Origin of the sequence: Nonomuraea sp. NPDC050383 (genome assembly GCF_044459125.1) — a bacterium.
Taxonomy (GTDB): domain Bacteria; phylum Actinomycetota; class Actinomycetes; order Streptosporangiales; family Streptosporangiaceae; genus Nonomuraea.
The window spans coordinates 636,796-1,044,962 of sequence record NZ_JBITIP010000001.1 but is presented as its reverse complement, the minus strand read 5'-3'; the positions used below and the strand labels follow the sequence as shown (position 1 = coordinate 1,044,962).

The 408,167-nt window shown below is 72.8% G+C and carries 384 protein-coding genes, 1 tRNA gene, 1 pseudogene and 3 riboswitches (1 of these 389 running past the window's edge); of the genes and pseudogenes, 249 read left to right on the top strand and 137 right to left on the bottom strand.

Translation table 11 applies throughout. The features are described 5' to 3' along the window. From ACIBG4_RS04775 to ACIBG4_RS04735, 9 genes are all read left to right on the top strand, one after another. Positions 1-508 (top strand): serine hydrolase (locus ACIBG4_RS04775; RefSeq protein WP_397200676.1); only part of this gene is annotated, 508 nt, incomplete at its 5' end. Positions 509-542: 34 nt separating this feature from the next. Beyond that, positions 543-1,748 carry a serine hydrolase domain-containing protein gene (locus ACIBG4_RS04770; RefSeq protein ID WP_397200675.1) on the top strand — a complete coding sequence of 402 codons (1,206 nt, stop codon included), beginning with the start codon at positions 543-545 and terminating at the stop codon, positions 1,746-1,748. Positions 1,749-2,286: 538 nt separating this feature from the next. After that, positions 2,287-3,879, top strand: coding sequence for an ABC transporter substrate-binding protein (locus ACIBG4_RS04765; RefSeq protein WP_397200674.1), 1,593 nt, complete (start codon positions 2,287-2,289; stop codon positions 3,877-3,879). After that, complete coding sequence (locus ACIBG4_RS04760) at positions 3,876-4,829, top strand: ABC transporter permease (RefSeq protein WP_397200673.1); 954 nt, start codon at positions 3,876-3,878, stop codon at positions 4,827-4,829. Before ACIBG4_RS04765 ends, ACIBG4_RS04760 begins: the two co-directional genes overlap by 4 nt. 1 nt (position 4,830) lies before the next feature. Next, on the top strand, positions 4,831-5,703 hold the full coding sequence (locus ACIBG4_RS04755) for an ABC transporter permease (RefSeq protein WP_397200672.1): 873 nt from the start codon (positions 4,831-4,833) through the stop codon (positions 5,701-5,703). Continuing rightward, the gene (locus tag ACIBG4_RS04750) at positions 5,703-7,517 is read left to right on the top strand and encodes a dipeptide ABC transporter ATP-binding protein (RefSeq protein WP_397200671.1); all 1,815 of its coding nucleotides are present in this window, start codon (positions 5,703-5,705) and stop codon (positions 7,515-7,517) included. Before ACIBG4_RS04755 ends, ACIBG4_RS04750 begins: the two co-directional genes overlap by 1 nt. Before the next feature lie 11 nt (positions 7,518-7,528). Further along, positions 7,529-7,957, top strand: a complete 429-nt coding sequence (locus ACIBG4_RS04745) for a hypothetical protein (RefSeq protein WP_397200670.1) — start codon at positions 7,529-7,531, stop codon at positions 7,955-7,957. A gap of 11 nt (positions 7,958-7,968) precedes the next feature. Further along, positions 7,969-8,799 (top strand): SDR family oxidoreductase, encoded by an 831-nt coding sequence (locus tag ACIBG4_RS04740; protein WP_397200669.1) that lies wholly within the window; start codon positions 7,969-7,971, stop codon positions 8,797-8,799. Between the two features lie 10 nt (positions 8,800-8,809). Continuing rightward, entirely contained in the window at positions 8,810-10,042 is a 1,233-nt protein-coding gene (locus ACIBG4_RS04735; RefSeq protein ID WP_397200668.1) for a PucR family transcriptional regulator, read from the top strand. Here the strand turns inward: ACIBG4_RS04735 and ACIBG4_RS04730 are convergent. Continuing rightward, complete coding sequence (locus tag ACIBG4_RS04730) at positions 10,039-10,872, bottom strand: proline racemase family protein (protein ID WP_397200667.1); 834 nt, start codon at positions 10,870-10,872, stop codon at positions 10,039-10,041. The two genes, ACIBG4_RS04735 and ACIBG4_RS04730, sit on opposite strands and share 4 nt — an antisense overlap. Before the next feature lie 150 nt (positions 10,873-11,022). Between ACIBG4_RS04730 and ACIBG4_RS04725 the strand changes: the two genes are divergently transcribed. The 4 genes from ACIBG4_RS04725 to ACIBG4_RS04710 are packed head-to-tail and all read left to right on the top strand — an operon-like array spanning position 11,023 to position 16,079. After that, positions 11,023-12,375: a serine hydrolase domain-containing protein gene (locus tag ACIBG4_RS04725; RefSeq protein ID WP_397200666.1), complete on the top strand. Its 1,353-nt coding sequence runs from the start codon at positions 11,023-11,025 to the stop codon at positions 12,373-12,375. After that, complete coding sequence (locus tag ACIBG4_RS04720) at positions 12,375-13,535, top strand: dipeptidase (protein WP_397200665.1); 1,161 nt, start codon at positions 12,375-12,377, stop codon at positions 13,533-13,535. Before ACIBG4_RS04725 ends, ACIBG4_RS04720 begins: the two co-directional genes overlap by 1 nt. A gap of 4 nt (positions 13,536-13,539) precedes the next feature. Beyond that, entirely contained in the window at positions 13,540-14,901 is a 1,362-nt protein-coding gene (locus tag ACIBG4_RS04715) for a hydroxymethylglutaryl-CoA synthase (RefSeq protein ID WP_397200664.1), read from the top strand. Positions 14,902-14,909: 8 nt separating this feature from the next. Then, complete coding sequence (locus ACIBG4_RS04710) at positions 14,910-16,079, top strand: acetyl-CoA acetyltransferase (RefSeq protein WP_397200663.1); 1,170 nt, start codon at positions 14,910-14,912, stop codon at positions 16,077-16,079. On the opposite strand, the gene ACIBG4_RS04705 is transcribed toward ACIBG4_RS04710, so the two are convergent. Continuing rightward, complete coding sequence (locus tag ACIBG4_RS04705) at positions 16,076-17,305, bottom strand: amidohydrolase family protein (RefSeq protein ID WP_397200662.1); 1,230 nt, start codon at positions 17,303-17,305, stop codon at positions 16,076-16,078. The genes ACIBG4_RS04710 and ACIBG4_RS04705 overlap by 4 nt on opposite strands. 51 nt (positions 17,306-17,356) lie before the next feature. On the opposite strand from ACIBG4_RS04705, the gene ACIBG4_RS04700 reads away from it, so the two are divergent. Genes ACIBG4_RS04700 through ACIBG4_RS04655 form a run of 10 tightly spaced genes read left to right on the top strand, consistent with a single transcriptional unit; the run spans position 17,357 to position 28,539 of the window. After that, positions 17,357-18,028 (top strand): TetR/AcrR family transcriptional regulator, encoded by a 672-nt coding sequence (locus ACIBG4_RS04700; protein ID WP_397200661.1) that lies wholly within the window; start codon positions 17,357-17,359, stop codon positions 18,026-18,028. Continuing rightward, positions 18,025-19,551 carry an AMP-binding protein gene (locus tag ACIBG4_RS04695; RefSeq protein WP_397200660.1) on the top strand — a complete coding sequence of 509 codons (1,527 nt, stop codon included), beginning with the start codon at positions 18,025-18,027 and terminating at the stop codon, positions 19,549-19,551. The genes ACIBG4_RS04700 and ACIBG4_RS04695 overlap by 4 nt, the downstream gene beginning before the upstream one ends. A gap of 8 nt (positions 19,552-19,559) precedes the next feature. Beyond that, positions 19,560-20,714, top strand: a complete 1,155-nt coding sequence (locus tag ACIBG4_RS04690; RefSeq protein WP_397200659.1) for an acyl-CoA dehydrogenase family protein — start codon at positions 19,560-19,562, stop codon at positions 20,712-20,714. Further along, complete coding sequence (locus tag ACIBG4_RS04685) at positions 20,714-21,643, top strand: threonine/serine dehydratase (protein WP_397200701.1); 930 nt, start codon at positions 20,714-20,716, stop codon at positions 21,641-21,643. The genes ACIBG4_RS04690 and ACIBG4_RS04685 overlap by 1 nt, the downstream gene beginning before the upstream one ends. A 9-nt stretch (positions 21,644-21,652) precedes the next feature. Beyond that, positions 21,653-22,684 carry a dipeptidase gene (locus ACIBG4_RS04680; RefSeq protein WP_397200658.1) on the top strand — a complete coding sequence of 344 codons (1,032 nt, stop codon included), beginning with the start codon at positions 21,653-21,655 and terminating at the stop codon, positions 22,682-22,684. Next, entirely contained in the window at positions 22,681-24,516 is a 1,836-nt protein-coding gene (locus ACIBG4_RS04675) for a CocE/NonD family hydrolase (RefSeq protein WP_397200657.1), read from the top strand. The genes ACIBG4_RS04680 and ACIBG4_RS04675 overlap by 4 nt, the downstream gene beginning before the upstream one ends. An 8-nt stretch (positions 24,517-24,524) precedes the next feature. Beyond that, positions 24,525-25,289: an enoyl-CoA hydratase-related protein gene (locus tag ACIBG4_RS04670; RefSeq protein WP_397200656.1), complete on the top strand. Its 765-nt coding sequence runs from the start codon at positions 24,525-24,527 to the stop codon at positions 25,287-25,289. Beyond that, the gene (locus tag ACIBG4_RS04665) at positions 25,286-27,025 is read left to right on the top strand and encodes a 2Fe-2S iron-sulfur cluster-binding protein (protein ID WP_397200655.1); all 1,740 of its coding nucleotides are present in this window, start codon (positions 25,286-25,288) and stop codon (positions 27,023-27,025) included. The genes ACIBG4_RS04670 and ACIBG4_RS04665 overlap by 4 nt, the downstream gene beginning before the upstream one ends. Positions 27,026-27,080: 55 nt before the next feature. Next, entirely contained in the window at positions 27,081-27,761 is a 681-nt protein-coding gene (locus ACIBG4_RS04660; protein ID WP_397200654.1) for a pyridoxamine 5'-phosphate oxidase family protein, read from the top strand. 13 nt (positions 27,762-27,774) lie between these two features. Next, positions 27,775-28,539, top strand: coding sequence for a pyrroline-5-carboxylate reductase family protein (locus tag ACIBG4_RS04655; protein ID WP_397200653.1), 765 nt, complete (start codon positions 27,775-27,777; stop codon positions 28,537-28,539). Between the two features lie 76 nt (positions 28,540-28,615). On the opposite strand, the gene ACIBG4_RS04650 is transcribed toward ACIBG4_RS04655, so the two are convergent. After that, entirely contained in the window at positions 28,616-28,873 is a 258-nt protein-coding gene (locus ACIBG4_RS04650) for a hypothetical protein (protein WP_397200652.1), read from the bottom strand. On the opposite strand from ACIBG4_RS04650, the gene ACIBG4_RS04645 reads away from it, so the two are divergent. Further along, positions 28,865-29,275 (top strand): hypothetical protein, encoded by a 411-nt coding sequence (locus ACIBG4_RS04645; RefSeq protein ID WP_397200651.1) that lies wholly within the window; start codon positions 28,865-28,867, stop codon positions 29,273-29,275. The two genes, ACIBG4_RS04650 and ACIBG4_RS04645, sit on opposite strands and share 9 nt — an antisense overlap. 126 nt (positions 29,276-29,401) lie before the next feature. Here ACIBG4_RS04645 and ACIBG4_RS04640 read toward each other — a convergent pair whose 3' ends face one another. Beyond that, complete coding sequence (locus ACIBG4_RS04640) at positions 29,402-29,854, bottom strand: MarR family winged helix-turn-helix transcriptional regulator (protein WP_397200650.1); 453 nt, start codon at positions 29,852-29,854, stop codon at positions 29,402-29,404. Further along, a complete protein-coding gene (locus ACIBG4_RS04635; protein WP_397200649.1) occupies positions 29,841-30,593 on the bottom strand; it encodes an alpha/beta fold hydrolase in 753 nt (250 codons plus the stop codon). Before ACIBG4_RS04635 ends, ACIBG4_RS04640 begins: the two co-directional genes overlap by 14 nt. Before the next feature lie 561 nt (positions 30,594-31,154). On the opposite strand from ACIBG4_RS04635, the gene ACIBG4_RS04630 reads away from it, so the two are divergent. Both ACIBG4_RS04630 and ACIBG4_RS04625 read left to right on the top strand, forming a co-directional pair. Continuing rightward, positions 31,155-31,595, top strand: coding sequence for a GNAT family N-acetyltransferase (locus ACIBG4_RS04630; protein ID WP_397200700.1), 441 nt, complete (start codon positions 31,155-31,157; stop codon positions 31,593-31,595). A 353-nt stretch (positions 31,596-31,948) separates the two neighbouring features. Then, positions 31,949-32,092 carry a hypothetical protein gene (locus ACIBG4_RS04625; protein ID WP_397200648.1) on the top strand — a complete coding sequence of 48 codons (144 nt, stop codon included), beginning with the start codon at positions 31,949-31,951 and terminating at the stop codon, positions 32,090-32,092. A 201-nt stretch (positions 32,093-32,293) separates the two neighbouring features. Here ACIBG4_RS04625 and ACIBG4_RS04620 read toward each other — a convergent pair. Next, positions 32,294-32,367: transfer RNA gene (locus ACIBG4_RS04620), tRNA-Ile, on the bottom strand. A 161-nt stretch (positions 32,368-32,528) separates the two neighbouring features. On the opposite strand from ACIBG4_RS04620, the pseudogene ACIBG4_RS04615 reads away from it, so the two are divergent. Next, positions 32,529-33,070, top strand: a pseudogene (locus ACIBG4_RS04615) (histidine phosphatase family protein). A 5-nt stretch (positions 33,071-33,075) separates the two neighbouring features. Here ACIBG4_RS04615 and ACIBG4_RS04610 read toward each other — a convergent pair. Next, the gene (locus ACIBG4_RS04610) at positions 33,076-34,008 is read right to left on the bottom strand and encodes a LysR family transcriptional regulator (protein WP_397200647.1); all 933 of its coding nucleotides are present in this window, start codon (positions 34,006-34,008) and stop codon (positions 33,076-33,078) included. A 96-nt stretch (positions 34,009-34,104) separates the two neighbouring features. On the opposite strand from ACIBG4_RS04610, the gene ACIBG4_RS04605 reads away from it, so the two are divergent. From ACIBG4_RS04605 to ACIBG4_RS04595, 3 genes are all read left to right on the top strand, one after another. Further along, positions 34,105-34,329: a DUF6158 family protein gene (locus ACIBG4_RS04605; protein WP_310715843.1), complete on the top strand. Its 225-nt coding sequence runs from the start codon at positions 34,105-34,107 to the stop codon at positions 34,327-34,329. Beyond that, positions 34,329-34,565 (top strand): hypothetical protein, encoded by a 237-nt coding sequence (locus tag ACIBG4_RS04600; RefSeq protein ID WP_397200646.1) that lies wholly within the window; start codon positions 34,329-34,331, stop codon positions 34,563-34,565. Before ACIBG4_RS04605 ends, ACIBG4_RS04600 begins: the two co-directional genes overlap by 1 nt. A gap of 78 nt (positions 34,566-34,643) precedes the next feature. Next, positions 34,644-35,423 (top strand): putative hydro-lyase, encoded by a 780-nt coding sequence (locus ACIBG4_RS04595; RefSeq protein WP_397200645.1) that lies wholly within the window; start codon positions 34,644-34,646, stop codon positions 35,421-35,423. Here ACIBG4_RS04595 and ACIBG4_RS04590 read toward each other — a convergent pair. Next, positions 35,386-37,605 (bottom strand): ATP-binding cassette domain-containing protein, encoded by a 2,220-nt coding sequence (locus tag ACIBG4_RS04590; protein WP_397200644.1) that lies wholly within the window; start codon positions 37,603-37,605, stop codon positions 35,386-35,388. The genes ACIBG4_RS04595 and ACIBG4_RS04590 overlap by 38 nt on opposite strands. Positions 37,606-37,653: 48 nt before the next feature. Here ACIBG4_RS04590 and ACIBG4_RS04585 point away from each other — a divergent pair, with 48 nt between their 5' ends. Both ACIBG4_RS04585 and secY read left to right on the top strand, forming a co-directional pair. Next, complete coding sequence (locus ACIBG4_RS04585) at positions 37,654-38,274, top strand: TetR/AcrR family transcriptional regulator (protein ID WP_397200643.1); 621 nt, start codon at positions 37,654-37,656, stop codon at positions 38,272-38,274. A gap of 95 nt (positions 38,275-38,369) precedes the next feature. After that, positions 38,370-39,659 carry a preprotein translocase subunit SecY gene (gene secY, locus ACIBG4_RS04580; protein ID WP_397200642.1) on the top strand — a complete coding sequence of 430 codons (1,290 nt, stop codon included), beginning with the start codon at positions 38,370-38,372 and terminating at the stop codon, positions 39,657-39,659. Positions 39,660-39,671: 12 nt separating this feature from the next. Here secY and ACIBG4_RS04575 read toward each other — a convergent pair whose 3' ends face one another. The 3 genes from ACIBG4_RS04575 to ACIBG4_RS04565 form a co-directional block, all read right to left on the bottom strand. Next, complete coding sequence (locus ACIBG4_RS04575) at positions 39,672-40,328, bottom strand: response regulator (RefSeq protein WP_397200641.1); 657 nt, start codon at positions 40,326-40,328, stop codon at positions 39,672-39,674. Further along, positions 40,325-41,245, bottom strand: coding sequence for a sensor histidine kinase (locus ACIBG4_RS04570; protein ID WP_397200640.1), 921 nt, complete (start codon positions 41,243-41,245; stop codon positions 40,325-40,327). Before ACIBG4_RS04570 ends, ACIBG4_RS04575 begins: the two co-directional genes overlap by 4 nt. A gap of 98 nt (positions 41,246-41,343) precedes the next feature. Then, a complete protein-coding gene (locus ACIBG4_RS04565) occupies positions 41,344-42,240 on the bottom strand; it encodes a phosphotriesterase (protein WP_397200639.1) in 897 nt (298 codons plus the stop codon). A gap of 160 nt (positions 42,241-42,400) precedes the next feature. Here ACIBG4_RS04565 and ACIBG4_RS04560 point away from each other — a divergent pair, with 160 nt between their 5' ends. Both ACIBG4_RS04560 and ACIBG4_RS04555 read left to right on the top strand, forming a co-directional pair. After that, positions 42,401-42,856: a TIGR02611 family protein gene (locus ACIBG4_RS04560; protein WP_397200638.1), complete on the top strand. Its 456-nt coding sequence runs from the start codon at positions 42,401-42,403 to the stop codon at positions 42,854-42,856. Between the two features lie 87 nt (positions 42,857-42,943). Next, positions 42,944-44,017: a TolB family protein gene (locus tag ACIBG4_RS04555; RefSeq protein WP_397200637.1), complete on the top strand. Its 1,074-nt coding sequence runs from the start codon at positions 42,944-42,946 to the stop codon at positions 44,015-44,017. Between the two features lie 48 nt (positions 44,018-44,065). Here ACIBG4_RS04555 and ACIBG4_RS04550 read toward each other — a convergent pair whose 3' ends face one another. Continuing rightward, the gene (locus ACIBG4_RS04550) at positions 44,066-44,386 is read right to left on the bottom strand and encodes a co-chaperone GroES (protein WP_310715865.1); all 321 of its coding nucleotides are present in this window, start codon (positions 44,384-44,386) and stop codon (positions 44,066-44,068) included. A gap of 167 nt (positions 44,387-44,553) precedes the next feature. Between ACIBG4_RS04550 and ACIBG4_RS04545 the strand changes: the two genes are divergently transcribed. Then, positions 44,554-45,807 carry an ArgE/DapE family deacylase gene (locus ACIBG4_RS04545; RefSeq protein ID WP_397200636.1) on the top strand — a complete coding sequence of 418 codons (1,254 nt, stop codon included), beginning with the start codon at positions 44,554-44,556 and terminating at the stop codon, positions 45,805-45,807. On the opposite strand, the gene ACIBG4_RS04540 is transcribed toward ACIBG4_RS04545, so the two are convergent. The 3 genes from ACIBG4_RS04540 to ACIBG4_RS04530 form a co-directional block, all read right to left on the bottom strand. Then, on the bottom strand, positions 45,804-46,700 hold the full coding sequence (locus ACIBG4_RS04540; RefSeq protein WP_397200635.1) for an ABC transporter ATP-binding protein: 897 nt from the start codon (positions 46,698-46,700) through the stop codon (positions 45,804-45,806). The two genes, ACIBG4_RS04545 and ACIBG4_RS04540, sit on opposite strands and share 4 nt — an antisense overlap. Before the next feature lie 130 nt (positions 46,701-46,830). Then, positions 46,831-47,871 (bottom strand): FecCD family ABC transporter permease, encoded by a 1,041-nt coding sequence (locus ACIBG4_RS04535; protein ID WP_397200634.1) that lies wholly within the window; start codon positions 47,869-47,871, stop codon positions 46,831-46,833. Positions 47,872-47,913: 42 nt separating this feature from the next. Next, positions 47,914-48,996: a FecCD family ABC transporter permease gene (locus ACIBG4_RS04530; protein ID WP_397200633.1), complete on the bottom strand. Its 1,083-nt coding sequence runs from the start codon at positions 48,994-48,996 to the stop codon at positions 47,914-47,916. Positions 48,997-49,081: 85 nt separating this feature from the next. Here ACIBG4_RS04530 and ACIBG4_RS04525 point away from each other — a divergent pair, with 85 nt between their 5' ends. Then, positions 49,082-50,101 (top strand): ABC transporter substrate-binding protein, encoded by a 1,020-nt coding sequence (locus ACIBG4_RS04525; protein ID WP_397200632.1) that lies wholly within the window; start codon positions 49,082-49,084, stop codon positions 50,099-50,101. On the opposite strand, the gene ACIBG4_RS04520 is transcribed toward ACIBG4_RS04525, so the two are convergent. Both ACIBG4_RS04520 and ACIBG4_RS04515 read right to left on the bottom strand, forming a co-directional pair. Beyond that, positions 50,085-52,523 (bottom strand): helicase-associated domain-containing protein, encoded by a 2,439-nt coding sequence (locus ACIBG4_RS04520; RefSeq protein ID WP_397200631.1) that lies wholly within the window; start codon positions 52,521-52,523, stop codon positions 50,085-50,087. The two genes, ACIBG4_RS04525 and ACIBG4_RS04520, sit on opposite strands and share 17 nt — an antisense overlap. Positions 52,524-52,600: 77 nt before the next feature. Next, positions 52,601-53,104 (bottom strand): ATP-binding protein, encoded by a 504-nt coding sequence (locus tag ACIBG4_RS04515; RefSeq protein ID WP_310715879.1) that lies wholly within the window; start codon positions 53,102-53,104, stop codon positions 52,601-52,603. A gap of 223 nt (positions 53,105-53,327) precedes the next feature. On the opposite strand from ACIBG4_RS04515, the gene ACIBG4_RS04510 reads away from it, so the two are divergent. From ACIBG4_RS04510 to ACIBG4_RS04495, 4 genes are all read left to right on the top strand, one after another. Further along, complete coding sequence (locus tag ACIBG4_RS04510) at positions 53,328-54,149, top strand: helix-turn-helix transcriptional regulator (protein WP_310715943.1); 822 nt, start codon at positions 53,328-53,330, stop codon at positions 54,147-54,149. After that, on the top strand, positions 54,150-54,386 hold the full coding sequence (locus ACIBG4_RS04505; RefSeq protein ID WP_113703532.1) for a DUF397 domain-containing protein: 237 nt from the start codon (positions 54,150-54,152) through the stop codon (positions 54,384-54,386). A 170-nt stretch (positions 54,387-54,556) separates the two neighbouring features. Then, complete coding sequence (locus ACIBG4_RS04500; RefSeq protein WP_310715881.1) at positions 54,557-54,811, top strand: hypothetical protein; 255 nt, start codon at positions 54,557-54,559, stop codon at positions 54,809-54,811. Positions 54,812-54,893: 82 nt separating this feature from the next. Next, positions 54,894-55,637 (top strand): hypothetical protein, encoded by a 744-nt coding sequence (locus ACIBG4_RS04495; RefSeq protein ID WP_310715883.1) that lies wholly within the window; start codon positions 54,894-54,896, stop codon positions 55,635-55,637. 7 nt (positions 55,638-55,644) lie between these two features. Here ACIBG4_RS04495 and ACIBG4_RS04490 read toward each other — a convergent pair whose 3' ends face one another. After that, positions 55,645-56,235 carry a histidine phosphatase family protein gene (locus ACIBG4_RS04490; protein ID WP_397200630.1) on the bottom strand — a complete coding sequence of 197 codons (591 nt, stop codon included), beginning with the start codon at positions 56,233-56,235 and terminating at the stop codon, positions 55,645-55,647. A 58-nt stretch (positions 56,236-56,293) separates the two neighbouring features. On the opposite strand from ACIBG4_RS04490, the gene ACIBG4_RS04485 reads away from it, so the two are divergent. Then, entirely contained in the window at positions 56,294-57,262 is a 969-nt protein-coding gene (locus tag ACIBG4_RS04485; protein WP_397200629.1) for a zinc-binding dehydrogenase, read from the top strand. A 59-nt stretch (positions 57,263-57,321) separates the two neighbouring features. Here ACIBG4_RS04485 and ACIBG4_RS04480 read toward each other — a convergent pair whose 3' ends face one another. After that, positions 57,322-58,233 (bottom strand): TIGR03621 family F420-dependent LLM class oxidoreductase, encoded by a 912-nt coding sequence (locus tag ACIBG4_RS04480; RefSeq protein ID WP_397200628.1) that lies wholly within the window; start codon positions 58,231-58,233, stop codon positions 57,322-57,324. Between the two features lie 111 nt (positions 58,234-58,344). On the opposite strand from ACIBG4_RS04480, the gene ACIBG4_RS04475 reads away from it, so the two are divergent. From ACIBG4_RS04475 to ACIBG4_RS04430, 10 genes are all read left to right on the top strand, one after another. Continuing rightward, on the top strand, positions 58,345-59,112 hold the full coding sequence (locus ACIBG4_RS04475) for a phytanoyl-CoA dioxygenase family protein (RefSeq protein ID WP_397200627.1): 768 nt from the start codon (positions 58,345-58,347) through the stop codon (positions 59,110-59,112). Further along, positions 59,097-60,053, top strand: a complete 957-nt coding sequence (locus ACIBG4_RS04470) for a phosphotriesterase (RefSeq protein ID WP_397200626.1) — start codon at positions 59,097-59,099, stop codon at positions 60,051-60,053. The genes ACIBG4_RS04475 and ACIBG4_RS04470 overlap by 16 nt, the downstream gene beginning before the upstream one ends. Beyond that, on the top strand, positions 60,050-61,243 hold the full coding sequence (locus ACIBG4_RS04465) for a cytochrome P450 (RefSeq protein ID WP_397200625.1): 1,194 nt from the start codon (positions 60,050-60,052) through the stop codon (positions 61,241-61,243). The genes ACIBG4_RS04470 and ACIBG4_RS04465 overlap by 4 nt, the downstream gene beginning before the upstream one ends. Beyond that, positions 61,240-62,085: an SDR family NAD(P)-dependent oxidoreductase gene (locus ACIBG4_RS04460; RefSeq protein WP_397200624.1), complete on the top strand. Its 846-nt coding sequence runs from the start codon at positions 61,240-61,242 to the stop codon at positions 62,083-62,085. Before ACIBG4_RS04465 ends, ACIBG4_RS04460 begins: the two co-directional genes overlap by 4 nt. A 66-nt stretch (positions 62,086-62,151) precedes the next feature. Continuing rightward, positions 62,152-62,997: a Gfo/Idh/MocA family protein gene (locus ACIBG4_RS04455; RefSeq protein WP_397200623.1), complete on the top strand. Its 846-nt coding sequence runs from the start codon at positions 62,152-62,154 to the stop codon at positions 62,995-62,997. A gap of 199 nt (positions 62,998-63,196) precedes the next feature. Then, complete coding sequence (locus ACIBG4_RS04450; RefSeq protein WP_397200622.1) at positions 63,197-64,159, top strand: ABC transporter substrate-binding protein; 963 nt, start codon at positions 63,197-63,199, stop codon at positions 64,157-64,159. A gap of 80 nt (positions 64,160-64,239) precedes the next feature. Next, a complete protein-coding gene (locus ACIBG4_RS04445) occupies positions 64,240-65,238 on the top strand; it encodes a FecCD family ABC transporter permease (protein WP_397200699.1) in 999 nt (332 codons plus the stop codon). A 5-nt stretch (positions 65,239-65,243) separates the two neighbouring features. Beyond that, positions 65,244-66,125 (top strand): ABC transporter ATP-binding protein, encoded by an 882-nt coding sequence (locus ACIBG4_RS04440; protein WP_397200621.1) that lies wholly within the window; start codon positions 65,244-65,246, stop codon positions 66,123-66,125. Next, positions 66,122-66,772, top strand: a complete 651-nt coding sequence (locus ACIBG4_RS04435; RefSeq protein WP_397200620.1) for an adenosylcobinamide amidohydrolase — start codon at positions 66,122-66,124, stop codon at positions 66,770-66,772. The genes ACIBG4_RS04440 and ACIBG4_RS04435 overlap by 4 nt, the downstream gene beginning before the upstream one ends. A 21-nt stretch (positions 66,773-66,793) precedes the next feature. After that, a complete protein-coding gene (locus ACIBG4_RS04430; RefSeq protein ID WP_397200619.1) occupies positions 66,794-66,922 on the top strand; it encodes a hypothetical protein in 129 nt (42 codons plus the stop codon). Positions 66,923-66,993: 71 nt separating this feature from the next. Here the strand turns inward: ACIBG4_RS04430 and ACIBG4_RS04425 are convergent, their stop codons facing one another. From ACIBG4_RS04425 to ACIBG4_RS04415, 3 genes are all read right to left on the bottom strand, one after another. After that, complete coding sequence (locus tag ACIBG4_RS04425; protein WP_397200618.1) at positions 66,994-67,857, bottom strand: alpha/beta fold hydrolase; 864 nt, start codon at positions 67,855-67,857, stop codon at positions 66,994-66,996. 73 nt (positions 67,858-67,930) lie between these two features. Continuing rightward, positions 67,931-69,640 carry a hydantoinase B/oxoprolinase family protein gene (locus ACIBG4_RS04420; protein WP_397200617.1) on the bottom strand — a complete coding sequence of 570 codons (1,710 nt, stop codon included), beginning with the start codon at positions 69,638-69,640 and terminating at the stop codon, positions 67,931-67,933. Then, the gene (locus tag ACIBG4_RS04415) at positions 69,633-71,669 is read right to left on the bottom strand and encodes a hydantoinase/oxoprolinase family protein (RefSeq protein WP_397200616.1); all 2,037 of its coding nucleotides are present in this window, start codon (positions 71,667-71,669) and stop codon (positions 69,633-69,635) included. Before ACIBG4_RS04415 ends, ACIBG4_RS04420 begins: the two co-directional genes overlap by 8 nt. A 103-nt stretch (positions 71,670-71,772) precedes the next feature. Between ACIBG4_RS04415 and ACIBG4_RS04410 the strand changes: the two genes are divergently transcribed. The 6 genes from ACIBG4_RS04410 (at position 71,773) to ACIBG4_RS04385 (ending at position 79,420) form a co-directional block, all read left to right on the top strand. Next, positions 71,773-73,263: a hypothetical protein gene (locus tag ACIBG4_RS04410; protein WP_397200615.1), complete on the top strand. Its 1,491-nt coding sequence runs from the start codon at positions 71,773-71,775 to the stop codon at positions 73,261-73,263. Then, positions 73,263-74,813 carry a serine/threonine protein kinase gene (locus tag ACIBG4_RS04405; RefSeq protein WP_397200614.1) on the top strand — a complete coding sequence of 517 codons (1,551 nt, stop codon included), beginning with the start codon at positions 73,263-73,265 and terminating at the stop codon, positions 74,811-74,813. The genes ACIBG4_RS04410 and ACIBG4_RS04405 overlap by 1 nt, the downstream gene beginning before the upstream one ends. 88 nt (positions 74,814-74,901) lie before the next feature. Further along, positions 74,902-75,558 carry a response regulator gene (locus tag ACIBG4_RS04400; protein ID WP_397200613.1) on the top strand — a complete coding sequence of 219 codons (657 nt, stop codon included), beginning with the start codon at positions 74,902-74,904 and terminating at the stop codon, positions 75,556-75,558. 87 nt (positions 75,559-75,645) lie between these two features. After that, complete coding sequence (locus ACIBG4_RS04395; RefSeq protein ID WP_397200612.1) at positions 75,646-77,709, top strand: DUF6421 family protein; 2,064 nt, start codon at positions 75,646-75,648, stop codon at positions 77,707-77,709. After that, on the top strand, positions 77,706-78,335 hold the full coding sequence (locus tag ACIBG4_RS04390; protein WP_310715917.1) for an SDR family NAD(P)-dependent oxidoreductase: 630 nt from the start codon (positions 77,706-77,708) through the stop codon (positions 78,333-78,335). Before ACIBG4_RS04395 ends, ACIBG4_RS04390 begins: the two co-directional genes overlap by 4 nt. Further along, positions 78,332-79,420, top strand: a complete 1,089-nt coding sequence (locus tag ACIBG4_RS04385; RefSeq protein ID WP_397200611.1) for a threonine aldolase family protein — start codon at positions 78,332-78,334, stop codon at positions 79,418-79,420. The genes ACIBG4_RS04390 and ACIBG4_RS04385 overlap by 4 nt, the downstream gene beginning before the upstream one ends. Here ACIBG4_RS04385 and ACIBG4_RS04380 read toward each other — a convergent pair. After that, a complete protein-coding gene (locus ACIBG4_RS04380) occupies positions 79,417-80,829 on the bottom strand; it encodes a phytoene desaturase family protein (protein ID WP_397200610.1) in 1,413 nt (470 codons plus the stop codon). The genes ACIBG4_RS04385 and ACIBG4_RS04380 overlap by 4 nt on opposite strands. 52 nt (positions 80,830-80,881) lie before the next feature. Then, on the bottom strand, positions 80,882-81,541 hold the full coding sequence (locus ACIBG4_RS04375) for a DUF305 domain-containing protein (protein ID WP_397200609.1): 660 nt from the start codon (positions 81,539-81,541) through the stop codon (positions 80,882-80,884). Between the two features lie 149 nt (positions 81,542-81,690). Here ACIBG4_RS04375 and ACIBG4_RS04370 point away from each other — a divergent pair, with 149 nt between their 5' ends. Further along, on the top strand, positions 81,691-82,404 hold the full coding sequence (locus ACIBG4_RS04370; protein ID WP_397200608.1) for a DUF3105 domain-containing protein: 714 nt from the start codon (positions 81,691-81,693) through the stop codon (positions 82,402-82,404). A 15-nt stretch (positions 82,405-82,419) separates the two neighbouring features. Here the strand turns inward: ACIBG4_RS04370 and ACIBG4_RS04365 are convergent, their stop codons facing one another. Further along, entirely contained in the window at positions 82,420-83,148 is a 729-nt protein-coding gene (locus ACIBG4_RS04365; protein ID WP_397200606.1) for an aspartate/glutamate racemase family protein, read from the bottom strand. A 123-nt stretch (positions 83,149-83,271) separates the two neighbouring features. Here ACIBG4_RS04365 and ACIBG4_RS04360 point away from each other — a divergent pair, with 123 nt between their 5' ends. Then, complete coding sequence (locus ACIBG4_RS04360; RefSeq protein ID WP_310715928.1) at positions 83,272-83,841, top strand: helix-turn-helix domain-containing protein; 570 nt, start codon at positions 83,272-83,274, stop codon at positions 83,839-83,841. Between the two features lie 13 nt (positions 83,842-83,854). Here ACIBG4_RS04360 and ald read toward each other — a convergent pair whose 3' ends face one another. Both ald and ACIBG4_RS04350 read right to left on the bottom strand, forming a co-directional pair. Further along, entirely contained in the window at positions 83,855-84,979 is a 1,125-nt protein-coding gene (gene ald / locus ACIBG4_RS04355; protein WP_397200605.1) for an alanine dehydrogenase, read from the bottom strand. Between the two features lie 42 nt (positions 84,980-85,021). After that, complete coding sequence (locus ACIBG4_RS04350; RefSeq protein ID WP_310715932.1) at positions 85,022-85,219, bottom strand: hypothetical protein; 198 nt, start codon at positions 85,217-85,219, stop codon at positions 85,022-85,024. 1 nt (position 85,220) lies between these two features. On the opposite strand from ACIBG4_RS04350, the gene ACIBG4_RS04345 reads away from it, so the two are divergent. After that, positions 85,221-86,147 carry an excalibur calcium-binding domain-containing protein gene (locus tag ACIBG4_RS04345; protein ID WP_397200604.1) on the top strand — a complete coding sequence of 309 codons (927 nt, stop codon included), beginning with the start codon at positions 85,221-85,223 and terminating at the stop codon, positions 86,145-86,147. Here ACIBG4_RS04345 and ACIBG4_RS04340 read toward each other — a convergent pair. From ACIBG4_RS04340 to ACIBG4_RS04330, 3 genes are all read right to left on the bottom strand, one after another. Continuing rightward, on the bottom strand, positions 86,144-87,529 hold the full coding sequence (locus tag ACIBG4_RS04340; RefSeq protein WP_397200603.1) for an NCS2 family permease: 1,386 nt from the start codon (positions 87,527-87,529) through the stop codon (positions 86,144-86,146). The two genes, ACIBG4_RS04345 and ACIBG4_RS04340, sit on opposite strands and share 4 nt — an antisense overlap. Before the next feature lie 53 nt (positions 87,530-87,582). Continuing rightward, positions 87,583-87,816 (bottom strand): EF-hand domain-containing protein, encoded by a 234-nt coding sequence (locus tag ACIBG4_RS04335; protein ID WP_310715935.1) that lies wholly within the window; start codon positions 87,814-87,816, stop codon positions 87,583-87,585. A 70-nt stretch (positions 87,817-87,886) separates the two neighbouring features. Further along, positions 87,887-90,115 (bottom strand): molybdopterin cofactor-binding domain-containing protein, encoded by a 2,229-nt coding sequence (locus tag ACIBG4_RS04330; RefSeq protein WP_397200602.1) that lies wholly within the window; start codon positions 90,113-90,115, stop codon positions 87,887-87,889. Positions 90,116-90,210: 95 nt separating this feature from the next. On the opposite strand from ACIBG4_RS04330, the gene ACIBG4_RS04325 reads away from it, so the two are divergent. From ACIBG4_RS04325 to ACIBG4_RS04305, 5 genes are all read left to right on the top strand, one after another. Beyond that, complete coding sequence (locus tag ACIBG4_RS04325; protein ID WP_397200601.1) at positions 90,211-91,743, top strand: helix-turn-helix domain-containing protein; 1,533 nt, start codon at positions 90,211-90,213, stop codon at positions 91,741-91,743. 335 nt (positions 91,744-92,078) lie between these two features. Continuing rightward, positions 92,079-93,362, top strand: coding sequence for a helix-turn-helix transcriptional regulator (locus ACIBG4_RS04320; protein ID WP_310715245.1), 1,284 nt, complete (start codon positions 92,079-92,081; stop codon positions 93,360-93,362). A 44-nt stretch (positions 93,363-93,406) separates the two neighbouring features. After that, complete coding sequence (locus tag ACIBG4_RS04315) at positions 93,407-94,000, top strand: copper resistance protein CopC (protein WP_397200600.1); 594 nt, start codon at positions 93,407-93,409, stop codon at positions 93,998-94,000. Continuing rightward, the gene (locus ACIBG4_RS04310; protein ID WP_397200599.1) at positions 93,997-95,991 is read left to right on the top strand and encodes a cytochrome c oxidase assembly protein; all 1,995 of its coding nucleotides are present in this window, start codon (positions 93,997-93,999) and stop codon (positions 95,989-95,991) included. Before ACIBG4_RS04315 ends, ACIBG4_RS04310 begins: the two co-directional genes overlap by 4 nt. A 220-nt stretch (positions 95,992-96,211) precedes the next feature. Continuing rightward, a complete protein-coding gene (locus tag ACIBG4_RS04305; protein WP_397200598.1) occupies positions 96,212-96,598 on the top strand; it encodes a sensor histidine kinase in 387 nt (128 codons plus the stop codon). A gap of 19 nt (positions 96,599-96,617) precedes the next feature. On the opposite strand, the gene ACIBG4_RS04300 is transcribed toward ACIBG4_RS04305, so the two are convergent. Beyond that, entirely contained in the window at positions 96,618-96,995 is a 378-nt protein-coding gene (locus tag ACIBG4_RS04300) for an ester cyclase (protein ID WP_397200596.1), read from the bottom strand. Between the two features lie 90 nt (positions 96,996-97,085). Here ACIBG4_RS04300 and ACIBG4_RS04295 point away from each other — a divergent pair, with 90 nt between their 5' ends. Next, positions 97,086-97,724: a TetR/AcrR family transcriptional regulator gene (locus ACIBG4_RS04295; RefSeq protein ID WP_397200595.1), complete on the top strand. Its 639-nt coding sequence runs from the start codon at positions 97,086-97,088 to the stop codon at positions 97,722-97,724. Here the strand turns inward: ACIBG4_RS04295 and map are convergent. Then, on the bottom strand, positions 97,721-98,569 hold the full coding sequence (gene map / locus ACIBG4_RS04290; RefSeq protein ID WP_355442776.1) for a type I methionyl aminopeptidase: 849 nt from the start codon (positions 98,567-98,569) through the stop codon (positions 97,721-97,723). The genes ACIBG4_RS04295 and map overlap by 4 nt on opposite strands. A gap of 32 nt (positions 98,570-98,601) precedes the next feature. Between map and ACIBG4_RS04285 the strand changes: the two genes are divergently transcribed. After that, positions 98,602-98,778 carry a hypothetical protein gene (locus ACIBG4_RS04285; RefSeq protein ID WP_310715235.1) on the top strand — a complete coding sequence of 59 codons (177 nt, stop codon included), beginning with the start codon at positions 98,602-98,604 and terminating at the stop codon, positions 98,776-98,778. A gap of 19 nt (positions 98,779-98,797) precedes the next feature. On the opposite strand, the gene ACIBG4_RS04280 is transcribed toward ACIBG4_RS04285, so the two are convergent. Further along, on the bottom strand, positions 98,798-99,448 hold the full coding sequence (locus tag ACIBG4_RS04280) for a cyclase family protein (RefSeq protein ID WP_397200594.1): 651 nt from the start codon (positions 99,446-99,448) through the stop codon (positions 98,798-98,800). Next, a complete protein-coding gene (locus ACIBG4_RS04275; RefSeq protein WP_310715231.1) occupies positions 99,445-99,696 on the bottom strand; it encodes a hypothetical protein in 252 nt (83 codons plus the stop codon). The genes ACIBG4_RS04280 and ACIBG4_RS04275 overlap by 4 nt, the downstream gene beginning before the upstream one ends. Before the next feature lie 72 nt (positions 99,697-99,768). Here ACIBG4_RS04275 and ACIBG4_RS04270 point away from each other — a divergent pair, with 72 nt between their 5' ends. After that, the gene (locus tag ACIBG4_RS04270; RefSeq protein ID WP_397200592.1) at positions 99,769-100,710 is read left to right on the top strand and encodes a LysR family transcriptional regulator; all 942 of its coding nucleotides are present in this window, start codon (positions 99,769-99,771) and stop codon (positions 100,708-100,710) included. 24 nt (positions 100,711-100,734) lie between these two features. Here the strand turns inward: ACIBG4_RS04270 and ACIBG4_RS04265 are convergent, their stop codons facing one another. Both ACIBG4_RS04265 and ACIBG4_RS04260 read right to left on the bottom strand, forming a co-directional pair. Further along, on the bottom strand, positions 100,735-102,006 hold the full coding sequence (locus ACIBG4_RS04265; protein WP_397200591.1) for a pectate lyase: 1,272 nt from the start codon (positions 102,004-102,006) through the stop codon (positions 100,735-100,737). A 247-nt stretch (positions 102,007-102,253) separates the two neighbouring features. Next, on the bottom strand, positions 102,254-102,832 hold the full coding sequence (locus tag ACIBG4_RS04260) for a hypothetical protein (protein ID WP_310715225.1): 579 nt from the start codon (positions 102,830-102,832) through the stop codon (positions 102,254-102,256). Positions 102,833-103,016: 184 nt separating this feature from the next. On the opposite strand from ACIBG4_RS04260, the gene ACIBG4_RS04255 reads away from it, so the two are divergent. The 6 genes from ACIBG4_RS04255 to npdG all read left to right on the top strand — a co-directional run bounded on the left by ACIBG4_RS04255 (position 103,017) and on the right by npdG (position 106,423). Beyond that, positions 103,017-104,159 (top strand): lipase family protein, encoded by a 1,143-nt coding sequence (locus tag ACIBG4_RS04255; protein ID WP_397200589.1) that lies wholly within the window; start codon positions 103,017-103,019, stop codon positions 104,157-104,159. A gap of 221 nt (positions 104,160-104,380) precedes the next feature. Beyond that, the gene (locus ACIBG4_RS04250; RefSeq protein WP_397200588.1) at positions 104,381-104,563 is read left to right on the top strand and encodes a hypothetical protein; all 183 of its coding nucleotides are present in this window, start codon (positions 104,381-104,383) and stop codon (positions 104,561-104,563) included. Between the two features lie 4 nt (positions 104,564-104,567). Next, the gene (locus tag ACIBG4_RS04245; RefSeq protein WP_397200587.1) at positions 104,568-104,759 is read left to right on the top strand and encodes a hypothetical protein; all 192 of its coding nucleotides are present in this window, start codon (positions 104,568-104,570) and stop codon (positions 104,757-104,759) included. A 182-nt stretch (positions 104,760-104,941) separates the two neighbouring features. Then, positions 104,942-105,175 carry an NUDIX domain-containing protein gene (locus ACIBG4_RS04240; protein WP_397200586.1) on the top strand — a complete coding sequence of 78 codons (234 nt, stop codon included), beginning with the start codon at positions 104,942-104,944 and terminating at the stop codon, positions 105,173-105,175. Then, complete coding sequence (locus tag ACIBG4_RS04235) at positions 105,168-105,356, top strand: hypothetical protein (protein ID WP_397200585.1); 189 nt, start codon at positions 105,168-105,170, stop codon at positions 105,354-105,356. Before ACIBG4_RS04240 ends, ACIBG4_RS04235 begins: the two co-directional genes overlap by 8 nt. A gap of 413 nt (positions 105,357-105,769) precedes the next feature. After that, positions 105,770-106,423, top strand: coding sequence for an NADPH-dependent F420 reductase (npdG, locus tag ACIBG4_RS04230; RefSeq protein WP_397200584.1), 654 nt, complete (start codon positions 105,770-105,772; stop codon positions 106,421-106,423). A gap of 30 nt (positions 106,424-106,453) precedes the next feature. On the opposite strand, the gene ACIBG4_RS04225 is transcribed toward npdG, so the two are convergent. The 6 genes from ACIBG4_RS04225 to ACIBG4_RS04200 all read right to left on the bottom strand — a co-directional run bounded on the left by ACIBG4_RS04225 (position 106,454) and on the right by ACIBG4_RS04200 (position 112,284). Further along, on the bottom strand, positions 106,454-107,059 hold the full coding sequence (locus ACIBG4_RS04225; RefSeq protein ID WP_397200698.1) for a DNA-binding response regulator: 606 nt from the start codon (positions 107,057-107,059) through the stop codon (positions 106,454-106,456). Positions 107,060-107,130: 71 nt separating this feature from the next. After that, a complete protein-coding gene (locus ACIBG4_RS04220) occupies positions 107,131-108,288 on the bottom strand; it encodes a sensor histidine kinase (RefSeq protein WP_397200583.1) in 1,158 nt (385 codons plus the stop codon). A gap of 39 nt (positions 108,289-108,327) precedes the next feature. Next, a complete protein-coding gene (locus ACIBG4_RS04215) occupies positions 108,328-109,053 on the bottom strand; it encodes an ABC transporter permease (protein WP_397200582.1) in 726 nt (241 codons plus the stop codon). Continuing rightward, on the bottom strand, positions 109,050-109,937 hold the full coding sequence (locus ACIBG4_RS04210; protein ID WP_397200581.1) for an ABC transporter ATP-binding protein: 888 nt from the start codon (positions 109,935-109,937) through the stop codon (positions 109,050-109,052). The genes ACIBG4_RS04215 and ACIBG4_RS04210 overlap by 4 nt, the downstream gene beginning before the upstream one ends. 45 nt (positions 109,938-109,982) lie before the next feature. Further along, complete coding sequence (locus ACIBG4_RS04205; RefSeq protein WP_397200580.1) at positions 109,983-110,669, bottom strand: alpha/beta hydrolase; 687 nt, start codon at positions 110,667-110,669, stop codon at positions 109,983-109,985. A gap of 94 nt (positions 110,670-110,763) precedes the next feature. Continuing rightward, complete coding sequence (locus ACIBG4_RS04200) at positions 110,764-112,284, bottom strand: PLP-dependent aminotransferase family protein (protein WP_397200579.1); 1,521 nt, start codon at positions 112,282-112,284, stop codon at positions 110,764-110,766. Positions 112,285-112,344: 60 nt separating this feature from the next. Between ACIBG4_RS04200 and ACIBG4_RS04195 the strand changes: the two genes are divergently transcribed. Together ACIBG4_RS04195 and ACIBG4_RS04190 are read left to right on the top strand one after the other, a co-directional pair. Then, positions 112,345-113,520, top strand: coding sequence for a trans-sulfuration enzyme family protein (locus tag ACIBG4_RS04195; protein WP_397200578.1), 1,176 nt, complete (start codon positions 112,345-112,347; stop codon positions 113,518-113,520). A gap of 38 nt (positions 113,521-113,558) precedes the next feature. Continuing rightward, positions 113,559-114,614 (top strand): threonine/serine dehydratase, encoded by a 1,056-nt coding sequence (locus tag ACIBG4_RS04190; protein ID WP_397200577.1) that lies wholly within the window; start codon positions 113,559-113,561, stop codon positions 114,612-114,614. A 171-nt stretch (positions 114,615-114,785) separates the two neighbouring features. On the opposite strand, the gene panB is transcribed toward ACIBG4_RS04190, so the two are convergent. Beyond that, positions 114,786-115,637 (bottom strand): 3-methyl-2-oxobutanoate hydroxymethyltransferase, encoded by an 852-nt coding sequence (gene panB / locus ACIBG4_RS04185; protein ID WP_310715206.1) that lies wholly within the window; start codon positions 115,635-115,637, stop codon positions 114,786-114,788. Between the two features lie 132 nt (positions 115,638-115,769). Here panB and ACIBG4_RS04180 point away from each other — a divergent pair, with 132 nt between their 5' ends. From ACIBG4_RS04180 to ACIBG4_RS04170, 3 genes are all read left to right on the top strand, one after another. Continuing rightward, complete coding sequence (locus ACIBG4_RS04180; RefSeq protein WP_397200576.1) at positions 115,770-116,984, top strand: MFS transporter; 1,215 nt, start codon at positions 115,770-115,772, stop codon at positions 116,982-116,984. 132 nt (positions 116,985-117,116) lie between these two features. Further along, positions 117,117-118,667, top strand: coding sequence for an MFS transporter (locus ACIBG4_RS04175; RefSeq protein WP_397200575.1), 1,551 nt, complete (start codon positions 117,117-117,119; stop codon positions 118,665-118,667). 7 nt (positions 118,668-118,674) lie between these two features. Next, positions 118,675-119,292, top strand: a complete 618-nt coding sequence (locus tag ACIBG4_RS04170; protein ID WP_397200574.1) for a TetR/AcrR family transcriptional regulator — start codon at positions 118,675-118,677, stop codon at positions 119,290-119,292. Between the two features lie 196 nt (positions 119,293-119,488). Here the strand turns inward: ACIBG4_RS04170 and ACIBG4_RS04165 are convergent, their stop codons facing one another. Beyond that, entirely contained in the window at positions 119,489-119,611 is a 123-nt protein-coding gene (locus ACIBG4_RS04165; protein WP_397200573.1) for a hypothetical protein, read from the bottom strand. 272 nt (positions 119,612-119,883) lie between these two features. Continuing rightward, the gene (locus tag ACIBG4_RS04160; RefSeq protein WP_397200571.1) at positions 119,884-122,007 is read right to left on the bottom strand and encodes a hypothetical protein; all 2,124 of its coding nucleotides are present in this window, start codon (positions 122,005-122,007) and stop codon (positions 119,884-119,886) included. A 211-nt stretch (positions 122,008-122,218) separates the two neighbouring features. Between ACIBG4_RS04160 and ACIBG4_RS04155 the strand changes: the two genes are divergently transcribed. Then, positions 122,219-122,683: an SAM-dependent methyltransferase gene (locus ACIBG4_RS04155; RefSeq protein WP_397200570.1), complete on the top strand. Its 465-nt coding sequence runs from the start codon at positions 122,219-122,221 to the stop codon at positions 122,681-122,683. Positions 122,684-122,725: 42 nt separating this feature from the next. On the opposite strand, the gene ACIBG4_RS04150 is transcribed toward ACIBG4_RS04155, so the two are convergent. The 4 genes from ACIBG4_RS04150 to ACIBG4_RS04135 all read right to left on the bottom strand — a co-directional run bounded on the left by ACIBG4_RS04150 (position 122,726) and on the right by ACIBG4_RS04135 (position 129,274). Then, entirely contained in the window at positions 122,726-124,495 is a 1,770-nt protein-coding gene (locus ACIBG4_RS04150) for an NAD+ synthase (RefSeq protein WP_397200569.1), read from the bottom strand. A gap of 52 nt (positions 124,496-124,547) precedes the next feature. Beyond that, positions 124,548-125,993, bottom strand: a complete 1,446-nt coding sequence (locus ACIBG4_RS04145; protein WP_397200568.1) for a BTAD domain-containing putative transcriptional regulator — start codon at positions 125,991-125,993, stop codon at positions 124,548-124,550. Positions 125,994-126,075: 82 nt separating this feature from the next. Beyond that, on the bottom strand, positions 126,076-127,983 hold the full coding sequence (locus ACIBG4_RS04140; RefSeq protein ID WP_397200567.1) for a histidine kinase: 1,908 nt from the start codon (positions 127,981-127,983) through the stop codon (positions 126,076-126,078). Between the two features lie 97 nt (positions 127,984-128,080). Next, positions 128,081-129,274, bottom strand: coding sequence for an MDR family MFS transporter (locus ACIBG4_RS04135; RefSeq protein ID WP_397200566.1), 1,194 nt, complete (start codon positions 129,272-129,274; stop codon positions 128,081-128,083). A gap of 60 nt (positions 129,275-129,334) precedes the next feature. Here ACIBG4_RS04135 and ACIBG4_RS04130 point away from each other — a divergent pair, with 60 nt between their 5' ends. Next, positions 129,335-130,303, top strand: a complete 969-nt coding sequence (locus tag ACIBG4_RS04130; protein WP_355442854.1) for a DUF5937 family protein — start codon at positions 129,335-129,337, stop codon at positions 130,301-130,303. 9 nt (positions 130,304-130,312) lie between these two features. Here the strand turns inward: ACIBG4_RS04130 and ACIBG4_RS04125 are convergent, their stop codons facing one another. Both ACIBG4_RS04125 and ACIBG4_RS04120 read right to left on the bottom strand, forming a co-directional pair. After that, entirely contained in the window at positions 130,313-131,326 is a 1,014-nt protein-coding gene (locus tag ACIBG4_RS04125) for a terpene synthase family protein (protein ID WP_397200565.1), read from the bottom strand. A gap of 8 nt (positions 131,327-131,334) precedes the next feature. Then, positions 131,335-131,880: an EF-hand domain-containing protein gene (locus ACIBG4_RS04120; RefSeq protein WP_310715180.1), complete on the bottom strand. Its 546-nt coding sequence runs from the start codon at positions 131,878-131,880 to the stop codon at positions 131,335-131,337. A 156-nt stretch (positions 131,881-132,036) separates the two neighbouring features. On the opposite strand from ACIBG4_RS04120, the gene glnA (ACIBG4_RS04115) reads away from it, so the two are divergent. Continuing rightward, positions 132,037-133,398, top strand: coding sequence for a type I glutamate--ammonia ligase (gene glnA, locus ACIBG4_RS04115; RefSeq protein ID WP_310715178.1), 1,362 nt, complete (start codon positions 132,037-132,039; stop codon positions 133,396-133,398). 126 nt (positions 133,399-133,524) lie between these two features. On the opposite strand, the gene ACIBG4_RS04110 is transcribed toward glnA (ACIBG4_RS04115), so the two are convergent. Continuing rightward, entirely contained in the window at positions 133,525-133,836 is a 312-nt protein-coding gene (locus ACIBG4_RS04110) for a tyrosine-type recombinase/integrase (RefSeq protein ID WP_397200697.1), read from the bottom strand. Between the two features lie 216 nt (positions 133,837-134,052). Between ACIBG4_RS04110 and ACIBG4_RS04105 the strand changes: the two genes are divergently transcribed. Genes ACIBG4_RS04105 through ACIBG4_RS04095 form a run of 3 tightly spaced genes read left to right on the top strand, consistent with a single transcriptional unit; the run spans position 134,053 to position 135,649 of the window. Further along, on the top strand, positions 134,053-134,508 hold the full coding sequence (locus ACIBG4_RS04105) for a hypothetical protein (protein WP_397200564.1): 456 nt from the start codon (positions 134,053-134,055) through the stop codon (positions 134,506-134,508). Positions 134,509-134,550: 42 nt separating this feature from the next. Then, positions 134,551-135,276 (top strand): hypothetical protein, encoded by a 726-nt coding sequence (locus tag ACIBG4_RS04100; RefSeq protein WP_397200563.1) that lies wholly within the window; start codon positions 134,551-134,553, stop codon positions 135,274-135,276. Beyond that, entirely contained in the window at positions 135,248-135,649 is a 402-nt protein-coding gene (locus ACIBG4_RS04095) for a DUF296 domain-containing protein (protein WP_397200562.1), read from the top strand. Before ACIBG4_RS04100 ends, ACIBG4_RS04095 begins: the two co-directional genes overlap by 29 nt. A gap of 789 nt (positions 135,650-136,438) precedes the next feature. Here the strand turns inward: ACIBG4_RS04095 and ACIBG4_RS04090 are convergent. Continuing rightward, positions 136,439-137,215 (bottom strand): hypothetical protein, encoded by a 777-nt coding sequence (locus ACIBG4_RS04090; protein WP_397200561.1) that lies wholly within the window; start codon positions 137,213-137,215, stop codon positions 136,439-136,441. A 770-nt stretch (positions 137,216-137,985) separates the two neighbouring features. On the opposite strand from ACIBG4_RS04090, the gene ACIBG4_RS04085 reads away from it, so the two are divergent. Further along, on the top strand, positions 137,986-138,111 hold the full coding sequence (locus ACIBG4_RS04085) for a hypothetical protein (RefSeq protein WP_397200560.1): 126 nt from the start codon (positions 137,986-137,988) through the stop codon (positions 138,109-138,111). A gap of 275 nt (positions 138,112-138,386) precedes the next feature. Here the strand turns inward: ACIBG4_RS04085 and ACIBG4_RS04080 are convergent, their stop codons facing one another. After that, entirely contained in the window at positions 138,387-138,818 is a 432-nt protein-coding gene (locus ACIBG4_RS04080) for a hypothetical protein (RefSeq protein ID WP_397200559.1), read from the bottom strand. Between the two features lie 97 nt (positions 138,819-138,915). Next, positions 138,916-139,080 (bottom strand): hypothetical protein, encoded by a 165-nt coding sequence (locus ACIBG4_RS04075; RefSeq protein ID WP_397200558.1) that lies wholly within the window; start codon positions 139,078-139,080, stop codon positions 138,916-138,918. Positions 139,081-139,176: 96 nt separating this feature from the next. On the opposite strand from ACIBG4_RS04075, the gene ACIBG4_RS04070 reads away from it, so the two are divergent. From ACIBG4_RS04070 to ACIBG4_RS04060, 3 genes are all read left to right on the top strand, one after another. Continuing rightward, a complete protein-coding gene (locus ACIBG4_RS04070; protein ID WP_397200557.1) occupies positions 139,177-139,689 on the top strand; it encodes a GNAT family N-acetyltransferase in 513 nt (170 codons plus the stop codon). A 96-nt stretch (positions 139,690-139,785) separates the two neighbouring features. Continuing rightward, complete coding sequence (locus ACIBG4_RS04065) at positions 139,786-140,619, top strand: ArsR/SmtB family transcription factor (RefSeq protein ID WP_397200556.1); 834 nt, start codon at positions 139,786-139,788, stop codon at positions 140,617-140,619. Between the two features lie 292 nt (positions 140,620-140,911). Continuing rightward, on the top strand, positions 140,912-141,625 hold the full coding sequence (locus ACIBG4_RS04060; RefSeq protein ID WP_397200555.1) for a PaaI family thioesterase: 714 nt from the start codon (positions 140,912-140,914) through the stop codon (positions 141,623-141,625). 79 nt (positions 141,626-141,704) lie between these two features. On the opposite strand, the gene ACIBG4_RS04055 is transcribed toward ACIBG4_RS04060, so the two are convergent. Beyond that, positions 141,705-142,550: an alpha/beta fold hydrolase gene (locus tag ACIBG4_RS04055; protein ID WP_397200554.1), complete on the bottom strand. Its 846-nt coding sequence runs from the start codon at positions 142,548-142,550 to the stop codon at positions 141,705-141,707. Between the two features lie 115 nt (positions 142,551-142,665). On the opposite strand from ACIBG4_RS04055, the gene ACIBG4_RS04050 reads away from it, so the two are divergent. Then, entirely contained in the window at positions 142,666-143,340 is a 675-nt protein-coding gene (locus ACIBG4_RS04050) for a type 1 glutamine amidotransferase (RefSeq protein ID WP_397200553.1), read from the top strand. Positions 143,341-143,384: 44 nt separating this feature from the next. On the opposite strand, the gene ACIBG4_RS04045 is transcribed toward ACIBG4_RS04050, so the two are convergent. Then, entirely contained in the window at positions 143,385-144,080 is a 696-nt protein-coding gene (locus tag ACIBG4_RS04045; protein WP_397200552.1) for an HXXEE domain-containing protein, read from the bottom strand. A gap of 113 nt (positions 144,081-144,193) precedes the next feature. Here ACIBG4_RS04045 and ACIBG4_RS04040 point away from each other — a divergent pair, with 113 nt between their 5' ends. The 3 genes from ACIBG4_RS04040 to ACIBG4_RS04030 all read left to right on the top strand — a co-directional run bounded on the left by ACIBG4_RS04040 (position 144,194) and on the right by ACIBG4_RS04030 (position 148,956). Beyond that, complete coding sequence (locus ACIBG4_RS04040) at positions 144,194-147,181, top strand: bifunctional [glutamine synthetase] adenylyltransferase/[glutamine synthetase]-adenylyl-L-tyrosine phosphorylase (protein ID WP_397200551.1); 2,988 nt, start codon at positions 144,194-144,196, stop codon at positions 147,179-147,181. Positions 147,182-147,245: 64 nt separating this feature from the next. Further along, on the top strand, positions 147,246-148,289 hold the full coding sequence (locus ACIBG4_RS04035; protein WP_397200550.1) for a hypothetical protein: 1,044 nt from the start codon (positions 147,246-147,248) through the stop codon (positions 148,287-148,289). A 46-nt stretch (positions 148,290-148,335) separates the two neighbouring features. After that, positions 148,336-148,956: a hypothetical protein gene (locus tag ACIBG4_RS04030; RefSeq protein ID WP_397200549.1), complete on the top strand. Its 621-nt coding sequence runs from the start codon at positions 148,336-148,338 to the stop codon at positions 148,954-148,956. Between the two features lie 61 nt (positions 148,957-149,017). Here ACIBG4_RS04030 and glnA (ACIBG4_RS04025) read toward each other — a convergent pair whose 3' ends face one another. Then, positions 149,018-150,442 carry a type I glutamate--ammonia ligase gene (gene glnA / locus ACIBG4_RS04025; protein ID WP_310715152.1) on the bottom strand — a complete coding sequence of 475 codons (1,425 nt, stop codon included), beginning with the start codon at positions 150,440-150,442 and terminating at the stop codon, positions 149,018-149,020. Positions 150,443-150,605: 163 nt separating this feature from the next. Here glnA (ACIBG4_RS04025) and ACIBG4_RS04020 point away from each other — a divergent pair, with 163 nt between their 5' ends. The 8 genes from ACIBG4_RS04020 (at position 150,606) to ACIBG4_RS03985 (ending at position 157,118) form a co-directional block, all read left to right on the top strand. Further along, positions 150,606-151,067, top strand: a complete 462-nt coding sequence (locus ACIBG4_RS04020) for an RDD family protein (protein WP_397200548.1) — start codon at positions 150,606-150,608, stop codon at positions 151,065-151,067. 60 nt (positions 151,068-151,127) lie between these two features. Next, a complete protein-coding gene (locus ACIBG4_RS04015; RefSeq protein WP_355442932.1) occupies positions 151,128-151,763 on the top strand; it encodes a helix-turn-helix domain-containing protein in 636 nt (211 codons plus the stop codon). Then, on the top strand, positions 151,760-152,698 hold the full coding sequence (locus ACIBG4_RS04010; RefSeq protein ID WP_397200547.1) for a hypothetical protein: 939 nt from the start codon (positions 151,760-151,762) through the stop codon (positions 152,696-152,698). The genes ACIBG4_RS04015 and ACIBG4_RS04010 overlap by 4 nt, the downstream gene beginning before the upstream one ends. A 148-nt stretch (positions 152,699-152,846) precedes the next feature. Continuing rightward, entirely contained in the window at positions 152,847-152,993 is a 147-nt protein-coding gene (locus ACIBG4_RS04005) for a hypothetical protein (protein ID WP_397200546.1), read from the top strand. Next, complete coding sequence (locus ACIBG4_RS04000) at positions 152,990-154,252, top strand: CoA transferase (protein WP_397200545.1); 1,263 nt, start codon at positions 152,990-152,992, stop codon at positions 154,250-154,252. The genes ACIBG4_RS04005 and ACIBG4_RS04000 overlap by 4 nt, the downstream gene beginning before the upstream one ends. A gap of 40 nt (positions 154,253-154,292) precedes the next feature. Next, positions 154,293-155,033 carry a 3-oxoacyl-ACP reductase FabG gene (gene fabG, locus ACIBG4_RS03995; protein ID WP_397200544.1) on the top strand — a complete coding sequence of 247 codons (741 nt, stop codon included), beginning with the start codon at positions 154,293-154,295 and terminating at the stop codon, positions 155,031-155,033. After that, positions 155,030-155,914, top strand: coding sequence for a MaoC family dehydratase N-terminal domain-containing protein (locus ACIBG4_RS03990; protein WP_397200543.1), 885 nt, complete (start codon positions 155,030-155,032; stop codon positions 155,912-155,914). The genes fabG and ACIBG4_RS03990 overlap by 4 nt, the downstream gene beginning before the upstream one ends. Next, positions 155,907-157,118, top strand: a complete 1,212-nt coding sequence (locus tag ACIBG4_RS03985; protein WP_397200542.1) for an acetyl-CoA C-acetyltransferase — start codon at positions 155,907-155,909, stop codon at positions 157,116-157,118. The genes ACIBG4_RS03990 and ACIBG4_RS03985 overlap by 8 nt, the downstream gene beginning before the upstream one ends. 91 nt (positions 157,119-157,209) lie before the next feature. Here ACIBG4_RS03985 and ACIBG4_RS03980 read toward each other — a convergent pair whose 3' ends face one another. The 10 genes from ACIBG4_RS03980 to ACIBG4_RS03935 all read right to left on the bottom strand — a co-directional run bounded on the left by ACIBG4_RS03980 (position 157,210) and on the right by ACIBG4_RS03935 (position 167,851). Then, positions 157,210-157,974 (bottom strand): methyltransferase domain-containing protein, encoded by a 765-nt coding sequence (locus ACIBG4_RS03980; protein WP_355442915.1) that lies wholly within the window; start codon positions 157,972-157,974, stop codon positions 157,210-157,212. Continuing rightward, a complete protein-coding gene (locus ACIBG4_RS03975) occupies positions 157,975-158,655 on the bottom strand; it encodes a DUF4191 domain-containing protein (RefSeq protein ID WP_310715135.1) in 681 nt (226 codons plus the stop codon). Between the two features lie 105 nt (positions 158,656-158,760). Continuing rightward, a complete protein-coding gene (lipA, locus tag ACIBG4_RS03970; RefSeq protein WP_310715133.1) occupies positions 158,761-159,690 on the bottom strand; it encodes a lipoyl synthase in 930 nt (309 codons plus the stop codon). Between the two features lie 62 nt (positions 159,691-159,752). Beyond that, on the bottom strand, positions 159,753-160,802 hold the full coding sequence (locus ACIBG4_RS03965; protein WP_397200541.1) for a hypothetical protein: 1,050 nt from the start codon (positions 160,800-160,802) through the stop codon (positions 159,753-159,755). Between the two features lie 58 nt (positions 160,803-160,860). Beyond that, a complete protein-coding gene (gene lipB / locus ACIBG4_RS03960; RefSeq protein WP_355442922.1) occupies positions 160,861-161,553 on the bottom strand; it encodes a lipoyl(octanoyl) transferase LipB in 693 nt (230 codons plus the stop codon). Positions 161,554-161,591: 38 nt separating this feature from the next. Then, positions 161,592-162,329, bottom strand: a complete 738-nt coding sequence (locus tag ACIBG4_RS03955; protein ID WP_397200540.1) for a Type 1 glutamine amidotransferase-like domain-containing protein — start codon at positions 162,327-162,329, stop codon at positions 161,592-161,594. 42 nt (positions 162,330-162,371) lie between these two features. Further along, positions 162,372-163,265, bottom strand: a complete 894-nt coding sequence (locus ACIBG4_RS03950; RefSeq protein WP_397200539.1) for a TIGR01777 family oxidoreductase — start codon at positions 163,263-163,265, stop codon at positions 162,372-162,374. A gap of 160 nt (positions 163,266-163,425) precedes the next feature. Continuing rightward, a complete protein-coding gene (sucB, locus tag ACIBG4_RS03945) occupies positions 163,426-164,904 on the bottom strand; it encodes a 2-oxoglutarate dehydrogenase, E2 component, dihydrolipoamide succinyltransferase (RefSeq protein WP_310715122.1) in 1,479 nt (492 codons plus the stop codon). Positions 164,905-164,941: 37 nt separating this feature from the next. Further along, the gene (gene lpdA, locus ACIBG4_RS03940; protein ID WP_355453986.1) at positions 164,942-166,306 is read right to left on the bottom strand and encodes a dihydrolipoyl dehydrogenase; all 1,365 of its coding nucleotides are present in this window, start codon (positions 166,304-166,306) and stop codon (positions 164,942-164,944) included. 51 nt (positions 166,307-166,357) lie between these two features. Continuing rightward, complete coding sequence (locus ACIBG4_RS03935; RefSeq protein WP_397200538.1) at positions 166,358-167,851, bottom strand: leucyl aminopeptidase; 1,494 nt, start codon at positions 167,849-167,851, stop codon at positions 166,358-166,360. Between the two features lie 95 nt (positions 167,852-167,946). Here ACIBG4_RS03935 and ACIBG4_RS03930 point away from each other — a divergent pair, with 95 nt between their 5' ends. From ACIBG4_RS03930 to ACIBG4_RS03920, 3 genes are read left to right on the top strand one after another with little or no spacing between them, the layout of a single operon-like run. Beyond that, the gene (locus ACIBG4_RS03930) at positions 167,947-168,294 is read left to right on the top strand and encodes a GntR family transcriptional regulator (RefSeq protein ID WP_310715117.1); all 348 of its coding nucleotides are present in this window, start codon (positions 167,947-167,949) and stop codon (positions 168,292-168,294) included. Beyond that, complete coding sequence (locus tag ACIBG4_RS03925; RefSeq protein ID WP_397200537.1) at positions 168,291-169,256, top strand: hypothetical protein; 966 nt, start codon at positions 168,291-168,293, stop codon at positions 169,254-169,256. Before ACIBG4_RS03930 ends, ACIBG4_RS03925 begins: the two co-directional genes overlap by 4 nt. Beyond that, a complete protein-coding gene (locus ACIBG4_RS03920; RefSeq protein WP_397200536.1) occupies positions 169,253-170,209 on the top strand; it encodes a CPBP family intramembrane glutamic endopeptidase in 957 nt (318 codons plus the stop codon). Before ACIBG4_RS03925 ends, ACIBG4_RS03920 begins: the two co-directional genes overlap by 4 nt. A 104-nt stretch (positions 170,210-170,313) precedes the next feature. Here ACIBG4_RS03920 and ACIBG4_RS03915 read toward each other — a convergent pair whose 3' ends face one another. After that, a complete protein-coding gene (locus ACIBG4_RS03915) occupies positions 170,314-171,129 on the bottom strand; it encodes an adenosylcobinamide-GDP ribazoletransferase (RefSeq protein WP_397200535.1) in 816 nt (271 codons plus the stop codon). Positions 171,130-171,162: 33 nt separating this feature from the next. On the opposite strand from ACIBG4_RS03915, the gene ACIBG4_RS03910 reads away from it, so the two are divergent. Further along, positions 171,163-171,963: an ABC transporter ATP-binding protein gene (locus ACIBG4_RS03910; protein WP_397200534.1), complete on the top strand. Its 801-nt coding sequence runs from the start codon at positions 171,163-171,165 to the stop codon at positions 171,961-171,963. 73 nt (positions 171,964-172,036) lie between these two features. On the opposite strand, the gene ACIBG4_RS03905 is transcribed toward ACIBG4_RS03910, so the two are convergent. Then, a complete protein-coding gene (locus ACIBG4_RS03905) occupies positions 172,037-173,101 on the bottom strand; it encodes a bifunctional adenosylcobinamide kinase/adenosylcobinamide-phosphate guanylyltransferase (protein WP_397200533.1) in 1,065 nt (354 codons plus the stop codon). 173 nt (positions 173,102-173,274) lie between these two features. Between ACIBG4_RS03905 and ACIBG4_RS03900 the strand changes: the two genes are divergently transcribed. After that, positions 173,275-173,481: a hypothetical protein gene (locus ACIBG4_RS03900; protein ID WP_310715103.1), complete on the top strand. Its 207-nt coding sequence runs from the start codon at positions 173,275-173,277 to the stop codon at positions 173,479-173,481. Between the two features lie 144 nt (positions 173,482-173,625). Here the strand turns inward: ACIBG4_RS03900 and ACIBG4_RS03895 are convergent, their stop codons facing one another. Next, the gene (locus ACIBG4_RS03895; RefSeq protein WP_397200531.1) at positions 173,626-174,624 is read right to left on the bottom strand and encodes an aldo/keto reductase family protein; all 999 of its coding nucleotides are present in this window, start codon (positions 174,622-174,624) and stop codon (positions 173,626-173,628) included. 56 nt (positions 174,625-174,680) lie between these two features. Here ACIBG4_RS03895 and ACIBG4_RS03890 point away from each other — a divergent pair, with 56 nt between their 5' ends. Beyond that, entirely contained in the window at positions 174,681-175,679 is a 999-nt protein-coding gene (locus ACIBG4_RS03890) for an SMI1/KNR4 family protein (RefSeq protein ID WP_397200530.1), read from the top strand. 41 nt (positions 175,680-175,720) lie between these two features. Here ACIBG4_RS03890 and ACIBG4_RS03885 read toward each other — a convergent pair whose 3' ends face one another. After that, positions 175,721-176,305 (bottom strand): DUF3043 domain-containing protein, encoded by a 585-nt coding sequence (locus tag ACIBG4_RS03885; protein WP_310715098.1) that lies wholly within the window; start codon positions 176,303-176,305, stop codon positions 175,721-175,723. Positions 176,306-176,458: 153 nt separating this feature from the next. On the opposite strand from ACIBG4_RS03885, the gene ACIBG4_RS03880 reads away from it, so the two are divergent. From ACIBG4_RS03880 to ACIBG4_RS03855, 6 genes are all read left to right on the top strand, one after another. After that, on the top strand, positions 176,459-177,283 hold the full coding sequence (locus ACIBG4_RS03880) for a PspA/IM30 family protein (protein WP_310715095.1): 825 nt from the start codon (positions 176,459-176,461) through the stop codon (positions 177,281-177,283). Continuing rightward, positions 177,280-177,558 (top strand): hypothetical protein, encoded by a 279-nt coding sequence (locus ACIBG4_RS03875; RefSeq protein ID WP_310715094.1) that lies wholly within the window; start codon positions 177,280-177,282, stop codon positions 177,556-177,558. Before ACIBG4_RS03880 ends, ACIBG4_RS03875 begins: the two co-directional genes overlap by 4 nt. Before the next feature lie 4 nt (positions 177,559-177,562). Next, a complete protein-coding gene (htpX, locus tag ACIBG4_RS03870) occupies positions 177,563-178,462 on the top strand; it encodes a zinc metalloprotease HtpX (RefSeq protein WP_355447806.1) in 900 nt (299 codons plus the stop codon). A gap of 2 nt (positions 178,463-178,464) precedes the next feature. Continuing rightward, positions 178,465-179,022, top strand: coding sequence for a hypothetical protein (locus ACIBG4_RS03865; protein WP_310715092.1), 558 nt, complete (start codon positions 178,465-178,467; stop codon positions 179,020-179,022). A gap of 25 nt (positions 179,023-179,047) precedes the next feature. Next, the gene (locus ACIBG4_RS03860) at positions 179,048-180,520 is read left to right on the top strand and encodes an alpha/beta fold hydrolase (protein ID WP_397200529.1); all 1,473 of its coding nucleotides are present in this window, start codon (positions 179,048-179,050) and stop codon (positions 180,518-180,520) included. A 157-nt stretch (positions 180,521-180,677) separates the two neighbouring features. Then, positions 180,678-181,328: an SIMPL domain-containing protein gene (locus ACIBG4_RS03855; RefSeq protein ID WP_397200528.1), complete on the top strand. Its 651-nt coding sequence runs from the start codon at positions 180,678-180,680 to the stop codon at positions 181,326-181,328. Here ACIBG4_RS03855 and nadA read toward each other — a convergent pair. Further along, positions 181,325-182,482: a quinolinate synthase NadA gene (nadA, locus tag ACIBG4_RS03850; protein WP_397200527.1), complete on the bottom strand. Its 1,158-nt coding sequence runs from the start codon at positions 182,480-182,482 to the stop codon at positions 181,325-181,327. The two genes, ACIBG4_RS03855 and nadA, sit on opposite strands and share 4 nt — an antisense overlap. A gap of 193 nt (positions 182,483-182,675) precedes the next feature. Here nadA and erpA point away from each other — a divergent pair, with 193 nt between their 5' ends. Together erpA and ACIBG4_RS03840 are read left to right on the top strand one after the other, a co-directional pair. Then, a complete protein-coding gene (erpA, locus tag ACIBG4_RS03845; protein ID WP_049566397.1) occupies positions 182,676-183,029 on the top strand; it encodes an iron-sulfur cluster insertion protein ErpA in 354 nt (117 codons plus the stop codon). Between the two features lie 111 nt (positions 183,030-183,140). Continuing rightward, the gene (locus tag ACIBG4_RS03840) at positions 183,141-184,127 is read left to right on the top strand and encodes a carbohydrate kinase family protein (RefSeq protein ID WP_310715087.1); all 987 of its coding nucleotides are present in this window, start codon (positions 183,141-183,143) and stop codon (positions 184,125-184,127) included. 83 nt (positions 184,128-184,210) lie between these two features. On the opposite strand, the gene ACIBG4_RS03835 is transcribed toward ACIBG4_RS03840, so the two are convergent. From ACIBG4_RS03835 to ACIBG4_RS03825, 3 genes are all read right to left on the bottom strand, one after another. Then, positions 184,211-184,645, bottom strand: coding sequence for a CBS domain-containing protein (locus ACIBG4_RS03835; RefSeq protein ID WP_310715085.1), 435 nt, complete (start codon positions 184,643-184,645; stop codon positions 184,211-184,213). Between the two features lie 96 nt (positions 184,646-184,741). Then, positions 184,742-184,987, bottom strand: a complete 246-nt coding sequence (locus ACIBG4_RS03830) for a sulfurtransferase TusA family protein (protein ID WP_310715084.1) — start codon at positions 184,985-184,987, stop codon at positions 184,742-184,744. Beyond that, the gene (locus ACIBG4_RS03825) at positions 184,984-186,117 is read right to left on the bottom strand and encodes an aminotransferase class V-fold PLP-dependent enzyme (RefSeq protein WP_310715082.1); all 1,134 of its coding nucleotides are present in this window, start codon (positions 186,115-186,117) and stop codon (positions 184,984-184,986) included. The genes ACIBG4_RS03830 and ACIBG4_RS03825 overlap by 4 nt, the downstream gene beginning before the upstream one ends. Before the next feature lie 253 nt (positions 186,118-186,370). Between ACIBG4_RS03825 and ACIBG4_RS03820 the strand changes: the two genes are divergently transcribed. The 4 genes from ACIBG4_RS03820 to ACIBG4_RS03805 all read left to right on the top strand — a co-directional run bounded on the left by ACIBG4_RS03820 (position 186,371) and on the right by ACIBG4_RS03805 (position 190,568). Then, positions 186,371-187,165 (top strand): cytochrome c oxidase subunit II, encoded by a 795-nt coding sequence (locus tag ACIBG4_RS03820; RefSeq protein WP_310715081.1) that lies wholly within the window; start codon positions 186,371-186,373, stop codon positions 187,163-187,165. After that, positions 187,162-188,823, top strand: coding sequence for a cytochrome c oxidase subunit I (ctaD, locus tag ACIBG4_RS03815; RefSeq protein ID WP_310715080.1), 1,662 nt, complete (start codon positions 187,162-187,164; stop codon positions 188,821-188,823). The genes ACIBG4_RS03820 and ctaD overlap by 4 nt, the downstream gene beginning before the upstream one ends. Beyond that, a complete protein-coding gene (locus ACIBG4_RS03810; RefSeq protein WP_310715079.1) occupies positions 188,823-189,236 on the top strand; it encodes a cytochrome c oxidase subunit 4 in 414 nt (137 codons plus the stop codon). The genes ctaD and ACIBG4_RS03810 overlap by 1 nt, the downstream gene beginning before the upstream one ends. Before the next feature lie 138 nt (positions 189,237-189,374). Continuing rightward, positions 189,375-190,568: an Ig-like domain-containing protein gene (locus ACIBG4_RS03805; RefSeq protein WP_397200526.1), complete on the top strand. Its 1,194-nt coding sequence runs from the start codon at positions 189,375-189,377 to the stop codon at positions 190,566-190,568. 203 nt (positions 190,569-190,771) lie between these two features. On the opposite strand, the gene trpD is transcribed toward ACIBG4_RS03805, so the two are convergent. Both trpD and ACIBG4_RS03795 read right to left on the bottom strand, forming a co-directional pair. Next, positions 190,772-191,809 (bottom strand): anthranilate phosphoribosyltransferase, encoded by a 1,038-nt coding sequence (gene trpD, locus ACIBG4_RS03800; RefSeq protein WP_310715075.1) that lies wholly within the window; start codon positions 191,807-191,809, stop codon positions 190,772-190,774. 9 nt (positions 191,810-191,818) lie between these two features. Beyond that, positions 191,819-192,217 carry a hypothetical protein gene (locus ACIBG4_RS03795; RefSeq protein WP_310715248.1) on the bottom strand — a complete coding sequence of 133 codons (399 nt, stop codon included), beginning with the start codon at positions 192,215-192,217 and terminating at the stop codon, positions 191,819-191,821. Positions 192,218-192,415: 198 nt separating this feature from the next. Between ACIBG4_RS03795 and ACIBG4_RS03790 the strand changes: the two genes are divergently transcribed. The 4 genes from ACIBG4_RS03790 to ACIBG4_RS03775 are packed head-to-tail and all read left to right on the top strand — an operon-like array spanning position 192,416 to position 196,654. Next, entirely contained in the window at positions 192,416-193,066 is a 651-nt protein-coding gene (locus ACIBG4_RS03790; RefSeq protein ID WP_310715074.1) for a heme-copper oxidase subunit III, read from the top strand. Between the two features lie 14 nt (positions 193,067-193,080). Then, a complete protein-coding gene (locus ACIBG4_RS03785) occupies positions 193,081-193,890 on the top strand; it encodes a c-type cytochrome (RefSeq protein ID WP_310715072.1) in 810 nt (269 codons plus the stop codon). After that, positions 193,887-195,002, top strand: coding sequence for a Rieske 2Fe-2S domain-containing protein (locus ACIBG4_RS03780; protein WP_310715070.1), 1,116 nt, complete (start codon positions 193,887-193,889; stop codon positions 195,000-195,002). Before ACIBG4_RS03785 ends, ACIBG4_RS03780 begins: the two co-directional genes overlap by 4 nt. Beyond that, positions 194,999-196,654 (top strand): cytochrome bc complex cytochrome b subunit, encoded by a 1,656-nt coding sequence (locus tag ACIBG4_RS03775; protein ID WP_397200525.1) that lies wholly within the window; start codon positions 194,999-195,001, stop codon positions 196,652-196,654. The genes ACIBG4_RS03780 and ACIBG4_RS03775 overlap by 4 nt, the downstream gene beginning before the upstream one ends. A gap of 484 nt (positions 196,655-197,138) precedes the next feature. On the opposite strand, the gene ACIBG4_RS03770 is transcribed toward ACIBG4_RS03775, so the two are convergent. Continuing rightward, positions 197,139-197,426, bottom strand: a complete 288-nt coding sequence (locus ACIBG4_RS03770) for an Lrp/AsnC ligand binding domain-containing protein (RefSeq protein WP_310715066.1) — start codon at positions 197,424-197,426, stop codon at positions 197,139-197,141. A 17-nt stretch (positions 197,427-197,443) separates the two neighbouring features. Next, positions 197,444-199,168: a DEDD exonuclease domain-containing protein gene (locus ACIBG4_RS03765; protein WP_397200524.1), complete on the bottom strand. Its 1,725-nt coding sequence runs from the start codon at positions 199,166-199,168 to the stop codon at positions 197,444-197,446. Positions 199,169-199,296: 128 nt separating this feature from the next. On the opposite strand from ACIBG4_RS03765, the gene ACIBG4_RS03760 reads away from it, so the two are divergent. From ACIBG4_RS03760 to ACIBG4_RS03750, 3 genes are all read left to right on the top strand, one after another. After that, positions 199,297-200,805, top strand: coding sequence for a protein kinase (locus ACIBG4_RS03760; protein ID WP_397200523.1), 1,509 nt, complete (start codon positions 199,297-199,299; stop codon positions 200,803-200,805). After that, positions 200,795-202,240 carry a serine/threonine-protein kinase gene (locus ACIBG4_RS03755; protein WP_397200522.1) on the top strand — a complete coding sequence of 482 codons (1,446 nt, stop codon included), beginning with the start codon at positions 200,795-200,797 and terminating at the stop codon, positions 202,238-202,240. The genes ACIBG4_RS03760 and ACIBG4_RS03755 overlap by 11 nt, the downstream gene beginning before the upstream one ends. Before the next feature lie 888 nt (positions 202,241-203,128). Further along, positions 203,129-204,598 carry a hypothetical protein gene (locus ACIBG4_RS03750; protein WP_397200521.1) on the top strand — a complete coding sequence of 490 codons (1,470 nt, stop codon included), beginning with the start codon at positions 203,129-203,131 and terminating at the stop codon, positions 204,596-204,598. 394 nt (positions 204,599-204,992) lie between these two features. On the opposite strand, the gene ACIBG4_RS03745 is transcribed toward ACIBG4_RS03750, so the two are convergent. Both ACIBG4_RS03745 and ACIBG4_RS03740 read right to left on the bottom strand, forming a co-directional pair. Next, positions 204,993-206,846, bottom strand: a complete 1,854-nt coding sequence (locus ACIBG4_RS03745) for a PH domain-containing protein (protein WP_397200520.1) — start codon at positions 206,844-206,846, stop codon at positions 204,993-204,995. Further along, complete coding sequence (locus ACIBG4_RS03740; protein WP_397200519.1) at positions 206,843-207,457, bottom strand: PH domain-containing protein; 615 nt, start codon at positions 207,455-207,457, stop codon at positions 206,843-206,845. The genes ACIBG4_RS03745 and ACIBG4_RS03740 overlap by 4 nt, the downstream gene beginning before the upstream one ends. Positions 207,458-207,567: 110 nt before the next feature. Here ACIBG4_RS03740 and ACIBG4_RS03735 point away from each other — a divergent pair, with 110 nt between their 5' ends. Continuing rightward, on the top strand, positions 207,568-208,797 hold the full coding sequence (locus ACIBG4_RS03735) for a sensor histidine kinase (protein WP_397200518.1): 1,230 nt from the start codon (positions 207,568-207,570) through the stop codon (positions 208,795-208,797). A gap of 130 nt (positions 208,798-208,927) precedes the next feature. Further along, positions 208,928-209,596, top strand: coding sequence for a response regulator transcription factor (locus ACIBG4_RS03730; RefSeq protein WP_355447749.1), 669 nt, complete (start codon positions 208,928-208,930; stop codon positions 209,594-209,596). Between the two features lie 52 nt (positions 209,597-209,648). Here the strand turns inward: ACIBG4_RS03730 and ACIBG4_RS03725 are convergent, their stop codons facing one another. Then, the gene (locus ACIBG4_RS03725) at positions 209,649-210,776 is read right to left on the bottom strand and encodes a phosphotransferase family protein (RefSeq protein WP_397200517.1); all 1,128 of its coding nucleotides are present in this window, start codon (positions 210,774-210,776) and stop codon (positions 209,649-209,651) included. A gap of 141 nt (positions 210,777-210,917) precedes the next feature. Here ACIBG4_RS03725 and ACIBG4_RS03720 point away from each other — a divergent pair, with 141 nt between their 5' ends. The 9 genes from ACIBG4_RS03720 (at position 210,918) to ACIBG4_RS03680 (ending at position 221,306) form a co-directional block, all read left to right on the top strand. Beyond that, positions 210,918-212,240, top strand: coding sequence for an NYN domain-containing protein (locus ACIBG4_RS03720; protein WP_397200516.1), 1,323 nt, complete (start codon positions 210,918-210,920; stop codon positions 212,238-212,240). Between the two features lie 144 nt (positions 212,241-212,384). Then, the gene (locus tag ACIBG4_RS03715; protein ID WP_397200515.1) at positions 212,385-213,359 is read left to right on the top strand and encodes an NlpC/P60 family protein; all 975 of its coding nucleotides are present in this window, start codon (positions 212,385-212,387) and stop codon (positions 213,357-213,359) included. Between the two features lie 448 nt (positions 213,360-213,807). After that, positions 213,808-213,966, top strand: a riboswitch (cyclic di-AMP (ydaO/yuaA leader). 73 nt (positions 213,967-214,039) lie between these two features. Continuing rightward, positions 214,040-214,567 carry a C40 family peptidase gene (locus tag ACIBG4_RS03710; protein WP_310715045.1) on the top strand — a complete coding sequence of 176 codons (528 nt, stop codon included), beginning with the start codon at positions 214,040-214,042 and terminating at the stop codon, positions 214,565-214,567. A gap of 104 nt (positions 214,568-214,671) precedes the next feature. Beyond that, positions 214,672-215,499, top strand: a complete 828-nt coding sequence (locus tag ACIBG4_RS03705) for a hypothetical protein (protein ID WP_397200514.1) — start codon at positions 214,672-214,674, stop codon at positions 215,497-215,499. Between the two features lie 9 nt (positions 215,500-215,508). Next, positions 215,509-216,858, top strand: coding sequence for a M48 family metallopeptidase (locus ACIBG4_RS03700; protein WP_397200513.1), 1,350 nt, complete (start codon positions 215,509-215,511; stop codon positions 216,856-216,858). Then, a complete protein-coding gene (locus tag ACIBG4_RS03695; RefSeq protein ID WP_397200512.1) occupies positions 216,855-217,955 on the top strand; it encodes a glycosyltransferase family 4 protein in 1,101 nt (366 codons plus the stop codon). Before ACIBG4_RS03700 ends, ACIBG4_RS03695 begins: the two co-directional genes overlap by 4 nt. Before the next feature lie 264 nt (positions 217,956-218,219). Continuing rightward, a complete protein-coding gene (locus ACIBG4_RS03690) occupies positions 218,220-219,515 on the top strand; it encodes an ABC transporter substrate-binding protein (RefSeq protein WP_397200511.1) in 1,296 nt (431 codons plus the stop codon). Between the two features lie 7 nt (positions 219,516-219,522). Continuing rightward, positions 219,523-220,479 (top strand): carbohydrate ABC transporter permease, encoded by a 957-nt coding sequence (locus tag ACIBG4_RS03685; RefSeq protein WP_397200510.1) that lies wholly within the window; start codon positions 219,523-219,525, stop codon positions 220,477-220,479. After that, complete coding sequence (locus ACIBG4_RS03680) at positions 220,476-221,306, top strand: carbohydrate ABC transporter permease (RefSeq protein ID WP_310714175.1); 831 nt, start codon at positions 220,476-220,478, stop codon at positions 221,304-221,306. Before ACIBG4_RS03685 ends, ACIBG4_RS03680 begins: the two co-directional genes overlap by 4 nt. Positions 221,307-221,326: 20 nt before the next feature. Here the strand turns inward: ACIBG4_RS03680 and ACIBG4_RS03675 are convergent, their stop codons facing one another. Continuing rightward, positions 221,327-221,734: a hypothetical protein gene (locus ACIBG4_RS03675; protein ID WP_397200509.1), complete on the bottom strand. Its 408-nt coding sequence runs from the start codon at positions 221,732-221,734 to the stop codon at positions 221,327-221,329. 318 nt (positions 221,735-222,052) lie between these two features. Further along, the gene (locus ACIBG4_RS03670) at positions 222,053-223,831 is read right to left on the bottom strand and encodes an AMP-dependent synthetase/ligase (protein WP_397200508.1); all 1,779 of its coding nucleotides are present in this window, start codon (positions 223,829-223,831) and stop codon (positions 222,053-222,055) included. A 195-nt stretch (positions 223,832-224,026) separates the two neighbouring features. Between ACIBG4_RS03670 and ACIBG4_RS03665 the strand changes: the two genes are divergently transcribed. The 7 genes from ACIBG4_RS03665 to ACIBG4_RS03635 all read left to right on the top strand — a co-directional run bounded on the left by ACIBG4_RS03665 (position 224,027) and on the right by ACIBG4_RS03635 (position 229,951). After that, a complete protein-coding gene (locus ACIBG4_RS03665) occupies positions 224,027-224,794 on the top strand; it encodes a metallophosphoesterase (RefSeq protein ID WP_397200507.1) in 768 nt (255 codons plus the stop codon). A 69-nt stretch (positions 224,795-224,863) separates the two neighbouring features. Continuing rightward, on the top strand, positions 224,864-225,301 hold the full coding sequence (locus ACIBG4_RS03660; RefSeq protein WP_310714184.1) for an SRPBCC family protein: 438 nt from the start codon (positions 224,864-224,866) through the stop codon (positions 225,299-225,301). Continuing rightward, complete coding sequence (locus ACIBG4_RS03655) at positions 225,285-226,505, top strand: ArsA family ATPase (protein WP_310714186.1); 1,221 nt, start codon at positions 225,285-225,287, stop codon at positions 226,503-226,505. Before ACIBG4_RS03660 ends, ACIBG4_RS03655 begins: the two co-directional genes overlap by 17 nt. Before the next feature lie 38 nt (positions 226,506-226,543). Then, entirely contained in the window at positions 226,544-227,110 is a 567-nt protein-coding gene (locus ACIBG4_RS03650; RefSeq protein WP_397200506.1) for a hypothetical protein, read from the top strand. Between the two features lie 12 nt (positions 227,111-227,122). Continuing rightward, positions 227,123-228,055 carry an ROK family glucokinase gene (locus ACIBG4_RS03645; protein WP_310714189.1) on the top strand — a complete coding sequence of 311 codons (933 nt, stop codon included), beginning with the start codon at positions 227,123-227,125 and terminating at the stop codon, positions 228,053-228,055. Between the two features lie 18 nt (positions 228,056-228,073). Further along, a complete protein-coding gene (locus tag ACIBG4_RS03640; RefSeq protein ID WP_397200505.1) occupies positions 228,074-228,796 on the top strand; it encodes an endonuclease/exonuclease/phosphatase family protein in 723 nt (240 codons plus the stop codon). 48 nt (positions 228,797-228,844) lie between these two features. Next, on the top strand, positions 228,845-229,951 hold the full coding sequence (locus ACIBG4_RS03635) for a hypothetical protein (RefSeq protein ID WP_397200504.1): 1,107 nt from the start codon (positions 228,845-228,847) through the stop codon (positions 229,949-229,951). A gap of 27 nt (positions 229,952-229,978) precedes the next feature. Here ACIBG4_RS03635 and ACIBG4_RS03630 read toward each other — a convergent pair whose 3' ends face one another. Together ACIBG4_RS03630 and ACIBG4_RS03625 are read right to left on the bottom strand one after the other, a co-directional pair. After that, entirely contained in the window at positions 229,979-230,434 is a 456-nt protein-coding gene (locus ACIBG4_RS03630) for a hypothetical protein (RefSeq protein ID WP_397200503.1), read from the bottom strand. A 46-nt stretch (positions 230,435-230,480) separates the two neighbouring features. Further along, entirely contained in the window at positions 230,481-231,239 is a 759-nt protein-coding gene (locus tag ACIBG4_RS03625; RefSeq protein ID WP_310714195.1) for an alpha/beta fold hydrolase, read from the bottom strand. Positions 231,240-231,385: 146 nt separating this feature from the next. On the opposite strand from ACIBG4_RS03625, the gene ACIBG4_RS03620 reads away from it, so the two are divergent. Further along, positions 231,386-232,090, top strand: a complete 705-nt coding sequence (locus tag ACIBG4_RS03620; protein ID WP_397200696.1) for a lysophospholipid acyltransferase family protein — start codon at positions 231,386-231,388, stop codon at positions 232,088-232,090. A 10-nt stretch (positions 232,091-232,100) separates the two neighbouring features. Here ACIBG4_RS03620 and ACIBG4_RS03615 read toward each other — a convergent pair whose 3' ends face one another. Further along, a complete protein-coding gene (locus ACIBG4_RS03615) occupies positions 232,101-232,556 on the bottom strand; it encodes a MarR family winged helix-turn-helix transcriptional regulator (RefSeq protein WP_397200502.1) in 456 nt (151 codons plus the stop codon). 85 nt (positions 232,557-232,641) lie between these two features. On the opposite strand from ACIBG4_RS03615, the gene ACIBG4_RS03610 reads away from it, so the two are divergent. Beyond that, complete coding sequence (locus ACIBG4_RS03610; RefSeq protein ID WP_397200501.1) at positions 232,642-233,076, top strand: DoxX family protein; 435 nt, start codon at positions 232,642-232,644, stop codon at positions 233,074-233,076. Between the two features lie 91 nt (positions 233,077-233,167). Here the strand turns inward: ACIBG4_RS03610 and mmuM are convergent, their stop codons facing one another. The 3 genes from mmuM to ACIBG4_RS03595 all read right to left on the bottom strand — a co-directional run bounded on the left by mmuM (position 233,168) and on the right by ACIBG4_RS03595 (position 237,592). Continuing rightward, positions 233,168-234,043 carry a homocysteine S-methyltransferase gene (mmuM, locus tag ACIBG4_RS03605; protein WP_310714419.1) on the bottom strand — a complete coding sequence of 292 codons (876 nt, stop codon included), beginning with the start codon at positions 234,041-234,043 and terminating at the stop codon, positions 233,168-233,170. Between the two features lie 433 nt (positions 234,044-234,476). Continuing rightward, on the bottom strand, positions 234,477-236,900 hold the full coding sequence (locus ACIBG4_RS03600; RefSeq protein ID WP_397200500.1) for a VIT domain-containing protein: 2,424 nt from the start codon (positions 236,898-236,900) through the stop codon (positions 234,477-234,479). Next, positions 236,897-237,592 carry a helix-turn-helix domain-containing protein gene (locus ACIBG4_RS03595; RefSeq protein WP_397200499.1) on the bottom strand — a complete coding sequence of 232 codons (696 nt, stop codon included), beginning with the start codon at positions 237,590-237,592 and terminating at the stop codon, positions 236,897-236,899. Before ACIBG4_RS03595 ends, ACIBG4_RS03600 begins: the two co-directional genes overlap by 4 nt. A 107-nt stretch (positions 237,593-237,699) precedes the next feature. Between ACIBG4_RS03595 and ACIBG4_RS03590 the strand changes: the two genes are divergently transcribed. After that, complete coding sequence (locus tag ACIBG4_RS03590; protein WP_397200498.1) at positions 237,700-238,167, top strand: Dps family protein; 468 nt, start codon at positions 237,700-237,702, stop codon at positions 238,165-238,167. A gap of 192 nt (positions 238,168-238,359) precedes the next feature. Continuing rightward, positions 238,360-239,394, top strand: a complete 1,035-nt coding sequence (locus ACIBG4_RS03585; RefSeq protein ID WP_397200497.1) for an alkaline phosphatase PhoX — start codon at positions 238,360-238,362, stop codon at positions 239,392-239,394. Here the strand turns inward: ACIBG4_RS03585 and ACIBG4_RS03580 are convergent. Next, a complete protein-coding gene (locus ACIBG4_RS03580) occupies positions 239,388-239,990 on the bottom strand; it encodes a TetR/AcrR family transcriptional regulator (protein ID WP_397200496.1) in 603 nt (200 codons plus the stop codon). The two genes, ACIBG4_RS03585 and ACIBG4_RS03580, sit on opposite strands and share 7 nt — an antisense overlap. 98 nt (positions 239,991-240,088) lie before the next feature. On the opposite strand from ACIBG4_RS03580, the gene ACIBG4_RS03575 reads away from it, so the two are divergent. Next, positions 240,089-242,284, top strand: a complete 2,196-nt coding sequence (locus tag ACIBG4_RS03575) for an MMPL family transporter (protein ID WP_397200495.1) — start codon at positions 240,089-240,091, stop codon at positions 242,282-242,284. 51 nt (positions 242,285-242,335) lie between these two features. Here ACIBG4_RS03575 and ACIBG4_RS03570 read toward each other — a convergent pair whose 3' ends face one another. Then, positions 242,336-243,163 carry a GNAT family N-acetyltransferase gene (locus tag ACIBG4_RS03570; RefSeq protein WP_397200494.1) on the bottom strand — a complete coding sequence of 276 codons (828 nt, stop codon included), beginning with the start codon at positions 243,161-243,163 and terminating at the stop codon, positions 242,336-242,338. A 118-nt stretch (positions 243,164-243,281) separates the two neighbouring features. Here ACIBG4_RS03570 and ACIBG4_RS03565 point away from each other — a divergent pair, with 118 nt between their 5' ends. Both ACIBG4_RS03565 and ACIBG4_RS03560 read left to right on the top strand, forming a co-directional pair. Then, entirely contained in the window at positions 243,282-244,184 is a 903-nt protein-coding gene (locus ACIBG4_RS03565) for a lactonase family protein (protein ID WP_397200493.1), read from the top strand. An 81-nt stretch (positions 244,185-244,265) separates the two neighbouring features. After that, entirely contained in the window at positions 244,266-245,486 is a 1,221-nt protein-coding gene (locus ACIBG4_RS03560) for a N,N-dimethylformamidase beta subunit family domain-containing protein (protein WP_397200492.1), read from the top strand. Here ACIBG4_RS03560 and ACIBG4_RS03555 read toward each other — a convergent pair. Together ACIBG4_RS03555 and ACIBG4_RS03550 are read right to left on the bottom strand one after the other, a co-directional pair. Beyond that, positions 245,483-246,274: a Clp protease N-terminal domain-containing protein gene (locus ACIBG4_RS03555; protein WP_397200491.1), complete on the bottom strand. Its 792-nt coding sequence runs from the start codon at positions 246,272-246,274 to the stop codon at positions 245,483-245,485. The two genes, ACIBG4_RS03560 and ACIBG4_RS03555, sit on opposite strands and share 4 nt — an antisense overlap. Positions 246,275-246,405: 131 nt before the next feature. After that, on the bottom strand, positions 246,406-247,083 hold the full coding sequence (locus ACIBG4_RS03550) for an SDR family NAD(P)-dependent oxidoreductase (protein ID WP_397200490.1): 678 nt from the start codon (positions 247,081-247,083) through the stop codon (positions 246,406-246,408). 294 nt (positions 247,084-247,377) lie between these two features. On the opposite strand from ACIBG4_RS03550, the gene ACIBG4_RS03545 reads away from it, so the two are divergent. After that, positions 247,378-248,403, top strand: a complete 1,026-nt coding sequence (locus ACIBG4_RS03545; RefSeq protein WP_310714226.1) for a 6-phosphofructokinase — start codon at positions 247,378-247,380, stop codon at positions 248,401-248,403. Between the two features lie 202 nt (positions 248,404-248,605). On the opposite strand, the gene ACIBG4_RS03540 is transcribed toward ACIBG4_RS03545, so the two are convergent. Next, a complete protein-coding gene (locus ACIBG4_RS03540) occupies positions 248,606-249,478 on the bottom strand; it encodes an MHYT domain-containing protein (RefSeq protein WP_397200489.1) in 873 nt (290 codons plus the stop codon). 55 nt (positions 249,479-249,533) lie between these two features. Beyond that, positions 249,534-250,670, bottom strand: a complete 1,137-nt coding sequence (locus ACIBG4_RS03535) for an MHYT domain-containing protein (RefSeq protein ID WP_397200488.1) — start codon at positions 250,668-250,670, stop codon at positions 249,534-249,536. 215 nt (positions 250,671-250,885) lie between these two features. Between ACIBG4_RS03535 and thiI the strand changes: the two genes are divergently transcribed. Next, the gene (gene thiI, locus ACIBG4_RS03530; protein WP_310714232.1) at positions 250,886-252,082 is read left to right on the top strand and encodes a tRNA uracil 4-sulfurtransferase ThiI; all 1,197 of its coding nucleotides are present in this window, start codon (positions 250,886-250,888) and stop codon (positions 252,080-252,082) included. 105 nt (positions 252,083-252,187) lie between these two features. On the opposite strand, the gene aroF is transcribed toward thiI, so the two are convergent. Next, positions 252,188-253,219: a 3-deoxy-7-phosphoheptulonate synthase gene (gene aroF / locus ACIBG4_RS03525; protein WP_310714233.1), complete on the bottom strand. Its 1,032-nt coding sequence runs from the start codon at positions 253,217-253,219 to the stop codon at positions 252,188-252,190. A gap of 299 nt (positions 253,220-253,518) precedes the next feature. Here aroF and ACIBG4_RS03520 point away from each other — a divergent pair, with 299 nt between their 5' ends. Together ACIBG4_RS03520 and ACIBG4_RS03515 are read left to right on the top strand one after the other, a co-directional pair. Further along, positions 253,519-254,115 (top strand): molybdopterin-dependent oxidoreductase, encoded by a 597-nt coding sequence (locus tag ACIBG4_RS03520; RefSeq protein ID WP_310714235.1) that lies wholly within the window; start codon positions 253,519-253,521, stop codon positions 254,113-254,115. 109 nt (positions 254,116-254,224) lie between these two features. Continuing rightward, positions 254,225-254,965: a LytTR family DNA-binding domain-containing protein gene (locus tag ACIBG4_RS03515; RefSeq protein ID WP_310714238.1), complete on the top strand. Its 741-nt coding sequence runs from the start codon at positions 254,225-254,227 to the stop codon at positions 254,963-254,965. Between the two features lie 658 nt (positions 254,966-255,623). On the opposite strand, the gene ACIBG4_RS03510 is transcribed toward ACIBG4_RS03515, so the two are convergent. Further along, complete coding sequence (locus tag ACIBG4_RS03510; protein ID WP_397200487.1) at positions 255,624-256,466, bottom strand: deoxyribonuclease IV; 843 nt, start codon at positions 256,464-256,466, stop codon at positions 255,624-255,626. Between the two features lie 146 nt (positions 256,467-256,612). Here ACIBG4_RS03510 and uraD point away from each other — a divergent pair, with 146 nt between their 5' ends. The 10 genes from uraD to alc are packed head-to-tail and all read left to right on the top strand — an operon-like array spanning position 256,613 to position 265,753. After that, positions 256,613-257,122, top strand: a complete 510-nt coding sequence (gene uraD / locus ACIBG4_RS03505; RefSeq protein WP_397200486.1) for a 2-oxo-4-hydroxy-4-carboxy-5-ureidoimidazoline decarboxylase — start codon at positions 256,613-256,615, stop codon at positions 257,120-257,122. Between the two features lie 16 nt (positions 257,123-257,138). After that, positions 257,139-257,438 (top strand): hydroxyisourate hydrolase, encoded by a 300-nt coding sequence (gene uraH / locus ACIBG4_RS03500; RefSeq protein ID WP_397200485.1) that lies wholly within the window; start codon positions 257,139-257,141, stop codon positions 257,436-257,438. Next, entirely contained in the window at positions 257,439-258,305 is an 867-nt protein-coding gene (gene pucL, locus ACIBG4_RS03495) for a factor-independent urate hydroxylase (RefSeq protein ID WP_397200484.1), read from the top strand. It begins immediately after the preceding gene. Positions 258,306-258,320: 15 nt separating this feature from the next. Further along, positions 258,321-259,193, top strand: coding sequence for an FAD binding domain-containing protein (locus tag ACIBG4_RS03490; RefSeq protein WP_397200483.1), 873 nt, complete (start codon positions 258,321-258,323; stop codon positions 259,191-259,193). Further along, complete coding sequence (locus ACIBG4_RS03485) at positions 259,193-259,690, top strand: (2Fe-2S)-binding protein (protein ID WP_397200482.1); 498 nt, start codon at positions 259,193-259,195, stop codon at positions 259,688-259,690. The genes ACIBG4_RS03490 and ACIBG4_RS03485 overlap by 1 nt, the downstream gene beginning before the upstream one ends. Then, a complete protein-coding gene (locus ACIBG4_RS03480) occupies positions 259,687-261,084 on the top strand; it encodes an 8-oxoguanine deaminase (protein WP_397200481.1) in 1,398 nt (465 codons plus the stop codon). Before ACIBG4_RS03485 ends, ACIBG4_RS03480 begins: the two co-directional genes overlap by 4 nt. A 57-nt stretch (positions 261,085-261,141) precedes the next feature. Further along, entirely contained in the window at positions 261,142-262,107 is a 966-nt protein-coding gene (locus ACIBG4_RS03475; protein ID WP_397200479.1) for an alpha/beta hydrolase family protein, read from the top strand. A gap of 52 nt (positions 262,108-262,159) precedes the next feature. Then, positions 262,160-263,434 (top strand): glycerate kinase, encoded by a 1,275-nt coding sequence (locus ACIBG4_RS03470; protein WP_397200478.1) that lies wholly within the window; start codon positions 262,160-262,162, stop codon positions 263,432-263,434. A 49-nt stretch (positions 263,435-263,483) separates the two neighbouring features. Continuing rightward, the gene (gene allB, locus ACIBG4_RS03465) at positions 263,484-264,788 is read left to right on the top strand and encodes an allantoinase AllB (RefSeq protein WP_397200477.1); all 1,305 of its coding nucleotides are present in this window, start codon (positions 263,484-263,486) and stop codon (positions 264,786-264,788) included. After that, a complete protein-coding gene (gene alc / locus ACIBG4_RS03460; RefSeq protein ID WP_397200476.1) occupies positions 264,788-265,753 on the top strand; it encodes an allantoicase in 966 nt (321 codons plus the stop codon). The genes allB and alc overlap by 1 nt, the downstream gene beginning before the upstream one ends. A gap of 39 nt (positions 265,754-265,792) precedes the next feature. Here alc and ACIBG4_RS03455 read toward each other — a convergent pair whose 3' ends face one another. From ACIBG4_RS03455 to ACIBG4_RS03440, 4 genes are all read right to left on the bottom strand, one after another. Then, entirely contained in the window at positions 265,793-267,937 is a 2,145-nt protein-coding gene (locus ACIBG4_RS03455; protein ID WP_397200475.1) for a PASTA domain-containing protein, read from the bottom strand. 223 nt (positions 267,938-268,160) lie between these two features. Next, complete coding sequence (locus ACIBG4_RS03450; RefSeq protein ID WP_397200474.1) at positions 268,161-268,916, bottom strand: thiazole synthase; 756 nt, start codon at positions 268,914-268,916, stop codon at positions 268,161-268,163. After that, complete coding sequence (gene thiS / locus ACIBG4_RS03445) at positions 268,909-269,109, bottom strand: sulfur carrier protein ThiS (protein ID WP_310714264.1); 201 nt, start codon at positions 269,107-269,109, stop codon at positions 268,909-268,911. Before thiS ends, ACIBG4_RS03450 begins: the two co-directional genes overlap by 8 nt. Next, a complete protein-coding gene (locus tag ACIBG4_RS03440) occupies positions 269,106-270,431 on the bottom strand; it encodes an FAD-dependent oxidoreductase (protein WP_397200473.1) in 1,326 nt (441 codons plus the stop codon). The genes thiS and ACIBG4_RS03440 overlap by 4 nt, the downstream gene beginning before the upstream one ends. Then, positions 270,421-270,537, bottom strand: a riboswitch (TPP riboswitch). (Overlaps the previous gene by 11 nt.) Positions 270,538-270,595: 58 nt before the next feature. On the opposite strand from ACIBG4_RS03440, the gene ACIBG4_RS03435 reads away from it, so the two are divergent. The 3 genes from ACIBG4_RS03435 to thiE are packed head-to-tail and all read left to right on the top strand — an operon-like array spanning position 270,596 to position 272,777. Then, the gene (locus ACIBG4_RS03435; protein WP_397200471.1) at positions 270,596-271,759 is read left to right on the top strand and encodes an NAD(P)/FAD-dependent oxidoreductase; all 1,164 of its coding nucleotides are present in this window, start codon (positions 270,596-270,598) and stop codon (positions 271,757-271,759) included. A gap of 30 nt (positions 271,760-271,789) precedes the next feature. Continuing rightward, on the top strand, positions 271,790-272,164 hold the full coding sequence (locus tag ACIBG4_RS03430; RefSeq protein WP_310714270.1) for an Rv2175c family DNA-binding protein: 375 nt from the start codon (positions 271,790-271,792) through the stop codon (positions 272,162-272,164). Beyond that, on the top strand, positions 272,142-272,777 hold the full coding sequence (gene thiE / locus ACIBG4_RS03425; protein WP_397200470.1) for a thiamine phosphate synthase: 636 nt from the start codon (positions 272,142-272,144) through the stop codon (positions 272,775-272,777). Before ACIBG4_RS03430 ends, thiE begins: the two co-directional genes overlap by 23 nt. A gap of 45 nt (positions 272,778-272,822) precedes the next feature. On the opposite strand, the gene ACIBG4_RS03420 is transcribed toward thiE, so the two are convergent. Further along, positions 272,823-273,890 carry a polyprenyl synthetase family protein gene (locus ACIBG4_RS03420; protein WP_397200469.1) on the bottom strand — a complete coding sequence of 356 codons (1,068 nt, stop codon included), beginning with the start codon at positions 273,888-273,890 and terminating at the stop codon, positions 272,823-272,825. 90 nt (positions 273,891-273,980) lie between these two features. Between ACIBG4_RS03420 and metF the strand changes: the two genes are divergently transcribed. After that, entirely contained in the window at positions 273,981-274,904 is a 924-nt protein-coding gene (gene metF / locus ACIBG4_RS03415; RefSeq protein ID WP_397200468.1) for a methylenetetrahydrofolate reductase [NAD(P)H], read from the top strand. Positions 274,905-275,308: 404 nt separating this feature from the next. Here the strand turns inward: metF and ACIBG4_RS03410 are convergent, their stop codons facing one another. Then, positions 275,309-275,890 carry a GNAT family N-acetyltransferase gene (locus tag ACIBG4_RS03410; protein ID WP_397200467.1) on the bottom strand — a complete coding sequence of 194 codons (582 nt, stop codon included), beginning with the start codon at positions 275,888-275,890 and terminating at the stop codon, positions 275,309-275,311. Between the two features lie 10 nt (positions 275,891-275,900). Further along, positions 275,901-276,449, bottom strand: a complete 549-nt coding sequence (locus tag ACIBG4_RS03405; RefSeq protein ID WP_310714282.1) for a YbaK/EbsC family protein — start codon at positions 276,447-276,449, stop codon at positions 275,901-275,903. A gap of 95 nt (positions 276,450-276,544) precedes the next feature. On the opposite strand from ACIBG4_RS03405, the gene ACIBG4_RS03400 reads away from it, so the two are divergent. Next, positions 276,545-277,351, top strand: a complete 807-nt coding sequence (locus tag ACIBG4_RS03400; RefSeq protein WP_397200466.1) for a peptidoglycan-binding protein — start codon at positions 276,545-276,547, stop codon at positions 277,349-277,351. Positions 277,352-277,375: 24 nt separating this feature from the next. On the opposite strand, the gene ACIBG4_RS03395 is transcribed toward ACIBG4_RS03400, so the two are convergent. Genes ACIBG4_RS03395 through ACIBG4_RS03365 form a run of 7 tightly spaced genes read right to left on the bottom strand, consistent with a single transcriptional unit; the run spans position 277,376 to position 284,091 of the window. After that, positions 277,376-278,272, bottom strand: coding sequence for an aldo/keto reductase (locus ACIBG4_RS03395; protein WP_397200465.1), 897 nt, complete (start codon positions 278,270-278,272; stop codon positions 277,376-277,378). Continuing rightward, positions 278,269-278,589 carry a cupin domain-containing protein gene (locus tag ACIBG4_RS03390; RefSeq protein WP_397200464.1) on the bottom strand — a complete coding sequence of 107 codons (321 nt, stop codon included), beginning with the start codon at positions 278,587-278,589 and terminating at the stop codon, positions 278,269-278,271. Before ACIBG4_RS03390 ends, ACIBG4_RS03395 begins: the two co-directional genes overlap by 4 nt. Beyond that, entirely contained in the window at positions 278,582-279,562 is a 981-nt protein-coding gene (locus tag ACIBG4_RS03385) for an aldo/keto reductase (RefSeq protein WP_355442035.1), read from the bottom strand. Before ACIBG4_RS03385 ends, ACIBG4_RS03390 begins: the two co-directional genes overlap by 8 nt. Before the next feature lie 3 nt (positions 279,563-279,565). After that, entirely contained in the window at positions 279,566-280,471 is a 906-nt protein-coding gene (locus ACIBG4_RS03380; RefSeq protein ID WP_397200463.1) for a carbohydrate ABC transporter permease, read from the bottom strand. Positions 280,472-280,476: 5 nt separating this feature from the next. Next, entirely contained in the window at positions 280,477-281,397 is a 921-nt protein-coding gene (locus ACIBG4_RS03375) for a carbohydrate ABC transporter permease (protein ID WP_397200462.1), read from the bottom strand. Further along, positions 281,394-282,818, bottom strand: a complete 1,425-nt coding sequence (locus tag ACIBG4_RS03370) for an ABC transporter substrate-binding protein (protein WP_397200461.1) — start codon at positions 282,816-282,818, stop codon at positions 281,394-281,396. The genes ACIBG4_RS03375 and ACIBG4_RS03370 overlap by 4 nt, the downstream gene beginning before the upstream one ends. A 19-nt stretch (positions 282,819-282,837) precedes the next feature. Then, a complete protein-coding gene (locus ACIBG4_RS03365; RefSeq protein ID WP_397200460.1) occupies positions 282,838-284,091 on the bottom strand; it encodes an alpha-L-fucosidase in 1,254 nt (417 codons plus the stop codon). A 241-nt stretch (positions 284,092-284,332) separates the two neighbouring features. Between ACIBG4_RS03365 and ACIBG4_RS03360 the strand changes: the two genes are divergently transcribed. Together ACIBG4_RS03360 and ACIBG4_RS03355 are read left to right on the top strand one after the other, a co-directional pair. Continuing rightward, the gene (locus ACIBG4_RS03360; protein WP_397200459.1) at positions 284,333-286,207 is read left to right on the top strand and encodes a glycoside hydrolase family 97 catalytic domain-containing protein; all 1,875 of its coding nucleotides are present in this window, start codon (positions 284,333-284,335) and stop codon (positions 286,205-286,207) included. Then, complete coding sequence (locus tag ACIBG4_RS03355; protein WP_397200458.1) at positions 286,204-287,451, top strand: hypothetical protein; 1,248 nt, start codon at positions 286,204-286,206, stop codon at positions 287,449-287,451. The genes ACIBG4_RS03360 and ACIBG4_RS03355 overlap by 4 nt, the downstream gene beginning before the upstream one ends. A 48-nt stretch (positions 287,452-287,499) precedes the next feature. Here ACIBG4_RS03355 and ACIBG4_RS03350 read toward each other — a convergent pair whose 3' ends face one another. Continuing rightward, positions 287,500-287,904 carry a RidA family protein gene (locus tag ACIBG4_RS03350; RefSeq protein ID WP_397200457.1) on the bottom strand — a complete coding sequence of 135 codons (405 nt, stop codon included), beginning with the start codon at positions 287,902-287,904 and terminating at the stop codon, positions 287,500-287,502. 73 nt (positions 287,905-287,977) lie between these two features. Here ACIBG4_RS03350 and ACIBG4_RS03345 point away from each other — a divergent pair, with 73 nt between their 5' ends. Together ACIBG4_RS03345 and ACIBG4_RS03340 are read left to right on the top strand one after the other, a co-directional pair. Further along, a complete protein-coding gene (locus tag ACIBG4_RS03345) occupies positions 287,978-288,871 on the top strand; it encodes a LysR family transcriptional regulator (RefSeq protein WP_310714303.1) in 894 nt (297 codons plus the stop codon). A gap of 100 nt (positions 288,872-288,971) precedes the next feature. After that, positions 288,972-290,825, top strand: coding sequence for an ArnT family glycosyltransferase (locus tag ACIBG4_RS03340; protein WP_397200456.1), 1,854 nt, complete (start codon positions 288,972-288,974; stop codon positions 290,823-290,825). Here the strand turns inward: ACIBG4_RS03340 and ACIBG4_RS03335 are convergent. From ACIBG4_RS03335 to ACIBG4_RS03325, 3 genes are all read right to left on the bottom strand, one after another. After that, positions 290,779-292,551, bottom strand: a complete 1,773-nt coding sequence (locus tag ACIBG4_RS03335) for a glycoside hydrolase family 36 protein (protein WP_397200455.1) — start codon at positions 292,549-292,551, stop codon at positions 290,779-290,781. The genes ACIBG4_RS03340 and ACIBG4_RS03335 overlap by 47 nt on opposite strands. 146 nt (positions 292,552-292,697) lie before the next feature. Further along, entirely contained in the window at positions 292,698-293,864 is a 1,167-nt protein-coding gene (locus ACIBG4_RS03330) for an ROK family transcriptional regulator (RefSeq protein WP_355447120.1), read from the bottom strand. 123 nt (positions 293,865-293,987) lie between these two features. Then, positions 293,988-294,593, bottom strand: a complete 606-nt coding sequence (locus ACIBG4_RS03325; protein WP_397200454.1) for a TetR/AcrR family transcriptional regulator — start codon at positions 294,591-294,593, stop codon at positions 293,988-293,990. Between the two features lie 94 nt (positions 294,594-294,687). On the opposite strand from ACIBG4_RS03325, the gene ACIBG4_RS03320 reads away from it, so the two are divergent. The 3 genes from ACIBG4_RS03320 to ACIBG4_RS03310 all read left to right on the top strand — a co-directional run bounded on the left by ACIBG4_RS03320 (position 294,688) and on the right by ACIBG4_RS03310 (position 296,898). Beyond that, positions 294,688-295,884, top strand: coding sequence for a cytochrome P450 (locus ACIBG4_RS03320; RefSeq protein WP_397200453.1), 1,197 nt, complete (start codon positions 294,688-294,690; stop codon positions 295,882-295,884). 10 nt (positions 295,885-295,894) lie between these two features. Further along, positions 295,895-296,089: a (4Fe-4S)-binding protein gene (locus tag ACIBG4_RS03315; RefSeq protein WP_357627670.1), complete on the top strand. Its 195-nt coding sequence runs from the start codon at positions 295,895-295,897 to the stop codon at positions 296,087-296,089. Positions 296,090-296,451: 362 nt separating this feature from the next. Next, positions 296,452-296,898, top strand: coding sequence for an SAV_6107 family HEPN domain-containing protein (locus ACIBG4_RS03310; RefSeq protein ID WP_355447126.1), 447 nt, complete (start codon positions 296,452-296,454; stop codon positions 296,896-296,898). An 856-nt stretch (positions 296,899-297,754) separates the two neighbouring features. Here ACIBG4_RS03310 and ACIBG4_RS03305 read toward each other — a convergent pair. The 5 genes from ACIBG4_RS03305 to ACIBG4_RS03285 form a co-directional block, all read right to left on the bottom strand. Beyond that, positions 297,755-298,249, bottom strand: coding sequence for a transcriptional regulator (locus ACIBG4_RS03305; RefSeq protein ID WP_026214021.1), 495 nt, complete (start codon positions 298,247-298,249; stop codon positions 297,755-297,757). Positions 298,250-298,552: 303 nt separating this feature from the next. Continuing rightward, positions 298,553-299,419 (bottom strand): universal stress protein, encoded by an 867-nt coding sequence (locus tag ACIBG4_RS03300; RefSeq protein ID WP_397200452.1) that lies wholly within the window; start codon positions 299,417-299,419, stop codon positions 298,553-298,555. Continuing rightward, positions 299,419-300,840 carry an amino acid permease gene (locus tag ACIBG4_RS03295; RefSeq protein WP_397200451.1) on the bottom strand — a complete coding sequence of 474 codons (1,422 nt, stop codon included), beginning with the start codon at positions 300,838-300,840 and terminating at the stop codon, positions 299,419-299,421. Before ACIBG4_RS03295 ends, ACIBG4_RS03300 begins: the two co-directional genes overlap by 1 nt. 42 nt (positions 300,841-300,882) lie before the next feature. After that, positions 300,883-301,818, bottom strand: coding sequence for a carbamate kinase (arcC, locus tag ACIBG4_RS03290; RefSeq protein WP_397200450.1), 936 nt, complete (start codon positions 301,816-301,818; stop codon positions 300,883-300,885). Between the two features lie 55 nt (positions 301,819-301,873). Then, positions 301,874-303,118, bottom strand: coding sequence for an arginine deiminase (locus tag ACIBG4_RS03285; protein ID WP_355447138.1), 1,245 nt, complete (start codon positions 303,116-303,118; stop codon positions 301,874-301,876). Between the two features lie 136 nt (positions 303,119-303,254). Between ACIBG4_RS03285 and pyrR the strand changes: the two genes are divergently transcribed. The 14 genes from pyrR (at position 303,255) to metK (ending at position 318,373) form a co-directional block, all read left to right on the top strand. After that, on the top strand, positions 303,255-303,800 hold the full coding sequence (gene pyrR, locus ACIBG4_RS03280; protein WP_310714340.1) for a bifunctional pyr operon transcriptional regulator/uracil phosphoribosyltransferase PyrR: 546 nt from the start codon (positions 303,255-303,257) through the stop codon (positions 303,798-303,800). Next, positions 303,797-304,717 (top strand): aspartate carbamoyltransferase catalytic subunit, encoded by a 921-nt coding sequence (locus ACIBG4_RS03275; protein ID WP_397200449.1) that lies wholly within the window; start codon positions 303,797-303,799, stop codon positions 304,715-304,717. The genes pyrR and ACIBG4_RS03275 overlap by 4 nt, the downstream gene beginning before the upstream one ends. A gap of 67 nt (positions 304,718-304,784) precedes the next feature. Then, positions 304,785-306,080: a dihydroorotase gene (locus ACIBG4_RS03270; RefSeq protein WP_397200447.1), complete on the top strand. Its 1,296-nt coding sequence runs from the start codon at positions 304,785-304,787 to the stop codon at positions 306,078-306,080. Then, positions 306,077-307,183, top strand: coding sequence for a glutamine-hydrolyzing carbamoyl-phosphate synthase small subunit (gene carA, locus ACIBG4_RS03265; protein WP_397200446.1), 1,107 nt, complete (start codon positions 306,077-306,079; stop codon positions 307,181-307,183). The genes ACIBG4_RS03270 and carA overlap by 4 nt, the downstream gene beginning before the upstream one ends. Further along, positions 307,170-310,463, top strand: a complete 3,294-nt coding sequence (gene carB / locus ACIBG4_RS03260) for a carbamoyl-phosphate synthase large subunit (RefSeq protein WP_397200445.1) — start codon at positions 307,170-307,172, stop codon at positions 310,461-310,463. The genes carA and carB overlap by 14 nt, the downstream gene beginning before the upstream one ends. A gap of 36 nt (positions 310,464-310,499) precedes the next feature. Further along, the gene (locus tag ACIBG4_RS03255; protein ID WP_397200695.1) at positions 310,500-311,366 is read left to right on the top strand and encodes a dihydroorotate dehydrogenase electron transfer subunit; all 867 of its coding nucleotides are present in this window, start codon (positions 310,500-310,502) and stop codon (positions 311,364-311,366) included. Positions 311,367-311,400: 34 nt separating this feature from the next. Further along, entirely contained in the window at positions 311,401-312,378 is a 978-nt protein-coding gene (locus ACIBG4_RS03250) for a dihydroorotate dehydrogenase (RefSeq protein ID WP_310714351.1), read from the top strand. After that, the gene (gene pyrF, locus ACIBG4_RS03245; RefSeq protein ID WP_355447153.1) at positions 312,375-313,073 is read left to right on the top strand and encodes an orotidine-5'-phosphate decarboxylase; all 699 of its coding nucleotides are present in this window, start codon (positions 312,375-312,377) and stop codon (positions 313,071-313,073) included. Before ACIBG4_RS03250 ends, pyrF begins: the two co-directional genes overlap by 4 nt. A gap of 854 nt (positions 313,074-313,927) precedes the next feature. Further along, a complete protein-coding gene (gene mihF / locus ACIBG4_RS03240; RefSeq protein ID WP_020541698.1) occupies positions 313,928-314,251 on the top strand; it encodes an integration host factor, actinobacterial type in 324 nt (107 codons plus the stop codon). A 137-nt stretch (positions 314,252-314,388) separates the two neighbouring features. Further along, positions 314,389-314,961, top strand: a complete 573-nt coding sequence (gene gmk / locus ACIBG4_RS03235; protein ID WP_310714420.1) for a guanylate kinase — start codon at positions 314,389-314,391, stop codon at positions 314,959-314,961. 5 nt (positions 314,962-314,966) lie between these two features. Continuing rightward, complete coding sequence (gene rpoZ, locus ACIBG4_RS03230) at positions 314,967-315,236, top strand: DNA-directed RNA polymerase subunit omega (RefSeq protein ID WP_310714360.1); 270 nt, start codon at positions 314,967-314,969, stop codon at positions 315,234-315,236. Positions 315,237-315,244: 8 nt separating this feature from the next. Beyond that, positions 315,245-316,579, top strand: a complete 1,335-nt coding sequence (gene coaBC, locus ACIBG4_RS03225; protein ID WP_397200444.1) for a bifunctional phosphopantothenoylcysteine decarboxylase/phosphopantothenate--cysteine ligase CoaBC — start codon at positions 315,245-315,247, stop codon at positions 316,577-316,579. A 135-nt stretch (positions 316,580-316,714) separates the two neighbouring features. Next, positions 316,715-317,044: a hypothetical protein gene (locus tag ACIBG4_RS03220; protein ID WP_310714365.1), complete on the top strand. Its 330-nt coding sequence runs from the start codon at positions 316,715-316,717 to the stop codon at positions 317,042-317,044. A 141-nt stretch (positions 317,045-317,185) separates the two neighbouring features. Next, positions 317,186-318,373 (top strand): methionine adenosyltransferase, encoded by a 1,188-nt coding sequence (gene metK / locus ACIBG4_RS03215; RefSeq protein ID WP_310714367.1) that lies wholly within the window; start codon positions 317,186-317,188, stop codon positions 318,371-318,373. A gap of 162 nt (positions 318,374-318,535) precedes the next feature. On the opposite strand, the gene ACIBG4_RS03210 is transcribed toward metK, so the two are convergent. Beyond that, entirely contained in the window at positions 318,536-319,393 is an 858-nt protein-coding gene (locus ACIBG4_RS03210; protein WP_397200443.1) for a helix-turn-helix transcriptional regulator, read from the bottom strand. Between the two features lie 148 nt (positions 319,394-319,541). Between ACIBG4_RS03210 and ACIBG4_RS03205 the strand changes: the two genes are divergently transcribed. The 9 genes from ACIBG4_RS03205 to rpe all read left to right on the top strand — a co-directional run bounded on the left by ACIBG4_RS03205 (position 319,542) and on the right by rpe (position 330,828). After that, entirely contained in the window at positions 319,542-320,597 is a 1,056-nt protein-coding gene (locus ACIBG4_RS03205; protein WP_397200442.1) for an aldo/keto reductase, read from the top strand. A gap of 19 nt (positions 320,598-320,616) precedes the next feature. Further along, positions 320,617-320,916, top strand: a complete 300-nt coding sequence (locus ACIBG4_RS03200) for a putative quinol monooxygenase (protein WP_397200441.1) — start codon at positions 320,617-320,619, stop codon at positions 320,914-320,916. A gap of 80 nt (positions 320,917-320,996) precedes the next feature. Next, a complete protein-coding gene (locus ACIBG4_RS03195; RefSeq protein ID WP_397200440.1) occupies positions 320,997-323,207 on the top strand; it encodes a primosomal protein N' in 2,211 nt (736 codons plus the stop codon). Positions 323,208-323,256: 49 nt separating this feature from the next. Beyond that, entirely contained in the window at positions 323,257-325,212 is a 1,956-nt protein-coding gene (locus ACIBG4_RS03190; protein WP_397200439.1) for a hypothetical protein, read from the top strand. Between the two features lie 71 nt (positions 325,213-325,283). Next, a complete protein-coding gene (locus ACIBG4_RS03185; RefSeq protein WP_397200438.1) occupies positions 325,284-326,642 on the top strand; it encodes a hypothetical protein in 1,359 nt (452 codons plus the stop codon). Between the two features lie 4 nt (positions 326,643-326,646). Next, complete coding sequence (gene def, locus ACIBG4_RS03180) at positions 326,647-327,195, top strand: peptide deformylase (protein WP_397200437.1); 549 nt, start codon at positions 326,647-326,649, stop codon at positions 327,193-327,195. Between the two features lie 4 nt (positions 327,196-327,199). Then, positions 327,200-328,129 (top strand): methionyl-tRNA formyltransferase, encoded by a 930-nt coding sequence (gene fmt / locus ACIBG4_RS03175; RefSeq protein WP_355447181.1) that lies wholly within the window; start codon positions 327,200-327,202, stop codon positions 328,127-328,129. Between the two features lie 255 nt (positions 328,130-328,384). Then, on the top strand, positions 328,385-330,007 hold the full coding sequence (locus ACIBG4_RS03170; protein ID WP_397200436.1) for an RsmB/NOP family class I SAM-dependent RNA methyltransferase: 1,623 nt from the start codon (positions 328,385-328,387) through the stop codon (positions 330,005-330,007). A 158-nt stretch (positions 330,008-330,165) separates the two neighbouring features. Continuing rightward, a complete protein-coding gene (rpe, locus tag ACIBG4_RS03165; protein WP_310714387.1) occupies positions 330,166-330,828 on the top strand; it encodes a ribulose-phosphate 3-epimerase in 663 nt (220 codons plus the stop codon). A 55-nt stretch (positions 330,829-330,883) separates the two neighbouring features. Here rpe and ACIBG4_RS03160 read toward each other — a convergent pair whose 3' ends face one another. Beyond that, positions 330,884-331,405, bottom strand: coding sequence for a MauE/DoxX family redox-associated membrane protein (locus ACIBG4_RS03160; RefSeq protein ID WP_397200435.1), 522 nt, complete (start codon positions 331,403-331,405; stop codon positions 330,884-330,886). A gap of 208 nt (positions 331,406-331,613) precedes the next feature. Between ACIBG4_RS03160 and ACIBG4_RS03155 the strand changes: the two genes are divergently transcribed. The 11 genes from ACIBG4_RS03155 (at position 331,614) to ACIBG4_RS03105 (ending at position 341,050) form a co-directional block, all read left to right on the top strand. Further along, on the top strand, positions 331,614-332,423 hold the full coding sequence (locus ACIBG4_RS03155; protein ID WP_397200434.1) for an oxygenase MpaB family protein: 810 nt from the start codon (positions 331,614-331,616) through the stop codon (positions 332,421-332,423). A gap of 89 nt (positions 332,424-332,512) precedes the next feature. Further along, positions 332,513-332,643, top strand: a riboswitch (FMN riboswitch). 101 nt (positions 332,644-332,744) lie between these two features. Then, the gene (gene ribD, locus ACIBG4_RS03150) at positions 332,745-333,920 is read left to right on the top strand and encodes a bifunctional diaminohydroxyphosphoribosylaminopyrimidine deaminase/5-amino-6-(5-phosphoribosylamino)uracil reductase RibD (RefSeq protein WP_397200433.1); all 1,176 of its coding nucleotides are present in this window, start codon (positions 332,745-332,747) and stop codon (positions 333,918-333,920) included. Then, a complete protein-coding gene (locus tag ACIBG4_RS03145) occupies positions 333,920-334,510 on the top strand; it encodes a riboflavin synthase (protein ID WP_355447199.1) in 591 nt (196 codons plus the stop codon). The genes ribD and ACIBG4_RS03145 overlap by 1 nt, the downstream gene beginning before the upstream one ends. Continuing rightward, positions 334,507-335,172: a nicotinamide mononucleotide transporter family protein gene (locus tag ACIBG4_RS03140; protein WP_310714396.1), complete on the top strand. Its 666-nt coding sequence runs from the start codon at positions 334,507-334,509 to the stop codon at positions 335,170-335,172. Before ACIBG4_RS03145 ends, ACIBG4_RS03140 begins: the two co-directional genes overlap by 4 nt. Then, entirely contained in the window at positions 335,169-336,386 is a 1,218-nt protein-coding gene (locus tag ACIBG4_RS03135; protein WP_397200432.1) for a bifunctional 3,4-dihydroxy-2-butanone-4-phosphate synthase/GTP cyclohydrolase II, read from the top strand. The genes ACIBG4_RS03140 and ACIBG4_RS03135 overlap by 4 nt, the downstream gene beginning before the upstream one ends. Beyond that, on the top strand, positions 336,383-336,853 hold the full coding sequence (ribH, locus tag ACIBG4_RS03130) for a 6,7-dimethyl-8-ribityllumazine synthase (protein WP_310714401.1): 471 nt from the start codon (positions 336,383-336,385) through the stop codon (positions 336,851-336,853). The genes ACIBG4_RS03135 and ribH overlap by 4 nt, the downstream gene beginning before the upstream one ends. 19 nt (positions 336,854-336,872) lie before the next feature. Then, positions 336,873-337,325 carry a PH domain-containing protein gene (locus ACIBG4_RS03125; RefSeq protein ID WP_355447206.1) on the top strand — a complete coding sequence of 151 codons (453 nt, stop codon included), beginning with the start codon at positions 336,873-336,875 and terminating at the stop codon, positions 337,323-337,325. A 106-nt stretch (positions 337,326-337,431) separates the two neighbouring features. Continuing rightward, positions 337,432-338,292, top strand: a complete 861-nt coding sequence (locus tag ACIBG4_RS03120; protein WP_310714424.1) for a MoxR family ATPase — start codon at positions 337,432-337,434, stop codon at positions 338,290-338,292. Then, positions 338,285-339,394: a VWA domain-containing protein gene (locus ACIBG4_RS03115; protein WP_397200431.1), complete on the top strand. Its 1,110-nt coding sequence runs from the start codon at positions 338,285-338,287 to the stop codon at positions 339,392-339,394. Before ACIBG4_RS03120 ends, ACIBG4_RS03115 begins: the two co-directional genes overlap by 8 nt. Continuing rightward, positions 339,387-340,478 (top strand): XdhC family protein, encoded by a 1,092-nt coding sequence (locus ACIBG4_RS03110; RefSeq protein WP_397200430.1) that lies wholly within the window; start codon positions 339,387-339,389, stop codon positions 340,476-340,478. Before ACIBG4_RS03115 ends, ACIBG4_RS03110 begins: the two co-directional genes overlap by 8 nt. Continuing rightward, on the top strand, positions 340,475-341,050 hold the full coding sequence (locus ACIBG4_RS03105; RefSeq protein ID WP_397200429.1) for an NTP transferase domain-containing protein: 576 nt from the start codon (positions 340,475-340,477) through the stop codon (positions 341,048-341,050). Before ACIBG4_RS03110 ends, ACIBG4_RS03105 begins: the two co-directional genes overlap by 4 nt. Here the strand turns inward: ACIBG4_RS03105 and ACIBG4_RS03100 are convergent. Further along, positions 341,047-341,946, bottom strand: coding sequence for an endonuclease/exonuclease/phosphatase family protein (locus ACIBG4_RS03100; RefSeq protein WP_310714410.1), 900 nt, complete (start codon positions 341,944-341,946; stop codon positions 341,047-341,049). The genes ACIBG4_RS03105 and ACIBG4_RS03100 overlap by 4 nt on opposite strands. A 108-nt stretch (positions 341,947-342,054) precedes the next feature. Here ACIBG4_RS03100 and ACIBG4_RS03095 point away from each other — a divergent pair, with 108 nt between their 5' ends. The 12 genes from ACIBG4_RS03095 (at position 342,055) to ACIBG4_RS03040 (ending at position 353,370) form a co-directional block, all read left to right on the top strand. Further along, positions 342,055-343,095: an LLM class F420-dependent oxidoreductase gene (locus ACIBG4_RS03095; protein ID WP_397200428.1), complete on the top strand. Its 1,041-nt coding sequence runs from the start codon at positions 342,055-342,057 to the stop codon at positions 343,093-343,095. Positions 343,096-343,375: 280 nt separating this feature from the next. After that, positions 343,376-344,674 carry a dicarboxylate/amino acid:cation symporter gene (locus ACIBG4_RS03090; RefSeq protein WP_310714414.1) on the top strand — a complete coding sequence of 433 codons (1,299 nt, stop codon included), beginning with the start codon at positions 343,376-343,378 and terminating at the stop codon, positions 344,672-344,674. Between the two features lie 156 nt (positions 344,675-344,830). Continuing rightward, positions 344,831-345,121: an antitoxin gene (locus ACIBG4_RS03085; RefSeq protein WP_397200427.1), complete on the top strand. Its 291-nt coding sequence runs from the start codon at positions 344,831-344,833 to the stop codon at positions 345,119-345,121. Positions 345,122-345,241: 120 nt separating this feature from the next. Then, positions 345,242-346,744, top strand: coding sequence for a serine/threonine-protein kinase (locus tag ACIBG4_RS03080; protein ID WP_397200426.1), 1,503 nt, complete (start codon positions 345,242-345,244; stop codon positions 346,742-346,744). Positions 346,745-346,758: 14 nt separating this feature from the next. Further along, positions 346,759-347,814, top strand: coding sequence for a Xaa-Pro peptidase family protein (locus tag ACIBG4_RS03075; RefSeq protein WP_310717401.1), 1,056 nt, complete (start codon positions 346,759-346,761; stop codon positions 347,812-347,814). Between the two features lie 25 nt (positions 347,815-347,839). After that, positions 347,840-348,400 carry an elongation factor P gene (gene efp / locus ACIBG4_RS03070; RefSeq protein ID WP_310717400.1) on the top strand — a complete coding sequence of 187 codons (561 nt, stop codon included), beginning with the start codon at positions 347,840-347,842 and terminating at the stop codon, positions 348,398-348,400. Between the two features lies 1 nt (position 348,401). After that, complete coding sequence (gene nusB / locus ACIBG4_RS03065; protein WP_310717399.1) at positions 348,402-348,812, top strand: transcription antitermination factor NusB; 411 nt, start codon at positions 348,402-348,404, stop codon at positions 348,810-348,812. Positions 348,813-348,868: 56 nt separating this feature from the next. After that, positions 348,869-349,651, top strand: coding sequence for a MerR family transcriptional regulator (locus tag ACIBG4_RS03060; protein ID WP_397200424.1), 783 nt, complete (start codon positions 348,869-348,871; stop codon positions 349,649-349,651). An 89-nt stretch (positions 349,652-349,740) separates the two neighbouring features. Then, complete coding sequence (locus ACIBG4_RS03055; RefSeq protein ID WP_397200423.1) at positions 349,741-350,577, top strand: hypothetical protein; 837 nt, start codon at positions 349,741-349,743, stop codon at positions 350,575-350,577. Positions 350,578-350,724: 147 nt separating this feature from the next. Beyond that, on the top strand, positions 350,725-351,477 hold the full coding sequence (locus ACIBG4_RS03050; protein ID WP_310717396.1) for a methyltransferase domain-containing protein: 753 nt from the start codon (positions 350,725-350,727) through the stop codon (positions 351,475-351,477). A 43-nt stretch (positions 351,478-351,520) separates the two neighbouring features. Beyond that, positions 351,521-352,762, top strand: coding sequence for a DNA polymerase IV (locus tag ACIBG4_RS03045; RefSeq protein ID WP_397200422.1), 1,242 nt, complete (start codon positions 351,521-351,523; stop codon positions 352,760-352,762). 212 nt (positions 352,763-352,974) lie between these two features. After that, complete coding sequence (locus tag ACIBG4_RS03040) at positions 352,975-353,370, top strand: DUF3040 domain-containing protein (protein ID WP_310717394.1); 396 nt, start codon at positions 352,975-352,977, stop codon at positions 353,368-353,370. A gap of 403 nt (positions 353,371-353,773) precedes the next feature. On the opposite strand, the gene ACIBG4_RS03035 is transcribed toward ACIBG4_RS03040, so the two are convergent. The 3 genes from ACIBG4_RS03035 to ACIBG4_RS03025 are packed head-to-tail and all read right to left on the bottom strand — an operon-like array spanning position 353,774 to position 358,517. Next, on the bottom strand, positions 353,774-356,284 hold the full coding sequence (locus ACIBG4_RS03035) for a transglutaminaseTgpA domain-containing protein (protein ID WP_397200421.1): 2,511 nt from the start codon (positions 356,282-356,284) through the stop codon (positions 353,774-353,776). Continuing rightward, the gene (locus ACIBG4_RS03030; protein ID WP_355453700.1) at positions 356,281-357,543 is read right to left on the bottom strand and encodes a DUF58 domain-containing protein; all 1,263 of its coding nucleotides are present in this window, start codon (positions 357,541-357,543) and stop codon (positions 356,281-356,283) included. Before ACIBG4_RS03030 ends, ACIBG4_RS03035 begins: the two co-directional genes overlap by 4 nt. Next, a complete protein-coding gene (locus ACIBG4_RS03025; protein ID WP_397200419.1) occupies positions 357,540-358,517 on the bottom strand; it encodes an AAA family ATPase in 978 nt (325 codons plus the stop codon). Before ACIBG4_RS03025 ends, ACIBG4_RS03030 begins: the two co-directional genes overlap by 4 nt. 476 nt (positions 358,518-358,993) lie before the next feature. Between ACIBG4_RS03025 and mraZ the strand changes: the two genes are divergently transcribed. The 18 genes from mraZ to ACIBG4_RS02935 all read left to right on the top strand — a co-directional run bounded on the left by mraZ (position 358,994) and on the right by ACIBG4_RS02935 (position 382,797). Then, complete coding sequence (mraZ, locus tag ACIBG4_RS03020; RefSeq protein WP_253765269.1) at positions 358,994-359,425, top strand: division/cell wall cluster transcriptional repressor MraZ; 432 nt, start codon at positions 358,994-358,996, stop codon at positions 359,423-359,425. A gap of 259 nt (positions 359,426-359,684) precedes the next feature. Continuing rightward, a complete protein-coding gene (rsmH, locus tag ACIBG4_RS03015) occupies positions 359,685-360,629 on the top strand; it encodes a 16S rRNA (cytosine(1402)-N(4))-methyltransferase RsmH (RefSeq protein ID WP_397200418.1) in 945 nt (314 codons plus the stop codon). Then, positions 360,613-361,827, top strand: a complete 1,215-nt coding sequence (locus ACIBG4_RS03010; protein WP_397200417.1) for a hypothetical protein — start codon at positions 360,613-360,615, stop codon at positions 361,825-361,827. The genes rsmH and ACIBG4_RS03010 overlap by 17 nt, the downstream gene beginning before the upstream one ends. Next, positions 361,824-365,303 (top strand): penicillin-binding transpeptidase domain-containing protein, encoded by a 3,480-nt coding sequence (locus tag ACIBG4_RS03005; protein WP_397200416.1) that lies wholly within the window; start codon positions 361,824-361,826, stop codon positions 365,301-365,303. Before ACIBG4_RS03010 ends, ACIBG4_RS03005 begins: the two co-directional genes overlap by 4 nt. 40 nt (positions 365,304-365,343) lie before the next feature. Further along, the gene (locus ACIBG4_RS03000; protein ID WP_397200415.1) at positions 365,344-366,876 is read left to right on the top strand and encodes a UDP-N-acetylmuramoyl-L-alanyl-D-glutamate--2,6-diaminopimelate ligase; all 1,533 of its coding nucleotides are present in this window, start codon (positions 365,344-365,346) and stop codon (positions 366,874-366,876) included. Continuing rightward, on the top strand, positions 366,873-368,324 hold the full coding sequence (murF, locus tag ACIBG4_RS02995; protein ID WP_397200414.1) for a UDP-N-acetylmuramoyl-tripeptide--D-alanyl-D-alanine ligase: 1,452 nt from the start codon (positions 366,873-366,875) through the stop codon (positions 368,322-368,324). Before ACIBG4_RS03000 ends, murF begins: the two co-directional genes overlap by 4 nt. Further along, entirely contained in the window at positions 368,321-369,376 is a 1,056-nt protein-coding gene (mraY, locus tag ACIBG4_RS02990) for a phospho-N-acetylmuramoyl-pentapeptide-transferase (RefSeq protein WP_310709324.1), read from the top strand. Before murF ends, mraY begins: the two co-directional genes overlap by 4 nt. Then, positions 369,373-370,773, top strand: a complete 1,401-nt coding sequence (murD, locus tag ACIBG4_RS02985) for a UDP-N-acetylmuramoyl-L-alanine--D-glutamate ligase (RefSeq protein ID WP_397200413.1) — start codon at positions 369,373-369,375, stop codon at positions 370,771-370,773. The genes mraY and murD overlap by 4 nt, the downstream gene beginning before the upstream one ends. After that, positions 370,770-372,080, top strand: coding sequence for a putative lipid II flippase FtsW (gene ftsW, locus ACIBG4_RS02980; protein ID WP_397200412.1), 1,311 nt, complete (start codon positions 370,770-370,772; stop codon positions 372,078-372,080). The genes murD and ftsW overlap by 4 nt, the downstream gene beginning before the upstream one ends. 9 nt (positions 372,081-372,089) lie before the next feature. Then, positions 372,090-373,166, top strand: coding sequence for an undecaprenyldiphospho-muramoylpentapeptide beta-N-acetylglucosaminyltransferase (murG, locus tag ACIBG4_RS02975; protein WP_397200411.1), 1,077 nt, complete (start codon positions 372,090-372,092; stop codon positions 373,164-373,166). Then, on the top strand, positions 373,163-374,563 hold the full coding sequence (murC, locus tag ACIBG4_RS02970; protein WP_355450446.1) for a UDP-N-acetylmuramate--L-alanine ligase: 1,401 nt from the start codon (positions 373,163-373,165) through the stop codon (positions 374,561-374,563). The genes murG and murC overlap by 4 nt, the downstream gene beginning before the upstream one ends. 251 nt (positions 374,564-374,814) lie before the next feature. Next, complete coding sequence (locus ACIBG4_RS02965; protein WP_397200410.1) at positions 374,815-375,477, top strand: cell division protein FtsQ/DivIB; 663 nt, start codon at positions 374,815-374,817, stop codon at positions 375,475-375,477. A gap of 379 nt (positions 375,478-375,856) precedes the next feature. Then, entirely contained in the window at positions 375,857-377,269 is a 1,413-nt protein-coding gene (ftsZ, locus tag ACIBG4_RS02960; protein ID WP_355450452.1) for a cell division protein FtsZ, read from the top strand. A gap of 497 nt (positions 377,270-377,766) precedes the next feature. Further along, complete coding sequence (locus tag ACIBG4_RS02955) at positions 377,767-378,459, top strand: YggS family pyridoxal phosphate-dependent enzyme (protein ID WP_397200409.1); 693 nt, start codon at positions 377,767-377,769, stop codon at positions 378,457-378,459. A gap of 139 nt (positions 378,460-378,598) precedes the next feature. Continuing rightward, on the top strand, positions 378,599-379,099 hold the full coding sequence (locus ACIBG4_RS02950; RefSeq protein WP_175588709.1) for a cell division protein SepF: 501 nt from the start codon (positions 378,599-378,601) through the stop codon (positions 379,097-379,099). Positions 379,100-379,179: 80 nt separating this feature from the next. Further along, the gene (locus ACIBG4_RS02945; RefSeq protein ID WP_310709317.1) at positions 379,180-379,470 is read left to right on the top strand and encodes a YggT family protein; all 291 of its coding nucleotides are present in this window, start codon (positions 379,180-379,182) and stop codon (positions 379,468-379,470) included. A 108-nt stretch (positions 379,471-379,578) separates the two neighbouring features. After that, positions 379,579-380,451: a DivIVA domain-containing protein gene (locus tag ACIBG4_RS02940; RefSeq protein ID WP_310709316.1), complete on the top strand. Its 873-nt coding sequence runs from the start codon at positions 379,579-379,581 to the stop codon at positions 380,449-380,451. 42 nt (positions 380,452-380,493) lie between these two features. Beyond that, positions 380,494-382,797 (top strand): hypothetical protein, encoded by a 2,304-nt coding sequence (locus ACIBG4_RS02935; protein WP_397200408.1) that lies wholly within the window; start codon positions 380,494-380,496, stop codon positions 382,795-382,797. Positions 382,798-382,941: 144 nt separating this feature from the next. Here ACIBG4_RS02935 and ACIBG4_RS02930 read toward each other — a convergent pair whose 3' ends face one another. Both ACIBG4_RS02930 and ileS read right to left on the bottom strand, forming a co-directional pair. Further along, positions 382,942-384,492 carry a carboxylesterase/lipase family protein gene (locus tag ACIBG4_RS02930; RefSeq protein WP_397200407.1) on the bottom strand — a complete coding sequence of 517 codons (1,551 nt, stop codon included), beginning with the start codon at positions 384,490-384,492 and terminating at the stop codon, positions 382,942-382,944. A gap of 225 nt (positions 384,493-384,717) precedes the next feature. Further along, entirely contained in the window at positions 384,718-387,864 is a 3,147-nt protein-coding gene (gene ileS, locus ACIBG4_RS02925) for an isoleucine--tRNA ligase (RefSeq protein ID WP_397200406.1), read from the bottom strand. A 452-nt stretch (positions 387,865-388,316) separates the two neighbouring features. On the opposite strand from ileS, the gene ACIBG4_RS02920 reads away from it, so the two are divergent. From ACIBG4_RS02920 to ACIBG4_RS02910, 3 genes are read left to right on the top strand one after another with little or no spacing between them, the layout of a single operon-like run. Beyond that, complete coding sequence (locus ACIBG4_RS02920) at positions 388,317-388,706, top strand: TraR/DksA C4-type zinc finger protein (protein ID WP_175588704.1); 390 nt, start codon at positions 388,317-388,319, stop codon at positions 388,704-388,706. Then, positions 388,670-389,269 (top strand): signal peptidase II, encoded by a 600-nt coding sequence (gene lspA, locus ACIBG4_RS02915; protein WP_397200405.1) that lies wholly within the window; start codon positions 388,670-388,672, stop codon positions 389,267-389,269. Before ACIBG4_RS02920 ends, lspA begins: the two co-directional genes overlap by 37 nt. Then, positions 389,266-390,195 (top strand): RluA family pseudouridine synthase, encoded by a 930-nt coding sequence (locus tag ACIBG4_RS02910; protein ID WP_355450472.1) that lies wholly within the window; start codon positions 389,266-389,268, stop codon positions 390,193-390,195. The genes lspA and ACIBG4_RS02910 overlap by 4 nt, the downstream gene beginning before the upstream one ends. Positions 390,196-390,247: 52 nt before the next feature. On the opposite strand, the gene ACIBG4_RS02905 is transcribed toward ACIBG4_RS02910, so the two are convergent. From ACIBG4_RS02905 to ACIBG4_RS02895, 3 genes are all read right to left on the bottom strand, one after another. After that, positions 390,248-391,813 carry a protein kinase gene (locus ACIBG4_RS02905; protein WP_397200404.1) on the bottom strand — a complete coding sequence of 522 codons (1,566 nt, stop codon included), beginning with the start codon at positions 391,811-391,813 and terminating at the stop codon, positions 390,248-390,250. Positions 391,814-391,888: 75 nt separating this feature from the next. Then, entirely contained in the window at positions 391,889-393,520 is a 1,632-nt protein-coding gene (locus ACIBG4_RS02900) for a serine/threonine-protein kinase (protein WP_397200403.1), read from the bottom strand. Positions 393,521-393,530: 10 nt separating this feature from the next. Continuing rightward, positions 393,531-395,522 carry a serine/threonine-protein kinase gene (locus tag ACIBG4_RS02895; RefSeq protein ID WP_397200402.1) on the bottom strand — a complete coding sequence of 664 codons (1,992 nt, stop codon included), beginning with the start codon at positions 395,520-395,522 and terminating at the stop codon, positions 393,531-393,533. Positions 395,523-395,806: 284 nt separating this feature from the next. Between ACIBG4_RS02895 and ACIBG4_RS02890 the strand changes: the two genes are divergently transcribed. Beyond that, positions 395,807-396,796, top strand: a complete 990-nt coding sequence (locus ACIBG4_RS02890) for a chorismate mutase (RefSeq protein ID WP_397200401.1) — start codon at positions 395,807-395,809, stop codon at positions 396,794-396,796. A gap of 39 nt (positions 396,797-396,835) precedes the next feature. On the opposite strand, the gene ACIBG4_RS02885 is transcribed toward ACIBG4_RS02890, so the two are convergent. Then, the gene (locus tag ACIBG4_RS02885; RefSeq protein WP_397200400.1) at positions 396,836-397,957 is read right to left on the bottom strand and encodes an SGNH/GDSL hydrolase family protein; all 1,122 of its coding nucleotides are present in this window, start codon (positions 397,955-397,957) and stop codon (positions 396,836-396,838) included. 176 nt (positions 397,958-398,133) lie between these two features. Here ACIBG4_RS02885 and dnaE point away from each other — a divergent pair, with 176 nt between their 5' ends. Together dnaE and ACIBG4_RS02875 are read left to right on the top strand one after the other, a co-directional pair. Further along, a complete protein-coding gene (dnaE, locus tag ACIBG4_RS02880) occupies positions 398,134-401,655 on the top strand; it encodes a DNA polymerase III subunit alpha (protein ID WP_397200399.1) in 3,522 nt (1,173 codons plus the stop codon). A 113-nt stretch (positions 401,656-401,768) separates the two neighbouring features. Then, complete coding sequence (locus tag ACIBG4_RS02875) at positions 401,769-403,139, top strand: amidase (RefSeq protein WP_397200398.1); 1,371 nt, start codon at positions 401,769-401,771, stop codon at positions 403,137-403,139. Between the two features lie 18 nt (positions 403,140-403,157). On the opposite strand, the gene ACIBG4_RS02870 is transcribed toward ACIBG4_RS02875, so the two are convergent. Continuing rightward, on the bottom strand, positions 403,158-403,670 hold the full coding sequence (locus ACIBG4_RS02870; protein ID WP_355436837.1) for a hypothetical protein: 513 nt from the start codon (positions 403,668-403,670) through the stop codon (positions 403,158-403,160). Positions 403,671-403,805: 135 nt separating this feature from the next. Between ACIBG4_RS02870 and murA the strand changes: the two genes are divergently transcribed. Then, positions 403,806-405,116 carry a UDP-N-acetylglucosamine 1-carboxyvinyltransferase gene (gene murA / locus ACIBG4_RS02865; RefSeq protein WP_310709302.1) on the top strand — a complete coding sequence of 437 codons (1,311 nt, stop codon included), beginning with the start codon at positions 403,806-403,808 and terminating at the stop codon, positions 405,114-405,116. A 70-nt stretch (positions 405,117-405,186) separates the two neighbouring features. Beyond that, a complete protein-coding gene (locus ACIBG4_RS02860) occupies positions 405,187-407,556 on the top strand; it encodes a transglycosylase domain-containing protein (RefSeq protein WP_397200397.1) in 2,370 nt (789 codons plus the stop codon). A gap of 5 nt (positions 407,557-407,561) precedes the next feature. On the opposite strand, the gene ybaK is transcribed toward ACIBG4_RS02860, so the two are convergent. After that, complete coding sequence (ybaK, locus tag ACIBG4_RS02855) at positions 407,562-408,053, bottom strand: Cys-tRNA(Pro) deacylase (protein ID WP_310709300.1); 492 nt, start codon at positions 408,051-408,053, stop codon at positions 407,562-407,564. 36 nt (positions 408,054-408,089) lie between these two features. Next, positions 408,090-408,167: the final stretch of a nucleoside deaminase gene (locus tag ACIBG4_RS02850; protein ID WP_397200396.1), read on the bottom strand. 402 nt of this gene lie beyond the right edge of the window; the window shows 78 of its 480 coding nt (coding positions 403-480); its start codon lies beyond the right edge, outside the window; the stop codon is at positions 408,090-408,092.

Here is a 408,167-nt window from a genome sequence, read left to right as displayed (position 1 = left end):
CCTGGGCCCGCTGGGGATGACGGGCACCGAGGCGCCGGGCACCTCGACGGAGATCACCGGGCCGCACGCCCACGCCTACTACCGGTATGAGGACGGCGGCCGGGAGCACACGGTGGACGTCACCAGCCAGAATCCCTCGTGGATCTCCGCCGGCGGGGACATGATCTCGACCACCCAGGACCTGCACACGTTCTTCGCCGCGCTGAACGGCGGCCGGCTGCTGCCCGCCGAGCTGCTGGCCGAGATGCGCAAGCCGGACCCGAAGATCGGCTACGGCCTGGGGATCTTCGAGCAGGACCTGGGCGACAACAGCGGCTTCATCTACCACCACAACGGCGGCATGGCGGGCTCCGCGGCGCTGATGTACAGCACGCCCGACGGCGCCAGGACGATGACGGCCTCGGTGACCTACGTGGACGACGCCGACCTGTCCAACGCGGCGGCGTTCCAGCAGGCGACGCAGCGGCTCATCGACGCGGTGTTCCGCGACGCCCGGACCACGAACTGACAACAGCGACCAAGACCCCACAGACGAGGAAACCATGAAGACAACGATCAGCCGGCGCATGGCCGTCGCGGCGCTCGCAACGGCGGTGCTGGCGGGGACCGCCATCCCCGCCATGGCCACCCCCGCCATGGCCACCCCCACCGGGCAGGATCGCCCGGAGCTGCGCAAGGCGATGCAGGCCTTCGTCGACGCCGGTTTCACCGGGATCCAGCTGCGCGTACGCGATCAGCAGGGCGACTGGGCCGCCGGCGCCGGGATACGCAAGCTGGGATCGGCCGCCAAACCCCCGACCAACGGCAGCTTCTGGACGGGCAGCATCATCAAGACCTTCACCGCGACCATGGTGCTGCAACTGGTGGCAGAGGGCAGGATCGAGCTGGACCGCCCCGCCGCCGACTACCTGCCCGGCTACAAGCTTGACCAGCGGATCACCGTACGGATGCTGCTGCGGCACACCAGCGGGATCTTCAACTACACCGGCGAGTACAAGCCCGACGGGACGATGGACGAGCCGGGGATCCCCGCCAACGGCGACGGGTGGGTGCCCCACCGGTTCAAGAGCTACGAGCCCGAGGAGCTGGTACGGCTGGCGCTGTCCAAGAAGCCGCGCTTCGAGCCCGGAACGCAGTGGAGCTACTCCAACACCAACTACACGGTGGCGCTGCTGATCATCGAGAAGGTCACCGGCCACTCCTACGCCACCGAGCTGAAGCGGCGCATCACCGGGCCGCTCGCACTGCGGGGCACCCTCGCGGCGGGCAACCGCACGACGGCACTGCCCGGGCCACACGCCCACGGCTACTACCAGTACAACAACAGCGTGATCGACCTCTCCCACCAGAACATGTCCCTGCTGACCGGCGCCGGTGACCTGATCTCCACCACGCAGGACTTGACCACGTTCTTCTCCGCACTCAACGGCGGCAGGCTCCTGCCCGCCAGGCTGCTGGCCGAGATGCGCACGGCGATTCCCACGCCGCTCCCCAAGCAGGACTACGGCCTCGGCATCTGGGCGCAGGACCTGGGCCCCGGCTGCGGCACCGTCTACCAGCACAACGGCAGCCCGCCGCACGGCTACGGGGCGCTGATGTACAGCTCGCCCGACGGCAGCAAGACCCTGACCGCCTCGGTGACCTGGCTGGACTCGGCCACCAGAGGCCCGGCGAAGGACTTCCTGACGCTTGTGGACACCCTCGTCAAGCAGGAGTTCTGCGACACGCCGCCCGGCTCGGCCGGCTAGGCACGGCCGGACGGGCCTGGTTCTACCCTTCCGAGGAGCGAGCGGCCGCGCCGTTGCGGCTCCCCGAACGTGTCCCCGTCCTGAGGCTCAGCAGTGCGTCAGGAACGGCAGCAGCCGGGAGAGGGACGGGCCAGCCTTACGACGGGTCTTGGCCCGGTGCGTCGTCCTGCCAGGCGGGCGCGCACCGGCGCCCGCCGCGACCACTGAAGCTGCCTGCCCCCTGAGCCTGTGCGGCGACACCGAGCGAAGTACCAGGCCCCGACGTCCCGTCCCCAGTCGTCGAACTCTTCGCCGGTAAACAACTCCTACACATTTGGCGACGGGCATGCGCGAGCCGTCGAAAAACCGGCCGGCTCTTTCCTGCGGCTGTCGATCGATCCTCCGGTCGCCACCGGTAATCATCGATGACGTGCGATGTGGTAACGGCCGTTCCCAGGACTTTACACCCATAGCGTACATCTGTAGTGTTCGTCGATACGCGTTGGCGCATGGTCGAACCCGTCGGACACGGAGAAGTCCTCAAGGAAGGGAGACCGCCATGATCAAGCGAACCCAGGTCATGGTCGGCGCCATGGTCGCAGTCGCTCTCGTCACCGCGGGCTGCGGGACGGGCGCGAACAGCGGCGGTTCCGACGCGAAGGGTCAGGCCATCGCACAGTTGCGGGTCGGCTCGGCGTCAGTCCCCACCCTCGACTACACCAAGAGCGCCTTCGGCTATCACGGCCTCGGAAACCTCGTACTCGAGCCGCTGCTGATCCGCGATCCGCGCGGCGAGCTGAAGCCGTGGCTCGCGGAGTCGTGGGAGCAGCCCACACCGACCACCTACGTTTATCGGCTGCGAAAAGGCGTCAAATTCTCCGACGGAAATGAGCTGACAGCCGAGGACGTCGCATTCGCGTTGAACGTCTACCGGCAGCCGGGATCAACAAACGCCTACAATTTCCCACCGGCGTTGAAGAGCATCGAGGCGACCGACAGATACACGGTCCGCGTCACTCTTGGCGAACCCAATGCCGCATGGGCGTTGGTTCCCGCACGAAATCAGCTGGGAATCTTCGAGAAAAGCTTCTACGAAAAGAACAAGTCCACCTACGGACAGCCGGGAACCGGCGTCGTCGGCACCGGACCCTGGAAACTCGACACGTTCGACCCCACCAGCGCGGCGAAGCTCTCCGCCAACCCCGCCTACTGGGGTGGTCGCGTACCCATCCAGAACATCACATGGACGTTCTTCTCCAGCGAGACGAGCGCGGCCACCGCGTTCCGCGCCAAGCAGCTGGACGTCTACTTCCCCCAGGGAAACCGCGCCTTCGCCTCCACGGCGAACATCAAGCTCGTCACGGCCCCCGACACTCGCTCGTTCGGCCAGTTCTCAATGAACACGCTCGTCCCACCGTGGAACGACCTCCACGTACGGCGCGCCGTCGCCCACGCGCTCGACAAGCAGTCCCTCATCGAGGCGTGGGGCGGTTACGCCCGGCCGTCGGACTACTTCATCCCGCCCAAACTCCTGGAGCAGCTCGGCTCGGCGGAGGAGGTCGAGCAGGCGCTTGCGGACGTGCCCACCTACCCCCACGACCTGGCCAAGGCGAAGGCGGAGATGGCCAAGTCGGCGTACCCGAACGGCGTGGCCGTGACGCTCATGTCGGGAGATTCGAGCGCCTTCAGGAACGTCAGCCAGGCGATCGTCGCGCAACTCGGCAAGATCGGCATCCGCGCCAAGCTTGACGTGAAGCCGCCGAGCGCCGCCGTCGCCCAGGTCATCGGACGCGACCGCGAAGCCGTCCCGTCCTTCGTCACCACGGTCGGCGGCACCTCCGCCGATCCGGGCGCCGCCTACGACTTCGCCATCGGGAGCGCGAACGCCGCCGAAGGCAAGTTCAACACGACGAACTGGAGCACCCCCAAGGTCGACAAGCTCATCGCGGACGGCTTCTCGACGACGGATGCCGCCAAGCGCCTCGACATCTACGCGGAGCTGAACAGGGAGTTCGCCGACAACGTGCCCTTCGTGCCGCTGTTCCTGCCCGAGGCGACGCTGGCGCTGTCCAGCCAGTACTCCTGGCCGGCCTTCAACGGGTTCTTCGCGCTCGACCGGCCCTGGGCGCTGGGGATCGGAAACGCGCGATGACGCGGCGCCGCCTGATCTTCGTCGTCCGGCGGCTGGCGGGCATGGCCGGACTGCTCGCGGTGGTCTCGTTCGTGGTCTTCGCCCTCCTGCACCTGGCGCCGGGCAACCCGATCGACGCCCTGCTCGGCCCGAGGCCCCGCTCTCCGGAGACGGTGCAGGCGCTGACCCGGGAGTTCCACCTGGACAGGCCCTTCCTCGAGCAGTACTGGATCTGGCTCTCCGACGCGGTGCGCCTCGACTTCGGCACGTCGATCCAGACCACGCTGCCGGTGTCGGAGGAGATCGCGTCCCGCCTGCCGACCTCGCTACTGCTGGGTCTCTACGCGTTCGTCATCACCATGATCAGCGGAGTGGGGCTCGGCGTCCTCGCAGCGGTCAAGCGCGGCGGCCCGGTGGACCGCGCGGTCGTGGGCGGGGTGGTCGTCGGGATGTCGACGCCGGCGTTCGTCGCGGCCGTCGTCCTGCTCTACGCGTTCGCGATCCAGATCCCCTGGTTCCCGGTGTTCGGCCAGGGGGCCGGCGGGCTCGACACACTCTGGCACCTCACCCTGCCCGCGATCGCGCTCGCCATGGCGACCTGCGCCCTGGTGGTCAAGCACACCAGATCGTCGATAGCCGGTGTCCTGGATCAGGACTACATCGTCTTCGCCCGGGCGCGGGGTCTCTCCGTGCCGCGGATTCTCTTCCGGTACTCCCTGCGCAACGCCCTCATCCCGGTCATCACCGTCAGCGGGCTCGTCCTGACCTCCCTGATCATCGGGGCGGTGCTCGTCGAGGTGACGTTCTCGGTCGAGGGGATCGGGCAGCTGCTCGTCAAGTCGGCGGTGGCCAAGGACATCCCGATGATCCAGGGAGTGACGCTGCTGACGGCGGCGCTCGTCATGGGCGCCAACCTCCTCGCCGACATCATCTACATGGTGGTCGACCCGCGAATCCGGATGGGAACCTGACATGGCTGGATTGACCGTCGCCGCCGGCCGATCGCCGGTGGCGGTCCGGGCCAAGCGGAGGCGGAAGGCCCCCGGGCCGATCGTCGGGCTGTGCTTCGTCGTGGTGGGTGCCATCGTGGTGATGGCGCTGTTCGGCCCCCTCCTCGTCCCGCACGACCCCGATGCGCAGAACTTGGGCGACATCATGGCCATGCCGTCCGGACAACACTGGCTGGGGACGGACATTCTCGGACGAGACACGTTCTCCAGGGTCGTCGCGGGCGCCCGGTCGGCGTTTCTCGGCCCGCTGGCCATCGCTGTAGGGTCGTTCGTCCTGGGCAACGGCCTCGGCCTGCTCGCCGGGTATCGCGGCGGCCGCGTCGACGCGCTCATCATGCGCTGGGTCGACTTCATGTGGGCGATCCCCGCGCTCCTCGTGCTGATCGTCGCCGCCGGTGCGGTCGGCACGGGCTACTGGCCGACGGTCGCCGTCCTGATGGTGCTCACGGTGCCGCTCGACACCCGCGTGGTGCGCGGTGCGACTCTCGAGCAGGTGCCGAGACCGTATGTGGAGGCGGCCAAGACCCTGGGCGTCCCGGACCGGCGCATCATGCTGTTGCACATCTGGCCGAACGTCTCCCCGGTCTCGGTGGCGAACAGCTTCCTGGTGTTCGCGAGCTCGCTCGGAGCCCTGGCCGCGATGTCCTTCCTGGGCCTGGGCGTACCGCCCGGCACTCCCGACTGGGGCCTGATGCTCTCCGAGAGCCAGCCGCTGCTGTTCGACAACCCGATCGCGGCGCTCGCCCCCGGACTGATGATCGTGCTGACGGCCACGTCGATGAACCTCATCGGGGACTGGCTCTACGAGCGGCTGTCGAATCGGGGGACACGCTGATGCTTTCCGTCTCGAATCTTCGCATCACGCACGGGGACAGCACCCTCGTGTCCGGCATCGACCTGACCGTGAAGCCCGGAGAGACCGTCGGCATCGTCGGCGAGTCAGGCAGCGGCAAGTCGATCACCGTCCGGGCGATCACCGGACTGCTCCAACCCGGTCTCACGGCAACCGGCGAGGTCAGCTACGGCGGCCGCGACCTGCTCTCCCTCACCGAGCGGCAGTGGCGGCGTTCGATCAGGGGGCAGGAGATCGGCCTGATCATGCAGGACCCGTTCACCATGCTCAACCCGGTCATGCGCTGCGGCGACATCATCGCCGAATCGCTCGGCCACCCCGGACGCCGCAAGGAGCGGCGGCAGGAAGCCGTCCGCCGACTCGCCGAGGTCGGCATCCAGGACCCCGCGGTCGCCGATCGTTACCCGTTCCAGCTGTCGGGTGGGATGCGGCAGCGCGTCGCCATCGCCGCCGCACTCGCCCGCGACCCGCGCGTGCTGATCGCCGACGAGCCGTCCACCGCCCTCGACATGACGACCCAGCGAGCCATCCTCGCGCTGATGAAGCGGATCCAGGCCGCGCGCGGCATGAGCCTGGTTCTCATCACGCACGACCTGCGGGTCGCCTTCGCCATGTGCGACCGGGTCTACGTCCTCTACGCCGGATCGGTCGTCGAGGCAGGCGACGCCGCTGATCTCGACGCCGAGCCGCTGCACCCCTACAGCCAGGCGCTCCTGCTGTCCGAGCCCCGGATCGACCGGCGGGTCGGCGAGATCGTCGCCATTCCCGGCTCCGTGTCCGCGCCGGACGAGGTGGCCGGAGGCTGTGTGTTCGCACCGCGCTGCACCTGGACCGACGACGCCTGCAAGCAGGGCGATCCGTCGCTGACCGAGGTCGCGCAGGATCGATGGTCGGCCTGCGTCCGCCTCCCGGAGGTGCGGCCGCACATGGCCGCGCTGCGGCAGCGGGCCGCCGCGGAAGTGCCCCCTGTCGAGATCCCGCCGCCCAGCGCGCCGGTCATCTCCGTCCGGGACCTGTCCAAGACCTTCGGCGCCGTTCGGGCGCTCGCGGACGTCTCCATCCAGATCGGCGAGGGCGAGAGCGTCGGCGTGGTGGGGGAGTCCGGCTCGGGCAAGACGACGCTCGCGCGGGTGCTGGTGGGGCTCGAACAGGCGACGAGCGGGAGCCTGACGATCGCCGGCGTCGACGTCGGCGACTGGGCCGAGCTGAGCCGGGCGGACCTGCGCAGGGTTCGCAGCACGGTTCAGATCGTCTTCCAGGATCCGTACTCGAGCCTGAATCCGATGCGGAGCATCGGCTGGACCCTCGCGGAGGCGGTTTCGACCTACTCGGCGAGGGACGTGAACGTCGGCGGCGAGGTCGATCGCCTCCTGTCCTCCGTCGGCCTCCCGGCGGCCGTCGCCCAGCAGCGCCCGGTGGCGCTCTCGGGCGGGATGCGGCAGCGGGTCGCGATCGCCAGAGCTCTGGCGGCCAAACCCAAGATCCTGATCTGCGACGAATCGGTGTCGGCGCTCGACGTCTCCGTCCAGGCCCAGATTCTCAACCTGCTCAACGGCCTGCGCGCCGAACAGGGCATCGGCTACCTGTTCATCACCCACGACCTTTCCGTCGTCCGCCAGGTCACCGAGCGGATCTACGTGATGCGCAACGGCCGCGTCGTCGAGTCCGGCGCCACTGATCTCGTCATCCGGTCGCCGAGCGATCCCTACACGGCGGAGCTGCTCGCCTCGGCCCCGCGCCCGGAACCCGAATGGCTTGATCTACCCACAGCCGGCAAAGCCGCGCTCGGACGATGAGGAGACACCAGGTGGCCGAGAAGTTCGAGGCGGGGAGCGAGCAGTGGATCAGCGCTCTCCGCGACGTCGTCGAGGAGGCGCTCAAGGGCGTCGACGTGACGGGCGTGCGGGTCGCCTTCTACGAGGAGTACCTGAACCCGCGCGCGCACCTGCTCGCCGACGGTGAGACGACGCTCACGTGGCGGGTGGAGATCAGCGAGGAGGCCGTAGAGGTGGGCCCCGGCCGGATCGCCGACCCCACGTTCGGGCTTGAGGCCGACTACGAGGGGGTGCTCAGGCTCGCCCGGGTCCACTCCGCCGACCCCGCGCTGCCGGTGATCGTCCGGGACCTCGAGACCAGGGGCGAATTGCGGCGCTTCGGCGACCGGTCGAAGCTTCCGCCGCAGATCGCGGCGGCGCTGGTCATCGTGCACGACGAAATCGCGAAGCGAACCGAATAGGAGCCGGAACGATGAACGACAATTCCTTCGACGGGCAGGTCGCCGTCGTCACCGGCGGCGCGAGCGGGATCGGGCGCAGCATCGCGGAAGAGCTCGCCCGCCGCGGGGCGGCCGTCGCCGTCGCCGACATCAACGCGGCGCGGATCGAGGAGACGGTCGCGTCGATCGAAGCGCTGGGGGCCGACGCCTTGGGCATCTCCTGCGACGTCACCAGCGATGAGCAGGTGGGACGCCTGCACGACGCGGTCATCGACCGCTTCGGCCGGGCCGACGTGCTGTGCAACAACGCCGGCGTCGCCACACTCGGGCCCGCGTGGCGCCTGGAGATCGCCGATCTGCAGCGGATCCTCGACGTCAACCTGCTCGGCCTGGTGCGGGGCGTCCGCGCGTTCGTCCCCGCGATGGTCGCCCGGGGCTCCGGCTACGTGGTGAACACGGCTTCCGTGGCGGGCACCTGGGCGTTCGCCTGGGGCGCCGCGCCGTACATCACCTCGAAGTTCGCCGCCTACGGGTACTCCGAGGCGCTCGCGCGCGATCTGCGGCCGCACGGCGTCGGCGTCTCCGTGCTGTGCCCGGGGCGCGTGGGGACGAACCTGGGGGAGTCCGCGAGCCTGTCGGGCGCGCCGAAGGAGAGCATCGCCGACTGGGTGTACTTCCCGCCGGAGATGGGCGAGCCCATCGACGTCGAGCTCGTCGGGCCGATCGTCGCCGACGCCGTCACGGCCCGCACCTTCGCCATCTTCACCCACGCCTACGACGCCGAGATGTTCCGCACGTGGAGGGACGACATCGACAAGTCGCTCGCGGACGCGATCGCGGCCTCGCCCGCACCCCCGGCGTAACCACGTGGCTGTGACCACCGAGCTCCAGAGGCTGCTCGACGCTCTGGGCAAGCGCCTGCGACGCAACGTCACGGTCGACGACCAGAGTCTGCGCCAGCTCGCCTTCTCCTCGCACGAGTACCCGGGCATGGACCGGCTCCGCGAGGAGTCGATCCTCACGCGCGACGTACGGCCCGCCGTCAGCGAATGGATCTTCGGAGCGGGCGCCCGAACCACGCCAGGTCCGTTCCGCCCGCCGGTCAGGCCGGAGATCGGCGCCTCCACCCAGCGGTTGTGCGTACCCGTGCGCCAGCAGGGCACCCTGCTGGGCTTCATCTGGATCCTCGAGGGGGACGACCGGCTCAGCGAGAGCGAGCTGCAGACGGTGCTGAACTCGGTCGACACGATCGCGGTGATCCTGCAGCGCGACCAGCTCGCGGGTGAGCTGCACCGCAGCCTGGCCCGCGAACTGCTGCGAGACCTCGTGGTCCCGGGAGACGCCGCCGCCCGCGCGCACGCCGCCGCCGAACTCGTCGACGAGGAGCTGTTCGTCGCAGGCGAGCCGGCGTTCGTGGTGTTCGTGAGCCTGCACGCCGAGGACCGGCCACTGCTCGAAGCCGAGCGTGGCACCCTCGGCGCGTGGCTGGAGCGCATCACGGGCAGGCTCTCCGACCGGCGGCACATCAGCCTCGTGCGCCGCAACCACGGCATGCTGCTGCTGTCCGACAAAGATCCGCTGCTCGCCGGCGCAGCCAAGCACACGCTGATCGAGGAGCTCCTGGTCAAGCTCGAGGCCGACCTGCCCGGCATCGAGCCTGTCGCCGGCATCGGCAACGTCGTCGAGGACCTGGCCGGCGTGCATGCCTCCTACCGCCAGGCCGAGCGTGCGGCCCGGGTCGTCCGGCACGTCCGCGGCCTCGAACGCATGGCGTCCTTCGACAGGCTCGGCGTGTACGGCCTGCTCACCCTCATCCCGCCCGCCGACCTCACCGTCGACGCCCTCCCCGGCGGGCTGCTTCGCCTGCTCGAGGGGGGACCGAAGGGGGAGCAGCTCGCGGTGACGCTTGAGGCGTTCCTGGACAACGCGGGCGACGTCCAGCTGACCGCCGAGCAGATGTTCGTCCATCGCACGACGCTCTACTACCGGTTGCAGCGGATCGAGGAGCTGACCGGGGTCCAGCTGGCCAGTGGCGAGGACCGGCTGGCCTTCCATCTGGGGTTGAAGGTCGCCCGGCTGCTCGGCCGTTTCGACGATCAGGTCTAGTGTTCGGACCGCCACGTGACGGTCCCCTCGACGTCCACGGTGACTCTCTCGTGGCCCGCGCTCCGGGCCCGGGCGCGGAAGGCGTGGCCGTACGGGCTGCGGTGGACGAGCTCGTCCCCGGCGGCGAGCTCCCCGTCGTGGAGCGCGAGGATCATCCGCGCACCGGTGCCCGTGCCGCAGGGGCCCAGGTTGAGGATGTCGTCGCCCCAGACGACCGCGCTGCTCGTCGCACCGGCCATGACCGGCTCGGTGAGGAGGAGCAGTCCCGGCCCCTCAAGACGGCGCAGCAGGTCGACGCCCGCGCGCCGGAGCTCCGCCGCCGCCGGCTCGACGGGCCGCAACCCGAGCTCGGCGGCGGGCAGGGCCGCGAACGTGTTGCCGCCGACCGCGACGGTCCTCAGGCGCAGCTCGCGATCGCCGACGTCGACGAGGTACGTGCGCGGCACCGCGCCCGCTTCCGGCAGGCGCAGCCGTACGGCTCCCGCACCGAGATCGGTGGCCTCGACGGGGCCGGCCGCGGTGTCGAAGGTGCGCCTGCTTCCCGCGCCACTCGAGCGGACGGCGGCGGCGAACATCGTAGCCTCGCCGCAGCCGCCGATCATGCCGTCGGAGACGACGAAGACCAGCCTGTCGTCGCATCCGGGTGACGGCGACGGGCTCAGCACCGCGACGATCGAGGCCGGGTCCCCACCCCTGCGCACGAAGTAGTCGTGTCGTACGGCATCGGTCAGGTCGTGGTCGGCGGCCTGGTCGGCGGCTGTGGCTGCCACGCACGCGACGGGTTGCCCTGAGGAGGTGCCGGTGGCCAGGAGGGTGAAGTCGGAGGTCATGCCAGCGAGCATCCCGGGCGGCATCCGGAGCATCGACCGACAGCGGAAGGGAATCCCGGCCGCGCCTTTCGACAGGGTGCGGAAGTATTGCCACCTTAAGGCGTATCACCATAGTTTACGTACATACGTCATCGCAGAACGGAGACGCATGTGACGGAACTGCAGGAGCTCGTCCAGGACCTGGTGGCGCGGCACGGCATCCCGGGCGCCGTGGTCGGGGTCGTCGAGGACGGCCGGGTCGAGACCGCGGCCGCCGGCGTCGCGAACCTCAACAGCGGGATCGAGATGACGTCCGACACGTTGTTCCTGACCGGCTCGATCACCAAGGTGTGGACGACGACGCTGCTCATGTCCCTGGTCGAGCAGGGGCTGGTCGACCTCGACGCGCCGGTCAAGCGCTACCTGCCGGACTTCGCGCTCGGGGAGCCCGGCGTGGCGGACGCGCTGCTCGTACGCCACCTCGTCACGCACTCGAACGGCATCGACGCGGCGATCCTGATCGCGGACGTCGGCGAGGGCGACGAGGCGATCGCGAACTTCGTCGAGCTGCTGCGCGACAAGGGCCAGTTGTTCGAGCCGGGCGAGTACTTCTCCTACAACAACGCCGGCTTCGTGCTCGCCGGCCGGATCATCGAGGTCGTCACCGGCGAGGGCTACTCCGCCGCGATGCGGCAGCGGCTGTTCGCGCCGCTCGGCCTGGAGCGCAGCATGTTCACGGCCAAGGAGGCGATCCTCCACCGCATGGCGATCGGGCACTATCCCGGCGCGGATGGATATGTCCCTACCAAGCGCTTCCTCCTGCCCGAGTGCCTCGGCCCGGCGGGCACGACGTTCATCACCTCGGTGGAGGACACGCTGGCGTTCGTGCGGACCCACCTGCCCGGCGGCCCGTGCTACCTCGGTCCCGACGCGGTCGAGCAGATGGCCGCGCACAACCTCGACTTCCCCGTGCCGGAAACGGGCTCCGTGGGGCTGAGCTGGTTGCGCAAGCGGCACGGCGATCGCGTCGTCCTGACGCACGGCGGCGGCTCGTACGGCGGCGTGGCCATGGTCGCGGCCGTCCCCGACATGGGCGCCGCCTACATCGCCTTCGCCAACGGCGGACCCGGTTCGATGCCGTTCCACCAGGAGCTCGCGGAGGCGATCGTGGAGAAGCGGTTCGGCCTGCCGCCCCAGGACGCGCCCGACCTGTCGGGCCCGCCCGCCGACCCGTCCTGCTACCACGGCGTCTACGGGAGCTGGGGCGTCGAGATCCCGATCACCGGCGACGGCGACGCGTTGTCCTGCGCGCCGAGGTGGACCGAAGACGTCCTCACGCGGGACCGGCCCGGACCCGCCGCCGTCCGCGTCCGGCCCGCCGGCGCGCACGGCCTGGTCCTGGCGGACCACCCGGGCCAGGCTCCCTTCGCGTACGGCGTCGGTGACGACGGCGCGGGGCATCCGAAGTTCCTGTTCATGATGGACCAGCTCGTTCGCCGAATCGGCGACGACGGGAGGATTTGATGGTGGAACAGTTCGGCACGTTCGACTTCGGGCTCGACCAGGCGCAGGAGGAGCGTGCCGCGCGGCTGCATCGCGAGTGCGTCATCGTCGACGCCCTGTTCCAGGGGCCGGTCGGTTACCGGGTGTTCGACGAGGAGATGAACAAGGACCTGCGGGCCCGCTACGAGAAGACCCACGACATGCTGGGGGCCTTCGCGGACGGGCTGGAGGCGCCGATCCGCCGGGCGATCGCCGGGCGGATGGACGAGGTGAGACAGTGCTGGGACGACAGCGGCATCACCTGCGGGAACCGGCAGGTAGAGCTGTCGGAGGACCAGCACGTGCGCGAGCGCACGTTCTCGTTCGTGCAGAAGCAGTTCGACTCCTTCCCCTGGCTGACCAAGGCGCTGAAGGCCGCCGACATCCGCGCGGCGCACGAATCCGGCACCCACGCCGGGCTGGTGAGCTCGCAGGTGATGCTGGGGCCGTGGCGCGACCTCGACGTGCTGGCCTGGGCGCACGACGCCGGGCTGCGGATGACGCAGCTGACCTACAACACGATGACCTCGGTCGGCGTCGGCTGCACCGAGCGCACGGACGCCGGGTTGTCCAGGTTCGGCGTGGACAGCGTCAAGGCGATGAACGAGCTCGGCATCATCGTCGACACCGGCCACGTCGGGCGGCGGACGACGCTGGACGCGTGCGAGGTCTCCGAGAAGCCGGTCGTGGCCTCCCACACGGCGGCGCGCGGCGTGTTCGCGCACGCGCGCGGCAAGACCGACGAGGAACTGCGCGCCCTCGCGGGGACCGGCGGCGTGATCGGCATCGTGACAGTCCCGTTCTTCCTGGCCGACGGGCCTTCCGTGACGATCAACGCGATGCTCGACCACGTCGAGTACGTCGCGGAGGTGGCCGGCGTCGACCACGTCGCCATCGGCACCGACTGGCCGCTGCAACTGCCCGGGTGGATGCTCGAGGGCCTGGTGCAGCCGCTGTTCGCCGACACCGGGTTCCGGCCGGAGGACGGCCTGGTCGCCACCCAGCAGATGGCCGGGTTCGACGACTACCGCGACTTCCCCAACATCACCCGCGGCCTGGTCGGGCGCGGCTGGTCGGACGAGGACATCGCCAAGGTCCTCGGCGAGAACTTCGTCCGCGTGATGGAAGCGGTCTGCGGCTGAGCCGATGACAGGAAGACTGCTCGCCTACGCGACGTACCTGCCTCACTACCGGCTCACCCGCGCCACCATCAGCACCGCGCTCACCGGCGTCCCGAGCGGCTCCGGTGCCCGAACGGTGGCGGGGTACGACGAGGACGCGGTCTCCATGGCGGTGGCGGCCACCCGCGCGCTCGGCGCGGGGGTCCGCGAGGCAGGAAACCTGTACTTCGCCACGACCGACCCGCCGCTGCTCGACAAGTCCTGCTCGTTGATCGTGCACGCCGCCACCGGGATGCACGGCCGGGCCTTCGCGTTGGACCTGACCGGCCTGCGGTCGGGCTTCGGCGCGCTCAGCGTGGCCGCCCGGTCGGGTGGCGTGGCCGTACTGGCTGATCTCCGCACCGGGCGGCCGGGGTCGGCGGAGGAGGCTGACGGCGGTGACGGCGCGGCCGCGTTCCTGTTCGGTTCCGGTGACTCCGGTGACTCCGGTGAGGACGACGCCGTCGCCGAGGTGATCGGGTCGGTGTCGGCGCCGATGGAGGTCATGGACGCCTGGCGGGCTCCCCGAACCGGCTACGCGCTGCTCGGGGAGGACCGCCTCGTCCACCATGTGCTCGCGCGGGCCGTACAGGAGGTCGTGGCAGAGGCCGGGACACCGACCACGGCCCTGGTCTCCACACTGAACCGGCGTCTGGCGAGCGCACTGAGAGCCTCGGTCGGCGCGGCGGGCGGCGCGGACGTGCAGGAGTCGCACCGCGAGAGCACCGGCTATTGCGGCGCAGCGGACCTCGGCCTGCTCCTGGCCCGCGCCCTCGACACGGCCAGGGCGGGCGACACGATCCTCGCGGTCTCCGCGGGAGGCGGAGCCGACGCCCTGCTCCTCCGGGTGCTGAAGGACGGCCGCCGGAGCCCGGACAGGAGGGGGCAGGAGATCGGCTACCACCAGTACCTCACCTGGCGCGGCGCGCTCGACCGCGAACCCGCCCGCAGGCCGGCACGTCCCGCCGTCGCCCCGGCCCCGGCCTTCCGCAACAGCGCGTGGAAGTACGGCCTGGCGGGCTCGCAGTGCGCGGCGTGCGGCAAGGTCTACCTGCCACCCGCGCGGGTGTGCGCCTGCGGAGCCGTCGACCGGGCCAGGCCGTTCAGCGTCGCCGATCTCACCGGGACCGTCGTGACGCAGGCCGCCGACGGCGTGTCCGACAGCCCGGCGCCCCCGGCGACGGCGGCACTGATCGACTTCGGCACGACGGGACGGCTCCTGCTCGAGCTCACCGACACCCCGCCGACCGGAATCGCCGACGGCGCTGAGATCGAGATGACGTTCCGGCGCACGTACGCCCTCGACGGCGTCCCCAACTACTTCTGGAAGGCCAGGCCCAAACGGTGACCCGAAGCATGCGCGACCGCATCGCCATCGTCGGGATGGGGTGCACCAGATTCGGCGAGCTGTGGGACAAATCCGCCGACGATCTGCTCATCGAGGCGGCTCTCGACGCCATCGCGTCCGTCCCCGGCCTGCGCAAGGACGACGTCGAGGCCTACTGGTACGCCACGGTGGCCTCGGGACACGCCGGGCTGCCCCTGGCCAGGGCGCTCAAGGTGGAGCGCCCGGTGACGCGGGTGGAGAACTTCTGCGCGAGCGGCTCCGACGCCTTTCGCAACGCCGCCTTCGCCGTGGCGGCCGGGGTCTACGACGTGGCGATGGCGGTCGGCGTGGAGAAGACCAAGGACAGCGGCTACTCGGGGCTGACGCTGAACGCGCCGCCCGGCGACAACACCGCCGCCGAGGTCAGCAACCCGGCCGCCTACGCGATGCTGCCGGCGGCCTACAGCCGGGCGTACGGCGTGGACCCGGGCGACGTCCGCAGGGCACTCACCCACATCGCCTGGCGCAACCACGCCAACGGCGCCAGGAACCCGGCACGCGCGCAGTACACCTCCGACGTGCCGAAGGAGAAGATCGACGCGGCGCCCAGGATCGCGGGCGACCTCAGCGTGTACGACTGTTCGGGCGTCTCCGACGGCGCCGCCGCCGCGATCATCGTCCGCGCCGAGGACGCGCTCGACTACACCGACCAGCCGATCTACCTCAAGGGCATGTCGCTGCACGCGGGGATGAGCGACGGCGCCGCCACCGCGGGCGTCGCGCACGCGTCCTTCCCCGAGGTGGTGCGGTGCGCCGAGATCGCGTACGCGGACGCGGGGATCACGAACCCGCGCGAGCAGCTCTCGATGGCGGAGGTGCACGACTGCTTCACGCCGACCGAGCTGATCCTGATGGAGGATCTCGGCTTCTCCCAGCGTGGCCAGGCCTGGCGGGACGTTCTCAACGGCGACTTCGACCTCGGCGGCGCGCTGGCGGTGAACCCGGACGGCGGGCTCAAGTCCTTCGGCCATCCCGTCGGCGCGAGCGGCCTGCGTATGATCTTCGAGCTGTGGCTGCAGTTCCGCGGCGAGGCCGGACCGCGCCAGCTGGCTTCGCCACGGCTCGGCCTCGCGCACAACATGGGCGGGCTGCCCGGCGAGTTCGTCTCGTTCGTCGCCGTCTTCGGCGGCGGACGCTAGCTCACGATCACACCGTTCCGCAGCACGAGCACGACGCTCTCCGGATCGGCGAACAGCTTCGGGTCCTCCAGCGGGTTCCCCGCGAATCCGACGATGTCCGCCCGTTTCCCCACCTCCAGCGTGCCGATCTCGCTGTCGAGCCCGAGCAGCCCGGCGTTGACGCGGGTGGCGGCGATCAGCGCCTCCATCGGTGACTCCACCGCGGCCCGCAGGGTGAGTTCCTCGCCCCTGCGGCTCTGGTCGGGCCCGATGACGTCGGAGCCGAGGCCGATCCTGACCCCGGCGGCCTTGGCCGCGAGCAGCCCGTCGATCATCGCCTGGCGCACCTGCACCGCGCGCTCGGCGAACTCGCTGGGCAGGCCGAGCCCGTTCCTGATGACCGCCTCGACCGCGGCCAGCGTCGGCACGAGGGAAACCTGGCGCTCGGCCATGAGCGCGGCGGTCTCCTCGTCGATGCCGGTGCCGTGCTCGACGCACCGGACCCCGGCCAGTACGGCGTTGCGGATGCCCGCGACGTTGTGCGCGTGGACGGTGACGTAGGTGCCGCGGGCCGTGGCCTCCGCGACGGCGGCCGCGATCTCCTCGAAGGTGAACTGGGTGTCGGTGAGCTTGTCGTGCTTGGAGATGACACCGCCCGTGACGCAGAGCTTGAGGAAGTCGGCACCGCGCCTGAACGACTCGCGCGCGTTCCTCCGCATCTCGTCGGGGCTGTCGGCGAGCATCGCCAGCGTCCGCAGGCCGGGAATCTCCTGGCCGCTCCACAGGCCGGCGGGCTCCCACTCCGAGGCGTAGTGGCCATGCCCGCCCGTCTGGCAGTGGATCGGGCCGCACTGCACGATCCTCGGGCCGGGGATCTTGCCCGAGGCGACGACGCCGGCAAGCCCCGCGTCGATTCCGCCGCAGTCCCGCACCGTGGTGAAACCCGTGCGGAGCGTCCGCGCGCAGTTGGCGAACATGTCGGCCGCGATCTCCGCGACGGACATGCCGTAACCGACGCTGTCCAGGATCGGGCTGGCCATGCCCAGGTGGACGTGCGCGTCGATCAGGCCGGGAGTCAGCGTGAGGCCGGTGCAGTCCACGACGTCGGTCCCGCGCGGCGCGGCTCCGCCGATCCGCGCGATCCGGCCTGCTTCGAGAAGGATCCCGGCCTGTTCCGGGTCGCTTCCGGTGGCCGTGACGAGGGCGGCTCCGTGCAGCCAGAGACTCTTCACTTCGCTGTCGTACATACGTACACTATGCTCATACGCAAAGACCGGTGCAAGAGCTCAGGAGGACACGTGGTGACTCAGCCCAAGGTGCGTACGTCGGCGCGGTTGCCGCGCGGGGCGCTGGATCGGGAGACGGTGGTCGCCGCGGCGCTCGACATCGCCGACCGCGAGGGGCTGGGCGGCGTCACGATGGCTCGCGTCGCCGAGGCGCTCGGCGGCAGCCCGATGTCGCTCTACCGGCACCTGAGCGACAAGCAGGAGCTGCTCGACGCCGTCGCCGATCTCGCGGTGTCCGAGATCCCGGCCATCGTCCAGGACAGGCGGCCCTGGCGGGTGCGTCTGGAGGAGTTCGCGCTCGAGGTCCGCCGCTGTACGCTGCGCCACCCGGCCCTCGTCGAGATCGTCCTCGCGACATACGTCCGGGGCCCGGCCGCGGCCTCCGTGGGGCTCGACATGATCTCGCTGCTGCACGAGGCCGGGTTCGACGAGGACTCCTCGATCCGCGGGTTCATGGCCCTGCGCAACCACATCATCGGCGCCCTGGCCTGGGAGGTCTCGCGCTTCCGCGGCGGCGGCGAGGAGTTCGCCCGCGAGGTGGCCGACAATTTCGTGCGCGAGGACACGCCCGCGGACTCGCCGATCCGGCGGCTCGGCGACGTGGTCTCCGAGGACCCGGAAGGGCAGTACATGTTCGGGATCAGCCGTCTGCTCGACGGTTTCGAGGCGGAGCTGCGGCGGTGAACGACCTGCGTCGCGGGCCGACCATCGTCGACCTGGTTTCGCGCTCGCTCCAGCGTCATCCGGGCCGGGTCGCCTTCGCCACCCCGGGCGGAGACCTGTCGTACGGCGAGCTGCGGCGGCTGATCGCGCGGATCGCGGCGGCGCTGCGGGACGGCGGGGTCAAGCCCGGCGACGGCGTCGCGATGATCGCCCCGAACCGGCCCGAGACGTTCGCCGCGATGACAGCCACGCAGTCCCTCGGCGCGCGCTACACGCCACTGCACCCGATGGGATCGTCGGCCGATCACGTCATCGTGTGTGAGGACGCGGGCATCACGGCGCTCATCGCCGACGAACCGCAGTACGCCGAGACCCTCGCGGCCGAGCTGGAAACCCGCCCGCGGGTCTTCGCCCTCGATGCCCTGGCAGCCCACGAGTCCGGCGAGTCCGACGAGGGCATCCCCACGCTCGCCCGTGAGTCCGACATCGCCTTCCTCGGCTACACCGGAGGGACCACCGGCCGCCCCAAGGGGGTGATGCTCTCCCACCGCTCGCTGGTCACGCACGTCCACCTCTCGGTCGCGCACTGGCAGCTCCCGACCGAGCTGCGCTTCCTCGGCTCGACGCCGCTGACACACGCGCTCGCGGGCATGGCGCCGGCGATCTTCCACCAGGGTGGCAGCATCACGCTCACGAAGGGCTTCGACCCCGCCGAGTTCTGCGAGATCGTGCGGACACAGCGGATCACCGCGACCTTCCTCGTCCCGAGCATGATCTACGTCCTGCTCGACCACGTCGCCGCGCACCCGGCGGACCTGTCCAGCCTGCGGACGATCCTGTACGGCGCGGCCCCCATGTCGCCCGACCGCCTCGAGCAGGCCCTCGACGTGTTCGGCCCGGTGTTCGTGCAGTTCTACGGACAGACAGAGGCCCCCAACACCGTCACCACCCTCTCGAAGCAGGACCACGAGCTGGGCCGGCTCACCTCCTGCGGCAAGCCGCACCCCGCGCTGGACGTCGCCGTCCTCGACGACGACGACCGGCCCTGCGCGGTCGGCGAGCTCGGTGAGGTCTGCGTTCGCGGACCGCTGCTCATGGACGGCTACTGGCGGCAGCCCGAGCTGACCGCGGAGGTGCTGCGCGACGGCTGGCTGCACACCGGCGACATCGGCCGCTTCGACGAGGACAACTACCTGTACCTCGCCGACCGCAAGAAGGACATGCTGATCACCGGCGGGTTCAACATCTACCCGCGCGAGGTGGAGGACGCCCTGGCCACGCACCCGGACGTGGCCGTCGCGGCGGTGATCGGCGTTCCGGACCCGAAGTGGGGCGAGGCGGTGACGGCCTTCGTCGTCAGAACCGCGGACGCGACCGTCACGGCCGAGGAGCTCGTCGCCCACGTCCGCGAGCTCAAGGGGCCCGTGCACGCGCCGAAGCGGCTCGACTTCGTGGAGGTCCTGCCGCTCACCCCACTGGGCAAGATCGACAAGAAGCAGCTGCGGGCACGCTTCTGGGACGCCGCCGACCGAGCCGTGAATTGAGGAGGACGATGACCACCACGACCGCCGGCCGGCCGCGCTGGGTCGATGACGAGGGCGCCGCGCTGGGCGAGGTCGCTCGCGACTTCTTCCAGACCGAGGTCGTTCCCCACTTCGAACGCTTCGATCAGCAGAAGCACGTGGACCGCGAGGTGTGGCTCAAGGCCGGGGCGCTCGGCCTGCTCTGCTGCGAGGTCCCCGACGAGTACGGCGGAGGCGGCGGCACGTTCGCCCACGAGGCGGTCGTCCTCAGCGAGCAGGCACGTGCGGGCGACACCGGGCTCGGCCTCCAGGTGCACAGCGGCGTGGTCGCCCAGTACCTCGTCATCCACGGCACCGAGGAGCAGAAGGCCCGCTGGCTGCCCGGAATGGCGAGCGGTGACATCGTCGGCGCCGTCGCCATGAGCGAGCCCGGCGCGGGCACCGACCTCAAGAACGTCAGGACGCGCGCCACCCGCGGCGGCGACCACTACCTGCTCAACGGCTCCAAGACGTTCATCAGCAACGGCGCGCAGTGTGACCTTCTGATCGTCGTCGCCAAGACCGACCCGGCCGCCGGCAGGAACGGAATCTCCCTGCTCGTCCTGGAGACGGCGGCCGCGCCGGGATTCCGGCGCGGCCGGACCCTCGACAAGCTGGGCCTGCACGGCCAGGACACCGCGGAACTCTTCTTCGACGACGTACCCGTCCCGGTGGAGAACCTGCTGGGCGCGGAGGGCGCGGGCTTCGGGATGCTGATGCGCGAGCTGCCCCGCGAGCGCCTCGTCATCGCCGTGACCGCGGTGGCCGCCATGGAACGCGCGCTCGAGGAGACCATCGCCTACGTGAAGACCCGGGAGGTCTTCGGCGCGCCCCTGTTCGCCATGCAGCACGTCAAGTTCGAGCTCGCCGAGCTGGCGACGATCGTCCGGGCGTCGCGGGTCTTCCTGGACGACTGCGTCGAGAAGTTCTGCGCGGGCACCCTCGACCCGGCGACCGCGTCCATGGCCAAGTGGTGGCTGACCCAGAACCAGTGCGACGTGACCGACCGGTGCCTGCAGCTGTTCGGCGGCTACGGCTACATGCGGGAGTACCTCATCTCCCGCCTGTACGCCGACGCCCGCGCCCAGAAGATCTACGGCGGAACCAACGAGGTCATGAAGGACCTCATCTCCCGGACGCTGTGATGGTTCCCGCGCCGGGTGACATCGAGGCCGCCGCGGATAGGATCCGCGGGCACGTACGGAGAACGCCGCTGATCGAGGTGGCGCGGGGCACGTTCGGCGTCGACGCGCCCCTGGTGCTCAAACTCGAACTGCTGCAACACACCGGATCGTTCAAACCGCGCGGCCTGTTCAACCGGGCGCTGATCCGACCGGTGCCCGCTGCCGGGATGGTCATCGCCTCGGGCGGCAACGCCGGGCTCGCCCTGCTGCACGTGGGCCGGCAGCTCGGTCATCCGGTCGAGGTGTTCGTCCCGCGAACGGCTCCCGAAGCCAAGGTCGCCAGGCTGCGCCAGTACGGCGCGCGCGTCCACCAGGTGGGCGCCGCCTTCGCCGACGCGGCCGTCGCCGCCGAACGCGGAGCGGCGGAGAGCGGAGCCCTGCTCATGCACGCCTACGACCAGCCGGAGATCATCGCGGGACAGGGGACCGTCGCACTCGAGCTCGAGCAGCAGTGCCCGGACGTCGACACCGTGCTCGTCGCCTGCGGTGGCGGCGGTCTCGCCGGCGGGATCGCCACCTGGTACGGCCGCCGCGTCAGGGTCGTCGCGGTGGAAGCCGAGGGTTCCCCCACCCTCGCCGCTGCCCGAGCCGCGGGCGAGCGGGTCACGATCGGCGTCAGCGGTGTCGCCGCGGACGCGCTCGGAGCGAGCCGGATCGGCGCGATCGCCTGGGAGATCGCACGGCACGCCATCGACGACGTCGTGGTCGTGCCCGGACAGGCGATCCTCGACGCCCGGCAACGCCTCTGGAACGAGCTGAGGATCTGTGCCGAACCGGGTGCCGCCGCGCCGCTCGCGGCGCTCACCGGGGGCGGCTACGTCCCCGGACCCGGTGAACGCGTCGCCGTCATCGTGTGCGGCGGCAACAGCGATCCAGCAACCCTGGCCTAGGAGTTTGTCATGACCGAATCCCGCAGCCTCCACGACGACGCCGTCGTGGTCGACACCCACAACGACCTCATCCTGCTGGTCGACCACTTCGACCGCAGGGGACGACCGGACCACTTCGCCCGATACTGGCTGCCCGAGCTCCGCGCCGGCGGCGTCGATGTGCAGGTCCTGCCGATCTGCATCGAGGATCAGTTCCAGACGGAGGGCGCGCTGCGCAGGACCCTGCTGCTGATCGAACGGATCCACGAGCTCGCCGCGGAACACAGCGACGACGTGACGGTCTGCCTGACAGGCGCCGACGTCGACGCGGCCACCGCGGCAGGGCGCATCGCCCTGGTGATCGCCCTGGAGGGCGCGCACGCCGTCGGGCAGGACCCTGAGCTGGTGCGCACCATGGCACGCGTGGGAGTCCGGGTGATCTCCATGGCGCACTACGCCCGCACCTTCCTCGCCGACGGCAGCGGCCTGGACTCGACCTCGCGCGGCCGCCTGACCCCGCAAGGCATCACAGCGCTGCGCGAGATGGAAGAGCTCGGCATCGTCTTCGACATCAGCCACCTCGGGATGGCCGGCGTGGAGGATGTGCTCTCCCTGGCGACGCGGCCGTTCCTGGCGACGCACTCGGCGTGCCTCGGCATCACCGACAGCCACCGCAACCTCGGCGACGAGCAGCTCAAGGCCATCGCCGGACTCGGCGGGGTCATCGGCGTCGCCGCCGCCATCCCGTACTTCATCGACCCGGCCGCGCCGACGGCCGAACGCGTCGTCGACCACATCGAGCGCGTCGTCGAGGTGGCGGGCATCGACCACGTCGGCCTGGGGCCCGACTTCATCGACGACTACTACCAGAGCGTCTTCGGCGGCTGGGTCGGCGCCCCGGACGGCGCCCATGTGCCCGCTGAGATCTCCCGCCCCTCCGACCTGCCGAAGATCACCGAGGTGATGGTCCGGCGCGGCTTCGCCGAGCCGGACATTCGCAAGGTCCTCGGCGAGAACGTGCTGCGCGTTCTCCGGGACGTGATGGGAGAACCGGCCAGATGACCGTGTCCGACGAACTCCAGTACATTCTGAAGAGCCGGGAACCGCGCACGGCCGCCACCTTCGCGGCGGCTGACATCCGGCTCGAAACGGTGTCCGTGACGATGCGCGACGGCATCCGGCTCGCCACCGATCTCTACCTTCCGCCGCGGCTGCCCGCGCCCGTGGTCGCGGTGCGCACCCCGTACGGCCGGGATGCCGACAGGCTGGTGGCGCCGTTCATGTCGTTCGCCCGCCGCGGTTACGCGGTGGCGGTGCAGGACCTGCGCGGCACGGGCGGCAGCGAGCCGGACGACTACGACTTCTACGTGTTCGAGCCCGAGGACGGCCACGACTTCGTGGAGTGGGTCAGCGCGCAGGACTGGTGTGACGGGTTCATCGGTTCCGTCGGCGGCTCCTATGTCGGCCAGGTGCAGTGGCCGATGGCGACGCATCCGAAGATGACCACGATCGTGCCGGAGGTCAGCGGCCTCGGGGTCGGCGTGAAGACCGCGTCGTACCACATGGTGGTCAACGCGCTCGCGCGCACCATCGGCCACGGCGAGGAGAAGTCGGACGTGCCGTTCTGGCAGCTCGAGCCCATGATGCTGGACGAGACGTGGGCGACGGGATTCTTCAACGAGCCGTTCGTCAACCCTCGGCTGGCCGAGCTGTCGCAGACGTTCCCCGAGCTCAAGGAGCTGTCGACGGGCGAGGCGCAGGCCTGGTTGTGGGCGCGCTACTGCTCGCTGACGTGCGCGGAACGCGCCGACTTCGTCCGAGGTCTCGCCGGGTCACCGCACGTCACCATGGTCGACGTCGAGAACATCGGGCCGCTCTTCGGCCAGGGCATCTCGATAGACAGGCACACCCTGCCCGCCGTCGACCCCGCCGCGCAGGTGGCCGGCCTGCGGGCGATCCCGCTGCTGCGCACCGGCTGGTACGACTGGTTCGTCAACGACGCGCTGGAGACGTGGGAGCTGCTCCGCGAGCACGCGCCGGAGCCGCTGCGTTCCCAGGCCCGGATCATCGTCACCCCGTCCGCGCACAACCTCCCCGGCTACAAGGAAGGCATGGGGGAGCACGAGGAGCTGTGGCACAACCACTGGAGCAACGTCGACTTCACGCTGGCCTGGTATCAGACCGTCCGGGACGGCTCCGTCGACGACTGGCCCCGCGTCATCTACTACCTGATGGGCGCCAACGAGTGGCGCACCGCGGACGACTGGCCTCTTCCCGAAGCCGTCGACACCCCGTTCTACCTCGGCGCCGGCGGAACGCTGAACACCACGCCGCCCGAGCAGCAACAGGCCGCCGACCAGTACGTCTACGACCCGCTCGACCCGACCCCGACGGTCGGCGGCCACATCGTCTCCTGGGTCTACCCGCCGGGAAGCGTGGACGTCAGCGAGGTGCAGCGGCGCGGCGACATCCTCACCTACACCACGGAGCCGCTCGAGCATGACGTCGACGTCGTCGGCAAGCTTCGGGCGCTGCTCTACGTGAGTTCTTCGGCCGTGGACACCGACTTCGCCGTACGGCTGAGCGACGTGACCCCGGACGGACGGGCCGTACAGCTGGTGAACGGCCTGCTGCGGGCCAGGTACCGCGACCTGGAGCGGGGCGCCGAACCACTTGTGCCCGGCGAGATCTACCCGCTGGAGATCGACATGTGGGTCACCGCGAACCGGTTCAAGGCCGGGCACCGAATCCGCGTCGACGTCAGCTCCGCGGACTTCCCGCGGTTCGACAGGAACACCAACCTGGGCGGCGCGCCCGGCGATCCGGTCACGGCGGCCCAGACCGTCTACCGGGATGCTTCGCACCCCTCGCACGTCGTCCTGCCCATCTGCTGAGGAGCCGGATGTATCTCTCTCTTCAAGAATTCGGCGCCACGACCGTCGTCACGTTGGACCGGCCGCCGGTCAACGCGGTGAACATGAGCATGTACGAGGAGATCCGCGACCTGTTCGGCCGGTTCGACGAGGTGCTGCCGGGGACGAAGGCGGTCGTCCTCACCAGCGGCGCCAAGCACTTCTGCGGGGGGAACGACCTCGAGGAGTTCCTCACGCTGAACCCGGCCAACTCCGCCGGGCGGATGCGCCTGGTCCGCGACGCCTTCGCCGCCATCTACGACTGCCCGGTCCCGGTGGTCGGCGCGGTCCGCGGAGCGGCGCTGGGCACCGGGCTGGCTATCGCCGCCTCCTGCGACGTCATCGTCGCCGGCGAGAGCGCCAGGTTCGGGACGCCCGAGGTGAGCGTCGGGGTGATGGGCGGAGCGGCGCACCTCGCCCGGCTGGTGCCGCAGCCGATCATGCGGGCGATGTACTTCACCGCCGACCCGTGGCCCGCCTCCGACCTCGTCGGGTTCGGCTCCGTGCTGCGCGTCGTCGCCGACGGCGAGGTGCTCGACAGCGCGCTCGCGCTCACCGGGAAGATGACGCGGCACAGCCTGACCGCGCTCCGCCATGCCAAGGAGTCACTGAACACGATCGAGTTCATGGACCTGAAGGCGGGCTACGAGTTCGAGCAGCGGATGACCGGCCGCCTGTCCGGGGAGGCCGACTCCAGGGAAGCGGTCGCCGCCCTCCGCGAGCGCCGGCCGCCGAGCTATCGCGACCAGCGATGACCGGGCACATCGCGTCGTTGTGGGTGTACCCGGTGAAAGGCGCCCGTGGCGTCCCCGTCGAGGAGGCCGACGTTCTGCCCGGCACCGGCCTGCGCCACGACCGCTCGCTGGCGATCGCGCGCGGCGACCAGCAGGTGCCGCCCAGGACGGCCTGGCGGCCGCGATCGGCGTTCAAGCAGGTGGCACGCGATCCCGACATGACGCAGGTGACGGTCACGATGGCAGGGGCCGGAGTGGTGGAGCTCCGCCACCTCGCTCACCCTGACGGGCCGCCGGTGCGTTCCGACCGGCCTTCGGAAGGCATCCTCGGCGCGTGGTTCGGCGAACCCGGGCTGCGGCTGGTCCGGGGCGACGGGGCGGCTCTGTGGGATCTGCCCGACACCGAGCTTTCGCTGGTCAACCTCGCCACGGTGCGGGCGCTCGCCGTATCGGACCTGGATTTCCGGCGGTTCCGCGCCAACGTCTATCTCGACGGGCTGCCCGCGTTCGCCGAGCTGGCGTGGGTCGGCCGGCGCGTCCGGCTCGGCGACTGCGAGGCCGAGGTGACCAGGCACACCGGCCGCTGCCGCGCGACGTCGGCGAACCCGAGCACGGGCGAGCGGGACGTCGAACTCCCCGCCGTACTCACCCGGGCCTTCGGCCACCCGAACCTGGGCGTCTACGCGCGCCTGGCCGCGCCCCACCCTGCCCTGCTCCGCAAGGGCGCGCCAGTGACCGTGGGCGGCCCGCCCGGCACCGTACGGTATGCCGACGCGTCCTGGCCCCGGGAGGCCGAGGTGCTCGAAACGGTGCGCGAGGACGACAGGACGGTCAGCCTGTGGCTCCGCGACCCCTTCCGCCTGCCGGTGGCCGCCGGCCAGCACCTGCGGGTGCACCTGCCCACCGCGGACGGTGGCATGACCTGGCGCGCGTACAGTGTCTCAGGACGGCTCCGGATCACGGTGCGCCTCCGCGGAGAAGTCTCCAACCGCCTCGCGTCCCTGGTCAGCGGCGACCGGCTGCTCATCTCGGGCCCGTTCGGGGTTCCCGCGCTCTCCCCGGAACGGCGGCCGCTGTACCTGGTGAGCGCGGGGATCGGCATCACCCCCGTCGCCGCCACGGTGCGGCAACTGGTGGCCGACGCCGACCGCAGGCCGCTCGCCGTACTGCACGTCGACGCCGACGAGAAGAGCGCGGCGCTGTGGCCCGAGGTTGCCGACGCCGTCCAGCGGACCGGCGGTACGGCTACGCTGTTCGAAACCCGCCCGGCAGCACGACGCCCCGGCCCGAGCGACATCGTCGAGCTCCTGCCCGCCGGCGCGGACGCGCTCGTGTGCGGCTCGACCGGCTTCGTGGCCGCGGTGTCCGGGGCCCTGCGGGCGGCGGGCGTGGACGCGGACCGCATCCACGCCGACCCGTTCCTCTCGCCCGCGACAGAACCGCCCGTCCGGCGGCCCGCGCCGGACCCGGGACCACACCCGGTGACCTACCTTCCCGAGGACGTCGCGGCGACCTGGACGGACGCCGACGGCACGCTGCTCGAACTGGCCGAGAACCACGGGGTGCCCGTTCCGTCCGCCTGCCGATCGGGCGCTTGCGGCACGTGCGTGCTCGACCTGGTGCACGGCGAGGTGTCGTACCTGGTCGATCCGCCGATCACGCCAGGTTCGCGGGCCGTACTCGCGTGCTCGGCGGTGCCGACGGGACCGGTCGTGCTCCGGAGCCGTGCTGCTACACCTGCCGAAGGGCCGGAATGAAGATTCCGACGCTGGTCGTTGGAGCCGTGAGCTCAGGTCCAGGAGCATCGACGTCATGACGAAGTCCCAAGAGACGGCCCCGGCCAGTGACCGGGTGAGGCTCCGGCGACGTCCCGCGCGCGGGTCGTACGACCTGGACCTCGTACGCTCGATCCTCGACGAGGCGATGCTGTGCCACGTCGCCTTCGTGGACGGCGGCGACCCGGTCGTCCTGCCGACGCTGCACGTCAGGATCGGTGACGAGCTGCTGATCCACGGCGCGCGGAAGAACCGCATGATGAACAAAGTCGCCGAGGGCGTCCCCGTCTGCGTCGAGGCCACTGTGATCGACTCCGTGGTGATGGGGCGGAGCGTTCTGCAGAACTCGGTCAACTACCGATCCGCCGTCGTCATGGGGGAGGGGCGAGCCGTCGAAGACCTCGACGAGGTGCTGCCGAGGATGCATGCGCTCATCGACAAGATCACTCCGGGCCGGATCCCGTTCCTGCGCCCACTCACCCAGGCGGAGCTGCGATCCGTGCTCCTGGTCAGTGTCCCGATCGTCGAGGCGTCGGCGAAGGTACGCACCGGCGACGCCGGCGACGCGCCCGCCGACAGGTCACTGCCTGTCTGGGCGGGTCAGCTCCCGCTCCGCGTCGCCCCGGGGACCCCTGTGCCTGACGAGTACGTGCCCGCGGGGATGCCGGTTCCCGACCACCTCACGGGTTGGGGCGAGACCCGATCCGGCGCCTACTAGGAAGTTGCAGATCATGATCGGCTTTGTCGGCGCGGGGAACATGGCCCGCGCGATCGCCCGAGGACTCGGCGAACCCGTCCTCGCCACCGACTCCGGTTCCGGCCGCGCGGCGGCCCTCGTCGCCGAGCTCGGTGGCGAGGCGCTGACCAGCAACGCCGAGCTGTTCAGGCACTCCGACGTGGTGTTCCTCGGGCACCGCCCCGACCAGCTCACCGATGTCGCCAAGGGCGTCGACGCGGACAGCAAGCTGGTGATCTCCATGATGGGGCCCACCACCGTCGCGGAACTCCAGGCCGCCTACCCCGGCGCCTCGGTGGTGCGCATCATGCCGAACCTCCCCGTCGAGCTCGGGCGCGGCGTCGTCGCCGTGGCCGAGGGCGGCGAGACCGCGATCCCGATCCTTGAGCGCCTCGGGCTGGTCATCGTCCTGCCCGAAGCCCAGATGAACCTCGCGACGGCCACCGCGGGCGTGATGCCCGCGCTCATTGCCGTACTGGCCGAGGCGGCCATCGACGGCGCGGTCTGCCACGGCCTTGACGTTGGGCGCGCGCGGGACATGTTCCTGCACACGCTCGCGGGCACCGCCGAGCTGATCCTCAAGCGCGGCGGCGATACGCTCGCGGTCCGCCGGGAGGTCGGGACACCAGGGGAGTCGACCGTACGCGGCGTCGCCGCCCTCGAGCGGAACAACGTCCGCACGGCCTTCATGGACGCCTACCACGATGTCCTGACCAGGCTCTCCATGCCCTACACCGGCGGAGTCGTGATCACGCGATGACCACCGACGTGGTCGTCGTCGGCGCTGTCACCTGGCCGCCTACCGCACAGGCATGCTCTCCGGCAGAGCCAGTCGATCACGACAGTGTCGCCGGAGGTCGCGCCGGCGGCTGCCAAAGCGTCGTGTCGCTCGTCTTGAGCGCCAGGAGCGCCTCCCACTCCGGCCGCGCGACACTGCGCTTGCCCGGCTCCTCCTCATTGACCAGCTCGTCGTAGCCGCTGGGCACCAGGCCTGGCTTCCGAAAGGGGCCCGCCTCCGCCGCGCGCTGACGAACGGCGTCGATCTGCCTGCGACAGCCGTCGGTATGAACGGAGACACACTGGAGTTGATCCACGCCGAGAACCACTCGACGGTCGGCGAGGGGGTAAGGGTGACTTTCCAGCCGACCACCTACAACACCGGCTGCTCCATCCGATGCGCCGATCCCAACGTCTGGGTGCTGGTGAGGCAGGGCAACGGAACGAGCCTTGGCCGGAGCGGGGATCGCCGTGAAGAGGTCCCGATGCCCAGTACGACTGGCAGTCCGCTGGCCCGGGACGGCTGGATCTGGATCTTCCCTTCCGATGCCCCACTCGGCCAGGAAATCGAGGACGGCAGCGGCACCCATGACCTGGATACGATCGTCACGACGCCGGAACGCCTTGCCAAGGTAGTGAACCAGCGTCCCAGCGAGTGGACCATCGGCGTCTACGACAAGCCAGCTCAACAGTCACCGATGACCACTAATCAGTCATAACGCGGAAGGCCGCCACCCGACCTCTTGGTCCGGGGCCGAGGAAGTGATCGCGTAGCGGCTTCCACAGGACGAAAGCGATGGCCATCTGGGGTTGGCAAGCGTTCTCGCCGGTCAGACTTTTGAAGGTCAGTGGGTGCGGCGGGACAGGGCTTGTCCCGCGGGCAGATCGGCGACGAAGGCCCGGAGAAACCCGAAGAGGTGCTCAAGATCGTGCCCCTCGGCTGCGGTGTCGATCGCCCGGTAGAGGTCGTCCTCGATTTTGGTGATCTTCTTGCTGAGCTGGGCTCCTTCTGCGGTGAGCGACAGCTCAATGTGGCGGCGGTCATGGGTGGCCACCTCGCGCTTGAGCAGGCCGGCGGCGACCAGCCGGTCGACAAGTCGGCTGGGGCTGGAGCCGCTCTCGCAGACCAGGAGTTCGCCGAGGCCGTTGAGTGTCAGTGGCCCCCGTTCCTGCAGGATGCGGATGACCTCGGCCTGGGAGGGTGTGATGCCCAGTGGCCGCAGCGCCTGGCCGAGCAGTCGGTTGCCTTCCCGCTGCGCGGCCAGGATCAGGTAGCGGAGCTCTTCAGCGGGCCGCACCGGCCACCTCGAACTCGTCGATCCTTTCGGCCAGGAACGTCTGCACGGCGCGGGCGTAGGTGACGGGGTGAGTGAAGCGGAACATGTGCCCGGTGCGCTCCAGCACGATCTCCCTGGCGTCCGGGATCCCGGCACGCATGATCTGGGCCGCTTCCTCGCCGATCAGCTTGTCGTGTGACGGTGTGATGATCAGTGTGGGAACCGCGACGTTGTCCAGGCGATCGGTGTAGTCGGCGGTCAGCGCCGCGGTGAGGCGGGCTCCGAAGGACGTGGCCGGGGTGTTGGCCAGGAACAGGTGGCGGCTGTCGGCCTCGTTCCAGGGGATCTGGCCCTCGCCGTCGTGGGGTGAGGCCAGCCGGTGGGCGTGCGCGCGCAGCACCAGGTGCCGGTAGAGGCCGCCGCGCAGCCTGCCCATGAGCCGCATGGCGGCCTTCCAAGCTGGTGAGGAGATCGGGTTGGCGGCGAAACCGCCGGACATCACCAGGCCGCGGAGCCCGGCCGGTTGGCGGACGGCCAGCGCCAGCGCGATGTTCGCGCCGAAGGAGTCGCCGACCAGCACGTACTCGTCCAGGTCCGCGGTCTGGGCTGCTACAGCGTCGGCGTAGGCCTCCATGTCGTTGATGTCTTCCGGGAGGCGCAGGGTGCGTCGGGGGCGGTGGGCCAGTGGGGTGAGCTGTTCGAGGTTCCAGGGGGCGCCGGAGAAGCAGGGGATGAAGACCAGCGTCGGTTCGTTCGTCATGGAAATTAGATTACACGACATATATGTCGTGTCAAATAACTTGTACGGCAGCCCGCCCGGCAGCCCGAAGCGCTCTGATCAGAACACCCAGCATTTCGGCCGCCTCCCAGGTCGTCAGCCGCCGCTCAGGATCGGTTTCGTGCTGCGAGAAATCGTTGATCAGGTTGGCGAGGGCTTGCCGACCATGACCGGCTGGTCACCATTCGCATGCGAGCGCTTCCGGAGCGCTTGGCCGACGGTGACGACAAGGGCATGAGCAGGCGCAAGGCCGGCGGGCGGCTGCCGGCGCCCGTCGTGACCGTCCTGGCGACAGCCACGGGGGCCGTGGAGATCTCGCTGCCGAGCTGCTCCTGGCGCTCTGGGGAGACGGGCGGGGGAAGCAGCTCCGGTCGTAGCTCCATTCCAGGCATTCTGCCTTCCCACCATGTCCTGAGGGATCGACCAGGGCTCGCCCCCTCCCCACTGCTCAGCGTGTCAAGGCCGACGGCCTGGCGCGCTCTCCACTGAATAGGCTCGGATGCGTCGCTCTACACCGAGAACATGAGGGAGCCCACCTAATTGGTGATCATCAATCAGGAGACGTCTTTCGACGAGGCAGAGGTGTTCGAGCTCTACGACTCGGTCGGCTGGGCCCCGTGGACTCGCGACGTCGCCCGGGTGTGCCGGAGCCTGGCCAACTCGCACCTCGTCATCACCGCCAGGGACGAGTCGGGCCGCTTGCTGGGCCTGGCACGGACGGTGTCCGATGACGAGATCGTCTGCTACGTGCAGGAACTGCTGGTCAACGCCCGACACCACGGCGAGGGCGTCGGTCGTCGGCTGCTGGAGCATCTCAAGAACCGGTACGCGCATTGCCGGTACTTCGTCCTCACCACCGACCACGAATCCACCCTGGAAGGCGCCGCCAACCACGCCTTCTACCGCCGCCTGGGCCTGATCGAGCACCACGAGCAGGGCTTGTCGGCCTTCGGCCTGCGGGTGCGCGACCCGCGGAGCCTCTAGCGGCTCAGACACAGGCAGCAACCAACGTCGTCCAGTGAGCTGTGCTGAGGAACGAAGTACGGCTCGTCGATCGCCCCAGCCATCTACGGTGGCCCGCCAGGCAGTGGCGATCGTAGGGCTGCATCTGTGCGGCGGCGCGGCAACCCCGGTCGGAGCGTTCCGTCAGTACGGCGGGGCGGGCGTGCGGCGCCGGCCCGGTGTCCCGCCGCCGTCCGGGACCGGCCCTCAGGCCGCACGCCCGGACGGCGGGCGGGCGGAGGGCCGGGGGTACGGCGGCGCGCCGCGCCGCCGCTTGATCACCTATAAGAACAATTCGGCAAGTCACTCGGTCGCTATGAGCTGGGGCCGGTGAGGTGCGTGTTGGCGGCTCGTGCGGCCTCGGCGAGTTCCGGCGGGCCGGCCACGGGGTGGACGTGCTGCTCAAGGTCTACGCCAAGTGCATCGACGGACAGCGAGAGGCCGCCAACACCCGGATCTTGGAAGCCCTGTCGCAGTGATCACGCGGAACGCAATGGACCCCGGACGAATCCCGGGGTCTTTTGCTGTGCGCGACCTGGGAAAACGCCCCAAGATCCGTTCCGTGTATGTTCCGCGACGGGTGGCATACGGCTGCTCTCCGCTGCGTCTGACTGCGTGTCCGCGTAATCTACGATCCCGCGAATCCCCTGCTCAGACCAGGAATACGGTGGAAGGGTGAGTAGGGCGGGTGGGACTTGAACCCACGACCCACGGATTATGAGTCCGATGCTCTGACCGGCTGAGCTACCGCCCCTGGATTCAGTTGTCCGGCGCCCTCTACCCCGCGGGCGCAGGCTAAGGGTAGAGCATGGAGCGCCTCGCCGGGTGGATGGTTCGCCGCCAGCACATCATTCCACGCCCGCGTGTGTTGATCGAGCCGGCCGTGTTCCCAGGGTGGGCCGGTAGCGTGCGGGGATGGGCGTGAGACTGGTCTACGAGACGCACTCCGTCACCGTGGACAACGAGATCGGCATCGCCACCGGCCGACTGCCCGGCGAGTTGTCGCGGCTGGGGCGGGAGCTGGCCGTCGGGCTGGGGGTGCGGCGGCGGGCCGTGGACGTCGTCTACTGCTCCGACCTGCGGCGGGCCGTGGAGACCGCGGAGATCGCCTTTCCCGACGGCGGTAAGGAGATCAGGCTTGACGCGCGGCTGCGGAGTGCGACTACGGGATCTACAACGGGCGGCCCGTCAGCGAGGTGGCGGCGCTGCGCAGCCGGTACGTCGACGCGCCGTGGCCGGGCGGGCAGAGCTACCGGGACGTGGTGGCCGCCACAGCCTCCTTCCTGGAGGAGTGCATGAGGGAGTGGGAGGGGCGCACGGTGCTCGCCATCGCGCACTCCGCCAACCGGTGGGCCTTGCTGAACCTGCTGGAGGGCGTGCCGCTGGAGGAGCTGGTGGACGCGCCGTTCCGGTGGCGGCCAGGGTGGGAGTTCAGGGTCGCCACGTGGCTGGTCTGACACCGTCAAGGGGCGGTGCCGAAGGACGGGTTGCGGACGAGCCAGTCGCTGTAGATGGGGCTGCCGCGTACCGAGTCGAGGTGGGCCTGTTTGGCGTGGGCCAGGACCCAGGTGGCGTCCGGCGCGGCGGGGCGGCGGCCGAGGAGCTGGCGCCAGCGCAGCGGCGCCCCCGCGAGCGGGACCATCGCCAGCCCCGGCTGCGGCGGGTGGGTGGCCTGGCAGAGTGCCACCGCGCGTCCCACCCGCGCGAGGTGGGCGCAGGTGGTGACGTCGGTCTCGTAGATCGTGCCGGGGGTGAACCCGGCGCGGGCGCAGGCCGTCGCGAAGCAGTCGGCGAAGCAGGCGTCGCCCGGCATGACGGCCCACTGCTCGCCCGCCAGGTCGGCGAGCTCCACCTCCTTCTCGCCGGCGGCCGGATGCCGCTCGCCGACGAGGGCGAAGATCGGGTCCAGGCTGATCGAGTCCCACAGCAGCGCGCCGGCCGGGGCGCCGCTGTCGCCGCAGGTGCCGACGAGCGCGTAGTCCAGGCGGCCCACCTCCACCATGGAGGCGAGCTCGCGCCCCGACCAGCTCGTGTACGTGCTGACGGTGTGCTCCTCCGCCAGCCGGTCCACCAGGCCGCCGAGTACGGGCCCGTTGGTGGCGCCTATGCGGAACCCGGGGGAGGGCCTGGTGACGAACCGGGCCGCCTCGTCCTGCAGCTCCTGGGCCGCCGGGAGGAGGACGCGGGCGCGGGCGAGCACCAGCTCGCCGAGGCGGGTGGGCCTGGCTCCGAGCCTGTCGCGTTCGAACAGGGTGCCGCCCAGCGCTCGCTCGATGCGCTTGAGCTGGGCGGACAGGGCCGGCTGCGCCAGCCCCAGCAGTGACGCGGCCTTGCTCACGCTTCCCGCGTCGGCGACCGCTCGGACGATCCTGAGGTGCCGGAGCTCAAGGTCCATAACGGGAAGGTAAGGCTCACTTCCACGCTCGGCAATGCCCAGATGTCAGGAAATATGACAGATATTGTCGAGGTCATTCCGGGTAGGGGGCACCCCATGACGACCATGGGTATCGATCCGAGACAGCTCGGCGACGATGATCTGCTGCGTGAGCTGCGGCAACTGCACGCCACGCGGACGGACGCCTTCTTGCACGCCTCCGACGACGCGCTCGCCCGCCACACCTCGCGGACGAACGAGCTGGAGAGCGAGTATCTGCGCCGCTACCCCGAGCGGGACGTGGACCCGGAGCGGCTGCGGGAGGGAGCGAGGGAGCGGTGATGGCTCACGACCACGATGTGCAGGCGCTTTCGGACGTGGACGTCCATGTCTACGAGGCGGTCGCCGCGCAGGCCCAGGACGGTGGACGCGTGGACGTCGACGCGCTGTGCCGCACCACGGGTCTGGAGGAGGAGAGTGTACGGCGGAGCCTGGCGGCCCTGGTCGCCCAGGGATACGTGGTGCCCCAGGGAGACGGGGTGGGCCTCGGGCCGCACACGTTCGGAGTCGATCGGTAAGGCCGCCGGTAAGCAGTCGGGGTAAGGCGGCCGATCGGTAGGTCGGTCGACCAGTCCGCCGCGGCGTAGTGTCGAAGCGTGGATGTCGCAGACCTGACGCCCGCGCAGGCGCGCGAGCGGTTCCGCGCGGGTGAGCGGGCGCCGACCGCGGGCTGGTGCAGGGGCTGGACGCAGGCCAACCTGATCGCGGTGCCCAGGCCGCTGGCGTACGAGCTGCTGCTGTTCGCCCACCGCAACGCGCAGGCGTGCCCGGTCCTGGACGTGGGGGAGCCGGGGTCGTACTCCAGCGCCCTGTTCCGCGGCGACCTGCGCACCGACCTGCCGGGCTACCGCCTCTACCGGGACGGCCGGCCGGTCGCCGACGCCGGTGACGTGGTGGCGGAGTGGCGGGCGGACCTGGTGCCGTTCCTCATCGGGTGCAGCTTCACCTTCGAGGGGGCGCTGCTGGCGGCCGGTGTGCCGGTGCGGCATCTGGAGCTGGGGACGAACGTGCCGATGTACCGGACGAGCGTGGCGTGCGAGCCGACGGCGACGCTGTCCGGGCCGCTCGTGGTGTCGATGCGGCCGGTGCCCGAGGAGCTGGTGGAGACCGCGGCCGAGGTGAGCGGCAGGTACCCGATGGTGCACGGGGCGCCGGTCCACGTGGGCGACCCGGCCGCGATCGGCATCGCCGACCTCGCCCGCCCCGACTTCGGCGACCCGGTGGAGGTGCGGGCGGGCGAGGTGCCGGTGTTCTGGGCGTGCGGGGTGACGCCGCAGGCGGCGGTCATGGCGAGCGGGGTGGAGTTCGCGATCGGCCACCTGCCGGGTCACATGGCGATCATGGACGTGCGGGACGAGGATTATCGAGTGACCTAGCGAGGTGCTTCGCCGTATGGGTGGACGCCTGGCTGAGGTCGGCCGGGGTGCCCTCGAACACCACCTCACCACCGTGCCGACCGGCCTCCGGGCCCAGGTCGATCACCCAGTCGGCGTGCTTGACCACGTCCAGGTCGTGCTCGACGACGACGACCGTGCCGCCCGCGTCCACCAGCCGGTCGAGCAGCGCCAGCAGCGTTCCGACGTCGGCCATGTGCAGGCCGGTCGTGGGCTCGTCGAAGACATGGACGTGACCACTACCGCCCATCCGGTGCGCCAGCTTCAGCCGCTGCCGCTCGCCGCCCGACAGGGTGTTCAGCGCCCGTCCGAGTGTCAGGTGGCCCAGCCCCAGCTCGCCGAGCCTCGCGGGGCCCGGCAGATCGTACGCGCCGGCCGCCTCGTCGGCCGTCAGCGCCAGCACCTCGGCGATCGTCCGGCCGCCGACCCGGTGGGAGAGCGCCTCGGGGTTGAAGCGGGTGCCGCCGCAGGCGTCGCAGACGCGGGTCACCGGGTCCATGAACGCCAGGTCCGTGGTGATCTCGCCGCGTCCCCCGCACGCCGGGCAGGCGCCCGCCGAGTTGGCGCTGAACAGCGCCGGCCGCGCGCCGCTCGCCCGCGCGAACATCCTGCGCAGCGGGTCCATGGCGTTCAGGTACGTCGCGACGGTCGAGCGCGGCGAGGCGGCGATGGCCGACTGGTCGATGAGGATCGCGCCGGGATGCTGGGCGGGCAGGTCCACGGTGGCCAGCGTGCTCTTGCCCGACCCGGCCACGCCGGTGACCGCCGTCAGCACGCCCAGCGGCACGCGGACCGTCACGTTCCTGAGGTTGTGCGTGCTGGCGTCACGCACGGTCAGCCAGCCGGTCGGCGCGCGCAGGGACTCCTTGAGCCCTGTCGCCCGGCCGAGCGCGCGGCCGGTCGGCGTGCCGCTCGCGCGCAGCCCCGCGACCGTCCCCTCGTACACGACCCGCCCGCCGTCGGCGCCCGCGCCCGGCCCGAGGTCCACCACGTGGTCGGCGAGCTCGATCAGGTCGCGGTCGTGCTCGACCACCAGCACGGTGTTGCCCTTGTCGCGCAGCTCCAGCAGCAGGTCGCCGAGGCGGTGCACGTCACGCGGGTGCAGGCCGACGCTGGGCTCGTCGAAGACGTACGTCAGGCCGGTGAGGCTGCTGCCGAGGTGGCGCACGGTCTTCAGCCGCTGCGCCTCCCCGCCCGACAGGGTGGGCGTCTCGCGGTCGAGGCTCAGGTAGCCGAGGCCGATCGCGTCGATGCGGCGCAGCGACTCCACCGCCTCCTCCGCGATGGGGTCGTCCAGCTCGTCCAGCGCGTCGACGAGGTCGGCGATCTCCAGGGCGCACAGGTCGGCGAGGTTGCGTCCGCCGATGCGGGAGGCCAGCGCGGCCGCGTTGAGCCGGGCGCCGTCGCACGCCGGGCAGCGGCCCTCGCGGACGACGCGCCGCGCCGCCTCGTCGAGGGCGTCGACCGCGCGGTTGAGGTGCAGCCGGTTGAAGCGGGTGATCACGCCCTCGTAGGTGTTCTCGTAGCGGCCCCGGCCCACCTTGAAGCCGCCGCCGTGGAGCAGCAGGTCGAGCTCCTCGCCGGTGAAGTCGCGCAGCGGCTTGGCCGGGTCGAACAGGCCGCTGCGCGCGTAGAGCTGCCAGGCGTACGAGCCGACGGGGAAGAGGCGGACGGCGCCCTCCTCCAGCGACAGGTCCCGGTCCAGCAGGAGGTCGAGGTCCACCTCCGTCTTACGGCCCATGCCGTGGCACTCGGGGCACATGCCCTGGGGGTCGTTGAACGAGTAGGCCGTCGCCGGGCCCGCCGACGGCTCGCCCCGGCGCGAGAACAGCACGCGCAGCATCGGCTGGATGTCGGTCATCGTGCCGACCGTGGAGCGGGCGTTGCCGCCGACCGGCCGCTGGTCCACCACGACGGCGGTGGTGAGCCCGGACAGCCGCTCGGCGCGTGGGCGCTCGTGGGTGGGCAGCCGGTTGCGGATGAAGGCGCTGAAGGTGGCGTTGAGCTGGCGCTGCGACTCGGCCGCGATCGTCCCGAACGCGATCGAGGACTTGCCCGAGCCCGACACCCCCGTGAACACCGTCAGCCGCTCCTTCGGCAGCCGGAGCGAGACGTCCTTGAGGTTGTTCTGCCGCAGGCCGGTGAGCACGATGTCGTGCGACATGCGATCCTCCGTAGCTTTAGCTAACACTATTAGTTTAAGCTACATGCCGTGACTGACATTCCGGATCGCCGGGCGCGACGCAGGGCGGAGACGCAGGAGGAGATCCTCGGGCTGGCGCTCGACGTGATGGCCGAGGAGGGCGTCGCCGGGCTGAGCCTCGCGACCGTCGCCCGGCGGCTCGGCGTCCGGCCGCCGTCGCTGTACCGGTACTTCCCGTCGCGCGGCGCGGTGTACGACGCGCTGTTCGAGCGCGGCCAGCGGGCGTACCTCGACGCGGTCCGCGGGCCGGCCGGCTCACGATCGCCGGGGCTCGACGCCCTCGGCGCCTCCTACGAGGCGGGCGCCCGGTGGATCATGGCCAACCCGGTGCTCGCGCAGCTCCTGTTCTGGCGGCCGGTGCCCGGCTTCACACCGTCCCCGGAGGCGTACGCGCCCGCCCTGGCCATCCACGACCACTTCGCCGGCCTGATCCGGGCCGCGGTGGAGCGTGGCGAGCTGCACCCGGACGCGGCCGGCGACGACGGGCTCGCGCTGGCGTCCAGCCTGATCGCCGGCCTGGTGTCGCAGCAGCTCGCCAACCAGCCGGACGCGGGCTACGAGGACGGCCGCTTCACCCGCCTGGTGCCCCGGCTGCCGGCCGTCCTCGCGGCCGTCTACCCGCCGCGCTGATCGGCCCCGGCGCACTCGTCTACGCGGATTCGCGTACACGGGTGCATCGGTTGAGCGGACGACCGCGGCGGGGCGCGCGGCCAGACTCGGGTGCCATGCTCACTGTGCTGGTCAGGGCGTTCCGGGTGCCGGAGCTCCGCAGGAAACTGCTGTTCACGCTGGGTCTGCTGGCGCTGTTCCGGCTGGGGCAGCTCCTGCCCGCGCCCGGGGTGGACGTGGTCGCGGTCCGGCGGTGCCTCGGCACGGCCAAGGGCGGGCTCGTCGACATGGTGCAACTGCTCAGCGGTGGCGCGATGCTGAAGCTGTCGGTGTTCGCGCTGGGGGTCATGCCGTACATCACCGCGGGCATCGTCATGCAGCTGTTCGTGGTGCTGGTGCCGAGGCTGGCGGCGCTGCGCAAGCAGGGGCAGAACGGGCAGGCCCGGATCACCCAGTACACCCGCTACCTCACCGTCGGCCTGGCCGTGCTCAACGCCACCACCGTCACCGCGCTGGCCCGCTCGGGGAACCTGCTGCCGGGCTGCACGACGCCGCTGCTGTACGGCCAGAGCCTGCCGGCCGTCGCCGTCCTCGTGGTGACCATGGTCGCGGGGGCATGCCTCGTCATGTGGCTCGGCGAGCTGATCACCGACCGGGGGATCGGCAACGGGATGTCGCTGCTGATGTTCACGCAGGTCGTGGCCGTCTTCCCGTCGTACCTGTCGACGATCTTCCTGGTGAGCCCGTTCTCGTTCGCGGTGATGCTGGTGACGGGGGTGTTCCTCGTCGCCGGCGTCGTGTACGTCGAGCAGGCGCAGCGCCGCCTGCCCGTGCAGTACGCCAAGCGCATGGTCGGGCGCCGCATGTACGGCGGGACCAGCACCTACATCCCGCTCAAGGTCAACCAGGCGGGCATCGTGCCGGTCATCTTCACCTCGTCGCTGCTCTACCTGCCCACGCTGGCCGCGCCGCTGCTGGGCGACGGAGCCGGCGGATGGCCGGCGCGCGTGCTCGCCTCGGGGACGCACCCGCTCTACCTGGCCACGTACGTCCTGCTGATCGTCGGGTTCGCGTACTTCTACGTGTCGATCACGTTCAACCCCATGGAGGTGGCGGACAACATGCGACGGTACGGGGGCTTCGTGCCCGGGATCAGGCCGGGCGGTCCCACGGCCGGCTACCTGTCGTACGTGCTGTCGCGCCTGACCGCCGCCGGGGCGGCCTACCTCGGGGTGCTGGCGCTGCTGCCGATGCTCGCGTTCATGATCCTCAGGGATCCGGGGACGCAGCAGAACTTCCCGTTCGGCGGGACCAGCGTGCTGATCATGGTGGGAGTGGGGCTGGAGACCGTCAAGCAGATCGAGGCGCAGCTCCAGCAGCGCAACTACGAGGGCTTCCTGCGCTAGCCGCGAATCGCCCTAGGCCTGTCCGGGGACGGCCAGGCCCGCGCGCATGGCGAACACGACGAGCTGGGCCCGGTCACGCGCCCCCAGCTTGACCATGGCCCGGCTCACGTGCGTCCGCACGGTGTCGGGGCTGATCACCAGCTCTCCGGCGATCTCCTCGTTGGACCGGCCGGTCGCCACCCACGCCACCATCTCCCGCTCGCGCGGGGTCAGCGTGTCCAGCCCCCGCACGGGCGCGACGCCGGTCCCGCCGAACAGGGAGATGACCCTCCTCGTGATCGACGGGGACAGCAGGGCCTCGCCCGCCGCCACCACCCGGACCGCGTTCACCAGCTCGTCCGGGGCGCTGTCCTTGAGCAGGAAGCCGCTGGCGCCGGCCTGGAGGGCGGCGAACACGTACTCGTCCTCGGCGAACGTCGTCACCACCACGATCCGGGTGCCCGCCAGGCCGGGATCGCCGGCGACGGCGCGCAGCGTCGCCAGGCCGTCCATGCCGGGCATCCGGATGTCGAGCAGCAGCACGTCGGGGCGGGTACGGCGGAGCAGGTCGAGCGCGGCGGCGCCGTCGGCCGCCTCACCGGCGCACTCCATGTCGGGCTCGCGCTGCAGCAGCGCCCGCAGGCCCATGCGTACGACGGCCTGGTCGTCGGCGACGACCACCCGGATCACGCGTCCTCCCCGGGACGACCCGTGGCCGGGAAGCGGGCGAGGACGCGGAAGCCGCCGTCCGGTCGCGGGCCGGCGGTGAGGTGGCCGCCGAGGGCCGCCACCCGGGCGCGCATCCCGTCCAGCCCGCGCCCGCCGGGCTGGCCGGCCCGTCCCGGGGTGCCGGCCGGGTGGTTGACGATCTCCACGATGTACGCGTCCGGCTCGGCGGCCAGCCGGACCCGGGTAGTGGCGGAGGGGCCGGCGTGGCGCAGGACGTTGGTGAGGGACTCGCGGACGACGCGGTAGACGGCGTCGTGCAGGCGAGCGGGCACGGCCGGCTCGTCCGGCTGGACCTTCACGCGCAGGCCCGTGGCGCGCACTCCGTCGACGAGCGCCCGCAACCCACCGTCCGTGGGCCGCATGTCCGACGTGCTCTCCGAGGGGCGGGGATCCAGGCGGTCGAGGGCGGTACGGAGCTGCGCCAGGGCGGTCAGGCTCGTCTCGCGGATGGCCCGTAACGAGGCGCGCGCCTGCTCGGGATCGTCGTCCAGCGTGACCAGGGCGACCCCGGCCTGCATGGCGATGGCCGCCAGCCCGTGACCTGCCGCGTCGTGGACCTCGCCCGCGATCCACGCCCGCTGCGCCGCGAACGCGTCCCGTGAGGTCTGGTGGGTCTCCCCGGTGTGGAGGACGGTGACGGCGGGCCGGGCCGGCGCAGGCAGACCCCATGCCTTGGCCGGCGCGGCCGCAGGCGGTGGGAGAGCGGCTTCGGCGGCGGCCGCGCGGGCCTGGGCGAGGCCGCTGAACGACCACGGGACGGCGAGCCAGCCGGCCCACACCAGCATCATCACGACCGGCACGTCGCCCAGCCGCGTCAGGCGTGACAGCCGCCCGAACCGGCCGCGCGACCGATCGCCGCTGCGCGTGTCCTCGCTCACCGTCCCCCATCCGGCCAGGCCCGTATCGCACCGATCCTAGCCAGTTCGCGCACTCCCGGTGCTCCGGCGAGCGCGGCCCCCGGGGAAGGCGCGGACGGTCAGGCGGCGCCGGCCGTGAGCCAGCGGAGGGGGTTGTCGCGGGTGACCAGCCGGATCGTGTCCTCGTCCACGCCGGCCTCACGCAGGCGCGGCAGCACCGCCTGGAACACATGGGCGTACCCCGGCCCGCCGTACCTGCCGGTCTGCGCCACCCGGCTCGTCCCGGTGCTGACCAGCAGCCGCTCCGCGTGTCCCTCCTCGATGAGGCCGAGCGCGACCCGTACCGCGGCGTCCACGCCGTTGCCCAGCGCCGTCACGCTCACGTACGCGCCCGACTCGGCGATCTTGCGGGCGACGGGCAGGTCCGAGCCCGCGTACCCGACGCCGACGCGAGCCGCGGGCAGCCCCTGGGCGAGCAGGATCTCCAGCACGCCGAGAGAGTCGCGGCCGTGCGTGGCGACCGGCAGGCGGGTGGCGACGGAGGCGTGGGCGGCGGCGATGAGAGCGCGTTCCTCGGCGGGTGTGGGCTCGGCGCCCCAGCAGCCGACCTCGCCGATCACCCCCGGGAACACCCCCGTCCCGTCGAGCCCGTTCGAGATCTCGTCCATGAGCAGCCGGGTGAGCGTGGGCACGTCCGCGTCGCGCGCCGGCGAGAACGGCTCGCTGAACACGCCGGTCGAGGCGATGACCGGCACCCGGGAGGCGGCGGCGACGCGGGCCAGGGCGGCGGCGTCGCGGCCCATGCCGAGGCAGGTGAGGTCGATGAGGAGGTTCAGCCCGTCGGACAGGCGCAGGTCCCGGAGCTCGTCGATGACGGTGTGCTCCTCGTCGAGCCACCGGTACGGGTCGGACTCGATGCCGACCGCCCACCGCATGTCGGTGCGCAGGTGCTCGTGCGGGAGTACGGCGCCGTCCACCGAGGCAGCGCGGATGGGGCCGGTGACGGTGCGAAGCATGACCTCGGGCATAGCAGACATTAACCGATATTTGCTAAGTAGTGCCGCTTCGGCGAGAGATTTTACTTTAGGCCGGGTTTATAGATCATTATGCTTACGGTCGCATATGCCCTAGGTGTCGGCCGTATCCTTGGAGCACGACCGACTGTCCGGGGGGGCTGTGCCGATCCACGACTCAGAGACGGGGGGCGCCGACGCGGTGAAGGACGAGGCCGCCCGCGCGTCCGACATGCCCGCGCGCCGCGGCGGCCTGAACGGCTGGCTGGACGGCGTCCGCTCCACCCGCACCGGTGCCCTCACCCTCAAGATCGTCATCGGCGTGATCGGCGCCGTCATGGTCGTCGGTGGGCTGATCATGGTGCCGTTCCCCGGGCCGGGCTGGCTCGTGGTGTTCGCGGGGCTGGCCGTGCTCGCCACCGAGTTCCACTGGGCGCGGCGGGTGCTGGAGTTCGGCAAGCGCACCCTGCACGCCTGGACCGAGTGGTACAAGCGGCAGGGCTGGCCCCTCCGCATCGTCGTGCTGCTCGTCACGGTGGCCGTCGCGGCCACGATCGTGTACTTCGGCATGAAGGCCGTCGGCATCGACCTGCTCATGCTGAGCCGGCGCTTCTTCTGAGCCGGCGCTTCTACTGAGACCGGCCCGATCCATACCGGGCCGCTATCGCGCGGGATATCGCGGCGAACGGTGTCTAGTGTGCGGGGCGTGTCCGCCTCCGCCGCCGCCGTGCTCACCCTGACGCTCCTCGCCGCGCCCGCCGCCCCGACGGTGCCCGCCGCCCTGACGGTGCCCACAGCTCCGACGGTGCCCACGGCTCCCGCCGCGCCCGTCGCGCCCACCGCGTCGCCCGCGCCGAGCGCGCCCGCCCGGCGGGCCGCCGCGCTGCCGCTCCCCGGCGTGAACGTGACGTACCAGCAGCAGACCGGCGATCCCGTACGCCTCAGCGCGTACGGGCTCGGCACGAAGGCCACGTACGTGCGCGCGCGCACCGGCGACGCGTTCACCGTGCGGGCGGCCGTGTCCGAGGCCGTGGTCTCGCCCGACGGGCGCATCCTCGCGGCCGTGCCCACGGCCTACCGGGCGGGCAAGGACGCACTCCTCCTCACCGACCGGGCCACCGGCGCGCTGCGCCGCGTCCCCACCGTCGCCAAGCCGCTGACCGCCTCGTCGATCTCGTGGTCCCGGGACGGCAGGCGGGTGGCCCTGACCGTCGAGCGGAAGACCGGCGGCTCCTGGCGCACCGCCGGCTTCACCGTCGTGGACGTGGCGGCCGGCACCGCCCGCACGGTCGCGGTCGCCGGCGTGGACGCGCGGGCCGCCTTCGCGTGGACGCCCGCGGGCGACCTGATCTCCAGGCACGGCGACGGGCTGCGCGCCTACCGGGCCGCCGACGGCGCCGTTCTCAGCACGCACACCACGCTCGGCCGCCCGACCGGCCCCGAGGACCCGTACTCGCCCTCCGGCCGCCGCCTGGCGCTGTGGTGCCCGCCGCGCTCCGCCGAGCGCCTCTGCGTCGCCGACCCCGCCACCGGGCAGATCGTCAAGCGGGTCGCGGTACGGCCGACCGCCCTGTTCGGCTGGTGGGACGAGGACCACGTCATCGCGGTCATGCCGCAGGGCGGCGCCTACCGGCTGACCGTCGTGGGCCTGGACGGCAGGGCCTCCCGGGTGCTGGCCGCCGTCCCGGCCCGCACGTGGACCGCCAAGCTCTGGCTGACCTTCAACCGCGCGGCGAGCGGCGGCACCGCCGCCACCGGCGCGCTTCCCGGCGGCGTGTGAGCCGGACAGGCCCGGCCGGTCGCGTGCGCGGCCGGGCGGGCCGGGTGCTCAGAGGTAGAGCCCCGTGCCGTGGTCGGTCTCCTGCGTCGCCACCGCGTGCAGGTCGCGCTCCCGCATCACCAGGTAGACCTGCGCGTGCAACTCCACCTCGAACTGCTCCTCGGGGTTGAGCAGGACCTTGTCGCCCACCTTGACCGAGCGCACGTTGGACCCGACACCGCAGACCTCTCCCCAGGCGAGCCGGTTGGCCAGCTTGACGGTGGCCGGGATGACGATCCCCGAGCCGCTCCGCCGTTCCTCGGCGTTCTGCTCCAGCCGGATCATCACCCGGTCGTGCAGCATCTGAATCTCGAACTTGGGCTCTGCCACGGGCCAAGTTTACGGGCGATCGCGGCACGGGGATCAGGGCAGGGCCGGTTCGGCCAGGACGGCGCCGGGATCCGCCGCCATCGAGGCGATCCGCACCACCATCCTGTTGTCTCCGGCTGCCGTCTCCTGGGTTCATGACGGGCCGGCGGCGTGACTAGGGTTGCCTCATGCGCGAGGTGGAAGCCCGGGTCCTGGATGCCGTCGACGACCCCGGCACGGTGAGCCTGCTGGCCGAGACGGTCAGGGTGCCCAGTATCACGGGGACCGACGCCGAGTCGGAGCTCCAGCACCGCTTCGCCCGTCTCCTCACCGAGGCCGGTCTCGACGTGGACGTGTGGAAGGTCGACATCGAGGGGCTGCGGGCCCGCGACGGCTTCCCCGGCACCGAGGCGCCCCGCTCCGAGGCGTACGGCGTGGTCGGGGTGACCGGCGGCGAGGGCGTGCCCGCGCTGGCGCTCCAGGGCCACGTCGACGTCGTGCCGACCGGCGACCTGGCCAAGTGGGAGGGCAACGACCCGTTCGCCGCGCGGATCGTCGGCGACACCCTGCACGGCAGGGGCGCCTGCGACATGAAGGCCGGCCTGGTGGCCAACCTCGCCGTCGTCCGCGCCCTGCGCGCGGCCGGGGTGCGGCTGGTGCGGCCGCTCGCCGTGCACTGCGTGGTGAGTGAGGAGGACGGCGGGCTGGGGGCGTTCGCGACGCTGGCCCGGGGCCACACCGCCGAGGCGGCCGTCCTCACCGAGCCCACGAGCGGCACGGTCATCACGGCCAACGCCGGGGCGTTGACGTTCCGGCTGGAGGTCTCCGGCCGGGCCGCGCACGGCGGAGCCCGGACGGAGGGCGTCAGCGCGATCGAGGTGTTCTGGCCGGTGTTCGAGGCCATCCGGCGGGTGGAGGCCGAGCGCAACCGCGACGTGCCGCCCCTGTACGGGGACAACGCGCTGCCGTACCCGATCGAGATCGGCACCGTGCGGGCCGGCGACTGGGCGAGCACGGTGCCGGACCTGCTGGTCGCCGAGGGGCGGCTCGGCGTGCGGCTCGACGAGGACCCGGCCGACGCGCGCGCCGCCCTGGAGGAGGCGGTGCTGGGCGCGGCGAGCCCGTGGCTGCGCGAGAACCCGCCTGTGGTGACGTGGCCGGGCGGCCAGTTCGCCAGCGGGCGGCTGCCCGAGGGGCATCCGCTGCTGGGGGAGGTGAACCGGGCGGTCGCCGACGTCTCGGGCGCCTGGCCGCGCGAGGCCGCCGCGCCGTACGGGAGCGACCTGCGGCTGTACGCGGCGGGCGGCATCCCGTCGCTGCACTACGGCCCTGGTGACGTGCGGTTCGCGCACGCCCCGAGGGAGCAGGTGGAGCTGTCGGAGCTGCGCGAGGTGACCCGCGCCCTCGCCCTCCTCGCGCTCCGCGTCTGCGGCGTCCGCTAGGACCGGCGCCGCGACGCCCCGGACACGGACGCCCGCTCCGGCGACGTGGAGGCCCGCTCCAGCGGCACGGACGCCCGCGCCGGCGACTCCGGGGCGCGGCGGCGGGACTCCGGGATGACGAGCGGCGTCCCCGACTGCGGATCGGTGATGATCTCGCAGCGCAGGTCGAACACCCGCGCCACCAGCTCCGGCGTCACGATCGCCGACGGGTCCCCCTCGGCGACGATCCGGCCGTCGCGCATGACGACGAGGTGCGTGGCGTAGCGGCACGCCTGGTTCAGGTCGTGCAGCACCGCCACCATCGTGCGGCCCGCCTCGTGCAGGTCGGCGCACAGGTCCAGCACCTCGATCTGGTGCGAGATGTCGAGGAACGTCGTCGGCTCGTCCAGCAGCAGGATCGGCGTCTCCTGGGCCAGCGCCATCGCCAGCCACACCCGCTGCCGCTGCCCGCCCGACAGCTCGTCCACGATCCGCTCGGCCAGCCCCGTCACGTCGGTGGCGCGCATGGCCTCGGCCACGGCGGCCTCGTCCGCGCGCGACCACTGCCGCATGAGCCGCTGGTGCGGGTACCGCCCCCGCGCCACCAGGTCGGCCACCGTGATGCCGTCGGGCACGATCGAGCTCTGCGGCAGCAGGCCGAGCCGGCGGGCCACCTCCTTGGACGGCAGCGAGGTGATCACGCTGCCGTCGAGGTGGACGGCGCCCTTCTTCGGCTTCAGCATGCGGGCGAGGGCGCGCAGGAGCGTGGACTTGCCGCAGGCGTTGGGGCCGATGATCACGGTGAACGACTCGTCGGGGATCGTCACGTCCAGGCCCTCGGCGACCACCCGCTGGTCGTAGGCGAGCGTCAGGCCGGACCCCGAGAGCCGGGCGGCGGGCGGGGACGGGAGCATCAGCGGCGGTCCTTTCCCAGCGGGAGCATCAGCGGCGGTCCTTTCCCAGCGGGAGCATCAGTGACGGTCCTTTCGCAGCGCGGGCATCAGTGAACGGTCTTTCGCAGCGCGAGCATCGGTGGCGCCGGCATCAGTGGCGGTCCTTGCGGAGCAGGAGGGCGAGGTAGACGCCGCCGATCGCGGCGGTGAGGACGCCCACGGGCAGCTGGGCGGGCGCGATGACCCGCTGCGCAGCCAGGTCGGCCGCCGTCAGGAGCACGGCGCCGGTGAGCGCCGAGGCGGTCATGGTGACGCCGGAGGAGCGGGTCAGCCGCCGGGCGAGCTGCGGCGCCGCGAGGGCCACGAAGACGACCGGCCCGGCGGCGGCCGTGGCCACACCGCACAGCAGCACCCCGGCGACGACGGCCGCCGCCCGCACGGTCTCCACCCTGATCCCCATCGCGCGGGCCGCGTCGTCGCCCATCTCCATCATCCGCATCGGCCGGGACACGTACGCGCAGACCGGCAGCAGGATGGCCACCGCCGCGCCGACCGGGATCGCGTGCTCCCAGCCGCGCCCGCCGAGGCTGCCGGTGAGCCAGGCGCCGGCGGTGGCGGCGTCGTTGATGTTGGCGCGGGTCAGCAGGTACGAGTTGACGGAGACGAGCAGCGCGTTCGCGCCGATGCCGACGAGCACCAGCCGGTAGCCCTGCACCCCGCGCCGGAACGCCAGCCCGTACACCAGGGCGGCCGTCACCACGCAGCCCGCCAGCGAGCCGCCCGCGATGTGCAGGGCGGTGCCGCCGGAGACGACGGCGAGGATGCCGCCCGTGGAGGCGCCGGCGGTGAAGCCGATGAAGTCGGGGCTGCCGAGCGGGTTGCGGGTGAGGCTCTGGAAGATCGCGCCGCTCATCCCGAAGGCCGCGCCGACCAGCAGGCCGGTGACGACCCTGGGGGCGCGCAGCCTGGACACGATGAGCTCGGCGACGGGCGTGCCCTGCCCGAACACCGCCTTCAGCACGTCGGGCACGGGCACGGTGAACTCGCCGGTGGAGATGGCCAGCACGGACACGACGAACCCGGCGGCGACGAGCCCGAGGCATGCCGACAGCGCCCGGGGCGCCGGCCGTACCGACCAGGACCCGAGACGCGCCACCCGCCGGGGGCGGGCAGGGGAGGGGGAGAGGGTCACGAAAGAGCTCCAGCACGGGACGGGGGGAGGGTCATGGGGGCGTCACAGGGCGGCGAGCCGCCTGCGCCGGGCCATCAGGATGAAGACCGGGGCGCCCAGCAGCGCGCACATGATGCCGACCTGCACCTCTCCGGGCCGCGCGATGAGCCGTCCGACCACGTCGGCCGCCAGCAGCAGCGCCGGAGCGGTGAGCACCGTGTAGGGCAGCACCCATCGCTGGTCCCCGCCCACCACCGCGCGCACGGCGTGCGGCACCGCGAGGCCCACGAACCACAGGGGCCCGGCTGCCGCGGTCGCCGACCCGCACAGCAGGGTCACGGCCACGCCCGCGAGCAGGCGGGTCCGGCCCACGGCCACGCCGAGGGCCCGGCCGGTGTCGTCGCCGAGCGACAGCAGGTTGAGCGGCCGGGCCAGCAGCAGCCCGATGACGATGCCCGCGACCATGAACGGTGCCAGGCGCACCAGCGTGGCCGCGTCCTGACCGGCCAGCGACCCGGTCAGCCAGAACCGCATCCGGTCGAACGTCTTGGCGTCGATCCGCAGGAGCGCCGAGCACGCGGCGGTGAGTGCCATGCCCACGGCGACGCCCGCCAGCGCGAGCCGTACCGGGGCGGAGCCGGAGCGGCCCGCCGAGCCCAGCGCGTAGACGAGGACGGAGGCCACGGCCGCGCCCCCGAACGCGAACCACACGTACACGGCCGGGTCCGACAGCCCGAGCAGGGCGAGCGCCACGGTGACGCCCAGGGCGGCGCCCTGGTTGACGCCAAGCAGGCCGGGGTCGGCCAGCGGGTTGCGGGTGAGGCTCTGCATGATCGCGCCGGCCAGGCCGAGCGCCGCGCCCACGCCGATGCCGAGCAGCGTGCGCGGCACCCGCAGCTCGCGGATCACGGTGTGGTCGCTGGAGGCGCCGGGCGCGAGGAAGGCGTCGATCACCGTGGACAGCGGCACGGAGCGGGCGCCCAGCGCCACGCTGGCCAGCGCGACGAGCACCAGCACGCCGAGCGCGGCCACCAGGCCGGCGGTCAGGACCGCCGTCCGGCCGCGCCCCGTCGCCCCCGTCGGAGGGCTCTCCGCCGGCCGGCCGGGCATCGCGGGCGGCGATTCGATCTGATGGGCCGGGCGCACCCACCCCCCTCTCCTGGCGGTCAAACTTAGGTAAGGCTAATCTCATCACGCACGATGAAGGCAAGCCTAACCTTAGGAGTGGGAAATGTCCGAACCGGTACTGGCCCGCAGGGGCTTCCTCGTGGCGGCCGCGGGCCTGGCGGCGACGCTGACCCTGGCGGCGTGCGGGTCCGGCACCGGAACGGGGACCGCGGCGCCGAGCGGTTCCGCCGTACCGAGCGGGTCCGCCGGAGGGCCCTGGACGTTCACCGACGACCGCGGCCGCAAGCTGGAGCGACCGCAGCGCCCGGCGCGCATCGTGGCCCAGGTCGGCTCGGCCGCCGCGCTGTGGGACTTCGGGGTGCGGCCGGTGGCGGTGTTCGGCCCGCACAAGCTCAAGGACGGCAGCAGGGACCCGCAGGTCGGCAACGTCGACATCACCAAGGTCGAGGGCCTGGGCAACGTGTGGGACGAGTTCAACGTCGAGAAGTACATCTCGCTCCAGCCCGACCTGCTGGTCAGCAACATGTACGAGAAGGACACCCTCTGGTACGTCCCGGAGAAGTCCAAGGACACCATCGAGCAGGTCGCCCCCACGGCCGGCATCATGCTCACCGGCGCGAGCGCCACCGACGTGATCGGCCGCTACGAGGAGCTGGCCACCTCCCTCGGCGCCGGCATGCAGGGCGTCCCCGAGGCCAAGGCCCGGCTGGAGGCCGCCACGAAGGAGCTGGCCGCGTTCAAGGACCTGAAGATCCTCATGCTGTCGGGCGGCGCCGACGCGCTGTGGATCGTCAACCCGCCGGAGTACCCCGACATCGTCCACCTGACCCGCAACGGCCTGAACGTCGTGACCCCGTCCAAGGTGGACGAGGGCGGCTTCTTCCAGACGCTGAGCTGGGAGAACGCCGACACCTACGACGCCGACGTCATCCTGTACGACACCCGCAGCCAGGCGCTCCAGCCCGCCGAGATGATGAGGAAGCCGACCTTCGCCAAGCTCCCGGCGGTCAAGGCCGGGCAGCTCTACCCGTGGCGGGCCGAGACGCCCTTCAGCTACCAGGGCTACGCGGCCTTCGTCGAGGGGCTCGTGGCCGACCTGAAGAAGGCTAGTAAGCTGCCCTGACCTCGACGATCTCCGCCAGCGGGAACTCGAGGTAGTCGCCGGCCTCCTCGCACCAGGCGTCGAGCGCGGCGCCCTTGAGCTCGCCGTGGCTGATGGTGGCGGTCAGCCCGCCGGTCAGCGTGATGCCGGCCCGCACCCCGCGGTCCACCACGAACCCGAGCAGCGACTGCTGCGCGGTGGGCAGCCGGGTCGCCATCCGCCCGATGACGGCCCAGGTGCGGCCGGCCGGCTGCGCGCTCTGGCCGGCCGCGACCAGCCGGCGCGCGTGCTCGTACGGGTCGGGCGTGGGGTCGGCGACGATGTGCGCGAGGCCGTCGGGCCCGGCCAGCGCGGCGGCGCCGGACGGGACGGGCCGCTCCGGCAGCTCGGCCACCTGCCCGCCGGGCAGCAGGACCAGCTTGCCGCCCGCCGGCGGCTCCTCGGGCCGGACCCGCCGGATGGTGATCTCGCCGGTGTCGGCGACGGGCACCGGGGCGTAGCCGTTGTCGCGCAGCACGGCGAGCGTGCGTTCGGCGTCGGCCGAGCCGACCAGCACCGTGGGGGCCAGCAGGCGCAGCCCGAGGCGGGTCAGCCGCCGGTTGGCGGCGATCTCGGCGAGCAGCGCCGGGTCGGACGCCTGCACCACGCAGCCGACCGTGGTCACGGTCACCTCGCCGTGGCGGCGGGCCACGTCGCGCACGAGGTAGTCGAGCGGCTGCGGCACGGTGCCGACGGCGGCCAGCTCGTCCAGCAGCTCGTCGGCGTCGTGGCCGTGGTCGAGCGCGCCGCGCACGCTCTCGGGCGTGAACCGCCACACCGAGGCCGACCCCCGCGACTCCCGCTCGGCCACCCGGTCGAGCAGCGCGGCCAGCTCGGCCGCGGGCGGCCCGGTGACCACCGCGGTCAGGTCGGGCCCGAACAAGGCGCTCCTGCGCACGCTGGCCAGCGCCCGGGTGGACGCCTCCACCAGCATCGGGTCGTGCTCGACGAGGGGGACGACCTCGTCGTTCTCGTCGCCCGCGCGCGCGGCCAGCCCGGCCAGGGCCCGGCCGAGGTCGGTCAGCGAGTCGTTGGCGATCAGGCCGAGCAGCCGCGCCTCCTCCAGCGCCGCCGAGGCGCACTCGCCGAGCATCTCCCGGTCGAGCAGCGGAGCGTGCCAGTGCACGTTGGCGATCAGGCCGGCGCGGTCGGCGAACGCGGTGCCCGACGGCAGGTGGGCCAGCACGGGCAGCACCGCCCGGCGGATGCGGGCCACGGCCGGGCCGGACCGGTCGTCGCCGAGCAGGGTGCCGTACCTGCCGTCGAGGCGGCGCAGCGACGAGCGCTCCATCCGCCACCACGCCGACAGCAGCACCCGCAGCCGCGCCGCGCCCTCGTCGAGCCGCCACCGGTCGAAGCGCTCGGTCGGCACCATGCCGCCCGCCTGCTCGTCCCAGGCCAGCAGCCGGGCCACCGCGCAGATCTCCAGCAGCAGCCGGGTCTCGTCCTCGTCGCAGCCGGTCTCCTTGGCCACGCGCCGCACCTCCCGCACGCCCACGCCGCCGGTCTTGAGCAGCGGCAGCGGCGTCTTGGAGATGTTGTCGAGCAGGGCCGCGCACCGCTCCACCACGTGCGGCGCGGCCAGCGTCATCAGGTGGTCGACCTCTTCGGGGTCGATGGGGATCGTGGCCACCTCGGGCGGCTCGGGTGTGAACGGCGGACGATGGCCGGGGCCGCGCAGGCACAGCGCCACCTCGCGCGGCATCTCGGCGACGTGCCAGCTCGGCCGGTAGAGCAGGCCGTGGTCGGCGCTCCACTTCTCGGGGGTGCCGGGCGTGACGAACCTGCCGCCGTCCACGTCGCGGACGGGGCCGCTCCAGGCGAACTCGTCCAGCAGCTCGCGCGTGCCCTCGGGGGCGTGGCGCAGCAGCGCCGCCAGGTGCGCCGGGTCGGCGAGCACCTCGCTGACCCGGGCGATCGCGCGGCGCTTGTGGCCGCCCGAGGGCAGGCCGAGGCGGCGGGCCAGGGCGCGCAGGGTGTCGAGGCTGATCGTCCAGGAGTTGAGGTAGTGGTCGAGGGGCTCGCCGAGGCCCAGCGGGGTGGGCCACCAGCGCGCGACCGCCTCGGCCAGGTGGATCGCGCCTTCGGCGTCGGGCCAGGCCAGCGCGTGGTCCTGCAGCCGGTCGAGCCAGGGAGTCAGCTCCCCGAGCGGCACGCCGAGGAAATCCGCCACCCGCTCCGGCGTGGCATGGCGGACCACGAGGGACGCCTGGGCGAGCTCCAGGCAGGGCAGCGGCAGGCCGCGCAGCGCCTCCATGACGGCGAAGCCGTTGGACAGCCGCTGGGCGAGCGTGTCGAGCCGCCGCGGCCAGGGCGCGGCGATGGCGTCGGGCCGGTTGGAGAGAATGCGGCCGAGCCGGTCTTCGTCGAGTGTCCGCAGCCAGCCGAGCAGGTGATCATCCATCGGTCAGCACTCTCAGGGGTCGCGCGCGGGACTCACCGTGAGCCATGAGCATCCACGGTAGTGCAGATCACCCCCGGTCAGGTGAGGACTGCCCAGACGATCTTCCCTTGTGGTGCGAGCGCCGACCAGCCCCAGCGCAGGCTCAGGGATTCGACGATGTGCAGCCCCAGCCCGCCGGCGTCGAGGGGGCCGGGATAGCGCAGCACCGGCACCTCGGAGGCCGGGTCGGTGAACGCGCTGGTGACCAGTGACCCCCGGCGTACCAGGGACATGTGCACGGGCGGGCAGGAGCCGGGATCGGAGACGTGCAGGCCGTGGCGGAGCGCGTTGGTCGCCAGCTCGGAGACGACCAGCTCCATGTTCTCGGTGAGCTCCTCCAGCTTCCAGCCGCTCAGCGCCCCCATGGCGAAGGCGCGTGCCGCGTGCACGGAGGAGGGGGTGGGGGGAAGGACGAACGTGGCGCTCGCGGACGGCCCGGGGGCCAGCAGATCGCGCGCCGCCTCGGGCCACCAACCGACGGGGGGCCACCAGTCGAACGTGGTCCATTGGCCGGAAGCCAGGGTGGGTTGCACATAGATCATTCTGCGGCAAACTCTCGTGCAGGTGCAAGGGCGAATGCACGTGCAGAGGGTGCGTGCAGGCGCTACGGTTTCCCTCAAATGGTCAAACCGGCGGGAAAGGGGATCTTGGCCGCGGTTGATGATCTTTCGACCGTGAAGTGACAGACTAGGTGTCAAGGAAACGACCAAGGAGCAGCGCGTGTCCATTGATCCGCCGGGTTCTGGTTCGACCGTCAGGCGCATCATGCTCGGGGCGAGTCTCAGGCGCCTGCGCGAGGCCAGCGAGCTCACCCGCGACCAGGCCGGATTCCACATCCGGGCGTCCGAGTCCAAGATCAGCCGGATGGAGCTCGGTCGCGTCGGATTCAAGACACGTGATGTCGAGGACCTGCTCACCCTGTACGGCGTCGTCGACGACGCCGAACGCCGTGCTCTGCTGGAGATGGTCCGCGAGGCCAACACCCCCGGGTGGTGGCACAAGTACTCGGCCGTGCTGCCCTCGTGGTTCACCACCTACGTCGGGCTGGAGGAGGCCGCGAGCGTGATCCGCACCTATGAGGTGCAGTTCGTGCCCGGCCTGCTGCAGACGGCCGCCTACGCGCGCGCGGTCTTCCAGCTCGGCAACCCCGATGCCGGCCCCGCGGAGATAGAACGCCGCGTGCATCTGCGCATGCAGCGGCAGGAGCGCTTCACCCAGAAGGACGGGCCGCGCCTGTGGGCCGTCATCGACGAGGCGACGCTCAAGCGGACCATCGGCGGGCGGGACGTCATGGCCGAGCAGCTCCAGCACCTGCTGGAAGTCGCCGCACTGCCCAACATCACCCTCCAGGTGATGCCCTTCAGGTACGGCATGCACGCCGCTGAAGGGGGCGCGTTCAGCATCTTGCGGTTTCCCGAGTCCGATTTGTCGGACGTTGTCTATGTCGAGCAGCTCTGGGGTGCCCTATACCTGGACAAACGTGAGGACATCGACCCGTACCTCACGGCCATGGAGCAGTTATGCGTGGAGAGCACCACGCCCGGGGGCACCGTCGAGCTCGTCGGCGGTCTTCTCAGAAAGATGTAGATGAAGCAGACCTACAACGGCATGCCCGCGACCGACCTGAAGCAGGTCGCCTGGCGTAAGAGCCGCTACAGCAACTCGCAGGGCAACTGCGTGGAGCTCGCCCAGCTTCCTGACGGCGGCGTCGCGGTGCGCAACTCGCGTTTCCCCGACGGTCCGGCCCTGATCTACACCCGTGACGAGATCCGGGCCCTCGTGCTCGGGGTCAAGGACGGGGAGTTCGACGGGCTCCTGGTCTGAGGGGGGCGGTCCGAGGGCCGGTCTGAGGGGGCCGGTCCGATGCGTCCGGTCCGACGGGACCGTTCTGATGGGGGTGGCGTAACCGCGTGTTAACCTCCGGCGCGCCCGCTTAACGGCGGCGCGCCGGGGGCGTAACGGTCCCGCCCCGCGGACCGGACAGGATGCGGTCCATGCTCGACCAGATGACCCTCTATCCGATCGCCGACGACGTGCTCTTCGCGCCGGGCGGCAAGGTCGTGATCCGCACGTACGGCGTGGCGCCGGCGGAGTCCGGAACCGTCTCCTACCGCACGTGGGTGACCGGCATTCGCGACCAGCCCCGCTACTGGCACTGGGGCCACTTCGAGGACGCGGCGTCCGGCCACCGCCGGGTGCTGGAGTGGCTGACGGGCAGGGGGCCGCAGCCCGCCCAGTCGCTCTCCTGACCCTGCCCGCGTCTCCTCCGGCCGTGTTACGCTCACGCCTGAGCCGAGCAATCGCTTGGTCATGTGAGGTCGAGGAGGCGTGGTGCGCCGGGCCATCTACCTGATCGAAGAGGTCGACTTCCGCCCCATGAACTCCCGGCGGCCCCTGGAGTACCTCACCTGGCTCACCCGCTACAAACGCGAGGACGAGTCCCTCGAACGCCCCACCCTGACCACCGGGACGTCCATCAGGTCCCGCGACATCGACCTCGCGGGCGCCTTCTACGCGGTCGGCATCACCGGCCACCCCCAGTTCAAGGCCGTCACGCTGTGGGAGTGCCACGGCGGCTGGGACGGCGGCTGGCGGCAGATGATGAACATCTACCGCGGCGTGGACGACCGCCTCTTCCTGTCGGACATCGACGACCTGCGCTTCTCCGCCTTCTCCCGCCCGCTCGGCGCCGTGCCGGGCACGCCGTCGCTCGCCGGCGTGGGGCGCGCCGAGTTCTACCTGTTCGAGAGCGCCCGCGTACGGCCCGGCGCCGCGCTCGACTACCTGGAGGCGGTGCGCACCGAGCGGGCGCCCCTGATGGCCGAGCACGGGCACGAGCTGGTCGGCCTGTACGAGGTGCTGTTCTGCGACACCGAGGCGGTCACGATCTGGGGCGTCTCCCTGGACGACCACCTGCGCACGCAGCGCGCCCGCGACGCCGCGCTCGGCCTCGACGACGAGGCGGAGCCCGACGACCGGCTGCTGACCTGGGCCAAGAGGGCCCGCGACCACCTGGACGGGCCGTGGCGCGAGACCCTCCTCGCCCCGTTCCCCGGCAGCCGCCTGGCCCCCTGACGAAGGCTCAGGCCGGGGTGACGGGAGCGTTCCAGGTGACGACGACCGGCTCGCCGTGCTCGAAGCCGAGCCGGGAGTAGGTTCCGGTCTCCAGCTTGAACAGCCGCCCGTCCTCCGGCGGCAGCCGCAGCCACCGGGCCGCGATCACCCTCAGCATGTGACCGTGGGCCACCAGCGCCACCCGGCCCTCCGCGGCCAGGGCCCGGGCGATCACCCGGTCGGCCCGCGCGCCCACCTCGGCCACCGTCTCGCCGGGATGCTCCGCGTCGCCCGGTGTCACGCCGTCACGCCACAGATACCAGCCGGGCCGCGTCTCGCGGATGGTCGGCGTGGTCACGCCCTCATAGCCGCCGTAGTCCCACTCCCACAGATCCGGGTCCACCTCGTACGAACCGAGCCCGGCCAGCTCGGCGGTGCGCCGGGCGCGTCCCGCCGGCGAGCTGAGCACCAGGTCGAACACGCACTCCTTGACCAGGGGGGCGAGCGCCCGCGCCTGCTCCTCCCCGTTCGGCGTCAGCGGCACGTCGGTACGCCCGGTATGCCTGCCGGTCCGGCTCCACTCGGTCTCACCATGCCTGAGCAGCAACATCTCATCCATGCCTCCCATCATCCGGCACGCTTGACCTCAACTTCACTTGAGGGACCAGTCTGGGGCCATGGACGCGATCACTCTTGCCGCCTACGGTCCCCCCGAGAACCTCCGCCTCGTCACCCTGCCCGACCCCGAGCCCGGCCCCGGCCAGGCGCGCGTGGCGGTGCGCGCCGCGGGCGTGCACTTCATCGAGACCCTGCTGCGGCGCGGCGTGCCGGTCGGCCCGCACCCCGCGCCCGCGCTGCCGGCCGTCCTCGGGGGCGAGGTGGCGGGCGTGGTCGACGCGGTGGGGGAGGGCGTCGATCCGGCCCTGCTGGGCGCCCGCGTGGTGACCGGCGACCTGGAGTCCGGCGGCTACGCGTCGCTGGCGGTGGTGGAGGCGGCGTCGCTCCTGCCGCTCCCCGAGCACGTGTCGTACGGGGCGGCGGTGGCCATGGTCACGACCGGCACGACCACGATGGGCCTGCTGGAGCTGGCGCCGGTGACGGAGACGGACGTGGTGCTCGTCATGGCGGCGGCGGGCGGCGTGGGGACGCTGCTCGTGCGGCAGGCCCGTCAGGCCGGGGCGGCGGTCGTGGGGGCGGCGGGCGGACCGGCCAAGGCCGAGCGGGTCGCCGCGCTGGGCGCCGCGCTCGCGGTGGACTACCGCGAGCCCGGCTGGGCCGACGTCGTACGGGAGCGGGCCGGCGAGGCGACGGTCGTGTTCGACGGCGTGGGCGGCCGGCTGGGCGAGGAGGCGTTCGGCCTGCTCGCGAAGGGCGGCCGGCACGTGGTGTACGGGCAGGCGGCGGGGGAGTGGTTCCGGCCGGCGGAGGAGGAGCTGGCGGCCCGCGGCGTCACCTCCCACGACGGGATCGGCCACCTGCTGTCCCGGCCGGGCGGCCTCGGCGACCTCGTGGAGTCGGCGCTCGCGGAGGCGGCCGCGGGGCGGCTGGAGCCGGCCGTCCAGGAGTTCCCGCTGCGGGAGGCGGCCGCCGCCCACCGCGCCCTGGAGGAGCGGCGCACGATGGGCAAGGTCGTCCTCACGGTGTGACGCGGCGCTCACGTCCCTGCGAGCCGGTCGTCACGGGGCGGGGACGTGCCGGGACGCGCTCACGTCCCGGCGAGCTCCTCCACGACGGGGGTGAGGACGCCGAGGTCGCGCTCGTGGTGGACGACGAAGTACGACAGGTCGTGCTCGTCGCGCCAGTGGCGGAGCCGGTCGGCGATGTCGCGCCGCGTCCCCAGCAGCACCTGCGGCGTCCCCTCCAGCCGCGAGCTGTCGGCGGCGCTCCACGCCTCCTCCGCCCTGCGCTCGCCGGCCTGGAGCACGGTGGTCCCCAGCTCCAGCCGGTCGTAGCGCTCGCCCGCCGCCTCCCGCACGGTCCGCAGCTTGGCGAGGTACGCCTCCGGGCCCCCGTCGCGCTCGTCGGGCCCGCTGCCGTCGCCGCGCACCCGCGTCGTCAGGTGGACGACGTCCGCCTCGCGGGCCGCGAGGCGCAGCATCCGCCGCCCGCCCGCGCCGAGCAGCAGCGGCGGGTGGGGGCGGCTGACCGGCTTGGGCCACTGGTCGAGGTCCCGGACGCGGTAGTGGGCGCCGTCGAAGGAGAACGGACCCTCGCCCCACAGCCCCTTCAGTACGGCCAGCGCCTCGGCCAGCCGCTCCACCCGGACCCCGGGCGGCTCCAGCGCCATCCCGGCCGAGGCGTAGTCGCCGGCCATCCAGCCGGTGCCGAGCCCGACCTCCAGCCGGCCGTCCGACAGCAGGTCCAGCGTCGCCGTCTCCTTGGCCAGCACGGCAGGGTGCCGGAAGTCGTTGGCGAGGACCAGCGTCCCCACGCGCAGCCGGCTCGTCGCGCATGCCGCCGCGGTCAGGGCGGCCACGGGGGCGAAGCGGGGGCCGAGCAGGTGGTCGGGCACCAGGAGCACGTCGAACCCCGAGCCCTCCAGCCGCCTGGCCTTCTCGGCCCACTCCTTGCCGGACCCCGCCTGCCGTATCACGGCCCCGAACCTGAACCGCCGCACCGCGGGCCTCCTCTCGTACCAAGCGCTTGGTTCTAGGAGTGTACGCCGCGCGACCCGGGAATCCCCTCCGGCTACTTACCAAGCGCTTGCTTCAGATGCGAGACTGGCCGCATGGACATCCCGGTGCGCCAAGCGACGGACGACGAGGTGAGGTTCTTCCACCGGCACGGCTGGGTCCGGCTCCCCCGGCTGGTGCCCCCGGACACCGTGACGGCCCTGCGCGAGCGGGCGGCCGGCTACCTGGAGGCCCGCCGGAGGGAGCACGCCACGCTGGTCGACCAGGCGTTCGGCCAGTCACGCGACATCGCCGAGAGCGACGAGGCGTTCCGCGCGCTCGCCCTGGCCCCGGTGATGGGCCGCAACGCCACCCGCATGCTGCACGGGGTGCGCGACGTCCGCGTCCAGGTGACCAACCTGCTCGTCAAGGAGCCGGGGGAGCACGGCGCGACCGAGTTCCACCAGGACTTCCCGTGGATGCCGATGGACCGCTCGGCCATGCTCACCGTCTGGCTCGCCCTGGCCGACGTGCCCGCCGACATGGGGTCGTTGCGCTTCTACGCCGGCTCCCATCGGCACGGCGTGCTCGGCCGCAGCTTCACCCGGGCCGGCGACGACCAGCTCACCCAGCATCCGTGGCTGAAGGACCTGGAGCTGTCGCCCCCGCTCGACCTCCAGGCGGGAGACGCCACCGTCCACCACGCCCTGACCGTGCACGGGGCGCCCGCCAACCGGCGCGAGACGACCCGGCTGTCGTTCACGGTCACGTACTTCGACGCCGACGCCCTCTACACCGGCACGCCGTACCGGCAGACCGACGGGCTCGGCCTGGAGGTCAACCGGCCGTTCGACCATCCGAGGTTCCCGTGCCCGAGACCGTGAGAGGACCCGTCGCCGACCTCGGGGCGACGCTCATGCACGAGCACGTCTTCGGGCTCAGCCCCGAGATCCTCTGGAACTGGCCGGACATCCCCGAGGGCTGGGACCTGGAGACGCGCGCCCGGGAGGCCGCGGCCAAGCTGGACGCCGCCGGGGCCGAGGGCATCGACACGATCGTGGACCTCACCGTCGTCGGGCTCGGCCGGCACGTCCCGGCCGTCCAGCGGGTCGCCGAGCTGACCCGGGTGAACATCGTGGCCGCGACCGGCCTCTACACCTACGACGCGCTGCCGCCGTACTTCGGCAACCGCGGCCCCGGCACGCTGTTCGGCGGCCCCGACCGGCTGGCGGAGTTCTTCGTCCGCGACCTCACCGAAGGCATCGGGCGTACCGGGGTGAAGGCCGCGATCCTCAAGTGCGCCACCGATCAGCCGGGCATGACCAAGGGCTGCGAGCGGGTCTTCCGCGCGGTGGCCGAGGCGCACCTGGAGACGGGCGCGCCCATCACCACGCACTCCCACAGCCCGAGCCGGGGCGGCCTGGAGCAGCAGCGGCTGCTCGCCTCGCTCGGCGTGGACCTCGGCCGGGTCGTCATCGGCCACGCGGGCGACTCCACCGACGTGGCCTACCTGGAGGAGCTGGTCGCGAACGGCTCGTTCATCGGCATGGACCGCTTCGGCATCGGCACCATCAGCCCGTTCGAGGACCGCGTCGCGGTCGTGGCCGCCCTGTGCGAGCGGGGGCACGCGGGGCACATGGTGCTCGGCCACGACTCGTACTGCTTCAACGACCGCTTCGACGCCGAGGTCGTACGCCGGCGCCACCCCGACTACCACCTGCTGCACGTCTCCCGTGACGTCCTGCCCGAGCTGCGCAGGCGCGGCGTCACCGAGGAGCAGATCCACCAGATGCTCGTCGACAACCCGCGGAGGATCTTCGGATGATCGAGGACTTCGACGTCGCCTCGGACTGGCACGTCGCCTCGCCGTACGCGTTCCTGGCCAGGCTGCGCCGGGAGCGGCCGGTGTTCCACAGCGGGCATCTCGGCGCGTACGTGCTCACCCGCCACGCCGACGTGCGCGCCGCGTACGGCGACCCGCGGCGCTTCTCCTCCAAGGGCTCGCTCACGATCTCCCGCAGCCTCACCCGGGAGACCCGCGAGAAGCTGGGCGAGCACGGCTCGTTCCTGTCGAGCTTCGTGGCCAACGTCGACCCGCCCGACCACACCCGGCTGCGCCGATCGGTGTCGCGCGCGTTCACGCCGCGCGCCGTGTCGGCGATGGAGGAGACGTTCCGGCGGCTGAACGAGGAACTGGTCGACCGGATCGAGCCCCGGGGCCGCGCCGACTTCGTGACCGACCTCGGGCACGAGCCGTCGATCAAGCTGACCGCCCGCTTCATCGGCGTGTCCGAGGCGGACGAGGCGTTCGTGCAGGCGCACGTGAAGGACTGGTTCCAGCTCTTCCTGTCGCCGCAGCCGCCGGAGCGGCAGCTCGAGCTGGCCGACAGCTTCCTCGCCTACCTCGGCTACGTGGATCGGCTGGTCGCCGCCCGCGCCGAGCAGCCGCGCGACGACTTCACCTCGCTGATGACCTCGCTCATCGGCACCGAGCTGACCCACCGTGAGGTGGTGGAGCTGATCTCCACGATCCTGCTCGGCGGCAACGACACCGTCCCCAACCAGCTCGGCAACTCCGTCCTGCGGCTGCTGCGCGAGAAGGCGTGGCCGGTCCGGCCCGCCCTGATCCAGAACGCGGCCGAGGAGTGCATGCGGATCGACGGCGCCTCCCTCGGTTCGTTCCGGTACGCCACGACCGACGTCGTCCTGCACGGGGAGACGATCCCGGCCGGGTCGCTGGTGCTGCTGTCGACCGATTCGGCGGCCCACGACGAGACGGTGTTCGCCGACCCGGAGCGGTTCGTGATCGACCGGCCCAACGCGGACGCGCACATGGTGTTCGGGTACGGGATCCACTTCTGCGTCGGGGCCGCGCTCGGCCGGCTCCAGCTCCGCACGGCGCTGGAGGTGCTCGGGCGGCGCCTGCCGGGGCTCCGGCTCGCCGCCGGTCAGGAGATCGCCTACCGCCGCTCCATCGTCGGGCGCGGGCTGCCGTCGCTGCTGGTGGAGTGGTGACGGCGGACCGGCCCCTCGACGGGCCGCGCGGTCCCGGCGGGCGCTTCGACGGGCGGGTGGCTTTGGTGACCGGCGCGGGCTCCGGCATCGGCGCGGCGTGCGCCGCGCGCCTGGCCGCCGAGGGGGCGTGCGTCGGAGTCCTCGACGTACGGGCCGCCGGGGCCAGGGCCACGGCCGCCGCCATCCGGAGCGGTGGCGGCACGGCCACGGCCCTGACCTGCGACGTGTCGGACGAGAAGCAGGTCGCCGCCGCCCTGGCCGAGCTGCTCGCCTCGTACGGGCGGCTGGACGTCGTCCACTCCAACGCGGCGGCGCTCGGCCGCGACGTGTACGGCCGCGACCAGCACCTGGAGACCCTCGACGCGGACGTGTGGGACCGGACCATGGCGGTGAACCTGCGCGGCCCGATGCTGCTGGTCAAGCACGCCGGGCCGCGCATGGCCGACGGGGGCGCCTTCGTCCTCACCTCGTCGGTGTCGGGGCTGACGGGCGACCTGGACCACGCCGCGTACGGGACGTCGAAGGCGGCGCTGAACGGCTTCGTCCGCTACGTGGCCACGACGTACGGGCCGCGCGGCATCCGCTGCAACGCGGTCGCCCCGGCGCTGGTGCTCACGGACGCCGCCCGGCTCGCCCTCGGCCCGGACCGGATGGCCGACAAGGCGGCGGAGCGGCTGCTGCCGTGGGCCTGCACGCCGGGGGACGTGGCGGACCTGGTGGCGTTCCTCGCCTCGGACGAGGCGCGGTGCGTCACGGGCCAGACGGTCGTGATCGACTGCGGGACCCTGGCCCACCGGCCGGAGCACGCCGTCCACCAGTGGCGGCTGGGCGGCACCCCATGAAGACACGAAATATCCCATAGGGTCGTGAAATAGGCGACCTTGGGAGGATTGATGGAGCCGGTGGCGGTGGGACTCATCGGGGCCGGGCCCTGGGCGGAGCAGGCGCACGCCCCCATGCTGGCCCGCGGCCCGCACACCCGGCTGGCGGGCGTCTGGGCCCGCCGCCCGGAGGCCGCCGCGCGGCTCGGCGCGCCCGTGTTCGAGCGGGTCGAGGAGCTGTTCGACGCCTGCGAGGCCGTGGCGTTCTGCGTGCCGCCCGCCGTACAGGCCGAGCTGGGGATCAGGGCCGCGAAGGCGGGCAAGGCGCTGCTGCTGGAGAAGCCGCTCGCCGACTCCCTCGACGCCGCCGAGCGGCTGGCCGCCGCCGTCGCCGAGACCGGCGTGGCCTCCCAGATGGTGCTGACCCTGCGCTACGCCGCCCGTACCCGGGAGTTCCTGGCCCGCTGCGCCGAGATCGAGCCGTTCGGCGGGCACGCCGCGAACATCTCCGGTGCCCTGCTCGGCGACCACCCGTTCGCGACCCCCTGGCGGCTGGAGCGCGGGGCGCTGCTCGACGTGGGCCCGCACATGGTCGACCTGCTCGACGCCGCGCTCGGTCCCGTCACCGGCGTGCGCGCCCACGGGGACCCGCTCCGCTGGACCGGCCTGCTGCTGGAGCACGAGGGCGGCGCCGTCAGCGAGGCGTCGCTGTGCATGGCCGCCCCCGGCGACACCCCGCCCTCCTCCGTCGCCGTCTACGGCCGCCGGGGCAGCGCGGTCCTGGCGCCGGACGACGGCGACGCCCTGGCCGTCGTCGCCGAGGAGTTCGCCCGGACCGTGCGGCGGGGCGGCGGCCACCCGCTCGACGCCGCCCGCGGCCTGCGGCTCCAGCGGGTCATCGCGGAGGCGGAGGCGCAACTGTCCGCCCCTTGACTTCGGCTTCATCCGGAGGATTGATAGCGTTTGTCCGACGCGCAGTGTTGCAGCGAAGTCCGGTGCGAGTCCGGCGCTGTCCCGCAACTGTCATAGCCAGGTCGCCTGCCTCTGCGCTGACGTCATCAACCCTCGTGGAAAAGGGTGATCCGTCGCACATCGCGGGTCTCTCGGTTCCGACAGTGTGAAAGGACTACTCGTGAGGCCCGTACGCACGGCCTTCGCGGGCGCGCTGCTGGGAACGCTCGTTCTGGCCGCCTGCGGCCAGACCGCCCCCAACGCCCCCTCGTCCACGCCTCCCACCCAGGCGCCCCCCACCATGGGGACCACCACGGCCGCCTCCTTCCCGGTCACGGTGGAAGCGGCCAACGGCAAGGTCACCCTCGCCAAGCGGCCCGAGCGCATCGTCTCCCTCTCCGCCGCGCACACCGAGACCCTGTACGCCATCGGCGCGGGCCCGCAGGTGATCGCGGTCGACGACCAGTCCGACTTCCCGGCGCAGGCGCCCCGCACCGCTCTGTCCGGGTTCAAGCCGAACGTCGAGGCGATCGCCGCGCAGAAGCCCGACCTCGTCATCGTCTCCAACGACATCGACAAGGTCGTCTCCGAGCTGGGCAAGCTGAACGTCCCCGTCCTGCTGGAGCCCGCCGCCACCAAGCTGGACGAGGCGTACGACGAGATCGCCGACCTCGGCGCCGCCACCGGCAACCAGGAGAAGGCCGACGAGGTGGTCACCGGGATCAAGGCGTCGCTGGACAAGCTCGCCGCGAACGCCCCCAAGGACCACAAGCTCACCTACTACCACGAGCTCGACCAGACGCCCTACGCGGCGACGTCCAGCACGTTCATCGGCCAGATCTACGGCCTGTTCGGCCTGGTCAACATCGCCGACAAGGCACCCGGCGCGGCCGGCGGCTACCCCAAGCTGTCGAAGGAGTTCGTCGCCCAGGCCGACCCGGACCTGATCTTCCTGGCGGACGTGAAGTGCTGCGGGCAGAGCAAGGACGCCCTGGCCAGGAGGCCCGGCTGGAAGAACCTGTCGGCCATCAAGAACGACCAGGTCGTCCCGCTCGACGACGACGTGGCCTCCCGGTGGGGACCGCGCATCGTGGACCTCGCCGAGACGATCGGCGCCGCGGTGTCCAAGGCGGCCGGCTCGTAGTGTCCCGGCCAGCGCCGCCCCGCCCGCCCGCCGCCCGGCCGCGGCCACCCGGCCCCGCCGCCCCGTCCCGGGCCAGACCGCTGTGGCTGGTAGGGGCGGCGGCGGTGCTGGCCGCCTCCATGATCGTCGGGCTGCTCGGCGGGGCCGCCGACATCTCGCCCGGCCAGGTGGCGCTCCAGGCGCTCGACTGGCTGCCGCTGGTCCACGTCGACTCCGGCCTCGCCCCCGTCGAGCAGGGTCTGCTGTACGAGATCCGGCTGCCCCGCGTCCTGCTGGCGGGCATCGTGGGCGGGCTGCTGGCCGTGGCCGGCGCCGGTTACCAGGGCGTCTTCCGCAACCCGCTGGCCGACCCGTACCTGCTCGGCGCCGCGGCCGGCGCCGGGCTGACGGCGACGGTCGTGATCGTGCTGTTCCCCACCGGCGCCGGCGCCGTGCCGGTGGCGGCCTTCGCCGGGGCCGTCGGCGGCGTGGTCCTCGCGTACGCGCTGGGCAACACCGCCGGGCGCTCCGGCGGCACCGCGACGCTCGTGCTGGCCGGGGTGGCGGTCACGTCGTTCCTGACCGCGATCCAGACGTTCGTCCAGCAGTTCAAGGTCGAGGAGCTCCAGCGGATCTACTCCTGGATCATGGGCGACGTGGGCGGCGGATGGGAGCAGGTCCGCCTCGTCCTGCCGTACGCCGCCGTCTCCTCCGTCCTGCTGCTCCTGCACGGGCGGATGCTCGACGTGCTGTCCGTCGGTGACGAGGAGGCGACCAGCCTCGGGGTGCGGGCCGGGCGGGTACGGCTCGCGGTGCTGCTGGCCGCGTCGCTGGCCACGGCGGCGGCCGTCGCGGTGAGCGGGCTGATCGGGTTCGTCGGGATCGTCATCCCGCACGTGGCCCGGCGGCTCGCGGGCGGCTCCTACCGGATCGTGCTGCCCCTGTCGCTGCTCGGCGGCGCCGCGTTCCTCGTGCTCGCCGACGTGGTCGCGCGCACCGTCATCGCCCCGGCCGAGCTGCCCATCGGGGTGGTCACGATGTTCGTGGGCGCGCCGTTCTTCGTCGGCGTGCTGCGCCTGACCCGGCGGGCCGCCACATGACCCGCATGGAGCCCGCCCCTGCCACCGGCCCGGCGCCCGGCCCGGCGCCCGTCCCGGCGGCCGGCTCGACGACGGGCCCGGCCACAGGCCCGGAGACAGGGACGGTGATCGGCACGGCCGGGGTGTCGGTGCGGCTCGGCGGCCGGCCGGTCCTCGACCACGTGGACCTGTCCGTACGGCCGGGCGAGTGGCTGGCCGTCGTCGGCCCGAACGGGGCCGGCAAGTCCACCCTGCTCAAGGCGGTCATGGGCCTGCTGCCGCATGAGGGCGAGATCACGCTCGGCGGCAGGCCGTCGCGGGCCCTCCGCCCCCGGGACCGGGCCCGTCTCGTGGCCTACGCGCCCCAGACCCCCGCGCTCCCGCCCGACATGACCGTGTTCGACTACGCCCTGCTGGGCCGCACCCCGTACATCCCGTACCTGGGCCGCGAGAGCCGCCACGACAGGGAGGTCACCGCGTCGGTGCTCGACCGGCTGGACCTGGCGGACTTCGCCGGCCGTCGCGCCGGCGAGCTGTCGGGCGGCGAGCGGCAGCGCGTCGTGCTGGCCCGCGCGCTCGCCCAGGAGGCGCCCGTCCTCCTGCTCGACGAGCCCACCACCGCGCTCGACCTCGGCCACCAGCAGCAGGTGCTGGAGCTGGTGGACCGGCTCCGGCTCGCCGACGGCCTCACCGTCGTCACCACGCTGCACGACCTCACCCTCGCCGGGCAGTACGCCGACACCCTGCTCCTGCTCGCCGGCGGCCGGGTCGCGGCGGCCGGCGGGCCGGCCGAGGTGCTCACCGAGGACCTCGTCGGCCGGCACTTCGGCGCGACCGTGCAGATCCGGCCGGGCCCCGGCGGGCGGCCCGTCGTCCACCTCGTCCGAGGGGGCCGGGAGGCGACGTGAACCTCACCTACCGTGACGAGGACGGGGCGCGGCTGGGGACGCTGCTGTGGGAGTTCGGGCCGGGCTGGCGGATGATCTCCTCGGCGGTGCTCGGCGGGGGCATCGGCCCGCGCGCCTGGGTGCTGAACGCCCAGGTGGTGGCGGGCTACTCCGGCATGGACCCGGCCGGCCACCTGGCCTCGCTCGCGCCGCCCGGGCCCGGGGTGGGCATGATGACGGCCGCCTCGGTCGACCGCCGCGTCACGGCCTCGGACGGCGGGGTCCTGGCGGTGGCCACGGTCGGGCTGCGCGTCCCCACCTGGGCCGCCGCCCCGGAGGGCGCCGCGGACCCCGAACTGGCACCCATGCTCACGCGGCCGCCGGTCGGGACGATCAACATCGTGGCCGCGTTACCGGTGGCCATGACGGACGCGGCCCTGGTCAACGCCGTCATGACGGTGACGGAGGCGAAGACGCAGGCCCTCGTGGAGGCGGGCTTCGCGGGCACGGGCACGGCCTCGGACGCGGTGTGCGTCGCCGTACGGGAGGAGGGCCCGGCGGAGCCCTTCGGCGGCCCCCGCTCCACCTGGGGCGCCCGCCTCGCCCGCGCCGTCCACCAGGCGGTCCGGACGGGCGCCGAAGCGTGGCGCCCCAATGACAAGGAGTGACGAATATCGGGGAAGTAGCATGTGACCGAGGGCGAGATCCGCGACAATGAGTGGGTGACCGCGATGGCGACGACCGAACCGACCAGCGGAAGCACGGTCCTTCCAGGCGTGCCACCGTTCACCGTCGACCTGCTCAGTCGCCGCGGCTGAGCTCACCGCCCGTATCGGTCCGGACGCCGGTACGGGGCTGGGGATTCCGGTTCTGCGATACGCCGCGCACGTCAACCGCGGGGAGTGCGGAGGAAGGCCAGGATGGAGTCGGTCTGACCGGAGATCGAGTGTCCGACTCCGGGCAGGAGCCGCACGGCCGCGTGGGGGACGCATCGGCGGACGCGCCGGGCGGTGTCGGAGGAGTCGAACAGGGCGTCGCGCTCGCCGAGCGTCACCAGCATCGGCTGGGTCAGGCGGCGCAGCGCGTCGTCGGAGAACCTGGGCAGCTGCGCCCGGCGTGGCCTGAACTGCGTGAAGGTCAGCACCAGGTCGTCGAGGATGGATTCGTCCCGCTGCCTGTCCAGGCCGGCGACACTGCGCGCGGACCGGCGCATGCCCCGGCGCCCGAAGGGCCGGAGCAGGACGGCCTTGAGCAGCCAGGCCGACCTGGTCCTGCCCACTCCGCCGGGGCACAGCAGGGCCAGGCGCGTCACCCGGCCGGGCCTGCGGGTGGCATAGTCCAGGGCCATCCAGCCGCCGAGTGAGATGCCGACGATCGCGGTGCTGGTGATGCCCAGCGCGTCGAGCACCTCGTCCAGCCACAGGGCGTAGGCGTCGGAGGCGAGGGGTGGGCGGGAGGGGGCGCTCAGGCCCGGTTCGCCGATGAGGTCGATGGCGTACACGCGGAAGTGCCGCGACCAGGCGGTCACGTCGCTGCGCCATATCGCGGTGTTGGTGCCGGAGCCGTGCAGCAGGACCACAGGGGGCGCGTGCTCGGGTCCGGAGGCGACGACGAAGGTCTCACCCTGGCGGGTCGGCGTGTGGATGTGGTCGGCGGGCACCGGCCAGGTGCGCAGCGCCTCCCGGTAGCGGCGCAGGATCTCGTTCGCGCCGGCGTCCGACTTGTAGATCGACAGCGCGTCTTGGTTGTGCATGGAAAGTACCGTAACACTCCCATTCTTGAGAAGAGAAAGGGAGTGTTACGGAATTTTGGAGAGTGTTAGGCCCTCATGCGGCATCGCGGCCGAGCGTGCCGTCCGCGTCGGCTCGGACGCCGTAGTCCTCGACGGCGCCGCGCAACGAGACGCGGCCCGCCCGCAAGTCATCGGCCACCGCCGCGAGGTCCCGCTCCAGCGGCGGGCCGATCCCGCCGCCCCCCGTCGTCTCCACCACGAACGCCTCCCCGGCGCCGAACCGGACGTTGTTCACCTTCGACGCCAGCCGCTCCAGCGTCCCGTCCAGGTGGCGCTTGTAGAAGCCCCCGACGCGCCCCGGCAGCCCGCCGTCCCGGCCCGGCGGGGCGAGGCGGAGCCGGTCGCCGCGGGTCGTCACGTGGCAGTCCGCCAGGAACCGGTACACCGTGCGCGACCCCAGCCCGCCCCTGAACCGGCCGGGCCCGCCCGAGTCGGGGATGGTCTCGATCGACTCCACCACCAGCGGGCAGCGGCTCTCCACCGGCTCCACCTGGGGCACCGAGTTGCGGCCGATCCCGAAGTGCACACCCGTCGCGTCCGGCCCGTCGAGCCCCCGCCGCGCGCCGACCCCGCCGAAGTCGTAGGCCAGGTGGATCCAGTACGGCGCCCCCACGGCCGCGATCGAGAACGGCTGCAGGATCCCGCTCGCCGCGATCGCCCGCTCCGGCACCGCGTCGGACAGCGCCTGGAAGACGGCCTCCATGGCGGCGTAGATGGGCACGTACCGGCCGCCGCACGGGTACGGGGCGCGGGCGTCGAGCAGCGAGCCGGGCGGCAACCGCACCTCGACGGCGCGCAGGCAGCCGTCGTTCATGGGGATGGCCGGGTCGAGGAAGCAGCGCACCGCGAAGACGGCGGCGGCGAGCGACTGCGAGGCGGACGCGTTGATCGCGGCCGGCACCTGCGGGTCCGTCCCCGCGAAGTCCACCACCGCGCCCGCGCCGGCTCCCCCTGACGGGTGCAGGGTGAGGGCGACCCGGACGTGGTGCGGGGTGAGGGTGTCGATGCCGTCGTCGTCGATCGGGTACGACGCCGCGAACCGGCCCGCCGGCAGCTCCGCCAGCGCCGCGCGGGTGCGGGCCTCGGTGTGGTCGAGGTACGCCTCGACGCCCTCGGCCAGGCCCGTCTCGCCGTACTCCTCGACGAGCGCGCCGAGCCGGACGGCAGCCACCGTCGTGCCGGCGATCAGCGCCCGCACGTCCCCCATGACCTTGTCCGGGGTACGGCTGTTGGCGCGCAGGATCGCCTCGACCGTGGGCTCGATCCCGGCGGCGGTCGCCAGGCGGACGGGCGGGAGCTGGAGCCCTTCGAGGAAGATGTCGGTGGCCAGCGGCGCCATGCCGCCCGCCGACAGCCCGCCCAGGTCCGAGACGTGGATCATGGCTGCGGTGAAGTACGCGGGCCGGCCGCCGACGAAGACGGGCCGGTAGACCAGCAGGTCGTTGGTGTGGACGCCGCCCCGGTAGGCGTCGTTGAGCACGTACACGTCGCCGGGCCGCATCGCGGCGAGCGGGACGTCCGCGACCAGCTCGGGCAGGGCGACCTTGAGCGCCATGCTGTTCATGAGAGTCGTGGCCATGGACTGGGCGATCAGCCGCCCGCCGGCGTCCAGGAGGGCGGCGGAGGCGTCGGAGCCCTCGACGATGAACGTCGAGTAGGCCGAGCGGACCACGACGATGCTCGCCTCCTCGGCGGCCACCACGAGGGCGTTGCGCAGGACGTCCGCGGTGAGCGTGTCAGGCATCAGGAGCCTCCTCGGACGCGGCGACGAGGTGGACGGCCCGGCCGGGGCCGAGCAGGGCGGTCCAGCCGGGCGGCACGACGATGGTGGACTCGGCGTCCTCGACGATCGCCGGGCCGGGCAGGCGGGGGAGGAGGCTGAGGGTGGCGCGCGTGTGCACGGGCGTGCCGGCGTAGCCGCCCAGCTCGGCGAAGTACGCGAGCCTGCTCCCCGGCGATCCCCCGGGCGGGGGTTCGGCGGGCGGCTCCGCGGGCGGCTCCGGCGGGGCCGCGAGCGTGACGCGGACCCGGTAGCCGACCAGCTCGACCTCCCCGCGCTGCTCGATCCCGTACACCTGGGCGTACCGGGAGAAGAAGCGGGCCTCCACCGCCTCCCGCGACGGCTCCCACGCGACCGTCAGGTCGTGCGACTGCCCGAGGAAGCGCGCGTCCACCGACCGCTCGACCCGCACGCCCGGCTCGCCCGGTGACACGCCGAGGTCGGCCGCCGCCGCGGAGGCCAGCGCGGTGAGGACCGCCTCCGGGTCCCCGGCGTCGAGCCGCGTCAGCACCCGGTCGGTCGACAGCTCGCCCCGCAGCAGTCCCGCGGCCGAGGCGACCCCGCAGTGCTCGGGCACCACGACCCGCCCGATCCCGAACCGCCCTGCCACCCGCGCCGCGTGCATCGGCCCGGCGCCGCCGAAGGCCACCAGCGCGAACCCGCGCGGGTCGATCCCCCTCTGCACGGTCACCACGTGCACGGCCGCGGCCATGGCGGCGCTGACGATCGCGTGCACGGCGTGGGCGGCCTCGGCCCGCGACACGCCGAGGGGCTCGGCGAGCCGGTCGAGGGCCTTGCCGGCGAGCGGCGGCGACAGGGGGATGGAGGCGGAGCCCAGGTAGCCGAGCACGAGGTTCGCGTCGGTGACGGTCGGCTCGCCGCCGCCGAGGCCGTAGCAGGCGGGACCGGGGGAGGAGCCCGCCGAGTGGGGGCCGACGCGCAGCGCTCCGGCGGCGTCGATCCAGGCGACGCTGCCGCCGCCCGCCCCGACCTCGGCCAGGTCGATGGCGGGCGTCCTGATCGGCACGCCGGTTCCGGCGCGCCGCCCGCCGAAGCTGCCCTTGCCGCCGACGTGGAACTCGTGGGTGATCTCCGGCCGGCCGCCGCGCACGACGCAGGCCTTGGCGGTGGTGCCGCCCATGTCGAACGAGATCACGTCGGCGATGCCGGTGGACATGCCCGTGGAGGCGGCGGCGAGCACCCCGGCCGCGGGACCGGACTCGATGGTGGCCACGGCCCGCCGGGCGGCCAGGCGGGCCGACATGACGCCGCCGCCCGACTCCATGACGTGGACGGGCGCGCGCACGCCGAGCGCGGCCAGGGCGTCCTCCAGCCGGGACAGGTACGACGCCATCAGTGGCCCGACATAGGCCGACATGATGGTCGTCGTGGCCCGTTCGTACTCGCGGATCTCCGGCCACACCTCCGAGGAGGCCACCACGTTCGGCACCAGCTCGCGCAGGATCGCCGCCACGCGCCGCTCATGGGCGGGCTCGGCGTAGGAGTGCAGCAGGCACACGGCGGCCGAGGTGATGCCCCGGCGGGCGATCTCCGCGGCGGCCAGCCGCACGGAGCCCTCGTCGAGCGGGGTCAGCACCTGCCCCCGCGCGGAGATCCGCTCGGTCACCTCGAAGCAGTCGCCGGGCTCGACGGGCGGCGGAGGGGGCGTGAACCGCAGGTCGTACCGGTCCTCCTCGACCCGGGCGTAGCGGCCGAGCGGCACGACCGAGCGGAACCCCCGGGTGGTGACGAAGGCGACCCGCACGCCCTTGCGCTCCAGCACCGCGTTGGTGGCCAGGGTGGTCGCGTGGACCACGCGCGTCACGAGGGCCGGGTCGAGGCCGGAGAGCACGCGCGTAACGCCGGTGACGATCCCCGCGATGGGGTCGTCGTGGGTGCTCAAACACTTGGCCACCGTGACCGTGCCAGAGGGACGGCGCAGCACCACGTCGGTGAAGGTGCCACCGACGTCCACGCCGATCGCGAAGCCCATCCCGGTACGGTAGACAACAAGCAAGCGCTTGTCTATCCGCGGCTCTCTTGACTTACGGCAGGTGATTGGGACGCTGTTTACAATCCTGCGAAACGGAGCGGCGATGGCTCGTCTCACAGCTCTGGCCGGCGGCGCCGCTGTGGCGCTGACGGCGCTGTTCCTCCCGCTTTCCCCTCTCTCCCTCCCGGCCGCGGCGCACGAGCATCCCAGCGGCGTCACCGACCTCGTCACCCCGGCCGTGGTCCGCGTCGAGGCCACCGCGCACATCGACATAACGCTCCTCGACCACATACGGGACCTGGTCCACGTGGAACGGTCCTACAAGGTCCCCATCGGCGTGGGCACCGGAACCGTGGTCAACCCCGAGGGGGCCATCGTCACGCTCACCCGCGTGGTCAAGGGCGAGCAGGACCTCGCGGTCTACGCGGCCAACAAGATCTTCGCCGAGCACCACAAGGTGAAGATCCCGGCCGACTTCGAGCGTCACAAGCTCAAGGACGACGTGCTCGACCACCACCTCCAGCAGTGCTACCCGCCGCTGACCTCCAGGGCCACCTGCATCTTCGCCATCAGGACCGACATCACGGTCTTCCCGAACGTCTCCCCGGCCGACCCCAAGGGGCTCAAGGCGGACCTGGTCAGGGCGGGCTCCGGCCCCGACACCCCGGCCGTGCTCCAGACGTCCGGCAGGGTCGTGGGCAGCGTCGGCCTGCCCACCGCGCCGCTCGCCGACCGGGTGCCCGAGTCGGCGGGCTCGCCCACCAACGTGGCCGGCTTCCTCGGCCGCCCCGGCCCCACCGTGCAGAACACCGTCGAGATCGCCCACCTGGCCAAGGGCGGCGGCGCGGGCGAGAACGGCAGGCCGTTCGCCGACCCGGAGAAGAAGGTGGACGAGCCGGTGAAGCTGGCCGGCCTGGCCGACCGCGGGCTGCGCGGCGCGCCCGTCATCGGCGACAAGGACGGCCACGTCGTCGGCCTGCTCATCGGCGGCGGCAACGCGGCCAGGATGATCGGCATCAGGGAGGTCACGGCGGCCCTGGCCAAGGCGGGGGTCGCCCCGCGCCGGGGTGCGATCGACTCGACGTTCGAGGCGGCGCTGACCCGCTACCACACCAAGTACTACACGGAGGCCGCGCCCGGCTTCCAGCGCGTGCTGGAGCTCTACCCGGGCAACGTGGTGGCCGCCGCGCTGCTCAAGGACTCCCTGGCCAAACGGGGCGGCCCCGAGGACCGCGGCGTCAGGCCGGTCGCCGTGCCGCCGCGCGCCTCCACCCCGCTGTGGCCGTTCATCGTGGCCGCCGCGGTGCTGTTCCTGGCCGCGGCGACCGGGGCGTTCCTGCTGTGGCGGCGCCGCCGCGCGCCCGAGCCGAAACCCGAGCCGCCGCCGCTGGTCACCGCGCCCGCACAGCCGCTGGACGACAGCGCCGGCCAGACCGTGGTCGTCCGGCGCTCGCAGCCGTTCGCGGTGATCCCGCAGCAGAAGCAGGTGCTGACCGCGCAGGAGCCGACCGTCAAGTACTGCACGGCCTGCGGGATGCGGCTGGGCGCCGCCCACCGGTTCTGCGGCTACTGCGGTCACCCCAGCGAGACGTGATGCAGGTGAACGACAGATCACTCATCGGCCAGGAGGTGGCCGGGTACTACATCGAGGACATCGTCGGCAAGGGCGGCATGGCCGTCGTCTACCTGGCCCTGGACCCCCGGCTGAGCCGGCGCGTGGCGCTCAAGATCCTCAACCCGGTGCTGAGCGTCGACGACCGCTTCCGCCAGCGGTTCATCCTGGAGTCCAGGACGGTCGCCAGCATCGAGCACCCCAACATCATCCCCATCTACGAGGCCAACGCCGACGCCGACGGCGTGCTGTACATCTCCATGCGCTACGTCGACGGGCTCGACCTGCGCCGCCTCATCTACGACCGGGGACCGCTGCCGCTCGCCCAGGCCAGCCAGATCTTCGCGCAGGTGGCCGCCGCGCTCGACGCCGCGCACGCCCACGACCTCATCCACCGCGACGTCAAGCCGGCCAACATCCTGCTGGCCGGCGACCACGTCTACCTGACCGACTTCGGCATCACCAAGCACCGCACGTCGATCTCCGGGCTGACGCAGACCGACCAGTTCATCGGCACCCCCCGGTACATGTCGCCCGAGCAGATCAACAAGGAGCACATCGACGGCAGGTGCGACCAGTACGCGCTGGCCTGCGTCGTGTACGAGGCGCTGTCGGGGCGGCTGCCGTTCCAGCGCGACAACGACATCGCGCTGCTGTGGGCGCACCTGGCCGAGCAGCCCACGCCGCTGGCCCAGGTACGGTCGGAGCTGCCGCCCGAGGTCGACGCCGTGATGGCGCGGGCGCTGGCCAAGTCGCCCGAGCAGCGCTACCCGTCGTGCGGGGCGTTCGTGGCCGCGCTGCGCGACGCGATGAGCGGCCACCTGGACGCCCAGCCGTTCGCCCAGCCGCTCGTCCAGCCGCCGGCCGGCCCCGTCCCGGTACGGCGGAGGGAGCCGGCCGCCCCGGGCGGGACGGGCCGGATCGGGAAGCCGGGCCGGCTGCCGATCATCGCGGCCGCGCTCACGGCGGCCGTCGCGGCGCTCGTCCTCGTCGTGCTGCTCGTGGTGAGCCAGCGGGGCGAGTCGTGGGCCCGCTACCGGCCCACCACGGCAGCGCCGGTGAGCTTCGAGTACCCGGCCGACTGGACGGTCCGTACCCACGAGGACCTGTTCGCGGTGGTCTCGCCGCACGCGACGGAGTTCGAGTCGATGTTCGTCTCGGGAGCCGCGGCGGACTGGGCGCCGGTCACCCCGCTCATCACCGACGAGCCCGACAGCGCCGCCGGCGTGTACGTCCAGGTCTCCGACACCCTCAGCACCACGGCCACCGACACGCAGATGAAGGCCATGCTCGAAGGGCTGCTGCCCGGGAAGATCGACGTGAGCGGGCCGGTCACCGAGCAGGCCGGCACCAGCCCCGCCACCCGCTACACGGGGTCGCTGACCGACCGCGACAGCGGCGTCCGGCTCGGCTTCGTCGGCTACGTCGTCGACCGCAAGCCCAAGCCGATGCTCCTGCTGTACTTCTGCGCCCGCAACACCTGTGACGACGCCGTGCAGGCGCGCGTCCGCCAGAGCGTCCGCCTCTCCTGACCCGCTCCGAACCTGTGATCTTGGAAGCCACTTGCGCGCGGCTTGACCTGGGTGTCCCATCGGCCCGTGGCCGTCTAGTCTCCCGCGTGTGAGCATACGCATCGTCATCGCGGACGACCAGGCGATGATCAGGGCCGGCCTCCGCATGATCCTGGAGGCCGAGCCCGGCATGGACGTCGTGGGCGAGGCCGCCGACGGCCGGGAGGCCGTCGCCGTGGCCCGGCGCACCCGTCCCGACATCGTCCTGATGGACATCTCCATGCCCCGCCTCGACGGGCTGTCGGCGGCCAGGGAGCTGCTCGAAACGCCGTCGCCCCCCAAGATCATCACGTTGACCACCTTCGACAGCGACGAGAACCTGTACGCCGCGCTGCAGGCCGGCACCAGCGGCTTCCTGCTGAAGGTCTCGCCTCCCGAGCAGCTCCTGGAGGCCGTCCGCGTCGTCCACGCCGGCGACGCGCTGCTCGACCCCGCGGTGACGAGCCGGGTGATCGCCTCCTTCGCCGGCCGCCGCGAGCCGACGCCCTCGCCGCGGCTGGGCGAGCTGACGCCGCGCGAGCTGGAGGTGCTGCGGCTGCTGGCCCGCGGCATCACCAATGCCGAGATCGCCAGGGAGCTGTTCGTCGGCGAGGCCACGGTCAAGACGCACGTGGCGCGGGTGCTCATGAAGCTGCACCTGCGTGACCGGGCGCAGGCGGTCGTCTTCGCGTACGAGTCGGGGGTGGTGCGTCCGGGAGACTCCTGAGTCTCAGCATCCGGAAGCCTTTTGTGATACTTCGGGGGTCTGTGTGTATATTTTCCGTTTGAAAGCGGGAGTTACAGGAGATCTTTCATGCAGGCTTTCCCCAGGGTGCTGTTCGACGAGGCCCACAGCGAGTCGTGGACCATCCGCCGCGACGTGGCCGAGACCATCAACCCCGCCCATCCCGACGACAGCAGCTACGCCCGCGCGGCCGACCTGCTGCGGCACCTGGGGCACACGGTGACGGCCCACACCGGCGGCCCGCTGACGGCTGGAGCGCTCCAGGACCAGGACGTGCTGGTCATCGCCCATCCGGCGGACGAGCGGTGGGAGCGCACCACCGGCCTCGGCTCCCCGGTGTTCGCCGAGGCCGAGCTCGACGCCGTGCGTGACTTCGTCGCCGGCGGCGGCGGCCTCGTCGTGCTCGCCGAGGAGGAGCAGGACAAGTACGGCAGCAACCTCGCCGACCTGCTCGCCCGCTTCGGCGTCGGGGTCGGTCACACCACCGTGCGCGACCCGAGGAACGCCCACCGCGGCGTGGCCACCTGGGTCGTCGCCGCCCCGGCCACCGGCGACGGCCTGCTCGCCGGCGTCAAGAGCGCCTGCTTCTACCGCTCCGGCGTCCTCACCGCCGACCCGGACGCCACCGTCCTGTTCGCCACCTCGCCGGACGCCGCTCCCGCCGGAGCCCCGCTCGCCGTCGCCCTGACCCACGGCGAGGGCCGCGTGGTCGTCTTCGCCGACTCCGACCTGTTCGGCGACGACTCCCTCGACGACCACGACCACCGGCGGCTCTGGAGCAACGTCGTCACCTGGGCCGCCCGCGTCCCCGCCGGCGCCTCCTCGGCCGCCGGCCGCGACGAGGTCAAGGCCGGGCTGTTCGCCGGGCTGAAGGCCGCCGTCGAGGAGCTGCGGCCCCTCCAGGTGAAGGACGGCTCGGTCCCGGAGGACAAGGAGCGGGCCAAGGAGCTGGTCGGCGTCATCGCCGCCCGTGTGGCCGAGCTCGCCCCGCACTTCCCGCACGACGCCGCCTACCTCCAGGCCGTCCAGGACGACCTGGCCGCCTGGTCCCGCCAGGACCTCGGGGTCCCCGACTTCCTCGCCTCGCTGGAGCTCTTCCACCCCGACACCCAGCGGGTCGACGGGCTGGAGCACCTCGTGGTGTTCCCCATGTACACCCAGAACGGCAACCCGAACCGCAACCTCGAAGCGGTCTGGCTGCGCACCATCTGGCCCGGCTGGCTGGCCGAGCTGGAGGCCGGCGGCTACGACAACCCGATGTTCGTGCCCATCGCCTTCGAGGACTTCACCTCCGGCTACGACACCCACTCGGCCGTGCTCTTCCCCGAGACCGTCGCCGTGCGGCAGGCCCCGGCCCGCTTCACCTGGGGCGGCATCTTCGCCGACCGCGAGGCCGCCCGGTTCCGGCGCGTGTCGGGCGCGGCGACCACCACGCTCCGGCTCGACCTGCCGCCGGACGCCGCCCGGCTGCTCGCCTCGCAGCAGCTCGCCCAGGACACCTTCGTCATGTGGGACCTCATCCACGACCGCACCCACAGCTACGGCGACCTGCCGTTCGACCCCTTCATGATCAAGCAGCGCATGCCGTACTGGCTGTACTCGCTGGAGGAGCTGCGCTGCGACCTGACCGCGTTCGGCGAGGCGGTCAAGCTGGAGGCGCGGGGCGTGCCGCACGCCCGCTACGTCCAGCACGCCATCCTGTTCGACCGGCTCTTCCGCTTCCCGATCACCGGCGAGCGGGTGCGCAACTACGACGGGCTCGGCGGCCAGCTGCTGTTCGCCTACCTGCACCGCAACGACATCGTCCGCTGGACCGACAACCGGCTCACCATCGACTGGGACCGGGTCGCCGACGGCGTCGCCGACCTGCGCGGCGAGGTCGAGAAGCTCTACCGCGACAGCATCGACCGCTCCAAGCTGGCCCACTGGCTGGCCGCCTACGAGCTGGTCAGCGCCTACGTCGAGCCGCACCCCGCCTCGACCTGGGCCAAGGGCGTCCAGGCCCTGCCCGAGGAGCAGAAGGCCAAGGTGGACGCGGTGCTGCCCGACGAGTTCCCCCTGAGCATGTTCTACGAGGCGCTGCGCCGTAAGCTGGCCGACGTGGTCGAGTCGACGAAGGGGATCCGGGGATGATCGTCGTGGTGACCGGGGCCGGCGGCCCCACCGGTCAGGCCGTGGCCGGCCACTTCCGCGCAGGCGGGCACACCGTGATCGCCGTGGACCGCGACGAGGTGGACCTGCTCGACCGCGACGCCGTCCACGCCTTCGCGGCGCGCGTGGAGAAGGAGCACGGCCTGGTCGACGGCGTCGTCCACCTCGTCGGCGGCTGGCGCGGCTCCAAGAGCTTCGCCGAGACCGACCTCGGCGACTGGGACGCCCTGCACGATCTGCTGATCCGCACGCTCCAGCACGTCTCGCTGGCGTTCGAGCCGCTGCTGCGCAGGAGCGCCAACGGCCGGTTCGTGGTCGTCTCCGCCCAGGCGGCGCAGCGGCCCACCGCGGGCGGCGCCGCCTACGCCGCCGCCAAGGCCGCCGCCGAGGCGTGGACCCTCTCCCTGGCCGACGCGCTGCGCGACACCCGCTCCGCGGCCGTCATCCTCGTCGTCAAGGCGCTGGTCAACGACGCCATGCGCGCGGCCAAGCCGGAGGCGCGCTTCGCCGGGTTCACCGACGTGCGCGACCTCGCCCAGGCCGTCGACGGGCTCTACGACCGGCCCGCCACGGAGATCAACGGAACCCGACAGGACCTCACGACGTGACACCACGGCACGACCCCTCGCTCAAGGGCTTCGCCAGCGACAACTACGCCGGCGTCCACCCCGAGATCCTCCAGGCCATCGCCGAGGCCAACGGCGGTCACCAGATCTCCTACGGCGACGACGTCTACACCGAGGCGCTGGGCCAGGTCTTCCGCCGGCACTTCGGCGAGACGGCCCGCGCGTGGCCGGTGTTCAACGGCACCGCCGCCAACGTCGTCTCGCTGCGCTCCATGCTCGCCCCCTGGGAGGCGGTCGTCTGCGCCGAGACGGCCCACATCAACACCGACGAGGGCGGCGCCCCCGAGGTGGTCGCCGGCATCAAGCTGCTCACGGTCCCCACGCCCGACGGCAAGCTCACGCCCGAGCTGATCGACCGGCAGGCGTGGGGCTTCGGCGACGTCCACCGCGCCCAGCCACGCGTGGTGTCCATCTCCAACACCACGGAGCTGGGCACCGTCTACACGCCGCAGGAGATCGCCGCGATCTGCGCCCACGCCCACGAGCGCGGCCTGCTCGTGCACCTCGACGGCTCCCGCCTGACGAACGCCGCCGCCGCGCTCGACGTGCCCATGCGGGCGCTGACCACCGACGCGGGCGTCGACGTGCTGTCCTTCGGCGGCACCAAGATCGGCATGCTGTACGGCGAGGCTGTCGTGGTGCTCAATCCCGAGGCGGCCCGGGGCGTCGACTACCTGCGCAAGACGCTCATGCAGCTGTCGTCGAAGATGCGGTTCGTCTCCGCCCAGTTCGAGGCGCTGCTGTCGGGCGACCTGTGGCTGCGCAACGCCCGCCAGGCCAACGCCATGGGCCGGCGGCTGGACGAGGCGGTCCGCGGCCTGCCGGGCGTGCGGGTGCCGCGGCCCGTCGAGGCCAACGCCGTCTTCGCGATCCTGCCCCGCGACGTCACCGAGCGCCTGCAGAAGCGCTTCCGCTTCTACACCTGGAACGAGGCGACGGGCGAGGTGCGCTGGATGTGCGCCTTCGACACCACCGAGGCCGACGTGGACGCCTTCGCGGCGGCCCTCGCCGAGGAGCTCGGCGTCGGGTCAGGCGAGGAGCCCGGCGAGGAACCCGGCGAGGGCTAGCGCGCGCGGAGGGCGAGGCGGGCGGCCTGCCAGCCGCCCATCCCGTGGGTGCCCGCCCCCGGCGGTGTCGCCGCCGAGCACAGGAACACCCCCGGCAGCGGGGTGCGCCACGGCGCCGGCGACCAGACCGGCCGCCGGGCGAACTGCCCGAGGCTCGCCAGTCCGCCGCCGATGTCGCCGCCCACCAGGTTGGCGTCGAACGACTCCAGCGCCGCCGGCCCCATGGCGTGCCGGGCCAGCACCCGGTCCCGGAACCCCGGGGCGTACCTCTCGATCTGCGCCTCGATCGCGGCCGTCATGTCCACGGCCGAGCCGTTGGGCACGTGGCAGTAACCCCACAGCGTGTGGCCGCCGCGGGTGGGGTCGGCCGCGTACGGCTGGACGAGCAGCACGTACGGGCGCGGCGAGTGGCGTCCGCGCGCCGTCTCGGCCTCGCTCAGCGCGATCTCCTCCAGCGTGCCGCCCAGGTGGACGGTGCCGGCCGAGGCGACGGCCGGGTCGCGCCACGGCACCGGCCCGTCGAGCGCCCAGTCCAGCTTGAACACTCCCGGCCCGTAGCGGTAGCGCCGCAGCCGCCGCCGGTAGGCCGGGGGCAGCTCGGCCATCTCCAGGAACTGCCGGGGCGTCACGTCGAGCACGACCGTCCCGGCGTCGAGCTCCGCGAGCTCGCCCAGGTGGCGTACCCGATGTCCGGCGACCGCCTCCCCGCCCAGCTCGCGGAGTCTGGCCACCAGGGCGTCGGCCAGCGCCTGCGACCCGCCCCTGACCAGCGGCCAGCCCACCATGTGCGCCAGCGCGCCGAGCATCAGGCCGTACGCGCCGCTGAGCGGCGCGCGCAGGTCCAGCAGCGAGTGCGCGGCCATCCCGGCGAACAGGGCCCGGCCCTCGGTGGTGCGGAACACCCGCCGCGCGAACGCCGTGGCGGGCGTCAGGCCGGCGAGCCCGAACCCGGCCGCCGACGCGAACGCCCGGGGACCGCCGCGCCACGGCCCGAGCGGCCTCAGCAGCAGGTCGGTGAGCGGCAGGCCGGCGCGCGCCACCGCGCCCACGCTCGCCCGCCAGGCCGCGCCGTCCACGCCCAGCCCTTCGGCGGTGCGGCCGGCGTCGCGGTGCACCAGCACCGCGGGCCGGTCGTCGAGAGGGTGGGCGGCGGCCACGGGCGGGTGCGCGAACTCCACCATCCGCTCCACGCCCAGCTCCCGGAACGCGGGCGAGGCCAGGGCCAGCGCCATGACCGTCGCCCCCACGTCGTGGACGCGGCCCGGCAGCGTCAGCTCCTCCGAGCGCAGCCCGCCGCCGAACCGCTCGGCCGCCTCCAGCAGCACCACCTCGCGCCCGGCCGCTGCGAGCATGACGGCCGCGACGAGCCCGTTGGGACCCGACCCGACGACGACCGCCCGGCTGCTCACCCGAGCCCGCTCACGTCGCGGCATCCGGGGCCCGCGCCGGCCGGCCGGGGGATCACTTGAGGATGCTGGGGAGGGGCTGGGCGCCGCGGGCCCTGAGCAGGTCGGTCATGAGCTTGATCTCGCCCGTCTGACCCTTGACGATCTTGTCGGCCATGCCGGCGACCTCCTCCCGGTCGGACAGCCGCAGCAGCCCCTCGGCCATCTGCACGCCGCCCTCGTGGTGGCGGATCATGAGCTGGAGGAACTGCACCTCGGCCTCCTTGCCCCGGAGGGACTTGAGCCGGGTCAGCTCCTCGGGGGTGGCCATCCCGGGCATCACGCCGGGCTGGGCCGCCGTGCCGCCGCCGTGGCCGTGGCCGTTCATCCACGCCATCGGCCGCAGGTCGGTGGCCTGGTCGAGCCCCCACTGCTGGAGCCAGCCGAGGAACATCCCCCGCTGGTTGGACTGGGTGGTGATGATGTCGTAGGCCAGGTTGCGGATCTCCCGCGACTGGCTCTCGTCCCTGATCGTGAAGGCCATGTCGACGGCCTGCGCGTGGTGGGCGGCCATGTCGCGGGCGAACCCGGCCTCGGGGGAGGCGTCGGCCGGCGCGCCGCCCCGGCCGACCAGGAGGAAGAGCGCCGCGACGGCGACGAACAGGACGGCGCAGCCGGCGAGCAGGGTGCTCCGCGCGGACCGGGCGGGCCTTGCTGGGGTTTCGGGGTTGTCCATGGCGTGTCCAGCGTACCCATCCCGGCGGCCTGATCCCCGCCTTCCGGCCGCACGTGCACCGGGCGTCAGGTGGCTTAAGTCCGCCTTATTCTCCCCATACGATTCCAGGGCATAGGGTGGCCCGGAGTTGGCACGCCGATGGAGGACGGATGAAGGAGAAGGCGCAGGCCCGGCGCGAGCATCTGGAGAAGATGCGCGCCGAGCAGAAGCGCAAGGAGCGGCGCGCGGCGTTCCTCATGTGGGGCGCGGGCGGGCTCGTCGTCGTGCTGCTCGTGGGCGTCGTCGGCTTCTACCTGGTCAAGCAGGCCAAGGAGACCTCGCTCGACGCGGTGTCCAACTACTCCTACGAGGCGGGCCAGCACGTGTGGACCCCGGTGACGTACAAGGAGACCCCGCCCGTCGGTGGCCAGCACAACAACTACTGGCAGGCGTGCGACATCTACGACAAGCCCATCCACAGTGAGCACGCCGTCCACTCGATGGAGCACGGCGCCGTGTGGATCACCTACCGGCCGGACCTGCCCAAGCAGCAGGTGGACAAGCTCCGCAGCGTGGCCTCCAGCACGGGCCAGAAGGACTTCATGCTGGTGAGCCCGTACCCCAACCTGCCGTCGCCGATCGTGGCGTCTTCCTGGGGTCACCAGCTCAAGCTGGACAACCCCGACGACCCGAAGCTGCCCGCGTTCATCAAGAAGTTCCAGAACGGCAAGGACACCCCGGAGCCGGGCGCCATCTGCGGCGGCCCCGACGCGATCACCTCGACGGCCGACCAGGCCCCGCTGCCGCCGGAGCCGAAGGGCGACCAGCAGCAGCCGATGGAGACCCTCGCCCCGACCGCCAGCCCCACCCAGAGCGGCAAGTAGCGGCCCGCCGCCCGCTCACGACGTGAGCGGGCCGCCGCGCCACGACGGTAGCGGCCGCTCGCCCACGGCCACCTCGTAGGCGGCCCGCGCGAGCAGGCGGGTGGAGTCGAGCGTCGGCAGCGGGGAGACGTCCGGCGTCACGAGCAGCGGGATCTCCGTGCAGACCAGCGCGACCGCGTCGCAGCCTCTCGCGGCCAGCCGCTCGACGACCCGGACGTACTCCCGGCGGGAGGCGTCCGTGAAGATTCCGTTGACCAGCTCCTCGAAGATGATCCGGTTCACCGTCTCGCGGTCGGCGGGACCGGGGACCTCGGCGGTGAGGCCGCGGGCGGCCAGCGCCCGCGGGTAGACGGTCCCGTCCATGGTGTACCTGGTGCCGAGCACGCCCACGCGGCGCCGCCCCTCCGCCGCGGCCCGGTCCGCCACGATCTCGGCGATGTGCAGGCCGGGCAGCGCCAGGTCCGGGCCCGGGTGTTCGAGGGCCAGATGGGCGGTGTTGTCCGGGCAGGCGAAGAAGGCGGCGCCCGCCCTGGCGAGGCGGTCCACGCTCACGGCCAGGGTCCGGCGGACGGCCGCGTGGTCGCCGGCGTCCCAGGCGGGCATGCTGCGGCCCATGGCGATGTAGTCGAGGGTCACGTCTGGGTGCTCGTTGCGCCCGGTGCGGCGGAAGCCCTCCTGGCAGTACTCCAGGAAGCAGAGCGCCGCGCCCTCCGTGCTGTGCGCGAGGATGCCGGCATGGGGCATGCTGATCCCTCCAGGTGTTCGGTGTGCCGAACGGTTGTATCGTCAGAGTGGACCAGCCGTTCGGCGTTCGTCAAACCGAACGACCGTCCTGGAAGAGCGAACGCCCTGGAGGAGTGAACACCTGTGGGAAGCGGCACCGCCGGTGAGCCCGGCCTGATCGCGGTGATCGCCGCCTCGCTCCGCCGCGAGCGCGAGCGGGCCGGCCTGTCCCTGAGCGAGCTGGCCAAGCGGGCCGGCGTCGCCAAGTCCACCCTGTCGCAGATCGAGTCCGGCGCGGGCAACCCCGGCGTCGAGACGCTCTGGGCGCTGGCCACCGCGCTCGGCGTGCCGTTCAGCCGGCTCGTCGACCCGCCCCGGCCCGCCACCCGCGTGGTCAGGGCGGGGGAGGGGCCCGCCACCCACTCCGAGGTCGCCGGCTACGCGGCCACCCTGCTCGCCTCCTGCCCGCCGAACGCCCGCCGCGACCTGTATCGGGTCGTGGCCCGGCCGGGAGAGCCCCGCCTGTCCACGCCGCACCCGCCCGGCACGGTCGAGCACGTGGTCCTGGCCGCCGGCCGGGCCCTGGCCGGCCCGGCGGAGGAGCCGGTGGAGCTGCGGCCGGGCGACTACGTGACCTACCCGGGCGACGTGCCCCACATCTTCGACGCCCTCGCCCCGGACACCAGCGCGGTCTTCGTCATGGAGCACATCTGAATCCCCGGGCCGGCTAGTCGGGACGGCCGAGGACGTCCTCCGGCGGCGTCCACGCCAGGCCGTGGGCCTCGGCGACCGGGCGGCTCGTCAGGTGACCGTCGTGGGTGCTCAGCCCGCGCCCCAGCTCCGCGTCCAGGCGCATGGCCTGCCGCCAGCCCAGGTCGGCGATGGCCAGCGCGTACGGCAGCGTCACGTTCGTCAGCGCGTACGTCGAGGTGTGCGGGACGGCGCCCGGCATGTTGGCCACGCAGTAGAACACCGACTCGTGCACCCGGTACGTCGGATCGGCGTGCGTGGTGGGGCGCGAGTCCTCGAAGCAGCCGCCCTGGTCGATGGAGACGTCCACCAGCACCGAGCCCGGCTTCATGCGGCTGACCAGGTCGTTGGTCACCAGCTTGGGCGCCCGCGCCCCCGGCACCAGCACCGCGCCGATGACGAGATCCGCCTCCAGGACCGCGCGCTCGACCTCCAGCGTGTTGGAGGCGATCGTCTGGCAGTGACCCTGGTAGATGAGGTCCGCCTGGCGCAGCTTGTCGATGTTGCGGTCGAGCAGCACGACCTCGGCCTGCATGCCGAGCGCGATGGCCGCCGCGTTCATGCCGGACACCCCGGCGCCGATCACGACGACGTTCGCGGCGCGCACACCGGACACGCCGCCCATGAGCACGCCCCGCCCGCCGCCGCTGCGCATCAGGTGGTAGGCGCCCACCTGCGGCGCGAGCCGGCCCGCCACCTCCGACATGGGCGCGAGCAGCGGCAGCGCCCCGCCCGTCGTCTGCACGGTCTCGTACGCCACCCCGGTGACGCCGGAGTCGAGCATCGCCGTGGTGCAGTCGTGCGAGGCCGCCAGATGCAGGTACGTGAACAGCACCTGCCCCTTGCGCATCCGGTGGTACTCCTCGGCCACCGGCTCCTTCACCTTGAGCACGAGGTCACCCTCGTCCCAGACCTCGTCCGCCGTGTCGAGGATCACGGCCCCCGCGGCCTTGAAGTACATGTCCGGGATGGCGGAGCCGACGCCCGCCTCCCGCTCGACGAAGACCTGATGGCCGTTGCGCACCAGCTCGTGGACGCCCGCCGGGGTGAGCGCCACGCGGTACTCGTTGTCCTTGACCTCGCGGGGAACGCCGACCTTCATGACCCCACCCTCGTTTCGTCAGCCGGGCTGAATCGCTACCATTCACTCCTTATTCCTCCATTTCTCCGCTTCTCTCAGGACGGCGTGGAGGAATATCCGGTTGATTACCTTGGTGCCGCTCCTCCTCGATAGGCTCACCGGCAGCCCGTACGTCAGGATGGGGTCGTCGAGGATGGACAAGCCGGAGGAGCCGCCACCAGCGGCCCCGGAGGAGCCACAGGCCAGCAGGCTCACCACCATCGTGTTGATCGTCTCGCTCGTCCTCGTGGTGGTGATCGCGGGCGTGCTCGGCACCGTGGCCGTCCTCATGACGAGGAGCCCCGACGCGCCGCTGCTCGGCGGCGTGCCGCCCCAGCGCCTGCCGACGCCCATCCACTTCGCCCCGATCCGCGAGCAGAAGCCCGCGCCGTGCCCCGGCGCGGAGGCCGCGCTCGACGAGCGGCAGACCACGTGCTACCTGCTGGAGGACGGCGTCACGGTCGAGGCCGTGCAGCGGATCGAGCCGGTGCGGGAGAAGGACGGCACATACTCCGTGCGCGTGGCGATCGCCCCGAAGTACAAGGAGAAGGTGGTCGCGCTCATCGACGAGATGGTGCCCGACCAGCGGCAGATCGCCGTCGTGCTGGTGCCCCGGACCGTCGTGGCCGCGCCCGTCGTCACCCAGAGCATGGACGGTGACAGCCTGAGCATCGCGGGTTTCACCAAGGAGGAGGCCGAGGCCCTGGCCACCCGCCTGCTCGGCAGCCCGCCCGCGACGGGCCAGCCCTCACCGGGTCAGCCGGGCACGGGCCAGCCGGGCACCGGCCAGCCCGGGACGGATCAGCCGGGGACAGGGCAGCAGCCGGGGACCGGAGAGCAGCCGGGCACCGGCCAGCAGACGGGGACGGGCCAGCCGCTGCCCGGCGCCACGAACCCGGTCACCCAGGGCACCTCCGGCACCGGACACACCGACACCACGGGCACCCAGACCACGGGCACTCAAACCACGGGCACTCAAACCACGGGTACCCAGACCGGCCGCCGCGCTCCCGACCGCAGGTACACCAGTTGCAAAGAGGCGGTGGCCGCCGGCCGCGGCCCGTACACCAAGGGCACGCACGAGGAGTACTCCTGGTACGTCGACGTGGACGGCAACGGCGTGGCCTGCAACCCGGGCGACATCCGCTAGGCCGCCCACCCCCGCAGGGCCTCGATCGCGTAGTACGCCAGGAAGATCACCGACACCACCCACAGCAGCCACGGGATCTCCGCGAACTTCCCGCGCGCCGCCTTGATCAGCGTGTACGAGATCACCCCCGCGCCCACCCCGTTCGTGATCGAGTACGTGAACGGCATCAGCGCGATCGTCAGGAACGCCGGGATGGCCATCTCCAGGTCGTCCCACGGCACGTTCTTGCTCTGCATCATCATCAGCGCCCCGACCAGCACCAGCGCCGGGGCCGCCGCCGCCGCGGGCACCACCCCGGCCAGCGGCGTGAACAGCAGCGTCAGCCCCATCAGCGCCCCGGTCACGACGGCGGCCAGGCCGGTCCGCGCGCCCTCTCCCACGCCGGCCGCCGACTCGACGAACACCGTGTTGGCCGACGAGCTCGTCGCCCCGCCGATCACGCCGGCGATCCCGTCCACCGTGAGGATCCGCCCGAGCCTCGGCACCCGCCCCTGCTCGTCCACCATCCCGGCCTCGTCGCTCACGCCGATGATCGTGCCCATCGCGTCGAAGAACCCCGACAGCACCAGCGTGAACAGCACCACGGCCGCCGTCAGCACCCCCGCGCGGGCGAAGCCGCCGAACACGTCCACCTGCCCGACCAGCCCGAAGTCGGGCGGCGCGACCAGCCTCTCCGGCACGCGCGGCTGCACCACGCCCCACGAGCGGGGCTCCACCCGGGCCACCGCGTCCACGATCACCGCCAGGACCGCGGTGACGACGATGCTGATGAGGATCGCCGCCGGCATCCTGCGGACGTACAGGACGATCATCAGCAGCAGCCCGAAGGAGAACAGCGTGACCGGCCACCCCGTCAGGTGACCGGTCGAGCCGAGCTGCACCGGCGTCCCCGAGCCCGCCGTCACGAAGCCCGCGTCCACCAGCCCGATCAGCGCGATGAACATCCCGATCCCCACGCTGATCGCGTGCTTGAGCGCGAGCGGGATGGCGTTCATGATGAGCGCGCGCAGGCCCGTGACCGCCATCACGATGATGATCACGCCTTCGAGCACCACCAGGCCCATGGCCTGCGCCCACGTCATGTACGGCGCGGCCTGGTAGGCCACGACCGCGTTCAGCCCGAGCCCGGCGGCCAGGCCGAACGGGGCGTTGCCGACGAAGGCCATCAGCAGCGTGCTGAGGGCCGACGCCAGCGCGGTGGCCGTGGTGAGCTGCACGATCGTCAGCTTCGCGCCGGTCACGTCATGGGCGCCGGCGAGGATGATGGGGTTGAGCAGGACGATGTACGCCATCGCCATGAACGTCGTGAGACCGCCGCGCACCTCACGCCCGACGGTCGTCTCCCGTCCCGTCAGCTCGAACACCCTGTCGAGCACGGACATCCCCCTTCGCCGTGAGGGGGACTGCCGGTGCCCTTACCCGGCGAAAGAGCCGATCATGCCTGCTCGTGCCGGCCGCCGCCCACCAGGGCGACGAACTCCTCCAGCCCGATCCGGCCGTCGCCGTCGCTGTCGGCCGCGGCGATGAACGCCTCGACCTCCTCGTCGGTCACGCCCTGACCGCCCAGCGCCTGGTTGACCTGCCGGATCTCGGCCGCGGTCAGCAGTCCGTCGCCGTCGCTGTCGAACCGCTCGAACTCCGCCTTGGCCGCTTCACGCGCGTCCGCCATCGGATACCCTCCCCGTCGTCGGCCCCCTGACCCCGGCGGGAGTCGCCTCGCCGCCGGTGGGGGCCTGTCGTCAGACCGCGTCGTCGGACCGGTCCCAGAACAAGGCGATATCTTCGGGTCTGATCGGAACACGCGTCAACTTTCGCCCCGTCGCCGCGCGCACCGCCGCGGCGACGGCGGGCGTGGACGACAGCGTCGGAGGCTCGCCCGCGCCGCGCAGCCCGTACGGCGCCGCCGGGTCCGGGTTCTCCAGCACGCGCAGCCGCATGGGCGGCATGTCCAGGATCGTGGGGATGAGGTAGTCGGTGAACGACGGGTTCAGCACCCGGCCGTCGCGCACCTGGATCTCCTCCATCAGCGCCAGCCCGAGCCCCTGCGCGGAGCCGCCGTGGATCTGGCCCTCCAGCGCCTGCGGGTTGAGGACGCGGCCCACGTCCTGCACGGCCGCCAGCTCGACCACCTTGACCAGGCCCAGCTCCACGTCCACGTCCACGACGGCCCGGTGGACGCACAGCGCGAGCTGCGTGTGCGAGTCGCCCTGTCCCGTCTCCGGGTGCATCGGGTACGTCGGCCGGTGCCGGTACTCGCGGGTCTCCTCGATGGGGCCGAACTTCTCCAGCGCCTCCCGCGCGGGCAGCCCCTCGAACCGGGCGCGCACGGCCTCGCACGCGGCCTTGACCGCGCCGCCCGTCACGTACGACTGGCGGGAGGCCGACGACGAGCCGGCCGAGCCGACCGTGGTGTCGGCCGTCGCCACGGTCACGTGCTCGACGCCCAGCTCGGTCCGCGCGATCTGGGACTGGATCGTCACCAGTCCCTGGCCGACCTCGGCGGCGGCGGTGTGCACGGTCACGTGCGGCTCCCCGCCGACCAGCTCGGCCCGCACCCGGGCCGTCGAGTAGTCGTCGAAGCCCTCGGAGAAGCAGATGTTCTTGATGCCGACGCCGTAGCCGATGCCTCGCCGTACCGACTCGCCGTGGGTGGTCTGGGAGACGCCGCCCGGCAGCATCCGCAGGTCGGAACCGGAGCGCTCCGGTGGGAGGGGCTCGGGGAGGGGCCCGGGGAGGGGCATCGCCTCCAGCTCGCGCAGCATCTCGGCCAGCGGCGCCGGCGAGTCGATCACCTGCCCGGTGATGAGCGAGGACCCCTGGGAGACCGCGTTGCGCACCCGGATCTCCACCGGCGACAGGCCGCACGCCTCGGCCAGCCGGTCCATCTGCGACTCGTACGCGTAACACGCCTGCACCGCGCCGAACCCGCGCATCGCTCCGCACGGCGGGTTGTTGGTGTAGACGCCCGTCGCGTCCACCCGCACGTTCGGCACCTCGTACGGCCCGGCGCCCAGCGAGGCGGCGTTGCCCACGACGGCGGGGGAGGAGGAGCAGTAGGCGCCCCCGTCGAGCAGGATGTCGGCCTTGACGTAGACCAGGCGGCCGTCGCGGGTGGCGCCGTGCTCGTAGCGCAGGCGCGCGGGATGCCGGTGGACGTGGCCGAAGAACGACTCCTCCCGCCCGTACACGATCTTGACGGGCCGGTCCAGCCGCAGCGCCAGCATGCAGGCGTGGACCTGCATCGACAGGTCCTCGCGGGCCCCGAACGCGCCGCCCACCCCCGACAGCGTCAGCCGCACCTTCTCCGGCGGCAGCCCGAGGCAGGGCGCGAGCTGGTCGCGGTCCACGTGCAGCCACTGGGTGGCGATGTAGAGGTCGACGCCCCCGTCCTCGGCCGGCACCGCCAGCCCCGACTCCGGGCCCAGGAACGCCTGGTCCTGCATGCCGACCTCGTACTCGCCGGTCACCACGACCTCGGCCTCGAAGGTGTCGCCCACCCGCACCGGCTGGTGTCGTACGACGTCGCGGGACTCGCGCGGGTCCGTCACCGCGGGCCGCACCTCGTAGTCGACCACGATCGCCGCCGCGGCCCGCCGGGCGGTCTCCGGATGGTCGGCCGCCACCAGCGCCACCGGCTCACCCTGGTAGCGCACCTGGTCGACGGCCAGCACCGGCTGGTCCTTGACGTCGAGGCCGTAGAACTTCTCGCCCGGCACGTCCTCGTGGGTGAGCGCGGCCAGCACGCCCGGCATCGCCAGCGCCGGGCCCACGTCGATCGACCGGATCCACGCCGACGGGTGCGGGCTGCGCAGCGTCACGCCCCACACCATGCCGTCGATCCACAGGTCGGAGGCGTAGGCGAACTCGCCCGTCACCTTCAGCGTCGCGTCGGGACGCGGAGCGCTGGCGCCGACGCCCCAGGTCCGGGGGCCGGCCCGGGTCCCGGCTCGCGTCTCCGTCTCGGTCATCCTTCGAGTAGAGCACCGCCGCCGCGGCTCCTCCAATGCGCGGCGAGTGAAATCCCGGTCCGCATGCCACGGTGCGGACTTGTATATTCCTCCAAGTGCGCATCGGTGAGCTGCTGGCGGCGGAGGAGCTGCGGCTCCGGCTGCTCACCGGCGACCCCGGCGTCGAGTTCCGCGGCGTGCACATCACCGACCTGCCCGCGCCGGGCCGCTACCTGTCGGGCGGCGAGCTGGTGCTGACCGGGCTCATGTGGCGGCGCGGCCCCGCCGACTCGGCGCGGTTCGTCGCGGCGCTGGTGGCGGCCGGGGCGGCGGCCCTCGGCGCGGGCCTGGCCCGGCTCGGCCACGTCCCCGACGACGTGGTGGCCGCCTGCGCCGCCGCCGGCCTGCCGCTGCTGGAGGTGCCCACCGAGGTGTCGTTCGGCGCGCTCGCCGAGCTGGCCGTGCCCCGCCCGCCCGGCGACCCGCGCGACCCCCGGGGCGCCCGCGACATCCGCGACGCCCGCGACGCGCTCGGCCGTCACCGCCGCCTCGTCGCCGCCGTCGCCGAGGGCGCGGGCCTGACCGAGCTGTTCGCGCTCACGGCCGCCGAGCTGGGCGTCACCGGAGCCGTCGTGTCAGCCTCCGGCGAGGTGATCGCCGGCGAGGCGGACGACCCCGTACGGCTGGCCCGCGCCTACCTCACCGCGCCCGCACTGCCCTGCCGGTCCGGCGGGCACACCCTCTTCGGTGTGGGCCGCGGCCACCGCGCGGCCGGCTGGCTCCTCGCCTGCGAGGGCGACCTGATGGACCGGGCCGATCTGGGCCGCGAGCTGGCCGCCTGCGTGACCCTCGAACGCAACCGGATGGAGGAGGGCCGCCGGGTCGAGCGGCGGCTGGCCGAGCAGCTCGTCATGGCCGCCCTCACCGAGCCCGACCCGGCCGGCCTGGCCGCCCGGCTGCGCACCTGCGGCATCGGCCCCGACGAGCCGTACGTGGTGGCGAGCGCCGCCCTGCCCGGACACGGCCCGCCGGGAAGCGCGGCCACGCGCGGCCCCGACGCGGCGACGCTCGGCGGGCGGGCGCTGGAGGAGCTGCTCGGCCGCGAGGTGGTGGCCGCGGCCGGCGCCGACGGCGCGGTGGCGGTGGTGCCGCTGGGCGGCGCGAGCGCCGGCGAGCTGGCCGAGCGGCTGCGGCGGGGCGCCGAGGTGCTGGCCGCGCTGCCGGGCGGGCGGCTGCGCGTCGGGCTCAGCGGCGCGCTGACCGGGGCGGCGGCCCTGCGCGGCGGCATCGAGGAGGCCGCGCACGCCAGGCGGCTGGCGGAGGCCCGCTCGGGCGGGGTGGTGACCAGCGACGAGATCTACACGCACGCGCTGCTGCTGGCCACGGTGCCGGGCGACGTGCGGCGCTCGTTCGCCGACCGGTTGCTGGGGCCGCTGATCGCCTATGACCGGCGGCACCAGTCGGACCTGGTGCGGACGCTCGGCACGTTCCTGGACTGCGCGGGCTCGTGGAACGCCTGCGGAGAGAGGCTGCACGTGCACGTCAACACGGTGCGTTACCGGATCGGGCGGGTGGAGGAGCTCACCGGCCGTGACCTGTCGTCGATGGCCGACCGGGTCGACTTCTTCCTGGCGCTACGGGCCGGGTGATGAGGCGGCGCCGTGCCGGAGGCGCCTGATGGGGGGGACATACCTGCCGATGCCGCCGTGCGGAAGGCGGCACCGGCCATGCCCACACCGTGGTGCGGCTCCGGCACCGATTCAGCGTTTGCTGCGGTCAGCAGCACATAGGAATGTCAAACTTCGCCATGATTTGGTCCGACTGGGATGGAGACGAGTCGGCTGTCGCGGCCGTAGCATTGCCTGCGACGGCCACACCTGCCGTCAACAACGCAACGAGTACGGACAGGGCAATGCGCGTGCGCATGGGGGTTCTCCCTCGCCTATGGGTTGCTCGGACATCATCCTCTCAGGGAGCGGGACCTGTGACCACATCTGACCTGATCGGACTCCGTATCAAGACGGTGAGGCGGCAGCGGGGTCTGTCCCAGGCGCAGCTCGCGCATCCGGAGTTGTCGGACAGCTACGTCTCCCTGATCGAGAGTGGCAAGCGTACTCCGACGCCTGCCGTCCTGGAGCTCCTGGCCCAGAAACTGGACTGTTCGCTGTCCTATCTCCTCAACGGCGTGACCGCCGAGCAGATGGAGGACATCGAGCTCGCGCTCGGCTACGCGAGGATGGCTCTCGAGAACGGTGAGGTGCGGGAGGCCCGCACCCGTTTCGCCGAGCTGCTGGCCAACCACAACCTCGCAGGTCTCACGGGACTGCGTCAAGACACCCAGTTCGGGCTGGCGCTGGCGCTGGAGGCGTGCGGAGAGCTGGAGGAGGCGATCTCCATGCTCGGCCGGCTGCAGGACGAGGACGTCAGCCCCGACCGGCGGATCGAGATCGCGGTCGCCCTGTGCCGCGTCTACCGGCAGAGCGACCGGCTCAGCGAGGCGATCAAGGTCGGGGAGGCCGTCCTCGGCGGCCCGGCCCGCCCGGCCTGGACCGACGGCATGGTGGAGCTCGGCGCCACGCTGCTGTCGGCCTACTTCTACAGCGGCGACCTGCTGCGCGCCCGCCAGTTCGCCGCCGAGCTGCTCAACGCCGCCGACATGCTGGGCACGCCCAGGGCGGTCATCGCCGCCAACTGGAACGCCGCGGTCGTGGCCGAGAGCTCCGGCCACGGTGAGGAGTCCCTGGCCTTCCTGGAGCGGGCCCTGGCCATCCAGTCGGAGACCGGCCAGCCGCGCAGCCTCGCCCGCACCCGCGTCGCCTACGCGGCCCTGAAGCTGCGCGTCCACCCGGAGGCCCTCGACGAGGTCCGCGCCATGCTGCTGCGGGCCGAGGACGAGCTCGCGCAGACCTCCGCGAGCACGCTCGACCGGGCCAACGCCCAGGTCGAGCTGGCCCGCGCCGAGGTCATGGCGGGCAACTACGAGCAGGCCGTCCGGCACGGCAGCTCCGGGCAGGAGCTGATGCCGACGACCGCGGGGGCGCAGGAGGCCGAGGCGCACCTGCTGCTGAGCCGCGCCTACGGCGGGCTCGGTCGCGTCTCCGACGCCGAGCGCGAGCTCAACGCGGTGCGCGACTGGCTCACGCCGCTGCCCGACTCCCGTCGCGTCGCCGGCACCTGGTACGCCGCGGCGGAGACCATGGAGCTGCTGGGCGACGCCGACGGCAGCGTCGAGGCCTACCGGCGAGCGCTCGCCTGCGCGGGGCTGTAACCGAGGTAGGGACCGGGCGGTGGCGTCGGTAGCCTGGAGATGCCATGAAGAGACCTCTGATCGCGGCAGTCACCGCGTTCCTCGCCGCCCTGTTCCTGCTCGGCACCGCCGGGCCCGCCCTGGCGCACGACTCGCTCAAGAGCAGCGACCCGGCCAAGGGCTCCACGGTCAAGACCGTCGAGCAGGTGAAGCTGGTGTTCAGCGCCAGGGTGCGGATGCCGTTCGTGATCGTCCGCGGAGCCGACGGCGCCCAGCACCAGGCGGGGGCGGCCGAAGCCGACGGGCCGGCGGTCATCCAGCGGCTCAAGGAGACGCTGGCCGACGGCGCCTACACCATCGCCTACCGCGTCGTCTCCTCCGACGGCCACCCCATCGAGGGCGAGATCCCGTTCACCGTGAAGGGCGCTCCCAAGCCTGAGGCGCAGGCGTCCGAGACGGCGGCGGCCCAGCCGGTCGCCACGCCGTCGCAGCCGCCCTCCGCGGCCCCCGCCTCCTCCGCCCCCGCCGCGGCGGCGACGGCGCAGGCCGCGCAGGGCGCCTCCTCGGCCACGTTCCCCGTCTGGCTGCTGGTCGTCGTCGGCGCGCTCGCCGGGATCGGCGTCGGCTTCCTCATCAGCATGCGCAAGAAGCGGCCGTGACGAGGGCCGCGCGGCTCGCGCTCGCGTCGGCGGCAGCGGCGGTCGCCGCCCTGGTGATCGCCATGATCGTCGGAGGCGCGGCGTTCCCCCGGATCATCGCCGGCCTGCCCGACGCCGGCGTGCTCACCCGCTGGGGGTTGCCGCTGGCCAAGCTGGCGATGGACGCCGCCGGAGTCCTCACCGTGGGCCTGCTCCTGGCGGCCACCGCGCTGCTGCCCAACGACAAGGGCATGCTCGGCACGACCGCCACCGGCTACGTCCGGGCCTCCTCCTGGGCCGCTCTGACCTGGGCCGGCAGCGCCTTCCTCACCCTGGTCTTCGAGGTCTCCGACTCCTGGGGGCAGCCCGTCCTCCAGGCCGTCACCACCGGCAACTACCTCAGCTCCTACGCCACCCAGACCAGCCAGGGCATCGCGCTGACGCTGGTCATCCTGTTCGCGGTGGCCATCTCGCTGTTCTCCCGGGGCGCCATCACCGCCGGCTCCGCGGCCGGGTTGCTGGCGTTCGCCCTGGTCACGCTGCTGCCGCCGGCCCTCACCGGGCACGCCTCCTCCTCGCCCAACCACAACCTGGCCACCTCCGCCCTGTCGCTGCACCTGCTGGTGCTCGCGCTGTGGGTCGGCGGCCTCGTCGTCCTCGCCGTGCACGCCGCCCGCCGCGAGCCGCGGCTCGACATCGCCGCCGCCCGCTTCTCCCGGATGGCCCTGTGGTGCTACATCGGCGTGGGCGTGTCCGGAGTGTTCAGCGTCGTCGCCCGGCTCTCCGACGTCTCCGACCTGTGGACGTCGTCGTACGGTGTGCTGGTCGTGGCGAAGATCGTCGCGTTCGTGCTGCTCGGCTACGCCGGCTGGTGGCACCGGGAGCGCACCGTCTCCGCCCTGCAGGGCGGCCGGCCCGGCGCCTTCACCCGGCTGGCGGCCGGCGAGGCGCTGCTCATGGCGGCCACCGTCGGCCTGGCCGTCGCGCTGTCGCGCACCCGCCCGCCGGAGGTCAGCCTCCCCGCCGACCGGGCCTTCGAGCTGCTCGGCTTCCCGATGCCGCCGCCGATCTCGCCGGCCAACCTGGCCACGCTGTGGTGGTTCGACCTGTTCTTCGCGCTCGTGGCCGCCGTCCTGGCCGGCCTGTACGCGGCCGGGGTGATCCGGCTCCTGCGGCGGGGCGACGCCTGGCCGTGGGGCCGCACCGCCTCCTGGTTCGTGGGGGTGGCGATCCTCGTCATCGCCACGCAGAGCGGCCTGGCCCGCTACGCCAAGATCATGTTCGACGTGCACATGATCGAGCACATGATCCTGGCCATGATCGTGCCGATCTTCCTCGTGCTGGGCGCCCCGGTCACGCTCGCCCTGCGCGCGCTCAAGCCGGCCGCCCGGCGCGGCGACCGCGGACCGCGCGAGTGGCTGACCACGATCCTGCACAGCCGCTTCGTGAAGGTGGTCGGCCACCCGGGCATCGCCACCGCCCTGTTCATCGTCTCGACGTACGCGCTGTACTTCACGCCGCTGTTCGCCTCGGCCATGGAGGAGCACCTCGGGCACATCACGATGACCCTGCACTTCCTGCTCAGCGGGTCGCTGTTCTTCTGGGTCATCATCGGCGTCGACCCGGCTCCGCACCGCCTGCCGTACGTCGGCAAGCTGCTGACGCTGTTCGTCACGATGCCGTTCCACGCGTTCTTCGGCGTCGCGCTCATGATGACCGGCACGGTCATCGCCTCCGACTGGTACGAGCAGCTCGGCCGCACCTGGGGCGGTCCGCTCATCGACGAGCAGCGTGACGGCGGCGCGATCGCCTGGGGCTTCGGCGAGATCCCCACCCTCATCGTGCTGCTGGCCATCGCCGTGCAGTGGTACGGCGACGAGGACCGCAAGGCGCGCCGCGGCGACCGGCGGGCCGACCGCGGCGCGCGCGACCCGGAGCTCGACGCCTACAACGCCTACCTGGCCCGGCTCGACCGCGCCGACAAGGCGGACAAGGCCGACCAGCCCGACTGACCACGTGGACGCGTAGCCGTACGGGCAGGGGGATCTATCCTCCCGCCGTACGCCTCCCACCCGCCGGGTAGCCTTGCCGTACGGGGAGATGGGCATCACCTTCCCGCAGGGATGTGCGAGACCTTGAGGGGGGTCGCGCATCCGGCGCGTGACGCCGGTGTGGGGTCCGGCCAGGAGTCCGGGATGCCCAGGAAGGCGAGCAGAGGTGGAAGAAACGCGCATGCGTGAGGGGCGGGGCCTCGCCGAGACCCTTGAGAGCCAGTTGACGCAGTGGTCGGAGCGCACCGGCATCCGCGTGGAGATCTGGGCCCTGCCCGCCGCCGACGTGCCCGCCCCCGTCGCCCAGGCCGTTCTGGAGGCGCTGCGTGAGGCGCTGGCCAACGTGGAGCGGCATAGCGGCGCGAGCGTCGTGTCGGTGGCCGTCACCGCGGGCACCGGTGGCCTGCGCATGACCGTGAGCGACCACGGCCGCGGCTTCCCGCAGGACAAGGCGGGACGCGGCATCGCCCGGATGCGGGCCGCCTTCGCCGGGGTCGGCGGCAACCTGTCGGTCAGCAGTGTGAAGGGCGAGGGCACCACCGTCACCGCGGCGGTGCCCCGGCGCTGACCCCGGCCGCTACTGGCCGCTACTGACCGTTCGGCAGCGGCTCGGCGAACGCCCAGTGCTCGATGAGCCGGCCGTCACGCACCCGGACCATGTCCATTCCTTGGATCTCGAAGCGTTCGCCGGTCGGGGCCTGGCCGAAGAAATCCCCGGTCTGGGTGCCGCGGATCGTATAGCGGTTGGCGACCCATTCGCCGTTCTCCACGCTGTGCTCGGTGGTCACCTCCATGTCGGGGCAGCCTGCCCGCATGTGCTCCCACTTGCGTCGCCAGTCCTCTCGGCTGACCCGCCTGCCCTGGTCGAGTGAGTCGGGTGCGATATAGCGCAGGCTTGTGGCGAGGTCGTTGGCCTCGCGGGCCACGATGATCGCCCTCACTACGGCTGCCGGTCCCACGGTCATCCGCTCTCCTCCCAAAATGGGGAACAGTCCCCGTTTCTTTGCACAGGAAGATACGGGGATCAGTCCCCGGTTAGCAACTAGTATGTGAGGATGGCTTCTCGACCTCCGCGCCGGGCGGACGCGCAGCGTAACTATGAGCGGCTGCTGGTGGCCGCCGAGACCGTGCTCAACACGCACGGAGCAGGCGCCTCGCTCGACGACGTCGCCAAGGCCGCCGGGGTTGGGAACGCCACTCTGTACCGGCACTTCGCGACGAGGGAGAGGCTGATCGAGGCCGTCTACGACCAGCGGATCCGGATGCTGTGTGACGCCGCCGGAAAGCAGGCGGCGTCGCAGGAGCCCGGCGAGGCGCTGGTCGGCTGGCTACGTGAGGTGGTCGTCCACGTCACCGAAAGCCGGGTGCTCGGCGAGGCGTTCATGGCCGCCTACGAGGGGCCGGCCGGCGTCGAGCCGCCGCAGATCGCGGCCTGGCACCGGGCCGTGCATGAGGCCGCCGCCCCCCTGCTGGCCGCGGCCCAGGACACCGGAGCCATACGGCCCGATCTCGGCGTGGTGGAGATGGTGGCACTCACCACCGCCGTGGCCCGCGCCGGAAACCCGGCACAGGCGGGTGCGTTCCTCGACCTCCTGCTGGAGGGAATCATCCCGCGGCGGGCGGGAACGCCTGCCACCACCAGCGGCGACGCACCGCACCGGAACGGTGGTCACGATCCACCGCTGGAGCTCTAGGGGGTGGTGAGGATCTCGCTGCCCGTCTCGGTCACCACGATCGTGTGCTCGAACTGGGCCGTGCGCTTGCGGTCCCTGGTCACCGCCGTCCACCCGTCAGGCCAGATGTCGTACTCGATCGTGCCCAGCGTCAGCATCGGCTCGATCGTGAACGTCATGCCCGGCACCAGCTCCACCCGCAGCGACGGGTCGTCGTAGTGCGGCACCACCAGCCCCGAGTGGAACGTCGTGCCGATGCCGTGACCCGTGAAGTCGCGCACCACGCCGTAGCCGAACCGCTTGGCGTACGCCTCGATGACCCGGCCCACCACGTTGAGCTGCCGGCCCGGGGCGACGGCCTTGATGGCCCGCATCGTCGCCTCGCGGGTGCGCTCCACCAGCAGCCGCGACTCCTCGTCGACCTCGCCCACCAGGTACGTGGCGTCGGTGTCGCCGTGGACGCCGCCGATGAAGGCGGTGATGTCGACGTTGACGATGTCGCCCTCGCGCAGCACGGTGTCGTCGGGGATGCCGTGGCAGATGACCTCGTTGATCGACGTGCACAGCGACTTGGGGTAGCCCTTGTAGCCGAGCGTGCTCGGATAGGCGTCGTGGTCCAGCAGGAACTCGTGCCCGATCCGGTCGAGCTCGTCGGTGGTGACCCCCGGCCGCACGTTTCTGCCGACCTCTTCGAGGGCCTGCGCGGCGATCCGGCCCGCCACGCGCATGCGCTCGATCATCTCGGGGGTCTTGACGTCGGCCTCGCCGGTCTTGGGGCGCTTCTTTCCGACGTACTCCGGCCGCTCGATGTGGGCGGGGACCTTTCGCATGGGCGAGACTCGCCCTGGCTGGAGCAGTGTCGTCATGAAAGACGAGTCTACGGGGCAGAATAGCCCTCGTGAGCGATGGCCAGTGGTGGTTCTGCCTCAAGCACATGCGGGTCGAGCCGGAGAACGGCTGCCCCAACAAGGACCGGATGGGTCCCTACGCGAGCGAGCAGGAGGCCGCCGGCGCCCTGCAGCGCGCGGCGGACCGTAACAAGGCATGGGAAGAGGCCGACCAGGACGACGACTGAGCCGGCCGGCCCTCCTCCCTCAGGGGACGACCGCGTAGGCCCGTACGGGGAAGGTGCCCATGCCCGCCACCATCGGTGGCGCGGCGTGGAACCTGAAACCCTCGTCGGGCAGCGCTTCCAGGCCCGTGAGGTGCTCCACGAGCGGTGTCCCGGCCGCGAGCAGGATCGTGTGCGCGGGTCGCTCGCCGCGCGGCGGGGTGTCGTCGATGTTGAGCGAGTCGATGCCGACGAGCGCCGCGCCCCGCTCGGCGAGCAGCCGCGCCGACTCCGGGGCGAGGTACGGGTGCCCGTGGAGGTAGGCGTCCGTGCCGAAGTGGCGGTCCCAGCCAGTGTGGATGAGCACGGCCCGGCCCCGCACGTCGAGGTCCGGGTCGACGGTGATCTCCCGGCTGCCGGTGCCGCGTGCCCGGACCACGATCCCGGGCAGGTCGGCCAGGCTGCTCAGCGGCACCTGGGACAGGTCGGGGCCGCCGGCGTAGCGGTGGTGGGGCGTGTCGAGGTAGGTGCCGGTGTTGGCGGCCAGGGTGATCGTCCCGATGTGGAACTCGGTGCCCGGGGCGTACACCTCGCGTGACGCCTCCCGGCTCAGGTGCGTGCCGAGCACCGGGCCCGGCACCCCCGGGTAGGTGACCATGCCCTCGACGATGCGGTGGCTCAACTCGACGATCACGCCGCCGCCCCGATCCGGACGAGCCTGACCAGCGCGACCGCGCCGATCACGGCCCAGACGAGGTTGAGGCCGGCCGAGGGCCAGGCGTCGTTGCGGGCGCTGTTGGCCATCAGCGCGAGCGAGCCGGTGAGGTTGACGACCTGGTACGCGGCGCCGCCGGCGGGCATGCGGCCGGCGGAGACCAGGCCGTACCCGAGCAGGAGGAGGCCCGCGCCGAGCCAGCCGGCCACCTCGAACAGGAAATCCATGCACCTATTGTCTGAATCAATTGCCATAAAGTGCAATTAAAGGTATCTACAGCGCCAAGTAAGCTCTCCTGTATGGACATCGACCCCCGGCGCCTCCGTGTCCTGCACGAGGTGGCCCGCCGCGGCGGGGTCATGCGTGCCGCCGAGGCCCTGTTCCTGACGCCCTCCGCGGTCTCCCAGCAGCTCGCCCAGCTCGAACGCGAGGTGGGCCTGGCCCTCATCGACCGCTCCCAGCGGCGCGTGTCGCTCACCCCGGCCGGCCGGGTGCTCGCCGGCTACGCCGAGCGCGTCGAGGACGAGCTGGCCGAGGCCCGGCGGGAGCTGACGCGGTTCACCGAGCGGCTGGCGGGGCCCGTGCGCATCTCCGCGTTCCCCACGGTGATCAAGCACATGCTGGTGCCCGCCCTGCGCGACCTGGCGGCCCGCCATCCGCGCATCACGCCGATCATCCACGAGGTGTACGGCCAGCCCGCCCTCCAGGAGCTGCGGCTGGGCGCCGTGGACGTCCTCATCACCGAGCGGGACATGAGCCTGCCCGTGCTGTCGCAGCCGTCACTGGCCACCCGCGCCCTCTACGTCGACGAGTACCGCATCGTGGTGCCCCCCGGCTGGACCAGCCCGCCGCGCTCCATGGCGGACCTGGCGGACGTGCCGTGGGTGGCCGGCGAACCGGACCAGGCGTGCGGCCAGGCGCTGGACCGGCTCGCCGGGCTGCACGGCTTCGAGCCGCGCAAGGTCCACGTCATCACGGAGTTCGGCCCGGCGCTGGCGCTGGTGGCGGCCGGGCACGGGGTGGCGATCGTGCCCACCCTGGCGCTGCTCGACGTGCCGGAGGGCGAGGTCCGGGTGAGCGAGCTGCGGGAGGTGGGGGCGCGGCGGCTCGACGCCGTGACCCGGGTCAGCCGCACGCGGTCGGGCGAGCCCGATCCGGTGCAGGCGGTGGTGATCGGGGCGATCGAGGACGCCACGGCCGCGCTGGAGGCGAGCCTGAAGGCCCACCTCCAGCCGGCCTGAGCCCGCCGCGTCCGTCAGGAGCGGTTACTTGTAGGTGATGTCGGACGCGGAGTAGATGCAGTTCGTGCCGTCGGCTCCGGACCCGATCTTGGTGGGCTCGCTGCCCTTGGGCACGCCCTTGTACTTGTCGCAGATGCTGGTGCTGGTGCCGTACACGGTGATCCTGCTGAACCGCGCGGTGTCGCCCCAGTTGGTGTTGATCCCGGCCAGGGCCGAGGTGCTGCGGGCGGTGACGCCGTTCATCACCACGTGGCGCTGGTAGGAGGTCGAGCAGTTCCCGCACGCCCGGTAGAGCTTGCCGGCGCTCTGGACCTGGAAGTTCCTGATGGTCACCGTGCCGGCTCCGTTGTGCTGGAAGACCTTGTCCGACGCCGACTTGGCGCCGCCGCCGTCGACCAGGTAGGTCGCCGAGGAGCTGGAGCTCAGGAACGTGGCGGCGTCCTCGCCGACGTCGTTCCACCACACGTTGCGGATGGTGCAGGAGCCCAGGCAGTGGATGCCGTCGCCGGCCGGGGCGTCGATGATGACGTTCTGGATCGTGCCGCCGTTCGCCACCTCGAACATCGGATCCTGGCTCTCGCTCTGGCCGCCGTCGCCGATGCCGTAGTAGCTCTTCATGCCGCCGTCGAAGAAGCTGCCGACGCTCTGCGTCGCGTTCATCTTGACGCTGCCCTGGGCGGTCGGCCACGGTCCGCTGCCGTCGCCGCCTCCGCTGGTCGGTGTGACCGTGGGGGTGACCGTCGGGGTGGGGTCGGGGGAGGAGCCGTCGGCCGGTCGCAGCGTCCACTGCTTGGTGGCCACGCTGTCGCAGGAGTTCTGCTGCAGGAGAGCGTCGGCCGCGGTGGAGTTGTCCTTGACGTTGAGGCACTTGCCGCCGTTGCCGTTGACCACCCGGTAGCCGGACCCGGACGTGGTGAGCTGCCACGTCTGTGAGGCCGCCCCGGTGCAACCCTCCTGCTGGACCGCCTTGCCCGCGCTGGTGGAGGCGTCGCGGACGCCCGCGCACTTGCCGCTGTGCCGCGCCTTGAGCTGGTAGCCCCCGCCCGAGGCGGTGACCGTGAAGACCTGCCCGGCGCCGCCGGCGCAGGTGCTCTGCACCAGCTGCACGCCGTCGCCGGTGCTCTGGCCGGGCACCGCGGCGCACAGCCCGCTGCCGGCGTTGACCAGTGTGTAGTCGCCGTTGGCCGGCGCCGCCGAGGCCGGTGTGACGGACACCGCCACCAGTCCTCCGGCGGCCAGGAGCCCCGCGGCCAGCCCGACCGCCAGTCTCATGCCGAACCGTTCCTTCTCACGCACGTCGAACTCCCATCGAAGATGAGTGCGGGCCCGCTCCGAGAGTTTCGGTAAGCGCTTTCCCTCGGTGCGGTCGAGTCAAGCACAGCCCGGTCGGGGTGGGAAGCGACGGCGGCCGGCCGCCCCCCGGCGGCAGCGACAGGCCCGTCGCCTTCCGGCGGGACCTGCGGGTCCTCCCAGGTCAGGGCGGGCAGCGGAGGGAGAGGGGTGAGACGCTGACGCCCTGAAAGTTTCAGCGGCGACGAACCCGTCAGTCGGTCACCCTGGGGCCGGTGACCTTCTCCAGCAGGCGGGCCAGGCGCTCGCGCAGCCCCGGGTTGCCGGGCAGCTCGCCGGCGGCGGCGCTCACCAGGTGCTGGGCGCCGTCGAAGGTGACCAGCCCCTCCGGCGGCACGGCGATCGCGTCGTGCGCGAGCCCCGCCACCTCCGGATGGGCGCCCTCCAGCGCGAGGATCGTCGCGCCGACACGGCGGGCGTCGTCCACCCGTTCGAGCAGCGGGACCGGGGCCTGCCCCTCCGCCACCACGAACAGCGTCTCGCCGCGGCCCGCCTGCCGCACGCGGTCGAGGCCGACCCGCAGGTGCTCGGGCGCGCCCGGCGGCGGCGACCAGCGGACGAGGGTGGGGGCGAGCTGCGGCAGGCCCGACAGCCGCGCCTCGTCGGCCAGGTGCGCCGTCAGGTGCCACGGCTCGTCCTCGGGTGTGCCCACCAGGAGCAGCCCGCCGGGGGAGCGGGTCGCCCGCAGCGCGAGGCCGAACTCGCGGGTGCGCTCCACCCATCCGGTCTCGGCGAGGAGCTCGCGGAGGAAGTCCACCGAACCAGAGTCCATCGCCCCATAGTGCATGACCGCCGCCGCCTCGTCGCCCCCGTCCGCCCGGTTCGCCGCTCTGCCAGCCTGACTTCAATGCCGTTTCGGTGTCATTTCGGGCCTTGACAGGTGGTTACCGCCGGGTAACGATCGGCTCGCGGCGCCGCCGTCCCGAACAGCGATCCCCCACGGAGAGGGCCGGCACATGACCTTACGTGTCCGCGTCAGCATGTCCATGATCGTGTTATTGATCGCATCACTCGTCGCCACGCCGGCCCACGCGGCCGCGCCCGGTGACGTGGTCTCCGCCGAGCCGACCACCGTCTACCTCCTGCCCGGGAAGCTTCTCGAGGTCCCAGTCGACGCGTGGCACCTGCTCTACCACTCCACCTCCGCCACCGGGCAGATCAACACGGTGTCCGGCACGCTCCTCGTCCCCAAGGCGGCGTACGCCCTGGGCAGGCGGCCCATCGTCGGCTACGCCACCGGCACCCACGGCCTCGGCGACCAGTGCGCCCCCTCCGTCAGCATGAGCCAGGGCCGTGAGGCCGAGCTGGCGCTGGTGAGCCTGTTCCTGCTCAAGGGATTCGCGGTGGCGATCACCGACTACGAGGGTCTCGGCACGCCGGGGCAGCACACGTACATGGTGGGGGTCTCCCAGGGCCACGCCGTGCTCGGCTCCGTCAGGGCGGCGACGCGGGTGCCCGGCGCGGGCCTGTCCGACCGCGCCCCGGTCGCCGTCATGGGCTACTCGCAGGGCGGCGCGTCCGCCGGCTGGGCGGCGCAGCTCCAGCCCTCGTACGCGCCCGACCTGCGGCTCAAGGGTGTGGCGGCCGGCGGCGTCCCGGCCGACCTGCGGGCGGTGGCCGCCCACCTGGACGGTGACGCGAACTTCGGCCTGGCCGCGGCGGCCGGGGTCGGCCTCGACGCCGCCTACCCCGAGCTGGACCTCGAAGCCGACCTCAACGACCGCGGCCGGGCGCTGCTGGGCGACGCGGCCGACGACTGCGTGGGCGACCTGGACAAGCTGGCCGGGCTGAGCTTCTCCGACCTGAGCCCGGTCGACCTGCTCGACCTGCCCAAGTGGCGGGTCCGCCTCAACGAGAACCGCCTCGGCGCGGTCGCGCCGAAGGCGCCGCTGTTCCTCTACCACGCCCGGGGCGACGAGATCATCCCGCAGGCCGTCGGCGCGACGCTGCGCTCCGAGTACTGCCGGGCCGGCGCCACCGTCCGCTGGACCTCGCTGCCCGCCGGTTCCCACGTCCTGGGGGCGGTCGAGGGCGGCCCGCTGGCGATCGAGTGGCTGGCGCTCCGGCTGATCGGCCTGCCCGCAACCGGCAACTGCTGACCACCCGCGACCTGCCAGGGCCCGCCCGTCCCACGGTGGATTCGAGAGGCCGTCGCAACACGGTGATCACTTCCTGGCGGCGGCCAGCATGGCGATGCACGTGGGTTTCCGTAGTCCCGAGTTGCGGGGGACTACGGAAACCCATAGCCGGACGCCAGCAGATCGCCAACATGGGTGACATGAGGCCAGTCGAGATGAGGGCGGTTCGGTAGTCTCGGCTGATGGCGAAGATCTTGGTCACGGGGATGTCTGGCACCGGCAAGTCCACGGCGTTAGAGATGCTGGCGGCCCGGGGTCATCGCGCCGTCGACACTGACACCGACCAGTGGAGCCACTGGGTGATCCTGTCGGACGGATCCACTGATTGGGTGTGGCGGGAGCCAGCTATCAAGCGCTCCCGCTGAGATCATGCTTGGCCGCATCGCGACACGCACCAACAACCCCTTCGGCAAGCGCCCTGAGGAACGTGAGGCCATCCTGCGCGACCTGGCCAACGTGGAGCCGCTGCTCAGGGCCACCTCCACTGTCGAGATTGACGCTTCTGCGCCGATCGACAAGGTCGTCCAACAGCTTGAGGAACTGGCGCAAACGACGCCGTGATCAAGGGTTGCAGGAACAGGCACTCCAGCCTCACCTGGCTTTGTTCGTGAGTTTGGGCGTCCCCACTCGGTGGGGGCGGAATACGTCCGTCGTCGGCCAGCGCACCGCTCACGCACGGTGACGGGTGTCGGAGGCGGGACGCGCCTTGTCTGCGGCAGATCCGCGTGGGTCAGAATGTGCCGATGACGATCTCCGCTGACGACTCCGGTCCGGTCCGGATTGTGACGGCCGTTCTTCGCGACGGCGATCGGGTGTTGCTGTGTCGTCGAAGCGCCGGACGCCGTTGGTATCCCGACGTGTGGGACCTGCCGGGCGGTCATGTTGAGGAGGGGGAGGATCCGAGAGAGAGCCTTGTCCGCGAGCTTCGGGAGGAGTTGGGAATCACGGCCGGAGCCGTCCAGCCCGCCGATGCATGAGATCCGGACCGCGACGTTCGACATGCAGATCTGGTTGGTCGACAAGTGGACCGGAACACCCGTCAACGCCGCGCCGGATGAGCACGACGCTGTGGCGTGGTTCGAGACGTCCGACCTGGACAGCCTGCGTCTCGCCCATGAGTCGTATCTCTCGATGCTCACCGCCGTGCTCGTCACGTGACGCCGCTCCGGAAGCCAGGGGTGCGCGCTCATCGGCGGATCCGCGCACTCGCACCCGGCTCGGTTCATGATTGATTGCACGGACGGTGAACGGGCTCCGGAGCTACCGCCGGCGCCACCGGCCGGGGTGTCCCAGTCGAGCGTCTTGCGAGGTCCGGGCGTTCAGCCGACGATCCGGCATGCCTCCTGGTTGCTCAAGCCCTGCTGCACGAGCCGCAAGTATGCCGCCCGTTCGCGGGAAAGCGCCTTGCGGCCCCGAGTGCGTTCCCGGTCCTCGGATCCCGAAGTCCATCGCATTCTCTCATCTGCGGTGTTGCGACGACCACTAGAAGAGAAGCACTCGGCGGCCGGGGCCTTTTCGTCCCGGGTGGGGCCGCGCGGGGCCGGTGCGGAGGGGCTGGCATGATCGAGGGTATGACTGACGTGAGCGGGCTTTCCATCGCGATCCTGGGTGGCACGGGCGACCAGGGCAAGGGCCTGGCGCGGCGCTTCGCGCTGGCGGGGCACGAGGTGCTGATCGGCTCCCGGAGCGCCGAGCGCGCCCAGGAGGCGGCCGCCTCCATCGGCCCGAACGTCCGGGGCGCGGCGAACGCGGACGTCGCCGCCGAGGCCGGCATCGTGATCGTGGCCGTGCCGTACGAGGGGCACCGGGCGTTGCTGGAGTCGCTGCGCGACGAGCTGGCCGGGAAGATCGTGGTCGACTGCGTGAACCCGCTCGGCTTCGACAAGCAGGGCGCCTACGCGCTGCCCGTCGAGGAGGGCAGCGCCGCGCAGCAGGCCGCCGCCGTCCTGCCGGACAGCCGCGTCGTGGCCGCCTTCCACCACGTGTCGGCCGTCGTGCTGCTGGACCCGGCCGTGGAGAAGGTGGACCTCGACGTGCTCGTCCTCGGCGACGACCGGGAGGCCACCGACCTGGTGCAGGCGCTCGCGGACGTGATCCCGGGCGTACGCGGCGTGTACGGCGGGCGGCTGCGCAACGCGCACCAGATCGAGGCGCTGACGGCCAACATCATCTCGGTCAACCGCCGCTACAAGGCCCACGCCGGAATCCGCATCACCGACGTCTGAGCCTTACCGGGGTGCCGGACTCCCCGGGCGTCACAGCCAGCCGGCGTCCTCCGCGATGCGGATGGCGTCGATCTTGTTGCGGGCGCCCGTCTTCGTGATGGCGCTGGTCAGGTAGTTGCGCACCGTTCCGGCCGACAGGTGGAGACGGGCGGAGATGTCCTCGGCCGAGGCCCCGCGGGCCGCCTCCCGCAGGACCGTCGCCTCCCGGGGCGTCAGCGGGCTCTCGCCGTACTGCAGGGCCGACGCCACCAGCTCCGGGTCCAGCACCCGCAGCCCGGCGGCCGTCCTGCGGACCGCGTCCGCGAGCCGCTCGCCCGGCGCGTCCTTCACCAGGAACGCCTGGATGCCCGCCTCCAGGGCCCGCCGCAGCTGGCCCGGCCGTCCCAGCGCCGTGAGTACGAGGATCCGGCACGAGGGCAGCTCGCCGCGGAGCGAGGCGGCGGCGGTGATGCCGTCGAGGACGGGCAGGTCGATGTCCACGATCGCCACGTCGGGGCGGTGCCGGAGCGCCACCGGGACGATCTCGTCGCCCCTCGTCACCTCGGCCACCACCTCGATGTCCGGCTCCAGGCGCAGCAGGGCGGTGAGGGCGGCGCGGATCATGTGCATGTCCTCGGCCAGCATCACCCGGATCACGCCGGGCCCGCTCACGCCGGGCCCGCTCACGCCGTCCCTCGCACTGCCGCCCCCTCGCGGGTGCCGGTTTCTCACGCGGGTACCTCCATCGTCAGGCGGAAGCCGCCCGCGGGGGTGCGCGCGGCCAGCAGCGTCCCGCCGGCCTGCGCGGCCCGCTCCTCCAGGCCCGTCAGCCCGCCCCCGGCGAACCCGTTTCCGGCAAGCCCGCCCCCGGTGAACCCGGTGAACCCGGCGGCACCGGGCACGCCGTCGCCCGGTGCCTCCGGCGCCTCCGGTGCCTCCGGGACGCCGTCGTTGGCGACCTCCAGCCGGACGGCCCCCTCCCGCAGCGACGTGCTGATCGTGCACGTGGTCGCCGCGCTGTGGCGCAGGACGTTCGTGACGGCCTCCCGCACGGCCCAGGCCAGCGCCTCCTCCGACGCCCGGGGCAGCGTGACGTCCGCCAGGTGCACCTGGCAGCCCACCCCGGCCGACTCCAGCAGCGCCGCCCCACGGTCCGCCTCGCCCGTCAGGGACATCTCCCGGTAACCGCGCGCCACCCGCCGTACGTCCTGGGCCGCCTCCCGCGCCACCCGCACCAGCTCGCCCACCTCGCCCCGCGCCGCGGCCGGGTCCCGCTCCATGAGCCGGCCCGCCAGGTCGCCCTTGAGCGCGATCGCCGTGAGGCTCCGGCCTAGACCATCGTGCAGGTCACGCGAGATGCGCACCCGCTCCCGCAGGACGGCCGCCTCGGCCAGCTCGGCCCTGGCCTGTTCGAGGTCGGACGTCACCCGGACCAGCCGCACCAGGGCGTAGACCATGCCGCTGGTCAGAGGCACGGTCAGCCCGTAGAAGAGGGCGACGACGGCTATGGGGAAGAGCATGACGGTGTCGTACACCGTCATGAGGGCGACGAGCGGCCCGCCGAGGCGCAGCGGCAGCATCACCAGCACCGCCGCGCCCAGCATCGGCGCCGCCACACCGGACCAGCCGCCCGGCATGAACGGATCGGGCCCGTACGTGGCGACGGCCTGGACCACCAGTGTGAGGGGGAAGAGCGGCGGGCGCTCGTCGCGCAGGGCCGCCCGCATATTGACGGAGTGCATCGCCGCCAGGACGATGATCACTCCCGTCGCCAGGAGGCCGTAGCCGGGGCTGACCGTGTAGTAGAGCAGCCCGATGAGGGTGTACACGGCGGAGACGAAGGTGATCAGCACGCGGGCGAGCCGCTGGGCGGAGGAGGAGGTCATGTCCCGGCCATTATGTCCGGCTCCCGGTGATCGGCCCGCCTAGGACCGGCGGGGTTCCCAGCGGAACCAGAGCCGGATCGCGACCAGCCCCGCGACGCCCCACACGGCCAGCAGGAGCGCCGGCCCGGCCACCGCGCCGGTCCTGACGGCGTCCACCACGGCGGAGGTGGGCAGCAGGTCCAGCACGACGCCCACCCAGGACGGCAGGACCTGGCGGATCGGGCCCATCGCCCCGGAGGCGATGCCCGACACCAGGAACACCGGCATGCAGACGGCCCCGGCCAGCTCGGCACGCGGGATCGCGGCCGTGCACGCGGCGCCCAGCGTCGCCAGGACGAGCGCCCCGGCGACCACCCCGGCGCCGAACAGAAGGGGGTTCGCGGGATACGGCACTCCGGCGACCAGATGGACCGCCACCGCGCAGACCACGACGACGGCCACGGTCTGGGTGGCCGTGGCGGCGATCTGACCCGCCAGGATCCGGGCGTCGGTGAGCGTCGTGGCGCGCAGCCGCTTCAGCACGAGCTGGTCGCGGCGGGCGGACAGGGCCACCGCGATGTTCATGAACGCGGTGATCGACAGCAGCAGCGCGAGCGTCCCGTCGAAGATGTCGGCGGCGGCGCTCACGCCGTCGGCCTGTACGTGCCGCATGAGCAGCGGCAGGCCGATCGCCAGGCCGGCGGGCGTGACCACGGAGCCGATCAGCAGCCCGCGGTCCTGCCAGAACAGGCGCGTGCCGAGCCGGTAGGTGGCGGCCAGGGTCATCGGGTCCTCCTGGGCAGGTCGAGGAAGAGGTCTTCGAGGGTGGCCGCGCGGACCTCCAGGCCCGGCAGGCGCAAGCCCCGCTCGGCGGCCCAGCTCAGCAGCGTCTGCGCCGCCAGGTCCGGGTCCTCTGCGCGGCAGGCCGCCTCGGCGCCCTCCACCGTCACGGGAAGCGGCAGGTCGGCGGGGTCCACGCCGGCGGGCAGCCGGAAGGACACCCGCCCGCCCCGCGCGGCGAGCGTCTCGGCCATCCCGCCGGAGGCGACGATCTCGCCCTCGTCCATGATCGCCATGGCGGACGCCAGCCGCTGCGCCTCCTCCAGGTAGTGCGTGGTCAGCAGCACCGCGGTGCCGCGCCGGGCCAGGTCGCCCACCACCTCCCAGGTCGCCGCGCGGCCCTCGGGGTCCATGCCGGTGGTCGGCTCGTCGAGGAAGAGCACATCCGGCCGGCCGAGCAGGGCGAGCGCGAGGTCCAGGCGGCGCTTCTCCCCGCCCGAGAGCTGGCGCACCTTGACCCCCGCCCTGTCCGCCAGCCCGGCGAGCCGCAGCGCCTCGTCCCGGGGGCGCGGCGCTGCGGTGAAGCCGCGCCACGCGTCGACCGTCGCCGCGACCGTCAGGTCGGGGAAGAATCCCGCCTCCTGCAGCATGATCCCGGTGCGCCGGCGCACCTCCGCCCGCCGGGTGACCGGGTCGAGCCCGAGCACCCGTACCGACCCGCCGTCCGGCCGCCGGAACCCGGCCAGCACCTCCACGGTCGTGGTCTTGCCGGCGCCGTTGCGGCCGAGGAGCGCGAACACCTCACCGGCGGCCACCTCGAACGAGATGCCCCGCACCGCCTCGAACGGGCCATGGCTCTTCCTGAGCCCTTCCACGCGAATAGCCGTCATACCGGCGACTATTCCGGGGTGTTCAGGAGCGCGGCAGTGAAGAATTCACGACTTGCGCGACAACGTCAGCAGCGCGTCGGCGACGGCCTCCGGCTCCACCACCTGGTGCAGGTGCGCGCCGGGGATCCTGGTCACGGGCCAGCCGCGCCGCGCCGCATCCTCGGCCATCACGTCGTACGGCGGGCCGTACCAGAGGTACGAGCACCTGACCTCGTCCCAGCCGGCCGGGACCGGGATCGCCTCGGTGTAGTAGGCGAGCGGCAGCCGCGGCTGCTCCTCCACCACCCGGGCCCGCGCCGCCGCGTCGGGCAGCATCCCGGCGACGACGTCCTCGCTCCACCAGTCGGTCCACCGCGGCAGCATTCCGTCATCGCCGGCCAGCCCGCGCAGGAACTCCAGGTCCGCCTCCTCGGCCGCCCGCACCAGCCCCTTGCGGGGCGGCACGGGGGCGTCGGCGAGCACGCACGCCACCACCCGGTCGCCCAGCCCCTCCTTGACCACCGGGGCGAACAGGCCCGCGTTGCTGTGCGCCACCAGCACGAGCGGCGTCTTGGGAGCGGCGTCCCGCACGGTCTCCACCACCCGGGGCCAGGTCGGCGACCCGGCCCGGGCGACCCCCGTCAGGTCGGGCACCACGGCGCCGTGCCCGCGCCGCTCCAGCGCCGCGGCGACGGGCGCCCAGGTCGAGGGGCCCACGGACGGGCTGTGCACGAGTACGAAGGTCGTCGTCATGCTCCCAGGGTGACAGCGGCCGGGAGCGGCGGGGCGCGCTGTCAGCTCACAGCGCAGCCCGTACGGTCGCCGTACGGGCTGCTGGAATCCGGGGTCAGACGACGAGCGGGTGGCGGTGGGCCGGGCGGCGGCTGCCGTCGTAGGCGTCCCACGCCGCCGCCAGGCCGGCGACCGCCCGCGCCAGCTCGTCCGGCGGGAACAGGAAGTGCAGCCGCATGTGGTCGGCGTGGCCGCCGAGCGGGTCGAACGAGCGTCCCGGCGGCACCGCCACGCCATGCCGGAGCGCCACCTGCGCGTAGGAATCGACGTCGCCGCGCGGGATCCGGACCCAGATCGTCTGCCCGCCGCTCGCCCGCTCGAACGACCACGACGGCAGGCGCGCGGCCAGCTCCGCGCAGAGCAGGTCGTGGCCGGCCCGCAGCTCGCGCACCCGCTCGGAGCGGATCTCCGGCAGCCGCCGCAGCAGCGCCGCGGCGGCGATCTGGCTGACCACCTCGCCGCCCAGGTCGTGCACGGCGCGCAGCCGGGCCAGCCGCGACACCAGCGGGGCCGGGGCGCGCACCCAGCCGACCCGGAGGCCGCTCCACACGAGCTTGCTCAGCGAGGCGATGGTGATGACCTGCTCTCCCCGGGTGTACGAAGCCACGGGCGGCGGGGTCTCGCCCGAGAAGCACAGCTCGGCGCAGACCTCGTCGTCGATGAGCGGCACATCGTGCTCGCCGGCCAGCCGGGCCAGCCGCCTGCGGTCACCGGTGGCCATGGTGGCGCCGGTGGGGTTGCCGGCGGTGGGGACGGTGTAGACGAGCGACGGCCGCTCCCGTAGGGCCGAGGCCAGGTCGGGCACCGCGCCGGGCACCGAGGCGTCGAAGGCGCCGAGGGCCACAGGCCGCACCACCGTGGCGGCGTGCCGGAACACCTCCAGCGCCCCCGGGTACGTGGGGGACTGGGTCAGCACGGTGTCGCCCGGCGACAGCAGCAGCCCCGCCAGCAGGGTCAGCGCCTGCTGCGCGCCCGTCGTGACCAGGATCTCGTCCGCCGTCGTGGGCAGGCCCCGGTCACGGTAGTAGGCGGCCACGGCCTCGCGCAGCTCCGGGTTGCCCGCCGGCTGGTATCCCAGGTCGCGGACCCGGGCCAACCGCCCGATCGCCTCCTCGTACGCCTCCGCCATCGCCGCGGGCGGCCGGTCGGGCGCGGCGCAGGTGAGCAGGCTCACCCCGTCCGGGGGGTGCAGGATGTGCAGCAGGAGGGGGTTCGCGCGCACGCTGTCGGCGGTTCGGGAGGCGGGCAGCTCCAGCGGCGCCACCCGGGTGCCGCTGCCCTGCCGGCGCGTCACCCGTCCCTCCTGCTGGAGCAGGTCGTACGCCGCCACGACCGTCCCCCTGCCGACGGCCAGCCGCCGCGCGAGCGTCCGGTCCGCCGGCAGCGGCGTGCCGGGCGCCAGCACCCCGTCGTCGATGAGGGCGCGGAGCCGGCCGGCCAGCAGCAGGTACAGCGGCCCGCGACCGGACGCCCACCGGCCGAGCATGTCGACCAGGTCATCCATGCCCGCCGTGGCCCCCAGGACGGCCGTGGCCGTCGGCTCCGCCGTGGCGTTGCTCACATTGGCCCCATTCATGGACCAATTCTGTGTCATTGGATCTGACAAAAGCCACCTCTTCCGGACATCCTTGACGACATGACCGAACTCCGTCCCGAGACCCGCGTCGTCCACCTGCCGCAGCCGCCCGTCGAGCACAGCCGGCCGATCACGATGCCGATCTACCAGACGTCCGGGTTCGTCTTCGACGACCCGGCGGTGATGGCCGACGCGATGGGCAGCCCCGACGGCCCGTTCGTGTACGGCCGCTACACCAACCCCACCGTGCGCGCCCTCGAGGACGCCGTGTCCGGCCTGGAGGGCGGCGCCGGGGCGTTCGCCACCGGGTCCGGCATGGGCGCCATCAACACCGTGCTGTTCGCCCTGCTCAAGCCCGGCGACCACGTGATCGCGCAGAAGTCCCTGTACGGCGGGACGGCCGCGATACTCAACGAGCTCGCCGCCCGCTTCCGCGTCGAGGTCACCCACGTCTCCGAGGCCGACCCGGACGCGGTCCGCCGGGCGGTGCGCCCCGAGACCAGGCTGCTGTACCTGGAGACGATCTCCAACCCGATGGTCCTCGTCGCCGACCTGCCCGGGATGTGCGCGACGGCCCGCGAGCTGGGGCTGGTCTCGGTGGTGGACAACACGTTCGCCTCGCCGGTGCTCTGCCGCCCGATCGAGCACGGCGCCGACGTCGTCGTCCACTCCACCACCAAGTACCTGTCGGGGCACACCGACGTCGTCGGCGGCCTGGCCGTCTTCCGCGACCGCGAGCTGTACGACAAGGTCTGGCACTTCTCCACCGCGCTCGGCGCCTCGGCGGACCCGTTCGCGGCGTGGCTGACGCTGCGCGGCCTGCAGACGCTGGGCCTGCGCATGGAGCGCCACTGCTCCAACACCCGCCTGCTCGCCACCCGGCTGGCCGAGCACCCCGCCGTCGCCGCCGTCCACTGGCCGGGGCTGCCGTCGCACCCGTCGTACGAGCTCGCCGGCAAGCTGCTGCCGGACTTCGGCGGCGTGTTCTCCTTCGACCTCGTGGGAGGCCGCGCGGCGGGGGAGAGGTTCATGAAGTCCGTACGGCTCGCGCTGCTGGCCCCGTCGCTGGGCGGCGTCGAGACGCTCACCATGCACCCCGCGACCACCTCGCACCGCTCGCTCAGCGCCGAGGAGCTGGCCAGGCACGGCATCGACGAGGGCACGGTACGTCTCGCGGTCGGCATCGAGCACCCGGAGGACCTCTGGGCCGACATCGAGCAGGCGTTGGCAGACTAGGCCGGAGCCCAGAGCGTGTACGACGGAAGGACGGCCCCATGACGGTGACGTACGAGGACGTGACGGGCGCGGCCCGCCGCATCGCGGGGCATGTGCTGCGCACGCCGGTCCTGGAGGTGTCGCCGGGGCTGTTCCTCAAGCTGGAGCAGCTCCAGCACTCGGGGTCGTTCAAGGTACGCGGGGCGTTCAACCGGATCCTGTCCGCGGGGGAGCTGCCGCCGGCGGGCGTGATCGCGGCCAGCGGCGGCAACCACGGCCTGGCCGTGGCCCACGCGGCCCGCGCGCTCGGCGTCCGGGCCGAGATCTTCGTGCCCGAGGTGACGAACCCGGTCAAGGTGGCCGGTCTGCGGACCCTGGGCGCGGAGATCCGGCAGACCGGGGCCATCTACGCGGAGGCCGCCGAGGCCGCGGCCAAGCGCGCCGCCGAGACGGGCGCGCTCGCGGTCCACGCCTACGACCAGCCCGAGGTGATCGCCGGCCAGGGCACCGTCGGGCTGGAGCTGGCGGAGCAGGTGCCGGGGGTGGACACGATCGTCGTGGCGGTGGGCGGCGGCGGCCTGATCGCCGGCGTCACCCTCGGCGCGGGAGCCTTGAACGCGGGAGCCCTGACCGCGGAGGCCATGAACGCAGGAGCCCTGACCGCGGGGTCCTTGACCACAGGGTCCCTGACCGCGGGGGCCCTGGGCGTGGCGTCCTCGGACGCCGGGGCGCCCGGCGACGGGACGGCGGGGCCGCGGATCGTCGCCGTGGAGCCGGAGCTCATCCCCACCCTGCACGAGGCGCTGCGGGCCGGGAAGCCGGTGCAGGTGCCGGTGAGCGGCGTGGCGGCCGACGCCCTCGGCGCCAGCAGGATCGGCGACCTGGCCTTCGGCGTCTGCTCGCGGGCGGGCGTCCGCAGTGTGCTCGTGCCGGACGAGGCCATCGTCGCGGCCCGGCGCACGCTGTGGGAGCGCCACCGGGTGGTGGCCGAGCCCGCGGGCGCCACCGCGTACGCGGCGCTGTTGTCGGGCGCGTACACGCCGGCACCCGGCGAGCGGGTCGCCGTCGTCGTCTGCGGCTCCAACACCGACCCGGCCACCCTGAACGCGGAGTGACACCGCGGCTCCCGCGCTGACCCGGCCACCGTGAACGCGGAGTGACACCGCGGCTCCCGCGCTGACCCGTCCGCCCTGAACGCGGAGTGACACCGCGGCCCGCGCGTTGACCCGCCACCATGAACGCGGCGTGACCCCGCCGCGGCGAGAAGCCGCGGCGGGGACGGCGGGTCAGCGGTAGGTGTGCTCGCGGGCCGGGAAGGCGCCGGTGACGACGTCCTCGGCGAAGGCGCGGGCCGCGCGGTCGAGGTCGCCGGCCAGGTCCGCGTACGTCTTGACGAACTTCGCCGGGCGCGGCGTCAGCCCCATGAGGTCCTGCCAGACGAGCACCTGCGCGTCCGTGGCCGGCCCCGCGCCGATGCCGATCGTGGGGATCGACAGCGACGTCGTCACGCGTTCGGCCAGCTCGGCCGGCACGCACTCCAGCACCACCGCGAACGCGCCCGCCCGCTCCAGGTCCTTGGCGTCCTTCATCAGCTCCTCGCCCGACTCGCCGCGCCCCTGGACGCGGTAGCCGCCGAAGACGTTGACCGACTGCGGCGTCAGCCCGAGGTGGCCCATGACCGGGACGCCGGCCGACACCAGCGTCTCCACCTGGGGCAGCACCCGGTGTCCGCCCTCCAGCTTGACGGCGTGGGCGCCGGCCTCCTTCAGGAAGCGGGCCGCCGACTCCAGGGCCTGCGCCGGCGACGCCTGGTAGGAGCCGAAGGGCAGGTCGGCGACCACGAGCGCGCGCGAGGAGCCGCGCACGACGCCGGCCGTCAGCGGCAGCAGGTCGTCCACGGTGACGGGGACCGTGGAGTCGTAGCCGTACACGACCATGGCCGCCGAGTCGCCGACGAGCAGGACCGGCACGCCCGCCTCGTCGAACACCCGTGCCGTCATGGCGTCGTAGGCGGTGAGCATCGGCCACCGCTCGTGGCGCTCCTTGGCCGCCGCCAGGTCGCGGACGGTGACGCGGCGCCCGGTGGCGCCGCCGTACAGGGTGGTGGGAGGGGGTGGAGGCAGGGTGGAAGAAGACATGTCGAACGCTCCAGAAAGGTCTCGAGGCGCCCCAGCGGCGTACCCGGACCCTTCGATGATGCCATCCGCGAAAACCTGTGGCGAGACTGTCGGTGCCGCTTGCCACAATGGGTGCGGAGGTAAGTAATCACCATGGCTCTCGAACCTTACCGGCGTCTGCTGCGGCTGCCCGGCGTTCCCGTCCTGCTCCTCGTAGGACTGCTGGCCCGCGTGCCGTCGACCGCGACGGGCATGGCGCTGACGCTGCACGTGGTCGAGAGCATGAAACTCGGCTTCGGGCAGGCCGGGCTGGTCACCATGGCCAGCACGGTCGGCATGGCGGTCGGCTCGCCGCTGTCCGGCAGGCTCGTGGACAAGCATGGGCTGCGCCCGGTGCTGGCCGTCACGACGGGGGCGCAGGCCGCGTTCTGGGCGTGCGCGTGGGCGCTGCCGTTCCCGGCGCTGGTGGCCGCGGCGGCGCTCGCGGGCCTGCTGGCGCTGCCGGTGTTCAGCGTGATCAGGCAGTGCCTGGCGGCCATGGTGCCGCTGGAGCAGCGCCGCATGGGCTTCTCGCTCGACTCGATGATCGTCGAGCTGTCCTACATGACGGGTCCCGCGCTGGCCGTGGCCGGCGTCACCACGCTGGGCAGCGGCCCCACCATGGCGATCATCGCGGGTGGCATGACGGCCGCCGGCCTGGGGCTGATCGCGCTGAATCCGCCGACCCGCTCGGCCGAGGAGCTCGCGAGGCCGGAGGCCCGCGTGCCGCGCCGGCGGTGGCTCACGCCCGGCCTGGTCGCGCTGCTCGGCACCGCCGCCGCGGCCACGTTCGTGCTGACCGCGAGCGAGCTGGCCCTGGTCGGCACCATGAAGAACGCCGGGGAGACGGCGTGGGTGGGCCTCGCCGTCGCCGTGTGGTGCGTCTACTCGCTGGTGGGCGGGTTCGTGTACGGCGGGCTGAGCCGGGGGTTCTCGCCCCTGGTGCTCATCGCGCTGATGGGGCTGCTGACCGCGCCCGTGGGCCTGGCCGGGGCCGACTGGCGCTGGCTGGTGCTGGCGCTGCTGCCCGCCGGCCTGCTGTGCGCGCCGTCGCTGTCGTCCACGGTCGAGGCCGTGAGCGGGCGGGTGCCCGCCGGGGCGCGGGGTGAGGCGATGGGCCTGCACGGCACCGCCCTGCTGGTCGGCGGGGCGCTGTCCGCGCCCGTCGCCGGCGCGATCATCGACGCGCACGGCCCGGCCTGGGCCTTCGCCGTGGCCGGCATGGTGTGCGTGGTCATGGTGGCCGTCGCGGTGCCGTTCTGGCGCGGGCGCGCGGTGAGCGCCGCGTCGGCCGTGGCGGAGGAGCCGGCGGCCGTCTCCACGCGCTGACGGGGCGGCTGCCGTTCGGGTTCCGTTCACGAGCTCGACCGAACCAGTTTCGAAACGACACCGTCGCGTATCGGAATATCATGCGATACGGTGGCGTTGCGAAACTTTGACGTATCGAAATGAGGAGTTCGCATGGAAACCCACGCAGGCCATCCGCGCCGGTGGACGATCCTCGGTGTGCTGGTCTTCAGCCTGCTGGCGGTCGTGCTCGACAACACCATTCTCAACGTGGCGATGAAGACCATCGCCGACCCCGTCCACGGTCTGGGCGCGACGCAGAGCGAGCTGGAGTGGGCGATCAACTCCTACACCCTGGTGTTCGCCGGACTGCTGTTCACCTTCGGCGTGATCGGTGACCGCACCGGCCGCAAGCGGATGCTCTTCGTCGGCATGCTGCTGTTCGGCCTCTCCTCACTGGCCAGTGCCTACTCCCAGGATCCCACCCAGCTGATCCTGGCCCGTGCGGCGATGGGCATCGGCGGCGCGGCCATCATGCCGGCCACCCTGGCCATCATCTCCAACGTCTTCCCGCCCTCCGAGCGCGGCAAGGCGATCGGCATCTGGGCGGGCGGCGTCGGGCTGGCCGTGGCCATCGGCCCGATCACCGGCGGCCTGCTGATCGAGAAGTTCTGGTGGGGCTCGGTCTTCCTCGTCAACGTGCCGATCGTGATCATCAGCATGATCCTCATCGGCGTCATCGTGCCCGAGTCGCGTGACCCCAAGCCGTCCAAGCTCGACCCGGTCGGCGTGCTGCTGTCCATCATCGGTCTCGTCGCGGTCGTCTACGGCATCATCCGCGGCGGCGAGCTGGCCACCGTCACCGACCCGGCCGTCTACCTCCCCGCCCTGGGCGGCGTCGCGGTGCTCGCCGTGTTCGCCTGGTGGGAGCGGCGCATCGACAACCCCGTCTTCGACGTCCGCAACTTCGGCAACGTCCGCTTCAGCTCGGCCATCGGCATGATGGGCATCGTCTTCTTCGCGATGATGGGCGGGATGTTCTTCCTGACCTTCTACCTGCAGATCGTGCTGGGCTTCAGCCCGATCCAGGCGGGAGCGCTCATGATCCCGTTCGCGGCGGCGCAGCTCATCTTCGCCCCGCTCAGCCAGCGCGTGAATCAGCGCTTCGGCGGCAAGCTCGCCTCCGGCGTCAGCATGGCCGTGATCACTCTGGTCCTCGTGAGCTATGCGTTCCTCGACCAGAACACGCCTGTCGTGCTCATCGAGGTGATCTTCTTCATCCAGGGCGCCGCGATGGCCAACATCATGCCGCCCGCCACCACCGCGATCATGGAGTCGCTGCCCAGGGAGAAGGCCGGCGTCGGCTCGGCCATGAGCAACACCGTCCGCCAGGTGGCCGGCGCGCTCGGCGTGGCCGTCCTCGGCTCGGTGCTGTCCTCCAGCTACCGCGGCGAGATCGCCCCGCACCTGACCGGTCTGCCCGAGGCCGTGCGGCACGCCGCCGGTGAGTCCCTCATGGCGACGGACGCCGTCTCCCACGCGCTCGGCGCCCGCGGCCAGGGCCTGATGGAGCCGGCCTACGACGCCTTCATCCACGGCATGCACATCACCGCCCTGGTGTCGGCGGCCATCGCGCTGCTCGGTGTCGCCGTGGTCGCGAAGTGGATGCCCGGCAAGCCCGCCCCCGTGCAGCAGGCGGAGGCGAAGGAACCAGCGGTAGTGTGAGGCCGCGATGACGATGCAGGAGATGGCGCAGGGAACGGCGGCGGCCGCCCGTCCGGCGGGCCGCCCCCGCAGTGAGAAGGCCGAGAAGGCGATCGTCGAGGCGACCCTCGACCTGATCGCGGAGGGCATGGGCGTGGCCGAGCTGTCCATCGAGGCGATCGCCTCAAGGGCCGGAGTCGGCAAGACGACCATCTACCGGCGCTGGTCCAACAAGGAGGACCTGGTCGTCGACGCCCTCGCCACCCTCAAGGCCCCACCGCCGCCGGTCGCGGGCGTCTCGGTCCACGACGACCTGGTGACCCTCCTGTCGGCCATGCAGGACGAGAAGCGCAAGTCCCGCACCCGCTGCATCATCAACATCGCCATGAGCGACGCCGACCGCTACCCGCGGCTCATGGAGCGGTTCGTGAAGATCGCCATCGAGCCGCGCAGGCAGGCGGTGCGCGACGTGGTCCAGCGTGGCATCGACTCCGGTGAGCTCAGGCCCGACGTCGACGTGGAGGTGGCGCTCGCGACCCTGTCGGGCGCCATGCTCTGGCACACCAAGTGGGGCAACGGCGACGTCACCGACGACTTTCCCACCCGGGTCGTCGACCAGATCCTGAGCGGCCTGACCAACCGCTGACCGCCCTTCCCTCCCTGTCCCCTTTCTGATCCCTTTCTGTCACGGCCGTCCCGGCTCCCGCCCGGGGCGGCCGTCGCCGTCTGCGGACGGCCGTACCGCGACCCGGCCCGGCCGCGGGCCTGGCCTTCGACGCCTTCCGCAAGCAGCTCACCACGGCCACCGGCCGCCGCGGGAATGTCGCGACGGCGTCCGCCTGTCAGCGGAGCACGTTCCACCGCTCCTCGCTGACCTGCTTGAGCACGGTCCGGACGAGCAGGACGCCCATCCCGGCGACGACCAGCAGCCCGATGGCGAGAATGAGAATGAAGCCGATGTTCATGAGATCCCCCAGTCTTCTCGTTACCGATCCTTCGGCGGCAACCGGGCATCGGTTGCCTTGCGGAGCGGTGAGCTTCTGGAGGGGCGGGCCGGTCATGAGGAAGGCCCGGGAGCTGGAGCACCAGAAGGCCCCAGGGGACCTCCTTGGATTCGAACCAAGGGAGAAGGAAGCTCCCGGATGGCCTCATGACCGGAGTGCGAGGAGAGCGGGAAGGCTGGAATCAAAGAGAGTTGAGAAGGAAGCCCTCCCATGGCCTCGCTGGCAGAACCGTATCAGGCAGGGACGATCTCGTGCAGTGTCCCCGGTGTGTACACCCGCGACCCCGGCGGCAGCCCGGCCGGCGCCTCCAGCCCGATGTAGGTGGTGTGCCCGGCCGACGACGCCTTGCCGCGCAGCAGCCCCGCCAGGTAGCGGACGTTCAGGTAGCCGCGTTCCACGATCGAGCGCACCAGCAGGGACGTGCTCACCCGGTTGCCCTCCACCTGGTTGAAGCCGGGATGCCCCTTCAGGTAGAGGTGCAGCCACTTCACCCGCCATCCGCCGTCGTCGCCGCGCAGGAAGACGAGCGGCAGGGCGACCCGGCCGGAGCCGCGCAGGTCGGACTTCATCCGCACGGTACGCGGCTCGAAGGGCCTGCCCTGCTGCTCGGCGTCCCTGGTCATGTACCCGAAGAACGCCTCGGCGGCCTGGTCGAACGGCTCCCCGGCGAAGATGTTGACCTGGGGGATGACGATCGGCCGGGTCGCGTCGGCGAGACGGATGTCGATGAACTCCGACGCCCCGGCGGGCGCCTCGGTGAGGTCGCCGGAGTACTCGGCGAAGCCGTTGGCGTAGTTCGTCCATGACACGTGCGTCGGACTGCCGTAGGAGGCGTCGAGCATGAGCGCGGACAGGTCGTAGTCGGTGCGCCGCGCGGCCTCGCGCCAGTGGACGAAGAACCGCAGCAGCTCGCCGTCCACCGCCGAGAGCGAGCCGCGGGGCAGCATGCCGAGCCCCGGCGAGACGGCCTTGCCGGACAGCGGCAAGGCGACGTCGAGCATGGCGGGATCGACCATCAGCTCGCCCGGGTCGGGCAGGCGGCGGGTGATCTCCTCGTCCAGGACGGCCAGGGCCCGCGCCAGCACCTCCTGGTCGAGCGGCGGACGAGAGTCGGGCGCCGTCGTCCACGCCCTGCCGAACCGGTTGACGAAGGTGCGGCCGGCGGCGGGGGAGAGCCGGTTCTGCAGGTGCTCGCGCAGGGACAGCAGGACGCGGCCGGACGCGCCCGCAGCCGCCCGCTGCGTGGCGTCCAGCACGGCCGACGCGGACGGGGCGGTCCGCAGCAGGTGGTCCACGCGGCGCAGCAGCGCGCCGGGCGCGTTCTCCAGGAGCCGGACGGCTTCGGTGGTACGGCCCGCCGCCAGGGCGGCCTCCACCCGGCTGTCGAACCCGGCGGCCTCCCGCGTGCCCCTCGCCACCTCGAAGACGCCCGCGGCACCCGGGAACCGCGGGTACTCGTGGGGGTGCAGCCGCTCGCCGAGCCGCTTCCACTGCTCTCGGTGGCGCGGCACGTCGCCGAGCCGGGCGGGGGAGGCGACCGTGTCCAGGGCCTGCAGCAGGGCACGGCGCTCGGCGCGGCGGAACGAGCGGAACCTCGTCGGCACGGCCAGCGTGACGTCACCGCCGGAGCAGGCGCAGGCGAGCCGCAGCACGTCGGTCACCGTGTCGACGAGCAAGGGCAGGCCGGCCGCCAGCCGCGCCTCGTTGACGACGGCGCGGTTCTCGCGCACCGGGATGCGCTCCGGCTGGTCGTCCTGGCCGACGCAGAAGGCGGCCAGCCGGCGCAGCGCCGCCAGGTCCTCGGCGGCCAGGGGCGTCTGCGAGCCGGCCAGCGACAGGTAGAGCTCGCGCGCCTCCGACTCCAGGCTCCCGCCCAGCTCCAGTACGGTCACCCGGTCCCCGGCCGCCCGGACCAGCTCGGCGTGCGCGGCCAGCAGGTCGGCGTAGGTGTGCGGGTAGCGGCCGTAACCCGGCAGGGACAGCAGGTTCAACGTCGGCGCCTCGACCCGCGCGGCGGCGACCGGGTCGAGCAGGGCCTCGTGCAGCAGCCCCGCCCAGAACTCCAGGGTGTCGGGCACGTTCGCCGGGAAGTCGATGAAGTAGGCGTTGTGCTCGACGTGGTCGCCCACCAGGCGGCGAACGGCGTCCAGCACCCGTACGCCGAGGTCCAGCACGCTCTCGCGGCGCAGCCCCGACAGGCGTTCCAGCAGCGCCGGCGAGCACGTGAAGCCGGCGCTCAGCAGCGCGGCGTCGAGCTGGCGGGCGGCTGTCCCGCCCCAGCCGGCCGGGTCGGCGGCGGGGGCGTCGACGGGGACTCGTAACCGCCGGGCGATGACGAGGCTCTCCAGAGTGTCCACGAACGCACCATATAGCCGGCCCACACCCGCAGGCTGGGGGTTTTCAGACGGACGATCACCGGCCCGGTCCGCGTGCCCGCCCTCGTCCGAGAGACCTCGCGTACCTATACGGCGGTCGATCACGGGGCGCACTCCTGTCCATCGTGACGGATTCGGCCCACGACCGCCTCCGCGTACGGTCATGGCACTTGCCCCCACATGAGGAGTCCCCATGAACATCGTGACCGTGGAGCCGGTGGGCGTCGTCGTCGGCGGGCGCGCCGAGGCGTTCGACGACGACTGGAACACCGAGGAGGCGCTGATCCGCCTCGACGGGACCCGCTTCGCGCCGGACTCCCTGGCCGGCCTGGACGCGTTCTCGCATCTGGAGGTGGTGTTCCAGTTCCACCTCGTGGATCCGGCTTCGGTCCACACCTCGGCCCGCCGCCCCCGCGGCAATCCGGACTGGCCCGCGGTGGGCATCTTCGCGCAGCGCGCCAAGAACCGCCCGAACCGGCTGGGCGTCTCCCGCTGCCGCCTGCTCGCCGTCGACGGTCTCGACGTCCGCGTACGGGGCCTGGACGCCATGGACGGCAGTCCGGTCCTCGACCTCAAGCCGTACATGGCCGAGTTCGGCCCGCACGGTGAGGTCGTCCAGCCGGCCTGGGCGACCGAGCTGATGCGCGCCTACTACTGACGGTCCCCGGCGGTCCCCCCGCGAGGGCCTTGGGCCGAGGCGTCAGGTGGTCTCGCGCCAGCGGTTGGTGATGGGCAGGCGGCGGTCGCGGCCGAAGTTCTTCGGGGTGATCTTCGGCCCCGGCGGGTACTGGCGCCGCTTGTACTCGGCCAGGTCCACCAGCCGGATGATCCGCGCCACCAGATCAGGGTCGTGGCCCGCGTCGATGAGCTCCCGGGAGCCCATGTCCTTCTCCACGTAGTCGTCCAGCAGCCGGTCCAGCACCTCGTACGGCGGGAGCGAGTCCGTGTCGCGCTGGTCGGGGCGCAGCTCGGCGCTGGGCTCCTTGGTGATGGAGTTCTCCGGCACGGGACGGTCGGCGCGCAGCAGGAACGACGGGTCGGTGTGCTCGTTGCGCCACCGGGCGAGCTCCCACACCATCGTCTTCGGCACGTCCTTGATCGGCGCGAAGCCGCCCGCCGAGTCGCCGTAGAGGGTGGAGTAGCCGGTGGCCAGCTCGCTCTTGTTGCCCGTGGTGAGCACCAGGTGGCCGTGCTCGTTGGACAGACCCATGAGGATCATGCCGCGCACGCGCGCCTGGAGGTTCTCGGCGGACAGGCCGGACAGCTCGATCTCCTTCTCGAACGCGTCCACGATGTCGGCGATGGGAGCGACGCGGGCGCTGACCCCCTGGCGGCGTACCAGCTCCTCGGCGTCGCCGAGCGAGTGGTCGGAGGAGTAGCGGGACGGCATGAGCACCACGTTGACCCGGTCGGGGCCGATCGCGTCGGAGGCGATGGTGGCGGTCAGCGCCGAGTCGATGCCGCCGGACAGGCCCAGGATGACCGACCGGAAGCCGTTCTTGGCGACGTAGTCGCGCACGGCCAGCACCAGCGCCGAGTACACCTCGGCGTGCAGGTCGAGCCGCTCGGCGACGACCGGAGGCTGCGGCTCGTACGCCGGGACGGGGTCGGACGACAGCACCAGCCGCTCCACGGTGATCGTGGACCCGTCGCCCGCGTCGTACGGGAACCGGCCGGGCTCGGCCGTGGACACCGGCAGGTCGAGGTCCACGGTGAGCAGCTCCTCCCGGAACTGCCCGGCCCGCGCGACCAGCTCGCCGGAGGCGTCCACCACCAGCGAGTCGCCGTCGAAGACCAGCTCGTCCTGCCCGCCGACCTGGTTGGCGTACACGAGCGCGCAGCCGGCCTCGCGGGCCCGCCGCGCGCACAGCTCCAGCCGGACGTCGTCCTTCTCCTTCTCGTACGGCGAGGCGTTCGGCACGACGAGCAGCCCGGCGCCGGCCCGGCCGACGACGGACACGGGGCCGCCCTCCTGCCACAGGTCCTCGCACACGGCGATGGCGACGTCGACGCCGTGCAGCCGGAAGACCGGCAGCCGGTCACCGCGGACGAAGTAGCGGTACTCGTCGAACACGCCGTAGTTGGGCAGGTGGTGCTTGGCCGTGCGGGTCACCACCTCCCCCCGGTGGAGGAGGGCGGCGGCGTCGAGCGGGGCGCCCTTGGGCTGGCCGACACGGGGCGCCAGGCCGGCCCGGTCGACGTGCCCGACGACCACGGGCAACTCGCCGAGCCCCTCGTCGCGCAGCCGCACGGCCGTCTCCTGGAGCGTCCTGACACTGGCGTCCACGAACGACGTGCGGAGCACCAGGTCCTCGACCGGATAGCCGGTGAGGAACATCTCGGTGAACACCACGAGATGGGCGCCGCGGTCGGCGGCGTCCCGCGTCCACGCCACGAGCTTGTCGGCGTTGCCGCTGAGGTCGCCTACGGTGGGGTTGGTCTGTGCGAGGGCGATGCGCAGTTGAGCCACGCGACCAGCCTAATACGCCGTGATTTTTATCGTCCCGGCGACGAGAAGCGGGCTATCTTCCGACGGCCGTCCCGGGGGTGACCAGGCCGGACTCGTAGGCGGCCACGACGAGCTGCGCACGGTCGATGAGCCCGAGATGATCGAGCAGCGCCGCCACCTCGGCCGCCACGGCCGGCTCGGCCAGGGCGAGGGTCCGCGCGATCTGCTGGTTCGTCAGGCCGCGGGCCACGAGCTTGAGCACGTCGATCCGGTCGTCGGACAGCCCGGCCAGCGCCGGGGGAGAGCCCGGGTCCGTCCGGCCCGCGAACCCGGCGATGATCCGCGTCGTCACCGCCGGGTCGATCAGCGCGTCGCCGGCCGCCGCGGCCCGGATCGCGGCCACGAGCTGCTCCGGCGGGGACGTCTTCAGCACGAACCCGCTCACGCCCGCCCGCAGCGCCGCGTACAGGTTCTCGTCGCTGCCGAACGTGGTCATCACGATCACCTTGGGCGGGCGCTCGTCCGCCAGGATCCGGCGCGCGGCGGCCAGGCCGTCCAGGCGCGGCATCTGGATGTCGAGCAGCACCACGTCGGGGCGGGTCTCCCGGGCGAGCGCGATCGCCTCCTCGCCGTCCGCCGCCTCACCGGCCGGCTCCAGCCCGGCCTCGTCGCTCAGGACGGTACGCAGCCCGGCCCGTACCAGCGCCTGGTCGTCGGCCACCAGCACCCGCAGCGCGGACACCGGGGAAACCGGGGGCGCCGGGGACGCGGGCGGCTCCTCCAGACGCTGGGCGAGCATGTCGCCCTCCAGGCGCTGCAGCCCGCTGGTCAGATCCAGCCCCAGCTCGTCCCGCCAGATCGACCGTGCCCGCCGCAGCGCGCCGAGCGCGTCGCCCTGCCGGCCGGTCCGGTACAGGGCCAGCGCCAGCAGCCGCCACGCCTCCTCGCGCAGCGGGTACGCCGAGGCGTGCGCCTCCAGGTCGGCCACCAGCGCCGTCGCCCGGCCGAGCGCGAGCCCCGCGCCGGCGCGCCGCTCCACCGCGATCAGCCGCAGCTCCTCCAGTCGTCCGGCCTCCGTGACCGCCCACGTCAGCTCGGCGAACTCCGCCAGCGCGGGCCCCCGCCACAGCGCGAGGGCCTCCTCCATGGCGGTCCACACCCGCGCCGGATCGCCGTCCGACCGGACGAGGCTCTCGAACCGCCAGGCGTCCACCTGCTCGGCGCCGGCGCGCAGCGCGTAGCCGGGGGCGGCCGACACCAGCACCCCGGCCTCCTCGCGTGGGGCGCGGCCGGGTTCGAGCGCGCGGCGCAGCCGCGAGACGTACCCCTGGATGGTCGACAGCGCCTGCGCGGGCGGGTCTCCCGGCCAGAGCTCGTCGATGAGCGTGGTCACGGGCACGGCGCGGCCCCCGGCCACGAGCAGGCGCGCGAGCACCGCTCGTTGCCGCCGGCCGCCGAGATCGAGGGGGACGCCGTCGGACCAGGCATGGAACGGTCCCAGCGCGGTGAATGTCAGCATGGCAGAGGTAAGCGTAGAGCCGTTGGATGTCGGGAGATATGGCGTTTTCCTACAGTGCTGCGCAGCAGGGCGGCGAGGGGCTTCACAGCGGGAGGTCCGCCTGGACGACGGTGCCGCCGCCCTCGCGCGGCCGTACGACGCAGGTGCCGCCCAGCTCGGCGGCACGCTCGCGCATCGACGACAGCCCCACGCCGGCCCGCGCGTCCGGCGGGACGCCACACCCGTCGTCGGCGACGCCCACCCGCAGCACGGCGCCCCGCCCGCTGCCCGCGGCCTCCCGCGTAAAGCCGCCTTCCGCGGCCTCCCCGGTGACGCGCCGCAGCATGACGTCGATCCGGGTGGCGCCGGAGTGCTTGCGCGCGTTCGTCAGGGCCTCCTGCACGATGCGGTACGCCGCCACCTCCACGGCCGCCGGCAACCCGGTCAGCTCGCCTGACGTCTCGACCGGCGCCCCGGCAAGCTCCTCGACGGCCCCCGCCAGGCCCAGCTCGTCCAGCGCGGGCGGGCGCAGGCCGTACACGAGCTGCCTGATGTCACAGGTGACCGTGTCCATGCCGGCGCGCAGGTCGGTGAGCAGCCGCTCGGCGCGCTCGGGGGAGTCGCGCAGGGTCAGCCGGGCCGCGTTGATCGACATCGCCATGCCGCTGAGCGACTGCCCGAGGCCGTCGTGCAGGTCGCGGCGCAGCCGCCGACGCTCCTCCTCGCGGGCCGTGATGATCCGCTCACGCGAGTGCCGGAGCGCGGCCGTCATCCGTACGGCATGGGCGGCGTCCGAGATGAACGGCGCGATCGTCGCGAGCACTCGCTCGTCGTGCGCGGCCGGGAACCGCCGCCGCTCCGTCGGCCCGACCAGCAGCAGGCCCACCGGCGTGCCGTGCCGGATGAGCGGCACCGTGCGGGCCGGGACGCCGAGCGTGCCCGCCACGGTCGTGACGTCGTCGACCTCGACCGCGACGCCGGTCACGGACAGCCCTTCGCGCAGCACCTCCAGCGTCGCCAGCAGCCCGTGGCCGGGGTCGGCGAGCTGGAGGTGGAGCTTGAGCCGCTCGGCCAGCGCGTCCGGGTCGCCGGTGCTGCCATAGAGCAGGCGGTCCACACCGCGCTGGAACAGCCGGTGCATCGGCTGGAAGAACGCCCCGGCGAACAGCGCCGCCACCAGCCCCGCCACCCGGTCCACCCCCGACAGCAACAGGCTGGACGCCGCCCCGGCCGCCAGGTAGACGCCGCCGACCATGACCAGCAGGCCGGTGCCGACCAGGGCCCTGCTGATCAGCGTGTCGATGTCGAACAGCCGGTACCGCAGGATCGCGACCGCGATCGCCGCCGGGATGAGCGGGATCCCCAGCGACGCCAGCCACCAGAACGGGTCGCCGAGCATCCACGGGACGAGCAGTCCGGGCAGCGTCACCAGCAGCCACAGCAACTGCCGCCGTTCGACCGCGTCACCCCTGGCGAACCGCACGGCCAGCGACACGAACGCCAGCCCCATGGCGGCGGCGACCGTCCAGTGGGCCGCCTCCCGCAGGGGATGGCTGCGGACGGACAGGGCGGCCCAGTCGAGGGCGATGCCGGCCAGGGCCAGACCGGCCACCCACCCCCACCTCCTGGCCGGCAGCCTCCCGGTCGGGTAGAGGAGCGGCAGGAGGACGCCGAGGGTCAGCTGGCCGACCTGCCAGGTGACGTTCACGATCGGCCAGTGCAGCGGCGGGCCGTCGATGAGCAGGTTGAGGTTCGCGGCCAGGATGTTGGCCGCCGAGCCCAGCCCGCCCACCACCAGCAGCCACCCGATCACCAGGCGCGGCCTGCTGTGCACGAGAACCGCGCCGAACAGCGAGAACGCCGTGCCCGCGACGTCCTCGGGGGCGAACGGCAGCGGCGTGTACGACGGCTGCGGGAGCTGGGCGGTCACCCAGATGTCGATCAGCTCGAAGACGACGGCCAGCGCGGCGAGGCCGATCGCCACCCCTCGCGCCCGTCCGGCGTGGCGCATCCCACCCGTCCTTTCGACCCCGTGGACTTCGCTCGGGGAGGAAAATATCGGGCGGATGCCACCATCCGATCAACAGCCGCTCAACGCCGGGTGGAGGTCAGCGGCGGCGGACGGCGGGGCCGAGGGCGAGCATGCCGGCCGCCGACACCAGTCCCAGCCCGCCGATCGTGAACCACAGCGCCTCCGGCCCGACCCCCAGCAGTGTCCCGCCGAGGAGCGGGGCCAGCACCGAGGACGCCGACCAGGCGAACCCCGACAGTCCCGCGTACCGGCCGCGCAGGTGGGCGGGCGCCAGCCGGGCCACGACCGTTCCGGCGATGCCGGCCGTGATGATCTCCCCGATCGTCCACACGACGATGGTCAGTGCCAGCCCCGTGACGGTGGTGACGAACGCGGTCAGCCCGAACCCGGCCGCCATGACGGCCAGCCCCAGCGCCATCGTCCGCGCCGGGTCCCGGCGGCCCAGCCATCCGGACACCACGGGCTGCACGACGACGATGAGCACCCCGTTCAGCGCCATGGCCAGCCCGTAGTCGCCGGTCGGCATGCCCACGGCCTTGGTCATCGCGACCGGCAGCATCGTCACCGTCTGCGAGTACATCAGCGCGTTGCCCAGCATGACCAGCGTGAACCCGACCATCACCCGGTCACGCAGCACCACCCCGAACCCGCCCGCCGACTCCTGAGCCTCCGGGCGGGTCTCCGGGACGGCCCGCCACACCAGCACCGCGAACGCCACGCAGGTGGCCGCGTCGATCCAGAACAGCCAGGAGAACCCCATCCCCGCCAGCCGCCCGCCCACGGTCATGCCGAGGGCGTACCCGAGGTTGATCGCCCAGAACAGCAGCCCGTAGGCGCGCGGGCGCTCCTCCGGCGAGACGAGGTCGGCGACCAGCGCGCTGGAGGCGGGCCGGTAGACGTCGATCACCAGGCCGAGCAGGAACATCGCGGCCGTGATCGTGGCGAGTGAGGTGCTCGCCCCGAGCCACAGCATCACGGCGGCGGTGGCCAGCATGCCGCCCGCCAGCGTGGCCCGGCGGCCGATCCGGTCGGCCAGCACGCCGGCCAGCGGCTGCGACAGCAGCGACCCGGCGCCGAACACCGCCATCACGGCCCCGGCCGCCGCCACGGGCATGCCGCGCTCCTGCGTCAGGTAGACGCCGGTGAACGGCATGACCATCGTGCCCAGGCGGTTCACCAGCGTGCCGCTCCACAGGGCCCAGAACGGGCGCGGCAGCCCGCCGAGCGCGGACCGCAGGAAACCGGGCTTGTCCATCAGGGGCGTACTCACGGATCAAAGGGTGATGATCCCGGCCACGCTCGTCGAACGATTTAGGGCACACTAAAACGTGTGGCGGTGACATGGGTGCTGAAACCGGAGGACGTGGCACGTATCAGGTTCGCGTTCTCGCCGTTGTGGGAGCTGGTCGCCAGCCTCCGGACGCTGCGCGACCCGGCCCGGCAGTCGCTGCACCTGCCGTGGATCAAGTGCGTGCGTCCTCGCCTGGCCGGGCTGGACATGGAGGAGCTGTTCGCGCTCGTGCCCCCGGACGGCTACCTCGTCGACTTCGTCACCCCACCGCCCGACACGCCGCTGCCCGACCTCGCCACCGAGCTGGAGACGGTACGGCGGACCCCGCCTGAGCGGGCGCGGGCCGAGGCGGCCCGGGTCGTGGGCTCCGACCGGGCGGTGATCGAGCGGTTCCGCGCCGATCCGGCGGCCGGGGTGGCCCGGGTGGCCGACGCGCTGGAGGCGTACTGGGAGACGTGCCTGGCGGAGTTCTGGCCGCGCGTGTACGCGCTGCTGGAGCGGGACGTGCTGCGCAGGTCGCGGCTGCTGGCCACGGGCGGCGCGCGCGAGCTGTTCGCCGGGCTGGACCCGGCCGTGTCGTGGACGGGGGAGCGGCTCGTCGTCGAGCGGCCCTGGACCTGCTCGATCGGCGGGCTGCACGGCGACGGGCTGCTGCTGGTACCCAGCGCGTTCTTCTGGCCCGCCACGGCCGTCATGTCCGAGCCGTACCAGTCGATGCTCGTCTACCCGGTGTCCGGCGTCGGCACGCTGTGGGAGCAGGGACCGCCGCCCGCGCCCGGCGCGCTCGCCGCGCTCATCGGGCGCAGCCGGGCGCGGATCCTGCTCGCGCTGGCCGAGCCGGCCACCACGTCGGCGCTGGCCGACCGGATGGCGATCACCCGGGGCGCGGTCAGCCAGCACCTGGGCGTGCTCAGCGACAGCGGGCTGGCCATGGGCCTGCGCGTCGGCAAGGAGGTCGTCTACCGGCGCACCCCGACGGGCGACGCCCTCGCCCTCCACGCCCCCTGACCCGGGTGTTCACGGGCGCGCGTACCGGGTGGACTCCACCAGCCAGTCGATGTGCGCGCGCGGCGCCGCCAGATACGCGCAGGCGACCTTGCTGACGTCGCGCGCCACGCGCGGCCCCAGCTCGTCGAGCGGCAGCCGCCGCGCCGCCCGGTTCATGTCCTGGCAGCGCTCGGCGATGCGGTCGAGCACCCAGGCCACCGCCTCCGGCTCCGCCAGCCCCAGCTCGCGCGCCGCGACCACCACCAGGTTGTGTCCGTCGCCGCGCTCCTTCGCCCGGGACGCCACGTCGTTGCACCACGCGGTCACGTCGTTGCAGGCGTCCACCAGCTCCCGCCACGCCTCGCAGCCGTGCAGCCACGCCGGGGCCTCCACCCGCAGGCACGGCTCGACCAGGTCGAAGACGTACGGGCCGACGGTCGCGCGGCGCAGCGCCGGGTACTGCCGCAGCGTCGGCACGAGGCCCGCCGCGCGGTTGGCCGCCTGCGCGCGGCAGGCGTCGTGGTGGCGCCGCAGGTTCGCGGCGAACCTGGCCCGCCACTGGTCGCTCATCCGCACGCTCGTCACCCGCCACAGGTCCGCGAACGCCGCCTCCAGCGGATGCGCGGAACGGCCCTCCAGCAGCCCCTGGAAGATCTCCAGCCGGCCCGGCCCCTCGTCCATCTCGTCGTCCAGGTGGAACAGCCACGTCAGCCACTGCGCGAACAGCGCCGCCGCGGCGGCGTCGAACTCGGCCAGCGCCCGCCCGGCGATCCGGTGGAACCCCACGCCCGGGTCCGCCTCCAGCCCGGTGCGCCTGGCCCAGTCGGCCACGGCCGCCTCGACCGCGTACACGGCCGGGTGCATCCGGCACGGCGCGGCCAGTGCCGGGACCCGCTCCGTCAGCGCCATCAGCGCCGCGGCGCCGCCGCCCGTCCAGGGCTGCTCGCCCGCACCGGGAGCCTCCGGCTCACCGGCGCGCGGGGCGGGCGCCAGCGGCTTCCAGTGCAGCACGGAGCGCAGCGCGGTCCGCACGGTCGCGATCACGGGGATGCTCACAAAGGCCCGAACAGCCAGTTGCCGGCCGCGCCGGGGTCCTCGCCCGTGTAGTACTGCCGGGCCGCCGCGACCAGCTCGTCCACCGTCAGCGTCCCGCGTCCCGTCCGGTCGAGCCGGTCGAAGGCCACGTCCACGTCGTCGTACGCGGTGCCGAACGCGCCGAGCATCGTCCGGAACTCGCGCCGCCCGACCAGCCCGTCGCCGTCCGGGTCGCACAGCGCCGCCACGGCCACCGTCGCCGGCCGGAACACCGGCTCGTACCGGTCACCCGACACGAACGCCCCGCGCATGCCCTCCCGGAAGTCCTCCCGCGACAGCCGGGACTCGCGGTCGCGGCCGAGCGCGTCCGCGAGTGCCGCCCAGATCGCGTCGAAACCGTCGACGAGCCCGCTGCCGGTGACCGACGTCGGCGACTCGCCGAAACCCACCAGGACGCGCGCCCCCAGCCCCAGCAGGTCCTCGCGCTCGACCGAGCCGGCGCCGCCCGCGTCGATGTGGTCGAACGCCCGATCCAGCTTGTGATTGAGCAGGTCGATGGCCACCCATGCCTCCCCCGAGACCGACTGCGTGATCACAGTAGGTCGGGGCGGGCGGTTTGTCAGCGAGGCTCGCACCGGCGCCCCACGTAACGTGTGCGAAACACGGACACGGCATGCTGGTAGGGACACGATGACTGACTGTCTTCATGAGGGGATGCCTTGGACCGCCAGCAGGAGTTCGTGCTCCGCACACTCGAGGAACGCGACATCCGGTTCATCCGGCTCTGGTTCACCGACGTCCTCGGCTTCCTCAAGTCCGTGGCCATCGCGCCGGCCGAGCTGGAGGGCGCCTTCGCCGAGGGCATCGGCTTCGACGGGTCGGCCATCGAGGGCTTCGCCCGCGTGTACGAGGCCGACATGCTGGCCAAGCCCGACCCGGCGACGTTCCAGATCCTGCCGTGGCGCAGCGAGACGCCCGGAGCGGGCCGCATCTTCTGCGACATCCTCATGCCCGACGGCTCGCCCTCCCACGCCGACCCGCGGTGGGTGCTCAAGCGCACGCTCGCCAAGTGCGCCGACATGGGGTTCACCTTCTACACCCACCCCGAGATCGAGTTCTTCCTGCTCAAGAGCCGCCCCGAGCCCGGCCGGCGGCCCGAGCCGATCGACTCCGGCGGCTACTTCGACCACACCCCGCACAGCTCCGGCCACGACTTCCGCCGCCAGGCGATCATGATGCTGGAGTCGATGGGCATCTCCGTCGAGTTCAGCCACCACGAGGGCGCCCCCGGCCAGCAGGAGATCGACCTGCGCTACGCCGACGCGCTCACCACGGCCGACAACATCATGACGTTCCGCCTGGTCATGAAGGAGGTGGCGCTGGAGCAGGGCATCTGGGCGTCCTTCATGCCCAAGCCGTTCACCGAGCACCCCGGCTCCGGCATGCACACCCACATGTCGCTGTTCGAGGGCGACCGCAACGCCTTCTACGAGGCCGGCGCCGACTACCAGCTGTCCAAGGTGGGCCGCTCGTTCATCGCCGGCCTGCTCAGGCACGCCGCCGAGATCACCGCCATCACCAACCAGTGGGTCAACTCGTACAAGCGGCTCTGGGGCGGCGCCGAGGCCATCGCCGGCCAGGGCGGCGAGGCCCCCTCCTACATCTGCTGGGGCCACAACAACCGCTCGGCCCTGGTCCGGGTGCCCATGTACAAGCCGCACAAGGGCGGCTCGACGCGGATCGAGTTCCGCTCGCTGGACTCCGCCTGCAACCCGTACCTCGCCTTCGCCCTCGTCCTCGCCGCCGGCCTCAAGGGCATCGAGCAGGGATACGAGCTCCCGCCCGCCGCCGAGGACAACGTCTGGACCCTCACCAGCGCCGAGCGCCGCGCCCTCGGCATCCGGCCGCTGCCGCAGTCGCTCGACGAGGCCATCGCCGTCATGGAGCAGAGCGAGCTGGTGGCCGAGACGCTGGGCGAGCACGTCTTCGACTTCTTCCTGCGCAACAAGCGGGCGGAGTGGCGCGACTTCCGTCGGCAGGTCACGGAGTTCGAGCTGGACCGGTACCTGCCGGTGCTGTAAGCGCTGGTCAGAGGCCGTTTCTTCCTGATCGAGGCTGTGAGGCCAACGGTGTTGCACCGTTGGCCTCACGCCGTCTTACGGGCTCTGGGCCGTCTGTGGGCCGTCGGACTGCGATTCCGCGGCCTCCTAGACCTTGTCGACGGCACGGCGGGTCCGCCCCTCGCTGCTCGGCATCAGGTGCGTGTAGGCCCTGAGAGTGAAGCCCGGATCGCCGTGGCCGAGGTACTGGCTGACGGCCTTGACGCTCTCGCCGGCGTCCAGCAGGACCGAGGCGTAGAAGTGCCGCACCGCGTGCATGCCGTGCTCGCGGGCGGCCTGGTGGCGCCGGCCGCTCTCAGGCTCCGGGATGACGCCGGCTGCCACGAGCGCCGGCTTCCAGACGTACACGTTGAAGTCGCTCCGCCTGACCGGGCCGCCGTCCTTTCGGGTGAAGAGCAGCAGCTTGGTGAGCGGCGCGTGCGGTGGTGGCCATTGCCGAGACCATCGGCGAGCATGGCCTGGCCTGCGATGCCCGGTTGGTCGCCCGCTGGGAGGACGGATAGGTAAGCCGTCCGTGCCCCGCGTACCAGCGGGCCTCTAGAGGCGCTGACTGGGCGCTCCTTTGATCAGCTTGGCTTCCAATAGCGAAATGCCATCGAAGTGCCATCGCACGACGTGGCCGGCCCCGAAAGACTGTCGTTCTACGTGGACGAGGAGGGACAAGTGTGGGCAAAACTCGATAGGCGGACGTTTCTTGTTGGGACTACCGCCGCGTTGCTCACACAGGTAGGCGTGGGATTGTCGCCGTCTTCGCTCCCGACCATCGGCGTTTCGGACGACCTATTCGGCTTTGCAGCACTCGCCAAGTCCCAATGGCCCGATCTCAGGCTTTCACGCCCCTCGCCCGATTACGGCGTGGACCTCACAGCCTTGCCTCCCGACGGCCGCGCCATGGAAGGGGCGGTCATGCGGATGCAGTTCCACCAGGCGAGCACGACCGCCGGCCGCGCCATGACGACCCTGACGAACGTTCCGAGGTTGACGGAGTTCTCGCGCGCCACGAGCCGCGGTCTCGTGATCGGCGTCGACAAGGCGGCCGGCCAACCCAGGTTCTTCGCGCTGGACGCCTAGGAGGCGCGGCGCCGGCTCGCGAACTCGCCCGACAGCGGCAGCGTGGCCATCCCCGGCGCCTACGAACTGGACGACTTCACGTACGGCCTGCTGTGGGCCGCGGCCAGTCTGGACGACGGCCTGCAGGCGGACGATCAAAAACTTTCTGCCTCGCACGAGGAGCTTGCCGCCTACGAGAAGCTCAGCGCATCAGCAGTCAGCAGGGAGGCGGCCCCCGACCTCGGGAGCGTCTCGCACATGTGGCTGGGCTCCGACTTCTGCGCACGGCACATCCTGCGGAACCTGACGACGCTCCCCCAACTCCCTGTCTTCTGTACGCGCGAGCAACGAGGCGAAGAGGCATGCACGCGGTTGTTGTTCGACCACAAGTACGCCTATCTGCGAGCGGTTCGGAGCACCACGGGACATCGGGCTTCCACCCGGATGTTCTGCATTCCACGCGGCGCCGTCCACGGTTCACCCCACCACGAGCGCATCCTGCTCTTCCTGTCCATCGCCCTGATGGAAGCAACAGGAATCCACGTCAAGATCTGCGACGATCCGTCGTACGCCAGTGTCGAGGGCTTCGTCCTTGGGGGCGAGCAAGCCATATCGCGAACTGGGTCCGGGGCGCGGGCATGTGGCACGTGGACACACACTCCGTCATCGAGGCGGACGACCCTGGGCGGCGACTGCGCGCGCTGGCCGCATACCTGGAGCTCATTGGGCGTGGCTGTGCTCCGACCACGGGGACGACTTCATGAACGCCTTGGCGGCGTTCTGCCGTGACCACAAGATCCGGCAAGGGCACATCCCCATGTTTCTGGCAGGCTTCGCCGAAGCCGAGATAGTCGGAACCTGCGAGAAGCGCGAAAACCCTGACGCTTCGGTGTGGTCAAGAGTGTATCTCGCAAACGCCGAAGCTATGGGGTACGGGATCATCGCCACGGATCCTGAAAGTGGTGGAGTTCTGCCTCATATTCACACCATGCTCGGGCTCAAGGAGCGCTCTGCAGTGGGACACACCAGTCATCTGCTATCGGCTGGGGTGCAATTTCTAACCGAGATGCTTGTTGTGGAAGTCATGGCACCGACGATGATGAGGCTTCGAGACCCGAAGCTCTATGACGTTCCTCTACTGACATTCGCGTCCAGTGAGTGAAGCGGTGTGTGCTTAATGCACTCAACGCCCGCTGAAGATGCTTCACTGTCATGGATTCGTTGCTAAATTAACCCATAGTCACTAAGCAAAGGCCTCCTCCATTCGACTGTCACTGCGCCTCTTTTGATGTTCACTGGTCGAACAAGATCGTAGCGGGTGATCATGTGATCGTTGTTCGTCCATTGAATGATCACATGATTCAGGTTCGAGTGTGAGCTTCTAAATCTAGATAAGTCGGGCACGCTGAAGAGCGGTAATTGTCCTGAAGGTGGTTGTTTGACGAAATCCCGCTTCGAATGCGTATCCGGCTTCGGGATTCGTAGTGCAGCGGTGTGCCACACCCTAATGAGGTCCTCTGGCTGCTGTATTATCAGGCCGCTCATGGGTGGACGGCGATTATCGTCATCTTCAACGCTAGGAGCCAGTTGCTTCAGGTATTCGATCGCAGAGCGACGGATCAAATGGAAATATAGATGTGGGTCATCCTTGTGATCCCACTGTGCGGTCTCGTGAAAGTACGCCGCTGTCTTTATGCCGTCCGCTAGGGCATCGTAGATCTGTTGGCAGACATCTGCGAGTCGCTGACAGACGCTTTCCTCCGAGTCATCTCTGCGCATGGATCATAAGATAGTCCGGGGAGATTGTCTTGCTGTGGCTCATGGTGTTGGAGTGAAGACCATACAGTCTTGCGGTAGAAAATCTATCCGCCTGGTGTGGGTTGGCTTTCCTAGCTTGCTTTCTGGGCAATTCATGCCCAGGGCAGTCAGCACCTGATGCCCCTGGTGTGCCTTAGCTGGTTACCTGTGGCCCCTGGCTCATGTCAGCGACCGCGGGCGCTTTGATGAGGTTCTTGGCTTTCAATAACTTATATATCGTGTCACGAGCCAAACCCGTCAGTTTGCTAATTCGGCGGATGTTCTTCTCGCCAGAGAGATAGAGATCCAATGCTATCTGCTTTCGTAGGTCTGTGGATGCTCTCGTGGCTCTGGCTTCTATGGCTCTAGTTTCTAGCGCCTTTTTGTTTTCGTGTTTCTTGTCGACGTCATCTCGTGGCGCCCTTGGAATTACTCGCTTACCGCTCACGCCTATGGCCTTGGATGACATCACGTCCAGGAGCAATTTCGATAAATCTACCTCGTCCTCGTGGTCGTCGCCTGGCTTTTTGTCAAGAAGTGTCATGAGAAGATATGCCATGCGAGACGCAGCCATTTTTGGATCTTCATATACCCAGAAGCCCGACATTTCGGCTACATCTGGCAGGAAGCCTTGCACCTCCCATGCGTGAACTGTTTCTTCTGTCGTTACAGCAACGGTGCGCTGGCGAACTTTCGTTTTGCCGTCTGAATCGATGATGTTTTCTTCCTGGACTTCCAATGCCTCGTCGAAGCGGACTATGGCGTAATGCCGCAAGGCAATCGGAAATTTGCCACGATGTATCTCTATTGCGCCCACTCGGATCTCGTGGGCAGAGTTTAGGGCATTCATCACGTCTCGTGATAAATCGGACGCATTGCGGGCAATCTGGACCCGCGTGCGTAGCGCATCGATGTCATCATCGAGGTGCACGATCACTCCCTTCCGAAGACGCGAGCAAGTGCAGTCTAAAAGAGTGTCGAGGCTCGACATGTCGGCCCTCGACGCTGAGTCCTTCTTGGGGGGGTTATTTGCGTCCCGGAGGGACAAGCCTCTATCCCCTGGATGAATCCTTATATACGAAGGGCATCAGCCGAGACTGGCGCATATCGTGATCAAGCTCTAGCTTTGCCCCAGGTAATTCGGCCCCACAGAAAGGAACCGGTTCGTGCCAGGCGAAGATCCTGATTGGCGAACATTATTCACGACTGAAGTCGGAAAGACGGTGCGGGCTGCGATTGGTAGCCGAGCCCGCACCGTCCATCTCTGCACCTTGCTGATCGCCATCGCACTAGCGGTATCGCTAGTGCTTGGGGTCTACAAGATGACAGCAGGTTAGCCCTTCCTTCGGGGGAGAGCCAGCCTTTCAATGCACGCATTGAGGTTTTGCTGGATCCCTCAAGAGGGGCGTTTCGGTGCTCACTTGCAGCCTGTGCTATGGGCGGTGAGTAAGGTCTGCGGCGCTGGTCTCCGCAGTCCCCCGAGGTCGTACCACCATGTGATGATGGCGCTCACGGCCGATTCGTGAGCGCCATCATCTGCAGGCCGGACGTCTACGACACCGCACCGGAGGTGCAGTTCCTCTCCGCGAGGCGCCGGGCATCAGGGCGCATCGTCGGGGCCGCTTCTGGGCCGTCCGGGGTAGGCCAACGACGACAGACATTCCTCAAAGGTGACGGTTCCGCGGCAAGTCAGCGGGGTTGGTGAGAGCTGTTCCAGGGGTCGGGTCGACACCTCATCACTTCCTGCGCAACAAGCGGGCGGAGTGGCGTGACTTCCGGCGGCAGGTGACGGAGTTCGAGCTGGACCGGTACCTGCCGGTGCTGTAGGGCGGCGGGGCGAGGTCTTCACGGGAGGGCGCGCTTCGCGCGTGGGACGCTCAGGCGCGCCGCCCAGGGGGGGGGGGCCCCCCCCGCCCCCCCCGGGGGGGGGGGGGGGGGGGGCCCCCCCCCCCCCCCCCGGGGGGGGCCCCCCCCCCTGCCCCCCGGGGGGGGGGCCCGCCCGCCCCCCCCACCCCCGCGACGCCGGCCGGGGGAGAGGCCGCTCCGCGAACCCCCAAGGCCGGGCAGCCGTGCCGGGAAGCTCGCCAGAGGGTGGGAAAGGCTCAGTCCGCGGCTTGAGGGACGGGCGCGACCTCGATCTCGATGGACGCCGCCCAGAGCAGGTCGTCAGCACCGTCCGTGGCCAGCCACTCATGAAGATCAGCTGCGAGCCTTTCCGCGTCATCCTGGCCCGGAACTCCGAGCCGCATGGCAGCCACCTTCAAGTTCTTGCCGGAATACCGCATGACCAGCGAACGGTCATCCCAACTGGTCACCTCGGTTTCCAGTCCGGGACACCCGTGAACTCGCAGGGCGTCGCCCAGACCCAGGACGAAGCGCCGCCCGTCGAGCAGCTCCACCATGACATCGGCATCCTTTCCATTGCCGAAAAGGACGATCTCCGCGAGTGGTTCGCCCGCAAGCGGCAGTTCCGTCCAGATGGGGGATGGTCGCCGGCGCATGTACTCGCGAACGGTTCGGACGTAGCTGCCCATGGGCTGATCGTAGCCGTGTCATTACTCCGTGTCGCGAAGTCGGAGGCAAGTCGCCGTCGTCGGCGGGCTTCGACGAGCGCTGAACTGTCGATGACGATCACGACTCGCGGATCTTCCGTATCTCGGTGACGACGTCGTCGTGGCTCGCCCCGCCCCCGAGCGACCGAAGCGCCTCCAGTCGTCCCCTGATCGTGTCCGGGGCTGTCTTCAGCTCGGCGGCCACTTCCGCGTCCAGCCCTCTGACCTGCAAGGTGGCATCCATGGTGCAAGCATGATGCTTTTCCGGGGAGCTGGAAGTCGTCCTTGGTGAGGACGCCGTCTTTGACCGGGAAACGAGTGGTCCGATAGCCATGGGCCGGTGATACGTGTGCGCGCGCTCGAACCGGACGACGCCCCCGTCGTGGCGTCGTGGATCGACGGCCCAGAGGCGCTGGTCGCCTGGTCCGGCAAGACGGGGTTCACCTGGCCGTTCGACGGCCGGCAGCTGCTCGACCTGCGAGCCTCCGATCCCGCCCGCCGCCTCCTGGTCGCGACCGACCCCGACGGGAGCCTGGTCGGCCATGTCGGCCTGCGGGGGGAGCCGGGCGGCGCGTCCGTGCGGCTCGGCATGGTGCTGGTGGCCCCGGCCGCGCGGGGCCGGGGGCGCGGGGCGGCCATGGTGGAGGCCGCTCTCGGCGTGGCGTTCGCGGACCCCGCCGTCGAGCGGGTGGAGCTGGGCGTCTACGCGCACAACGGCTCGGCCAGGCGGATCTACGAACGGCTCGGGTTCCGGGCCGGCCGGGTGTATCCGCGGAGCATCCTCGTCGGCGACGAGTGGTGGACGTCGGTCACGATGAGCCTGCCGCGGGAGGCGTGGAGCCCCTCTGCCTGAGCGGAGCGCGGGGCTGCTCCGTGGCACTGGTGTGCGCGTACGTCATCGGCTAGCCTGAATAGGCAGCCAAATGGCTGCCTATTCAGGACGGTGACGATGGACGACGTGTTCAAGGCGCTGGCCGACGCCAGTCGCCGGCGGCTGCTCGACAGCCTGAACGCCCGCGACGGGCAGACCCTGCGCGAGCTCTGCGCCGGGCTGGACATGGCCCGGCAGTCGGTCAGCAAGCACCTGGCCGTGCTGGAGGCCGCGAACCTGGTCAGCACCGTCAGACGCGGCCGGGAGAAGCTGCACTACCTCAACGCCGAGCCCGTCAACGCCATCGCCGACCGCTGGATCCGCCGGTACGACCGCGAGCGGGCGCGTGCGCTCGCCGACCTCAAGACCGCCCTGGAGGAGAGCCCCATGGACAGGCCCGAGTTCGTCTACACCACCTACATCGACACGACGCCGGAACGGCTCTGGCAGGCGCTCACCGATCCCGCCTTCACCCGCCGCTACTGGGGCGCCACCTTCGGCACCGACTGGCGTACCGGGTCGGCGATGGTCTGGGAGCAGGACGGGATGACGTTCGAGGACCCGGAGCAGGTGGTGCTGGAGGCCGAGCCCTACCGGCGGCTGTCGTACACCTGGCACACGTTCACGCCGGAGTTCGCGCACAGGTACGGGTTCGGCGAGGAGTGGCTGGCGCGGGTGTCGGGGGAGCGGCGGTCCAGGGTGACGTTCGAGATCGAGCAGGCCGGGCGGCAGGTCAGGCTGACGGTCGTGCACGACGGGTTCGAGCCGGGGAGCCCCGTGCTGGAGGCGGTCAGCGGGGGATGGCCGCAGATCCTGTCCAGCCTCAAGACGCTGTTGGAGACGGGCGAGCCTCTCCCGGAGGGCTCGACGGAGTCCCCGCGCCCGGGGATGCGAGAGAGCTTCGCGGAGTGATCAGCATCACTTCTCACGCCGAAGACACATGCGTGCAATTTAGCGCCCGTATCTTACGGGTACGGCTTTTCCGCCACCCCCAGGAGCCCTCCCAGGAGCCGCGCCGCGGGCGCGTCGCACTTCGGTACGGCTGAGCGGGAAGGTTCTGGTGGGTCCGGAGTGTTAGACCCTGGTGCAGGCTGGTGGACAGCCATCCCTGCCGACACGGGCCGTCCGGATCTCCGGTAATATCGGCCTGCTTTATTTGAAGTTTCGGATTTTCGCTCGTCAGAGCGATATGGGAGGGTGAGGCATGACGACGGCTGCCCTGCAGACCGTGTTGACCGTTCCCCAGCGTTTCCGGGGACCGGTGGGCGTCGCCAACGGCGGCTGGATAGCCGGAACCATGGCGGACGCGTTCAACGACAACCGCTCAGCCGTCGAAGTCACCCTCCATGCCCCCACCCCGCTGGAAACCGAGCTGCGGCTGGAGCACGTCGCCAACACCGTCACCCTCTCCGACGGCGACCGGCTGCTCGTCGAGGCCATCCCGGTCGCGCAGGACCTCGACGCCCCCGAGTTCGTCCCGTTCAAGGACGCGGCGCGGGCCGAGGCCGGCTTCGCGGGCTGGAAGGGTCACGCCTTCCCCGAGTGCTTCGCCTGCGGCCTGCGTGAGCCCGGCGACGGCCTGCGCGTCTTCCCGGGTCCCGTGGAGGGCAAGGACGTGGTGGCCGCCGGCTGGCGGGTCCCGCACACGGTGGCCGACGAGGACGGCGTTCCCGGCTCGATCGTGGGCGCGGTGCTCGACTGCATCACGGGCTGGGCGCACTTCCAGCCCGGCGAGTCGGCGCTGCTCGGCCGGCTCACCCTGCAGATCCACCGGCGCGTGTACCCGGGCGGCGCCTACTCCGCCGTGGCCCGCGCCACCGGCCGTGAGGGTCGCAAGCTGTTCGGCGAGAGCGCGATCTACGAAGTGGACGGCACGCTGGTCGCCGCCGCCCGCGCCACCTGGATCGCTCCCCGCTGACGGCCTGACGACGTCGGCTTCCCGGCCCCGGAACCCACGAGGTTCCGGGGCCGTTGGCATCCCGGGACCCGTGCGGGGCTCAGCCGGTGAGGCGGGCGGCGACCAGCGACGCGCAGCGCTCGTCGAACAGGATCGTGTAGTGGTTGCAGTCGGCCACCACCTCGTCCTCCAGGAGCGGCAGCCGGGCCGTCCAGGCGGCGGCCAGCTCGTCCGGCAGCATGCCCGTCTCCTGGTCGAGCAGCCCGCGCGGCGCCCGCAGCAGCGAGACGGGGGCCGTGATCGAGGTCAGCGCGGCGCCGATCTCCTCCGCCTCCGTCAGCAGCCAGCGGCCGTCCTCGCGCACCGCCTCCTGGGCGGCGCGTGAGCGCAGCGCCCCCGGCGGCCCGGTCAGGTCGTAGCGGACGTACGCCTCGACGTCGTCGTTCCAGGCGTTCACGAAGGCCGGGTGCGACCGGAAGAAGGCCACGTAGTCCTCCGGCGTGGCGAAGGTGCGGGACAGCCGGGCGAGCCCGGGGCCGAGCGTGGCCGCCAACGCCGCGTCCGGGTCGGTGCCGGCCGGGAGCGGCAGCGGCAGGCCGCCGTCCACCAGCACGACCCGGGCGAACTCCCGCCGGGCCGCCGCCAGCGCCGCCACGTACGCGCCCATGGAGTGCCCCGTCAGCACCGCGCCGCTTTCCGCGCCCACGTGGTCGGCGACGCGCAGCACGTCCTCGGCGTGCCTGGGCAGCCCGTACGGCCCGGGCAGCCCGGCGCTGTGCCCACGGCCGCGCAGGTCCATCGCCACCAGCGACCAGCCGTCCGGCAGCCGCCGCCCCACCGCCGCCCACGCCATGAGCGACGCGGTGATCCCGTGCACCGCGATGACCACCCGCGGACCGTCCCCGAACCTGGCGAGCCGCAGCCCGCCGACCTCGTCCACCCTCATGGACGGGATCCTAGGGACAGATCTCTCGCTCCGGTACGCCCGGGGACCTGTCGTCTCCTCCCGTACGGCACCGATGAGGAAACCTTGGGCGAAAAAGCCGGATAAATTACGCGGTATGCGGATCACCGTGATCGAGCACGAGGCCGAGGCGGGGCTCGGCTACCTGGCCGGGTGGCTCGGCCCGGCCTGCGACGTCGTCCGGCCGTACCGGGGCGAGGAGGTGCCCGAGCGGGCCGCCGACGGGCTGGTCGTGCTCGGCGGCGAGGCCGCCGCCTGGGAGGACGAGCGCTGTCCCTGGCTGCCGGCCACCCGTGAGCTGCTGCGCCGCTCCGTCCTCGACGGCACTCCCACTCTCGGCATCTGCCTCGGGGCCCAGCTCATGACGATGGCCTGCGGCGGGACCGTCGAGCGCGGCGGCGAAGGGCTGGAGGTGGGGCTCTGCGAGGTGACCGCGCTGCCCGAGGCCGCCTCGGACCGGCTGATGGCCGGGATCGGCACGGCGGTCGCGATCCAGTACCACCAGGACGTGATGTCCCGGCTGCCGGACGGGGCGGTGCCGCTCATGACCGGCTCCCGGTACCCCAACCAGGCGTACCGGTTGGGGGAGAGGGCCTGGGCGGTGCAGTTCCACCCGGAGGCCACGCCTGACATCTTCGCGTCGTGGGCCGGGTCGTCGCCGCCGGAGGGGGCGGAGGAGCTGGTCGCGGCGGTCCGGGCGGCGGAGGACAAGCTGGTGTCGGTCTGGCGCCCCATGGCGGAGGCGTTCGCGTCGGTCGTCAGAGGCGCCTGAACGAGGCGCCTGAACCCGTTCTCGGTGCCGGCCTGGGCCCGTTCTCAGTACCAGCGGTCGCGGGGACGCGAGGTGGGCCGGCCGCCCCGGTCCCGGCGGCGGGTGACGGCGTGGGCCGCCGCGTGGACGCCCGCCAGGAGCAGCGGTACGGCCAGTGCGCCCACGGCCGACGAGCCGCGGGGCGGGGCCGGCACCCCGGCCTCGCGCAGCCGCCGCCGCGCCCACACCGTGAACGGGATCACGACGAGCGGCGCGGTCACCGCGCCGGGCGTGTAGCCGCGGGTGACCGCCGCCTGCGCCAGATGGACGACGCCGTGCAGCCCGAAGGCTGTCAGCGCAGCCTGGAACGCCGGACTCCGCCCACCGGTGCGCGCCCCCGCGGCCGACAGCGCCGCCACGGCCCCGCCCATGAGCCCGATCGCCACGGTCGTGTGCGCCCGTGACACGTCCAGCCGTTCCCACGGGACGCCCGGGAAACGCCGCCGGAGCCTGGGGCCGGCCCGCCCGGCCCAGCCGGGCATCGTGACCAGCTCCTCGGCGTCGTGCACGGCCCAGGCCGCCAGCAGCCCCCACGTCACCACCGCCGGCACCACCCCCGAAGCCGCCGCACCCGCCGAAGCGGGCCCGGAGACCGCACCCGCCTCCGACACCGCCTCCGACACCGCACGCGCCCCCGGGACCGGAGCCGACCAGGTGGGCGCCGTCACCCCGCCGGCGCCGCCATGCGCATGAGACCTCATCTGTCCGTCCTCCCCCATCGACGAAACACAACGCCGAACCACAACGCCGAAACGCAACGCAACGTTGCGTTCTACTTTATGTCGCCCGCGCACCGGCCTGTCAAGATGGAGGGGTGCCCAGGATCGAGTCCACCGCCGCCAGGCTCGCCAAGCTCGGGTTCGCCGACGGAGCGACCGCCGCGCGGCTCCTGGAACAGGCCGGGGGCGAGCTGGACGACCTGCTCGACGGGCTGGTCCAGGTCGCGGACCCCGACCTGGCGCTGCTGTCGCTGACGCGGCTGGCCGAGCGGGCCCCCGAAGCGGCCGCCGCCCTGCGCGGCGACGAGCGGCTGCGCGAGCGCGCGCTGGCCGTCCTCGGCGTGAGCGCCGCCCTGGGCGACCACCTGGTCCGCCACCCCGGCCACCTCGCGCTGCTGGCCTCCACCGAGCCGGGTGACGCCCGCGCCGACCTGCTGCGCGCCGTCGGCGCCGACCCGGGCGACCCGCTGCCCCGCGCGGCCACGCCCGCCTCCTCCTCAGGCGGCCGCCATCACCCGGGCGCCCCGGCCGACCCCGGTGCGCTGGTCGCGCTGCGCGTGGCGTACCGTGGCCGGCTCCTGGGCCTGGCCGCGCGCGACCTGACCGGCCAGGCCACGCTCAGCGAGGTGACCGCCGAGCTGTCCGACCTCGCGGGCGCCGCGCTGGAGGCGGCCCTGGCCATCGCCCGCGCGGAGGTCGACGCCGAGGACGTACGGCTGGCGGTGATCGGCATGGGCAAGGCCGGCGCGCGGGAGCTCAACTACATCAGCGACGTCGACGTGATCTTCGTGGCCGAGCCGCGCGACGGCGCCGACGAGACCAAGGCGCTGCGCGCCGCGACGCGGCTGGCCCAGACCATGATGCGCGCCTGCTCGGCGGCTACCTCCGAGGGGGCGCTGTGGGAGGTCGACGCGGGCCTGCGCCCCGAGGGCCGCAACGGGCCGCTGGTGCGCACCCTGGCCAGCCATTTGGCCTACTACGGCCGGTGGGCCAAGACCTGGGAGTTCCAGGCGCTGCTCAAGGCCCGTCCCGTCGCCGGCGACATGGAGCTCGGCGCCTCCTACGTCGAGGCGGTCAACGACCTGGTCTGGTCGGCCGCCACCCGCGACCACTTCGTCGAGGACGTCCAGGCCATGCGCCGCCGCGTCGAGGAGCACGTGCGCGCGGAGGGGGAGCGGCAGATCAAGCTGGGGCCGGGCGGGCTGCGCGACATCGAGTTCGCCGTGCAGCTCCTCCAGCTCGTCCACGGGCGGCTCGACCCGCTGCTGCGCCGCCGCGCCACCCTGCCGGCCCTGGCCGCGCTGTCCCGGGGCGGTTACGTCGGCCGCGACGACTCACGCGGCCTGGCCGAGGCGTACACGTTCCTGCGCCAGGTCGAGCACCTGCTCCAGCTCCACCGGATGCGCCGCACCCACGTGCTGCCCACCGACTCCGCCGACCTGCGCCGGCTGGGCCGCGCGCTCGGCATGCAGGCCGACCCGGTGGGGGAGTTCACCGCCCGCTGGCGCCGCCACGCGCGGGAGGCGCGGCGGCTGCACGAGAAGCTGTTCTATCGGCCGTTGCTCCAGGCCGTGGCCCGGCTGCCCGACACCGAGGCCAGGCTGTCCACCGCGGCGGCCTCGGCCCGGCTGCGGGCCCTCGGCTACGTCGACCCCGACGGCGCGCTGCGCCACATCGCCGCGCTCACCTCCGGGGTGTCGCGGCGGGCCGCGATCCAGCGCACCCTGCTGCCGGTCATGCTGGGCTGGTTCGCCGACACGCCCGACCCCGACGCGGGGCTGCTCGGCTTCCGGCAGGTCAGCGACAAGCTCGGCACCACGCCGTGGTACCTCCGGCTGCTGCGTGACGAGACCGCCGTGGCCGCCCGCATGGCCCGCGTGCTCGGCGCCAGCCGCTACGCCACCGGGCTGCTCATGCACGCCCCCGACGCCGTGGCGCTGCTCGGCTCGGACGAGGACCTCGCGCTGCGCGCCCCCGAGGCGCTGCGGACCGAGGCGTCCGCCGCCGTGACGCGGCACGCGGCCGACCCGGCGAGCGCCGTCGCCGCCGTGCGCGCCCTGCGGCGCAGGGAGCTGTTCCGCACGGCCGTCGCCGACCTGTTCGGCCTGGCCGGCATCGAGGAGGTCGGCGTCGCGCTGTCGGCGCTCAACGACGTGACGCTCCAGGCCGCCCTCGACGCGGCCGTCGCCAAGGTCCGGGCCGACCGGGGAGTGGAGCCGCCCACCCGGTTCGCCCTCATCGCCATGGGCCGGCTCGGCGGCATGGAGTCGTCGTACGCGAGCGACGCCGACGTCATGTTCGTCCATGACCCGCACCCCGGCGCGGGCGAGAGGGAGGCCGGCGACGCCGCCTTCGCCATCGCCAACGAGCTGCGCCGCCTGCTCAGCCTGCCCGCTCCCGACCCGCCGCTGCTCATCGACCCGGACCTGCGGCCCGAGGGCCGGCAGGGGCCGCTGGTGCGCACGCTCGCCTCCTACCGCGCCTACTACGCGCGCTGGTCCTCGCCGTGGGAGGCGCAGGCGCTGCTGCGGGCCCGCTTCTGCGCCGGCGACGCCGCGCTGGGCGCGGAGTTCACCGCGATGGCCGACGAGCTGCGCTACCCGGCCGATGGCCTGCGCGAGGAGGCCGTACGCGAGATCCGGCGCCTGAAGGCCCGGATGGAGGCGGAGCGGCTGCCGCGCGGCGCCGACCCCGCCCTGCACACCAAGCTCGGCCCCGGCGGCCTGTCCGACGTCGAGTGGGTCGCCCAGCTCCTCCAGCTCCGCTACGCCGGCGCCGCCACGTCCCTGCGCACCACCCGCACCCTGGAGGCGCTGCGCGCGGCCGTCGCCGAGGGGCTGCTGACGGAGGCCGACGAGGAGGTGCTGGCCGAGGCGTGGCAGTGCGCCTCCCGGATCCGCGACGCCATCATGCTGGTCAAGGGACGGCCCGGCGACAGCGTCCCGGCCGACGCCCGCGAGCGGATGCGGCTGGCCCGCACGCTCGGCTACCCGCCGGACGGCTCCGAGGACTTTCTCGACGACTACCGCCGCGTCACCCGCCGTGCCCGCCAGGTGGTGGAACGCGTCTTCTACGGCTCCTGAGCCCGTTTCCCCGGAGATGTGAGCCGTTGCGTCCCGCGCCCGAGCGGGTGTATCAAGGCGCGGGGTGATCGTTTTGCTGTCGATCTACGTGGATCTGGCCTTAGGTCTCGTGCTGTCGTTCCTGCTGCTGTCGCTGCTCGTCAGCGGGCTGAACGAGGCGTTCGTCCGCCTGCTCGCCATCCGCAGCAAGTTCCTGTGGGCGTACCTGCGCGACACCATGGACGGCAGCGACAAGGACGGCAGGAGCTGGCTGCCCGCCAGCGTGCGGGAGGTGTTCGCCGTGCTGCCGTTCACCCGGGACCCGCGTCCGGTGCACAGCGACCAGCCCGCGCCGTCCGAGGCCGGCGAGCTGCCCGTGAAGGAGACCAAGGCCGAGGACGCCATGATCAACCTTCTCTACCAGCGGGTCCGCGAGATCGACCATCCCAAGCAGGGCCGCACCAGCATCGCCAACCTGCCGCCGGGCCGCTTCGCCGCCGCGCTGATGGAGCTGGCGGCGGCCGAGGACGGCGGCGTCGAGGGGCTGCTGGAGAAGCTCAAGGCCATGGGCAGCCCGCTCCACGGCCACCTCAAGGGCGTGTGGGAGAGCGCCCAGCGCGACCTGGAGCGGTTCCGGGGCGGGGTGGAGACCTGGTTCGACGGCGAGATGCAGCGGCTGTCGATGCTGTACCGGCGTTACGTCAAGTGGGTGGTGGCCGCGCTGGGGCTGCTGGTGACGCTGGTGTTCACCATGGACGGGCTGGAGTACGCCAAGACGCTGCTGCGCGACAACGCCTTCCGCGCCTCCGTGACGGCCGTGGCCGAGTCCGGTCCCGACGCGTACGGCGAGCTCAAGGCGCAGTGCGAGCGCTCGAACCCGGTGCCCTGCATCACCGACACCCTCAGCCAGCCGGCCCTGGTCAAGGTCTTCGACCACGCCCTGGTCAGCCTGTCGATCCCCGAGGAGGGCGACCCGGCCGTCCACTGGAACGGCGGCACCTGGTGGGACCGGCTCACCACGCCCAGCCACTGGCCGGGCTACCTCATGACGTACGTGGCGTTGCTGTTCGGCGCCCCGTTCTGGTGGGATGTGCTGCGCCGCCTCACCGGCATGCGCTCCCACCGCTAGGAGAATCCGCGTGCGCCGGGGGCGCAGCCGGTGTTGCATGGATCAGATGATCGACGAACCGCTGGAACGGCTCCGCACCGCTGCCCGCCGCACTCGTGAACTGGCTCGCGACCGGACAGCCATCGGCCTGGGCCCCGAGGACGCCGATGACGTCCTCGGCACGATCAACACGGACGGCGCCCTCGGGTTCGACCCCTTCCCTCTGCTTGAGGCCATCCACCGGAACGGCGTCCGGGCTGTGGTCATCGGGCAGGTCGCCGGCATCATGCATGGGTCCGCCGAACTGACCGGCGATCTGGATCTGCTCTGGGACGGCGCGCCGGCTCACGCCACGGCTCTGGCGGCCGCCTTCGACTCCGTCGGCGCCCGGCTCACCGACGAGTCGGGCACCCTCGTGGCACCTCGCCCGGACGCCCTTCTCCGCCCCAAAGTGCCGTTCACCTCACCCGGAGCCGGCGGCGACTGCTGCACCCCGGCGCTGCCCTGGGGGACCCTCCCGGTCCGGGAGCTTCTCGATCGCGCGATCACCGCGGTCGACCCGGGCGGCCTGGAGGTTCACTACGTCTCCCGCCGGGACCTGATCCGGATGCGCCGTGCGCTGGGCCGCCCCAAGGACCTCCGCCGAGCGGACGAACTGGACTCCCTCCCCGCCACCGGGGGCCGCTAGGAAGGCGCCGCCATGCGGAAAGCCCGTGGCAAGGTCCAGGACCTTGCCACGGGCTCACCGGTCACACGTCGTAGTACAGCTCGAACTCGTGCGGGTGCGGGCGCAGGCGGATCGGGTCCACCTCGTTCTCCCGCTTGTACGCCACCCACGTCTCGATGAGGTCGGGCGTGAACACGCCGCCCTCCAGGAGGTAGTCGTGGTCGGCCTCCAGGGCCGCGAGCACCTCGGGCAGGGAGCCCGGCACCTGGGGCACCTGGCGGGCCTCCTCCGGCGGGAGCTCGTACAGGTCCTTGTCCACCGGCTCCGGCGGCTCGATCTTGTTGCGGATGCCGTCGAGGCCGGCCATGAGCATGGCGGCGAACGCGAAGTACGGGTTGCACGAGGGGTCCGGCACCCGGAACTCGATGCGCTTGGCCTTCGGGTTCGAGCCGGTGATCGGGATGCGGACGCAGGCGGACCGGTTGCGCTGGCTGTAGACCAGGTTGACCGGGGCCTCGTAGCCGGGCACCAGGCGGTGGTAGGAGTTGACCGTCGGGTTGGTGAAGGCCAGCAGCGACGGCGCGTGGCGGAGCAGGCCGCCGATGTAGTAGCGGGCCGTGTCGGACAGGCCGGCGTAGCCGACCTCGTCGTAGAACAGCGGCGAGCCGTCCTTCCACAGCGACTGGTGGCAGTGCATGCCGGAGCCGTTGTCACCGTAGAGCGGCTTGGGCATGAACGTGACCGTGTGGCCGAACTCCAGGGCCGTGCTCTTGATGATGTACTTGTAGAGCATCAGGTTGTCGGCCGTCTTGAGCAGCGTGCCGAACTTGAAGTCGATCTCGGCCTGGCCGGCGGTGCCCACCTCGTGGTGCTGCATCTCGACGTCGATGCCGCACTCGATGAGGTTGCGGACCATCTCGGAGCGCAGGTCGGTGAAGTGGTCCATCGGCGGGACCGGGAAGTAGCCGCCCTTGTAGCGCGGCTTGTAGCCGAGGTTGCCGCCCTCGGTGGCCTTGCCGGTGTTCCAGGCGCCCTCGATGGAGTCGATGTAGTAGTAGCCGGCGTTCTGCTTCGTCTCGAAGCGGACGTCGTCGAAGATGTAGAACTCCGCCTCGGGGCCGAAGTAGACCGTGTCGGCGATGCCGGTGCCCTTGAGGTACTCCTCGGCCTTGCGGGCGACGTTGCGCGGGTCGCGGCTGTAGGCCTCGCCGGTCAGCGGGTCGTGCACGAAGAAGTTGAGGTTCAGCGTCTTGTGCTGACGGAACGGGTCCAGCACGGCGCTGGACGGGTCGGGCAGCAGCAGCATGTCCGACTCGTGGATGGCCTGGAAGCCGCGGATGGACGAGCCGTCGAACATGAGCCCGTCGGTGAAGACGCTCGCGCTGAAGTTCTCTACCGGGAAGGTGAAGTGGTGCGTCGTCCCCGGCAGGTCGGTGAACCTGACATCGACGAACTGCACCCCTTCGTCGCTGATGAACTTCAGGACGTCGTCGGCGGAGTTGAACACTCTCGAACCTCCCTGGGGACCTGGCTATCAGGCCGACGCTAGGTCGCGGCCGTTTCCGCTCGGTGTCCCGATTGTTTCGCATATGTTAAGCGGAGGAGGGGCGCGGAGCGCCTACGCCACTCCGTGTGAGCGACCGGGCCACCCGCCGGATACCGTGGTGGACATGAGCGGCAATGAGCCCCGCTGGACACAGACCTGGCTGGGCGGCGTGCGGGCGGCGGGCGTCGATCTCGGCTATCCGGGCGAGCGGCTGGGCCTGCCCGAGGAGGGCAGCGGATCGGTCGCCGGCTGGGGCCGGCGCATCACCGCCCTGGTCATCGACTGGCTGATCTGCACCTGGGCCATCACCCAGCTCCTCCTGCGGATCGACCCCGCCGAGTCGCCCTGGGTGCCCGCCGTCGTGTTCGCCGTGCAGTACCTCGTGCTGGTGGCGTTCATGGGGCAGACGTTCGGCCACCGGCTGGCCGGCATCCGGGTGGCGGCCATGGACGGCGGCGACCCGCGGCTGGTGCCCGCGCTGACGCGCACCTTGCTGCTCGCCCTGGCCGTGCCCGCGCTGATCTTCGACCGCGACCACCGCGGGGTGCACGACCGCGTGTCCAACACCGTCGTCGTCCGTATGTGACACACGATTCCGAAAAAGCGTACCCGGTTCGGTTCTGAACCGGGTACGCTTTTCTGTGTGATGGCAGGACTGAGGGAGCGCAAGAAGGAGCAGACGCGGCGGCGCATCGCCGAGGTCGCGCTGCGCCTGTTCGCCGAGCGGGGCTACGACGCGGTCACCGTCAACGAGGTCGCCGAGGCGGCCGGGATCGCCAAGGTGACGCTGTTCAGCTACTTCCCGAGCAAGGAGTCCCTGGCCCTGGAGGGCGTCAAGGACGACATGGCGCGGGTCGTGGCCGAGCGGGCGCCGGGGGTGACGCCGCTGGCCGCGCTGCGCGCCCACTACCGGGGGCTGGCCGCCGGCCCCGGCGAGGTGGACGTGGAGGCGCTCATGGCGCGCGTACGGGTGATCTCCTCCAGCCCGGCGCTGCTGGCGGGCCTCCAGCAGGCGTACGCGGAGGAGCGCGAGGAGCTCGCCGCCGCCCTGGCCACGAGCGCCGCGAGCCCCGTTCCGGAAGGGGAGGTCGACCTGGTGGCCCGCGTGATGGCGGCCCAGATCACCGCCACGGTCACCGCCCTCCAGGAGACGTTCTTCTTCCGCCTGTCCTGCGGGACGCCCCTCGCGGAGGCGGGCCGGCGCCTGGCCGAGGACGTGGAGCTCGCCTTCGACCTGCTGGAACGCGGCCATGGTCACGTCGACGACAAGGATGGATCATGAAAAAGGGCATCAACTACGACACCGGCTTCCTCAACGGGCCCGAGCGGTCCCGCCGGGCGTTCGACCGCGAGAGCGCCCGCCGCGAGATGCGGGTCATCGCCGAAGACCTGCACTGCCGGGCGGTGCGCGTCTCCGGCGGCGACCCGGAGCGCCTCGGCGTCGCCGCCGAGGAGGCCGCCGCGGCCGGCCTGGAGGTGTGGCTCGCGCCCTTCCCGGTGGACCAGCCGCGCGAGGAGACGCTCGCCCTGTACGCCGACTGCGCCGCCCGGGCCGAGACGTTACGGCGCGACGGCGCCGAGGTGGTCCTCGTCACCGGCTGCGAGACCAGCGCCTTCGGGCCCGGCTTCATACCCGGTGACACCTATCGCGAGCGGCTGCAGCTCATGATGGACGGCGACCTGGCGTGGTGGCAGTCGCTCGGCGAGGTCATGACCCGCTTCAACGTCTTCCTCGCCGAGGCGGCCGCCACGGTCCGGCCCCTGTTCGGCGGCCGGGTGACCTACGCGGCCGGGCCGTGGGAGTACATCGACTGGAGCCCGTTCGACCTGGTGAGCGTGGACGCCTACCGGGCCGCGTACAACGCCGCGAACTACCGCGAGGAGCTGCGCGCGCACTTCCGGCACGGCAAGCCGGTCGCGGTCACCGAGTTCGGCACCTGCGCATACCAGGGCGCGGGCGAGCGCGGCGGCACGGCCTGGCTGGTGCCCGACGGGGCCGTGCCGGACGAGGACGAGCAGGTGCGCTACCTCACCGGGCTGCTCGACGTGTTCGAGGAGGAGGGCGTGGAGACGGCGCTGTGGTTCACCTTCGCCGCCTACAACCGCACCGGAGCGGACGACATCGGCTCCTACGGCGTGATCCGGCTGCTCGACGAGGCGCGCTGGGAGCCCAAGAAGGTCTTCCACGCCATGGCCGCCCGCTACGCCGGGGGCTGAGCGCCGCCAGGGCCGCCCGCGCCGCGCTTCGCCGGCCCGTCGCTGGGCAAGATCCTTCAGGTCGGGCCGCGCGGGCCGCTCGGGACGATCCGCCTGCCGCGGTCTCGTCCCGGGGACCCCCGCCCACGACCGCGTCAGGAGACAGCCAGTGGAGACCGAAGCCTTCCAGGCGGTGCTCGCCGCCGTCCGCGCCCTCGTGCGCGAGGAGGTCGTGCCCGCCGGGGACGTCATCGAGCGGACCGGCGAGAATCCCGAGGCCATCCGGGAGCAGCCGCTCAGGGCGGCGGGGCGGTGACGGAGCGGGCCGCGCCCGCCGGGCGGCGCTCCCGGCCGCTGCTCGGCATGCGGGTCGTCGAGATCTCCGGCTACGTGGCCGGCCCGCTGGGCGGGATGACGCTGGCCCAGCTCGGCGCCGACGTGATCCGGGTGGAGCCGATCGGCGGCGCCGCCGACCGTACCCGCTGGCCGCTGGCCCCGAGCGGGACGAGCCTGTACTGGTCGGGCCTCAACAAGGGCAAACGCGCCGTCGAGGTGGACCTGTCCCGCGAGGAGGGACGCGACCTCGTCGCCGCCCTGATCGTCAGCGGGGGAGACCGCGGGGGAATCGTGATCACGAACTCCGCGTGGCACCCGGAGCTCACCTTCGAGGCGCTGAGCGAGCGCCGCCCCGACGTGATCCACGTGCTGCTCACCGGCCGCCGGGACGGCGGGGCCGCGGTGGACTACACCGTCCAGGCGGCGACCGGCTTCCCCCTGCTGACCGGCCCGGAGGGCACGGCGGGGCCGGTGAACGGCGTCGTGCCCGCCTGGGACGTCGCCGCCGGGCTCTACCTGGCGGTCGGACTGCTCGCGGCCGAGCGGCACCGGCTGCTGACGGGCGAGGGGCAGCAGGTCCGGGTCGCGCTGGAGGACGTCGCCCTAGCGACCGCCGGCAACCTCGGCTACCTCGCCGAGGCGCAGCTCGGCGGCACACCACGGGAACGCGACGGCAACCACGTGTACGGCACCTTCGGCCGTGACTTCGCCACCGCCGACGGCGGGCGGCTGATGGTCGTGGCGCTCACCACCCGGCACTGGCGGGACCTCCTGGCCGCGACCGGCCTCACCGAGGTGGTCGCCGCGCTGGCCTCGGCGCTCGGGGCGGACCTCGGCCAGGAGGCGGAACGCCACCGGCACCGCAGGGTGCTCGGCGAGCTGCTCGCCGGCTGGTTCGAGACCCGTACCCTGGCCGAGGCGGAGACGGCCCTGCGCGCCACCCGCGTGCTGTGGTCGGCGTACCGCAGCTTCGCCGACCTCGCCGCCGGCGACGCGCGCCCGCTGCGGGAGAGCCCGCTGATGGCGCCGCTCACGCAACCCGGCGTCGGCACACACCTGGCGCCGGGATCACCGCTGGTGATGAACGCGGAGCAGGCTCCACCGGAGCCGGCGCCGCCGGTGGGCCGTCACACGGGCGAGGTGCTGCGCGCCGAGCTGGGGCTGTCGGCGGCGGACCTCGCGGCCCTGGCGGACAAGGGCGTCATCCGGACGCGCGACGCCGGGCGGCACACCGGATGACGCCAGTCGATCGCACGCGACAGAATCGGGTGAGAGAGTCATGACGCTACTCGACGGCAGGACGGCGGTCATCACCGGCGGCGCGCAGGGCATCGGCCTGGCCATCGCCGAGGTCTTCGTCAAGGAGGGGGCCAGGGTGGTCCTCGGCGACCTCAACCTCGACGCCGCCGAGGCCGCGGCCAAGCAGCTGGGCGGCCCCGCGGCGGCCCGGGCGGCGCGGTGCGACGTCACGAACGCCTCCGACGTGGACGCCCTCCTCCGGACGGCCCTGGACGCCTTCGGCACGCTGGACGTCATGGTGAACAACGCCGGGATCACCCGCGACGCGACGATGCGCACCATGACCGAGGACCAGTTCGACCAGGTCGTGGACGTCCACCTCAAGGGCACCTGGAACGGCACGCGCAAGGCGGCGGCGATCATGCGGGAGCGGAGGAGCGGCGCCATCGTGAACATCTCCTCGCTGTCGGGCAAGGTCGGCATGGTCGGCCAGACCAACTACTCCGCCGCCAAGGCCGGCATCGTCGGCCTGTCCAAGGCCGCCGCCAAGGAGCTGGCGCACCACGGCGTGCGGGTCAACGTCATCCAGCCGGGCCTGATCCGTTCGGCCATGACCGAGGCCATGCCGCGGAAGGCGTGGGACCAGAAGATGGCCGAGATACCGATGGGGCGCGCGGGCGAGGTGGGCGAGGTCGCCACCGTCGCGCTGTTCCTGGCCTCCGACCTGTCCTCGTACATGACCGGCACGGTGCTGGAAGTGACCGGCGGAAGGTTCATGTGACGCCGACGGGCTGGGAACCGCACACCCTCACCACCACCGAGACGGTCGACCCGCATCCGATGGCGGCGCTGTCCGCGCTGTTCGACGACGGCACGCCCGCGCCCGGCCCGGGTGACCCCCTGCCGCCGCTGTGGCACTGGCTCGCCCTGGCCCGCTGGCCCGCCTCCTCCACGCTCGGGACGGACGGCCATCCGGCGCGGGGGACGTTCCTGCCTCCGGTCGAGCTGCCGCGCCGGATGTTCGCCGGCGGCGAGGTCGTCTTCCACGGCCCGCTCACGGTGGGCGGCACGGTCCGGCGCGAGGCGCGCGTGGAGTCGGTCACCGAGAAGTCCGGCCGCTCGGGGAAGCTGGTCGTCGCGGCCGTCGCCACCAGGCTGTACGACGAGGACGACCGCCTGGCGATCGAGGAGCGGCAGGACATCGTCTACCGGGACGCGGGAGCCGTCGCCGCCTCCGAGGTCCCGGCCGAGCCGGCGGCCGGCCTGGCCCCCGCCGGCGCCCCCCTCACCCGGGCGGGGGAGTGGGCCTGGGACCTCGCCACGGACCCGGCCCTGCTGATGCGGTTCAGCGCGGCGACGTCGAACCCGCACCGGATCCACTACGACTGGCCGTACGCCACCCGGATCGAGGGCTACCCCGGCCTGGTGGTGCACGGACCCCTGATGACGCTCGCCCTCGCGGAGGTCCTGCGCCTCGAGGGGCAGCACGCCCCGGTCCTCCGCATGCGGCACAGGAACCGCAGGCCGCTCTTCTGCGGCCAGGCCGCGCGGCTGCTCCGGATCGGGGACGCCCCGCTCACCCTGGGCGTGTCCGGCCGCGATCCCGGCGAGCCCCGTACCACGTTGACGATCGAGTTCCAGGAAGGCGCCGGCCATGCGTGAAGCCGTCATCTGCGAGCCCGTCCGCACTCCGATCGGCCGCTACGGCGGGATGTTCAGGAGCCTGACGGCGGTCGACCTCGGGGTGACCGCCCTCAAGGGCCTCCTCGACCGCACCGGCGTCGCGCCGGAGGTGATCGAGGACGTCATCCTCGGCCACTGCAACGCCAGCGGCGAGGCGCCGGCGATCGGCCGGGTCGTCGCCCTGGACGCCGGCCTGCCCGCCACCGTCCCCGGCCTGCACCTCGACCGCCGGTGCGGCTCCGGCCTGCAAGCCGTGATCTACGCCGCCCTGCAGGTGCAGACCGGGGCGCACGACGTCGTCGTCGCGGGCGGCACCGAGAGCATGAGCAACGCCGCGTTCTACTCGCTCGACATGCGCTGGGGCGCCAGGAACGGCGTCGCCGTCCACGACACCCTCGTACGCGCCCGGCAGACCGCCGGCGGCAGGAACCACCCCGTGCCCGGCGGCATGCTGGAGACCGCCGAGAACCTGCGCCGCGCGTACGCGATCCCCCGGCAGGAGCAGGACGAGCTGGCCCTCCTGTCCCACCAGCGGGCGGTCCGGGCCCAGGCGGACGGGATCCTGGCCGAGGAGATCGTCCCGGCCGCGGTGAAGGTCAAGGGCGGTGAGACGGTGATCGACACCGATGAGCACCCGCGCGCCGACACCTCGCTGGAGTCGCTGGGCAGGCTCCGGCCGATCATGCTCGGCTCCGACCCGGAGGCCACCGTCACGGCCGGCAACGCCAGCGGGCAGAACGACGCGGCCGCCCTGTGCCTGGTCACCACCCCCGAGCGCGCCGAGCGGCTCGGGCTGCGTCCCCTGGTCCGTCTCGTGTCCTGGGCCGTGGCAGGAGTCGAGCCGAAGACCATGGGCACCGGGCCGGTCCCCGCCACCGCGGCCGCCCTCGGCCGCGCCGGCCTGTCCCTGACCGACATGGACCTCATCGAGCTGAACGAGGCGTTCGCGGCCCAGGCGCTGGCCGTCATGAGGGAGTGGAAGTTCGGCGAGAAGGACCTGGAACGCACGAACGTCCACGGCTCCGGCATCTCGCTCGGTCACCCGGTGGGGGCCACCGGCGCGCGGATGCTCGCGACGCTGTCCCGGGAACTGCACCGGCGCCAGGCCCGCTACGGCCTGGAGACCATGTGCATCGGCGGAGGGCAGGGGCTGGCCGCCGTCTTCGAGCGGGTGACGCCATGACCGCGCCGGTGGGTCCGTAGCCGGACCATGACGCGGCCGGGAGGCTGCGTGGCGGGCCGGCCGGGCCCCCGGCCGCGCACCGCCCGTGGCGTCAGGGGCGTTCGGCGGTGAAGATCGCGGTGCCCGGGATGTGCCGGCCGCGCAGCGGGCTCCAGCCGCCCCACACCCGCTCGTGACCCGCCGGCCACTCCGGCTCCAGCAGCCCGGTCACGCTCAGCCCGGAGGCCACGACCAGGCCCACCCAGTCGCCCATGGTCCGATGGTGCTCGACGTACGTGGGCACGCCGTCCTCGTCGCTCTCCACGTACGGCGTGCGGTCGAAGTACGACCGGTCGGACGTCAGCCCGCGCGGCCCCGGGTCGTCGGGGAAGGCCCACCGGATCGGATGGCTCACCGAGAACACGAACCGCCCGCCGGGCCGCAGCACCCGGCGCACCTCCCGGAACACCGCCGCCGGGTCGGCCACGAACGGCAGAGCGCCGAAGGCCGAGCACGCCAGATCGAACGACCCGGCGGCGAACGGCAGCGCCTCGGCGTCGGCCTGCACCACCGGCACCCGCACGCCGGTCTCCATGTCGATGCGCCGGGAATGGCGGAGCTGGCGGTGCGACAGGTCGAACGCGGCCACCTCGGCGCCCTGGGTCACCAGCCAGCGCGCGCACTGGGCCGCGCCGCAGCCGATCTCCAGCACCCGCCGCCCGCGCACGTCGCCCAGCAGGCCCGCCTCGGCCTCGTCGACCCCTTCCGGGCACCAGACGAACCCGGTGTCACGCAGGAAGTCGCCGTGCTCGACCTGGTAGTCGTCGGCGTTGCCGTCCCACCAGCCACGGTTGGCCCGCGACGAAGAGGACGGCATCTAGCGCATCTTGGGGCCGCGCGGCATCCGCGAGCCCTTGGGCATCGGGCCCTTGGGCATCGGCATGTTCTTCGGCAGCGACCGCAGGCGGTCCTTGACCTCGTTGACCGCGGGCTTCTTCAGGTTGCGCGGCAGCTTCATGATGTGGCGCTGCAGCTTCGACAGCGGCACCTGGCCCTCGCCGTCACCGCACTGGATGTCGTAGATCTCGATGCCCAGCACCACCCGGGCGACCCGCTTCTTCTCGGCGGCCAGCATCCGCGCCACCCGGTTGCCCGGGCCCTCCGACACCAGCACCACGCCCGGGTAGCCGACCACCATGTGCACGAGGTCCTGGTCGCGGTTGACCGCGATGGCCGGGGTGACCTGCCAGGCGCCGCGCATGCCCTGCAGCACCGCCGCGCCCGCGCCGGTCTGGCCGTGCAGGATCGAGTACTGGGCGCGCTGGGCGAGCTGGCCGAACACGACCAGGCCCACGGTGAGCCCCAGCATCACGCCGAGGAACACCGAATACCACAGGAAGCCCGTGACCATACCGATCACGACGACCACAGCGAGCGTGCCGATCGCCGACAGGAACACGATGGGCAACCCCTTGGGGTTGGCCTGCTGGATGACCTGCGCGATCATGCGGAGCTGCTTGATGCGCCCCGGCTTCTCTGGGTCCACGGACTTCGCCATGTTCGCAAGGATACAAACCAACCGGTCCTGAAAGGAAAACGTGACCTTACCGGCCAGGACACGGCGCGGCGCCCCCCACCGGGAGGCGCCGCGACAACCCGTGCGTCAGGCGCTCTGCCGCGCCTCGATCGCCTGCTGGTAGAGCCGGCCCGCGCGGTACGACGAGCGCACCAGCGGCCCGGACAGCACCCCGGCGAAGCCGATGGCCTCGGCCTCGGCCTGCAGCTCCACGAACTCCTCCGGCTTGACCCACCGCTCCACCGGGTGGTGGCGGGGCGTCGGGCGGAGGTACTGGGTGATGGTGAGCAGGTCGGTGCCGGCCGCGTGCAGGTCGCGCATGGCCTCGACGACCTCCTCGCGCGTCTCGCCCATGCCCAAGATCAGGTTGGACTTGGTCACCAGGCCCGCCTCGCGCGCCATGGTGATCACCGCCAGGGACCGCTCGTAGCGGAACGCCGGCCGGATCCGCTTGAAGATCCGCGGCACGGTCTCGACGTTGTGCGCGAACACCTCGGGCTTGCTGGAGAAGACCTCCTCCAGCTGCCCGCGGTCGCCGTTGAAGTCGGGCACCAGCAGCTCGACGCCGCAGCCGGGCAGCAGGGAGTGGATCTGCCGCGCGGTCTCGGCGTACAGCCAGGAGCCGCCGTCGGGCAGGTCGTCACGGGCCACGCCGGTCACCGTGGCGTAGCGCAGGCCCATCTGCTGCACCGACTCGGCCACACGGCGCGGCTCGTCCCGGTCGTACTCCTTGGGCTTGCCCGTGTCGATCTGGCAGAAGTCGCACCGGCGCGTGCACTGGTCGCCGCCGATGAGGAACGTCGCCTCGCGGTCCTCCCAGCACTCGTAGATGTTGGGGCAGCCCGCCTCTTCGCAGACCGTGTGCAGGCCCTCCCGGCGCACGAGCGATTTCAGCTCGGTGTACTCGGGGCCCGTCCTCAGCTTGGTCTTGATCCACGGGGGCTTGCGCTCGATAGGGGTCTCGGCGTTGCGCACCTCCAGGCGGAGGAGCTTTCGGCCTTCAGGAGCAACGGTCACCAGCCCAGCTTACGTCTCGCCGGGACCTGGACCACGCGAGGGGTGGATTCCCGCGGGGGGTATCAGACGATCAGGCCGAACCCGCGGATCGCCCGGGTGTAGTGCCGCAGGAGCTCGTCGTCGATCCGGTGCGACTCGGCCGCGCCGAGCAGCTCCGAGCCCGCGTCCGAGCCCCGGCCCGAGCTCCGGACGAAGTCCTGGCCGGAGCCCTGTTCCGCGCCCTGCTCTGCGCCCTTTTCCGACCCCGCGGACGGCCGCGCGGCCCGCGCCAGCGCCTGCTCCCGGATGGCCGGCACGCCCTCCCCGCGCAGCGCCGCGGCCTGCATCGGCGCCAGGTACCGGCCGCTCGCCAGCAGCCCGCGCACCTCGGCGAGGTCGCGCGCCGGCACGACCCGCCGCGCCAGGTCCTCGCGCCGCCGCTCGACGCGGCCCGCGTCCGCCCGCGCCAGCCGGGTAAGCCCCCGCTCCAGCAGGAGCAGCGGACCGCCCAGCACCCGGCCGACGAGACGGCCCAGCAGCCCGGCCGCCTCGTACCCGGTGCCCGGCTGGTGGAGCGGGCCGAGCGACGAGGCGAGCACCTTCGTCTGCGCCTCGTGCCGCACCTCCAGCGGCGCCGCCCCCAGGAGCGCCTCGCGCCACTCGGCCAGCGTCGCCAGCGCGCCGTCCACGACCAGCTCCTCGACCGTGGGCGTCTCCGCGTACGCCAGGGCCAGCGCCGCCGCCCGCTGCCGGGGCGAGAGGGCCAGCCACAGCGGCAGCCCCACCACGAGCACGGGCCTGCGGAGCGGGCCGACCCGCAGCAGACGGGAGACCGGGTCGAGGTCGCGCACCGTCACCTCGCGCGGGCGCGGCCCGCCGGCCCGGTCCGCCACCCGCTCGGCGAGGCCGTACAGCTCTCCGGCGGCCTCGCGGCCGAGGACCTCGGCGTCGGCGGGCAGCCGCCCGCCCAGCCGGGGGCGCAGCATCCAGCCGAGCGCCACCAGCACGCCGCCCACCAGCCAGCCGAAGACCATCTCGGCGTTGACGACGGCGATCCACACCCCGGTCACGACGAAGGCGAGAGTGAGGGCGTGCACGAGGACCGCGAGGAGAAGAGTGATCAGCCGGTTCACGGCCTGAGCGTAGACGCCCGTCCCGTCCCCGGCCATCCCTTTCGCGGCACCGAGGCCGCTACCTTCGCATGAGGTCCTCTTCGTGCAGGTCGAACGGCTGCATGCCGAGCGACTCCGACAGCCGCTTCTCCGCGATCGGCAGGACCTCGTCCACCACGATCCGCCGGCCCGTCTCCGCCGACAGCGACGTCACCCCCACGTCGGGGATGCCGCACGGCAGGATCCGGTTGAACCAGCGCGGGTCGTTGGCGCAGTTGAGCGCGAACCCGTGCATCGTGACGCCGCGCGACACCCGGATGCCGACCGCGCCGATCTGCCGGTCGGGCAGCCCGAGACCGGGATCGCCGGACGTCCACACGCCGGCCCGGCCGCTCACCCGGCGGGCGATGACCCCGAAGTCGGCGCAGATCTGGATCATCGCCTCCTCCAGGCGGCACACGTACGTCGTCACGTCGCCGACGGCCACGATCGGGTACGCGACGAGCTGTCCAGGACCGTGCCAGGTGACGCGCCCGCCCCGATCGACGTCGATCACCGGCGTGCCGTCGGCGGGCCGCTCGTGCGGCGCGGCACGCCTGCCGGCCGTGTAGACCGGAGCGTGCTCCAGCAGGAGCACCGTGTCGGTCAGCTCGCCGGCGACCCGTTTGCCGTGCACCTGACGCTGCAGCGCCCAAGCCTGCTCATAGGGGACGTCGACACCGAGGCGGACGATGGCGAGTGCGAGGGGATCGACCCCGTGCCTGGGGCGCATGGGTCCATTGTGCCGTTCCGTCACCCTTGAAGGGTAATTCAGGAGGTCAGCAGGCGCGGCTCGATCCTGAACTCCTTCACCCCGCCGTCGCCGTCGTGCTCGACCCGGTAGGCGTACGCGCCCGGCCTCGTGCTGACCGCCTGGATGAACTCGGTGCCGACGTAGTGCAGCCCCACGCCCTCGTCGGCCGCGTAGCCGCCGGGCATCTCCCCGCCGGCCACCGAGGCCTGGAGCAGCGGGCGCCGCTGCGGGTCGGAGTCGTAGTGCACCCCGCACGCGTAGGGGAGCAGGGCCAGGCCGTCGGCCCACACCCGCAGCTTCGGCCCGAAGGAGTCGGTGTTGCCGCCGACGTGCCAGCACAGCGCGCCCGCGCTCTGCCCGGACAGCACCACCCCGGCCCGCCACGCCTCCTCGAACGCCTCGTCCAGGCCGTGCAGCCGCCACAGCGCCATCAGGTTGGCCACGCTGCCGCCGCTGACGTAGATGACGTCCTGCTCCAGGATCCAGGCCCGGGGGTCGGCGACGTTGGGCATGGGGAAGACGGTCAGGTGGCTCACCTCGACGTCCCACCCGGCGAACGCCCCGTACATCTTCAGCAGCCAGTCGGCGTCGTCGCCCGTCGCGGTGGCCAGCAGGCCCAGGCGTGGCCGGTCCTGGCCGGTCAGGTCGAGCGCGTAGCGCAGCAGCGGGCTCGCCTGGAGGAAGCCGTGGCGCTCGGTCGGAACGAACGATCCGCCGCCGATGGCCAGAATGTGCGACTGCCCTGACCTGCTCATGCCGGTGCCTCCCCAAGGTGCCGATGCTGCGAGAACAGCACCCTAGAGTACGGCGCGCAGCGCCTCGTCGAGACTGGTATGGGCGAAGCCGTACCCGGTGTCCTCCAGCCTGCGCGGCAGGACGCGGTGCCCGGGCAGCAGCGCCTCCCTGGCGAACTCCCCGATCCCCAGGCTGAGCGCGAACGCCGGCACCGGCATCGGCACCGTGCCCTTGCGCACCGCCTTGCCCAGGGTCCGCGTGAACGTCTCGTTGGTGACAGGTGCGGGCGAGGTGAGGTTCACCGGGCCGGACGCCTCACGGTGGTCCAGGACGTGCAGCACCGCGCCCACCCAGTCCGTCTCCGAGATCCACGACCAGTACTGCCGGCCCGAGCCGAGCGGGGCGCCGAGCCCGGCCCTGAAGATCGGCAGCATCCGGCCGAGCGCGCCGCCCCGCCGGCTCAGCGCCAGACCGGTGCGCAACTGCGCCGTCCGGACGCCCAGCGACTCCGCCTCCCGGGCCTCGCGCTCCCAGCGGGCGCACAGCTCCGCCAGGAACCCCTGTCCCTGGCCCGCGCTCTCGTCGATCGGCCGGTCGCCCGTGTCGCCGTAGAAGTCCACCCCGGAGGCCGACAGCAGCGCCTCAGGCGGCCGTGACAGCCCTCTGAGGGCCGTCACCAGGGTGCGGGTGCCCTCGATCCGGCTGCGGACGAGCTCGCGCTTGTAGGCGGGGCTCCAGCGCCGGTCGCCGATGGGCGCCCCGGCGAGGTGGACCACCGCGGTGGCGTCCTCCAGGGCCGCGGGGTCCAGCACGCCCGCGGACGGGTCCCAGAACCGCTCGTCCGGGCCCGCGGGCGGGCGGCGCACCAGCGCGACGACCCGGTCGCCCCGCTCCCGCAGGGCCCCGGCCAGCGCACTCCCCAGCAGTCCCGACGCCCCGGTCACGATGATCGCCATCAACCCACCCTACGCCGCGCCCCCGCGCGTCACGGGGCAGCACGCCGGGAGCCCGCCGCACGGAAAGAGGCCCGGACGACAACCGTCCGGGCCTCCTCACGGGAACCGTGTCACCCCGCGTCGCGCGGGGACCGGGTCACCCCGCTTCGCGGGGGCCGGGTCACGCCAGGCCGAGCTGGGCCTCGAAGCGGCCCTCCTCCAGACGGCGCTTGACCGTCGTCAGGAAGCGGGCGGCGTCGGCGCCGTCCACCAGGCGGTGGTCGTACGTCAGCGCCAGGTACACCATCGAGCGGACCGCGATGACCTCGCCCTCCGGCGTGTCCACCACCACGGGACGCTTGACGACGGCGCCGGTGCCCAGCATGCCGACCTGCGGCTGGTTGAGGATCGGCGTGTCGAACAGGGCGCCGCGGCTGCCGGTGTTGGTCAGCGTGAACGTGCCGCCGGTGATCTCGTCGGGCGTCACCTTGTTGGCGCGCGTGCGCTCGGCCAGGTCGGCCGTCTTACGGGCCAGCCCGGCGAGGTTGAGGTCGCCGGCGTTCTTGATGACCGCCGCGATCAGGCCGCGCTCGGTGTCGACCGCGATGCCCAGGTGCTCGACGTCGAAGTACGTGACCTCCATGGTCTCGTTGTTGATCGTCGCGTTGAGCTTGGGGTGCTGCTTGAGCGCCTCGATCGCGGCCATCTCGAAGAACGGCATGAACGACAGCTTGACGCCCTCGCGGCGCAGGAACTCGCCCTTGGCCTGGTCACGCAGCCGAGCGATCTTGGTGACGTCGACCTCGACGACCGTGGTGAGCTGCGCCGCGGTCTGCAGCGACTCGACCAGCCGCTTGGACATGGTCTGCCGCAGGCGCGACATCTTCTCGGTGCGGCCGCGCAGCGTGGTGTCGACCTCGACGGGCTCGGGCGCCGCGGCCGGGGCCTGCGCCGCCGGGGCCTGGGCGGCCGGAGCCGCGGCGGCCGGCTGGGCGGCGGGGGCCTGTGCGGCCGGCTGGGCCTGCTCGCGCTGCGCCTTGGCGGCCTCCAGCACGTCCTGCTTGCGGATGCGGCCGCCGACGCCGGTGCCGGTGATCGCCTCCAGGTCGACGCCGTGCTCGTTGGCGAGCTTGCGCACCAGCGGCGTCACGTACGGGCTCTCACCCGTGGACGGGGCGGCGGGCTCGGCCGGGGCCTGCGCCTGCGGGGCCGGGGCCTGCGGAGCCGGGGCCTGCGGAGCCGGAGCGGGGGCCGGCGCGGGCGGGGCCTGCTGCGCCTGCGGGGCCGGAGCCGGCTGCGGCGGGGCGGCCGGCTGGGCCGGCGCGGGCTGCGGGATCGACGAGGCCGGGGCGGGCTCCGGCTCGGGCTGCGCGGCGGGGGCCGGAGCCTCCTCCTGCGCGGGGGCGGCACCGCCGGCCTGGCCGTTCTCGTCGATGATGGCCAGCTCGGCGCCGACCTCGACGGTCTCGTCCTCCGCGACGACAATCTTGGTGATGACACCCGCTGACGGCGACGGGATCTCGGTGTCGACCTTGTCGGTCGACACTTCGAGGAGCGGCTCGTCGGCCTCGACGCGCTCGCCCTCCTTCTTCAGCCAACGGGTTACCGTGCCCTCGGTGACGCTCTCGCCGAGCTGGGGCATCTGTACGGAGACCGGCATCGTTATCTTCTCTCGCGTTCTGATCTCGAGGGCTGGACTAGTTGTGAACGTGCAGCGGCTTGCCGGCCAGTGCCAGCATCGCCTCACCCATGGCCTCGGACTGGGTCGGGTGTGCGTGGATGAGCTGGGCGACCTCTGCGGGCAGCGCCTCCCAGTTGTAGATCAGCTGACCCTCGGTCACGAGCTCGCCGATGCGGCGGCCCACCATGTGGACGCCGACGACGGGCCCGTCCTTCTGGGCGATGACCTTGACCGCTCCCGCGGTGCCGAGGATCTGGCTCTTCGGGTTGCCGGCGAGGTCGTAGACCTGCTCCACGATCTCGATGCCGCGCTCGGCGGCCTGCGCGGACGTGATGCCCACCGAGGCGACCTCGGGGTCGGAGTAGGTGATGCGCGGCACCCCGGCGTAGTCGATGGGCGGCGGGTTGAGGCCGGCGATGTGCTCGGCGACCATGATGCCCTCGGCGAAGCCGGCGTGGGCCAGCTGCAGGGTGGGGATCAGGTCGCCGATCGCGTAGACGCCGGGGACCGACGTGCGGCAGTGCTCGTCCACCACGACGGCGCCGCGCTCGATCGTGATGCCGGCCTCCTCGAAGCCCATGCCGGAGGACACCGCGCCGCGGCCGACCGCGACGAGCAGCACCTCGGCGTCGAGGGTCTTGCCGTTGGCCAGGGTGACCACCACGCCCGTGTCGGTGGTCTTGGCGCTGTCGAAGAAGACGCCCAGCTCGTACTTGATGCCGCGGCGGCGGAAGGCCCGCTCCAGCAGCTTGGAGCTCGACTCCTCCTCGGTGGGCAGCAGATGCGGCAGCGCCTCGACGATCGTGACCTCGGCGCCGAACGAGCGGTAGACGCTGGCCAGCTCGACGCCGATCACGCCGCCGCCCAGCACGATCACGGAGGCCGGGACGTGGTCCATGGTCAGCACGTGCTCGCTGGTGATGACGCGCTCGCCGTCGATCTCCAGGCCGGGCAGGGAGCGGGGCGCGGAGCCGGTGGCGAGGACGAGGCTGGCGCCCTCGTACACCTCCGAGCCGACCTGGATCGCGCGCTCCCCGACGAGGCGGCCCTCGCCCTCGACGATCGTCACGCCGGCGCCCTTGAGCAGCCCCTGCACGCCCTTCCAGGCGCGGGTGACGATCTTGTCCTTGAACGCGTGGACGCCGGGGACGTCGATGCCGTCGAAGCGCGCCTTGACGCCGAACGTCTCGCTCTCGCGGGTCTCGTCGGCGACCTCGGCGGAGTGCAGCAGAGCCTTGGTGGGGATGCATCCCCGGTGGAGGCAGGTGCCGCCGATCTTGTCCTTCTCGATCAGGGCGACGGACTTGCCCAGCTCGGCAGCCCTCAGCGCGCAGGCATAGCCGCCGCTGCCGCCACCTAGGACGACGATGTCGTAGGCCACAGGAAGGCTCCTTGTCGGGGTGTTCGTGATGCCGTCATCTTTTCATTTGTTTCAGATGCTCGCGTGCCGCTCGGCCAGTCCGATCAGGGTCCGGGTGATGGCGCCCGTGCCGCCCTTGGGGATGTAGCCGTACGGCTCGCCCTTGTTGAAGGCGGGGCCGGCCATGTCGATGTGCGCCCAGCGCACCCCGTCGGGCACGAACTCCTTGAGGAAGATGCCCGCGGCCAGCATGCTGCCCCAGCGCTCGGGCTGGAGGTTGGCGATGTCGGCGATCGGCGAGTCGAGGCCCTTGCGCAGCTCCTCGGGCAGCGGCATGCCCCAGGCGCCCTCGCCGGCGGCCGTCGCGGCCTCGACGACGAGCTCCCGGACGGCGTCGTCGTTGGCCATGACGCCGGCCGTGCGCCAGCCGAGCGCGACGATCTGCGCGCCGGTGAGCGTGGCCACGTCCACGATCAGGTCGGGGGCGTCCTCGGCGGCGCGGGCGATGCCGTCCATGAGCACCAGGCGGCCCTCGGCGTCGGTGTCGAGCACCTCGACGGTCTTGCCGCTGTAGCTGTGGATGACGTCGGAGGGGCGCTGCGCGGTGCCGCTCGGCAGGTTCTCGGCCAGGCAGAGGTAGCCGACGGCGTTGACGGGCAGGCCCAGGCGGGCGATGCCGAGCAGCGCGCCGAAGACGGCCGCCGCGCCGCCCATGTCGGACTTCATCCAGTCCATGGACGCGGACGGCTTGAGCGACAGGCCGCCGGAGTCGAAGGTGATGCCCTTGCCCACGAACGCCAGCGTCTTGCCCGCGTCAGGGTGGGTGTAGGAGAGGCGGACGAGCCGCGGCGGGTTGGCCGAGCCCTGGCCGACGCCGATGAGGCCGCCGTAGCCGCCGTCCTTGAGCTGCTTCTCGTCGAGCACCTCGACCGTCAGGCCGGCCTTCGCGGCCGCCTGCTCGGCGATCTCGGCGAACTTGCCCGGCCACAGGTCGGAGGGCGGGGTGTTGACCAGGTCGCGCACCAGGGTGACGGACTCGGCGAGCGCGGTGACCCGCTCCGCGATCCGACCGGCCTCCTCGGCGGGGAGCGGGGACAGCACCTCCAGCTCGGCCACGGGCGCCTTGGCGCCTTCGCCGGTGCGGTAGCGGCTGAAACCGTACGCGCCGAGCAGCGCGCCGAGAGCGACGGCTTCGGCGTCGGCGGCGGACCCGGCGGGCAGCGCGAGCGCGGCGCGGACGGTGCCGGCGAGGGCGCGGGCGGCGGCGCCGGCCGCGCGCCGCAGGCCCTCCGCGTCGTCCTTGCCGGACGCATCGTCACCCAGGCCCACCGCGACCAGCAGCGGGGCGGTGATGGCGCCGAAGGTGGGGATCTTGGCGATCTCGCCGGGCCGGCCGCTGAAGCCGGCGGCGGTCAGGGAGGCGGCGAGCTTGCCCCCGAAGGCCGCGTCGAGCGCGTCGGCGCTCGTGACGGGGCGGGGGGCTTCGGAGCCGGACCGGAACCCGACGATCAGCGCGTCGGTGGCGAAAGAGACGGGATCTGCTGAGTTCAGCCGCACAGTGGTCACGTAAATGGACTCTATCGAGGGTTACGAGGTACTCACAAACAGGGGTTCATCCCACCTATCAGCGGTGATGGAATGGTGCTAGTGTCATTGGCATCATGTTGCTGACACTCGACCTCAACGACGCCCGGCCCCTGCATGAGCAGGTGGCGGCGGCCATCCGCCGGGCCATCGGCGAGGGCTCGTACGCCCCTGGAGACCGGCTGCCGCCGGCCCGTGACCTGGCCCTGGCGCTCGGCATCAACACCAACACGGTGCTGCGCGCCCTGCGCGACCTGCGCGACGAGGGCCTGCTGGAGTTCAGGCGGGGACGGGGCGTCAGCGTCGCCGGCGCCGCCGGCGGCCGCGCCCTGCTGGTCCAGCGGGCGCGCGAGCTGCTGGAGGACGCCCAGAGGCACGGCTACCGCCGCGAGGACCTCATCACCATCCTGGAGGAGCTGCCATGACCCCCCGAACGTCGGCCACGCTGTGTGGCCTCCTGGTCTCCGCGGTCCTGGCCGTGGTGCCGCTAGCCGTACGGGACCGGCTGCCCGACCCGGTCGCCACGCACTGGAGCGGCGGGTCCGCGCCCGACGGCGCGATGCCGCTCGCCGCGTCGACGATGATGATCGTGGCGCTCTGGAGCGTCCTCTGGGTCACCCTCGTCGTGCTCGCCCCGATGGCGCAGGAGCGCAGGAACGGCCGGGCCGGGTGGTGGGGCGCCCTCGCCGGGGGCGCCGTGCTCTTCCTCGGGCTGGGCGGCGTGAGCCTGCTGGCCAACCTGGACGCCGCCTCCTGGACCGAGGCACGGCTGAGCGGCTGGCGGGTGGCCGCCGTCCTGGGCGTGTCCCTGGCCGTGGGCGTGCTGGCCGGATACCTGCGCCGCGGCGAGACCGACCCGCCGTCCGCGGGGGAGTCCGCGCCGCCGTCGCTGCGGCTCCAGGCCGGCCGGCGGGCCGTGTGGGTCGGCCGGGCCGGCAACCGGTGGCTGGCCGCGGTGACCGTGGTCGCCGCGGTGGCGCTGTGCGTCGTGGCCGTGCTCGTGCTGCTCGGCCTGGCCGGCGGCGTCGCCGCTCGCGCGCTGCTGCCCGGCCTGGGGATCACGCTGGCCGTCGGCCTGTTCACGTCGTCGCTCGCGGCGCGGGTCACCGAGGACGGGCTCGCGGTCGGGCTCGGGCCGCTGAGGTGGCCGGTGCGCAGGATCCGCCTGGACGCCATCGAGCGGGCGTGGGCCGAGACGCGCAGCCCCGCCGAGGTCGGCGGGTGGGGCTTCCGCGGCCTCCCGGGCAGCGCCACGATCATGCTGCGCGGCGGGGAGTGCCTGGTGGTCCGTTACCGCTCGGGCGGGCAGTTGGCGATCAGCGTCGACGACGCCGAGCGCGGGGCGTCCCTGATCAACGCCCTCATCGCCGAACGGGCACCCGTATGAACCGGCTGCCGGTGTTCCTGGCCGTGTCGTTCGGGCTGGCGTGGGTCGTGGCGCTGCCCGTCTGGCTCGCGGGCGGCCTCGGCACGCCGCCGACGCAGGTGTCGGCGGTGCTGATGATGTTCACGCCCGCTCTGGGCGTGCTGGCTGTGTGGCTGCTGCCGGGCCGGTCGGGTGGACCGGGCGGTTCCGGCGGGACCCGGCGGGCACCGTTCCGCGTGTTCGCCCGCGAGACGGGGCTGACGCTGGGGGAGCGGCCCGGCCGCACCCTGCTGCTCGTGCTGCTCGCCTGGCTCGGCGTGCCGCTGCTCGTGGCGGTGTCGATCGCGCTCAGCGCCGCGCTGGGGCTGGTCTCGCTGGACCTCACCCGGTTCAGCCTGTTCCAGGAGGCACTGCGGGCGCAGGGGGCGCCGGTGCCGGCCGGGCTCTCCACGATGGTCACCGTCCAGGTCGTGCTCGCGGTGCTGGCCGGCCCGCTGCTCAACGCGGTCCCGGCACTCGGCGAGGAGTGGGGCTGGCGTGGCTGGCTGGTGCCCCGCCTCGTGGCCGCGCGCGGTCCGGTCGCCGGGCTGATCCTCTCCGGCGTCGTCTGGGGGCTCTGGCACGCCCCGCTCACGCTCCTGGGCTACAACTACGCTCGCCTCGGCCCGTGGGCCGCCCTCTACTTCGTGGGGTTCTGCGTGGCGGCCGGGGTGGTGTTCGGCTGGCTGCGGCTGCGCTCGGGCAGCGTGTGGCCCGCCGTGGCCGCCCACGGCTCGGTGAACGCGGTGACGGGCGTCGTCCTGCTGCTCGGCGACGCCGCCGCGCCGCCCGACCCGGTCGTGGCCGGGCTCACGGGCCTGGTCGGGTGGGCCGTACTCGCCGTGACGGGTGTGGCGCTGCTCCGCTTCTTCCCCGTACGGCGGCCCGGGCCCGCCGCCTCGCCGCTCACGGAGCCCTCGCACGCGGACCCCTGATCCGGGGCTCTGCGCTCCGCCCGCCTTCGCGTACGGAGTCCGCAACGCGGCCCCGCGGGTCGGCCCCCACGGGTCGGCGGCCCGCGCGGGTCGGCCCGTGCGGGTCAGCCTGCCATCGCGCACACCACCAGGACGCCCGTCGTCGCCGTCTCCACCAGCGCGCCGAGCACGTCCCCGGTGACGCCTCCCAGCCGGCTCCGTGCCCGCCGGAGCAGCAGCAGAGCGACTCCCAGCCCCGCGACCATGGCGAGGGGCAGCAGCAAGGCGAGCGGCACAGCGCTGGGAAGCCCGTCGCCGGACAGCCCGTCGCCGGCCAGCCCGGTGCCGGCGGCCGCGGCGAGCGCCGCCGCGGGCACCAGCCATGCGGTCGCGGGCCGTACCGTGCCGGCGACCATCGATCCCAGCCCGCCGGGCCGCGCGGCCGGCACCCCCGGACGGCAGGCCCAGACGAGGGCCAGCCGCCCCGTCACGCAGGCGGTCACCAGCGCGTACGGCCCGGCCGCCGCCAGCGCGGCCACCTGGGCGAACAGCGTGATCACCAGCGTCATGACACCGAACGGCCCGATGTCCGACTTTTTCATGATGTCGAGTGCCTGACCGGCGGGCTTGCCGCTGCCCAGCCCGTCGGCCAGGTCCGCCAGCCCGTCCAGGTGGAGCCCCCGCGTCAGCACCGCGAGCACCCCCACCGCCAGCACCGCGCCCAGCAGCGGCGGCCCCGGGAGCAACAGCGGCAGGCACGCCACCGCACCCAGCATCAGCCCCACGGCCGGCGCCACGAGCATGGCCACGCCCGCGGCCCGCCGGTCCACCCGTTCCACGCGTACCGGGAAGATCGTCAGCATGCCCACGGCCAGCCGGAGCCCGTCCATCCGGCCCGTCCCGCCCGGCGAGGAGCCGGGAGATCCCCCGCGAAGCCGCATAACGGTCGATGGTACGGCCGTTAGGGTGAGCGGATGCACGTGGTTCAACTCGAAGGCGTAGCGGTCCGGGTCGTCGGCAAGACGCTGCTGAGCGGCGTCGACTGGCGGGTGGAGTACGGCGAGCACTGGGCGATCCTCGGCCCCAACGGGGCGGGGAAGACGACGCTGCTGTCGCTGGCCGCCGCCGTGCGGCACCCGACCGAGGGCGCGGTCAGCGTGCTCGGCCACCGTCTCGGCCGGGTCGACCTGCGGTCCCTGCGCCGCCACATCGGCCTGGTGGCCTCCAGCCAGCGCCTGGTCGACGAGGGGCTCCTGGAGGAGGAGGGGGCCACCGCGCTCACCGTGGTGCTCACCGGGCACACCGGGACCAGCGCCCCTCTCTGGGACAGGTACGGCGACGCCGAGCGTGACCGCGCCCTGCGCCTGCTGGCCGACCTCGGCTGCAAGGACCTGGCCGACCGGCCGTTCCGGGTGTGCTCCCAGGGGGAGCGGGCCCGGATCAGGGTGGCCAGGTCGCTCATGCCGGACCCGGCGGTGCTGCTGCTGGACGAGCCGTATGCCGGCCTGGACCTGCCGGCCCGCGAGGACCTGATCGCGGCGGTCGAGGACCTGGCGGCGACGCGGCCGGTGCTCACCACGATCACGGTGACGCACCACCTGGAGGAGATCCCCGCCACGACCACGCACGCCATGCTCATGCGCGACGCCCGCGTCCAGGCGGCGGGGCCGGTGGGGGACGTCCTCACGCCCGCCAACCTGTCCGAGTGCTTCGGCCGTGCCCTCCACGTCGACCGCCTCGACGGCCGCTGGTACGCCCGCGCCGTCCGTCCCTGACCGTCCGGCCTGATCATCCGTCCCTGATCGTCCGGCCACCTCGCCCGGCCACCTCGTCCGGCCCGGCGGGAGGTCACGGCAGGGGGACGAGGCGGCCCGCCACGACGAGGGCGACGTCCTCCGACTCGGCCGCCAGGCGCTCGTTGAGGCGGCCCAGCGCGTCCCTGAACATCCGCCCGCTCGGCGTCGCGGGCACCACACCCATGCCCACCTCGTCCGACACCGCCACGACGCGACACCCGGCCCCGCGCCAGGCCGCCACCAGCTCGTCGCACCGACGCCACACGGCGGCGCGGTCGCCCTCCCAGGCGCCGTGCTCGTCGAACACCGCCGCCAGCCACGTGCCCAGCCCGTCCACCAGCAGCGGCGTGGTGGCGTCCCGCACCGCCCCGGCGAGGTCGGTCGTCTCCAGCGTCGCCCAGTGCGCCGGCCTGCGCCGCCGGTGCGCGCTGATCCGCGCCGCCCACTCGGCGTCGCCCTCGCCGCCGGGGCCGGTGGCGACGTAGGTGACGTACGGCTCGGCGGCCAGCCGCAGCTCCGCCTCGGCCGACTTCCCCGAACGCGTCCCGCCCAGCACCAGCTCACGCCACGGCCGGCCCACGGGCGTCACGCCGGGAACCGTCCCCTCCGGGCGGGCCCCGGCTGATCGGTGGGCCGTGTCGAGCGTCGTGCCGTCCGGCACGGCCCGCGCGCCCCACAGCGCCAGCCGCCGGGCCAGCTCCTCCTCGGAGCGCACCCGGTGGTCGAGCCCGACCGCCACCACGAGGGTGTCCCCGTCCGCGATCCCTTCGCGGCGCAGCAGCCCGAGCCGCTCCGGCCGGTCGAGCAGGTCGATCAGCAGCAGGTCGCAGCGGCCACGCCCGCCCGCCGTCTCCGAAAGGCCGGTGCCCGGCAGGCCGGTCGGGTGGCCGGAAGGCGCGTACAGCACGCGTGTGCCGTCGGGGCCCTCCAGGCCGTGGCCTTCCCCGAAGGCGCGGTAGCCGGACGGCGGGGAGTGGCACGGCAGGCGTACGGCGCCGTCCACGATCGCCTCGAACGGCCGCCGGCGACCGGCGGGAAGGCGCCCGCAGGAGGCGCACCGGCAGCCCGGCTCCGGCCAGCCCGCGCCACCCGCCGTACCGGGGAGAAAGACCTTCACCGCGCCGAGGGTACGCGCCCCGGCGGCCCGCGGCGGCACGCCCCGTCCCGGGCCGGGCGGGCTGGAGCGGGCGGACGGCCGTGCGGGGTGCGGGCCCCCGCCGGGGCGCGGGAGTAGGGTGCCAGTGCCGCCGGAGGGTGCGCCGGCGAACCCGCGGAAAAGGAGCGTATGGCATGACATGGCGGTGGCGTTACGAGAACGCGCATGGCGGTGAGGTGACAGACCGCCCGTTGCCGCGAGAGGTGTTCCCGAGCCAGGCCGACGCGGAGTCCTGGCTCGGCGAGAACTGGCGTGAGCTGCTCGAGTCCGGTGTCGAGCAGGTCGCCCTGCTCGACGAGGACCGTGTCGAATACCAGGGGATGTCCTTGCGCGCGGAGTGACGGCCGCGCGTCCATGGAGATCACGAGCTGTGAGACGCGAGACCCCTCGAGCCGGTGGTCATGGGCTCAAGGGGTCTCGTGTGCCAGGGGCCTCACGTGCGGGGTCCCGCCTGCCGCCGCACGCGGACGACGTTCGGGTACGGGTCAGGGGCGCTTGGCGGGGCTGACGGTCTTGCCGGGGTCGCGCTCGACGACGGAGCCGAGGATGTCGTCGATCTGCTTGAGCACCTCGGCGTCCAGCTTGACGCCGGCCGCCTTCACGTTGTCGCGCACCTGCTCGGGGCGGGAGGCGCCGATGATCGCGCTGGACACGTTCGGGTTCTGCAGCACCCAGGCGACGGCGAGCTGGGCCATGCTGAGCCCGAGGTCGGCCGCGATCGGCTTGAGGTTCTGGACGCGGGTGAGCACGTCGTCGTTCATGAACCGGGCGATCATCCCGCTGCCGCTCGGGTCGGTGGCGCGGGAGCCCTCCGGGGGCTGCTGGCCGGGCAGGTACTTGCCGGTGAGCACGCCCTGCGCGATCGGCGACCAGACGATCTGGCCGATGCCCTCACGCTCGGACAGCGGCACGATCTCGGCCTCGATGACCCGCCACAGCGCGGAGTACTGCGGCTGGTTGGACACGATCCGGTCGAAGCCCATCTCGTCGGCGATCTTCAGCGCCCGGGCGATCTGGTCGGCGGTCCACTCGCTGACGCCGATGTAGAGGACCTTGCCCTGCCGTACGAGGTCGTCGAACGTCTTCAGGGTCTCTTCGAGCGGCGTCTCGGCGTCGAACCGGTGCGCCTGGTAGAGGTCGACGTAGTCGGTCTGGAGGCGGCGCAGGGAGCCGTTGATCGACTCGGTGATGTGCTTGCGGGACAGGCCGCGGTCGTTCTGGCCCGGCCCGGTGGGCCAGTAGACCTTGGTGAAGATCTCCAGCGACTCGCGGCGCACGCCCTTCAGCGCCCGGCCGAGGACCTCCTCGGCCTTGGTGCCGGCGTAGACGTCGGCGGTGTCGAACGTGGTGACCCCCTCGTCGAGGGCGGCCTGCACGCACTGCTTGGCGGCCTCCTCCTCGACCTGGGAGCCATGGGTGAGCCAGTTACCGTAGCTGATCTCGCTGACCTTGAGACCGCTGCGGCCGAGGTGACGGAATTCCATACACCCGACCCTAGGCGGTCACGTGATGTGACCGGATTCGGGATAGGGTGCGCGACGTGCTGAAGCTCGTACGGACGGCGCTGACTGCGGCGATCCTGACCGCGATCGCCGTACGGCTGCGCCGCCGGTCGCACCGGGAGACGGCCGGTGAAACGGCAGGTGGAACGGCAGGTCAGACGTCGGGTCACGCGACTTCTGAAGCGAGGCGTCCCGGCCGGGACGCCGGGACGGGCCTGTCGGCCCGCGGCGCAGCGCGGGCGGGGCGGGTCACGCCGCTCGTGCTCGGCGCCGGCGCGATCGTGGCGGTGGCGCTCGTGGTCGCAACGGCGCTCGTGACGCCCGCCGCCACGACGGTCCCGGCGACGACGGTCCCGGCCACGACGGCGCCCGCCATGCCGGCGGCCGCCACACCGCCACCGGCTCCCTCGGCGCCCGCGACACCCGCCGGCGCGTCCCCGAGCGCCGACCCGGAGACGCCGCTGGGCCCCGGCTGCCGTCCCTGGTCGCGTCCCGTGGTGGTACGGCCGATCGACCCGCGTGTGCGGCGTGCCGTCAACCGCCAGTGGGGGCGCGTCGAGCGGTGGCTGAGGCGGAACGCGCCGCGGACCTACGCGACGCTCGGGGCCCGGAGCAGACCGAGGACGATCGCGTTCGCGGAGGCGTACATGGGCATGGAGTTCCCGGACGCCCTGCGCGCCTCCCTGCTGCGCCACAACGGGGCGGCGTATTTCGGGTTCTTCGGCGAGCGGCTGTACGGGGTCCGGCAGATCCGCGCAGTTTGGCGCGACCACTGCCGCGAGGGCGGCCGGGACGGCTGGGGCGGCGAGCTGATCCCGGTCGCGTCGCAGGGAGAGCCGGTGCTGTTCGTCTCGGGCGAGAAGTCCGGCTCCCTCGCCGAGATCGGCGAGGAGTCGCGGACGTCCGAGCCCGCCGGCCTGAAGGTCAGGTCGTACTACGCGCTGCTGAAGGCCACGGCCGACGCCCTTGAGCGGGGCCGGCTGGGAGAGTGGCGGCCCCGCGTCGTGGACGGCTCACTCGTCTGGGACCAGCGGTAGGAGAGCGGACCAGCGGCAAGAGGCCGGACCGGAGGGCGGCGCTACTTCCTGGGTGTCACCGGCTTGCCGCCCGGCCGCACCGTGGGCGGCGGGAAGCGGAGCTTGCGGATCTGCAGCGCGCGCATCGCCGCGTAGAACCCGACGCCGCGCATGCTCTCGTTCGGCAGCTTCTCGGCCGCCACCCGCTTGACCCGCCACGCCACGTAGATCGAGGTGGCCACGACGCCGATCATCATGACCGGCCAGCCGATCGTGATGACGTAGCCCAGGATCAGGCCCCGGACGTCGGGCGGCCACGGGATCCACGTCGCCAGCAGGATCACCAGCGAGAACGGCAGGAAGTACTGGCTCGGCAGCCGCCGCGCGTCGACCCAGTCGCGGGCGAACTTGCGGGCCGGGCCCTTGTCACGCGCCGGGAGGAAACGCTCCTCTCCCGCCAGCATGCCCTTACGGGCCCGCTCGCGCTCCGCGGCCTGCTTGGCCCGCATCTGCCGGTAGGCCTCCTTGCGATCCTTCGGAGCGCTGACCGGCTGGCGCCGCCTGCCTTCGGCGTCTCGGCGCTTGGGTGTGGGACGACCCTTGCCCTGAGGCTTAGGATCGTCAACGGGGACGGGAGTGTCGTCCACGGAGGTTTGGGAACGGCGTCGCAACACGACCTCAACCCTACCTGGACTGCAACTTAGTGACGCCCTCGTGCGTTATGCGTAGGGTAATCCCAGGGCGGCTGCGCTGCACTGGGTGACCACCAGCACGACCTAAGAAGGGGACGGCCGACGCGCATGAGCGTGATGAAGAGACTTTCGATGATCTTCAAGTCCAAGGCCAACAAGGCCCTGGACAAGATGGAGGATCCGCGCGAGACCCTCGACTACTCCTACCAGCGGCAGCTGGAGCTGCTGCAGAAGGTGCGCAGGGGCGTGGCCGACGTCGCCACCTCCCGCAAGCGGGTCGAGCTGCAGATCAACGGTCTGGAGCAGCAGGCCAGGCGGTATGAGGAGCAGGGCCGCAAGGCGCTGTCCGTCGGCCGCGAGGACCTCGCCCGCACGGCGCTGGAGCGCCGGGCCGGCCTGCAGACGCAGATGGCGGACCTGAAGGTCCAGCACGACAACCTGCAGGCCGAGGAGGAGAAGCTCACGCTGGCCTCCCAGCGGCTGCAGGCCAAGGTGGACTCCTTCCGCACCAAGAAGGAGACCATCAAGGCGACCTACACCGCCGCCGAGGCGCAGACGCGCATCAACGAGGCGTTCTCCGGCATCTCCGAGGAGATGGGCGACGTCGGCCTGGCGATCCAGCGGGCCGAGGACAAGACCGCGCAGATGCAGGCTCGCGCCGGCGCCATCGACGAGCTGCTGGCCAGCGGCGCGCTCGACGACTTCAGCGGCACCCGCGGCGACGACATCCAGGCCGAGCTCGACCGCATGGGCGGCGGCATGGACGTCGAGCTGGAGCTGGCCCGCATGAAGGCCGAGCTCGGCCAGGGGCCCGCGCCGCAGAGCGCGATCGAGCAGGGACGCCAGCAGCAGCAGGCGCAGCCCCAGCCGCAGCAGCAGGGCCAGCCCCAGCAGCACACGCAGCAGCTGCGTCAGCCGGGGGAGGGCGCATGATCGTCAGAATCATGGGCGAGGGCCAGATCGAGATCTCGCCGTCCGACATCACCCTGCTCAACGAGCTGGACAGCGAGCTTGAGTCGGCGATCGAGTCCGGCGACGAGGCCGCTTTCCGCGTCAAGCTCCACGCGCTCCTCGACAAGGTGCGCCACGTGGGCAAGGCGCTTCCCGACGACAGCCTTGAGCCGTCAGAGCTGATCCTTCCCCCCGCGGATGCCTCGATCGAGGAGGTCCGGGAGATGCTGGGCGATCAGGGCCTGATCCCGGGCTGAGCCCGTGCGCACGCGGTTCGCGTCCGATCGCGGCCTGACCGGCCGGATGGTCGTGACGATGTTCCTGCTCGGGTTGCTCTACGTGGTATTCGTCGGCGCCCTCGTCGCCCTGGGGGTGCGGGCGCTGACGGTGCTGCTGGTCGCGGGGGGCCTGCTGCTGGTGCAGTACTTCCTGTCCGACCGCATCGCGTTGTACGGGATGGGCGGGCGCGAGGTGTCGCCGCGGGAGGCTCCCGAGCTGCACGGCCTGATCGACCGGTTGTGCGCCATGGCGGACATGCCCAAGCCCAGGGTGGCCATCGCGGATTCGGACGTCCCCAACGCGTTCGCCACCGGCCGCAACCAGAAGCACGCCGTCGTCTGCGTGACGACGGGCATCCTGCGCCGCCTGGACGCGCGGGAGCTCGAGGGAGTGCTGGCCCACGAGCTCTCGCACGTCGCCCACCGCGACGTCGCCGTCATGACGATCGCCTCGTTCCTCGGAGTCGTCGCGGGGCTCATGACGCGCTTCGCCCTCTACAGCGGGCTGGGCGCGCGCCGCTCCGACAACCAGGGCGGCCTGCCGATCGGGCTGATCGTCATGCTGGTCTCGATCCTCGTGTACGCCGTGAGCTTCCTGCTGACCCGGGCCCTGTCGCGCTACCGCGAGCTGTCCGCGGACCGGGCCGGCGCCCTGCTCACGCAGCGGCCCTCGGTGCTGGCCAGTGCCCTCGTGAAGATCAGCGGGGAGATGGCCCGGATCCCCACGCGCGACCTGCGTGAGGCGGCGCCGTTCAACGCCTTCTACTTCGCCCCGGCCGCCGCGCCGGGCGCGACGCTGGCGAACATCTTCTCCACCCACCCGTCGCTCGACCGCCGCCTCCGGCAGCTCTCGGAGATCTCCGACCAGCTCGGGCGGGGATGAGCGTGGGCTGGCTGGACGCCCTCCTGGGCCGCTCGAAACCGGTCAGGCCGAACCTCGACGCGCTGTTCGCGCTGCCGTCCGCCGCCGTGACCCTGGAGGCCGCCACCGGCCTGACGCCGACCGGGCTGGGCTCGGTGGCGTTCCGCGCGGCGGAGGGAGGCGCGTTCGCGGAGGCTGAGCGGGACGCCAAGGCGCTGCTCGGCGAGCGGGTCGAGGAGTCGGACGACGGCTACGGCTACACGTGGCTCCTGGTGCGCCGCCCGCCCGAGGCGTCCGGTGACCTGGTGACGGAGCTGCACGCGGTCAACTCCACGCTGGAGGGCGCCGGGTTCGGCCCGTCGCTGCTGTGCTCGCTCGTGTCGTTCGCCGGGCCGGACGGGCGGCGGCTGGCGGTCGTGTACCTGTACAAGCGCGGCACCTTCTACCCGTTCGCGCCCCTGCCCGGTCAGCGGCGCGACAACGCGCTCGAACTCCAGGCGCGGGGGGTGCTCGCGACCGACCTCCCGCTGGAGTCCGACCTCGCCCGCTGGTTCCCGGTATGGGGCGCCCCGGGGCTCTGAACACGGAGAGTGGTCTAATTGTCGCGTGGAGCGACAATTGTCGGTATTTGCGGCTTCTGCCTTCATCGTGGCCGCCGTCCTCACCAGCGCCTGGGTGACCGGGCAGTTCACCACCCCGGCCCTGGGCGGCGCCGCCGGCTACGTGAGCGAGCTGGCCGCCCGCGACCAGCCGTGGACGCGCCTGTTCCGGGCCACCGACGCGCTGGCGGGCCTGGCCTGCCTGCTCGGCGTGGCCCTCGCGCCCCGGACGGACGGTGAGGGGGCGGGCTGGCTGCTGCTGGCCGTCTTCGCCGTGCTGACGATCGCCGGGGCCGCGTTGCCGCTGGACTGCGCGGTGCTGAGCGACCCGTCGTGCGCGCACCGGGCGCGGTCGCTGGCCCATCACGTCCACGCCGTGGCCGGGGTGCCGTCCGCGGCGTGCGGGGTGGCCGCCATGGTGCTGCTGAGCCTGCGCTGGCACACCTGGCCGGCCGCGCTGCTGGCGGGCGCGTCCCTGGGGGCCTCCGTCCTCACGGCCGCCGCCGGCGTCCTGGTCGTCCCGTTCCTCGTCCTGGCCCCCGGCGCGGCCCCGGCCGCCCTCACGCTCGCCTCCGGCGCCGCGAGCGCCCTCACGCTCGCCCCCGGCGCGGCTCCGGCGGTCCTGGGGCTTCCGCCCGGCGCGGGGGTCGTGCAGCGCGTCCAGGTCGCGCTCCTCGCGGGCTGGCTCGTGTACGCGGGGCTCAGGCTGCTCCTGTCCGCCCCGCCGGGCCAGGTGCCGGAGGCCGGTCCCGCACCGGGGTACGGGGCCGGCGCCGGGCCCGCCGTGATCCTCACCTCCGGTCTCGGCGGCGCGTGGCTGTCGTGGGAGCGGCTGGCGGGCGCGCCGGCGCGCGGGCGCAGGGTGATCCGCTTCGACCGCCCCGGACTGGGTGCCGCCCCCGCCTCGTCCGTGCCGCCCACCCTGTACGGCGAGGCGGCCCGCCTGGCGGCGCTCGCCCCCGCGCACCCCGAGCGCGTCACGGTCGTCGCTCATGGACAGGCCGCCTGGCACGCGGAGGCGTTCGCCCGGCTGCACCCGCTGCGGGTGGCGGGGCTGGTCCTCGTGGACCCGGCCCCCGTGGCGCCGGGCGCGCGGGGCCCGTCGGAGCCGGTCCGTGAGGCGGCCCGCTGGCTGCCCGCCCTGGGCGGCACGTGGGGCGCCGCGGCCCTCGCCGAGCTGGCCGCCCCGGTCCTGGCCCGCCTGTACGCCCCGGTCTCGCCCGTCCGGCCGGGGGCCGGCGGGCTGGGGAGGACGGCGGCCGCGGTGGCGGGGGAGTGGCTGGCCCGCCGCGACATGGCCGCCGGGCTGCGCCGCCTGCGCGCCGGGCGACCCATGCCGGCCGTCCCGGTCGTCGTGGTCAGCACGAGCCGGCGGCGCTCCCGCGGCGAGCGGGTGGCCGCCCCGCTGCGGGCCGAGCTGGTCCGCGTCCCGCGCCGGGTCCTGCTCCGGGACCCGGCCGCGCTGACGACCCTGGCATGACTCCCGGGCGGCCAGCAGAATGGCGGGAAGGACGGCACACCCGGAACCGCGCACGTCCACGCAAGAAGAACACGTCCACGCAGGACGAACTCGTCCACGCGAAGAGGAACACGTCCACGAAGGCCCGTCCGCGTAACACGTCCACGAAGGGGTGCGGGTGACCACCGAACACGAGCAGATCGCGGTCGCCGGTGAGGGGTCCGCGGCCGCCGCGCCCGACGTCATGCGGCTGAGCGCCGGCGTCGAGGTGCGCGGCGCCTCGGCCGCGCAGGCGTTCGCCGCCGTCCGGTCCGCCGCCGCCCGGCTGGAGGCCGCCCTGCGCGGGGCCGGCGTCGCCGGGGAGGACCTGCGTACGAGCGAGCTGTCTCTCGGCCCCGAGTACGAGGCCTACCCCAAGGTGTCCGGGTACCGGGCGGCCCAGGGGGTCGAGGCCGTGGTGCGCGACCTGGCCGTTGCCGACCGGGTCGTCGACGCCGTCGCCGGGGTGGGGGAGGAGGCGCGGCTCGGCGGCGTGTCCTTCGAGCTGTCCGACCCGTCCGGGGCGCTGGCGCAGGCCCGGGAGCGGGCGTTCCGCGACGCCGCCGCCAAGGCGGCCGAGTACGCCCGGCTGGCCGGCAGGCCCCTCGGCCGGGTCGTGTCGGTCACCGAGGAGACGAGAGGCGGCCCCCAGCCGATGGCGTTCGCCGCCATGGCGGCCGAGGACCGCTCGTCGGTCAGCCCCGGGCGCCAGACCTTGTCGGTCGGCGTCCGGGTGGTCTACGCGTTCGGCGACGCCGTCCCCGTCGCCCCGGGTTCCGGCGGCCGCTAGGGCAGGGCCAGCATGCGGTCGAGGGCGACCCGCGCCCAGTGCGCGGTGTCCTCGTCCACCGTGATCTGGTTGACCACCTCGCCCAGCGCCAGCGACTCCAGCGCCCACACCAGGTGCGGCAGGTCGATGCGGTTCATGGTGGAGCAGTAGCAGACCGTCCGGTCCAGGAACGAGACGTTCTTGTCCGGGAACATCCCGGCGAGCCGCTTGACGAGGTTCAGCTCGGTGCCGATCGCCCAGCTCGACCCGGCGGGCGCCGCCTCCAGCGTCTTGATGATGTGCTCGGTGGAGCCGACGTGGTCGGCCTTGAGCACCACCTCGTGCCGGCACTCCGGGTGGACGAGCACGTTCACACCCGGCACGCGCCGCCGTACGTCGTCGACGGAGTCGGCCGTGAAGCGGCCGTGCACCGAGCAGTGGCCCTTCCAGAGGATCATCCTGGCGCGCTGGAGCTGCTCGCGCGTCAGGCCCCCGTTGGGGCGGTGCGGGTTCCACACCACGCAGTCGTCCAGCGACATGCCCATCTCCAGCACGGCCGTGTTGCGGCCGAGGTGCTGGTCGGGCAGGAACAGCACCTTGCCGCGCTGCCCGAACGCCCACTCCAGCGCGCGGCGCGCGTTGGAGGAGGTGCAGACCGCGCCGCCGTTGCGGCCGCAGAACGCCTTGATGTCCGCGCTGGAGTTCATGTACGTGACGGGGATCACCTCGCCGGCCAGGCCCGCGTCCTCCAGCGCCTCCCAGCACTCCTCGACCTGGTCGAACGTGGCCATGTCGGCCATCGAGCACCCGGCGGCGAGGTCCGGGAGGATCACCTTCTGGGCGTCCCCGGTGAGGATGTCGGCCGACTCGGCCATGAAGTGCACGCCGCAGAAGACGATGTACTCGGCCTCCGGCCGGGCGGCGGCCTGCTGCGCCAGCTTGAAGGAGTCACCCGTCACGTCGGCGAACTGGATGACCTCGTCGCGCTGGTAGTGGTGGCCCAGCACGAACAGCCGCTCGCCCAGCGCCTCCTTGGCCTTGCGTGCCCGGTCCACCAGGCCGGGGTCGGAGGCGGGCGGGAGCTCGCCCGGGCAGTCCACCCCCCGCTCCGAGTGCGGATCGGCGTCCCTGCCGAGGACGAAGAGCGGCAGACCAGTCTGGGTGGCCACGGCCACACCCCCTTATCGTCGGACTGACGATACTGATGATGGCACACGGCCCGCGATGGTCGCGTCCCGGGTGGGTAGGGAGTGGAAGGAACCAGGGGGAGGCAGGGGAATGCCGGGCATGCCCCAGGTGTTGGTAGCGTCTGAGTAGGACGTCAGAAAGAGACAGCCGGGTTAGACAGCCGGGTTAGGGAGTCAGCAGATGACGGTTGAGAGCAGCGAGACCACGACGCAGGGCCTGATCCTGACTGACGCGGCCGCCGCCAAGGTCAAGAGCCTGCTCGAGCAGCAGGGCGAGGAAGGCCTGCAGCTGCGCGTGGCCGTGCAGCCGGGCGGCTGTTCCGGCCTGCGCTACCAGCTCTTCTTCGACGACCGCTCGATGGACGGCGACGTGGTCACCGACTTCGGTGGCGTGAGCGTCGTGACCGACAGGATGAGCGCCCCGTACCTCATGGGCGCGTCCATCGACTTCGTCGACACGATCGAGAAGCAGGGCTTCACCATCGACAACCCCAACGCCACCGGTTCGTGCGCGTGCGGCGACTCCTTCAACTAGTCGTCTGACGGGTAGTCACCGACACGGTCCCGCTCGCCTTTGTGCGTGCGGGACCTTCGCGTATTCTCGGGGGGCTCATTTGGCTTGCTGACAACGAGGAAGAAGAATCCCGTGCGCATCGCCGTCACCGGCTCCATCGCGACCGACCAACTGATGACGTTCCCCGGAAGCTTCGGCGACCAGCTCATCGCCGAGCAGCTCGACCGGGTGTCACTCTCGTTCCTGGTCGACGACCTGCAGATCCGTCGCGGCGGGTGCGCGGCGAACATCGCCTTCGGCATGGGCTGCCTGGGTCTGAAGCCGGTCCTGGTGGGCGCCGTCGGCAACGACTTCGCCGACTACCACTCCTGGCTGGAGCGCCACGGCGTCGACTGCGGCTCGGTGCACGTCTCCGAGACCCGCCACACAGCCCGTTTCCTGTGCACCACCGACGAGCACCACAACCAGATCGCCTCCTTCTACACCGGGGCGATGGCCGAGGCGCGGCTCATCGAGCTGCAGCCGGTCGCCGCCCGGGTGGGCGGCCTCGACCTCGTGCTGGTCAGCCCCAACGACCCCGACGCGATGCTGCGCCACACCGACGAGTGCCGCCAGCGCGGGATCCCGTTCGCCGCCGACCCGTCCCAGCAGCTCGCGCGCATGGCCGACGACCAGATCCGCGACCTCGTCGACGGCGCCGCCTACCTGTTCTCCAACGACTACGAGAAGGGGCTCATCGAGCAGAAGACCGGCTGGTCCGACGAGGAGATCCTGTCCCGCGTCGGCGTCCGCGTCACCACGCTCGGCCCCAAGGGCGCGGTCATCGACCGCCACGGCGAGCCGCCCATCCACATCGCACCGGCCCCGGAGCGGGGCAAGGCCGACCCGACCGGCGTCGGGGACGCCTTCCGCGCCGGCTTCCTGGCCGGCCTGGCCTGGGGCGTGTCGCTGGAGCGCTGCGGCCAGATCGGCAACCTGACGGCCACCCACGTGCTGGAGAACGTCGGCGGCCAGGAGTACGAGCTGGGCCAGAAGGTCTTCCTGGAGCGCTTCGCCGCCGCCTACGGTGCCGAGGCCGCCGACGAGGTCGGCGCCCACGTGCGCTGCCACCACCCCTAGGCGCCCCGGTCCGAGGTCGATGCCGCGCGGAAGGACCCGCGAAGCCGAGCACACCGCCGGCTCGCGGGTCCCCCGTCCTGGTGTCAGCCGTGCGCGTAGACGCGGTGGACGAACTCCGCGAGCTGGGCGTCCGGCAGGTGCCTGGCCAGATCGGCCTCGCTGATCATGCCCACCACGTGGTCGTCCTCGACCACCGGCAGCCGCTTGATCCGGTGCTCCTCCATGCGCGACAGCGCCTCCGCCAGCGGGGCGTCGGGCGTCACCGCCACCAGGTCCGCCGTCAGGTCGCCGGCCCGCACCTGCGCGGGGTCGCGGCCCTCGGCCACGCACTTGATCACGATGTCGCGGTCGGTGATGATCCCGATGACCCGCCCGTCGGAGTCGCAGACGGGCAGCGCCCCGATGTTGCCGTTGCGCATGAGCTGCGCGGCCCGGTCGAGTGACTCGTGGGCCGGCAGGCACTCGGCGCCCGGGTTCATCACGTCGCGTGCGGTCTCGTGCGGGTGTCCTTCGGTCATCTCTCCCCCTTGAGCGGTCGGTGAGCCGTCTCCGGCCCGCACTGGCCCTACCCATATCGGGTCACAAGCCACATGCAACGACCACGGGGGCCGGGGTCAGTAGTTGCGCCGGACGTGGATCGACCAGCCGCCGCCCGGCAGCTCGTACGAGCCGACGTGGCGGTGCGACTTGAGGCGGCACCAGGCCGGCACGTCCGCGTAGGCGGCCGGGTCGTCGGCCAGGACGGCCACCACGGAGTTGAGCGGCACGTGGTTGATCTGCTCGGCGAGCATGATGATCGGGATCGGGCACTTCTTCCCGAGTGCGTCGATCGTCAGTGCCGGCGTGGTGACCTCGGTCATGCGACTCCTGCGTCGTGGCGGATCCGGCGCACCAGCTCGGGCAGCACGGCGAGGAACCTGTCGACCTCGTCCGCGGTTGCGCCCCTGGGCAGGGAGACCCGCACGTTGCCATGGGTGAGCACGCCCATCGCTTCCAGGACGTGCGATGGACGAAGCGTACTAGCGGTGCAGGAGCTGCCGGACGAGACGGCGAACCCCGCCTTGTCGAGCTCGCCGAGGAGCACCTCGCCGTCCACGTACAGGCAGGAGAACGTCACGATGTGCGGCGCCCGCTCGACCGGCTCGCCGATCACCTCGACGTCCGGGACGATCTTCGGGACCGTCTCCCTGATCCGCCCGACCAGCTCCGACAGGCGCCGCTGCTCCACGGCGGCCTCCTCGGCCATGGCGCGCAGCGCCGCCGCGGCGGCCACGGCCGCCGGCACGTTCTCGAAGCCCGGCACGCGGCGGCGCTCCCGCTCGTCCTCCGGCAGGAACGAGCGGAACCTCGTGCCCTTGCGCACGGCCAGCACGCCCACCCCGGCCGGGCCGCCCCACTTGTGGGCGCTGGCCGTCAGCACCGACCACCCCGCGGGAACCGGCAGCCGGCCGGCGGTCTGCGCCGCGTCGACCAGCAGCGGGACCCCGAACCGCCGGCACGCCTCGGCGGCCTCGGCCACCGGCTGCAGCGTGCCCACCTCGTGGTTGGCGGTCTGCAGGCACGCCAGCGCGGTGCCCTCCCGCGCCACGGCGGCCTCGAAGGCGGCCGGGTCGACCCGGCCGGTCAGGCTCACGCCGACCGTCTCGACCGTGCCGCCGTCGCGTTCGTGCAGCTGGGCGGCGTGGAGCACGCTGGAGTGCTCCACCGCGGCCGTGACGAGGTGGCGTCCGGCCCTGCGCCTGCCGTGTAGGGTGCCGAGGACGCCGAGATGCACGGCCTGCGTGCCCGAAGAGGTGAACGACACCTCATCGGGACGCGCGCCCAGCACCTCGGCCACCTCCGAGCGCGCCTGCTCCAGCAGCAGATGCGCCCGGCGGGCCTGGGTGTACGGCCTCGCGGGGTCGGCCCAGCCGACGTCGATCGCCGCCAGGAGCGCCTCGCGCCCCCGGGGGTGCAGCGGCTCGGTCGAGGCCGCGTCGAAGTACGCCACGTGACCATCGTCCCACCCGCGCCGACCCGCTCGCGGCCGGCTCCCGGCCGCCCGGCCGTCTCCGGCAGGAGACACCGGGCCCCATCAGGGGCGCGCCATCCGAGGGGGCGCGCGGGAGGGCGGGGCCCTTGCACGCTAATGTGTCTGCAATCAGCTGTGCATTTGGAAATACGAGCGCCCAAGAGTGACTCTTGGGCTTCATCTGTGGGGTAGGCGATCCGTGAGTCCGACTCGCCGTTCGACACGGCGTTCGTTGGCCCGGCGCGGGGTGCCGCGCGCCGCCGCTTTGGCGTTGCTGCTGGCCACCGTGACGGCGTGTGCTAATGACGTTCCCAAGGCCGACTGGTCTCGTGGCCTCCTTCCGACGAGCATCACCACCCAGGGTGACACCATCACCAATCTGTGGAACGGCGCCTGGATCGCCGCGCTCGCCACGGGTGTCGTCGTCATCGTCCTGATCGTGTGGGCGTGCATCTTCCACACCCGGCGACGGGCCAAGGCAGAGCTGCCTCCGCAGGTTCGCTACAACCTGCCGATCGAGATCTTCTACACCCTGGTGCCGCTCGTCATGGTGTCGGTGTTCTTCTTCTTCACCGCCCGTGACACCCGCGACCTGCAGGCCCTGCCGGGCAACCCGGACGTCCAGGTCAAGGTCGAGGCGTTCCAGTGGAGCTGGCGCTTCACCACGACGGTCGGCGGCAAGACGCTCAAGCCCGTCACGGGCCAGCCGGTCAGCGACTACCACCAGGGTCCCCAGCTCGTCCTGCCCGTGAACAAGCGCGTGGAGTTCGACCTGAACTCCCCGGACGTCATCCACTCCTTCTGGGTGCCGGCGTTCCTGTTCAAGCGTGACGTGATCCCCGGCCTCCTGGAGAACGACAAGGGCCGGAAGTTCGAGATCACCACGCTGAACAAGCCCGGCGTCTACGCCGGCCGCTGCGCCGAGCTGTGCGGTGTGGACCACAGCCGCATGCTGTTCAACGTCAAGCTCGTTCCGCAGGCCGAGTACGACCAGTACATCGCGACCCAGACTGGGAGCGCCCAGTGACCGCCATCCAAGAGCCCCTCCGGACGACGGCAAGGCCCACACCCAAGGGCCGGATCATCGCCAAGTGGCTGTCCTCCACCGACCACAAGATCATCGGTCACCTGTACCTGATCACGTCGTTCATCTTCTTCCTCATCGGCGGCGTCATGGCGCTGGTGATGCGGGCGGAGCTGGCGCAGCCGGGTCTGCAGTTCACCAGCAACGAGCAGTTCAACCAGCTGTTCACCATGCACGGCACGATCATGCTGCTGATGTTCGCGACGCCGCTGTTCGCGGGCTTCGCCAACGAGCTGATGCCGCTGCAGATCGGCGCCCCCGACGTCGCCTTCCCGCGCCTCAACATGGTGAGCTACTGGCTCTACCTGTTCGGCAGCACCATCGCCGTGTCGGGCTTCTTCACCCCCAACGGCGCCGCCTCCTTCGGCTGGTTCGCCTACACCCCGCTGTCCAGCGTGGTCTACTCGCCCGGCATGGGCGGCGACCTGTGGATCATGGGTCTGGCGCTGTCGGGCCTCGGCACCATCCTCGGCGCGGTCAACTTCATCACCACGATCATCTGCATGCGCGCTCCCGGCATGACGATGTTCCGCATGCCGATCTTCACCTGGAACATCCTGCTGACCAGCATGCTCGTGCTCATGGCGTTCCCGGTGCTGGCCGCCGCGCTGCTCGCCCTGGAGGCCGACCGCAAGCTCGGCACCCACATCTTCGACTCGGCCAACGCCGGGCCGATCCTGTGGCAGCACCTGTTCTGGTTCTTCGGCCATCCCGAGGTGTACATCATCGCGCTGCCGTTCTTCGGCATCGTGACGGAGATCCTGCCGGTCTTCAGCCGCAAGCCGATCTTCGGTTACATCAGCCTGGTCGGGGCGACCATCGCGATCGCCGGTCTGTCGATCACGGTGTGGGCGCACCACATGTTCCCCACCGGACAGGTGCTGTTGCCGTTCTTCTCGTTCATGACGTTCCTCATCGCGGTGCCGACGGGCGTGAAGTTCTTCAACTGGATCGGCACGATGTGGCGAGGCCATCTGAGCTTCGAGGCGCCGATGCTGTTCTCGATCGGCTTCCTCATCACCTTCCTGCTCGGCGGCCTGACCGGCGTCATCCTGGCCTCCCCGCCGCTGGACTTCCACATCAGTGACACCTACTTCGTGGTCGCGCACTTCCACTACGTGGTGTTCGGCACGGTCGTGTTCGCGATGTTCGCCGGGTTCTACTTCTGGTGGCCGAAGTTCACCGGCAAGATGCTCAACGACCGGCTCGGCAAGGTCCACTTCTGGCTGCTGTTCATCGGCTTCCACACGACCTTCCTCATCCAGCACTGGCTGGGCGTGGCGGGCTTCCCGCGCCGCTACGCCGACTACAGCCCGCTCGACGGCTTCACCGACCTCAACATGATCTCGTCGGTGGGCGCCTTCGTGCTCGGCGCGTCCACGCTGCCGTTCTTCTACAACGTGTGGAAGACCTGGCGCAGCGCTCCGAAGGTCACCGTGGACGACCCGTGGGGCTTCGGCGGCTCGCTCGAATGGGCGACCTCCTGCCCGCCGCCGCGGCACAACTTCACGTCGTTGCCGCGCATCCGCTCGGAGCGCCCGGCGTTCGACCTGCACTACCCGCACACGTCCGCCAAGTCCGCCCAGGAGGTCGAGGCCTGATGAAGGTCCAGGGTTGGCTGTTCCTGCTGTGCGGCGTCTTCTTCGCCGGAGTCGACGTCGCCTACTGGTTCTGGACGAAGGCCGCGACGGGCCACGGTGAGCCGGTCGGCACCACCGCCATGGCCATCTCGGTGGGCTTCGCGTTCATGATCGGCTACTACCTGATGTTCACGGCGCGGCGCATCGGTGCCCAGCCGGAGGACAACAAGCAGGCCGACATCAGCGACGGCGCGGGTGAGATCGGCTTCTTCAGCCCGAGCAGCTGGTGGCCGCTGTTCCTCTGCCTGGCGGCGGCCTTCGCCTTCGCCGGGTTCGTCGTCGGCCTCTGGATGTTCATGATCGGGATCTTCCTGGTCATCATGGCGATGATCGGCTTCGTGTTCCAGTACTACCGGGGCAACTTCTCGCACTGACGCGAGCCGTCGAAGCGGGCGTCCTCCCTCGGGGAGGGCGCCCGCTTTTTGATGATCTTTACCGCCACACAAAGTGGCGAATCCATCACTCAGGGTACAACGGGAGGCGAAGGGACCGAACGGGACGGGGGAGTACTCGTGGGGCGCTTCACGTATGGATCGGCTGGTCTGCTCGCTCTGTCACTGCTGACGGCGTGCACCGCCACCACCGCAACCAGGCAAGCCGTCAAACCCGCCGCCGCCCCGGCCGTATCGGTGGCCGTCATCCCCGGCGACCGGGCCCGGGACGTGCCGACCGAGGAGCCCGTCGTCGTGGCCGCCGACGCCGGCCGGCTCACCAGCGTCCACGTGACCAGCGACCAGGGCCGCCTGACCGGCGTCATCAGCGCGGACGGCACCCGCTGGCGCAGCAACCAGACCGCCAGACCGGGCACGAAGTACACGGTGCGGACCGTCGCCGTCAACGCCGACGGCAGGCGCAAGGAGTCCACCAGCACCTTCACCACGGTCAAGGCGGCCCAGACCTTCGACATCGAGTACATCACCCCGAACAGCAACGACACCGGCACCACGGTGGGCGTCGGCATGCCCATCATGATCACCTTCGACAAGCCGATCACCGACCGGGTCGCGATCGAGCGCAACCTCACCGTGCAGAGCTCCAAGCCCGTCCAGGGCGCGTGGCACTGGTTCGACGACCGGCACGTCGACTTCCGGCCGACCGAGTACTGGCCCGCCTACACCAAGGTCCGCCTGGACGCCCGGCTGGCCGGCGTGCGCGGCGGCGAGGGCATGTACGGCAAGCGCGACGTGCGGCTCGACTTCCGCATCGGCCGCGAGCAGATCACCCGCGGCACCACCCAGAACCACGTCCTGACCGTCAGGCGCGACGGCAAGGTGATCCGCACCATGCCGATGAGCGCGGGGCAGGGCGGCGCCTGGAAGTTCTACACGACCTCCGGCATCCACCTGGCCATGTCCCGGGAGGCCATGACGGTCATGACCTCGCCCGGCATCGGCCCCGGCGAGTCCGGCTACTACCAGCTCACGGTCTACGACACGGTCCGGATCTCCAACAGCGGCGAGTACGTGCACAGCGCGCCCTGGTCGGTGGGGGCGCAGGGCAACTCCAACGTCAGCCACGGCTGCGTGAACGTCAGCCCGGAGAACGCCAAGTGGTTCGTGGACAACACCCTGATCGGCGACCCGATCATCATCACGGGATCGCCGCGCGTGCTGGAGCCCACCAACGGCTGGGGGCACTGGCAGGAGAACTGGAAGGAATGGCTCAAGTGGAGCTCGATCAAGGACGGCCCCACCGTGGGGTTCTGACGAGCGCTCCGGCGGCGCCGCGCAGAGGCTCCGCGCGGCGCTGTGATGGCTTCCTCACGCCCGGTGGGCCGCGGATGGAGCAGAGGGCGTAAGGGCAGGCCATCGGCCGTGTACGGGCCGTACAGACGCGAACGCGGCCCGGGGCGTGCCGGCTGGTGAAGCCGTGGACGTCCCGGGCCGCGTCCGGTCGCGTGGGCGCGCCGTCAGGCGGCGCGGCTCACCTCGACCCAGCGGTCGAGGGTCGCGGCGGCCCGGCCGGAGTCGACCGCCTGCGTCGCCCGCGCGTACGCGTCGATCATGGCCGAGTCGAGGTCGTCGCCGGGCCCGTCGAGGGCGACCAGCGCGGCGGCGGCGTTGAGTAGCACCGCGTCGCGCACCGGCCCCGTCACGCCGTGGACCAGGTCGCGCACCGCCTGGGCGTTGAACGTCACGTCGCCGCCGCGCAGCGCGGCCGCGTCGGCGCGCGGGATGCCCAGCACCGCCGGGTCGAACACCGTCTGCGTGGCGGCGCCGTCGCGGACCGTCCACACCGTCGAGGTGGTGGAGATCGTCAGCTCGTCGAGGCCGTCGTCGCCGCGGAACACCAGCGCCGACACGCCCCGCTCGGCGAAGACGCCCGCCAGCACCGGCAGCATGCCCGCGTCGTAGACGCCGATCGCCTGGGCCGCCGGCCGGGCCGGGTTGGTGAGCGGGCCGAGGAAGTTGAAGACCGTCGGGACGCCGATCTCCTTGCGCGGCGGACCGGCGAAGCGCAGCGCCGGGTGGTAGACGGGCGCGAAGCAGAACGCGATGCCCGCCTCCCGCGCCACCCGGGCGGTCTGCTCGGGCGTGAGGTCGAGGCGGATGCCCAGGTGCTCCAGGACGTCGGCGGCGCCGCACGAGGAGCTGGCGGCGCGGTTGCCGTGCTTGACCACGCGCGCGCCCGCGGCGGCGGCCACGATCGCCGCCATCGTGGAGACGTTGACGGTGTGGGCGCGGTCGCCGCCGGTGCCGACGACGTCGACCACCGGGCCCTCCACGCTCAGCGGCGTGGCCAGCTCCAGCATGGTGCGGGCCAGCCCGGCCACCTCCGCCACGGTCTCGCCCTTGGCCCGCAGCGCCACGGCGAAGCCGGCGATCTGCGCGGACGTCGCGGAGCCGGACATGATCTCTCTCATCGCCCACGCGGTCTCGTCGGCGGTGAGGTGCTCCCCGGAGAGGAGCGCCGACAGCAGGGCCGGCCAGGTGGTCCGGGCATCCACGGAGGGCACCTACTTAGCGTTGAGTCGGGTCGAGGAGCGGCGGCGCATGAGGTCGGCGACGGTTTCGGCGACCACCAGGGGCTCCAGCGGCTGCGGGACGACGGCGTCCGCCTTGGACCACTCGGCCAGCCAGCGGTCGTCGCGCCTGGCGATGATCAGGCAGATCGGCGGGCAGTCGTAGACCTCGTCCTTGGCCTGCCGGCTCACGCCCATGCCGCCGGCCGGCTGGGTCTCGCCGTCGAGCACGGCGACGTCGATCTCGCCGGAGGCGAGCCACTGGTGGACCTTGGGCTCGGTGGCGCACTCGACGACCTCCACGAACGGCACGTCGGCGGCCGGACGACGGCCGAGCGCCAGCCGCACCTCCTCGCGGGTGGTGGCGTCGTCGCTGTAGACGAGGACCTTCATGGTGTCGTCGGTGCTCACGGTCGCGCTCACTATCGGTCGAAGCGGTATATGGTCACCTGGGATCGTACCGGTGCGACGGCGTGCAATCCCAGGGAGCCGTCCCAGGCGCGTGATTTGCAGGAATCATCCCAGCTTGGTGGTCTCCGGACCCCCGCTAACGGGGGGTCGTGCGCCGGACCGACACCCGGAGCCGCAATAATGCTGCCCGTGGCGACAGCATCCGCAATAACTTCGACGACGACAGCACATCCGTCCCGCAGACCCAACCTGGTCAGCGTCGGGACGATCGTGTGGCTGTCCTCTGAGCTCATGTTCTTCGCGGCGCTGTTCGCGATGTACTTCACCATCCGGTCGGTGAGCGAGGGCCACGGCCTCGAATGGGGGCCTGCGCTGCTGCCGAAGGGCGCGACCGCCGAAGGCGCTCACCTGAACATCCCGTTCGCGACGGTCAACACGATCATCCTGGTGCTGTCGAGTGTGACGTGCCAGCTGGGCGTGTGGGCCGCAGAGAAGGGACAGGTCGGCAAGCTCCGCTTCTGGTACCTCGTCAGCTTCCTGATGGGCGCCGTGTTCGTCGGCGGTCAGCTGTACGAGTACGGCGAGCTGGCGAGCGAGGGCGCCACCCTGTCCGCCAACGCATTCACGTCGGTGTTCTACCTCACGACGGGCTTCCACGGCCTGCACGTGACCGGTGGCCTGATCGCGTTCCTGTTCATGCTGGGACGCACGTACGCCGCGAAGCGCTTCACGCATGAGCAGGCCACCAGCGCGATCGTCGTGTCCTACTACTGGCACTTCGTCGACGTCGTCTGGATCGGTCTTTTCGCGACCATCTACATCATTCGTTAAGGAACGGGATCTCTGTGACTAGGATCACCGCTTGGCGGCGGCATCCCCTCGCGAGATACGCCGTCCTGATTTTGGCGTTGGCGCTGGTCGGGATGGTTTATACCGCCTTCGTGCAGGCCGGCCGGCCCGCCGACGCGGCTCTCGCCTCGGGCAAGCTGGACGACGTCGCGGAGGGCAAGAGCCTCTTCGAGGTCCACTGCGCGAGCTGCCACGGCATGAACGCGCAGGGCACGTCGACCGGGCCGACGCTGATCGGCGTGGGCGCCGCGGCCGTCGACTTCCAGATGAGCACCGGCCGCATGCCGGCGTCCAACCCGGGCGCTCAGGTGCCGCGCAAGCCGCTCGCCGGCTGGGTGACGCCGGACAAGATCCGCCAGATCGGCGCCTACGTGCAGTCGCTCGGCGGCGGCCCGCAGGTGCCCGGCAAGGAGCAGGTCGACCCCGCGCTCGGTGACGCCGGCAAGGGCGGCGAGCTCTTCCGCGCCAACTGCATCCAGTGCCACAACTGGGCAGGCGCGGGCGGCGCGCTCACGCAGGGCAAGTACGCGCCGAACCTCAACCAGGCCACTCCGGCGCAGATCTACGAGGCGATGGTCACCGGGCCGCAGGCCATGCCGGTGTTCAACGACACCACGATCACGCCCGAAGAGAAGCGCAGCATGATCGCCTACATCACCCAGGTGCGCGAGCAGAAGGACCCGGGAGGCTTCGGCCTGGGCCGGATCGGCCCCGTGACCGAGGGTCTCGTAGGTTGGGTGGTGGGCATCGTGGCCCTCATCCTCGCATCCATCTGGATCACCGCGAAGAAGCGACAGAAGTCATGACAGACATCGAGCACGAGACCGAGCAGCCCGACGACCGCGTGCCCAAGCGCGTCATCGGCACCCCCGCCCCGGGCACCTCGATGCTCGGCGACGGAGTGGAGCCCGGCCGGGGCGACACCGAGGTCCCCGGCGTCACGTACCAGGACCAGGACAAGGCCCGCAAGGCCGAGAAGATCGTGGCGCTCTGCTTCACGATCACCTTCCTCGCGGCGATCGCGTTCATCATCTCGTACGTGGTCTTCCAGGTGGGCAGCCCGGAGGCCACCGCGGTCTCCAACCTCGCGCTGGGCGGAACTCTCACGCTCGCGCTGCTGGGGCTGGCCGTCGGCATCGTGGTCTGGGTCCGCCAGATCATGCCGAAGTACTCCCTCGTCCAGGAGCGCCACACGATGGCCTCCGACGAGGACAGCCGTGAGGTGGTCGCCGAGACCTTCATCCAGGGCGCCAACGAGAGCGGGTTCGTCAAGCGCCCGCTGCTGCGCCGCACCCTGCTGCTGGCGGCGGCTCCGCTGGGCCTGGTCCCGCTGGTGCTCCTGCGCGACCTGGACAACTCGAAGATGCCCGGCGCGAAGTTCAACGAGACGCTGCGCCACACCGTCTGGGGCGAGAAGACCAAGGAGGGCAAGCCGCTGCGCCTCGTCGTCGAGGGCACCGGCCAGCCGATCCGCGCGGCGGACTTCAACTCGCCGGGCGGCATCCTCTCGGTCGTCCCCGAGGGCTACCAGCATGACCTCAACGCCCTCGCCAAGGCCACGCTGATCCTGATCAAGTTCCGGCCGGAAGAGATCAAGTCGGGCGTCAACAGCAACTGGACGCACGACGGCATCGTGGCCTACTCCAAGATCTGCACGCATGTGGGCTGCCCGGCGGCCCTGTACGAGCAGACCACCCACCACATCCTGTGCCCCTGCCACCAGTCGACCTTCGACGCCGCCGACGGCGCCAAGGTCATCTTCGGCCCGGCCGCCCGGCCGCTGCCGCAGCTGCCGATCACGGTCGACGACCAGGGCTACCTCATCGCCAAGGGCGACTTCGCGGTTCCCGTCGGCCCCAGCTACTGGGAGCGCGGCGACGCCGAGGCCGAGGCCAGGTCCAAGGGAGGTCACGCATGAGCAGCGACCTGACAACGGTTCCCAAGGGCATCGCCGGTCCGTCGAACTTCATCGACGAGCGCATCGGCGCGGCCAACTTCCTCAAGCGCAACCTGCGGAAGGTCTTTCCCGACCACTGGTCGTTCCTGCTCGGTGAGATCGCGCTCTACGCCTTCATCCTGCTGCTGCTGACCGGCACGTTCCTGACGCTCTGGTTCAAGCCCAGCATGGGGGAGATCGCCTACAACGGCTCCTACGCCCCGCTCAAGGGCGTCATGATGTCCGAGGCGTACGCGTCGTCGCTGGAGATCAGCTTCGACGTGCGCGGCGGTCTGCTCATGCGGCAGATGCACCACTGGGCGGCCCTGCTGTTCGTGTCCGGCATGATGGTGCACATGCTCCGGGTGTTCTTCACCGGCGCCTACCGCAAGCCCCGCGAGCTCAACTGGCTGATCGGCGTCCTGCTGCTGACGCTGGCGCTGGTCGAGGGCCTCACCGGTTACTCCCTGCCCGACGACCTGCTGTCCGGCGCCGGTCTGCGGATCACCGAGGGCGTGGCGATCTCGCTGCCGCTGGTCGGCACGTACATCACGTTCTTCCTGTTCGGTGGCGAGTATCCCGGCGAGGACATCATCTCCCGGTTCTACTCGCTGCACATCCTGCTCATCCCGGGCCTCATCCTGGCGCTCGTGTCGGCCCACCTGGTGCTCATGTGGGTGCAGAAGCACACCCAGATGCCCGGCAAGGCCCGCACCAACAAGAACGTGGTGGGCGCGCCGTTCTACCCGGCCTTCATGGCCAAGGCCGGCGCGTACACGCTGTTCACGTTCGCGGTGGTCGCGGGGCTGGCGACCTTCACCCAGATCAACCCGATCTGGCTGTTCGGCCCGTACACACCGGCGGACATCTCGGCGGGCTCCCAGCCCGACTGGTACATGGGCTTCCTCGAAGGCTCGCTGCGGCTCATGCCGTCGTGGGAGATCAACCTGTTCGGCACCTCCCACGCGGGCACGCTGCCGCTCAGTGTGATCATCCCGGCGCTCGTGCCGCTGGGCCTGGTCATGACGGGGCTCGCGCTGTACCCGTTCCTGGAACGCTGGGTCACGGGCGACCACCGCGAGCACCACATCGCCGACCGCCCGCGCAACAACCCGCACCGCACCTCGATCGGCATGGCCGCCATCGTGTTCTACGGCGTGCTGTGGCTGCTCGGCGCCAACGACGAGCTCTCGGCGAACTTCCAGATCTCGCTCAACTGGACGACGTATGCCGGTCGCGTGCTGGTGTTCGTGCTGCCGGCGCTGGCGTACATCATCACCTACCGCATCTGCCTCGGCCTGCAGCGCCACGACGCGGGCGTCGTCTCGCACGGCGTCGAGTCGGGCGTCATCAAGCGGCTGCCGCACGGTGAGTTCATCGAGGTGCACACGCCCGCGGCGGACGACATCGAGGCTCACGTGCGCGGCAAGGAGGCGGTGCCCATGCTGCCCGTCGAGGCGGACGGCGCCGGCATCCCGCCCAAGGGCATGCGCGGTCCGCTCGGCAAGCTCCGGGCCCGCATGTCCCGCGCGTACGGCGGCGAGAAGATCGCCCTCGACGAGGGCCACGGTCACGGCCACGACGAGGAGCACGCCGCGGTCGAGTCCGGCGAGGACCGCTCGCTGACTCACTGACCACCCGCGCCGCCGGCCCTTCCCGGACCGGCGGCCCGACCCGGGCCCGGGCGGCTGCTGCCGTCCCGGGCTCGCGTTGTGTCCGGGGGGGGGGTGGTGGCCTGAGGTGTCCTTGGCGGAGGCGTCCCGTGGAATTCGCGCCCGGTCGTCGCGCCGTCCTGGCTTCGCGCGCGGTCCTCGCCCGCGCGCGGTCCTCGCGCCGTCCTGGCTTCGCGCCCGGTCCTCGCTCGCGCCCGGTCCTCGCGCCGTCCTCGCTCGCGCGCGGTGTCGCGGCGCTGGCCTGCAAAGGTCGGGTGGCCGGTCGGCGAGTCGGTCCATGCGTCCGGCCGGGCGCGGCGTGCTCGGAGGCGTCCGGCAGGTCGCCGTCACCGGCGTTCCGGGTCGCGTTCCGCCGTGCCCGGTGGTGTGCTGCCGTGTCCGGTGATGTCCCGCCATGCCAGGCGAAGTCCCGCCGTGGCCGGCGCAGGGGCGGGGACGGGGGCGGTCAGTCGGACTCGGTGAAGCCGATCGAGAAGGCGGAGTCCAGGTCGTGCTTGGAGTACGCCCGGAAGGCGATGTGGGTCTCGGTGTGCAGGACGCCCGGGACCTTGTTCAGGCGGCCCGGGACCACCTCGGCGATCTCCTCGTAGGCGGCCACCCGCACCATGGCCAGCAGGTCGTACTCGCCGGTGATGGAGTAGACCTCGCTGACGCCGTCGATCTCGGCGATCGTCTGGGCGACCTCCGGGATCCGGTCCACCTCGGCGTTGATGTGAACGATAGCCGTGACCATGGCCCAACTCTATCGGGTCAGCGCAGGGGGCGGCCCTCGCGGGAGCGCTGCGCGGTGAGGGGGCGGTAGGCGAGCTCGATGCGGGCCTTGTGACGGGCCGCCCCGTGGACGGGCAGCGCCCAGTCCCCGTCGACCTCCACCAGCCGGACCCCCGGCGACTCCAGCCAGCGCAGGATGCACTCGGTCTCCTCGGCGCTCGCCGCGTGGACGGGGCCGGGGCCGGGCAGGACGGTCTCGGCGTGGGCCGCCAGCGACTCCACGTACGGGGTGGGGTGGGCGCCGCGCGGCATGACTCCGGCCGCCGCCAGCCGGCCGTACCGGACGACGTGGATGTCCCAGCCGCCGTCGAACGCCGGACTGGCCGCTATGAGCTGCGGGATCCGCGTGATCGAGGACAGGCGCTGCATGCGGGCCGCCGTGCGGACGAACGCGGCCAGCCGGTCGCGGTCGACCGACGCCTCCTCGTAGCGCTGCTCGGCCGAGAGCCGCTCCATGCGGGCGGTCACCGCGGCGAGGACGGGCGAGGCGTCGAGTGTCATGGCCCGGCGGGCCGTCTCGGCGTGGACGGCGTACTCGGCCTGGCTCTGCCTGCCCTCGCAGGGGGCGCCGCAGCGGCCCATCTCCAGCAGCACGCAGGCCGCCCGGCGGGTGCGCAGCGTGACGGGCTGGGTGCACTGGCGCAGCGGCACCGCCTCGTGCAGGGCGAGGCGGGCGTCGTCGGCGGAGCGGCTGCTGCCGAACGGGCCGAGGTAGGCGGCGCCGTCGTCGCGCACCTCGCGCACGATCGACAGCCGGGGGAACGGCTCTTGCGTGAGCTTGAGCCAGACGACCTTCTCGGGGAACCGGGAGCGGCGGTTGTAGCGGGGCTTGGCGCCGCCGATCAGGCGCAGCTCGCGTACCTCGGCCTCTAATGCCGTGGCGCACACGATGTGGCGGACCCGCTCGGCGATGCCGATCATCTCGCGGATGCGCGGCCGGGTCTCGCTCGCGGTGAAGTAGGAGCGCACGCGGTTGCGCAGGTTGGTGCTCTTGCCGATGTAGAGGACCTCGCCGCGCTCGTCCTCGAACAGGTAGACGCCGGGGGAGTGGGGCACCGACTCGGCGAGGTGACGCTTGCGCTGCTGCTCGGGGGTGGGCGCGCGGACGAACGACTTGAGCTCCTCCAGCGTGTGGACCTGGAACGATCCCGCCCGCTCGATCAGCCCGTGGAGCACGTGCACGGTGGCCCTGGCGTCCTGCAGGGCGCGGTGGCACGGCTCGGCGGGGCTGCGGAAGAACTTGGCCAGCGTGCCCAGCTTGGCGTTGGGCGTCTCGTCGCGGGTCAGCACCCGGCGGGCCAGGTCGACGGTGTCGACCACCGGGTTGGCCGGAGGGGGGTAGCCGTGGTCGGCGCAGGCCGCCTTGATGAAGCGGGTGTCGAAGCCCGCGTTGTGCGCGACCAGCGTCGTGCCCTGGATGAACTCGAGGAAGCTCGGCAGCACCGCCTCGATGCGGGGCGCGGCCACGACCATGGCGTCGGTGATCCCGGTGAGCACCGAGATGAACGGCGGGATCGGGCCGCCCGGGTCGACCAGCGTGGAGAACTCGCCCAGCACCTCGCCGGCCCGCACCTTGACCGCGCCGATCTCGGTGATCGCGTGCTCGGCGGGCGAGCCGCCGGTCGTCTCCAGGTCGAACACCACGAACGTGACGTCACTCAGCGGGGTGCCGAGCTCGTCGAGTGTGCCTTGTACCGCGTCCACGATCCAAGACCATAGAGTCGGCCACCGACAGTTGCGCGCCCGCCCCGACAAGGACCCGCTCAGAAGGACCCCCTGAGAAGGACCGGACGAATAACCCTTCATCATGATCATTAGTTAGTCTTCCGGTTATGTCTGGCGGAAGACTCGCCGGTCGCTACTCCCTGATCCGCCCGCTCGGCTCCGGCGGCATGGGGAAGGTGTGGCTGGCCAGGGACGAGATGCTCGACCGCGAGGTGGCGGTCAAGGAGCTGACGCTGCCCGAGGGCCTGCCCGACGGGGAGCGCAACGAACTCGTCACGCGCGCCGTGCGGGAGGCGCAGGCCACCGCGCGGCTGCGCCACCCCGGAATCGTGGCGCTGCACGACGTCATCGTCGAGTACGGCCGCCCGTGGCTGGTGATGGAGCTGCTGCGCGGCGGCACCCTGGCCGACGTCGTCAAGCGGCACGGCCCGATGCCGCAGGAGCACGCGGCGCGGATCGGCGCCGATCTGCTGGAGGCGCTGGCCGCCGCCCACACGCAGGGGCTGCAGCACCGCGACGTCAAGCCGGGCAACGTGTTCATCACCGACGGCGGCCGGGTGGTGCTCACCGACTTCGGCATCGCCCGTCAGGAGGGCCAGGCAGCCCTCACCGAGCAGGGGCTGACGATCGGCTCGCCGGGGTTCATCGCGCCGGAGCGGCTGGACGGCGACCCGGGCGGCCCGGCCAGCGACCTGTGGTCGGTCGGGGCCACTCTGTTCTACGCGGTCGAGGGCCGGCCGATGTACGGCGGCACGGCGAGCGAGCGGATCACGGCCACGCTCACCACGCCGCCGCCCGAGACGGCCGGTCCCATCGGGCCGGTGATCGCTGCGCTGACCGCGCGTCACCCGTTCACCAGGCCGGACGCGCGGACCGCCCGCGACGCGCTGCGGCAGGTCATGGCCGGCCAGGCCCCCCGTCTCACGTCCACGCAGGAGATCACGGCGCCCCGCCGGTTGCCGGGCCGCCGCAAGGGGCTCCTGTGGGGCGCCGCGGCCGTGGCGGTCCTGCTCGCCGCGGTGGGCACGGGTGTCTTCTTCCTCGTACGCCAGCAGGCCGACGGCCTCCCCGGGGCGTTCGCCGTTCCCATGGACGCGTGCGCGCTGCTGCCGCGTGAGGACGTGAGCCGTCTCCTGCGCCTGCAGAAACCCCCGGACGGCAAGCGGAGTTCGAACCAGGAAGGCCCCACCTGCGGCTGGGCCGTTCAGGGCCGCGGCCTCGGGCTTCAGCTCCAGAAGGACTCCGACACGGCCGACCCGTGGTCGATGACCCGGACGTCGGCTCACACCCTGTTCGAGAACCAGCGGGTCTACTGGGGCAGGTACACACACCAGCAGATCGACTGGACCTGGCCGGAAATCGGCGCCAAGGGCTTCAACAAGGCGACCCTCACCCCGGTCCACGCGGTCAGCGGGGTCGGCGAGGAGGCGTTCGGCTACGAGCTGAAGGGATCGACGGGCCGGGTGCACTCCGCCCACATCTACTACCGGCTGGCCAACCTCGTGGTCCGGGTCGAGTACTCCGACCTGGGCAACCGGCCCACCGACGCGGACATCAGGAACACCGCGCTCGACGCGGCGCGGGTCACCGAGCAGGCGTTGCGCCGTGCGGGCTGAGCCCTACCGGCTGGCCGGCCGCTACCGCCTGGTGGAGCGGCTCGGCGAGGGCGGCGCCGGCACGGTCTGGCGGGCCATCGACGAGACGCTGGACCGACAGGTCGCGGTCAAGCAGGTGCGCGTCCCGGGGGGTCTCACCCCTCAGGAGCGGGCCGCGTTCGCCGACCGCGCCATCCACGAGGCCAGGTCCGCCGGACGGCTGCGCGACCCGGCGATCGTGATGGTCCACGACGTGGTGCTCGACGGCGACCAGCCGTGGATCATCATGGACCTGGTCGTCGGACGGTCGCTGGACAAGGTCGTCAAGGAGCTCGGACCGCTCCCGCCCGGCGAGGTGGCGCGCGTCGGGCTGCGGGTGCTGTCGGCGCTGGAGACCGCGCACCTGAACGGCATGCTGCACCACGACGTCAAACCGGCCAACATCCTGCTGGACTCCGACGGCTCCGCGATGCTCACCGACTTCGGCATCGCCGTGCCCCTGTACGGCCAGGACGGCGCGGGTCCGGGTGCGGTCTCGGGCGCCGGCTCGCTCGGCTACATGGCGCCCGAACGGCTGAACCAGCGGGCCGCCGGCTCCTCCTCCGACCTGTGGTCACTGGGCGCGGCCCTCTACACGGCAGCCGAGGGCAGGGCGCCGTTCGAGCGGGCCATGCCGGCCGCCGTGGCGGCGGCGGTGCTGCTGCACGACCCGCCGTTCCCGGAGCGGGCGGGCCCGGAGCTCGGGGCGCTGCTCATGGCGATGCTCGCCAAGGACCCGGCGGCGCGGCCGTCGGCGGGCGAGGTCCGGGAGCGGCTGAGCGCCGTGGCCGAGCCCGCCCGGCGCCGTCGCCGCTGGTGGCGGGCTCCCGTGGCCGTCGTGTCGGCTCTGCTGCTGGCCGCGGGCGGCTGGTACGGCCTCGCGGCGCTCAAGGGGACGCCCGAGGTGGGAAGGTTCGCGAAGGCGCCCGACCCGTGCGGGGCGATCAGTGACGCCCGGGCCGCCGAGCTGCTGGACGGGCCGGTGAAGCGCCAGGTGCCCCTGCCCGGCTGGTGCGAGTGGCGGCTCAACGGGGTTTCCAGCCCGGCGCGCAAGCTGACCGTCCGGCTCTGGGCCGAGCAGCCGACCGGCGACCTCAGCGGCCCCGCGGTGGCCGCGCGCAGGTACGCCAGCGAGCGTGCCAGCAGGGGGGCCGCGATGGGCACGACGTTCCGCACCGTCACCGGGAAGGGCCAGGACGTGGCCGGGGTGGGCGAGGCGGCGTTCGGGCAGACCTCGTTCGAGCTCTTCCCCACCGACCGGGAGGGGCGGACGAACGACGTCCTGCTGTTCCGCCTGAGCAACCTCATGGGCGAGGTGATCCTGCACCGCGAGGAGGTGCCGATGAAGGACGCCACGGGCGGCAAGGAGCCGGCGCTCGCCGTGGCGCGGGAGCTGGTGGCGTCGCTCAAGGGATGACGGCCTCGGGTTGCGGCGGTGCCCCTCTCGGCGGATCAGGAAGTGCCGCATCACGGGTTTCACTAACATGTTCAGTCGCATGTCATGGCGAATCCCCAGGAGTGCCTCGTGAATGCCGGTAACCGGAATGAGCCGCCGCCCAACCCCCACCCGGGGCCGGGCGGGCCGTCCGAGCCTCCAGGCCGGCCGCCGGTGGGGCCGCCGTTCACGCCCTGGGAGCCGCAGGCGGGACCGTACGAGGGCCGCCCGGCCACCCCGCCCCCGCCGGGCCCGCCCGCCACGCCGCAAGCCGGTCCGCCCTCAGGTCCGCACGCCGGCCCTCACGCCGGTCCGCCCTCAGGCCCTCACAGCGGCCCTCACACCGGTCCGCCCTCAGGTCCTCACAGCGGTGCTCACGGCGGTCCCTCGGTGGGGCCGCCCGCTGGGACCCCGGTCTGGCCTCCCGCCTCGCGCCCTCCCGGCCCGCCGGCAGGCCCGTCGGGCCAGCCGCTTTCGGGTCCTCAGACGGGGCCGCCTTCAGGTCCTCAGGCCGGGCCGCTTCCGGATCCTCAGTCAGGGCCGCAGCCCGGGCCGCCCCTCTGGGCCGCCCCCGGTGCCCCTGCCGGGTCTTTCCCCGTCCCGCCCGCCGTCCCGTACGGGGACCCGGGCGCGCCCGCCTCCCCGTACGGCGGCCCGCCGCAGAGCGTTCCGGCGGGCCAGTATCCACCACCGGGCCAGTACGGCCCGCCCGGCCCGCCCGGTCAGTATGGCGGCCCGCCCGGTCAGTACGGCCCGCCCGGTCAGTACGGCCCGCCCGGCCAGTACGGTCCGCCCGCGCCGGGGACTCCCGGCGCCGCGTACGGTCAGCCCGGGGGTGGCGCGTCGGACACCGCGCCGTCCTTCGTGGGCGTGGACATCCCCACCGGCGCGTCCCCCAGCTCGGCGAACCTCCCCGAGAACCGTCCGAAGGCGCGCCGCCCCTGGGTGATGCCCGCCGTGGCCGCCGGCGTCGCGGTCCTGCTGGCGGGCGTGGCAGGCGGCGCCTACCTCGTGTTCGGCAGGACGTCCGCCTCGGAGCAGCCCGCCGCCAAGGCCTCCGCCCAGAAGGCGGCCGCCGTGACCGGCCCCGACGTGTGCGCCATGCTGCCCAAGGAGACGGTCGACCGGCTCGTGCCGCAGGCGACGGTCACCGCCGACTCCAGGTCCGGCGAGTACACGATCACCTTCAACTGCACCTGGGCGAACCAGCGGATCTCCTTCGGCGAGTACTGGCGCAGCCGCCAGGTCGAGGTCAAGGTCGACCAGCACCGCGGCGACGGCGCGAAGACCGGCCGTTCCATGGCCCAGAACTCGTTCGACATCGACTACAGCAGCGCCAAGTACGGCGAGACCGCCAAGCCGACCCTCAAGAAGGGCGAGAAGGACTACACCTCCAAGGTCAAAGACATCCAGGGGGTGGGTGACGGCGCTTTCGCCCAGTACGTGTGGCGCCGCTCGGGCAACGTGTTGTGGTACTCGTACGGCGAGGCCCACGCCCGGGTCGCCGACATGACCATCGAGGTCAAGTACCAGGCGAACCAGCAGCGCAAGGACGCCCAGATCTTCAGCAGCGACACCGTCCAGTCCGTCACCGAGGACAACGCCATCCGCGAGGTCACCGGACTCGCCGGGCAGATCGCCAAGGGCGTGGCCGCCTGGAAGGCACAGCACCCCGACGTGCTGGCCCAGCCGCTCAAGGTGCCCTCCGCCACGCCCACGGCCCCCTCGGCGTCGGCGACGCCCACGCCCTCGCCGACGCAGCTCGCGGCGATGCCCGCCGACTGTGTGGCGGCGGGGAAGGCCGCGACCAAGCTGGTGCCGGGCGCGGAGACCAGGGCGACGGGCGGTGGCACGGGGGCGGATGCCCAGAACGAGTGCCGCTGGCTCAACCGCAAGATCGACGCCGGTGGCGATGTCACGAAGACCCGCAGCGTGCTGATCACCACGCACCGGTTCACGAACCGCGCGGGCGCCCCCGACGCCGGCGCCGCCAAGACCTTCTACGCGAGCCGGCGCGGCGGGGCCAAGTCCGTGGAGGACCTCGACTCGCGCGACGTCGACTGGGCCAAGCTGAGCGACATCAAGGGCATGGGGGACGCCGCCTACAGCCAGTACATCAGTTACCGGCGCGGGGCGATCTTCGCGGGCAGCGCGACGGTGACGATCCAGAAGGGGGCGCTGGTCGTGACGGTGGACTTCGCGGGGCAGCAACGGCCCGACAGCGAGCCGACCAACTCCCCCAAGGTGCGCCTCATGCCGAGCAAGGAGGCGGTCGCGGGCGCGCTCGCGGTGTCCCGCGCCTACCTGGCGGGCTTGGAAAGCGGGACCGGCGGCGGCTGACCTGCCCCGCCCCGGCCCCTCCCGGTTCGGGCGGGCCCGGCACCACGTCGCCGGGCCGGGTGACCGGCAGCGGCCCGAACGCGGCGTGCCCGACGAGCAGGTGACCGGCGTTCACCCGGCGCGAAACGCCATGACCGCGCGCCTTCCGGAGACGGCGAACCGGCATACACCTGGACCCTTGACGCGAAGGGTTTACGAGCCTGCAACTGATCTGCAAGCGGGGCAAATAGCGTTGATCACGTAACAGCGTGAGCCGCGTGATCTCGCTTGACCGTGACAGGGGCGCGGGCAAGCCGTGGGGGATCCCGCGACTCACACCGCCTCGCGCGCGCCCGCCCGTCGGGAGCCGGGCCCGCGCGCGCGAGGCACCCTCCGTCCGGGGGCATTCGCCCGCTCACCCCTCGGGGCCTCCGGCGGGGACCAGGAACGGGTCGAGGAGGCCGGGCACGGCCCCCGCCGCGAGCTCCAGGCCGGCGGCACAGCCCACGTCGACGACGTCGTAGTGGCCGTCGCCCGCGGCCGTCGTGGCCGAGACCGTCAGCAGCCCGGCGCGGCGCTGGACGTACGACTGAGTGATCGTCCAGCCCACGATGCCGCTGCGGTCGAGCGCGACGGTCCGGCGCACCACCGCACCCGACCGGGTGACCAGGTGGCGCCCGCCGAGCGCGTGCCCCAGCCCCCGGTAGCCGGCCACGGCCAGCCAGAGCGCGGCCGCCAGAGCCGTCGCCGTGACGCAAGCCGCCACACCCCAGACCCACGCCTCCGTGGACGCGGCCCGCGCCCACACCCCCGCCTCCGGCGCCCAGGGCCAGCCGGAGCGGGAGAGCACCGCCACGGCGATCGCGAGCGCCGCGACCGGTGCGACGACGGCGGCCAGCGCCCTCCGCACCCGCCTGCGCCGGGCGGCCACCGGGTGCGGAAGGGGCTCCGGAAGGGGTGCGCCCGCGATCCGGGCCGCCACGCGCGCCGCCTCGCCGCGGGGCAGGGGCGGAGTGAGCGCCGCCACGTCCTCCGTCTCGCCCTCCTCGGCCTTGCCCAGGCCGGTGGCCACCGCCTTGACACGGGCCCCGCCTCCGAGCCTCAGCAGCAGCGGCTCGCGGATCTCCACGCCCCGCAGCCGCTCCTCGTCCAGCGTGAGCGACCGGCTGGTCAGCAGCCCCCGCCGCACCCGCCACCGCCCGTCCCGCCGCGCCGGGTCGGCAGCCGGGCTTCGCACCAGGTCCGGGCCGCTGGCCGTGGCGGATCCAGGGCGGCCGGGCTCGCGTTCCAGGCGGTAGCCGCCCCACGACTCCACGAAGATCAGCAGCGCTCCCGTCACGCCGGCCACCACGTTGCCCGCGACCACCAGCGGTACCGTCACCCAGGGCCGCTCCGTCAGCCAGTCCCACACGACGCCCGCCGTCTCGCCGGAGAACACCTCCACCCCGAGCGCGTCGAGCGGCTTGTACAGCACCCCGAGCACGATCGCGGCCCCGGCGAACGACCACACGGTCAGCGGCGCGTACCGGACCCACGACCACCGCAACCGCGCCACCACCTCGACGGCCCCCACCTCGACGGCCCCCGCCCCGACGGCCTCCGCCTTCACGGCGCCCGCCTCCCGGCCGTCCGGCCCGCCCCGGGACGCCCGGCCCTCGCCCGGCCACCCGGTTGCACCCGGAACGTCCTGGGCGGCGCCCCCGATGCGCCCGGCGTCCCGGTCGACGGCCGCACGTCCACCGACCCCCGGGCCGGTGGACGTGCTCGCCGACGGCAGGTCCTCCCAGCCCGTGGCCGGGAGGAAGGGGCCGGCTGGGGCGCCCGACAGGAGGGCCCGGCGCAGCGCCTCGGCCTCGGCCCTCGTCAGCGGGTCCAGGGTCAGCTCGGTGCGCTCGTCGCCATGGCCGCCCGCGCCGATCCTGACGACGGTCAGCCCGAACGCCCGCCGTACCGGATCGGCGCGCAGGTCCACGCTGCGGACCCGGTCGCGCGGCACCGACCGGTGCCGGCGCGACAGCACGCCGGAGCGCAGCTCCAGGCGGTCCCGCGTGAGCCGCCAGCGCGTCACGCGCAGCCGCGTCACGTCGTACGCGACGACAGCCGCCACGATGAGGACGGCGGCCACCCCCGCCACCGCCGCGACCGCGCCCCACGGCCGGTCGGCTCCGTGCAGCACCCGCACCACGACCACGTCCACGGCCACCACGGCGCCGAGGGACAGCACCGCCGAGACCCCCACGCTCCGCCCGGGCAGACGACGCCAGGTCATGTCGCGTCCCCCGGCGTGGCCTGCGTGATCGCGGTCAGCCGGGCCGCGAGCTCGGCGGCCAGCTCGTGGTCCAGCCCCTCGATCGTGATCGGTCCCGCGGCCGACGCCGTGGTCACCGTCACGTCCGCCAGCCCGAACAGCCGCTGCACCGGCCCCCGCGCGGTGTCGACCGTCTGGATGCGCGACATCGGCGCCACCCGCCAGGTGTGGGTGATCCAGCCCTTGCGTGTGTACACCGCCTCGGCGGTCACCTCCCAGCGCTCCCTCCGGTACGACGCACGCGGCCCGGCCACGGCCAGCACCAGGCAGCAGCCCGCGAACCCGGCCACCAGCAGGCCCAGCACGACCGGATGCCCGGTGAACAGCCAGTACGCCGCCACGGTCCCGCCCGCCACCGGGACGGCCAGCATGAGCGCCTGCGCCGTCCACCACCTGACGGCACGCGGATCGGCCTGGTGACGCGGCGGCCTCAACGCCACCCCGGCCACCCCCGTCCCCGCCTCGGCCCCGATCCCCGCCTGCGCCCCCGTCCGCGCCGTTCGCCGAAGGGGCGGGCGCGGGTCAGGGAAGGTGTCCGGCCGTGGCACCGGATGCTCGTCGTGACGTTCCATGCCACCGACCATGGCGCGGCCGGCGAGCCCGGCGCGTCCGCCGGAGGTCGCGCGGTGTATCGACTTTGGTCGCTGTCCGCCCGCCCCCCGACCCCCTAACCTCGGGACATGTGAGCGACCACCACGAATACCGCTGGGCCCTGCCGTCCGTCCTCCTGGGCGACGGCTCCGCCGGGCGGCCCGTGCGACGCTCCACCCGCGACTGGATCGTGGACATCCTCATGTTCCTGGCCGCGTGCGGCATCACGCTGATGACGGCGCCCGAGCTGGAGGGCATACCGCGGGCGCTGGTGGTGACCGAGCAGGTCGCCGGGGTGCTGTCGTGCGTGGCGGTGTGGCTGCGCCGCCGGTGGCCGGTGGGATTGGCCGTGGTGACCGGGGTGCTGTCGACGTACCTGCTGATGGTCGGCGGCGCGTCCGTGGTGGGGTTGTTCACGGTGGCGGTGCACCGGCCGTTCAAGGTGTCGGGGCTGGTCGCCGTGCTCGGCTTGGTGACGACCGCCCCGTACGTGCTGCTCCGGCCCGATCCCGAGCTGGGGCCGGCCGGGACGGCGACGCTGACCGTGGCGATCCTGCTGACGGTGTTCGCCTGGGGCGTGGTCGTACGGGCCCGGCGGCAGCTCGTCTGGTCGTTACGGCAGCGCGCGGTCATCGCGGCCGACGAGGCCAAACGGCTCGAACGCGAGCGGATCGCCCGCGAGATGCACGACGTGCTGGCCCACCGCATCTCCATGCTGAGCCTGCACGCGGGGGCGCTGGAGTTCCGGCCCGGCGCGCCGCCCGAGGAGATCTCCCGGGCCGCCGGCGCCATCCGCGACAGCGCCCACCAGGCGCTCCAGGATCTGCGCGAGGTGATCGGCGTGCTGCGCCACCCGTCCTCCTCCGGCGACGAGAACGGTCCCGTGCCCCTCCCGCCCCAGCCCACGCTGGCCGACCTGCGTTCCCTGGTCGAGGAGTGCCGGCAGGCGGGCATGAAGGTGTCCTTCACGATGAGCGGGTTCGACGGGGACGCGGCCCGGGCCGCCGGCGGGGGAGACGCCGCGGTGCCGGACGCGCTCGGCCGTACCGTCTACCGGGTCGTCCAGGAGGCGCTCACCAACGCGCGCAAGCACGCGGGCGGCGCGCCGGTGGGCGTGACCGTCGCAGGGCGGCCCGGCGACGGGGTGACGGTCGAGGCGCGCAACGCGGTGTGGGCCCGGCAGAGCCCGCGCCTCCCGGGAGCGGGAGCGGGGCTCATCGGGCTCACCGAGCGGGTCGGGCTGGCGGGTGGCCGGCTGGAGTTCGGGCCGGTGGCGGGGGGCGACTTCCGCCTGCACGCATGGCTGCCGTGGGCCTCGTGACCGTCGTCCGGGATCGTGACGACGTGCCGCGGGTCGCGGCCGTGAGGGAGGAAGGGGCTGGTGTGAGGGTGGAATCGGTGGCCGTGGTGGGCGTCCGGACGGGTGGCGGGGGCCGGTCATGATGGACCCCATGACGATCAAGGTGCTCATCGTGGACGACGATCCGCTCGTCCGGGCGGGACTGGCGATGATCCTCGGCGGCGCGGACGACATCCGCATCGTCGGCGAGGCCGGTGACGGGTCCCAGGTGCCGCCGCTGGTCGCCGAGCACCGTCCCGACGTGGTGCTCATGGACATCCGCATGCCGGACGTCGACGGCCTCGCCGCCACCGAGGCGCTGCGCGCCACCAGGGAGCCGCCCGAGGTCGTGGTCCTGACGACGTTCCACGCCGACGCCCAGGTGCTGCGGGCGTTGCGGGCCGGGGCGGCGGGGTTCCTGCTGAAGGACATCGCGCCCGCCGAGCTGGTCGGGGCGATCCGGAAGGTGTCGGCGGGGGAGCCGATCCTGTCGCCGGCGGTGACCCGGCAGCTCATCACCCACGTGTCGGGCGGCGGCGCCGAGAGCCGCGCCGGGCGGGCCCGGGCGCTGCTCGACCGGTTGAGCGAGCGCGAGGGGGAGGTGGCGACGGCCGTCGGTCAGGGCCGGTCCAACGCCGAGATCGGGGCCGACCTGTACATGAGCGTCGCCACGGTCAAGGCGCACGTCTCGCGCATCCTCACCAAGCTGGGGCTCAACAACCGGGTGCAGATCGCCCTGCTGGTCCACGACGCCGGGTCGGGGGAGCACCGGCGCGGGTAGCGGGACGTGACCGCGCCGGGGGAGTGGTGCGGGGCCGGCCGTCCAGGGTGGGTCAGGCTTCCAGCATGCGTTCCAGGGTGCCGCGGTGCATGACCAGGTCGTCCGGGTCGTCCGGCATGGGCTGCTCGCCGAAGTGGACGCGGCGTCGCCACACCCGGGCCATGATCACCCCGTGCCTGAGCGCCGCGTACGTCAGGTGGAAGTCCATGTTCGCCGGCGTGTGACCCGTCAGCGCCTGGTACGTGCGGCACACGTCGTCCCCGCGCATGAAGTCCGGCAGCCCCGGCAGGCCGATCGCCTCCGTGAGGTCCTGGAAGAACCGGTGCAGGAAGATCATCCAGGCCAGGTCCAGCTCGCGCGGCCCCACGGCGGCCATCTCCCAGTCGAGCACGGCGACCGGCCGGAAGTCCCGGTACATCACGTTCCCGATGCGGGCGTCGCCCCAGGTGAGGACGTCGGGGCCCGGGTCGTCGGGCCAGTGCGCCTCCAGCCAGCCGAAGGCGCGCTCCAGCAGCGGGATCGGGTGGTCACCGTGCGCCCACGCGTAGTAGGCGCGCTGCGCGTCCACGTGCGCCCGCAGCCCGCCGCCCAGGGCCCGCTCCTCGCCGTACGAGGGCCGCTCGTCCGCGCGTGAGGGCCGTGCGCCGGTGGGGGACAGGACCGAGAGGTCCTCGCGGGTGAACGGCGCGTCGTGCAGCGCGGCGAGGAGCCGTACCGTCGCGTCCTGCAGGACGCGACGCCGTCCTGGCGGCGCGTCGAGCAGCCAGCCCTCGAACGTGTACGGCATGACGTCCGGCGGCACGTCCCCGTCCTCCCGCTCCATGACGAAGAACGGCGTGCCCAGCGGCGCCGGGTCCGGCTCGAACCACAGCGCCCTCGGCGCCGGGATCCCGGCCCGGTCCCGGGCCAGCCGCATCACCTCGAACTGGGCCCCCAGGTCATAACGGGGGAAGACGGGTACCGCCTCGGCCGCCGGCGCCAGCCGGGCCACGCACCGTGCGCGCCGCCGGCCCGGCCAGGAGGCGGTGAAGAAGACCGTCTCGCTGGACATGCCGTTGGCCGCGGGCCGCGAGAGCTCCGACACGTCGACCGGGCCGCCGGTGCGGCCGGCCAGCCAGGACGCCATCCGGTCGCGCAGCCGGCCCAGGTCACGGGTGGACGTCCGCATCTCCTCGGTCACGGCGGCCTCCTCGGGTGAGTTCCGGTCCCGCCCCAGTGGTATACCCCTAGCAAGCGCTTGTCCACGTGGGGCGAGCGTTACGGTCAGGTACGGGGCAGCCGTACCCTTGTCTGAAAGGGCATGTCACGAAGGGACAGTGGGATGAGCTCAGCGGGTGAAGGCCTGTCTCGCCCGCTTCCCGAGCCGGTGCGGCTGAACGTCGTCGACCTGGCAGCCCAGGTTCTCGGCTCGATGCCCGCTGCGTCCGTGCCGGCCCCGTTGCGGGGCATCGCCAAGTTCGACCCGCGCAAGCGCGCCCGGCTGGGCAGCGCCCCCATCGCCGCGCAGCTGGAGAACGACAAGGAGTTCCGCGAGCTGGTCGCCGAGTCGGTCGCGGCGGGCTGGCCGGAGCTGGCCGCCTCGCTGGTGGACGGCCACGTGCCGCCCGCCGCCGACCCCGTGCTCGTGGCGGCCGCCGCCTACCTCACCCGCCCGCCCGGCTGGGCCGACATGGTCGAGGCGGCCCGCGCCGACCTCGAACGGTCCGCCGTGGCCGCCGAGGGGTCCGAGCGTGAGGAGGTCGTGTCCCGGCTGCGCGAGCAGCTCGCCGCCCAGAAGAGCGCCGCCAAGGAGGAGACCGACCGGCTCCGTGAGCAGCTCAAGGCCGCCCGCGCGGAGAACTCCGACCTGCGCCGTCGCCTCCATGAGGCCCGGGAGAAGTCCAGGGAGGCGCAGCGGCGCGCCGAGGAGATGGAGCAGCTCGCCGAGGAGGCGCGGTCGACGGCCTCGGCGGCGGGCAGCGCGGGCGAGGCCGAGCTGCGGCGGTTGCGCGAGCGGCTGGCCGACGCCGAGAAACAGCTCGAAGCCTCGCGCCGGGCCGCCCGCGAGGGCCGCAGCATCGAGGACGCCCGCATCCGGGTGCTGCTCGACGCCCTCCAGGACGCCTCCGCCGGGCTGCGCAGGGAGCTGGCCCTGCCCACCATGATCAACAGGCCCGCCGACTCGGTGGCGGCCGTCACCGGCGAGCGTCCCAGCGTGCGCGGAGTGCCGGCCCGCGCGCTGGCCGACGACGACCCGCAGCTCCTCGACCAGCTCCTCGCACTGCCCCAGGTCCACCTGATCATCGACGGCTACAACGTGACCAAGGCCGGCTACGGCACCCTGACGCTGGCCGACCAGCGCAACCGGCTCATGACCGGGCTCGGCGGGCTCGTCGCGCAGACCCGCGTCGAGGTGACCGTGGTCTTCGACGGGGCCGAGCTGAACGCGCCGGTCCAGGTGGTGGCGCCGCGCGGGGTGCGCGTGCTGTTCAGCGCGCCGGGGGAGATCGCCGACGACCTCATCCGCCAGCTCGTCCGCGCCGAGCCGCCCGGCCGGGCCATCGCCGTGGTGTCCTCCGACCGCGAGGTGGCCGAATCCGTCCGCAGGATGGGCGCCCGCCCCGTACCGTCGGCACTGCTGCTCCGCAGGCTGGGCCGCGCGTAGACCGCGGGCCGGACCTTGAGTAGGGCGCGATCCGTAGCGGCCGGACGGCAAAGCGACGGTATAAGGAATCTGGCGTTTAGGTGAGATCAACACCTTAACTTCTGTACTATTTCGCCCCAGGTATGATCCCTTGGAGGCGACGCTGTGAGTTTGGGCCGGGTGCCGATGGTCGCGTGTCTCGCGATCGGGTTGCTGCTTTCGCCGACAGGTGGAGCCCAGGCCGCGCCGAAGCCCACGATCAAGCAGGCCAAGGCGAAGCTCGCCAAGCTCAACGACAAGGCCGACAAGGTCGTCGACCGCTACAACACGGCGACCGAGAACCACAAGAAGGCCCAGTCCGCCTACACCGAGCTCAACGACAGCTACAAGCGCAAGCTCGCGACCGTGGCCGACCTGCGCGAGCAGGTGATCTCGATGGCCGTCAGCAGCTACAAGCTGGGCCGCGACGTCACCTCCATGCCCGGCGTGATCGGCTCCGACGATCCCATGAACACCCTGGGCGGCCTCGCCCTGGCCGACCAGGTGACCCGGGAGCGCGCTGACAAGCTCACCGCCTTCGACCGGGAGAACCGCGGCCTCAAGGCCGAGCGTGACAAGGCCGAGGAGGCCCTGGCCGCCGCCGACAAGGAGCGCGACGCGGTCCGCAAGGAACGCGCCGAGGTCCTCAAGCTCATCGCCCAGCAGAAGAAGCTGCTCGACCGGCTCGGCGCCTACCGGGTGGGCGACCCCAACAGCACCGGCATCAAGTACACCGGCGCGGCCTCGGGCAACGCGGCGGCCGTGCTCCGGTTCGCGTACTCGCAGGTGGGCAAGCCGTACGTGTTCGGCGGCACGGGCCCCGGCGGCTGGGACTGCTCGGGGCTGACGCAGGCGTCGTGGCGCGCGGCCGGCGTCTCGCTGCCGCGCACCACCTGGCAGCAGTGGGCGTGGGGCGCCTCGCGCAGGGTGGCGCTGAACGCGCTGCAGCCCGGGGACCTCATCTTCAGCTCGGGGCTCGGCCACGTGAGCATCTACGCGGGCAACGGCCAGATCGTTCACGCGCCGCAGACGGGCGACGTCGTCAAGGTCGCCACCCTCTCCTCGTACGGCGGCGCCCTCGTCGGCGCCATCCGCCCGTAGCGCCACGCGGCGGGTCCTCTCACCCTGAACCGAAGACACTGCCTCGCTGTGGCGGGGCAGTGTAGCGGTCGTGCGCGCGTCTCGTGACGGGAACGTGAGTGAAGAACTGAAGCGGTCCGTGACCGGTCATGGTCACGTGGCCTGCCGTCCTGCCGGGGACAAACCTGACAAATGTGACGAAAGAGTCCTGACAGACGCCTGATTCGTCAATTGTGAGCAGAGTCACATTTGCGTAACGAATCATGGTGGCGAGCTGCGAGTCGTCACTTTACTGACACCTTATGGCGATCTTTACAGCTTGACCCGCGCTTTGCCGTTTCATGACATCTCGGCGTAACTTCTGGCGTCGCGGCGAACAAGCCATGGCGCCGCGAACCAACATCGGTCCCCCCGATGTGGACGAGATAGCAATCCATCGGTCGCCGCCGTAAATATCCGTACTTGTTGCGGTGGTGGCCTGCCGAGTCCGTGCAGCCAGGAGGCACGGAGCCGGGGACCCAGCGATCCCGAGCGGGATCAGGGGTGAATCGGCGCGTAACGCGCGCCGTAGGGCGACTTCCAGGCCCGAATCCGTCAGCTAACCCGGTAGGCGTTCGTGGAAGATCCAAGGAGAAATCCTGTCTACCCACTCGCACAACCCCCGTCTGTCCCGAATCGCCCTGAGCGGCGTCGCTCTCACCATGACCGTGACGGCCGGAGGTCTGGTCCTCCATGCTCCGGCGGCCCAGGCGGCAGGGACGACGAGCACCACGGCCGGTCTTTCCACGGTTTCGGCGGGCACGGCCGCCGCGTCCGTGAAGACGGCGGCCGGCAAGACGGCGAAGGCCTCCAAGGCCGTCCGGCAGCAGGCGAAGGCCCATACGGCCGTCGCCGTCGCCAAGGCGCAGATCGGTGACCCGTACCGTTACGGCGGCACCGGCCCTGGCGCGTTCGACTGCTCCGGACTGGTCCAGTACGCCTGGAAGAAGGCCGGCGTGAGCATTCCCCGCGTGACGAACAGCCAGTACGCACGCATCAAGAAGAAGGTCTCCTGGAAGAACCTCCAGCCGGGTGACCTGATGTTCTTCCGGGGGCTCGGTCACGTGGGCATGTACGTCGGCCACGGCAAGATGGTCCATTCGCCGCGGACAGGTCTGACGGTACGCGTCGAGAAGATCAGCGGATGGCGCAAGTCGTCGTTCGTGGGGGCGGTACGTCCCGGCCTGTGAGCACGCACGAAGACCCCGTCCCGGGTTGGGGACGGGGTCTTCGCGCGTTCGGGAACCAACAGCGGGCGGGTGGCCGGGTACGATCGGACAGCGTGTCCGCCCGGGTGAGTCGTCGAGCCCTGCTGGCGGGGGTGGCGCCCCTGCTCGCGCTGGCCGCCGCGTCCTCGCCGGCCCGTGACGCCCTTCAGGCGGATCGGCCCGATCGGGACGTCAGGCTCGGCGGGACGGGGGGCGAGCCGTGGCCCGGCGAGACGCGGGCGGCACGGGGCGCCCGATCACTCGTGCTGGGACACCGGGCCGATCCGAGCCTGCTCCAGGATCTCGCGCGCCGGGCCGACACCGCGGCGGAGCGCGTCTCCGGCGTTCTCCGCGTGTCCGTGCGGCCCCTCGTGCTCGTGCCCGCCTCCGCCGCCGAGGCCGCGCGCCTGGCCCGCGTGGCGGACGTCGAGGGGCTGGCCGCCGTGGCCGACGGAAGCCGCGTCATCGTGGTCCCCGGCACGTTCGGCCGCCTCACCCCCACCGGCCGCGACGTCGTGCTCACCCACGAGCTCACCCACGTCGCCGCCGGCACCGGCGGGCTCCCGCCGTGGCTGTACGAGGGATTCGCCGACTACGTCGCCTACCGCGACGCCGGCCTGAGCGTGCCGGTGGCCGCCGCCGAGCTGGCCGCGGAGGTCCGGGCGTCGCGGCCGCCGCGCCGGCTGCCCGAGCCCGGCGATTTCGCGCCCGGCTCGGCCCGGCTGGCGGCGGTCTACCAGGAGGCGTGGCTCGCCTGCCGGTACGTCGCCGAGCGGCGTGGGGAGGACACGCTGGTGAGGCTCTACCGTGATGCCAGGACGCGGGGCGCCGCCCGCGCGCTGGCCGCCGCCGGACTCCCGGCCGCGCGGCTGACGGCGGGGTGGCGCGCATACGTGCGTGAGAAGCTGGCGTAGGGGGATCATGTGACGAACGACGGCCAGGTGGGGGACGCGGCCCGCGGGGCGGACGCGCCCGGCACCGACGCGCCCGGCACCGACGCGACTCCGGGCGACAGCGCCACGGGGCATACCGCGGCGCGGCAGGCCGGTCTGGCGTGCGCCGGGCTGGGGATCGCGACCCTGGTCGTGGTGGCCGTCACGACGCCGTGGCGGGCGCTGCCGCCCTCCGCGCCGCACGTGGCCCCCGACCCCGCCCGTGACTTCAGCGCCGCCCAGATCGCGCACGCCGCCGCGTTCGACGCCGCCACCGGCGCGCCCGGCTACCTGTCGCTCGGCCTGAGCCTGCTCTTCGCCGGCCTGCTCGTCCTCACCCCGCTCGGCGGCCGGCTGCTCGGACGGCTCAGGGGCCCGTGGTGGCTGCGCGTCGTCCTGGGCGTGCTGCTGCTCACCGCGATCGTCGAGGCGGTCAGGTGGCCGCTCGGCATGTGGTTCGAGACCGAGCTGCGCGCGTACGGCCTGTCCACGCAGGACTGGGCGTCCTGGACGGGCGACCGCCTCAAGAGCATCGGCGTCAACGCCGCCGTGCTGTCCCTCACGATGGTGGTCCTGGTCTGGCTGGCGCGCAGGGTCCGGCGGTGGTGGATCCCGGCCGCCGTGGGCGCGTTCGCGCTGACCGTGGCGCTCTCGTTCGTCTACCCCGTGGTGGTCGAGCCACTGTTCAACGACTTCCGCCCCATGCCGCAGGGGCCGCTGCGCACGAGCCTGCTGCGGATGGCCGAGCGCGACGGCGTGCCGGTGGAGGACGTGCTCGTCGCCGACGCCTCCCGCCGCACGACCGCACTCAACGCGTACGTCTCGGGCTTCGGCGCCACCCGCCGGATCGTCGTCTACGACACGCTGCTGCGCGCCCCGGGCCCGCAGGTGGAGCTGGTGGTCGCGCACGAGCTCGGCCACGCCAAGAACGGCGACGTGCTCAGCGGGACGCTCGTCGGCGGGCTCGGCGCCGCCGCCGGCACCGTGCTGCTGTACCTGGCCTTCCAGCTCGTACGGCGGCGCACCGGAGTCGCCTCGGTGGCCGACCCCAAGGCCGTGGGCGCGCTGCTCGGCCTGATGAGCCTGGCCACCGTGCTGTCCGGCCCCGCCCAGAACGTCGTCGGCCGCCACGTCGAGGCCCGCGCCGACGTCCACGCCCTCGACCTGACGAGGGACCCGGCCACCTTCGTCGCCATGCAGAAACGCCTGGCGCTCACCAACATCTCCGACCTGTCACCCGATGCCGTGGAGTACGTGCTCTACGCGTCCCATCCCTCGACCCCGGAGCGCATCGCCCTGGCGCGCGCGTGGGCGCGGCTGAACGGCGTGCCCACGCCGTGACCCCACGCGTCGTCATCGTCACCAACGACTTCCCGCCGCGCCCCGGCGGCATCCAGTCCTTCGTCCACGGCCTGGCCGTGCGCACCCCCGGCGTGGCCGTCTACGCGCCCTCCTGGCCGGGCTGCGCCGAGTTCGACCGCCACCAGCCGTACCCGATCGTGCGCCACCCGACCTCGCTCATGCTGCCGACGCCCGCCGTCGCGCGCGCGCCGGCCCGGCTGGTGGCCGAGCACGGGGCGCGGACGGTGGTGTTCGGCGCGGCGGCCCCGCTCGGGCTGCTGGCGCCGCGGCTGCGTGCCGCCGGGGCGCGGCGGGTGGTGATGCTCACCCACGGCCACGAGGCGGCGTGGGCGGCCGGGCCCGGGTTCCGCTCGGTGCTGCGCCGCATCGGGGAGCACGCCGACGTGGTCACCTACCTGGGGGAGTACACGCGCGCCCGGCTGGCCGCCGCCATCCCCCCGGCCAAGCTCGTACGGCTGGCCCCGGGCGTGGACACCGGCCGGTTCCGTCCCGAGGCGGTGCCCGGCCGGGCCAAGGAGGAGCTCGGCCTGGCCGGCCGGCCGGTGGTGGTGTGTGTGTCCAGGCTGGTCCCGCGCAAGGGGCAGGACCTGCTGATCGCGGCCTGGCCGGAGGTGGTCGCGGCGGTCCCGGACGCCGTGCTGCTGCTGGTGGGCGGCGGCCCGTACCGTCGCCGGCTGGAACGGATGGCCGCCGGGCGGGAGTCGATCCGCTTCACCGGCACGGTCCCGGCCTCGGCGCTGCCCGGCTACTACGCGGCCGGCGACGTGTTCGCCATGCCGTGCCGTACCCGGTGGGGCGGGGTGGACGTGGAGGGGCTCGGCATCGTGTTCCTGGAGGCGTCGGCGACCGGGCTGCCCGTGGTGGCGGGCGCCTCCGGCGGGGCGCCCGACGCGGTGCGCCACGGCGAGACCGGCCTGCTCGTCGACGGGCAGGACACCGGCGAGGTGGCCGCGGCCCTGGCCGAGCTGCTCGGCGACCCCGAACGGGCCCGCAAGCTGGGCGCCGCCGGCCGCGACTGGACCACCCACGAGTGGTCCTGGGACCTGGTCGCCACCCGTTTCCAGACGCTCCTCTGAGCCGGTCACCCCCGGGTGGCGCCGCGCGTACGCCGGCGTCGCGTGACCACTCCGACCACTGTCCGCGCGCCATCGCGCCAGTGATCCTACCTTTGCCGCATTCAGGCTCGGCGTATCACCGATGTGCCTTGACAACAATGAGTGGGCGCACGTACAAGTGATCCTACCTATTGCGCGAAACAGGCGGCTGTCGCTCGTCCGGCGACGCGGTGCTCTCCCACAATGGTCGGATGAGTCGTGGTCTCCCTCGGAAGGGTGGCACGAGTGAACAAGCTCTTAGCGGCCGGTGCGATCACGGTCGCCGTGGCCCTGGCATCCAGCGGCTGCTCCAGCGGTACCTCCGGGACCGACCGGTCCTCGGCGCCCTCCTCGGAGGGCGGGAAACAGAAGGTCTCCTTCCTCGTCTTCCCCTCGCCCAACCTGCCCGAGTCGTACTGGAAGGCCCAGGTCGAGCTGGTCACCAAGGCCCACCCCGACCTGGACGTCGAACTGGTCGCCGCGCCGTCGGAGTCGGAGCGCAACGACTACGCCAAGCAGCTCGCCGCCTCCGGGCAGCTTCCCGACGTGCAGATCGGCATGCAGGACCTCGTCGCGCTGGAGTCGCACCTCGCCCCCTGGACCGAGGCCGAGCTCAAGGACTTCCTCTGCCCCACCTGCGGCGCGGTCAACGGCAAGGTCCTCCAGCTGCCGACCAACACGCAGACCATCCCGAACGTCTTCTACAACAAGAAGCTGTTCGCGCAGGCCGGCATCGCCGAGCCGCCCAGGACCTACGCCGAGCTGCTCGCCGCCGCCGAGAAGCTCAAGGCCAAGGGCATCGCCCCGTTCGTCAGCGGCGGCGCGTTCGTCACCTCCCAGCCGTGGACGGCGATCCTCGCCACCGACCTGTACGCCAGGACGCCCGACTGGATGGCCAGGCGGCGCGGCGGCCAGGCGACGTTCGCCGCCGACCCGGCCATGAAGGCCGCCACCCAGAAGTTCGCCGACCTCGCCGCCAAGGGCTACCTCGACAAGCGGCAGATCGGCCAGGACTACCCCAAGACCCAGGAGGCCTTCCTCGGCGGCAAGGGCGCGATGTACCCCATGGGCAGCTGGTTCGCCGCCGCGGCCGACCAGTCGGACATGAAGGACGACATCGGCGTGTTCGCCTGGCCCGGCGACGACGGGAGCCTGCACCTGCCGGCCTTCACCGGCGGCGGCCTGTCCGTCAGCGCCGACGCCCGCAACCCGGCCGCCGCCAAGGAGTTCGCGCTCGCCTTCCAGCTCACCAAGGAGAACCTCGACGCCTCGGTCAAGGCCGACGCGCTCTTCCCCGCCGTCAAGGACTACACCCCGCCCTCCGACACCGGACCCGTCTTCAAGGCCGTGTACGACCTGTGGCAGAAGGCGGTCACCGAGAAGGCCACCGTGCCCGCGTTCGGCTGGGAGGCCGGCGACGCGGCCATGCTGCCCGGCATGCAGGGCAAGTTCTGGTCCACCGCCCAGGACCTCGTCAGCGGCAGGAAGAACGTCGACCAGGCGCTCGCGTTCCTCGACACCGAATGGGAGAAGACCGGGTGACGATCTCTTGACGGCCGTCGACACCACCAGGCGCGGGCCCGGCCGCGCCACGTCGGGGAGCCCCGGCCGCCGGAGCGCACCCCGGCGGCCGGCCGGGCCGGGACTGTGGCACTTCCTGACCTTCGCCGCGCCCGGCACGCTCATCTACCTGTGCCTGGTGGTCCTGCCCATCGGGCTCAGCTTCGGCTACAGCCTCACCAACCAGGCGCTGCTGCGGCCCGACACGCAGATCGTCGGGCTGCGCAACTACCGGCTGCTGCTGCAGGACGAGACGTTCCTCGAGTCGCTGCGGGTCACCTCGATCCTGACCCTCATCGTGGTCATCGTGCCGAACGTGCTCGGCGTCGCCATCGCCGTGCTGCTCGACCGGCGCGGCTGGCTCTACAACGCGCTGCGCAGCGTGTTCTTCACCCCCATGGTGATCAGCTCCGTGGTCATCAGCGTCATCTGGACCCGCATCCTCGCCGACGACGGCCCCGTGAACCAGGCGCTGCGCGGCCTGGGCGTGGCCGAGCCGCCGGGCTGGCTGTCCGACCCCGGCCTCGCGCTCTACTCCCTGTCGTCCATCGTCTGCTGGCAGATGCTCGGCTTCTGCGTCGTCGTCTACCTCGCCGGTCTCCAGGGCGTGCCGCAGGAGCTGGCCGAGGCCGCCGCGATCGACGGCGCCGGCCCGGTGCGGCGCTTCCGCAGCGTCACCTGGCCGCTGCTCGCGCCCGCGCTCACCATCAACACCGTCGTGCTGCTGATCTCCGCGTTCAAGATCTTCGACCACGTCAAGGTCATCACCAACGGCGGCCCCGGCACCGGCACCACGGCCACCGTGGCGTTCGTCGTCCTCCAGGAGGGGTTCGTGGAGAACCGCACCGGCTACGCCTCAGCCGAGGCCATCGTCATGCTCGTCCTCATCGCCGCCCTGTCGGTCGTCACCCTGCGGTTCCTGCAACGACGGGAGGTGCAGCTGTGACCGGATCGCGCGCGCCGTGGCTGCGCCCCCTCGTCGCGCTGGCCGTCGGCGGCGTCTTCTTCATCCCGCTCTACATCGCGCTGATCAACGTCTTCAAGGACAGCCGGCAGGTCGCCGGCGGCGCCATGTCGCTGCCCGCGCCGCCCACCCTGGACAACCTGTGGCGCGTCCTGACCGGCCCCGACAGCCTCTTCTGGTCGTCGCTGCGCACCAGCGTGCTCGTCACCGGGCTGTCGATCGTCATCCTGACCCTGCTGTCGGCCATGCTCGGCCACTACCTGGCCCGGCGCTCGGCCTGGTGGTCCAGGGCCATCATGGTGCTGCTGCTGTGCGGGCTGATGATCCCGCCGCAGGTCATCCTCATCCCCATGACGCAGGTGCTGCGGGCCCTCGGCCTCATGTCCACGTTGCCGGGGCTCGTGCTGTTCAACGTCGGCTACTACGTGCCGTTCGGGGTCTTCGTCTTCTCGGGGTTCATGAAGGGCGTCCCGAGGGAGCTGGAGGAGGCCGCCGCCATCGACGGGGCCACGCGGTGGCAGACGTTCTGGCGGATCGTCTTCCCGCTGCTGCGTCCCGCCACGGCCAGCGTGCTCATCTTCCTCGGAGTGTGGATCTGGAACGACTTCATCAACCCGCTCATCATCTACGGGCCCCGCGAGGGCACCACCATCATGACCGGGATCTACAAGTCGCTCGGGCAGTACGCGGCGGACTTCGGCGGCATGTTCGCCCTGATGTTCCTGGCCACGTTGCCCGTCCTGGTGTTCTACCTGCTGCTGCAGAAGCAGTTCGTCAAGGGCCTCACGGGAGGCGCCACCAAGGGCTGACGCCTCCCGCGAGCCGGAGGCTAGTTGAGCTTGTCCTGGATGGTGACGAGGATGTCCATCATGGCGAACTGGGTCTGCTGCATCGTGCGCTGAGTGTCCTGCAGGACCGTCATTTGGTGCTGGAGGGTGGCGACCTTGGTGTCGACGGCCTGGACACCGTCCTCCAGGACCGTGAGCCTGCCGTCCAGGGCGGTCACCTTGCTGTCCAGGACGGCCACCTTGCCGTCCAGGGCGGTCACCTTGCTGTCCAGGACGGCCACCTTGCCGTCCAGGATGGTCAGCTTGCCGTCGAGGGCCTTGACGTAGTTGGCGACGCCGTTGATCCGCTCGGTCAGTTGCTGGCCGAGCTCCATCTGGTCGGCGCGGACCTGGATCAGCTGGTTCTCGATCGCCGTGCCGAACTGAAGCGCCGCGTCCTTGATGCTCAAGAGAATCTCCCCTACCTTCGTCGGTAGGGACCGGGGATGTACTAGATCTCCGGTCCCGATTTCTTGGGGCAAGAGTACTCAGGCGGATGAGGAATCCGAGCGCCTTTTCCCGGCGCCGATTCGACATTTTCGAGGCGTCTACCTGGGCAAACATCGAGATATCCGGAAAATGTCACCAGGCGTCGGGGGCCATCCCGCCGCGATACCGGACAGAAGTTCAGGCCAGTGTCGTGCAGGGCGGGACGGCGGCGAGCAGGTCGCCGCCTGCACGCATCCACCGGGGGGCCGGCTGAGCGGGCTCGACGACGACGTCATGGGTCAGGAGCCGTACAGGCGCTCCACGTCGGCGGCGAAGTCACGCAGGACGATGTTGCGCTTGATCTTGAGGGTCGGCGTCAGGTGCCCGCTCTCCTCGGTGATGTCGGCGTCCAGGATCGCGAACTTCTTGATCTGCTCCGCCTTCGACACCGTGGCGTTGGCCCGGTCGACCGCCTGCTGGATCTCGGCGCGCAGCTCCGGGTCGGCGCTCGGCTCCGTCGCCTTGCCGGTCCCTCCGCGCGTGGAGCGCCAGTGCTCCAGCGCCTCGGGGTCCAGCGTGACCAGGGCGCCCACGAACGGGCGGCCGTCGCCGACGACCACGGCCTGCGAGATGAGCGGGTGGGCCCGCAGCGCGTCCTCCAGCGGCCCCGGAGCGACGTTCTTGCCGGCCGCCGTCACCAGGATCTCCTTCTTGCGCCCGGTGATCCGCAGATAGCCGTCGGCGTCCAGCTCGCCCACGTCGCCGGTGTGGAACCAGCCGTCGCCGTCGAGGACCTCGCTGGTGGCCTCGTCGTTGTTCCAGTAGCCGCGGAAGACGTGGCGGCCCTTGGCCAGGATCTCGCCGTCGTCGCCGATGCGGATCGTCACCCCGGGCAGCGGCTTGCCGACCGTGCCGACCTTGTTGGCTCCGGGCATGTTGACGGTGCAGGGGGCGGAGGTCTCGGTCAGGCCGTACCCCTCGAAGACCTCGATGCCGGCGCCGCGGAAGAAGTGGCCGAGCCGCTCGCCGAGCGCGCCGCCGCCGCTCACGGCCGCCGACAGGCGCCCGCCGGTGGCCGCGCGCAGCTTGCCGTACACGAGCCGGTCGAACAGGGCGCGCCGCAGGCGCAGCCCGAGGGGCGCGCCGCCCGAGCTCTCGGCGCGGCTCCAGGCCACCGCCGTGTCGACGGCGCGGGCGAAGATCGCGCCCTTGCCGCCCGCGATGGCCTTCTGCTCGGCGCCGTTGTAGACCTTCTCGAACACCCGGGGCACGCCCAGCAGGAACGTCGGCCCGAACTCGACCAGGTCGGGCGCCACGTTCTTCATGTTCGGGGTGTGGGCCAGGACCGCGCCGGCCTCGACCAGCGCGACCTGGATCATGCGGGCGAAGATGTGCGCCAGCGGCAGGAACAGCAGCGCGGCCGGGGCCTCGCCGGTGAACAGCGGCTCCAGCGGCCCGCGCACCACGTTGCGCCCGGTGTAGAGCAGGTTGTCGTGGGTGATCCGGCAGCCCTTGGGGCGGCCGGTGGTGCCCGAGGTGTAGACGACGGTGGCGAGGTCGGCCCCGCACACCCGCCGGCGGCGCTCGGCCACGTCCTCGTCGGAGATCTCGGAGGCGCCGGGCAGGCCGTCGAGCGCGGCCTCGACCCGCCACAGGTCCTTCAGGCCGGGCGCGGCCTCGCGCACGGTCTCCTCGTGCGCGTCGAGCTCGACGAACGCCGCCCGGGCCGCGCTGTCGGTCAGGATCCACCGGATCTGCTCGGTCGAGGACGTCTCGTAGACGGGCACGAGCACCGCGCCCACCGACCAGACGGCGTAGTCGATCAGCGTCCACTCGTAGCGGGTGCGCGACACGAGCGCGACGCGGTCGCCGTGCTCGACGCCCGCCGCGATGAGCCCCTTGGCCAGGGCGACGACCTGGTCCCGCAGCTCCGCGGCGGTGACGGCGGCCCACGCGCCGTCCACCTTGCGCCGCATGACGACCCTGCCAGGCTCCCGCTCGGCCCTGTCGAACACCGTGTCGGGCAGGCTCGCGGTGGCAGGAACATCCACCAGCACGGGAACGCTGTACTCGCGCACGGACCAACTCCTCCAGGTGCACGCTTCGGGGACGGCCTGGACGTTACCGGGATAAGTTACCCATCGGTAGTCTCGTCATCCAGGCGTTATGAAGCAATTTCTCACGCTAGCAGCCGTCGATCGTGCGGCAGCCCGTTCGCAGCCGCCCGGAATTCCCGCCAGCGGTCCGCCGAAGGCGCGCCTAGGATCTTCGGCATGCGGGTTCACGTCATCAGCGATGTGCACGGCCGGGCCGACGCGCTGGCCGCCGCCGGAGCGGGCGCGGACGCGCTCGTCTGCCTGGGCGACCTGATCCTGTTCGTCGACTACGCCGACCACGCGCGGGGCATCTTCGCCGAGCTGTTCGGCGCCGAGCGGGCCGCGGAGTTCATCGGCCTGCGCACCGCCGGGCGCTTCGACGAGGCCCGCGCCATGTCCGCCCGCCTGTGGGCGAGCCTCGGCGGCGACCCGCGCGAGCACATCGAGGGCCGGGTGCGGGCCCAGTACGAGCGCCTGTTCGCGGCCATGCCCACGCCCGCCTACCTCACCTACGGCAACGTCGACATCCCGCGCCTGTGGGCCGACTACACGCGTGACGGCCACCGGGTGCTCGACGGCGAGAGCGTGGAGATCGGCGGCCTGCGGTTCGGGTTCGTCGGCGGCGGCCTGCGCACCCGCTACCGCACGCCGTACGAGATCAGCGACGAGGAGTACGCCGCGAAGGTGGAGGCCGTCGGCGAGGTCGACGTGCTGTGCTGCCACATCCCGCCCGCGGTGCCCCAGCTCCTGTACGACGTGGTCGCCCGGCGCTTCGAGCGGGGCAGCGAGGCCACGCTGGAGGCGATCCGCCGCACCCAGCCCCGCTACGCGCTCTTCGGCCACGTCCACCAGCCGCTGTACCGGCGCACCCGCATCGGCCGCACCGAGTGCGTGAACGTCGGCCACTTCCGGGGAACCGGCGTTCCGTACGTCCTCGAATGGTGATCGGCGAATGGTGATCAGCGGGGTCCGGCGGTCCGCCGCAAGGAGCGGATTCTGCATTACGGTGGTCGCATGGCTGATCGCACGACTTCGAGCATCGTCATCGACGCCGGCCGGGCCCGCGTCATGGCGATCATCGCTGACTTCCCCGCCTACCCCGAGTGGGCGGGCCAGGTGAAGAGCGCCGAGGTCCTGACCACGGGCGCCGACGGCAGGGCCGAGACCGTGCGCTTCGTCCTCGACGCCGGCGTGATCAGCGACACCTACACCCTCGGCTACACCTGGCACGACGACGAGAGCGTCTCCTGGCGGGTGGCCGAGCCGGGCAAGATGGTCGCCGAGCTGGCCGGAAGTTACCTCCTGGCCGAGGCGGGCACGGGCACCGAGGTGACGTACGAACTGGCGGCCGAGCTGAAGGTGCCGATGATCGGCATGCTGCGGCGCAAGGCCGAGAAGGTCATCGTGGACACCGCCCTCAAGGGCCTGAAGAAGCGTGTCGAAGGCCGCTGAGGTGGGGCCCCGGGTCCTGCTGTTCACCGGGAAGGGCGGCGTGGGCAAGACCACGGCCGCCGCGGCGACCGCCACGCTCGCCGCCCGGCGCGGCCTCAAGACACTGGTCGTGTCCACCGACACGGCCCACTCGCTGGCCGACGCGCTCGCCGTCGAGCCCGGCGAGGTCGCTCCCGGCCTGCACCTGCACCAGGTCGACACGCAGAAGTCCCTCGAACGCCACTGGGGCGAGCTGCGCGACTACGCCCGCGGCCTGCTCACCGAGCTCGGCCTGGACGAGATCACCTCCGAGGAGGTGACGGTCCTGCCGGGCGCCGAGGAGATCATCGCGCTGCTGGAGCTGCGCGAGCACGCCCGGTCCGGGGTCTGGGACGTCATCGTGGTCGACTGCGCGCCCACCGCCGAGACGCTGCGGCTGCTCGCCCTGCCCGAGGCGCTCGACTGGCACGTGAGCAGGCTGCTCCCCGTCGGCCGGAAGATCATGAAGCTCGCGTCGCCGTTCGTGCGGAGCGTCGCGCGCGTCAGCACCCCCGGCGACGAGGTGGTCGGCGCGGGCGAGCGCCTGCACCGCGCCCTGCTGGAGGTGCGCGAGCTGCTCACCGGCGACGGCGCGTCCGTGCGGCTCGTGCTCACGCCGGAGGCCGTGGTGCTCGCCGAGGCGCGGCGCACCCTCACCTCGCTCAACCTGTACGGCTACCGCGTCGACGCGGTCATCGCCAACCGGGTGTTCCCGGCCGGCGGCGCCGACGAGTGGCGGGCCCAGTGGGTGGACGCCCAGACGAGGCTGCTGGCCGAGGCCGAGGAGTCGTTCGCGCCGCTGCCCGTGCACGCCGTGCCGTACCTGCCGGCCGAGCCCGTGGGCGTCGACGCGCTGGCGGCCGTCGGCGAGCGCCTGTACGGCGACGCCGACCCGTTCGGGCCGCCCCGCGTGCGCCCGCCGCTGCGGCTGGCCGCCGACGAGCTGGAGCTCGACCTGCCCGGCGCCGACCGCGACGACGTCGACCTGGCGCGCAAGGGCGACGAGCTGATCGTCACCGCGGGGCCGTACCGGAGGATCCTGGCGCTGCCGGTGGCGCTGGCCCGCAGGGAGATCGCCGGCGCGGTGCTCCTCGACGGCGTCCTGCGGGTACGGTTCAGCTCGGGAGCCCGATCCGGCGCGACGAGCGGATCCGGCGGCCACGACGAGGGGCCGGCCGCCACGTGAGCGAGACGGGCGGACGCTCCGGAGCCAGGGAGGGCCAGATGACCGAGAACAACGACAGGGACCCCCGCGAGAGGGACTCCCGCGACAGAGACGCCGGCGCCACCGACCCCCACGGGGATCCACTCCGCGACGCGATCAACCGCGACGCGCGCGACCGCGACGGGACCGGCCGCGACGCGGGCGGCCGGGACGGGACCGGCCGGGACCCGCTGGGCCGTGACCCGATCGGCACGGTCGCGGACGAGGCGCGCAAGCTGTTCGACACGATCCAGGGACGCGCCACCCGCCAGGTCGGCCGGACGGTGCTCAACTCCTTCGCCGGCGGCTCGTTCGGCGGCGGGCGCAAGGAGAAGGACGTGTGGGGCGAGGCCGTCTCCGAGCCTCACGACGAGTACATCTGCCGCGCCTGCCCGGTGTGCCGGGCCATCGCGGCCCAGCGCGAGTCCGGCAGCGACGTGACCGGCCACCTCGTGGCGGCGGGCGGCGAGCTGTTCGCCGCATTCCGGCAGACGCTGGACGCGTTCAGCAAGCCGGCCTCCCCCCGTAGGTCGCGCGACGACAGCGAGCGCGGGCACGATACCGTGCAGCACATCGACCTGGGATAGGAGGCTGCGGCAATGCTCACGATCGGCGTGGACATCGGCGGCACGAAAGTCGCGGCGGGTGTCGTCGACGAGAACGGCACGATCGTCGAGCAGGCGTTGCGCAAGACACCGGCCGACCGGCCCGACCTCATCGCCGAGACGGTCGCGGACGTGGTCCGCGAGCTGGCCGAGGGCCGGGAGATCGAGGCCGTCGGCGTCGGCGCCGCCGGCTTCGTGGACGAGACGCGGTCCGTCGTCCGCTTCGCGCCCAACCTCGCCTGGCGGGAGGAGCCGCTGCAGAAGAAGATCAGCGGCATGGTCGGCCTGCCCGTGGTGATCGAGAACGACGCCAACGCGATGGCCTGGGGCGAGACGCGGTTCGGCGCGGGCCGCGGGCAGTCCCACATCGTCTGCCTCACGGTCGGCACCGGCATCGGCGGCGGCCTGGTCTTCGACGGCGTCCTGTTCCGCGGCCACTGGGGCATGGCGGCCGAGCTCGGCCACATGCAGGTCGTGCCCGAGGGGCGGCAGTGCGGCTGCGGCCAGCACGGCTGCTGGGAGCAGTACGCCAGCGGCAACGCGCTGGTCATGGAGGCCAGGCGCATCGCCGAGGAGCAGCCCGAGCGCGCCGAGATCCTGCTCGGCCTGGCCGGCGGCAAGATCGAGGGCGAGGAGGTCACCGAGGCGGCCCGGCGCGGCGACGAGGCGTCGCTGGCGGCGTTCGCCACCCTCGCCGACTGGCTCGGCCAGGGCATGGCCGACCTCGCCGCCGTCCTCGACCCGGGCTGCTTCATCGTGGGCGGTGGCGTGTCCCGCGCCGCCGACCTGTTCCTCGACCGCGCCCGCGAGACGTTCGCCCGGCGGCTGACCGGCCGCGGGCACCGGCCGCTCCCCGAGATCCGCCTGGCCGAGCTGGGCGCCGCCGCCGGGATGGTGGGCGCCGCCGACCTGGCCCGGCATCGCTGACGGGATGACGGTCCGTCCGTGACGGTCAGGCTGGCGACCTACAACGTCCGGGGGATGAAGGACAGCGTCCCCGCGCTCACCCGGGTGATCGGCGCGCTCCGCGCCGACCTGCTGTGCGTCCAGGAGGCGCCGCGGCTGCTCGGCTGGCGCAGCCGGCGGGAGGCGCTGGCGAGGTCGTGCGGGCTGCGGGTCGTGGCCGGGCGGCGGCTCGGCGGCGTGGCCGTGTTCGCCGCGCCCCGGGTACGGCTGATCGACGCCCAGAGCCACGTACTGCGGATCTTCGCCGGCCTGGAGGCGCGTGGCCTGGCCATCGCCGTCGTCGAGGTGGAGGGTGCGCGGCTGGCCGTCGGCTCCACGCACCTCGACCTGAACGGCGCGGCCCGGCTGCGCCACGTCACCGAGGCGATGGCGCTGCTGGAGGCGGCGGCGGCCCGGTTCGGCGCGGCGCCGGTCCTGTGCGGCGACTTCAACGAGCGCGACCACCAGCCGGCCTGGCGCTACGCCGCCACCCGCCTCACCGACTGCTACCCGGCGGCGCCGCGGGGCGACGGGCCGACCTTCACCGCCAGGCACCCCCAGGCGCGCATCGACGCGGTCTTCGCCTCTCCTGACCTGCGGGTTCACGCCTGCGGAGGGGCGGAGGCCGCCCCGGCCGACCTGGCCGCGGCCTCGGACCACCTGCCGGTGGTCGCGGAGCTGGAATCGGGGGCTGGGCTCCGGGGACCTGTCATGAACCCGTAGCATTTGCTCATGACCCGTCGCTTCCGGCGGTGTGCGCTTTCCTTGATCATGGCGACGCCCTTGGCCTGGTCCCAGGTCACGCCCGCCGCGCATGCCGAGCCACGCCCCGCCTCCGTGGAGGCGTGGCAGCACTCGACGAGCGCGCGCCTGATCGCCGACGGCTCGCTGTCCGACGTGGCCGCCCTGTCCGCCGACGACGTGTGGGCGGTGGGGCAGCAGGAGATCTGGGACGTCTGGAAGAACCGCGGCACGATCCGCCACTGGGACGGCGCCCGCTGGGCCGAGGTGGCGATCCGCGACGCCAGCGGCGCGGGAAACCTGCGTGGCGTCGCCGCCGCCTCGTCCTCCGACGTGTGGGCCGTGGGCGACGGCCACGACGGCGTCCCGTACATCGCGCACGGCGACGTCAACGGCTTCGACCGGGTACGGGCCCCGGGCCTGTGGGCCGGCGACTGGCTCGGCGGGGTCGACGCCCGGCCCGGCCGGGTGGTCGCCGTGGGCCGCGGCAAGACCCGCGACCCCGACCCGAAGAAGAAGGACTGGACGGTCGGGCTCATCGTCACCGGGCAGGGCGGCAGGTGGACCGTCCAGGAGACCGAGATCGAGGGCGCCCTCTACGCGGTGTCCGAGGGGTTCGCGGTGGGCGACACCGGCAGCCAGCCGCTGATCATGCACGAGTCGGGCGACACCTGGAAGGCCATGCCGGTGCCCGACGTGCCCGGCGGCTACCTGCGCGACGTCCAGGTCGACGGCGGCAAGCGGGCCATGGCCGTCGGCGGCGTCTACCACGGGCCCAGCGACGTCGAGCCGCTCGTGATGTCGTGGGACGGCAAGCACTGGCGGCGCGTGCCGCTGCCCGGCACCGACGCCCGCCTGTACGGGGTGACCGGCGACGGCAAGGGCCGCTACTGGATCTCCGGCTACGACCCGTCCCATGAGACGGAGCCGTTCATGATGCGCTGCGAGAAGGGCGACTGCGAGATCATCCGGGGCGCGGCCGCGGAGGGCAGGAGCAGCGTGCGGCTGCAGGCCGTCACCTACCTGCCCGGCAAGGGCGCGGTGTGGGCCGTGGGTCACGCCGTCGACGCGGCCGACCGCTACACCGACGTGGTGGAGACCTTCGGCCCGGGCGGCTCGTCGCCGAAGGACTCCTGAACCGCGTTCCGCCCCTGCTGACCGGAGCTAGAGGACGGCTCCGTCGTCCCAGCCGGAGTCGTTCGGCGGGCCGTCCCCCATGCGGACCACCAGCGCCACGAAGCCGCCGATGAACGCCGCCACCGCCGTGAACAGCGCCCAGCCCTCCATCCGCCAGTCGGCCATCGCGGCCAGCAGCAGGTAGGCGGGCCCGCCGAACAGCCCCGCCCAGGCCAGCTTGGTGGTCAGGTCGAGCTTGGGCAGCGGGGGAGGGGGCGGCGGCTCGAAATGGCCCTCGTCGTCCTCATCGTCGCGCTCGTCCCGCTCCGGCTCCGCTTCCTCGGCCGGCGCGGGCTCCGCGGGCTGGATCACCCGGTGCGTCTGGTCGAGGGGGACGTTCTCGCTGTCCGGCCACGGCTGATCGGCCGAGTCGCGCTCGGCGGTGTCGTTGAAGGACGCGACGATCTGCCGCCAGACCTCGTCCTCGTCACTCTGGGGCGTCACCTAGATGGGCCTCTCCGCAGCGATCGCGACTTCCCCCTGGGTGCGATCAGTCCCTCTGCAAGGGTACCGAGGCATGTGTCCTGATGAAGCCGAGGCTACCGGCAAAGATCCTGTCGGCATCGTTGTCGAGCGTCGCAACATGGTAGCTATCCGTAAGCTCCTCGATCGTGGCCTGTGGGACCTTCTGCCGGATGACGGCCACGCTGGTGGGTTTCACCACATGGTCGTCGGTGCTGTGGAACACCAGCAGCGGCTGTGTCACCCGGGCGAGGTCGGCCTGCACCAGCGACCACAGTCCCGGCAGCGAGGCGGCCGCCTTCACGGGGGTGCGCGTGTACGCCAGCTCGGTCACGCCCGGCTTCTTCACGTCGTTCGCCACCCCGGGCACCGACGGCACGAACCACTTGAGCAGCGGGGCCAGCCTCATCAGCGGCACGTCGTTCGCGATCGACGGGTTGACCACCACCACCCCCTTGATCGCGTCGCCGTGCACCTCGGCCAGCCGCAGCGCCAGGCAGCCGCCCAGCGACAGGCCCGCCACGAACACCTCGGCGCAGCGCCCCTGGAGGTCCTCGAACGCCTTCTCCACCTCGGCGTACCAGTCCTCCCAGCGGGTGTGGTTCATCTCCTGCCAGGTCGTGCCGTGGCCCGGCTGGCGGGGCAGCGAGACGCTCAGGCCGTGCTCCGCGAGGAACTCCGCCCACGGCCGCAGCGACTGCGGCGTGCCGGTGAACCCGTGGCAGAGCAGCACGCCGATCTGGCCTGCTTCGTGATGGTACGGCTCCGCGCCTGGCATGAGCGGCATAACAGCTCCTCGAAGGGATTTCATCCCGGAACTGCCCGATCGTCGCACGATCCAGGCCCTTTGTGCGAGAGGTGGGTAGGAGCATCGAGTCTGAGATGCGAAGATGACGTTGCTCACAGATGAAGCGCAGAGGAAGAGGTGGCCGGGTGTTCTACTGGGTGGTCAAGGCCATCTTGGGGCCGTTCCTCCGTCTCGTGTTCCGGCCCTGGACCGAGGGTGCGGACAACGTGCCCAAACAGGGGCCGGTCATCCTCGCCGGCAACCACCTGTCGTTCGCCGACCACTTCTTCGGCCCGCTGCAGCTGCGCCGTAAGGTCATCTCGCTGGGCAAGTCGGACTACTTCACCGGCCGGGGCGTCAAGGGCTTCTTCACGCGGCTGTTCTTCAGCGGCGTGGGCACCGTGCCGATCGACCGCTCCGGCGGCAAGGCCAGCGAGGCGGCGCTGCGCACCGGCCTGCGGGTGCTGCGCGAGGGCCACATCCTCGGCATCTACCCCGAGGGAACCCGCTCGCCCGACGGCCGCCTCTACAAGGGCAAGACGGGCGTCGCCCGGCTCGCGCTGGAGTCACGCGCCCCGGTCATCCCGTGGGCCATGGTCAACACCTTCGAGATGATGCCCCCCGGCCACCCGCTGCCCAAGCTGGGCATCCGGCCGGGCGTCCGGTTCGGCAAGCCGCTCGACTTCTCCCGCTACTACGGGATGGAGGACGACCGGCTGGTCCTGCGGGCGGTGACGGACGAGATCATGTACGCGCTCATGGAGCTGTCGGGCCAGGAGTACGTCGACAAGTACGCGGCCAGCGCCAAGGTCGAGATGGAGCGCGCGGCCCGGGCCGCCGCCAAGCACTGACCTTCGCTCCTCACCGCCTCAGGGCCTGCTCCGTCTTCGCCAGGGCCGTGGTCATGACCTCCAGCTCGTCGCGGGTGAGCCGGTCGATGAGGTAGGAGCGCACGACGTCGAGGTGGCCCGGCGCCACGCGTTCGAGGCAGCGCAGGCCGGCCTCGGTGATCACGGCCAGCACGCCGCGGTCGTCCGACGGGCACGTGGTGCGCTCCACCAGGCCCGCTCTCTCCAGGCGGGTGACCTGGTACGTCAGCGCGCTCTTCGACACCACCACGTCCCGGGCCAGCTCCGTCATGCGCACCTGGCGGCCGGGGGCGTCGGCCAGCCGCACCAGGATCTCGTACTGCGGGTGCGTCAGCCCGGCCGCGGCCTTGAGCTGCTCCTCGATGCGCCGCTCCAGCAGGTGAGAGGTGGACAGGAAGGCGCGCCACGCCGCCATTTCCGTGTCGTCTAGCCACCGGGTGTCCGTCACGGCCCAAGTGTACGCGTTGTTCAGATTTGAACCATCCTGCTACAGTCGTTCAAAACTGAACGAACCATTTGTCTGAGGAGACAGCATGATCGACCAGGCGCGCCCCGTCGCCCTGCTGCTCGCCCGGGTGGCGCTCGGCGTCATCTTCCTCGTGCACGGCTACCAGAAGTTCGCCGTCATGGGCATCGCGGGCACCACGAAGTTCTTCGAGTCGATCGGCGTACCGCTCGCCGGCGTCGCCGCTCCGGCCATCGCGGTGCTGGAGGTGGCCGGCGGCCTGGCGCTGATCCTCGGCGCGGCGCTGCCCATCGCGGGCACGCTGCTGGCGCTCGACATGGTGGGCGCGATCGTGTTCGTCCACGGGGCCAGCGGGTTCGGCGCGGACAAGGGCGGATACGAGTTCGTCCTGTCGCTCGCCGCCGGGGCGCTGGCGGTCGGGTTCACCGGGGGCGGCGCCCTGGCGGTGGACACGCTGCTGCGCCGCCGCCGCCGCGACACAGCGGTGGGCGCCTCGGCCTGACCAGGGGCGGGCCGCGCCCGGAGGGCGCTGCCCGCTTCACTCCACGCCTGGCCGGGGCTGGACGGCCCGAAGGGTCAGGACAGGCCGGGGGTCAGGACAGGTGGGTGCGGATCTGCCTGATGTGGTCGGGGGTGGAGCGGCAGCAGCCGCCGATCAGGGACGCCCCCGCGCGCTCCCACTCCTTGGCCGCCTGGCCGTACTCCACCGGGTCGGTCAGCCCGAGCCAGCGGCGGCCCTCCGCGTCCCACGTCTCGCCCGAGTTGGGGTAGACGACCACCGGCAGCCCTCCGGACAAGGCCGCGATCACGCCGGGCACGTGGCGCGGCGCGGTGCAGTTCGCGCCCACCGCCACCACCTGCGGGTCGCCGGTGAACAGGGCGGCCGCCTCACGGATGGGCGTGCCGTCGCTGATGTGCTCGCCGTCCCGGCAGGAGAAGCTCACCCACGCCTTGAGCCCCGGCGTCTCCTTCAGCAGCCGCGCCAGCGCCCGCGCCTCGGCGTACGACGGGATGGTCTCGCAGGCCAGCAGGTCGGCGCCGGCCGAGGCGAGGATCTCCCAGCGGGGCCGGTGCCAGGCCAGCAGCCCCTCCTCGCCGAGGTCGTAGTCGCCGGTGTACTCGGCGCCGTTGGCCAGGTAGGCCCCGTACGGGCCCACGCTGGCCGCCACCAGCCCACCCCCGGCCTCGTCGCGCGCCTGCGCGGCCAGCTCGACCGAGAGCCTGATGAGGCGCTCGGCCTGCGCCACGCTCGCGCCGCGTCGCAGGAAGCCGGGGATCGACGCCTGGTAGCTGGCCGTCGTCGCCACGTGGGCGCCCGCCGCGAAGTAGTCGGCGTGGACGCGCCGGATCAGGTCCGGGTCTTCCATCAGCAGCCGCGCCGACCACAGCTCGTCGCTCAGGTCGGCGCCGAGCGTTTCGAGGTGGGTGGCCAGGCCGCCGTCCAGGACAAGAGTGCTCACACGCTCCAGCCTATGGGCCGCGCCGTACCGGACCGGACGGTGCGCGGTATTTCGGGGACGCCGGTGGGCGCGGGGTTTCCCCGTTTACCGGAAAATGCGACCGTCGTTACTGGTCCGTATTTCTCGTCAGATTTCCGGCGATTGTGGTTGCACCTGCCTGAGGTCCGGCCCGGGAGGCGTGGTGGCAGGTCACAGGGCATGGAGAAGGCGTCACGCAGGGTCGCGTCACGCTGAGGGCGCGAGTCGTGACATTCCCTCACGACGCTCTCGGGACTGATTCGGGCTCTTTCTGTCGTACCGGACGGTGCCGTCATGAGGGCGGAACGCATTCGGCACGCTGCGCGATTTCGCCGGTTCTCTCCGCATTGCCCGCGCACGTTGAATGATCGCCGGAACACCGGTCCCGTCCTGGCCGTGTCACGGTCAGGACGGGACCGGCTCGTCAGGCGCGCTTCCAGAAGGGAGCGCGCGGCGGCTCCTCCCCGGAGCCGCCGCCGGGGCCGCCCGAGCCACCGCCGCCCGTCAGGGACGTGAGGACCTCGATGGCGTGCCGCCGCAGTGCCGTCAGATCCGTGCCCGGACGCTCGGCCGCCTCCAGCTCGCGCGCCAGGTCCGACAGCTCCGTGTGACCGCCCAGGTACGCCGACAGGGCCGCCAGCCGGGAGCCGAGGTCGGCCAGGTAGAGGGCATCGGCCGTGTGCAGGGCCCTGAGCCGGTCGAGCTCCGCCACGAGCTGTTCCCGTACCGACCCCAGCTCGCGCGGGGCGCGCCGGGCGGGACGCGGCGCCGCCCCCGGCCGCCCGAACATCGGGCCCCGCGGTCCCACCGAACCGCCCGAGGAAGCTCCGTACCCTCCGGCGCCGCCCGCGCCGCCGCCCCCGCCCGCGGGGGCGCCCGGAGCGGGGCCCGGGCTCATCGGGATTCCCTGGTCCAACGCCGCCTCGAACGTCGGCGAGGACGGCCGCATCGGGCTCGGCGCCGACATCACCGCGGCCTGCGCCATGAACCCGGGCATCGGCGGCGCCGACGGCATCTCCCAGCCGCTCGGCGGCTCGACCGGCTGGATGACCCGGTGCTCCGGCCCGCCCTCGGCCACCGTCCTGCTGTCCACCGCCACATACGCCGTGAACCTGCACAGCACGCCGTGCTCCAGCGAGACGCGGACGATCTGCGCCTCCAGCTCGTGCTCGCCCATCGCGTACCGGTCCTCCAGCTCGCGCAGGTGCGCGCGGGCCCAGACGGCGCGCAGGGCCGGGTTGTCCACGGCCGTCCCGGCGACCTGCCGCTCCCACGGCTCGCCCGCCGCCAGGCCGCGCACGGTCACTGGCCCGCCGCCCCGGTGACGCCCGTACACCCGCAGCGGCACGCCCGGGAAGATCGAGCCCAGATGCGTGAGCGTGCCCGGCACCACGTCGAGACCCTTGAGCTCCAGGTCCGTGACGAGAGGCGCGCCGATGCGCCGGTGGATCTGCTCCATGGCGGCGTCGAGCCGGTCCTCCGACTCGACCAGCTCGCACCGGCCCGCGCCGAGCCCGGCGAGCCTGCCGAGGAAGCCGGCGTTCACGGCGCGGTCGATGCCGACGGCGTGGACGCGCATGGCCGACAGCGCGCCGCCGGCCTGCTCCAGGATCTGGTCCTCGTTGCCCACCTGGCCGTCGGTGACGAGGACGAGCACCCGCTCGCGGCCCTCGGCGGACGGCAGCAGCGACACGGCCTCGCGCAGCGGCTCCAGCAGCTCGGTGCCGCCCCGGGCGTCCACGCGGGACAGGTGCTCGACGGCGCGGTACCGGTTGCGGTCCGACGCCTCCACGAGCCCCTCGAACGGCTGCTCCACCACCGAGTCGAACGTCAGCACCGCGAACCGGTCCGCGGAGGTCAGGGTGTCGACGATGCGGGCGGCGGCCCGCCGGGCGGCGACCATCTTCCAGCCCGCCATGCTGCCCGAACGGTCCAGCAGCAGCACCAGGTCACGGGGGGCGCGCGGCGCCTCCAGCGCGGGCGGGACGACGGTCAGCGCGAACGTCCCCTCGCCGCCGGAGGTCTCGCCGGTGCTCTCGCCGGAGGTCTCGCCGGTGTCGAGCTGGAGCGAGGTCGAGGCGTCGAACGCCAGCCTGAGGATGAAGTCCCGGTCCAGCCGCTCGCCGGGGCGCAGCCGTACCGTGTGGGCGTCCTCCTCCACGACGTGCAGGCTGGAGGAGACGTCGCGCAGGTCCAGCCCGGCGGGGTCGAGGGTCACGGCCAGCGACAGCCGCACCGGCGAGGGGAAGCCGGGCAGCAGCACCGGCGGGGTGATCCGCGAGGCGTCGGGGACCGCGCCGGTGTCGGGCGCCGTGCCGTCCCCGGCGGGCGCGCCGTCGAGCGGTGTTCCCGGGATGTAGCGGGGCGCCACCACCAGCGGGAAGCGGAACGTGGCCGCGCCGTCCTCGTACGGCAGCGGCTGGCTGAGCGACATCCGGACGGTGACCCGCTCGCCGGGCAGGATGTTGCCCACCCGGATCGTGAACACGTCCGGTCGCTCCTCCTCGGCGAGCGCCGCCCGCCTGCCCTCGCGCAGCGCCCGGTCGTAGTCGGCCCGCGCCTGGCCGCGCTCCTTGAGCACGCCCTCGATCACCCGGTCGTCGGCCTCCATCCGGAACGCCGTCACGGCCGCCCGGTCGGGGAGCGGGAAGACGTACGTGGCCTCCAGCGTGACGTCGAACGGGTTCCGGAAGCCCTGGGCCACCTCCACCCCGGCGACCAGACCGGAGATCGCGGCCGAGACGTCCACGCTCTCCAGCGGCAGGTTGCCCCGGTCGGTGCGCAGGGCGCCGAACCCGGTGTCCGGCACGGGCCGGCACCGTTCGGCCTCGAGTGGAACGATCTTCATGCGAGCTTCCTCTCTTCGAGCACCGCCAGCAGCGGGGCGGCCGCGCCGAGCACGGCCTGGACGTCGTCGGTGGAAGGGACGCGGCCCGCGCCGTCGAGCACCAGCGTCACGCCGGGCGCGATCCTGATCCCGCGCACCAGCCCACCGGCCGCCGTCTCCGCGTCGTCGGCGGCCGAGGTCGTGGCCGGCGTCACGGCCGGGGTCGCGGCCGGGGTGCGGCCGGTCGGGGGACGCGTCCAGAAGCGGGCCTCCTCGCCCTCCGGGGAAGCGCCGCCCCGGGGGTCCGCAGCGGAGATGCCGTCGGGACGGGGCGCGGGGACGGCCTTCGCGGCCGGCCGGGCAGCCGGGGGGCTTTCCGGGCGCCCGCCCGGAGGCACGGCGGTGTCCGGGTGACCCGCCGTCTCCAGCATGGCGTCCGTGGCGCCCGCGAGGGCCACCTGGATGTCGGCGATCGACAGCCCGGCGGCCTGCAGGCGCTTGACGGCGACGAGCTGCAGCAGGTGGCGCCGGCCGTACCGGGCGACCCTGCCGCGCCGGGACAGCGGCGGGTCCACCAGGCCGATCGTGGTGTACCACCTGATCAGACGCTCGCCCGGGACCTCACGCACCCGGCCGTTGCCGTTCGGCCCGCCGGCCCGCAGCAGGCCGGCCGCCCGCTCCGCCAGCTCGCCGATGGTCCAGGTCTCGTCCATGTCTCCACAATGACACTGTCACTGTTGCAGTGTCAATGTGCAGGATTAAAGCGGGCGAAATGGTTCAGAAGAAGGAGAGATGTCCTACTACGGGGAGGAAGAACATCATGGTGCAGATCACCGGACCGCTCTCGGGCGAGGCGAAGAGCACGGTGGCCGAGTGCCTGCAGGGCGCCCTGGTCGACCTCATCGACCTGTCGCTCGTCGCCAAGCAGATGCACTGGAACATCGTCGGGCCGAACTTCCGCTCGATCCACCTCCAGCTCGACGAGCTGGTCTCACTGGCGCGCGAGCACGCCGACACCGTGGCCGAGCGCGCGGCGGCGCTGGGGATCAACCCCGACGGCCGCTCCTCCACCCTGGCCAAGAGCACCAAGCTGGCGCAGCCGGAGAGCGGCTGGATCGAGGACGGCAAGGTCATCGCCACGATCACCGACATCCTCGACGGGGTCGGACGGCGTATGCGGGAGCGGATCGAGCAGACGGAGGAGCCCGACCCGGTCACCCAGGACGTGCTCATCGCGATCGCGCAGGACATCGACAAGGAACGCTGGATGTTCCAGGCCCAGCGCTGACCGCGTCGCGTCGGCGAAGCCCGGGAGCCCGCGCGGCCCCCGGGCTTCTGCTGCCGGAGGGCAGGGGGACGTGGGCGATATGCACGGTTGCGAGGGGCCGGAGGGCCGGGGTTCGCGTGCTGTTCGGTGTCCGGGATCCCGCCATTCATGTCCATGCGGTCGACTAGCGTGGACCCAGAGGGAGGCCTGACCATGTCCCGCAAGACTCTCCTCCGCACGGGCCCGCTCCGCCGGGAGGCGGTGGGCCCGTACGGCCCGCTCGCACCGTACGGCGGCGACGGGCTGGTCCTGCCCGCCGGGTTCACCGGCCGGGTGGTGGCGCGCACGGGCCGGAGGGTGGCCGGCCTGACGTGGCACGCGGCGCCCGACGGCGGCGCCTGCTTCCCCGACGGCAGCGGCTGGATCTACGTCTCCAACTCCGACCTGCCGCTGCTCGGCGGCGCCGCGGCGATCAGGTTCGGACCCGGCGGGGCGGTGGCCGACGCCTACCGCATCCTGTCCGGCACCGACCTCAACCGCGCGGGCGGCGCCACCCCCTGGAACACGTGGCTGTCGTGCGAGCTCGGCCACCGCGGGCGGGTCTTCGAGTGCGACCCGTACGGCACCCGCGCCGCCCGCCCCCGCCTGGCCATGGGCCGCTTCAAGCACGAGGCCGCCGCGTGCGACCCCGACCGGGAGGTCGTCTACCTCACGGAGGGGGAGGCCGACGGGTGCTTCTACCGGTTCGTGCCGGGCGACTGGGGCGACCTGACCGAGGGCCGGCTGGAGGTGCTGTGCGTCTCGGGCGAGTGGCGGCCGGTGCCGTCACCCGCCGCGCTGCTGAAGGCCGCGCGCCACCAGGTGGAGGAGGCGCGCCGGTTCGACGGCGCCGAGGGCTGCCACTACGCCGGCGGCGTCTGCTACTTCACCACGAAGGGCGACCGCGGCCTGTGGGCCTACGACGCGCAGACGTCCACGATCGAGCGGCTGTGCGAGGGCGTGCGGGCCGTCACCGCCGCCCCGTCCGGCGACCTGTACGTGGCCAGGGACACCATGCAGATCGACGTCATCACCCCCGACCGGACGATCAGCCCGTTCCTGCTGCTGGAGGGCCACGGCGCGTCCGAACCGGCCGGGCCCGCGTTCTCGCCCGACGGCTCGCGGCTGTACTTCTCCTCCCGGCGCGGCCCGGCGGGCGACCCGGCGGACGGCCGCACCTTCGAGGTGGCCGGCCCCTTCCGTCACTGATCTCCGCTCAGGTAGCGCACGAGCATGACCTTCAGCTCGGCCACGAGCTCCTCCGCCCGCTGCGGCGCAGCCGTGGTGACGAGCGGTATGACCGCCTTCACGGCCGCCACCGCCATCGTGCCGAGCGTGAGCGCCCGGGCCGGCTCCAGGCCGGGGGAGCGGCGCCGCAGCATGGCCGCGACCTGCCCGGCGATCGCCTCGTGCAGCCGCGCCGCCGCGGCGGCGAGCTTGTCGCCGGTCGCCGAGCCGTACAGCAGGGCCCAGTACGCGGGCGAGCGCGTCTTGAACGCCACGCTCTCGTCCACGAGCCGGCCGACCAGCGCCTCCAGCGGCACCTCCGGCGTGACCTCCGCCAGCCTGGCCGCCCAGAACTCCTCCCGCTCGTCGGTGTAGCGCGCCACCAGCCCGTCGAGGATCTCCTCCTTGTTGCGGAAGAACTGGTACAGCGACCCCGGTGACAGCCCGGCCCGGGCCGCGACCTGGTTGGTCGTCAGCTCCGGGTACCCCACGTCGGCGATCACCAGCTCCGCCGCGTCCAGGATCTCCGCCATGCGCCTCAGTCCGCGCGCCTGCCTGCGCACCACGCGCTCAGTCATGGCGGCCCTCCCCGTTGACAAATGCGAGCATTTACTTGTATTTCTGAGCCTCGAAGAACGAAACACGAGTAGATTACCGACTTTTTCGGGGGGCCCGCATGACCAACCCGACCGCGCCCGTGGTCCCGGGCACCAGCCCTCCGCCGTCCGAACGCGAGGGCGGGCCGCCCCTGCGCCGGCTCGGTCGCCTCCTCGCCCGGCGGCGCGGCACGGTGCTCGCGCTCGCCCTTGCCCTGCTGGTGGCCGCCGCCGCCCTCGCGGCCGGCACGGTGCCACGCCTGTCGCTGGCCAGGTTCGAGGCGCCCGGCTCGGAGTCCGACCAGGCGCAGGCCGAGCTGACCGCGCGGTTCGCCACCGGCAGCCCCGACCTGATCTTCCTGGTCAGTCCCAGGACCGGGACCGTGGACGATCCCGCCGTCGCCGAGGCGGGCCGGGCGCTCACCGCCCGCGTCGCCCGCTCGTACGGCGTGGCCGAGGCCGCGTCGTACTGGACCCGCGGCGACTCGGCGACCCTGCGCAGCGAGGACGGCCGGCACGCGCTGATCGTCGCGCGCGTCCCCGGGGACGCCGGCCACGTCAGGCAGGACGTACTGCCCCGCCTGGTCCCCGAGATCACCCGGGGTGACGCGCTCCTCCAGGTGCGGGCCGGGGGAGGGGAGGAGGTGTTCCGCCAGACCGTGCCGCTGGCCCGCCAGGACTTCGTCCGCGCCGAGCTGGTCATCTTCCCGCTGGTGTTCGTCCTGCTCTGGCTCTACCAGCGGCGGGTCGCCGCGGCCCTGGTGCCGATCCTGGCCGGAGTGTTCGCCATGGTCGTCGGGCTGGCGCTGCTGCGCGGGGTGCTCGCGTTCGCGGAGATCTCCACGTTCGCCCTCAATCTCACGCTGGCGATGGGCCTCGGGCTCGGCGTCGACCACTGCCTGTTCATGATCGCCCGCTTCCGCGAGGAGGCGCGGCGCGGGCTGGACCGGGTGGAGGCGGTCGCCGCGGCCGTCGAGCACGCGGGGCGGACCGTGCTCTTCAGCGGGCTGACCGTGGCCGCCTCGCTGGCGGTGCTGTTCGTGCTGCCGTTCGGGTTCCTGCGCTCGTTCGCGTACGCGGGCATCGCCGTCGTCGCAGGAGGGGTGGTCGCGGCCGTGCTCGTGCTGCCGGCCGTCCTCGCCTGCGCCGGCGGCGCGATGCTGCCCCGGCGGGGCGGGCGGGAGGGGGCCGGCGGCTTCTGGCACGCGCTCGCCGGCCGGGTGATGCGCCGGCCACTGGTCTTCGGGGGCCTGGCGACCGCGCTGCTGCTCCTGCTCGCGTCGCCGTTCCTGGGGCTGCGGTTCGGCGTGGCCGACGACCGCGTCCTGCCGGCCGACGCCCCGGCCCGGCAGACTCAGGAGGTCATCCGGCAGGGCTTCCCCGCCGAGGAGACCGACGCCATCCAGATCATCTCCAGGGGCCGGGCTGCCTCCGCGGGCGCCGGCGGGCCGGTGGACGCCTACGCCGTGGCGCTGTCGCGGCTGCCCGGTGTGGCCCAGGTCGACTCGGCGGCCGGCTCGTACGCGGAAGGCCGGCGGACCGGCGCCGGAGACCCGGCCCGCTTCACCGGCGAGGAGGGCACGTGGCTGTCGGTGGTGCCCTCGGCCGAGGCGCTGGCCGGCGACCCGGTGCGGCTGGTGACGGCCGTGCGGGCCGTCGAGCCGCCGTTCCCCGTGCTGGTGGGCGGCTATCCGGCGGAGCTGGCGGACTACCGGGCCTCGGTCGTGGACCGGCTGCCACTGGTCCTCGGGCTGATGCTGGGCGTCACGTTCGTCCTGCTGTTCGCCATGACCCGCAGCCTGCTCATCCCGGTCAAGGCGACCGTGCTCAACCTGCTCAGCCTCGGCGTCATGTTCGGCGCGCTCGTCTGGGTCTACCAGGACGGGCACCTGTCCGGCCTGCTCGGGTTCACGCCCACGGGCAGCCTCGACCCCAGCATCCCCATCCTCATGCTGTGCATCGCGTACGGCCTGTCCATGGACTACGAGGTGTTCCTGCTGTCCAGGATCGAGGAGGAGTACACCAGGACGGGCGACACCACGGAGGCCGTGGCGGCCGGCCTCCAGCGGGATGCGCCGCTGATCACCGCGGCGGGCGGCATCCTGGCGCTGTCCTTCGCCGCGTACGCCACCGCCGGGGTGACGTTCGTGCAGATGCTCGGCGTCGGCATGGCGGTCGCCGTGCTGGTGGACGCGACGGTGATCAGGGCGGTGCTGGTGCCCAGCCTGATGCGGCTGGCCGGGCCGCTCAACTGGTGGCCGGGCAGGCGACGCTGACGGGCCGGGCCTGCCGGTGGCCGGGCAGGCGGCGCCGGCGGGCCCGGTCCGTCACAGGTCGCGGGACCAGATCTCGTCGACCACCTCGACGCCGTTCTCCCGGCCCTTCTCGCTGGACTCCAGGACGAATCCCACCGCCGCGTAGATGCGCCGGGCGCTCACCAGGCAGTCGCGGGTCCACAGCGTGATCCGCTTGTGGCCGGAGTCCGCGGCGTGGCGAACGCACTCCTCGACGAGCCGCCGCCCGAGGCCCAGCCCCCGGGCGGACGGCTCGACCAGCAGCATCCGCAGCTTGGCGGTGCGGTCGTCGACGTGCTCGAAGAACACGCAGCCCAGCCGCTGGCCGCCCGCCTCGGCGATCCAGCCCGCGTCGCGGGAGGAGAAGTCCAGCTTCCCCATGAGCCCGGCCACGGTCCGCTCGAACGCGATGCCCCAGCCGTACTCGCGGCTGTAGACGTCGGCGTGCCGCTGGACGGCCCAGCCGAGGTCGCCGGTGCGCGGCGGCCGGATCACGAACGGTTCGCGCCCCGGGGCGTCGCCGAGCAGCCGCCTGATCGCCGCCATGGCCGTCATCAGCCGCTCCTGGTCGCTCTCGGCCATGCCGCCGAGCATCCTCTCGATCTCCTCGGCGGACCGGGCGTCAAGCGTGCGGAACGTGGTCGTGCCCGCCTCGCTGAGCCGTACGACCTGCTTGCGCGCGTCGGCGGCCGACCGCTCGCGCGACAGCAGCCCGTCGCCCTCGAGCCGGGTGAGGATCCGGCTCAGGTAGCCCGCGTCGAGCCCCAGCAGCCCGCGCAGCTCCCCGGTCTCCATCGGCTCGGCGTGCGCCAGCTCGTACAGCACCCGCGCCTCCGTGAGGGAGTACGCCGAGTCGTGCATCCCCGCCTGGAGAACCCCGATGACCTTCGTATAGAACCGGTTGAAGGCTCTGATCTCAGAAACCCTTGCTTGGGTCAACGAATTCATTGCTCCAGTCAACCATGAGAGGACGCTTGTCGTGAAGCACCTGTACATCGGCGGATACGGCCCGGGCATCGTCACGGGTGACGGCGAGCTGACCCGCATCGCCTCGCCGTCATTCCTGGCCGCCCACCCCGATCTGCCGGTGCTGTACGCGGTGGGGGAGCTGGAGCAGGGCTGGCTCACGGCGTTCCGGGCCGAGGACGGCCTGTCGCCGCTGGCCGAGCGTCCCAGCGAGGGCCGGTTCCCGTGCCACGTGGCCGTCCACCCGTCCGGCACGCTCCTCGCGGTCGCCAACTACGGCGACGGCACCCTCTCCTTGCACCGGCTCGACGAACGCGGGGTCCTCACCGGCGCGGCGGTCGCCCTGCGCCACGAGGGCTCCGGCCCCGTGACCGACCGCCAGGAGGGCCCGCACGCCCACCAGGCGGTCTTCCACGAGGACGTCCTGCACGTCAGCGACCTCGGCACTGACGAGATCCGCCGCTACACGCTCGACGGGGAGCCGCTGGAGCCGCTGCGCCTGCCGCCCGGCACCGGCCCGCGCCACATGGCCTTCGCCGGGTCGCGCCTGTACGTCGTGGGTGAGCTGGACGGCGTCGTCACCGCCATCGACGGCGGCAGCCGCGTGACCGGCGCCGCCTCGCGGGCGGCCGCCGGCAACCAGCCGTCCCACCTGGAGGTGGCGGGAGACTTCGTGTACGTGGCCAACCGGGGCCCGGACACCGTCTCCGTGCTGCGGGCCGACGACCTGACCCCAGTGGCGGAGGTGCCCTCCGGCGGCGCCTGGCCGCGCCACTTCGCCATCGACGGCGACCGGATGTACGTGGCCAACCAGCACGCGGGCGGGGTGACGGTGTTCGCGCTGGAGGACGGGGTGCCGGTGCCGACGGGGGAGGCGTACGAGGTGGAGAGCCCGGGCTGCGTGCTGCCGGTGTGACGGTCGCGGCCGGGTACGGGGGCCTTAAGGAGTGGGTCAAGTGGCGGCCGGGCCGGTCCGGGGTCGTGACGATGGGGTCCCGTGCGTACGTCTCCCGCCGCCAAGGCGTCGTCGCGGGGCTTCCCCGCCGGCGTTCCTGCGTTCGGTGTCCCCGCGTCCGGTCTCCCGGCGTTCAGGATCATGGTCGCCGGGCTGGCGCTCGTGCTCGCCGCCGGGTGCGGCGCCGCCCCGCCGCCCGGCCTCGCCCCGCCCCCGAGCCCCTCGCCGCTGCCCACCCCCGCCGTCTCCGGCCGGCCTTCGGAGAGCGGGGCGGGCCCGGGCGTCGAGGGGCCGGGTGGCGGTGGACGGGCGGCCGGGCCGGCCGGTCCGGGACGCGAGCGGCAGGGGGCGCGCGGCGCGCGGGCCGCGTGGCGCGTCGGCGAGCAGGGCGGCGAGCACGAGATCGAGGGCTACGCGGACCGCGTCAGTGTGCTGCCGGGCGAGCGGTTCCGGCTGCTGGTGTCCACGACCGCGCCCACCTTCACCGCGCAGGCCTTCCGCATGGGCGCGCGTCCCGAGCCGGTCTGGCGGTCCGAGGCCGTTCCGGGGGTACGGCAGGCGGCGCCCATCACCGTCGGCGGCATGGTGACCGCCGCCCACTGGCGGCCCTCCCTGACCGTGGACACCACCGGCTGGCGGGAGGGCGTCTACCTGGTGCGGCTCGACGCGTCCACCGGGGGCGGCCGGTACGTGCCGATCACCGTCCGCTCCGCCTCCGCGCGCGGCCGCGTGGTCCTCGTCAACGCGGTCACCACCTGGCAGGCGCACAACACCTGGGGCGGCCGGGACCTCGCGACCGGCGGCGGGCCCGCGCCGAAGGTCACCTTCGACCGGCCGTACGACGGGACGGGCGCGGACTTCTTCACCGCCTACGAGCGGCACGCCGTCGCCGTGGCCGAGCGGAGCGGGGTGCCGCTGGCGTACCTGACCAGCGTGGACCTGACGCCGGGCGCGTTGCGCGGCGCGCGGGCCGTGGTGTCCCCCGGATGGGACGCGTACTGGTCGCCGGACATGCGCGCCGCCCTCACGCGTGCCGGCCGGAGCGGCGCGCCCCTCGCCTTCCTCCACCCCGGCCCCGGCCGTACCCGCGTCGGCCTGTACGGGCGGCTGATCCGCTGCGAGGGCCCGTGCCCGCGTTGGAAGGCGCCGGGACCGGCACGGACGCCCCTCGGCCTGCACGAGCTGCTGCGACGGATCGCCCGCGACCGCACGCCTGGCCCGCGCCTTCTCCCGTCCCCGCCGGCCAGGAACGAGGCCGGCTAGCCGCGGTCGCGGAGGATGGCGGCGAGTGCCTCCCTGATCTCCCGCTCCGCCGCCTCCTTGGTCACGCCGAGCCCTTCCAGCACCGTCGCGACCGGGTGCGCCGCCGGGCCCTCGCCCAGCGAGAGCACGCCCAGCAGCACGTGCTCCGTGCCGACGTAGTTGTGACCGAGCCGCAGCGCCTCGCGCAGCGTGAGCTCCAGCGCCTTCCTGGACTGCGGCGAGAACGGCGGCCCCCCGGCACCGGGCTCCGCCCCAGCGGGGGAGTCGTCCCCGGAGCCGTCGCCGGAGCTGTCGCCGGAGCCTTCGCCGGGCCGGGCGGAGGTGAGGGTCTCCATGGCCTGGCGCACCGTGCCGGGTGGCGCGCCGAGCTTGTCCATCGCCTTCACCGCCACGCAGTCCGGCTCGCTCAGCAGCCCGAGGACCAGATGCTCCGGCTCGATGTGCCGCGCCCCGGCCTCCCGGGCCCCCGTCTGCGCGGCCACGATGACGGCCCGGGTCCGCTCGGTGAAGCGCCCGTACGAGCGCAGGTCCTCGGCCAGCGAGGTCTCCTTGGGCACGAAGCGCTTCTGGGCGGCCTGCTTGGTCACGCCCATGCTGCGCCCGATCTCGGTCCACGAGGCGCCGGAGTGCCGGGCCCGGTCCACGAAGTGGCCGATCAGGTGGTCGGCCACCTCACCGAGCTGCTCACCCAGCACGACGGCGTCGGCGAGCTGCCCCAGCGGGTCGCCGTCGGGGTGACGGCTCTTGATCGCGTTGATGAGTTCGTCGAGGCGAACGGTTCCATCCATGCGTCAACCATAGGTTGACGCTAGCCGGGCGTCAACCGAAGGTTGACGTCTTCTTTAACGCTCTCCATGGGCATGAACGCGTGGACGTACGGATCTGGTGCGCGGGCGGCGGGTCGCCCGCGGCGAGAGGGTCAGCGCGGGGATGGCAGGACGGACAGCTCGCAGGCGTAGGCGTCGGCCGGTGCGCTCAGCGCCCAGACGATCATCGCGGCCAGCGTCTGCGGCCGGATGCACGCCTCGGGATCGTACGGGCGCCCGAAGGCGCTCCTGACCTCACCCAGCAGGTCGGTGGCCGTCGCCGCGGGATAGATCGTGGTGACGCGTATGCCGTGGACGGCCTCCTCCTCGCGCAGTGAATCGGCCAGTTCGCGCAGTGCCGCCTTGCTGGCGACGAACGCCGACCAGCGGGGGACGCCGGTCATCCCGGGTGAGGCGTTGACGAAGATCACATGTCCCCTGGACCGCCGCAACGCGGGCAGCGTCAGCCGGACCAGCTCGGCGGCGGAGGCCACGTTCACCGCCATCGTCCGCCGCCACGTCTCGGGGCCGGCCTCGGCGACGGCCTCGACGGGGGAGATCCCCGCGCAGTGCACCACCGCCCGCACGTCCGCCAGCTCGCCCGCCTCCTCCAGCGTGCCCACGGCGGCGGCCAGCGTTCCGGGTTCGGCCAGGTCCGCCTCGATCCCGCGCACGTCCAGCCGCCCGACGTCGCGCCCCACGGCGATCACCCGATGCCCGGCGCCCATGAGCGCGCCGACCAGCGCCGTCCCGATCCCTCCGGTGGCTCCGGTCACCAGCACAACTCCCACGGCGGCTCCCGTTCTTCGTGGTGCGACAGCTGATCATCGCCCTCGGGGGAGCGGTGCACAACCATCCGGGCTTCTCCTTGGACGAGCGGCACCCGTGACGGCGCACGAGCCGGCACGACCCACGGCGAAGATCGTCTTCCCGGATTGTGCCGCGTGCGACCCGGGTAGGGAAGCGGCAGGCGAAGTCCTGAGGGCCTGGCGATCACTACGCCCCGCGTTTGGTCTAGACCAGTGCCCGCGGATGTGGGCACAATGCGGTTCTGGCCGTGTGAAGCCCAACGGGAGGAACCCGTCATGCGTATTGGAGTGCTGACCGGGGGCGGCGACTGCCCTGGTCTCAACGCTGTCATCAGGGCCGTCGTCCGCAAGGGAGTCAGCGTCTACGGCCACGAGTTCGTCGGGTTCCGCGACGGCTGGCGCGGGCCCCTCGAAGGCGACACGATGCCGCTGGACATCCAGGCCGTGCGGGGCATCCTGCCGCGCGGCGGCACGATCCTCGGGTCCTCGCGCACCAACCCCATCAAGATCGAGGGCGGCGTCGACCGGATCAAGGAGAACCTGGCGTCGGGCGGCGTCGACGCGCTGATCGCCATCGGCGGCGAGGACACGCTGGGGGTCGCCCGGCAGCTGTTCGAGCGCGGCGTCAAGGTCGTGGGCGTGCCCAAGACCATCGACAACGACCTGTCCGGCACCGACTACACCTTCGGCTTCGACACGGCCGTCAACATCGCCACCGAGGCCATCGACCGGCTGCACACGACCGCCGAGTCCCACCACCGGGCGCTGATCTGCGAGGTCATGGGCCGCCACGCCGGATGGATCGCGCTGCACGCCGGCATGGCGGGCGGCGCCAACGTCATCCTCATCCCGGAGAAGCCGTTCGACATCGACCGGGTCTGCGAGTACGTCGAGTCCCGCTTCCGCACCCGCTACTCGCCCATCCTCGTGGTCGCCGAGGGCGCCCACCCGATCGAGGGACAGATGGCGCTCCAGGCCGGCGAGCTGGACGCGTTCGGCCACGTACGGCTGGGCGGCATCGGCGAGGTGCTGGCCAAGGAGATCGAGAAGCGCACCGGCAAGGAGGCCCGCACCACCGTGCTCGGCCACATCCAGCGCGGCGGCACGCCCACCGCGTTCGACCGGGTGCTGGCCACCCGGTTCGGGCTCCAGGCCATCGACGCGGCCCACGAGGGCGACCACGGCACGATGGTCGCGCTGCGCGGCACCGACATCGTCCGCGTCAGCCTCGACGAGGCCACCTCCGAGCTGAAGACCGTGCCGGTGGAGAGGTACGCCGAGGCCGAGGTCTTCTTCGGGTAGCGGCGCCCGGGCGGGCACGCGGGCCGGAAGCGACCTGTAAGCCGCCTGCAAGCGGCCGGCCGTACCTTCGGAGCCGAGGGGTCACCGACGATCCCCTTCGGGGTACGGCTTGCGCCGCGGCGAGTTGGCGGCCCACTACGCGACGCGAGCCGTACCCAGGAGACGCCCGCCCGGAAGGTCACGGGGGCGGCCACGGGCGGCGTCATCCACGGGGCGTGCCGAACAGATCTGGTTCCGGCGCGCCCCTTTCACGTCCCAGCATGCGGGCCTGGAACTCCCGCTCGGCGCGCACCTCCCCCTCCGACGGCGACAGCAGCACGGCCAGCAGCAGGCCCACGGTCACCACGCTGACGCCGACGACGAGCGGCACCAGGAAGTCGATCGGCTCGGTGCCCCCGACGGTCGTCCCGCCGGAGTGCACCTCCACGGCCATGGCGTACATGCCGGTGTAGTGCATGCCGGAGACGGCCGCACCCATGACCAGGGCCGCGCCGCCGGTACGCAGGGCGCCCCGGACGCGCAGCGAGAACCACAGCGCGGCCGTCGCCGCCGCGATCGCGATCGCCACCGACAGGACCACGGTGACGGGGTCGTAGGAGACGTGGCCGTCCAGGCGCATCCCGGTCATGCCCAGGTAGTGCATGCCGGCCACACCGAGGCCCGTCAGGACGCCGCCCGCGATCAGGTGCGAGCCCTGCCGATCACCCGCGACGACGCGCGAGCCCTGCTCGCCACCCGCGATCGGACGCGAGCCCTGCTCGCCGCCGCGGAAGACCAGGAACAGCCCCGCGCCCACCACCGCCACGGCGAGCAGCGCGGAGGCGGCGGTCAGCGGGACGTCGTAGTGGATCTCCGTGCCCTCCACGGCGAAGCCGATCATCGCGATGAAGTGCATGGTCCAGATCCCGGTGCCGCCGATGGCGAGCGCCGCGCCGGCCAGCCAGAACCGGCTCTCCCGCCCGCCGATCAGGCGCGCCCGCGACGCCAGCAGCAGGCCGAGCAGCGAGCCGACGCTGGACATGGCGTAGGCGAGAACGGGCGTGAGCAACCCGTACGAGAACTGGTCGATCGGCAACGTGAGCCCCCCTCGGCAATGCCTGGAGTATCGGGCTCGGCTCGACCGAAATCAACTACCTACGGCGAGATCGTGATCTCTTTCCGGAAGGCTGCTGCCGGGGGTCGGCGGCGGGCTCGGGCGATTGGTGCTGCCCGGCGGGCGTGCCGGGGAACGGGATGACGGGCGCGCCCTGTCCGGGCTCCGCGCGGGCGTCGGGATACGGACGGCCGGAGTAAGGGGCCTGCTGCGGTCCGGGGGTGAAGGAATCGGGCGTGGGGGAGCCGTGCGGGTGAGCCCCGGGAGCGTGGGCTCCGGGAGCGAAGGGCTGGTCGGGGACGGGCGCGGCGAACAGCGGGCCGCCCCGCTGGCGCCGGCCGGCGCCGGTGATGGGCGCGGCCTCGGCGAGCGGGGTGTCGGTGAGCTGCTGCCGGGTGCGCCTGCGCTGCTCCAGGCGGGCCGTCAGCTCCGCGTCCTCGTTCAGCTCCTGCTCCGAGGGCGACAGGATCACCATGAGCAGCATGGTCAGCGTGATCAGGCTGATCACGGTCATCAGGGGCACCAGGAAGTCGAGCGCGTCGGCGCCGCCCACCACGCCGGGCTCGGGGTCGACCGTGACCATGAGCGCGTACATGCCGGTGTAGTGCATGCCGGAGACGGCCACGCCCATGACCAGGGCCGCGCCGGCGATCCAGACGGGGCTCTGGACCCGCATGGTGAACCAGAGGGCGGCGGTGGCGGCCACCACGGCGATGACCACCGAGGCGGCGACGAACGTGCGGTCGTAGGAGACGTGCGCGGACATGTTCATCGCGTACATGCCGAGGTAGTGCATGCTCGCCACGCCGAGGCCGGTCAGCAGACCGCCGCCGAGCAGCGCGAGCACCCGGCCGCGGCCGTACGACACGAGGAACAGGCCGGTGCCGACGACCACGATCGCGACCAGCGCGGAGGCGGCGGTCAGGGGTACGTCGAACCTGATCTGGGTACCCTCGACCTGGAATCCCATCATCGCGATGAAGTGCATGACCCAGATGCCCGTGCCTCCGATGGAGACGGCCGCCCCGAGCAGCCAGCGCACCCGCGAGGCGCCGCGCGAGGCGCGAGCCTGAGCGGTCAGCCGCAGTCCGAGCATCGAGCCCATGCACGACATCACGTAGGCGAGGACCGGCGTGATGAGCCCATGGGTGAAGTGGTTAACAGCGGAAGACATACGGTGGAGTTCCTTGCAATAGGGGTCACCGGATTGTGCCAGTTGTCCTGTCCCATACGCATGGATAACCGGACTATCTGTCAAGTGGGCGTGTCGGGAACATGAGAAGTGCTCACAGCTGCCCGGGCGGAGCTGTGAGGCCGCGGGCGGACTAAACTCGATGGGTCGCGGCGTTGCCCGCGGCGCGCATCCCTGTCTTCCCCGGAGGTTCCACCATGACGATGTCCGCCCTGGGCGAGCCGTGCGTTCTGCTCAAGCTGGGCGAGATCGTCCTCAAGGGCAAGAATCGCGAGCTGTTCGAGCGGCGCCTGATCGCCAACATCCGCCACGCCCTCAAGGAGCTCGGCCTGGAGCTCGACGTGCGCAAGAGGCACGGCGTCATCGCGATCTTCCTGCCCGCGGGCTCGACCCCCGAGCAGGCCGAGACCGTGGCCCGGCGGGTCGCCGACGTCCCCGGGCTGGTCTGGATCCACCCCGCCTGGCGCGTCGCCAAGGACCCCGACACCGTCCTGAAGGCCGGCATCGAGCTCGTGCGCGACACCGACGAGGTCCGGCGCAAGGCGCCGTTCGCGGTCCGGTCCCGCCGCCGCGACAAGCGCTTCCCGCTGCGCTCCAACGAGCTCGACCGGCTCGTCGGCGGCGCCATCAACGACGAGTACGGCCTGCCGGTCGACCTGCGGCGCCCCGAGCTGACCGTGCACATCGAGGTCGACCGCGACGAGGTGTTCGTCTTCACCGGCGGGCTGCCCGGCCAGGGCGGGCTGCCGGTCGGCAGCAGCGGCCGGGCGCTCGTCCTCATGTCGGGCGGCATCGACTCGCCGGTGGCCGCCTACCGCATGATGCGGCGCGGCCTCCACGTCGACTTCCTGCACTTCTCCGGCATCCCGTTCACCACCTCGGAGTCGATCTACAAGGCGTACGCGCTGGTGCGCAAGCTCGACCGCTTCCAGGGCCAGTCGCGGCTGTGGGTGGTGCCGTTCGGCAAGGCGCAGCAGTCGATCCGCACCTCCGGCCAGGACCGGCTCGCGGTGATCACCCAGCGGCGGCTCATGCTCAAGACCGCCGAGGAGGTCGCCCACCGCATCCGCGCCGCGGCGCTGATCACCGGCGACGCGCTCGGCCAGGTCTCCTCCCAGACGCTGACCAACATCACCGCCCAGGACCACGCCGTCGAGCTGCCGATCCTGCGCCCGCTGGTCGGCTGGGACAAGACCGAGATCATGGCCGAGGCCCGGCGCATCGGCACGCTGGAGATCTCCGAGCTGCCCGACGAGGACTGCTGCAGCCTCCTCGCCCCCAAGCGGGCCGAGACCCGCGCCAAGATCGAGGACCTCAAGCAGATCGAGAAGCGCCTCGACGCCGAGGAGCTGGCCGTCCAGCTCGCCGACTCCATCCAGGAGTACACCCTGTAGAGCCCGTGCGGGGCGGTACGGCGGCGGGCTCGTGGCCGGGCCGCCGTACCACGGCAGGTCGCTCGTGGCGGGACGGGCACATCTACGGGCACATCCGCGGGCGCGTCAGACGGTCAGCGCCGCCGCGGCGGTCTTGCCGAGCAGCGGCGGCAGGTCACGCATCACCGTGGCCAGCTCGTCCAGGTCGCCGTCCACCAGCGCCTGCGGGCCGTCGCACAGCGCCAGCTCCGGCTGCGGGTGCACGTCGATGATCACACCGTCGGCGCCCACGGCCACGGCCGCGCGGGTCAGCGGCAGCACCAGGTCACGCCGCCCGCCCGAGTGCGACGGGTCCACGATCACCGGCAGGTGCGACAGGCGCTGCGCGACCGGCACCGCCGAGATGTCCAGCGTGTTGCGGGTGGCGGTCTCGAACGTCCTGACGCCCCGCTCGCACAGCACGATGTCCAGGTTGCCGCGCTGCGCGATGTACTCGGCGGCCATCAGCCACTCCTCGATCGTGGCGTTCATGCCGCGCTTGAGCATGACCGGCCGGCCCGCCGCGCCGACCGCCTGGAGCAGCGCGAAGTTCTGCGCGTTGCGGGTGCCGACCTGGAGCATGTCGGCGTACGAGGCGACGAGCGCCACGTCGTGGGCGTCGACCACCTCGGTCACGATCGGCAGGCCCGTCTCCTCCCGCACGTCGGCCAGGATGCGCAGCCCCTGCTCGCCCAGTCCCTGGAAGGCGTACGGCGACGTGCGCGGCTTGTAGGCGCCGCCGCGCAGCAGCGTCGCGCCCGCCGCCTGGGCCATCCGGGCCGCCCCCAGCGTCTGCTCGGGCGTCTCCACCGCGCACGGGCCCGCGATCAGCGTCACGGTGCCGGGCCCGATCGGCACGCCGCCCACGTGGACGGTCGAACGCTCGGGATGGTTCTCCCTGCTCACCAGCTTGTACGGGGTCGACACGCGCATCACGTCCCGCACGCCGTCCATGCCGCGCAGCCCCGCGGCGTCGAGCTGGGCCACGTCGCCCACCAGGCCGACGATCGTGCGCTGCACGCCCCTGCTCACGAACGCCTCGACCCCGGCCGCCGTGGCGACCGCCACGATCGACTCGACGTCCTCACGCGTGGCCTCCTGGCCCATCACGATCACCATCTGTGCCTCCTTGAAGCGATACCTCTGGAAGAGAAGTTCGGGAAGGGAAAAGGGTCCGGACAACGCGAAAGGCCCCGGGTCCTGACGGACCCGGGGCCTTTCGTTCGCCTGTCTGCTAGCGCAGCGTCAGATGGCGAACGGACTCGGGTCCGTCGCCATACCAAAACTGGATCGCGGTGCGCATAGTCCCGTCATAGTAGCGCACCGCCGGGGAACACGTATCGCACCCGGACGCGGATCCCCCGCGGCCCGGGTGGGAGGATGGCTCCGGACCACGACACCGTGCGAGGGGAGTGCCCGTGGAGCAGTCGCGCCTGCCGCCAGGCCAGTACGTGCCGCGCGGCCGGCCCGTGATCCACTACGGCAGGGTGCCCGCCTTCAAGCCGGAGAGCTGGGACTTCCGCGTTTTCGGCGCGACCGCCTCCGGAGAGGAGCACTGCGTCACCTGGCCCGAGTTCGAGCGGCTGCCCCGCAGCAGCGTGCTGGCCGACCTCCACTGCGTCACCAAGTGGTCGATCATGGGCAGCGAGTGGCGCGGTGTGAGCCCGGCCGCCATCCTGGAGGCCGCGCCGCCCGACCCCCGGGTGCGGCACGTGATGATCTGGGCCGAGTACGGCTACAGCGCCAACATCCGGATGTCCGACTTCACGGCCGCCGACACGCTGTTCGCGCTGGAGCTCGACGGCAAGCCCCTCGTCGCGGAGCACGGTCTCCCGGTGCGCCTCGTGGTGCCCCACCTGTACGCGTGGAAGAGCGTCAAATGGGTGCGGGCCGTGGAGTACCTGTTAGAGGACCGGCGGGGCTTCTGGGAGGACCGGGGCTACCACAACATCGCCGACCCGTGGGGCGAGCAGCGTTACTCGTATCAGGAGGAGCCGGGCGAAGGGCCCGAGTAACTCTTGATCGGGGCAAACCAGGAGCGGATCTGGCTCTTTGTGGCCAAATCTTTACTGTGGGTTTGCGTATCGCTTGTGACCTTGGCGTTCTTGCGTCAGCGTAGATGCCATGCTGCGTCTCCTGGCCGTTGACGACGAACTGCCCGCACTGGAGGAGCTGGCATACCTGCTCCGCCAGGACGCGCGGGTCGAGCAGGTGCTGACCGCGTCCGACGGCGTCGCTGCCCTCCAGGACATGGTCCAGATGATCGGGGCGGGCGACCGGCTCGACGGGGTGTTCCTCGACATCGAGATGCCCGGCCTGAGCGGGCTCGACCTGGCCCGCCTGGTCGGCGGCTTCCCGAGCCCGCCCAAGCTCGTCTTCGTCACCGCCCACGAGCGGTGCGCGGTGCAGGCGTTCGAGCTGGAGGCCGTCGACTACCTCCTCAAGCCCGTCCGCGCCGAGCGCCTGTCGGAGGCCGTCCGCCGGCTCCAGGCCGCCGCCGGTCCGGCGGCCGAGCCCGGCCACGAGGACGTGATCCCGGTCGAGCTGGGCGGGCGGACCCGCTTCGTGCCGCAGCAGTCGATCTGGTTCGCCGAGGCCAAGGGCGACTACGTGCGGCTGCACACGGTCGACGGGAGCTACCTCGTCCGCATGTCGCTGGCCGCGCTGGAGCGGCGCTGGGCCGAGGCGGGCTTCATCCGGGTCCACCGCAGCACGCTCGTGTCGGCGCGGCACGTGAGCGAGATGCGCTTCGAGGGCGGCAGGGTGACCCTGACCGTCGGCACGGAGATCCTCAGGGTCAGCCGCCGCCACAGCCGGCAGGTCCGCGAGGCGCTCGTCCACCAGCACAGGGGCGCCTGCACCTGATCCCCGGCCCCCTCGTTACGGTCCCCGGACCTTGGAGGCTCGGGGCAGCCCCCAGGGGGCGTGAGGGGCACGCTCGCGCGGGGGCCAGGCGGGTGTGAAAGCCGTGCGCGCCCTGCCCGCGTGCCTGCCCCCTCCCGCCTGACCAGGTTCTGTGACGCGCGGTGGTTTCCGCTGGTCACAGCGGGGTAGTCGGGGCCTGTCTCGCCGTCCTCGGGTGTCCGCGCTCCGTTCACCCGCCGTTCACACCCCTCGCGCCGGCGCGCGAGCCCCTTGGGAGACCGCTCGTCGCGCCGGAATGACCGTTCGTCCGACGGCGACGCTCCGTATGGCGATGACTACAGACCGTTCATCGAGCTGTGCGGAAACCGGGTGTCGGCCGGAAGATCGCGACCGTAGTGTTTCGGCATCGGACCAGCCACCCCGGCGCATCGGGGGACGAGCCGGGGGGGCTCACCGCACGCCTGATGCGCCGGATCCGCCGGTGACCGCCCAGGTCACCACGGCCGCCGGGCCCCTGCCGGGGGGTAGGGCCCGTCCGCCGGCCACGTGTAGGGGCGCCCGCCAGGGCCGCGAGCCTCTGGCCGCGATCCGCCAATCGGGGGCGCTGGATCGCGCCAGCGGGCGCCCCACACGAGCCTTCCTCCCCGGAAGGGCCGGCTCAGATCTGGTCGCGCAGGCTCTTCAACAGGTCGAGGTCGGCGCGGTGCTGGTCGGCCTTGCCGGGCGTCTCGATGCAGATGGGCACGCCCGCCACCGCCGGATGACGCATCAGCGCGCCGAACGGCGCGCTGCCGATCAGGCCGGCCCCGATGTTCTCGTGGCGGTCCTTCTTGGAGCCGCACGCGTCCTTGGAGTCGTTGGCGTGGATGAGCCTGAGCCGTCCCTCCGCCACCTTGTGCAGCGTGTCGAACGTCTCCCGCAGCTCCTCCTCGCTCGTGAGGTCGTGGCCGGCGGCGAAGGCGTGGCAGGTGTCGAGGCAGACCCCGGCCCGGGGGTGCCAGTCGAGGGCCGCGAGGTAGGGCTCCACGTCCTCGACCGTCGCGCACAGCATCGCGCCCTGCCCGGCCATCGGCTCCAGCAGCACGTCGGGCCCGCCGTCGGGGATCTCTTCGAGCAGCGGCAGCAGGTGCTCGTGGAGCTGGCGCATCGCGTCGTCGCGCGGCTGCGTCACGGCCGAGCCGGTGTGGACCACGACCCCCTTGGCGCCGATCTCGGCGCCGCGCCGCAGCGTGTGGCGCAGGACCGCGACCGAGTTGGCGAGCGTCTCGGGGCTGGGCGAGCCGAAGTTGACGAGGTACGGCACGTGGACGAAGGTCTCGACGCCCGACTCGGCGAGCTTGGCGTCCTCGTCGGGCCTGCCTTCGGCGAGCGCCCAGCCGCGCGGGTTGGTGACGAACACCTGGATCATCTCGGCGCCGATCTCGGCCATGTAGGCGAGGCCGCCCTTGGCCAGGCCGCCGGAGACGAAGACGTGTGCGCCGATGAGAGAGCGTGAGGTCATGATGCTCTCAGTTTAGGAGGCGCCGCCGACCGTTCCCGCCGCGCACGCGCCTTGGAGCATGCCACGAAAAGACCTGGCCAACGGGGTGCGCGGTTCGGAGTTCTCGGGGATGGACCGGGAATGACGGGCATGTGTGTACTGCTGGCATGCCCGAGACGCTCACCGCCCTGGAGCGGTTCAACGCGGCGGCGGACGCCGAGGCGGAGCGGGAACTGCTGTCCTGCTGCGCCTCCCGCGCGTTCGCCACCGCCGTCGCGGCCGGCCGGCCGTACGAGGACCCGGAACGGCTCGCGGGCGCAGCCGAGGCGGCCGTGCGCGGCCTGGACTGGCCGGACGTGCTGGAGGCGCTGGCCGCCCACCCGCGCATCGGCGAGCGCCCGTCGGGCGCCGCCCGCGAGGCCGCCTGGTCGCGCCGGGAGCAGGCGGGCGTGGAGGACCGGACGCGGCGGGAGCTGGCCGAGGGCAACCGCGCCTACGAGGACCGGTTCGGCCACGTCTACCTGGTCTGCGCCGCCGGCCTGACGGGGACCCAGATGCTGGCGAGGCTGCGCGAGCGCCTGGGCAACGACGAGGCCGCCGAGCGGGCCGTCGTCCGCCACGAGCTGGCCGAGATCACCCGGCTGCGCGTCGGCAGGCTCCTCGGGGAGGCACAGTGAGCCGGGGTGAGAGGCCGTGAGCTTCTCGACGCACGTCCTCGACGCGGTGAGCGGCCGTCCCGCCGCCGGCGTCCTCGTACGGCTGGAGCACGACGGCGGGGTGCTGGCCGAGGGCCGCACCGACGAGGACGGCCGGATCGCCGGCTGGACGCCCGGCCCCGGCGTCAACCGCGTCGTCTTCGACACCGGCGGCTACCTGGCCGAGACCTTCTACCCGGAGGTCGTCGTCGCCTTCACCGTCACCGACCCCTCGGCGCACCACCACGTGCCGCTGCTGCTCAGCCCGTACGCGTACTCCACCTACCGAGGGAGCTAGATGGCGATCATCCTGGGGCCCAACCGCTACGGCAAGGCGGAGACCAGGCTCGTACGCGTCACGAGGGACGGAGCGACCCACCACCTCAAGGACGTCAACGTCAGCACCTCCTTGTCGGGCGACATGGAGGCCGTGCACCTGACCGGCGACAACACCGCCGTGCTGCCCACCGACACGCAGAAGAACACCGTGTACGCCCTGGCCAGGAAGCACGGCGTGGACCAGGTCGAGGACTTCGCGCTGCTGCTGGCCCGCCACTTCACCACCGCGCAGCAGGCGATCCGCCACGCCCGCGTGGAGGTCGAGGAGTACGCCTGGGACCGGATCCCCGTCACCGGCCACTCGTTCGTGCGCCGGGGCGGCGAGGTACGCACCTGCGTCGTCCACCACGACCGCGACGGCCGGGCCACCGTCGTGTCGGGGCTGACGGACCTCGTCGTCCTCAACACCACCGGCTCGGAGTTCCACGGCTACGCCGTCGACGAGTACACGACCCTCCCGCCCGCCACCGACCGCGTGCTCGCCACCGCCGTCACCGCCCGGTGGCGGCACGCCGGCGACACCCCCTCCTACGGCGACTCGTACGAGCGGGTGCGGTCCTGCCTGCTGGAGGCGTTCGCCGGCACGCACAGCCTGTCGCTCCAGCAGACCCTGTACGCCATGGGGGAGCGGGCCCTGTCGGAGTGCCCCGAGATCTGCGAGATCAGGCTCGCGCTGCCGAACCGGCACCACTTCGCCGTGGACCTGTCGCCGTTCGGCCTCGACAACGACAACGAGGTGTTCCACGCCGCCGACCGCCCCTACGGCCTCATCGAGGGGACCGTGCTGCGGGACGACGCGCCCGAGCCCGGATTCGCCTGGGAGTGACGGTTGGGAGTGACGATGGACTTCTTGCGCCCCACGACGTGGGAGGAGGCGCTGGCCGCCAAGGCGGACCGGCCCGAGGCGCTGCCCCTCCAGGGCGGCACCGACGTGATGGTGGAGATCAACTTCGGCGTGCGCAGGCCCGAGGCGCTGCTGGACCTCACCCGGGTGGCGGAGCTGCGGGAGTGGTCCGTGGCGGACGGCGTGTGCCGGCTCGGCGCGGGCGTGCCGTACACGACCGTGGTCGAGGAGCTGGGCGGCGTGCTGCCGGGCCTGGCGCAGGCGTCGCGGACCGTCGGCTCGCCGCAGATCCGCAACCGCGGGACGGTCGGCGGCAACCTCGGCGCGGCCTCGCCCGCCGGCGACAGCCACCCGCCGCTGCTGGCCGCGGGCGCCGTCGTCGAGGTGGAGTCGCGCGACCGGGGAGTCAGGATGATCCCGGCCCACGCCTTCTACCTGGGCGTGAAGCGGCCGGCGCTGGAGCCGGACGAGCTGATCCGGGCCGTGCGCGCCGGCGTCGCCGCCGGGCCGCAGTACTTCTCCAAGGTCGGCACCCGGAACGCCATGGTCATCGCGGTCTGCTCGTTCGCCCTGGCGCTGCACCCGGCGCGGCGGCGGGCCGGCACCGGCATCGGCTCGGCCGGGCCCACGCCGCTGCGCGCGACGGAGGCCGAGGACTTCCTGGCCCGCGAGCTCGACTGGGACGCGCCGCCCGGCGCGCCGCTCGGCGCGGGGCTGCTGCGGCGCTTCGGCGAGCTGTGCTCGGCCGCCGCCTCGCCGATCGACGACGTGCGCGGCACCGCCGCCTACCGCAGGCACGCCGTCGCCGTGATGGCCCGGCGGACGCTGACCTGGGCCTGGGACGACCACGTGGGAAGGAGGGCCGCCTGATGCGCGTCACGCTCACCGTCAATGGCCGCGAGGAGACCGCCGACGACGTCTGGGAGGGCGAGAGCCTCCTGTACGTGCTGCGCGAGCGGCTGGGGCTGCCCGGCTCCAAGAACGCCTGCGAGCAGGGCGAGTGCGGCTCCTGCACCGTGTACCTCGACGGCACGCCGGTCTGCGCCTGCCTGGTCGCCGCCGGGCAGGCCGACGGCCGCCGCGTGCGGACCGTCGAGGGCCTGGCCGCGGCCGGCCGGCTGGACCCCGTCCAGGAGGCGTTCGTGGAGTGCGGCGCCGTCCAGTGCGGCTTCTGCACGCCCGGCCTGATCGTGCAGGCGCACGACCTGCTGAGCCGCGTCGAGCGGCCCTCCGACGCGGAGATCCGCGAGGCGCTGGCGGGCAACCTGTGCCGCTGCACCGGCTACGAGAAGATCCTCGACGCCGTACGCCTCGCCGCCGGCCGCAGGGCGACGGCCGGCTCGCCACAGGGGGAGGGAGGCGCTTGAGCGCGCTGCTCATCGAGAACGCGTACGTGGCGCCCGTCGCCGGGCCCGAGATCCGCCGCGGGTACGTCCTCGTCGAGGGCGACCGGATCGCCGCCCTCGGCCCCATGAGCGAGGTCCCCGGGGCGGGCGGCGCGGAGCGGATCGACGGCACCGGCTGCCTGGTGACGCCCGGCCTCGTCAACACCCACCACCACCTGTACCAGTGGGCCTCCCAGGGACTGGCCCAGGACGCGACGCTGTTCGAGTGGCTGGTGACGCTCTACCCCGTGTGGGCGGCCATGGACGCCGAGGTGGTCCACGGCGCGGCGACGGCGGGGCTCGGCCACCTCGCGCTGTCCGGGTGCACGACCTCCAGCGATCATCACTACCTCTTCCCCCGGGGCCGCGGCGACCTGCTGGCGGCCGAGATCGAGGCCGCCCGCGCGGTGGGCCTGCGCTTCCACCCCGCGCGCGGCTCCATGGACCGCGGCCGGTCACGGGGCGGGCTGCCGCCGGACGAGGTGGTCGAGCCGCTGGACGCCATCCTCGACGCCACCGCCGAGGCCGTGGACACCTACCACGACCCGTCGTTCTCCTCGAAGCTGCGGATCGCGGTGGCGCCGTGCTCGCCGTTCTCGGTCAGCTCCGACCTCATGACCGCGGCGGCGGCGCTGGCCAGGTCCAAGGGCGTGCGCCTGCACACCCACCTGGCCGAGACGCTCGACGAGGAGGAGCTCTGCCTGGAGCAGACGGGCGTGCGGCCGGTCGATCACATGGAGAAGCTCGGCTGGCTCGGCGAGGACGTGTGGGTGGCGCACGCCGTCCACCTGAGCGACGCCGACATCGACCGGTTCGCCGCGACCGGCACCGGCTCCGCGCACTGCCCGTCGTCCAACGGCCGGCTCGGCGCGGGCGTCGCCCGGGTGTCCGAGATGCTGCGGCGCGGCGCGAACGTGGGCCTCGGCGTCGACGGCAGCGCCTCCGCCGAGCTGACCGGCCTGGCGGGGGAGATGCGGCAGGCCCTGCTGTTCCAGCGGGCGCTGAACGGGCCCACCGCGCTGACCGCCCGCCAGGCGCTGGAGCTGGCCACCCTGGGCGGGGCCCGCAACCTCGGCCGCGGTCACGAGCTCGGCACCCTGGAGCCCGGCAAGCTGGCCGACGTGGCGCTGTGGCGGGTGGACGGGCCGTTCGCCTCGGCGGTGGAGGACCCGGTGTGTGCGCTGGTCCTCGCCACCGCGCAGCCGCCGCTGGCCCGCCTGCTCGTGGGCGGCGAGACGGTCGTGGAGGACGGCGAGCTGCGGACCGTGCCCCACGACACGGCGGGGGAGGCGGGCGCCCGGGCGCACCGCCGGCTGACCCGGCTGGCGCGGGAACGGGGCGTCCCGGTCACCCCGGAGCCGCGACGCGACCCTTGACGCCGTCAGCCGGGAAGGTCCGGCCCCCGCCCGCGCCTTGATCCGTAGGCTGGGGGCATGCCGACCCGTCCGAACGCGCACGACGTCACCTTCGCGAGCGGCGAGGTGACGCTGGCCGGCTCCTTGGCGGTCCCCGGCACGGCGGCGGGCGGCGCGGGCGTGGTGATGGTCGGCGGGTCAGGCCCGACCGACCGGGACAACGACACCTACTTCCCCCCGATCCGCCGGCACCTCGTCGAGGCCGGCATCGCGGTGCTGTCCTACGACAAGCGCGGCGTCGGCGCGTCGTCCGGCGACTGGCGCGACGCGACCGTCGACGACCTGGCCGCCGACGCCGCGGCCGCGCTGGACTTCCTGCGTACGCGACCCGGCGTGCGCGCCGACGCGGTGGGACTGTTCGGGCACAGCGAGGGCGGCTGGGTCGTCCTGCGCGCCGCCACGGCCCGCGACGACCTGCCCTGGGTGGTCACCAACAGCGGCCCCGCGACGACTCCGGCGGTCCAGGAACGCCACGCGCTGCTCAACCGCCTGCGCCGGACCGGCGCGGCCCCCCAGGACGCCGACACGGCGCTGGCCCTGTACGACGCCCTCGTGGACGCGGGACGCCGCGGCGCCGGCTTCGCCGCGGCGGCACGGCTCGTGGAGGCGGGCGGCGGGCCGTCGACGCTCGGCGACCACTGGGCCGGGATGGACGAGCGCCTCTGGGGGTTCCTCAGCCGCAAGCAGGACCACGACCCCCTCCCGGACGTCCACCGCCTGCGCTGCCCCCACCTCGCGCTCTTCGGCGGCGCCGACGAGCTGGTCCCGGTGGCCGACAGCGTCCGCCTGCTCGCCGGCGCGGCCTGCCGTCCCGGCCGCCATCCCCGCGCGACGCTGACCGTGGAGGTGTTCCCCGGCGCCGACCACCGTGTCCGTACGGACGGCGGCGCCCGCCCGGCCCCCCGCCACCTCGACGCCCTCACCCGGTGGATCGGGGACCGGACGCCCACCGGCGCCTCCGCCTCCACCCGCCGCGGCCGCTGACCCGTCGCCGGCTCACCGGGAACCCCCGCCGGGCGGCGGCGGGGGAAGTGTGATGATGAGTCCCACGCCGGCACGCCGCCGCTCCGACCGCTCGACCGGCCGGGCGGGGTGGGAGGGCCGGGCAACGTTCGTCGTCGCGTGGGAGTTCGCAGTGGTTGAGCACGTGCTTGTCGCCCCGGACAAGTTCAAGGGTTCGCTGACGGCCGCGGAGGTCGCCGCCAGGGTGTCGGCCGGACTGGGCGTCCCGGTGGTGGAGCTGCCGGTGGCCGACGGCGGCGACGGCACGGTGGACGCGGTGGTGGCCTGTGGCTTCACCCGGGTCACGCTGGAGGTGACCGGCCCTACCGGCCTGCCCGTACGGGCCTCCTACGCCTGGCACCCCACCGGGACGCCCTCCGGCGCCGGGGAGGGCGGGGTCCCGACCGCCGTGATCGAGCTGGCCGAGGCGTCCGGGCTGCGCCGGCTGCCCGGCGGCCGCGAACCCCTGACCGCCACCAGCCACGGCACGGGCGAGCTCGTCGCCGACGCCGTGGCCCGGGGCGCCCGGCGGATCGTGCTGGGCCTGGGCGGCAGCGCGTCCACCGACGGCGGGGCGGGCATGGCGCGGGCCCTCGGCGCGCGGTTCCTCGACGCGGACGGCAAGGAGCTGGAGCCCGGCGGGGCGGCGCTCACCGGGCTCGACCGCATCGACATCAGCGACTTCGCCGACCTCTCGGGCATCGAGTTCGTGGTGGCCAGTGACGTCGACAACCCCCTCCTCGGCCCGCACGGCGCCGCGGCCGTCTACGCCCCGCAGAAGGGCGCCGACCCGGCGCAGGTCAAGGTGCTGGAGGCCGCTCTGACCAGGCTTGCCGCCGTGGCCACCAGGACGCACGGGCTCGTGGGCGCGGTCGAGCACGACGACCGGCCGCGGCCCATGGGCGTCGCGGGCGCGCCCGGCGCGGGGGCGGCCGGCGGGGTGGGCTTCGCCGCCCTGGCGTTCCTGGGGGCGGAGATCCGCCCCGGCATCGAGTACCTGCTCGACCTGCTGGGGTTCGGTGAGCTGGTGAAGGGCGCCCGGCTGGTGGTCACCGGGGAGGGATCGCTGGACGAGCAGTCGCTGCGGGGCAAGGCCCCCGTCGGTGTCGCTCAGGCGGCGGCCAGGGCGGGCGTGCCCGTGGTGGCCGTCTGCGGGCGCCGCACGCTGTCCGACGCCGACCTGAAGGCGGCGGGCATCGAGGCCGCGTACGCGCTCACCGACCTGGAGCCCGACCCCGAGCGCTGCATGACGGACGCCGCCGCCCTCCTCGAACGCCTGGCGGCCCGCCTGGCCGCCGACCGCCTCTGACTCCCGGCGCATGCGGCACGCGATGGAGGGACGGGGGAAGGAGACGGTCATGGACGAGCTGGTGGTGCGGTCGCGGAGGGTGGTCACCCCCGAAGGCGTGCGGCCCGCCGCCGTCGCCGTGCGCGGGGGGAGGATCACGGCGCTGCACGCGTACGCCGCCCCCGTCGAGGCCGCCGAGGACGTCGACCTGCGCGACCTGCCCCTCCTGCCGGGCCTGGTCGACACCCACGTCCACGTCAACGAGCCGGGCCGCGCCCACTGGGAGGGGTTCGCGTCGGCGACCCGGGCGGCGGCGGCCGGAGGCGTCACCACGATCGTGGACATGCCGCTCAACTCCATCCCGCCCACCGTCAGCCCCGACGCCCTGGACGCGAAGCTGCGCGCCGCCGAGGGCCGCTGCCACGTGGACACCGGCTTCTGGGGCGGCGCCGTCCCGGGCAACGTGGAGCAGCTCCGGCCGCTGCACGAGCGCGGGGTGCGCGGGTTCAAGTGCTTCCTGTCGCCCTCCGGGGTGGACGAGTTCCCGCCGCTCGGCCCCGGCGAGGCACGGCGGGCGATGGTCGAGATCGCCGGGTTCGGCGGGCTCCTGGTGGTGCACGCCGAGGACGCGGCGCTGCTGGCCGAGCCCGCCGGACCCACGTACCGGGACTTCCTGGAGTCGCGGCCCGGCGCGGCCGAGCGGAGCGCCGTGGAGCAGGTGATCCGGCTGGCCGAGGAGACCGGCGCGCGGGTGCACGTGCTGCACGTCTCCAGCGCCGCCTGCCTCGAACCCCTGGAGGCCGCCCGGGCGCGGGGCGTGCCGGTCACCGCCGAGACCTGCCCCCACTACCTCACGCTCACGGCCGAGCAGGTGCCGGAGGGCGACACGAGCTTCAAGTGCTGCCCGCCGATCCGCGACGGGGCCAACCGCGACCTGCTCTGGGACGGCCTGGCGCGCGGCGTGCTCGACTGCGTCGTCTCCGACCACTCGCCGTCCACCGCCGACCTCAAGGTGCCCGACTTCGCCGCCGCCTGGGGCGGCGTCGCCTCCCTCCAGCTCGGGCTGTCCGCCGTCTGGACGGAGGCGGCCCGCAGGGGGTACGGGCTGGCGGACGTGGCCCGCTGGATGTCCACCCATCCAGCCGCAATAGCCGAAATTTCGCGAAAAGGCGCGATAAAGCCGGGCAATGACGCCGACCTGGTGGCCTTCGACCCCGACGCACCGAACCTCGTGGACGCCGGCCGCCTCCACCACCGCAATCCCGTCACCCCGTACCACGGCCGCACCCTGAAGGGCGTGGTGCTCACCACGTGGCTCCGGGGCCGGCCCGTCGACGGAGAGCCGTACGGGACCTTCCTGCTGGGAGAGAAGTAATGATGTCGCAGCGGCCCACCGCCGGCTTCACCACGCTGCCCGACCTGGCGCTGCGCACGCTGGGCGGCTCGGTCGTCGCCGCCAGCGACGAGTCGTTCGCCGAGAAGGAGAGCCTGATCCGGCCCGGCCGGCCGGCGTTCAGGCCGGAGACGTTCGGCGGCCGGGGCCAGGTGTACGACGGGTGGGAGACGCGGCGGCGGCGCGAGCCGGGGCACGACTGGGCGATCGTCCGGCTCGGGCTGCCCGGCGCCGTCCGGGGCGTGGTCATCGACACGGCCTGGTTCACCGGCAACCACCCGACCCACGCGTCGGTCGAGGCGGCGGCCGTGGACGGACACCCGTCGCCCGCCGAACTGGCCGGCGCCCGCTGGGTGGAGATCGTGCCCCGGCTGCCGCTGCGCGGCGACGCCGAGCACCCGGTGGAGGTGGCCGACGACGGCCGCTACACGCACGTGCGGCTGAACATGTTCCCCGACGGCGGCATCGCCCGGCTGCGCGTCCACGGCGAGGCGCGCCCCGACCTGTCGGTGTACGACGGCCTGAGCCTCGACCTGGCGGCGCTGCAGAACGGCGGCCGGGTCACCGCCTGCTCCAACGCGTACTACTCCGCCCCCGACAACGTCATCGCCCCCGGCCTGGCCCGCCACCAGGCGGAGGGCTGGGAGACCGCCCGCCGCCGCGAGGAGGGCAACGAGTGGCTGGTCATCCGGCTGGCCGGGCGGGGCGTCGTCAGGCTCGCCGAGATCGACACCACGAACCTGATCTTCAACGCGCCCGCCGCCGTGACGCTCACCGGCCTCGACGGGGACCGCGAGGTCGCGCTGCTGCCCCGGACGCGGCTGCAGCCGGACACGCCGCACCGCTTCCGCCTCGGCCACGCCGATCCGGTGACGCACGTGCGGGTCGACATCCACCCCGACGGCGGCCTGGCCCGCGTGCGCCTGCACGGTCACCTCACGGGCTGAGCGGCCGGCCCCCGGACCGGTGTCCCCCGCGCGGGGACGTCAGTGCCAGAGGGTGACCTCGGAGCCCGGCGGGCGCTCGCTGTTGGGCAGGGGCTGCTGGAAGCGGACGACCCCGCTGCCGCGCCCCAGCTTGCGGACCTTGACCCTCCAGCCGAGCTGCTGGAGCTCCTGGCGGGCGTCGTTGATGTTCTTGCCCATCACCTGCGGGATCATCTGGAACTGCTGGTCCTCGCGGGCCTCGTTGTCGCCCCTGCGGAACCACTCGCCGATGTCGGTCTGGCAGCGCGCCACCGTGACCATCGCCACCGCGCCCCGGTCCACCTCGGCGTCGGCCTTGGGCGCCTGGGCGATGACCGTGCACGGCTCGGCGTCGTCGTCCACCTCGTTGACCTGCACCTGGAAGCCCTGCTCCTGCAGGTAGGCGGCGGCCTGGTCCTTGGGCATGTGGCTGACGTCCGGCATGGTCAGCCCGGCGCTCACGTAGATGGAGACCTTCGAGCCTTCCTTGAGCTTCTCGCCCACCAGCGGCGAGGTGCGGATCACCGTGTTGCGGGCCACGTCGGGGCTGGCCAGCCGGCGGACGCTGCCGACCGTGAGGCCCGCCTTGGCGATGGTGGCGCGGGCGTCGTCGGCGGACATGCCCGCCACCTTGGGCACCAGCACCAGCTTGGGACCGAGGGAGGGCACCAGGGTGACGGTCGCGCCGGCCAGGACCTGCTGCCCGGTCACGGGGTCGATGCGGAGCACCAGGCCCTCGTTCACCTTGTCGTTGTACTCGCCCGGCGCCAGGCGCACCTTGAAGCCGCCGGAGGTGAGCTTCTGCTCCACGATCGAGACGTCCTTGCCGACCAGGTCGGCGGGCACGGCCACGTACTGGGGACGGGAGACGTACCAGGCGGTCAGCCCGATCGCCGCCACCATGACGACGGCCAGGCCGATGATGATCCAGCTCGGCCGGAACCCGCGGCGCCGCCCGCCCGCGTGCTCGGCCGGCCCCTCGATCCGGGGCTGCACGACCGTGGGGTTGGGGCCGGCCGCCCCGCCGGGCGGGACCTGCGGCATGGCCAGCGTCATCGCGGGCGACCCGGGAGGCAGGCCCGGCTGTGAGGCGGGCTGCGGGCCGTAGCCGCCGGCCGCCGGGCCGGTGGGCCGGGCGCCGCTCTGGGGCCCGGTGCGAGCCCCTGTGTGCGCCCCTGTGCGGGGTCCCGGGGGCAAGGGGTGGGCGCCGGACGACGGCTGTGCCGTGGGCGCCGCCAGCGGCCCCGAGGGGGCGTACGAGCCGGTGCCCGGCATCGAGTGCTGCGCCGGGGAGTGGGAGATGCCCGGCGCGGTCAGCCGGGGAAGCTGGCGATGCACCTCGACGGCCGCCACCAGCATCGCGGTCGCGTCCGCGGGCCGGGCGTCCGGCTCGCGCGCCGTGGCGTGCGCCACCAGCGCGTCGACCACCGGAGGCACGTCGGGGGTCAGCGACGACGGTGCCGGGACGGTGTCGTGCACGTGGCGGTAGGCCACGGACATGGGCGTCTCGCCGTCGTACGGCTGCCGGCCGGTCACCAGCTCGAACAGCATGATCCCGGCCGCGTAGACGTCGGTGCGGACGTCGGCGCGGCCGGTGGTCACCTGCTCGGGCGACATGTAGCCGATCGTGCCGATCATCACGCCGGTACGGGTCTGGTTGGTCGCCTCGATGGCGCGGGCCAGCCCGAAGTCCACGACCTTGACCCGGCCGTCGGCCGTCATCAGGACGTTCTCCGGCTTGACGTCGCGGTGGACCATGCCCGCCTGGTGGGCCGCGCCCAGCGCCGCGAGCACCGGGATCAGGATCTCCAGCGCCTCGCGGGCGGGCAGCCTGTCCCGCTCGTGCAGGACTTCGCGCAGCGTCCGGCCCGGCACGTACTCCATCGACAGGTAGACGACGTCGCCGTCGGTGCCCTGGTCGAAGACGTGCACCACGTTGGGGTGGGAGAGGCTGGCCACGGACTTGGCCTCGCCGATGAAGCGCCGCACGAACGCCGGGTCCTCGGCGAGCGAGCGGTGCATGACCTTCAGCGCGACCGTGCGGTCGAGCCGGACGTCCAGGGCGAGGTAGACGGTCGCCATGCCGCCCCGCGCGATCCGGGACTCGATGCGGTAGCGCCCATCGAGGAGTCGCCCGACCAGGGGGTCCGCCGTCGTCGTGTCCACGCCGCCGAGTTTACGGGCGTTTGGCCACCGGCAGGGTGCGACCACCCGAAACGATGCGGAGCCGTGGCCCCTGCCGCGCCCTCTCTTGACCTCCCGGGCCACTCCGGGACCAGGGGATCCACCGGCTCACGGGGGCCCCGCGGGCCCCGGCGTGACGCCGGAGCCGGCTTGACCCGATCCGTGGGGCCCAGCTCACCGGGTCACGGGTTCATGGGTCATGGGTTCATGGGTTCATGGGGGAGGACGCCTCGGCGTAGCGGCGGCGCGGGATGCGCCCGGCCTGGCGGGCCAGCCGCCCGGCCTGGACCGCGCCCCGCATGGCCGCCGCCATCAGGTCGGGTCGCTGCGCGCGGGTGACCGCCGTCGCCAGCAGCACGGCGTCGCAGCCCAGCTCCATCGCCAGCGCGGCGTCGCTGGCCGTGCCGATGCCCGCGTCGAGGATCACCGGCACGGAGGCCGCCTCCACGATGAGCTCGATGTTGTGCGGGTTGCGGATGCCGAGGCCGGAGCCGATGGGCGCGCCGAGCGGCATGACGGCCGCGCAGCCGGCCTGCTCCAGGCGGCGCGCCAGCGCCGGGTCGTCCCCGATGTACGGCAGCACCACGAAGCCCTCGGCCACCAGCCGCTCGGCCGCGTCGAACGTCTCGATCGGGTCCGGCAGCAGTGTCTGCTCGTCGGCGATGACCTCAAGCTTGACCCAGTTCGTCCCGAGGGCCTCGCGGGCCAGCCTGGCCGTCAGCACGGCCTCGCCCGCGGTGAAGCAGCCCGCGGTGTTGGGCAGCACCTTGATGCCGCGCACGCGCAGCACGTCGAGGACCGAGCCGCGGGCCGACGGGTCGAGCCGCCGCATCGCGACCGTGGTCAGCTCGGTGCCGGAGGCGGCGAGGGCCTGGTCCAGCACCTCCAGCGAGGGCGCGCCGCCGGTGCCCATGATGAGCCGGGAGGAGAACTTCTCCCCGGCGATGATCAGGTCATCCACCCTGCACCGCCGTGAGCACCTCGACGCGGTCGCTGTCGCCGAGCGCCGTGGTGTCCCACGAGCCGCGCGTCACGACCTCGTCGTTCAGGGCCACCGCCACACCGGTGGTGGCGGTGGTCAGGATCCGTACGGCCTGCGCCACGGTGGTGCCGTCGGGCACCTCGCGCTGGCTGCCGTTGATCGTCACTCTCATCCCATCTCCTCGGAGCCGGAGTTGCCGTCGTAGGGGCCGGAGGGCCTGTCGTGAGCGCCGGGGGCCGGCTGGTGGCGGGCCGGGGAGCAGAGGGCCGCCGACTCGGGCTCCTCGCCCAGGAGGATCGCCGTCGTGAGCGGCGCCAGGAGCACCCCGCCGCGGTGGTGCCCGGTCGCCAGCGTCAGCCCCGGGACGCCGGCCGGGCCGATGAGCGGCAGGTTGTCCGGGGTGCCGGGACGCAGGCCCGCCACCACCTCGGCCACCTCCAGCTCGGTCACGCCGGGCACCAGCTCCCGGGCGTCGCGCAGCAGCTCGTACACGCCGCCGGCCGTCACGCGCGTGTCGAACCCCATCTCCTCCTGCGTGGCGCCCACCACGAGCTCGCCGTCGCCTCGCGGCACCAGGTAGACGGGGGCGCCGTGGACCATGCCGCGCACGCACCGGCCCAGCAGCGGCTCGGGGGAGCGCAGCCGCATGATCTGGCCCTTGACCGGCCGGATCGGGAGGTCGTACAGCTCGCCGCTCCACGCTCCGGCGGCCAGGATCACCCCGTCGGCCCGGATCTCGGACGGCAGGTCCCCGCCGCCCGCCGGAGAGTCCAGCCGTACGCCCACGACCGCCGGACCGCGCCCGGAGCCGTCACCAGGGCCGCCGGGGGCACGCAGGAGCTCGGACACCCGGGCCCGCACCACGGGGACGCCCAGCCGCTCCAGGGCGGCCAGCAGGGCGGCTGTGACGCGGCGCGGGTCCACCCACGCGTCGCCCGGCGCCAGCAGCCCGCCCCGGACCGACGGGGCCAGCATCGGCTCCAGGCGGCGGCACTCCCGGCCCGTCAGCCGCTCCACCGGCAGCCCCAGCTTGTCCATGAACCCGGCCAGCTCGTCGAGCGCCGCCAGGTCGTCCGCGCCGAACGCCACGTCCAGGGTGCCGTCGGCACGGAAGTCCAGCCCGTACGACGGGACCGGTCCCGACCGCGCCGGGGACGACGGGACGGGGCCCGACCGCGAAGGGGACGACGGCACGGGACGGGCGCCGCCGAAGGGCCCGGGTGGGCGGGACGGGGCCAGGACGCCCGGCGGCAGGCCGGCGTCCTCGGCCAGCTCGGCGGCGAACGACGGCCAGCGGCGCAGCGACGCCACCCCCAGCCGCAGCAGCGGCTCCTCCGTGTAGGCGACCTCGCTGACGGGCGCCAGCATGCCGGCGGCCGCGTGCGAGGCCCCGGAGGCCGGGGCCGGGTCCACCACGGTGACGGGCCGCCCCGCCCGCGACAGCCGCCAGGCGATCGACAGCCCGACGATCCCGCCGCCCACGACCAGCTCCATGCGCGCTCCCTTCGCCGGCATGATCCGGATCAGGTGGATTGCGGTCGAAGGCCCGGTCAAGCCTTCCTCTCAGCCCGGTCACGGCCGGACTCCCGCGCGTCTTGCCCCTCCAGCCTACGGCCTCGGTGCGGAGCGCAGGCGGCGGCCCCGTTATGGTCTTGACCGTGAACCGTGTCGTGGTGGCAGGAGCGGGCCTGGCCGGCGTGCGCAGCATCGAGGCCCTGCGGGCGAGGGGGTTCGGCGGCGAGATCACCCTCCTGGGACAGGAACGGCACCGCCCGTACGACCGGCCGCCCCTGTCGAAGGCGGTGCTGCTGGGCACCAGCGACTCCAGCTTCGTCGACTCCGACCTCGCGACGCTGGAGGTGGACTTCCGCCCCGGTGTCAGCGCCACCGGCCTTCGTCCGGGCGTCGTCGAGACCGGCGAGGGGGAGCTGCCGTACGACGGGCTGGTCATCGCGACCGGCGCCGAGCCGATCACGCTGCCCGGCGACGGGCCGCAGCACGTGCTGCGCACCCTCGACGACGCGCTGGAGCTGCGCGCCCGGCTGGTCCGCGGCGCCCGCGTCGCCGTGGTCGGCGCCGGCTGGATCGGCGCCGAGGTGGCCACGGCCGCCCGCCGCGCGGGCTGCGAGGTGACCGTGATCGAGGCGGGACCCGCGCCGCTCTTCCACGCCGTCGGGGCCGGGATCGGCGCCCGCACCACCGGCTGGTACGAGGGCGTCGACCTGCGGCTGGACACCATGGTCGCGTCGGTGGACGAGGGCGGGGTGCGGCTGGTGGACGGCGAGTTCGTCGAGGCGCACGTGGTCGTCTCCGGCATCGGGGTCCGCCCGGCCGTCGAGTGGCTGGCGGGCGCCGACATCGACCTGCACAACGGCGTCGTCACCGACGAGCACCTGCGCGCCTCCCTGCCGGGCGTGGTCGCGGTGGGCGACTGCGCCGCCTGGTGGTCGCGCCGCTACGGCACGCGCCTGCGGGTGGAGCACTGGGACACCGCGCTCGGCGCGCCCGAGGTCGCCGCGGCCACCCTGCTGGGCGAGGAGGCCGTCTACGACCCGGTGCCGTACTTCTGGTCCGAGCAGTTCGGCCACATGGTCCAGTACGCGGGCCACCATCCGGCCGGCGACCGCCTCCTGTACCGGGGCGACCCGGAGGGCAAGTGGTCGGCCTGCTGGCTGACCGGCGACGGCGCGCTGGCCGCGGTGCTCGCCGTGGACCGGCCCCGCGACCTCGTCCAGGGCCGCCGCATCATCGAGGCGGGACACCGGATGGACCCGGAACGCCTGGTAGATCCCGATGTCCCTCTACGGGATTGTGTTGTTTGAGCAAGCGCGCCATGTGGTAGTTGTGGTTTCGTGACGCTTTCTGTTGCACAGATCGACCGGGAGACCGACCAGCTCGTCAACGAGTGGCTCACTCTCCCCGAGGTGGCCGACCGCCTGCAGCTCTCGCTCGGGCGGACCAAGCAACTCCTCAAGGACCACAAGCTGCTCGGCGTGCGCCGGGGCAGCGGCGGGCCGCACGTGCCCGCGGTGTTCCTTGACGGAAGGGACGTGATGAAGGGCCTGCCCGGCACGCTGACCGTGCTGCTGGACGCGGGCTATGACGACGCCGAGGCGCTGCGGTGGCTGTTCACCCCGGACGACTCGCTGCCCGGCTCGCCCGTCGAGGCGATCCGCGCGGGCCGCCACACCGAGGTCAAGCGGCGTGCCCAAGCCCTCGCTTTCTGACGCCCGGCTCTACCTCTGCACCGACAGCCGGCGCCGGCGCGGTGACCTGGCCGAGTTCCTCGACGCCGTGCTCGCCAACGGCGTCGACGTCGTCCAGCTCCGTGAGAAGGGCCTGGAGGCGCGGGAGGAGCTCGAGCTGCTGGAGGTCTTCCGCGACGCCTGCGACCGGCACGGCAGGCTGCTGGCCGTCAACGACCGGGCGGACGTGGCCTACGCCGCCCGGCCCGACGTGCTCCACCTGGGGCAGGACGACCTTCCGGTGGGCGTCGCGCGGGAGATACTCGGCGACGACATCCTCATCGGCAGGTCCACCCACTCCACCGCCGAGGCGTCCGCCGCCGCGGTGGAGGAGGGCGTCGACTACTTCTGCTGCGGGCCGACCTGGCCCACCCCGACCAAGCCGGGCCGTCCCGCGCCGGGGCCGTCGCTGCTGCGGCACGCGGCCTCGATCGCCACGGACCGGCCGTGGTTCGCCATCGGCGGCATCGACCTGGACAACCTCGACGAGGTCATGGCGTGCGGGGCGACCCGCGTCGTCGTGGTGCGGGCGATCACCGAGGCCGACGACCCGGGCGCGGCGGCGGCGGAGTTCGCCAAGCGCCTGGCCCGCTGACCCGGTCACGACGCTCCTCCGCGCCCGTGGAAGCGCGGGGGAGGGTCAGGCCTTGCGGGAGGTGGCCGCGACGGCCAGGTCGGCCAGCGCGGAGCGCGCCCCGGCCGTGATCGGCGCCTTGTCCAGGCAGGCCAGCGCCTCCTGCAGGTACGACCCGATCAGGTCCTCGCACTCCCGCAGCGCGCCCGTGTCCTCGATGACCTCCCGCAGCGCCGCCACGCCCCGGTCGTCGAGTTCCGGGTCGCCGAGCAGGCTCCGCACCAGCGCGGCCTGCGTGGGGGTGGCGGCGGCCAGGGTGCGCGCCACGAGCATCGTCCGCTTGCCCTCGCGCAGGTCGTCGCCGGCCGGCTTGCCGGTGGCCGCCGGGTCGCCGAACACGCCGAGGATGTCGTCGCGCATCTGGAACGCGATCCCCACCCGCGTGCCGTACGTGGTGCACAGCTCGTCCATCCACGGCGCCAGCTCGCCCGCCGCCAGGACCAGCCCGAGCCGGAGGGGCTGCTCCACGGAGTACTTGCCGCTCTTGTACAGGGCGACGCGCAGCGCCGACTCGAACGTGTTCTCCCCGTGGGCCTGCTCCAGCAGGTCGAGGTACTGGCCGCACATCAGCTCGGTGCGCATGTGGTCGTGCACCGGCTGCGCCGCCGCGATCGACTCCGGCGGCAGGCCGCTGCCGCGCCACATCTCGCCGGACCAGATCAGCAGCAGGTTGCCCAGCAGGATCGCCGCGCCCACGCCGAACTGCTCGGCCGACCCGTGCCAGCCGGCCCCCGCGTGCATCGTCTCGAACCGGCGGTGCGCCGACGGCATCCCGCGGCGCAGGTCGCTCTTGTCCATCACGTCGTCGTGGACCAGCGCGCTGGCCTGGAGCAGCTCCAGCGACGCCGCGGCCGGGTAGATGCCCGGCTCGTCCGCGCCGCCCGCCCCGCGCCACCCCCAGTAGCAGAACGCGGGACGCAGCCGCTTGCCGCCGGCCAGCAGCTCCTTGGCGGCCAGGCGGAGCGGCTCCAGCTCCGGCGCGCCCGTGAGCGGCAGCTGCCGGTCGACGAACTCCCTCAGGCAACGGTCCACCTGTTCGCGCAAGGTGTCCATGCTCGCGGCCTCAGTGTTCATGCCTTGAGACTAGTGGCCGCCGGGTGGCGCCCGGCTCTCCAGGGACAAGGGTGACCGCTGGTGCGGGCCCCGCCACGGTAACCTTGGGGCATGGCGCTTGGTCGACCTTCCGTCCTGCCCGATCGTGTCCCCACCGTGCGCGAGCTTCTCGCCTCCGGTGGCCGGTCGTTCTCCTTCGAGTTCTTCCCCCCGAAGACCGACGAGGGCGAGCGGCAGCTGTGGCGGGCGATCAGGGAGCTGGAGTCGCTGCGGCCGACGTTCGTGTCCGTGACGTACGGCGCGGGCGGCACCACGCGCGACCGCACGGTCGACATCGTCGAGCGGGTCGCCCACGGCACCACGCTCACGCCGGTGGCCCACTTCACCGCCGTCAACCACTCGGTCCGCGAGCTGCGCCACCTCGTCGGCCGGTTCGCCGACGCGGGGGTGCGCAACATCCTGGCCGTGCGGGGCGACCCGCCCGGCGACCCGACCGGCGAGTGGGTCCGGCATCCCGACGGCGTCGAGTACGCCGAGGACCTGGTGCGGCTCATCCGGCAGGCCGGCGACTTCTGCGTGGGCGTGGCGGCGTTCCCCTACAAGCACCCGCGCTCGCCGTCCATCGAGGCCGACACCGAGTTCTTCGTCCGCAAGTGCCGGGCGGGCGCCGACTACGCGATCACGCAGATGTTCTTCCAGGCGGACGACTACCTGCGGTTGCGCGACCGGGTCGCCGCCCAGGGCTGCGACACGCCGATCATCCCGTGCATCATGCCGGTCACCCAGATGAGCACGATCGCCCGGTCGGAGCAGCTCTCGGGCGCGCCGTTCCCGCCGGAGCTCGCGGCCCGCTTCGAGGCGGTCGCCGACGACCCGGCGGCGGTGCGGCGGCTCGGCATCGAGCACGGGGCCGAGCTGTGCCAGCGGCTGCTCGACGAGGGCGCGCCGGGCATCCACTTCATCACGTTCAACCGGTCGAGCGCCTCGCGCGAGGTCTTCCAGCTCCTGTCACGCCCGGAGCCGGTCGCGGTCTGAGGTCTTCCTGCGCACACGTCGAAGCGCCCGCCCCCTGCCGGGGACGGGCGCTTCGACGTGTGCGTACCGGTGTGCAGGTCGCCTCTCGGCGAGTGGCACAACGCGGCTCCAGCCGAACGGTATTCCGCGAAGGCGATAGATGAGGCCCGGGGACACTGGACACACCGGCCACGTGGAGTAGAACTCCTCCTTCCCGCGGAACATTCCCGCCGCCGCGTACACGTCTGCTGATGCCGGCCGGGGAAGTGGCCGGGTGGGCCCGTCACCCGCCCGCAGGGGGACCCGGCGGGTGACGGTCAGGGGTGGGTGGACGCGCGGTAGAGCGTCCATTACTTTGCGTAGTCATTCATGCCCCAGCGTCACGACCGCCAAACCGGCTGGTCAAGGCTTTACCAGGGGATCCGTCAGGCCAGCGGCAGGGGCCGCCCGGCGATCGCGTACTCTTCGTGACCGCCAGGGAAGACGAACCGGGACAGCAGGTCCGTGAAGCCCATGCTCGCGTACAGGTGGCGGGCGGCGGTGGGCCGGTCATGGGTGGACAGCACGGCCGAGCGCTCCCTGCGCCCCGCGCACAACGTGGTGATCATCGCCCGGCCGATGCCCTTGCCCTGGTGGTCGGGGTGGACGTGGATCTCGGCCAGCTCGAAGGCGTCGCCGAGCCAGGCGTCGGCCACCCGCGCCCCGGCCTTTTCCTCCAGGGCGCGGTGGACCACGTCGTGCCACCACTGGCCGGGCGCGCCGTGGAAGCCGTAGGCGAACCCGACGACCGGCGCGGGGCTCGTGCGGCCGGGCCCCTGGCGGACCGCCGCGTCGCGCAGCTCGGCGAAGTAGCACTGGAAGCGCGGGTACATGCCGTGGTTGCGCATGATGGTGCGGCGGCCCGTGACCTGCTCCGCGGGCGGGCGCATGGCGGCGGTGTAGATGCCGATCACCGTGTCCAGCCGCTCCTCGAACTCGGCCGGCCCCGCCCCGCGAAACTCGATCACGCTGCGCACATTACTCGACGTCGGCCGGTGTGCCCCCGGTGATGCGCACCAGCTCGTCGAAGCTGGTCGGGAACACCGTGTGCGGATGCCCGCCGGCGGCCCACACGACGTCGTGCTTGCTCAGCCAGGTGTCGACGAGGGTGCGGATCGGGGTGGGGTGACCGACGGGGGCGACGCCGCCGATCGGCTGGCCGGTGGCCTGCCGGACGAACTCGGGCGTGGCCCGCCGCACCGACCGGACGCCGGCGGTGCGGGCGACCAGCTCGACGTCCACGCGGTGGGCGCCGCTGGTCATCACGAGCAGGGGCGTGCCGTCGGCGTCGAAGACGAGGCTGTTGGCGATCGCGCCGACCTCGCAGCCGAGCTGGGCGGCGGCGGTGGCGGCGGTGGGCGCCTTCTCCGGCAGGACGATGACCTCGCCCCCGGCGCCGAGCTCGCGCAGGGCGGACTGGACGATGACGGCGTTGGAGGGCAGCCCGGTGGAGCGGGCCGCCAGCTCCGCCGCCGTGGCGGGCGCTGATGGTTCCGGGCGCTGTGCGTCGGACGACTTCTCGGACATGTGGCCACTCTACGAGGATTGACCGTGCCATTACCTGGTCATGGTGGTGGTGTAAGGTCCTTTGATTCAATTGTTGAGCGGAAGAGGTGATTCGGGTGAGGGCACGACGTCTGCCGGGAATGGCGGCTCTCGTCACGGCCGGCGTGGTCGGCCTGACCGGCTTCGGAGCGGGACCCGCGTCCGCCGCCCCCACCGGGGCGCCGGCGATCACCACCCCGGCGATCACCGCCCCGGCCGGGGCCGCCACGACGGTCAAGGCGCCGCGCAAGACGCTGAAGCTGGGCGCGAAGGGCGAGGCCGTCGCGTGGCTCCAGCGCCGCCTGGCCGAGCTGGGCTACCAGCCGGGCAAGGCCGACGGCCGGTACGGCGGGACGACGCTGACGGCCGTGTGGGCGTTCCAGAAGGTCAACGGCATCATCCCCACCAGCACCGTGGCCTCGCGCACCTGGACGGCCCTGGAGAGCCCCAGGGCGCCCAGGGTCCTCGTCCCCAACGGGAAGGCGACCCGCGCCGAGGTCGACCTCACGAAGCAGATCATGGTCCTGTACCTGGCCGGGCGGCCCAAGCTGATCACCCACATCTCGTCGGGCAGCGGCATCGCGTACTGCGAGACCGCGGTGTGGCAGGGCAAGAAGCAGCGCTTCTGCGGCTCGGCCCGCACGCCCACGGGCGACTACAAGACCACCTGGCGCAAGTCCGGCTGGCACACCTCGTACCTGGGCCGGCTGTACAACCCGATCTTCTTCAACGGCGGCATCGCGTTCCACGGGGCGCTGTCGGTGCCGCTGTCCCCGGCCTCGCACGGGTGCGTGCGGATGCCGATGAACGTGGCCGAGGTGCTGCCCGGGATGCTCGGCACAGGCGTGCCGGTGCACGTGCGGGGTGCGTTCCGGCGCGGCTGAGCACGGGACCCGCCGCGCCGGATCTCAGGGGGCCGGGACGGGCGTCTCCAGCGCGCGCCAGAGCGCCTCGGGCACGTCCCGTTCCAGGTCCCGCAGGTTGGCGGTGACCTGGGCCGGCTCGTGCGCGCCCACCAGCACCGAGCGGACCGCCGGGTGCCGGAACGGGAACTGCAGGGCGGCGGCCGTCAGCGGCACGCCGTGCTCGGCGCAGGCCCGGGCGACGGCGCGGACCTCGCCGGCGGCGTCCGGGGGCGGCGTGACCAGCTCGCCCCGGTGCAGCAGCGACGCCGCGACGACCGTGATGCCGCGCTCCAGGCACAGCGGCAGCAGCTCCTCGAAGGCGGAGCGGCGCAGCAGCGTGCACTGGTTCGCGGCGAGCAGGACGTCGGGGTCGGCGTGGCGGACGAAGTCGAGGAGCATGCCCGACTGGTTCATGCCGACGCCGATGGCCCGCACCACGCCCTGCGCCCGCAGGTCGGCCAGGGCGGGATAGGCCTCGTCCAGCGCCTGCGGCCAGTGCCGGTCCGGGTCGTGGATGTAGAGGACGTCCACCCGGTCGAGGCCGAGCCGCTCCAGCGACTCCTCGACGCTGCGCAGCACGCCGTCGCGGCTGAAGTCCCACTCGACGTGCCGGTCGTCGGGCACGGCGAAGGAGCCGTCGTGGCCCGGCCCGGGCCGGACGAGCCGGCCGACCTTCGTGGACAGGACGAACTCCGAGCGGGGCCGCTCACGCAGCGCGCGTCCCATGCGCCGCTCCGACAGGCCCAGCCCGTAGAAGGGGGCCGTGTCGAAGTGGCGCACGCCCGCCTCCCACGCGGTGTCCACGACCGCGCGGGCCTGCTCGTCGGAGATCGGGTGCAGGTAGTTGCCGAGCGGGCCGCCGCCCAGCCCGGCCCGGGGGAGCGCGAGGGGCGGCGTCATGGGACGGGCTCCGGGTGCGACGGGACGGGCTCCAGGTGCAGCCAGGTGGTGACGACCTCCGTGACGGCCTCCAGGTGATGGTCCTCGCCCGGGTCGACGACGAGCACGTCGCCGGCGGCGAAGCCGGACTCCTCCCCGTCCAGGTGGAGCCGGCCGGTGCCGGAGAGGATGAGGAAGATCTCCGGGTCGGGATGCACGTGCCGGCCCTCGTCGTGGCTCACCTTCCCGGGCGGCAGGGTGGACACGCCGCCGGAGGCGACCCGGTAGCCGGGCAGCGAGACGCCGCCGGCCCACTCGGCGAGGGTGCTCCTACGCATCGACGCCCGCCTCCTTGGCGGCCCGGTCGATGGCGGCCAGCTCCTCGCCGGTGAAGTCCAGCCGGTCCACGGCCGCCACGTTGGCCTCCAGCTGCTCGGGGCTGGACGCGCCGACCAGCACGGAGGTGATCCGGGAGTCGCGCAGCGCCCAGGCGAGCGCGAGCTGGGCGACGCTCTGACCGCGCGCGGCGGCCAGCTCGCCGAGCGCGCGGACGAACGTCAGCACCTCGGGGGTGACCTTGTCGGCCGTCAGGAACCGCCCCTCGGCGGCGCGGGAGTCCGCGGGGATGCCGTCGAGGTAGCGGTCGGTCAGCAGCCCCTGCGCCAGTGGCGAGTACACCACGCAGCCGACGCCCTGCTCCTCCAGCACGCCCAGCAGCGACCGCTCGATGCCGCGGTTGAGCAGCGAGTACGGCGGCTGGTGGACCAGCAGCGGCGTGCCGAGGCCGCGCATCAGCTCGGCGGCCGCGGCCGTGCGCTCGGGGGAGAAGTTGGACACGCCGGCGTACAGGGCGCGGCCGGTGCGGACCATGTGGTCCAGCGTCGCCACCTGCTCCTCCAGCGGCGTCCCGTCGTCGCGGTGGAGGTAGAAGATGTCGACGAAGTCGAGGCCGAGCCGCTCCAGCGACCGGTCGAGCGTGGCCAGCAGGTGCTTGCGGCTGTTGCCCTTGCCGTACGGGCCGTCCCACATGGGGTTGCTGCCCTTGGTGGTGACGACGATCTCGTCGCGCAGCCCGCGCAGGTCGCGCCGGTGGATCTCGCCGAACGCCGACTCGGCGGCCCCCAGCGGCGGGCCGTACCTGTCGGCGATGTCGAAGTGGGTGATGCCCAGGTCGAGGGCCTTGCGGATGATGGCCCGCTGCCCGTCGAGGGCCCTGCCGTCACCGAAGTTGTGCCACAGGCCGAGGGACACGGCCGGGAGCAGCAGCCCGCTGCGGCCGCAGCGGCGGTACGGCTGGCGTTCGTAGTTCAAGACTCACCTTCCCGCGATGCCGGTCAGCGTGACGCCCTTGATGAACGTCTTCTGCGCGACGAAGAACAGGACGACGATGGGCAGCATCGCGACGATCGCCACCGCCATCATCTGGTTGTACTGCGTGGCGTACTGCCCCGAGAACATCGCCAGTCCCAGCGGGATGGTGAACTTCTCGGTGGTCCGCAGGTAGATCACCGACTCAAGGTACTGGTTCCAGTTCCCGACGAACGAGAACAGCATGATGGCGGCCAGCGCCGGCTTCGACAGCGGCAGCATGACCTTCCACAGGATCCGCCACTCGCCCGCGCCGTCGATGCGCGCCGCGTCGATGAGCTCCTGCGGGATCGTGGTGAAGAACTGGCGCAGCAGGAAGATGTACAGGGCCACCCCGAAGAACTCGGGCACGATCAGCGGCAGGTACGTGTCCACCCAGCCCAGCTTGGCGAACAGGATGTACTTCGGCACGAGCGTGATCTCCCGCGGGATCATCATCGTGCCCAGCATGAGCGCGAACAGGAACGACCCCAGCCGCGCCCGCATCCGGGCGAAGGCGTAGGCGGGCAGGACGCAGGAGATCAGGTTGCCGGCCATCGACAGGGCCGTGATGATCACGCTGTTGACGAGGAACCGGGTGAACGGCAGGGTGCCGGTCCAGCCCTTGAGGTAGTTGTCCCAGTTGAAGGCGTCGGGCAGGAACTGCGGCGGGAAGGCCAGGTTCTCCGCGTCCGACTTCAGGGACGTCGTGACCATCCACAGGAACGGCAGCAGGAACACGCCGGTGGCGGCGACGAGCAGCACGTACGCGCCCGCGCGCCGGCTGCGCCTGATCCGCTCCGCCTGCCGGGCGGTCATCGGCCGCCCGGCGGCGCGGCGCCGGGTCGTGGGGTGCTCGATGGTGGAGTGCATGGGCCTCACCCGGCGAACTCGTAGTGGACCCAGCGCCTGGCCAGCCCGAACTGGACGAGGGTGACTGCGATGACGATGAGGAACATCGCCCACGACAGCGCGGCGGCGTAGCCCATGTCGAAGAACACGAACGCCTGCCGGTAGATGTAGAGGCCGAGCACCATGGTCGCGTTGGCGGGGCCGCCCTCGGTCATGATGAGGATCAGCGTGTACGCCTGGATGCTGGCGATGAAGCCGGTGACGACGTTGAAGAAGATGACCGGCGACATCATCGGCACGGTGACGCTCCAGAACCTCCGCCACCAGCCGGCGCCGTCGATCTCGGCGGCCTCGTACAGCGTGGCCGGGATGCCCTGGAGGCCGGCCAGGTAGATGACGATGGTGTTGCCCGCCCCCCAGACGCTCATGAGGATCAGCGCGGGCATCGCCCACTCGGTGGAGCCGAGCCACGGCGGGCCCTCGACGCCGATCAGGGCGAGCAGTTTGTTGATCAGCCCGTAGTCGGGGTGCAGGATGTTCAGCCACAGCAGGGCCGTGGCCACGCCCGACACCACCGACGGCAGGTACATCACGGTCCGGAACAGGCCCTGGAACCGCAGCGGCTGGTTGAGCAGCAGCGCCAGCCCGAAGGTGAACAGCACGCCGAGCGACACGGCGCCCACGCCGTAGTAGAAGGTGTTGCCGACGGCGTCCCAGAACTCCGGGTCGGCGGCCATCTTCTCGTAGTTGGCCAGGCCCGCCCAGGTGGGGCTGCTCAGCAGGTTCCAGTCGGTGAAGCTGATCGCGATCGAGGCCAGGATCGGCCCGCCGCCGAAGAGCACGAAGCCGATCAGCCAGGGCGAGACGAACAGGTGGAAGCGCCGTGCCTCGCGGCGCGCCAGGGAGGAGCGGGCGCGCCGCGAGTGCCGGGCGGCGATGGCACTCATGCGATCTTGTTCTCCGCGAGCAGCGGGGTGACCTTCTCGGTGATCTCCTTGAGTCCGCTCGCCAGGTCCGTCTTGCCGATCATGACGCGCTCCCAGATGGGCTTGGCCGTCTCGACGACCTTCTTGTTGGCGGGCAGCTTGAGCACGCCGTCGCTGGTGCCGTACTCCTTCATGGCGTTCTTGACGACCTCGACGACGTCCTCGGGGATGCCGAGCGCCTCGGCGTTCGGCTCCCAGGCCGACTGGCGGGCGGGGGCGCTGATGCGGCGGAACTGCTGGCCGGCGGCCGACAGGTACTCGTTGAGGTAGATCCAGGCGGCGTCCTTCTGCGGCGACCTGGCGTACATCGCGAGGGCGCTGCCGATGACCGGGGTGAAGCGGCCCTCGGGGCCCTTCGGGATGGGGACCGTGCCCCACCGGAACGCCTTCTGCTTGGCCAGCTCGGTCAGGCTCCAGGCGCCGTTGATGGACATCGCGGCGTGGCCCACCTTGAACGGCTCGACCTTCTCCAGCACCTGGTTCAGCTCGGCCAGGCTGGGCACGGCCTTGTCCCTGAGCAGGTCCAGCCACATGCCCAGGACCTTCTGGGCGGCCGGCTCGGCGATCAGGCAGGCCGACTCGTCCTCGTTGAGGAAGCGCCCGCCGTACTGGGCCAGGCAGCGCGGCGTGATGTCCGGCTCGGGTAACAGCATCGGGGTCAGGCCGTAGATCTTCTCGGCGCCGGTGCCGCTGGTGAGCCTGCGGGCCACCTCCATCATCTTCTCGACCGTCCACGACTCGTCCGGGTACTTCTCACCGGCCTTGTCGAAGACGTCCTTGTTGAAGTACAGCAGCTTGGGGGCCATGTCGGTGGGCAGGCCGTACAGCTTGCCGTCGCGCTCGTAGAAGCCGAGCGCCTTGACCGGCAGGTCGTCCTTGTCGAACGCGGGTGTCCTGGCGATGTAGGGGTCGAGCGGCTCGAAGACGTCGTTGGCGATGAAGTTCTGCGCCCAGCTGTAGTGCGTGTAGATGACGTCCGGCATGGAGCCGCCGGCGGCCTGCGCCATGTACTTGGTGAGGTAGGCGTCGAACGGCGAGGTCTCACGCTTGATCTCGATGTTCGGGTGCCGTTTCCTGAAGAAGAAGTCGAACTGGGCGTTGCGCACCTCGGCGATGACGTCCGCGGTGATGGCGACCGTGATGGTCACCTTGGACGCCGGGTCGGGGACGTCCGTCTTCGGCCAGGTCAGCGAGTTGTCAAGCTGCTCGGCCTCCTCGTACGGCCAGGTGTCGTTGCCGGGGCGGTCCGGGTCCAGCGTGGGCACACCCGACTTCGTCGGCGCGGCGGCCTGCCGTTGCTGCCGCGTGTCGCCCGCGCAGGCGGAGAGCACGGGCACGGCCGCTGCCGCCACCGCGAGGGCCAGCATCTGGCGACGGTTCATCTCCATGGGGGTGGGCCTTTCACAGGAAGAGCTCGATCACCGGCACCGCCACGTCCGGGCGCTGGACCGGGAGCTGCAGGGGCAGGGTGCCGGGCGGCAGCGCGCCCAGCCTGGTGTGCCCGCTGTCCCGCGCCGGGTCCGGGATCAGGGTCCGGATCTCCGAGGCGTCGTGGAGGAACTGCGCGTAGCGCACGCGGGGGCCGTCCGGGCCGGCCAGCCCCGGCAGGTGCAGGTGCCGGTACGGCCAGGCGAACAGGTGCACGTAGAGCCGGTCGCCGCGCTGGGTGTACCGGCAGTCCGGCGGCGCCTCGAACGGGCTCGGGCCGGCGCCGTAGACGGAGCGGCCGTGCAGCCGCGTCCACTCCCCGATGCCGCGCAGGGTCTCCAGCGAGCGCGGGTCGAACGCGCCGCGCCCGTTCGGGCCGACGTTCAGCAGCAGGTTGCCGTCCTTGGAGACGGTGTCGACGAGCATGCGCACGAGCAGGTCGACGGGCTTGTGGTCGAGGTTGTCCCGGTCGTAGCCCCAGCTGCCGTTGAGCGTCTGGCACGCCTCCCACACCTGCGCGGGCGGCGCGGTCGGCTGGTACTGCTCCGGCGTGGTGAAGTCGCCGGGGATCTCCAGCCGGTCGTTGATCAGGATGCCGGGCTGGAGCTTGCGGACGAGCGAGGCCAGCTCCTCGGACCTCCAGTCGGCCGCGCCCTTGCCGCCGGGGGTGGGCCTGCCGTTCACCACTCTCTTGGCGTACGAGAAGTCGAACCACATCGTGTCGATGCGGCCGTACCGGGTCAGCAGCTCTTCGACCTGGCCATGCAAATAGGTCTGGTACTCCTCGATATTTCGGTCATTATTGGACACATCGTCGGACCATGAAGGATGAATCCCGTCGATCGGGAACTGGGGGTGGTGCCAGTCGATGAGCGAGTGGTAGAAACCCACCCCGAGCCCGCGGCCCCGGAAGGCGTCGACGATCGGGCCGACGAGATCCCTGCCGTACGGCGTGCCCGCCACCGAGTAGTCCGTCAGCGCCGAGGGCCACAGGCAGAAGCCGTCGTGGTGCTTGGTCGTCAGCACCATGTACCTCATCCCCGCCCCGGCGGCGGCGTCGGCCCAGGCGTCCGGGTCGAACAGGTCGGGGTCGAAATGGTCGAAGTAGCGCTGGTACTGCTCGTCCGTGAGGCGCTCGCGCTGCTTGACCCACTCGTGGCGGGCGGCGAGCGCGTACAGCCCCCAATGGATGAACAACCCGAACCGTTGCTCCCGGAACTCGGCCAACCGAGCGGGAGAGGTCCGATGACTTGCCGGGTTCGAGGGGCCACCTTCGCCGAGTCCGTGGGGCATGGCCGTACCGTAGACCTGGTAATTAACTTCGTCAAGAATTGAATTGAGAGCGCTTGCAACCTAAGCTCAGGCCCACTGTGAGGAGCGCCGTGGGCCGAAGCTCGGGAGTCACGACCGGCCTGGCGGGCCGAGGGCGAGCGTCGCTCACTCCTCCTATCTCTTTGCGGAGGGCCTGGTGCCGAAGTGGACGCTCAGTGACGACGACATCGAGGTGGCGGTGGCCCTGTCCGCCGCCGGCGAGCTGACGCTGGAGGTCCGCCACGCCGGGCGCGTCGTGGTGGAGCCGTCCCGGCTCGGCCTGCGGGCCGCCCACGCCGACCTCACCGAGGGCCTGCTGTTCGGCGGGCTGACGGCGCGGCGGGTCGAGGAGCCGTACATCACGGTGACCGGCAAGCGGCGCGCGCACCACTACGTCGCCCAGGAGTGGACGCTGACGTTCACCAGGGCGGGCGAGCGGCTGGACCTGCTGGTGCGCATCGGCGGCGGCGGCGTCGCCTACCGGTACGCGGTGCCGTGGAGCGGGCCGGTGACCGTGTGCGAGGAGATCTCCGAGTACGTCGTGCCGGCGCACGCGCGGGCCGTGCTGCTGCCCTACGAGAACGGGCGCAGCGACTACGAGGAGATCCACCGCCACACCACCGCGGGGGAGGCCGAGCGGATCCTCTACGGCTACCCGTCGCTGTTCCAGGTGGACGGCACGTGGCTGCTGCTCACCGAGTCCGACCTCGACAGCGGTTACGCCGGCTCGCGGCTGCGCTTCGACGGCCGCGCCTACCGGCTCGACCTGCCCGACCCGTACGTCACCGCCGCCAGCCCGCTCGTCACCCCATGGCGCGCCATGGTCGTCGGCGACCTCGCCGCCGTCGTCGAGAGCGACCTCGTCACCAGCCTCGCCGCGCCCTCCCGGGTCGAGGACACCTCCTGGATCAGGCCCGGCGCCGCGGCCTGGTCGTGGTGGTCCGACCCACCCTCCACGCGCGACCCGGAGGAGCAGCGCCGCTGGGTGGACTTCGCCGCCGGGAACGGCTGGCCGTACGTGCTGGCCGACGCCGGCTGGCACAAGGACTGGATGCCCGAGCTCATCGCGTACGCCCGGGACAAAGGCGTCGGCGTCTGGCTCTGGTCGCACTGGCAGCACGTCGACACCGAGCTGGAGCACCGGGAGAAGCTCGCCCTGTGGAAGGAGTGGGGCGCCGTCGGCGTGAAGATCGACTTCACCGAGTCCGACGGGCAGGACCGGATGCGCTGGTTCGACTCCATCCTCGCCGCCACCGCCCGGCTGCGGCTCATGGTGGTCTTCCACGGGGGCACGATCCCGCGCGGCACCGAGCGCACCTGGCCGCACTTCATGACCGCCGAGGCCGTCAAGGGCGCCGAGTGGATCAAGCCCAGGCCCGGCAAGCGGCCGCTCTACCCGGCCACCCACTACCTGTCGCTCGCCTTCACCCGCAACGTGCAGGGTCCCATGGACTTCACGCCCTGCACGTTCACCGCGGTCCGCGACATCTCCGCCGGGTTCGAGCTCGCGCTGTCGGTGATCTTCGAGTCGGGGATCCAGCACTTCGCCGACGGCATCGACTCCTACCGGCGGCGGCCCGAGGCGCTGCGCCTGCTGTCGGAGGTGCCCGTCGCCTGGGACGAGACCCGGCTGGTCAGCGGCGACCCCGCCGACCACGTGGTGCTCGCCCGCCGCAGCGGAGAGGAGTGGTACGTCGGCGCGGGAACGGCCGGCGAACCACGCACGATCACCGTGCCGCTCGCCTTCCTGGACGAGACCGCCGGGGACCAGACCGCGGGGAGCCGGACCGCCGGGGACCGGACCTTCGGGGAGCGGTCCGCCGCGGGGCGGGGGGAGTGGACGGCCGAGATCTGGCGCGACGCGTCCGGCGACCAGGGCGCCGGGCCGGAGCCGCCGGACGACCGGATCGTCACCGAGACCGTGACCGTCACCGCCGGGGGCAAGCTCGACCTGCCGGTCGCCCGCAACGGGGGATTCACCGTCCGCCTGCGCCGTCAGGCGCCCGACCTCGACAAGGTGATCAACCAGTGACAAAGCGACACGGCCTGCGGCCGGCCGGGGTTCTGTCCGCCATCGCGCTGATCGCGACGGCCACCCCGGCGGCCGCGGCCGCCCCCTCTCCCTCTCCCTCAGCCTCTCCCTCAGCCTCGGCCGAGAGCGCCCGGCCCCAGCGCTGGGAGCAGCGCTGGAGCCCCAGCCCGTCCCGGGACGGCCTCAAGGCGTTCGAGGCGCTGGAGGACGACCGGCGGGGCTCCCATCCCGAAGGCCAGCCGCACATCACCGTCCAGCGCGACGCCTGGCGCTTCGACGCGCACCTGGCGGACCGCGACGGCTCCGACCGCATGCGCAACGAGGTGCGCGGCATGCGCGACCACGACGGCCGGCCGCTGGAGATCCGCGAGGACGAGGTCTGGCGGATCACCTACCAGATGTACATCCCGGACACCCTCGACGCGACCACGAGCTTCAGCCACATCTGGCAGCTCAAGTTCTCCGACGTGGGCACCCCGGTGGCGCAGATCTCGCTGCCCGTCGTGAACGGAGTGCAGAAGATCCAGGCCCGCTACTGGACCCAGGACGACCAGGCCCACGAGGTCGCCTCGGCCGACCTGGAGCCCCTGCAGAACCGGTGGATCACCACCACGCTGGAGCTCAAGGCCGGCCACCAGGGCTACCTGCGCTGGGTGCTCCAGGACGGCCGGCGGACGGTCGCCGACCAGCGGGCCGACGGCATCGACCTGTGGTGGACCCGGGAGCAGTACGGGCGGCCCAAGTGGGGGATCTACCGCAGCATCAAGAGCGCCGGGCTGCAGGAGACGTACCTGCTGGTGCGCGACCTGAAGGCGTGGCAGCTCGGCCCGGCGACCCCGCCGGTCGCCCTGCCGGCCCCCGACCGGAGCCCCGGCGCGTACGAGGCCGAGCGGGTCGGCAACGTCTGGGAGGGCGCGGCCGAGCCCGCCTACTGCGCCGTCTGCTCCGGCGGGCGCAAGGTGCTGCTCATCGGCGGCAACATCTACGACTACGCCGTGGTCAAGGGGGTGCTGGCCGACACGGCCGGGGTCCGGCAGATGACGGTGCACGCGCTGGTGGACGGCTCCCAGTCGTTCCGGGTCAGCGTCAACGGGGCCGACTCGTTCGAGGTGCCGATGACCGGCGCCAAGGACACGGTCACCACCACGACGGTGCCGGTGACCCTGGTGGCCGGGGTGAACACCATCCGGTTCTTCCACCACACCGCCCGCGCCCCCGAGCTCGACAAGATCGTCATCAGGTAGGACGGTTACGGCCCGCGCCACCACGTCTGCGCGGCGCGGGCCGTGACCCTAGCCCGTCTCCCCGAGCCGTACGGGCAGCCGGGCGTCCACCTCGATCTCGATGCGCATGCGCGGGTCGGCCAGCCCGCAGACGAGCATGGTCGCGGCCGGCCGCACCTCGCCGAAGCACTCCCGCAGGACCGGCCAGCACGGCTCGAAGTCCTCCCGCTCCGGCAGCAGGTAACGCACCCGTACGACGTCGGCGAACGTGCAGCCCGCCTCGGCCAGCGCCGCCCCGATGTTGCGCAGGCACTGCCGGGCCTGCTCCACCACGTCCTCGGGGATGGTCATGGCCGCGTAGTCGAACCCGGTGGTGCCGGACACGTGCACCCGGTCGCCGTCCACCACCGCGCGGGCGTACCCGATGCGCTCCTCGAAGACGGACCCACTCATGATCGCGCGTCGCTCTGTCACGTCTGAGAACCGTAGGCCACCAGCGGTGATACGTCCAAGACGACTCCTGTCATGATGTGATATCCCTGCGCCTATGGACCGGCCCGAGCTCGCGCTGCACCAGCTCCACGCCTTCGCCGTGCTCGCGGAGGAGCTGCACTTCGGCCGGGCGGCCGAACGGCTCGGCATCGCGCAGCCGCCGCTCAGCCAGCAGATCAGGCGGCTGGAGCGCAGGGTCGGTCATGCGCTGTTCGACCGGGGGCCCGGCGGCGTCACGCTGACGCCCGCCGGGCACGAGCTGCTGCCGTCCGCCCGGCGCGCCCTCGGCGAGATCGCCGGCGGCCTCGACGCGGCCCGCCGCGCCGGCAGGGGGGAGACGGGCCGCCTCCGGATCGGCTTCGCGGCCACCCTCGCGCTCACCGTGCTGCCGCGCATCCTGCGGGCGTACCGCGACGGGCATCCGGGCGTGGAGGTGGAGATCCGTGAGATGACCACGGCGCCGCAGGTGGCGGCCCTGCGCGACGGCTCGCTCGACGTGGGGCTGCTGCGCGAGCCGCCCGAGGCCGACGGCCTGGTGGCCGAGCCGATCCTGTCGGAGGGGTTCGTGGCGGTGCTGCCGTCCGGGCATCCCCTGGCCGCCCGGCGGGCCGTGCCGGTGGCGGCGCTGGCGGGCGAGCCGTTCGTGCTGCCGCCGCGCGAGGCGGCGCCCACGGTCCACGACCGGATCGCCGGGCTGTGCCGTGCGGCGGGCTTCGAGCCGCGGGCCGGGCAGCGCGCGGTGGAGTGGCAGACGGTCTGCGCGCTCGTGGGCGCGGGCCTGGGGGTGTCGCTCGCCCCGGCGAGCGTCCGGGGGATCCGGCTCGCGGGCGTCACGTACCGGGGGATCAGCCCGCGCGGGGCGCGTACGACGGTCGCCGCCTGCCACCGCCGCGACGACCCGAACCCGCTGCTGGCCCGCTTCCTCCACACGGCGCGCACCCAGACATAACGCCCGGATAACCAGATGAGGTGACGGTCCGGTTAGCGGGCTTTTGCTGAACTCCCTGCTCTGAGCTCGGGAAACCCCGGGCTCCGAGCAGGGGGAGATCATGCTGTCCACGCCCGTCGCCCGTACCGAACGCGTCCCGCCGCCCGTCAGGGGGCCGGCGGCCAAGCGGCGGAGCAGGTGGCCGGCGTGGGCGCTGGCGGGCGGCTGGGCGGCGCAGGTGCTGCTGCGGCTGTGGCTGTTCCGCTACCACACCGGCCCCGTCGCCAACCCCGACGAGACGGGTTACCTGGTCGCGGCCCGCTGGCTCGCCGGCGGCCACGGGGCGGACTTCACGGGTTCGACGTTCTACCAGGGCGGCTACGCGCTGCTGCTCGTGCCCGCGTACTGGGTGACCTCCGATCCCGTCGTGGTCTACCGGCTGGTGGTCGCGATCGGCTCGGTCGCGGCGGCCACGGCGTTCCCGCTGGCGTACCTGGTGCTGCGGCGGCTGGCGCTCGGGCGGCCCGAGGCGGTGGCGCTGGCGTTCGTGGCGGGGCTGTCTCCGGCGCTGCTGCTGTTCTCGGGGCTGGCGCTGGCGGACGCGGTGCTGCCGACGCTCGTGCTCGGCTGGCTGCTGGCCACGCACGACCTGGCGCGCACCGGGTCCCTCCGGAGCGCGGTGCTGGCGGGCGTGCCGGCGGGGTTCGCGGCGGCGGTGCACCTGCGGGGCGCGGTGATCCTGGCCGTGTACGTCGTGACGGTGGCGGCGCTCCTGGTGATCCGCCGGTCCGACGGAGGGGGCAGGCGGCTTGCGCCGCGGGCCGGGCTCGTCGCCTGGGGTGCCGGCGGGCTGGTCGCGGCGGCGGGGGCGGCGCTCAACGGCAGGCTGGCCTCGGCGGTGTACCCGGGGGGCGCCCGCGACCTGTCCCACCTGCTGGTGTCGCGTCTCACCACCCTCGACGGCCAGGCGTGGGCGCTCTCGGGGGCCGCCGGCCAGCTCTGGTACCTGATCGCCGGCACCTGGGGCCTCGCGGGCCTCGGCCTGGCCGCGGCGGCCTTCCACCTGTTACGGCGGGGCGGTCCGTCCGCCCGCCGCGTCCTGGCGGGCACGCTGCTGGCGGCCACCCTGGGAGTGGCGTACGCGTCCTCGGCGGCGCTGCCGGACGAGCACCGGGTGGGCAACTACGCCTACGGCCGGTACCTGGCGTGCGTCGCGGTGGTGTGGACGCTGGTGGGCCTGGCCGTCCTGGCGCGGGCGGTCCGCGCCGCCGCCCTCCGCCGCACCGTGCCGGGTCCGCGGGCCGTCCGGGCGGTGGCGGTGTACGCGGGCGCGGCCGCCGCGCTGATGGCCGTGAGCGGGGCGGTGGCGGCCTGGTACGCGGGTGACCGTCTCAGGCGGTACGCGTTCATCGCGTTCGACTTCCCGGAGGTCTCGTTCCTCAGCCGTACCTGGGACTCCCTCGACATGGCGCGGGCCTCGGCGGCGGCCCTCGGGCTGCTGGCCTGCCTGGTCCTGGCCGCCGGCCTGTCCGCACTGTCCGCCGGTGGCCGGGGGCGGGGGCGGTGGCTGTGGCGGGTGGCGCCACTCGTGGTCGTGCTGGCCGCCGTGAACGTCGCCTTCGCCGCCGGTCTCGCCCCAAGGGCCGCCCCGCCCGCCGGCCCCGACTGGCTGCCCGCGCCACCGCCCCCCGGCAGGGTGGCCGTGGACAGCAGGGTGCGGTGGAACGTCCGGGTGCCCCTGACGTACCGGGTGTGGTGGACCCGGCTGGAGTCGTACGACGGAGCCCGCCAGGAGCCGCCCGCCGGCGCCTGCACGGCCGTGGTGCCCCCCGACGCGGGCGCCCCTCCGCGGGGCTGGACCGCCACGGGCCTGGGCGGGGCGCGCCAGGGCTGGACGAGCTGGTCCCGCCCCGGCTGCCCGCGGGGCGTCAGGCCGGGCGGGTCAGCGTCAGGAGCCCGCCCGTGGGCACCGTGAGCTCGTGCGCCCCGGCCGTCAGCTCCACCGTCCGCTCGCTCACCACGCGCCCCCGGCAGTCCCGCACCACGGCGAGCGCCGCGCCCCCGGCGTCCGTCACGCGGAGCAGCACGTCGGGCGAGTCGTCCGCGTTGGCCAGCAGCAGCGTGCCCGTCTCCGGCACCCGCACCGGCAGCGGCGCGTAGCGGGCGGTGACGACCACGCCGTCGCCCCGCGCCGTGACCTGCGGATACATCAGGTCCGGCCGGGCCGGCTCGAACGAGCCCTCCTGCAGCACGTCCGCGTGCCGCCTGACGAACCCGAGCCAGAAGCGCAGCACGTCGAGCTGCTCCGGCGTCTGCGCCGTGAGGTCCACGGAGATCTGCGGCACGGCGAACAGCGCGTTGACGAGCTGCGCCGCGACCCTCTCCGGCGACTCCGACGGGTGCCACATCATCATGTCCGCGTGGACGGCCAGCGGTCCCGCGATCAGCCGCAGGTCCACGGTGCGCTGCCGGTTGTGGGCGGGGCTGAGCGGGCAGTCGGAGGCGCGCACCATCGTCGCGTACGGCCACAGCCCCGGGCTCACGTACGGCTGGCGCAGCTCCACGAGGCAGTCGCGCGGCAGCATGGCCAGCAGCCTGCGCACCCCTTCGTTGACCGTCGCGCAGTCGGCGCCCGGCGCCGGCTCGGGCGGGTCCTCCACGGCGAACTGGTCGATGAAGTCGATCTTCAGTCCGTCGACGCCCCACTCCTCGACCGCCCGGGTCAGATGCCCGGCCAGCAGCTCGCGCACGTACGGGTGGCGCGGGTCGACGACGGCCGCGTCCATGTGCTCCTTGTAGGCCAGCGTGTACGGCTGGACCCGCTCCCACAGCGCCGTGTGCCGCCCCACGAACGGCAGCGCGTACCACAGCAGGTACGCCTGCCCGGAGTCACGCACCCGGGCGACGTGCCCCGCGAAGTCGGGGAACGCGGCGGGCGACGGCTCCCACTCGCCGGCGTACCCGTAGCCGCGGCCCCGGTCGTCGCTGTGCCAGCCGTCGTCCACGATGACCGCCTCGCAGCCCAGCGCGGCGGAGGCGGCGGCCTGCCGCTCCACGCCGTCGGCGTCCACGTGCTGCTGCATGGCGTACCAGGTGGAGTAGGCGGGCATGCGCGCCGCCCGGGGCACGGGGGCGGCGCGGCCGGCCCCCCACCAGGCGGCGACGTCCGCGAGCGTGCGGGCGAAGTGCCGCCCGCTGACGTCCAGCCGCAGCACCACCCCCGCGTCCGGCGAGGCGTCGTGCTCGACCCAGAACCCGAACTCCCCGGTCTCCTCCACGACCCCGGTGCGCGTGCGCACCGGCTTGACGACCTCGCCCGCCGCGTACGTGCACACCGACACATCGCCGGCGCCGACGAGGCAGCCGACGGGCGCGTTCCGCTCCAGCGCGGCGATGCGCGGCCGGCGCCAGAACGGCGGGAGCCCCCGGTGCTCGCCCCCGTCGGCCGCCCAGAACGCGGTCACGTCCACGCACGGCAACCGCCAGCCGACCCGTACGGTCGCCGGCCGGTCGGGCACGACCGTGATCTCGGCCACGCCCGGCGGTCCCGGGACGACGGTCCACGAGAGCGAGGCGGCGGCCATGGCGTCCAGCACGATCCCGGCGCCGCCGGCGGCGGTCAGGCCGGTCGGCACGCGCTCCTCGCGGATCGGCGCGAACGCCTCGTCGTGGGGCTGCCAGATGCCGGGGGCCAGGCTCACGGCCGCTCCCGCGTCGGTCGCTCCTGCGTCACGGCTCCTCCTGCGTCCCGGTGGGTCCTGTGTCACGGTCGGCCTGTGTCACAGCTGGCCCTGCGTCCCGGTCGGTCCTGCGTCCCGGTCGGTCCTGCGCCACGGTCGGTCCTGTGTCACGGCTGGCCCTGGAGGGTGAACAGGGACTGGATGGCGACGGCGGCCGCGCCGCGGGCCCACTGCTCGAACGGGCGGGGCCGCAGGACGAGCCGGCACTCGGCGGCGGCGCCGAACGCCTGGCCGGTGAAGCCCCGCCGGATCTGCTCCTCGAACAGGTCGTAGGCCGCCAGCCCCTGCACGTCCCCGGTCACGATGATCCGCTCGGGGCCGACGAGGTTGGCCATGGCGGCCACGGCCAGGCCGATGGCGTGCCCGGCGCGGGCGAACACCTCGCGCGCCGCGGGGTCGCCGGCGTGGGCCAGCTCGATCGCGCCGTCGACGGTGAGCGCGGCGTCGCCGGTCGCGGACCTGACGGCCGCCAGGATGGGCGCGGTCCCGGCGATGGCCTCGACGCAGCCCCGCCCGCCGCAGTGGCACGCGGGCTCGTCACCGCCGACCGGCACGTGGCCGATCTCACCCGCGACGCCGTGCGACCCGGCCACCACGCGGTCGTTGACCACCAGTCCGCACCCTATGCCGGCCCCCACCGTGACCAGGGCGAACGACGACGCCCCGAGGCCCTCGCCGAACCACTGCTCGGCCACGGTGAGCGACTTGACGTCGTTCTCGACGGTCACTGTCAGGCCGGTGGCCTCGGCGGCCATCCGGGCCAGCGGCACCTGGCGCCAGGTGAGGAACGGCGAGTAGCGCACCACGCCGTGGGCCTTGTCGACGTCGCCGGACACGGCCAGGCCGAGCCTGTGGCACCGCTCCCGGTAGGCGGGGCGGACGTCGAGCAGCTCGGACACCAGCGCGGCGATCTCGGCCACCACCTCCTCGGCGGACGCCGTGCGCAGGGGCCGGCGGGCCGACTCCATGACCTGGGCGCGCAGGTCGGTGACCACGCCGATGAGCTCGTCGTCAGTGATCTTCACCCCGGCGAAGAACTGCCGGTCGGGCCTGATGGCCAGCGGGCTCGCCGGCCGGCCCGCGCCGGGGCCGGGCCGCTCGGTCGCCTGGAGCTCCTCCAGGTAGCCCGCCTCGATGAACGGGCGGGCGGCCTTGGTGACCGCGGCGGACGACAGGCCGGTCCGCCGGGCGATCTCCACACGGGACACCGGCCCCTGCGTGAGGACCATGGTGAACACGGTGGCCGACGCGGGGGTGGTGAGCGGTGCGAGCATGAGGCAAATTAACTTCGTTAGGAAAGGAATTGTCAAGCTCGCGGCATCCGCCTCCACGCCGCCCTGGTGGGGTCCTCGGACCCGGCGGCCGAACGGGTGTCACGGTGCGGCCGCGGGCGGGTGTCAGCCCAGCGAGCGCAGGCCGCGGAGGGTGATCTCGGTGGCGACCAGGGCCGCGTCCAGCGCCTGGTCCATGGACTCGCCCCGCTCGACGCTGGCCATGACCGCCAGCTTGGCCGCGCCCGCGAACGCTCCCACCGCCGCGGCGGCCTCCACCGGGCTCAGCCGCCCGCGGTAGGACTCGTGGAGCGCCCGCGCCAGCCGGAGCTGGCTGGTGTAGAGCAGGTGGAGGGCGCGCGCCTGGAGGGCCGGGACCGTCATCATGAGCCGGATCCGCAGCGGCATCTCCTCCACGGCGTAGTTCTCGTCCCCGGCGGCGTGGGCCAGCGCGTCCCGCGCGATCCGCGTCAGCAGGTCGGGCAGCGGCTCGTCCGGCGCCCGGCTCCGCACGAGCGCGGCCGTGCGCTCCATGCGGCTCTCCATGTCGTGGAAGATCACGTCCTCCTTGCTCGCGAAGTAGCTGAAGAACGTGCGCGTCGACACGTCGGCCTCCGCCGCGATCTCCGCGAGCGTGGTCTCCTCGTAGCCCTTCTCGGCGAACAGCCGGAGCGCGGCCTCGATCAGCGCCCGGCGCGTGCGCTGCTTCTTGCGCTCCCGGATTCCCGCCATGGCGGAACTGTACTGCACGCATTTTAGTTTTTCATCCGTTGAAAGTTTGCATTCGCTGATGTTTTGTGGAAGGTGACCCGGAAGGAGTCCACAGATGTCCGAGCTGACCATGTCCACCGACCGCGAACGCCCCTTCGACCCTCCCGACCGCCTCACCGAGCTGGGCGGGGAGGCGCCTCTCCATCCGCTGACGTTCGCCGACGGCCACGAGGGCTGGCTGGCCACGGGCTACACCGCTGTGCGCGCCGTCCTCGCCGACCCCCGCTTCAGCAACCGGCCCGAGCACATCCACCCCACCATCCCGGCCCGCGCGGCCGTCGCCAAGGAGCTGCGGGAGAAGGCGTTCGTGCCGCCCGGGTTCTTCCTGCGCATGGACGCGCCCGAGCACACCCGCTACCGCAAGCTGCTCACCGGCCAGTTCACCGTCCGCCGGATGAAGCAGCTCGAACCCCGCATCGAGGAGATCACCCACGCCCGCCTCGACGCCATGGAGGCCGCGGGCAAGCCCGCCGACCTGGTCGAGCAGTTCGCCCTGCCCATCCCGTCGCTGGTGATCTGCGAGCTGCTCGGCGTGCCGTACGAGGACAGGGAGCGCTTCCAGCGCGACTCGAAGGCGCTGCTCGCCCTGGAGAGCGGGGCGGCGGAGGTCATGGACGCCATGACCAGCATGACCTCCTACCTCGGCGAGCTCATCCGGCGCAGGCGCGCCGAGCCGCGCGACGACCTGATCAGCGGCCTCGCCCAGGGCGGGGAGCTGGCCGACGACGAGCTGACCGGCGTCGCGTTCCTGCTGCTCGTGGCGGGGCACGAGACGACCGCCAACATGCTCGGGCTCGGCACGTACGCGCTGCTGCGCAACCCGGACCAGCTCGCCGCCATGCGCGACGACCCCTCCGTGGTGGACAACGGCGTCGAGGAGCTGCTGCGCTACCTCACGATCATCCACATCGGCCCGATCCGCACCGCGCTGGAGGACGTCGAGGTCGAGGGCGTCGCCATCGCGAAGGGCCAGTCGGTCGCCCTGTCCCTGCCGGTCGCCAACCGCGACTCCGCCCGCTTCCCCGGCGGGGATACGCTCGACGTGACTCGGCCCGCCGGCGGCCACCTGACCTTCGGGCACGGCATCCACCAGTGCCTCGGGCAGCAGCTCGCCCGGATCGAGATGCGCATCGGCTACCGGGCGCTGCTGCGCCGCTTCCCCGGGCTGCGCCTGGCCGTGCCGCCGGAGGAGGTGCCGATGCGGACGGACATGAGCATCTACGGGGTGCACCGCCTCCCCGTCACGTGGTAGGGAGATCATCATGGAGATCAAGGCAGACACGACCGTGTGCATCGGGGCGGGCATGTGCGCGCTCACGGTGCCCCAGGTCTTCGACCAGAGCGACGAGGACGGCACGGTGGTCCTCCTGGAGACGGCGCCCCCCGAGGAGCTGGAGGAGGCGGTCAGGCGCGCGGTGACCCTGTGCCCGTCGGGAGCGCTGTCGGTCACCTCCTGACGCCGCGCGAGGGGTGCGTCGGGAGTCCCTTTCCGACACGCCGATCGAACCTGTGTTCTGAAACGGGTTGACACCGAGGGTGATCGAAATTATGTTCGACGTAGTGGCGTGAGGCTCGCGGCTCACGTCGAAGGACCTGGTCGCGGGCCACGCTTCCCCCAAGCGGGACCCGCGGTCAGGCTCCACGGGCGAAGGGCGTGTCCTCGTCGTCGGCGGAGACGAGTCGGGGCGCGTCCTGGCCGGACGGGGAGAGGGGAAGCTTCTCGTCCGGCCCGCCCGGCGGAATTGTCGGTGGCGCCTGCGATTCTGGCTTCACCGGTGGTGACGCCGGCAGCCGCCCACGACCCCAAGGAGGCGTGCACATGGCACCACGGTCAAGAGACCCGCAGGGTCCCAGGCTGTCGCCCGCCGTTCGGGCGCACCTGACGGATTCCCGTTCCTGCCTGGCGGAGGCGACGGTCGCGCGCACCCCGGCATCCCGATATGTGGCAGCACACCTGGCGGCGCTCCGAGCGGCCGCCGCGATCCTGGCCGCCCGGCCCCGGCCGATGGAGGGCCGCAGGCGCCGCCTGCGCAGCGCGTGGGAGCTGCTGCCCGAGGCGGAGCCCGAGCTCGCCGAGTGGGCCGCCTACTTCGAGGTGAGCGCCGCCAAGCGCGCCGCCGCCGAGGCGGGCATGGTCCGCGGCGTCTCCGCGGCCGACGCCGACGAGCTGCTGTCCGAGGCCGACACCTTTGTGACGCGAGTGGAGGAGATCCTGGGGGTCCCTACCCAACCCCAGTTGCCCGTCGACGTTCCTTTGGCCGGGTGACCCGCCGCCGCACCCCACCACCCCAGGGCCCGACCCTCTTCTAGCGCCCCTCTCGACCGGGCGCGCGCAGCATCCCGGTCAGACGGCGAGCCACGCCCCCTCGCGGCACGCGTCGCCTCGCCCGGTCACCTCCGGGGCCCCTCACGCGCGTCGGACGATTCCTCCCCACGCCCGCGTTGGCGCCGAGCTTGCCGGAGTGCTGCGAACGAGAAGCGTCACAGCGGGTCCCCCTCGCCCCGAGCCGGCACACGGCCCCCGCACCGCCGCCCTCGAAGCGCAGCGGCCCACCCGCACGCGGTCTCCCGGTGGCCAGCCCAGGAGCGCCTGCGGCCCTACCCGCACTTAGCCTCCCGGTGCCCAGCCCAGGAGCGCCTGCGGCCCTACTCGCACGCGACCTCCCGGCCCGCCCCGAAGCGCCTGCGGCCCCACGCGCCCGCGCCAAGCGCCACCCGGCCCGCACGCGGCTTCCCCGCGTACGCCCGAAGGCCAGGCAGTCCGCACGCGGCTTCCACGCGCCCGCCCCCGAGGTGCACCCGGCCCGCACGCGCATGCCGGAAGCCCAAGCAGCCCGCACGCGGCTTCCCCGCGCACGCGGCCTCCCCGTGCACGCCGAGCGCGCGGCCCCACTCCAGTGCACGCCAGGAACTGCCCGCTCCCCCGAAGCGCAGGCGGCCCTAGAAGCGCAGGGGCCCGAAGCGCTCGCGGCCGTACGTCAGAACTGGGGCCGGACACGCCTGAGGGGCGCGCAGTGCGGTGCGCGCCCCTCAGGTGAGAACATCGCCCCCGGAACGGGAGCCGACCTCGCGGGAGCCGGTGAGGCCAGGTGCCGGTGGGGCCGGGCCCGGGTCCGGCGGGGTCAGAACGACTCGACCGCCCGGCGGGCCTCCGCGTCGAGGACACCCCAGCTGATGAGCTCCTCCGTCAGCTCGCTGGGCGACTTGTCATAGATCACGGCCAGGGAGCGCAGATCCTCCTGGCGGATCGACAGCACCTTGCCGTTGTAGTCGCCACGCTGGCTCTGGATGGTGGCGGCGTAGCGGGCGAGCGCTCCGGCCTTCTCCTTGGGCAGCGTGGCCAGCCGCTCCAGGTCGATCACAAGCTTCGGGGTCGGCCCGAGCGGGCTGGGCGCGGCACCGCCCGGCAGGAGCTCGGAGACGGGCACCCCGTAGAAGTCGGCAAGCTCGGCAAGCTTCTGCACCGTGACCGCGCGGTCGCCACGCTCGTACGAGCCCACGACCACGGCCTTCCACCTGCCACGCGACTTCTCCTCGACCCCGTGCAGGGACAGACCCTGCTGGGTGCGGATGGCGCGCAGTCGTGCACCCAGCGACTTCGCGTACTCAGACGGCATCGTGTGGCCCCCCGGCTCTCGTATGTATCGCTATCAGTAGATTGTGCTCCCTCGCGGTGAACGCCGAAGCCACCGGGGGTCTGGTGCCGAATACGGCACCATCGGTAGCCATGGCCTTGGGTTTACCCCCAAAACGCCGCGAGGTGTGGTTACGCACAGTGACGGTAAAGGGGAGGACGCCTAAGGTCAAGCTGATTGGAAAAAAGATGCCGAATCCGATCCGGGAGGCTACGCCACATTAGTCCCAGTTGTCCCGACAATAACGGTACTTCGTCACGATTTGTCGAGTACGAGATTTCCGTTTCACGGCTGCCGAGTGAGGATCATCACAGGGCACGTGGCCGCCCGGACGATCTTGACGGAGGTGTCACCGAGGAAGACGCGGCGCAGCGGCCCACCCGTGCTCGACGCGCACAGGAGCAGCTCCCCGCTCACCCAGGACGCGGTGGCGAGCGCCTGGCCCACGTTCCGCCCCTCCAGCACCTCGACCTCCACCTCCAGCCGCCGCCGGTGCCCCCGGGCCGCCGCCCTGAGGTCGGCCGCCGTCTGGTCGCGCAGCCGTTCGAGCATCCGCTCCTCGACCTCGACCCGCCTGCCGCTGCTGACGACCAGCGTCACCAGCCGCAGCGGCACCTCCAGGGCGGCCGCCGCCCGGGCGGCCGAGACGACCGCCGCGTCGGCGGACGGGCCGCGCCGGTAGGCGACCGTGATGCGCTCGAAGGCGCCCGGCGGCTCGTCCGCGAAGCCGCGCGGGGCCAGCAGCACCGGCACCGAGGAGGAGTGCAGCAGCTGGTCGGCGGTGCTGCCGATCTCGATGCGGCCCTTGCCGCCGCCCGGCGCCGAGCCGATCACGACGACGTCCGCCCCGCGCCTGCGGGCCAGCTCCACCAGCCCGCGCCCGCTGCCCTTGTGCATGTGGATCACGTAGTCGGCGTCGTCGCCCACGATCTGCCGGGCCTGGGTGAGCGTGCTCTCGGCCTGCTCCTCCAGGTAGGTGCGCCAGGCGGTCTCCTCCGCCCGCGCCGGCCCGGGCGTGGTCCAGGCCGGCGGCTGCACGGCCGCCACCGTCAGGCGCGCCCCGGTCTGCTTGGCCAGGAGCGCCGCCAGGACGATCCCGTCGCGGCCCCTCGGCTCGGGAATGGCTCCGGCGAGAATGTTGTCGAACCGCATCAGACCACCTCGGCGTTCAGCCGCGACTTGCGGAAGCCGTACAGGAAGTATCCGGCCAGGCCGGCCAGCATCCACAGCCCGAACGCGATCCACGTGACGCCCGCGAGCCCGGCCATCACGATGGCGCAGAAGATCGCCCCGAGCACCGGCGTGACCGGGAAGAGTGGCGTGCGGAAGCTGCGGGGCAGCTCGGGGCTGCGGTAGCGGAGGACGAGGACGCCCACGTTCACGATGAGGAACGCGAACAGCGTGCCGATGCTGGTGGCCTCCGCGAGCTGCCCGAGCGGGACGAACCCGGCGAGCACCGAGATGAACGCCGCGACGATCAGCGTGTTGGCGACCGGCACCTGGTGGCGCGGGTTGACCTTCTGGAACACGTGGGGGATGAGCCCGTCACGGGACATGGCGAACAGGATGCGGGTCTGGCCGTAGATGACGGTCAGCACGACGCTGGCGATGGCGATGACCGCGCCGAAGGAGATGATGATCCCGGCCCAGGTGGAGCCGGTGGCGAGGTCGGCCACCTGCGCCAGGCTCGCCTCGGTGCTCTCCGGGTTGAACTGGGTCCACGGCATGGCCCCGACCGCGGCGGCGGCGACGAGCACGTACAGGACCGTCACGATGACCAGCGACAGGATGATCGCCAGCGGCAGGTCACGCCTGGGGTTCTTGGCCTCCTCGCCGGCCGTGGAGGCGGCGTCGAAGCCGATGTAGGAGAAGAACACCTGCGAGGCGGCGGCGGTGATGCCGGCCACGCCCAGCGGCGCGAACGGCGTGAAGTTGCGCGCCTCGAACGCCGAGAACGCCACCACGCAGAAGAACGCCAGCACGACGATCTTGATGATGACGAACACGGCGTTGGCCGTCGCGCTCTCGGAGGCCCCGTACAGCAGCACCCAGGTGGCGAGGACGACGATGAGGATGGCCGGCAGGTTGATGACGCCGCCGTCCTGGCCGGGCGAGCCGATGATCGCTGCGGGCAGCTGCCACCCGAACAGGCCGTGCAGGAACGAGTTGAGGTACTGCCCCCAGCCGACGGCCACCGCCGCCACCGAGACGGCGTACTCCAGCATGAGGCACCAGCCGCACACCCAGGCGATCAGCTCGCCCAGCGTCGCGTACGCGTAGGAGTAGGACGAGCCGGACACCGGGATGGTGCCGGCGAGTTCGGCGTACGACAGCGCCGAGAACAGGGCGGTGACGGCGGCGAGCACGAAGGACAGCACCACCGCCGGACCGGCCTTGGGCACGGCCTGGCCGAGGATGACGAAGATGCCCGTGCCGAGCGTGGCGCCGACGCTGAAGAGCGTGAGCTGCCACAGGGACATGGTGCGGCGCAGCTCGCCGCCCTCGCCCCGGCCGCCCTCCGCGACGATCTGCGCGGTCGGCTTGGTGCGGAAGAGCCGTTGGGCCAGTGTCACCGGGAGCCTCCTTCGGACCTAGAGCCGGGCCTGGAGCCGCGCCTAGAGCGTGCTCGTCAGGGGCCAGCGGGCGTTGGGCGTGACGATGGTGCCCGCGGAGCCCTCCAGGATCTGCTCCGCCTGGTCGAGCCGGCCGATGGCGGCCATGTCGCCCGTCGTCTCGACGAACCGGCACACGGCCTCGACCTTCGGCCCCATGGAGCCGGCCGGGAAGTCGAGGGCGCGCAGCTCGTGGGGGGTGGTGTGGCCGATCTCGCTCTGCCCGGGGGTGCCGTAGCCGCGCATGACGCGCGGCACGTCGGTGAGGATGAGGAACGCGTCGCACTCGAGCGCCTCGGCCAGCATCGAGGCGGTCGCGTCCTTGTCGATGACGGCCTCGACGCCCGACAGCCGGCCGTGCTCGTCGCGGATGACCGGCACGCCGCCGCCGCCCGCGCAGATCACGACGACCTCCTCGCGCAGCAGCCGGCGGATGAGCCGGGTCTCCACGACCCGCTGCGGCGCGGGGGAGGGGACGACGCGCCGCCAGTAGTCGCCGTCCTGCTTGACGGTCCAGCCGTACTCGGCGGCCAGCTTCCCCGCCTTCTCGCGGTCGTAGACCTGGCCGACGAACTTGGTCGGGTCGTCGAAGGCCGGGTCGACCGCCGACACCAGCGTCTGCGTGACCATGGCGAGGACCTGGCGGCCGGGCAGCGCGTTCTGCAGGGCCTGCAGCATCCAGTAGCCGATCATCCCCTGGGTCTGCGCGCCGAGCGCGTCGAAGGGGTACGGCCTGGTCAGGTGCTGGTCGGCGGCGCTCTCCAGGGCGAGCAGGCCGATCTGGGGGCCGTTCCCGTGCGTGATGACCAGCTCGTGCCGCTCGGCCAGCTTGGCCAGCGTCCGCACGGACGAAGCCACGTTGGCGACCTGCGTGTGCGCGTCCGGCTGCTGCTGCCGCTGGAGCACCGCGTTGCCGCCCAGCGCGACGATGACCCGCATACGGTCCCTCCCCATCCCACCGAAGAAGCAGTCCCGCTCGAAGAAGCAGTCCCGCTCAGATGCCGTCGCGCTCGATCGGGCAGCTCATGCAGCGGGGGCCGCCGCGGCCCCGGCCGAGCTCGCTGCCGGGGATCGTGATGACCTCGATGCCGTTGTCGCGCAGGAAGTTGTTGGTCGTGGTGTTGCGCTCGTAGGCGATGACCACGCCGGGCTCGACGGCCAGCGCGTTGCAGCCGTCGTCCCACTGCTCGCGCTCGGCGGCGTAGACGTCCTGCGTGGGCGTGAGCACCTCGATGTCGTCGAGGCCCAGCGCGCGGCCGATGGCGCGGTGCATGTCCTCGGGCGGATGGTCGGTGACCTTCAGCTCCTTCTCGGTGTCGCCCGGCTCGATCGTGTACGACGGCAGCATGCCGAGCCCGGCGTACTTGGTGAACACGCCCACGTCCACCATGGTCATGACGGTGTCGAGGTGCATGAAGGCGCGCGCCTTCGGCATGTCCAGCGCCACGATCGTGCGCACCGACCCGGCCTGGAACAGCCGCTGCGCGAACATCTCGACGGCCTGCGGCCGGGTGCGCTCGCTCATCCCGACGAGCACGGCGCCGCGGCCGATGACGAGCACGTCCCCGCCCTCCAGCGTGGCCGGCGCGATCGCGTGGCCGGGCAGCCAGACGTGGAAGCCGCCCTTCTGCGGCTTGCCGAAACCGTCGGCGAACGTGGGATGGAACTGGTAGACGGCCTCCATGTTCACGGTCTCGCGCATGCGGGCCTTCTTGCGCATCGCGTTGATGGAGACGCCGTCGTACACCCAGCAGGAGGTGTCGCGGGTGAACAGGTGGTTGGGCAGCGGGGGCAGGACGAAGCCGTCGTCGGGGAGCGCGTGGTAGGCCACCGACTTGGGGTCGCAGTCCAGCTCCGCCAGCTCCCGCTTGGTGATGCCGCCCGTCAGGTACGTCTGCAGGGTCTCGGAGTCCATCGCGTCGAGCGTGTTGCGCACGTCGTCCACCGCCAGCGGGCCCATGAACCGCTCGTCCACGATCGCGTCGAGGATGTGCTTGCGCGCCTCGGGGATCTCGACGGTCTCCCGCAACAGGTCGGCCAGGATGTGCACCTCGACGCCGCGGCTGCGCAGCGCCCGCTGGAACTCCTCGTGCTCCTCCATCGCCCGCTGCACCCACAGGACGTCGTCGAACAGGAAATCGTCCTTGTTGGTGGGCGTGAGCCGCTTGAGGGCCAGGTCCGGCTTGTGCAACAGGACCTGGCGGAGCCTGCCCACCTCGGAATCGACATGGAACGTCATTGTCTGTCTATCCCCCGAGGAGCGCGTGTCACGCGGGCGGGGTCCCCCCGTTGTGGCTGGTAGCCCCTGGTACTGTGAGTGCGACCAACACCCTTTAAGACCCGTCCCGTGAGGCGGGAAAGGTGGTGAATCTCCCATGTCCGAATCCAGGGCCGTCCTCGAGGGCCCGGACATCCATCGGGCGCTGACCCGCATCGCGCACGAGATCCTCGAGCGCACCAAGGGCGCCGGCGAAGTCGTCCTCCTCGGCATCCCGACCCGCGGCGCCACCCTGGCCCGCCGGCTCGGCGACCGCATCGAGCAGTTCGAAGGGGTCAAGATCCCCGTCGGCTCGATCGACATCACGATGTACCGCGACGACCTGCGGCTCAAGCCCGCCCGCCCGCTCGGCCACACCGAGCTGCCCCCCGACGGCGTCGACGGCAAGACCGTCGTGCTCGTCGACGACGTCCTCTACTCCGGCCGCACCGTGCGCGCCGCCCTCGACGCGCTCAACGACCTCGGCCGGCCGACCTCGGTGCAGCTCGCCACGCTGGTCGACCGGGGACACCGGGAGCTGCCGATCCGCGCCGACTACGTCGGCAAGAACCTGCCGACCGCGAAGAGCGAGAAGGTCAAGGTCTACCTGGAGGAGATCGACGGGCGCGAGGCCGTGCTGCTCATCAAGGAGGACGCCAAGTGAACCGCCACCTCATCTCCGCCGGCGACCTCACCAAGGACGACGCGCTGCTCATCCTCGACACCGCCGAGGAGCTGGCGAGGGTCTCGGAACGTTCCATCAAGAAGCTGCCCACGCTGCGCGGCCGCACGGTGGTCAACCTGTTCTTCGAGGACTCCACCCGTACGCGCATCTCGTTCGAGGCCGCGGCCAAGCGCCTGTCGGCCGACGTGATCAACTTCTCGGCCAAGGGGTCCAGCGTCTCCAAGGGCGAGTCGCTCAAGGACACCGCGCTCACCCTGGAGGCCATGGGCGCCGACGCGGTCGTCATCCGGCACGGCTCCTCGGGCGCGCCGCACCGTCTGGCCACCTGGGTGCGCGGCAGCGTCGTCAACGCCGGCGACGGCACCCACGAGCACCCCACGCAGGCGCTGCTCGACGCGTTCTCGATGCGCCGCCGCCTGGGCGGCCTCGACGGGCGCCGCATCACGATCGTCGGCGACGTCCTGCACAGCCGGGTCGCCCGCTCCAACGTGCTGCTGCTGGCCACGCTCGGCGCCGACGTCACGCTGGTCGCCCCGCCCACGCTGCTGCCGGTCTCGGTCGGCACCTGGCCGTGCGAGGTCTCCTACGACCTCGACGCGGTGCTGCCGAAGTCCGACGCGGTGATGATGCTGCGCGTGCAGAAGGAGCGGATGAACGCCGCCTACTTCCCGAGCGAGCGCGAGTACTCCCGCCGCTACGGCCTGGACCGCGACCGGTTCGCCAAGATGCCCGACGACGCCATCGTGATGCACCCCGGCCCGATGAACCGGGGCATGGAGATCGCCGCCGAGGTGGCCGACTCCCCGCGCTCGACCATCGTCGAGCAGGTCGCCAACGGTGTGACCATCCGCATGGCCGTCCTGTACCTGCTGCTCGGGGGAGAGATCGTTCCGTGAGTGAGCGCAGCGAACGAACCAATGGGCACAGCATCATCATGATCGTCGTGCCGACGAAGGAGGCTCGATGATCATCCAGAATGTGCGGGTTCTCGGCGGAGAGCCCGTGGACATCCGCGTCGAGGACGGCCTCATCGCCGAGATCGGCCCCGGCCTGACCGGCGGCGCCGGTGACGAGGTCGTCGACGGCGGCGGCGCGATCGCCCTGCCCGGCCTGGTGGACCTGCACACCCACCTGCGCGAGCCCGGCCGGGAGGACGCCGAGACGGTCCTGACCGGCACCCAGGCCGCCGCCCGCGGCGGCTACACCGCCGTCCACGCCATGGCCAACACCTCGCCCGTCGCCGACACCGCCGGCGTGGTCGAGCAGGTGTGGCGGCTCGGCCGCGAGCACGGCCACTGCGACGTGCAGCCGGTCGGCGCCGTCACCGTCGGCCTGGAGGGCCGGCAGCTCGCCGAGCTCGGCGCGATGGCCGACTCCGCGGCCCAGGTCCGCGTCTTCTCCGACGACGGCAAGTGCGTCAGCGACGCCGTGCTCATGCGGCGCGCCCTGGAGTACGTCAAGGCGTTCGACGGCGTCGTCGCCCAGCACGCCCAGGAGCCGCGGCTGACCGAGGGCGCCCAGATGAACGAGGGCGTCGTCTCCGGCCGGCTCGGCCTGACCGGCTGGCCCGCGGTCGCGGAGGAGGCGATCATCGCCCGCGACTGCCTGCTGGCCGCGCACGTCGGCTCCCGCCTGCACGTGTGCCACGTCTCCACCGCCGGCTCGGTCGAGATCATCCGCTGGGCCAAGTCCAAGGGCTGGAACGTCACGGCCGAGGTGACCCCGCACCACCTGCTCCTCACCGACGACCTGGTCGAGGACTCCCCGGTGGGCGCCTACAACCCCATCTACAAGGTCAACCCGCCGCTGCGCACCCGCGCCGACGTGGAGGCGCTGCGGGCCGCGCTGGCCGACGGCACGATCGACGTCGTCGCCACCGACCACGCCCCCCACCCGGTCGAGGACAAGGAGACCGAGTGGTCGGCCGCGGCCATGGGCATGATCGGCCTGGAGACGGCGCTCAGCGTGGTCCAGGAGGCCATGGTCGACACCGGGCTGCTCGACTGGGCCGGCGTCGCGGACCGCATGTCGGCCGCCCCGGCGCGGATCGGCCGCCTGCCCGGCCACGGCCGTCCCCTGGCGGCTGGCGCCCCGGCCAACATCACCCTCTACGACCCGTCCGCCCGCACCCCGGTCGACCCGGCGGCCTACGCCTCCAAGAGCAGGAACACACCGTACGAGGGCATGACGCTGCCCGGCCGCGTGGTGGCGACGTTCCTGCGCGGTACGCCCACCGTCCTCGAAGGGAAGTTGACGTGACACAAGCGGTGCTCGTACTGGAAGACGGCCGCGTCTTCCACGGGACCCCCTACGGCGCCGAGGGCGAGACGTTCGGCGAGATGGTCTTCAACACCGGCATGACCGGCTACCAGGAGACCCTGACCGACCCGTCCTACCATCGGCAGATCGTCGCCATGACGGCCCCGCACATCGGCAACACCGGCGTCAACGACGAGGACCCCGAGTCGGGCCGCGTCTGGGTGGCCGGCTACGTCGTGCGCGAGCCGTCCCGCGTCGTCTCCAGCTGGCGGGCCAACCGCTCGCTCGACGACTACCTCAAGGAGCAGGGCGTCGTCGGCATCGCCATCACCGGCACCCGCGCCCTGACCCGCCACCTGCGCGAGCGCGGCGCCATGCGCGCCGGCATCTTCACCGCGCCGGCCGAGCCGGTGGAGGCGCTGGTCGAGCGCGTGCGCTCGGCGCCCGCCATGGAGGGCGCCGACCTGGCCGCCGAGGTGGCCACCGCCGAGCCGTACGTCGTGCCGGCCGTCGGCGTCAAGCGCTACACGGTCGCGGCCGTGGACCTCGGCATCAAGGGCATGACCCCGCACCGCATGGCCGAGCGCGGCTGCGAGGTGCACGTGCTGCCCGCCACCGCCACCGCCGAGCAGATCCTCGGCCTGCGGCCGGACGGCGTGTTCTTCTCCAACGGCCCCGGCGACCCGGCCACGGCCGACGTCGAGCCGCTGCGCGAGGTCCTGTCGAGCGGCACCCCGTTCTTCGGCATCTGCTTCGGCAACCAGCTGTTCGGCCGGGCCCTGGGCCTGTCCACGTACAAGCTGCGCTACGGCCACCGCGGGGTCAACCAGCCCGTCCAGGACGTCCGCACGGGCAAGGTGGAGATCTCCGCGCACAACCACGGGTTCGCCGTGGACGCGCCGCTCGACGGGCCCTTCGACACGCCGTTCGGCCAGGCCGAGGTCAGCCACGTCAATCTGAACGACCGCTGCGTCGAGGGCCTGCGGCTGCTCGACGGCCGCGCCTTCAGCGTCCAGTACCACCCGGAGGCGGCGGCCGGCCCCCACGACGCCGCCTATCTCTTCGACGAGTTCTGCGAGGTCATGAACCGTGCCCAAGCGTGAGGACATCAGGTCGGTCCTGGTGATCGGCTCCGGGCCGATCGTCATCGGGCAGGCGTGCGAGTTCGACTATTCCGGCACCCAGGCCTGCCGCGTGCTGCGGGCCGAGGGCTTCCGGGTGATCCTGGTCAACAGCAACCCCGCGACGATCATGACGGACCCGGAGTTCGCCGACGCCACCTACGTCGAGCCGATCACTCCCGAGTACGTCGAGAAGATCATCGCCAAGGAGCGGCCCGACGCGCTGCTGCCGACGCTGGGCGGCCAGACCGCGCTCAACACCGCGGTCGCGCTGCACGAGTCGGGCGTGCTGGAGCGCTACGAGGTCGAGCTGATCGGCGCGGACTTCGACGCCATCCAGGCCGGCGAGAACCGCGAGCGGTTCAAGGAGATCGTCGCCAAGGTCGCCCGCGAGCACGGCCTCAACGCCGAGTCGGCCCGCTCGGTCATCTGCCACACCATGGACGAGTGCCTGGCCGCCGTGGGCGAGCTGGGCTACCCGCTGGTGGTGCGGCCGTCGTTCACCATGGGCGGCGTCGGCTCCGGCTTCGCCTACGACGAGAGCGACCTGCGGCGCATCGCCGGCGCCGGCCTCGACGCGTCCCCGACCACCGAGGTGCTCCTGGAGGAGTCCATCCTCGGCTGGAAGGAGTACGAGCTGGAGGTCATGCGCGACAAGGCCGACAACGTCGTCATCGTGTGCTCCATCGAGAACATCGACCCGATGGGCGTCCACACCGGCGACAGCGTCACCGTCGCGCCCGCGCTGACCCTGACCGACCGCGAGTACCAGAACATGCGCGACGTGGCCATCGCGGTCATCCGCGAGGTCGGCGTCGACACCGGCGGCTGCAACATCCAGTTCGCGGTGGACCCGAGCACCGGCCGCATGATCGTCATCGAGATGAACCCGCGCGTGTCGCGCTCCTCCGCGCTGGCCTCCAAGGCGACCGGCTTCCCCATCGCGAAGATCGCCGCCAAGCTGGCCATCGGCTACACGCTCGACGAGATCCCCAACGACATCACCCGCGAGACCCCGGCCTCCTTCGAGCCGACCCTCGACTACATCGTGGTCAAGGTGCCGCGCTTCGCCTTCGAGAAGTTCCGCGGCGCCGACCGGACCCTGACCACCCACATGAAGTCGGTGGGCGAGGCCATGGCCATCGGCCGCTCCTTCCCCGAGGCGCTGCAGAAGGCGCTGCGGTCGCTGGAGAAGTCCGGATCGTCGTTCTCCTGGGCGCCCGGCGACGAGGTGGCGCCCAAGGAGGAGCTGCTGGCCGAGTGCCGCGTCCCGCACGACGGCCGGCTGCGCACCATGCAGCAGGCCATCCGGGCCGGCGCCACCGCCGAGGAGCTCTACGCGGCGACCAACGTCGACCCGTGGTTCATCGACCAGCTCTTCCTGCTGCACGAGGAGGCCGCCGCGCTCGGCGAGGCTCCCGAGCTGACCCCCGGCGTGCTGGAGCGGGCCAAGCGCCACGGCTTCAGCGACGCGCAGATCGGCGAGATCCGCGGCGTCGGCGAGGCCCGCGTGCGCGACCTGCGCCACGCCCTCGGCGTCCGGCCGGTCTACAACACGGTCGACACGTGCGCCGCCGAGTTCGCCGCCAAGACCCCGTACCTCTACTCCACCTACGACGAGGAGAGCGAGGTCCCGCCCGGCGAGCGGGAGAAGGTCATCATCCTCGGCTCCGGCCCCAACCGCATCGGGCAGGGCATCGAGTTCGACTACGCGTGCGTGCACGCCTCCTTCGAGCTGTCGCGGGCCGGGTTCGAGACCGTCATGGTCAACTGCAACCCGGAGACCGTCTCGACCGACTACGACACCTCCGACCGGCTCTACTTCGAGCCGCTCACCCTGGAGGACGTCCTGGAGGTCGTCCACGCCGAGCAGCAGACCGGCCCCGTCGTGGGCGTCATCGTGCAGCTCGGCGGGCAGACGCCGCTCGGCCTGGCCCAGGCGCTCAAGGACGCGGGCGTGCCCGTCGTCGGCACCACGCCCGAGTCGATCCACCTGGCCGAGGAGCGGGGCGCGTTCGGCCGCGTGCTGGCCGAGGCCGGGCTGCCCGCGCCCAAGCACGGCACCGCCACCACCGTCGCCGGGGCGCTGGCCGTGGCCGCCGAGATCGGCTACCCCGTGCTCGTGCGGCCCTCGTACGTGCTGGGCGGCGCCGGCATGGCCATCGTCTACGACGACGAGACGCTGAGCGGCTACATGGCGGCCCAGGAGGGCGGCCACCCGGTGCTGGTCGACAAGTTCCTCGACGAGGCCATCGAGATCGACGTGGACGCGCTGTACGACGGCGAGGAGCTCTACCTCGGCGGCGTCATGGAGCACATCGAGGAGGCCGGCATCCACTCCGGCGACTCGGCGTGCGCCCTGCCGCCCATCACGCTCGGCAGCCACGACATCAAGCGCATCCGCTCCGCCACCGAGGACATCGCCCGCGGCGTCGGCGTGCGCGGCCTGCTCAACGTCCAGTACGCGATGTCGGCCGGCGTCCTGTACGTCCTGGAGGCCAACCCGCGCGCCAGCCGTACCGTGCCGTTCGTGTCCAAGGCGACCGCGGTGCCGCTGGCCAAGGCGGCGGCCCGGGTGATGCTCGGCGCGTCCGTCGCCTCGCTGCGCGAGGAGGGCATGCTGCCCGCCACCGGCGACGGCGGCACGCTGCCGATGGAGGCGTCCATCGCGGTCAAGGAGGCGGTGCTGCCCTTCAACCGCTTCCGCGGCGTCGACATCGTGCTCGGGCCCGAGATGCGCTCCACCGGCGAGGTCATGGGCATCGACGAGTTCTTCGGCGTCGCCTACGCCAAGTCCCAGGCCGGCGCCTACGGCGAGCTGCCCACCAAGGGACGCGCGTTCGTGTCCGTGGCCAACCGCGACAAGCGTGCGATGATCTTCCCGGTGCGGGCGCTGGCCGACCTCGGCTTCGAGATCCTCGCCACCGAGGGCACGGCCGAGGTGCTGCGCCGCAACGGCGTCCATGCCAAGATCGTGCGCAAGCACAGCGAGGGGCCCGGGCCCGGAGGTGAGCCGACGATCGTGCAGTGCATCCTCGACGGCGAGGTCGACCTGATCGTCAACACGCCGTTCGGCAGCCCGGGACAGTCCGGCCCGCGCCTCGACGGCTACGACATCCGCACCGCCGCGGTGCTGCGCGGCGTCCCGTGCATCACCACGGTCGCGGGACTCGCGGCGGCCGCCGCGGGCATCCAGGCCATCGTGCGGGGCGATGTGGGCGTACGGTCCCTCCAGGAGCACGCGCAGGCGCTGCGGGGCTAGCACGGCCCCGGGGCGCCCCACGGGAGGTGAAGGAGACTGGCCGGCACTCCGGTGCAGGTGACGGGCACGGTGCTGACGACGCGCCGGGTCGACGCCTACCATGCGCTGACGGTGGTGGCGCCCGGCATCGCCGAGCGTCACCGGCCCGGCCACTTCGTGTCCGTCGCCGTGGGCGGGTCCCGCACGTCCATGATCACCCGGCGTGCCTTCACCGTCCACGACGTCAAGCCCGACTACGGCGGCACGGTGGAGCTCGTCTTCACCGTGCGCGGACCCGGCACGGCCTGGCTGGCCGAGCGGCGCGCCCGCGACACGCTCGACCTCGTCGGGCCGCTCGGGCGGCCGTTCCCGCTGCCGCGCGACCCGGTGCACTGCGTGCTCGTCGGCGACGAGTACGGCGCGGCGGTGCTGTTCCCGGTGGCCGACGCCCTCATGGAGCGCGGCTGCCGGGTCGACTTCCTGCTCGGCGGGGCGAGCGCCGACCGCGTGTTCGGCGCCATGCGGGCCCGGCGCATGGCCGCCACCACCACGCTCACGACCGAGGACGGCTCGCTCGGGCTGCGCGGCAGGGTCACCGACGCGCTGCCGTCGGTGATCGCCGACACCCGGGCCGACGCCGTCTACGCCTGCGGCCCCATGGACACGCTGCGGTCGGTCACGGCGGTGGCGATGGAGTTCGACATCCCGGTGCAGGTGGCGGTGGAGGAGTCGATGGCCTGCGGGATCGGGGTCTGCATGACGTGCGTGCTGCCGATCATCGGCGACGACGGGGTGACCCGGATGGTCCGCGCCTGCGCCGAGGGGCCGGTGTTCCGGGGGGAGCGGGTGCGGTTCGAGGACGTCGGAACGATCCCGTTCGACGCCCTGGGCGCGCCCGGAGGCGGTACGCGTCATGCCGTCTGACGCCTCGTGCACCCGCGGGCCGGGGTGAGCTGACATGCCCGTCGACATGCGCACGTTCCTCGCGCACGTGGAGCTCGCCAACCCCGTCACCACGGCCGCCGGCTGCGCCGCCTCCGGCCGCGAGCTGGCCCAGTTCTTCGACCTGCACCGGCTGGGCGCGCTGACCACCCGCTCCATCACGATGGCGCCGCGCGCCGGCCGCCCCACACCGCGCATGGCCGAGACCGCCTCCGGCATGCTCAACGCCGTCGGCCTCCAGGGGCCGGGCATCGACGCCTTCCTCGAACGCGAGCTGCCCTGGCTCGCCCAGCGCGGCATCAGGACCATCGTGTCCATCGGCGGCGGCACCGTCGCCGAGTACTCCGAGCTGGCCCGCAGGCTCGCCGACGCGCCCGGCGTCACAGCGCTGGAGGTCAACCTGTCGTGCCCCAACATCGAGGACCGCGGCCGGGTCTTCGCCCGCGAGGGCGGCGCCGCGGCCGAGGTGATCGCCTCGGTGCGCTCCATCATGCGCTACGACGTCCCGGTGGTGGCCAAGCTGGCCCCGGACGTGGCCGACATCGTGGCCGTCGCCCGCGCCTGCGTGGACGCCGGGGCCGACGCGCTGTCCATGATCAACAATCCGCTCGGCATGGCCATCGACACCATGGCGCTGCGGCCGTCGCTGGCCGCCGTGACCGGAGGGCTGTCGGGGCCCGCCATCCTGCCGCTGGCCGTACGGTGCGTGTGGCAGGTCCACGCCGCGCTGCCCGGGGTGCCGCTGATCGGCGTCGGCGGCGTCATGAGCGGCGAGGACGCCTTCCAGCTCATCCTGGCGGGCGCCTGCGCCGTCGGGGTGGGCACGGCGCTGTTCCACGACCCGTACGCGTGCCTGCGCATCGAGCGCGAGCTGGAGGACCTGCTCCAGGCGCGCGGCTTCCAGCGGCTGGCCGACGCCGTCGGCCTGGCCCACCGCCCGCCGGGGAGCGCCCCCCGGCACCTGCCCGTCGACTCTGAGGAGAGCTCCCCGTGACGCCCGCACCCATCGCCGTCGCCCTCGACGCCCCTGACCTGGAGACCGCCGCCCGCTGGGCCGGGCTGGTGACCCCGCATGTCAGCACCGTCAAGGTGGGCCTGGAGCTGTACCTGCGCTACGGGCCGGACGTCATCGCGTCCGTGCGCGGGGCGAGCGGCGTCCGCGTCTTCCTCGACCTGAAGCTGCACGACATCCCCAACACGGTCGCCGGGGCCGCCAAGGCCGTCTCCCGCCTGCGCCCGGCCATCCTGACCGTCCACGCCGCGGGCGGCCCCAGGATGATCCAGGCGGCCGTGGAGGCCGCCCCGCACACGCAGATCGCCTCCGTGACCGTTCTCACCTCGCTCAGCGAGGCCGACCTGGCGCGCATCGGCCTGGAGGGCCCGGCGGACGACGCGGTGCGCCGCCTCGCGGCCATGTCGGTCGAGGCGGGCGCCACGGCTCTCGTGTGCAGTCCCAACGAGGTCGCCGCCGTCCGGGCGGAGGTGGGGCCGGACATCACCCTCATCACGCCGGGGGTGCGGCCCGCGGGGGCGGACGTCCAGGACCAGGCCCGGGTCGCCACGCCGGAGCAGGCGCTGGCGGACGGCGCGGACCTGCTGGTGATCGGCCGCCCCATCACGGCCGCCCCGGACCCCGGCGCCGCCGCCGCCTCCATCGCCGCCGCCCTCCGCCGCACCACACCCTCCTGACCGCAGGGGGCCCGACTTTCACGGGCCCCATCTCGCGGGCCTCCACGTTCGCGGGCCGACCGCACGGGCCCTCACTCTCGCGGCCTGACTTTCGCGGGCCTCCACGTTCGCGGGCCTCCACCTTCGCGGGCCCGACCGGACGGGCGCGCACTTTCGCGGGCCCGATTTTCGCAGGCACGACTTTCGCGGCCCGACCGCACGGGGTCTGCCTCCGCGAGCTCCGCGCCCGTTCGGGGCGGGCCTGTGCCTCCGGGCCGCCCCGTGCGCCACCGGAGGCCTTCCCGCGCCGTCGAGGACCCTCCTGGGCGCGCCCGAGGCGTCCCGAGCCCAAGGGCCCCACTGGGCGTGCCGGCCGCGTCCCGCGGGGAGCGTTCGCGCGCCGCCCGCGAGCCCCGGTGGCCGCCCCGCCGGCGGCAGGCCGCGCCGCGAGATGCGGCCTGCCGGACGTCGCGCACCCGCGCGAACCCGCGTCGCGCACGAAGGCGTGACAGGGCCCGCGCGGAGCCGTCGTCCCCCGGGCCGGGGAGCGTCCCCACGAACAAGATCAAATCATGGCACAAGCCTCACAGCACCGCGACTGCGACAGGTTTGGGACGCCGTTCGACGTGGGGTTTCGGACGCCAGGATCGCCGAGAATGCGATCATCGTCCCCTTTGTTGCCGGACCTCCCAAGCGTCGGGAGAAGCGGGAAGTGAAGGCGATTTCGTCAGCACACCGTAGCGTCATGGACACACAAAGTGACGAAGTTGACTTTGTCAGGAGAGAAACTGGCCTTGGCGTTGCTTAGGGGTCGATGACCAGCTAGTTTCCCTTCCCGTCCGAGTACGTCGACAAGAAATTCGAGGTGACCCGGCGTGGCTCTTCCTCCCCTGACCCCTGAGCAGCGCGCCGCAGCCCTGGAGAAGGCTGCCAAGGCCCGTAAAGAGCGTGCCGAGGTCAAGAACCGGCTCAAGCACGGCGCGGTTTCTCTGGCTGAGGTGCTCAAGGATGGGCAGACCGACGACGTCATCGGCAAGATGAAGGTCTCGGCTCTGTTGGAATCGCTCCCCGGCGTGGGCAAGGTCCGCGCCAAGCAGCTCATGGAGCGGCTCGCCATCGCCGAGTCCCGCCGCGTGCGGGGTCTCGGCGCGAACCAGAGGGCTTCCCTCGAGCGCGAGTTCGGTGGCAACGAGAGCTAGTCTCTGTTCCACACGAAAGCGCAGGTTCGACGGGGGGTAGGAAGGTGACCGAGAGGTCATGGTCCGGCGATGCAAGGGCCCACGAGGCCGTCCGCGCCGGGACGAAGGTCGACTTCCTCCCCTCCGGTGACAGACGTCTGACGGTCCTGTCAGGGCCGTCGGGCGTCGGCAAGTCCACGGTCGTCGCCGAGATCCGGCGGGCACACCCCGAGGTGTGGCTGTCGGTCTCGGTGACCACCCGCAGGCCCCGGCCCGGCGAGGTGCACGGGGTCCACTACTTCTTCGTCGACGGTCCCGAGTTCGACCGGCTCGTCGAGGCCGGCGAGCTGCTGGAGTGGGCGGAGTTCGCGGGCAACCGCTACGGCACGCCGCGCGCGGCCGTGCTGGAGAGGCTCGCCGCCGGCGTCCCCACCCTGCTGGAGATCGACCTGGAGGGCGCCCGGCAGGTACGGCGGAGCATGCCGGACGCGCTGCTGGTGTTCCTCGCCCCGCCCAGCTGGGAGGAGCTCGAGAAGCGGCTGCGCGGGCGCGGCACCGAGCCCGAGGACGTCATCGCCCGCCGCCTGGAGGCCGGCCGGGTCGAGATGGCGGCCGAGAAGGAGTTCGACCTCACCCTGGTGAACACGGATGTCGAAGACGTGTGTCATCGGCTGATAGATTTGATGACCGACCCTCTGGGGGTCACGACAACCACCAACCGAGAGGTCTGACAATCGTGGCAGGCACGGCTCCGGTCGCCGAGGGCATCACCAACCCGCCGATCGACGCGCTGCTCGACATCGTCGACAGCAAGTACTCCCTGGTGATCATGGGCGCCAAGCGCGCTCGCCAGATCAACGCCTACTACTCGCAGCTCGGCGAGGGCCTGCTCGAGTACGTCGGCCCGCTGGTCGAGACGCACGCCCAGGAGAAGCCCCTGTCCATCGCGCTGCGCGAGGTCTCCGAGGGCCTGCTCAACGCCGAGCCCATCGAAGGCGCGGTCTGACCCCTTCGATGAAGGTCGTCCTCGGCGTCAGCGGCGGCATCGCGGCCTACAAGGCGTGTGAGCTCCTCCGGCTCTTCACCGAGTCCGGGCATGAGGTGCGGGTCGTGCCGACCCGCGAGGCGCTGCGGTTCGTGGGCGAGCCCACCTGGGCCGCCCTGTCCGGCCACCCGGTGTCGGCCGAGGTGTGGGACGACGTCCACGAGGTGCCTCACGTCCGCATCGGACAGGGCGCCGACCTCGTCGTCGTGGCGCCCGCGACCGCCGACGTGCTCGCCAGGGCCGCCCACGGGCTGGCCGGCGACCTGCTCACCAACACCCTGCTGACCGCCCGGTGCCCCGTGGTGTTCGCCCCCGCGATGCACACCGAGATGTGGCAGCACCCCGCCACCCGCGCCAACGTCGCGACGCTGCGCGAGCGGGGCTCCGTCGTGATCGACCCGGCCGTGGGCCGGCTCACCGGCGCCGACACCGGCCCCGGCCGCCTGCCCGACCCGGCCGAGATCTTCCAGGTGTGCCTGCGCGTGCTGCGCGGCCGCCCCCGCGACCTGGCGGGGCGCAAGGTGGTGATCTCCGCCGGCGGCACCCGCGAGGCCATCGACCCGGTCCGCTACATCGGCAACCGCTCCTCCGGCCTTCAGGGCTACGCCCTCGCCCGCACGGCCGCCGCCCGGGGCGCCGAGGTCACCGTGGTCGCCGCCAACGTCCCCCTGCCCGACCCCGCGGGCGCCACGGTGGTGCGGGTGGAGTCCACGGCCGAGCTGCGCGACGCCGTGCTCGACGCCGCCCCCGCCGCCGACGTGGTGGTCATGGCGGCGGCGGTCGCCGACTTCCGGCCCGCCGCCCCCCAGGACTCCAAGATCAAGAAAACGGACGGGGAGCCGGAGCCGATCGCGCTGGTCAAGAACCCCGACATCCTGGCCGAGCTGGGCGAGCTGCGCCGCTCGGCCGCCGGATCCACCCCGGCCACCGTGGGCGCCGTCACGGGGGCTGTCACCGGCACCGTGACGGGCTCCGTGACCGGCGCCGTCGCCGGCGCCAGGACCGGGGCCGTCACAGGGGCCCCCGCCGGAGCCGCGCCGGGGGAGCGCCCGCCGTACCCTGAGGTGATCGTCGGGTTCGCCGCCGAGACCCACGACGTGCTCGCCAACGGCCAGGCCAAGCTCGCCCGCAAGGGCTGCGACCTGCTCGTCGTCAACCAGGTCGGCCCGGGCCTCGCCTTCGGCACCCCCGACAACGCGGCCGTGGTGCTGGTCGCCGGGGGAGACCCGGTCGAGGTGCCGCGCGGGCCCAAGGAGGACGTCGCCGACGCCGTCTGGGACCTGGTCGCCGCCCGCCTCGCCTGACCCCGTCCAGGCGCCCTCTTCCGGACCGGTGGATTACCGGATCGGCTGTTGCTACACCCCCCGGTGCTGCGGATACTTGGCACGAAGGGGGACTCGATGCCGGTGAGCTCCGCTGTCAGGGATCGGTGCAGGACGTTGCTGGGAGACCAGGAGCAGATCCTCTACGTCTTCCCCGCGCTGTCCATCGGCCCGCCCGGAGCCGCCAACTTCCTCATCGTCGTCACCGACAGGGCCATCTCGGTCCTCGCCACCCGCATGCTCAGGACCGACCGACCCGTGTCCGTCTACGCCGCCTTCCCCCGCCACACCCGGCTCGGGCCGATCATGCAGGCTCCCGGGCCCGTGATCGAGCTCGGGTCCATGGCCTTCGAGTTCGACGAGGAGTACGCGGCCGTCGTCGCCGCGGCCGACGCCGAGGTGTTCGCCCCCGAGACGTTGCCCCCTGACCCCTTGCCCGATCTGTAAAGTCCCTTTTTGTGAAGTCCCTGTTCGCGTGGCGGTTTCGCGACCGGACGGCCGGTAGGGCTAGACTTCGGCGAGGCCCTGGCCCGTTCAGCAGCCGGAGCCGCACATCCGTCAGCAGCCGCTGCATGAGGAGCCACTGAGTTGTCACGCCGCCTGTTCACCTCGGAGTCGGTCACCGAGGGCCACCCGGACAAGATCGCTGACCAGATCAGTGACGCGATTCTCGACACCATGCTCAAGGACGACCCCAAGAGCCGGGTCGCCGTCGAGACGTTGATCACCACCGGCCAGGTCCACGTCGCGGGCGAGGTGACGACCGAGACCTACGTCGACATCCCCGGTGTCATCCGGGAGAAGATCCTGGAGATCGGCTACGACGCCTCCCACAAGGGCTTCGACGGCGCCTCGTGCGGCGTCTCGGTGTCCATCGGCGCGCAGTCGCCCGACATCGCCCAGGGCGTCGACGACGCCTACGAGCACCGTGTCAGCGGCGACGCCGACGAGCTCGACCGCCAGGGCGCCGGCGACCAGGGCCTCATGTTCGGCTACGCCTGCCGCGAGACGCCCGAGCTGATGCCGCTGCCGATCACGCTGGCCCACCGGCTCGCCAAGCGCCTGGCCGACGTGCGCAAGTCCGGCACCGTGCCCTACCTGCGTCCCGACGGCAAGACCCAGGTCACGATCGAGTACGACGGCGACCGGCCGGTCCGTCTCGACACCGTGGTGGTCTCCACGCAGCACGCGGCCGAGATCGACCTCAAGGAAATGCTGACGCCCGACATCAAGGAGCACGTGGTCGACCCCGTGCTCGCGGGCCTCGACATCGACATCGAGGGCTACCGCCTGCTCGTCAACCCGACCGGCCGCTTCGAGATCGGCGGCCCGATGGGTGACGCCGGCCTCACCGGCCGCAAGATCATCATCGACACCTACGGCGGCATGGCCCGCCACGGTGGCGGCGCCTTCTCCGGCAAGGACCCGTCCAAGGTCGACCGCTCCGCCGCCTACGCGATGCGCTGGGTCGCCAAGAACGTCGTGGCGGCCGGCCTGGCCGACCGCTGCGAGGTCCAGGTCGCCTACGCCATCGGCAAGGCCCAGCCGGTCGGCCTGTTCGTCGAGTGCTTCGGCACCGAGAAGGTGCCGGTGGAGAAGATCCAGGAGGCCGTCCTCCAGGTGTTCGACCTGCGCCCGGCCGCGATCATCCGTGACCTCGACCTGCTGCGCCCGATCTACTCCGAGACGGCCGCCTACGGCCACTTCGGCCGTGAGGGCTTCTCCTGGGAGTCCACCGACCGCGCCGAGAGCCTGCGCACCGCCGCGGGTCTCTGACCTCACCGGCCCGCCGGCCACACCGGCCCACGGCCTCCGATGCCGCGTCCCGCTCCGGCGGGACGCGGCATCCGCGCGTCCGGAGACGACCGGGAGGCGCTCCGGAGACGACCGGCAGCCGCGCGTCCGGAGACGACCGGGAGGCGAGGCGGCAGCCGCGCGTCAGGGGGTGGGCACGGTCTCCCGGGCCCAGGCCGCCAGCAGCCGGAGGGCGGTCTCCGACGGCGACCCCTGCTCCACGGTGTGCGCGATCAGCGCCTGGTCGGGGTCGTCGGGGAACCGCATGGTCTCGAACCCGAGGTCCAGCCGGCCCACCACGGGATGCAGGTAGACGTACCGCCCGTGGGTCTTGTCCTTCACCCGGTGCTCCTCCCACGCCCGCCGGAACTCCGGGCTGGCGGCCGCCAGCTCGTCCAGCAGCGCCGCGGTCCGCGGGTCGTCCGGGTGGCGGGCCGCGTCGAGACGCAGGTAGGCGACCACGTCACTGGCCTTGCCCGGCCAGTCCTCGTACAGGCCGCGCATCCCCTCGTCGAGGAACACCAGCCGCGCCAGGTTGCGCTGCTCCGGCGGCAGCGCGCCGAAGTCGGTGATCAGTGCCGCGGCGAGCCGGTTCCAGGCCAGGACGTCCGTGTCGCGGCCCACGATGTACGCGGGCACGCCGTCGGCCAGGTCCAGCAGGCGGCGCAGCCCCGGCCGGACCCGCTGGGGCTGCGCCGGCCCGCGCTCGCTCCCGGACCAGGGCCGCGCCAGCCGGTGGAGGTGCTCGCGCTCCACGTCGTCCAGCCGCAGGGCGCGGGCGACCGCGTCGAGCACCTCCTCGGAGAAGTGCAGGGTGCGGCCCTGCTCCAGGCGCACGTAGTGGTCCACGCTCACCCCGGCCAGCAGGGCCAGCTCCTCCCTGCGCAGCCCGGGGACGCGCCGCCGGCCCCCGTAGTCGGGCAGCCCCAACTCCTCGGGCCGCAGTCGCGCCCGCCGGGATCGCAGGAATTCGCCCAGCTCGGCGCGTCTGTCCAGTGCCATGCGGACCAGTATCCCGGACCGCCGGCTGCCGTTGCCTGGTCACGCCGTGCCCAGGCACGCGACGGCACTGGGTAGGGCCGCGGCGGGCGGCCAGAGTGATGACCGCCGGGAGGAACCCGGCGACCTCATCACACGGGAGAACGCTCTGATGACCACCACCCACCTGCCCACCAGCCCGCTCGGCCGCACCGGCATGGACATCAGCCGGGTCGGGTTCGGCTCCTGGGCCGTCGCGGGCTCCGGCTGGCGCTTCGGCTGGGGCGCCACCGACGACGCCCAGTCCGTCGCCGCGATCCGCCACGCCCTCTCCTCCGGCGTCAACTGGATCGACACCGCCGCCGTGTACGGCCTCGGCCACTCCGAGGAGCTCGTCGGCAAGGCCGTCGCGGACCTGCCCGGGCCCGAGCGGCCGTACATCTTCACCAAGGCCGGCCTCGTCTGGGACCCGGACGACCCGCAGGCCGCACCGCGGCGGATCATGCGCCCCGACAGCGTGCGGCGCGAGGTCGAGGACTCGCTGCGGCGCCTCGGCGTCGAGCGCATCGACCTGTACCAGGTCCACTGGCCGGACACCGGCGAGTCCCTGGAGTACGCCGGTGACGGATCCGGGGCGGTGTCGCCCAACGCCACCCCGCTGGAGGAGTACTGGCAGGTCATGGCCGACCTGAAGGCCGAGGGCAAGGTGCGGGCCATCGGCCTGTCCAACCACTCGCCGGAGCAGCTGGAGGCGGCCGAGCGGATCGCCCACGTCGACGTGATCCAGCCGCCGTTCTCGGCGATCAACCGCTCGGCGGCGGCCGAGATCGCCTGGGCGCACGCCCACGGCACCGGCGTGATCGTCTACTCGCCGCTCCAGTCGGGGCTGCTGACCGGCGCCTTCACCGCCGAGCGGGCCGCCGCGCTGCCCGCCGACGACTGGCGCTCGGCCCACCACGACTTCACCACCGGGCTGGCGGCCAACCTGCGCCTGGCCGCCGCGCTGCGGCCCGTCGCCGAGCGGCACTCCGCGACCGTGGCCGAGGTGGCGATCGCCTGGACGCTGGCGTGGCCGGGCATCACCGGGGCCATCGTGGGCGCCCGCCGGGCGGACCAGGTGGACGGCTGGGTGGGCGCCGCCTCCGTGACGCTCACCCCGGCGGACCTCGACGAGATCGCCGCCGCGATCACGGCCACGGGCGCGGGCTCCGGCCCGGCCCGCCCGTGACGGTCCACGGGCGGTCGGCATGGGGCTCGTCGTCGTCACCGAGTGCCTGGCCGCGCCGGGGTGGGAGGACCGGCTCCGCACCGCCCTGGAGGCGCTGATCGAGCCGTCCCTGGAAGCGCCGGGCTGCCTGGCCTACCAGCCGTACGCGGACCCGAACCGGCCCGCCCGGATGGTGGTCGTGGAGGAGTGGGAGGACGAGGGGGCGCTCGCCCGGCACCGGGACGGCGCTTCGTACCGGCACGCGTGCGACGTGCTGGACCTCGTCCTCGCCCGCCCGGTCACGGCGCGCAGGCTCGTGCCCGCCCGAAGCGGGTCCTGAGGCGAGGTCAGAGCATGGGCGGCGCCGGGCGAGGTGCCGGCGTGGTCCTGCAGGTCGCGGGGTTCTGGTAGACGTAGTCCGTGACAGACTCCGACGACGCCCTGCTGCCGCTCGACGCCGTGCGGCCCGCGGTGGTGCCGTCCAAGGGGGCCCCGGTTCCCGCGCCCTCCGACCCGGTGGCCAGGGTGGCGGTGGACAACCCGCTGCCCCACCTCGACCGGCCGTTCGACTACCTGGTGCCCGCCACGATGCACGAGAGCGCGCGGCCGGGGGTGCGGGTGCGGGTGCGGTTCGCCGGCAAGCTCGTCGACGGGTTCGTGCTCGAACGGGCCGAGCGCAGCGAGCACGCCGGGCCGCTGACCGCCCTGGAGCGGGTGGTCTCGCCCGAGCGGGTGCTGACGCCGGAGATCGCGGGCCTGGCCCGGGCGGTCGCCGACCGGTACGCGGGCACGTTCGCCGACGTCCTCCGCCTGGCCGTCCCGCCCCGCCACGCGAAGGCCGAGGCGGAGGTCCCGGCCGTGCCGGGGGAGCGGGACGGCCGCGCGGCCGAGCCCACCGCGGCCGAGCCCACCGCGGCCGAGCCGGCCACGGGCGAGCCCACCACGGCCAAGCCCACCACGGGCGAGTCCTCGACGGCCGCGCCGGGCGCCGGACCGTGGGACTCATACCCGGCCGGTGCCTCCTTCCTGAAGGCGCTCACGGAGGGCCGCGCCCCGCGCGCCGTCTGGCAGGCGCTGCCCGGCGCCCGCGGGTGGGCCCCCGAGGTGGCCGAGGCCGTACGGGCCACGCTGGACGGCGGCAGGGGGGCCGTCGTGGTCGTGCCCGACGGGCGCGACGTGGCCCTGGCCGACGCCGCGCTGGCCCGCGCGCTGGAGCCCGGGGCGCACGTGGCGCTCACGGCCGACCTCGGCCCGGCCGAGCGCTACCGCCGCTGGCTGCGCCTTCTCAGGGGCCAGGCGCGGGCGGTGGTGGGCACGCGGGCGGCGATGTTCGCGCCGGTGGCCGATCTGGGCCTGGCGGTCATCTGGGACGACGGCGACGACCTGCACGCCGAACGGCTCGCCCCCTACCCGCACGCCCGCGAGGTGCTGGCGCTGCGGGCGTACCGCTCCGGCGCGGCCATGCTCGTCGGCGGCTACACCCGCACCGCCGAGGCCACCCAGCTCGTCGCCACCCGCTGGGCCCGGCCGATCGTCGCCTCCCGCCAGACCGTGCGGAGCCTCGCCCCGCGCGTACGGCCGGCCGGCGAGGACGCCGAGCTGGCCAAGGACCAGGCGGCCCGCGCGGCGCGGCTGCCCAGCCTGGCCTGGCGGGCGCTGCGCCAGGGCCTGGAGGAGGGGCCGGTGCTGGTGCAGGTGCCCCGGCGCGGCTACCTGCCGGCCGTGGCGTGCCAGCGGTGCCGCGCCCCCGCCCGGTGCGCCCTGCCCCCCACCCGTCTCGCCCCCTCGCCCGCCGGACCGGCCGGACCCGCCGGGGAGCAGCAGCCGGAGGCCGGGATGCTGGCCGTGGCGGGGGAGGAGCCGCTCTGCCACGGCCCCCTCGCCCTGCGCGCGGGGCACGCCGCCCCCTACTGCCGCTGGTGCGGGCGCGTCGACCCCGGTTGGCGGTGCCCCCACTGCGGCGGGGCGCGGCTGCGGGCCGTGATCGTCGGGGCCCGGCGTACCGCCGAGGAGCTCGGCCGCGCCTTCCCCTCCACGCCCGTGCGCACGTCCGGCCGTGACGGGGTGCTGGCCACCGTGCCGGCGGCGCGGGCCCTGGTCGTCGCCACGCCCGGCGCGGAGCCGGTCGCGGAGGACGGGTACGCCGCCGCGGTGCTGCTCGACGCGTGGTCGCTGCTCGGCCGGGCCGACCTGCGGGCCTCCGAGGAGGCGCTGCGCCGGTGGATGAACGCCGCCGCCCTGCTCCGTCCCGCCGCCGAGCTGGTGGTGCTGGCCGACGCCGGGCTGCCGGCCGTACAGGCGCTGCTGCGGTGGGATCCGATCACGCACGCCGAACGCGAGCTGGCCGACCGGGCCGAGCTGGGCTTCCCGCCCGCGGTCCGCATGGCGACGCTCACGGGCGTCTCCTCCGCGGTGCGGCAGATGCTCGACGAGGTACGACTGCCCGCCGACGCGCAGGTGCTCGGCCCGGTGCCGATCGACGAGGCGGGACAGGAGCGCGCCATGATCCGCGTGCCACGCCCGGGAGGAGCGGTACTGGCCGCGGCGCTCAAAGGGGCCAGCGGAGTGCGCGCGGCGCGTAAGGCGCCGGATGTCGTGAGGGTGAGTGTCGACCCGCTCGACCTGATTTAGGCCGTTTCCCCGATTCGCTCATCTGTAAGTCAGCCGTTAGCGTGCCTTTGTGTCGATCGAATGGGTGAACCAGGCCATCGACGACCTGCGTGCTTGGGGACGGGCGCGGGGAGTCGAGGTGGACGCGGACGAGGTCCGCCTGCTCTGCGACTACGCCAGCGACTACCTCGACGTCAACGCGCCGGGCGACTTCACCCCCGCCGCGTTCGACGAGCTGCTGCTGTCCATCTACCCGCGCAAGGTCATCACCCCGCCCGAGAGCGCCCCCCAGACCGTGGCCGCCGCCCGCACCCTGGTCGACTACCTCCAGGACACGGGCGGGGCGAGCGCCGCCGTCGCGGGGGAGATGCGCGACCGGATCGACGACATCGAGCCCAGGATGTCCGACGCGCTCGCCGACGAGTCCAACTTCGGCATGGCCAAGAGCCTGTTCAGCTCCATCGGGCCCGAGTCCCTGGAGCAGTCCATCGCGATCCCCTCCGGCGAGCTGCCCGACCTGGGTGAGGCGCCCTGCGACTGCCCGGGGTGCTCGCCGCTGCCCGGCGTGCGGCTCGTCCCGCCGGAGGACCTGCTGGAGGCGCTGGAGCGCGTGCCGCTCTGGACGGCCGTGCAGGGGGGAGAGGGGGAGCAGTCGTACGAGGAACTGGTCGGCGAGTTGCGGCGGCACCTCGACAACGCCGAATCGGATGCCGACGCCGAATCAGCTGGCGCCGCCGGCTCAGGTGACGACGGCGAATCAAGTGACGAGGGCGGCTCAGGTGACGACGGCGAATCAAGTGACGACGGCGGCTCAGGTGACGACGCGGGGGAGGTGGTGTTGGGGCGGTGGGCGCGCGTGGTGGCCTACCTCGTAGACCACGACACCCGCGGCGCCGTCACCGGGAGCGCCGAGCTGGACGAGGAGCTCTACGACCTGTTCGACATGCTGTACCGGCTGCGGACCGGGGTGCCGGTCTCCGTCATCGGCGACTACCTCCAGGAGGTCGTGGACGACGGCGACGTGGACGTTCCGGCGACGCTGGAGCGGCTGGCCTGGTGCGGGCTGATCGAGAGGGCGCCCGGCCCGCCGGGATTCCTGCCGCCCCGCGGGCCGGGAGCGGGCGGGACGCGGCCGGGCGACGGCGGAGCCGGACCGGGGGGCCGCGGGCTCGCCCCGGTCGCGGGCCGCATCGGCGCCGCCCCGCACACCGGCCCGGGCCCCCAGCGCGGCTTCGGGGGCCGGCGCGGCTCAGGCGCGCCTTCGGCGCCCCACGGCGACGCGGCGGGCGGTACGGCGGGCCATGGCGGTACGGCCGGCCACGGCGGTCCGGCGGGCGGTACGGCAGACCATGGCGGTCCGGCGGGCGGTACGGCTGGCCACGGCGGTACGGCGGGGCTGACGCCGCTGGCCGTGTGGGCGCTGCGTGAGCACTACCTCGCGCTCGGCGTCGACGCCCCCGAGGCGCCCGACCTGGCCGAGACCGACGCCACCGGGCTGGTCGAGGGCCTGCTCGACGGCTTGCCCACCGAGGTGGCCGAGGACGACATCGCCCGCTGGCTCAGCCGCCGCACCCCCGGCGAGGCCGCCGCCCAGCTGCTGGCCGCCGCGTCCGGCGCGCCGGCCGTGGCCCGCGGCATCGCCGTCACCATCGTGGACCACCTGGGCGCCGAGGCCGAACCCGAGGTGCGCGCCGTCCTCGACGACACCGAGCTGCGCCCCCACGCGATCCACTGGCTCGCCTCCCGCGGCCTGCCGGCGCCCTCGCTCACCCAGGACGAGCTGCTCTGGGTCAGCGTCGACATGCTGGCGCTGGCGATGCCCGCGGCCGAGGAGGACCCCGACATCTTCGCCGAGAACATGGCCGCCTCCGGCCCGCCCGCCCACCTCATCGAGGAGATGTGGCGCGTGGACCACCCCGACGTGGTGGACGTGCTGGAGCTGCTCGGCCGTTCCATCCCCGACGGCACGGTCGCCAAGGCGGCGCGCAAGGCCGCGTTCAAGGCGCGCTCCCGGGCGATCAGGTAGGACCCCGACGGCCCCGACCGGGATCACGCGATGAGTACGTCCCTGTGACTTGTGTGCAGTAAGTTTCGTGGGTGGCCAACAATGTCTTCGACCTCGCCGAGCTGCGCAAGCTGATCGATGAGCAGCCCGCCGTGCCGCCGCGCTCGCCGCAGGAGACGGCTGAGGAGCACGAGGCCCTGACGTTCCCGCCCGTGACCCTCCTCCCCGACGCGGAGCTGGCCCGGCTGGTGCCCGCCGTGCCGCTCGTGGCCGACGCCATCCGCCTCGCCGCGTGGACCGGCACCCGCCCCGTCACCCCCGAGGGGCTGCTTCCCGAGCCTGACGCGGCCGCCGCGGCCGAGACCCTCGGCGTCGAACCGGCGCGGCTGCGCCTCCTCTGGATCGTCGCCGTCAACACCGGCCTGCTGCAGATCATCCGCGGCCAGGCGCTGCGCGGCCCGCTGCCGGAGCTGCTCACGGTCGAGGCGACGCTGGAGTTCTGGGACGGCGTGGTGATGGACGTCCTCGACCGCGCCGACGAGGGGCTGACCGGCTCCGTCGTGGTCGACGAGCACCTCGCCGAGATGCTGGCCACCGTCTACTCCGTGCGCTCCGGCGTCGCCGTCGCCAACCTCGCGCGGGGCATCCTCCAGTCCCACGAGGTCGCCTGCCGGCCGGGCACGGTGCAGCTGCGCCGGCTGGCCGCCTCGCTGCCCGCCGAGCTGCTGGAGGCGCTGTCCCTGCTCGCGTACTGCGGCCTGGTCGAGCAGACCGACGCGGGCCGCACGGCGCTCACGCCCCTCGGGGTGTGGGCGATCCGCCGCGACCTGCTGCGCGAGGGCCACGACGCGCCGACGGCCGCCGAGGTGGAGGTGTTCGCCGACCTGTCGGCCGCCGAGCTGGTCGAGGCGCTGGTGAAGGGCGCCGCGACGCAGAGCGCCGTGGCGGGCTGGCTCGAACGCCGCCCGCCCGAGGAGGCCGCCCGCGAGCTCGTCGAGATCGCGGCGCAGGGCACGGCCGGGCAGCGCGGCGCCGTCGGCGCCATCCTGGAGGAGCTCGGCCCCGAGGCCGAGGCGCCGGTGCGCCGGGCGCTGGAGCTGCCGCTGATGCGCCGCTACGCCGCGTCCTGGCTGCACATCCGCGACCTCGAGGCCCCCGCGCTGAGCGCCGACGACCACACCTGGATCGCGGTCGACTCCCTGGCGGCGCTCATGCACCTGTCCGGCCACGCCGCCGGGCGGCTCGACCCGCCCGAGCCCGGCGAGGACCTGATCCGGCTCGTCGGCGAGATGCCCGCCGTCGACCACCCCGACACGATCGCCGTCCTCGACATGCTCGCCTCCGCCCACGACGACCCCGCCGTCGTCAAGGCGGCCCGCAAAGCGGCGATGAAGGCGCGATCCCTGGAGCACACTAAACTGGGCTCACCCCACCGAAGCGAAACGGAGTGACCCCTTGGCGATCCAGTCGATCCGGCTGTTCGGAGACCCGGTGCTGCGCACCCCGGCGGCCCCTGTCGTCGACTTCGACAAGGAGCTCCGCAAGCTGGTCAAGGACCTGACCGACACGATGATGGACGCGCCGGGCGCCGGCCTGGCCGCCCCGCAGATCGGCGTCGGGCTGCGCGTGTTCACCTACTACGTGGACGACCAGCTCGGCCACCTGATCAACCCCGACCTCGACCTGTCCGCCGAGCTCGACGAGGAGGGCGAGGAGGGCTGCCTGTCCTTCCCGGGGCTGTCCTACCCGACGCCGCGCGCCGTCCGCGCCGTGGCCAAGGGCTTCGACATGCACGGCGAGCCGATCGTGCTCGAAGGCACCGACCTGATGGCCCGCTGCTTCCAGCACGAGACCGACCACCTCGACGGCATCCTGTTCATCGACCGGATGGACCCCAAGCAGCGCAAGCTCGCCATGAAGGCGATCCGCGAGGCGGAGTGGAGCGGGCTGTCCGCGCCGGCGGTCAAGTTCTCCCCGCACGCCACCGGCGGAAGGGCGCTCTGAGCCGATGCGCCTGGTCTTCGCGGGCACGCCCGAGACGGCGCTGCCGTCGCTCCGCGCGCTGATCGACTCGCCGCGGCACGACGTGGTGGCGGTCGTCACCCGCCCCGACGCCCAGTCGGGCCGGGGCCGCAAGGTCCACCCCTCGCCGGTCGCCGAGCTGGCCGAGGAGGCGGGCATCCCGGTGCTCCGTCCCGCCAAGGCCGGCGACCCCGAGTTCCTGAAGCAGCTGGCCGAGCTGGAGCCCGACTGCTGCCCCGTGGTGGCCTACGGCGCGCTGCTGCCGCAGTCCGCGCTCGACGTGCCGCGCCACGGCTGGATCAACCTGCACTTCTCGATCCTGCCCGCCTGGCGCGGCGCCGCCCCGGTGCAGCACGCGATCCTGCACGGCGACGAGATCACCGGCGCCTCGACGTTCCAGATCGTCAAGGAGCTGGACGCCGGGCCCGTCTACGGCGTGCTCACCGAGGAGGTGCGGCCGGACGACACCAGCGGCACGCTCCTCGACCGGCTCGCCCTGTCCGGGGCCGGGCTGCTCGCGGCCACGCTCGACGGCGTCGAGGACGGCACGCTGGAGGCCCGCCCGCAGCCGCCCGACGGGGTGAGCGTCGCCCCCAAGATCAACGTCGTGGACGCGGAGGTCGACTGGTCGGCGCCCGCCATGCGGATCGACCGGCTCGTCCGAGCCTGCACCCCCAACCCCGGCGCCTGGACGACGTTCCGCGGTCAGCGGCTCAAGCTCGGCCCGGTCGCCCTCGCGCCGTCCGCCGGCGCCCTCGCCCCGGGCGCCATCGCCGCGGGCAAGAACTCCGTCCTCGTCGGCACCGCCACCCACCCGGTCGAGCTGGACGCGGTGCAGCCGCAGGGCAAGCGGGTGATGAGCGCGGGAGAGTGGGCGCGGGGGGCACGCGTCGAGAACGGCGACCGGTTCGAGTGACCGGGCCGCACGGTGCCGGCCGACGCGGTCGGCACCGGCCGGCGCCGGGCGGCGTGACCAGGTGGCGTGGGCCGCTCGGCCTGACCGGGTCAGGTGGCCGGGCGGCGTGACCGGTCGGTTCGCACCGGTAGGCCTGAACCGGGCCGTGTTCCGGGCCGTGTTCCGGGGCGTGTGTCCGGGCGGCGGGATCGTGAGGCATGACCGTCGCGTGAATCGTGCGGCGGGACGGATCGCAGACATGAGGGAAATCCGGGGATGAGCAGCAGCGGGGGCCGTGGGCCCGAGGACCGTGGCACGGGCCGCCAAGGCGGTCGCGGCCGGGATCGGGCCGCCGGCGGGCAGGCGCGGGCGGGCGGTCCCGGAGGTGGAAGAGCCGGACGTGGGCGCGGCGGAGCCGGCAGGGCACCGCGTGACCCCGCGCGTAACGCCGCGTTCGACGTCATGCGCGCCGTCGACGAACGCGACGCGTACGCCAACCTGCTCACCCCGCGCCTGCTGCGCGAACGCGGGCTGACGGGGCGCGACGCGGCCCTGGCCACCGAGCTGGCCTACGGCACCCTGCGCGGCCTCGGCACGTACGACGCGATCATCGCGATCTGCAGTGACCGCGCGCCCGACCCCGGCGTGCGCGACGCCCTGCGGCTGGGCGCCCATCAGCTCCTCCGGATGCGCGTCCCGCCGCACGCGGCCGTGGGCACCACGGTCGACCTGGTACGGCAGCGCATCGGCCCGGGAGCGGCCAAGTTCGTCAACGCGGTGCTGCGCAAGATCGCCTCACGCACGCTCGAAGAATGGCTGCCGATCGTGGCGCCGGACCTCGCCGACGATCCGTCGGGTCATCTCGCGGTCGTCCACAGCCACCCGCGCTGGGTGGTCAGCGCGTTCCGCGACGCGCTCGGGGGCGAGATCGAGGAGACGGCCGAGCTGCTCGCCGCCGACAACGCCCGGCCGCTCGTCACACTGGTGGCCCGGCCGGGGCGCTCGTCCCGGCGGGAGTTGCTCGACGCGGGCGCCGAGCCCACCCGCTACTCCCCGTACGGGGCGCACCTGACGGAGGGCGACCCGGGCCGGATCGCGGCGGTCGCCGAGACCCGCGCGGCCGTGCAGGACGAGGCCAGCCAGCTCGTCGCCCTCGCCCTGACCCGCGTACCCCTCGGCCCGGCCGGTCCGGGAAGCGGGGCCGGTGAGGGGCGCGAGGAGCTGTGGCTGGACATGTGCGCCGGCCCGGGCGGCAAGGCGGGCCTCCTGGACGCCGTCGCCACGTACGGGGATCTGACGGGCGTGCCGTCGAGTGCCGCCGGTCCGGCTCATGCCGGTGCGCCCGCGGCCGGCGACGGCCGGGGCGACGCGGATCACGAGCGGCAGGGGCCGGTGGCGTTCCGGGGTGGAGCGCGGCTGGTGGCGGCCGACGTGCAGCCACACCGGGCGCGGCTCGTGTGGCAGACCACCCGGGACGCGGGCGTGATCACCGCCGACGGCACCCGGCCCGCCTGGCGGCCCGGGACGTTCGACCGCGTCATGCTCGACGCCCCCTGCACGGGGCTGGGCGCGCTGCGGCGCAGACCCGAGGCGCGGTGGCGGCGCGACCCCGCGAGCGTGGCCGAGCTGGGGCGGCTCCAGCGCGCCCTGCTGAGCACCGCCCTCGACGCGACCCGTCCGGGCGGGGTCGTCGCGTACGTCACCTGCTCCCCGCATCTGGCGGAGACCCGGGTCGTGGTCGGCGACGTGCTCGCGCGCCGCGACGACGCGGAGCGGCTCGACGCGCGCGCGTACCTGCCCGAGGTCGAGGGCCTGGGGGACGGCCCGTACGCCCAGTTCTGGCCGCACCGCCACGGCACCGACGCGATGTTCCTCGCCCTCCTCCGCAAGCGCGGGTAGCGGTCCGCGTGATCCGGCGGTGCGCGCGCGAGGGCGCGCGTGCGGATGCGGGGGCGTGCCGGAGAGCGGGGCACCCGAACCGGCGGCCGCGTGCCGGGGAGCGGGCGGCTGACCCGGCGGCCGCGTGCCGGGGCCGGGTTCAATAGACTCGGCACATCATGGCCGTACAGATCTCTCCCAGCATCCTGTCCGCCGACTTCGCGCGGCTCGCCGACGAGGCCGCGGCGGTGTCCAACGCCGACTGGCTGCACGTCGACGTGATGGACAACCACTTCGTGCCCAACCTCACGCTCGGCCTGCCCGTCGTCGAGTCGCTGCGCAAGGCCACGTCCCTGCCGCTCGACTGCCACCTCATGATCGAGGACCCCGACCGGTGGGCGCCCGCCTACGCCGAGGCCGGCGCCGGGAGCGTCACCATCCACGCCGAGGCCGCGCGGGCGCCGGTGCGCACGCTGCGCCAGATCCGGTCGCTGGGCGCGCGGGCGGCGCTCGCCCTCAACCCGGGCACCGCCGTCGAGCCGTACGAGGGGCTGCTGGGCGAGATCGACATGCTGCTGCTGATGACGGTCGAGCCGGGGTTCGGGGGGCAGCAGTTCCTCGACATGGTGCTGCCGAAGATCCGCACCGCCCGCGCGCTGATCGAGCGGCACGGCGGCCAGATCTGGATCCAGGTGGACGGCGGGGTCACGAGCGAGACCATCGAGCGGGTCGCCGAGGCGGGGGCGGACGTGTTCGTCGCCGGTAGTGCCGTCTACGGGGCCAGCGACCCCTCGGCCGCCGTGGAGGCCCTGCGCGTCCAGGCCGCCGGCGTCACTCTCTGACGCGCGCTCGCTCCCTCTCCGGGCTGCTCCGGTGCAGCCCGGTCCCGAGCGTGGGTCAGGGGCCGGCGAAGAGGTCCACGAGGTCGTCGAAGGCGGCCACGAGGATGGCCCCGATCAGCCCGGCGACGCCCGCCACCACCACCCCGGCGAGCGCGGGCGACCCGGCGGGCTGGAGCAGGCCGAGCGCGGCGGTGATGATCAGCAGGCCGTTGCGGACGAGGTGACGGGCTCCGAGCGGGGCCGCGGACGCGCCGAAGCAGCGGCAGGGAGCGCGCTGTCCGCGCCGCAGCGCGACGGCGATCGCCACGGTGAACGCCGCCAGCAGCAGCAGGGCGAGCCCCAGGCCGTACGCCACGACGCCGGACACCCCCGCGACCAGCGGTACGGCCACCAGGAGCGCCACCAGCCCCTCCAACGCGGCCACCACGACCGCCAGCGGGCGGGTCAGAGCACGGGGCACGGGGACGAGGTCGGGCAGCGAGCGGGCGAACCCGGGCAGGTCGCGTGCCTTGGACACGGCCGTGATGGCGAAGACGACGGCGATCAGCCAGGCGCATCCGACCCGCACGTACTCCACTCGCGAACCTCCACCGTCCGTCGTACGTCCATCATGGCCACCGGCCGGGCAGAACACGGCGATCATGATGATCCGGCGGTCCGGGGCCCCGGCGCAATGGCGTACGTCACATTGGTGGGTCATGAAATATGCGGAAACGCGAATCGAGCCCAGACGCGACACCGGCAAAGTGACATAAACCCACCCATACCTGGGTAACTGCTCACTTATGACGGATCACGGCCTGTTCGGCCCCCGGTCGGTGACCTGGCGCGTGATGGGGGAGCCGATCCTCCTCGTCGGCGGGCTGCGCGCGCTGCTCATGCAGGGGCTGCACCCGCGCGCCATGCGCGGCGTCCTCCAGCACTCCGCCCTCATGGACCCGGCCGAGGCGTGGTCCCGGTTCGTACGCACCACGGAGTTCGTCCGCGTCCGTACGTACGGGACGACAGCCGAGGTGGAGCGGGCAGGCCGGCGCGTCCGCAAGATCCACGCCAGCCTGACCGCGCACGACCCCGACACCGGCGAGCAGTACCGGCTCGACGAGCCCGAGGCGCTGCGGTGGGTGCACGTCGGCGAGGTGGACTCCTACCTGACGGTGGCGCGGCGCGGCGGGGTCAAGCTCAGCGACGACGAGGCCGACGCGTTCGTGGCCGAGTGGCGGCGGGCGGCCGAAGTGGTCGGCCTCGCGCCGGACACCGTCCCCGGAACGGTCGGCGAGCTGCGTGACTACATCGAGGCGCAGCGCCCCGGCCTGCGGTTCGTGCCCGAGGCGGCGCACCCGCTGCGCCTGTCGCTGAACGCCCCGCTCCCGTTCATCCTCACGCCGCTGCGCGCGGCCGTGCCCGCGCTGACGATGCTGGCCTTCGCGACGCTGCCGCGCTGGGCCCGCAGACTGTACGGCCTGCCCGCCACCCCGGTCGGCGACCTGTGGGCGACGGCCACGCTGCGCGCCCTGCACACCGGCCTCGGGCTCGTCCCCGCCCAGGTCCGCTACTCCCCGGCGGCCCGCGAGGCCCGTCGCATCATGGCCGCGTGACATTTGACCAAGCGACCGCTTGGTTGCCATAGTGGGGGGTGCGCGCCTGTCACTTGCGGTGGCATGGCAAACTGGTACAAGAACAGAGCTAGCGTGCTCCGGGGTCGGTGAAACTCCGAACCGGCGGTTACAGTCCGCGACCCGGCCGATGCCATCGGCCGGTTGACCCGGTGAAATTCCGGGACCGACGGTCAAAGTCCGGATGGGAGGAAGCGCGCGGGTGTCCGGCGATCGCCGGGCGCCTCTGTGATGCGTACGCGCATCGCCCTATCCCCCGGGGCCCGCCATGGCCGAGAGCCGATGGCGAGGAGGAGACCCGGGGTGGAGACCAGGGCCGTGGCGGACGCCACAGATCCCGCGGCGCATGACACCGATCCGCTGACCCGTGAGACCGGATTCATGGCGCGCGCCGTCGAGCTGGCGGCGCGCGGGCACGGCACCACCAGCCCCAACCCCGTCGTGGGCTGCGTCGTCGTCGACGCAGCCGGACGGATCGCGGGGGAGGGCTTCCACGCCCGCGCCGGCGGGCCGCACGCCGAGGTCGTCGCGCTGCGGCAGGCCGGCGAGCGGGCGCGCGGCGGCACCGCGTACGTGACGCTGGAGCCGTGCGACCACACCGGCCGCACCGGGCCGTGCAGCCGGGCGCTGCTCGACGCCGGCGTCGCCCGCGTCGTGGTCGCCGTGCCCGACCCCACGCCACGGGCGGCCGGGGGAGCGGCCCGGCTGCGGGCGAACGGCGTCGCCGTCGAGACCGGGACCCTCGCCGAGGAGGCGGAGCGGGTCAACGCCGAGTGGCTGACGTTCGCGCGCCTGGGCAGGCCGCACGTGACGTGGAAGTTCGCCGCGACCCTCGACGGGCGCTCGGCCGCCGCCGACGGCACCAGCCAGTGGATCACCTCGCCCGAGGCCCGCGCCGACGTCCACCGGCTGCGGGCGCGGGCCGACGCGATCGTGGCGGGCATCGGCACCGTCCTGGCCGACGACCCCCGCCTCACCGCTCGCCCCGCCCCCGAGGGTCCCGCCGGGAGCAGTCCGTTGCGGGTGGTGGTCGACTCCGAGGGACGCACCCCGCCGCGCGCCCGCGTGCTGGACGGCGAGGCGCCCACGCTGGTCGCCGTGGCCCCCGGCGCCCCCACCCCCTTCGAGTCCCCGGCCGCCGAGGTGCTCCGCGTCCCCCGCGACCCCGACGGCGGCCTCGACCTCGTACCGCTGCTGCGGGAGCTGGCCCGGCGCGACATCGTCAGCGTGTTCCTGGAGGGCGGTCCCACCCTGGCGGGCTCCTTCCTGCGGCACGGCCTGATCGACCGGGTCGTGGCCTACGTCGCTCCCGCCCTCCTCGGCTCCGGCGCCGCCGCGCTGGGCGACGCGGGCGTCACCGGCATCGCCGGCATCCACCGCCTCGTCCTCGACGACGTCACCCGCGTCGGCCCCGACCTCCGCCTGACGGCCCGCACCGGGCCTTCCCTTCCCCGCACCCGCCCCCGCAAGGAGCAGTGATGTTCACCGGAATCATCGAAGAGAAGGGTGAGGTGGCCGCCCTCGTGCAGGACGGCGGCTCCGCCCGGCTGTCCGTGCGCGGCCCGCTCGTCACCTCCGACGCCTCCCACGGCGACTCCATCGCCGTCAACGGGGTCTGCCTCACGGTGGTGGAGGTCGACGGCGACGTGTTCACCGTGGACGTGATGCGGGAGTCGCTCGACCGCACCTCCCTCGGCCGGCTGCGGGAGGGCGCCGCCGTCAACCTGGAGCGGGCCGTGCGCGCCGACCAGCGCCTCGGCGGCCACATCGTGCAGGGCCACGTCGACGGCACCGCCGTGCTGCTGTCGCGCGAGCCCGGCGAGCGCTGGGACGACCTGCGCTTCTCCCTGCCCGGACCGCTCGCCCGGTACGTCGCCGAGAAGGGCTCCGTCGCCATCGACGGAATCAGCCTGACCGTCACGACGGTTGACGACGAAGACTTCGGCGTGAGCCTCATCCCCACCACGCTGAAGCTGACCACGATGGGCGAGCGCCGGGTCGGTGACCTGGTCAACATCGAGGTCGACGTGATCGCGAAGTATGTCGAAAGGCTGGTGGGCAAGCAGTGAACTGGGCAGAGGCCGGATTCACCGTGTTCGGCACCCATGTGCTCTGGACGGACCTGGTCGGCAACATCGCCGCCCTGGCCACGGTCCTGCTGGCGGTGCGCAAGTCCCTGTGGACGTGGCCGGTGCAGCTCACCGGCGCGGTGCTGCTGTTCATCGCCTCGATCAACGCCCACATCACCGGCAACGCGCTCAAGCAGGCGCTGTTCGGAGCGCTGGCGATCTACGGCTGGTGGGCGTGGCGGCGCGGCACCCAGGAGGGCGGACTGCCGGTGCGGCCCGCGACGAGCACCGAGCGCACCTGGCTCGTCGCCGTCATGCTGGTGGGCACCGCCGTGGTCGGCGTCCTGTTCTGGGTGACCGGGCTGTCGTGGGGGGCGCACGTTCCGCTGCCCAAGGGCGGTTTCCTGGTGGCCGCCGACGCCTACATCTTCGTCGGCAGCGCCGTCGCCACATGGGCGCAGGGCAGGGCCCTGGTCGACTTCTGGATCGTGTGGGTGGCGGTCGACCTGGTGGGCGTCCCGCTGGCGTTCAGCTCGGGGCTCGTGGTGTCCGGCGCGGTGTACGGGGTGTTCTTCGTGCTCGTCCTGTACGGGTTCGTCAAGTGGCTCAGGGAGTACCGGGCCCGGGTCGCCTCCGGCGGGACCGTGGCGGTGGCGTCGTGAGCGGCATCCGGTTCGACCCGGTCGAGCGGGCCGTCGCCGACATCCGCGACGGCCGGCCGGTCGTGGTCGTGGACGACGAGAACCGCGAGAACGAGGGCGACCTGATCTTCGCGGCCGGGAGGGCCACGCCGGAGCTGTGCACGTTCACGATCCGGCACACGAGCGGGATCATCTGCGTGGCCATGGAGGGGCGCGCCCTCGACCGGCTGGGCCTGCCGCTCATGGTGTCGCAGAACAAGGAGCGCATGCGCACCGCGTACACGATCACCGTGGACGCCCGCGACGGCGTCACCACCGGCATCTCCGCCGCCGACCGCGCCAGGACCATCCGCACGCTGGCCGACTCCGCGACCGAGCCGAACGAGCTGGTCCGGCCCGGCCACATCTTCCCGCTGCGCTACAAGGACGGCGGCGTGCTGGCCCGGCGCGGCCACACCGAGGCGGCCGTGGACCTGGCCCGGCTGGCCGGGCTGTCACCGGCCGGGGCGCTGGCCGAGATCGTCAACGACGACGGCACCATGGCCAGGCTCCCGCGGCTGCGCGCCTTCGCCGACGAGCACGGCCTGGCCCTCATCTCCATCGAGCAGCTCGCCGACCACCGGCGCCGCGTCGAGAGCATGGTCACCCGGGTCGCCGAGACCAACGTGCCCACCGCGTACGGGATGTGGCGGGCCTACGGCTACGCCAGCGCCCTCGACGGCGGCGAGCACGTCGCCCTCGTCTACGGCGACCTCGACGGCGGCGACGACGTCCTGGTCCGCGCCCACTCCGAATGCCTGACCGGCGACGTGTTCGGCTCGCTGCGCTGCGACTGCGGCCCGCAGCTCGACCACGCGATGGCCGCGATCGCCGAGGAGGGCCGCGGTGTGGTCGTCTACCTGCGCGGCCACGAGGGGCGCGGCATCGGCCTGCTCGCCAAGCTCAAGGCGTACAGCCTCCAGGACAACGGCAGCGACACCGTCGACGCCAACCTGGAGCTGGGACTGCCGGTGGACGCCCGCGAGTTCTCCAACGCCGGGCAGATCCTGGCCGACCTCGGCGTCAAGTCGGTCCGCCTGCTCACCAACAACCCGGCCAAGCTCCGGGGCATGGACGGCTACGGCATCGAGGTGCTCGGGCGCGAGCCCATGCCGGTGGCGATGAACCCCTACAACGAGCGGTACCTCACGGCCAAGCGCGAGCGCCTCGGCCACGACATCTCGGAGGCGTCATGAGCGGAGAGGGACGTCCCGCGAGCCCGGCGGCGCCGGACGCCTCGGGGCTGACGGTCGGCGTGGTGGCCGCGAGCTGGCACGCCAAGATCACCGACCAGCTCGTGGCGCGGGCCGTGCGGGCGTGCGACGACAGCGGCGCGAGCGCCACCGTCGTCCGGGTGGCCGGGTCGCTGGAGATCCCCGTCGTGGCGCAGGCGCTGGCCCGCCGCTGCGACGCCGTCGTGGCGCTCGGCGCGGTCATCCGCGGCGAGACCGCCCACTTCGACTACGTCTGCGACTCCGTGACGTCCGGGCTGACCCGGGTATCGCTCGACGAGAGCACCCCGGTGGGCAACGGCGTGCTCACCTGCGAGACGCTCGACCAGGCCCTCGACCGGGTCGGGCTGCCCGGCAGCAAGGAGGACAAGGGATACGAGTCGGCGGTCGCGGCGATGGAGACGGCACTCCTCCTGCGGGACCTCGCCTGAGCTGCGGTAGGTTCGACGCGTGCCCGAGCCTGTGTCCGCCCCGGCCCTGCCCGTCACCTGGCGCCCGCGCCGGGGGAGGATCGTCCCGTACGTCTTCGCCGTGCTCGTCGTCGCGGGGGCCGCGCTGATGGCGCTGCTCATCGCGGAGCCGTTCCAGCTCGCCGACCGGGTTGCGTTCGTGGTGTTCGGGCTGGCGGTGGCGTGGGTGCTGCACCTGCTCGGGCGGGTGCGCGTCGAGGCGGACGAGGAGGGCCTGACCATCGTCAACGCCCTGCGCACCCACCGCTACAGCTGGCCCGAGGTCATCGACATCACGCTCCTCGTGGGCGACCCGTGGCCCCGGCTCGACTTCTCGGACGGCCGTACGATCGGCGCGATGGGCATCCAGGGCTCGGAGAAGGCCCGCGCCCGCCGTGCCACGGCCGAGCTGTCCGCCCTCATCCGCGAGCGCGGCGAGGCCCGCGAGGACTGACGCCGGACGGTCCGGCGCGTAGCCTGAAAGCGTGCTGGGGCGGACGGGTGAGGCGAGAAGCGCGGTCGGCGGCAGAGCGGGCGTCAGCGCGGGTGCGAGGGCGGGCATCGAGTCGCCGGACACGCTCGCCGAGCTGCTCGACCGGCAGGCGTACCTCGCCGACGAGGGGCTGGCCACGGCCGCCTTCCTGGCGCTGCGGATGGGCCGGCCGCTGTTCCTCGAAGGCGAGGCCGGCGTCGGCAAGACCGAGCTGGCCAAGGCGCTCGCCGCGCTGCTGGAGGCGCCGCTGATCCGGCTGCAGTGCTACGAGGGCCTCGACGCCGCCCAGGCCCTGTACGACTGGGACTTCGCCCGGCAGCTGCTCCACCTCAAGGCGGCCGAGGCCGCGGGCGTCACCGACGTGGGCCGGCTGGAGGGCGAGATCTACGACCGGCGCTTCCTCGTCGCCCGGCCGCTGCTGAAAGCCCTGGAGACGAGCCCGTGCGTGCTGCTGGTCGACGAGATCGACCGGGCCGACGACGAGTTCGAGGCGTTCCTGCTGGAGGTGCTGTCGGACTTCACGATCTCCATCCCCGAGCTCGGCACCGTGCGGGCCGAGACGCCGCCGGTCGTCGTGGTCACCTCCAACCGCACCCGCGAGGTCCACGACGCGCTCAAGCGCCGCTGCCTCTACCACTGGCTGGAGCACCCGAGCTTCGAGCGGGAGGTGGCGATCCTGCTGCGCCGGTTGCCGCAGTGCACCGAGACGCTGGCCGGGCAGGTCGCGCGGGCCGCCGCCCGGCTGCGGGGCGCGGGGCTGGTCAAGCCGCCGGGCGTGGCCGAGACGCTCGACTGGACCGAGGCGCTGCTCACGCTCGGCGCCAGGGAGCTGGACCCGGCCAGGGCCGCCGCCACGCTGGGCGCCGCGCTCAAGTACCGCGAGGACGTGGAGAGCGTCCTGTCCGGCGGGCTGCTGCGACATGAGTGAGCCGCTCGACGGGCTGGCCGCCACCGTGACCGGGTTCGCGCGGACGCTGCGGGCCGCCGGCGTGGGCGCCGACCACGAGCGGACCCGGACCCTGCTGCGCGCCCTCGACCACCTCGACGTGGCCCGGCCCCGGGACGTCTACTGGGCCGGCCGCTTCACCCTCTGCGCCGGCCCCGACGACCTGCCGCGTTACGACCGCTGCTTCCAGGCGTACTTCGGCGGCCGCGCCGCGGACCGCCGCGCCGCCGCCCCGGTGACCGTGACCCGGCACACCCTCACCCTGACCGACGACCCGGGCAGGGACACAGGCGACGACACCGGGGACGAGGACGAGCGCGACAGCGCGCCCGGCAGCGCCAGCCGTACCGAGCTGCTGCGCCACCGCGACGTGGCCGCCCTCACCGAGGCCGAGCGGGCCGAGGTGCACCGGCTGCTGTCGATGCTGCGCGCCGGACGCGCGCCGCGGCGCTCCCGGCGGTTCGAGCCGTCCTCCAGGGGCCGGCTCGACCAGCGGCGCACCCTGCGCGAGGCGCTGCGCAAGGGCGACGTGGCCCGTCTGCTGCGCAGGACGCACACCGTCCGGCCGCGCGGCGTCGTCCTGTTCGTCGACGTCAGCGGGTCGATGGCCCCGTACGCCGAGACGCTGCTGCGCTTCGCGCACGCCCTGGTCCGCGGCGAGCCGCGGGCCACCCGCGTGTACTCGGTCGGCACCCGCCTCACCCCCGTGACGGCCGAGCTGCGCCACCGCGACCCCGGCACGGCGCTGGCCGAGGCGTCCCTGGCCATCCCCGACTGGAGCGGCGGCACCCGGCTGGGCGAGGAGCTGCGGGAGTACCTCGCCCGCCACCACGCCCGCGGCCAGATCGTGGTGATCGCCTCGGACGGCTGGGAGCGCGGCGACCCGAGCCTGCTGGGCGCTCAGGTGGCTCGCCTCGCCCGGCAGGCGTACCGGGTCATCTGGGTCAACCCACACAAGGGGTACGAGGACTACGAGCCGCTGACCGGGGGCATGCGGGCCGTGCTGCCGTACCTGGACAACCTGGTGGCCGGGCACAGCCTGGCCGCCTACGAGGCACTCAGCGAAAGGCTCGCCCATGCGTGACGTGCTGCCGGAGATCATGGGGTGGTGGCGGTCGGGGCTCAGGTTCGGGCTGGCGACCGTGGTCAGCACGTTCAGCAGCGCGCCGAGGCCGCCGGGGGCGGCCATGGCGGTGCGCGGCGACGAGGTGGTCGGCAGCGTGTCGGGCGGATGTGTCGAGGGCGCGGTGTTCGAGCTGGCCGCCGGGATCGACGAGCCCGTCCTGCAGAGGTACGGCGTGACGGACGACGACGCGTTCGCCGTGGGCCTGACCTGCGGCGGCATCATCGACATCCTGGTCGAGCCGGTGTCCGTCGAGACGTTTCCGGAGCTCGGCGACATCGCCCGCTCGGTGGAGGGGCACGAGCCGGTCGCCGTGGCCACCGTCGTGTCCGGGCCCGGCCGGGTCGGCGCCCGCCGCGTCGTCTGGCCCGGCCGTTCGTCCGGCACGCTCGGCCTCGACCGGCTCGACGAGGCCGTGGACGACGACGCCCGCGGCATGCTGGCCCAGGGCGTCACCGGGATCAGAAGGTACGGACCGCAGGGGGAGCGGCGGCTGGACGACCTGGCCGTGTTCGTCCACTCGTTCGCGCCGCCGCCCCGCATGCTGGTGTTCGGCGCGATCGACTTCGCCGCCGCGGTGGCCCGGCTCGGCAAGTTCCTCGGCTACCACGTGACGGTCTGCGACGCCCGGCCGGTCTTCGCCACGCCCAGGCGCTTCCCGGAGGCCGACGAGGTCGTGGTCAGGTGGCCGCACGACTACCTCGCCTCGGTCGGCGTGGACGAGCGCACGGTCATCTGCGTGCTCACGCACGATCCGAAGTTCGACGTGCCGCTGCTGGAGGTGGCGCTGCGCACCCCGGCCGGGTACGTCGGGGCGATGGGCTCGCGCCGCACCCACGAGGACCGGCTGGCCCGGCTGCGCGAGGCCGGCCTGGGGGAGGAGGAACTGGCCCGGCTCCGCTCGCCCATCGGCCTCGACCTGGGCGCCCGCACGCCGGAGGAGACGGCCGTGTCGATCGCGGCCGAGCTGATCCAGCTCAGGTGGGGCGGCTCCGGCCGGCCCCTCAGCGACACCGCCGGCCGCATCCACCACGAGGGCCCGTGAGCGCCGGGGCGCGCCGCGTGGCCGGGCTGCTGCTCGCGGCCGGCGAGGGCTCGCGGCTCGGCACCCCGAAGGCGCTCGTGGAGCACGAGGGGGAGCGGCTCGTCGACCGGGGCGTGCGGCTGCTGGAGGAGGGCGGCTGCCACCCGGTCGTGGTGGTGCTGGGCGCGGCGACCGTTCAGGTGCGCGGCGCGGTGGTGGTGCGCAACCCCGGCTGGAGGTCCGGCATGGGCTCCTCGCTGCGGGTCGGCCTGGCGGCCCTGCCCGAGGAGGCCGGGGCGGTCGTGGTGGCCCTGGTGGACCAGCCGTTCATCCGGCCGGAGGCGGTCCGCGCGCTGGTCGCCAGCGGCGCGCGGCTGGCCGTCGCCACGTACGGCGGGCGGCGGCGCAACCCGGTGCTGCTGTCGCGGCGCGACTTCGCCGAGGTGGCCCGGCTGGCGGCGGGGGACACCGGCGCCCGGCCGTTCCTGCAGGCCCATCCGGAGCTGGTGACCGGGGTGCCGTGCGACGGACTCGGCGATCCGGCCGACATCGACACCCCGGCCGACCTGGAGCGGCTGTCCAGGGACGGTTAGAGGCGGAAGGAGGCGGTGGCCGCGCGGTGGTCGCTGCCCGTCGCCGGGGCCACGCCGGCCTCGGTCGCCGTCATCCCCTTGTACAGGATGTGGTCGGGCCGGGTGATGGGGAACGACGACGGCCAGGTGAACCCGAAGCCGCGGCCCGCCTCCTGCTGCGCGTCGGACAGCGGCGGCGTCAGCCCGCGCATGCCCCGGTCGGTGGTGGCGGTGTTGAGGTCGCCGAGCAGCAGGATCCGCTTGCTGGGGTCGGCGTCCACCAGCCGGCGCGCGGCGGCCAGCGACTCGTCGCGCGAGGCGGTCTGGCCCGGCCGGGCCGAGGCCAGGTGCATGACGTACACGGTGACGTCGCCCTCGGGCGTGTCCACCACCGCCCGCAGCGCCCGCACCCAGCCCATGCCGACGTCGAGCGGCTTGGACTCGCGGATCGGGTAGCGGCTCCACAGCCCGACGGTGCTGACCGTGTAGCGATGGGGGAACAGCGTGTTCAGCCGCTTGGCGGCGGGGCCGCCGGGAGTCAGCTCCTGCGCGGCCAGCAGGTCGAGGCCGTCGGCGATCGTCCGTACGGCGGTGCCGGAGGAGCTGTTGGTCACGCCGACGTTGACGGTGCCGACCGACAGGTCGGCGGGCCCGCCGGGCGGGGTGCGTAACCAGGCGGGCCCGAACATCGCCGCCCACACCAGCCCCGGCACCAGCGCCGCCACGAGGGCCGCCCGTGAACGGGCCAGGGCCGCGAGGCCGAGCAGGACGGGCACGGCGAGGCCGAGCCAGGGGAGCACGCTCTCCACCACGGGGGTGAAGCCGCCCATCGCGGGGATCAGCCGATGCCCCGCCAGCACCACGGCCACCACGACCGCCGCTGTCACCACGATCCGCCCGACGACCCTCTTCAGCATCGGCCCCTCTCCGAGATCGGCACCAGGCTAGCCGGTCGCCGTACCGCGCGCCGACCCGCTAATCTGTTGCCCTCGCAACGGAATATCATTCGGTCTCGGGAGCCCGGTATGCGCATCGGTATGGCACTCAACTACTCGGGCGGCTTCAAGGAGACGGTCGCCGAGCTCGCCGACTACGAGAAGGCCGGGCTCGACATCGTCTTCGTGGCCGAGGCCTACAGCTTCGACGCGGTCAGCCAGATGGGCTACATCGCTGCCCGGACCGAGCGGCTGGAGATCGCCTCCGGCATCCTGCCGATCTACTCGCGCACGCCCACCCTGCTCGCCATGACCGCCGCCGGCATGGACTTCGTGTCCAACGGGCGGTTCACGCTCGGTCTCGGCGCCTCCGGGCCGCAGGTCATCGAGGGCTTCCACGGAGTGCCGTACACCGCGCCGCTCGGCCGTACCCGGGAGGTCATCGAGATCTGCCGCCAGGTGTGGCGGCGCGAGCGCGTCCAGTACGAGGGCCGGCACTACACGCTGCCGCTCCCGGCCGATCAGGGCACCGGCCTCGGCAAGCCGCTCAAGCTCATCAACCACCCGGTGCGCCCGCGCATCCCCATCGTCGTGGCCGCCATCGGGCCGAAGAACGTCGAGCTGGCCGCCGAGCTGGCCGAGGGCTGGGAGCCGATCTTCTACATGCCCGAGAAGGCCGCGGCGGTGTGGGGTGAGTCCCTGGCCGCCGGCAAGGCCAGGCGCGACCCCGAGCTCGGCGAGCTGGACGTGATCGCCCAGGCGTCGCTGGCCATCGGTGACGACGTGGCCGGGCTGCTGGAGTTCGGACGGCCGATGGCGGCCCTCTACATCGGCGGCATGGGCGCCAAGGGCCGCAACTTCTACAACGACCTGGCCCGCCGCTACGGCTACGAGAAGGAGGCCGAGCGGATCCAGGAGCTGTACCTCGACGGCAAGAAGGACGAGGCCGCGGCGCTCGTGCCGCACGAGCTGCTGGAGAGCATCTCCCTGATCGGCAGCGAGGGCTTCGTGCGCGACCGCGTGCGGGCGATGAAGGAGTCGGGCGTGACGACGCTGAACGTCGCGCCGCTCGGCCGCACGCACGAGGAGCGGGTGCGGCTCATCGAGCAGATCAAGGACATCGCCGGCTGACGGCGGTTTCCGTCACCTGTGACGACGATCACCTCCGGAACGTGGAATACGGCCGGAGGTGCGGTGTGTTAGACAGACTCGTGAGGTTTTCCGTGGTCATCGTGTGGCTGGTCGAGCGCCTGCACATCGACCTTTGCCGGGTGCTCGGGGCCATCTGTCGCTGATCGCGCTACGACGCGCTCGATCGCCGATCCCCTTTCAACGCCACCCCAGGCGCCACCTCCCTGCCCGCATGACGTGCGCACCGCCGTGCCGTCCGCACCTCCGGAGTCTTCCTTCCGTGAAGAGATTCAGCTTCTCCCTGCAACTCCTGCTGGGCCTCGCGCTCGGCGTCGCCCTCGGTTTCGTCGCCAAGATCTGGGACGTGGCCTGGCTCACCGAGACCCTGACCAAGGTCGGCCAGATCTTCGTCCAGCTCCTCAAGGTGGCCGTGCCGCCGCTGGTGTTCACCGCCGTGCTGGTCAGCGTCGCCAACCTGCGCAACGTCAACGGCGCCGCCCGGCTGGCCACCAAGACCCTGCTGTGGTTCCTCGCCACCGCGGCCGTGGCCGTGGCCTTCGCCATCGCGCTCGGCCTGGTGATCAACCCCGGCCAGGGCGTCACCCTCGACACCGGCGCGGCCAAGGCCCCCGATCTGGAGGGCGCCGGCACCTGGCTCGACTTCGTCACCGGCATCCTGCCCACCAACGTCTTCACCGCCTTCACCGAGATGAACGTCCTCCAGATCGTCTTCCTGGGAGCCGTCCTCGGCGCCGCCGCCCTCGCGATCGGCGACAAGGCCGAGCCGTTCCTCGCCCTCAGCCGCTCCGTCCTGGAGCTGGTGCAGAAGGCGCTGTGGTGGGTGATCCGCCTGGCCCCCATCGGCACCGCCGGCCTCATCGGCAAGGCCGTGTCCACGTACGGCTGGGAGCTGCTCGCGCCGCTCGCCAAGTTCAGCGTCGCCGTGTACGTGGGCTGCTTCATCGTGCTGCTGGCCGTCTACCCGGTGCTGCTGTCCGTCTGGGGCAAGGTCAACCCGCTGACCTTCTACCGCAACGCCTGGCCCGCCATCGAGCTGGCCTTCGCCTCCCGCTCCTCGGTCGGCACCCTGCCCCTGACCCAGCGCGTCACCATCGAGCGCAACGGCGTGGACGCCGACTACGCCTCCTTCGCGGTGCCGTTCGGCGCCACCACCAAGATGGACGGCTGCGCCTCGGTCTACCCGGCGCTGGCCGCCATCTTCGTGGCCCAGGTCTTCAACGTGCCGCTGGGGGTGGGGGAGTACCTGCTGATCGCGTTCGTCTCGGTCGTCGGCTCGGCCGCCACGGCCGGCCTCACCGGGGCGACGGTGATGCTCACGCTGACGCTGAGCACGCTGGGCCTGCCGCTGGAGGGCGTCGGCCTGCTGCTGGCGATCGACCCCATCCTCGACATGATCCGCACCGCGACCAACGTGACGGGGCAGATGGTGGTGCCGGTGCTGGTGGCCCGCTCGGAGGGCCGCCTGGACGAGGCCGTCTTCAACGCGCCGCCGCAGGAGCTGGACGCCCCGCTGCAGCCCGAGCGTCCGGGCCGCGCCCCGGAGCCGGCCACGGCCTGATTCCGGAGTCCGTGTGAAGGGCGGGAAGCCACTGGCTTCCCGCCCTTCGCGCTGTCTGATGATCTCCAGCCTCTGGGTGGGATATCTACCTCTTTAGGGGGGATCGCTCCGATTGCCGGGTACGCCAGTCACCGAGGCAGTGGAGGAGGTCAGGCCATGGGTATCGGCGAATGGCTGAAGAAGGCCAAGGACGTGGCGAAGGAGCACTCCACGCAGACCGACGAGGCGCTCCGCAAGGCCGAGCAGTTCGCCCAGGAACGAACCGGCCACAAGTACGACGAGCAGATCGGGCAGGGCTTCGACGCGGTCGAGCGCACGTACCAGGACGGCGGCGAGGGCCAGACCTGCGAGGCGCCGACCGACACGGGACAGGCCGGAGGGCAGGCCGGGGAACGGCCGGTGGGACCGGAGGAGGGCGGCGAGCGGCCGCAGCCCCCGCGTCCCTGAGCAGGTCGGCGGCGGTGCTCGCCCGAATCCGCGCTTCGGGGGACGGCTGGGGCTCTATGGTGGGTCGAAAATGCCGTTTCTGTAGTTATTGGCGGGGATATGTCGGACGAAGCGCCTTCCATGGTCGCTGGCCGGTACCGGCTCGACGAGCGCATCGGCAACGGGCCGATGGGAGAGGTGTGGCGAGGCTACGACACACGTGCCGACTGGACCGTGGCGGTGAAGCTGCTCCGGCCGGGCGCCGCCACGCGGGAGGTGCTCCAGCGGCATGCCGAGGCGGTGGCCCGGGTCATCCACCCGAACGTCGCCATGGTGCTCGACGTGGGCGACGAGGACGGCACGCCGTACCTGGTGATGGAGTACCTCGGCGGCGAGAGCCTGGGGGAGGAGCTGGGCTCGCGCGGGCCGCTGCCGATCGCCGAGGCGTGCGACCTGGTGGGCCAGGCCGCCGCCGGGCTGGACGCCGCCCACCGCGCCGGGGTCGTGCACGGGCAGGTGGACCCGGACACCTTCCGGCGGGCCGGCAGCGGGGTGCTCAAGGTCGTCGGGTTCGGCCTGGCGGGGCTCGCCGCGCCGGGTACCCGGTACACCGCTCCCGAGCAGGCCGCCGGGCGCCCGGCCGAGCCCGCGTCGGACCTGTACGCCCTGGGGTGCGTCTGCTACGAGCTGCTGACCGGCCGGCCGGCGTTCGAGGACGCTCCGGGGGACGCCGCCGAGGAGGGGCGGCCCGAGCCCGCGCCGCCGAGCCGGCACCGTCCCGAGGTGCCCGCCGAGCTGGACCGGCTGGTGCTCTCGCTCCTGGCCGCGGACCCCGCCTCCCGGCCTTCCGGCGGCGAGCCGGTACGGCGGGCGCTGGCCGCCATCGCCCGCCCCCGCCCCCAGACCGCCCCATCTTCCGTCACGGGCGCCCCGCCTCCGCCCTCCGCCCCGGCCCCTTCCCACGCCACCGGCGCGTCGCCACACGGCCCGCGACCGCCCGCCCCGGGCCCGGGCGCCACGGCCCCGGGCGCGTTCCAGCAGCCGCCGCCGCGCGGCGGCGACACCGCCGTCTACGACGCGGTGCCGGGCGAGGGGCGTGACAGCGGCTCCAACCGGCGGCTGTTCCTCCAGCTCGGCGCGGCCGTGGCCGTGATCGCCGCCGTCACCGTCGCGTTCGTGGTGTGGGGCGGCTCCGAGGACACGCCCACCGCCGCCCCCACCCCGACCCCGGCCGCCACGGTCGAGACGCTCCCCGCGATCCCCACCCCCGAGCCGACCACGTCCCCGTCGAGCACCCCCAAGGTGGTCATCCCGTCGGGCGAGCCCACCGCCCTCCGGGAGACCGCGCAGCCCAAGGCCACGCTGACCAGCGGCGTCGTCCCGCCGGGCGGATGGTCGGCGTGGCTGTGGGCCTTCGACAACGCCCTGACGGCCCAGCGGGCCGTCGGCGACGTGAACCCGCGCGTCGCCGACGACGCCCGCAAGAAGCTCAGGAAGGCGGCCAAGAGCTTCGAGCGGGGCCGCGACGACGCCGGCCGCGACCAGATCAGGAAGGTCATGGCCGAGCTGAGGCAGGCCCAGGCCAGGGGCGAGGTGCCGTCCTCCGGCCCGCTGCCCGACTTCATGGGGGACTGGCGGCTCTGACGTACATTGACGCCATGACGATCCACTCCGGGCGGCGGGCAAGGCTGGCCGAGGCCCTGCCCGCCCGCGGCGTCGAAGCCCTCCTGGTCACCTCCCGCGTCAACGTCCGCTACCTCACCGGCCTCGACAGCTCCAACGCCGCCGTGCTCGTCGGAGCGGACGGCTCGGCGCTGCTGGCCACCGACAACCGGTACGTGGAGCGGGCGCGGACCCTGGACGTGCCCGTCGTCGAGGCCACCGACGTGGCCGGCGCGCTGGCCGTGCCCGGCGCGGGCGTCGAGGCCGCGAGCATGAGCATCGCCACGTACAGGTCGCTCCTCGACCGCCTGGGCGGCTCCGGCGAGGTGCTCGTCCCCCTGGAGCCGGTCGTGGAGACGCTGCGCGCCGTCAAGGACGAGGACGAGCTGGAGCTCCTGCGGACGGCCTGCGCCATCACCGACCAGGCCTTCGCCGACGTCTGCCGCGCCATCGCACCCGGCCTGACCGAGCGCGAGGTCGCCCACCTCCTGGAGGCCCGCATGGCCGAGCTCGGCGCCGCCCGGCCCGCCTTCGACTCGATCGTCGCGGCCGGCGAGAACGGCTCCGTGCCCCACCACATCCCCACCACCAGGCCGCTGCGGGCCGGCGACCTCGTCACCCTCGACTTCGGCGCCCAGTACGAGGGCTACCACGCCGACATGACCCGTACCGTCAGCCTCGGCGAGCCCGCCGCGTGGCAGCGGGAGCTGTACGACCTCGTCGCCGACGCCCAGCGCGCCGGCCGGGAGGCGCTCAAGCCCGGCGCCGACGTCCGGCAGGTGGACGCGGCGGCCCGCTCCGTCATCGAGGCGGCCGGCCACGGCGGCCACTTCCGGCACGGCCTGGGCCACGGCGTCGGCCTGGCGATCCACGAGGAGCCGTTCCTGGGCCCTTCGCGGACCGGTAGACTAGAGGATCGAGTTCCGATCACCGTCGAGCCGGGGGTCTACCTTCCCGGTCAGGGCGGCGTTCGCATCGAGGACACCCTCGTGACACGTGAGGGCGAGCCGGAACTCCTCACGAAGACGACCAAGGAGCTGCTCGTCCTTTAGAGCGGCCGCACGCGGGAGAGAACGAGTGGCGACGACCAACGACCTCAAGAACGGCATGGTGCTGAAGCTCGACGGCGGGGACCTGTGGGCCGTCGTGGAGTTCCAGCACGTCAAGCCGGGCAAGGGCGGTGCGTTCGTGCGCACCAAGCTCAAGAACGTGCTGTCCGGCAAGGTCGTCGACAAGACCTTCAACGCCGGCGTGAAGGTCGACGTGGCCAACGTCGACAAGCGCGAGATGCAGTACTCCTACCGGGACGGCGACGACTTCGTCTTCATGGACACCGAGACCTACGACATGGTCAACGTGCCCGCCGGCACGGTCGGCGACGCGGCCAACTACATGCTGGAGAACACGCTGGCCACGGTCGCCTTCAACGAGGGCGCCGCCCTCTACGTCGACCTGCCCGCCGCGGCGGAGCTGACCATCGCCAGCACCGAGCCCGGTCTGCAGGGCGACCGCTCCACCGGCGGCACCAAGCCCGCCACGCTGGAGACCGGCGCCGAGATCAAGGTGCCGCTGTTCATCACGACCGGCGAGAAGGTCAAGGTCGACACCCGCAGCGGCGAATACCTCGGCCGGGCCTGAGGTGTCGGCACGAGGCAAGGCACGCAGGCGCGCGCTGGACATCCTCTTCGAGTCGGAGATCCGCGGCGAGGATCCCCTCAAGATCCTCGCCGAGCGGGTGGAGCGGCAGGAGCCGCCGGTCAACGAGTACACCTCGGCCCTGGTCGAGGGCGTCGCCCGCCACCAGGCCCGCATCGACGAGCTGATCACCACCTACTCCGAGGGCTGGACCCTGGAGCGCATGCCCGCCGTCGACCGCAACCTCCTGCGCGGCGGCACCTACGAGCTGCTCTGGATGCCCGACGTGCCCGAGGGCGTGGTCATCAGCGAGTGGGTCCACCTGGCCGGTGAGCTGTCGACGGACGAGTCGCCGTCGTTCGTCAACGGGCTGCTGGCCCGCTTCAAGCAGCTCAAGCCCAGCCTGACCCTCTAGGGCCCGCCCGATCACCCGTTGACCTTGACGCGACGTCAACGTGTCTCATAGGGGTCATGAGGATCGGCGAACTGGCCGCGCTGGTCGGGGTTTCCACCCGGACCGTGCGCCACTATCACCACATCGGCCTGCTCCCCGAGCCGGCGCGGCAGGCCAACGGCTACCGCGAGTACCGGCTCGCGGGCGCGGTGAGCCTGGCCCGCATCCGGCAGCTCGCCCGGCTGGGGCTCTCCCTCGACGAGCTGCGCGACGCGCTGGCCGGCGACGACGGCCGCGACCTGCGCGAGGTGCTCCGGGAGCTGGACGCCGACCTCGTCAGGGAGCAGGAGGCGATCGCGGCCAGGCGCGCACGCCTGGCCGCGCTGCTCGCCCGTGCCGACGAGGGGTCCGGCGCCCTCATGTCGGCGGGCCTGGCGGAGGTGCTGCGCGGCCTGTCCCTCGACGGATCGCCCGTCGCCGAGCTTGACCGCCAGATGCTGACGCTGGCGAGCGCCATGGGCGGCCCGGAGGGCGAGAACGCGGTGGTCGAGCTGATGCGGCCCCTCACCGAGCCGGACACGCTCGCCGGCGGGCTCGACCTCTACCGGCGGCTCGACGACCTCGCCGACGCCGACCCGGGCGACCCCAGGGTGGCCGGGCTCGCCGCCGACCTGGCCGGGCACATCCCCGACGCGATGGCCTCGGCCATGATCGAGAACAGTCGAGAACCGGCGGCGGGCGGCTCGCCGGTGACGGACGGCGACCGGTGGCTGGAGACACTCGCGGGGGAGATGGCACCCGCGCAGGCCGAGGTGCTGCGGCTGCTCATGGAGCGGCTGCGCGAGCGGACGTCATGCTGAGGCCCAGGGGGAGCGGGCGTCGTGGTGAGAGCCGTGCCGTGGTGCGGCCGCGTCCCTGTGAGGGGCCCTGCGACGGCGAGGGCTCTGCCGTGGTGAGGCTCGCACGCGCCGCCCTCCACGCCGTCGTGCCCGCCGAGTGCCTGCTGGCCGTGCTGCTCGTGTGGGGGGTCCGTCCGCCGGTCGCCCTGCTCGCGGGCGCGGAGGGGGTCGCCGCGCTGGTGTTCACGCTGGAGGCTGTCGTCGCCGGCCGGCTGTTCCTGGCCGCGCGACGGGAGGGCGCGGGCCGGCGGGCCGCGCTGTCGGCCACCGCCGACGCCCTGATGCCGCCGGTGGTGCGCAGGCTGGTGGAGTTCGAGGTGCGGGGGGTCGCCGCTCTCGTCGTGTTCGTGGTGCGGCGCGGCCGGCCCCGGGTGCCGCCGGGCGCCGTCGCGGTCCCGTACGCGGGGGAGCAGGCGGCGACCCTGCTCGTCCTCGTCTTCGCGATGGCCGTGGAGACCGTCGTGGTGCACCTGCTGCTCGTCTCCCTCGGGGTGCCCGCCGCGATCCACCTGCCGGTGCTCCTGCTGGACGTGTACGGGGTGCTGTTCGTCCTGGCGCTGGCCGCCTCCTCCGCGCTGCGGCCGCACCTGGTGAGCGAGGACGAGGTGCGCGTCCGGTACGGCGAGTACCTCGACGTCCGCATCCCGCGCGAGCTGATCGCCTCGGTCGCGGCAGCGCGCTCGTACGACGAGAAGGGCATGGCCATGGTGGTGGACGGGCGGTTGCGGGTGGCGGTGTCGTCCCAGACCAACGTGGCCGTCGAGCTGACCGCCCCGGTCACCGTGGTGCGCCCGCTCGGCGGCCGCGCCGAGGTCACGTCCGTGCGGTTCTTCGCCGCCGACCCCGCCGCCGTGGTCTGTGCCCTGCGCCCGGCCCCGGCGCCGTGACGGACCGCACCTGTCCCCGCCCACCGCACCCGGCCCGTCGCCCGGGCCGTGACAGTCCGTGCCCATGGCACCCGTGGCAGCACGTGGGAGGCGTGGGACGGCGTAGGCTGGGGCGGGTCGGAGGAGCGAGAAGGAGGCGAGCCGAGGTTGCGTGCTGAAGGCGTCACGAGGCCCCCGGCGGTGCGGACCGCCGTCGTCTGGGACGCGTTGCTGGCCGAGCTGGCCCGGCTGGGAGAGGCCACCGGGCGCGACCGGCTCGACATCGTCGACGCCGGCGGCGGCACCGGAGGGTTCGCCGTGCCGATGGCCGAGCTGGGCCACACCGTCACGGTCGTCGACCCGAGCCCCGACTCGCTGGCCGCGCTGGAGCGCCGGGCCAAGGAGAAGGGCGTCGGCGTGCGGGGGCTGCAGGGCGACGCGGCCGACCTGGCCGACCTGCTCGACCGCGACGGCGCCGACCTGGTGCTGTGCCACAGCGTGCTGGAGTACGTCGACGACCCGATCGGCGCGATGACCGCCGTCGCGGGCCTGCTGCGCCGGGGCGGCGCGGTGAGCGTGCTGACGGCCAACCCGGTGGCGGCCGCCCTCCACCGCGCGCTGGCCGGCCACTTCGACGAGGCCCGTACGGCGCTCGCCGACCCCGAGGGCCGCTGGGGCGACCGCGACCCCACCCCGCGCCGCTACACCGCCGAGGCCCTGTCCGAGCTGCTGGCGGCGACCGGCTTCGCGGTGGGGGCCGTGCACGGGGTGCGGGTCTTCGCCGACCTGGTGCCCAGCCGGCTGGTCGACGGCGAGCCCGGCGCGGCCGAGGCACTGGTGGCACTGGAGCAGGCCGCCGCGGGCCACCCCGTCCTGCGCGACATCGCCACGCAGCTGCACGTTCTCGCCCGGCGGAGCTGAACCCGCCGGGCGTTCGCACTCGTGTTCGGATAGAATCGAGGACGTGTCCCGCAAGCAGATCACCGGCATCGGCCCCGCTCCGCGGACCGGGGTCGATGACAGCGGCTGCCCGATCCTGCACGTCGACATGGACGCGTTCTTCGCGAGCGTCGAGCTGCTGGAGCGGCCGGAGCTGCGCGGCCGCCCGGTGATCGTCGGCTCGCCCGCCGGCCGGGGCGTGGTGCTCAGCGCCACCTACGAGGCCAGGGCGTACGGCGTGCACTCGGCGATGCCCATGAGCAGGGCCCGCCGGATGTGCCCGCAGGCCACGATCATCCCGCCGAGCCACGGGAAGTACTCCGAGGTGTCCCGGGGCGTCATGGAGATCTTCCACGCGATCACCCCGCTGGTCGAGCCGATCGCCTCCGACGAGGCGTTCCTCGACGTCGGCGGCGCCAGGCGCCGGCTGGGCCCACCCGCGCGGATCGCCGCGATGATCCGCGAGCAGGTCCGTGACCGCTACGGCATCACGTGCTCGGTGGGGGTGGCGAGCAGCAAGTTCGTCGCCAAGCTCGCCTCCAAGCAGTGCAAGCCCGACGGTCTGCTCGTGGTGCCCGAGGCCGAGGTGGTGGCGTTCCTGCACCCCCTGCCCGTCTCGGCGCTGTGGGGCGTCGGCGAGCGCACGGAGCAGGCGCTCGTACGGCTGGGCATCCGCACGGTCGGCGACCTGGCCCGGGTGCCGCCCGCCACGCTCCGGCGCGAGCTGGGGCAGGCCGCCGGCGGCCACCTGGCCGAGCTGGCGTGGGGCCGCGACGAGCGGCCCGTCACCGCCCACACGCCCGACAAGAGCATCGGCAACGAGGAGACGTTCGCCGCCGACGTGGACGACCCCGAGGCGATCAGGCGGGAGCTGCTACGCCTGTCGGAGCGCGTGGCGGGCAGGATGCGGGCGGCCGGGCACGTGGGCCGGACGGTGAGCGTGAAGCTGCGCCGGGCCGACTTCACCACCATCACCCGCTCGCGCACCCTCAAGGAGCCGACCGACGTGGCCCAGGAAATCTATGCCACGGCCTGCGAGCTGTTCGAGGCGGCAGGGCTGGAGCGGGTGCGCCTTCGCCTCGTCGGTGTCAGGATGGAGAACCTCAGGCCGGCCGACTCCGCGGCGCGGCAGCTCAGCCTCGGCGAGCGGGAGACGGGATGGCGGGAGGCCGAACGCGCGATGGACAAGGCGATCCGCAGATTCGGGCCGGATGCGGTGCTCCCGGCGTCGCTTGTGCGCGGAAGACTTGATGAAATGGAAGCATGACGCCATGTCGGGACCTGGGGGGAGTGTGGGGAGTGGTGCCTAGATGACCCACAATGGAGCTATGACGTCACCTCCGGTTTGGTCTGCGTTGGACGTTTGCTTTCGCCTACGTCTACAGCCTCGTATTCTGGGGATAACCGACCGCGAGGTCCGGACACCCCGTGTCGTCCGTTGCCGTCTTCCCCGTAATGGGGCCGTCCTTGGGAGGCGCCGTGCCGCTCTCTGAGCACGAGCAGCGCTTGCTCGACCAGATCGAGCAGGCACTCTACGCCGAGGATCCGAAGTGGGCCAACACCGTCAGGATCAGTGACCCCCGCAGCCATTACAAGCGCCGCCTGATCAAGGCCTCCGTCGGCTTTGCCCTCGGTGTCGTGCTCCTCATGGTGGGTGTGGTGATCAACCTGATTCCGCTCGGCGTCGGCGGTTTCGTGGTCATGCTCGCCGCGTGTCTGTGGGGCCTGTCCAGCTGGAAACGCATGAACGGGTTCGTGGACACCGCCACCGGCTCCGTTCCCGCCCCGGGTAAGCCGGCGGCGCGGCGCGGTGGCCGGGGCACGTTCATGGAGCGTATGGAAGAGCGCTGGCGCCGCCGTCACGACGAGCGCTGACCCCTCCCATCGGGCCGGACCCGGCATCCCCGCCGGGCCGCACGGCCCAGGCCCGGCACCGCCGGGCCACCTCGCCCCCACGCGCGCCCGCCGACGGCTCTCCACCCCGGGCGCGCCCGCTCACTCACTCCTCACCCGCGCCCGCCGCAGGCTCACCCCCGGCAGCGCTCGCCGACGGATCGCCTCCGCGTGATCGTGCGGCCGTCCCCCAAGGGAACGACCGCACGATCCCGCCACGGCACCCGGCCGGCGAATCACCACCCCGCGCCGGTCACCACGGGCCGGTCACCCCGCGCCGGTCACTCCACGCCGGTCACTCCACGCCCGTCACCCCACGCCCGTCACCACGGCTGGTCACCACGGGCCGGTCACCCTGCGCCGGTCACCACGGGGGCGCCTCCTGTCACGAGCCCTTCTCGGCCGCCGTCCTCCGCAGCCGCAGGTTCTCCAGCCGGTCGAACCCGTCCAGCAGCCGCTCACCCATGAGCCGGATCCTGCGCAGCGTCGAGGGCGGCAGCAGCAGCGCCCGCAGCCGCCTGCCGCGCGACGCCGTCGCCGCCAGAGCCTTCCGCACCGTGCGCAGATCCTGCCGCACCGGGCCGATCTCGCCGGGCGAGCGGGCGAACAGCGACCGCTCCACCGCCGACGCGATGGCCGTGATGGCCGCCGCCGAGCCGGCGTCGAACTCGTACCGCTCGGCCAGCCTGCGCGCCAGCGCCCGCGGCGTCTCGCTGGTGCCGCGCTCCAGCCCGTAGTCCAGCAGCAGGTCGTCGAGCTCGGCCCAGACGGCCGCGACGGACGGCAGCCGCCCGCTCCCGGCCCTCGCGCCCGCGCTCATGCCCGTCCCCGCTGCCGCACCCGTTCCGGCGCCGGCTCCCGCACCGGAGTCCGCGCGCGACGATCCGTCCGAGGCGCCGCCCGCGCGACCCAGGCGGCGCAGCCGCCGCCCGCGGGCGAGCAGCCGCAGCCCGGCCGGCACGAGCAGGAGCAGCAGGAGCACGCCCGCGCCGATGCCCAGCTGGGCGGCCAGCGGCGTCGACTCCTCCGCCGGCAGCACGCCCGTCTGCAGGGTGGCCTCGCGGTCCAGCTGGCGCGGGTTCTGCCGGGCCTGCGGCGACAGGGGCTCGTCGGCGGAGCTGCTCGTCGCGCCGGGCGACGGCGTGGAGCTGTCACCCACCGGGTCCGGCGGCGGCACCGTGTACGCGGGGACGCGGGCGCTGCCCTGACCCAGCGAGCCGGCCGGCGTCGGCTCGAACGGCAGCCAGCCCACGCCCTCGAAGTACAGCTCGGGCCAGGAGTGGGAGTCGTTCGTCCCGACCGTCCAGCGGTCGCCGGTCTTCGTGCCGCCGGTGTACCCGATCGCCACCCGCGCCGGGATGCCCGTCAGCCTGGCCAGCACCGCCATCGACATGGCGAACTGCTCGCAGTACCCCGCCCGGCTGTGCAGCAGGAAGTCCTCCAGCGCCGAGTTGCCGTGCCCCTGGGTCTGCAGGCTGTAGGTGAAGTTCCCGGTCTTGGTGAAGAACTCCTGCAGCTTGACCGCCGCGTCGTAGTGGGTGCGGGCGCCCTTCGTGATCTCCTGGGCCAGCTCCCGGATCTTGGGGGGCAGGTTGTCCGGCAGCCGCAGGTAGCGGGCGTCGACCCCGGCCGTCGACCGCGGCAGTGACCGCAGCAGGGCGCTGGTCGGCACCGGCTCGCTGCTGCTCACCTTGTACTCCAGGCCCGCGGCGGCCTCCTCCCTGGTCGAGAAGACCATGAGGGTGTCCACGTCGGCCCGCCAGTCGCCGTCCACGCGGACCTGCCTCGGCGGGTACGGCAGCGGCAGGAACGACAGCTTCGCGATCTCGTCGCTGATCTGGATGTCGCTCACCACGTTGGCGACCGGCACGCCCGGTTGGAGGCCGGGCGGCGGCGGGAGCGGGCCGTTCTCGGTCCGGTTGTCCGGCGAGCCCTCCGGATCGGTCATGCCGAACTGCTCGCCGTCGAACGTGTCGAGCGCATAGATCCGCAGGTAGCGAGGCTTGTCGTCGCTGTTGGTGTACGACAGCACGACCCGCTGCTCGGGCAGGTTCAGCTGGCCTCTCAGGCTCGCGATCGGGTTCGCGATGCTGATCGAGTTGCCGGCGCCCGGGCCCCTGCCGCCCACGCCGAAGGTGAAGAACGACACCGGCTCCATCACCGGCAGCGCGGCCGGCACCAGGACGGCGATCACCACCGCGGCGAACCCGATCCGCTTGCCCGACAGCCGCAGCCCCCGCGTGTCGGCGGTCTCCCGCACGCGGACCGGGGCCTGGGCCTGGGCCTGGGGGGCGGCCGCGCGGGTGGTGCGGCGCACCAGCACCGCGCGCCCCCAGTGGCCCACCCGCTCCCGGCCGTCGGCCATGAGCAGCCCCAGGAACCCGGACGCGGCGATCACGAACGCCGGCCAGCCGATCGGGTCGGACAGGATCGTCGCGGGCACCGTGACCAGCGCCAGCAGCGGCAGCCCGGCCAGCGCCGCCCGCCGCGTCCGCGCCGCCAGCAGGTCCACTAGGAGCGCGATCAGCCCCACGCCGCCGCAGGTCAGCAGCGTGATGGCGGTGTTGGCGGGCACCGGCGCGGCGAAGCGCTGGATGTCGTCCCACCCGGCCGCGAGCAGCCGGGCCAGCTCCACCGCCGACGCCCTGGTCGGCAGGACCAGCGCCCAGGCCTTGTCCGAGGCGAACGACGCGGTCAGGTAGATCCACAGCGCGAGCAGGCTCACCAGCGTCGCCGCCCACGCGGGCAGCGACAGCCGGCCGCTCAGCAGGCTCGCGGCCAGGACCGCGAGCACCGCGCCCAGCGTCCCCCAGAACCACGAACCGCCCTCGAACAGCGGATAGAGCAGGATCGAGGAGCAGAACGTGGCCACCGCTGCGGCGACCGACAACCTCATGCCGCACCTCCCGCCGGACTGAACGCGTATCGGCCGCGGTTGGCGGCGGCCTGCCAGACGGAGGCGATCGACGTGCCCGCGGGCAGTCGCACGATGCGCCAGCCGTAGCCGGTCAGCACGGTCTCCACCGCGTGGTAGTCCTCGTCCGAGCCGGGCTCGCTCCCGTCCCAGGTGTTCACGTCGAGCAGCACCGCCACCCCTGTGATGCCGCTGTGCCGCACCCGTCCCAGCTCCCTGGCCTCCTCGGGGTCGAGGGAGCCGAGCACGGCCACGACCAGCCCGTCGCCGCCGCCCTGCCGCAGCGCCGAGACCGCCATGTCCAGGGAGCGGACCGGGCTCTGCCGTACCACGGCCAGCGTGTCCAGCAGCGACCAGCTCAGGCCCGCGTCCGTCAGGTGCTCGGCGCCCTGGTCGGTGACCAGGCGCAGGCCGAGGCCCTCGCGGGCGAGGTGCACGCCGATGGAGGCCGCGGCCGAGACCGCCACCTCGAACGACGAGCGCGGCCCCTCGCCGCGGTGGGCGTGGCGGCGGGTGTCCAGCAGGAGCGCGCCGCGGCTCTGCCACTGCTGCTCCTCGCGCCGCACCATCAGCTCGCCGCGCCGGGCCGTGGACCGCCAGTGGACCCGCCGCAGGTCGTCGCCCTGCCGGTACTCGCGCGGCGCCACGTCGTCGTCGCCGGCCGCGGCCACGCTCCTCGTGCGGCTGTCGCCGCCGCCCGTCCACTCGCCGGACAGCCGTACGTGCGGCAGCGCCACGACCTGCGGCGTCACCACGAGCGTGTCGGCGATCGTGAACGCCCGCGACAGCTCCACCAGCCCGAACGGGTCGGCGATGCGCACCGACAGCGGCCCGATCGTGTAACGGCCGCGCAGGTCGGAGCGGACCCGGTAGTCGATCTCGCGGATGCCGCGGGCCTCGACCTTGTCCAGGACGAACCGGGGCCGCACGCCCAGCGCGTACGGCACCGTGTCCTCGATGAGCAGCAGGCCGGTGGGCAGGCGGGTGACGTTCTCCAGGCGCAGGGTCACGGTGGCCTCCCCGCCCACCTCGGCCCTGGCCGGGTCCAGCCGTCTGGCGCAGCTGAGCCGGTACCGGGTGCGCGCCACCACCATCGCGGCCAGCAGCGGCAGCGCCGCCACCAGCACCCCGATCCTGAACAGGTCGTTCTCGCCCAGCAGAACCGCCATCACCAGCGCCGCGACACCGGAGGCGAGGAACGACCGGCCCCGCGCGGTCAGCGCCCGCAGCCCCGTCCTCACGAGGCGCTGGTCTCCGGCACGGGCACGCGCCTGACGAGGTCGGTCACCACCTGCTCCGGATGACGGCGCTGGCCCTGGGCCTCGACGCTCGGCAGCAGCCGGTGCGCCAGCACGGGCACGGCCAGGTCCTGCAGGTCGTCCGGGATGACGTAGTCGCGGCCGGAGAGCGCGGCGTGTGCCCTGGCCGCGCGGACGAGCTGCAACGTCGAGCGGGGCGAGGCGCCGAGCCGCAGGTCGGGGGAGTGGCGGGTGGCGACGACCAGGTCGATCGCGTACTTCTTGACCGGCTGCGACACGTACACCCCGCGCACCGCCTCGATCAGCGCCCGCACCTCGGCGGTGGTCGCGACCGGCTCCAGCTTGTCCAGCGGGGAGGCGCCGCCGTGGACGTCGAGCATCTCCAGCTCGGCGCGCGGCTCCGGGTATCCCATCGCGACGCGCGCGGTGAAGCGGTCGCGCTGCGCCTCGGGCAGGGGATAGGTGCCCTCCATCTCGATGGGGTTCTGCGTGGCGATCACCATGAAGGGGCTGTCGAGCCGGTACGTCACGCCGTCGACCGTGACCTGGTGCTCCTCCATGCATTCGAGGAGGGCCGACTGCGTCTTGGGCGAGGCCCGGTTGATCTCGTCCCCGACCACGATGTTGGCGAAGACGGGGCCGGGCTTGAACTCGAACTCGCGCGTCTGCTGGTTGTAGGCGCTGACGCCGGTGATGTCGCTGGGCAGAAGGTCGGGGGTGAACTGCACCCGGCGCACCGGGCAGTCGATGGAGCGCGCCAGCGCCTTGGCCAGCATGGTCTTGCCGACGCCGGGGACGTCCTCGATCAGCAGGTGACCCTCGGCGAGCAGCACGGTGAGGGTCAGCCGGACAGCGTCGCTCTTGCCTTCGACGACCGACTCGATGGCCTCGCGGATCCGGTGCGCGGTGGAGACCAGCTCCTCGAGCTGGTGAGGGACGTCATGGGTAACTGCCACCAGGCCTCCATGAGAAGAAGTGCGACGGTCGTCCCGGCCGGCGGCGGAGCCATTGCGGGAGCCATGCCGTTCCTTTTCCATTGTGTGTACGACCCTACGATGCTGCGGGTTCTGGGGCGACATTTGCCGATTTTCCAGAGAACTTGGACAGTGTCCTGTTCTCGTGCCATAGCCGTGCGAATCCGGTGACATCGGGGCTACCATGCGCGCCCCACTTTCCTCCACGCATGTGGCTCCGCGCGCTCGTTCCGTTCTGCGGCGGCTTTTCCCGCCCCCTCGACACGCCCGCCACGGCCGGCGCGCCCCTCGCGCCCCCCACCGCACTCCACCTCTCTGACCTGCGAAAACGCGAGCAGATCGGCCCGCGACATGGGGTTGAATCAGTTGACGGTGGGGAGAAGTGGAGTATGGTGGTGCGCAGTGGAGGGCCGGTGCGCCAGCGTCGAGCGCTTCACTAGGCACGGGAGGTGGAGCCGATGTTCCTCGGCACCCATCAACCGCGTCTGGACGACAAGGGACGGCTGTTCCTGCCGGCTAAGTACCGTGAGGAGCTGGCGGAGGGTCTTGTGATCACCAAAGGCCAGGAGCGATGCCTCTACGTTTTTCCCGTGGAGGAGTTCCAGCGCATAACCGAGGCTCTCAGTACCGCCCCGGTCACCGCCAAGGCGGTGCGTGACTACAGCCGCGTCTTCTTCGCCAGCGCGTCCGACGAGACCCCCGACAAGCAGGGCCGCATCACCATCCCGCAGAGCCTGCGCCAGTACGCCGGCCTGCAACGCGACTGCGTCGTCATCGGGGCCAACACCCGGTTGGAGATCTGGGACGCGCAGGCGTGGGACACCTACCTCAACGCACAGGAGCAGGCGTTCGCCGATCTGTCGGAGGAGGTGCTGCCAGGGATCTTGTAGAAGTCACGGTTGATCCGTCGGAGATGTCGTTCGGCGAGGTCTCCACCCGCAACCACTGCCGGCCAGCTGATGCACCTTCCCCGGTGTCAGATGGCGGGCTTCCACGAAGAGGGTGCGGATGGGGACCTGGCCGGGCGGCACCGGGTGGGGACCCAGGCAAGGCCGATAGGATCGCCGACCGCGTCATCCGCGAGCAAAGGACGCGAGAGGGGGGTTGGAGATGCACGACGCCACAGGTACGGGTGGTCACGTTCCGGTCATGCTCGACCGCGTACTGGAGCTGCTGGCTCCGGCGCTGGGCGGTGAGCGGCCCGTCGTCGTCGACGCCAACCTCGGCCTCGGTGGCCACTCGGAGGCCCTGCTCGCCGCCTATCCCGCACTTCACCTGATCGGCATCGACCGCGACCCGTTCGCGATCGACTTCTCCACGCGCAGGCTCGCCCCCTACGCGGAACGGACCACCCTGGTCCACGCCTCCTCCGACCAGCTCGCCGAGGTGCTCGCCGCCACCGGCCCCGCCCTCGGCCGCGCCACGGTCGACGGTGTGCTGTTCGACCTGGGGGTCTCCTCACCGCAGCTGGACGAGGCCGAGCGCGGGTTCGCGTACTCCTATGACGCCCCGCTGGACATGCGGATGGACACCGAGCAGGAGCTCACGGCGGAGAAGGTGGTCAATACCTACTCAGCCGGGGACCTAGTCCGCATCCTCCGCGATTACGGCGAGGAACGGTTCGCACCGCGTGTCGCTGGCCTAATTGTCAAGGAAAGGGCCAAGGAGGCCATAACGTCGACGAAGCGGCTTGCGGAGATCGTTCGTCAAGCGATTCCCGCCGCTACCCGGCGCACCGGTGGCAACCCCGCCAAGAGGACTTTCCAAGCGCTGCGCATCGAGGTCAACGCGGAGCTCGCCGCCCTGGAGGCGGCGCTGCCCGCGGCCCTCGACGCGCTGACACTCGGTGGGCGAGTCGTCGTGCTCTCCTACCACTCCCTGGAGGACCGGCTCACCAAGCAGGTCCTCACGGCGCGAACCAGGGACACCAGCCCTCCCGGGCTCCCCGTCCCGCTGCCGGCACACCAGCCGCGGTTCCGCCTGGTGACGAGGGGGGCCGAGCTCCCCGGCGAAGAAGAGCTCGCCCGCAACCCGCGGGCGGCCTCGGCCCGGCTTCGGGCGGCAGAGAGGATCCGTGTTGACGACCACGACTGAGCAGGAGACCAGGCGGCGCGCCTCCGCCCGCGGCACCGTGCTCGAGCCCGGCGCGCCCGAGACGGCCGCGGCCGGCACCGCCGTGCCCGGCGCGCCCGCGTCCGACCTCGGCCCGTCCGGCCGTGGGGCGTCCGGTTCCGGCTCGGCCGCCTCCGGTGAGGCCGCCGCGGGCACCGCCACGCCCGAGATCACCCTGCCTGACCTCACGCCGCCCGAGCCCAAGCCCGGCGCGTCCAGGCCGGGCGGGGCCCGGTCAGGCTCCACGCGCGGGGGTGTCAAGGGCGGTGCCGCGAGCAGGCGCAGGCCCGCCCCTCCGCAGCAGCCGAAGAGCGGCACCCGCACGCTCACCGGCCCGGGAGGCACGGGCCAGGCAGGCAAGGCGGCGGGAGGCACGGCCCCGGCCGCGCCGCCCGCCCGGCCGTCCGGCGAGCCGGCCACCCGGCCCGCCCCGGAGCCCGGCACGGCACCCGGTCAGGAGCCGTCGCCGGCGTCCCGGCCGATCCCGCGTCCGCGCCCGGCCGCCGAGTCCGACCCCGCGCGGCCCCGGCGCGAGCGCGTCGCCCGTCCCGCCGGCCGGGCCGTCCCGGCGCGCCGCCGCCAGCGGGCGCCGTTCGTGCTGCTCGTCGTGGGGCTGCTCTGTGGCGGCCTGGTCAGCCTGCTCCTGCTCAACACCGTGCTCGCCCAGGACTCGATCACCGCCTCGCGGCTGCGCGGCGAGATCGCCGCCGCCCGCCAGCACAACGAGCGGCTCAAGCAGCTGATCGAGCAGGAGACGCAGGCCGACGTCATCGCCAGGCGCGCCGAGGACCAGGGCCTCCACCTCGACAACACCATCAACCCGCTCACCCTGGGCGACAAGGGCACGGGCACCGCCGCCAAGCCGGGCACCGGCACGGGTACGGGCGCCGACAAGCGCACGGGCACCGGCGAGGAGACCGCGACCGGCACCCGTACCAGCACGGGCACCGGCGAGGAGACCGCGACCGGCACCCGTACCAGCACGGGCACCGGCGAGGAGACCGCGACCGGCACCCGTACCAGCACGGGCGCCGACACCGCGACCGGCAAGCCCGGCGCCACGGCGGAGTCCGGCACCGGGACCGGCGGCACGGCCGACACCGGGGCCGCGACCAGCGGCACCGCCGACAGCACCGCAGACAGCGCGGCCGACACCGGGCGGGTGGGCCAGACCCGGTGAGCACCACAGGCGGCAGGGGCCAGGGGCCCGGCCGTGGCGGGGGCGGCGCCGGCTCTCAAGGAGGGCCCGGCGCCGCCCGTCGTACGTCCGGCGGCCCCGGCCGGTCGGGAAGACAGGCGGGCTCGGCCCGTTCGGAGGGGGCGGACCGTCCGCCGTCCGACGAGCGGCGCGACCCGCGTAAGCGGCCCGACCCGTTCGACCTGCCTTTCGACCTCTCGTCCGGCCCGTCCGGCGACGACGCCGACGACCAGCCGCGCGGCCGTGCGCCGCGGGGCCGCGCCCCGCAGGACCCGCGCACGCGCCAGGACCCGGCGACCGGCCGCGACCCCGTCGGCGGCCGCACGCGCCGCGACCGTGACGACGACGCCCAGGACGCTCCACGTGGTCGTACCCGCCAGGATCGGGACGGGGAGCCCCAGGACCTTCCGCGCGGCCGCCTGCGCCGCGATCGCGACGAGGACCCGCAGGACGTCCCGCGCGGCCGTCTGCGCCGTGACCGCGACGAGGACCCGCAGGACGTCCCGCGCGGCCGTCTGCGCCGTGACCGCGACGACGACGCGTCAGGCACCGGACGCGGCCCCACAGGCCGGGACCGGGACGACGACCCGTCGGACGTGCCGCGCGGCCGTACCCGGCGGGACCGTGACGGGGATCCGCAGGAGGCTCCACGTGGGCGTCTGCGGCGCGACCGGGACGACGAGCCGCGGGACCTCCCACGCGGCCGGCTGCGTCAGGACCGGGACGGCGATTCCCGGGACACCCCGCGCGGCCGTGCGCCGCAGGACGAGGTCCGCGGGCGGTCCGCCGACCGCCGGCCGGCCGACCGGTCCGGCGGCCGGGCGGCCCAGGACCGGATGACCGGCCGGCCCGAGCGGGACGCCGGAGAGCGCAGCCCCCGCCACGACGACGAGACCGCGGACTGGGACCCCCTCGCCGGCTCCGCCCGCGCCCGGCGCACGGCGCGGGGTCGCGACGACCTCCCGCCCGTCCGGGGAGCGCGCGACGACGCGCCGCCGGCCCGCGCCCGACGCCAGGACGACGGTGACGGCCCGCGCGCCCGCTCACGCCAGGACGACGGTGACGGGCCGCGCGCCCGCTCACGCCAGGAGGCGCCGGGCCGGGCCGCCCGCGCCCGGCAGGACGACGACGCCGCCGCCGGTCGGGGTCGTACGCGCGCGGGCACCGAGGGGCCGGCCGGACGAGACCGCGCCGACGCCGGGGAGCCGGGCGGCCACGGCCGTGCCCGCCAGGACGGGCCGCAGGGCACACGCGGGGCCGCCCCCCAGGACCGCGACCCCCGCGACCGGGCCACCGCACGCGACCGCGCCACCGCCCAGGACCGTGCCAGGGACAGGGAACGGGACCGCGACAGGGACCCGCGCGGCCGCGCGCCCCGAGATCCTCAGGACCGGGGCGCGCACGACCGCGACCCGCACGACCGTGGCGCCCGAGACCGGGCCGCCCACGGCAGGTCACCCCAAGGCAGGGCCGCTCAAGGCAGGATGCCCCAGGACGGCCAGGAGCGGCTCAGGGGGCGCGCGCCCAAGGACGGCCCCGGCGGGCCACGGGGCGGCGCTCCCCGCCGCGGCGGCCCCTCCAGCGCCTTCGGGCGCGGCCTCGGCGCCCTGCTCCAACGCGCCGCCGGAGGCCGCGACGGTGGCGGCCGCGACAGTGGTGGCCGCGACGGTGGAGGCCGAGGCGGCGGGCGCAGGCCGCCGTCGTCCCGGCCCGCCAAGCCACCCCTCGTCCTGCGTCTCGGCAGCCCGCGCCGGCGCATCAACGTGGGGCTCATCGGCATGACCTTCATCCTGTCGATCTTCGCCGGCCGGCTGATCCAGATGCAGGGTCTCGACTCCAAGGTGTACGAGGCGCGGGCCGCCGACCAGCGCCTGCAGACCCAGCAGATCCCGGCCAAGCGCGGCACGATAACCGACGTCAACGGCCACCCGCTGGCCGTCACCGCCGAGGCGCGCGAGATCGCCATCGACCCCACCGTGGTGCCCGTCCCCGCGCGGCCCATGGTCGCCCAGGCCCTCGCCGCGCACCTGGGCAGGACCGAGCAGGAGATGGCCGCCAAGCTGGCCCAGCCCGGCACCCGCTACCAGTTGCTGGCCCGGGACGTCGACCCGGTCGTCGCGAGCCGCCTGCTGAAGGCCGGCGTCCCCGGGCTGACCGCGAAGAAGACCTACCGGCGGCTCTATCCGGCGGGCGATCTGGCGGGCAGCCTCATCGGGTTCGTCGGTGACGAGGGCAAGGGCCTCGGCGGCATCGAGGCGACCAAGAACTCCCTGCTGGCCGGCCGCGACGGCGAGCAGCGGGCCGAGACCGGCCGTGACGGCCAGCCCATCCCCATGACCAGCACCCGGCGCACCGCCCCGGTGGACGGCCGCGACGTGCGGCTGACCATCGACCGCGACATCCAGTGGGCCGCCCAGCGGTCCCTCACCGAGCAGGTGAAGGAGGCCGGCGCGAGCAGCGGCACCGTCATCGTCATGGACGTCCGGACGGCGCAGATCATCGCCATGGCCAACAGCCCGGAGCTCGACCTGAACAACTGGAGCAAGTCCCCGGCCAGCCTGTACGTCAACCGGGCCGCCGCCGACGTGTTCGAGCCGGGCAGCACCAACAAGGTCATCACCGCGGCGGCGACCCTGGAGGCCGGCGTGGTGAGCCCGGACACGGTCTTCCAGGTCAAGGACAACATCCAGTGCGCCGACCGGGTGCTGCGCGACGCCCACCCGCATCCGGCCGAGGCGATGACGTTCCGCGAGGCCATGGCCCAGTCCAGCAACGTCGCGACCATCATGGCCGCCCGCAAGATCGGCAGCGAGCGGCTGTACCGGATGCTCAAGGCGTTCGGCTTCGGCGCGGCGCCCGGCGGCGGCGTGCCCGGGGCCGGGGCCGGGCTGCTGCCCGACTACAAGACCTGGTCCGGCAGCCAGAGCTGCACGGTCGCCTACGGGCAGGGCGTGTCGGTGACCGCGCTGCAGATGGCCAGCGTGTACCAGACGATCGCCAACGGCGGCGTGAAGATCGACCCGCAGATCGTCGCGGGCACGACCGACGCGTCCGGGAGGTTCGTCCCGTCGGCTCCGGGCAGGAAGACCCGGGTGGTCAGTGAGAGGACCGCCAAGGAGATCGGCACCATGCTCGAGGCCGCGGTGAGCGCCCAGGGCACCGGCGAGCTGGCCGCCATCCCCGGGTACCGGGTGGCGGGCAAGACGGGCACCGCGGACCGCTACGATCAGCAGTTGGGCCGTTACGACGGCTATACTGCGTCGTTCGCGGGGTTCAGCCCCGCCGACGCGCCGCGGCTCGTGGTGCTGTCGGTGCTGCAGAACCCGAAGAACGGTCACTTCGGCGGGCAGATCGCCGCGCCCGTGTTCAAGGATGTGATGACGTTCGCCATCAAGAGCAGGAAGATCCCGCCCACGGGTTCCGCCGCGCCCGCGGTGCGGACTCGCGCGGGACAGTGACCGGGAAAGGTACGCTGCCGCCGTGCGTCCCCCGTCGTCTATGCGTCCAACGACCAGTCCGCCCCGTCCGCTGACCGGGCTGGCGACCATGCTCGATGCCGAGCCCGGCTCGGCGAGGTCGCCCCACGCCGCGCTGACCGGCGTCACCATCGACTCGCGCGAGGTGCGGCGCGGCGATCTCTACGTGGCCCTGCCCGGCCGGCAGGCGCACGGCGCGGCCTTCGCGGCGCAGGCCATGGCGAGCGGCGCCGCGGCCGTCCTCACCGACGAGGCGGGCCGTGAGCAGGCCGTCGCCACCGGGCTGCCGGTGCTGGTCGTCCCCGATCCGCGCGCCCTGCTCGGGCAGATCGCCTCCTGGGTGTACGGCCAGCCGGCCCACGACATCCAGGTGCTCGGCGTGACCGGCACCAGCGGCAAGTCCACCACCACGTTCCTGCTGGAGGCCGGGCTGCGGGCGGCCGGCCACACCACGGGCCTGGTGGGCGGCGTCGAGATCCACGCGGGCGGCCTGGAGTTCGTGCCGCGGCTGACCACGCCGGAGGCGTCGGACCTGCACGGCCTGTTCGCCCTCATGCGGGAGCGGGGCGTGACGGCGGCGGCCATGGAGGTCTCCAGCCACGCGCTGGCGCTCGGCCGGGTCGACGGCGTCTTCTACGACGTGGCGCTGTTCACCAACCTGTCGCAGGACCACCTCGACTTCCACAAGGACCTCGACGACTACTTCTCCACCAAGGTGCGGCTCTTCCAGCCCGAGATGTGCCGCGTGGGCGTCACCAACCTCGACGACCCGCACGGCCGTGAGCTGCTGTCGCGGGCCAAGGTGCCGATGACGACGTTCTCGGCGCTCGGCGACCCGCAGGCGTCCTGGCGGGCGCTCGACACGCGGCTCGGCGCGGACGGCAGCTCGTTCCGCGTGGTGGGCCCCGGCGGGGTCGAGGCCGACGCGCAGATCTCGCTGCCCGGCCCGTTCAACGTGGCCAACGCGCTCGGCGCCGTCGTCACCCTCGTCGAGTCCGGCGTGCCGCTCCAGACGGCCGTCCACGGCGTCGGCACGCTCACCGGGGTGCCCGGCCGCATGGAGCGGGTCACGGGCGCGGGCGACGAGTTCCAGGCCGTCGTCGACTACTCGCACAAGCCCGGCGCGGTCGAGTCGGTGCTGCTCTCGCTGCGTGAGGTCACCGCGGGCCGGCTCACGGTGGTGATCGGCTGTGGCGGCGACCGTGACACCGGCAAGCGGCCGCTCATGGGCGAGGCCGCGGCCCGGCTGGCCGATGTGGCGATTTTCACCAGTGACAATCCCCGTTCCGAGGATCCGCTGGCCATCCTGGCCGCGATGATGGACGGAGCGCTCCACGTTCCGCAGCAGGACCGCGCTCATGTGATCATTGAGCCTGACCGCGCGGCCGCGATCGAGCTGGCGGTCGGCCGGGCCGGCCGCGGCGACGTAGTCGTGGTGGCGGGCAAGGGCCATGAGCAGGGTCAGTACATTTCAGGCGAGGTGATCCCCTTCGACGACCGCGAGGTCGTCGCCCGGGCGATCGACGCACGCAAGGAAAGCAGGAAGCACGCATGATCCCGTTGCCTCTGGCCAGGATCGCCGAGATCACCTCGGGGGCCCTGTCGGGCATGGCCGACCCCCGCGCGGTGGTCCGCGGCCCGGTGGTGATCGACTCGCGGGACGTCGGACCGGGATCGCTGTTCGTCGCCTTCGCGGGCGCGCGCGTCGACGGTCACGACTACGCCGCCCAGGCGGTCCGGGCCGGAGCCGTCGCGGTGCTCGCGAGCCGGCCGGTCGACGCGCCCGCGATCGTGGTGCCCGACACCGCCGCCGCGCTGGCGGCCCTGGCCACCGCGCACGCCGCGGCGCTGCCGGACGCCACCGTGGTGGGCATCACCGGCTCGGCCGGCAAGACGACCACCAAAGACCTGCTGGCCCGGCTGACGGCCCGCATGGGGCCCACGATCGCGCCGGTCGGCTCGTACAACAACGAGATCGGCCACCCGCTGACCGTGCTCAAGGCCGACCACGAGACCCGGTTCATGGTGCTGGAGCTGAGCGCCCGCAACATCGGCCACATCCGCGCGCTGACCCGCATCGCGCCGCCCCGCATCGGCGTGGTCCTCAACGTCGGCACCGCCCACCTCGGCGTGTTCGGCGGCAAGGAGGCCATCGCCAAGGCCAAGGGCGAGCTGGTCGAGGCCCTGCCGCGCGCCGGCGTCGCCGTGCTCAACGCCGACGACCCGCTGGTGCGCGAGATGGCCTCGCGGACCGAGGCGCGCGTCACCCTGTTCGGGCGCTCGCCGGAGGCCGCCATCCGCGCCGAGGACGTCACGGTCGACGAGCGCGGCCGCGCCTCGTACACGCTGACCACCCCCTCCGGCTCCGCCCGGATCTCCCTCAAGCTGTACGGCGAGCCGGCGGTCGAGAACTCCCTGGCCGCCGCCGCGGCGGCCTACGAGCTGGGCCTGCCGGTCGCCACCATCGCCGCGGAGCTGAGCGAGGCCACCCCGCGCAGCCGGTGGCGGATGGAGGTCACCGACCGGCCCGACGGCGTGACCGTGATCAACGACGCGTACAACGCCAACCCCGACTCCATGCGGGCCGCCTTCGCGGCGCTCGGCACGCTCGGCGGCGGCAGGCGCCGCTTCGCCGTCATCGCCGCCCTGCGGGAGCTGGGCGAGGACGGCACGGCGCTCAACACGGACCTGGGCCGCCTGGCGGGCGGCGCGGGCCTGGCGGGGCTGGTCGTCGCCGGCCCGGACGCCGCCCCGGTGCTGGAGGGCGCGTTCGCGGCGGCCGGCGGCCACGGGGCCGCCCCCGAGCCGCGGGAGAGCCACACCCAACTGACGGACATGTCCGGAACGGGCGACATGCCGATCGTGCACGTTCCTGACGCGGAGGCCGCCGCGGCGCAGGTGTCGCAGTGGCTGCGGCCCGGCGACGTCGTGCTCGTCAAGGGGCCCCGCGCGATGAGCCTTGAGAGGACGGCCGAGCTGCTGCTCGGGGGTGCCACCCAGTGACCAACATCATCATTGCCGGCGCGGTGGGACTCATCCTGTCGATGCTCGGCACCCCCCTGGCCATCCGGCTGCTCTCCCGTCGTGGCTACGGCCAGGAGATCCGCGAGGAGGGCCCGTCCGGCCACTACGACAAGCGCGGCACCCCCACCATGGGCGGCATCGTCATCGTGCTGGCCTCGCTGCTGGCCTACGGCGGCTCCCACCTCGCCACGCTGGCGCCGCCGACCGTCTCGGGCCTGCTCGTGCTGTTCCTGATGACCGGCCTCGGCGCGGTCGGCTTCCTCGACGACTTCATCAAGATCTACAAGCAGCGCAGCCTGGGCCTGCGCAGCGGCGCCAAGGCGCTGGGCCAGCTCGTCGTCGGCGCCGTCTTCGCGGTGATGGTGACGCAGCAGGCCAACGTCTACGGCATCACGCCGGCCGAGACCCGGCTGTCGTTCCTGCGCGACTTCGGGCCGTCCATCGGCCTCTTCGGGTTCACCATCTGGGTGCTGATCATGATCGTCGGCTTCTCCAACGCGGTGAACCTCACCGACGGCCTCGACGGCCTGGCCAGCGGCGCGACCGGCGTGGTCCTGGCCGCGTACGTGCTGATCGGCAACTGGCAGCTGCGCAACAACTGCATCGACCAGCTCGGCCCCAACTGCTACTGGGTCCGCGACCCGCTCGACCTGGCCGTGGTGGCCGCCGCCGTGCTCGGGGCGCTGATCGGGTTCCTGTGGTGGAACGCGCCCCCGGCCAAGATCTTCATGGGCGACACCGGGTCCCTGGCGCTGGGCGGCGTGCTCGCCGGCCTGGCCATCGCCACCCGCACGCAGCTCCTGCTCATCATCCTCGCCGGGCTGTGCGTGATCATCACCCTGTCGGTGATCATCCAGGTGGGCTCCTTCAAGATGACCGGGAAACGCGTGTTCAGGATGGCGCCGCTCCAGCACCACTTCGAGCTGAAGGGCTGGGCGGAGACCACGATCGTGGTCCGGTTCTGGCTGATCGCCATGCTGTGCGCGGCCCTCGGCCTCGGCCTGTTCTACGTCGAGTGGATGCCGCGGTGAGCCCGGCCCCGTCATCGGCACAGGGCGTCACCTGCGTCGCCGGGCTCGGCGTCTCAGGCATCGCCGTGGCCGAGGCGCTGGCCGCGCGCGGGGAGCGGGTCGTGGTCGTGGAGGCCGCCGAGGGGGAGCGCCAGCTCCGGGCCGCCGCCGAGCTGGCCCCGCTGGGCGTCGAGGTGCGCTTCGGCGCCGCGGGGCTCCCCGAGGGCGTCACCCGGCTCGTCACCACCGGCTGGGCGCCCCACCACCCGCTGATCGCCGCCGCCCTCCGCGCGGGCGTCGAGGTGGTCGGGGAGGTCGAGCTGGCCTGGCGGCTGCGCCCGGCCGGCGCGGCCCCCTGGCTCGCCCTGACCGGCACCAACGGCAAGACCACCGCCGTGCGCATGCTGACGTCCATCCTGCTCGCCTCCGGACGCCGGGCGCTCGCCGTGGGCAACGTCGGCGAGCCCGTCATCCGGGCCGTCACCCGTACCTCCGGGGAGCCGTACGACGCGCTCGCGGTCGAGCTGTCCAGCTTCCAGCTCCACTGGTCGGGCTCGCTGGCCCCGCTGGCCGCCGCGGTCCTCAACGTCGCGCCGGACCATCTCGACTGGCACGGCTCGATGGAGGCGTACGCCGCCGCCAAGGGCCGCGTCTTCGAGCGGGCCGGCACCGTCGTCTACAACGCCGACGACCCCGAGGCCGCCCGGCTGGCCGAGCCGTACCCGGGGGCCGTCGGCTTCACGCTGCGCGTGCCGAGGCCCGGGCAGGTGGGCGTGGTCGAGGACCTCCTCGTGGACCGGGCGTTCGTCGCCGACCCGGTGGAGGCCGCCGAGGAGCTGGCCACGCTGGCCGACGTGCGCCCGCTCGCCCCCCACAACGTGGCCAACGCCCTGGCCGCCGCCGCGCTGGCCCGCGCCGCCGGCGTGCCGGCCTCCGCCGTACGGCAGGGCCTGCGCGACTTCGTGCCCGACCCGCACCGCATCGCCCATGTCGCCCGGATCGGCGAGGTGGACTACGTGGACGACTCCAAGGCCACCAACCCGCACGCCGCGGCGGCGGCCCTGTCGGCCTACCCGTCGATCGTGTGGGTCGCGGGCGGCCAGCTCAAGGGCGCCGACGTGGACGACCTGGTGCGCCGGGCCGCCCCGAGGCTGCGCGGGGCCGTGCTGCTGGGCGCCGACCGGGGCGTCATCGCCGAAGCACTCGCGCGACACGCCCCGAATGTCCCCGTCGTGGACATCCCCGCCCAAGACACTGGTGCGATGGACAGAGTCGTCACCGAAGCCGCCCGCCTGGCCCGTCCGGGCGACACCGTGCTGCTCTCCCCGGCCGGCGCGTCGCTCGACATGTTCGCCGGGTACCCGGCTCGGGGGGAGGCCTTCGCGCGTGCCGTACGCGAGCTGAAGGCCGCCACGTGAGCGCCACCACCGAGGACCGGCCGCGCCAGAGCGCCGTCGAGGGGCCGTCCGGCTGGGCGCGCGAGCACCTCGCGTCGCTGCGTGAGCTGCTGGGCAAGCCGCTGACCACGTACTACCTCATCATCGGGTGCAGCGCCCTGCTGCTCGCGCTCGGGCTGATGATGGTCCTGTCGGCCTCCAGCATCGAGGCGATGCAGAAGACCGGCAACCCGTTCTCCTGGTTCATCAAGCAGTCGTTCTCGGCGGCGCTGGGCGTGCCCGTGATGTGGGCCTGCTCGCGGCTGCCGCACCGGTTCTTCCGGTGGGCCGGCTATCCCCTGATGGCGCTGTCGATCATCGCGCTGGTCATGGTGCTGTTCATCGGCTCGTCCGAGCTGGGCGCGCAGCGCTGGATCTACGTCGGCCCGCTCACCCTCCAGCCGTCCGAGCCGGCCAAGCTGGGCCTCGCGCTGTGGGGAGCCGACCTGCTGGCCCGGCGGGCCCGGCACGGCCGCATCGAGTGGCGGCACATGCTGATCCCGCTCATGCCCGGCACGGTGATCCTGGCCGTCATGGTCATGCTCGGCCGCGACCTCGGCACGACCCTCGTGCTGTTCATGATCTTCCTGGCGCTGCTGTGGGTGGTGGGGGCGCCGATCAAGCTGTTCGCCGGCATCCTGGCCCTCGCCGTGCTGGCCGCCATGATCATGATCAAGGTCGAGCCGTACCGGATGGCCCGCATCAGCTCGTTCCTCGACCCGTGGGCCGACGCGCAGGGCTACGGCTACCAGGCGGTGCAGGGGCAGATCGCGATGGGCTCCGGCGGCTGGTTCGGGCTCGGCCTGGGCAGCAGCCGGGCCAAGTGGAGCTGGCTGCCCCACGGCGAGAGCGACTTCATCTTCGCCATCCTCGGCGAGGAGCTCGGCCTCATGGGGACCCTGGTGGTCGTGGCGCTGTTCGGCCTGCTCGGCTACGCGGGGCTGCGCGTGGCCACCCGGGTCAACGACCCGTTCGTCCGGCTGGCCGCCGCCGCGATCGTGGCCTGGATCGCCGGTCAGGCCATCGTCAACATGGGCGCCGTCCTCGGCGTGCTGCCCATCACCGGCATCCCGCTGCCCCTCGTCTCGTACGGCGGGTCGGCCCTGCTGCCCACGCTCGCCGCGCTCGGCATGCTGCTGTCGTTCGCCAAACGCGAGCCGGGCGCCCGCGAGGCCCTCGCGGCCCGTGGCCCCGGACCGGTCCTCCGGGCCCTAAGCTGGCTGGGCCTGGGAGGCATCGCCAGAGGCAGGGCACGGCGCCAGGGCACGACGGTCGGGGCACGACGGTAGGGAGTGGACATGAGGGTGGTCCTCGCCGGGGGCGGGACGGCCGGCCACATCGAGCCGGCGCTCGCCCTTGCCGACGCGCTGCGCCGTCTGGACCCGGCCGTCGGCATCACGTGCGTGGGCACCGAGCGGGGCCTGGAGACGCAGCTCGTCCCGGCCCGCGGCTACGACCTGGACCTCGTGCCGGCCGTTCCGCTGCCCAGGTCGCTCACCCCGCGCCTGCTCACGGTGCCCGGCCGGCTGGCGGGCGCCGTCAACGCCGTCGCCGCGGTCCTCGACCGCGTCTCGGCCGACATCCTCGTGGGGTTCGGCGGGTACGTCGCCACGCCCGCCTACCTGGCCGCCAAGCGGCGCGGCCTGCCGATCGTCGTCCACGAGGCCAACCCGCGCCCGGGCCTGGCCAACCGGCTCGGCGCGCGGCTCGCCGACCACGTCTTCAGCGGCTTCCCCGAGCCGGCCCTGGCCGGAGCCGCGTACATCGGCACCCCGCTGCGCCGCGAGATCGCCACCCTGGACCGGCTGTCCACGGGCGACAAGGCCCGCTCCTGGTTCGGCCTGGAGAACGACCGGCCCACGTTGCTCGTCTTCGGCGGCTCGCGGGGCGCGCGGTCGATCAACCAGGCGGCGCTGGCCGCGGCCCCCGCCCTGCGCGCGGCCGGCATCCAGGTGCTGCACGTGCTCGGCCCGGACAACGTCCCCGACCACGAGCCGCCGCCCGGCGACCCCCAGTACGTCCTGCTGCCGTACGTCGACCGCATGGACCTGGCCTACGCCGCGGCCGACCTCGCCCTGTGCCGGGGCGGGGCGCTCACCTGCGCCGAGCTGACCGCGGTGGGGCTGCCCGCGGCGTACGTGCCGCTGCCCCACGGCAACGGCGAGCAGCGGCTCAACGCCGAGCGCATCGTGGCGGGCGGCGGCGGGTTCGTGGTCGACGACGCGGACCTGTCCCCCCAGTGGATCGTCCACCACGTGCTGCCGATCCTGCGCGACCCCGAGCGGGTCGCCGTCATGTCCGAGGCGGCCTCCCGACTGGGGCGCAAGGACGCCGATATCATGCTCGCAAGGAAAGTCTTGGAGATAGCCGGATGAGTCTGGTCAAGCTGGTCGATCCCATCGCCGCCGAGGAGCTGGGCCGGGTGCACTTCATCGGCATCGGCGGCGCGGGGATGTCGGGCATCGCCCGCATCCTGATCAAGCGCGGCGTGCGCGTGTCCGGGAGCGACGCGCGCAGCAGCGACCTCGTGGGCGAGCTGCGCCGGCTGGGCGCCACCGTCCACATCGGGCACGCCGCCTCCCACATCAAGGACGTCGACACGGTCGTGGTCTCCACCGCGATCCGCGACTCCAACCCGGAGCTCGGCGAGGCGCTCAGGCAGGGGCTGCGCATCATCCCGCGGGCCGCCGCGCTCGCCTCCGTGATGGCCGGGCGCACCGCCGTCGCCGTCGCCGGCACCCACGGCAAGACCACCACCTCCTCGATGCTCACCGTGGCGCTGCAGAAGTGCGGCGCCGACCCGTCCTACTGCGTCGGCGGCCAGCTCGTCACCACCGGGCTCGGCGCGGACGAGGGCTCCGGCGGGGTGTTCGTCGCCGAGGCCGACGAGAGCGACGGCTCGTTCCTCATGCTGGCCCCCGACATCGCCGTGGTCACCAACGTCGAGGCCGACCACCTCGACAACTACGGCGACCCGCGCGCCGTCCACGACAGCTTCGCCCGCTTCGCCGAGCGGATCGGCTCGCTGCTCATCGCCTGCGCCGACGACCCCGGCGCGGCGGAGCTGGCCGAGACGGCGCGGGCGCGCGGCCTGCGCGTGCGCACGTACGGAGCGGCCGGCGACCTGCGCGTGACGGACGTGCGGCCCGACGGGTTCGGCACGAGGTTCACCATCGAGGGGCGCGGTGACGTCCGGCTGGCCGTCCCCGGCGCCCACAACGCGCTCAACGCCACCGCGGTGATCGCCGTGGCCGACGAGCTGGGCCTGCCCTTCGAGGAGATCAGGGACGGGCTCGCCGCCTTCGGCGGGGCCAAGCGGCGCTTCGAGTCCAAGGGCGAGGCGGGCGGCGTCGCCGTGTTCGACAGCTACGCCCACCACCCGACCGAGCTGGCCGCCGACCTGCGGGCCGCGCGTGACGTCGTGGCGTCCTACTCCGGTGACGGGCGGGTCGTCGCGATCTTCCAGCCGCACCTGTACTCGCGCACCCGGTTCTTCGCCGACGACTTCGGCACGGCGCTCGCGCTGGCCGACGAGGTGATCGTGCTCGACGTGTACGGCGCCCGCGAGGACCCGGAGCCCGGGGTGTCGGGGGCGATGGTCGCGGGCCGCGTGCCCCTGCCCGCCGAGCGGGTCGCGTACGCGCCGGACCGGTCCGCGGTGCCGTCGCTGGCGGCCTCCCGCGCCCGGCCGGGCGACATCGTGCTGACGATGGGGGCCGGCGACGTGACCGAGCTGGGCCCGCAGATCCTCGCGGAGCTGTCCGGCCGCTGACCCGCCCCTCATGCGCGGGGGAGGGACGGCTCCGGGCGCGCCTCGGGCGGTACGGGCGGGATGCGGCGTAAGTTCGGTCCCACGGCTGCTCCGGCCCGGAGATCGGCGATGCCGTCCTTTCGCCGGCGGCCGTGAAGCCGGGTGTCGTGAAACCGGCAGCTGTGAAGCCAGGTGTTGTGGAGCCGGGTTTCGCAGGCCGGGTGTCGTGGAGCCGGGTGTCGTAGGCCGGGTGTCGTGGAGCCGGGAGAGTGATGAGGGCGCGGACGGCGTTGCTGGTGCTGCTGACGGTCGGGGTGGTGGGCGTCGCGGCGTGGCTGGTGTTCTTCTCGCCCGTCCTGGGCGTCCGATCTGTGGAGATCGTGGGAAATCTCACAGTGCCCCAGGACCGGGTCAAGGAGAAGGCCGCCGTTCCCGCCCTGCATCCGCTGGCCACCGTCGACCTGGACGAGGTCGAGGCGCGCGTCCTGACCCTCCCGCAGCTCGCCACGGCCAAGGCCGACCGCGTCTGGCCGGGAACGCTGCGCATCCAGGTCACCGAGCGGCGGCCGGTCGCCTCCCTGCCCGTGGGCGGCCGGGCGGCGCTGATCGACGGGCACGGCGTGGTGATCGAGGTGCGGGATCTGGCGCCGGCCTGGCTGCCGGTGCTCAAGGTCGACCGGCCGGCCGCGGGCGACCCGGCGACGATGGCGGCGCTCAAGGTCGTACAGAACCTGCCCCGCTCCCTGTCGGGAAAGGTGCGGCAGGTCCGCGCCACCACGGCCGAGGGCGTGTCGCTGGAGCTGACCGACGGGCGCACGGTGTTCTGGGGCGGCGCCGAGCGCGGCGAGGAGAAGGCGCGCATCCTGGCGCGCGTGCTGGGCCGCAAGGCGGACCTCTACGACGTCAGCTCGCCGGACGTGGTGACGCTCAAGTGATCTTATCGCGGACATCCGGTAATGATCCTTACCGATCTTCCCCGCGAGGCGTTTCCGCCGTCCGATCAGGGCGTGCACGGGTGAGTCGCCGCGCCGGTACACGGCGGCGGCCCGGCCGTGAGAGCCTGTACGCGGGACATGCGGCGGAGGAGTGCCCCGACCTGGCGAGACCGCGGAGCGAATCGGACAGCCCGCGACACGCCGGACGTGATTGCGGCGCGGTTAGTTGACCCGCCCGGAGCGTACTCCTACTGTCCGTATCAATCCTCAGGTTGACATAAATCTAAATCTCAACTTGAGGTTGAGACTTACCCGAACTGAAGAACGCGGAGACATCCGCACCGAAATGGCAAGTAAACGAGCGGAAAGGCCCCTCGTCGTGGCAGCACCGCAGAACTACCTCGCGGTCATCAAGGTTGTCGGCATCGGCGGCGGCGGAGTCAACGCCGTCAACCGGATGATCGAAGAGGGACTCAAGGGCGTCGAGTTCATCGCGATAAACACCGACGCCCAGGCGCTGCTGATGAGTGACGCCGACGTCAAACTCGACGTGGGCCGCGAGCTCACGCGCGGACTTGGCGCCGGCGCCAACCCCGACGTGGGGCGCAAGGCGGCGGAAGACCACCGTGAGGAGATCGAGGAGGTCCTCAAGGGGGCCGACATGGTCTTCGTGACGGCGGGCGAGGGCGGCGGCACCGGCACGGGCGGCGCGCCCGTCGTGGCCAACATCGCCCGCTCGCTCGGCGCCCTCACCATCGGCGTCGTCACCCGGCCGTTCAGCTTCGAGGGCCGGCGCCGCGCCATGCAGGCCGAGGCCGGCATCGAGACGCTGCGCGACGAGGTCGACACCCTCATCGTGATCCCCAACGACCGGCTGCTGTCGATCTCCGACCGTCAGGTGAGCGTGCTCGACGCGTTCAAGGCGGCCGACCAGGTGCTGCTGTCCGGTGTCCAGGGCATCACCGACCTGATCACCACGCCCGGTCTGATCAACCTCGACTTCGCCGACGTCAAGTCGGTCATGTCCGGCGCCGGCTCGGCGCTCATGGGCATCGGCCACGCGCGCGGCGACGACCGCTCGGTCGCGGCGGCCGAGATGGCCGTCTCCAGCCCGCTGCTGGAGGCCAGCATCGACGGCGCCCACGGCGTGCTGCTGTCGATCGCGGGCGGGTCGGACCTCGGCCTGTTCGAGATCAACGAGGCGGCCCAGCTCGTGTCCACGGCCGCGGCGCCCGACGCCAACATCATCTTCGGCACGGTCATCGACGACGCCCTGGGCGACGAGGTGCGGGTCACCGTCATCGCCGCCGGCTTCGACGACGTGCCGCCGCCGGTGGAGAAGCTGCCGCGCCCGCAGAGCCGTCCCGCCCAGGCCGCCCCGCCGGTCTCCTCGCCGGTACGGCCCAGCGTCGCCCCGCCGACCGTGAAGGCCGAGCCCGCGCCGCGCGTGGAGCCGCGCACCGAGCCCCGCATGGAGCCCCGTATGGAGGCCCGTCCGGAGCCGAGGACCGACTTCCGGCCGGAGCCGCGCCCCGAGCTGAGGGCCGAGCCGCGGCCGGAGCTCAGGGCCGAGCCGGTGCGACCCGTGGAGAGCGTCCCCGAGCCCGCTCCCGACCCCGAGCCGGTCGTGGCCGAGGAGCCGCCGAGCCCCGTGTCGATCCCGCGCCCCACGCCCGAGCCGACCAACCCGCCCACTCCGATCAGCTCCCGCATGTCGGAGCCGGCCAAGCGCCGACCGGTCGTCTTCGAGGAGCAGGAGGAGGAGCTCGACGTCCCCGACTTCCTGAAGTGACCGTCGTGCCCTCGCCGCTCCGCTCCCGCTCCAGGGGTACGGCGGAGCGGCGCCGCTGTGTGCGGGGCGCCTCGGCGCCTCGGGGCGCACAGCGCCGCGCCGGCCGTGCAGGACGGTGATCGGCCCGGTCGGCGGGCCCGGACGGGCGCCCGGCATGATGGGATCCGGCGGAACGGGGTCCGGCGCCGCGGGGTGCGGCGAGAACGGGGTCCGGCGGGAATGGGGTCGGGCGGGAATGGGGTCCGGCGGGAAGCCGCGAAGGCGCCGTCACGGCGGCCCCTGTCGGCGGCACCCGGTTCTCGGGCGACGGCTGCCGGTGGAGGGTGTCGACGGCGGCCCTTGACGGCAGCTCTTGACGGTGGCTCTTGACAGTGGGCCGGTATGGCGGGCGGGTGTGGCGGCCGTGGGCCGGGGCCGCGGGAGCCGGGCGGCGTGACTGAGGCGGGACGAGCGGGGCAGTCCTCGGCAGGGCGGTCCTCAGGGGAGGGGCAGGCGCGATGAGGCGGGACGAGATCGCGGCCGGGTTGGCCGACGTGGAGCGGCGCATCACGGATGCGTGCCGGGCGGCCGGCCGCGACCGCGGCGAGGTGACGCTGATCGCCGTCACCAAGACGCGCCCCGCCGAGGACGTCCGGATCCTGGCCGGGCTGGGCGTGCGCGAGGTCGGCGAGAACCGCGACCAGGAGGCCGCGCCCAAGGCGCGCGAGCTGGCCGCCCTCGGGCTGACCTGGCACTTCGTCGGCCAGCTCCAGAGCAACAAGGTGCGCTCCGTCGCCGGCTACGCCGACGTGATCCACTCCGTCGACCGGATCCGCCTGGCCGCCGCCATCGACAAGGAGGCCGGGCGGCAGGGCCGGGAGATCGGCTGCCTCGTCCAGGTGTCCCTCGACGACGACCCGGCCAGGGGCGGCGCCGCCCCGGCCGACGTTCCGGCGCTGGCCGACCGGATCGCCGCGCTCGACCACGTCTGGCTCGGCGGCGTCATGGCCGTGGCGCCGCTGGGGGAGGACCCGGGCAAGGCGTTCGCGCGGCTGCGGGAGGTCGCGCTGGCCGTTCAGGAGCGCCACCCGCGCGCCACCATGATCTCGGCGGGCATGAGCGAGGATCTGAGCGAGGCCGTCGCGCACGGCGCGACACACGTGCGGATCGGTACGGCGTTGCTCGGCCGTCGCAAGCCCTTCGTCAGGTAATGTCCCCTCAAGTGGGCCTTCAGGCCCGCGCATCCAGTAGAGGTCGATCAGCGGTGAGCTTCAAGGGGGTACGGCTACCGCCTCGGGCGCTGCGACAGGCCCGAGCGAGTGCGACCATGAGCAGGAGGACGACGTAGCGATGGCCGGCGCGATGCGCAAGATGGCGGTCTACCTCGGTCTCGTGGAGGACGACCGTTACGAGAGGTACGACACCTACCCGGACGAGTACGCCTACGAGGACGAGGCCCCCCGCACCGGCGAGGAGCGGCCCGTGACGGTCCAGGACCGCGACGAGGAGACCGACCCCGGCGTCCCCGCGCCCCGGCCCGCCACGACCGTCCTGGAGCGCCGCACGACCGATCTGGCCCGCATCACCACGCTCCACCCCCGCACCTACAACGAGGCCCGGACCATCGGCGAGCACTTCCGCGACGGCACCCCGGTCATCATGAACCTGACCGAGATGGTTGACAGCGACGCCAAGCGGCTGGTCGATTTCGCGGCAGGTCTGGTCTTTGGCCTACACGGCAACATCGAACGTGTTACCAACAAGGTGTTCCTGTTGTCCCCAGCCAATGTCGAGGTGACCGCCGAGGACAAGGCCCGAATCGCGGAACGCGGGTTCTTCAACCAGAGTTAGAGTCTCTGTATGCCTATCGCACCCAACCGGGTCTCGCCGAGGCCGGAAGGGCACATCAGAAGGGGAGGCGCGGCCAGCCCGTGGGGATCGTAAGTCAGATCTTGGTCGTCGTCCTGTCGCTCTACCTGGTGCTGCTCATCGGCAGGATGATCTTCGAGACGGTTCAGGCCTTCGCCCGCCAGTGGCGCCCCTCCGGGGTCGTGCTGGTGCTGGCCGAAGCCACGTACACCGCAACAGACCCACCCCTCAAGTTCCTCCGCCGTTTCATTCCTCCGCTCCGGTTGGGTACGGTGGCCTTTGACCTAAGCTTCACAGTCCTCTTCATCGTCGTCCTGCTCCTGATCCAGATCGTTGGATGGATAGGCCGGTGACGGGGACTGCGGGGGCACCGGTCGAGATCCAACTCGTGTCCGCGCTGAAGTGATTCGGAATCCCCGTCCCTCCGGACAGACTCCAAGCGCGCCAAGGAGACCAAAAAGATGCCGCTGACGCCCGCTGACGTGCGGAACAAGCAGTTCAGTACCACCCGGTTGCGGCCGGGCTACGACGAAGAGGAGGTCGACGCCTTCCTCGACGAGGTCGAGGCTGAGCTTGACCGCCTGATCCAGGAGAACGAGGAGCTGCGCGCCAAACTGGGCGAGTGCCTGCGCGGGAAGGTGCCGGGCGGCATGAACATGCCCATGGCCTCCGCGCCGGTGCAGGAGCAGCCGAAGCCCGAGATGATGGCGCCCCCGCAGCCCGAGCCCATGCGGGCTCCGGAGCCGCAGCCTCAGCCCCAGCCCGTCCCCGTGGCCATGAGCATGCCTCCGGCCGAGGACAACATGGACACGGCGGCCCGCGTTCTCGCCCTGGCCCAGCAGACCGCCGACCAGGCGATCTCCGACGCCCGCCGCGAGGCCGACGAGACCGTCACCCGCGCCCGCCGCGAGGCCGACGAGATCCTCACCAAGGCCCGCCGCCAGGCCGAGCAGGTCATCGGCGACGCCCGCGCCCGCGCCGAGACGCTGGAGCGCGACGCGCAGGAGCGCCACCGCCAGGCCATGGGCTCCCTCGTCCAGACCCGTGACGAGCTGGAGCGCAAGGTCGAGGAGCTGCGCAGCTTCGAGCGCGAGTACCGCAGCCGCCTCAAGCTCTACCTGGAGAACCAGCTCGCCGAGCTCAACGTCTCCGCCGAGGGCAGCGGTGCCTTCCCGGTGATGTCGGGTGGCCCGTCGGCCGCGGCTCCGGCCATGTCCCACGCGGTGCCGCAGGGTGGCCAGCAGCCTCTCCCCGCTGGTCCGAGCCCGTTCGGCGGTGACGGCCCGCAGGGTGCCTTCCCCGGTGGCGACGGTCAGCACAACGACCGCCGGTAAAGTAACGGGTCAACCAGGCCCGTCACTTCGAAAGAGCCCTCTGTGATCCTTATCAGCGCTGGTTTGGTGCTCGCGGCGGTCGTCTTGCTGATCGCGGGCTTCGTACTGGCCAAGGTTTACCTGATCATGTGGTCCATCGTGGTCAGCGTGCTGTCCGCGCTGTTCCTGGTGATCGGGGCGTTCCTGCGGCGTCACGAGCTGTTTCCCAGTGGTGGGCGGGCCGCCGAGCCGGCCGTCCCTCCGGCGGGGCACGTGCCGCCCGGCATGCCGTACGGCCAGACCGGCCCGGTGGGAGCGCCGCAGACCAGTCCGATGGGAGCGTCGCCGTCCCCGCGTCCGCGGGTACCGCAGCAGACGGCGACCGTCCCCGCGGCCGCCCCGCGCCGCACACCGGCGATGGGGGTCTCCCCGGACGCCCTCGTCCTGGTGATCCCGGGACGCAAGCGCTACCACGTTCCGGGGTGCCGCCAGCTGGTCGGGCGAGATCACGAAGAGCTCACCTACGAGGAGGCGCGCGAGGAGGGCTTCACGCCCTGCACGACGTGCCTGCCCGACGCCGCCCTCGGCGGACGGCAGCTGCCGCCCGTCGCCGATCCCGAGCCCGCGGCATCCCCCTCTTTCCCGGCTTCGACCGGTCCCGCGGCTTCCAAGGCTCCCTCGGCTTCCAAGGCTCCCTCGGCTCCGGCCGGGGTCTCCACGGGCAGCCGTGCCGAGTCGGCCGGTCCCGACGAGCCCTCCGAGGCTTCCGAGCCGTCCGAGACCACGCGCATCCTGCGCCCACCGGCCCCCACCGGCACGGGCCGTCCCCCCGCCGCGCCGAAGCCCGCCTCCAAGGCTTCCACCCCCACCTCGGAGCCGTCGGCCAAGCCGGGCCCGGACCCCACGTCCCGCCCCGGCACCGACCGTGCCTCCCAGCCCTCCGGATCCAAGTCCGGCGCGGGGACGACCTCCAAGCCCGGCTCGGGCTCCTCCTCTTCCCCGCCCTACGCGTGGTTCGCCCGCCCCGAGTCCACGGACGAGGACATGGCCGACGGGGACACCGTTGACCGGGACACCACCGGCGGCGACACGAAGGGCGCGCCCGGCAAGGGATCGACCGGTAAGGACACGACCGGTAAGACCGTGGCCGGTAAGGACACGACCGGTAAGACGGTGACTGGTAAGGACACGACCGGTAAGACCGTGACCGGCAAGGACGCGACCGGCAAGGGCGCCGCCGAGCGGACGCCGGCCGCCGCTCCCGGAGCGGACTCCGGTGACGACCAGCAGACTTCACCCTCCATCGCCTTCACACCCGCCTCGCGCGGCCCCAAGGCGCCGCCCGCCAAGCCGGGTGCGGCCGGTTCCCGGCCCGCCGATCCGCGACCCGGGGATGCCCGTGCTCCCGAGCCCGTCCGTCCCGCCACGGGCGCCGAGGCCAAGGAGCCCACGCTTGAGCGCCCTGCAGGGGCGGACGGGCCTTCGCAGCGCGCGAAGGGTGCCGAGGCCGGGGACGACGAGCAGGGTCCGGAGACGAGGCCGCAGCGCGCCGTGTCCGCCACGGGTGAGCCGGTCGAGCGACCGGCCAGGAAGACCGGGTCGCGTGAGCGGGATGTCGTTCCCGAGCGTCCCGCGTCGGCGGCGGAGTCCTCGGCCAAGCCGAGCGGCCCCCTCCCGACCGGTGCCGAGCCGTCCCCGGCGAGCGGGGCCGACGCGGGCGACACGGTCGTGGTCACCCCTCCCGGTGCGGGGGACACGGTCGTGGTCACCCCTCCCGGTGCGGGGGACACGGTCGTGGTCACCCCTCCCGGTGCGGGAACGCGTTCGGGGGAGGGGGTCGCCCGCAAGGGCGCCACGTCCGGGGATCGTCCCGGCGAGGGCCCGTCCGGGGCCGCGGGCAAGACGTCCGGGTCATCGAGCAAGACGTCCGGGGCGTCCGCTGGGACGTCCGGGGCTACGGGCAAGACGTCCGGGGCGTCCGCTGGGACGTCCGGAGCCGCGGGCAAGACGTCCAGGGACACGGGCGGGGCGTCCGGCGCTTCCGCAGGGGCGGGTGCCGGCGACGGGAAGACCGGCGGCGAGAAGGCGGCCGGGCCGGGCGGCGGCTCCAAGCAGGGCAAGGCCGCTCCGGCCGCGTCAGGCGACGCCTCCGCCGAGGAGCCGGCCGCTGATCCCAAGGGTGCGGCCGGGAAGGGCTCGACCACGGTCAAGGTGATCGAGGGCACGAGCCGCTACCACGCCACCGCCTGCCCTCTGGTGCGCGCCGCGGGCGACAGCGGCGTCCGGACCATGACTCTCGCCGAGGCCGAGAAGGACGGCCTGACGAGCTGCTCGGTCTGCCGCCAGGACAGCGACGCCACCTCCTAGACCCGCCCGTCCTGGGCCCCTCGACTTCATGGGCGCGTATCTTTCGGCCTCGCCGCCGCTTCATCCCTCGTAGCCGTAAGAGGTCGGGGCCGCCCGGCCTCCGGCGCGCACCGCGCCCGCCGGAGGCCGCGACCGTGCTGCCGGTCAGCTCGGGTTGAGATCGTTCTTCCAGATCTCCCGCTCGTCGCGGCGCGGGTCGTGGACGATGACGTTGTTCGGCCTGTTGTCGCGGTAGAAGGTCATCACCGGGCGTTCGGTGGTGTTGTAGGGAGCCCACCGGCCGAGCTCGCCGGTCTTGACGAACTCGACCCAGCGTCCGTGCAGAGCGTCCGCGAGAGCCTGGGGCGGGTTGGGGCCGGTGAACTCCGCGCTGTGGGGGTTGTCGAGCGTGTCCCACGCGAAGGGGAGCGGCAGGCTGTGACAGGCGCCGAGCTTGACGCGGAGGTTGTTGGGAGTGGTGGGTGACCGCCAGCCGAACTCGAAGACATGGGTGGTGGCGGGCGCGTCGCTGCGGGCCTCGGCGATGCGGTAGGTGGGGATGCGGAACATGCGGTCGGTCAGCGTCGCGCAGGCGATGCCGGAGGGGGCGTTGCGGAGGTACGGCTCGACGTTGGTCTCGGCGTAACGGTCATAGAAGCCGGCCGGGGCGCCGTAGACCTCGGTCCTGGTCCTGAACGGCGCCGCGCCGGGCCAGCCCACCATGGCCGTGGGAACCACGAAGGTCCTGAACTCCTCGGTCGTGGTGCCGATCAGCAGCGGCACGTCAGCGCCCCGGCCGTCGGCGATGGCGTCGATCGGCAGTCGCGGGACCACCTCGCCGTCGATCACCGGCATGAACGACATGCCGCACGAGGCGATGGTGCTCGCCCCGTACAGCTCGGGGTCGGCGCTGGAGGTGACGTCGTCGCTCACCTGACCCTGCGCCGTCATCAGGGCGGCGATGCCCACCTCGGCGAGCGCCCGGGCGGTCGGCTGCACACCCAGCCGGGTGGCGACGGCGGCGGTGAGAAGGGCGGCGTCCTGGAGGGTCTGGCCGATGTGCGCCGTGCCGCTTTCGACGATGGCCTGATGGAACAGCTCCCGGCCGAGGGAGAGCAGGGTCAGCACGCTCATCGCGCCGGCGGACTCGCCTGCCACGGTGATGTTGCCCGGGTCGCCGCCGAAGCCGGCGATGTTGTCCCGCACCCACTCCAACGCGAAGATCTGGTCGAGCAGGCCGCGGTTGGCCGGGGCGGGAGCGTCCTCGATGTAGGCGAAGCCGTCCACTCCGAGGCGGTAGTTGATGGTGACGCAGACGACGCCGTCGCGGGCGAAGGTGGCGCCGTCGTAGGTCGTCACCGCGGAGGAGCCGGTGGTGAAGGCGCCGCCGTGGATCCACACCAGTACCGGCATGGCGGCGCCGGGGCCGGTGGCGCCGGTCCACACGTTGAGGTTGAGGTAACCGTCCCCAGGGACGACCGGGTTGTGGAACAGCTCGCCGAGCTTCCCCTTGAGCGGCGGCTGCGGCGGGGTCGGTCCGAACTCGTGAGCGAGCAGCGGCGCGTCCCACGGCCGAGGCGGCACGGGCGCGGCGAACCGGTTCGGCCCGACGGGAGCGGCGGCGTAGGGGATCCCGCGGAAGGACGCGATCCCGTTCTCGATCAGCCCCGATACCGGGCCGTAGGCGGTCGGGATCTCGACGGTGGTGGGCGACATGGCACTCCTCGGCCGGTACAGGGCGGCATACGCTCGTACAGGGCCGGCAGTCCCCCCGGAGCACCGTCCAGGCCACGAGCTGCGGCCGGACACCACACCATTACCCAGAGTGACGACTGTTCATCTCGGAGTGCCGGAACCGATGATCTGAAGACCTCACCCGAGGCCGGCACGCGGAGAGGCGGGACACCCCGGCAAGGATGTCCCGCCTCTCGCGTCGCCGGCTCAGGCGCGGGTCAGCTGGAACCTCAGGCCCAGGTCCGCGTCCTCGTGCACCGGCAGGCCGTCCTGTGCCCCCTCCGTGAGGGACGTGGCCAGCACCTCGTCCGCCACCAGCGAGCCGCCCGCCTCAAGGGCGGCCGTCAGGTCGGCGTTCGAGGACGTCCACCACAGCGTGATCCGGTCCGTGATCGACAGGCCCGACGCCTTGCGGGCCTCCTGCACCAGGCGGATGACCTCACGCACCAGCCCGGCCCGGCGCAGCTCGTCCGTGAGCTCCAGGTCGAGGGCGACCGTCTCACCCGTGCCGGTGTCGATGGCGCCCGTCTCGACCGCCCAGCCGGAGCGCGGCTGCTCGGTGACGATCACGTCGTCGGGGCCGAGCGTGACCTCGCCCAGCTCGCCCGCCTCCAGCGTGACCGTGCCGCCGCCCCGCAGCGTGCGGGCCAGCGACGCGGCGTCGGCGCCGCCGACCGCCGCGGCCACCACCTTGGTCTGCGAGCCGAACCGCTTGCCGAGCGCCCGGAAGTTCGGCTTCACCGTGTACGACACGAGGTCGGCGCTGAAGCCGGACATGTCCTCCAGGGCCTGGACGTTCAGCTCGTCGGCGATGAGGTCGCGCAGCTCGGCCGGAAGCGCCGGCCAGCCGTGCGCCCCGACCAGCGCCCGTCGCAGCGGCTGCCGCGTCTTGACGCCCGAGGACGCGCGGGCCGAGCGGCCCAGCTCCACCAGCCGGCGGACCAGCGCCATCTGCTCCGACAGCGCCGGGTCCAGCAAGTCCTCACGGGTGACCGGCCACGAGGCCAGGTGCACGGAGCTGGGCGCGTTCTCGCCGCGCAGCACGTCCCACAGGTAGTCGGTGACGAACGGGGCGATGGGCGCCATCAGCCGGGTGACCGTCTCCAGGCACTCGTACAGCGTCGCGAACGCCTCGTGCGACCCCTGCCAGAAGCGGCGGCGTGAGCGGCGTACGTACCAGTTGGACAGGTCGTCCAGGAAGTCGGCCAGGCGGCGGCCCGCCCGCTGCGTGTCGTACTCGTCCAGCGAGGCCGTCACGTCGGCGACCGTGCGGTGCAGCTCGGCCAGCGCCCACCGGTCGAGCAGCGGCCGCTCGGACACGGGCGGGGCCGAGGCCAGCATCGCGGGCGACCACGACTCGGCGTTGGCGTACAGGGTGAAGAACGAGGCGGTGTTCCAGTAGGTCAGCAGGACCTTCCGGACGATCTCCTCCAGCGCGTTGTGGCCGACGCGGCGCGCCGCCCACGGCGAGCCGGAGCAGGCCATGAACCAGCGCAGCGCGTCGGCGCCGTGCTCGTCCATCAGCGGGATCGGCTCCAGCACGTTGCCGAGGTGCTTGCTCATCTTGCGGCCGTCCTCGGCCAGGATGAGGCCCAGACAGAGCACGTTCTCGTACGACGACTGGCCGAACACCAGCGTGCCGACGGCCATCAGCGAGTAGAACCAGCCGCGGGTCTGGTCGGTCGCCTCGCAGATGAACTGCGCGGGGTAGACGCCCTCCGGCTTGCCGCGGGCGCCCCACTGGGCGAACGGCATGGAGCCCGAGTCGTACCAGGCGTCGATGACGTCCGGAACGCGGCGCGCCTCCGCCCCGCAGTCGGGGCAGGGGAAGGTGACGTCGTCCACGTACGGGCGGTGCGGGTCGAGCGCGGAGACGTCGCGGCCGGCGAGCGTGCCGAGCTCCTCCATCGACCCGACGCACGTGATGTGCGTGTCGTCCTCGCCGCACACCCACAGCGGCAGCGGTGTGCCCCAGTAGCGCGAGCGCGACAGCGACCAGTCGACGTTGTTGCGCAGCCACTCCCCGAACCGGCCCCACTTGATCGTGTCGGGGAACCAGTTGGTCCTGGCGTTCTCCTCCAGCATCTGGTCCTTGACCGCGGTGGTGCGGATGTACCAGGACGGGAGCGCGTAGTAGAGCAGCGGCGTGTGGCAGCGCCAGCAGTGGGGGTAGCTGTGCTCGAAGTGGCCGCCGCGGAACAGCAGGCCACGGGCCCGCAGGTCCTCGGTCAGCTCCTCGTCGGCGTCCTTGAAGAAGCGCCCGCCGACCATCGGCACGTCGTCCAGGAAGCGCCCGTCGGGGCCGATCGGGTTGACCACCGGCATGTCGTAGCGCCTGATCACCGCCAGGTCGTCGGCGCCGAACGCCGGAGCCTGGTGGACCAGGCCGGTGCCGTCCTCGACCGTCACGTACTCGCCGGTCACCACGTAGTGGGCGCCCGGGATGTCGACCAGGTCGAACGGCCGGGAGTAGGTGGTGTGCTCCAGCTCGCGGCCGGTGAAGCGGGCCACCTCGGTGGCGCCGTCGCCCAGCACCGACAGCAGCGGCTCGGCCACCACCAGCACCTCGCCGTCGGCGGTGCGGGCGGCGACGTACGTCACGTCGGGGTGGACGGCGACCGCGGTGTTGGACACCAGCGTCCACGGCGTGGTGGTCCAGATGAGCAGCGAGGCGCCCAGCTCCGCCAGCCGCCCGGAGGTGGCGGGCATGCGGACGTAGACCGAGGGGCTGGAGACGTTCTCGTAGCCGCCCGGCTGGCCCAGCTCGTGGTCGGACAGGCCGGTGCCGCAGCGCGGGCAGTACGGCGTGATGCGGAAGTCGCGGAACAGCAGGCCCTTGTCGAAGACGACCTTGAGCGACCACCAGACCGACTCGATGTACGAGGGGTCCATGGTCCGGTAGGCGGTGGACAGGTCGATCCAGTAGCCCATCCGCTCGGTCATCTGCTCGAACGCGTCGACGTGCCGCAGCACGGACTCCCGGCACTTGGCGTTGAACTCGGCGATGCCGTACGCCTCGATGTCCTTCTTGCCGGTGAGGCCGAGCTCCTTCTCGATGCCGACCTCGACCGGCAGGCCGTGGCAGTCCCAGCCGGCCTTGCGGGGCACGCTGAAGCCCTGCATCGACTTGTAGCGGGGGAACAGGTCCTTGAAGACCCGGGCCTCGACGTGGTGGACGCCGGGCAGGCCGTTGGCGGTGGGCGGGCCCTCGTAGAAGACCCAGGCGGGGTTGCCGTCGTTCTGCTCGACGGAGCGCTCGAAGACCTTCCCGTCCCGCCACCGTTCGAGGACCTCGCGCTCGAGCGCGGGCAGGTCGACCTGCGCGGGAAGAGAGCGGAAACTAGGGGAAGACATCTGGGGCGCGCCTCCACGCGGTCACTGTCGGACAGGATGCGTGAAGGGACGAAGCCGTGCGGCTCCGCGGTACCACCCTTCTTGGCCTCGGCGAGCGAGGCCCACTTCATTGGTCTGCTGCCGGGTCTAATGAGCTCCGGGGAGCCGTTCTTCCGGCGGCTCCGGGGTGATGTCCCTCACATTCCGGGCCCCATCGACGCCTTGCAGATTCACACCATAACGCAGAGTGGAGCCCTGGTCTTCCCGGTTTCCCTGGTGAGGTGCCTGTCTCCGGTACGGAAGTCGTAAACGGCGACAAAGTTGCGGGAATGGAGTGGCTGCGGGAGGAGTTGAAAGCGCGCGGCGGGATAGTACGGGAGAGGTAATCGGGACGGCGGGTCGTTTGCCGTTCTGTTATGGGGCACCTAAGCTGCCCGCACCATTCACCGGCCTTGATCAGCATGGAGGCACCCATGGCGGCAGTCACGCAGACCACCACTCCGTCGATGTGGTCGGACGAGGAGCTGGCCGAGGTACGCGGCACGCTGCAGCGCGAGATCGACGAGCTCAACGCGGACATCCGCCGCCACGAATCGGAGATCGCCTCCGGCGATGTGACCCAGGGAGCCGGTGACGACCAGGCGGACGCCGGCGCCAAGACGTACGAGCGGGAACGCGAGATCGCCCTTACCCTGAATGCGCGCGACCTGGTCGCGCAGAACGAACGTGCGATCGCCAGGATCGACGCAGGGACCTATGGAGTGTGCGAATCGTGCCACAAGCCGATCGGCAAGGAACGCCTGCAGGCGTTCCCGAGGGCGACGCTGTGCGTGGCCTGCAAGCAGAAGGAGGAGCGCCGGTAGCAGGACCGGCCGCGGCGCCGGCGGCGGCGAAGCGGCGCACCCGCCTCGTCGCGGTCCTCGTCGCGCTGGCCGCCGTCGTCTACGTGATCGACGTCATCACCAAGACGGTGGTGCTGCGGGCGCTGGAGGGCAAGGCGCCGCTCGTCGTCATCCCCGACGTGCTGCAGTTCAGGGTGATCTTCAATTCCGGTGCCGCGTTCAGTCTCGGCACCGGAATGACGATAGTCTTCACCTTCATCGCCGCGGCGGTCGTGGTCGCCATCATCCGCACCGCCCGTAAGCTGCTCAGCCTGCCGTGGGCGATCGCCCTGGGCCTGCTGCTGGGCGGGGCGTTCGGCAACCTGACCGACCGGCTGCTGCGCTACCCTTCGGGTTTCGGCAGGTCCACCCAGTTCCAGGGGCACGTGGTCGACTTCGTCGAGGTCCTGCCCGGCCACTTCCCGGTGATCGACTACTTCCCGGTGTTCAACGTCGCCGACTCCTCGATCGTGTGCGGCGGCATCCTGGCCGTGCTGCTGGCCTGGCGGGGTTACCAGATCGACGGATCGAGGGAGGGCAAGTGACCGAGCGGCGAAGCCTGCCCGTGCCCGACGGGCTGGAGGGCGAGCGCCTGGACGCCGCCCTGTCCCGGCTGTTCGGCTTCTCCCGCACCCGGGCGGCCGAGCTGATCGGCGCCGGCGAGGTGACGATCGACGGCCGCGAGCCCGCCAAGTCCGACCGCGTCCACGCGGGCGCCTGGCTGGAGGTCGTGCTGCCGCCTCCGGTCAGCACGCCCATGCCGGTCGCCGAGCCGGTGCCCGGCATGCGGATCGTCTACGAGGACGACGACATCGTCGTGGTCAACAAGCCGATCGGCGTGGCCGCGCACCCCACGGTCGGCTGGACCGGCCCCACGGTGATCGGCGGGCTGCTGGGCTCCGGCCACACCATCGCCACCAGCGGCGCCGCCGAGCGCCAGGGCATCGTGCACCGGCTCGACGCCAACACCACCGGCGCCATGGTCGTCGCCAAGAGCGAGCACGCCTACTCCCACCTCAAGCGCGCCTTCAAGGAGCGCACGGTCGACAAGCGCTACCACGCGCTGGTGCAGGGCCATCCCGACCCGTTCCGGGGCACGGTCGACGCCCCCATCGACCGGCATCCCTCGGGCGACGGCCGGTTCGCGGTGGTCGCGGGCGGCAAGCCGTCGGTCACCCACTACGACACGATCGAGGCGTTCCGGGCGGCGTCGCTGCTCGACATCAAGCTGGAGACGGGCCGCACCCACCAGATCCGGGTGCACATGTCCGCGCTGCGCCACCCGTGCGTGGGCGACCTGCTGTACGGGGCCGACCCGACGCTGGCCGCGCGGCTCGGGGTGGGGCGGCAGTGGCTGCACGCGGTGTCGCTCGGGTTCGAGCACCCGTCGAGCGGCGCGTGGACGTCGTTCCAGACGGACTATCCCGAGGACCTGCAGAAGGCCCTCGACCTCGTACGAGCGGAGTCCTGAGGCCCGCCGAGTCCTGAGGCCCGCGGAGCCCTGAGGCTCCCGGCGCCGGCCGTCAGGCCTTGCCGTGCTTGGCCTTCTTGACCTTCTTCGGCTTCTTGGTCCGGCCGGCGGAACGGCCGGTGCCGACGGGGTCCACCTGGCCCGGCGTGCGCGACGAGGGCTGCTCGTCCTCCTTCCTCGACTTGGCGGGGGTCGGCTTCTTGGTGGGCTTGGCCGTCGGCTTCGTCGAAGGCTTCGTGGTCGGCTTCTTGGTGGGCTTCGTGGTCGGCTTCCTCGTGGGCTCGCGTGTCGCCCTGCCGGTCGGCCCGGTCGTCGGGCGGTGTCGCGTGGGCTCGGCCGTCGGCCGGTGCGAGGCGGGGCCGTCGGTCGGAACCGTGCCCTGCCGGGGCCCGCTGTGGGTGGGCGGGTCCGACGGCGTTCTCGTGGCGGGGTGGCTGACCGGCTCCGAGGCGGGCTTGGACGGCATCGCCGAGGTGACCACGGCCGGGGCGGTCGTGGGCGTAAGGGCGTCGCCGGCCGGCCGGTTCGTCCACCAGGCGGCGCCGCCCGTGAGGACCGCCACGGCCGCGACCCCCGCGACGAGCGCCGACAGCGGTGGCCTGCGCCGCCGGACCGCCGGGTGGAACGCTGCGGACGACGGTCCGGCGGCCGGCCCGTCGGGCGGCCCTGCGAGTGGCTGTGAGGGGGTCACGGGAGTGGCGGCGGCGACCGGAACGGCCGGCGTGTCGCTCATGGACGAGGGGCCCGGGTCGCTCAGACCGCCCGCCGGGATGGCGACCGGGGCCGTCGGCTCCGGCACGTTGCCCGCGACGAACGCGTGCAGCCGCCACCGCGCCTCGTCCAGGCCCATCCGCTGCGCCGGGTCCTTGCGCAGCAGCCCGAGCAGCACCGGCCCGATCGCGCCCGCGCGGGCCAGCGGCGGCGGCTCGGAGTGCATCACGGCGCCCAGCGTGGCCAGCGCGTGCGCGCGCTGGAACGGCGACTGACCTTCGACGGCCAGGTACAGGGTGACGCCCAGCGACCACAGGTCCGACTCCGGCACGGCCTGGCCGCCCGCCGCCCGCTCCGGCGCCATGAAGGCGGGTGTGCCGACGAGGATGCCCGTCCTGGTGACGGGCGCCTCGTCCTCGGTGGTGGCGATGCCGAAGTCGGTCAGCACCGCCCGGCCGTCCTCGGCGAGCAGCACGTTGTCCGGTTTGACGTCGCGGTGCAGGACGCCGGCGGTGTGCGCGGCGCGCAGCGCCTCCAGCAGTTGCAGCCCGATGTCCGCGACCCTGGCCGGTGGCAGCGGGCCCTCCTCGCGGACCAGCTCGCCCAGCGTCCGCGACCGGACGAGCTGCATGACGATCCACGGGTGGCCGTTCTCCTCCAGCACGTCGTAGACGGCCGCCACGCCGGGGTGCGCGACGCGGCCCGCGGCCCGCGCCTCACGGAAGGTGCGCACGCTGAAGACGTCGCGCTCCGGCCCGTTGAGGTCGGGGGGCGGGTGGATCTCCTTCACGGCCACGTCGCGGCCGAGCACCTCGTCGTGGGCGTGCCAGACCGTGCCCATGCCGCCCTGGCCAATGGTCCTGAGCAGCCGGTATCGTCCACCGACCATCACCGCTGAATCGGACATGCGGGCCGACTACCCGATAAAGTCCCTCCCAAGCGCGCATCCCCGCCGATTAAAGAACAGGCCGGATAGGGCCGGTCAGCGCAGGGTGAAGGTCTTGGTGAAGGTGTCGAAGTAGTGGCGGTCGCGGGCCCAGCGGGAGTCGGGCGCCTCCCAGTACAGGGCGAACGGCCGGCCGGACGCCGTGCGGAAGCCGCGGTTGACGACGTGGACGACCGTCCCGCCACGCCGCCAGGTGAACTCCCAGTCGGCCGCCGGCCGCCCGAGGTAGGTGGTGGCGCCGATGCCGATCCGGTGGTAGCCGGGGAACTCGCCCCGGCCGAGGATCTCCCTCTCCAACCCCTGCCAGTGCCGTACGGGGCCGAGCCACGGCTGGTCCGGCACCGTCCACTCCACGATGAACGCGCCGGGGGAGCCGGGGCCGCGCACGGTCACGCTGTCGCGGGTGGGGTGCTTGGTGACCTTCCACCGGGCGGGGACGGCCATCGCGAACCCGCCCGCGGAGCTCCGGTACGGGACCCAGCCGGCCGGCGCCGCCGTGGCCGTCGCCGCGGGAGTGGCCGACGGCCCGCCGGTGGGCGGTTTCCTGGTGGCCGATGCCTGCGCCGTGGGGGAGTCGTCCGACGGTCCGGCGGGTGTCGCGGTGACGGGCGGGGTCGCCCCGCCGGTCGTGGCCGTGGCGGCGGAGGGTGTGCCGTTCCCCCCGGGGAAGCCCGTCATACGGGCCGCCAGCAGCGCCCCGCCGGCGGCCAGGACCGCGACGGCGACCAGCGCGGCGGGCACGGCGAGCCGCCGCCCCACGGACGGCCGGCTCCCCGTGACGGGCACGGGAACGGTGTGACCGGCATGCACGAGGCCTGGGTGTCCGGGGCCGGCCGGATGCCCGGAAGGGGCGGCGTGGCCGGTGGTGGAGGCGATTCCGCGCAGCAGGTGCGCGGCCTCGCCCGCCGGCATCCGCGCGGCCGGGTCGCGGCGCAGCAGCCCCATGATCACCGGTGTGAGCGCGCCCGCGCGGACGGGCGGCGCCGGCTCGTCGCGCAGGATCGCGGCCACCGTGGCGGCCCAGGAGTCGCGCCGGTACGCCGGGGCGCCCTCGGCGGCGGCGTACAGCGTCGCGCCCAGCGACCACAGGTCGGACTCGGGCCGCGCGGGCTCGCCGTTGAGCCGCTCGGGCGGCATGTACGCGGGCGTGCCCACGAGCCCGCCGGTGGCGGTCAGCCCCGGCTCCGCCTCCAGCGTGGCGATGCCGAAGTCGGTCAGCACCACCCGGCCGTCGTCGGCGAGCAGCACGTTCTCCGGCTTGACGTCGCGGTGCAGGACGCCGGTGGCGTGGGCGGCGCGCAGCGCGCCGAGCACCCGCTCGCCGATGAGCGCCACCTGCTCGACCGGGAGCGGCCCCCGCTCGCCGATCGCCTGCGCCAGCGACCGGGACGGGACGAGCTGCATCACGATCCACGGCCGCCCGTCCTCCTCGACGACGTCGTGGATCACCACCACCGACGGGTGGTCGAGGCGCCCCGCCGCCCGCGCCTCCCGGATGGTGCGGCGGTTGAGGTCGGCCCGCTGGGCGTCGCCGACACCGGTGTAGCGCACCTCCTTGACCGCCACCGTGCGGTCGAGGAGCCGGTCGTGGGCGCGCCAGACCACGCCCATGCCGCCCTCGCCGAGCGGCTCGATGAGGCGGTACCGCCCGCCGACCTCCCTGTCCACGCGACGCACCCTACTTGGCTGGCTTGAAGGTGGCGCAGAACCCCTCGAAGAAGTGGTAATCGGCCTTCCAGTGACTCTTCAGGGTGTGCCAGTAGATGGCGTAGGCGCGCCCGTTGTCGGTGACGAAGCCGCGGTTGCGGACCCGGGTCTTGCCCGTGTTGGTGTTCCAGGTGAAGTCCCAGTCGGCCGCGGCCTTCTGGAAGTCCACCTTCTTGATGTCGAGCTTCTCGTAGCCGCCGAAGTTGTTCTTGAGGACGGGCTCCTGCTTCTTCCAGTCCTTGTACGGGTCCGTGCCGGGCTTCTCCGCCTCCTCGATCATGAGGTACGCGTTGGAGGCGCCGCCCGGGCCCTTGAACTTGACCTGCCGGCCGGCGCGGTCCCACACGTCCCAGCCCTTGGGCAGCCCGACGGAGAAGCCCAGCTTCTTGTCCTTGTACATCTTCCAGCCCTCGGGCAGCGCGTCGGCCGGGTCGGACGCCTTGGGGGAGGGCGACGAGGTGGGTGTCGGCGAGGTCGTGGCGCTGGGCGTCTCGGACGGGGACGCCGACGGGGACCCCGAGGCCGGGGGCGCGGTGCTCGCCGGGGGCGTCGCCGGCGCGGAGCCCGTGCCGGGGTCGCCGCTCTTGGGGCCGGTGGCGGGTTCGCTCACCGAGGCGCTGGACCTGCCGTCCTCGCTGTCGTCGGGAACCGAGCTCAGGCCGAGGTAGCCGCCCACGCCCGCGACGAGGACGACGACGGCCGCGGCCGCGATGACGGGGCCGAGCCTGCGGCCGCCCTCCGCGCGCGACGACGAGATCGTGGGCTCCTCCGCCTGCTCCGGCTCGGAGCTCGCCGCGGTGATCCGGACACCCGTCTCCGGCAGGTCCGGCTCACGGCCTGGGCCGCCGGACCCCGCGCCACCCGAACCGGACGCCCGATCACGGGGCGCGGGCGTGGGCGGCGCCGCGGCAGGACCGTCCGGCACGGCCAGGTTCGGGTCGGTCGGCATGTCGTCCTCGACCGGAGCCTGCGGCTGGACCGGGGGGACCTGGCGCGAGAAACGGCCACCGGTGCGGCGCCGGGGCCGCGCGTCCGGATCGGCGTCGCGGCTGCCCGGCCCTGCCGGCGGCTGGACCGGCAGCTGCGCGGTCGCCGCGGGCATCCGCGCGGTCTGCGCCGGGGCGGCAGGCGGCTGCGGGACCGGGGGAGTGGAGACCTGGCGCAGCATCCGCGCCGTCTCCTCGTACGTGGGCCGCTGGACCGGCTCCTTGGCGAGCAGGCGGTCGATCACCTCGGCCAGCGGACCGGCGTGCGGAGCGGGGTCCGGCGGGTCGGTGAGGACGGCGTGCATGGTGGCCAGCGCCATGCCGCGCTCGTGCGGCGAGCGGCCCTCCACGGCCGTGTAGAGCGTCGCGCCGAGCGACCACAGGTCGGACTCGCGCCGCGCGGGCAGGCCCTTGAGCCGCTCGGGCGCGATGAACGCCGGGGTGCCGGCCAGGCCGGTCATCGTGAGCTGCGTCTCGGTCTCCAGCGTGGCGATGCCGAAGTCGGTCAGCACGACCCTGCCGTCGTCGGCGAGCAGCACGTTCTCCGGCTTGACGTCGCGGTGCAGCACGCCCGCCTCGTGGGCCCGGTGCAGTGCCTCCAGCACGGCCAGGCCGATCTCGGCGACCCGCCGGGGCTTCAGCGGCCCGTCCTGCTTGATCACCGCGCCGAGCGAGCGCGACTCGACGAGCTGCATGACGATCCAGGGACGGTCGTCCTCCTCGATCACGTCGTGAACGACGATCACGTTGGGGTGCTCGAACCTGGCAGCCGCCCTGGCCTCACGCATCGTGCGCCGGTTGAGGAGCTGCACCTCGTCGCCCAGAGCGGCGGCGTAGCGGACCTCCTTGACGGCGACCTCCCGGTCCAGGAGCTCGTCATACGCCCGCCACACGATCCCCATGCCGCCCTTGCCGATGGGTTCCTGCAACTGGTACCGGCCGGCGATGCGGCGTCCATCCCGTTTACGATCCGACATCAACGGCCTCAAACCCTCCCTCTAGGCCAAGAAATACTCCCATAGCCAGGGATCAACGGCGACTCGCCTGAAGGACAGTCCGTCATGTGAGAACGGGAGTCCAGCAGGTGGAGAGCGGGTGTAGGGTTCCGGACATGACTTGTCGCCACGCGTTTACCGAGCCGGCTCCGGGAGAGCCGGTCGTGAGCTAGCGACCACCTGGAGTCGGCACAGGCAGAGACGCCTCGTCTCTGCCTTTTTCGTTTCGCCGGCTCCGGCGAGCCGGCCCTGCATGAGGAGCCGAGATGTCATCGACCTTGGAGCACCGCGCGGTCGCGCTGGGCGGGACCCGCGTGGGCGCCGGGCCCGCCGTGGTGGTCGCCGGCCGGATCAGCCTGCGTGCCCGTCCCGTCGTTTCCGGCGGCCCGGCGCCGTCCCTCCAGGAGGCGGTCGCGGCGGCCCGCTGGCGGGGAGAACGGCAGGGCGACCAGTGGGGTGAACGGCCGGGGAGCCGTGGGGCAGAGGCGCCGCCGGGGCGGGAGGCCCGCGTTCCCCTGGTCGAGCCGGCGGACGCCGGCGACCTGCCCGCCATCGCGGAGCGCGCGGACGGCGTGGTGGTCGGCGCCTCCTGGACCCGCGACATCCCCCTCGTGCGCGCGGCGGCGGCCCTCGGCATGCCCGTCGTGGTGGAGCGGCGGCCCTCGGCGTCGCTGGAGGAGTGGCTCGCGCTGGCCGACTACTGCGCGCTGGAGGGCAGCGGCGAGGTGATCCTGTGCGAGGGGGGCCGGCTGGACCTGGGGCTGCTGCGGGCGGCCCGGGAGGCGTCGGGGCGCCCGGTGCTGGCGGACGTGACGGGCGCGCCGGGCCTGTCGGCGGCGGCGGTAGCGGCGGGGGCGGACGGGCTCGTCCTGGGCGGCCTCCCCGCGGCGCCGGACCCGTCCGCCCCGGGTGTCGTGGACGCGGAGGCGTTGCGGGCCGCGGGGGAGGCGGTGACGCTCGTGGGGGCGCTCCTGCGGCCCGAGGCGCCCGCCACGCTGCCGGAGTGCCGGGAGGCGATCGACCGGGTGGACGCGGCCCTGGCGACGCTCCTGGAGCGGCGTGCCGCGCTGGCCGGCGTCGTGCAGACGCTCAAGCCGGTCGGCGGCTTCGCGGGTCGCGACCCGGAGCGCGAGCGGTCGCTGGTCGCGCGGATGGCCCGCCGCGCCCCCGGACTGGGCGAGGAGCGGCTGGCGGCCGTCATGAACACGGTCATCGAGGCGGGCCTCCACCTGGCCGAGGAGCGCCGCCGCCCGTGACGACCCGGCCCGCGACGAGACCGGGCCGGTGCGGCCGGGTCAGGGCCGGGTGAGGACGAGGTTGTTCATCGGGCGGCCCGGGCCCGTGACGATCTGGCGGTCGACCAGCTCGGCGAGGCGCCGGTAGCCCTCGCCCGTCGGGTGGAAGCTGCGGCTGTCCACCCGCAGCTCCTTCACGTGCACGATGAGCCGGTTGAGGTACGGCCGGGCGGTGCCCGCCTCGTGGCCGTCGAACGCGTCGTAGGCGTCCACGAACTCCACGCTCCCCGGCCCGCCGAACGCGGCGACGGCCCGGTCGAGACCCAGCGCCGCCTCCCGCATGACGTCGTTCAGCCGGCGGGTGACGCCGTTGAGCCAGAGCTGGTCCTCGGGACTGAGGTTGTCCACCCGGTCGGCCGGGCCGGCGGGGAACGGCCTCGGGTAGCCGAGCACGACGATCCGGGCCCGCGGCGCTCTGACGCGCAGCTCCCGCAGCACCCCGAGCAGGCTCTCCCGCAGCCCGGCGACCCGCCGGGCCACCTCGCCGTCCTGGTCCACGCACGCCGACGACCAGGGCAGCTTGACGATGCACGCGGTCAGCACGCGGGCGAACCCGGCGTCGTTGCCGCCGATGGTGACCGTCACCAGGCTGGTCGAGGGGTCCACCCGGGCGACCTGGGGGCGCTGCCCGTACTGGCCCCGGAGGAGCTGGCCGGTGGTGGCGCCGCTGCACGCCCAGAACCCCGCGCCGCCGCCGAAGCGGTGGGCGCCCGCGACCAGCGGCACGTACGAGCCCTGCGCGCGGTGGCAGCGGGCCGCGCCCTCCCCGGCCGGCTCGCCGCCCGGGTCCCCGGCGTTCCCGCCGGGCTCGGCCGGGGCGTACACGCCCTCGCCGGAGGAGTACGAGTCGCCCAGGCCCGCGTAGGAGCCGCTCAGCGCGACCTGCACGGCCGTCAGCCGGGTCGCCCGCGGCAGGCTGCCCGCCGGTGGCGCCGTGGCGGGACAGCCCGCCTGGAGCGCCGCGCAGGCGAGCCGCTCGTACACCCCGAGCGGCAGCCCCGCGACGGCCAGCAGCGCGCCGAGGACCGCGGCCGCGACCATGGAGGCGAGGGGAACGGCGGGGACGATGCGGACGTTGCTGCGCCTCTCCAGCCCGGCCTCCCCGAACGCGACGACCCCCACGCCGGTCCGGACGCATCGGTCGTGACACCCCGTTCCGCCGGCCCGCACGAGGAGCGTAACCCGCGCCGCGCGCCGCGGCACGCCCGCGAACGGAAGCCTGGCGCAGGGGTAGGCGGGCTGTCGGCGGGGAGCATGGAAGTCGGGGGCGTAGAACATCAGGCGGGAGGCGCCGCTCCATGCCGTCCAGCGACTCGTTCGTCCATCTGCACGTGCACACCGAGTACTCCATGCTCGACGGGGCCGCGCGGCTGAAGCAGATCTTCGAGCGGGTCGGCGAGCTGGGCATGCCCGCGATCGCGATCACCGACCACGGCAACATGCACGGCGCCCACGACTTCTACACGCAGGCGACCGCGGCGGGCGTCAAGCCGGTCATCGGCATCGAGGCCTACGTGGCGCCGGAGCTGCGCCACGACAAGGAGCCGGTCCTGTGGGGCGAGCCGTACCAGAGGAAGGACGACGTCTCCGGGGGCGGCCACTACACCCACCTGACCATCTGGGCGCGCGACAGGACCGGCCTGCACAACCTCATGAAGCTCAGCTCGCGCGCCTACACCGAGGGCTTCGTCCGCAAGTGGCCGCGGATGGACGCGGAGCTCCTCGCCGAGCACGCCGGCGGTCTGATGGCCACCACCGGCTGCCCCTCCGGCGAGGTGCAGACCAGGCTCAGGCTGGGCCAGTACGACGAGGCGCTGAAGGCCGCCGCGAAGTACCAGGAGATCTTCGGCAAGGACGGCTTCTTCCTGGAGATCATGGACCACGGCCTCGACATCGAGCGCCGGGTCCGTGACGGGCTGACCCGCATCAGCCGCGACCTGGACATCCCGCCGCTGGTCACCAACGACTCCCACTACACCTACGCGTCCGACGCCGCCTCCCACGACGCCCTCCTGTGCGTCCGGACGGGCAAGCGCCTGTCCGACCCCGACCGGTTCCGGTTCGACGGCAGCGGCTACTCCATCAGGTCCGCCGACGAGATGCGCGCCGTCGACTCCTCCGAGCTGTGGGCCGAGGGCTGCCGCAACACGCTGCTGGTGGCCGAGAAGGTCGATCCGGCCGGGTTCTTCGCGGTCAAGAACCTGATGCCGGCCTTCCCCGTCCCCGACGGGATGACGGAGGAGGCGTACTTCCGGCAGGAGGTCCGCAAGGGCCTGGAGCGCCGCTTCCCCGGCGGCGTGGACGGGGAGCACCGCGCCCGGGCGGAGGAGGAGCTCGGCGTCATCCTCCGGATGGGCTTCCCGAGCTACTTCCTCGTGGTGGCCGACGTCACCATGTGGGCCAAGAGCAACGGCATCCGCGTCGGCCCCGGCCGGGGCTCGGCGGCCGGCTCCCTGGTGGCCTACGCGCTGGGCATCACCGACCTCGACCCCATCCCGCACGGCCTGATCTTCGAGCGCTTCCTCAACCCCGAGCGCGTCTCCATGCCCGACGTCGACATCGATTTCGACGAGCGCCGGCGGGCCGACGTGATCCGGTACGTGACCGAGAAGTGGGGCGCCGGCAAGGTCGCCATGATCGTCACGTTCGGCACCATCAAGGCGAAGGCCGCCGTCAAGGACGCCGGTCGCGTCCTCGGCCACCCCTACGCGCTCGGCGACCGCGTGTCCAAGGCGTTCCCTCCGGCGGTGATGGGCAGGGACATCCCGCTGTCGGGCATCTTCGACAAGGACCACCCGCGGTACGCCGAGGCCGGCGAGCTGCGCAGGCTCTACGAGGAGGAGGCCGAGGTCAAGGCGACGATCGACCTCGGCAGGGACCTGGAGGGCCTGATCCGGCAGACCGGCGTGCACGCCGCCGGCGTCATCATGTCGGCCGAGGCGCTGACCGACCACATCCCGATCATGCGCCGCGACTCCGACGGCGCGATCGTCACGCAGTTCGACCATCCGGCCTGCGAGGCGCTCGGCCTGCTGAAGATGGACTTCCTGGGCCTGCGCAACCTCACGGTCATCGACGACTGCCTCAAGGCCGTCCAGGCCACCACCGGCGAGCGGATCGAGCTGCTCGACCTGCCGCTCGACGACGTCCGGACGTACGAGCTGCTGGCGCGCGGTGACACGCTCGGCGTCTTCCAGCTCGACGGCGCCGGCATGCGCTCGCTCATGCGGCTGATGCGCCCCGACGGCTTCGAGGACATCTCCGCCGCCCTCGCGCTCCACCGCCCCGGCCCGATGGGCGCCGGCTCGCACATCAACTACGCGCTGCGCAAGAACGGCGTGCAGGAGATCGTCCCGATCCACCCCGAGCTGGCGGAGCCGCTCAGGGACATCCTCGACACGACCTACGGCCTGATCGTCTATCAGGAGCAGGTCATGGCCATCGCGCAGAAGGTCGCCGGCTACTCGGCGGGCGGCGCCGACCTGCTGCGCCGCGCCATGGGCAAGAAGAAGAAGTCGGAGCTGGACCGGCAGTACCAGTCCTTCGAGCAGGGCATGCGGGACGACGGCTTCCCGGCCGCCGCCGTCAAGGCCCTGTGGGACGTCCTGCTGCCGTTCTCCGACTACGCCTTCAACAAGGCGCACACCGCCGGCTACGGCCTCGTCGCCTACTGGACCGCCTACCTGAAGGCCAACCACCCGGCCGCGTACATGGCGGCGCTGCTGACCAGCGTCAAGGACGACAAGGACAAGTCGGCCCTCTACCTCCACGAGTGCCGCCGCATGGGCATCAGGGTGTTCCCGCCGGACGTCAACGACTCCGACTTCGACTTCACCCCGCGCGGCGCCGGCATCCGCTTCGGCCTGTCGGCGGTGCGCAACGTCGGCGGCGACGTCGTGGACGGCATCATCGCGGCGCGCGAGGAGAAGGGCCGCTTCGCCGACTTCGAGGACTTCCTGCGCCAGGTGCCCGCGATCGTCCGCAACAAGCGGGTGATCGAGTCGCTGATCAAGGCGGGCGCGTTCGACTCGCTCGGGCACGCGCGCAAGGGCCTGGTCATGGTGCACGAGCAGGCCGTCGACGCGATCGCCGGCATCAAGCGGAACGAGGCCGCCGGGCAGGACCCCCTGTTCGGCGCGGCCGGCGGCGGCGAGGACCGGGCGCTCGACGTGGAGATCCCGGTGGGCGAGTGGGACAAGAACACGCTCCTGCGGTTCGAGCGGGAGATGCTCGGCCTGTACGTGTCGGACCACCCGCTGTCCGGCGTGGAGCACGTCCTGGCCTCCGGCGTCGACTGCACGATCGCCGCCCTGCAGGACGAGAGCCGGTCCGACGGGCAGATCGTCACCGTGGGCGGCATCCTCAGCGGCCTCCAGCGCAAGCTCACCAGGAGGGGCGACCCCTGGCTGCTGACCCGGCTGGAGGACCTCGAAGGCTCGATCGAGGTCATGATCTTCACGTCGGCCTACCGGCTCTGCTCGACGATCCTGGCCGAGGACGCGATCGTCCTCGTCAAGGGCCGCATCGACCGGCGCGAGGACGTCGCCAAGCTCGTCGCCACGGAGGTGACGGCGCCCGACCTCACCCAGGAGGGCCCGCTGCTGGTCAGCCTGCCGCTCGACCGGTGCACGCCGCCGGTCGTGGCCCGGTTGAAGGAGATCCTCGCCACCCACCCCGGCACCTCCGAGGTGCGCCTCCAGGTGCGCGACGGTCCGAGGACGACGGTCATGCGGGTGGCGGACCGGCTGCGGGTGACGCGGTCGCCGGCCCTGACGGGCGAGCTCAAGGAGCTGCTGGGCCCGGCCTGCCTCGGCGGCTGACCCCCCGCGCCCCGAGCCGGGGCGGCGGGAGGGCAGGAGCTGACGGAACGGCGGCGGCGAGTCGGTGAGGCTCGCCGTGGTCCGCCGGTGGCGGGGTGGGGCAGGATCGGAGGGTGACCGAACTGCACTACCTCACCGCCGCCGAGATGGCCCGGCTGGTCCGCGCCCGGCAGGTGAGCGCCGTCGAGCTGCTCCAGGCGTGCCTCGACCGGATCGAGCAGGTCAACCCCCGGGTGAACGCCGTCGTCACCCTGGCCGCCGAGCAGGCCATGGACGCCGCCAAGGCGGCCGACGCGACCGAGCCGCAGGGTCCGCTGCACGGCGTCCCGGTGGCGCACAAGGACCTGGTCGACACGGCCGGCATCCGCACCACGTACGGCTCGCCCCACTACGCCGGCCACGTGCCCGGCGCCGACGACCTGATCGTGCGCCGGCTCCGGCACGCCGGCGCGATCACCGTGGGCAAGACCAACACCCCCGAGTTCGGCACCGGCTCCCACACGGTCAACGAGGTGTTCGGCGCCACCCGCAACCCGTACGACCTGTCCCGCTCGGCGGGCGGCAGCAGCGGCGGCGCGGCGGCGGCGCTGGCCGCCGGGATGGTGCCGCTCGCCGACGGCTCCGACATGGGCGGCTCCCTGCGCAACCCGGCCTCGTTCTGCAACGTCGTGGGGCTGCGGCCCACCCCCGGACGGGTGCCCGAACCCTCCGACGTGGCGGCCTGGTACACCCTGGCGGTCCAGGGGCCGATGGCGCGCACGGTCGGCGACGTGACGCTGATGCTGTCGGCCATCGCCGGGTTCGACCCGCGCTCGCCGTTCGCGATCACGGAGAGGTTCGCCCCGGACCCGGAGGAGGGCGTCGCCGGGCTGCGGGTGGCCTGGAGTCCCGACCTGGGTGGCCTGCCGGTGGACCCGGCGACGGCGGCGGTCACGGCGACCGCGCCCGCCGTGTTCGAGCGGCTGGGGGCGCGGGTGGAGCGGGTGGAGCTGGACCTGTCCGACGCCGAGGACGCCTTCCGCGTGTACCGGGCCTGGTACTACGCCCTGGCGTTCGGCGACCTGACGGGACTCGGCCCGAACACGAGCTGGAACGTCGAGCGGGGACGGCAGGTCACCGGCGCCGACCTGGCCCGCGCCGAGCGGCTGCGCAGCGGTCTCTACCAGCGCATGGCCGGCTTCTTCGACACCTACGACGTGCTCATCGCGCCGGTCAGCCAGGTGCCGCCGTTCCCGGTCGAGGAGCCGTACGTCAGGCGGATCGACGGCGTGGAGATGCCCGACTACCTGGCCTGGATGCGCTCGGCGTACTGGATCAGCGTGCTGCACGCGCCGGCCGCGTCCGTCCCGGCCGGCTTCACCGAGGACGGGCTGCCGGTGGGCGTGCAGATCGTCGGGCGGCCGTTCGCCGACGCCCAGGTGCTGCGCGTGGCCGCCGCGTTCGAGCGGGCGACCGGGCACGGCCTGCGCCGCCCGCCCCTGTGAACGCCGCCGGCGGCCGCCTCAGCCGCCGAGCCCGTACGGGGTGCGCAGGGGCGACTCGCGGTAGCCGTGCATGCCCTCCATCAGGCCGAAGATCGCCACCGCGCACAGCGGCCAGGCCACCAGCACGCCCCTGGCGGTCAGCCGGAGCGACCCCGCGACCACCTGCGCCCCCGGCACGGCGGCGGCCTCTACGGTCACCGCTCCGAGCGTGAAGGTCGAGCCCACCCACAACGTCACGAACGCCGCCAGCACCCCGCCGGCGCACAGCGCGAGCAGCACGGGAAGCTGGACGCGGCGGCTGAGGAACCAACCGGCCGCGCCGCAGAGCACCCCCAGCCCGCCCGTGACGACCGCGAACCAGCCGTCGGCGGCGATCAGCGCCTGCGTGGTCGGGTCGGCCAGGATCGGCCCCTGCCTCGTCACCTCGTACGGGGCGCGCGGGGAGAGCGCCGACCACAGCAGCCCGGCGAGCACGGCGAGCCCGGCGAGGGCGAGGACGGTGACCGCGAACGCCCGCACTTGCCTCGCCACGCGATTCCCCCTCAGCCGTGCTCGCGAAAGCCGTGCTCCCGAGATTCGGGCTCCCGAGATTCGGGCTCCCGAAAGTCGGGCTCTGAACCGGATCACCGGAACAGGTTGATGGTATCTCCCGGTTAGGCTCGCTTCGTGAATCATGACGAGGTCTGGCTGATCGATCCTTCCGGCCCGCTGCGCGGGGATGTGGAGGTGCGCGGCTCCAAGAACGCGGTCTCCAAGCACATGGTCGCCGCCATGCTGGGCGACGGTGAGAGCACGATCCAGAACGCCCCGGAGGTGGGCGAGGTCGGCATCACCGCGGCCATGCTGGAGTCCCTCGGCATCCATGTGGAGATCACCGAGAAGGAGATCCGCGTCGCGCCGGGCGCCGAGATCCGGCCGCGCGTGCCGGACGCGTTCACCGGGCTGAACCGCATCCCGATCCTCATGCTCGGCCCGCTGCTGCACCTGGCCGGCGAGGCGTTCGTGCCGCTGGTCGGCGGCGACCCCATCGGGCGGCGGCCGGTCAACTTCCACGTCGAGGCGCTGCGCGCGATGGGCGCCGAGGTCGAGGTGGGTGACGGCGGCATCTTCGCCAAGGCCAAGCGGCTGCGCGGCACCCGCCTGGAGCTGCCGTACCCGAGCGTGGGCGCCACCGAGACGATCCTCATGTCGGCCGTGCTGGCCGAGGGCAAGACCGTGGTGAAGAACGCCGCCATGGAGCCGGAGGTCGTGGAGCTGGCCCTGTTCCTGCAGCGGATGGGCGCCCGGATCGAGCTCTCGCCGGACCGCCGGATCGTCATCGAGGGCGTCGAGCGGCTGCGCGGCGCGTCGATCTGGCTGGCCGGCGACCGCATCGAGGCGTTCTCGTACCTGGCGGCGGGGCTGATCACCGGGGGAGAGGTGCGGGTGCACGGCTGCCCGCAGGACCGGCTGGTCACGGCGATCACCACGCTCGCCCGGATGGGCGCCCGCTTCGACATCAACGACGAGTACCTGTGCGCCACCGCGCCGCCCGAGGGGCTGCGCTCGGCGGCCGTGCAGACCGACACCCATCCGGGCTTCATGACCGACTGGCAGACGCCGCTCATGGTGCTGTTCACGCAGAGTCAGGGCATGTCGGTGCTGCACGAGACGGTCTTCGAGAACCGCCTGGTGTACGTGCCGGCCCTGCAGCGGATGGGCTGCGAGATCGAGGTGTTCGACCAGTGCCTCGGCGGCCCCGCCTGCCGCTACCACGACACCAACGCCCGGCACTCGGCGGTCGTGCGCGGCGTGTCCAAGCTCACGGGCGCCGACGTGACGCTGCCCGACATCCGGGCGGGTTTCTCCGCGGTGCTGGCCGCGGCCGTGGCCGACGGGACGTCCACGTTGCGCGGCGTGCACCACATCGTCCGCGGTTACCACAAGCCGTTCGAGCAGTTCGTGTCGCTGGGTCTGAACATCCGCCGCGAACAGTAAAGGTGTCGGCTCCCCGGGTTTGCCGAGGAGCCGGTCGCCGCAGATCGTGTGCGTGAGAGTGTTGCGATGCGTGAGCGCGCTGGGGCTCGTGGGAGCGCTCTGCGGGGTGCTGGCCGCCTCCCTCGTCGCCCCCGCCGTCAGCGGTGCGGGGCTCGCCGCCAAGAGCGTCGCGCACACGTTCGTGGACCTGCCGCCGGCGCCGCGCGAGGAGCCGCTGTCCCAGGTGACCCGGCTGCTGGACCGCAACGGCAAGCCGTTCGCGCAGTTCTACCAGGCCAACCGGCGGGCGGTGCCGCTCTCCCGGGTGGCCCCCGTGATGCGCCAGGCCATCGTCGCGATCGAGGACGCCCGCTTCTACGAGCACGGCGGCCTGGACGTGCGCGGCACGCTCCGGGCGCTGCTCACCAACACCCAGGCGGGCGGCATCCGGCAGGGCGGCTCCTCGCTCACCCAGCAGCTCGTGAAGAACATCCTGGTCGAGAGCGCCAGGACGGACGACGAGCGCGACCGGGCGCGGGCGCCCAACCTCAGCCGCAAGATCACCGAGCTGCGCCTGGCGCTGGCGATGGAGCAGAAGTACAGCAAGGACCAGATCCTGGAGAGGTACCTGAACATCGCCTACTTCGGCGCCGGCGCGCACGGCGTGGAGGCGGCGGCCAGGCGGTTCTTCTCCACCACGGCCGCGGACCTCACCCTGACGCAGGCGGCCACGCTGGCCGGCGCGGTCCGCATGCCGTACTCCACCGACCCGTCGATCGGCGCGGCGCAGCGGGCGCGGCTGAAGGAGCGGCGCGACCTCGTGCTCGACCGGATGGCCGAGCTGCGCATGGTGGACGCGCGGGCGGCCGCCGCCGCCAAGGCGACCCCGCTCGACATCCAGCTGCGGCCCGAGCCCGGCGGCTGCGCGCAGAGCGCGTACCCGTTCTACTGCCTGTACGTCCAGCGGGAGCTGCTCACCAACGTGGCGTTCGGCGCCACCGCGGCGGAGCGGCGCTCCCGGCTCGCCACCGGCGGGCTGGTGATCAGGACGGCGCTGGACCCGGTGGCGCAGCGGGCGGCCGAGCGGGCGATCCGCGCGCGGGTGAGCCCGAGGGACACCGAGGTGGCCGCCGAGGCCATGGTGGAGCCGGGCACGGGGCGGATCCGGGCGATGGCGGCCAGCAAGGACTTCGGCCGCAACCCCGGTGACCACAAGAACGGGTCGCGGACGACGTTCAACCTGGTGGCCGACATGGCGCACGGCGGGGGAATGGGGCTGCAGGCAGGCTCCACGTTCAAGGCGTTCACGCTGGCGACCGCGCTCCAGCAGGGCTGGCGCTTCGACCAGGGCTACGAGACGCCGGGCGTGCTCGTGCCGTCGCAGGGCTACCGCGACTGCCGCGGCCGGCCCGTGAACGCGCCCGGCGTGCGGGTGCACAACGCCAGCGGGGAGGGCGAGGGCGGCCCGTACAGCCTGTCCACCGGCACGTGGAAGTCGGTCAACATCTTCTACATGATGCTGGAGCGCAAGGTCGGCCTGTGCAACGTGGTGCGGACCGCCAAGGCCCTCGGCATCACCCGGGCCGACGGCCGGCCGCTGCGCGAGGTGCCGACGTTCACGCTGGGCGTCAACGAGATGGACCCGGTGACGGTGGCGGCGGCGTTCGCGGCGTTCGCGGCGCGCGGCAGGTACTGCCGGCCGCAGGCCATCGTGGAGATCGCCGGCCGTGACGGGCGGAGCACCCGCGTGCGGCCCACCTGCGAGCAGGCGCTCGACCGCAAGGTGGCCGACGCCGTCAACCACGTGCTCCAGGGCGTGTTCGACAAGGGCACGATGACCGGGCAGGGCATCGGCCGCCCGGCCGCCGGCAAGACGGGCACGAACAACGGCTACACCTCGGCCTGGTTCGCCGGCTACACCCCGGACCTGGCGGCGGCGGTCAGCGTGGGGGACATCCGGGGTTCCTACCGGTTCCCGCTGCAGAATGTGGAGATCGGCGGCCAGTACTACGGGTCGGTCCAGGGGGCGTCGCTGCCGGGGCCGATCTGGGTGGACTCGATGGAGTCGGCCCTGCGCGACACCCCACCCGGCGACTTCCACGGTCCTGACATGTCACGCTTCGGCGGTGGTTTCACGCCGGGGCTGAAGGAGGCCGAGGAGGCGGAGAAGATGCGGGCCATGGTCCGCAGGCAGCGTCAATGGCTGCGGTGGGCGCGCCGCAACGGCCACCTGCTGTGGCCGCCCGGCACGAACGTGCTCGGCGAGCAGAGGCCGGACGGCCGCCCGCACCGGCCGGGCCGGTCGGGAACCGTCCCCGTGCGGCCGGGCGGGACGGGAACCGTTCCTGTGCGGCCGCCGGGGCGGACGGGGACCGTGCCCGTCAGGCCGGGGGCCGCCGTTCCCGGGGCGCCGGTGCCCGCGCCCGCCCCCGGCTCCGGGGCGGGGACCGTACCGAGGTAGGAAAGTCAGCGCTTGGCGATCGGGGAGGTCACGGCGCGGGTGAGCGCGATGAGGTTGGCCGGGGCGGTCTCGATCTGCAGCCCCCGCCGGCCCGCCGAGAAGTAGATCGTCCCGAAGTCCAGCGCGGAGGAGTCCACCACCGTCGGCAGCTGCTTGCGCTGCCCGAGCGGGCTGATGCCGCCCACGACGTAGCCGGTCACCCGCTCCACCTTCGCCGCGTCGGCCATGGCGGCGCGCTTGCCGCCGAGGGCGGAGGCCAGGGCCTTGAGGTCGAGCCTGCCCGCGACCGGCACCACCGCCACCGCGAGGCCGCTCTCCACCTCGGCCACCAGCGTCTTGAAGATCCGCTCGTACGGCACGCCGAGCGCGTCGGCGGCCTCCTCGCCGTACGCCTGGGCGGCGGGGTCGTGGTCGTACGGATGGAGGCTGAACTCGGCCTTGGCCTTGGTCAGCGCCACCGTGGCCGGGGTTCCCCCCGGCGCCTTCGCCTTGCCCACGTCTGCCCCTTCCCGTGATCTACTTTGTAAAGGCGCTCAGCCGGCGCGGTGGAACCTGCGGTGCAGCTCGCGTACCTCCTCGTCGAGGCCCGGGACCGGCCCCTCGACCACGAC

Excerpts from the sequence above, each read along its gene's own strand:
- ACIBG4_RS04770 (WP_397200675.1), top strand. The coding sequence starts at position 543 with ATGAAGACAACGATCAGCCGGCGCATGGCCGTCGCGGCGCTCGCAACG.
- ACIBG4_RS04765 (WP_397200674.1), top strand. The coding sequence starts at position 2,287 with ATGATCAAGCGAACCCAGGTCATGGTCGGCGCCATGGTCGCAGTCGCT.
- ACIBG4_RS04760 (WP_397200673.1), top strand. The coding sequence starts at position 3,876 with ATGACGCGGCGCCGCCTGATCTTCGTCGTCCGGCGGCTGGCGGGCATG.
- ACIBG4_RS04755 (WP_397200672.1), top strand. The coding sequence starts at position 4,831 with ATGGCTGGATTGACCGTCGCCGCCGGCCGATCGCCGGTGGCGGTCCGG.
- ACIBG4_RS04750 (WP_397200671.1), top strand. The coding sequence starts at position 5,703 with ATGCTTTCCGTCTCGAATCTTCGCATCACGCACGGGGACAGCACCCTC.
- ACIBG4_RS04740 (WP_397200669.1), top strand. The coding sequence starts at position 7,969 with ATGAACGACAATTCCTTCGACGGGCAGGTCGCCGTCGTCACCGGCGGC.
- ACIBG4_RS04730 (WP_397200667.1), bottom strand. The coding sequence starts at position 10,872 with ATGACCTCCGACTTCACCCTCCTGGCCACCGGCACCTCCTCAGGGCAA.
- ACIBG4_RS04720 (WP_397200665.1), top strand. The coding sequence starts at position 12,375 with ATGGTGGAACAGTTCGGCACGTTCGACTTCGGGCTCGACCAGGCGCAG.
- ACIBG4_RS04715 (WP_397200664.1), top strand. The coding sequence starts at position 13,540 with ATGACAGGAAGACTGCTCGCCTACGCGACGTACCTGCCTCACTACCGG.
- ACIBG4_RS04710 (WP_397200663.1), top strand. The coding sequence starts at position 14,910 with ATGCGCGACCGCATCGCCATCGTCGGGATGGGGTGCACCAGATTCGGC.
- ACIBG4_RS04705 (WP_397200662.1), bottom strand. The coding sequence starts at position 17,305 with ATGTACGACAGCGAAGTGAAGAGTCTCTGGCTGCACGGAGCCGCCCTC.
- ACIBG4_RS04690 (WP_397200659.1), top strand. The coding sequence starts at position 19,560 with ATGACCACCACGACCGCCGGCCGGCCGCGCTGGGTCGATGACGAGGGC.
- ACIBG4_RS04685 (WP_397200701.1), top strand. The coding sequence starts at position 20,714 with ATGGTTCCCGCGCCGGGTGACATCGAGGCCGCCGCGGATAGGATCCGC.
- ACIBG4_RS04680 (WP_397200658.1), top strand. The coding sequence starts at position 21,653 with ATGACCGAATCCCGCAGCCTCCACGACGACGCCGTCGTGGTCGACACC.
- ACIBG4_RS04675 (WP_397200657.1), top strand. The coding sequence starts at position 22,681 with ATGACCGTGTCCGACGAACTCCAGTACATTCTGAAGAGCCGGGAACCG.
- ACIBG4_RS04670 (WP_397200656.1), top strand. The coding sequence starts at position 24,525 with ATGTATCTCTCTCTTCAAGAATTCGGCGCCACGACCGTCGTCACGTTG.
- ACIBG4_RS04665 (WP_397200655.1), top strand. The coding sequence starts at position 25,286 with ATGACCGGGCACATCGCGTCGTTGTGGGTGTACCCGGTGAAAGGCGCC.
- ACIBG4_RS04660 (WP_397200654.1), top strand. The coding sequence starts at position 27,081 with ATGACGAAGTCCCAAGAGACGGCCCCGGCCAGTGACCGGGTGAGGCTC.
- ACIBG4_RS04655 (WP_397200653.1), top strand. The coding sequence starts at position 27,775 with ATGATCGGCTTTGTCGGCGCGGGGAACATGGCCCGCGCGATCGCCCGA.
- ACIBG4_RS04635 (WP_397200649.1), bottom strand. The coding sequence starts at position 30,593 with ATGACGAACGAACCGACGCTGGTCTTCATCCCCTGCTTCTCCGGCGCC.
- ACIBG4_RS04610 (WP_397200647.1), bottom strand. The coding sequence starts at position 34,008 with ATGGACCTTGAGCTCCGGCACCTCAGGATCGTCCGAGCGGTCGCCGAC.
- ACIBG4_RS04605 (WP_310715843.1), top strand. The coding sequence starts at position 34,105 with ATGACGACCATGGGTATCGATCCGAGACAGCTCGGCGACGATGATCTG.
- ACIBG4_RS04600 (WP_397200646.1), top strand. The coding sequence starts at position 34,329 with ATGGCTCACGACCACGATGTGCAGGCGCTTTCGGACGTGGACGTCCAT.
- ACIBG4_RS04590 (WP_397200644.1), bottom strand. The coding sequence starts at position 37,605 with ATGTCGCACGACATCGTGCTCACCGGCCTGCGGCAGAACAACCTCAAG.
- secY (WP_397200642.1), top strand. The coding sequence starts at position 38,370 with ATGCTCACTGTGCTGGTCAGGGCGTTCCGGGTGCCGGAGCTCCGCAGG.
- ACIBG4_RS04565 (WP_397200639.1), bottom strand. The coding sequence starts at position 42,240 with ATGCTTCGCACCGTCACCGGCCCCATCCGCGCTGCCTCGGTGGACGGC.
- ACIBG4_RS04545 (WP_397200636.1), top strand. The coding sequence starts at position 44,554 with ATGCGCGAGGTGGAAGCCCGGGTCCTGGATGCCGTCGACGACCCCGGC.
- ACIBG4_RS04540 (WP_397200635.1), bottom strand. The coding sequence starts at position 46,700 with ATGCTCCCGTCCCCGCCCGCCGCCCGGCTCTCGGGGTCCGGCCTGACG.
- ACIBG4_RS04525 (WP_397200632.1), top strand. The coding sequence starts at position 49,082 with ATGTCCGAACCGGTACTGGCCCGCAGGGGCTTCCTCGTGGCGGCCGCG.
- ACIBG4_RS04520 (WP_397200631.1), bottom strand. The coding sequence starts at position 52,523 with ATGGATGATCACCTGCTCGGCTGGCTGCGGACACTCGACGAAGACCGG.
- ACIBG4_RS04515 (WP_310715879.1), bottom strand. The coding sequence starts at position 53,104 with ATGATCTATGTGCAACCCACCCTGGCTTCCGGCCAATGGACCACGTTC.
- ACIBG4_RS04510 (WP_310715943.1), top strand. The coding sequence starts at position 53,328 with ATGCTCGGGGCGAGTCTCAGGCGCCTGCGCGAGGCCAGCGAGCTCACC.
- ACIBG4_RS04505 (WP_113703532.1), top strand. The coding sequence starts at position 54,150 with ATGAAGCAGACCTACAACGGCATGCCCGCGACCGACCTGAAGCAGGTC.
- ACIBG4_RS04500 (WP_310715881.1), top strand. The coding sequence starts at position 54,557 with ATGCTCGACCAGATGACCCTCTATCCGATCGCCGACGACGTGCTCTTC.
- ACIBG4_RS04490 (WP_397200630.1), bottom strand. The coding sequence starts at position 56,235 with ATGGATGAGATGTTGCTGCTCAGGCATGGTGAGACCGAGTGGAGCCGG.
- ACIBG4_RS04485 (WP_397200629.1), top strand. The coding sequence starts at position 56,294 with ATGGACGCGATCACTCTTGCCGCCTACGGTCCCCCCGAGAACCTCCGC.
- ACIBG4_RS04475 (WP_397200627.1), top strand. The coding sequence starts at position 58,345 with ATGGACATCCCGGTGCGCCAAGCGACGGACGACGAGGTGAGGTTCTTC.
- ACIBG4_RS04465 (WP_397200625.1), top strand. The coding sequence starts at position 60,050 with ATGATCGAGGACTTCGACGTCGCCTCGGACTGGCACGTCGCCTCGCCG.
- ACIBG4_RS04440 (WP_397200621.1), top strand. The coding sequence starts at position 65,244 with ATGGAGCCCGCCCCTGCCACCGGCCCGGCGCCCGGCCCGGCGCCCGTC.
- ACIBG4_RS04425 (WP_397200618.1), bottom strand. The coding sequence starts at position 67,857 with ATGCACAACCAAGACGCGCTGTCGATCTACAAGTCGGACGCCGGCGCG.
- ACIBG4_RS04420 (WP_397200617.1), bottom strand. The coding sequence starts at position 69,640 with ATGCCTGACACGCTCACCGCGGACGTCCTGCGCAACGCCCTCGTGGTG.
- ACIBG4_RS04415 (WP_397200616.1), bottom strand. The coding sequence starts at position 71,669 with ATGGGCTTCGCGATCGGCGTGGACGTCGGTGGCACCTTCACCGACGTG.
- ACIBG4_RS04410 (WP_397200615.1), top strand. The coding sequence starts at position 71,773 with ATGGCTCGTCTCACAGCTCTGGCCGGCGGCGCCGCTGTGGCGCTGACG.
- ACIBG4_RS04405 (WP_397200614.1), top strand. The coding sequence starts at position 73,263 with ATGCAGGTGAACGACAGATCACTCATCGGCCAGGAGGTGGCCGGGTAC.
- ACIBG4_RS04395 (WP_397200612.1), top strand. The coding sequence starts at position 75,646 with ATGCAGGCTTTCCCCAGGGTGCTGTTCGACGAGGCCCACAGCGAGTCG.
- ACIBG4_RS04390 (WP_310715917.1), top strand. The coding sequence starts at position 77,706 with ATGATCGTCGTGGTGACCGGGGCCGGCGGCCCCACCGGTCAGGCCGTG.
- ACIBG4_RS04375 (WP_397200609.1), bottom strand. The coding sequence starts at position 81,541 with ATGGACAACCCCGAAACCCCAGCAAGGCCCGCCCGGTCCGCGCGGAGC.
- ACIBG4_RS04370 (WP_397200608.1), top strand. The coding sequence starts at position 81,691 with ATGAAGGAGAAGGCGCAGGCCCGGCGCGAGCATCTGGAGAAGATGCGC.
- ACIBG4_RS04365 (WP_397200606.1), bottom strand. The coding sequence starts at position 83,148 with ATGCCCCATGCCGGCATCCTCGCGCACAGCACGGAGGGCGCGGCGCTC.
- ald (WP_397200605.1), bottom strand. The coding sequence starts at position 84,979 with ATGAAGGTCGGCGTTCCCCGCGAGGTCAAGGACAACGAGTACCGCGTG.
- ACIBG4_RS04350 (WP_310715932.1), bottom strand. The coding sequence starts at position 85,219 with ATGGTGGTGAGCCTGCTGGCCTGTGGCTCCTCCGGGGCCGCTGGTGGC.
- ACIBG4_RS04340 (WP_397200603.1), bottom strand. The coding sequence starts at position 87,529 with ATGTCCGTGCTCGACAGGGTGTTCGAGCTGACGGGACGGGAGACGACC.
- ACIBG4_RS04335 (WP_310715935.1), bottom strand. The coding sequence starts at position 87,816 with ATGGCGGACGCGCGTGAAGCGGCCAAGGCGGAGTTCGAGCGGTTCGAC.
- ACIBG4_RS04330 (WP_397200602.1), bottom strand. The coding sequence starts at position 90,115 with ATGACCGAGACGGAGACGCGAGCCGGGACCCGGGCCGGCCCCCGGACC.
- ACIBG4_RS04315 (WP_397200600.1), top strand. The coding sequence starts at position 93,407 with ATGAAGAGACCTCTGATCGCGGCAGTCACCGCGTTCCTCGCCGCCCTG.
- ACIBG4_RS04305 (WP_397200598.1), top strand. The coding sequence starts at position 96,212 with ATGCGTGAGGGGCGGGGCCTCGCCGAGACCCTTGAGAGCCAGTTGACG.
- ACIBG4_RS04300 (WP_397200596.1), bottom strand. The coding sequence starts at position 96,995 with ATGACCGTGGGACCGGCAGCCGTAGTGAGGGCGATCATCGTGGCCCGC.
- ACIBG4_RS04295 (WP_397200595.1), top strand. The coding sequence starts at position 97,086 with ATGGCTTCTCGACCTCCGCGCCGGGCGGACGCGCAGCGTAACTATGAG.
- map (WP_355442776.1), bottom strand. The coding sequence starts at position 98,569 with ATGACGACACTGCTCCAGCCAGGGCGAGTCTCGCCCATGCGAAAGGTC.
- ACIBG4_RS04275 (WP_310715231.1), bottom strand. The coding sequence starts at position 99,696 with ATGGATTTCCTGTTCGAGGTGGCCGGCTGGCTCGGCGCGGGCCTCCTC.
- ACIBG4_RS04270 (WP_397200592.1), top strand. The coding sequence starts at position 99,769 with ATGGACATCGACCCCCGGCGCCTCCGTGTCCTGCACGAGGTGGCCCGC.
- ACIBG4_RS04260 (WP_310715225.1), bottom strand. The coding sequence starts at position 102,832 with ATGGACTCTGGTTCGGTGGACTTCCTCCGCGAGCTCCTCGCCGAGACC.
- ACIBG4_RS04255 (WP_397200589.1), top strand. The coding sequence starts at position 103,017 with ATGACCTTACGTGTCCGCGTCAGCATGTCCATGATCGTGTTATTGATC.
- ACIBG4_RS04250 (WP_397200588.1), top strand. The coding sequence starts at position 104,381 with ATGGCGAAGATCTTGGTCACGGGGATGTCTGGCACCGGCAAGTCCACG.
- ACIBG4_RS04245 (WP_397200587.1), top strand. The coding sequence starts at position 104,568 with ATGCTTGGCCGCATCGCGACACGCACCAACAACCCCTTCGGCAAGCGC.
- ACIBG4_RS04240 (WP_397200586.1), top strand. The coding sequence starts at position 104,942 with ATGACGATCTCCGCTGACGACTCCGGTCCGGTCCGGATTGTGACGGCC.
- ACIBG4_RS04235 (WP_397200585.1), top strand. The coding sequence starts at position 105,168 with ATGCATGAGATCCGGACCGCGACGTTCGACATGCAGATCTGGTTGGTC.
- npdG (WP_397200584.1), top strand. The coding sequence starts at position 105,770 with ATGACTGACGTGAGCGGGCTTTCCATCGCGATCCTGGGTGGCACGGGC.
- ACIBG4_RS04220 (WP_397200583.1), bottom strand. The coding sequence starts at position 108,288 with ATGACCTCCTCCTCCGCCCAGCGGCTCGCCCGCGTGCTGATCACCTTC.
- ACIBG4_RS04215 (WP_397200582.1), bottom strand. The coding sequence starts at position 109,053 with ATGACCCTGGCCGCCACCTACCGGCTCGGCACGCGCCTGTTCTGGCAG.
- ACIBG4_RS04210 (WP_397200581.1), bottom strand. The coding sequence starts at position 109,937 with ATGACGGCTATTCGCGTGGAAGGGCTCAGGAAGAGCCATGGCCCGTTC.
- ACIBG4_RS04205 (WP_397200580.1), bottom strand. The coding sequence starts at position 110,669 with ATGACGACGACCTTCGTACTCGTGCACAGCCCGTCCGTGGGCCCCTCG.
- ACIBG4_RS04200 (WP_397200579.1), bottom strand. The coding sequence starts at position 112,284 with ATGAATGGGGCCAATGTGAGCAACGCCACGGCGGAGCCGACGGCCACG.
- ACIBG4_RS04195 (WP_397200578.1), top strand. The coding sequence starts at position 112,345 with ATGACCGAACTCCGTCCCGAGACCCGCGTCGTCCACCTGCCGCAGCCG.
- ACIBG4_RS04190 (WP_397200577.1), top strand. The coding sequence starts at position 113,559 with ATGACGGTGACGTACGAGGACGTGACGGGCGCGGCCCGCCGCATCGCG.
- panB (WP_310715206.1), bottom strand. The coding sequence starts at position 115,637 with ATGTCTTCTTCCACCCTGCCTCCACCCCCTCCCACCACCCTGTACGGC.
- ACIBG4_RS04180 (WP_397200576.1), top strand. The coding sequence starts at position 115,770 with ATGGCTCTCGAACCTTACCGGCGTCTGCTGCGGCTGCCCGGCGTTCCC.
- ACIBG4_RS04175 (WP_397200575.1), top strand. The coding sequence starts at position 117,117 with ATGGAAACCCACGCAGGCCATCCGCGCCGGTGGACGATCCTCGGTGTG.
- ACIBG4_RS04170 (WP_397200574.1), top strand. The coding sequence starts at position 118,675 with ATGACGATGCAGGAGATGGCGCAGGGAACGGCGGCGGCCGCCCGTCCG.
- ACIBG4_RS04165 (WP_397200573.1), bottom strand. The coding sequence starts at position 119,611 with ATGAACATCGGCTTCATTCTCATTCTCGCCATCGGGCTGCTGGTCGTC.
- ACIBG4_RS04155 (WP_397200570.1), top strand. The coding sequence starts at position 122,219 with ATGAACATCGTGACCGTGGAGCCGGTGGGCGTCGTCGTCGGCGGGCGC.
- ACIBG4_RS04145 (WP_397200568.1), bottom strand. The coding sequence starts at position 125,993 with ATGCTGACATTCACCGCGCTGGGACCGTTCCATGCCTGGTCCGACGGC.
- ACIBG4_RS04140 (WP_397200567.1), bottom strand. The coding sequence starts at position 127,983 with ATGCGCCACGCCGGACGGGCGCGAGGGGTGGCGATCGGCCTCGCCGCG.
- ACIBG4_RS04095 (WP_397200562.1), top strand. The coding sequence starts at position 135,248 with ATGAACGCCTTGGCGGCGTTCTGCCGTGACCACAAGATCCGGCAAGGG.
- ACIBG4_RS04080 (WP_397200559.1), bottom strand. The coding sequence starts at position 138,818 with ATGGGCAGCTACGTCCGAACCGTTCGCGAGTACATGCGCCGGCGACCA.
- ACIBG4_RS04075 (WP_397200558.1), bottom strand. The coding sequence starts at position 139,080 with ATGGATGCCACCTTGCAGGTCAGAGGGCTGGACGCGGAAGTGGCCGCC.
- ACIBG4_RS04065 (WP_397200556.1), top strand. The coding sequence starts at position 139,786 with ATGGACGACGTGTTCAAGGCGCTGGCCGACGCCAGTCGCCGGCGGCTG.
- ACIBG4_RS04060 (WP_397200555.1), top strand. The coding sequence starts at position 140,912 with ATGACGACGGCTGCCCTGCAGACCGTGTTGACCGTTCCCCAGCGTTTC.
- ACIBG4_RS04055 (WP_397200554.1), bottom strand. The coding sequence starts at position 142,550 with ATGAGGGTGGACGAGGTCGGCGGGCTGCGGCTCGCCAGGTTCGGGGAC.
- ACIBG4_RS04050 (WP_397200553.1), top strand. The coding sequence starts at position 142,666 with ATGCGGATCACCGTGATCGAGCACGAGGCCGAGGCGGGGCTCGGCTAC.
- ACIBG4_RS04045 (WP_397200552.1), bottom strand. The coding sequence starts at position 144,080 with ATGAGGTCTCATGCGCATGGCGGCGCCGGCGGGGTGACGGCGCCCACC.
- ACIBG4_RS04030 (WP_397200549.1), top strand. The coding sequence starts at position 148,336 with ATGATCGACGAACCGCTGGAACGGCTCCGCACCGCTGCCCGCCGCACT.
- ACIBG4_RS04020 (WP_397200548.1), top strand. The coding sequence starts at position 150,606 with ATGAGCGGCAATGAGCCCCGCTGGACACAGACCTGGCTGGGCGGCGTG.
- ACIBG4_RS04015 (WP_355442932.1), top strand. The coding sequence starts at position 151,128 with ATGGCAGGACTGAGGGAGCGCAAGAAGGAGCAGACGCGGCGGCGCATC.
- ACIBG4_RS04010 (WP_397200547.1), top strand. The coding sequence starts at position 151,760 with ATGAAAAAGGGCATCAACTACGACACCGGCTTCCTCAACGGGCCCGAG.
- fabG (WP_397200544.1), top strand. The coding sequence starts at position 154,293 with ATGACGCTACTCGACGGCAGGACGGCGGTCATCACCGGCGGCGCGCAG.
- ACIBG4_RS03985 (WP_397200542.1), top strand. The coding sequence starts at position 155,907 with ATGCGTGAAGCCGTCATCTGCGAGCCCGTCCGCACTCCGATCGGCCGC.
- ACIBG4_RS03980 (WP_355442915.1), bottom strand. The coding sequence starts at position 157,974 with ATGCCGTCCTCTTCGTCGCGGGCCAACCGTGGCTGGTGGGACGGCAAC.
- ACIBG4_RS03975 (WP_310715135.1), bottom strand. The coding sequence starts at position 158,655 with ATGGCGAAGTCCGTGGACCCAGAGAAGCCGGGGCGCATCAAGCAGCTC.
- lipB (WP_355442922.1), bottom strand. The coding sequence starts at position 161,553 with ATGCGCCCCAGGCACGGGGTCGATCCCCTCGCACTCGCCATCGTCCGC.
- ACIBG4_RS03955 (WP_397200540.1), bottom strand. The coding sequence starts at position 162,329 with ATGAGCAGGTCAGGGCAGTCGCACATTCTGGCCATCGGCGGCGGATCG.
- ACIBG4_RS03950 (WP_397200539.1), bottom strand. The coding sequence starts at position 163,265 with ATGGCGATCATCGTGACCGGGGCGTCGGGACTGCTGGGGAGTGCGCTG.
- sucB (WP_310715122.1), bottom strand. The coding sequence starts at position 164,904 with ATGCCGGTCTCCGTACAGATGCCCCAGCTCGGCGAGAGCGTCACCGAG.
- ACIBG4_RS03930 (WP_310715117.1), top strand. The coding sequence starts at position 167,947 with ATGTTGCTGACACTCGACCTCAACGACGCCCGGCCCCTGCATGAGCAG.
- ACIBG4_RS03925 (WP_397200537.1), top strand. The coding sequence starts at position 168,291 with ATGACCCCCCGAACGTCGGCCACGCTGTGTGGCCTCCTGGTCTCCGCG.
- ACIBG4_RS03920 (WP_397200536.1), top strand. The coding sequence starts at position 169,253 with ATGAACCGGCTGCCGGTGTTCCTGGCCGTGTCGTTCGGGCTGGCGTGG.
- ACIBG4_RS03915 (WP_397200535.1), bottom strand. The coding sequence starts at position 171,129 with ATGCGGCTTCGCGGGGGATCTCCCGGCTCCTCGCCGGGCGGGACGGGC.
- ACIBG4_RS03910 (WP_397200534.1), top strand. The coding sequence starts at position 171,163 with ATGCACGTGGTTCAACTCGAAGGCGTAGCGGTCCGGGTCGTCGGCAAG.
- ACIBG4_RS03900 (WP_310715103.1), top strand. The coding sequence starts at position 173,275 with ATGACATGGCGGTGGCGTTACGAGAACGCGCATGGCGGTGAGGTGACA.
- ACIBG4_RS03895 (WP_397200531.1), bottom strand. The coding sequence starts at position 174,624 with ATGGAATTCCGTCACCTCGGCCGCAGCGGTCTCAAGGTCAGCGAGATC.
- ACIBG4_RS03880 (WP_310715095.1), top strand. The coding sequence starts at position 176,459 with ATGAGCGTGATGAAGAGACTTTCGATGATCTTCAAGTCCAAGGCCAAC.
- ACIBG4_RS03875 (WP_310715094.1), top strand. The coding sequence starts at position 177,280 with ATGATCGTCAGAATCATGGGCGAGGGCCAGATCGAGATCTCGCCGTCC.
- erpA (WP_049566397.1), top strand. The coding sequence starts at position 182,676 with ATGACGGTTGAGAGCAGCGAGACCACGACGCAGGGCCTGATCCTGACT.
- ACIBG4_RS03835 (WP_310715085.1), bottom strand. The coding sequence starts at position 184,645 with ATGACCGAAGGACACCCGCACGAGACCGCACGCGACGTGATGAACCCG.
- ACIBG4_RS03830 (WP_310715084.1), bottom strand. The coding sequence starts at position 184,987 with ATGACCGAGGTCACCACGCCGGCACTGACGATCGACGCACTCGGGAAG.
- ACIBG4_RS03810 (WP_310715079.1), top strand. The coding sequence starts at position 188,823 with ATGAAGGTCCAGGGTTGGCTGTTCCTGCTGTGCGGCGTCTTCTTCGCC.
- ACIBG4_RS03795 (WP_310715248.1), bottom strand. The coding sequence starts at position 192,217 with ATGAAGGTCCTCGTCTACAGCGACGACGCCACCACCCGCGAGGAGGTG.
- ACIBG4_RS03790 (WP_310715074.1), top strand. The coding sequence starts at position 192,416 with ATGCTGCCCGTGGCGACAGCATCCGCAATAACTTCGACGACGACAGCA.
- ACIBG4_RS03780 (WP_310715070.1), top strand. The coding sequence starts at position 193,887 with ATGACAGACATCGAGCACGAGACCGAGCAGCCCGACGACCGCGTGCCC.
- ACIBG4_RS03775 (WP_397200525.1), top strand. The coding sequence starts at position 194,999 with ATGAGCAGCGACCTGACAACGGTTCCCAAGGGCATCGCCGGTCCGTCG.
- ACIBG4_RS03770 (WP_310715066.1), bottom strand. The coding sequence starts at position 197,426 with ATGGTCACGGCTATCGTTCACATCAACGCCGAGGTGGACCGGATCCCG.
- ACIBG4_RS03760 (WP_397200523.1), top strand. The coding sequence starts at position 199,297 with ATGTCTGGCGGAAGACTCGCCGGTCGCTACTCCCTGATCCGCCCGCTC.
- ACIBG4_RS03745 (WP_397200520.1), bottom strand. The coding sequence starts at position 206,846 with ATGACCTGGCGTCGTCTGCCCGGGCGGAGCGTGGGGGTCTCGGCGGTG.
- ACIBG4_RS03740 (WP_397200519.1), bottom strand. The coding sequence starts at position 207,457 with ATGGAACGTCACGACGAGCATCCGGTGCCACGGCCGGACACCTTCCCT.
- ACIBG4_RS03730 (WP_355447749.1), top strand. The coding sequence starts at position 208,928 with ATGACGATCAAGGTGCTCATCGTGGACGACGATCCGCTCGTCCGGGCG.
- ACIBG4_RS03720 (WP_397200516.1), top strand. The coding sequence starts at position 210,918 with ATGAGCTCAGCGGGTGAAGGCCTGTCTCGCCCGCTTCCCGAGCCGGTG.
- ACIBG4_RS03710 (WP_310715045.1), top strand. The coding sequence starts at position 214,040 with ATGACCGTGACGGCCGGAGGTCTGGTCCTCCATGCTCCGGCGGCCCAG.
- ACIBG4_RS03665 (WP_397200507.1), top strand. The coding sequence starts at position 224,027 with ATGCGGGTTCACGTCATCAGCGATGTGCACGGCCGGGCCGACGCGCTG.
- ACIBG4_RS03660 (WP_310714184.1), top strand. The coding sequence starts at position 224,864 with ATGGCTGATCGCACGACTTCGAGCATCGTCATCGACGCCGGCCGGGCC.
- ACIBG4_RS03650 (WP_397200506.1), top strand. The coding sequence starts at position 226,544 with ATGACCGAGAACAACGACAGGGACCCCCGCGAGAGGGACTCCCGCGAC.
- ACIBG4_RS03645 (WP_310714189.1), top strand. The coding sequence starts at position 227,123 with ATGCTCACGATCGGCGTGGACATCGGCGGCACGAAAGTCGCGGCGGGT.
- ACIBG4_RS03635 (WP_397200504.1), top strand. The coding sequence starts at position 228,845 with ATGGCGACGCCCTTGGCCTGGTCCCAGGTCACGCCCGCCGCGCATGCC.
- ACIBG4_RS03625 (WP_310714195.1), bottom strand. The coding sequence starts at position 231,239 with ATGCCGCTCATGCCAGGCGCGGAGCCGTACCATCACGAAGCAGGCCAG.
- ACIBG4_RS03610 (WP_397200501.1), top strand. The coding sequence starts at position 232,642 with ATGATCGACCAGGCGCGCCCCGTCGCCCTGCTGCTCGCCCGGGTGGCG.
- ACIBG4_RS03600 (WP_397200500.1), bottom strand. The coding sequence starts at position 236,900 with ATGAAGATCGTTCCACTCGAGGCCGAACGGTGCCGGCCCGTGCCGGAC.
- ACIBG4_RS03595 (WP_397200499.1), bottom strand. The coding sequence starts at position 237,592 with ATGGACGAGACCTGGACCATCGGCGAGCTGGCGGAGCGGGCGGCCGGC.
- ACIBG4_RS03590 (WP_397200498.1), top strand. The coding sequence starts at position 237,700 with ATGGTGCAGATCACCGGACCGCTCTCGGGCGAGGCGAAGAGCACGGTG.
- ACIBG4_RS03585 (WP_397200497.1), top strand. The coding sequence starts at position 238,360 with ATGTCCCGCAAGACTCTCCTCCGCACGGGCCCGCTCCGCCGGGAGGCG.
- ACIBG4_RS03580 (WP_397200496.1), bottom strand. The coding sequence starts at position 239,990 with ATGACTGAGCGCGTGGTGCGCAGGCAGGCGCGCGGACTGAGGCGCATG.
- ACIBG4_RS03575 (WP_397200495.1), top strand. The coding sequence starts at position 240,089 with ATGACCAACCCGACCGCGCCCGTGGTCCCGGGCACCAGCCCTCCGCCG.
- ACIBG4_RS03570 (WP_397200494.1), bottom strand. The coding sequence starts at position 243,163 with ATGCACGACTCGGCGTACTCCCTCACGGAGGCGCGGGTGCTGTACGAG.
- ACIBG4_RS03555 (WP_397200491.1), bottom strand. The coding sequence starts at position 246,274 with ATGGATGGAACCGTTCGCCTCGACGAACTCATCAACGCGATCAAGAGC.
- ACIBG4_RS03545 (WP_310714226.1), top strand. The coding sequence starts at position 247,378 with ATGCGTATTGGAGTGCTGACCGGGGGCGGCGACTGCCCTGGTCTCAAC.
- ACIBG4_RS03535 (WP_397200488.1), bottom strand. The coding sequence starts at position 250,670 with ATGTCTTCCGCTGTTAACCACTTCACCCATGGGCTCATCACGCCGGTC.
- thiI (WP_310714232.1), top strand. The coding sequence starts at position 250,886 with ATGACGATGTCCGCCCTGGGCGAGCCGTGCGTTCTGCTCAAGCTGGGC.
- aroF (WP_310714233.1), bottom strand. The coding sequence starts at position 253,219 with ATGGTGATCGTGATGGGCCAGGAGGCCACGCGTGAGGACGTCGAGTCG.
- ACIBG4_RS03515 (WP_310714238.1), top strand. The coding sequence starts at position 254,225 with ATGCTGCGTCTCCTGGCCGTTGACGACGAACTGCCCGCACTGGAGGAG.
- ACIBG4_RS03510 (WP_397200487.1), bottom strand. The coding sequence starts at position 256,466 with ATGACCTCACGCTCTCTCATCGGCGCACACGTCTTCGTCTCCGGCGGC.
- uraD (WP_397200486.1), top strand. The coding sequence starts at position 256,613 with ATGCCCGAGACGCTCACCGCCCTGGAGCGGTTCAACGCGGCGGCGGAC.
- pucL (WP_397200484.1), top strand. The coding sequence starts at position 257,439 with ATGGCGATCATCCTGGGGCCCAACCGCTACGGCAAGGCGGAGACCAGG.
- ACIBG4_RS03490 (WP_397200483.1), top strand. The coding sequence starts at position 258,321 with ATGGACTTCTTGCGCCCCACGACGTGGGAGGAGGCGCTGGCCGCCAAG.
- ACIBG4_RS03485 (WP_397200482.1), top strand. The coding sequence starts at position 259,193 with ATGCGCGTCACGCTCACCGTCAATGGCCGCGAGGAGACCGCCGACGAC.
- ACIBG4_RS03475 (WP_397200479.1), top strand. The coding sequence starts at position 261,142 with ATGCCGACCCGTCCGAACGCGCACGACGTCACCTTCGCGAGCGGCGAG.
- ACIBG4_RS03470 (WP_397200478.1), top strand. The coding sequence starts at position 262,160 with ATGATGAGTCCCACGCCGGCACGCCGCCGCTCCGACCGCTCGACCGGC.
- allB (WP_397200477.1), top strand. The coding sequence starts at position 263,484 with ATGGACGAGCTGGTGGTGCGGTCGCGGAGGGTGGTCACCCCCGAAGGC.
- alc (WP_397200476.1), top strand. The coding sequence starts at position 264,788 with ATGATGTCGCAGCGGCCCACCGCCGGCTTCACCACGCTGCCCGACCTG.
- thiS (WP_310714264.1), bottom strand. The coding sequence starts at position 269,109 with ATGAGAGTGACGATCAACGGCAGCCAGCGCGAGGTGCCCGACGGCACC.
- ACIBG4_RS03440 (WP_397200473.1), bottom strand. The coding sequence starts at position 270,431 with ATGGAGCTGGTCGTGGGCGGCGGGATCGTCGGGCTGTCGATCGCCTGG.
- ACIBG4_RS03420 (WP_397200469.1), bottom strand. The coding sequence starts at position 273,890 with ATGAACACTGAGGCCGCGAGCATGGACACCTTGCGCGAACAGGTGGAC.
- metF (WP_397200468.1), top strand. The coding sequence starts at position 273,981 with ATGGCGCTTGGTCGACCTTCCGTCCTGCCCGATCGTGTCCCCACCGTG.
- ACIBG4_RS03405 (WP_310714282.1), bottom strand. The coding sequence starts at position 276,449 with ATGTCCGAGAAGTCGTCCGACGCACAGCGCCCGGAACCATCAGCGCCC.
- ACIBG4_RS03395 (WP_397200465.1), bottom strand. The coding sequence starts at position 278,272 with ATGACGCCGCCCCTCGCGCTCCCCCGGGCCGGGCTGGGCGGCGGCCCG.
- ACIBG4_RS03390 (WP_397200464.1), bottom strand. The coding sequence starts at position 278,589 with ATGCGTAGGAGCACCCTCGCCGAGTGGGCCGGCGGCGTCTCGCTGCCC.
- ACIBG4_RS03380 (WP_397200463.1), bottom strand. The coding sequence starts at position 280,471 with ATGCACTCCACCATCGAGCACCCCACGACCCGGCGCCGCGCCGCCGGG.
- ACIBG4_RS03375 (WP_397200462.1), bottom strand. The coding sequence starts at position 281,397 with ATGAGTGCCATCGCCGCCCGGCACTCGCGGCGCGCCCGCTCCTCCCTG.
- ACIBG4_RS03370 (WP_397200461.1), bottom strand. The coding sequence starts at position 282,818 with ATGAACCGTCGCCAGATGCTGGCCCTCGCGGTGGCGGCAGCGGCCGTG.
- ACIBG4_RS03345 (WP_310714303.1), top strand. The coding sequence starts at position 287,978 with ATGGACCGGCCCGAGCTCGCGCTGCACCAGCTCCACGCCTTCGCCGTG.
- ACIBG4_RS03340 (WP_397200456.1), top strand. The coding sequence starts at position 288,972 with ATGCTGTCCACGCCCGTCGCCCGTACCGAACGCGTCCCGCCGCCCGTC.
- ACIBG4_RS03330 (WP_355447120.1), bottom strand. The coding sequence starts at position 293,864 with ATGCTCGCACCGCTCACCACCCCCGCGTCGGCCACCGTGTTCACCATG.
- ACIBG4_RS03325 (WP_397200454.1), bottom strand. The coding sequence starts at position 294,593 with ATGGCGGGAATCCGGGAGCGCAAGAAGCAGCGCACGCGCCGGGCGCTG.
- ACIBG4_RS03320 (WP_397200453.1), top strand. The coding sequence starts at position 294,688 with ATGTCCGAGCTGACCATGTCCACCGACCGCGAACGCCCCTTCGACCCT.
- ACIBG4_RS03315 (WP_357627670.1), top strand. The coding sequence starts at position 295,895 with ATGGAGATCAAGGCAGACACGACCGTGTGCATCGGGGCGGGCATGTGC.
- ACIBG4_RS03310 (WP_355447126.1), top strand. The coding sequence starts at position 296,452 with ATGGCACCACGGTCAAGAGACCCGCAGGGTCCCAGGCTGTCGCCCGCC.
- ACIBG4_RS03305 (WP_026214021.1), bottom strand. The coding sequence starts at position 298,249 with ATGCCGTCTGAGTACGCGAAGTCGCTGGGTGCACGACTGCGCGCCATC.
- ACIBG4_RS03300 (WP_397200452.1), bottom strand. The coding sequence starts at position 299,419 with ATGCGGTTCGACAACATTCTCGCCGGAGCCATTCCCGAGCCGAGGGGC.
- arcC (WP_397200450.1), bottom strand. The coding sequence starts at position 301,818 with ATGCGGGTCATCGTCGCGCTGGGCGGCAACGCGGTGCTCCAGCGGCAG.
- ACIBG4_RS03285 (WP_355447138.1), bottom strand. The coding sequence starts at position 303,118 with ATGACGTTCCATGTCGATTCCGAGGTGGGCAGGCTCCGCCAGGTCCTG.
- pyrR (WP_310714340.1), top strand. The coding sequence starts at position 303,255 with ATGTCCGAATCCAGGGCCGTCCTCGAGGGCCCGGACATCCATCGGGCG.
- ACIBG4_RS03270 (WP_397200447.1), top strand. The coding sequence starts at position 304,785 with ATGATCATCCAGAATGTGCGGGTTCTCGGCGGAGAGCCCGTGGACATC.
- ACIBG4_RS03250 (WP_310714351.1), top strand. The coding sequence starts at position 311,401 with ATGCCCGTCGACATGCGCACGTTCCTCGCGCACGTGGAGCTCGCCAAC.
- coaBC (WP_397200444.1), top strand. The coding sequence starts at position 315,245 with ATGAAGGTCGTCCTCGGCGTCAGCGGCGGCATCGCGGCCTACAAGGCG.
- ACIBG4_RS03210 (WP_397200443.1), bottom strand. The coding sequence starts at position 319,393 with ATGGCACTGGACAGACGCGCCGAGCTGGGCGAATTCCTGCGATCCCGG.
- ACIBG4_RS03205 (WP_397200442.1), top strand. The coding sequence starts at position 319,542 with ATGACCACCACCCACCTGCCCACCAGCCCGCTCGGCCGCACCGGCATG.
- ACIBG4_RS03200 (WP_397200441.1), top strand. The coding sequence starts at position 320,617 with ATGGGGCTCGTCGTCGTCACCGAGTGCCTGGCCGCGCCGGGGTGGGAG.
- fmt (WP_355447181.1), top strand. The coding sequence starts at position 327,200 with ATGCGCCTGGTCTTCGCGGGCACGCCCGAGACGGCGCTGCCGTCGCTC.
- ACIBG4_RS03170 (WP_397200436.1), top strand. The coding sequence starts at position 328,385 with ATGAGCAGCAGCGGGGGCCGTGGGCCCGAGGACCGTGGCACGGGCCGC.
- rpe (WP_310714387.1), top strand. The coding sequence starts at position 330,166 with ATGGCCGTACAGATCTCTCCCAGCATCCTGTCCGCCGACTTCGCGCGG.
- ACIBG4_RS03155 (WP_397200434.1), top strand. The coding sequence starts at position 331,614 with ATGACGGATCACGGCCTGTTCGGCCCCCGGTCGGTGACCTGGCGCGTG.
- ACIBG4_RS03145 (WP_355447199.1), top strand. The coding sequence starts at position 333,920 with ATGTTCACCGGAATCATCGAAGAGAAGGGTGAGGTGGCCGCCCTCGTG.
- ribH (WP_310714401.1), top strand. The coding sequence starts at position 336,383 with ATGAGCGGAGAGGGACGTCCCGCGAGCCCGGCGGCGCCGGACGCCTCG.
- ACIBG4_RS03115 (WP_397200431.1), top strand. The coding sequence starts at position 338,285 with ATGAGTGAGCCGCTCGACGGGCTGGCCGCCACCGTGACCGGGTTCGCG.
- ACIBG4_RS03110 (WP_397200430.1), top strand. The coding sequence starts at position 339,387 with ATGCGTGACGTGCTGCCGGAGATCATGGGGTGGTGGCGGTCGGGGCTC.
- ACIBG4_RS03100 (WP_310714410.1), bottom strand. The coding sequence starts at position 341,946 with ATGCTGAAGAGGGTCGTCGGGCGGATCGTGGTGACAGCGGCGGTCGTG.
- ACIBG4_RS03095 (WP_397200428.1), top strand. The coding sequence starts at position 342,055 with ATGCGCATCGGTATGGCACTCAACTACTCGGGCGGCTTCAAGGAGACG.
- ACIBG4_RS03085 (WP_397200427.1), top strand. The coding sequence starts at position 344,831 with ATGGGTATCGGCGAATGGCTGAAGAAGGCCAAGGACGTGGCGAAGGAG.
- ACIBG4_RS03080 (WP_397200426.1), top strand. The coding sequence starts at position 345,242 with ATGGTCGCTGGCCGGTACCGGCTCGACGAGCGCATCGGCAACGGGCCG.
- ACIBG4_RS03075 (WP_310717401.1), top strand. The coding sequence starts at position 346,759 with ATGACGATCCACTCCGGGCGGCGGGCAAGGCTGGCCGAGGCCCTGCCC.
- ACIBG4_RS03060 (WP_397200424.1), top strand. The coding sequence starts at position 348,869 with ATGAGGATCGGCGAACTGGCCGCGCTGGTCGGGGTTTCCACCCGGACC.
- ACIBG4_RS03035 (WP_397200421.1), bottom strand. The coding sequence starts at position 356,284 with ATGAGGTTGTCGGTCGCCGCAGCGGTGGCCACGTTCTGCTCCTCGATC.
- mraZ (WP_253765269.1), top strand. The coding sequence starts at position 358,994 with ATGTTCCTCGGCACCCATCAACCGCGTCTGGACGACAAGGGACGGCTG.
- rsmH (WP_397200418.1), top strand. The coding sequence starts at position 359,685 with ATGCTCGACCGCGTACTGGAGCTGCTGGCTCCGGCGCTGGGCGGTGAG.
- ACIBG4_RS03000 (WP_397200415.1), top strand. The coding sequence starts at position 365,344 with ATGCGTCCAACGACCAGTCCGCCCCGTCCGCTGACCGGGCTGGCGACC.
- murF (WP_397200414.1), top strand. The coding sequence starts at position 366,873 with ATGATCCCGTTGCCTCTGGCCAGGATCGCCGAGATCACCTCGGGGGCC.
- murG (WP_397200411.1), top strand. The coding sequence starts at position 372,090 with ATGAGGGTGGTCCTCGCCGGGGGCGGGACGGCCGGCCACATCGAGCCG.
- murC (WP_355450446.1), top strand. The coding sequence starts at position 373,163 with ATGAGTCTGGTCAAGCTGGTCGATCCCATCGCCGCCGAGGAGCTGGGC.
- ACIBG4_RS02965 (WP_397200410.1), top strand. The coding sequence starts at position 374,815 with ATGAGGGCGCGGACGGCGTTGCTGGTGCTGCTGACGGTCGGGGTGGTG.
- ACIBG4_RS02955 (WP_397200409.1), top strand. The coding sequence starts at position 377,767 with ATGAGGCGGGACGAGATCGCGGCCGGGTTGGCCGACGTGGAGCGGCGC.
- ACIBG4_RS02950 (WP_175588709.1), top strand. The coding sequence starts at position 378,599 with ATGGCCGGCGCGATGCGCAAGATGGCGGTCTACCTCGGTCTCGTGGAG.
- ACIBG4_RS02940 (WP_310709316.1), top strand. The coding sequence starts at position 379,579 with ATGCCGCTGACGCCCGCTGACGTGCGGAACAAGCAGTTCAGTACCACC.
- ACIBG4_RS02930 (WP_397200407.1), bottom strand. The coding sequence starts at position 384,492 with ATGTCGCCCACCACCGTCGAGATCCCGACCGCCTACGGCCCGGTATCG.
- ileS (WP_397200406.1), bottom strand. The coding sequence starts at position 387,864 with ATGTCTTCCCCTAGTTTCCGCTCTCTTCCCGCGCAGGTCGACCTGCCC.
- ACIBG4_RS02920 (WP_175588704.1), top strand. The coding sequence starts at position 388,317 with ATGGCGGCAGTCACGCAGACCACCACTCCGTCGATGTGGTCGGACGAG.
- ACIBG4_RS02905 (WP_397200404.1), bottom strand. The coding sequence starts at position 391,813 with ATGTCCGATTCAGCGGTGATGGTCGGTGGACGATACCGGCTGCTCAGG.
- ACIBG4_RS02895 (WP_397200402.1), bottom strand. The coding sequence starts at position 395,522 with ATGTCGGATCGTAAACGGGATGGACGCCGCATCGCCGGCCGGTACCAG.
- ACIBG4_RS02890 (WP_397200401.1), top strand. The coding sequence starts at position 395,807 with ATGTCATCGACCTTGGAGCACCGCGCGGTCGCGCTGGGCGGGACCCGC.
- dnaE (WP_397200399.1), top strand. The coding sequence starts at position 398,134 with ATGCCGTCCAGCGACTCGTTCGTCCATCTGCACGTGCACACCGAGTAC.